This window comes from Haloarcula sp. JP-L23 (genome assembly GCF_011602445.1).
Classification (GTDB): Archaea; Halobacteriota; Halobacteria; order Halobacteriales; family Haloarculaceae; genus Haloarcula; species Haloarcula pellucida.
On the sequence record NZ_CP050015.1, the window covers coordinates 57,672 to 519,044 of the forward strand.

Here is a 461,373-nt window from a genome sequence, read left to right on the forward strand (position 1 = left end):
CCGCCCGATCGGAAACCAGAGGAGCTGTGGATCATCCAGATCAATTCCCAGGAGTTCGAGGGTGAACCCGAGACACTGGACGTCATCGCCGACCGACGCAACGAACTGTCGGGAAATATCTCTCTCAACCAGGAGCTCGGATTCATCGAACGGATCAACGGCTGGGTCGAGGACGGAACGCTTCCTGCCGACAAATTTCAGCAGACGAGTATCCACCGCATCCAGATGGGCAAGCGGTTCCACTGCTCGACGAAGGTCGACCGCGATCCCGCATTCCTCGACGAACTTCGAACGCTGGGCAATCAGCGAGCCCGCGAATTCCTCGAATCACGAGCAGACTCATGAGGTTGCGGATGCGTCCCTGCTCTCGGTGACGGATGAAGACGTGTTGTGTACGGTTCATCAGTGGACGCTGAACGTACCGCGAGGAAGGGGCGCATTCCGGCATCCGTGGCAGGTGGAGTAACGAGATGCATCTGGTAGTTCGGTGGTGAGACCGAACCGGTAACCCGAGCCAAGGCGAGACGGATTTTCTGAACGGTCTGCACGCCTTATGCATGTCGAACGCCTCTAATTTTCGATGGCACAAGAAGTACAACAGGAAACGCAGGGATTCGAACGGACCGGAGCTGTACGAGACGGTCCGTCGTGGCAACACGGCGTAGAAGCGGGATTGATCGGCGGACTCGTGATGGGCGTGCTGTTTTCGCTGCTGATGCCGCCCGTTATCGAGAACGCGATCCCGGCGCTCGTCGGCCTGTCCGGTGGGATTGCTGGCTGGGTCGTCCACATGTCGATCAGCGCTGTGTTCGGCGTCGTCTTTGTCGCGCCGTTGACGCAACCCCGACTGGCAGCCGTCGCGGAGTCGCTGGGCGGCGTCGTCGGTCTCGGTCTCGCGTACGGTGTGATCCTCTGGGTCGTCGCCGCCGGCGTTGTCATGCCCCTTTGGCTGTCGGCCGTCGGCTTTCCCAGCCCGCCGCCGCTTCCGAATCTCGCATTGATGGGTCTGGTCACGCACCTCGTGTTCGGGCTGGTCCTCGGCGCGAGCTACCATTACCTGCGCTGAGCCCTCGTGGCCCGCCACCTCGAAGTGGGGGCGAGCACGTCGTAATTCAGGAAGAATTCGAATTCAAGGTTGCCGAGAGAGCTATGGCATCACTACAAATCGACTGTGACGACATCGTTACGACGCTTGCCTGGATTCGCCAGCGTGGCCTCAGTTCCCATACCGTGTTTCGAGATTGGGTCGACCTCATGCTGTACACGCTACAGCGACGCGAAGACCCGTGCCTGGATATCGTCGACGACTACCGAGAGCCAGCCGACATGGACCACCCCGAGGGACAGCGTTCGGTGGGTCTGTTTACGAGGGCCTTCGGCCAGCTTCAAGAGCAGATGGCCGCGACCGACGCCGGACGCCGTCCGCACGTCGGTCCACGCGGTCAACGCTCACGCCGAGGTCGAGCGGCTGCTTGACGCCCTCGAACCGGAGTGGACCTGACGCGAACACCGTTCTCTGCCGTACCACGCTACGATGTTTCTCGGACTGTATGTGTAGAAACCGGACGCCGCTGCTGGAGTGGCCGTCCGTGGGATACTGCGTATCGGAGAGAAATGACGGTCCGCTTCAGTCGACCTGTACGCGACCGCTGTCGTCGACGTCGTGACCACGATACGCGAACCGAATCTCGAGGTTAGAAGTTGCCGAATCCTCGATCAACGTTTCGAGCGCATCCGGGTCGACGACTTCGGCTAGCGGCGGGTCGAGTGTGACAGGTTCGACGCACTCTGCCTCTGCAACTGCGTCGACGATCTGAGGGATCGGGTCGTCGAGTTTATTCATCGAAGGTTAGACGAGGAGCTGGATGTCGGCGTCGGCCATGTCCTGGAGAGCGGTCGCCGCGCCGACGCCGGTAGTGACACCGTCGTAGAAGTCGTCCTCGTCAGTTGTCTCGGCGAGTGTGTCCTCCAGTTCGACGACCTTGGCCTCCCGTTCGTGATGTTCGGCGCCGCAATCGTCTCCGGGATTGCGTTCGCCCTGCTGCCACGGATTCGGGACGCTGCACCCCTCACGGGCGACCCCTACGAGCGCCGCCTGAAGCCGTTCGACCGGAACGTCCTCGTCGGCGGCGCCGTCTTCGGCGTCGGCTGGGGGCTGTCGGGCATCTGCCCGGGCGCGGCCTACGCCAGCCTCGGCGTCGGCAACGTCTCGGAAGCCGTCGGTACTGGCCTCGTCGGCGGCATCAGCCTGCCCGTCGCCGGGGTCATCCTCGTGCTCGTGTTGGGCGCGGGGCTGATGGCGGTCGGCATCACGACCGGCTATCCGATCGCGACTGCGTTCACCGTGACCGGCGCGGTCATCGGCGTCGGGGTCGCACTCGGTGGAACGCCGGTCTGGTCGAAGTACCAGCAGATCGCCGCCGTCTGGGTGTTGACGCCGTTCGTCGGCGGCGGCATCGCGTTCACCATTGCGAGTAGCCTCCCGCGTTCCGGCGTCCCCGAACGGTACAGTATTCCTGTCCTTGCCGGCCTCGTCGGGGCCGTCCTCGTGAACGTTCAGTTCAGCTTTCTCGGTGAAGGGGGCGCGGGGAGAACTGTCCGCGGGCTCGGACAGGGGGTGCTGGCAGTCGACGGGCTTGCGTCGGCGGTCGGGCGGCGGTGGATGGCAGAAAATCCTCCGGACGGTAGGGGCGTGGGCAGGGTCGTTCCTTCTCGCGTTCGCGCTTGCGTATGCCGCTGGCGCGCTGCTGCTGTAGTCTCTGCTGACAGCGTTAGTCGGCGGCCTGTTCGGTTCGTTGACCGTTCTCGACGCCCAGTGGGTCGGTCGTCGAGGTTGCGGTGACAAGCCGCAGGAACTGGCCCGCGTTCGTGAGCAGTTTGTTCTCTGCCTTCCGGAGGTGTTCTTCGTACGTCGAGCGAGCGACGGCAGTTTGTTCGGCGAGGTCACGGAGGGATGTCTTCCGGGGTTGTTCGTAGTAGCCGCTTTCGAGAGCGAGCTGGAGTGCGGCTAGCTGCCGGTCAGTGATGTCTTCGAACAGCTGATTTGCCGGCGCCAGCATACTGTGCGGAATCTGTGTCTCCGAGATCGACGTCTTCGAGAGGAGTTCGATCTCTCTGTCGGAACGAAGCGATTCGAGCAATTCGCGCACGTCTTCGCCGTCGAACGCGACGACCGTGTAGTGCTCCCAGCCCTGGCGGTAGATCGTCGGTGATTGATACAAGCAGTTGTGGTCCTCGAAGCGGTCGATGACGGAGTTTTCGAGCGAGCAGAGACAGGACTGGGTGACGACGTGGTATCCACTGTCGTCCGCCGATTCGTACAGTACAGTACCGATCTCGTTGATCTCGTCGAGTAGTTCGTCGGTCGGCGTCGTCTCCGTCGTGATTTCGAGCACTTGGCAGTCGCTCAACGGCCACTCGCGGATCGTCAGGTCCGGGTATCGCTCCGATATCTTTCGGTAGGGGCATTCGTGTTTGACCCGAATTGACGCCTCGTACAGTCCCATACGAGTGGTTTCGAACTCGACGTAATTAGCAGTGCCGGTCATGTCCGGCAGCACCCATATGCAAATATACCTGCTATTCCGGACTACCGATGCAGGAGATATCGCCTGAGGAACTCGGTGAACAGTTACAGAATGATAATGACGGGCCACTCGTCCTCGATATTCGCCATCAAACAGACTTCGAAGAGTGGCACATTCCGGGCAGCCGTAACGTCGATGTCTATGACGAATTGACTGACGACCCGGAACAGGCCATAGAGCCGCTCTCTGACCTTCCCAGTGACGAACAAATCGTTACTGTCTGTGCGGCAGGCGTCGTCTCTCAGACTGCGACAGCAGTCCTCCGGGAGCTGGGCTACGACGCGGTGACGCTGACGGACGGAATGAACGGCTGGAGCCGCGTCCACCGGCACGCGAACGTCCCCGTAGACATCGATGGCATCCTCGTGCAAGTCGCCCGTCCGGGGAAAGGCTGTCTCTCGCACGTCCTCGTCTCGGAGGGCGAGGCCGCCGTCTTCGACCCGTCACACTACCTCGACGAGTACGACACTGTCCTCGACGAGTACGACACTGTCCTCGACGAGTACGACGCCGAGCTCGTCGGCGTCTTCGACACGCACGCCCACGCGGACCACGTTTCAGGCGCGGCGGACCTCGCCGACCGCCACGACGTTCCGTACTATCTTCACCAGAGGGATGCGCTCTCACTCGACGCGACACCGCTCGAGGACGGGACACTCGTGTCTGTCGGGAGCCTCGATATCGAGGTCATCCACACGCCCGGTCACAGCGAGGGAAGCGTGTCGTTCGATGTCGACGGTACGGCGCTCCTCACCGGAGATACGCTGTTCCACGACAGCGTCGGCCGGGTCGAACTCGGCGTCGAGGCTGGCATCGAGGACGCCGATGTCGAGGGGAACGCCGCCACGCTGTACGAGAGCCTCCAGCGGCTACTGGACCGGCCGGACGACGCAGTCGTGTTACCTGCACACGATCCTGGCTCGCCAGAACCCCCGGTGACCGCCACGCTTGCGGAGGTCAAAGATCGAAACAACGACCTCAGTCGCGACCGGGAGGCGTTCGTCGAGGAACTCGCGTCGGACATCCCGGACCACCCGCCAAATTTCGAACGCGTGAAGCGGACGAACGTCGGGCAGGAATCGGTCCCAGCAAACGAACTGGCTGAGCTGGAACTGGGTCCGAACAACTGTGCGGCCGAGTGATCCATGAGTACGACAACTGAACTCAGACAGGGGATCCGCGAGCACCTCGGGCAGTTCTCGCTGCACGTCCTGCTCGTCTTCGCGACTGGACTGACCATCGGCTCCGAACGGACCGTCGTCCCCGTGCTGGGGGAGGACGTCCTCGGCGTCGAGTCGTTCCTCGTGATCGGCTCGTTCGTCGTGTCGTTCGGCGTCGTGAAGTCGATTCTCAACCTCTACGCCGGCAAGTGGGGCGAGGAATACGGCCGCAAGCCGGTCCTCGTCGCCGGGTGGGCGACGGCGCTCCCGCTGCCGGTCATCCTCATCTTCGCCCCGAGCTGGGGCTGGATCACCGTCGGGAACATCCTGCTGGGTGTCAACCAGGCGTTGACCTGGAGTATGGCGATCAACGCGAAGATCGACCTCGCGGGCCCGGACCAGCGTGGCCTCGCGGTCGGCATCGATGAGGCGTTCGGCTACACCGGCGTCGCCGTCGGGGCCTGGATCACGGGTATCATCGCCGGCCAGTGGAGTCTGCGGCCCGAGCCCTTCTACTTCCTGGCCGTCGTCGTCGTGCTGGCGTTTCTCATCTCGATCTTCCTGATCAAGGAAACCGTTCAGTATGCACAGGCCGAGGGGGACGACGACCACCACGACGCGAATCTACCGTTCGGCGAGGTGCTAAAGCGCGCGACGTACGGCGACCGGACGCTGTTCGCCGCTGCGCAGGCTGGCCACATCGAGAACTTCGTCGACACACTGTTCTGGATCGCCGTCCCGCTGTACCTGACGAGCCAGGGTCTCGGGATCGCAGCGGTCGGGGTCGTCGTCGGTGTCCACAGCGCGATGTACTTCCTCCAGATTGCGACCGGTGGGCTCGCGGACCGAATCGGTCGCCGCCCGCCCGTCATCGCCGGGATGTTCCTCGCCGGCGCGGGCGTCCTCGGGATGGTGCTCGTCGATAGCTACATCCCGTGGGCCGTGCTGGCTGGCGTCTCCGGTCTGGGGATGGCGCTGCTGTACCCGAACCTGATGACAGTCCCGAGCGATGCGGCCCACCCGACGTGGCGCTCGGCGGGCATGGGCGTCTACCGGATGTGGCGCGACTCCGGCTACGCTGTCGGCGCGGTCCTGATCGGACTCTCGATGGAGTTCGTGAATGTGGCAGCCGCGTTCTACGTGACTGCCGGCCTGATGTTCGCGTCAGGTGCAGTGGTGTACGTTTGGATGGAGGAGACCCATCCCGAATTCGGTACTCACGAGCCACCTGCACCTGCGACAGTCGGACTGGGGAAGGGCGTCACGGAAGACTGAAAACTCCGTGACGGCCCCGTCTCGTGGGCTCCACAAGCAATCTGAGAACTGGCTTGAGCTGCCGACGCTCAGCGATATCGCGGCCCTGGTGGTGTCTCTCTCAGACTGCCCGGGGCGGCGGAACGAGGAAGACGTTCCCCGTCGCCTGTGCGACGATCTCCTCTGAAACGCTGCCCAACAGGAGTCGCCGGATACGGCTTCGTCCCTTCGACCCGACGAGGATCGTCGACGGCGTTACCTCTGCTTCGACGGCGAGGATTTCGTCGGCAGGATCGCCGTGCCGGACCTCGATCCGTGTTTCGATGCCCCAGTTTTCCAGCGTGTTCGCGTACTCGGCCAGTTGCTCCCGTGGGCTGGCATCGGCGTCGACGCCCTCGTCTTTCGGCGACCAGACGTGAACGAGCGTGGCTTCCTCGGTCGCGTGACGGAGGTACGAGAAGGCGTCGAACAGCTTCGGAGACATCTGCCGACACTGATACCATTACCGCTGACTGACGAGCTCTCCTGCTGTGTCCGTCGTAGCACACAAGTCTTTGTCCGGCCGAGATTTTTGCTTCCACCCGTTTTGACTACGGGCTCGTACAGAAATGTGGTTTCTATACACAAGCATTTTGACAGCCCAGCACGGACAGTTATGCGATAACAATGCCAGATTCGATGTCTGAACAACTCCGTCGAGACATGGCGTGCGAGGGACTACTCGAGTGCTTCCACGGTCTCAAAGAACTCGACAAGGAGTGCTTCCGGGCGCTCGTCGACGCCGAGGAGCCGTTGACTGTCGACGAAATCGCAGGCTGTCGATCGTGAGCGGTCGACTGCGTATCGGGCCGTCCGGCGGCTTCTCCAGACAGGCTTCATCGAGAAAGAGCAGGTCAACTACGATCAGGGCGGCTACTACCACGTCTACTCGCCAACCGACCCGTCGCAGATTGCCGACGACATGCAGCGGATGCTCAACGATTGGTACGCGAAGATGGGCCAACTCATTCAGGAGTTCGAAAACAAGTACGAGCAGTCCGAGATCTCAGCTCCCGCTGCTGAAAGCTGACTCTCCTCTTTCTTTTGTATCAGATCTCACCCGTTTCGACGGTGAGCCGACATTCCTGTAGCACAGAGGTACCTGCGGAGCCGCGTGCAAATTCTATTGGGTAGTATTGTACATATTACCCAAAATTCTTAATTGCCGCCGGTGCGTACGTACTCGTGATGGCAACCGATACTGCATCCGACGCTGCTACCGCGACCACGAACGAACCGCTCCACGTCGACGGCCAGTCCCAACTTGATGAGGTCGTCGCAGAACACGACGTCGTCCTCACGGACTTCTACGCCGACTGGTGTGGGCCCTGCCAGATGCTCGAACCCGTCGTCGAGCGCCTAGCTGCAGAGACTGATGCGACGGTCGCCAAAGTCGATGTCGACGCTAACCAGCAACTCGCCGGCGCATACGGCGTTCGGGGCGTCCCAACCCTGATTCTGTTTGCCGACGGCGAGCAGGTCGAAGAGATCGTCGGGGTGCAGGGTGAAGAGCAACTGCGCTCCCTGATCGGGAGGTACACCGAGTAGATGACTGAGGACATACAGGATCTCGTCATCGCCGGATCCGGAGTCGCCGGTCTCTCGGCGGCCGTGTACGCTGCCCGGGCCGATCTTGACCCCCTCGTTCTCGAGGGCGACCAACCGGGCGGGCAGCTCACACTGACGACCGACGTCGAGAATTACCTCGGGTTCCCCGACGGCGTCGGCGGCATGGAACTGATCCAACGCGGGAAGGAGCAGGCCAAGCAGTTCGGCGCGGAGTTCCGACACGGCCGTATCGAGGACGCAGCTGTGGACGACCACCCCCTCGAGCTGTCGCTGTCGACCGGGGACACGATCTACACACGGTCGCTGATCGTCGCGACCGGCGCGAGCGCCCGCTGGGTCGGCGCCGAGAACGAGGACGAATTGATGGGTCACGGGCTGTCGACGTGTGCGACCTGTGACGGCGCGTTCCACCGCGGTGACGACGTTCTCGTCGTTGGTGGCGGCGACAGCGCGATGGAGGAAGCGTTGTTCCTCGCGAAATTCGCCGACTCCGTGACGGTCGTTCACCGCCGCGAGGAGCTGCGTGCGTCCGAGATCATGGCCGACCGTGCTCGCGAAAACGACGACATCCAGTTCCGCTGGAACACGGAACTCGAAGCCATCCACGGCTCCAAAGAGGAGGGTGTTACCGGTGCCACGCTCGTCTCACATCCCGAAGGATATCCCAGAGAGAAGGCCGAGTCCGGGATCGACGTCGAACGGGAGACCGTCGAGATCGGCGGCGTGTTCTACGCCGTCGGCCACACGCCGAACACGCAGTTCCTCGACGGCACCGGTGTCGAACGAGACGAGAGTGGCTACATCTTCACGCAAACCGACGACGCTGGTCGGTCCACAGCCCAGACGGCAGTTGATGGGTTGTTCGCTGCTGGCGACGTCGCTGACCCCCGCTACCGACAGGCGATCACGTCCGCCGGCACCGGGAGTATGGCGGCACTCGATGCCGAGGAGTTCCTTGAGACGCTTCAGGACACAAGCGAATCGGCCGCTTCAGCGACAGCCACACAGGAACAACCTGCCCCATGACCTCCAAGTTCACTACCACCATCGTTCGTAGTACTGTTGGCTCCGTCCTATTGATCGCATTTACCGGGATTGCCACCGCACAGCACGGCGGTGGTCACTCCGGTGGAATGGGCGGGATGGGTGGCTTCGGCTGGTGGCCCCTCATCTGGTCGCTAATCTTACTGAGTGTGGTGCTCATCGTCGGCTATGCAGTCTACGCACACGGACGTACACCGGCTACTGGGCGATCTGGCACGGACACTGCACTGTCGACGCTACGCTCCCGGTACGCTCGTGGAGAGATCTCCGAGGAGGAGTTCGAAGAGCGTCGTCGCCGACTTGAGGAGTAACTGGTGGGCAGCTACCCGACCTGATCCGCTTCTCGTTTTGACTACTGTCCCTGATTCGAATGACGCGATGAGAGATTTCGAGGATGTCGATGAGTTCTTCTGGCGTTCGACGAATGCATCTTAAACGGTCACGAACGACCTCGAGATCGTCCGACCCCCACGCGGCGAGATAGAACGCTGACCCACTGGTGTCGAGCCCGCAGTACCGACCGACAACGTTGCAAGACCGCCTCTGCCTCGACTTCGCGGTCGACCGCTCAGTGTCATCGTCGACGTCGAAATGAAGCACGGCGTGCACGTACTCGTGGATCCGCGTCCATGCTAGGTCGGCACCGTTCTCACGATCACGAACTTCGACGAGCGGTTGGACGCCGAGTCAGTGGCTCGATGCCGAGAGCACAGTTCCAGGGTACTACTGGTAGTGCTGTTCGAGGTGGTTGACGATGTCGTCGCTACCGTACACCGTAGCAGCGTGGTCGATGTCTACGAGGTACGGGATTTGGTCGTTTCCGCCGGCCACCAGCTCGTCGTATGTGAGTTCGTTGGTCACGTCGCCACCTTGGTCTCCGGGGAGCCGCGGGTTGTGGATGACGTACGAGACGCCGAGCTCGGAGAGCTTCTCGCGGACCTTGCCGGAGTGCGGACAGCCTTCGGACTGATAGAGTTCGAGCATGGATTAGAGTTATGGATGCGAGCGCGCTAAAATTTGGCTCTCGACGTGGCTACTGCAGAGCGTAGCGATGCAAGAACGTCGACTTGCCTTTGCAGGCGGAATCGGGATGCCTCCGTGGGTATCGGAGTAAATGGGCGGGTCCAGTCTCTTTGATATTGACAGTAGTTGTGATCGCTGGACTCGCGCTCTTCGATATTCGAGTACCGTCTAACTAATTATAATCGGCGATTCCGAACATTCGCTGTCTGTAACGACAGTCCAATCACGATGAACGAACACGAAACGGATATCGGCGAGTGGCGGTCCTTCGGCGGCGCCCCTGTCAGAGACGGCAACGTAGACGCCGACGTGGTCTTCGCCCACGTCAGCGACCTCCACGGGCAGCTGACGCCGCGCTACCAGGTCTACTACGACAACCCAACGTCGAAGCCGAACCTCGACTTCGGAGACGACGACCACGTCGTCGAACGCGGTGGTGGGATTCCCCTGCTCGCGGCCAAACTCGACGAACTCCGCGAGCACCACGACGTCTGTACGCTCATGAGCGGCGACACGTTCCACGGCTCCGCTGTAACCACCTACACCCGTGGGCGAGCGATGCTCGACCCCATCAACGATCACCTCGCGCCCGATATCTACGTCCCCGGCAACTGGGATTACTCAAACGAGGCCGACGAGGATGGCAACTTTCTGGAACTGATGGACGCACTCGATGCACCCGTCCTCGCGAACAACCTCTACGACTGGGAGACCGAGGAGCGATTGTACGACCCCTACCGACTCATCGACGTAGGTGGGCTCTCCGTGGGCGTCGTCGGGATGACGAACATCTACGTCGATCGAATGGCGTCCGCGTTCTCCGAGGGGAAGTACCGCTTCGGCAAGCACCCGTCCCTCCTCGAGGAGTCCGCACAGGCCGTTCGCGAGGACGGCGCGGACGTCGTGGTTGCGGTCACCGAGATCGGTCTGCCGTGGATGGTCCAGGCCGCCAAGGACTGTCCGAGCGTGGACGTGATGTTCAGCGCACACACCCACGAGTACACCTACGACCCGATCGTCGTCGAGGAGACCGAGACGATCGTCGTTGAGTCCGGCATGGGCGAGGCGCTCGGCCGCGTGGACCTCCGCGTCCATGACGAGGAACTACAGTTCCGCCACCACCTCTACTGTCTGACCGAGGACGGCGAGCACACGCCAGCGCCGGACACCGACGCGGCGGAGACAGTCGAAGCCGAACGTGCGCCCTTCCTCAAGGACGACCCGGGATTCGAGCGAGGCGCGGGCACGCTCGACCGGCCGCTGGATACGGTCGTCGGCCGGACAGAGAACCCACTATACCGACAGTCCTTCCTCGAGAGCGCGTGGAACACGTTGTTTAACGACGCACTCCGGGCGCATTTCAACACCGACCTCGCCGTCTCGCACGGGTTTCGCTACGGGACTGCCATTCCCCCCGGCGACATCACGCTCGGAGCGCTCTACAAGTTCTTCCCGATGACGGCACCCATCGCCCGCGGTGTCGCCTACGGCCAGCAACTCACGACCCACATGGAGGCGTTCCTCCAGGACAACTTCACGCCGTACCCCTACGATCAGGAGGATGGCCGCGTCCGCAGCTACTCCTCCAACGTTGAGGTGACCGTCGACCCGACAGCCCAGCGCGGCCGTCGCCTCGTCGCGCTGCAGATCGACGGCGAGCCAGTCGACCCGGAGGAGACCTACTCGGTGGCATCATTCCGCCGGCCTGGTGACCCCGAGCGCGACCTCGGCAACTGTGGCTTCCCGTTTCAGGACGTCGAGGTCGAGGACGCGACGATACCAGTCGACGTCATCGTCGAATATCTTGAGGAACACTCGCCCGTCGACTACGAGGTGATGGGACTGGTCGAGACCGCGGACGACGGTGGTCGGGTCCAGAACACGCCCGCAGACGGGCCGTATCCGTTCATCCAGCCCGGTGTCGACTACACGGCCGGCGAGGCGTACTGCGAGACGGCCATGATTCCGCGCAGGAACACTTTCCCCGAAGAAGGGCGTAATCGAACGCGCTAGGCAGTGACGGCGTACACGAGAGAGGTGACGAGCGGATACCCAGACACGACACAGGTCAGAAATAATGGTCAAAACTATCACTGCGGAACAACTCGCGGAGAAGACCGACGCGAACGAACGATTCACACTCATCGACACACGCCCCGAAGACAGCTACGAAGCCTGGCACGTGCGCGACGCAGAGAATGTCCCCTACGACCCAGACGAAGGACTGAGTGAAGATAAACTAAACGGGGTGAACGCATTGGACGCCGGCCAGCCGGTTGTCGCCATCTGTGGCAAGGGCCTGACGTCGACGGCGTTCGCATTCGAACTCGAAGAGTACGGCTACGACGATGTCTCCGCCGTCATTGGCGGCATGGAGGAGTGGAGCAAACTCTACGAGACCGTTCCTATCGAGACAACCAGTGACGATCTCGTCCTTCGACAGATCCAGCGACGAGCGAAGGGCTGTCTCGGCTACGTCGTCGGCTCGAAGGAGGCGGAGGAGGCTGTCGTGGTCGATGCGACCCGTCAGACCGACCAGTTCAAAGTCGCCGCTCAAGACGCCGGGCTCTCCATAACTCGTGTACTCGATACGCACGTCCACGCCGACCACATTTCAGGCAGCCCAGCACTCGCCGACAAGATCGGCGTGCCCTACCACCTCGGCGACACAGCCAGCGAGCGTGGCGTCCAGTACGAATACAAACCACTATCGGATAGAGAGGTCATTGAGGTCGGCGATATCGAAATCGAGGCATTACACACGCCCGGGCACACCTCGGAGATGCTGAACTACCTTGTCGACGGCGAACTCCTGTTGACGGGCGATACGCTGTTCGTCGACTCTGTCGGACGGACCGAACTCCAGTTCGGCGAGGACGACGCCTCGCGTGGAGCGGAACTGCTGTACGACTCGCTCCACGAGACGATCCTCGAACTTCCAGACGACACGACGATCCTGCCGGGCCACCTCACCGTCACGAGCGACGGGCGCTACGAGAACGGCTCACCAGGCGAACCCCTCGAGGCTCGACTCGGGGACCTCCGTAACGAACTCGACTTCCTCGGGCTGGACCGCGAAGCGTTCGTCGAGCGCCTGATTGAGGACGTCCCGGAGAAACCCCCGAACTACGAGGCAGTCATCGCCATCAACACGGGCAAAGACACTGTCGACGACGAGAACGAGGCGACTGAACTCGAACTGGGACCGAATAACTGTGCCGCGTAACAGCACTCGCTCTCCCGTCGCAGTCTCCTCCAGCTGACGGGAGTGACCACCATCGGCGCACTCGCGGCCTGTGGCGGTCAGCTACCGGATTCCGGCGACGGTGAGGATCGTGAGGTGACGCCGCCTCGACAGTTACGGCCGAGCCAGGTACTTCTCTCGACCTCACTGCGGCGTCCGGGACCATTCGGTCAGCCCCCAAAATGTCGACGACCAACTGATAACCATAGGCGAGCACTGATAGACTTAACCAACGAATAGGTGGAATAGCGACCATTTGTTGTTAACAAACTTGGCGTGAGGGTTAGTCTTCGAGGCTCTGTTGAAACCCTCTGCGGTTGATAGGAACGCGTTGCTGAATACAGAGGACGGAGGATGAGTTTCCCAGAGGAGTCCGTTCGGTTCGGCATGGACGAGCGAAACAGGCGAAAGGTACGTTGCATGCCTATTTGGTTGTGTCCGCTTTCCGATCGCCACGAGCTCCGAGCCAGAGTGTCACCGTCCCAGTTATCACGACCATGCCTGCATTGAGGACGAGTAAGAGGAGGCCGCCACTGGCCTTAACAGGCGCTCGTGACAGCAATGTTATTCCCCCGGCAGCTGCGGCCGGGACGAGTGCGAGGGCAGCGACGACGCCGACGAGCGTGTCTTGCCGTTCTTTGTCGGTCGTTACCCCCGCCGCGATACCCGCCGCGGCAGCAGCAACGACGCTGTACCAGCCGGCCGTAATGCGCTCCTCAAGTAGTGGTTTCTCGATGAGGTTCTCCGCAGGTGGGAGAACTCCTGTCATGTTCAGTGTCACCGTCGTCACGATAGCCCCAGCAGTCGCAGCCAACAGACCGACGAACGCGACAAAAGTCCCAAATCCGGCTCGATTCAACCGGTTGGCAGCAATGCCAGCAGAAACGAGTTCCAACGGCGTCAATGCCGGGGCAATGACCATCGCGCCGATGAGGATCGGAATCGAGTTGGTTAGCAGAGCAACGCCAGCAAGCACACCGGACATCGACATCAAAACAAGATACGACGTATCAAGGGCGACCTGTTCGTACTTGTTCTCGCACTTTTCGGTAAGTGAGACTCTAGGAGACATCTCAAAGAAATACGGGCGTGCCGGGTGAAACAATTGCGACGATGCGAGAGTGTCTACTAATGGAACTCCGTCCGTAATATTCCACTCTTAGGCGCCCCATCTACCCTCTGTACCGGTCACGCTGCTTTTGACAGAGAAACGGTAGTCGAGAGCGCTTGTGCAAGATGGAGGGCGCGAATCTTGTAATCCAGATCGTGCTGAAATCATCAGTAACGATACCCGCTTCGGTTTCAGTCTCCCTTCAGTTCAGCCATACACTCGGCGCAAACTTTCATACCACCCTCCCCGGCAAAGTCTTCTTCGCCGTGATCGATTGAGTCGATTAGTTCTTTCGAGATAACATCTGGCGAGATGCTTTGGAGATCGTCCACATCACGGCCGCATCGAGCACATTTGGCCATGTAATGGAGTAACAGGGCCACGGGTTATTATTATTAGCTACGAATCATACCGTCAACGCTGTAGCCTATCGTTACTGATCTGTTGAAATCATCCTCTAAGTCGGCTACGCCTGTTCTGACAATAGCCTGAGACTTCGTTCAGCGTCTGCTACAGAGAAAGCGCGAATCTTGCATGGGAGTCCGTTGGCAAGCTAGGCAAGTCACCTTGACTGTTCGTCCCGGGACTGGGAGCGGTGCTCGGGAGGGTGTGTCCGCAGAGCGTGTCGGGGAGCGACCTGTCGATTACCACTTCACCCGGATTCTCTTCTCGTGGAATCGCTACGGGCCTTTATTGTCGTGCCCGCTCTACTATCGGTATGACACTCGACGTATCCATCCCGGAGCCACCCGATCTCTCGAACCGGGGGCGACCGAGCGGTTTCGACTGGGAAGAATCGGAAACCCTCGGATCCGAGGACTTCTACCGCGAGGATCTCGAGAACCTCCTCCAGGAAGGCGCGTGGCGTGAGGGGTTCGAGGAGTGGGCGGAGTACACGGATCTCGACGAGGAGGAGGTCCGAGTCGTCGACGACCTCGATCTGTTCCAGGCCTTCGACTTCTACCGTGATCCAACGGACGACCACCTCCGCTTCGACGCCCCGACGGTGCCTGAGGACTGGCGCGAGCGCGACGTGACCGAATCGCTCGATTCGAGTTCGGTCTCGGCCATCAACGGCGAATTACATGACCTCGGCCGGGCCGTCCACGAGACACTCCAGAACTACCTCCAGCGGACCCGCGACGCCTCCGACCGGAACGAGGAACCCTTTGGCGAGCGCGAGGAGTAGAGCGAGGTAACGGAGGAACGCGGGCGGTAGTAGGGTGGGCGTTGGTGAGGCGGAGGGTGGAGTGGCGGACGGTGGTGAGCCGAGCGGTGGATTGGCGGGCGTTGGTGGGGTCAAGAAGCTCCAGAAGGTGGTCCGGGATGAAACCCTAACCGTAGCTAAATCCACCGAATACCGCGCGCGAACTACATGGGTCGTGCTCCCGAGCCATTGGCGACTCAGGAGCCCTCTCGATCCAAGCGGTCTACACCCAGCAGTGGGAACCGAAGACCAGCAACAGCGCCAGGGCCGCCGGGATCGCGTCCGTCGGCGGCTGAATCGTTTTCCTGGTCATGGGGAGTGGCTTCGAGATCTGGGTCAGTCGGGAGGGGAAGTTCGACCCACATCTCCGATAGGCAGCCCTACTGTTCCGCCTGAATCCCCTACCATGATATATGGCAGATGATAAACAGGGCCGAGATGAGCAAGCGGATGCAAGAGGAGGCACGTACCCGCGCCGATGAAGAAGAGCCGATGCGCGTCGACTCTGGTGAGGGGCTTGGTGATCTTGATGAAGCGCTCAAATCGCACGACTATCCAGCCACGACAAATGAGTTGGTTGAGGCCTATGGCGATTATGAACTTGAAACTCAGGGCGGCAAGAAATCCCTGGAGGACGTGCTCGCTTCAACTGATGACGAAATATATGACTCAGCCGAGGACGTTCACAGACGGCTACTGGGACTCATAGGGCGATAGCACAACAGCCCAACACACTCATCTCACAAATTGGACCGCCCGTGCTGAGATAAACTCCGTCTGTGGTTACCTCTCTGCTGAATCCACTCTCTGTATCCCGCACGCTGTTGCTACCAGAACCCGAGTAGGTTCGGCGACCATGCTGCATACAGGGCGCGAATCGGTCGCTAGCCAGTTGTCATCTAACGAGGTGAATGAATAATAGAGACCGGAATTGAACATGCAAGCAAGTACGTACTTCCAACTATTCCTTGCCTCAATAGGGTGAATCTCCGCTATGGCTCAGTCCTCGCTGTTGCTGTCTGCGTCCCACTCCAACCGGACCTCATGAGTCATTCCCTCCTCGGTTTCTCGGGCCCATTCAGTGATGGAGATGGCGCCCCTCGGAAGGTTGCGTTCGACGACGGTTCCCTTGCTCGTTGGCCGCGTTCCCTCGAATCGGTCGGTGAGGTCCTCACGAAGGCGCCAGAGATACGTCGCTGCCTCGTCGCGGGTCATCTCGGTATCCATTACTGAAGACTCCTCCCGCTCGTCGACGGTTGCGTCGGCATGGGCATGGCCGACTGCGTTGACCGCAGCACCGAGCAACAATATGACCGCGCTGAAGTACAGCCAGGTGACCAACAGGAGGATGCTTGCGATGAGAGTCCCGCCGCCGCTGCCGCTCAGGGAGACGTACACCTGGAACAGCACTTGCAAGATCGTCCAACCGACGGCCCCGACGATCGTCCCTGAAAGCACTTCCCGTGGCGACACGTCGATGTTTGGAAACAGGTAGTACATCGGGAAAAACACGCCACAGAGACCGACGATCAGTAGCAGAGGGACCACGAGCCCAATGAAGGGGACTGACGAGAAGAATGCGACGACGGTAGTCGTGCCGACCATCGCGATGACGCCCAGCGTGAGGGTGAAAAGTACCACAAGGCTCTTCTTGATCTGGCCGAGGAACGATCCCCGGGCGGTTGTCTCATAGATCTCCGAGAACGCCGTATCGAGCCCACGGAATACCTTTATCGCCCCCCAGACAAGGGTGAGCACCCCGATGAGAGAGGCACTGATCGTCGAGTTGGGGCCGGCGTCGCGTTGCTCTTCGATCATCACCTCGAGCACGCCACCGACCGATGGAGAGACGCTTTCGGTCGCCACCTCGATTATCTGCTGCTGTAGTTCGGGCGCGCCCAACACGGAAACCCCGAGGAGGAAGAACATGACCAGTGGAACGAGTGAGACGAACGCGCTGTAGGCGATACTTCCGGCGAGAAACGTCACGTTCTCTTCACTGAAGACGCGCATAACGGGTTTCGCTCGCGAGACAGCAGACTGGATATCCATGGTTCACACATCGCATGTGAGCATTGTAACGACGGGGGTCATACAACTTGGCCAGCGCAATTTAAACATCCAAAAAGTGAAACGTCCCCGTTTCCCTGCTAAGTATAGCCTCTATATTCAGCAGTCCGTTCATCTCGGAATCACGGACATTTGCCCCTCTCGTGTGAAATGGCGAGGCTTCGCTCCAGATTGTGAACGATGCACTTGATGACGAGTTCGCGGAACTGCTTCCACCAGAGGCGTGACCGAACGAATGCACCGAATTTCTGTTTGATCGCTGCATTGACTGTCTCGTTCATATTCCGTCTATGATAAATATCGTTGTCCAGTCGTGCATTCCACGCCGTGTGGAGTGGGGTAAACTCCCGGTGCTTTATGAGCGGCCGAATATCGTGATTTCGGGCGAGCTGCCGGATCTTCTGGTCGTCGTATCCCTTGTCACCGGTCAACACCTCGATGGACGCTGCGTTCCGTTTCACCACCTGTGGTGCAATCTGCGTATCGTATTTTCGTGTCGTCGTCACGTGAACATCGAACACGGCGTTGGTTGCTGTATCGACTAATAGCGTTGTCTTCAACTGCTGGATGGAGCGATTCGTTCGCTTCGTGTAGTGAGTTGATGCATGCGCCCGATCAAACCCGGATGCATCGATACCGGTGACACCGTTTAGCGGCAAGTCCGCAAGTGAAACGTTCAGCAGAACCCGCCAGACGGCCATCTCCAAGCGGGCGAACGCCTTACAGAGTGTCGAGGGTGCGGGGATCGAATCGAGATTGAGGGCGTCTCGAATCCGAGGCATCTCGATGAGTTCGTCAACGGGGTCGCGGTACGTGGTCGTTTTCTTTACTTTCAGACAAAGCAAGACGACGTGTTGGCGAAGCGTGAACCGCTTCCGGGAATAGCGGGTTGAAAACCGTTCCACAGTACGGCGAGCCAACACCATAGCGCGTTCAACGAATCGAAGGAGTCGTGACTTCGGGAGAGCATCTATCTTCCCCCAACTACTTACCCGTCGTGTTTGTCAGCAAGGGTTTCAACAGGGCCGTTTGCCACTGTTCTCGGCCAGTTCCTGCTGCCTCTAGATTAGCACCAACCAGTAATCCCATGATCTGAAACTCTGTGAGCGGTAGCTATTTTCCAATTTTTCGTTCATATACTACATGTCATTCAAATTTATTCAGGAGCCCCCTTCCTAATACAGAGTGGATCTTCGGTTTTATTCTATTATAAATATGGTTTAGATTAAGTTTAGTATCCAGATAGTGGTTTATAGAAGCACCATATTCGGAAAGTGTATTCTTCCAGACACAAGCAGGCTCTAAACAGCGTCAGACGCGAGAGAATCAACGGTTCGCTATCGGAGATGCTCGTAGCCCCACTCGTCCAGCACCGCAGCCATATCCTCCGGATTGCGTCGTGCGACCTCGATGTACGCCTCGCGGATGTCTGTCACCGGGACGTTCCCCGGACTCATGCCGAGTTCGTCGGCGACGGCACGGCGAACCTCGTCTTCGAGCTCTTGAAACTCGTCGCGAGCGAAGATGGCGAGTTCGTGCGTACGGTCCTCTTTGACGGTCTGGCGGCGGACGGTGTAGGGAATCCCCGTGGTCGTACTCGACGTGCTGGTGTCGCTGTCCGTCGTCGCTGAGGCCCTGGTGTCGGCGTCCTCCGAGTCGCTATCAGCGTCGTCGGGGTCGCTGTCGGGTTCGTCATCGACGAACAGATCACTTCCCGGTCCTTCTTTCATCCCCGCGATCAGGTGGTCACCTCCTCGATGGCGCCGGGTTCCGGCGGATTCGGTGCCTCGATACCAGTCTGCTCTTCAAATACGCCCGTTCGGTCAAATATACAACCAATTATCCTCACTCTGGTTCCGTATCAAGTTTTTATATCGTCATATTTGCGAATTATATATCTATATATTCCACATTATGTAGATAATTATATGTTCTGTTCATAATTGAGGTGAATTAAATCTGTCAGACAGTTTCACTTGGCTCGACAGCGTCGATTCAGTTCCACATCGCCGAGAATCGCTGGTTTTTGGGCCGTGATTCATTGCCGCAGGTGTGGTCAGCAATGGTTTTATTATATCATCACACACAGCTCTATCCGTCATGCAAGTAGGCGTATTAACCGTCCCGTTAGCCAGTGAACCACTTACAGATTCCCTGTCCTATCTCGACGGCATCGGTGTCGACGCCGTGGAGTTGGGCTGTGGTGGCTATCCGGGCGACGACCATCTCTCGCGCGAGGCGTACCTCGGCGACGAGGACGCACAGGCCGACCTGCACCACCTGTTGGACGAGTACGGGATGGACGTGAGCGCGCTGGCGACGCACAACAACCCGCTCCACCCCGACGAGGAGCGGGCGGCCGAAGCGGACACGGAACTGCGGGAGGCCATCGAACTGGCCGACCAACTCGGCGTCGACACGGTCACCTGCTTCTCCGGACTCCCCGCTGGCGGACCAAACGACGAAGTGCCCAACTGGGTGACCGCGCCGTGGCCCAGCGAACACGCCGACGCCCACGAGTACCAGTGGGAGGTCGCCGTCGAGTACTGGTCTGACCTCGCCGAACACGCCGCCGCCCACGACGTCGACGTCGCCATCGAGATGCACCCCAACATGCTCGTCTACGAGCCACACGGAATGCTCGAACTCAGGGAGGCGACGAACGAGCACATCGGCGCGAACTTCGACCCCTCGCACCTCTACTGGCAGGGCATCGACGTCACCGCCGCCATCCGACTGCTCGGCGACCACGACGCCATCCATCACTTCCACGCCAAAGACACCAAAGTCTACGAGGACAAGGCCCGCGAGAAGGGCGTCCTCGATACGACCGGCTACACCGAAGAAGCGGACCGCTCGTGGCTGTTCCGCTCCATCGGCTACGGCCACGGCGAACAACACTGGAAAGACGTCGTCTCGACCCTGCGGATGGTCGGCTACGATGGCGCGCTCTCCATCGAACACGAGGACTCGCTCACCAGCGCCCGCGAAGGGCTAGAGAAAGCCGTCGACGTACTCGACCGTGCGGTCTTCGAAACGCAACCCGGCGACGCCTACTGGGCCGAATAACTACGACCAATGACAACTGAACCACTCGACATCGGCGTACTGGGGTATCGCTTCATGGGCAAGGCGCACGCGAACGCGTTCGCGCGCTTACCCATGTTCTTCGAGGACGCGCCCGAACTCAACCGCGACGTACTGGTCGGGCGCGACGAGGAAGCGCTCGAAGACGCCGCAGACAGCCTCGGGTTCGCGCGGACGGCGACCGATTGGCGCGAGGTGATAGACGACGTGGACGTGTTCTACAACCTCGGGCCGAATCACGTCCACGCCGAGCCGTCTATCGCGGCGTTGGAAGCCGGCACGCCGGTCTTCTGCGAGAAGCCGCTCGCGCCGACGCTCGACGGTGCGGAGTCGATGGCAGCGGCCGCCGCGGGCGCGGACGTACCGGCGGGTGTCGCGTTCAACTACCGGTTCATCCCGGCCATCCAGTACGCGAAGAACCTCATCGACGCAGGGGAGTTAGGCGAGATTCGGCACTTCCGCGGGCGGTACCTACAGGACTGGCTGACCGACCCGGAAGCGCCGTGGTCGTGGCGCAACGACGAAGAGATGGCCGGCAGCGGTGCGCTCGGTGATTTGGGCGCGCACACGGTGGACTTAGCGCGGTTCCTCGTCGGCGACATCGCCGAACTAAGTGGGCACCTCCGGACGTTCGTCGAGGAGCGACCGATGGTCGAGAGCGACGAGACGCGGCCGGTCACAGTCGACGACGCGTACTCGGCACAGGTGGCCTTCGAGAACGGCGTGATGGGGACGCTGGAAGCCTCGCGGTTCGCCAACGGCCACAAGAACGACCACACCATAGAGATTGAGGGGACGAAGGGAAGCCTCCGGTTCTCGCTCGAACGGCTGAACGAACTGGAACTGTTGCGCGAGGACGGGCGCGGCTTCGAGACCATCCTGATGACCGACGCGGAGGACCCATACGTCGAACACTGGTGGCCGCCGGGCCACGTCATCGGGTGGGAGCACACGTTCGTCCACGAGAACTACGAGTTCCTCTCGGCGGTCGCCGAAGACGTCGCCTACGAGCCCAGCTTCGCCGACGGACTGGCCGTCCAGCGAGTACTCGACGCCGTCGAGCGAAGCGACAGCGATGGCGAGTGGGTCGACGTGCCGTAGGCGAGAAAGGAACTGTTGGAAACGTTTTAATAGTTGGAGGGACGAAGAAAAAGTGGATACTCAGAACGAGTGTCCACGGTGACGATACCCCCGACTCGTCAGTCATGGGTTCGGTGCTGTCAGTCCACCGTCCGTCACCCCCCACCACTTCACCACCGTTTTCATCGAGTTACGGCACGAGCGACCGCTAGTTTCGAAGCCGACCACGGGGTGATATCGTATCGGCGGATCATAACGACGAACGCGTCGGAGAAGTGGTGATACGGTGCGGGTCAGCGGACAGATCTATCGAATCGACCGTCGTAGGCAGTCACTCCTTGACTGCTCCTTTGGTCAATCCGGAGATGATGTACCGCTGAGTCACCAGCAGGAACACCGCGACAGGTGCGATAGTAATGACGATACCGGCCGAAAGTTCGTTCCACGCGATGTTGTACTGGCCGACGAACTCGGTAGTGGCGACGGGCAGTGTCTTCGCCTCTGTCCGGGTCAGGACGAGTGCAAAAAAGTACTCGTTCCACGTCAGGATGAAGCTGATGATGGCGGCGGCGCCGATACCCGGTTTGATGAGCGGGAGGTAGATGTGATAGAACGTCTGGAGGTGGGTCGCGCCGTCGACCTCCGCGGCTTCACCGAGGCTGTCGGGGATGTCGTCGATGAACCCACGGGTGAACCAGACGATGAGCGGAAGCGTGAACACGGCGTACACCAGACCGAGCCAGAGACTGCTGTCCAGCGACCCGAGTGCGCGGAAGATGTTGAAGTACGGGATGGTCGCGACGATGGGCGGGAGCATAAAGATAGAGAGGAAGAAAAATCCCAGATGGTGGTCGAGGTTCAGTCCGAAATCATACCGAACGATGACGTACGTCGCGGGGATTCCCAGTAGCAAACCGACGACGACGGCGATGAGCGTCGCGACGAGACTGTTGACGACGTAGTCGAAGTACGCGCCCTGAATCAGGATGGACTCGTACGCGTCAAGCGTGACTGTCTCTGGAATCCATATCGGTGGGAGTCGGAACGAGGCGCGTGTCGTCATAACCGACCGGGTGAGTATCCAGTAGATGGGGAACACCGCCACGAACGTCGCGAGTGCGACGAATAGCGTTCCGATTCTATCGAGCAATGCGTCCGTATCGATTGGGGATGTCGTACTCATAGTTATCTCGCCTCGTTGACTCGTGAGAGTGCGGCGATGAACACGTTGCCCACGAGGATAATGAACACCAGGAACAGGAACGACATCGCGGCCGCGTTTGCGGTGTTGAGGAACGAGAATGCGTTCTCGTAGATGAGCATCGTGAGCGTCTTCGTCGACCCGCCGGGGCCACCGCCGGTCATCGCAAATATCTTGTCACCGCCCTTGAATGCCATGATGAGGCGGATGAGCGCTGTCACGAGCAACACGGGGTACAACTGCGGAAGGATGATGTATCGGAATCGCTGGAGGCGGGTCGCACCGTCTATCTTGGCCGCCTCAATGAGGCTCACCGGAATCGTCTGGAGGCCAGCGTACACCAGCACGAACACGAACGGTGTCCACTGCCAGATATCGGCGACGACGACGGTCACCATCGCCAGTTGCGGGTCACTGAGCCACACCTGTTCCGGTAGACCGATAGTGCCGAACAGATAGTTGACGATACCGAGGTTCGAACTGAAGAACCACCGGAACATCAGCCCGACGGCGAACGTACTCAGCACCATCGGCAACAGAAGAACGGTCTGGACCGACCGCTCGAACCGGTCGACGGAGTTGTAGGCCATCGCGAGCGCCGTCCCGAAGAGGAGTTCGAGGCCGACCGACGGCACCGCGAACAACAGCGTCGCGACGACGGCGTCGTGGAACGAGGGGCTGAGAATCACGTCGACGTAGTTCTCTAGCCCGACGAACGCGCCGCCGACGCCCTCCGAGAGACTCAATCTGAGGAGGAACACCATCGGGTAGACGATCCACGCGACGGCGTAGAGGAACGCCGGCAGGACCATCCCGTACTTGAATACGGTCCGACGGTCGACAGACTGCCACGTGACCCCGGTGAGCGACGGGAGTGTGCGTGTCGACATCGGCCTCAGTAGCCCTGTTCGTCCAGGAGTTGGCGGGTGTCGTCGGCGGCGTTCGACAGGGCTTTCTGTGGCTCCATACCCTGGGTAATCGACCGTGTCAGCCACTTCTGCATCGTGCTGGACCACTCGAAGTAGCCCTTGATTTTCGGTCGGCCGATGCCGTACTCCGTAAGGCCCTCGTACAGTGCTTGGAAGAACGCGGGCGAGGTCTGGAACACCTCGTTGCCCGACTGAGTGAGGTGGTCGTACGCGGACTGACGACTCGGCTGAGCCCCGTAGCGAGCGCGCTCTATCTGGACCTCCGTGCTGGAGAGCCACTCGATGAACCGCCACGCGGCGCGTTTCTTCTGTGAGTTCTTCGGGATGGCGAGCGACCACGTCCCGTAGTGTGGGCGTCGGAGCATGGTTCCGGAGACGTCGGACCCTGGGTACGGGGCGTACCCCACCTTACCCGCGACTTCTGACTGTTCGGGGTCGTTCGCGACGCGGGCGGTACTGGAGAACGCCTGTCCGGTGGCAAGACGTCCCTGAATGAAGTTCTGCGTGACGTCCGTCCAGTCCCAACTCGTGACGCCGTCGGGCGTGTAGTCCGCTTCGACGAGTTCCTTGTAGTACTTCAGCGTATCTACGGCGGTCTGGTTGTCGAAGACGGGGTTCCACGATTCGCTGATACCGAAGGGTGCCTCCTCAATGGTCTCACCCTCGAAGAAGCGACCGCCGCGGGCGTACAGCATGCTCTTCCACTCGACGAGGAGCGATTCGTGCTCTTTGGCCATCATCGCCATGCCGTAGAGGTTCTGGTCGGGGTCAGTCAGTTCTCGTGCGACCCGCTGGTAGTCTGCGAGGGTCTGTGGCGGCGAGAGTCCGGCCTCGTCGTACAGATCTTTCCGGTAGTACAGTGTGAGGACGTTGGGCTGATACGGGATGCCCATTATATTGCCCGCGTCGAGATTCAGGTAGTCGTCCGGGGTTCCCCAGACGACGGTGTCGTCCCAGACGCGCTGGAGGAAGTCAGACTGGGGCAAGTCACTCTGGGCGAGGCGGTCGTTCAGCGGCTGGATCCAGTCGTTACTGACGAACGCGGGCCAGTACGGGACGTCTACGTCGATGACGTCGTAGCTCCCGGAGGAGCCTTCGAGTGAGGTGAACTGTTTGGAGATGAGGTCACCGTAGGGCGCCGTCTCTAAGTTGACGGTTATGCCCGTCTCCTCCTCGAACTGCGGGAGTACTTGCCGGGTCGCCTCCGCCTGCGCGGCGGCGTACTCCAGCATGTTGATAGTCGTCCCCGCGAGGTCGTCGTCGCCGCCGTCGGTCACGGTTCCGCCCGTCTCCGTCCCTCCACCGTCGCCACCGCCGCCACCGTCCCCACCGTCTCCCCAACCGATACACCCCGAAAGGAGTGCGGCCGCGCCGACGGCGCCGCCTTTCAGGAACGTCCGGCGGTGGCTGACGGTAGTCCTCGTCGTACTCTCTACTGTGTGCTGGCTGTCACTGCGACGCATACCTAAATGGTATTAATAATAGTATATAATATTTTGGGTGGTGTTCGAGACCCCTTGGTAAATATTTAAATACTGTGAGTGGACATCTCATACGTGCGATGGTTCGACTAGGCATCAACACTTGGCTGTACGCTAGTTTCCCAGTGTGGACACCGAGTTACACGCTGGAAGACGCGATCAACCACGTCGACGACGCAGGGTTCGACTCAATCGAGTTCGGCGCCGCGTCGCCACACGCGTGGCCGCAGTACATGAACGACGAACGACAGGCATCGATTCAGGAACGACTGGACGCGAGCGACCTGACGGTGTCGAGCATCTGCCCGGCACTGGGCGGTGGGCCCGGCCCCAACCCAGCTAGCCCGCTCGAAGCAGAACGTGAAGCGGCCCGCGAGCACTACATGGGCTGTCTCGACGTCGCCGAGGCCTTCGATAGCGACACCGTCATCTGGGTCGGTGGGTGGCGGTTGCAGGGGCAACGCTTCGAAGACGCGTGGGCCAACCAGCGTGGCATCCTCGAGGACGTTCTCGACGCTGCCGAGAAAAGCGGCAAGACGATAGCTATCGAGGCCAACGCTGCCGACGTCAACCTCATCGAGACGACCCAACAGCAGTTGCGGCTGCTGGAGGAGATCGACTCCCCAAGCGCGGCGGCGATGATGGACACCGCACACGCCGCCCACCGCGGAGAGTCCCCGGCCGCATACGTCGAGGAACTGGGCGATGACCTCGCCCACCTGCACCTGGCCGACACCGACAGGCTCCCGCCGGGTGAAGGTGACCTCTCTTTCCGCGCGATGTTCGACAAGTTGGACGACATCGGCTACGACGGTCACTACACGGCAGAGATATTCGGCGGCCATCTCGACCCCGACGAGGCGGCACTGACCACTCGCCAGAACCTCTCCGCGATGCTGGAGTGACCCATGGCGTCTGTCACTGTCGACCGGATGACGAAGGTGTACGACGACGACGGTGCAGACATCGTCGCCGTCTCTGACCTCGACATCGAGATACGTGACGGCGAGTTCCTCGTCCTCGTCGGCCCGTCGGGCTGTGGGAAGTCGACGACCCTGCGGTGTATCGCTGGCCTCGAATCGGTGAGTGAGGGAACCATCGCTATCGGCGACAACGTGGTCACGGGCAAGAGTCCCCGTGAGCGTAACATCGCGATGGTGTTCCAGAACTACGCGCTGTACCCCCACATGACCGCTCGGGAAAACATGTCGTTCGGATTGAGGATGTCCGGCGAGTACACCGACCGCGAAATCGCGGACCGCGTCGAGTCCGCAGCCGAGGTGATGGGTATCGAACCGTTACTGGAGAAGCGGCCGGGGGAACTCTCCGGTGGCCAGCAACAACGGGTCGCGCTCGGACGGGCTATCGTCCGCGACCCGGCGGTGTTCCTGATGGACGAGCCGTTGTCGAATCTGGACGCGAAGCTCCGGACGCAGATGCGGACCGAACTCCAGAGCCTCCAGTCAGAACTGGGGACGACGACAATCTACGTGACCCACGACCAGACAGAGGCGATGACGATGGCGGACCGAATAGCCATCCTCAACGACGGCGAGCTGCAGCAGATAGGGTCGCCGCTGGAGTGTTACTATGCGCCGGCAAACCGATTCGTCGCGGGCTTCATCGGGTCGCCATCGATGAACTTCCTCGACGTGACCGTCGACGGCGAGACGCTCAGGCACGATTCCTTCACCCTCCCGGTCACGCCGTCGCTTACCGACACGGTCAGTGGGATGCAGTCAGTCACGCTCGGTATCAGGCCCGAAGACGTCACGCTGGAGAGAGGTCCGACCGAAGACGCCGACGCGATCGAGGCGACAGTCGACGTCGTGGAACCGATGGGTGACCTCTCGTACGTCTATCTGACCGTCGGCGGGACGGATATTACCGCGACAGTCGAGGGCGAGCGGGTGTTCACCGCCGGCGAGACTGTCACGATGCGGTTCCCGGACGACCGACTCCACCTCTTCGAGACGGAGACGGGCGAAGCGATGCGGACGCGGACCGTCCCCGAAGACAGGTCGGTTCAGGGCGACGGAATCGCAGGCTGACCCACGTCAGTTTTTGAGATGGTCCCGTAATCTGAAGCGATACAGATTCCCGACGCAGGCGCAGTTCGTCCTAACGGACCGCATGAGGAACGCGCATCGTAGCTACCTCTGAGACGGAATAGTCGGACTGTAGAATCTGATAGAGCAGGGGTTCGCGAGCAGCGAATGGCTGTCAAGGGACCACACAGGCACAGGAATGCGTGACATGACCGGACGCCTCCGTGATAGTACATCAGTCCAGTGAAACTATGCCCCGACAAACCATGCTAGTCGTTTCCTCGCTGAGAACACTGTCGTGTAGTTCGCTTCGAGCGGAAGGTAGTGTGTCGTGGGAGGGGCGAGTGTCGCTGCCATCTCAGAGGTGATGAATAACGTAAGTACATGTGTTAGTATGACTGTCGGACCCCACTCGAAGCCGGATAACGAACGTACCAATGTTACGGGGGAGAGGAGAGGTTGGTAAGTGGCGTTCGCTGGGTGTAAAAACGGTGGCAGAAGGTCCCGGAGAGGCGTTACTGGTCGAAGTAGACCGTAATCTCTTCTGGGGGGCCGGTCTGGAAGTACGTCGGATACAGGTCGAGGAGGTTCTCGCGGTGGATCGGGAGGACGCCCGAGGCGATGAATGGAGGGGTACTGTTCGCCAGCAGCGAATTGGCTATCATGTCCGCCTCGATTCGGCCCTGCTGATAGGGGAACTGGGCACCAGTCGCTTTGATCGGACCGTCCTTGGCGATGTTGGTCGCCGTGTCGGTACTGAGCCCCGTCGTGGTAATGGCGAGGTCGTCCATGCCGCTATCGAGTGCCGCGTCGGCTGCCTGGGTGCCGGGCGGGTCGCCCCAGCTGACGAAAAGGCCGTCGAGGTCCGGGTTCGTCGCGAGGAGGTCGCTCGCGATGTCGTAGACCTCGTCCGGGTCGGTGAACCCTTCCTCGGCGACGATGGTCACGTCTTCGGCCGGTTCGAGGATGTCACGGACGCCCTGTTCGCGGGCAGAAGTGACGTAGAAGGGGGCGTCGAAGGTGATGAGTCCGACGGTCCCCGATCCGACTCTGTCGCGGAGGAACCGGCCAGCGAAGATGCCAAGTCCCTGATTGTCCGAGGAGACGGTGCCCGCGTAGTCGTCGGGGTGTTTGAACCCCTGCGGGACGTTGTCGATGAAGACGATTTTCGTTCCGGCGGCGGCGACGTTGCGGTACGCCTTTGCGGTGGCGATCTGGTCGATGGGGATGGAGACGAGGGCGTCGACATCTTTCGCCGCGATCCGGTTGAGAATGTCGACCTGCTTTCTCGCGTCGAACTCCGACCCGTAGATGCCCTCAACGCTGATTCCGAGGTCCTCGAAGCGCGTGGTCAGGCCGTCCAGCTGGAGTCGAACGTAGTCTGTCTTGAGATAGTGGAACACGATGGCGACGGTGTAGTCCGACGCCCGAAGGCGCTCGATGTCCTGTTGGGAGAGGACCACGTCCTCTGCCGGTGACGGTTCGGCCCCCTTCGGACCTTTGCCGACTGGGTTACCGGACAGAATCGTTCTCATTGTCAACAACCAGTTCGCGGTCGGTAATAGTATTTGTGGACACCACGGAATCTGCGTGCCAGTCGTCAAAACTTCGCGGCGCGCACCGCCACATCGTGTGGAACGACCAGTACCAACTACGTGGCGGAACAATAATTATATATAGGTGGGCCAGAAAGAGGCTCGTGCAGAGTAAACATGACAAGCCAGCAGAATCGCCGAGCGTTTCTGAGAGGAATTGGTGCGGCCAGCCTCGGAATCGGACTTGCAGGGTGCAGTGGTGACGGTGGTAGTGAAGACGGTAGTGGCGGTGATACTCCATCTGGAGACGGGAGCACGGGAACTGGTTCCAGCGGTGACGGTAGTTCAGGTGACGTCCAGTTCGACCTCGACGCCATCGACCCACAAGGACTTGTTGGAAAGGGCCCCTATGGGGAAGAGCCGAACGCGCCGGAGTCTGTTGCACTCTCGGACTCCGAAGTATCGGAGGTACAAAGCAAGGAGTTCAACGTCGAGATCGTCTTCCACTTCAAAGGCGACACCTGGGTTCGTCTCCAGCGTGAAGCCATCAAGAAGCGTACGAGTGACTTAGGGATGAACATCACGGGCATCCACTACCCCGACTTCTCTGCCGAGAAGCAGAGCAACATCCTGGAGACGGTGGCCCAGAAAGACAATGTCGACGGCGTGTTTTCGATTCCGGTCGACACGGCGGCGACGACGGACGCCTATCAGGCGGTCCTCGACGCCGGCAAGGAAATCGTTTTCATGGACAACGTCGCCGAGGGATTCCAGCACCCGTCCGATTACGCGGGGCTCGTCGCGGCCGACAACCGCGGCATGGGAACCATCGGCGGGCGAATGATGACGGAACTCGTGGACTCGGGGAAGATTATCTTCCTCGAATTCGACGTGCCGTTCTACGTCGTCGACGAACGGGAGACGGGTGCCAAACAAGTTCTCCAGGAGAGCGGCGATTATGAGGTGAAGACATATGGATTCACCGACCCGGGGAAGGTGCTTCAGGTTGCACAGGACGCACTCACCTCGAACCCGGACGCTGCGGGGCTCGGGGCGCCGTGGGTGGACGCGCCGGGTGCACAGGCTATCCAGGCAATCCGCCAGCAGGGCACCGAAATTCCGGTCACGTCCTGTGACCTCGGGGAGAGGAGTGCCGTGTTGATGGCCGAGCAGTCCCCGCTCAAGGGCGTTGGGTCCCAACAACCGTATGCGCAGGGGCTTACCGAGGTCGATGTGATGGCCAAAGCTCTGCTTGGGAAGGAGACGCCGCCGTACATCGGCCTGCCCTCGCCACCGGTGGCCCGACAGAACCTCCTAGAGATGTACTCGGAGATACTGAAAGAGGAACCGCCGGAGACGGTCACGAAACACTTCCAATGAGAGGGTACTGATGGCGACGACATCTACCTCCGACATCGGGCAACTGGTCACAGAGAGACTCGGGCGATTGGGAGAAATCGCACTTCTAGTCGGTGCGATCGTACTTCTCGGTGGCATCTTCACGGCGACGAGCCCCGTGTTCTTTTCCATCGGGAACTTCGTGAACATCATCAGACAGACGGCTATCGTCATCGTTTTAGGGCTGGGAATGACCTACGTCATTATCAGCGCAGAGATAGACGTCTCCATCGGTGGCGTGATGGCGCTGAGTGCCGTCTCGGCAGGGTTAGTCATCAACGCTGTCGGTCCGTTCGCTGGCGCGGTCGTTGGTCTGTTGGTCGGCTTGGGCTTCGGACTGGCCAACGGCCTCGTGACGATTCGATTCGGTATCCCGTCGTTCATCGTGACTATCGGTACGCTGGGTATCGCCCGAGGGGCCGCGTTCATCGTCTCTCAACAACGGCCCATCATCGTGAGGAACGCCGCTTTCGAATCAGTGTTCGGCGGGACAGTCGGGCCAGTTCCGGTACTCATCCTGTGGGCGCTCGGACTGGCAATCGTCGCAGGTATCGCGCTCTGGCGAACCCGGTTCGGTCGACACGTCTACGCCACCGGTGACTCAGAGCAAGCGGCCCGGTATTCGGGTATCAACACGGACCGCGTGAAGATTATGACGCTCGCGCTAGCCGGGTTGGCCGCCGGCATCGCCGGATTGCTGTTCATCGGGCGACTCGGTGCGGCCCGCGCCGACATGGCCTCGGGCATCGAACTCGCGGTCATCGCGGCCGTCATCATCGGTGGCACCTCACTGTTCGGTGGCCGCGGGAGTGTCATCGGGACGATACTCGGTGCATTGCTCATCAGTGTCATCGATAACGGACTCACGTTGCTGGGCTTCGGTTCAAGTTGGCAACAGCTCATCCGTGGCGTCGTCATCATCGCCGCCGTCGCGCTCCGCGACAGGGACGAGGAGGGGAGCTTCCTATGAGCGCAGTCATCGAACTGGAACACATCTCGAAGCAGTTCGGGCAGGTACAGGCCCTCGAAGATGTCTCGTTCGGTATCGAAGAGAACGAGGTGCTGGCGCTGGTCGGTGACAACGGCGCTGGGAAGTCCACCCTCATCAAGATAATCAGCGGCGTCCTCCAGCAGACGAGCGGGAGTATATACATCCGCGGCGAGGAAGCAGAAATCGGCGACTACAACGACGCGGAGGCGCGGGGTATCGAGACGGTCTACCAAGACCTCGCTATCGCACCCAACCGGACAGTCGCACAGAACATCTTCCTTGGCAACGAGATACTGGAGAGTGGCCCGTTGGGAAAGCTACTCCGGTTCGTCGACGACGATCAGATGGAGCGAGAAGCCTCGGAGCTGCTCTCGCGGCTGGAACTGAACCTTGACCCGGGGAGTCCGGTCAAGAACTTCTCTGGTGGGGAACAACAGAGCGTCGCCATCGCGCGGGCGCTCCAGTCGGACCCGGACATCGTCATCCTCGACGAGCCGACCAGCGCGCTCTCGTTGGACGCAACCCAACGGGTGTTAGACCTCATCAAACGGCTCAACGAGCAGGACGTGACGATAATCTTCATCAGCCACAATCTAGAGGCGGTGTTCGACGTGGCCGACCGGGCCGCAATTCTCGCATCCGGCCGACTCGTCGGCGTTGAGGACCTGACCGACGTGACCGAGAACGAACTCGTCGGGATGATGATGGGCCGCGCCCGTCAGTCGGCCGACTAACAACGAATCGATACGTAACCAAACTATCAAAAAAGTAATAAGTATGTACACGAAATACGAAGGTGACTACCTATGAAAGGAGTCGTACTACCAGGCGATAAGGAAGCACACGTACAGGACTGGGACGACCAATCGCTCGGCCCGGACGAGGTCCGAGTCGATATCGGTGCGGCGGCGCTCTGTCGGAGCGACATGAGCCTCTACAACGGCGACCCGCTCGTCGGGAGTAAGCCCGCGGGTGCGGTCGTTCCTGGCCACGAACCTGCCGGTACAATATCGGAAGTGGGCGATAATGTCGACCACCTCTCCGAGGGCGACCGCGTCGCCATCAACTGCTTCGCGGGGTGTGAACACTGCGAATATTGCCTGCGAGGCGAACCGAACCTCTGTCCTGACGTCGAGATTTTGGGGTTCGACCGCCACGGCGGTGACGCCGAGGAACTCGTCACGCCGGCCTCGACCTGTCACCCGATGCCCGACGAGATGAGCATGGGTGTCGGCGCCATCGCGACGGACGCCCTCGGCAACCTCTGGAGCACGCTCAACGAGTGTAACGTCAACGGCACCGACACCGTGGGCATCATCGGCCTCGGGCCGATGGGCCTCGCTGGCGTCCTCAACGCGGACGCGATGGGGGCTGACGTCGTCGCATACGAACTCGTCGATCACCGTCGCGAAAAGGGTCTGGACCTCGGTGCCGAATACGCCGTCGACCCCGGCGAAGAAGACGCGCAAGAACGAACCGACGAAATTACGAACGGACGCGGACTCGACGTCGTCGTCGACTGTTCCGGCGCCCAACCGGGTATCGAGATGGGCTTCGGGCTGGTGAAGAAACACGGCACGTTCGCACAGATCGGCGAGACTGACGAAGTGACGCTCAATCCCAGCGACGACCTCATCCACAAGAAGGTCAACTACACGGGGTCGTGGTACTTCCGGAGCTACGAGTGGCCCGAAATTGCGGAGTTCATCGTCGAGAAAATCGGTAACGACCGCGCTGAGGAGATCATCTCCCACGAGTACGAACTCACGGAGGAGAACGTCCAGGAGGCGTTCAGGAAGTTCGATAACCACGAGACCCAGAAGGTCATCTTCACGCCGTAATCGACGCCACGTCGAACTAGTCGTCGGTATCGTGTCGCCGCGGACGTCTGTAGTGTGACGACCCGGTTTCGAATGCCCGACCCGCCACAGACCAAACATTTTTCATGTGTTGACATCCTGCATAACACTATGTCATATAGTGCCAACAGTGACCCAGATATGGTCCCAGACGACGTAGTGACGCTCGAACGCCACGGCGAGGACTTCACCACGATGTACGACACGTTCAACCCGTACGGCGACGCCGCCGAAGACTGGATCGAGACCATCGTCGACGACGTCTCCGAACTCGGCTTCAACTCGTTCGGACGGCACGTTCAGCGTGGTCAGGGACGAACAGTCCGAGGCCGGGTCGAAGGGGTACCACTTCGACACCGAAGAGGAAGTCGGCGAGGCGTATCGTCGGTACGTCCGGAAGAGCCTCGAACAGCCCTACATGCTTGGATGGCACCACTGTGGCGTCCTCGGACAATGGAACGACTCAGAGCGGGGGGACATCGAGACGAGCGAGACCGGATTCCTTGACCCCTATGAGAACGACTACACGGCCATCACGGACCGCATCAAGGAGGCAAACCAGATGGCCGATCGGTGGCACGCCGACGCGACCGACGGGGGTGCCTTGGATGACTGACGAGGCCACCGAGTCTGGTGTCGAGAGCAGTACCGCGCTCTCCAGTCTGCTCGCAGAACCGGTCGAACGGGAGATACTGACGGCACTGGTCGAGATGGCTGGGTCCGAACGCAATCCGTCGCAGATCTGCCAGCAGGCCGATATCGCCCTCGAAACCTTCTACGAACACGTCGACACACTGGAGGACACCGGTCTGGTGCGCTATACGTACGTCGTCGGTAACGGTCCAGTATACGAGGTTGAACGAACTGCCCTCGCCGATGGACTGCGTACGCTCGTGACGGACAACTCCTGACGGATACGGTCACGTCTCTCGTCCACCGATATCGTCCGAGTATGGACGAGCGACGGCGACCACAACGGACCCATCAGTAGAGGTCTTCGGGGATGTGCGACCCTTCTTCGAGTGGGTCGCGTGATTCGAGCGAGAACTTGACTTCGACGAAGTTCTTCGTCTGCCTGACCAGCGCCGGAACCTCTTCGGTGAAGTGGTCTTCTGTCAACAAAGAAAGGGGTCCGGAGACGGCGACAGCGCCGACGACGCTACCTTCCTCCGAGAGGATGGGAGCACCGACGCCGCGCATCCCCGGAACGTTCTCCTCGTCCTCGAACGCGATACCTTCCTTCCGAATGGTCTGGAGTTCGTCCTCCAACGTTGCTCGATCCGTAATCGTATTCTCGGTTTTGCCAGTGAGCGTGCCATCTAACAACCAGTCACGCTTCGCGTCGGACAGCTGGGAAAGGATGGCTTTCCCAGCGGCAGAGCTATGCAGCGTAATTTGCTTCCCGACGCTGAGGTTCGGCACCACGGAGTCTTCGCCGTCGGCAGTGTGGATACAGTACGCATACTCCGAGTCCATCGCGGTGAGGTAGGCGAAGTAGTTGCTCTTCTCGGCCAGTTTGTCTACTTCGTCGGCCCCGATAGCGTACAACTGGCTGTTCGTCTTGACGTACTCACCTAGCAGGAGGAATCGGAAACTCAACCGGTATTCTGTCTGCTGTTTCGTCACCATCCCCGTTTTGACCAGCGTCGAAAGCTGTTTGTAAACGCCGCTCTTGGACATCCCCAAATACTCGGATAGTTCTGTGACGCCGGCTCCGTCGAGATCTTTGAGTGCGTTGAGGACACCGACCGCCCGCTCAACAGCTTCGACCGTTTCAGCGGGCCGTGTGTCGTTGTCCATGATGTGTCGAAATTTGACTACCGGACTACTTAGACGTTCGGGACTCAGTGGTATATAATACTGCGTCACTGGCTACCTGCACACTGTTTCTGAGGCACCGAATATCGTGAGAGTTATTTTTTAGAGGGTTCTTGACGGGATACGATGCTAACCTACTCTCCCTCCGGATAATACAAAATTTCTCTCTATCTGTACAGACCTTATCAGATACTATATATCATATATCTGGAATATTAGCATTATAGTAGAATATTCGAATGTTTCAGCCCATATCTATCAATTATGATATCATATTTGCAGATCTGTATACTAAAGTAGCATAGATGACTTCAGAAGTTCGGCTTTCACTACGAATATATGAAGAATCTCACCCGATTCGACACGGGTATCGGCAAGTTAGAGACACGTCCACGCTACCTACCCGGTAGCATCTTGTAAAGCCGGGTCCTCGGTTTCGGGTAGTGAATCGATGTCTCCTCTCGGTCGTTCTTTTTATCTGTCGGTATCTTGTAACTGTGATCCCTCGAAGCGGCCCAGATCCGACTCAGTGGTCAGATGTCTGATCACCATCCCACGATTTACGCATCGTTGCAGGTAATCGATTGACTGGGTTGGGCCAGCACCGCCGGGAGCCGAGGGGAGGTGGCAGTTTGACTCCGAAGCAGACCGTATCACGCGTCGGTTGGAGAATACCTGCGTTCCCGGGCGACGTCGACAGCGAGGACTGTCTCCTCGTCTCGTCGAAAGCCCGGCCGTCGCGCAACCATCTCGGTCGCGACGACGTCCGGGTGCTGGTGTACACGGACTGGAGCGTCGTGAGGTCGAGGTCGGACGCTGGGTCGCGAGCGGCGACGTAGAAGCGTGGAGTGTAGTCATCGCGCTCGGTCGCAACGGCGCCGTCGGCGGTTGCCTCCCACTCCAGGATGCGGCCGTCGTCCAGGAAGTCGATAGTGTACGGCATCGTCAGGGGTTCGAGTCCGGTGGGGCGGCCTCCTGGTCATCGCTTGCTGCGACCGCGGCTTCGAGCTCCTCGAGGCGTTCTTCGTGGTCGTCGAGGCGGGCCTCCTGTTCGAGATCGATGCTGAGCAACGCCGGCAGCAGCGGATTCTGGTGGTTCAACAGCCCGCTCGCGTCAGCGTGTTCGCGGGCGTACTCGAACAGCCGGTCGAATCGCGACTGGTCGCGACGACGGAGTGCCCGGCGGAACTCCGCCCAGCGCTCTTCGATGGCTCGCAGCGCATCTCGGTACGTCGGGTTCGTGCGCCCCATCGCTATCGGCCTCCTGTCCCGGTTGCGGTCCACGCATCGAGCAGGGGGTCCGCAGTGGCCGACACCGTCTTACCGTCACCTGTGACGCCCGTCCCGACATCCTCCGGAGTCGGCGTCGACGGCGCCGGCGTCGTCGGTTCAAAACAGATCCTCGAACAACGAGAAACGGTCGTCGATCAAGGTGTCATCTCGATGTGTGCTGCCTACGGTGCGAAGGACTCCGGTGACGCTCGACAGGCGCTGGACTTGCTCCTCGAGGCGGGCGACCTCGCTCGTGAGCGGGACGACGCTGGTACCGATATGTGTACGGTTCTTCGGCGTAAGTGCTCGTCAACGCGTTCATACCTCCCTCCACTCTATACGACAGTATGCGTGAACTCGTCTTCGCCCTCAAATATGCTCCAGGCAACAACGCTATTGCCGACATCCTCGCAGACAACCCGGAGACAAAGATTCGCTCTCTCTCCTGCCACGTCAGTGCGAATAACCTCTGGCGCGTCGATCACGTAACGGGTGGTGAGCGAGCACTCGACGAACTCACCGAAACCGTTGCCAACGCCGAGTACTACACTGACTGTCTCGCTCGCCGCGACTGCGAGGCTGATTGGGAAACCCAAGTCCTCGACCGCACTGACGACGCGCTCGTCCTCTACTCGTACTGGTCACGAACGCCCTCTTGCACCTCCATCCCGCATCTCGCCCTCGAACACTTCGGTGAGGGCCTCATTTTCCAGACGACATGGGTCGGCCATCGCTACGAGTGGCGCATCATCGCCCCAGACGACACCTCCTATCACTCCTTCCGCAATGCTATCGAGGACGAGATCGGCGACACCACGGGCGTCACATTCGTTCGAGTCGGCGACACAGACGACGCCACCCCAGACGACGGCAGTCCCTCGCTAACGCCGGAGCAGGATGCTGCCATGCGGGCCGCCGTCCAGCACGGATACTACAAAACCCCCCGTGAGATCGAAACCTACGAACTCGCCGAGAAACTCGACATCCCCGGGTCGACGCTCTCCTACCGGCTCCGCCGTGCCGAAGCACAACTGGCCGACGCCTACGTAACTGACCACGCCCACTCTCCTCATCTCTCCTCTCCTGACACCTAACTGAGTTTGGTACACACCAACCGAAGGGGCTTGTCTTCTGGGCGCGTCCAGACATACAATGAGTACGAACGCTCCCGGTTCGGATGATGTCCAATCCCGAACCGTGAACCTCGATGTGCCGGGAATGGATTGTCCCTCCTGCGCTGAAAAGATCGTCAACAGCGTCTCGAAACTCGACGGTGTCGTCGCCGTCGAGCCGCAGGTGATGACCGGCATCGTCCACGTCAAGTTCCTTCCCGAGAAAGTCGAAGTGGATGCCGTCGTCGAACGAGTGCAGGCCGCCGGCTACGACGTTGAGTCGCGCGACGACTTCCAGACCGAACGATTCGACGTTCCCACGATGGACTGTGCGTCCTGTGCCGGCAAGATCGAGAACGCTCTCGACGGCGTCAAGGGAATTATCGAACGGGAAACTCTCCCGACGACCGGCACCGTTATCGTCACCTACGATCCGGCGCATACTTCTCGTGGCGACCTTGTCGCCGCTATCGAGAGTGCAGGCTATGAGGTCGACGAGACCGGGCCGGATCTAGCGGAGGGCGATCTTGTCGAGGAGAGCCGAGCGCGAGACGTGTGGCTGAGCCCCCGCGCACTCAAGACGTGGATCGGGGGCGGACTGTTGCTCGCTGGCCTCGTGCTGGAGTTTCTTCTGTCGGGACTCGACGTGACGCTGCTCGCACTCCTTGGACGGGAGTTCGGCACCGCTGAACTGCTCTACTTCGCCGGCGCGGTGATAAGCGGTGAGGAAATCCTCCGGAACGGCTACTACTCCGCCCGGACGCGTTCGCTGGACATCGACCTCCTGATGAGTCTCGGTATCCTGGGTGCAATCACCGCAAGCGTCGTGTTCGGTGAGGCGCTCTACCTGGAAGCCGGGATGCTCGCCGTCCTGTTCAGCGTCGCCGAGTTGATGGAGGAGTATGCGATGGATCGCGCCCGTTCCTCGCTCCGCGAGCTGGTGGATCTCTCGCCGACGACCGCGACGGTCCGCCGTGACGGCGAGGAGACGACCGTCCCTGTGGAGGAACTGCGCGTCGGTGACCACGTCATCGTGCGTCCCGGCGACCGGATTCCCGCCGACGGCACGGTCGTGGAAGGTGAGAGTGCTGTCAATCAAGCACCGATCACTGGTGAGAGCGTTCCCGTAGACAAGACGGACGGCGACGAGGTGTATGCCGGGACGATTAACGAGGAAGGCTATCTTGAAGTCGAGGTGACGGCTGAGGCAGAGGATAGCACGCTCGCCCGCATCATCGAACTCGTCGAGGACGCACAGCGGGACAAGACCGAACACGAACAATTCGTTGACCGCTTCGCCGGCCAGTACACCCCAGTGGTCGTCACGCTAGCGGTACTCACCGCCGCCGTGCCGCCACTCCTCATCGACGGAAACGTCTCGCTCGGCATCGCTGGACAATCACTCGTGTTTGTCGGCGACTGGGCGACGTGGTTCAAGCGCGGGCTGGCACTCCTTGTCCTCTCGTGCCCGTGTGCGCTGGTCATCAGCACGCCTGTCAGCGTCGTCTCCGGCATCACCAGCGCCGCGAAGAACGGCGTTCTCATCAAAGGCGGGACGCATCTCGAATCTGTCGGGACGGTGAAGGCCGTCGCATTCGACAAGACGGGAACGCTCACGTACGGCGAACTCACCGTCACTGACGTCGTGCCCACCGGTGGCGAGTCCCGGGAATCAGTGCTGTCTGTGGCGGCGAGTCTGGAGGCCCGCAGCGAACATCCAATCGCAGAAGCAATCGTAGAAGCTGCTGACAAGGAGGGGGCGGAAACCAGCGATGTCTCCACGTTCGAGAGCCTGACCGGGAAAGGTGTCCGGGCTGACCTCGACGGCGAGACGTACTTCGCCGGGAAGCCCGCTCTGTTTGAGGAGCTGGGTCTTTCCCTCGACACCGTGCGCGTCGCGTCCGATGGCGGCATCGCTGTCGAGGACGACAGCAGTAACGAGACCGCCGCCGCTGGCGGCGAAACCATCGAAGAGTTGCAGGCCGACGGGAAGACCGTCATCCTTGTCGGAACCGAGAAACAGATCGTGGGCATCGTCGCGGTGGCCGACGAAGTACGTCCGGAGGCAAAGCGGACGGTCGGCCGACTCCACGACCTCGGTGTCGAACGCGTCGTGATGCTGACCGGCGACAACGAGGTAACTGCGCGAGCAGTCGGTGAGGCAGCGGGCGTCGACGACGTGCGGGCCGAATTACTGCCCGAGGAGAAGGCCGAGACAGTGGCCGCACTTGACGAAGAGTTCGGCGGGGTAATGATGATCGGTGACGGGGTCAACGACGCCCCGGCACTTGTGGCGGCGACGGTCGGAGTAGCGATGGGCGCGGCAGGGACGGACACGGCAGTCGAGTCGGCAGATATCGCGCTGATGGGTGACGAACTGTCAAAGCTCCCGTACCTCTACGCGTTGTCCGGAAAGGCGAACGGCGTCATTCGGGAGAACATCTGGGCGAGCATCGGCGTAAAGGCGTTGTTGGCGGTCGGTGTTCCGTTCGGACTGGTGAACGTCGCAGTCGCCGTCGTCATTGGTGACATGGGGATGAGCCTCGGCGTGACGACGAACGCGCTCCGACTAGCGAGAATCAAACCTGACCGTTTCGAATAACGGTCTCGGTCGGAATCCGTCTCACCCTTGTGACCGATCTCGACGTGTTTTCAAATGGGGAGAAATCTTTCCTGAATACACCCCTGTATCTTGCATACCGATTCTGACAGATGCTATAGAGTTTGAGCCAAGCGTGCAAGATACAGGGAATTGATTAAGCAATTTGTCAGAGCAATAATCTGGGCTCAAAGCCATGTGTTCAGACACCAGCAACTCAGAGTGAAATAGTGGTGCTGTCTACTTGTGAATCAGTTCTCACCTGCGAAGTGAAGCGATTTGTCCCTCCCTTCGGTCAGTGCTTTTTGATTCGAGCGGGCATCATCGCTCCACAATCAGGACACTCGTAGGTGTGAGAATCAGCAAGGACGTGGATGAGCCAGTCGTCATTAATACGACTTTCGTAACTGCACTCAGGGCAATAGAGTATCGCCTTGTCGAGCGGTTCTCGTTCAGGAGTGGAAATGGAGGGCGTCATTTCTGTATCTTCTCTTCGGACGGGGATAACCATGTCGCACTTCAGCCCGAGTGCTGACTCGTCAGCGACGGTGAAAATGATGGTACCGGAGACGAATTGAGCAGTTTGCAGACTTAGTGAGCAGTGGATACACCACCGAGTCGGTGAAGGAAACGAAGTCGTCTTGCTGACGACATACTCTCTACTCATTAAATCGGCTGAACGTGGAGGAGACCTGCTGGAGGTCTCTCGATTGCGTTGATACAATCATGTTCTGCTCTGCAACGCTGGCTTACTCCGGCTGTCGCTGTATGTTCCGATTTACGCGGAACACGTTCTCTGGATCGTACTTCTCTTTGATCTCGGTGAGTCGGTCGTAGTTGTCGCCGTAGGTCGCTTCAATGCGCTCGTGCCCCTCGTCGGCGGTTTGGAAGTTGATGTAGTTGCCGCCAGTCGAGTAGGACCGGAGCTGTTCCCACACATCGCGGACCCACTCACGATACTGGTCTCCCTTGGGGTCGTCGGGCTCCCACATGGCCAACGGGAATAACGCGAACCGGGCGTCGCGATTATTGACGGCCCCATCATCTAAGTCGTGTTCATTGAGGGCCCCGGCGATGTGCATGATAACCATCTCGCCCGGGGCAGGGCTCTCTGTGAATCGGTCCCGCATCGTCGATAGTAGGTCGTCGCTCAGCTCAGGGACGAATTCGGACTTCATGTAGTAGTGCTTGCCCTTGGGGAGGATCGCGTCGAGAAGCGACTGCATCCCTGTGTAGGGCCGCTCCTGAAGGAGATCCACAATGGGATCCTCCAGCGCTTGAATCGGGGCGAGCGCCTCGTCGGCGCCGTCCAAGTCACCGCTATAACAGACGATCATGGCGCAGATGCGTTCACCGTGCCACTCTTCAGGGACGAACGGTGCTGGCGGCGCTCGCCGCATGTTCAGGAATACCGTAAGTTCGCGGGACGCGTCAGCAGTGAGCGCCTGGTAGGTCTCAAGAATCTCGTCAGCCCGCTCGAACGGCCAGGCGATGAGCCCGCCGAAGACGGTCGGGCCGACTTCGTGCAGTTGGAAGGTAAATGACGTGACAACGCCGAAGTTGTGGCCGGCGCCGCGGATCGCCCAGAAGAGGTCCTCGTTTTCCTCGCGGCTGGCGCGGCGGACCTGCCCGTCGGCGGTGACGATCTCGACTTCGCGTAAGTTGTCGACCGTCCAGCCGAACCGACGAGTCAGGTAGCCGAAGCCACCGCCGAGCGTCAGGCCGGCCAGGCCGGTCTCGGAGACGAAGCCTCCCGGTGTCGCCAGGCCGTGAACCTGGGTTTCCCGGTCGAGATCACCGAGGAGACAGCCGGCTTGAGCCGTCACAATCTGCTCGCCGGGATCGACGATGACTCCACGGAGGCGAGACATGTCGATAGTCAGGCCATCGTCAGATAGGGCTGTCCCAGCGATGTTGTGGCCGCCGCCCTTCACCGAAAACAGGAGGTCGTTATCGCGGGCGAAATTCACCGTAGCCACGACATCGGCTGTCCCCGTCGGCTGGACGACGAGCGCGGGCGTTTTCTCGACCATGCCGTTCCAGATGCGCGTCGCCTCCGCGAATCCCTCGTCCTCGGGAGAGAGGAGCGGACCGCGCAGGTGCTGCCGAAACTCTTCAAGGGTTTCTTCGATCAGCGTGGTCGTAGTCCCGTCTCGGGTGGCGATGGTGGCTCGAGTCATGGTGCTAAGGGCATACTTGAAGTCCCATCGGCGGAGGTGACTGTTTCTATTTCCCTACCTCCATCTGGTGGTGTTGCATCTGTCATTGGATGGTTCATCCCTATCCTCTATGCGATACAGTCACATAGCGTCATTGCCTGAAATACCCCGCTGTCCGCATAGGACCGCGACTAACCAAGAGTCGGTGAACGATTAGCGTCCTCTATGCAGCACGACCGTTGAAACATATCTCTGCGTGAGGGTTTCAACAAGGCCAACCAAACACAATATACAGCCCCACAACCGCTGAAATCTATGAGTGTGTTAGCGTGGTTTGGTATGTTCTTGGATAGATTATTCTCCTCCTGATACACTCACCTCTGACCCGCTGACGACAGTGTCAGCAGAATCGGTAGCAGCGTCAGCGTTCGTGAGCTGGTCAAGCTCCGTAGTCGCATCCTGACGGTTTCCTCGGACGGGTTTTCACCGTCGTCATCGGTGACACTGACGCTGACATTCTCGTCAGCGGCGGTGGCGACTGCTCGAGATAGGTCTCCCACGTTTCCCGGCCGACGGAGAGCGTGTAGCCGTCCTCGATGGACTGGCTGAACATCGTGTGTTCACAGTCCTGCTTGGCACACTCACACTCTTCGCCCGGGAAGTAGGACTTTCCAACGACGTGGTCCATGGCCCTGTCGACGGTTATACTCGCGTCACTCGACGGAAGGTCACCGTCGGAATCGAGTATCTGACGGGCGCGTTTGCCGCCCATCTTGTACTTCCCGTGAGAGAGTTCGACACCGGTTCCGTCTTGTCGGGGTCGAGCTTCTGAATGAACCGCCGAAAGAGGCGAACACCTCTTCTGACATTCGCTGACAGCGACGTGTCAGCGCCGTCCTGAAAGTCCGCCAGCTTCCGGTGGAGCTTCAGCATCTTCGACCGGGCCGCCTGACTCGGCACCGATTGGCCGTTCGAACCACGAGGCCCTGTGACAGCACCTCGATGACGGTTCCGTGTTCGTCGACGACGGCATCGACCTCGTGCTTGGACATCTCCGGGGCCGGATTCCCGAACACGGTTCTATTGAGACGTCTCCGTGCCTCGTTGTTGCCGTCGATGACTTTCCCGACAGGAATTCCGCCGATGGACAGGTTCTCGATATCCGTTCCGTCACCGCGGAACAGGACCGATTCCTGTGCTTCGACCACCGACTCAAGGTCGTCGACGCGGTCTCGAAGTGCGCTGTTTTCACCCTCTAGTTGCGAGATGCGCTTTTGCTGGTCACGGAACATCGACAGCAACTCCTCGGTGGTGATCTCTTCGCCAGCATCAGCGCCTTGTGATGTGGACGGCTCCACGCTCATCGCTCACCTCCAACGAGCGCGTAGGCGCAGTCTCTCCCGGAGACCTGACGGACCACGGTGAGCGTGCCGTTGTCGACTGTCGTTTCGCCTGTGCGGCCTTATCGGGTTGGTTGACGGGCGAGGGTGATACAACACAGGGAGTCATACAACGGTTCACATACCCTCGATAGCGGTGAGCAGCCAGTACAGAGCAAGTAGTGTTCAAACCGTCATTCAGATGATTATCCCGACTTCGCGTTTCCGATGGTGTGAGGCCATCATCTATCTATCACCAACGGCGTCAAGATATGCGTCGATGATGCAGCTCTTTCGGTGAGCCACGTGGAGATGGATACGGAGGTCGTTCTGGGTCTTGCATCGCAGTTCGCAGAGAGGGCAATCGAACCTGGTTAATTGCTTCATGTGATGTAGTAACATATGGTCGACAATATGCATATCGGCCCTCAGAGGGAGTAACACTCCGATTCGATACGGATGTATGCCTACTGAATACTCAGTACAGAGAATCTACAGATTGGCTCAAAGAGGCGTCAGTCGAATTCGTTCTCGCTATTTTCTTGGGGACGATATCGATAGCCACAGGTAGAACATCGATATACTGGCCGCCATCCTCCTCCCGTGGTATACCGCTTCTGAAACGAGTTCTGTGCCCCGCACTCGGGACAAATCGTGGGAGGGGTAGGGCTTTTGCTCACACAACGAGAGATATACTGAGTGTCAGTAAGCCTTCCTCCAAGAATGGTCAGTTCGCAATTTAACTGAGCGGCTGATTCGTGGCGTCATTAGCGGAAAGAACAGGCTGTTGCTCCGCGTCTAAAGTGCGCGTGTGGTTGGGACGGGGGTCTTTCAGAGCTAACCAACAAATGCACAGATTGCCTGTCACTGTTGGTTAGCCGTTTTCGACGTCGCCCGGTGTGAACAGCATGACGTCGTCGCGGTCCCGCCACTCGTCGCCTGCGATCCACTCGGTTTCCCGGTCGCAGAACTTCGTGTTTAGATCGAGCGCACGTCCCTGGAACGCACCCATCTTCGCGTAGATCTGGTCTTCGTCGTCTTTGTCGAAGAGAACCTGCACGATGAACAGGTCGTATTCGTCGCCCTGACACCACACGCCGAGTGCGCGGACTTTCCGTTTCGGTCCTTCAGCTGTCGAGATGGTGTTGGGGACTTGTCTTCGTCTTGCAGCGCACTCTCTGGTGTCGTCTCTGCGAGAAACTGGTTCACCTGTCCGTCAGCGCGCGACTGCTGGTGTCCCTCAAGCACATTTTCATAGACACGTTTCGGGTTCTGCAGAAAGAGAACGTATCTATCGGTCTCACCCCGAAGCTCGACGAATCCCAACAAGCGCCGGCTACAACGGTCCGGCCTATAGTTCGTCCGCTGTCTGGTTCTCAGACAGAATCGTTTCGGAGTCGGGCGTTTCGAAGCCCTCTCCGTCGTCGTCATCATCGACGTCAGGATCTGCCTCGAAGTGACTCATGTAGTACACTATACTACACCTGGCGTATTAGGCCTGTAGCTCACTGAATTGCTGGTGGTCTAGAACTCATTGGTCGGCTGACTGCGCAGGGAAGTGAATGCCACCTCCCCGCGGATGCTTGGAACGTGCCGGCTTTCACCCTCTTCAGGAATATATGTTACGGCTCTATTGAAACCCTCAATCGCTGATAGAAATCGGGTGCTGACGACACTGCTCAACGAAGTCGAGGAGACCGATTTCCATAAGCCAGAATCGACTTCCTCGGCTTCACCCTTCTACACCTATGAATTACGCTGATTAGATCGCTATTCAACACAGCACTCTCAATAACCGTGAAGATGTCTGGATTGTCCTCTCAATAACCGCCCACGTCTGCAAAGCACCGACCGCATTTACTAATCTCAGTGCTATCGATTGCCTGTTCAACGGTTATGATCCGTAACTGATCTCGACCTAGGTGCCGTGATACGCCACAATCCGTCTGGAAGTCCGATCCCCCGGTCTTAGGTTTATGGACTGTATTCGTAGTTTCGTTCAGAACAGCTTTCTTATAGGTTTCGCCAAGATTGTTGATCATAGCTACCATACCTCGGAGGGGCATAGATAGTCCCACTCCCTATGTGTCAAGGTCTGCTCTGATATCGTCTTTTGCTAGCCAGGATCATCCCCACTATTTCGAATTACCGTTCATGAAGTACTCTGATAACCTATCTACCGATTCATAACTCGATGGCTGGGGCCATTGACATTCGTTAACGATTGACGCAATATTTTTAAGTCGGTCTTGAGTACCTATCGAATTAAGCCATGGCGCAGAGTAAACCATCACCCACTACTGTATCTGAGGTGGAATTTGGCCTTCAGGACCCTCGTTATCCATTTGTCGGGGTCTCTCAGGAGGAATCATGCAGGTTTTATCTCGCTGATATGTTTCCTCGTCCAGATGGTCGGTATGCTGAGTACTTCCAGGTCAGGGGAGTTGAACCTGCTCGCGTCACGGCCTATGTGTCCACAACGGATACTGTAGACGTAACCGTCCTCACAGAATACGGTGACAGTGGCTGTTTGGAATTTCTTGTTTCAGGTGACTGTCCTGCCTTTCGACTCACTGAACTTGGAGCGCTGCCACGCGAGGTGCGCGGGATAGAAGGCGACGGTTGTATTAAAGCCGAAATTCCAACTGAGGAAAACCCATCGGAAGTCATTAACGTCTTTTTAGATGAGTACCCAGACGCTTGGTTACGCGCTAAACGGGAGAAGAACGGGATCGCTCCACGATTTTCTGACTCTGGCGTTCAAGAAGTGCTCCACAACCACCTTACAGATCGTCAACGCGAAATTCTCGAAAAAGCGCTTGAAGAGGGATATTATGACTGGCCACGTGAATGCACAGGAGAAGATATCGCTGCAGAGCTTAATATTACGTCAGCCACGTTCTCCGAGCATATTCGAGCCGCGGAACAAAAACTCTTCACGATGTTATTCAATGGTCCAGAGTCCAGCCAACTCTGATTCCGGTTATCAGTTGTTGCTAGTACGATAACTTTATTCAGTCGAACCCGTGGAATCAACCCGGCAGGTTCATTCAGGTATTGTCACTCTTCGTACTAGGCTTTTGCGGAGGCACTGTCTAGTTCTGAACCTCCTCAGCCGGCGCTCGTCCGCCGAGTGCTTGGTTCGGTCGTTCGTGGTTGTAGTGGTGTCTGAAGCGTCGTACCACTGTTTTGCGCTGGATTGACTGCCCTCCAGAAGGAGTGGAAGCGGTCGATTCGCATGGCCACAGTCTGGAACCATTTTTCGATGTGGTTCCGGGTTCGGTAGTCGAGCCGACCGCTCAATTCATGGCGAGCAAGGGCAGTCAGATAGCCGCCAGCATCGACGAGAAACTCTGTATCGGCGACATCGTGTTTCTCGGTGAGCCGATGCAGGAACGCTGCCGCGGGGTCAGTCCCGCGGCGGCTGAACACGTCAACTTTGAGCAGCAACTTTGATTCGGTGTCGACAGCGGCGTACAACCACTTCTTTTCTCCGCCAACCGTGATTTGTTTCTCGTCGACCGCGACCCGCGACGGCTCCGCCGTCGGCGGGTCGCTCTGGGCTTCAGACAACGTATGAACCCAATTCCAGACCGCACCGTGAGAGCGATCGACACCCATCAGGTCTAAGACCTGAACAGTCTCCTTGATTGACAGTCCTGCCGTATGGAGACGTACTCAAACCGCCGGACGGGTGTCGGGGTGCGCTCGTTCTCCCAAACGTCTTCATTGTCCTCGTTCAACGTCTCGCTGAGGAGGTCTGCGAGTTGCATGGACACTTCTCGCTACGACCTCCCCGCTTCTCAAACTCGCTCGACTAGACAGTGCCTCGTTGTCCAACATATCCACCTTCCAACCCATCATCTGGGAACAACATTTAAGTAGGCAACCCACAGTAACCCATCGAGCAGAAGCCGCAACACGCCACAAAACCACCGATACAGGCTTACCTCAGAGCGCCCACGGCGCGACACAGTCCCCAAGGAATTACAGCAGGGCTGACAACGCAGCCCGGAAGCAGCAACAGCCATGTCACGGACCACTGCCGACACCGGCCAACCCAGAAACACCATCAAATGGTATTGAATGGTGTCAGATGGTTTTCAACCCCACAGTATATATACCTCCAGCCCATCTGTTCAATCGCATGACCATTTACACCACACCGGTCAACGCAGCATTCGGCCTGCAGCGGTCGGTCATCGAGCAGAACCAGCAAGCGTTCAAGAACGGTCTTGACCTCCAGAAGCAATTCAACAACGCCGTCATCGACTCCGTCGGCACCGCCGAGAGAACCCAGCGGCAGGGCATCGAGTTCACCCGTACCGCGGTCGACGCCTACCTCGACGCCGTCGAGGAAGCAGTGCCCGGCGCAGCGGACTCCCTCGACGAGACCCGTGAAACGGTTACCGAACTGTTCGACCAGATCGAGGAGAGTCAGGTCGAAGTGTTCGAAGCCTACGAGGACCAGCTCTCCGAGGGTGCCGACATCTACGACGAGTTCACGACGGACTACCTGGAGGCCGTCAACGAACAGATCAGCCTCCTGATCGAGAGTCACGAGGGCCTTGAATCCCAGACTGTCGAGACACTGGAAGCAGCCCAGAACCAGCTCAAGGACACCCAGACGGAAGTTGAGGAGCGGCTTGAGAATGTTCAGGCGGAAGTTGAGAACGTCCAGCAGGATATCCAGGACTCTTTGGAAGCATAACGCGGACGCGACGGTAACGACGCAGTTTCTGGTTTTTCCCCGGTTGACAGGCTACCGCAGAGCCGCAGCAGGGCGACACAACATTCCAAATTAACCGCTATAGCCGCTGTCTTCCCCCGTTGAAATCCGCCTATAACTACCTGCTGCCATCCAGGATACTCAGTACCCATCAAATCGGTAATGGGTTGTGACCAGTCATGAACCAGAACCACCACTCCTTCCAGCGGCGAACCATCCTCAAAACCATCGGTGCCGGACTCATCGGCAGCACGGCATTCGCCGGGACCGCAACCGCTCACAGCGGCCCAGACAACCAGCGCCGACAGGACTCGTTCACGTGGGCGAACGACACCCTGTACGAGATGCTGGAGGCCGAACCCCACTCCAATCAGGACAACGAGGGGAACGAACCGGCCCACCGGCCACTCTGGCTTATCGACACCCTGGCAGGCGAATCCGTGGACGGTGCAGAACACAGTCCTCACCCGGCCCCGCTTCCAGTCCCCATCGACCATGTCGTCCCGCTGGGACCGCAGGGTGTCTTCACCGCTCAATGGCACGTCCACCTTGTGGTTGACCCGTTGTTCGACCCGTCGACCCAAAACCCGTTCAATCATCTCACGAACAAAGTTGGGGACACCTTCCTTACCAGCGCGGACGCGATCAACGCGGCGGAGACTGCGGGAGACATTTCCGTCATCCCCACGGCGATCGTGTTTACCTGTCCGGTCCGGCCGCACAAGGGTCCGGACGCCGACCGGTAGCCGCGGTCACCACTCTTCCTGTTTTGTGGAAAGCCACACAGCGTCCGGAGCGTGGGCTGACCCCTGTGTTGTCACGGTCAACGGTGGCCGGGCAAGAATAGAGAGCGGAGGTTCAACAGGGCTGGCGAAGCGAGACGGTTAGCTGCCGCCCTGCCCCTGACCACCGCCGCTGTCTCTTCCCTGTCCCTGATTACTGGTCTGGGCCAGCGTCTCCAGCCGGGCGATCATGTCGTCCACCAACTCCAGCATCTCCTGCTTCGTGTACTCATTGGCTGCCGCCTCGTAATCGTCCTTCAGCCATCGCTCGATAGACTGTCGGACATCGTTTTCCAGTAACTGTACGGCGATCTCCTCGCTCTGGTCAGCGTTCAGTTTCTGCCGCAGCGGCTCGGCGTCCAAGCTGTTACTTATCTATTTTTTATCCCATCGTATCTGAAGAATATGCCACCTCCAGTAATCCAATGATATACTCTGCCTGTTTCACGAGAAACTGAGCGCTTTCGTCCGGTATCTGAACCCCGGATAAGTCCTCAACCTGAGATTGATAATCAACCATCACAGCTTTCGCGTCTGCGATTTTTTCGTTGGCTTCCTCGATCTTTGTTTGCTCAATGAACTTGAGTGCCCGCTCACACAGACGAAGCACTTGCCTCAATTTCTTCAGAAGAGAATTCTTAATTCCGCCCAGCGCATCGAGATTCTCCGTCATTGAAACCAGCTTGGTTACCTCATCAACAGCCAATTCAACGCCAGTCGTCTTGCTAAGACAGTAATCCCGAATTCCTTCGTATCGGTTCCTGCGTTCTTTGAAGCCATCACTACAGTCACGTCAAAGGAACCGGATTCATCCCCAGTGATTTCTAGTTCGAACTCCTCGCTTGAATCTGGACTAACATCCCCACCGATCCCGATGATGGCGATACAGTCACACCTGATACAGGATTCACCGGTGGGTTTGATTCAGATGAGAGGCTGAATAAAGAACCCGTACTAGCAACTACTGTTATAGAGCAGCATGAGCTGGTAAGTTTGACTACCTTGACAGCTATCTCTCGAGCGGGGAAACGACAACTTGCCCGTCTGCGAAGACCGTGACCTTACAACCCTCGTATTGGAAATTCACGCTCCCCGATGATAATCGCGGTGACTCCACAGAATCCCAGCCGAAGAGATTAGCGAGGGCTTCTGGGTCAATAGTGTTGTACAGCGGGGGGATATCAGCGGGTTCCTTTCCGACCGCCTCCGAAACGGTAGTCGCGATTGTCGGGATTATGGATTCGCCATCTGTTTGGTTGCTTTTTGCTTTGACGGTTGTCTGCTTTCCATCTGACCCTGAGTCGGTTTCAAGTGGATGATTACCGTGGTGATTCATGGTGTTCCCGGCCTTGGCATAGGCTTTGTAAGGAACAGGTGCCCTTCGGCATAATTACTCCCCCTACATCACAAGGGAGTCCCCGGTCAACCAGTCCCCGAATACACGACGGGAGATCGCCAAACGTCCCCTCGACGTTCCCGGTATCGTCGCGATTCGGGAGGTGATGACCGAGACCGACAACGTCCACGCCGAGGTCGTCGGGACCGATAGCAATGACCTGAGCCGTATCGGCCGCGAACTCAACGACATCGGTCTGGAGGTCGTTGACGGGGACCTCATACGCAACGAGTACACTCGGCCCTTTCACCTGTTCGACCCTGACATGGTAGATGGTAGCAAATAACATTGGATTTCCGATTCGGAGATTTAAACCAACTGATTTTCCCTAAGCCGATAGTAATGCTAGCATTTTATCAGGAATGGGAATGTAGGTAGAGGCGACGGTCGATAGTGACTCGGTTGACTCGGTGTGAATTAGCGGATCGAAAGCCCCGACCGGCACCCAGACCCACCATGACATCCCGAATCCGAGATGCCTTCGACCATACCACCGGACCACCGAGGCTACTCGTCGTCGGCGACAGTCACATCGTGTCGGCAGCCGCTACGGAGCTGGCGGCCGACATTGACGTCCGCCTCCTTACCAACCATGACGGCGTCGTCGGACAGAGCGACATCATCCAAGTGACAGTTGGCGACGTGACGGATATCGAGACGCTGGAGGCGGCTGGGGCCGCTGGGGCCGATGCCGCACTGGTCGCACTCGGGACAGACCGACAGACGCTGTTAGTCGCGCACCTCATCCGGGCTCACTTCAATATCGACGCTATCACTGTTCTGGTCGCCAACCCGAACCTGCGTGATGTGTTCGACGGAATCGCGACCGCGGTCGTCCCGGGTGCGACGGTTCTCGCCGACGAACTTTATCGGCAGGTCACAACCACTCTCAGAGTGACCGAATCCGCCTGACGATGCCGAAAGATCTGGAACGAGATCTCGGACTGCTGTCGGTCACTGCCATCTCCATCGGCGCGATGGTCGGGAGCGGCATCTTCATCCTCCCTGCGCTGGCGGTCAAAGACGCCGGTGCTGGCATCATCGTCGCCTACGCGCTCGCGGGGTTGCTGGTTCTCCCGGCCGCACTCAGCAAGGCTGAGATGGCGACAGCGATGCCCGAGGCTGGCGGAACCTACGTCTATATCGAGCGGTCGATGGGGCCGTTACTCGGGACCATTGCCGGCCTTGGAACGTGGTTCTCGCTGTCGTTCAAGGGTGCGTTGGCGCTCGTCGGCGGCGTCCCGTACCTCGTGTTGCTGTTCGATCTCCCGATACGGCCAGTTGCCATCGTACTCGCTGCCATACTCGTGGTTGTGAATCTTCTCGGAACTGAACAGACCGGTCGCCTCCAGATAGCCATCGTCGGTGTGATGTTGGCCGCCATGGCGTGGTTCGTGGTCGGGAGCGGGCCGGCCGTGGACACAGCGAGCTACGATGGCCTCTGGGCTTACGGTGTCGAGGGTATCTTTGCGGCCACGGGACTAGTGTTCGTCTCCTTCGCCGGCGTAACGAAGATCGCCAGCGTCGCCGAGGAAGTCGAGGATCCGGACCGCGTCATCCCGCTCGGAATGCTCGGGTCGCTAGGGTTCACGACGCTGCTATACGTGCTCATCGTCGCCGTCGTCGTGGGCGTCGTGCCGCTCGCGGACCTCGACGGGACGGACGTCCCCATCGCGCTGGCCGCAGAGGCAACGCTGGGGGCCGCTGGCGTCGTTGCCGTCGTCCTGGCTGCGATCCTGGCGCTGGTGAGTACGGCCAATGCGGGCGTCCTCTCTGCCTCCAGATACCCATTCGCGATGAGCCGCGACGGGCTCGCCCCGGCACTACTGAGCGGCGTCAGCGATCGGTTCAAGACACCAGCGAACGCTATCACGCTTACCGGGGGCGTGATGTTAGTGCTCATCGCATTCGTCCCGATTCTCGAAATCGCGAAGCTCGCTAGCGCGTTCAAGATCCTCGTCTTCGCCATCATCAACGTCGCGCTCATCGGCTTCCGAGAGAGTGAGCAAGCCGACTACGACCCGTCTTTCGAGTCGCCGCTATACCCGTGGCTGCAGATCTTCGGCTTCGCTACCGGACTGGCCCTGTTAACCCAGATGGGGAGCGTCGCTATCACCGGGACCGTCGTCATCGTCACCGGGAGCATCCTCTGGTACGTCTTCTACGTCCGGCCTCGTGTGTCCCGCGAGGGTGCCATTCGCTCAGCTGCTCGCCGGACGGCCGGCCAACGCGCGCTCGACCGGACCGAGGACGCCCTGTCGGCTACCTCCGGAACAGACGTGCTCGTCGCGCTCCCGGAAGGGACCAGCGGCGACCGCGAGCAGAACCTGCTGGAGTTGGCCGGGTGGCTGTGTGACGATGACGGGCGGGTCACAGTGATACAGTTCGACGAGGTCCCGGACCAGACACCGCTATCGTACGCCTCGACGATCCAATCACAGTCTGACATTGAGTTCGAGCGCCGCACCGACAGTCTCGCGGCCGAGATGGGTGTTCCAGTCGTCTACGGCGAGCTCGTCAGCCACCATCCTGAGCGGGCTGTCGGCAACGCCGTCGACAACTTCGATGCCGACGTGTTGCTCGTCGACCAGACGTCGGCGTTCGACGACGGGCTGTTCCATGACAGCGTCGACCGTATCCGCTCGGCCGCTGACTGCGACATTATCGCGGTCGACGCCCGGGAAATGCTAGAGTGTTCCACGGTCACGCTGGTGACCACCCACGGACCCCATGATCCGCTGAAGGTCTCTCTCGGCAACGCACTCGCTGCGGCGACCGATTCGGACCTCCAGTTCGTCTACCCACTGGCGGAGGACCCCTCTACTGATGAATTAGCGATGGTCCGAGCCTATCACGACGAACTGCTAGAACTGTGTGACGGCCCGGCAACGTGTACGTTCACCAGTCGGGATGACGTCGCGTCAGTCCTGTCGGCTGGGCCGGACAGGTCGCTCGTCATCCACAGCTTCGGTGACGGGTTCATGGATCGACGTTCAACCCAGACCCAGGCTGCCGTGGCGGCTATCGAAGACGGAGACTACCCGTCAATAACGGTGCATACCTGGAACGACGATGGACCGCTCGGCCGCCTTCTCCGGCGGTTTGCGTTCTGAGACGGTGGGCCGTGGCAACCGATCTAGTCTGTTCCAACAGTGATGCGACCCAGGTCTATTTCTTGCAGTATATACGCAGATCGAAGACGCACGGAAGATTCACCAACAACGACCGATACTGTAAGAGACGATCGCTACCACCACGCAACCGATGTGTGAGACTAACTAAAGACATGACGCTAAGTACTTATGCTGTACTGACCGCTCACTACCCTTCGCTGATTGCCAGCGGAGCGTGCTGACTATGCGCTGTGTATGCAGCACGCCTCAGGTCGATCTCTCCGGATACTATCAGATCCGGCTTGCGAGATACAGAGGATGGATGCAGCAGATGACGGGGCTATATTTCACCCGCTTGGTGGTGAGTTGATTCGGTACAGCGAGCGGGCAGTTCGAGCGCATCGCGTTAGGTTGATACGGCGCCGAGGTGAACAACGTCGGCGTGTCGAGTGAGGACGCCACGTTGGATGCTACGACGGCCGTGACGAGCGAGCGCGCCCGCTGGGGACTGCTCGCGGGCGCGATTCTCATGTCCGCGGGGCTCGGTGCCTACGAACTCGTCCCGGCGAGCGTGACGCCGCTCATTCGGGCGTCGTTGGGGGTCAGTGCCTCGGAGGCCGGCCTCCTCGTCAGTGTCATGTTCGGGACGGCGGTCCTCGCGAGCATTCCGGTCGGGATCGTGCTCGACCGGACGAACTCACGGTACGCCATCGCGGTGGCGGTCGGTCTCCTCCTCGTTGCCGGAGTGTGGGGCTGGCAGGCCGCGACCGCCGGCGCCTATTGGTCGCTCGTCGCCTCACGCGTCCTCGGCGGCGTCGCCTACGTCGTCGTCTGGAACGCGGGCATCGACATCGTCGGGCGCTCGTTCGATCCTGCCAGACAGGGGACGGCCGTGGCGACGTTCACCGCGAGCGGGCCGGTCGGCTTCGCCATCGGGCAGGGCACCGGCCCCATCGTCGCTGAGCAGTTCGGATGGCCGGCGATCTTTCCCATCTTCACGGGCATCGCGTGCGTGGGAGTGATTATCTTCTGGCCGATGAGTCGCGGCAGCGGACACGCTACCGGGACCCCGGCGCCGACGCTGTCGGACCTCGGCCGTGTCGTCACGAACCGCCGCGTCTGGACGGTCGGCCTCCTCGGGTTCCTCGGCTACGCGCTGTATCTGTTCGTCAACAGTTGGGCCCCGTCGTATCTCACCGAAGACCTGCAGCTGTCGTTGGAGCTCAGTGGCGCGCTCGTCGCCCTGTTTCCGGCCGTTGGCGTGCTCTCGCGAGTGACCGGCGGCGTCCTCTCGGATACCCTCTTCGGCGGCCGCCGTCGCCCGGTCGTCCTGCTCTCCTTCCTCGTGGCGACGCCCATCATCGCGGGCTTTACCGCGATTCGAACCGTCCCTGTCGTCGTCGCGGCGCTGCTCGTCGCCGGATTCGCCATCCAGCTGTGTCTCGGCCTTGTCTTCGCGTACGTCCGTGAGCTGGTCGAGCCAGCCGTCGCCGCGACGGCCGTCGCCTTCCTCACGAGCGTCGGCCTAGCGGGGGCGTTTATTGCACCCATCGCCGCCGGGCGGCTCATCGACGCCTCGAACTACGAGACGGCCTTCCTCGTCGCTGGCACCCTCGGGGTGCTCGGAGCGCTCCTGGCGTGGTACGCGCCGGAGCCAAAGGAGGCATAGCCACGAAGTCATGCAGAGTGGCGACGAGGGTCGTCTGGACGACGGCCCACTCATCGTCGAGGAATCGATCGAGTCCTGCGAGCGACAGGCGGGCCCACGCTCGGGACGGGTGTCGTCGGCCGGTGTCTCGAAGCGGCGAGTGCGGACGATTCGACTTGCGCACGCCCCGTGGTCGAGCGCGCCGTGTTGCCCCTACTGTTATAGAGGACGACGGTCTGTACCGCTCGGTGTAACCAGTTTGCTGATGGCCGATTCGCGCGCTGTATTCAGCACGATACACTGAACATCACTTAGTTCTGACAGGGTGGCCAGCGGTCAGTTCGCACGTGTAGCGACCAGTATTCTCACGAGATAAGGTCTCTAAAGAAGAGGGTTCAACAGAGCCGTTTTAGTATAATTGTATCTGGGATATATAAGTTACAACGGAATACGACCTGCCAGTGGTCGTAGAGAGCGATCCACTGCCAAGCAGATCGAAAAAGACCGCTCAGCCACCCCTAACCAATCTCTCGTGCTGTTCTGTGAGTTCTTTGGCCATCACTTTCTCGAGTGCAGGCTGTAGTTGTGCCATATTCGGTCCGGGTTCGAGTGTATCGTCCTCCTGGTTGTAAACGACGACGCCGTCCTCGATGAGGCATGGGAGATAGTCGTGGTACAGCGTCATGTAGATTTCAAGTCGCTCGTTCGGAAGTTCGCCGGCTGCGACGCCGAAGTCCCACTCTGTGACGTAATCGGCGACCCGTGCCAGTGTTACCGGTGTGGTAAACACCCTGAGACTATACAGGGTATACCGGCGGTAGCGCGACGACATGATCTCGTGTTGTTTGTCGGCCGTGAGTGAGTTCGGCCCATCTGTATCCGACACTGGTGGCGTCATTACTGATGGTTTTGACACCACTCTTCGCTCGTGTCGCCACGGGCCGCTTCCAGCATCGCAGTCACTGTGTCGACTTCACGACAGAGTTCGGCAAGCAAGTCAGCCAGTTCCTCCTCTTCGTCACTCAATTCCGTCTGAGCCCGGTTCAGATGATATGCGGCTTCTACGACCCGAACACGTGGTGAGAGGGCATCACGGTCAGTCATCGAAACCACCATCCTGTGATCTAGCGACAGACACCGAGGAAGGCAGTGACTGGACGTAGAATTCGAGCTGTGGCACTGTGGTGTCGGCACCAGTCATGCCATCGCACCTCCGACGAATGGGTCTTCCGTCTCTGCTTCGAGGCGGTCGAGACCGTCTGTGACAGTGTGAACGCACTCTCCGTCAGCATGTGGGAACACAGTCGTAAGCGTGTCGTCTACGTAGACTGCTAGACACAGTATTGGGGGAACGATCTCTTCTCGGCTCTCGTCAGCCAGCATCGGAGTCATGTCGCGTGTCTGGAATCCGGGACAGAGTGAGTAGCCGCGTTCGTTCGCCCAGTCCCTGAACTCTGAGATTGTCTCACGATACACAGCTGTGTGTTCTGGATCCGTCGCTCTGGGCGTCGTCTCGATGGGCTCCCAGACGTGACTAGTCACAGAAGGGATTCGACCGGCTCGCTTGAGGCGCTGTAGCCGCTCGTAGGCCTCCTCCTGAGCGTCACGAACACAGGCCGGCGGGTTTCCCCGCAGCCAGAGTTCGACGTGAGTTCCTGTCTCGACACGCTCTGCCTGTCCTTTCGGCTCTGTGTCGGCCCGATCAGATTGTTGTTCAGCAGATCTCATCAGTGTCTCCCCGATAGAAGTAGCCTGTCACTGTCCGTCCTGTCAGCTTCTGCAGTCGCCAGCTGTCTGTACAGGTCGTCCTTGCCAGTAGGTGTTGCTGCATAGAGTTGTCCGCGTGTAACGGCCATCCCAGACCAGGCGACAGTCCAGCTAATCTCTTCAAATTAGACATGCACGTTTGATTCTGATGGTTGCAGGGAGAAAGGTTCCCTAGAACTACCTAGAGTGGTCACGAACCGTGATCGCGCAGTACTGTTCCATTACACACGCGTTTCGCCGTCTAAAGCCGGGATCGAGTCGACTATCCCTGCCGGCAGAAACACACATAGTGTTGATAACTACATGACAGGATTGGCAGAAGCCGCGAGAACACACCGGCCAACCAGATGTGACCCGTTCCCCAGAACGGGCTGAAGCAGTTAAAGACACTCCTGTTCGAAGAAGACCGTCAAGAGTTGGTGGAGTGCATGTCGAAGGTGGTAGTGAAGCGTCGATGATGCGATGTCCATTGTTTCTGCGAGGTCCTCGGCCGTGCTCTCGCGTGGCCAGGCGTAGTAGCCCCGGGTGTAGGCTGTACTGAGGGCTGCTTCCTGTTTTGTGGTTAACTGATTGCTGATTTGGTCTACGATCGTGGGTATCGTCGTCATCGGACGATCGACCGATCGCTTGCTGATGAGTTCGACAGTCGGCGTTACGTCTCCAGCGGCGTCTACGATAGCTCGAATATCACTCTCGGGTGGACAGTTCGAGCAGCGACGACCGACAGCTCTCGGTGCAGTCGCAGCCGGCCACCAAACCGAGACTGTTGCTGGCAGCACCGCGAGTTGCATGATGTGACGCTTCACCCCGAGGGTATCGCAGAGAAGAGTCGGTCCGCAGAGGACGACCTCGTGATGCAGTAGCTATCATGTCTTTCAAGATAGATTTTCGAGACTGTTGGGACGAATCACCTGCTCAGTAGGTATGCTTATTGAGCGGGTGAGACTGCCCAGTTATCGTAAAAATATCTTCGGTAAGTGCCTGTGAATAAAAATAGCTGAAATAGAATGTTGAGCGCGACGCCCATTTGAGCCAGTTGTACCTGATGTTCGATTTAGGCTACGAACCGCCGGATTCGACGAGTTATTGCTCTGGTCGGCGCAGAATCCAAACCCACACAGAGCTGTTACGCGTACATGTTATTGAGTGTAAGCCGTCTAATTATTTTGTAGCGATGAACCGCGATTTCTGTTAATTGCGGTTCGAAGGGTGCAATACATGTGCTGTGTCTTCAGCACGATCGCTGAAACCTATCCCCTTTGAAGGGTTTCAATGGGGCCATTAGGACGGTGATCGTTACTCGAGCGGGACCTCGACGAGCGACATTGCGGTGCTCGTGAGCGCCTCACGCAACACGTCTTCGAGTTCGTCCCACTCTTCGGGGCGATACCCGTCGATCCCGAAGCTCTCGGCGAGCGTCGTGAAATCGGGGTTCGTGAGTCCCGTTCCGAACGACTCGCCGCGGTGGGCGTGCTGCTTCTCGGATATCAGCCCGTAGTCGTCGTCGACGAAGAGGAGGATCGTATAGCCACATCCCACCCGTGTCGCGGTCTCGATCTCGGCACCGTTCATCAGAAATCCGCCGTCGCCGGTCGCCGCAACGACCTCCGCGTCGGTCGCGAGATCGGCGGCGATCCCACCCGGAACCGAGATGCCCATCGACGCCAGCCCGTTCGAAATTATACACGTGTTGGGTTCGTAGGTTGGGAAGTTCTGTGCGATCCGCATCTTGTGGCTCCCGACGTCGGAAATCAAAACGTCCTCGGCGTCCATGACCTTCCGTAAAACGGGCAACACTGTCCGTACGGTGAACGGATCGTCCTCCGACGGGTCGGCTGTGATATCATCGAGGATGTGATCCCTGAGATCGCCGTACCACGTCTCGTCGAACTGGGTCTCGCTTTCGTCCATCCGCCGTGTGAGCTTCGCGAGTGCCGTCGAGATATCACAGACGAGTTCGAGGGTCGGATTGTACGCCTCGTACACTTCTGCCGGCTCACTGTCGATGTGCACGATTACGGTGTCAGCGCCCTCGTTCCAGCCGGCCGGGTCGTGTTCGGCAATGTCGTAGCCGACGGTGAGGATGAGGTCGGCCATCTCGATCGCGTCCGAGGCCTCCTGATGATCGCCGGAATCGAGTGTCAACAACGACTGTGGCGACCGATCCGAGATCGCTCCTTTTCCCATATATGTCGACGCGACGGGGATGCCGGTCGTCTCGACGAACTCGCGGAGCCGTGTCGTGGCGTCCGTCCGCACCGCCCCGTTCCCCGCGATGATCAGCGGCCGGTCGGCTTCTTCGAGGAACGCCCCGACTCGCCCGAGCAGGTCCGAATCCGGCGATCCGAGTCGGACACGCTCCCGAGGGGCCATCGGGGTAGTGTCGGTCTCCGAGCCGGCGACGTCTTCGGGGAACTCGAGGTGAGTCGCGCCGGGTTTTTCGTGTTCGGCGACCTTGAACGCCTTCCGAACGGATTCGGTGATGATGTCGGGATCGTTGAGCTGCGTGTTCCACTTCGTGATCGGTTCGAACATGCCGACGATGTCGAGTGCCTGGTGGCTCTCTTTGTGCAGGCGCTCCAGTCCACCCTGGCCCGTGATGGCGACGAGAGGGGCTTTGTCCAGGTTCGCGTCGGCAACGCCGGTCATGAGGTTCGTCGCACCGGGACCGAGCGTTCCGAGACAGACGCCCGCGTCGCCCGTGAGCCGGCCGTGGACGTTCACCATGAACGCGGCTCCCTGCTCGTGTCGGACCGGGATGAACTCGATATCCGAATCCCGTAGCGAGAAGAGGAGATCTTCGGTCTCTTCGCCAGGAACACCGAACACGTGCTCGACGCCTTCGTCCTCGAGACAGCGCACGAGCAGATCAGACGTGTTCATTCGGTCGGCACCTCGTCTTCGTCACTTGCCTCTGGCTGCTGTCGCCAGACGGTCTTGCGGTTGACGAACTCCTTGATCCCGGCCTCGGAGAGTTCACGGCCGTAGCCGGATTCTTTCACGCCACCGAACGGGACCCGCGGATCGGACTTCACCAGTTCGTTGATGTACGTGCAGCCGGCGTCGATGCGGCCGGCTATTCGCTCGCCGCGCTCGAGGTCGGCCGTCCAGATACTGGCTCCGAGACCGAACTCCGTCTCGTTCGCTTTCTCGATGGCGGCCTCCTCGTCGGGCACTTGGTAGACGGCTGCCACGGGGCCGAACACCTCCTCGGCGTCGACTGGACACCCCCGTGGGACGTCCGCGAGCACCGTTGGCGGATAGTACGCCCCGTCGCGGTCGAGTGGCTCTCCGCCGGTGAGTACCGTCGCACCGGCCTCGACGCTCTCTGTCACCTGTTCGTGAATCCCTTCCATGAGATCCTGTCGTGCCTGCGGTCCGACGTCAGTGTCGTGGTCCATCGGATCGCCGACGGTGAACGACTCGACTTCCGCGACGAACCGCTCAATAAACGCCTCGTAGACGGCGTCGTGGACGACGAATCGCTTGGCAGCGATACAGGACTGACCGCCGTTCAGATTTCGTGCCCATGCGCCGGTCGTCGCGGCAGCATCGACGTCGGCGTCATCGAGGACGACGTACGGGTCGCTCCCGCCGAGTTCGAGAACGGTCTTCTTGAGGTTCTCGCCGGCCGTGCCAGCGACCGCTCGCCCCGCTGGACCGCTCCCGGTCAGCGTCGCCGCTTTGACGCGCGGATCCGAGAGAACTCCGTCGACGCGATTCGACGGGATCAGCATTGTCTGGAACGCGCCGTCGGGAAACCCGGCATCGCGGAACACGTCCTCGATAGCGAGTGCACACTCCGGCACGTTCGAGGCGTGTTTGAGCAGCCCAACGTTGCCCGCGGCCAAGTATGGGGCCGCGAACCGAAACACCTGCCAGAACGGGAAGTTCCAGGGCATGACCGCGAGTACGGGCCCCAGCGGTTCGTGGACCGTCTTCACGGTCGAACCCGGCGGACTCGGATGTTGTTCGTCCTGTAGGTAGCGTCCCGCGTGCTCGGCGTAGTGATCACAGACCCACGCACACTTTTCGACTTCGGCTTCGGCCTGGGCGATCGGCTTGCCCATCTCACGGGTCATCAGTTCCGCGTACTCAGTCGTTCGCTCACGAAGCAACGTCGCCACCTTCGCGAGTTTCGTTTCGCGTTCCGCGACGGATCGATCTCTGAACGTTTCGAACGTCGATGCGGCCCTCGAAAGCCGGTCTTCGACCTCCTCGTCGTCGTGTTCGTCGAACGTTTCGATCGTCTCTCCGGTCGCAGGATTGATTCGTTCCATCGGTGTGTTAGTTCCGCTTGTCGTTTTTCTTTGACCAGAGCGTCTCATCTTGCCACTCGAATTCGCGTGGCATCCCTCAGTTCGAGAGGTCTGGTTAATCCGGAACCTCCATTAGGAATCACCCACCTCCCTACGGAAAATCGAACCCATCATCCGCCGAGCCACCATCCATAGAGGCGCTCTTGCTCTCGGCTATCAGGACGCTTCTTCGACTGCCCGTATGTTTTCCCCTTGAGTATTTGACGCTCAACTTTGTTCGCAGCCAGTTTGAGGGCGTGGGAGGCACCATAGCCTTCTCCATCGGCTGTGAAATAGCCACGGTCAGTTACCAGCCGAATCCGTGCGAGCACCAGCGCCACACCCCGAGATTGTTCTTTGTGTTCCTGGAGTTCGATGCTGGCTTTGATCACATTCATATCACCGTACTTTGAGGTTATGCTTTCGATCAATGCGGAGACATCATCATAGCTCATTCCGTCCAGAAGGTCGAGCCCGAACACCTGCACGGTGTTCCGGTCATCCTGTTCCCAGGTGAGTGCCTCAAGAACGTCTGTTTTTGTAATTACGCCAATGGGTTCATCACTCTCATCTGCGAGAACAACCAACGAGGAGATGTCCCGGTCGAACATCGTTTCCACGACATCGTCAAGGGATGCGCTTCGTCGAACCGTGAACACGGAATCCGACATCAGGTTCCGCACCGGCAGATCGAGCATTCGATCGGACTCGCCCTCGCGCGCCCCAAGACCACCATGACGCGCACCGCCGCCTCGGCCCCCGAAATCCCCTGGTGAGCCACCCTGACTCCTGGTTCCGCCTCGCGTCGTGAACTCGACGACGTCGTACAGGCTCACCATCCCGATGGCTTCGCCGTCATCGATGACAGGGAGGTGTGCGATTCGATTTTCTCGGAGTGCGTTCAGAGCTTTGCCGATCGTCGTTTCGGGGGTCGCGCTGATCAGTTTCTCCGTGTATGCATCTGCGACCGTTACAGCACTGAGGAAGGATTGAACTGCCGCAAGGACACAGTCACCAGTCACGACACCGACAACACGATCATCATCCAACACAGGAAGCGTTTTGGCGCCGCTGCCGATCATGAGCCGTGCAACCTCTCGGACGTCTGCCGTCCGATTGACAGTCGGGACGTGCTGTACTCCTGACCCAACTTTCGCCGACGGCTGGTTGGACGATGAGGCTAACTGTCGGCGACTAACGACGCCACTATACTCGTCACCGTCTGTTACGACGACGGCGTCGAGTTCCTGGTTTTCGAACGCTCCAGCGACTTTCGAAAGCGGCGTGTCAATATCAAACTCGGTGAACTTCGATGATAGGATTTCTGAGATGTTCATGTGTGGTCACGTATGGAAGGCCACGGCAATCAGAGGGGCCAGATGGATACGGGATCGGCGTTATCGACGCCGGCCCCGTTCTTCGCGTTCTTGGTGTCGCTCGTTCGCCTGTGCGACGTCTTCAGGAGAGATGTTCTTCCGGCCGCGACGGCGAGTCCGACGGGCAGCAGCTTCTGCGACTTCGGCGGTTTCTTCGGCTGCGGCCTCACGCAGTGCTTCAGCAGCGTCGTCGTCAGGTTCGACATCCTCGTCAGCGGCTTCCGAAAGGACGTTTTCGCTTTCTTGGCATCAACTGCTTTTCGCGCCTGCCGTCGTGTCTCGCGTCGTGGTCGGTCTGGATCTCGTGCTATGTGTGAATTATTCGCGTGGATCGAGTACAAAGAGAATTGAGCGGATTCGTTATCAAGTGTAGACATTTTCACGGTATCATGTGTTTTGATTAACTCGGTGACCTGTGACCTAGCCCAAAACAGACCAGGGGTTGTCGCGGTCGGAACCGCCACCTGGACAGTAATGCGGCAACGCGACAGACGGAACCCCGACTGTGCGAAATCCCGAAACAAATGGGCAGTTGGAGTGTGTCTACAGGATGAACGTGACAATAGCAAGAACGACGAAGATGATGACGAGCCATTTTGCGATATCCATACTGACTCCAGCGACCCCCCGAGCGCCGAGACCGACCACGTCGACATTACTCCGGATCGCTACTACGAACTCGGAACATGCCTCGAAGAGATCGACTGTCTGCTCGAGGAGCTGGGACTGGAGCGGTTCCGGCCCATTCTCAGAGCGTACTGCGGGGACTGGCCAGCCACTGACGTGCTATCTTACTCGGCCCCTTCAGGGATACAAACCGGGCCACAACGGCCGGGTGATGCGAACGGACAGGTGTCACTCGAGACGGCTGTTAGCCGATGATTGACCATTGGCGACCAACGTGTGATCCACCGGGAACGTGAGTCTGCAGTTATAGTGTTCGAACTGCGATTCTTCCCTTGGCAACACACCCCCCTCGCGGCGGTTCTCCGCTTGTCCAGATAGGTCGCCGCTTTGCCACCACTCATGTTTGACTTTCGCCAAATAACATCGTCTAAAATCCAAAATGGACCAGAGATTGATTACTACGCTGTGATCATCACACACCGACGATGAGTTCAGAGATTATGATTGCCTCCGAGCAAGAAGGACTGGACGCGGACTCGATTGATGTCGGCGTCGTGGGCACCGGCGCCATCGCCCAGCGGCTCCACATCCCCGAGTACGAGAACCATGAGCAGGCCCGAGTCACCGCTATCTGTGACGTGGAGGGGGCGAAGGCGTTGGCGGTCGCCGACGAGTACGACGTGTCGAACCACTACACCGACTACGAGACGATGCTCAACGAGGGCGACCTCGACGCGATCAGCGTCTGTCTGCCGAACCATCTGCACCACGACGTGGTCGTCGCGGCGCTGGAGCGCGACATCGCAGTCCTCTGCGAGAAGCCGATAAGCACCTCCCTCGCGGAGGCCGACAATATGGTCGCAGCGGCCAATGAAAGCGACGCTATCCTAATGGTCGATCAGTCGGAGCGCTTCGGCCCGGTGTATGAGAAGACGAAGGACCTGCTCGACCAGGACATCATCGGCGATATCCACAATGTCCGCAGTCGCTTCAGCCACCCCGGGCCGGAGGGATGGTCGCCCCGGTCGGCATGGTTCACGGACGCCGAGGCTTCGGGCGGCGGCGCCCTCATCGACATCGGCATCCACAACGCCGACCTGATCAATCACTTGTTCGGCGACGTGGACGAACTGATGGGCTACAGCGACACCCTCTCGATGGACACTGAGGTTGAAGACACCTCCGTCGCCGTGATTCGCTTCGAGGACTCCATTCTCGGTACGTTCGAGACCGCATGGCGGACCGATCCGCCATCTATCACGATGCAGATCGTGGGCGAGGAGGGCGTCATCTACGTGGACAAGATCGAGGAGACGATCCGCGTGGAGTTCGCCGACAAAAGTGGCGTTCTGGAGGTACCTGTGCCCGAAGAATCGAAGTACGGCGGTCCGATAGCTCACTTCATCGATAGCGTGCTCGCGGGGACGGAGCCGACCGTGACCGGCGCCGACGGACGTCGCGCCCTGGAGGTCGTTATGGGCGTTTACCGGTCTTCGGAGCGCGGCGGGGCCGTCGAACTGCCGCTGCCGCGAGAGGGTGAAGAATGAGACTCGCCTGTAGCAGCTACTCGTACAACGAGGAGCTTGAGGACGGGATGGATCTGGCCGAGTTCTTCGAGATCTGTGCCGCCGATCTCGATGTCGCGGGTGTCGAACTCATCGACGAGCACCTTCCCGGTGACGACCCGGACTCGCTCGACCGGGTCGCGGACCTCGCAGTCGACCACGGGCTGGAGATCGCCTGCCTCTCTGTGTTCTACAACGACTTCGCGAAGGCGAGTCGTGAGGAACGCCGCGAGGATGTCCGATTGGTCCGTGACTGGCTTGACGGTGCCGACCGGCTGGGTGCCGACGTGGTCAGGGCTTTCACGGGCTTTCCCGGCCTTCACGACCGCGACCATGGCGACCCCGCAGTCTGGCGCGACGTGACCACCTGTCTTCAGGAGTGCGTCGACTACGCACGTACCGTCGAACCGACGCTAGCCGTCGAGAACCACAACCATGACGGGCTTATTCGGACGGCCGACGACATTTTCAGAGTTCGCAGCGGCGTGAACGGCGACTTGGGACTGGTGCTCGACTTGGCGAACTACGTCGACGGCGTCGACTCCGTCCGTCGGTCGCTCCATCTCGCAGACCACGTCCACGCCGCGTACGACGACGTCGCCGCAGACGGCTCGGAACCGTCCTACGAGCACTACGACGAGGCGCTCGCATCGCTGGCCGACCGTAGATACGACGGCTTCGTGACGGTGGAGTACGAGGGCGACGGGAATCCCTTCGAGGAGGTACCGCGTGCGGTCAATTACCTCGCGGACCGTGTCGATCGCTGACTGACCGGGACCGTCTCAAACCCTGAACGACGTCCTGTCGAGCGTTTCTCCGTGCCGGTGCGAGCCGGGATTCGCACCAACCCCGGACCGGCCTACTGACGCTCGTTCTGATCACGTTCGCATACCCGTTCTGAGTCGCACAGCGGAGAGAGCGTCGCGCACGCGTTTATTTTGCTCCAGTAGAACCTCTTTGTCTCTAATCAAAGACGAGGGGTGGGTTTATTTTACCTGAATCAGTTTCCAGCATGTGTATCCATGCCAAAGAATGGAAGTCAATCACGGCGCCGTTTTCTCAAGGAAACGGCTGGACTGAGTACAGCAGCGATGATCTCGCTCGCCGGTTGCGGCGGCGATGGCAGTGGAGACGGCGGTGATGGTAGCGGTGGCAGTGGCGCAACTGTCGAGTTTTGGTCCTCGCCGAACGGACAGGAACTCTCCTTCCACAAGTCGGCCGCCGAGGAGTTCGGCGCCGAGAGTGAAACCATCGTTGAGGTCAGTCCCGTTCCGGAAGGTGACAGCTCCGAACAGGTCGTCCTCTCCGCACTCGCGTCCGGATCGGAACCCGACGTGTTCGCGAACGTGTTCCCTGGGTTCGCCGCCCAACTCCAAGCCAACGACTCCGCGACCGACCTCTACGGTATCGACGGGGTCGAAGAGTTCCTCGCGGACCGCTGCGGTGAGGAGCTTCTCTCTCGGTACGAAGCGCCAGACGGTGGCCTCTACCAGGCACCCTGGAAGGCCAATCCTGTGCTCTTCCAGTACAACGACACGGTCTTCGAGGAGGCCGGTTACAGCGAGGAGGATTACCCGCGTACGCTGTCGGCACTTATCGAGGAGGGACCGAACATCATCGAATCCAGCAGTGCCGAGGTCCTCTGGGACCGCGCACCGCTGCCGACTTGGTACGAGCGCTGGTTCGACTTCCTGCCGATCTACTTCGCCGCCTCGAAGGGCGAGGCGAGCATGTTCTCCCAGGAGAACGGCCAGACGCAGCCGGCGTTCAACAACGATACCGCAGTCCAGGTGCTGGAGTTCTTCCAGCAGCTGTTCGCGAACGACCTGATCCCCCAGCAGTCGGGCGAAGAGCCGAAGTTCCCCAACGACCTGGCCGCGATCAACACGGGCGGTCCGTGGGTCATCCCATACTTCCAGGACGTCAACGAGGACATCTCGATGAGCCACCTCACACCACCGGTACCGGAAGGGGTCGAGGAGAACGGCCACACCTACGCGGACCCAAAGAACACCTCGGTCTTCCAGTCCTCGGACGTCGCCGCCGAGGCGTGGTCGTTCATCGAGTTCGAGATGAACGAGGATCGGGACATCGCCTTCATGGAAGACACGCTCCAGCTCCCGCTCAGGTCGGGGCTGGTCGAAGCCGGCGAGTCCTTCTTCGAAGAGAACCCGCAGGTTGAACCGTACGCGCAGGCGTTGGAGACCTCTCACCCGCCGGCATACACGCCCGACTATACCAAAGTGATGAATATCTTCGGCGAGGAGGCATTCGTGCCGGTGACCCGGGGCAACCGCGATCCCCAGGAAGGGCTCGACCGCGCCGAGGAACAGATACTCAGCAAACTCGAAGGATAGCGAGCGAGATCACACATGATAGACCCGATCGTCCGTCGCGTCCGCGCGGCCAGCACCGAGGCAAGTACAGACGTCGCTTCCCGGCTCGCGCACCTCCCGATCCTCGGAACGGCCGTCGAGCGGATGGGCAAGTACGACGACAACCTGAAGGGATTCATCCTCATTATCCCGTGGCTCGCGTGGGCAGGGGTGTTCCTCCTGTTCCCGTTTTTCTTCGCACTCTATCTCAGCTTCCACGAGTGGGCGATCATCTCGCCCGAGCAGCCGTTCGTCGGACTGGAGCATTACGTAGCGCTGTTCACCGGGGACATGTTCTACCAACTCCTCGGGAATACGCTGTACTTCTTCCTGGTGAACGTCCCGACCCAGATCGTGGCCGCGCTCGCCGTTGCGGTATTGCTCGACCGGATCATCCGCGGGCGAGCGCTGTTCATGGCCGGCTACTTCGTACCGTACGTGACCAGCGGCGTCGTCGTCGCCGTCGTGTTCAACTGGTTGTACTCGCCGGACGGCTTCCTTAATCAGTTACTCGCCGTCTTCGGAGCAGAGGTCAACTTCCTCGGGAGCGAACAACTGGCGATGCCCGCCATCGCGATGATGGTGTCTTGGAAGTTCGTCGGTTACTATGCCATCATCTTTTTGGCGAACTTGCAGTCCATCCCGGACAGCGTCTACGAGTCGGCGGCGCTCGACGGTGCCAACGAGTGGGAACAGTTCCGTCACATCACGTTCCCGCTTCTCAACCCGAGCATGCTGGTGGTGGTGATCCTCTCGACGATCACCGCGTTCCAGATATTCACCGAGCCGTTCATCATGACCCAGGGCGGTCCGGATGGAGCGACTACGACATTCGTCCTTACGATCTACCAGTCGGCGTTCTCGTACCTGGAGATGGGCTTCGCCAGCGCACTCGGCGTCGTCCTAGCGGCGATGATCTTCGTCATCAGCTACGTCGAACGCAACTACATCGAGACGGAGGTGTCGATGTGATGCCCGGAACGGCTCACGCTATGTCCGCCGTCTCCCCCTTCCACGAGGTGATCATCCATGGCCAGTGAGACGCCCGAGATTACGGACGACGAACTGCTCAGCGGCTCGAACGAAGAGTCGGAGTCACTCACGCCGAAGAAGCTCGCGGTGTACGCGGCGCTGACGATCGGCGTCGTTGCGCCGCTGTTCCCCTTCGCGCTGATGGTCTCGATGTCGTTCAAGCCCGCGGGGGAAATGTACTCCGCGTCGCTGCTCCCGTCGGAACCGACGATGGCACACTACGCGTTCCTGCTGGAGAACGTGCCGATACTCCGGCAGATGCTCAATAGCGTGATCGTCACCGTCGCCGTCGTCACGAGTGTCGTCGTCACCTCCTGTCTAGTGGCATACTCGCTGGCGAAGCTCGACTGGTTCGGCCGGGAGTTCACCTACAACTTCATCCTCGTGACGATGATGATCCCTGGCGTCCTGCTGTTGATCCCGCAGTTCATCATCATCGTCTGGCTCGGCTGGGTCAACACCTACCAGGCGATGATCGTGCCGTTCGCGATCAGTTCCTTCGGCATCTTCCTGCTCACGCAGTTCTTCAAACAGTTGCCGGACAGCCTCATCGACGCTGCGCGGATGGACGGCTGCTCGGAACTGGACATCGTGTTCCGGATTGTCCTGCCGAACTCCTTGCCCGCTATCGCCACCGTGGCGCTGTTCACGTTCATGAACCGGTGGAACGAGATGCTGTGGGACCTCATCGTCATCCGCAACGAGGACATGTACACCTTGCCGGTGAGCATCACGCTGTTCGCCAAGACCGGGCTGTACGGGGACAGCACGGGACCGCTCATGGCCGGTGCGACGCTCTTGGCCGTACCCACTATCCTCCTGTTCCTCCTGTTGCGCCGCTACTTCATCAGCGGCGTCACGATGTCGGGACTGAAGTCGTAGGAACGTTCCTTTCCCCCGTTCAACGAATGACTTCGACGTATGATGTCACGACCGGCCGCATTCACTACCTCGCCCTTGCGCGCGAGGTAGTCAGCGACAGCTACTACCACCTTCCCCGGGTGATGGCCGTGAGCTTCGTCTGGTCCTTGCTGGCTGCCACGGTGGTCCTGGCCGCACCGGCGACGGCCGTGGCCTTTGCCGCCGGTCGCAGCATTCTGGACCACGAACCGTTCGGTGTCCGGGCCGCGGTACGGGCCTTTCAGCACTACTTCTGGCGCGCCCAGGTGGCGTTCGTCCCGGCGTTCCTCCTCGTGAACGTCGCCGGCTGGCTCTGGCTTCGCGCGACGGCGACCGGTGACGCGCTCCCCGCTGTCCTGGCTTTTCTCGCCGTCGACGTGCTCGTCGTGTACGGGTTCCTCCTGCTGTACTACGGCCCGCTCTTAGTCGACGACGGCCTTCGTCGCGCCGTCCCGGTTGAGGACCTCCCCGACCGCCGTCCGACTGCGGCTGACCTACTTCGCGCGTCGGCTACCGTCGCCGTCTCGCGCGTCGGCGTCTCCGTCGCGCTCGGCCTGTTCATCGCCTCGATGGGCGCCCTCCTCGCGTTCACCACGGTCGGATTCGTGGTACTGGCTCCGGTGTTACTCTCGGCGACGCTGGTCCAAGCAACTCGCTATCTCACCGGAGAATCAACGGACTAAACAGACTCTTTCCCAAGCCCAGCGTACGGAGAATTCGCTCATATGCGCACCCCTACGACGCTCGCCACCCTGTTTGCCGTTCTCTCAGTGACCACACTCCTCCTCGGCGTGCTCGGCCTCCTCGAGGGCGCCCCGGGCGTCTGGCCCGAGGGGTGGCCCGTACTGGTGGTCGTCCACGCGCTGCTGGCCGTGATCCTGGGATACTACGTCATGAAAACGAGTTAATACGGACGGTTGAAATTCGTTACCGGTCTGACTCGACTGTCGGGCCCTTTCACTCATCTACTCGTTGTCCAACGACCATCGCTGACAATAGATACGACCGCCCTATGAGTCGCAGCACCCGCTGGCGTCGCGGAACAGGCCGCTGACCTACCGATCAGAGAGTTTGAGGACGACTTCATCGACCACGAGCGCGACCTCCTTCTCGACGCCCCCGCTGTCGCTGACGTTGAACCGCGACCCGACTACGCCGGCGTCTTCTAACTGCTGGATGTGGACGGACACTGTCCCCTTGGAGAGGGAGACCTCCTCCGTCAGTTCCTGAATCGTGCACGTGTCCTCGGCCAGTGTGCGAACAATCTGCCATCGCGTTTCAGACCCGAGCGCAACCGCGAGGTCGAACGCCTCCTCCGCCTTAACTTCCTGGCTCTCCGTCGGCCGCACTTCCGATTGTGCGTTCGGGATGCGACGAGTAAATCGAGGTTCGTCCATGATAGATCCGTGTTTATCATTCCCGTCGAACGATGATGATGAACCTTCCGATTATATTTGGCTACAGTCAAATAAACATGAGATAAACATAATATATTGGCTCGAGTCCTAACCGAGGCAATAGGTTTAACTCAGATGACTAGTACGTTTTCAATAATGGTTGCAACAAGCGATGGTGGGAACCAATGGTGGAATGAACGGTTCTTTCGGTCGGTGACACTGTATCCGTGGGCGACGATGGACATTGAGGACGTCGTCAACAACCTGGCCGACCGGGGCGTCAACGCCGTCTTCGTGGTCGTCAAAGAGAGCGATGGACGCGTATTTTACGACTCTGACGTAGCTCCGCCCCAGGTCCCAGATCGCGACCTGCTCGGCGAACTCGTCGATGCGGCGGCAGACCATGATATCACCGTCGTCCCATCGCTATTCGTCCTCTGTGACAAGTACCTCGTCGAGCGGTATCCGGAGGTCGTCCAGGTCGCCCGTGAGGGGACCGAGATCCGGTACCCGAACGTCTCCGCGGAGTGGATGCACTGGGCCTGCCCGAATCACGATATCGTTCGAGACCACCTCGGTGACGTCGTCGACGAACTGCTCGAGTATGACATCGACGGCCTCCAGTTCACCCACTTCGAGTACCAGCCGGTGATGAACGACGAATCGAGCTACCGCTCCTGTTTCTGCGAGGCCTGCCTCTCGCGTCACGACACGCATAACGTTGACGACGGCTCAGTGGAGTGGACAGCCGCGCGGTGTGAGACGATCACGGGGCTCCTCAAAGAACTGTCGGCGCCACTGCACGACCGGAACGACCTGATGGTGAACGTCGAGATGGAAACCTTTGCGGACTTGGATTCGGCCGTGGAGGACAGCCGTGACACACTGGGCGTCGACCAACTCTCCATCGCCGAATTCGCTGACGTACTCACACCGCGTACCGCGCACGTCGACATCGACATGCACCCGGTGTGGATCCGCGATATCGTCCGGTCGCTTCGGGAACGAACGGGATGTCCCGTCGTTCCGTCGATCCGCACTGCCGACTCCAAGCGGTCGCAGACCAGGGTCCCATCGGACGAACTAATGACCGCCATCCAGATGGCGCTGCACGGCGGCTCACAGGGCGTGTCGTTGTTCTCTACCGGAGCCAACGTCGGTCGAATCTCCAACGAGCAGTGGGAGACCGTCCGCGAGCAGTACCAGGAGCTCAAGCAGTTCGAACGCGTGTACTGGCGCTCGAACTGACCAGGACGATGGCGGCTGAACGTCGCTTTTTTATGTAGTACCCGGCCGTGGCTTTGCGTCCAACGACACGCCGAAGTAGTTTGACTCGAACCAAATATACACCCCAGGCTCCAAAACCCAGACCAACTATTATGCGAGTCGGTCACGGATCTCCGCCGCACATGGCCGATCTCAGCATCGAAAACCTCACGAAGGCGTTCCCATCGGCGGGCGAGGGTGGCCAGCTCGTCGCGGTTGACGACATCTCCCTCACTGTCGAGGATGGCGAGTTCCTCGTTATGCTCGGCCCGTCCGGATGTGGGAAGTCGACGACACTCCGCTGCATTGCCGGCCTCGAGACGCCTACGGCTGGTCAGGTCCGGCTCGGTGATGATAACATCAGCGACGACGAGCCCCAGGCTCGCGACATGGCGATGGTGTTCCAGGACTTCGCCCTGTACCCCCACATGACCGCTAGGGAGAACATGAGTTTCGGCTTGAAGATGAAGACCGACCGATCCTCCGACGAGATTGGCAAGCGGGTCCAAGAGACCGCGGATATGATGGGCATCGGCGACCTACTCGATAAGAAGCCCAAGCAGCTCTCTGGCGGGCAGAAACAACGCGTCGCGCTCGGTCGGGCCATCGTCCGCGACCCAGACTTGTTCCTGATGGACGAACCGCTCTCAAACCTGGACGCGAAGCTCCGGGCGCAGATGCGCACGGAGATCCAACAGCTCCACCGCAAACTGGGCGTAACGACGGTGTACGTCACTCACGACCAGACAGAGGCGATGACGATGTCGGACCGCATCGCTATTCTCAATGGCGGCGTTCTTCAGCAGGTCGCGCCGCCTGACGAAGTGTACCACCACCCGGTCAACCAGTTCGTCGCGGGGTTCATCGGCTCGCCGAGCATGAACTTTCTATCGGTTGAGGCCGCGGAGCGAGACGGCGCCGTCCACCTCGTCGCCGAGGGAGACTCAACCTTCGACTACCGGCTGGACGAGACGACGGTCGAGCGGTGCGACGTCTCCTCGGGCGATCAACTCGTCGTTGGCGTCCGGCCCGAGGACATCCGCGTCCCCCAGGACGAGGCCCACCGCCGGGAGGCGTCGGACCAGCCCCAGGAGGCTATTCTTGATGTCGTTGAGCCGATGGGGAGCGACAACTTCCTCTACCTGCAGGTGGGCGACTCCCCGTGGACGGCCAGGGTAAGTGATGGCGTTTCCCCCGAGGTGGACCGTCCGATCGAGTACACCTTCGACCTGGATACACTCCACCTCTTCGCCCCGAACGGGTCTGCACTGAAGACGACGGGCACCGACAACAGGGCCTACCAAGTCGCAGAGCAATCGACCGTTCCGACCACGGCATCGCTGACGGACAGGGGCGCCGACACCCTCGCCGACGGAGGCGAGAATGTCGAGTGAGCACGCTGCCGCGAACGACGACACCGATTCCGCGGAGCGCCGCCCCATCGGCGGGATCAAAGACACTGACTTGCTCCCGGAGTGGGCCATCGGCCCGTTTACCGTCGACGCGGAACCGGTTCTCGAACCGACTGACCGCGGGTGGGAAGCCGGTCGCATCTTCAATCTCTCCCTCATCGAGGTTGAAGACATCTTGTTCGCCTTCTACCGGGCGACACCCGACGACCGCATTGACCAAGACTCCCGTATCGGACTGGCGTGGAGCGACGACGGTCAGACGTTCCGCCGCCACGTCGACAATCCGGTAATCAAACCGACCGAACCCTACGAACAGCGGGGCTGCGAGGACCCGAAACTGTACAAACACGAGGGCACCCACTACATGTTCTACAATCCTGCCTGGGAGTCGGAAGGGATCTGGGGCGACCCCGGCAGTATCCGGTGTAACATCTGCCTGGCGACGTCGAAGGACCTGATTCACTGGGAGAAAGAGGGCCAGATCGTCCCGGCATCGCTGACTGGCGGCTGGGCGAAGGGCGCTGTCATCCCCCGCGACCCGCAGGGCCGTCCGGTGAAGATCGACGGCGAGTTCCTGATGTACGTCGGCGAACTCGCCGACGATCGCCAGCTGATCGGCCGCTCCGACGACCTACGCAACTGGGAGTTCGAGAAAAAGCGGTTCGTCGACCCGATGCCGGACCGGGGCGTGGAAGCCATCCACGAACCGGCCTCAATGATAACGAACATCCCGGGCCGTGAGGATGATATGGTCCTGACGACCAACTACGTTCCCTCGCCGGATCTCCGTGAGCGCCTCCACACGACCAACCCCGCCGGCGACGAGTACCCGCCCTCCGGCCAGGTGCGCTACTCGAAGGACGACCCGACCGAACCACTGGACTTCGCTCCGGAACCGGCTGGGAGCTGGGGCGGAATCATTGAGTATGACGGCGAGTGGCTCGTCCCCGAACAGGAAACAGCCAGGTTCGCACGGGCGCCGATAGAGTCCGAATAACGGCGAACCACCCCAATGTGCTCCGGATCTGTAACGAACAGCAGCACGACACATTGGGCTGTTACGACAACGAGTTCGTCGACGGCGACACGACCGCCGATGGGCAACGTCGTCGCTCGGTTTGCGTGCCTAGGGACAACGCCCAATTGCCACCGGCCGATAGCCGTTGGTGCGGGCACCGTCGAACCCCACACTCAGGTGCCCGCGGACCACCACACTCCTTCCGTACCATCCATGACAGCGTCGGGTGTTTCCACTCCGGCGCTTACGTCGAGAAGTCGCCCAGCTCGTGCCTAGATCATCGAATTCCAGTACTTTCCTCTACGTGCCACTAACGCTATCTCCGTGCGAGCCGTTCACACAAACGTGGTCGCACATGGCAGAGACTCCAGCACCTGCAGCAACCTCGAAGAGCACCCAGTGGCGAGAGGTATCGCTAGCCCTCTTGGTCGGGATCATTGTTCTCGGTAGTAGCGTCTTCCTCGTCACGGTAGTGCAGGCACCGATTGGACCACCGATCGAGACAGCGCCGTTGTTCGTCTGGAATACGGCCGCTGCATCGATCGCTCTCGTACTGTTGTGGCAGGACACCAAGTACGGGTACGCCGCGTCGGTACTCACAGGCCTGTTGGTCCTGATCTCGCTTAGCCTCATTGGCACGGGCGTCTATGGACGCATCCAACCCGGATCAAGTCCTCTAGGGCCCCTCTCGTACGCGGCACTCGCCATCGCGCTGATTGGCACGACGGTCGCTGCATGGCGAAACCAGATTCCAATCCAGCCACCGAAGGACGAAGAGCCGGCTCCGTGAGAGCCACGCACATCTACTGAGAGAGGATTCAGTGCAGCCGGCGAAACCAGCACGGTTGTCGCGCTGAACTCAGCCTCTCTATCTCGCGCCACGGTTCTAACAGTCGCCGGATAGGTTGATATGGGTCGTGCGACCGACGATGTAGCAGTCGTACTCGAAGGGGTCGTGGGTCGTGTCGGTCACGCTTTGACCTCCTGCCAGTCGCAGTTCTCACACGCACTGTACCCCTGCTCCTTCGCCTCCGACTGGGGGATTTTGAATAGTGTTGTCTGTCGGAACCCCCCACAGGCCGCGTGTTTCGCCCGCTGGCCGCCCTTCACGCGGTGGTACCGTTTCCCGTATGGCGTGACGACCACCGTTCTGTCTACTTGCATTACGAACTGCCCTCCGTGTGGTCGTTTGCGGCCGTAACTTCGACAGCCAGATTTTGCAGGCCATCGACGCTCATCAGTATCCCATCCGGCCCCGGCGTCTCGCGGAGTCGTTCTGTCGAGAGTAACAGCGAGTCACCGCGGTCGTATATCTCCACGCCCTCGGCTGAGATGGTGGTTGGCGTTTCGGCGTCGTCAACGTGTAGTGTGTCGGTCATATCTGTAACAACTCCGTGCAGTGTTGTATGTAGTTGCGGTTGTCCGCTCGGTACTCAAGCGCCCGCTGGCAGACGCCCGGCCACTCCTCGCGTGGGACGCCGGGCTGGCCGAGGTACGGGATACGGTCCTCGTCGATGGCCTCCGGCGGCATCCGCGCCATCGCGTAGATCGAGCAGAACTCTTCGCTCGTCTTTGCGACGTCGTCGCCGTCCTCGTGGCGAATCCGGATGGCGACGTGGCCGAGTTCGTGCCAGAGTGTGACGTTCGTCGTGTACTCGTCCGGCGGCAGGCAGATGAGGCGGTTGTAGCCGAACGCCTGTGCCTGTGCGTCGGCGTTCTCGTACAGCAACCCGACGTTGACGGTCTCGTGGGCCAGCGCCATCGAGACCCGCACGACGAGTTTCAGACGGACCCTCGTGGGGGTGAAGCATCTCCAGCGCGGAGACCTGCTGATGAAGCTCGGACTAGTCGAGAAGATTCACGACGGTTTTTCGAACTCGCTAGATGGCGCGAGGAACACGTCGGCGACGACTGATTACTTCTCGTTCTCGAACGCCTCGCTCGACACCTCGGCCAGTTCACTCGCTTCGATGTGGCTGTACATCTCGCTCGTCGTCGACGGGTCTTCGTGCCGGAGTGCCCGCTGGGCGGCTTCGAACCCGACGTTCCGGTAGAGGAACTCGCCGACGCCGCGCCGCGCACCGTGGGGCGTCAGGTAGTCCTTCGGCCCGTCGACGTCGATATCGCCGTCGTCGCACAGCCGTTTCAGGATACTCCGAACACCGTTGACGGAGATGGACGGCGGCCGAGCGTCGTGCTCGCGAAGCGCTGCGAGCAGATCGTCGCCGGGCTCGGCGTCGTCGGGGAGCTGACTGTGTAGCGACGGGGCATGGAGCGTCGGGAAGACGGGCCAGGAGTCGGCGGGCGGGTCCAGCACCGTCTCCCAGCGCTCGATGGCCGGGTGGGCTTGCTCGGGCAGTTGGAGGTGCTGGCGTTCCTGATTCTTCCCGAGGACGGTGATGCGGTTGTCGCCGAGTTCGACGTCGCCCCACGTGATGCCGGTTCTCCGCTCGTCGCGAGAGTCACGGACCAGTTCGCTCACACGGGCGCCCGTGTACGCGAGGACGTAGACGAGCGCCCGGTCCCGGACCTCGGTCCGGGCGTCGAGGCCGTCGGCGTCGATGGCGGCGTGGGCCTGTTCGTCGGCGTAGTTGCAGAGTGCCTGTCGCTCGCGAGGACTCCAGAACTGCTGGGTGTCGGTCTGTCCGAGTGAGCGTTCGGGAGCTTGTCTGTGACGCGTTCGACGATGGCGGGGTTCTCGGTCAGCCACTCCCACTTCTGGCAGTGCGTGAGGAACGCACGGACCAGCGAGTAGTACTGGTGGGCGGTCTCGCCGGTGATACCCGCCTCGCCCGTGGGGTCGGCGGCGCGGGCCTGGGCCCGCCGAGCGAGGTAGTCGGCGTAGCTCTGCATGTGCCGGGGTTCGACCTCGTCGACGTACTCCAGCCGGTCGGCGTGCTGGTCGGCCCACTGGCGGACGACGCGGCCGGCCATGTCGGCGTAGTTCCCCGAGCCCGCCAGTTTCGCCTTGTCGGCGACGAAGTGCTCGATGGCCTCGGAGAGGGGTTTTCGCCGGTCAGACGGTGGGTGCTGGTCCTGTGGCATCCGTTCGGCTTACCCGAGGGCGGTGGGGTGCAAAAATCTACTGCACATTACTGGACTAATGCATACTAGAGATATTCCAGACCTAATCGCCAGACGGCGGTGCAATTTGGCGTTTATAAATTATATACCGCTATATGAAATCGCAGTAGGCACCCACCCACAATCTCGGAGGATGATTTTGATGCGTTCCTTCTGTTCGTCCGTAATTACTGTGAAAGGGGAGCAGCCTTGCGGTTTTAATTTCCCATCACTTATAAAGTTTTTCTGAGTGATATTTTCTGTGATGGTCTACTAATCGCTAGACGAAATCCTATCCAGACGCATACAATGTGAAAATAAGGCACGCAACACGACCCATCCTCCGAAACTGTGACCCACCGCAGTTTCGGAAGATAGACTAAAACTAGGCCAATTACTGGTATAGTATGGCGAAGTTAGTCCCACTGAGTCAAGATTTCCGATAACTCTATCGAATATACTTCTCGAATATCATATAATAGTCGGAGCGAACGGCCCTCAGACAGTGTTTCCACTCTCAGGCAGCTAACCGAGTCCATTCTGATCGAGTTAGTCAGCTGGAATCAATGCCGAACACACGAGTTCGACACACTCACCGGCAGTCAACACAGGTGCATAATCCATCTCCCCCTCGACATCGGCTTTCAGCAGAAAGTCCGTGAGCCGCCAGATATTGTGGAGTAGCACTGCAAATGCGAAGTAGAACAGTCTGACGCGGTAGTCCTTCGAGGACGTCTTCGCGAAGAAGTCGTGCTTGATCGATTTGTACTCGTTTTCGATCTGCCAGCGCCGGTTGTAGCGCCGACAGAAGGTCGCAGCCTCGTTCGGCCCGACTCATCCGGGATGCGTTCGAGACCACAGATCGCTGCGAGTTCTTGATATTGTGCCAGTGGTCGGTAGCTCTGCGAATGCCGACACCGTAGGCCGTTTCGCGGTTCGACTGCATTCATGGGGGGTGTCATTGACGAACCGACGATCAGAGACGACGCGGTGCTGTGGGTCCGGGCGGTGTCCGTCCACCCCGACGTCTGGCACGTCGTGCGGAGATGCCCGAGGAATCAGACAGTCGGCGGCGGTGTGGTCGACCGAGACCAGACATACGGGCCAACCGGTCGTGCGTTGGGTAGCCAGTTCGTCGCTCGACGTCGAGTCTGCAACGCCTGCTCAGTAGACTTCCCGATTGAATGGCAGTACCAGCCAAAATGCGAGTTGAGCGGTGAGGTGCCGCTCAGGTAGAGGTACGGTCGCAGTTCCAACCGGGGTCGTGACCAGTGCGGTCGATGAGGTCGGAACGACACGCGGGGCAATAGTCGGGGGTAACAGATTCGCTTCGAGGGACGTACACCGCACCACTGCACTCCACGCATGCATCCGCAACGATCGTCGTACAGTCCGCACAGACGTTGAACTCGTCAACTGTGAGGTCGCGCAGGGGTTCGAGTTGTTTCTGTAAGATATACTCGTCGATGACCGTCTGACAGCTGTGGCACGATTTCATGGCGGTGCATCGTGTTCCATGTGACCACATGATAAATACTTGTCCCCGGATCCTGACGGATTCACTGTGGCTGCGACCAAGAGCGGCCCACCCGTCGTTGGTGCTGGCTGCTGTCCTATCGCGAAATCTCCCCCGACAGAACCGCACGCTGAGCGGATGCGCGTCCGGGCAGATAGAGATCACAGTTGCAGCATACCGTATCAAGAGTCGTGGTACCACGATTCACGGAAGTGGTATACCCTAGCCGGGAGCACGTGTAGTTGTAATGGCAAACGGCAAAGTTGACTTCTTCAACGACACGGGCGGATACGGATTCATTTCGACTGACGACGACAGCGTAGACGACGACGAAGACGTGTTCTTCCACATGGAAGACGTCGGCGGCCCGGACCTCGAAGAAGGTCAGGAAGTCGAATTCGACATCGAATCATCCGAAAAGGGCCCTCGCGCGACGAATCTCGTCCGTCAATAGCGACGACTTTTCAGTCACCGCTCGACGACAACGACTCGGTACTCGGTGACTTTAGGTATCGAGAGACTTCTCGGACGAGTACGACGACCGGATGGTCCAGTACACGAAATCGGTCCGGGAGAATCCCGCCGCATTCGAGGCGCTCGTCGACGACCAGAGGCCGAGCGGCCGTACCACGAACACAGTACCGTCAGGCCAATCGTTGTCGCCGGAGACCTCGAAGGACGAGTCCCCGAGTCGGCCGCCCACGGAGAATCCTGAACGGCGGCGTCAGTAGTTCGCTCGCCCCAGTTGCTCGCGGACGGCCATCGACTGGCAGCGGGGACAAGCAGCTCTCGTCTTTCGACGGCTGCGGCTCGTTGCGCGCCGGTGATGCGTTCGTCGCCCGCTCGCTGTCCGGGCTGCCTGAGATGCGACAGCAGCGTCAGGGAAAGGCTTTGAGAGGTTGGGCCCCGTATGTGAAACATGGACACAGACCGACTGAAAGCGCTCGTACCACACTACATTGTGATGTTTCTGCTCGTCTTTCTCGTCCTCGCGATCGTTCGCGCCGTCGTGGGTGAGATCGGGTTCTTGGTCGAATTAGTGATCATCGCCGTCGTCGTCTTTGCGTACCGACCCATCGTACTGCAACTCGGCATCGGGCCCAGCGAATGGGAGGAGTAACACCGCTATGGACATCATCGCTCCGAGGTTTGCACCCACAGTTGACTGAGCGCTGTCGTGTAGCTAGGCTGACTCGGTCCTGAAACGAACCGATAAAGCCCAGAATGGCAGAGCTGAGGACCCGAAAAGAGATTACAGCCACGCCCTCTGAAATCGTCGATTCGTGTAAATAGGCGACATAAACACCCGACAGTTCTAATGCCAAGTTCCTATCCTTTAACTATACGCGACGACACACCCTTATCAATGAATCGCCGTCGATTCACCGTCGTGACCGCAGGGTCTATATTTTTGTCTGGCTGTGGTCGATTGAGTATACTTGAGGACACTAACGAGGACACGCCCTCAGATAGGACAACGCCCTCGGCCGCCAACACAGAAACAGGAACAAACACAGCGACAAGGACGAATACAGCAACAAGGACGGACGACGAGGAACCGGCTTTCGGTCCTGGAACTGATACCGACAGTATCGTCTTACGTCTCTCAGACGTGCCTGACGGGTACGAATACAGTGGCGAAACGAACGTTCAGACCAGCAAGCTACGTGGTGATACGCGGGAACGGTACGCATCCCGCGACATCGTGCGCCAGCACTCTCGGAGCTTCCGGCGGGCCGACGATTCGACGAGTCCACGACTGATCTATTCTGAGGCGACCGTGTACCAACAGGCCAGCCACGCAGCGTCCCAATTACGCGATATCCACGATACGTTCGAATCAAACTCCGGCGAGATCGAGACGGTTGAACTCGCATCAGGCGTAACTGGGATGCAGGTCACACACACGAATGACCGGGGGACCAAGAACACGCTGATTTATTATCATACCTCAAACTTGGTGCTGCTTGTTATCACGTCCGGGCAAGATCAGTTCTACCCCGAGCGGACACAGAAACTGCTGGTGAAGATGATTTCTGATACCGGTTGACGTTTCCCCACCCTACCGCGGGTTTTCGCACTGCTGCTCTCGCTGTGGACCGGTGCGTAGTCCTCCCACTGTGAGGGTATCGTAGAACGATTAGCACACCAAAGAGCAGGGTGAGCGCTGACGTGGTATGACCCCAGCGACCCTGTAAGATGCTCCTTCGGTAGAGTCGTTTTTCACCGTCGTGGCGACGGAGACGCTCGCGTTGTTTGCGTATCCCCTCACGCCGCGTCTGTGCCGCATCGTCGCGATCACCAACTACGAACGCGGAGACAATCCGGGAAGTACCGTTATCACGGTGTGAGAACTCTTCTACGGCACGTCCCCAGTGTAGCTAACTTCTCGTAGTTCCGCAATCGTCTGTTCAAAATCGCGTACGGTCTCTCCCTTTTGGATTTCGGAGGAATCGATATAGTCCAGTATGTCCTCGTTAGCCTCCAGAACTGCTTGTACCAAGTCTTCGGTCTTGACCGCGAATCCGACTGCCGAGCGGATGGGGACTGTGGGTTCTACTGCCGCTCCTATCGGAACGGTCTGAAATCCGATTCGGACTCGCGATGTATTTAGCCACGACAGGACGATATACCCCATCCCGTCATATAATTCGATACGAGATTCGGTTGATTTCGTCGGATCTACGTCACCACGTGCGAATTCTAATGCCCTCGCTGAAAAGTTGCGCAAGATCGGAAGCGGATACTCTCCCTTATATTCAAAATCCTGGTTAAATTCGCTCTCAAGCGCGTCCTGTGACTCGAATCGGGTCAACTCGTGACCATCTATGGCTACTTTCACACCGCCGTAGATTTGTTGTACAGTTTGTGTGGCTGCAGAATTTGCGTTATCGAATGCGACGTCGATAGACAGCGTTTCGGCGAGGGGATAGGCGCGTTCGTTACTCATGAGGCGAACTTGGGATAGGCCGTCGTGACCTGATTGTTGGAACTACTGACGATGACCCGAATCCGGCTGAATCCGTATTTTTCCTCTACCGACTTAGGCACATCCCACACAATTGCTTGTGGGTCATCCGGGTCTGGCTTTCCTTTTCGGAGTGCTTTAGTCACGTAGGTCTTCATTTGCGACTCCGTCATATCTGCTTGCTGGTCAAATCTAGTCACGCCGGGGCCAGCATTAGAATTGTCTAAATGTTTTGATTGGATCTTCGCCACTCCGTATCCCTTGTTGGCAGTCTCGTCATATTCGCCCTTTGTAAGAGCGTACACGGTTCCAGTTTCCTCGTTTTTTGAAACCCGTCGCAGTTCCATGACGGGGTCATCCATCTTCTTTGTCAGCTCGATCACTTCGTCTGCTTCAACGTTGTTCGACTGACGAACGATATCAGTTAGGTGCGATGCCTCGTCGGCAGTGAATCCAGCTTTCTTGAATTTCGTCTTGGCGACCGCTTTACGAAGCGTATTGGCCGTATCGGGGTCTTTGACTTTGTCTAGAACTCGTGAAACCCGACTGCCGGCCTTCGAAATGAGTATTTCAGCCCACTCATCGACCTTGTTGGGGACGTTCTGTACTACCGAGATAGACACCTTAGCGACGTCGGAAATATCCTCTGCGGTATCGAGTGAGAAGCTCCCTCCAGCGACAGCAACACCACCTCCCGTTGGGGACGTCATGACGCCAATGACGGTTCCTGCCGATCCAATCGTGCTTGCAGCAGCACCACCACAATCAAGGCCGTTTGTAGCTAACCCGTCGTTTGGGGCGAGGAGGCAGTCGCGTATGTCGGCTGGCGCGTCCGCGACTGGAACCATGCTGAATCCGAGCCATCCGATGTGGTACTCTAGTGTTTGTGCCCCCGAGACACCCATCTGGACACCCACTTCACCGAGAATTGACCCTTTATTCGCGTTGCTGATGAGCTGCCAGTTATCGGATGAGTCGGCACTGTCGACCGTGATTTGGACGTCGTTTTCGCCCGGAGTGACGCTGAGTTCCTGTCGGTATACCGATTCACCGTCACGAGTCACATCAACCGTATAAGACTTCCCAACTGCGAACTGATGATCGTCAAAGCTGAATCTACCGTTCTCTCCAACGAACGCGGATTGGCCGTTGATTGAAACGACTCCATCGGAGAGCGGTTCGCCCTGCTCGTTCACTACCGTCCCAGAGATACTGCCGGTTCGCGTAATGTGGACTGTCGTCTCGGTGCGCTCACCAGCAGGCACGTCGATAGTCTTTGTCGTCTCGCTGCCAACAACTCCGGGGAGCGTAACCTCTGTGACGTGTTGTCCGGGTGTAAGCGCGGTAAATCGGGCCTGTCCCGCTGTGTTTGTTTTGACTGTCTCCGAATTTGACAGCAGAGACACCGACGCGTCTTCCACTGACGCCCCGGAGCTATCAACGACGGTGACAGTCAGCACCGTCTCAGTGAACGTGACGGGCTGCCGGTCGACATCGACGGCGTGGCCGCCCGTCGTCGCAAGTTCGAATCGTACGACTCTATCTGTATCTGTCCCGTATAACTGCGCGCTGAACTCGACAGTTGTTTCTGCTCCCGGCGACAGAGTCACCCTCTGTGTTTGGCTGCCGTCGATCTCGATACCACTGGGTTCTGCCATCTCCAGGGCAAATGTGGCTTCGCTGGACCCCGTGTTCCGGATCGTGACGGACGGTTCGAAACGCTCCCCGGGTTGGTACGCCTCCGGAACCCCTTCTACGGTGAGTATCGTGCCCTCGGGACGAGCGAGTCTGACTTCTCGTAACTGTTGTTGGTCCCCGGTCACCGATGTGTTGAACCGCTCGTCGACGTATCCGTCACGAGAAACAGTCACCGCATGTGTGCCATCTGAGAGACCGTCGAACCGTACGGTACCGTCAGCGTCGGTTTCCTTGCTCTGGTGTTCACCAACGGAGACTGTCGCGCCTGCGATCGGTTCGTCCTTCGGGCCGCTCACCTGAATCGTGATAGCAGCCTGTGTGCCGACACTGAACGCATCACTCGTTCGCTTGCGCTCGACTCGTGTACGCAGACTGTCGGGGTCGTGTTCTTGCCAGACGGACGTGACTGTCGTATATTCGCCGCTGGCGGCTGTCTCGGGAATAGACCAAGGCAGTGTGATTACAATTTGCTCGCCCGGACGCAAGGTTACGGACTGACCGACCTGCCCAGTGGTCGTATATTCGTCGCCGTTCGGACCGACGACACTGTGTCCAACAAAAAAGGTACGTTCGGAGTTGCCGGTGTTCTCGACGGTTGCGACTGCCTCGACTGTTTCGCCCGGTTTGAATTCACCAGTCCCAACGTCGACACCGGTGATGCGTGCACTGACGGTCGCTGTCTCTGTCACCTCGAACGCGTCAGTTCGCTCGGCTGTATCGAGACGCATCCGTGAGGGTCCCCGATCGGGTTCCACCCAGACCGTCGCGGAGCCGTCGTAGCTGCCGTTTTCGGCCTCTTCCGGGACGGTCACGGTGAGGTCGACTGTCTGACGTTCGCCGGGGCTCAGTGCCACCGACTGACCGCCACCCGCTGTGGTCTCACCACTCGAACTGCGGGCAGAGATGTTTACCCAGAATGTGTTGGTCCTGTCCCCGGTGTTCTCGATGGTAGCGGCCCCAGTGACGGTGTCACCGGGCTGGTAGGTCCCGCTGTCGACGGCGAACGACGTGATCGTCGCACTCGATGTTCGTTGTTCGATCTGGAAGGCGCCCAGCCGAGTGGTCCTGTCGTACGTTGTGTCCTTGTTCTCTGACTTGTATACGGCTGTCCCGCCGTCGTACGTCCCTGTTGTGGCCCCGTCGGGGACAGTCCAGGTCAACTCGACCGTCCGGCGCTCGTCGGGTGCCAACTCGAGATAGTCGCCCTCACCCGTTGTCCAGCCGTCCTCTGGTCCCTGTGCGGAGAAGTCGACCCAGAACGAGTGGGTCGTGTCGCCGGTGTTCTCGACCGTAATCGTTCCGGTGACGGTGTCTCCGGGCTGGTGGGTTCCGCCGTCGACGGCGAACGACGTGATCCTCGCCGCTGTCGTTGGCCGGTCGACCCGGAAAGCGTCGAGCCGGGACTGAACGTCGTACTTCGTGTCCTTGTTCGCTGACTTGTATACGGCTGTCCCGCCGTCGTACGTCCCTGTTGCTGCCCCGTCGGGGACAGTCCAGGTCAACTCGACCGTCCGGGACTCGCCGGGCGTGAGGTCGACGTATCCGCCTTCACCCGTTGTCCAGCCGCCCGCTGGTCCCTGTGCAGAGAAGTCGACCCAGAACGAGTGGGTCGTGTCGCCGGTGTTCTCGACGGTAATCGTTCCGGTGACGGTGTCTCCGGGCTGATAGGTACCATCGTCGACGGCGAACCCGGTGATCCGCGCCGCTGTCGTCGGCTGATCGACTCGGAAGGCGTCCGACCGAGAGGCCCCGTCGTACTTCGTGTCCTTGTTCTCTGACTCGTATATCGCCGTTCCGGCGTCGTACGTTCCCGATGGGGCGCCGTCGGGGACAGTCCAGTCCAACGCTATCGTTCTGCGTTCGCCCGGGGACAAGTCGACGTATGTTCCTTCGCCCGTGGACCAACCACTGTCTGGTCCCTGTGCGGAGAAGTCGACCCAGAACGAGTGGGTCGTGTCGCCGGTGTTCTCGACGGTAATCGTTCCGGTGACGGTGTCTCCGGGCTGATATGTTCCGCCGTCAACGGCGAACGACGTGATCCTCGCCGCTGTCGTCGGCTGGTCGACTCGGAAGGCGTCCGACCGAGAGGCCCCGTCGTATTTCGTCTCCTTCGCGTCAGACTTGTATACGGCTGTCCCGCCGTCGTACGTCCCTGTTGTGGCCCCGTCGGGGACAGTCCAGGTCAACGCGACCGTCCGGGACTCGCCGGGTGACAAATCAAGGTACCCTCTTTCGCCAGTGGACCAACCACTGTCGGGCCCCTGTGCGGAGAAGTCGACCCAGAACGAGTGGGTCGTATCGCCGGTGTTCTCGACCGTAATCGTTCCGGTGACGGTTTCTCCGGGCTGGTGGGTTCCGCCGTCGACGGCGAATTCGGTGATCCTCGCCGCTGTCGTCGGCTGATCGACTCGGAAGGCGTCCGACCGAGAGGCTCCGTCGTACTTCGTGTCCTTGTTCGCTGACTTGTACACGGCTGTCCCGCCGTCGTACGAACCTGTTGCTGCCCCGTCGGGGACAGTCCAGTCCAACGCTATCGTTCTGCGTTCGCCCGGGGACAAGTCGACGTATCCGCCTTCACCCGTCGACCAGCCGCCCGCTGGCCGCTGTGCGGAGAAGTCGACCCAGAACGAGTGGGTCGTGTCGCCAGTGTTCTCGACGGTAACGGTCCCAGTGACGGTGTCACCGGGCCGGTAGGTCCCGCTGTCGACGGCGAACTCGGTGATCCGCGCCGCTGTCGTCGGCTGGTCGACTCGGAAGGCGTCGAGTCGGGACTGACCGTCGTACTTCGTGTCCTTGTTCTCTGACTTGTATACGGCTGTCCCGCCGTCGTACGTCCCTGTTGCTGCCCCGTCGGGGACAGTCCAAGTCAACTCGACCGTCCGGGACTCACCGGGCGATAAATCAAGGTATCGGCCCGCACCGGTCGACCAGCCCCCCGCTGGCCGCTGCGCGGAGAAGTCGACCCAGAACGAGTGGGTCGTATCGCCAGTGTTCTCCACGGTAACGGTCCCAGTGACGGTGTCTCCGGGCTGATATGTTCCGCCGTCGACGGCGAACCCGGTGATCGTCGATTCGGTAGTTGGGTGCGTGACTTCGAACGCGTCCCGTTCCTCGTCACCGCCGAGCCGGTTGGTCTTGCTCTCCGATTCGTAGATCGCCGCCCCAGCGTTATAGACGCCTGGCTGTGCGCTTTCGGGGACTGTCCACGAGAGTTCGATCACACGGCGCTCGCCGGGCGCCAACTCGATGTGCCGGCCCGTACCGAGCGACCAGACCCCGTCGGGGTTCTCTGCCGAGAAATCGACCCAGAACGTGTGCCGCTCATCCCCGGTGTTCTCGACGACCATGGTTCCAGAGACCGTATCGCCCGGATAGACGGTCCCGCTGTCGGCGTGGAGGTCGCTCAGCGTCGCCGAAACCCCGACGCCGCTTGCGGCGGCCGGCTGTGCGACTGACGCAACCGGCGCGAGTGCTAGTACCAGTGCTACCGTGACGACTGCGTAGTTCCCCACTCCACCCATTTGCTGAACTGATACATCGTAGAAGATACCTGATAAATAACCTTTTGATACTCGGGATAAATCTGCTACACAGTAGATGATGACGCCGTACCAATCGCTACGCGTTTGAACCGCGCGGCGTTGCACGGCGGAGGCCGACCGGAGGCTAACCGAGCGTCGGTCAGTGTATTCGTCGGACGGTTGTGCTCCCCGTTTATCACCGAGTATACGGTCTGAAGCAGCCGCTCATCGGGTGTATATACTGTCTCTTGACGATTGGTTGCCTACAGCGATCAGCGAAATAAGTGTGTCCCGGCGATACCATATTAGCTGCTCTGGGGAGATACCTCTGCGTACTCGTCGATGTGGGAGGTGTATGTACGGGTCGCACGTCTCGTAACTTCTGTCTGTGTGTACTGTGGTACCATCCACAACAGACCCCCAACCGACTGACTGTAGACTATCGACAGAAACGCTGACAAAGCGGGCACCGGTTCACATCACGAGGTCCGTTCGTAGCCGTCCCCAGTGGAGGCGCCACTGGCGCAGTCGGCGCCGACGAACGGGGGCGTTGCGTCAGTTGATCGAAAGCGAGACGATTAGTACAGCGCATCATACTCCTCAATAATAGACGCTATTTCGGCACGAAGTTCGTCTGGATTTCGGCCATCAAGCCAGCCAGACTGGTTCAGAAATCGAATATCCACATCGTCTGTCGCAGCGAGATATTTGAGGGCTTGATGTACGTCTTGATCGAAGCCAATAATCACGGCCGGTTCGCAGAGAGTCAGTTCCTGGCGGAAGTACGGTCGCATGCGCCGAGCTTCGCTATGTGTGAGTCCCTGCGCTGGGACAAGGCCACGTTCTTTTGAGAGGTGTGTTAGATGTGCGTTGGTCAATCCGAGCTCCGACAGAGTCTCGTACAATAGGGTATCTCCACTATCGGGGAATGATCGTCCAGAGCGTTTTAATCCGACAAACCAAATCGGTCCGTCTCCTCGAAATCCCTCGACACCCCTGTAGTCTGGAAAAAAGAACAAGTCGTCCCCGATTTTCGGGTCCGCTTGCATGTCGTACTGTAATCTCTCCATTGGGGTGGGGACAGTGCCGATCATTGTGGATAGCGCGACGCATCACGGTCATCGACTGTCCATCCGTGGTCGCTACTCGGGCGGGTATTGCTGACGTAGAGGAGAGGCCAGCCTTCGACGCCGCTCCTCGCTGGAGTATACTGTGATTTCTGCTTTCGGAATTGCTCTGCGGGTGTCGGTGGGAAGTGGCCGGACCGGTGTACACAACCTATCATCGGCTATATAATATTCATACACCTATATCATAATATACCCTCTATTGGCCCTGTAGGGCGTAAAAACGGCGATTTCATCCCATTTCAAAGTATCAATAGAACGGTGGTTACCTGCCACTGTATAGTAGGATGTGGTTATCGAGGTCGTACTGTGACGCATCGGTTGGCGTACCAAGCCAGCGGAACCACCCGGGAGGGAAGATTTAGGTTATCAGATTAACATTATGGGGTATGGGGCGCCCCAGTCCGCTGATCCACAAGCGATCTTTGCGCAAGAAGGGCGGCGAGTGGACGGTAATCGGTATCGGTCTGTTGTCGCTGATCAGCATACTTCTGTTCGTGAGCAGTGATGCAGAGCCTCCCGCCTTACTGGTACTCGAACTACTCCTTGGAATTGCTTCGCCACTTATACTTATTCACACAGGATATCGCTTTGGAAGGGGAAACATCCCAACGTCTGCACGGTGGCGGATCGCGATCGGGGTCGTCGTTGGGATTCTCTTTGCAACAGGGTTCGGACTATGGCTCATTCAACACCAGCTCATGCAAGGTGGGCAAATAATCGATAGCTGGTATCTTACAGTCACACTTGGATCATTTGGAGCAGTTATTGGGCTGACAATAGCGGTCATTCAATTGGAGCCGAGACATAGACACTCGCTCTTTCCAGGTCTCGTTCGTCAGAACGAGCCACCCACGCCCCCCAATGTGCATATGCAGCCGTCTACAGTTTCGCTCACAGAGTTTCAGCGGCAACAGGTCGACACCGTTCTATACGAACATCAGCGGTTGCAGCTCGCGATTCTCGAATACGTGTATCTGCGTCAAGGACTGTCGCTCTCAGTAGATCAAGTGGTAGACGCCCTGTTAGTCGATTTCGAAACAACTGATGAACACCAACGCAGGACGCTGAAGACTGGCCTGATACGGACACACCTCCCGTATCTCGCCAATTGCGATCTCATCGAGTACGACCGAAGCAACAGCACAGTCAGTGCTGGTGAACTGAATACCTGACGTCGGGTGTCGCGGTCGTATGCAACGACCCACCCCGCCGCTGTCTAGTGATTCAGCAGCCCCCTTGCGGCCAACGACCCTAGCGGGCGAGTGCGACGGCGGCGCATCCCGAAGACGACGGTCTCAGGCGCTGTGAGTGAGTCGGTCGGTTATGCAGACATGCACAATCGGACGGGCGTGCCGTGGTCGCCGCCGAACGAAACGGCATCGTCGTCACCAACACCGGACTCGTTCGTGATCGAGCACGGCGATGAACTCGTCGTCGCCGGGACCGACGAGAACAGCAGCCGGTTCCAGGCAGGATTCGTCTGCTCCAACCTCACTCACCGCTGATTTTATCTGGCTATTGAAACAATCACCCGGCATGGCCGAACAGCCTGTCGACGTCGAGCCGGGCGGGCAGAACGTCGCTGGTGAGGCGCCTGCAGCGGAGCCAGAGGCCGTCACCGCCGATACGACCGTCCACGACGACGACGTCGAACTGGAACGAACCATCGGGCTGGTCGGTGGGCTGGCGATCGGAATCGGGACCATGATCGGAGCGGGTATCTTCGTCTTCCCGGGGTTGGCGGCGAACAATGCGGGGCTCGCTGCCACCGTCTCGTTCGCGATCGGCGGGGTCATCGCGTTGCTCGTGGCGCTGCCGACCTCTGAACTCGCCACGGCGATGCCCCGTAGCGGTGGCGGCTACTACTTCATCTCGCGAGGGATGGGGACGGCCTACGGTGCGATCGTGGGCCTCGGCCTGTGGCTGGGACTGATGTTCGCCTCCGCGTTTTACCTCGTCGGGCTCGGCCACTATGCGAGCGCCGTGTTCGCCGAACTCGGCGTCGGGCTCTCGTTTAGTCCCGTCACCGGGATCGGGTTACTGTTCGGAGTCGCCCTGACCGCGTTGAGTATTGGCGGCACAGAGAACACGGCCACTCTCCAGAACGTGGTCGTCGGAATCCTCCTCGTGGTGCTCACGGGATTTCTCTCGTATGGCGTCCTCGACGCCGTGGGCGTCTTCGGTCGTGGAAGCGTCCCGGAGGCGTTCTTCTCCAGAGGGTATTTCCCGGTGCTGACAACAGCTGCGCTGGTGTTTACATCGTATCTGGGGTTTGCACAGGTCGCGACCGTTGCGGGCGAGATCAAACAACCGGGACGGAATCTCCCGCTGGCGATGGTCGGGTCGGTTCTCGTCGTTACGGTCTTCTACGTCGTGACGATCTTCGTCGCGACCAGCGCGTTCGGTGCGAACCGGCTGGGGCAGTTCGGGGAGACGGCGATGGTCGAGGTGGCCCGTGACTTCCTCGGGCTGCCGGGTGCGGTCGCGATCCTTGGTGCCGGACTGCTGGCGACGTTCTCGAGTGCGAACGCATCGATTCTCAGCGCCTCGCGAGCAGTGTACGCGCTGAGCCGTGACGCCCTGCTTCCCAGAAAGGCGAGCGAGGTAAACCTCCGATACGGCACGCCACACGTCGCGTTGCTCGCCGCCGGTGGCCCGATCCTCGTTCTCGTCACGACCGGTCAGGTCGAACTGCTCGCGGAGGTCGCTTCGTTCCTCCACCTGATCATGTACGGGCTGATGTGTGTCGCCCTGATCGTGTTGCGACGACGGAACCCGGAGTGGTACTCGCCCAGCTACCGGGTACCGGGCTATCCGGTGGTCCCGGCCGTAGGTGCGCTCGCGAGCTTCGGACTGATCGCCTTCATGCAGCCTGCCTCGATCGGTATCGGCGTCGGGGTGATGCTCGTCTCGTACCTCTGGTACCGTTATTACGCTGGAGACGTCACACTCAAAGGGGACATCTGACAATGACGGACCGTCCATCGATACTCGTACCGATTCGCGTGCTCGAAGGGGAGTCGGTCCCTGAGGGTGTTCCCGACCTCCTCGCGAACGCCCACGTCGTCCTCCTGGGGTATCACGTCATTCCGGAACAGACTGCACCGGGGCAGGCACAGATGCAGTTCGAAGAGCGAGCCACCGACCATCTCGACGAATACGAGGAGATCTTCGAGGCGGCGGGAGCGACCGTCGAACGGCGTCTCGTATTCACGCACGACGGACAGAAGACGATCGACCGAACGATAACCGAGCACGACTGCATGGCTGTCCTCGTCCCGAACGCAACGGGAGTGGTCGAAGACGTGCTCGTCGCCGTCCGTGGGACCGTGGGAACCGACCGTCTCGTCCGTGTCGTTGCCGGTGTGTTCGGTGAGATGGACGCCTCGGTAACGCTGTATCACGTCGCCGAGAACGAAGAGACGGACGAGGACGCCGAGACACTCCTCGATGGACTGGTAGAACGACTGGGAGACCGCGGTATCGACACGTCGACGATCGAGACACGAGTCGAGCGGGATCAAGACCCCCTCGATGCGATCGTCGACGCATCTGCAGCGTTCGACGTCGTCGTCATGGGTGAAACGGACCCATCCCTGGCGACGTTCGTGTTCGGTATGCCAGCGACGCAGGTCGCCAACCGGTTCCTCGGTCCCGTTCTCGTCGTACAGCGCGAACCCGCCCCGAATCAGAGGGAAGAGTGAGAAAGTAAACCGGTGGAACGCGTAGGTCGAGAACGACCACCGACGGAGTGGACCCTTCGAGTGGGTGCCAGTCTCGTCGTTGAACGTGCGGTCGCGATTCGCAGACAGATGCCGTTGAAACTCTCTGTAGCTGCCGGTTCTGACGAGCGGTCAGAGCGGCAGCGAGGACAGGCACCACCGTCACGCCAGCGAACCTGCTGTAACAGGTCCTCTGGGACCGGTTTCGACCAAAACACATCCGGCGGGACCACTCGTGTCGGACACCGCGGGAGCGGTGCCCGTGTCCGCTGTACCTTCACAGCGACCGCTCGGCAGTAACAACGCTCTCCTACGCAAGAGCGGTCTTCCTGAAGCGGGGAATCGTCGACCATAGGTATCGGCGGTTTCCCGCTTCATTCTCCGGTTCTGATGGGGAAGCTGACGCCGTCTAGCGGTTCGCCGAATCCGCCCCAAACATAAGTGTCTGTTATTCCACAACACATGCATGGCAGCCGTTGATTACAAGGATGTCTTCGATAAGGCCGAGGTCGGTATCGCTCTCAACGACCCGGAACGGGGGGTGATCGGGAAAGTCAATGAACGGTACGCCGAACTCATGGGCTATAGCCCAGCCGAACTCGAGGAGATGGAGATCGAGAAGGTCAGTGCAGATGACCCCCAGTTCGATCAGGAGGCGGCGATGGAAAAGATTCGGCTGGCGCTCGACGGCGAGTCCCAGCAGTTCGATTGGTTGTTCAAGCGGGCGGACGGCAGCCAGTTCTGGGGCGAGGTCGTACTCGAACGAACCATGATTGGTGAGGAAGACCGCCTCCTGGCATTCGTCCGTGACATTACTGAGCGCAAGCAGTACGAGCAGACACTCGAACAACGAAACCAACGCCTGAATGAGTTTGCTGGTGTCGTCTCTCACGATTTACGGAACCCGTTGAACGTCGCCTCGGGGCGGCTCGAGTTGGCCCGCGAGGAGTGCGATAGCGCGCATCTCGACGCGGTGGCACAGGCCCACAAGCGAATGGATGACCTCATAGAGGACGTGCTCTCCCTCGCTCAGGCTGGTAAATCAATCGTCGAGCCCGAGCCTGTCGATTTGGCTAACCTCGTTCAGGAGTGTTGGCGGTCCACCGATACGGACGACGCATCGCTCAACATAGCAGACGGGACCACCGTTCAAGCGGACAAGACTCGCCTCCAACAGCTATTATGGAACCTTATTCGGAACGCGCTCGACCACGGCGGCAAAGAGGTGACGATCACGGTCGGCAGCCTCGACAACGGGTTCTACATCGAGGACGACGGCCCGGGCATTCCGGACGCTGAGCGGAAGCGAGTATTTCAGGCCGGCTACACGACCTCCTCTGACGGTACCGGGTTTGGACTCCGAATCGTCAAACAAATCGCCGACGCCCACGGGTGGGAACTCGGAATTACGACAGGCAATGACGGTGGTGCCCGGTTCGAAGTGACGGGCGTCCAGTGTAGCTGAGGTCTACAGTGTCTGTACTCACCGCAGCGCCCGCGGGCAACTGACGACGCCCGCTGTTTCTCGGCGTCGACGGTGAAAGTGGCGCTCACGACTGGGACGGGTACGAACAGGCGTTGGGTGTCGTCGAGGACGAAGCTGATGGGAAGGTCGAACTCGTCGACAGCCGTTGTGGGACGGTTGGACGGATACGTCTGCTGTCGCGTGTGCTATCTCGGCTGCACCGGGACAGACACGTACTTTTAAATCGTAGTGAAGGTAATCGAACACTTAGAACCAGTGCTCTACAGCGCGAGGGGTTTATCATGCCTACCACGCATCCCGGAATCGATCGAGCCGCGACGTGGGTACAGCCAGACCAGATCCAGCGGCTACGGACGGGCTGTTACGACGAACAATTTCAGCCACGGTTCCGACAACGGAACGAGGCGGTCATCACGCTGCTGTACGACAGTGGGCTCCGCGTCAGCGAACTCGTCGACCTCGACGTCGACCACCTCGACCTCGACAGCGGCAAACTGTATCTGCCGGATGTCGAGCAACCACAGACGAAACACACGAAATCGGTATCGAATACGGCCATAGAACTGGATCCCGCTCACTCACTCGGGACGATCCGTCTGCTCAAATCGTATCTCTACAACCGGGACGTCGAGACGACTGCCCTATTCCCATCCAGAGAGCGGGATCGGTTGACGCCGAAAACGGTTCGGGATATCGTCACCAAGACCGCCGAAGCCGCCTCCATCCACCCGTATACGCTCACTGGTCGAGGCGATACGGCTGACGTGTCTCCACAGACGCTCCGGCACGGGACCGCCTGGCGGTTGCTCAACGTCGAAGAGCGATCGATAGCAGCTGTCCAGAAGCGACTCCGCCACACTGCTCGTTCCACGACGAAAGCGCTCTACGGACAGTTCCAGCCCGGGACGGCTACGTCAGTTACTGCCGACAGTGAGAAAGTACCCGGTCGCCTCGACGAATCCACGCTGACCGAGGGCATTCTCGACGCCATCCCAGAGCTCCTGTACGTGTTCGATACGAACGGCCAGATGCTGTGGTGGAACGAGCGCCTCTCGACTGTGACCGGCTACTCGGATGCCGAGATCGCCACGATGCACGCACTAGAGTTCGTCCCTGACAGTGATACGGCACAGCTCGCAGAGACGATATCGACCGTCGTCGAACAGGAGACGGTCGAAACGGAGGAGTCACACCTTGTGACGAAGGACGGGACGCAGCTTCCGTACGAGTACAACGGTGCGCCACTCACTGACGATGGCGGTACCGTCTGGGGGCTCGTCGGGGCAGGGCGCGACATCAGTGCCCGAAAAGCAGCGACACAAGCAGCCGAGCGTGAGCGGGCTCGGTTCGACCTGTTCGTCGACGCGGTCACGGACTACGCGATGTTTCTCCTCGACACTGACGGTCGGATCAGAACCTGGAACGAGGGCGCTGAACGGATTAAAGGATACTCTGAGGCGGAGATACTTGGCGAACACTTTTCAGTCCTCTATCCGGACGAGGCTGTCGAGAACGGCGTTCCGGACGCCCTACTCGAAGAGGCAACCACCGAAGGACGCGTCGAAGACGAGGGCTATCGAGTCCGCAAGGATGGCGCTACCTTCTGGGCGCACGTGACCATCACGGCACTCCACGAGGACGGCGAACTGCAGGGGTTCGCGAAGGTGACGCGGGACATGACTGATCGGCGGGCACGTGAGCGCGAGATCGAACGCCAGCGCGACGAACTGGAGCGGGTGAATCGGATCAACACCGTCATTCGAGACATCGGGAAAGCGCTCGTACAGGCCAGCGATCGGGCTGCTATCGAACAGGCAGTCTGTGACCGGCTGGCGACCGTCGAGTCGTACGCCGCCGCGTGGATCGGTGAACCGCAGTCGACGGACAGACATCTTACGCCCCGTTCGTGGGCCGGACTCGACAAACAAGACCTCGATGAACTGCTCAGCGTGGTCGAGAACGGCGACTCGTCGGTGTGCCCGTCAGAGCGCGCGCTCCAGACACACGACATCTGTGTGGGTCGAGACCGAGCAGTGTGTCCGGCGACTGAAGCCGCCAGCGACATCCTCTCGACAGACGACGGTAGCGTTCCCATCGCGATTCCGATACTGTACCGAAAGACGGTCTACGGCGTTCTCGTCGTGTATGCCGACGGGTCGGTTCCTATCGGCGAGCGCCAACAGACAGTGCTCGCGGAACTCGGCGAGACGATCGGGCACGCGATAGCCGCAGCGAAGCGCAAGGAGGCACTCGTCGCCGATAGTATCGTCGAACTCGTGTTCGACTGTTGGGACCGAGAGCAGTTCTTCATCCAGGCTGCCACGACGCCGGAGTCGACAGTATCGCTCGAAGGGGTCGCGAGACGAGACGACGCCTCGTACCTCGAGTACTTTACTGTGACAGGAGCGTCACCAGCCACCGTTCTCGAAAGAGCGGCCCAGCTCGGAAGCCTCGACCACGCCCGAGTAATCAGTTGTCAGGATGACGACTGTCTCTATGAGGTGTGTGTGGACGAGGCATCAGTCATCACGGCAGTCGCGGAGTTCGGCGGGACTATCACGGAGATGACCGCCGAAAATGGACACGGAACCGTTCGTATCGAAATCCCGCAATCGGCCGACGTCGGGAATGTGATCGACGTGCTCGAGACGACGCTGGCAGAGGCCGAACTACGAGCGAAGCGGACTGTCGACCGACCGATCCAGACTGACTATCGGTTCCAATCGACCATCGGTGAGCGATTGACGGACAAACAACGCGACGCGCTTGAGGCGGCCTACTTCGCTGGATTCTTCGAACGACCACGCCTCAGTACCGGAGACGACATCGCGACTTCACTCGGGATTTCGCCCTCAACGTTCCATCAACACATCCGTGCGGGCTTGCAGAAACTTCTCGCAGTCACGGTTGAGACATCCACAGAAAAGGGCATATGACCGCCGATACCGGATGAGTGTGGCAACATTGCTACTATCCTCAAGCGAGAGGGACAGTGTATGCGAAAGCAAGAGCTCATCCACATCCACTGTCTGCTCGCAGTGATACGTCGATACCTCGCGGAAAGTGACGACATCCAGATACCGGCAAACGCGTTCGAGACGTACGATTCCCAGGATATTGGTCCTACAGCGATTGCTGAGCGGAAAGACGTACACGCTGTGGCAGTCGATCACCTGTTGGATGGATTCGACGTGATACTCACACCCCAGCGGAGCAGTGGAGATGGGTCGACAGTATCCGCAGAGTCCCCCGGCTCGTCGACTTCGAAACCCTAGTCCAGCCACTACCGGATTGGTAGGGTAGTAGCTCTATGGATCGCCACGCCAAAACTCGAAGTTGCCGGTATGGCAATGTACCTACCCACACCGGCTGCGTTCCACCCCCCACGCGCCATCCAGCCCTTCTCCACCCCTATTTTACCTCTTTGTGAGGCTTCGTCCTCGAGGAGCATCGCAGTCCGCTAAGCGGACAAGAAGCGCGGTAGGACGGGGATACAGCCGACGCTTCTTGCCAGTTGATGCGTGCCGAAGAGGTAGCCGGCAGTCGATGCCTGCATCATCGCGTATATGCAAACCGAAGGGCTCGGCTGTATGCGCTCTGCGACGGTTACAGACGGACCCTCGTGGGGATGAAGTGCTCATAGACCCATCACCAGAGAGCTGTGGCTTCCAGTGACTGCTCCGAACTGATCAACAATCCGCTACTCAAGAACGGCAGATGTGTGTAAACTGCCGAGTACAGCACCATACTGGAATGTTTATATCCCGAAAAGTGAGTTTTTCGCCGTAGACGTTCAATTTCTCGTCAATCTATCATCATAATTGGCATTACATCCCCCAGATTGGTCGATTCGACGACCGTATCGGCGGCGTCGACAGCCGTGTCGGGAACACGGTCGTCCGGATCGAACAGGACTGCGGTATCTGCCTCGACGAACGCCTCCGTATCGGTGTGTGAATCCCCGACGTACGTGATGTCGGTGTGGCTCCGTGTATCGCGTATCCGTCGCAGTATCGCACCCTTCTGGTCGGGGCCAACGCCGACTTCGATGCCCGAGAGCTTCCCGTCCTCGAACTGGAGCCAGTTTCCACGCACGAAGTCGGGGTCGTACTGTTGGAACTGTGTAGCGAGGTTCGCGATGCCGGCGCTGAGTATCCCGAATGCGACGTTCTCGCGGTGCAGTCGAGCGAGAAGTTCCGGTGCCCCCGCTTTGGGCTTGACTGCACGAGTCGCTCGGTCGATATCCGACTCGGTGATCCCGCTCGTACGCCACCTCTCCACGGTCGCTCGACACCACTCCTCGAACGAGAGCTGATCCGCCTCGAGTCGGTCCATCAGCGCGTCGCCCGCCGGTGTCGTACCGTAGAGCGTATGCAAGAGGTCGAAGCCCCCTCGTTGTCGGGTGAGTGTCCCGTCGAGGTCGAAGACAACCAGTCGCTCCATGCTACCGCTCTGCGACGACCTCTATCTCGACGTCGATATCGACGGGCAGTTTGACGACTTCGACGGCGCTCCGAGCGGGATACGGCGCCGACATGAGTTCGCCGTAGACCTCGTTGACTTCGTCGTAGTACCGCATGTCCTTCACGAACACGGTCGCTTTCACGACGTCGTCGAGCGAGACGCCGCCGGCCTGCAGGATGGCCTCGACGTTCTCGAGCGTCCGTCGAGTCTGCTCACCGGGTGTTCCCGGAATCACCTCGCCAGTGTCCGGGTCGACCGGGCCCTGTCCGGAGACGTAGATACGGTCTCCGGTCGCGATGCCTTGTGAGTACGGTCCGATGCTGTCTGGTGCGTCGTCGGTGGTTAGTTCTTCCATGGGTCGTGACTCAGTTGGTCGTCGGTGGTTCGTCTGCGTCGTACACTTCGTTGATGAACGGCGTCGGCAAGCTAGTCGTCAGTCCGCCGTCGAGGACGAGATTCTCGCCGGTGACGAAACTCGACAGTTCGGAGGCGAGGAACAGGGTCGTGTCGGCGACTTCTCTCGGCGTGCCGAATCGACCGAGCGGATACTGATCGAGCCAGCGCTCGCGAGCGCTCGTCTCACCGGTCCGTTCCTCCGTGTTCTCCATCTCGGCGCGCCTGTTTGCCGTCTCGATGGTGGCCGCAGAGACGACGTTCGAGCGGATACCGTGTTGGCCGTAGTGGGCGGCGATGTTCCGCGACAGCGCCAACAGCCCACTTTTGGCTTCCGAGTATCCGGAGAGGCCGATACCGAACAGGCCGTTGACCGAGCCCATGTGAATCATCGACCCGCCGCCAGCGGCGACCATCGCCGGCAGCACCTCCTTGCTCAGGAGGAACTGGCTCTTCAGGTTCAGATCCACCATCCACTCGAAGGTCTCCTCGTCACAGCGGTGTAACAGGTTCGCAGACTCGTCTGCCCCGCCGGCGTTGTTCACGAGTACGCGGACGGCGCCGAACTCTTCGACCGTCGTATCGACGAGGTCCCGTACGGCGTCTCGGTCTGTGACGTCGCATTCGACCGGGACGACGCGGCCGTCGTGTTCGGCGGTCAGTTCCGTCGCAACCGCGTCGACGTCCTCGTAGGTACGCGAACAGACGACGACGTCGCCGCCCGCCTCGGCGAACCGGGCTGCGATTTCGCGTCCGATTCCCCGAGACGCACCGGTCACGATGGCCGGGCGGTCGGCTAACGATAGCTCTACCATAGCGATGACACCCACGAAGGCTGCCCTATTGAAACTTGTTCTCGTCCGCTCATGAGATTCGGTACTCTTCGACCGCGTCCATGTCGACGTCGATGCCGAGTCCGGGGCCCTCCGGGGCCGGGAGGCGACCGTCGGTCACCTCGAAGGGGTTCTCGATGACGTCCGCCTCCCAGCCGTAGTACGTCGAATCCGGCGGCAGGGCAAAGCCCGGGATACCGGTGAACGCGTGGAGGATGGCCGCTGTCCGAATCCCCAGATCGAACGCACAGTGGTGCGTGAAGGGGACGCCGGCGTCTTCGAGGACGGCGGCTTGCTGGCGGAGGCCGCTGATACCGCCGGCCGGGGTCAGGTCGATGACGCCCACGTCCATCGCACCGGCTTCGACGAGCGACTGGATGTTGTGTGAGATGTAGGTATCCTCGTTCGGGGCGATTGGCTGTCTGAGCCGCTGTCGCAGGCGGGCTAACGACGTGTGCGAATCGACTCGAATCGGCTGTTCCATATACTGGAGGTAGACGTTCTCGTCTTCGAGCATCGCGCCGACGCGAACCGCCTGGTCGAGCGTCCAGCCCTGATTCGGGTCGAGGCGGAACTCCAGTTGCCCGTCGACTTCGTCGTGCATCGCGACGATGCGCTCGACGTCCTGTCGCCAGTCCCGCCCGGCCTTCGTCTTGAGGACGCTGAAACCCGCTTCGAGGGCTTCCCGAGCCTTGGCGCGTGACTCTTCGGGCGAGAGGATGCCGAGACAGAACGCAATCGGGACGTCGCTGGGTGCGGTACTGTCGCCGTCGACGCTCTGTCGGTGTTGCTGGGACCCCTGTGTCGGTGCCGTCCACCCGCCGAGGAGTTCGTAGACGGGGCGGTCGAGGGCTTTGCCGACGATGTCCCAGCAGGCCGTTTCGACGGCCGCGAAGAACATGTCGACGTTCGTGTACTCGACGAACACCTGTCGCCGGAGTCGTTCGATCTCGAAGGGCGACTGGCCCCGAATCATCGGGCCGACACCGTCTTCGATGATGGACTCGGTGGCCGCCGGTGAGAGGAAGACACGCATCTCTCCCCAGCCACTGATGCCTTCGTCCGTGTCTACGCGCACGAGGACTCGCTCCATCGATTCTAGCCGCCCGTGATTGGTCACGTACGGACCGATTCCGAGGTGGTCGTCTAGGTCGGCCAGCGGTACGTCTACAGTCACCGCTGACACGCCGGTTATCTCCATGCAAGCCCGTCGTTCGGGAACGATAATCAAAGTACCGTTTCGGGCTACGTGTTCACCGCGTCGATGGCGGTTCCGACCCACTGCAACGACTGCTCCGGTAAGAGTCCGTAGTTGTAGAACGAGAGACGTGGGACCCCTCTCGACTCGAGAGTCCGTACGATATCGACGACGGTTGCCTCGTCGTGAATCGTCGGGTGGCCCGGCAGGAGGCCGACGTGGAGCGGGACGTCGTCGACGAGACTCTCGACGGTGCGATAGGCTTCCAGCACCTCCTCGGTCGTCGATTCGTAGGCCGGGAGACAGTAGTAATCGACGTGCGTAGAGAGTGCCGCAAGGTCGGCACCGACCATCCACTCACGGCCGGGTTCGGGTGCGCCGACGTAATAGCCGAGCGGCGTCGGCCCGGCGGCGTCTGCCAACTCGGCGTACAGTGACGTCAGCGTCTGCTCGCGGACGTCGACGTACGCGGCAACGGCGCTGTGCTCCGTGAGCCACGCCTCCGGTGAGCGGTCGTATGCCACGTCGCCAGCGACGATAGCGTCGAGTGTTTCGGCGACAGTCGTGCGGGCCCGGCCGACGTCGACGCCGGCGGCCGTCGCGTTCTCGCGGCAGTGTGGACAGAAACACAGCCCGAGCAAGAACTCGCCGAGCGGCCCCAGCCGAGCGTGAATCTTCTGGTGGTGCCAGCCGAAGCCGGTCCCGTAGAAGTAATCGAAGGTCTCTAGCTCGATGCGGTCGAGTCCGTCCCGCGACGCGAGGTCCGAGACGAGTGCCGTGAGGTACCTCTGGACCTCGGGGTGGGAGGGGCACAGACCGAAGACGAGGTCGTCTCCGTGTGCCGATTCGAGCGTACATCCGGGGTTGTCCATTCCGAGGCGGGAGTTGTGACAGCCGACGGTCCAGGAGGTCACTGTCAGGTCGGTCAGGCCGTCGGCGACGTCGGCGACCCAGTCGCCGTCCATCCCCTCGTAGGGCACTGGTTCGAGCTGTCCGTAGTCCGGACCGGTCTCGAAGTACGAACTCGCACGGGCAAACAGCGTTCGCCGCTCGGGATTGTGCGGTGTGAACGCCTGCACCGTGTGGTAGTTCGTCGCGAGGTTCACCTCGTCGATGCCGATGCCCCGAAGCCGCGCTTCGACCTCGGCCGGGCCTTCGTCCAGGATATCCCATGGGTACGCCCACGTCGCGAATTCCATACCCAAGCGACCACCGGGGTGATAATAAAAGTAGAGGCGCTACTCTTTGACCGCACCCGCGGTCATCCCGGCGACGATGTACTCCTCGAGGAAGGCAAACAGGATCAACAGCGGGATGATGCCGATGACCGACACCGTGAGCATCATCCGCCAGTCGGTCTGTAGCGCGCCGACCATCGAGAAGACACCGCGTGGGATGTTGTACTTCGCGCTGTCGGTGAGGAAGGTGAGGACGAACAGCAGTCGGTTCCACGCGTAGAGGAACGTGTAAGTGACGCTGGCCACCAGTGCCGGCTTGGTCAGCGGCAACACGATCTTCGTGAGGATCTGCAACTGGCTGGCGCCGTCGATACGCGCCGACTCCTCGAGTGCGACGGGTATCGTCTTGAAGTAGCCGTACAGCATCCAGACGTTGAACGGCAGGGTGAACGCCGCCGCCGGGATGATGACGGCCAGATAGGTGTTGAACAGGCCGAACTGGGTGATGACGTCGAACAGGCCGACGATCAGCACGACCGGTGCGAACATCTGGACGACCAGCACGGAGAGGAGGAAGGTCCGCTTGCCGACGAAGTCGTTCCGGGCACAGGAGTACGCGGCCGGAATCGCCAGCAGGAGCGTGAGGACGACCGTCCCGAGCGAGATGACGAAACTGTTCCCGATCCACAGGAGCACGTCGGTCTGTGACCAGACATCGACGTACGCCTGAAAGCTGGGGTCGGAGGGGAACAGCGTCGCCGGCGCAGAGAATATCTCCGATTCGGGCTTGAACGTACTCGAGAACATGGTGTAGAACGGGAGCATCATGAGCCCGAGCAGCGCTAGCAGCACGCCGTAGAGGCGGACTTTGCGGAGGCCGCTCCGGTCGTGGCCCGCCATCGTCATAGCTCGTCACCTCCGCGCGTGTAGATGCGCAGGTAGATGATAGCGAAGACGAGCAGGAACAGGAACCCGATGACGCTGTAGGCGGCCCCGCGTCCGAGATTTCCGTTCTGGAGGCCGACTTGGTAGATGTGGATGACGAGCGTCGCCGTCGAACTGATGGGACCGCCACCGGTCATCGTCCAGATGACGTCGAAGCTGACGAACGTCCAGATGGTCGACAGCAGCGTGGCGATGAGTATGACGCTCTTCAGTTGCGGGAGCGTGATGTAGCGGAACTGGTGCCACTTCTCGGCGCCGTCGATGGCGGCTGCCTCGTACAGCTCCTGCGGAATCGACTGGAGCCCCGCGAGGAAGATGATCGCCATGAACGGCGTCCCGATCCAGATGTCGGCGACGACCACGCCGAGCCACGCTATCGATGGGTTCCCGAGGATACCGATGCCCTGCTCGATGACCCCGAGTTTCAGCAGGATGGCGTTGAGGTAGCCGAACTGCGGGTGCTCTATCCAGCGGAACACGACCGCCGAGATGGCGTAGGGGATGCCCCACGGGATGAGGAACGCGGTACGGAAGAACTTCCGACCGCGGATATCCCCCTTGAGGTGGATGGCGATGAGCAGGCCCAGAACCGTCTTGCCGGCGACGCCAGCCAGAACCCAGCGCCCCGTCTGCCAGAGCAATCGGTAGAAGATGTCGCTGTCGAATATCTCGACGTAGTGCTGGAGTCCGACGAACGTCTCGATAGTGGAGTCGGCCGGCGACCGGTACAGCGAGAGCCGAAACGTCTCGATAATCGGGTACCCGACGACCGCCAACAGGAACAGGGCTGCGGGTGCGATGAGGAGATACGCGCGGCTGTTTCGCTGGAGGTACGCCAACCCTCGTTCGAGACGTGAGTCCTCGGACGCCTCGGTATATTCCTCTGCCAGACTCATTCCTGTCTGTCACTCCATGGCATCTTCGAGATCACTCTGGGCATCATTGAGCGCTTTCTGCGGCGTCTTCCGTTCTGCCAGCGCTTCCTGAATCGCCTGGACCATCCGGTCGTTGAACTCGCTGAAGTTACTGAGCTTCGGCCGAGCGCGAGCGTACTGTCCCGCCTCGACGAACGGCCCCCAGTTCTTCGAGTCGGAGAAGTACGACCGCTCGCCGACGGCTTCGACGACCGGGAGGAAGCCTTTCTGCTTCGAGTACTGGAACCGGCGCTCCTCGTCGAAGTAGAAGCGAATCAGGTCGCGTGCGAGGTCCTTGTGCTCGCTCTGACTCAGGATGGCGAGCGTATCGATGGTAAAGAGGCTGTATCGCCCCTCGGGCCCGCGGGGTACCTGCACGATGCCGTAGTCGAAGTCGACCTCATCGTTCTCTTGTGCCGAGGTGATGTTGAGTCCGGTGTAGACGTGTCCGATGACCATTCCTAGGTCACCGTTCTCGAACAGTTGCCGAATGTCCTGCCGAGTCGACGAGAGCGGCGAGGACTGTGTGACGTCGTGTTCGAGGTGGAGGTCGGTGTACAACGAGAGGGCGTCGACAGCCCCGCTGGAGTTTACGACCGGCATTCCTTCGTCGTCGACGAGGTCTGCGCCGTGCGACCAGTGGTAGTGGTAGTACTGTGAGCCAGTCTCGATGGCGTCGGCCCCCGCAAGCCCGAGGGCAGGCACGCTGGCATCGCTGTCGCGGATTTGCTTTGCGGCGTCCACCATGTCCTGCCACGAATCGAGCGACGGGTTCTCGGGGTCGAGACCGGCCGTCTCGAAGACGTCCTTATTGTAGTAGAGACACTTATTCGAGGCGGCCCACGGCACGCCGTAATGCGAGCCGTTGTACATCGTCCCCTCGGCGACGCCGTCGTAGAACTGCTCGCCGAACTCGCCGTCCATCATGTCGTCGAGCGGTTCGAGCGCGTCCTTGCCCACGAGTTGAGGGATCCAACGCGCAGGCCACCGACTGACGTCGGGTGCTTGGCCGCCGTCGACGCGGTTGTTCACGGTCTGACGGGCGTTGTCCCACGTGACGCTGGTGAACTCGACGTCGACGCCGTGTTCTTCTTCGAAGGCCGCGTTGTTCTCCTCGAAGAACTGCTTGATGTTGTCGCCGACGCCCATCGTGAGAAACTGGACGCTCTGGGTACCGCCGTCGCCGCCGTCACTTCCGCTACCACTGTCGCCGTCGCCGCCATCGCTTCCGCTACCACCGTCGCCGCTACAACCGGCGATGGCGATGGCGCCGCCTGCGCCGAGTGCCTGAAGTAACTGTCGGCGGTCGATACTGTCGTCGCTAGACTCGGGGTTGTTATCGGGCTGCATCATTATTGTCACTCAGTCCCATGTACATAATTGTTTGTGTTTGTATCGCGTGGCTCGCTGTTCAGGCATTGTTCTCGTGAATCGCGACCATGAGAGCCGCGAGTTCCTCACCGATGATCGAGCGGATTCGGTCGCCCGTCTCGGCGCTCGCCCGCTTTGGCGCGCCGATGGCACCGGACGACGAGTACGCGTCGAACGAGCGATAGACGGTAACGGTGCCCCCGTCGAGCAAGTCCTGTCCGCCCCACTCGTAGTGTTCGTCCATCGGTTCGCCGTCTCGGGCGTCCGGGTCGCCCACGAGGTCCGGTCGCAGGGCAAGCATGAGGGACGTCTCGAACTCGCCGCCGTGGGCCATCCCGCCCGTCTCGGTCGTCCGGAGTTCCTCGATTCGGTCCGATGCCAATCGGAAATACGTCGTCCCGAGTACCTCCGCCTCGGTGTCGACGCCGACGGTGCTCACGACGGCGTCGATGAGCGGGCCGTTCCCGCCGTGGCCGTTGACGAACAGCACCGCATCGAACCCGTTCTGGATGCCGGTGTGTGCGATATCCTCCAGCGTCGCTCGCAGGTGAGCGAACTCGAGTGACAGGGTACCGCCGAACGATAAGTGATGTGGCGAAAAGCCACTCCAGACCGGCGGTGTCACGACGACGGGAACGTCGTCTAAGCGCTCGATAGCGGCGTCGACCATCGCTTCGACGAGAAGCGTGTCGGTGACGACCGGTAGGTGGTTGCCGTGCTGTTCGACGCTCCCGACGGGGATGACGAGGACGGAGCCACGTTGCTCGCCGACATCTCGGACCTCACTCGCAGTCATCCCGGCCCACTCACACTCTCTCCGACCGATAGTCTCGTACAACATGTTATGCCGACTCCGTCCGCCGTAGCTGAGTCATCTCTACGCGCTCGCCATCGGGCTCGAACAGATGCATATCGTCTGTGTGGAATCCCAGCGATATCTCGTCGCCCCGCTGCGGTCGGTATTCGCTATCGACCCGGGCCACGACCTCCTTAGAGCCGCCTGCCGTCTCCAGATAGAGGAAGTTGTCCGAACCCATCGGCTCGACGACGTCGACGACCGTATCGATGTACTCACCGGCGCCTTCGGCGACGAAGTCCTCCGGTCGCACGCCGAGGGTGTACTCCCCGGCAGGGATGTCGACGTCGAGCGTAAATCCGACATCGGGCGAATCGAATCGGGCACCGTCGTCGCTGGCCGTCACACTCACCTCGAAGAAGTTCATCGAGGGCGAGCCGATGAATCCCGCGACGAACTCGTTGTTTGGTTCGTCATAGCAGCGCTCGGGCGGGTCGACCTGCTGGAGTTCCCCCTCGTTGAGAATCACGATACGGTCGGCCATCGTCATCGCCTCCGTCTGGTCGTGGGTGACATACACCGTCGTGACGTCGAGTTCCTCCTGAATCCGCTGAATCTCCGTGCGCATCTGCGTCCGTAACTTCGCGTCGAGATTCGACAGGGGCTCGTCCATCAGGAACACCTCTGGATCACGGACGATAGCCCGTCCGAGCGCCACGCGCTGTTGCTGGCCGCCCGAGAGTTGTTTCGGCAAGTCCTCCATGAGATCCGAGATTTCCAAGAGCTCGGCGGCTTCTTCGACGCGCTGTTCGATCTGGTCGTCGTACTCGCCGGACAGACGCAGCCCGAAGGACATGTTCTCGCGCACGGTCATGTGCGGGTAGAGCGCGTAGCTCTGGAACACCATGGCGATGTTCCGGTCCTGCGGACGGACGTCGTTGACCACTTGTCCACCGATAGCGATCTCACCGTCCGTGACTGTTTCGAGCCCAGCAATCATCCGAAGCGTGGTTGATTTGCCACACCCCGATGGGCCGACGACGACGACGAATTCCCCGTCTTCGACGGACAGGGATAGGTCCTCGACTGCAAGGACGTCATCGTCGTATACCTTGCTGACGTTTGATAGTGTAACCTCACTCATACCGAGTGAGAGAATGGTCGCAATCATGGGTAATAAATGTTGGCAGTATCCGTCCCAGCAGGCAGCACAACCACGTCAAAAGCAGCGGTTTGGCCGTCACGCGGACGAAGGGAGCCAGAACCTCCCGACGTTGCGGTGCTAACCGTGTCGGGATACGTTGCTACTCGTGGGGTCTTCGAGACGGCCGGATACGGGTATGGTCGATAGAGCGGCTCTATCTGCAAGAAATCGAGTCTTGCAGGTTCGTTGATTGGGTTTTCAACCCTATTGAAACGCGCTGAGTGACGTCCGTCGAAACGTCGGTGCAATCGAGAATGCGGCATTAGAGGGGCTATATCGTCGGAATCCGAACCTTGGCCCGGGAGAGCGATTCTCCATGTGAGTTGTTGTCATTCTTCGTGGGCCGATATCCCAATGAAAATAACACGGGTACGTTCGTTAGTGTATGTGGGTTGGACGGATGATACCAGTTTTCAACTCTGTTGGAAATTTTTTATGCGGTGGGGGAAGCTATTTCACCCTGGACAAAATAGGAGTGAGATATGCCGACGCAAGACAAGAAAACAATCAGCGCCGTCGAGACGACGTTGGATATCTTATCCGCTCTGGGAAAACTCGAGCCAGTGAGCCTCTCTGAACTTGCTACGCAGTTAGATATCCCCACGAGTACGGTCTTTATCCATCTCAACACGCTCGTCGAGCGAGACTACGTCGTCAAGGAATCGGGGGAGTATCGGCGGTCGTTCAGGTTTCTGGAGGTCGGTGGTAGCGTTCGCCACCAGTTGGACGTCGGCCGACTACTCCGGAACAAGGTCGAGGAACTCAGCCGTAAAACCGGCGAAATTGCTGGGGCCGGGATCGAAGAGAACGGACAGAGGGTAATCCTCTATCGGAGTTCGGGTGAGAAGGCCGCTGGCGACGAAATTCCCATTGGCAACCACACCGAGATGCATTGGACGTCACTCGGCAAAGTGATCCTTGCGAACCTACCACTGGAGCGGCGGACGGAGATCATCGAAACACACGGGCTACCGAAAGGCACCGAGGAGACACTGACGTCACGAAGTGATCTCGAAACAGCGCTCGAACGAATTCGTGACCAAGGCTATGCGATAGACGACGAGGAGCACCTCAGAGGCGTCCGCGGCATCGCGGTGCCCATATTCGACGAAGACGAGGAAGTCATGGTGTCGCTGGGTATCACTGGCCCCAGAGACCGATTTACCTCTAGGTACATGGCGAATTTGCTAGAAATGCTTCGATATACGAAAAACGAGATCGAAGTTCGCAATCAGTACTACGAATACAGCACTATTGATGGATAGTTAGATTTTTCTTTCTTATATCCCTGATTATGGGTTCAGAATTAGGAGCCCTTTAACTATATTCTCTATATCGTGAGATAGTGGCCCATTCTCGCTGGTACTTCGCTGAGTTTGGTTTCGGCGTGTCTGGTATCACAACGAGTCTGGGCTGAGCAGTTCTCGGTCGAGCGGAGATACCGCGACCAACGAACCGGTAGCTTCGCAAACTGGCGTCTCCAAACAGTGCCAAATTCCCCGATAATAACTAGCGCTGATAGAGGACAAACGGGTCTAGGAAGCGTCTGAGCGGGCCAAAGTGCTGCTCTTCAGACACGGGTTGGTTGTTCAGTAGCCGGAGCAGGTGGCTCGTGGGTCCCGAAGTCGCGGTGGGTCTCTTCCATCCAGATGGAGACGACTGTACCGGACACGGACAGCAGAAGTGCAGTCCTGTAGAATGTGGCTTCGACGTTCACGAACGCCATCCTGCAACCGCATCGACGAGTCCCGCCAGACAGGTCAACCTGATCCGTCCGAGCAAAGTGCCGACTGAAAGACGGTTGCTGTCACTGTCAGACGCCAGCGACCAATCGGCCGTGCACTGAATCCGCATCGAAAACACCGTCTAGTGGAAGCACAGACCTCCTGTCTGCCGTACTATCCGCACCACTGACAACTAAGTCATCTCCTACCGTACGCCCTGTATTCGATGGCAGTCGCCACTTCGTCGGACACCGAAAGCTGGTATTCCCAGAGACGCAGCCAGATATACGACACACTTGCGACTGATTCAGACGGGCTTTCGACCGAGGAAGCCACAAGCCGCCTCTCTGAACACGGACCGAACCGCCTCCCGAAGGCGAAGCCGGTCACCGTCTGGCAAATATTTCTCCGTCAGTTCAAGAACCCCCTCATCTACATCCTCGCCATTGCTGCAATCGTCTCGTTCGCCATCGGTGAGGGGACAGACGCCGGGTTCATCGCTGCGGTACTGGTGGTCAATGCGCTGGTCGGCGGGAGTCAGGAGTGGCGTGCGGAACGCAGCAGCCAGGCACTACAGCAACTCATCCGAACCCGCGCGACGGTCATCCGAGACGGAGAGACGCGCGACGTCGACGGGGAGGAAGTCGTTCCGGGTGACGTCGTGCTTCTCGAATCGGGCTACCGCGTTCCTGCAGACGTTCGTCTGGTCTCGACACACGGTCTGGAGATCGACGAATCAGCACTCACTGGCGAATCAGCGCCCGTCCTGAAAGACGAAAACTGGGAAGGCGATGTTCGGACGCCGCTGGGAGACCGGCGTAACATGGCTCACGCGGGGACCGTGGTCAACCGCGGTCGGGGACGCGGGGTCGTCGTCGAGACCGGTGCCGGCACAGTCGTCGGCCGGCTGGCCGAGGACGTCACGTCCGTCGAGGGTGGGAAGCCACCCCTCGTGACGCGCATGGAGCGGTTCACCCGCGTCGTCGGACTCGTCGTACTCGTCGCCGCGGCGGTCACCGCACTCCTCGGGATTTTCATCCAGCAGTACGACGCCGTCGAGATGTTCCTGTTTGCCGTCGCACTGGCGGTGTCAGCAATTCCGGAAGGACTCCCCGTCGGAATCACCGTCGCACTGGGCGTTGCAAGCCGGCGAATGGCCAAGGTTGGCGTCATCGTCCGACGTCTGGTGGCCGTCGAGGGACTCGGGAGCTGTACGATGATCGCCTCGGACAAGACCGGGACGCTGACGGCCAACGAGCTAACCGTCAAACAGGTTCAGCTCCCCGATGGAAGCACGTTCGAGGTGACCGGCGAGGGGTACACGCCGGAAGGGAGTGTCCTCCAAGACGGACACCCCCCGGAGCCGGACAGCGCAGACGAGTTGTCTCGTCTCGGCCGAGCGTCTGTACTCTGCAACGAAGGACAGCTGTCCCGGCGGGGAGAAAAGTGGACGTGGCGCGGTGATCCGACCGATATCGCCCTCCTCGCGTTCGGTCAGAAACTCGGATGGACCCGCCAGACGGCGCTCGGTGCGCATCCACAGACCGACGAGATTCCCTTCGAACCAGAGCAGCGGTACGCGGCGACGTTCCACCGGACAGACGACGAGACGCAAGTGTTCGTGAAAGGGGCGCCCGAGCGTGTGCTGGAGATGTGTACGGCTGCAAGCGAGGGTGAGTTCTCACAGCAGGCACTCCAGCAGCAGGCAAACGAGATGGCTCACGACGGGTATCGTGTGCTCGCTGTCGCTGACGGATCGCTGGAGCCGGACGCCGGGGCCGGACACCCGCCATCCGTGCCGACAGAGCTGACGTTTTTGGGGTTTATCGGGTTGATGGATCCGCTTCGGTCCGGTGTCGCGGCGGCGATAGTGTCTGCACAACAGGCCGGTATCTCGGTCACGATGATTACCGGAGACCACCCGGAAACCGCGCTCGCAATCGCCCGCGATATCGGGCTCGCCGAGTCCCCAACGGAGGTTACGACCGGGGCTGAACTCGTCGATGCCTCGCGAGCACAACTCGAGAAGATTCTCGAAACGACTCGGGTGTTCGCGCGCGTCTCGCCGGAGCAAAAGCTCAAAATCGTCGAAGCCGCCCGGAACATGGGACAGTACGTGGCTGTGACGGGTGACGGCGTCAACGACGCACCAGCGCTTCGGCAGGCGAATATCGGGATCGCCATGGGGAAGATGGGAACCGACGTGGCGCGCGACGCAGCAGACTTAGTGATCAGTGACGACAACTTTGCAACGATCGTCGCAGGCATCGAACAGGGCCGGATCGCGTTCGACAACATCCGCAAGGTGATCTACTTACTCATCTCTACCGGCGCTGGCGAAGTGGTACTCGTCCTGATGAGTCTCGGCGCCGGGCTCCCGCTCCCGTTGGTACCCGTCCAGATCCTCTGGCTGAACCTCGTCACGAACGGGGTTCAGGACGTCGCTCTGGCCTTCGAACCCAAGGAAGGCGACGTGTTAAATCGCCCCCCACGGTCGCCGGATGAGCGGATTTTCAATCGCATCATGGTAGAGCGGGTGCTCGTCGCCGCACTCGTAATTGGCGTGATTGGGTTCGGAGCGTTCGTCTGGTTACTGGATCAGGGTCTCTCAGAGGCTGCCGCTCGCAACCACCTGCTACTGCTTATCGTCCTGTTCGAGATCGTCAATATCGGCAACGCTCGATCCGAGACGACGTCCCTGTTCCGGCTGTCACCGCTCCAGAGCCCGATCTTACTTACCGGGACGATAGGAGCGTTCTTGATTCACCTGGGGGCGATGTACTTCCCACCCGCGCAGGCAGTCCTCGGAACGGCACCCGTCGGTCCGGAACAGTGGCTCGTTCTCGGTGCGATCGCCCTGACAATCGCAGCCGCCATCGAACTCCACAAACTGAGCTGGAAGGCCCGGTATCCTCCCCGTACCGAGAGAGAGTCACCGTCGCAAACTCACGAGAAGGAGCCGTAAGGATCGGAGTCTGGCGGACAGGCAGTCGCGCTCCTCACCCGAACGGGGAGTTCGAGAACGGGCGACCGTCGAACCACTCGTTCGGCGACGCTCCCCGTGACGACCCGGTCGAGACCAGTCCGGCCGTGGATTCCGATGGTGACCGTGTCGACGTCGTGCTCTGAGACGTCTGCAAGACCCCCTCGTGTGGATTTCCCCTCGACAATTTCGGTCACGACGGACAGGGTCTGAAGGGCCTCGTCCGAAACCATCCACACAGTGGCCACGTCCGTTACGACTTCTGTGGGACCCTCCCGGTAACGACGGTCGTTTGAAACGGAGATGTGTAGCCCCGTTTTCGGTTAAGATCGTCCTAACAGAACCCTCCGACACCGCCGCATGGTTTCAGCCGTGCGATGGCGGCCCGTCCCACTGGTTGCGCTGGTACCCAGCCCTCATAGACTCCGTCAGCCGGTGTACTGCGCTCGTTGCGACCAGTGTACGCAATCTATTCAGGTGTCCGTGGCAGAACTCTATTCTGTGAATTCGACGCAACGAGTAGCGATTTCGGCTGTATCGCCGCGAATCCATAGCGAACGACGACAGAAACACGGCCGAGACTGCCGTATCTCTCGTCGGCGGCGGGACGGCGATAAACTGACGTGAAATCGAGAAAGTGCAGGATTAAATAACATAAGTACGGCTGTGAGTTCGCGGGCTCTCCGGCGCGTTTCGGGACACGGATCGGTCGGATTGTCGGGATTCGTCCGTATCGCAGGCGACAGTTTCGAGTGGTGATGGGAAGCGAGATAGAGAAAGCAGAGAGTTTAGATGAAAATAGAATGTCAGTATCGGTTGCAGGTCCACGTGACCGGGAAGCACGACTGAATCGGAGAGCGGAGACGTGCGATAGCAATCGGACGCGGTCCGACGATACCGTTTCACGACTAGGTTGTTGCTGACCGTGCGAGTTTGGTAGTATTCCGTGTCGTCGCAGGCGTCGGTCGCCGGTCAGTAGTCGTGTCTTTTCGCGAGGAATCTTCCAGTACTTCGGTACTGGATGGCGCACGTAGTCGCGGTTCGAGTCGTCGATCCACGTATCGACGTGGCCCGTTCTGCCCGCATCCCGTCTGGAATCGGTACCACGAACCCTCGCAGGTCCGTCGCCGGTCACGAGAGTCGGTGTTTCGACACCTCCGTCGTCGCTCGCCGAAGTGCCGAACGCCAGCGTTCGAAGGCCCATCGTTGCCGAGACGACTGCGTCGGGGCTGCCACAAGGGGGCAGGCCCGTCGTGAATTCGGCAGTCCCGAATCAGTCGTTGGAACAAACGGAGTCGTATCACGTCCCTCCGATGTGGAATCTGCCGGCATACGCACCGACTAAGCATCTCCGAAACGTCGCCCCCGGAAACCGACAGGGTTCCTACCGTCGGGGCGACACACGACCACACACGCTCCACACCGTGCAGAGAGCGTAAGCGGTCGATAGTTTCGACTGTTTTGTACAGTTCAGACAGTTCGGAACGGGCAGAAGATGCGCCTAGAGGCCGTCTTCGATGGGTCAGCTGTAGTGGTCCAGCACCGGGAAACGACTTCGGAGCAGGGTCTGGAGGTGGTCGGCCTCCTCGAAGGTCGTCAGCCGTGCGTCCGGCAGTCGGTCACAGAGTCGACGAGTGCCCGCTACTGGGACGTTCGTATCCCGTACACCGTGCCAGAATCTGACGGGGCCGTCGAGTGTCTCGACCACCTCGACCCACGGTTGATCGACGAGGTGAAACTCGTGGGCGGCCCCGCGTCGATGCTCGCTGAAGGCTTCGACGAAGTCGCGTTGGACGACCGCTGCGACGTCGTCGGGGACGGCGTCGGTGGCATCCTCGGCCGTGTACTGGTCGACCACGAACGACGGGTCGAGCCGCGCTGCCAGACGGGCCTGTACCCCGAAAAGCATCGAGAGCGCAGTCGGGAAGTGGGCTGCGAGTGCAGACAGGGTACGCTGGACCAAAGGCGTCTCCGTCCGGAGTGTCGGCGGTGCCGGACCAGCGATGACGTCTGTTTCGAGAATTCGGTCCTCGAGCGTCGACGCTGCGGCGAGCGCGTGTGGACCGCCGCCGGAGAAGCCGACGACGCCCGCCGCAGAGACGCCGGCGTCGTCGAGGACTGCGCCCACGAACGACCCAGTGTCGGACAGCGTACGCGTCGACCACGTCGAGGACCGGCCGAACCCGGGCCGGTCGGGAGCGAGAAGCCGTACCCCCGCCCGCTGTGCCTCGTCGTGAAAGAGCGAGCCGAGGAGTCGGGACCCCGGCGTACCGTGCAAGAAGACGACAGGGGTCCCGTCGCTCGCCCCGTACTCCGCGTACGCGAGCGTTCGGCCGCCGGTGATAGTCGTAGTCCGCGTGCGTGCGTCGTCCGTGCCCGGACGCCGAACCGGTGCCAAAGCGTGCTCTGTCATCGTCGCACGATACGGGTTCCGACAGTGAGTATTCATTGCCGGATAGGTCCGGTTTTATTTATGTTGCCGTGCGAGTCGGGTCGTATGAAGCGGACGAGGTTCAGAGTTCGCTATCCCCCGGACCTGACACACCCGATGCACGACCGACTGATGACTGACACCGACATCTCTCGCGCGGAGCTGTTGATGTGGGGTCCGACGGCGGAAGTCACGACACTTTGCTGGTACGACGGAACCGAAACGGAAGTACAAACGGTATTAGACGCTGTCGACGCTGTCACGACGACGCTCGTCGTCGATGGAGACGGGACCTACGCGTTCGTCGAGCAGCGAGAGTTCGAGTTCCCCGACCCGGTGATGACCGTCGTCGCCGACGCCGGCGTCGTCTTTTTGCCACCTGTCGTGTTCGAAGCGTCCGGTGCCGTCGAGTTCGAGGCCGTCGGAGATTCGGGTGCGTTGAGTGCCTTCTACGACGACCTCCGTGCGCTGGGAGACGTGACGATAGAATGGGTACGTGAGTTCCACCGGATGCGCTCGAACGCGCGACTCACGACGCGGCAGCGAACGGCACTGGAGACCGCTCTCAGCGTCGGCTACTACGAGGTCCCGCGGACGGGGACCGTTCAGGACGTCGCGGAGGAACTCGGCTGTGCACACAGCACCGCCGGCGAACTACTCCGGAGAGCGGAGGCGGCCGTCGTGGCGCCGTACGCACGGCGGTGAGCTACTACGGTATACCGCCGTGCGTACGGACAGAGTCACGTCGAGGCGCTACGAACGACCGGGTCGTATGACGGGCGATTCGAGCGGAACCGGGGAGTGAGGCGTCAGCGGGCGTCGTCGACGTGATGGAACGCCTCGTACCACGGGTCGAGGTCTGACTGTCGCTCGAACTGGTCGAGAGACAGGTCGACCTCGTCTTTCGTCGCACGGATCGCTCGCTGCATGGCGAAGTAATCGACCATACCGTACGTACCGACAGGGAGGCACCTCACTATGCAGTAGTTAACCGCAGGGGTACCGCTCCAGACCGGATTAACGAAATGTAAACTAGACCGACGAAACTCGGCGGAGACGACTAGCGTGAGTCGACGACGTAGCGGAGAACAGCCGTCGAATCCGTGGTGTTTCGGACTCGGAGCACTGCGAACTGACGTCCGGGAGGAATCGCAGGACGGTGCCGGCGGGGAGAGTCGAGAGCCTAATAGCGGCACTCGTACGGGCGCTCGTAGACGACGGCGAGAACGAGCCGTGGCAGTACGTCGAGTGGGTGACAGTCAGCCCAGCGTCCGAATCGGGAGTCCCGGCGGTAGCTCGCTGCCTAATTGACCGTCGATTCGTCCGTTTCGTTCAGCGTGACCTGAACGGAGTCACCGTCTTTCAGGACGTACGTGTTCGGGTCGACCTCCTCGCCGTCGACAGTGACGGTAAAGGACGTCTCGCTCCCGTTCCGCTGATAGACCGTCCCGTTGTAGGTCATCGAGTCACCGGAGACCTCCATGCCGGGGAACGTCGAGATGGCGTAGGCGGCCGTGAGGTTCAGCGAGTGACCGTGCCAGCGGGCGGCGTCCTCGTCGCCGTGGAAGTGGAAGGCCTCGGACGACATGACGTACCTCTCCTGCGTGAAGTCGACCGGTTCGCCGTCGACCGTCATGTTCAGTCGGCCGTGCGGGTGCGGGTGCGACTGTTCGACGAGTCGCCCGGGGACCTCCTGGTCGTGGTCGTCGACGCGGACGACGATTTCGTGAGCGGGGTTCATGTCCTCAAGTTCGTACTCGCTGGGGTCCTCGATCTCCGTGCCGGCGACCTGATACGTGATTGTCGTGTTCGTGTCGCTCTCGTTGTACGTCTCGCCGTCGATCGTCAGCGAGTCCGGCTCGGCCGTGACGTTTGCCGCTTCGAGAGCTTCGGCGAGCGTCAGCGATTCCTCGGCTTCCCAGGTGTGTTCGTCGGTCTCGTTGAACGAGAACTTCGCACCCGGTTCGGTGTCGAGGTGCTTTTCCTGTCCTTCGACGACGACGAGCATCCGTCCCGAGAGTTCGGACGCGCCGTCCTCACTCGTCGTGTTCGTCTCCGTCTGCGCGCCGGTCGTCGCTTCGCTCGTCGTGGCTTCTTCGGTCGTTGCATCCGTCTCCGTCGGCGCCTCACCGTCGGACCCACCGAGTGCGGAACACCCGGCCAGCAGCACCAGCAGCGCGGCGAGCACTGCCGTAATCTGTGAACGCGAAAGTTTGAGCGTCATGCGACCCCAGTTCGGTCCGTCGATGCCCTTATTACTCGGGCGGTAAATCCCACATAAACGTCAATGAGGATACCGTAGCAGTGTGGTAACATCGAGAGCCTCCGCCTCCGGTAAACACGTGTCCTCGGGACGACACTCGCCCGAAAACGACGTACCGGGGCGAGTAATAGAGTCTTACCGACGGCGATAGCCCGCGGTGACACAGGGGGCAGGTCACACGGTGAGACCACGCCAGCGAGGCCGTCTGTGGGACGTAGGGGAACCAAGCGGACAGGCAGCGCTGTCGTGTCAGCCGGCGCTAAGCATTAGCACTCAGTTAGTAATTGTCCGTGTGGCCAACCGGCGTGTATGGACGTCACCGAGGCCGGAGACCGAGCAACGGCCGTATTGAACGAGGTATCGAACGCCGTCGTCGTCGACGAGGAAGTGCTGCGGATGATTCTGACTGGCGTCGTCTCGCGGGGCCACGTCCTGTTGGAGGACGTTCCGGGGACCGGCAAGACGCTGACCGCACGGAGTTTCGCGACGACGCTGGGACTCAGTTTCAACCGCATCCAGTTCACCCCCGACCTGCTCCCGACGGACATCACCGGGACGTACGTGTTCAACGAGAAGACCCGGGAGTTCGAGTTCAGCAGCGGCCCAATCTTCGCGAACGTCATCCTCGCCGACGAGATTAACCGCGCCTCACCGAAGACACAGGCCGCCCTGCTGGAGGCGATGGAGGAGGGACAGGTCACCATGGAGGGCGAAACCCACGACCTGCCCGAACCGTTCTTCGTCATCGCCACCCAGAACCCGGTCGAGAGCGGCGAGGGGACCTTCCCCTTGCCGGAGGCACAGAAGGACCGCTTCCTCGTGAAGACGAGTCTGGGCTACCCGCCGAAATCCGGCGAGCGGGAGCTACTAGACCGGCGTGATGCCCGTGACGACCAGACGCCGAGCGCCGAACAAGTGCTGACGACGGCGGCCGTCAGAGAGTGGCAACAGGTCCCCGAGCGAATCACCGTCCACGACGACCTGAAAGACTACATCGTCGAGGTGGTGCGCGAGACGCGGATGGACCCTCGTGTGGAGGTCGGCATCTCTCCCCGGGGCTGTCAGCGGTTGTTCGAAGTCGCTCGGGGGTACGCCTCCCTGCAAGGTCGGACGTACGTCACGCCGGACGACGTCAAAGCCGTCGCCGACCCGGTACTGGCACACCGTATCGTGCTGACCCCCGACGCCACCATCGACCAGACGACCAGTAGCGACGTGGTCGACGACGTCCTCGACGAGGTACCCGTCCCGAGCGTCGGCTACGAGTAGCGACGGAACGCCACGTTACCAGCGGAGCGCGACGGTCAGCAACACCACGGCGACGAACACCATCGCGAAGGAGGCCAGCGACAATCCGTCGTTCGCGAACCCGCGGGCGAAGTGGACGACGGCGACGCTGGCGACGCCGACGAGCGCGGTCCCGACGGCGTGGGTCGCTTCGAGACGCCACGTCGTGGCCCGCCGGCCCAGATGTTCGCCGACGCCGATGGCGTGTTCCCCGGCGTCCCACGCAACGATGGTCCCGACGGCAGTACCGAGCAACAGCGTCACGTCCGCCGTCCGGAACAACCCCGCGAGGACGACACAGGCAAAGAGGCCGCCGGTCCCCAGTTTGACGAGGGAGCGGGACCCATCGCCACGGACTGGGACGAGTGCGGCGGCGAGGACGGCCAGACCGAGGAACCCGGGGAGCAAGCGGAGTAACTCGCTCGGCGGACCGCTCTGACTGCCGAAGCCACCGATAGCGACGGCACAGACGACGCCACCGACGAGCGCGACGGGGAGACCGACGATGCGATAGCCCGTGCGGTAGGCGACGGCACCGAGGGTGACGGCGCCCAAGCCGGCCAGTTCGACCGCCAGCCACGTGCCGACACCCGTCCCCTCGCCGGCCAGTGCGAGGAGGACGGCGACGGCGGCGGTCACAGCGAGGACGCTACTGACGGGCGCGGGTCGCGGGTTCGAGTGCGTCGCGTTCATCCGTGCACGACCCCCGTTCGGCGGCGGAGCGTCGCAGAGAGCGGTTCGGTCGTCTCCCAGTCGACCGCGGTGACGTCGGACTGGCGGAGGCGTCGTAGTCGGCTGTCTCGCTCGATGGCCGCCAACGCGCGGCCGCCGGCGTCGGTGTCGCTGACCGTCACGTCCGGCGAAATCACCGTCACGCGATGTCGTTCGGCCTCCAACCGCTGGACCGCCTCGACGACGTCGTCGCCGAGCAACGGCGAGACGACGAGCAGTTGGGTGTTGTCGGAGAGACGCGCCAGCAGCGTCTCCACCTGCGCCTCGACCTCGACCGTCGTCTCCGACGCGGGCGGTCGTGCCTCGAACGCCGAGTGCGTCGCCAGCAGTTCCTGTACCCGAAGCCGGTGACGGCGGCCGCTGCTGGGCGGGAGCCAGAGGTCGTCGCGCCCGAACACCGACAGGCCGAGGTGGTTCTGCCCGTCGAGGACCGTCTCGGCGAGTTGCTGTGCCGCGCCGACGGCCGCGACGACGGCGTGTGGTTCGCCCTCGCGGCCCCGGTACGCCCCCGGCGTCGCGTCGACGACGACGACGACGCTCGCGGTCTGTTCCTCGCGGAACTCTATCGTCGTCAGTTCGCCGGTCCGGGCGTAGCGGTTCCAGTCGACGCGGCCGACCGGGTCGCCCCGTCGGTACGACCGGGTCTGGTGGAACTCGGTGCCGCTCCCGCCGGAGTCGGCGGGGTTCTGCCCGGTCACGTCGAGGGTCTGTGACCGCAGGGGGGCTCCACCTACGTCAGTCGTACAGTCGACTTCGGTCTCCGTCTCGACCTCGACCTCGGCTTCGTGGCCGCCGCTCGGGTCGCGGGCGATGGCCGTCGCCGCCTCGAACCGGTGTCGACCTCGCTTTGCCTCCATCGTGTAGGAGAACGAAGCGCGCTCGCCCGGTCGAAGCGCTGTGCCGAAGCGGGGCGTCCCCTCGGTCACGGCCAGCGCGGGCGGCACACCGTCGACCACACGCAGGTCGAATATCGGACGGTCGCCGACGTTCCGGACGGTCGTCGTCACGTCGACGGCCGTCCCGGCCTGCGGGTTCTCCTCGCTCACGCGACGCTCGACGTCGAGGCGCGGCTCCGACACCGACGAGAGGCGCGGGTACACCGCGTAGACGACCCCGAGCGTCGACAGCAAGAGCAACAGCGGGCGCTTCGCGAGCAACCCGACGCCGGCGGCCCCAAGCGTGAGGACGAGGATGCCGCGCCAGCGGTGGGTTCGGCGGGCGTCGCTCATCTGGGGCGCCCCCGTGTTCCTTCGTGGCGCTCGACGATGGCGGCCATCGTCCGCCGGGCGCGATACCGTATCGGGGTCTCGCCGTGAGCGAGCGCCGTCAGGGCGGTCCCGACGACGTCGCTACCCTCGTCGTGAGCCAGAAACCGGGCCGCGACCGGGTCGTCGGTCCACGACCCCTCGGCGACGGCCGTCGCGGCCTTCGCTTCGGGCCATCCGCGTTCGGCGGCGACCGTCCGGACGGCCGCCTGTCGGAGGCGCTCCCTGACCGCCTCTCGAGGCTGCCGGCCGACGACCGGGAGCATCGTCCGCCACCCGTCGAGTTGCTCGTCGAAGCGCTCACCCGGTTCCGGCGCTGGCGTCGGCTGTTCGACCGCTGGCATCTGCCGCACGCGGACGCTGTCAGTACTCGTGAGGAACACCAACGCCCCCAGCGCGACGGCCACACCGCCGAAGGCCATCACGAGGAGGTAATCGTTCTCGACGCCGTCGCGAAGCGAGGAGACGACGCCGGCGGCGAGGTCCCCTGCCGTGACGAACGCGCCGACCATGACGAGGAACCCGACGCCACCGAGGACGATTCGCGCCCACGGGAGGCCCTCGAGGCCGTCGAGGCGGAGGTCCGTCGGCTCAGTCATCGCGCTGCCCCGTCGAGCGGCGGAGGTACGTCGACGCCTCGCGAACGTCGCTGGTCGTGACGGCCCGCTCGCCGTATCGGACGTCCTCGAACAGGTCGGTGAGTTTCCGGACCGGTTCGCTGTGCAACCCGGCCTGTGCGACTGCCTCCGCGCGTTCGCGGGGCGTGAGCGACGGGTCGTCGGCGACACCTGCACGGGAGACCATCTCCAGCCACGTGCGCTCTATCTCGTTCTCCGGAGAGCGCGCGGGCACCTTCGTCGTGGCCGCCCGAGCGTCGGTGTCTGTGCCCTCGCGGCCGAGATACGCACGGAGTTGGTCGAGAAGCAACTCACGCTTGTAAACCCCGAGTGCGATAGCGCCGAATACCGCCAACAGGGCCACCACGGCGAGGAGTCGTTCGAACAGTCGTCGGAGCAAGTCGAGCAGACTGTCGACCGGGCCGCCCGGCCCGAGGCCGGCCTGTCTCGTCAGCCCGCTCTGAGAGCCATCCGAATCGGCGGACTGTCCGGAACTCTCGCCCGCGCCGTCACTCGAATCCGACGTAGACTGACCAGACCGGTCGTCGGTAGGACGTGCGTCCCGACCTTGTTGGTTGCCGTCGGCCGAGGGCTTGCTCGTCGTACCCGAGTCACCCTGCGTGTCGCTCTGCCCACTGGACTGGAGTGCGTTTTTGACCTGGTCGGCCTGCTCCGACGGAAGCGGGAGCGATTCGGTGTCGACGTCGACGACGTCGTCGGGGTTCCCCGGCACCGCGGTGTCGAGAGACGCCGCCATACTCACCACGGCGAACAGACAACAGCCAGCGAACAGGAGGGTGATTACGTTCTGGGAGTTCATTGCTCCTCGATGAGCCAGTCGCCGTTCAGGCCCAGTCGGTCGTTCGTCGGATATGGTTTTGATATTGATAGTAATACAGTGGAATTAAGTTGGTTCCCGAATATGGCTGACGTAGAACGCATTGTTTGTGATTCGTAACTGCTCTAAACGGCGTTATTATACACCAGATAAGCGATTCTATCAGGCCGGTAATAAACCATTCTCCAGTCCTGCCAATACTCGATACTGATGTTTGGCATATCGAAACGGCGGTTACTCGCACTACTCGTCGCAGGGCTGTTCGTACTCGGGGCCGGGTGCGCCGGCCTCGGTGCGAGCGAAGGTGGGTCCAACGCGACGGCGACCGACGAAACGACTGCTGCGGCGACCGAAGCGGCGACGACGGAACAAACGTCGTCCACGGAACAATCGGCAGAGAGTGGTAGTCACGACGACGGTCACGATCACAGTCACGACGCCGAGGAGACCTCGACGTCGACACCGACGTCGGCCGCAGACGCCGACGGAACCGACGCGACGGCCACGGGGAAGATGACCGTCGTCGTCGCCGCGGACGAACTCGACTTGCCGTCCCGTGACGAGTCGGGCGATGGCTTCGATATGGCAAACGACCCCCACACGTGGGTCGCCGAGTCGAACGTGACGCTGACCGAGTCGCTGTCGCGGTTCGGCGTCGACGCACAGGCGAACTCGCTCGCAATCGACGGAGAGACGTACGATGAATCGACGAGCGGAACGGACATCTACTACCGCGTCAACGGCGAGGAAGTCGACCCGACGACCGTCACGCTCGAAGACGGCGATCAGGTGTGGGTCACCGTCGAGACAGCCGACATGAACGCCACCGTTCCGGGGAACTACATCGACAACGAACAACAGCACGTCCACGGCGACATGACCGTCACCGTCGACGACGAGGCCGTCGACTTCAGCCGGTCGAAGTACCAGTCGAACGACCGGTACTTCCACTTCGAGGGCGGTGAGGGCGAGTACTGGCACGCTCACTCCTCGAACATCACGCTCGACTACGCCCTCGACTCGCTCAACGGCGTCAACGTCACCGAAGACTCGATTACGTTCAACGGGACGACCTACGACAGCAGCGAGTCTGACACGACCATCACCATCGAGGTCGACGGCGAGCGAGTCCAGCCGAGCGAGTACTTCCTGAAAGACGGCGACGACGTCCAAATCACCATCGAGCGAACGGAGGACTGACGATGGCGGCTCGCCCGCCTACGCACGACGGAGCGGACCGGCAGACACCAACGGTGCCGAGTCGTCAGTCGGTGGGCGCGGTAATCGGTCACCAGACGGCGACGCCCCGCCCTACAGTCTAATGGCATCAGACGTCAGTCACGTGACGCTCGATTGGCCGGCGACGATCGTCGTCGGGGGCGAGAGCAAACGACTGGAAGACGCACTGTCGGCACTCAGCGACGGCCACGACGGGGCGTCGGTCGTCTCGTTCGACTCGGCGCGAGCAGCGTTACAGTACCTCGAAACGGGTACCGATGCGGACGTCTTCGTAAGCACCGAAATCGTCGACGGGAGTAGCGGCGTCGACTTGCTCCGACACGTCAGAGACGCGTCCCCCAACCTCCCGTTCGTCCTGGCCGGCACGGACGTGACCGTGACCGACGAGCGGAGGGCAATCGAAGCGGGTGCGACGGACGTCGTCCGTCTCGACCCGGACGAGTCGTCCGGCGACGCCGTTCTGCAGGCCCGCGTCAAGCGAGCACTGGAACAGTCGAGATCACGAGAACGGTCCAGTGTGACGAGCGAGGCCGACGCCGGCCGACTGCTTGGCGGTACTGGCGAGACGATTCGGCGACTGTTCGACGCGTCGTCACGACAGGATGTCGCCGATGCGGTCGTCGAGGCGGCGACGTCGATACTGGGCTACACCGACGCGGCGGTGTACCTTCTAGATAGCGACGGCCAACGCCTCCGACGCGTCGCGTCGGCACCGGCAGACGGCGACACGACAGGCCCGGTGCGCGCGGGACACGGGACCCGGCTCTGGGAGACGTTCGTCACCGGAGACGGCGACGTGACGTCACAGGCGAATAGCGGTGCCGGCAAAGCCACGGTGTCGCTCCCTGTCGGCGAGTTCGGAGTGTTACACGTCGCCGTCGAGGCCCCCGAACAGGGAACCGTCGGCGCCACCGAACGGTTGACGAATCTCGCGGCGGCGGCGACGGCGGCGCTCGAACGGGTAGATCGCTCGCAGTCGCTGCAGAGCCACGCGGCAGAACTCGACGAGCGTGCTGCGCGTCTCGAACGGCGTGGCGCCCTCGCCGACGTCCTGTCGGCCGTACAGCGAGCGACTGTCGACGCCGAGTCCCGAGAGGAACTCGAACAGCGAGTGGTCACCGGCCTGGCGGAGACAGACCGGTTCGCGTTCGCCCGCATCGAGACGGTCGGGAGCCAGCGCGACCGTCTCGAACCACAGACGTGGGCGGGCACGGAACGGGGCTATCTCGACGCGGTGGACCTCCGGTTGGACGAGAGCGTCGACGAACCCGCGGTCCGGGCCGCCCGCACCCAGTCGATGGTCGTGGTCGACGACATCACCACCGGTCTTCGAGAGGACACGTGGCGCGAGGAGGCACTGACACGCGGGTTCCAGTCGGTGTTGAGCGTGCCGCTCTACCGGAACGACCGCCTCTGGGGAACGCTAACTGTCCACGCGACAGACCCCGACGCGTTCGACGGCGGGGTCGCCGACACGTTCGACGACGTCGCCCGAGCGGTCACGGACGGTCTCAGCGTCATAGAACGCAAGCGGTCGCTGCTGTCGGATTCGGTGATCGACCTCGAGTTGGCGCTGACGGACGGCATGGACGTCTTCAGCCGCGTGGCCCGTGAAACCGGCGCGACGCTCTCCTTCGAGGGCGTCCTCGCCCGGGACGGCAACGCGGTGCTGTTCCTCGTCGTCACGGACGCGCCCCCGGAAACGGTCGAGCGCGCCTTCGAGTCGGCCCCGTTGGTCGACACCGTCGACCACGTCCCGCACGGCGATGGCGAGTTGTACGAGATAGAACTGGAGTCCGTCTCGCTCGTGAGCGAGATACTCAGTGCGGGCGGAACCTTACGGGACCTCACCGCCGACGGCGACACCACGCGGCTGCTGGTGACGCTGCCGGCCGAGACCGACGTCAGGCGGTTCGTAGAGTCCCTCGAACGGGTCGCACCGGACGTTCGCTTACACTCACGGACACAGCGAACGCGCGCTTCGAGGCGAGACCAGCCGTTCCGTGTCGCGTTCGAGCAGCGCGTGACTGACCGACAGCTAGAGGCACTTCGGACGGCGCTCTTGAGCGGCTACTTCGAGTGGCCCCGCGAGCATACCGCCGAAGAGGTGGCTAGCTTGCTGGACATCTCCCAGCCCACGTTCAACCGCCACCTTCGAGTCTCGCTGAAGAAGCTACTGGAGTTACTGTTCGACGCTGAAGACCAGTAACGGTCCCAAACCCGGGACACCAGATCAATATAGCACACCTTATCCACAGGATAAGTTCGTACCTCCAAATACGATACCGAATCGACAATGATCCACAGCGACCTGGGAGCCGACGTCGAATACGACGCTCGGAGTAACACGTACCGGTTCCAGCGAGGCGAGCACTGTGAGACGAACACGAGTACGGCGGTCGTCACCGCAGTCGCGGAAGCAGTCGACAGGGAACCGACGGAACTCGAACCGCTCGAAGAACGGATAGATTCGGACGCTCTGGATATGTTCTTCGACCCGGACGCCAGTGAAAACGGGCGTGACAGAGCGTGTCGTGTGACGTTCCCGTTCGCCGGCTGTGAAGTGACAGTCAACCAGGGTCGGTCAATCGTGGTCTCCGCGCCGGAATAAGCAGTCGAGAGCGACCGGGGGCGACGAGAGCGATCCAGAAGTGACTGGCAGGCTGATTACGACCATCGCCGGCACGCGCCCACTACACCCCGCCACGGCGGCTCCCACGGCTGGCACGTACACGGAAAGACTTAGGAGAACTGTCGAATACCCGCTTCGACAGCCAAAACGAGGAGGTGGAGCGCGAGGAGGGCGGGCAGTGTAAACGACGTCAGCGCCGGGGCCACCAGTAGCGTCGTCCCGGCGGCGAACACGGTGATGACGCTGGCCGCGAGCGTCAGGCGGAACGCGGGTGGTGAGGTGTCGGGTTGCTGGTCATCGGCCAGCCAGTGACGGCCGATGTCGTCGAAGGCTGGCCCGATGTGTATCGTCTTCGCCTCCGAGTCATATTCCACGAGGTCGACCTCGTCGAGTTTCGGTAGATGGTTCTGACACAGCGAGATGTACACGCTGTTGTAGATGTCGTCCGGTGACGTCGACGGGTCTGAGACGATCTCCGCGACCCGTTCGCTCAGGTCGCTGACGTCCCAGACCTCGTCAGACTGAGACAGCAGTTTGAGGCACACCCGCCGTCGCTCGTTACCGAGGAGGTCGTACACCGCATCCTCATCGAGCGCCGGAGCCTGTCGGTCCGGGTCAGATGACTCGTCTTCGTCCGAAGATAACCAGGACGGACGCGCAGATGGTTTCGATAGTATCATGGTGTATTTTACAACCGGTGTGCTGTTAAATATGGGTAGTGGTAGACATCGAGTGGTGGAACATCGACACCACTCACTCGTTCCAGTTGTCCACGTCAGGTTTCGTCCATCCGAGGTCCGACCACGAGGACTCGGTCGCCCAATGACTCACAGCGAGCAACGTAAACAGCGCACTCACCAGAATCCCCACACCGACCTGAGACGGTAGTGGCGCGGGCATGAGTCCGCTGGAGAGCGCGGACGCGAGGAATAGACTCCCTCCTGCAGCGTAGAGATAGCGCTTGTGCCAGCTTACGTCTACGTCCGTACTCGTCCGGTCGGTGTCGTCCGCCCGCTGGGCTGAGGTGTCGGTGGGTGTGTGTGTCGCCGCTTCCTCGTCGTGGAGCAGGGATGGCTCGTTGTCGAGGTAGGGATCGAATCGCGAGGCGAGACTCGTCGTCTCGACGTAGCCACGACTCTGGTTGTATTCGAGGACACCCGCCTTGTCCATCTTCGGGAGGTGGGACTGGTAGAGTGCGATATACACCCGCTGTCGCTGCTGGGAGCGGAGTGCGTCGATGGTCGTGTCGTGTTCCAGAGCGGCGATGTGTTCTGCGATGTCGCCCATGCGCGCTGGCTCGTCGCCGTCGTACTCCTGGAGATACTTGAGGACGAGGCGGCGACGGCGACACTGGAGGACGTGGAAGATATCGTCGCGCGTCAACTCCGGGTCCGAGTCGGAGTCTGACTCCGAATCCGCCTCGGTAGAGGTACTGTCTGACGTCTCGTTGCGGAGTGTAGCTTCGGGCATATTCGATTCTGCCTTGAACCCTTTTCCCCATATAAAGAGACGGTTGTTCCGGTCGTTTCCGCCGTCAATAACTGTTTCACTCGTTTCGCAACGAGTCTAAAGACGTGTTAAAACCGTTCGCGCCCGTCGGAAGCCATCGTTCCACAGTGCCGAAAACGCCGGCGAGTCGGTCCAGATCCGCATTTATTACGTGAAATATATTTAGAATGGAACGGCGCGTTCTCGATGCTGGTGGGGAAACCGGTGGCGGGAGAGAAACCGATATCGGCCATTTCGGCCCTTCAAATTCCGATTATCCTGTCGATAAGCCCACCTTACCGGGCGAGGCGTGGTGATAGACGACGGGGGCGGCGCGCTGGAACGGTCGAGAGTGACTGCCGACACCGGGTGAAAACGGCCGCGCGACACCACTGACACGACACCGTCGACAGGACAGGAGGGTCCAGCGGCTATCGACGCTCTGCCCGTTTCGCCAGCACTGGGCGCGCAGGCAGTCAGCAGACGTTTCCGGACCCAACCGGCCCAGGACGGTCGTCCCTGTCTCGTTCCAGTTGCATCTGGGCCGGCTTTGCCTCCTCGAGACAGATGAGATTCTCGCGTCCGATGCGGAGTTTCACGATGTCCCCGCTCTCGGCCATACTGGACAGCAACCGACTCACCTTCGCCTTCGACCAGTCGGTGACGGCGACGATGTCACTCTGTTTCATCCGCCCGGCCTCGGCGCGCAACATCGCGAGTACCAATTCGTCGTCGGCGATGAGGTCACCGTCGGCGCGGTCCGCGATGACGGCCTCGGCAGAGTCGGATATCGGTTCGGTGTCTCCCTCGTCGTCGGGTACCGTAACCGAGTCACTGGTGTCTTCGACCGCATCGAGCGTCGTCTCGTCGGTACGGAGGAGGCGCACCTGGAAGGCCCGAACGCTGTCGACCACGTCGATGACGAGACCGCTCCGGATAGCGGTGATCGACAGACCGATACCGACGACGAAGCCGAGGAACGTACTCGTCAGCCACGCGGGCGTGAGCTGACTCGTCGGGTCCGTCCCCAGAGTGGTCTCGAATCGGTCACCTAGGAGGTCGCCGTCCGTGTCCGTGCTAGTCGGGTCAGTGCCCGCCTGATGGACCTCTCTACCGTCGGGAATCCCGTCGCCGTCCGTGTCTGCGACCGTCGGGTTCGCCCCCGCGTCTAGTTCCGGTCCGTCGGCGAAGCCGTCGCCGTCCGTATCTGCGACGGTCGGGTTCGTCCCTTCGTCCAGTTCCCGCTTGTCCGTGAGACCGTCACCGTCCGTGTCTGCGACCGTCGGGTCCGTCCCGATAGAGACCTCTTTGCTGTCTCCGAGGCCGTCGTCGTCGCTGTCCGCCGCGAGTGGGTCAGTGCCCAGACGTTGCTCTTTGCCGTCAGAGAGCCCGTCTCCGTCGGTGTCGGCGACAGTCGGGTCCGTCCCGTGGGCGAGTTCGCGGCTGTCCGTGACACCGTCGGAATCAGTGTCGGCAAGCGTGGGATCAGTGCCCTCGGACAGTTCGACGCTGTCAGCGACGCCGTCGCCGTCCGTGTCCGATGCAGCCGGGTCGGTCCCGACTTCGAGTTCGCGCTTGTCAGTGAGACCGTCACCGTCTGTATCCGCAGCCATCGGGTCGGCGCCGACGCTGAGTTCGACTCTGTCGGAGAGACCGTCCCCGTCGGTGTCGGCTGCCGTCGGCGACGTTCCGTGTTCTTTGACTTCCACGCCGTCGGCCAGCCCGTCGCCGTCGGTGTCCGTGTTGGTGACGTTCGTTCCCTGGTTGACCTCGTTTTCGTTGTTCAGCCCGTCGTCGTCGAGATCGCCGGTTCGGGGGATCTGCTCTTGGGTGATAGAGCGGGCATCGAGTACGTCGCCAGTCTCGGCGTCTCGGAGCGTCAGGTTCAGCGTCGTCTCGGTGCTGTTCGAATTAGATGGATAGGAGAGCGTAGGCGAAGAGGTATTAGCGAGCGACGAACAGGTCGTGGTACCGTTCGTTTCGAGACAGAGTTCCGTGTCGGGTCCAGCGGACGACGTCTCCACACTGATGAGATAGGCGTTGACGGCCTGTCCCTGAGCGGTGTGTCCCCAGACATATGTCGTGTTTCCGACAGAGCCTGCCGAGTGTGTCTGGCTCACGTCCACGATGGTGGCCGGCGCAGTTTCCGCGCTGTCACTTGCGGCGCCCGCGCCGGCTGCGACGCCGGCAGAGAACGCCAGGACTGTTGTTAAAGCCAGGATAACCCTGATTACGCTCGATAACTGACGCTTGTCCATGTTGCGCGAGCAATGAACTCAGTAACTGATAGCCTTTTTGGCTCGTCAGACGTTAGTCGGACGTTTTAAATCGAACGGCGCTGCTAGCAGTATTTTTTCAAATAATCCGATTCGCCCAGTTAATTTCATCTTAATAAGGAGGTCCCGGACAAGAAGGGCAATTCCACTGGTCGGCAAACAGGGGTTCATGTGGCTTATCATACACGTCTGAGATAGCAGGTTGATAACCACCGTAACTGCCAAGCGGTGTATCGTTCCAGAAAGATTAATCAGGATTTACAGCGAGAACGTGATTCATAACGTGCCGTTCAGCTACGACCGTACGGTCCGACCGTCGTCTGAGAGTCTTCGGGTTGAACGAGGTCGGACGGGTCTATCGAGTTGTCCCCGATCGTGGAATCGAGCCAGGTGGTGATGTCGTTGACGCGGAGTTTGAGACGCCACGGAAGCTCCTGGACGTCCGGCGATTCCGAGAATATCTTCTCGTCGAGCCCACACTGGTCGTACAGTTTCGCTCGGTCGGGCCACGGCCCCTGATAGCCGGAGACGAACGGCATCGCTCGCCTGAGGAAGTTGTCTATCTGGTTGAACGTGTACGAATCGTACGGCCTGTCCGGCGGTCGGTGGTGGAGAATGTTGTCGTCGAGTTTCCGGAGAGCACGCAGGTAGGTCTGCGTGTTCCGGTGTTCGGGTGGTGTGGCGAGATGCCACTCGATGAGTTCCGCGTCGAGTGAGACGCAGGACTCGACGAACTGGTCGCTCAACTGGAACCGGAACGGCCGCGACGGCTGGTTGAGTATCCCGAACAGGGCCATCCCGTCGTAGAGCCTCTCGAACCGATGGTCCCAGCGGTCGAGTACCTCGTCGACCCGACGCCGGAGGAACTCCTTGCCGGACTCTTCGAATAGCGTGGTGTCCCGGGAGAGCATCTCCGAGGCGGGGAGGTACCCGAACTTCTCGGCGAAGTGGTTGGCGATGTCCGGGTCGGGGTCGATACGGTACGGCGGACACTTCCGGTCGAACACTTCCACGCCGGTTATCGGCTGGAAGTGCCCGCGCAGCATCGTATCGGCGAGGCCGCCGTGGTAGATGGTGTCCACGTCGAATTGGTCCATGTACCCCGCGTGGTGGATGTGGAGCGACTCCATGATACCGTGGCCGTACTTGACGGTACTCAGGTCCGTGTTCAGATAGCGCTCGTCGACGGAGAGCGTCTGGTGAGGAATCCCGTACTGGGTCGCGAGTTTCTCCGCCACGGTGAGTTCGGAGCTATCGGACTCGCCGACGGTGTACGCAGCGTCGAGGTCGGAGATGCCGGCGAGAATCGTGCGTGAATCGTACCCACCGCTCAGCAGGACGCCCTTCCGTCCGGGGAGGTCATTCCGGCGTTCGAGCGCTCGGCGCATCCGCTCGGCCAGTTCGGCAGCGTAGTCGAACTCGCGAGACTCGTAGACGAACCGCCCGAACTCGTGAGTGTCTGTCGCGGTCAACCAACTGTCGAAGGGAATCCGCCTGACCTGCTGTAACACCGTTCGGTCGTCGAACACGACACCGAAGTGAAGGAACTCTAAAAGCGGTTCGTAGTCGACTCGCGGGGTGGGAACGGCCGCGGCCACAGTCGCGGGGTCGGTGCCGAACACGCGTGTCCCGCCCGTATCCGCGTAGTAGCACTCCCGGCTCCGGACGCTGTCGGTCGCGACGATACCGGACTGGTCCTCGTGGTCGGCGACTACGATGAACGATCCGTTGAACCCGGTGAGTGCCTCGGTCCCGTGGGCCGCGTACTCCGAAAGTGCCCACTCCGCTGGGTCTGAGCCGTCGATAGAACGAGGATACGCCTCTCCCCAGATGACACAGGCACCGGCCTCGTCCTCGTAGACGGTAGTTCGACCGGGGATGTCGAGTTCCGAACTCCGAACGCCGAACGTGAGGTCGGGTCCCGAGACGACTCGATCGAACTCGTCCGGTGACCGGTACTGTTCGAACGTGTTCGTATCGCCGAACACGCCGAACAGTTCCTTGTTCATCGGACGTACGTCCCGGTCGACTTCCTTCATTTGAATTGACATTACTGGACAGTTACACTCTTGGCGAGGTTGCGTGGTTTGTCGATAGACCTATCGAGTTGCTTTGCCGTGTGATACGAGACGAGTTGGAGTTGGACGTTCGCGAGCAGGTTCTGACAGACGGGGTGCGTATCCGGGACCCGGAGATAGGCGTCGGACTCCGCCGCGCCCGGGCCGTTCTCCGGTCCGATGCCGATAATCTCGGCCCCGCGCGTCTGGGCTTCCTTCGCGTTCGTGATCGTCTTCTCCGCTTCGTCACCCGTGAACAGCCCGAAGACGGGCGTCTGAGAAGTGACGAGCGCGAGCGGGCCGTGCTTGAGTTGGCCCGAAGCGAAGCCCTCCGCGTGTTCGTAGGTGATCTCCTTGAACTTCAACGCGCCTTCGAGAGCCACCGGGCGACTCATCCCGCGGCCGATGAAGAAGTACGCGTCGTACTCTAAGAGCCGCGAGGCGAGGTCCTCCGCGCGACTGGTCTCGACGACCTGATCGATGTGCGTGGGGACCTGTTCGAGTGCGGCGAGCAGTTCCGGGAGGTCCTCCCGAGGCGTCGCGTCCGGGAGTTCGGCCGCGATCTTCTGCGAGAGGAGGATGAGGGTGACGACCTGTGACGTGAACGTCTTCGTCGCCGCGACGCCTATCTCGGGGCCGGCACGAATGAACACGCTCTCGTCTGCCTCGCGCGCGGCGGTCGACCCGACGACGTTCGTCACCGTCACCGTCGTGGCGCCGCGTTCAGTAGCCGTCCGTAGTGCCGAAAGGGTGTCCGCCGTCTCTCCGCTCTGGGTCACCGGGATGACGAGCGTCCCTTCGGTCGTGGGCCCGGCCATCTTCGCGTACTCGCTAGCACGGAACACGCGGGCGCGGACGCCGGCGTCAGTGAGCATTCGCGCCCCGAACAGCGCGGCGTGATACGACGTCCCACAGGCGACGAGGTGGACGTTTTCGACGCCGTCCAGAATTTCGGCGTCGAGTTCTTCGAGGGCGACCCGCCCGTTGTCGGGGTCAACCCGTCCGCGAATCGTCTTCGAGAGCGAACTGGACTGGTTGTGAATCTCCTTGAGCATGTAGTGGTCGAACGCGCCCTTCCCGACGTCCTCGGGGTTCCAGTCGACGCACTCGCCGCTCCGTTCGACGGAGAGGCCGTTCTCGTCGAAGATCTGTGCCTCGTTCGGTTCGAGAACGACCACGTCGCCGTCTTCGAGATAGACGACGTCGCGCGTGTGTTCGATGAACGCGGGGATGTCGCTTGCGAGGTAGTACTGGTCGTCGTCGAGGCCGAGGACTAGCGGCGACCCGGCACGGGCCGCGTACACTCGGCCCTCGTCTCTGACGAGGGCGGCGATGGCGTAACTGCCTTCCAGTTCCTCGACGGCGCGTCGGAAGGCCACAATGGTCTCGCTCTCTTCCTTTCGGAAGTGCTCGACGAGGTGCGGGATGACCTCAGTGTCGGTGTCGCTCGTGAACTCGTAGCCCTCGTCGGCGAGGAACTCGCGGAGTTCGGCGTGGTTCTCGATGATGCCGTTGTGCACGACGGCCACGTTGTCCGTATCGCTGGTGTGAGGATGGGCGTTCTCGTCGGTGGGCGGTCCGTGGGTACTCCAGCGCGTGTGTCCGATACCGACGTCACCGGACGACGCCGCGGTCTGAATCTCCTCGCGGACTTCCGAGACGTCGCCCGCGCGCTTGTGCACTGCGATACCGGAGCCGTTCTGGACGGCGATGCCGGCAGAGTCATAGCCACGGTACTCGAGACGTTCCAACCCGTCGATAAGCGTCCCCACCGCGTCGTCTGCCCCTGCGTGTGCGATGATACCACACATTAGGCGCTCACCTCGCGTCGGCCGTCGGAGGTGGAAGCAGAGGTGGAGGTTGCTGCAGTCGACGCGGGCGGTCCATTCATGGGGTCAATCGAAGTTGGCGACAGTGTTCGTACGTACATGTGTTCTCACCCTGGTCCCGATTCGACGGGAAGGACTCGTTGGTATCCACGGCTTTACGGGCCATTCCTATACAGGGTCTAAGCGGGACACCAGACGGGGACAAGCCGAGTGCAGCGTCCCGAGAGGTGACGCGCCGCACGTCGCCAGCGTTCCCAGACTGTTTACCCGCTAAATAATGAACCGACGACCGAACGTGTGTCCAGCAATGCCTGAGAGACCGTCTCGAAGAGAGTTCCTTGCAGCGCTCACCGCTGGGTCGGCTATCACCGTCTCTGGTTGTGCGAGTGTCATCGACACCGTCGACAGTTCCGGGGGCGAGAAACCGACCGAGAGCGAACGGACGAGCGTCCCAAATACGTCGGAATCGGCGGCTCGGTCGACCGAGACGCAGACGGCGACCGACACGCCACAAGCCACAGAGACCGAAGCCGAGTGGTCGATAGACGACGTCACGATATCGGAACCCTCGGTGTCGCTGTCCCCTGTTACGCTCCCCGAGGAGCAGACAGCGTACCCGACGATGGGCGACGACGAGGAGACGCTGACCGTCTACGGTAGCTGGAAGTGCCCCTACACGCGAGAGTTCGTGCTCACGCAACTGCCCGGCCTCGTCGACGAGTTCGTCCGCCCGGGTGACGTCTCGGTACGGTTCCGGGCGGTCGCCTACCGTGGCGGGGAACCGTTCCTCGGTGCCGACGCGCCGCGGTCGACGCGCGCCGGACTCGCAGTCTGGGAGACGGACCCCGAGTCGTTCTGGACGTACTTCACGTACGTCTTTGCCAACCAACCACAGGAGCGGTATCGGTGGGGGCAACCCGAATTGCTCACGCGCTTTGCAAGCGCTGCAGGCGTCTCCAGTCCGTCGAAGGTTCGACAGGCGGCGAAAGCGGAGAGCGCCTACAGCGAACGAGTCGAGCGGACGCTTACGAGCGCGAACGAAAACGAGATCTGGACGGTCCCCCGCGTCGTCTACGACGGCGACGTGACGGCGCCGACCCTCGACGCCGAGAGCACGCGCGAACAGTTCGAGACGGCCGCCGACGAGTGAGAGTGTCACGGGTTGTCGTACCAAGTGCGGGGTGTACGGACTGCAGACCACGTTTAATCGAGATTTAAGCGGTGTTCCGGGGCCCGGTGGCAAGCCATTGTTCTGATTCTCTCGCGTGCAAACGCGCGCTTCGGGCGGTGCGCGGGCGCGTCCCGATCGGCAGTGTGTGTGGCGAACCCAGTCGGGACCAACGGCCCGACCTTAGGCACTTGCGAAGGGGACCGGCCGGCAGAGTCGACAGTCAGTCTGTCCGGTCGCAGTCGGGTTATTTTCGACGAATTTCGTCGCTATCGTACTTAGCGGCCGCATAGGAATGACCCCACAACGTCGTTGTGTGAACGAGAACAGCCCGTATCGGTCGCTGAGGGCTGGTGAACCGGTGATATCTATGAATTCGCTCCCAAGCAACGACGCAATCGACGGTATGAGCCCGATACAGGTGCCCCAGGAGATCACACCCCGAGAGACGACGGTCTGTGTCGTCGGTCTCGGCTACGTGGGGCTCCCGCTTGCGGTCGGCTTCGATAAGTCAGGGTACGACGTTATCGGCTACGACATCTCCGAGGAGACGGTAGCGCGGCTCTCGGACGGCAACGACACCACGGGCGACCTCGGTGACGAAGCGATAGCGGAGGGAGAGGTGGCGTTCACGACCGAACCCGGAAGCATCGCCGAGGCCTCCTACGTCCTCGTCACCGTCCCGACCCCTATCGACGAGAATCAGGACCCGAAGATGGACTTCGTCGAGGGCGCGGCCGAGACCGTCGGTCGAGAGATGACGCCCGACACCACGGTGATTCTGGAGTCGACCGTCTATCCGGGTGCGACGCGAGAGGTCATGGTTCCCGCACTGGAGGCGTCCTCCGGACTCGACTGTGGCGAGGACTTCTACGTGGGCTACTCCCCCGAGCGGGCCGTCCCCGGCGACGAGGAACACGGCCTGCAAAACGTCATGAAGATCGTCAGCGGACAGAACGAGGCCGTGGGCCACACCGTCGAGGCGCTGTACGACCACGTCATCGACGCCGGCGTCCACCTCGCGCCCTCGATGGAAGTCGCCGAGGCGGCCAAAGTCGTCGAGAACGTCCAGCGGGACGTGAACATCGGGCTGGTCAACGACCTCGCGATGACCTTCGAGCAGATGGACATCGACACCGAGGCCGTCCTCGAGGCCGCCGGGACGAAGTGGAACTTCCACGACTACAGCCCCGGTCTGGTCAGCGGTCACTGCATCCCCGTCGACCCCTACTTCCTCATCCACCGCGCGAGTCAGGACGGTCGAGCACCGGAACTCGTCGAGGCGAGTCGCTCGGTCAACGAGTCCATGCCTAAACACGTCGCCGACCTGATGGTGAAGGCACTGACCGAGGCGGGCCGACCGCTCGCGGACTGCCGTATTCTGGCCGCCGGGCTGACGTACAAGGCCGACGTCGCCGACATCCGGAACGCGAAGATAGCCGCGGTCCTCGAAGAACTGCAGGAGTTCGGCATCGAAATCGTCGGGTACGACCCGCTACTGGACGACGAGACCATCTCGGACTACCTCGGCATCGAGACACAGGAGAAACTGAACTTCGACGGGTTCGACGGCCTGTTGCTGGGAGCGGCCCACGACGAACTCAAGAACCTCAATCCGAACATCGTCGCGGCGGAACTATCGGACCCACCGGCCATCGTCGACGTGAACCGGGCCTTCGACGAGGCGGACCTTCCCGACGAGGTCGCATACAGGAGGGTCTGAGATGTACCGTGGCCAGACGGTCGGCGTCGTGTTGCCGGCGTACAACGAGGCTGAACACATCGGGTCTGTCATCGAGTCACTGCCCGCGTTCGTCGACCGAGTGTACGCCATCGACGACTGCTCGACCGACGAGACGTGGGACGTGATTCGCGAGTACGCGACCGTGAGCGAGCAGTCGAACCAGCGAGTCGCGGCGGTCAGCGAGGCGGCGACCGAGGAAGTGATGGTGCCCGACGGCCACGGCGGCGAGTTCCCCGAAGTCGTCCCCGTCCAGCACACCGTCAATCAGGGTGCTGGAGGGACACTCAAGACCGGCTATCTCCTCGCGGCGCGCGACGAGATGGACGCGACAGTCACCATCGACGCCGACGGTCAGATGGACCCTGACCAGATGGACCGCCTTCTGGACCCCCTCGTCGAGGGTCGAGCGGGGTTCTCGAAGGGGAACCGTCTGGCCGACAGCGACGCCGCGGGCGGGATGCCGCCGTTCCGGTTGCTCGGCAACTGGCTGTTGACGCTGATGATGAAGCCGGCGAGTGGCTACTGGCGGCTTCGCGACCCGCAAAACGGCTACACCGCGATATCGAAGGAGGCGCTCGAATCGGTCGATATAGAGGCCATCCCGGACGACCACGACTACCCCAACGACCTCCTCGCTCGCCTGAACGCCGCCGGCGTCCGCGTCGCTGACGTGCCGATGGAAGCGATATACGGCGACGAGGAGAGCACCATCGAGTTCTCGGCGTTCGTCAAGCGCACCTCAACGACGATACTGCAGGCGTTCCTCTGGCGGCTCCGGAAAGAGAGCTCACAGCGTCGGCCCCACCTCGCGGCGCTCTACTCGGTCGGCACGTTGGGTGTGATCGCCGGCTTGCTCGCGGTGGTCAGTGGCGTCCTGTCCGAGTTGCTCCCCGACGCGCTCGCTGTCAGTTGGCCGAAGTCGCTGGTGACGCTCCTCGGCGGCGTGCTCGCGCTCGCGCTGGCGTTCGGCACGGAACGACAGAGCGACGCCGAGGTGGTTCGGGAATGAACGTCGTCGTGACCGTCCAGCACGCCGGCCACGTCCACTTCTTCAAGCACGCTATCGACGAACTGACGCGTCGGGGCCACGACGTCCGGGTGTTCGCCCGTGACAACGAGGCCTCCATCGACCTGCTGGAGTGCTGTAACATCGAGTACGAGGTCCTCGCGGGGTCCTCGGACTCGCTCCTGTCGCTGGCGACGGCACAGGCGACCTACGAGGCGCGTCTGCTGCGCCGCGCGCTGGAGTTCGAGCCTGACGTGATGACGGCCATCGGCGGCGTCGCCGTCTCACACGTCGCGTCGCTCGTCGGCGCCCGAAGCGTCGTCTTCTACGACACCGAACACGCCACCCTCATCCGACGGCTGGCGTTCCCCTTTGCCGATACGGTGTGTACGCCGGACTGCTTTCGCGACGATATCGGCTCGAAACAGGTCCGCTACCCAGCCTACCACGAACTCGCCTATCTCCACCCCGACCACTTCGACCCAGACGAGACGGTCCTCGAAGACGTCGGGCTGGAGACGGACGGCGACGTCGTCCTCGTCCGTCTGGGCGACTGGAGTTCCTCGCACGACGTCGGCGCGAGCGGTATCGAGGACCCCATCGCCCTCGTCGAGCAGTTGGAAGCGGACGGCGCCGAGGTGTTGCTCAGTACCGAGGGCGACCTGCCCGACAGACTCGCCTCCCGGGGCTTCGACCTCGAATCGGACCGCTTCCACGACCTGCTGGCCGCCATCGACCTCTACGTCGGCGAGGGCGGGACGACCGCCGCCGAGTGTGCGGCACTCGGGACGCCGGCCGTCTACGTCAGCGACCTCACGCTGGGCTACCTCGACGAACTCGAATCACGGTACGGCCTCGTCGTCAACTGTGCCGGCGACGGCGGGACCGAGAAGGCAGTCGAGGCCGCACGGTCCATACTCGCGGAACCAGCAATGGAGTTCCAGCACCGACGAATGCACCTCTTGACTGAGAAAGTAAATCCGACCGATGTCATACTCGAACAACTCACAGGCGACCCGAGTGCCCCGCCGAGGGGCACAGACACTGCCGAAGCACCGCCACGGAACGTTGGGTGATGAGATGCGAATACTGCACCTGACGACCGGGCGGCGGTCGTTCTTCGAACAGCAGGTCGAGGCGTTGCGCTCTCGCGGCATCGACTGTACGGTGCTGAACGTTCCGGGCCACTACGCGGCGGACGACCCCCGGAGTGTGACCGACTACCTGAAGTACTACCCGCAGGTCCTCGAACACGGACTGGACGAGTACGACGTCGTCCACGCGAACAACGGTCTCACGGCACCGTTCGCGCTCGCGCAACCGACCCGCCCCGTGGTCGTCACCTTCTGGGGAAGCGACCTCATGGGCGACCACGGATGGGTCTCGAAAGTCGGACAGTACAGCGCGAAGCGGGCCGACCGCGTGATACTTCCGAGCCACAGGATGTCCGACTACGTCGACTGCGACTACACGCACATGCCGTTCCCCGTCGACACGGACCGGTTCCAGCCGATGGACAAGGCCGAAGCGCGTGACCACGTCGGCTGGGACCAAGACGAGACGATCGTGTTGTTCCCGTACGACCCGAGTCGGCCCGAGAAGGACTACGACCGGGCGAAGAAGGTCGTCGAGGCGGCCGACGTCGACGCCGACCTGCGGACGCTGACCGGCAAGCCGTACGACGAGATGCCCTACTACCTGAACGCGAGCGATACGGTGCTGGTCACCTCGAAGCGCGAGAGCGGGCCGATGATCGTTCGAGAGGCGGCCGCGTGTAACGTCCCGGTCGTCTCGACGGACGTCGGGTTCGTCCGCGAGACGCTGGCGGATGTCGGCCAATCGGCCGTCTGTGGCTCCGACATCGAACTTGCCGGCTCGCTCGAAGTCATCCTCGCGAGCGAGCAGCGGCCAGACGCGCGCGAGCGACTGGACCAACTCGACCCGGACGGGTTCGGGCAGCGACTCGAACGGACGTACGCGTCGGTTATCGACCGTTCGGGGGGTGAGGCATGAACGCCCAGCAGACCGTCCGGCGGTGGCTGCCCTCGCGTCTCGACACCGGGGCCGCCGTCGCGGGGCTGCTCATGGCCATCGCCCTGTTCCCGCTCCGGTTTTTCGCGTCACAGATATACATCAAGACGATTCCGCTCGTCCTGGGGACGGCCTGTATCCTGTATCTCATCACGAGCGTCCGCGACGAGAGCACGGTCAGTGGCCTCCCGACGCTGTCCCGGAACGTCCTCAGACTGCTGCCGATACTCGTCGTCGTCTGTACGAGCGCGATGGTCGTCATCGCCGTCGAACACGGCGAGCGGTCGGTGCTGTTTTTCGACGTGGCCGGCGTCGCCGGGACCATGCTGCTGGCACAGATAGCGTTCTCGGGCAAGCAGTCGTTCAACCGGACACAGATACTGCTCCAGATAGTCCTGCTCGCGGCCGTCGTCCGCCTGAGTGCGTTGTACGTGACTCCGGGACTCATCGGCATCGACATCTGGACCCACATCACCCAACTGGCCGGGAGCATCAAGGCCGCCGGCACGCTCGAGGCGATCTCGAACAACAAGCACTACACCTCGCCGCTGTACCACCTGCTGGTCGTCACCACGTCGCTGCTGGCCGACGTCCCCCTGCGGTTGGCCCTGTATCTCTCGCTTGGCCTCGCGATGCCAGTCGCGATACTGGCCGTGTTCACCATCGCGAACCTGCTCGTCGAACCACGGTGGGCGGCGCTGGCGACGGCCCTGTTCGCGTTCGGTGACTACGTCATCGAGTGGGGGATCCACATCATCCCGACCAGCATGGGGTTGATACTGTTCCTCGGGGTGTTGTACTGGCTGGTCCGAGTGATGCGAACGGACTACGAGCTCCGGGAGTTCGGTCTGCTGGTGCTGTTTACAACCGTCGTCATCCTCACACATCAGGTGTCGTCGTTCATCATGCTGGTACTGCTGGGTGCCGGACTCGCCGCGTATCTGGTCCTCAAGTTACGCATCTTCACCCGGTCGCCGCTCGACCCGGACGTGTTCAGGGTCCGGAACCCGCTGAACATCGCCGGGCTGCTGGCGTTCGACGCCGGGTTCATCACGTTCCTCTGGTCGTTCACGCCGTACAACGGGAACTCCTTCCTCGTGACTGTACTCAGTTACCTACAGGAGACGCTGGCGTCCAGCGCGGGCGTGCTGAACCTCGCCGGCCCGTCCGGCGGGAGCGCCAGCGCGGCGGCGGCGAGTCAGGGACCGACGCTCATCGAGACCGTCGCGACGTACATTAACACCACCGGGTTCCTCCTGTTGCTGTTCGGGACGTTCGTCGGATGTCTGTACGTCGTCAACCGCCAGCGTGCACAGCAATCCGTGTTCACGCTCCTGGCGGCCTCGGCGATAATGCTCGTGTTCGTCCTCGGTCTCCCGATGTTCGGCATCCGAAACTTCATCCCACAGCGGTGGTTCGCGTTCCTCTATGCCCCACTGGTGTTGCTTACGGTCATCGGGCTCCGCCACCTCGCCATCGAACTCGACAGGCGAACGGTGGCGGTCGTGGTCCTCATCTTCGTCCTCGTGTTCCCAAGCGTGATGGTCATGTCGAGCAACGGGACTGTCGACAATCCGGTCTTCGAGAATCAGGAGGCCCAGTTGGCCTACAGCGAGGCCGAAATCGACGCCGCGTACACGTTCGGCGAGATGACCGGGTCCCCAGACGGCGACAACCTCCGTCCGGATCAGGTGGTGTTCACCGACCACCCGTACCAGACGCTGTTCAAACGGACTGGGTCGTATCCGGCCGATACGGCCCGGATAAACGACAGCGAACCGGTCACCCACGACATCACCGTCTACCGACAGGAACAGACTGAGGCGGCCACCTACTTCATCAACAGCAACGGAATCGGCGAGATTCGAAACATCCCCCAGCAGCGGATCTGCCGATCCAATCAGGCCGTCATCTACAGCAACTCGGCCGTGAAGATGTGCGTCACGTCCCCGGCAACTGACGCCTGACGGGGCACGTCTCGCGGACGGTTACTCCGCGGTACTGTCCAGAAACCGTTCTTCTGCCGCGCGGCCGGGGTCGAACGCCTTCCCGTCGCGGTCGCTCGCGAGTGCGTCTTCGACAGTCCGTTCCATGGCTACCTCGACAGGCGTCGAGTCCCAGCCGAGCGCGGCGAGTTTGCACGTCGACAGCACGTGTGGGTAGTTACGACCGAGGTGGTGATAGAGGACGAAATCGTCCGGTGTGAGGCCGACCGCTTCGAGTTCGCGCCGACTCGCGTGGACCACTTCGACCGACGTGTCGAGCGTCTCGGCGACGAGGTCGACCACGTCTTCCATCGTCAGGACGAGTCGGTCGGCGACGTTGTACGCCTCGCCGGGCGTGCCTTCCTCGGCGACGATCCGGAGGGCGCTCGCCACGTCTTCGACGTAGACGCGGTGCCAGATGGCGGTCCCGTCGCCCGGCACGACGACGCGGTCGTACTCGTCGACACGGTGTATCCAGTACTCGTGGTGGTTCTGGATGCCCGGTCTGTCGGGTGCCCACGAGACGGACCCGGACGCCGACCCCGCCAAGCCGTCGAGTGATTTCGGGCCGTACACCATCGTCGGTCGGACGCTCGTGGCGGCCACGCCGTCCTCGGCCGCCCGGGTTACGATGCGGTCACACTCCGCCTTTCGGGGGCCGTAACTAGCCATCGTGTCGTCGTCGGCGTGGTCTGACGAGAACGAGTGCAGCGGCGTGACCGATTCGCGCTTCGGGATGTCGTCTCGGGCGTAGACGCCGCCGCTCGACACGTACACGTAGGCGTCGACGTCGGCGAACGTCTCGACCGCAGCCCGAGCGTGGTCAGGGTGGAACAGTGCGCAGTCGAGGACGACGTCGGGGTCGGTCCGGTCGACTGCCGCCCGAAACGCCTCGGCGTCCGTCCGGTCGACCTCGACGTGCGTGACGGCGTCCCAGCTATCGGATAGGTCCCGGCGACGACGGCTAAACGCCGTCACGTCGTACCCGTGTTCGAGCAGGTCGGCCACAGCGTGGCGGCCGACGAAGCCGGTGCCGCCGACGACGAGCGCAGATGCCATGCGAAAAGTTGTATTTACATCAACATAACGGTAGCTCCGTTACCGTCGGCAGGCGTCTTCGAGCAGGCCGAGCATCGCCGCCCAGACCGCCTCCGAGTGCTCGCTCTCGAACAGTCGCTGCCCGTGTGCGGCCCCGTCGACGGTCAGCAGCCGTTTGGGGTCGGACGCATCGCTGTGGAGTTCGGTCGCGACGTCGACGAAGCGCTGCTCGTCGCCCTCGCTGACGACGAACAGTTTCTGGCCGGTCAGCGCGTCGGCCCGTCCAGCGCCGCCGGCCCCGGACAGCGTCACGACGCCGTCGACGCGGGTCGGTCTCTCGGCGGCGGCACCGACGACGGCCGCCCCGCCCGTACTCGCACCGACGAGAACGACGGTCGACACGTCGCGTTCGGACCGCAGGAACTCGACGGCGGCCCTGACGGCGGCGACTCGTTGCTCGCCCTCGTCGATGGGGAGCGCCAGCCACCCGTTCGCGGCCAGTCGTTCGGCTTGCGGTCGCCAACTTCCGCGGTCGAGGTTGATTTGCGGGACGAGGACGACCCCACAGTCTCCTGTCCCGTAGAGGGTCCCCTCGACTGTCGTTCCACCGGACGTATCGAACGAAACGTCACGCGGGCCAGTAGTCGTCGTCTCTTCGGCCCCCGTCGGCGACGTGGTGGTGCCGGTCGTCGTCCGCGTGTCGGTCGGGACGGCGTCGTTCGATGCGTCTGTCTGCGTACAGCCAGCGGTCACACCCGTCAGCGCGACGCCGGCCGCGGCGAGCAACTGACGGCGAGATGGCGACGTGTCCATGGCGTCCGTTCGGCCAGTGCGTGAATACATATCCTGTCGATAATGCGTGAGCCACTCCGACCCGCGAACTGTGCCGCGCTATACCGAGGCCGACAAAAGAGCGACGGTCAGTCGACCGAGGGTCGCTTCGGAAGCGGCAGAATCCCGAGGCCGGGACAGTCGTCGGCCCACCAGACCAGCAACGTCGTGCCGAGCAGCGCTACTTCGAGCGAAAGGAAGAGCAGTCCCCGTGGCGTCCCGAGGAAAAAGAGGAAGCGGACGAAGTAGTAGAGCGCGTTGTCGAGGAACCCGCCCTGCCCGGAACTCTGGATGGTCACGAGCGGCCACAGGTACGCCTCCAGTCGCAAGGGGTTCCCGACGGCCACCTGATACACGGCGTCGGCGGGGATGTGAGCGAGGTAGGCGACACTGAACCCGGTCCCGACGGCCCTGTGTCCGAGTTTGCCGAGAAGTACCACGAGTGCGAGCGAGAGTGCCGTCGCGGTAAAGACGGAGTGTGCGACGGAGACGCCGCTCGGGAATATCTCGAACGTCCACGCGAGCGGCTTGTCGACGAGGTCGGGAAACAGCGCGCCGAACCCGACCGCGAGCGCCGGCAGCGTCCCCGGCGACTCGCCGTATCGGAGGTGGACGTATCCCGAGTACAGCAGGTAGCCGACGGCGACGTGTTCCCATGGCCACATCGTGGTCAGGTCCGGGTCGGTGTTCGCAGTGTAGTCGTCGGCGTCGAAGCGTCACGCGTCGCGTCGTCGTATCGAGTGGGTAGTAGCGTCATTGAACGTCAGGCGACCGTAATCGGCAATCGGAGCGACTGGTAGGCCGAATCCATCGTCGGGTCGTCGGGGGCCTGTCCACGATACAGGTAGACGACCATCCGCAGGTCGGATCCCCGCATAGAGGGCGACACCTCGAAGTTCACGGTGCGCGTCTCCGCGTGGTCGACAGTCACGGACTGTGCGGCCACGCGGTTGCTCTCTAGGACTTGCGCGTCCGCACCGGTCCCGTTCGTTCGCTGGATGTGGACCACCGCCTCGTACTGCATCTGTTCGTGTTCCTGATTGGTGACGTTGACCGAGAGGGTGCGCGTCTCGCCGGCGGCGAACTGGGCGGGGTACATCGACTGCGTGTCGCCCGTCACGTTGTCGGTGTTCACGTAGAACTCCGTGAACCCGTCTTGCTGTGGCGGGTTGACCGCGGCGTATCCGACACTCGACACGAGAAGGAGCAGACTCACACCGAGCGCGACGTTGAACAGCCGACGTTTGCTGTCGGCTGTCCCGAAGGCGTTGCCCGCGTCGGAGTACGTGACGTTCGAGAGGAATTCGGATATCTGTGGGGTGTAGCGCCGCTCTGCCGGCAGCCTGTAGCGCCGTATCAGCCCGCCGACCGTCAGCGAGAGCGTGAGGCCGGTGGTCCCGAACAGCAGGGGATACAGCGTGATGCCCCACGGCGTGAAGTTAGCGACGACGGCGACCAGCGGCACGATGAACAGCGTCGTGATGACGGCGAAGACGGCCCGTTCGAGCGCGTCGATGCCGTCCTTGGTCGGGAGCGGGTTGCGCAGACCGCGTTGGTTCTCATCGAAGGTCCGCACGGCAGAGTTCCCGACGGCCGGGTAGAGAAACGAGACGAACGCGTACCCGGGTAAGACAGTTACGAGCGGAACGATGACGGCTGTCCGGAGTACCCCGGTCACGCCGAACGCGACCGTCAGCACTGCCAGTCCCGTCGCGAAGGCGACCAGCGAGAGGTCGACGTACCAGCGATCCAGCGGTGACATTGCCATCCTCTAGTTCCCGTGGGGGCCTTATTATTCGTCGAATAAGTCCAGCGACCCGAACAGCGAGACAGGCCACCGAGCGGCGCGCGGGCCGGCGTGCTACGCCGAACTGGCCGCGTCGCGAAGTCCGGACCCGGCACTCCAGAGGACGCCGGGGACGTGACGTGGTTCGAGCCGCGCGTTCCGGAGGTATCGCGCTGCGTCGAGGAAGGCACCCTCCTGTAAGTAGAGCTTCGTGAGGAGGAGGTCGTGGGCTTCCTGGACGTTGTAGCCGTCACGCTCTGCGGCCCGGACCAGTGAGGCGTGTTTCGCGATGAACTGCTCGTCGGCGCGTTCGACCGTCTCCGCGGGCGGAGAGCCCGTCTCGTGACGCGTCACGAGCGGTCGGTCGACGTAGCCGAGATACCCCTCTTGAATGACGCGAAGGAGGAAGTCGGGGTCCTGGAAGCGGTCGAGTTCCTCGTCGAACCCGTCGATAGCGCGTGCGACCGACGTCTCGACGAGGAGTGTCGACCCAGCGCCGGAGTGGAGGTAGTCCGCGAGAATCTCTCCCGAAAGCTCCTTTCCACCTTCTTTCGGGCGGTCGTCGTCGTCGGCTTCCGAGAGTATCGAGGCGGCCACAGACAGCAGTCGTCCCTTGGTTCCGTCGAGGTCGTACTCGAAGTCACAGTAGACCGCGACACACTCCTCGGGGGCGGACTGATAGCGGGCTAGTTGCCGTCCCAGTTTCTCCGGGTGCCACTCGTCGTCCGAGTCGAGGAACGCGACGAACTCCCCGTCGACGTGTTCGATGCCCGTGTTCCGTGCGACGTTCGCACCTCTGTTCGTCCCGTGGGTGACGACCCGGAGTCGCGGGTCGTCGTAGGTGTCGAGCAACGAGAGCGTCCCGTCGTCGGACCCGTCGTCGACGACGACCAACTCGAAGTCCTCGTAGGTCTGTTCGAGGACGCTATCGACGGCACGGGGCAGCACGTCAGAGCGATTGTACGTCGGGATGACGACGCTTACCGTTGGCATACCAGACCGAACGCCCCGAGGAGTGTTTATTACCCACCCGATAAACCGGAATCCGGCGTCTCAGTACGTCGTCCCAGTGACGAGGACGTTACGTCCACCGGCGTCCTGGATACCGTCGGGCAGTTCGTTGTTCTTGATGCGCACCGAGTCGGCGTCGGGGCCGATACGAATGGACTCGTCGCCGGTGTAGGAGTCGAGGTAGTTCTCCTCGATCCAGATGTCGTCACCGTAGGCCGACACCGGGCGGTCGGAGCAACGAATGCGACACTTGTAGACGGTGTAATCCTCGCCGAGGAGGGCAATCCCGCGGCGTTTCCCGCCGCCCCACTGGTCGACGGTCAACGCTCGGAACTCGCAGTTGTCGCGCTCGCATCGGATCGCGTGACGCATATTCTCGCCGGAAGCGCTGCCAGCGATACGACAGTCCTGTACCACTACACCGCCCCCGTTCCCCAGTAACCGGAACGCGTTCGCACTACAGTCTATGTCGACGTCGACGTCGACGATTGAGACCGGGCCGGACCCCGACTTGACGACAACACCGGCGGCAGGCACGTCGGCGATGTCGATGTCAGTGTTCCTGAGGGCTGCGCTCTCGACGTCGTCGAGTATCTGAACCGCGTCCCCGTTCGGCGCCGTGAGGTCGATAGAGACGTCACGGACCACCACTCGGTCTGCGTAATCGAACCGTATCGGGATCTGTGCGAGATAGTACGGTGATCGCTGGTCCGTGACGAACTCCGTACGCTCCACCGTGGCCCGACTCGCCCCGATGCGGACGTTCACCGGCCCGTTGTTCTGGAACAGTCCTCCGACGACCGAAACGGAACCGGAACCAGTGACGTACAGTCCGTTGTCGGGATAGTTACGGACGACACAGTGGTCCAGTCGGATCGAGCCGTCGTGGTTGTTGACGAGGATGCCCGTCGGACCACGCCAGAGGTCACCCGGCGTCTGGGTCTGCCAGTCGGCGCCGTCGGAGATTCGGAGTCCGTCGATGTGGCCGCTACCGTCCGAATCGGTGACGCGGAAGAGTGCCGGCCCCCACGTCCCGCTATCGTGGCGGCCGATAACGTCGATATTTTTGACGAAGAGTCCATCCGAAACGCTCACGTGGAACGCGCGGATGCCGGTGTCGTCCGCTCGCTGGTCCACGTCGAAGTTCTTGATGAGAACGTCCCGGGCCGGGTCGTAGTACGTCCCGAGTCGGAACAGGCGGTATTGCGGTCCGTCGAAGGTGTGGTAGTCCGCCGGGACCAACGTGGCGTCGTCGCCGACGAGGCCCACGTTGTCGGCCCCGGACTCTCGGACCTGCTCGTCCATGTAGTACTCGCCGGGTGGGAACTTCAGAAGCGTGTCGTCGCCGATCAGGTCGGCAAGCACCGGGCTAACCGACTCTGAACCGCTTCGGTCCGCACCAGCATCGGCGACGTCGATAACGGTACGATACTGGTCTTCGATACCTGTTGCTGTGCCGATGAGTCCAGTTGCAGCGACCCCCGCACACGCAGACCGGAGAAAGGTCCGCCTACTCGTTTGCGCTGTCGCTAAGTCGTTGGGTTGCACATGGGAGGTGTAGGAAGGGGCTGTTTTAATTATGCAGAACCCTATCTGGATCTAACGGTTCATTTTTTGTCATAAATGTCATCTATCGGGGGTCTCGGGGATTCGTTCGACCGAGTAATAGGGCACTGAGAGCCATTGATGTCGCCGCAGAGACTGGTTCGAACCCGATGGTTAGTACGCCTAGATTTAGGATGCCGTCGTCGGTGGACGTGCTATCCGACGATTGAGTCGTCCCGGCCGTCGTCGTGGTGCTCTCAGTAGCCGTTTCCGTCGCCGTCGCTGTCCCCGTCGCCGTCGCTGTCTCAGTCGCCGTTTCGGTTTCAGTCGTCGTCGTTGTCTCCGTCGCCGTTTCGGTTTCAGTCGTCGTCGCTGTCTCAGTCGCCGTTGGCGTTTCCGTCGTCGTCGCTGTCTCGGTGATCGTCGCTGTAGCCGTTCCCGTTTCGGTTTCAGTTGTCGTCGTTGTCTCCGTCGCCGTTTGCGTTTCCGTCGATCCACCTCCGAAGAACCCGTCGTCGCCGTCGTCGTTTTCGGAGTCAGTAGCCGTCTCCGTCGCTGTCCCATTTTCGGTTGCTGTAGCCGTCTCCGTCGCTGTCTCAGTCGAGTCGCCACCACCGATTGACCAACCGTCGTTGTCGTCGTTGTCGTCGGAATCCGTCTCGGTAGCCGTCTGCGTGGGCGTCTCGGTCGGCGTCGACGTTCCCAGGACACCACCGTCGTCGGTCTCTGTCTCAGTGGCGGTGGCCGTCGTTACCGACCCACCGCCATCCGTCTCGGTCGTCGTCGACGTGGCCGAAGTAGGCTGTTCCGAGGTGGACGTGTTCGAAGCCGACTGGGTGTCCGCTGGTATCGGTGTGGTCGCCTCCGTCGGCGTCTCCGTGGCGTTGCTGGCACCCGGCATCTCCGCGCCGCCGTCAGACACCATATCCATGACGGCGATGCCGGTACCCGACGCGAACAGCAGCAGTCCGATCAGGAGGAGCCAGAACTGCCCGCCGTTCGGAATCAGGTCCGGTATGCTGAGACGGCTGAGACGGGCATCGGCCCGTTCAACGGTGCTACCGATCGGGTCCGGGAAGGCCGACACGAGGTCCACGCACTCACGCAACTCCAGTGCGCCGGTGAGGAACGCGAACGCGAGGAAGACGGCGAGGCCGACCGGCGGGACCACGACCAGCGGAACGACGCCGCTCGGGAGGAACGCCGGGAGTGAGAGGGTCAGGTTGGCGGCGAGATAGCGCGGAAGCAGCAGAATCGGACCCGCAGCGAGTGCCACCGTCAGGCCGACCCGGAGTAAGCGTGCGTCGGCAAGCGGGTCGAAGTCCAACTGTCTCGCACTCCAGACGTGGAAGAGAAACATCGACGCGTACCCGACGCTCGTCGCTATCGCGGCCCCCGTCATCCCGTACCGGGGGATGAGCAGGAGGTTCAGCGTGAGGTTGATGACGGCCGATGCGCCCGTTGCGATGACCGAGTACCGCAGCGTTCCGTGCCCCTCCTCGATAGCTATCGTCGGGCGAACGGCGGCGAACCCGAGCGCGCCCGGCAGGAGGAACAGTAGCGGCGTCACCGCGGGCGCGGCCTTGGCGCCCCAGTACATCGGTACGACTGTCTCTGCGAGCGACGCGAGGCCGAGCGCCATCACGGTCGTCAACAACAGCGTGTACCGCGTCGTCCGTGACGCGAGACTCGCGATACGGTCTGTCCGGTCCTGTGACCACAATTCCGACGTCGAGTGAACGTATACTGTCTGTAGTGTCATGGGTACGAACCAGAGGAATTCAGCCAGCGTGAGCGCCGTCTTGTAGTTGCCCACCTGCGTGCTCCCGGCGAGCGACTGGAGCATGATGATGTCGACGTGATACAGCGACATCTGGAAGACGGTCAGGGCGACGGCCATCGTGTTGTACGTCAGCATCTGCTGTCGCGGCAGGGACGACGTCGTCGGCAGGAGAATCGAGCGAACCGATACGCGCCGCATCACGAGTGCAACGCCGATGACGGCGACCATCGCCGTGCCGAGAATCTGCCCGGCGAGCGCACCGATGACACCGAAGCCGTAGTAGACCAACGAGAGCGAGACGGCTGCGAAGGCAACGTGATAGAAAACTTTCAGCGGTTCCGAGTAGCGCTCTAGGCCAAACCCCATCAGCGTCCGGCGGGCGTACCCCCAGAACTGGGCGGCGACGACCATGAACACCATGAGTGTGAAGTAGGGCTCGAAAGAGGGGTCGAAGTACTGGGCGACGAGTCCCAACCGGACGGCGCCGAGATAGCCCAAAGCGCCGAGCACTGCGAGGAGCGTCGCCATCCGGAAGTAGAATCCGACGACGTTGTCTTCCCAGTCGCCGCTGTCTCTGTCCTCGGCGACGAACTTCCGGACGCCGTTCGTGATGCCCGAACTGACGAATATCATGAACAGCGCGTGGATGGACATCACCGTCGTATACGCCCCGAACTTCGCCGGTCCGAGGAACCGATACAGCAGCGGCATCGTCACGAGTGTGACTATCAGAGTTAGTATTTTCCCAGAGACGACTGAGAGGACACCACTCAAGATATTTCGTCGCATATGAGTTGTCGTGTGTTCGTATCAGTGTGCGCGCATCCCTCGGTAGCGCCCGCGACGGGACAGTGCATACGGAGGGTGACACGCGAGACATAGGTTCTGGATGCCTAGGTCCATCTGTTGCACCGTCGGGTGTTTATTATAGAGCTGGTAAGTGTCGGCACGCAGTCGAGCAGGCTCAAGCGTAGCCGAGGTCGCGAAGTCGTTCCTCGACGACGTCGGTGGCGACGTCCTCTGTCTCCGTCGCGGCGGCGTCGCCCTCGACGATGTCCTTGCGTGGCCCCTCGTCGTAGACGTGCCACGGAATCTTCGTCAGTTCCTCCGTGTGTATCCCAGACGGGTGGCCGTACTCTCGCATCGGTAGCGGGAACGCGCGTTCGCCGAACATCTCGCCGTGGTCAGCGCTCACGACGGTCTTGCCCCGAAGCGACTCTAGCAGTCGTTCGACGTGGGGGACCACGACGTCGAGGTTCTCCCGATAGGCCTCCCAGAGGATCTCGTCCTCGATGTCGACTTCGCCGTTCATCACGCGGTTGAAGAAGTCCAGCGAGTCGTTGTCGAAGTGTTCCTGCCCCGTCGGGCCGATGTAGGGGTAGTGGGGCTGGAGGAAATGGACGAGCAGTCGCTTGTTCGGGTACCGTCCGGCCGCGCGCTCGGTCGCGTCCGCGACCGTCTCCGGTCGAACGGTTCGGAACGTCTCGTCCCAGCCGTCTTCCTGCCATATCTCGACGACGTCGTGGAAGTCGACCGAGACGAACCCGCGGTCGCTCTTGCGGTAGTGTTGCGGGTTCGCCGTCACGTAGACGGTATCGGTCAGGTCCCGTCCGTCGAGATACTGGCTCAGGAACTCGATGGTCGAACTCGATCGCGAGTGGCGGTACTCGAGCGTCCCCGGCAGGTCGACGACGTCTGCAAACGTGTCGTACCGACACGCGTCGAGGAGGAGCAGGTTGTCCCAGTCCTCCTCGAAGAAGTCGACGCGGTCCTGTCGGTCCGCGTACTGCCGATGGAGGTCGAAGTACAGCTCGTTCAAGCGCCGGACGACGAGGTGAGGTTCACGGACGCCGCGGCGAATCTGTGCCGGCAGCGAGGAACGAGGGCGTTTCATGTATCCTCGGGTAGCGGTACCGGCCCCAATATTATGCGCCTGATAGTGTCTCAGACTCACAATCGCACCCAGCGGAGCCACAGACCGGGCGTAAGTGGGGGCCGGGCCGTCACAGAGACGACACTGACACTCGGGCCGAAAAACGCCAGCCACGGGGAAAACGCACACCGTTGCATCAGTCTGTCCGTGGTTATCAAGGTCGATAACGCAGAGGGCGGCGGGGTGATGGCTACCAGCACGGAGAAACACTCGATTCGAGACGGTGAAAGGCCTGAGAACGGTCGGATATCAATAAGGGACAGACGCGGAAATATCATATTTGATTTTTATCTGCTAGTTAATGAAGTCCAATAGACATTTACACTGGACCATGCCGTCAGGTGAAAAACACGATTCGAGTGATTCCGAGAGACGAGACGACGACAGTCTCGCAACGACCAGACGAATGTTGATGGGAGGGGTCGGCGGATTGACGTCGATGCTAGCAGGGTGTAAATCCGGTTCGGAGGTTGCTTCGATTCCGGCGTCGAACGTCGAGAGCACGACGTCGTCCGCCGTCGCTCGCGAATTCGACGGCGACGTGGATCTCAACGGGAACGACATTCTGGACGTGGGAACCATCCGAGGCGGCGTCGAAGTCGACGGGGCGTCCATCGATAGCTGGAACGTGGTGGACGTCAGCGAACTGGGTGCCGAACCCGGCTCTGACACCGACCTCGGAGCAGTCATCGACGACCACTTCGACCGGGACGAGGGCTCCAGCGCCGTCTACTACCTGCCCGAGGGCACGTACACGTGGAACACGCCCGTCACGTCCCGGTCGTTCGAGGGGTTCGGCATCGTCGGGAAGCCACAGGCCCGAGTCAAGTGTACGAACATCGAGATGCCGTACTTCATCAGTCTCGGCACCGACACGGTGAACAACGCCGACATCTTCATCGCGCGCAACATCACGTTCGACGTGCAGAAAGAGAACGTGGCCGCCTCCGCGATTATAGCCTCCGTCGACGAGCAGATCGTAATTGATAACTGCAAACTCGACGGCCAACTCGACCGTGTCGTCTCTCCGTTCTATTCCATCGTACCAACCCTCTTGACCGAGAGCGGTCAGGGGTACGTCTCCATCACGATGACGGACGGGAGTTTCTATGACCCCGCCCTGAAAGAGCAAGAGCATCCGATGGGGCTCGCCATCGAACGCGATCACAAGGGGTACCTCATCGTCGAGAACAGCGACATCGCGGGGTTCATCAACAACGGTATCTACTCCTCCGGGCACAACGGGAAAGTCGCCATTCGAAACACATCGGTAAAGAACTGCGGCGCCGGCATGCTTCGTCTGGGCGACGGCGACTACGCCTACAAGTGCGCTCTTACCAACGACGACGCCGAGGACCGCGGGTATTCCTACGCCGCCCTCTGGGTAACCAACGCTGAACACGCCGTCGCCGACAGCATCGAAATCACCGCCAAACAGCGTACACCCTCCGAGTTAGTCCGCGTGAACGCAGACGTCGGCCACTGTACGCTGTCGAGCATCGACATCGAGAGCCACGCAAACCAGTACATCTGTGAGTTCACCGGGACCGGTCAGGAAAGCGGACACATAGTCGCCTCGAACTGGACGATTATCGACACCGGAAGTGCCCAGTCGAACGCCCAACTCGGCCGTATCGGCCGGCCGAACGTGATGTTGGAGAACTGGGACGTCACCATCGACCCGGCCGGCGACGGGAAGCGTCACGGCCTCATCGTCGACGCCCCGTGGACCAACATCCAGAACTGTACGTTCAAACACACCGAGGGTGGGTTCAACCTCCTCTTAGACGAGGGCGCCGACAAACTCCGACTCAAGGACTGCGACTTCCAGCGCGGCCAACTCTTCCAGTACAGTCGAGCGACGACGGAGGACGCCATCGTCGCCGACAACCGGTTCATCGACGGCACCACATTAGCCGGTGACCAGGTGAACTGGACGACCAGAGGGCCGGGCTTCTAATCGGGGCTCGACGGAGTCACGTCCGGTCGACGGGGACAGCAGGTGTCCCAGATGGGAGGGATAGGAGTGCCTTCCTGCGGCCCGCTGGCCGCTTAATTTCGTATTTAGCGATATTCCGTGAATAACAAGAACCGCGTTCGTCGTCGTATGTCACGTGTCACCAATCAACAGTGATGGCGGTGGCGAACCCGAACAGCGACAGGATGGCGACGGCGGACGGACGCGGCGTGAGGTGCTGACGCTCGCGGGACTCGTCGGACTGCCGTGGTTGGCCGGTACCGGACGCGCGCAGGACCACTCGGCGTCGCTCGGGTCCTCCATCCTCGACGGCGACCTGAACCTGAACCGGAACAGCATCCTGAACGTGGGGACTATCGGGATGACCGCCGACCGACCGGCCCTCCAGACGCCGGGAACCGGGGACGCCTGCATCGAAATCTGGGACACGGCCGCGGACGGCTGGTCCGTGCGCGCGACGGAAGGGACGCCCGGCTCCCCGGGTGCCGTCGAGTTCAATGCCCCACTTAGGGGACCGACGGCCGACGGACGCACCGCCCCGTCCCTCGACGTGGAGGGCACGGTCGCCACCGGCGGCCTCTCGGTCGATAGCTGGCAGGTCGTGGACGTTCGGGAACACGGCATCGAACCCGGGTCGGACGCCGACCTCGGGGCGTTCATCCAGCGCCACGCGGCCCGTGAGGATGTCGCTGGCGTCGTCTACCACCTCCCCGACGGGACGTACACGTGGAACACGCCCGTCACGCTTCGTTCGTTCGACACCTTCGGTGTGGTGGGTGAGCCGCAGGCGCAGGTCCGCTGTACGAACCCCGAGATGCCGTACTTCCTCAGCCTCGGGACCGGAGAGCCGGGTCACGCGGGCGCGTTCGTTGCCCGCAACCTCACGTTCGACGTCCAGAAGCCGAACGTGGCCGCCGCGGCGATTATCGCGGCCGTCGACGACTCGCTCGAAATCGACAACTGCTCGCTCGTCGGCGAACTCGACCGCGTCGTCCCGCCGTATTACTCCATCGCGCCCGCGTTAGTGACCGAGAAGGGACGTGGGTACGTCTCCGTGACGATGCCCGACGGCAGTTTCTACGACCCCGCCCTGAAAGAGCAAGAGCATCCGATGGGACTCGCCATCGAGCGCACTCACCGGGGCTATCTCGTCGTGGAGAACACCGACGTCGAAGGGTTCGTCAACAACGGGATATACTCGGCCGGCCACAACGGGAAAGTCGCTATCCGGAACACGAGCGTCAAGAACTGCGGTGCGGGGATGCTCCGTCTCGGCGACGGCGACTACGCGTACAAGTGCCACCTCGTCAACGACGACGCCGAGGACCGCGGGTATTCCTACGCCGCCCTCTGGGTGACCGACGCGAATCACGCCGTCGCCGACAGCATCGAAATCGTCGCCGGACAGGCCACGCCATCGGAACTGGTCCGGGTGAACGGCGACGTCGACCACTGTGTCCTGACCAACGTCTCCGTCGAGAGCCACGCGAACCAGCACGTCTGTGCCTTCACCGGTGAGGACCCCGCCCTCGGACAGGTCGTCGCCTCGAACTGGACGGTCAGGGACACGGGAAGCGCGGCGTCGAACGCGCATCTGGGGCGGGTCGACCGCCCCAACGTCGTCTTACGCAACTGGGACGTGACCATGGACCCAGCGGGCGACGGCAAACGTCACGGCCTCGTCGTCGACGCCCCATGGGTCGACGTCGTGGGGTGTTCGTTCACGCACGCCGACGGCGGGTTCGACCTCCTACTCGACGACGGCGCCGACTACCTGCGCCTCAAGGATTGCGATTTCAAGCGCGGCCAGTTGTATCAGTACGACCGGGCGACGACGGAGGGCGTCATCGTCTCGGACAACCGCTTCCTCGACGGCGTCGCTCTCTCGGGGACGCAGCAGAACTGGACGGCACGGGGAGCGGAGTTCCAGTAGCGCGGGGTCGGAGAGTCCGGTCTCAGAACTCGTTGCCGACTGTCTCGAGGTTGTCGCACCCGTGGTCCTTGATACCCCCACGGAGCGTGTTGTGTTTCAGGTAGACGTTGGCGCTGTCGGGATAGAGACAGTACGCCTCCTCGTCGCCGTATGATTCCGCGAATATCTCCTCGACGTGGGTTCCGTCACCGAGGTCGATAATCGGGTACTCGGCGGCGCGGTACTCGCCCTTGTAAATCGTGACGTCGTCACCGGTGTTCACGATGGCGCGGCGCTCCGAACCGCCGGACTGGTCGACGGTGACGGCACCCAAGCGAACGTTGTCACGGTCACAGCGGATGGCCGCCTTCGCCGTCTCGTCGCCGACGTTCCCGACGAAGTCGACGTACTCGAGTAGCACCTGGCCGGTGTTGTCGCCGTCGTTGATTTCGATGCCGAACCCGCCGGGCGTGTCCATCTCGATGCGGGACCCCACCAGCGTCACCTCGCCGCAACCGGGAGAGGTGACCACGGCGTTGGTCACTTCGTCCCCGGCGATGTAGACGTCGGCGTTCTCTATCCACGCGGACGTACAGGTCCCCATGACCGAGATGCCGAAACTGTTCGGGAGCGGTTCGTAGTTCCGAACCGTGACGTTCTCGACGCGGATGTCGCCGCCATTTTCGAGGCGGATGGCCCGGTGAGACTCGTCTTGCGGACGGTTCTGGTCGACGACCACGGTGGCACCGTCGATACTGCTCCCGTCGCCGCCGATGCGGAGCGACGCGGCGTTGCTGTTCGAGAAGTGGCCGCCCTCGACGTTGATGACGCCGTCCCCACCCGAGGCGTACAGGCCGTTGTCGGGGAACGCGCCGACGACGCAGTCACGGAAGGTGAGCGACCCGCTGTTCGAGTTAGCGAGTAGTCCCGTCGGGCCGCGCCAGATGTTGCCCGCGTTCGGCGTCTCGTCCTCCCACGCACCGCCGTCCGGCACCTCGAAGCCCTCGACGAGGCCGCTCCCGTCGGGATCAGAGATAGCGAACCGACCCGGCCCCCACGTCCCGCTGTCGTGCTCGCCGCTGACGGTGATGTCCCGGACTTCGAGGCCATCCTCGACGACGGTCTCGATGACGCGGATGCCGGTGTCCGGCGCCGTCTGGTCGACGTCGAACCCGTCGAAGACGAGTCGGTTACCGGGGCTGTACCCCACGCCCAGTCGGAACAGTCGGTACTGCGGCCCCTCGAAGGTGTGGTAGTCCGCCGGGACGAGCGTCGCGTCGTTCCCGACGAGGCCGAACTTCTCGAAGCCGGTAAAGCGCACCTGCTCGTCCATGTAGTACTCGCCCGGCGGGAAGACGAGCAGCGTGTCGTCGTCGCGGTACTCTCGGATGACGTCGACGACCGATTCGTTTCCGGTGTCGTCGGCGCCCGCCTCGACGACGTCGATGACTGTCCCGAACTCCTCGAAGTACCCGTCGAGACGGTCCGCAGTCGTCGCCGCACTCGCGCGTCCAGTCATGGCCGAAAGAGTGCCTCCAATCGCAGTTGTCGCGATACCTTGAAGCACCTTTCGTCGGCCCAGCAACCGTCCGTCTGTCGTTTCGCAGTCCGACCGCGTCTGTTCGTCTGCGTCAGTTTCAGAGAGAGAGTCGTTTTGCACGATGAATCTGAATAGATGTCTGGACTATTCGGAGAATAGACTTTACCTGTCTGATTGCAGGTATTAAGTGCCTCCTAACACAGCATTAACATCCCAACCAGATTCTTTACCACCATATTAATAGACTCTTAATGCGGCTTTAAACCGCCGAGTCGGCCGATTTCGGGGTTTCGGGAGGGTCTCGTTGGGGGGCCAGAAACGCCGTTCGTCAGGCCGGGACACCGGACTCACGAATCGTCGGTCTCTAACTGGGCTTCGATTAACTGACTGGTGGCACGGCGGAGCCGTTGGGAAACCGCGGACGGGGAGATGCCGAGTCGGTCGGCCAGTTCCGACTGGGAGATGCCACGCGGCACGTCGAAGTAGCCGGCCTCCTGGGCCCGACAGAGCGCGTCCCACTGTTCGGGTGTTAGCCCGTTGAGGCGCCAGTCGGACCCGCCGTCGTCCCAGCACAGTCGGTGGAGTCTGAACGTGATGTCGTGGTCGGCACAGTAACTTCGGAACTGCAGGAACGTCTCACGGGACCGAAACTGTGCCCGGACGTCCCACTCGCCCACCGACCCGACGACGTCGATAGCACGAGCGCCGAGTCGGGTCAACGTCGATGCGATAGTCAGCGTCTCCTCTGTGAGAGTTACCCGGTAACAGCGGCCGTCCCTGTCGCTGCTGAGGAGCACGAAATCCGAGACGGACGCGGCCGTAGCAAGCGTCTGTTCGAACGTATCGAACTCGTCGCCGTGAACCGAGAACACGAACAACGTATCAGACCCGTCCGCGACCACTCGCTCCGGTCGGACTGTGACACCCGAAGCCTCGGCCGTCACGTCTGTCAGTGCAATATCGGGGTGTGAGAGGGTGAAATCGCCGCAGATAGTCTGTAGCGGCGCGTCGTGGTCGTCTGCGTCGTTTCTTCCCCTCGGCTGTCTCGGGTTCGACGACGGTCCGACGGCGGCCATCTCACCGAGTTTGCCACGCGTAGTCCCGTTCTCGGGGAAGTTCGCTGCCCGGTCCTCCATACGTGGGTGCAAGTTTATGCTCGGTAAGTGACTTTCCGCTACACACGTAGTCACCGTTTCAGTATCGTTTATTAACATAGCCACAAAGCCAGAGCGTCTGGCGAATACGATGTAATACTCTGCAAACGCGGCGTTCGCCGGCCGAATAGCGACGTCGGACAGCCCTCGCTACCACTGACACCGGGTAGCGTCGACGTCGCCGAAAGCGCCGCCTTGCACGCCGCTGTGTCAGTCGTTCCGTCGCTCAGCGATCCGGACGCGCGTCCGTTCGGGGAGCACCTCACCGACCCACGAGAGGTCGTGGTATCGGTCGGCGAGACGCACGCTGGCGACGGCGAGTAGTGCGCCAGCGACGACGTCCGTCGCCCAATGGATGCCGAGGTACATCGTCGAGACGACGACGAGCGCCGCGAGTCCCGTCGAGAGTGCGTACCATCCGGGATAGACGTCGCGCGTTCGGCGTGCCAGAAGCGCGACCGTCACCGACAGCGAGGTGTGAAGCGAAGGGAACGCGTTCGTGTTGGTGTTGACGGTACTCGTCAGAATCTGTGACTGTGGATACGCCGTATAGAGGAGTTCCTGTACGGTGTTCGGGAGGAGGTTCCGCGGGCCGAACGCGACAAACAGCGTGTAGAAGACGAGCCCGATACCGTAGTTGAGCGCGTAGGCGACCAGCGTCCGCTGAATCGGATCCGTGTCGGCGAGCAGCCAGTAGGCCACGACCGGGAACGTCGCGAGGAACACGTACCCGTACAGGTAGACGAACGAGAAAAAGACGGTCAACGGCGGCGTCGCGATCACCTGCACCAGTGCGACGAAGTCCCCCTCGATGGTGTAGATGAGGCCGGTGATGTTCCAGCCCAGCATCCACGATAGCTCCTGCCCGAGATTGCGAAAGACCCTGTTCAGTGCCAGGACGCCGACGAGAAGGGACAGGTGTGGGGCAATCTCGCGGAGCCGTTGCCACGACCGCTGCAGTACCGCGGTCGCCTGCTCACGGTCGACGAACAGCCAGCCAGCGATGGCGACCATCGCGAGGACGCCAACGAGCAGTTTGCCGAGGAACTCGAATAACACCACGGTCAGGTCACCACCAGTTCGCCCTCGCCGGTGTACCGATACCCGGCGTCTCGAAACGCCTCTCGGGCCCGGTCCGTATCGAGTCGACCGTTCTCACCGAAGAAGGGGGTCGCCGGGTCGCGCTGGTTCCACGCCAGACTCGGTGCGAGCGAGTCGGTGCGCGCGAGCGGACTCGCCGCCGGGTCCCCGTAGCCTTCGAACACCTCGTCGGCGAAGTAGCCCTTGTCCAGTAGACGGGCGACGAGACGGCGGAACGCCGGGTCGTCGAACGGTGGCCGGCGTGCGTTGTAGCCGACGTGATAGAAGGTTCGGGTGGGCGTCACCGAGAGATTCAGCGACGGATCCCGGCCGATAGTCGGGATGCTCGACGGCGCGATACCCAGACCCGTCCCCTCGGCGTCGCCGTTCTTGATCAGCGAGATAGCGGCTTCGGAGGACGGGGCGCGTCGGAAGGTCAGCCCATCGTAGGCGACACCACCGGCGAACGGGCGGAGGTGGGTGGCCGTGGCGTCGGCGAGGAAGTGGTCCTCGAACGGGGAGAGGACGAGTCTCTCCTGTGGCTGTAACCGGCGAAACTGTAACGGCCCACTCCCGACCGGGTCCCGGTTGGCCCAGACGACGGCCTCGGTGAGCGTCTCCTCGGTGTCGATGCCGCCGGCGAGCGCTTCGCTGGCCCTCGACTCCCAGACGTGTGCCGGGAGAATCGGCACTGTGAGCGCTTCTCGCGCGACGGCGCGACTGACCGAGTCGAACGCCAGTCGGACCGTCGTGCTGTCGAGTTCCTCGACGTCGGTGAGCAGCGACGCGCGACCACTGAACCGCGGTGCCGGGACGGGTTCCTCGAGCGCGCCCATCGAGGTGTCCGAGAGGAACCGATATGTAAACGCCACGTCGTTCGCGTCTAGGTCGGTGCCGTCGTGCCACGTGGCATCCTCGCGAATCGACACGTCGAGCGTGCCGTCGACCGGCAACTCGCCCGACCACGTCCACGAATCGGCCAGCCACGGGCGAACCCGGCCGTCGATTCGCTGGCCGAGCGAGTCATAGAGGAGACTCGTCACGACGCCGTCGCCGCGAGCGGTCGCCGACAGCGGGTTCAGGTTCTTCAGCGCTCGCTTGTCCGTGAGCGTCATGCGGATGGCGTCGGCGCCGTCGCTCGTCTCGGTCCGTTCGGGCGTCCGCGTCGCAGTCGTCTCGGTCCGTTCGGGCGTCCGCGTCGCAGTCGTCTCAGTCCGTTCGGGCGTCCCAGTCGTCTCGGTCCGTTCGGGCGTCCGCGTCGCAGTCGTCTCGGTCCGTTCGGGCGTCCGCGTCGCAGTCGTCTCAGTCCGTTCGGGCGTCCCAGTCGTCTCGGTAGCCGGGCGCACTGCTTGGTCCGGTTGGGTGTCGAGTTCCGCCGGGGAGAGGGTGAGATATCCCAGTTTGGAGTGGACGTCGTTGGCGTCGTACCCGAGGGCGACCGACGAGGAGAGCGCCCGGAGTTCGTCGACGAACGCGACGACAGAGAGCGGTTGGGCCCGCGAGAGTTTCTCCTGAATCGTGGCGAGCGTCTGCCGTCGCTGGTCGCCGCGCTGTCGACGCTGGAGTTCGAGGAGGCTGTCGACATCGCCGTCCTCGAAGCCGAAGGGGTTGTACCACCCGGCCGTCTCCGCGTACCGCGAGTGAAAGAGTGGCCGGAGGAAGTCCGGGTCGGTTCGTTCGGGGAACGGCGCCACGTAGACGTCGAACTGCTGGTTCACGAGGACGTCGCGCATGAGCGTCTCTCGACGCGTCGGAACGACGGTGGCGTCTACCCCGACGGCGGTTAAGTTCTCCGCGAGGAACCGAGCGATGCGAAGGGCGCGCGTGTCCGCGTCGGCCGGGAGCGATTTGATGGAGACCGAGAGCGGTTCGCCCGGTACTGACCGGTCGAGCAGCCCGTCGGGGACGTAACGGCCGCCGAGGAGACCGAGCACCCCGGTCCCGATGAGGCCGAGAGCACGCCGCCGGCCGATCCGGTCGAAGGGTGGTCGCTCTGCTGGCGGATCGTCGGACATTATGATTCGACGGCGACTGTCGGTCGTCGGGCGGTTCGTGACTCGGTAGTCGTGGGGATGTACGCAGCAGCCGAGATGGAGGAGAGGAGCGGCATCGGGTAGTTACGGACTGGACGTCTCCGGACTTTATTATCGTCTAAATAAGCCCACATAGCTCGCCTTAACCGGCGTCGGTCACCGACCGACGAGCGGCCAGACGAGCATCCCGACCCAGATAACCGCGCCGATCATCCAGTAGCGGTACCGTGTCGTCCGTTCGGCCGCCCAGCGGCTCCCTCCTGCGCCGATGAGCCCAAGTCCCAACAGGAGGACGAGGCGCTGGAGTAACGCGCCGTAGGAAACGACGGACAGGTCGAGATAGGCGTAATCTACCATTATCCCGACCCCGAACCCGACGACGGCGACGGTGAACCCGTCCGTCGTTCGGAGGTGTCGACCGAACGCCAGCGCGGCGGCCGGCAGTCCCGCGACGAGCAACACGTAGAACGGAGCGCCGACGACCTGCGGTTGTGCGGTGGGGAACGCGCGTTCGGCGGCTATCGCACCGACCCTGACGACAAGCGGGAGGAGCGACGTCGATGCGAACAGCGCGGCGTGATAGCGCGAGAATCGGCTCTCGCGAATCCACCGGAGCGACGCGCGAGCGTCGGCCGTCAGTCCGGAGAGCGTCCCGGCCGCGCCGAGACCGAGCAGTGGGAGGAAGAACACGAGCGGGGCCAGCGCGCTCGGCCGGTCGTGGTGGTACTGCGGCCCCAGCATCACCCGGCGTCGTGGTTCGATGACCGTAACCCACCCGTCGGCGTCGATTGCGCCGCCGTTGCCCCAGCGTTCGCGACGCATCTCCCTGACGACGCCGGTCCCGAGGAAGTCACGCTCGAGGTGGTGTTGGGCGCGGCTGAGGCTCCCGACGTCGTGTCGCAGGCGGAACCAGTCCCAGTGTTCGTGATGGGCCTGAATCGCCGTCCACTTCTCGGTACCGTCCCCCCCTTCGTACAGTCTGAGGTGGTACCGCGACCCGAAGTACGTCCCGTCGTGAATCTGGTACGTCGCGTCGGCCCACCGACCCGACGTGTTCGTCATGACGAACGTGTATCGCTCTGACCCCGTCGACTCGCTCCAGTAGACGCCAGTGCCGTTGATGGTCACGTTCCCCTGCCCGGTCGACCCGGCTTCCCAGGTCTGGGCCGTCTTGTTCCAGTACAACCGCTCCGCGCCGCTCGGCGTGGACGTGAGTAACTGATACACCGTGGTGGCGTCTGTCGTGACGACGGCGTTGATGGGCAGGGTCGCTTGGTTGAACGAGCGCCCACGACTCGTATACGGCCAGAGTCGGGCGTGGCCGTCCTCGCTTGGCCGGACGAACCCGACGTCCGAGACGGTCTTTTCCTCCGTCGGCCCCCGTTCAACGAGCGGGGTGACGGGGCCGAAGACCGACAGCACCAGCAGTGTCGCCAGCACCAGTAGGACAGAACGAGACCGCTCGCTACCCACCATCGTATCGCATCTAAGCACGATATCGTGTTATTATTTTGCCGCTAAGTCGACGGGCTGGCGGTCGTATGGGTTAACGTACCGTTTCCATCGCCCCGGTTCGAAACCGAAATCGGTCGATGCACCGGCAAGCGTTCGACGTGTTGGTCGGTAGGGCAGTCTAGAGCGGCGTCCCTGTCGTGGCGCGATTTATTACTGTCTATATAATAAATCGGCTGTCGACACTGGATACCCGTAGTGAACGGTCTGAAATCCGGTCTGCGGTTGCTCTTCGTCTGCCTGCTGGTCGCCGCCGGAGCCACGGTGGCGACGGGATACGCATCGTCCGAACAAGCGGCGACGGCAGAGCGATTCACCGAGGGCAACGGCGTCGCCGAGGAACGGGACGGCGTGACGGTGATAGCCACCGACTCGAACTCGTGGCTCGGACGGGGGAACGAGGGGGCACGGGCGAAAGCCGAGCTAATCGCCGTCGGCCCCGACGGGACGGTCCAGTACTACAACGACTCACACACCCGCTACTGGGACGTAGACCCCGTCCCCGGAACGGAGATGACCGTCGAATACGTCGCGGCCGACCACCTCACACCCGAGGAGTGCGGTGGCGAAGAAGTGTGTACTCGGAACGTCATCGAACGGGTCAACCTCTCGACGGGCGAGACGGAGCGCGTCTTCGGCCGCGTCACCGAAGGGAAACACTCGACTAGGTGGCACGACGCCGACCGCATCGACGAGGACCACATCGTCGTCGCGGACATCGCCAAGGACAGAGTGTTCGTCGTGAACACGACGACGGGACTCACCACGTGGTCGTGGAGCGCCCAGAACGCGTTCGCGACCGACGAGTCCGGCGGTCCCTACCCCGAAGACTGGACGCACATCAACGACGTCGAGGTGCTGTCTGACGGCCGCATCATGGTCAGCGTCAGGAACCACGACCAGGTGGTGTTCCTCGACCGCGAGACCGGGATGCTGGCGAACCAGACGCTCGGGAGCGACGGCGACCACGAGACGCTGTACGAGCAGCACAACCCCGACTACATCCCACGGTCCGAGGGCGGTCCGGCGGCCCTCGTGGCCGACTCGGAGAACAGTCGTCTGGTCGAGTATCAGCGGACCGACGGCGGGTGGGAACGCACCTGGACGTGGAAAGACGGGCGCCTCCAGTGGCCCCGTGACGCCGACAGACTGCCCAACGGGCACACCCTCGTCACGGACTCGAACGGGAACCGCGTCTTCGAAGTGGACGAGGACGGCGAGGTGGTCTGGTCGATGGACGTCGCGTTCCCCTACGAGGCCGAACGGCTGAACACCGGTGACGAGAGTTCGGGTGGGCCGAGCGCCCAGCAAGCGGGTCTCCAGAGCGCGACAGCGGACGGGGACGAGGGAGCGTCCGACTCCGCTGACACCGCTGGCGCGTTCGGGGCCATCTTCGGCGCCATCGAAGGCGTCCTCGGCAGAACGGTCGTCAACGCCGTGATGTACGTCCTCCCGGTCTGGGCCGGCGGACCGGAAGTAGCCGCCGTGGTTGTGGCTGTCGGGACCGTCGTCGTCTGGGCCGGCGTCGAACTGTACTGGTCCCCGTGGCGACCCAGCATCCACCGCCACATCACCATCGAGTGGAAGGACTGAGCCATGTCGAGTGACCACCCATCCGACGAGCGAGTCGCATCAGACGGCCGAATCGAGTCGGCCCCACTCACTGACGGAGTGAGTCGACGCCGCAGACGCGTCTTCAGCGGCGAGGACGTGCCGTTGCTCGGAGCCGTTCTCCTCGTCGGGGCGCTGATGTACGTCACCTATCTCGCCACCCACGACTACCCCGCCTACGGGGCGGGCCTCTATCTGGAGATAGCCGACCAGATACGCACACACGGCTACGTGCTCCCGGAGCAGATTCCGGGGTACACGAAAGGCGGCATCCCCTTCGCGTACCCGCCGCTGATGTTCTACGTCGCCGCGGTCCTGCGCGACCTGACCGGCATCGGACCCATCGCGTACGCCCGGTACGTCCCGGGAGTGTTGGTCCTGCTGTATCTGATTCCGTACTACTTCGTCGCACGCGAACTGCTCGCTTCGTCGCGGCGGGCGGCCATCGCGAGCGTGCTGTTTGCCGTGACGCCGGCGGCGCTTCAGTGGCACCTCTCGGCGGGCGGTATCGTCCGTGCGATGGGGCTGCTGTTGGTCCTCACCGGCACCTACGTCGGACTCCGACTGTTCCGCGGCGGGGACCGCCGATGGCTGGTCCCCGGCGTGGTCTGTTTCGGGCTGACGGTCCTGACCCATCCGACCTACACCGTGGTCTTCGGGCTGACGTACCTCCTGCTGTTTGTCAGTTTCGACCGGTCGATCACCGGGTTGGTAGCCGGTGCCGCCGTCGCCAGCGGCGGTCTACTGCTCGCCGCACCGTGGTGGCTCGAAGTGATACAGCATCACGGCGTCGGCATCTTCACCGCCGCGGCCGGCACTCACTCCGGACTCGGTGGCGGCGTGGGCCGCGTCCTCTCGGAGTTCGTCTACCTCATGGACTTCGATACGGAGGCGCTGTACTACGTCGCCGCATACGCCGGAACGGGCTACGCGCTGTATCGTCGCCAGTGGTTCCTGCCCGCGTGGCTGTTCAGCCTCGGCTACGTCGTCGGCAAGCCACGGTTCCAATTCCTCGCGGGGTCGATGCTGACGGCCGTCCTACTCGTAGAGGTCGTCGTCCCCAGAATCCGCCGGGCCGGACTGCCGCTCGACCGCCGGCGAACCGTCAGTCTGTTCGTCGCCGGGGTACTGGTGCTGGGCGCAGTGGGACTGGGGACGGCCTTCGTCGCGAGCGCCTCGAACTCTCACGACGGGAGTACGACGATGCCGGCGTTCATGGACGGGTCGGACGAGAAAGCGATGGCGTGGGCACAGCGAAACACCGCACCGTCGAGTTCGTTCGTCGTGCTCGGCGACGCCGCCGAGTGGTTCCCCCTGCTCACCGACCGTACCATCCTCGTCGGCCCGTGGGGCGTCGAGTGGACCACGCCGGAGCGTTACCAGTCACAGCTGGAGCTGTACGAGTCCATCTCCGAGTGCGAGGGCGCACCCTGCCTGACTGCGAAACTCCAAGCCTACGGTCACTCGCCGGACTACGTCTACGTACCGAAGGGCCACTACACCGTCCGCGGCATGGACCACACCCAGAGTGACCGGATGCGGGACTCGCTGCAGGCCGCCGACCGCTACGAGATAGCCTACGAGAACGAGGGCGTGGTTATCGTCCGCGTGTCCGATTCCTGACCGGCGAGTTCGGTCGTGTGCGTCTCCTCGCCCCAGTGACCCGGAGCGTGTCCGACACAGAGCTTTCGAGGGCTGGACGGACGGTGTAGGTGAGTGGCGACGTGCCCCTCCAATCAGGAGGTCCTCGACCGCCACGTCGCCACCGAAACCGCAGTTATCGTGACCATAAGGTCGCTGGCTACCGGTTAACCACACCGACAGCCGGCACCGAGTCGGTCTTATCCGCTGAATAATAAATATCGGATGGCGCTTAGGGTAGGCTGTCCCGGGCCGCAATTGCCCGTACCAGAACCCCCACCCCAACGGTGCAATTCGCGCCATCCCCGCTGCAGCCATCACTGGTCCGGGACCACCCTATCTTTCTGGCGGAGGCCGACGCCTGTGAGTCAGGAGTGAGGCGTATCGCCGGGCGTCAGTCACACCCCGACCGGTAGGCGTTCCCGCCGACGACCACGTAGTCGCCCCGCCCGTCGCTGGCCGGTGAGGCGTCCGACCGGCGACGCCGACGGAGTGTCGCGCGCAACACGTCGGCTTTCACCCACGCGAACCCGGCGAGGATGGCCGTGAAGCCGACGACGGTCAGCGGCGTGAGCACTTCGTCGAGCAAGAGCCAACCGAAGACGGCGGTCACCCCCGGCACTGCGTAGGAGACGAGACTTGTCTCGGCCGCTCCGACGGCGTCGACGAGTCGGAAGTACAACAGGAATCCGACCGCGCTGGCGAAGACGCCGAGGTACACGAGGGCAACGAGGTGTTCGACGCCGGCCGAGACCGCGCCCACCTGTTCTGACGGCAACGCGGCGCTGACCACGTGGAGGATGACAGCACCGACGGCGGTCATCCCGGCCTGCACCGACACCAGTGGGAGCGTCGTCGTGTACCGCTCGGTCAGCACCGCGCCCGCCGCGAAGACGACCGCGGCCCCGATGAGCAGGGCGATACCCAGCCCACGCGAATCCAGTGCTCCCGGCGACGGGTTCGCGATGACGACCACGCCGAGGAAGCCGCTGACGGTCCCGATAATCTCGTGGGGGCGGGCCCGATAGCTCGGTAGCAGCGTCGCCGCGAACGCCGGCGTCACCACCGGCGTGAGACTGAGCAGGATAGCGCCGTAGGCGCTCGGGACGTACTGCTGCCCGAGAAACAGCAGCGTGAAGTGCGCGCCGATGAGGAGCGCCCCGCCGACGAGTATCAGCGCGACGTCGTCACGGGTCTGGGGAAGAATCGTTCGGCCGCGGGAGACGGCATAGCCGACCAGCACCGCGGCGGCGATGTCGTGTCTCAGCGCCGCCAGCAGGACGGGCGGGAACCCCTCGAGACCCGTCTTGATGGCGACGAAAGAGAGGCCCCAGAGCAGCGCGAGGGTCGCAAACAGCAAACCGAGATGTCGAGTCGTTGGCGTCGTCACAGTAGAGGACGGGTATAGATGCTGGAGACGTATCAATCTTCTATCGCTACTGTGACGCATACGCACAGACACGGCGTGACAGGGCTTCAGGCGGGAATCCGAGTCACACGCAGTCGTCGCTCGGCGGCGTCGACGAAGGACCCGACCTCGTCCCGGAGCGCCGTGCCACAGTGCGGGCGAACGAAGCGTGACACCGGCGCGATCACCGCCTGAGAGGACACAAGACATTTGTATCAGACGCGATTGAGCGCGGGACGTGCCCTCCAGACGACGATTCCTCGCCGCACTCGGCGCCGGTGCGCTGGGCGTATTCGCGGGCTGTTCGGCGAGCGCCGACGAACCGCCGGCCCCCGGGACACCAGACCTCGATCCCGAGCGACAGATATACGGCTCCGACGGCAACTGGTCGAGTTTCGGCTGTAACGCCGGCAACACCCGGAGCGTCCACGGAATCCACGCGGGCGAAGCGCCCGTCGACGGCGTCGACGAGGAGTGGCGAGTCCCGGTCACCGACCTGCAACGAACCGCTCCCGTCGTCGCGGGCAGTCGGGTCTATCTGCCGACCCGCGGCGGCCTCCGTGTCTACGACGCCGAGGACGGAACGGAACTGTGGCGCGAGGACGGCATCGAAGATTCGCCAGTCGTTCGGGGCGAAACGGTGTTCGCAGCCGACAGCGCCGAGAACGCAGTCCGGGCCCTCGCTGCCGACAGCGGCGACGAACGGTGGTCGGCGGAGACCGACGTGCCCCGGTCGGACCGTCGATGTACCCCGGAACGCCGCTCATCGTCGGGCGGGCGAGCGAGTGTACGGTCTCGACCCGGAGACGGGCGAAGAGGTGTGGTCGCGGCGACTGTTCGGAACCGTCCTCCCCAACCCGCCGGTGTGGAACGGCTACGCCGCCGCCGTGGCGACCGAAGCGGGTGAAGTCGCACTGCTCACGCTCACCGACGGGACCGGTGTCCAGCGCTTCCGACTCCCGGCGCCACCGGTCGCTCCGCCGTCGGCGGACACGGACTCGGTGTACGTCACCTGTCGGGACGGCGTGACGTACGCGCTCCGTAGTGAGACCAGTTCCAGTGGCCAGCGTCGTTGGTCGGTCGAGACCGGGTGGAGTCCTGGCGGTATCGGTCTCGATTCGGGGCTCGTCTTTGCCGGTACGTCCGGCGAACTCCACGCCGTCGACAGCGAGTCGGGGTCGGTCCGCTGGACCCACCGACTCGGAGACTGGCGACACACGGCCCGGCTATCGGCCGGGGCACGCTGTTCGTCGGCGGTGACCGGCTGTGGGCACTCGACCCACGCCGAAATCGGGGCTGTTCGGCTCCGGCCCGGCGGTGCGCTACGAGCGCTCGTTCCACGGCCGCGTCGGCCCCGGACCGATACTCGACGGCGGACGCTGTACGTCGTCGCTGAGACGGGCCAGACTCGACGCACCTGCTCGCGTTGTCCTGACAAGCTAGCAGTCACATACCGACACGTGTCGTGTCGCCGCTCTCGGCTGCGGTACTGAACGGAGTCCCGTGCTGTCCCGACGGTCAGAGGCGTAGCCCCTACACGGCGATAGCGTCCCGCGCAGCTAACCAACAGTCGGCCGATATCCGCCAGTCGTTGGTTAGCAGCGCGGATCACGTTCGAAGCATCAGGTGTCGCTTCTCGAAGAAGACACAGAGATGTCGTCGTACTTTCTGCGGGAACTGAGTCGAATACCGTCCGAGCGTGGGGAACCGCTCGCCGTCGGTGGGACGGCGAGCGACCGTCGCCACCGCCGGCGACTGTCCCCTGCTCCCACTCGTCGTGTTAGTGTAGCAGTTTGCTGCCGAACTGCATCTCGTATGACTTCACCGTGTCGATGGCCTGTTCGCGGCGCAACTCGTCGAAGGACTTCCCGTAGCAGTCCTGTGCGATCTCCTCTCGAGTCATGTAGTCAGACGGACCAGCCCCGTCGGTGAACGGCTGCCGGTTGTAGATCGCCTGAACTGCCACGGCGCGGTCGGTGCTCAGTTCGTCGAAGTGCGAATCGAACTTCGCGTGGGCGATGTCGTCGGGACTGTACGCCGGGTCCGACGGTAAGTCGCCGAACTGTTCGTCGTAGGCGTTCTGGGTCTCGATGGCCTGTTCGCGGCTCAGTTCGTCGAAGGACTTCCCGTAGCAGTCCTGTGCGATCTCCTCTCGGGTCTTGATGTCCGACGGGTGGGTGCCGTCGGGGAACGGCTGGCGCTTCGCGATGGCCTCGACGGCGATAGCGCGTCGGTCGCTCAGTTCGTCGAGGTGCGTGTCGTACTTCGCGTGTGCTATCTCGTCCGGCGTGTACTCCGCCGGGTCGTTCGAATCGTCGGCGGACTCGATGGCGATCGTCGCCGTCGCCGAGTCGTCGTCGGTGAAGACGCCGTGTTCGTAGTCGCCGGTGTCGAGCCCGCTCGTGTCGACGTCCTCGAACGTCACGGTCTCGGCGTCGCCGCCATCCAAGGTCAACTCTTCCGAGTCCAGCGTCTCGTCGGACTGCAGGGTGCCGTCGCCATCGGTGTCGAGGCGGAACTCGACGTCCTGCGTGGCTGCTTCGTCACCGTCGTTCGTGACTTCGGCGGAGACGTCGACGGCGTCACCCTGCGTCGCACTGGCGGGCGCCTGCAGGTTCGACACCTCGAAGTTCGCCGGGTCTGGGTCCGGTTCCTCGACTGCGTCGACGGTAATCGATGCCCCGTCGGTATCGGTCACCGTGTAGGACTCGCCGGCTTCGGTCCCGAGTGCGTCGACGCTGAGTCCGACATCGCTGGAGCCAGCGCTGTCGCCGCGGACGGTGACCGTCGCGATGGTGACGCTCCCGCTATCGGACGTATCGGCTAGTGCGGCCTGTACGTCCACGGAGCCACCGTCGCCGTCGATGGCGACGTCGGTCGTCTCCGACGACGGGTCGCCCCGGACGCTCACGTCGGTTATCGAGGCGACGTCCGAGTCACCGAGGCTGACGCTGAAGTCGTACGCCCCCACGCCGCCGTCGGCGTTCTCGACGACCACGTCGTAGGTCGTCGTGTCGCCGGAATCGACAGTCGCACTACTCGGCGCTAGCTGGACCGCGGTTTCCAGATTCGGCGTGGACTCGTCGGACTCCTCGATAGTGATAGTCGCCGTCGCCGAGTCGTCGTCGGTGAAGACGCCGTGTTCGTAGTCGCCGGTGTCGAGTCCGCTCGTGTCGACGTCCTCGAACGTCACGGTCTCGGCGTCGCCACCGTCGAGCGTCAGTTCCTGCGAGGTCAGTGCCTCGTCGGACTGGAGCGTGCCGTCGCCATCGGTATCGAGGCGAAACTCGACGTCCTGCGTGGCATCTTCGTCACCGTCGTTGGTGACCTCGGCGGAGACGTCGATGGCGTCACCCTGCGTCGCACTGTCGGGGGCTTGCAGGTTCGATACCTCGAAGTTCGCCGGGTCAGGGTCGGGATCCGGGTCCGGATCAGGGTCCGGGTCAGGGTCGGGGAGTGCTCTGACGTTGAGCGACGCGTCCGCGCTCTCGCTCACGGTGTAGGACTCGCCGGCTTCGGTTCCGAGTGCCTCGACGCTGAGTCCGACGTCGCTGCTGCCGGCACTGTCGCCGCGGACGGTCACCGTCGCGATAGTCACCGTCCCGGTCTGGTTCGTGTCTGCGAGCGCGACCATCACGTCGACTTCGGACCCGTCGCCGGCGATAGCGACGTCGGTCGTCTGGTCGGAGGGGTTCCCCTCGACGGTCACGTCCGTTATCGAGGCGACGCTCGGGTCGGCGAGACTGACCGTGAAGTCGTACGCCCCGACGCCGCCGTTTGCGGGCGTCACGACCACGTCGTAGGTCGTCGTCTCGCCGACGTCGACGTTCCGACTACTCGGGGAGAGGCGGACGTTCGTTTCGGGTGCCGGGTCGGCGTCCTCGTCGGCGGACTCGATGGTGATCGTCGCCGTCGCCGAGTCGTCGTCGGTGAAGACGCCGTGTTCGTAGTCGCCGGTGTCGAGCCCGCTCGTGTCGACGTCCTCGAAGGTGACTGTATCGCTGTCGCCACCGTCGAGCGTCAGTTCCTGCGAGGTCAGCGTCTCGTCGGACTGCAGGGTTCCGTCGCCATCGGTGTCGAGGCGGAACTCGACGTCCTGCGTGGCTGCTTCCTCCCCGTCGTTCGTGACTTCGGCGGAGACGTCGACGGCGTCACCCTGCGTCGCACTGTCGGGGGCTTGCAGGTTCGACACCTCGAAGTTCGCCGGGTCTGGGTCCGGTTCCTCGACTGCGTCGACGGTGATCGAGGCGTCGGTCGCCTCGTTCACGGTGTAGGACTCGCCGGCTTCGGTCCCCAGTGCCGAGACGGTCAGGCCGACGTCGCTGCTGCCGGCCGCATCACCGCTGACGGTGACCGTCGCGATGGTGACGCTCCCGCTATCGGACGTATCGGCCAGCGCGGCCTTCACGTCGACGGCGGACCCGTCACCGGCGATGTCGACCTCGGTCGTCTGGTCAGAGGGGTCCCCCCCGACGGTCACGTCCGTTATCGAGGCGACGCTCGGGTCGGCGAGACTGACTGTGAAGTCGTACGCCCCGACGCCGCCGTCGGCGCTCTCGACGACCACGTCGTAGGTCGTCGTGTCGCCAGCCTCGACCGTCGCGCTACTGGGCTGGAGACTGACCGTGGTTCCGGGTCCCTCTTGCTGTTGTGGCGCCGCGATCTGCAGCGCGCCGCTCGGGCCGACGCCGACGGCGGCACCGCCGATACCGACCGTCACGACGAGTGCCGCTATCGCGACGACGAGCACGCTCTTCGTCTCCAGCACCGCGGGGATGCTCGCTCGCACACTAGTTCACCTCAGTGAACAGCTTTTGTACGTCGACCACGTCGACAGTGCCGTCGCCGTTGAAGTCGAAGTTCTCGGGGTTGTTCTGGACGGTGTCGCTCTCCAGATTGGCGAACAGGGCCTGCACGTCGACGATGTCGAACACTCCGTCGCCGTTGACGTCCTCGTAGAGGCCGTCGTCGTCCGGGTCGGACGGTGCGTTGGCGAAGTCGCCGACGGGTGGCAGACTCGCATCTTCCACGGTGAGCGTGGCCGTCGCGGAGTCGTTCTCGGTGTACACGCCGTGGGTGTACTCGCCGGAGTCGAGACCGCTCGTGTCGACGTCCTCGAACGTCACCGTCGTGGACGCACCGGGGTCGAGAGTCACGTCCTGACTCGCCAGCGTCGTCCCGTCGACGCGGAACTCGACGGTCTGCGTGGCGGTCTGTTCGCCCGTGTTCTCGACGGTCGCCGAGACGTCGATGACGTCACCTTGGGTGACCGTCACGTCGGTCGGGCTCAGGTTCGAGACCGCGAAGTTCGCGGGTTCGGGCGGCGCTTCGACGGTCACGGACGCCCCGTTCGTGTCAGTCACGTCGTAGCCGGTGCCGCTCTCGTCGAAGACCAGCACTGCGTCGTTGCCGTCGGACGGTGCGAGAGTCAGCCCGGCGGTCCCGGCGCTCTCGCCTTGGACGGTCACTTCGGCTATCGTGACGCTGCCGGTGTCCGCGGTGTCCCGGAACGCGTACTCGACGTCCACCGACGACCCGTCGTCGGCGACGTCTATGTCGGAGCTTCCGGACCCGAGGACCGTGGCACTCGTTATCGTCGCGACGCTCGTGTCGTCGACGGCGACGCTGAACTCGGCGGCTCCGACGCCGCCGTCCACGCCGTCCACGACGACGTCGTAGGTGACTGCCTGCCCGGTGGTGACCGTCTGGTCACTGGGCTGGAGACTCACCGTCGTCTCCGGTGCCGGTTCGGGTGGCTCCTCGATAGTTATCGTCGCCGTCGCGGTGTCGTCGGGCGTCGCCACGCCGTGGGTGACCGTCCCGGTCGAGAGGCCGCTGGTGTCGAGATTCGTGAACTCGACGGTGGTCGAGGCCCCGGCGTCCAACTGCACGTCCTGTGAGGCGACCGCGCTCTCGTCGGCAATGGAGTCGTCGCCGTCAGTGTCGACGCGGAACTCGACGGCCTTCGTGGCGGTCTCTCCGCCGGTGTTCTCGACGGTCGCGGAGACGTCGATAGTGTCGCCCTGCGTCGCGCTGGCGGGCGCCTGTAGGTTCGACACCTCGAAGTTCGCCGGGTCAGGTGCCGGTTGGTCACCGACGACGTTCAGCGTCGCGTCGTTCGTGCCGGTCACGTCGTAGCCGGTGCCGCCCTCGTCGAAGACCAGCACACCGTCGTTGCCCGACGCAGGTTCGAGACTGACGCCGGTCGAGCCGTCACTGACGCCCTGAACGGTCACTTCGGCTATCGTGACGCTGCCGGTATCTGCCGTGTCCCGGAACGCGTACTCGACGTCGACGGACGACCCGTCGTCGGCGATATCCGTGTTGGTCGCCCCGGAGCCGAGGACCGTGACGTCGGTAATCTCGGCGACGCTCGGGTCGTCGACCGCCACGCTGAACTCGGCGGCCCCGACGCCGCCGTCAGCGCTGTCCACGACGACCTCGAACGTGGTGGTCTGACCGACATCGACGCTCGTGTCCGCCGGAACGACGCTCACGGTCGTCCCGCCGGCGGCCGCTGCGAGCGGGGCCGCTGCGGAGACGACCACCAACAGCGCGACCGCTGTGACGACGAGGTGCCATCCGCGGCCGGTGTCCGATAGTCGGTCGACAGTCATCGGTTACGCCGTCACCTCGCTGAAGAGCGCTTGCGCGTCGCCGACGTTGATCACGCCGTCGCCGTTGAAGTCGTACGCTTCGACGTAGTTCTGGACGGCCGCCGAGTCGCGGTTGCTGAACAGCGCCTGTGCGTCCCCGACGTCGACCGAGCCGTCGCCGTTGACGTCCTCGTAGAGGCCGTCGTCGTCCGGGTCACCGGGGAGCAGGCCGTCGCCGTTGACGTCCGGCGGGGTGAACTCTATCTCCGCCGTCTCGTTGTCTGCGACCGTGAACACGCCGTACTGGCGCGGGCCGAGGTCGGCGTCCGACGGCACGGAGAAGGTGAACGTCACCTGGTCCGTCGCGCCGGCCGCAATCGTCTCCTGTTTGGTGACGACGGTCTCTAAGTCACCGTCGGCGTCGGCGTCGATGCGGAACTCGACAGGCTGGGTGCTCTCGACGCTCCCGTCGTTGGTGACGTTCGCCGTGACCGTCATAGTGCTCCCGACGGCCGCTTTATCCGGCGCACTGAGGTCGGAGACGAGGAACTGGACCGCCTGCACGTCGAGGGATGCACCGTTGGTGCCGGTCACGTCGTATCCCTGCCCGCTCTCGTCGAACACGAGCACCTCGCTGTTGGTGTCGGTCGGTTCGATAGAGAGGTTGGCGGTGCCCGCGTTCATGCCCTCGACGGAAACCGTCGCGACGACGACACTGCCCGTATCGGCGGTGTCCGCGAACGCGTACTCGAGGTCGACCCACGAGCCGTCGGCGGCGATTTCTATCTCTTCGGTCGCGCTATCGTCGGCGACGCTCGCGCCGGTGATTTCGGCGGTGGTCGTGTTGTCGACAGCGATGCGGAGTTCGGCGGCCCCGACGCCGCCCTGTGCGTCGTCCACGACGATGTCGTACGTCGTCCCGATGCCGACCGCAGTGGTCTGGTCGGTGGGTTGGAGGCTCACCGTCGTCTGCTTGGTCGGCGGTTCTTCGATGGTGATCGTCGCCGTCGCGGTGTCGTCGGGCGTCGCCACGCCGTGGGTGACCGTCCCGGTCGAGAAGCCGCTGGTGTCGATATTCGTGAACTCGACGGTGGTCGAGGCCCCGGCGTCCAACTGCACGTCCTGTGAGGCGACCGCGCTCTCGTCGGCAATGGAGTCGTCGCCGTCCGTGTCGACGCGGTACTCGACGGCCTTCGTGTCAGCCTGCCCGCCGGTGTTGTCGATGTCGGCCGAGACGTTGATAGTGTCGCCCTGCGTCGCGCTGGCTGGGGCCTGCAGGTTCGACACCTGGAAGTTCGCCGCATCGGGTGGCTGGACGGTGACGTTCACGAGGTCCGAGTCGGACGCGCCGTCGTCGTCGGTGACGGTGAGGTCGAACGTCAGCGTCGTCTCCGAGGTCACGTCCGGCGCAGTGAACGTCGGGGTGGCCGTGTCGGCACCGCTCAGCGTGACCCCGCTACTGGTCGTCTCCGTCCACGAGTAGTTCAGGGTCCCGTCGGGGTCGGTCGAGTTGGTTCCGTCGAGCGTGACCGTATCGCCAGACGTGACGGTCTGGTCCGCACCCGCGTCCGCGGTGGGCGGGACGTTAACCTCTTCGACGGTGAGCGTCGCACTCCCGACGTTGTTCAACGTGTACCCGGACCCGTTCTCGTCGAAGACGACGAGGTTGCCGGTCTGGCTGTTCTGGACGACGTTCACGTCAGTCGAACCGTCCGCGGCCCCCTGCAAGGTCACCTCGACCATAGTGACCGCACCGGTGTCGGGGCTGTCGGCGAAGGCGTACTTGACGTCTGCTGCCGCCCCGCCGCCGGTGATGTTGTTGTCGGTGACGCCGGGGGAGTGTAAGACTGTCACGTCCGTGATGGTCGCGACGCCCGGGTCGCTGAGTACGACACCGAGTTCCGCGGCACCGACGCCGTCGTCAGCGTTGGCGACCCCTATCTGGACAGTCGTGTTCTCGTCCGGGGTGATGGTGTTGTCGCTGTCTGTAATCGATACCGTCAGGTCTGTGGTCGTCGCTGCGCTAGCGAGGCCAGCCGTCGTCCCGAGGACGACGATCGCCGCTAGCAGGAGACTCAGACCCTGTGACCGCGATGGGTTCGTTAGTCCGCTTGATGTCATTGTGTCGATTTTCGTGTCGTTTCGTTCCGGAGCCGATGCGTGAGTTCGTGGTGCGAGTGAGACGCCGGTCCGGCGGAGACAGCGTGCCTCTGGAGTGACGCCGGGGCGAGGTGGAGCCGAGGCTGATCAGGCCTCCAGTCCGTTGGCGAACAGCGCCTGTGCGTCCCCGACGTTCACCGAACCGTCCTCGTTGAAGTCGAACGCCTCCACGTTGTCCTGCACGACCGGGTCGTCGGAGTTCGCGAACAGCGCCTGTGCGTCCCCGACGTTCACCGAGCCGTCACCGTTGACGTCCTCGTACTTGCCGTCGCCGTCCGGGTCCGTCGGCGCGTTCTCGAAGTCACCGATGGGACCGGGCCCGTCGGCGAGTTGGAGGATAACGTAGTCCGAGGTCGGACCAGTGTCGCCGTTGGGCTCCTCCACGTAGGCGACGAAGTAGTTCTGACCGCCCTCGGCGGTGGAGTTCGTCAGCATGACGTCCACCGTCGCCGTGCCGGTCGAGTCGGTCGTCGTCGAGTAGTACTGGACGTCGACCGCCTTGTTGGCCTCGTAGTCCTCGATTTCGTAGGGGTCGGGGACGTTCGAGAGGTTCAGTTCGCCCTCGATGCGGAGGAGCGTCACGTCCGCGTTCGCGGGCGCACCGGAGATGCTGACGGTCTGGTTCTCGTCGAACACCGTCGCCGCGGTGTGCCGGTCGGACAGCGTCGTCGCGGACAGCGAGACGTCGTCGACGTCGATGCTCGGCGGCGACTCGTCGGTGTCGTTCAGCACCGTGGCTTGTGACCCGCCGGCACTGCCGTCGCCGACGAGCGTCGCTTCGTGCATCCCGGTCGACTCCGCACCGACCGAGACGGTGCCACCGGACAGTTCGAGGCCGGAGACCGGACCCGCGGCCTGCGAGCCGAGGGTCGTGCTACTGATGCTGGTCGGGTCGTTGTCGATGGAGAACGCCATCGTCTCGCTCGGTTCGAAGCCCGAGAGCGTGACGACCAGACTGTCGTAGCCCGCGCTGTTGTTCTGGCCGTTGTGGAAGTTCGTGTACTCGACGCTCTCGACGGTGACGTCGCCGCTGTCGAGCACGAACCCTTTCGCAGCGCTGTCGCCAGCGGTGCCGTTGGGGTCGAACACCATGTCCGGCAGGACCGTCTCGTTCAGGTCTATCCGAACCGTCGTGATGCTCGTGTCACCGGTGTTGGTGACCTGATACGACCCGGAGCCGTAGGTGCTCGCCTCGATACCGCTGTTCGGCGTCACCGCCACGCTGGCGCTGGTGTTGCCCGTAGCCGCGGTGGCGTCGTACTCCAGAATGACCGTCTGGGAGACGGTTCCCGTCGCGACGGGACCGTCCTGCACGGCGGCTTGGTAGTAGTTCAGGTTCGTCGTGTCGAGCGTGACCGGGACCGTGGCCTGCCCGGTCGAGTCGAGCGTGACCGTCTGGTTGCTGACGACTTCGGCGTTGTCGGCCTCGTAGGCGTCCACGTCGTAGCCGTCCGACGGCGGTTCGCTCGCTTCGATGGTGAGCAGATTCACCGTCGCGCCCGCGGGTCCGCTCAGCGTGAGGTTCTGCTGCTGGTCGCTGACCGTCGCGGCCTCGTGAGCCGGGAAGTCGGTCGCGCCGAGCGTGACACCCTCGACGCCGAGTACGGGTGCGGTCGAGGACGTGGCGCTCACGTTGGCCTGCGACCCGCCGGCGGAGCCGTCGGTGTACAGGTCGTTCGAGACGGTCCCGCTACTCGACGAGACCGTGACCGCGGAGCCCGAGAGTTCGAGGCCCGAGACCGACCCGGCGCCGCCGGTCGTGGAGGCGCCCTTGATGGTCGTCGGGTCGATGTCCGTCGAGAACGTCACCGTCTCGCCGGCCTCGAAGTCGGTGAACTCCAGCGTCAGCACGTCGTAGCCTTCGGCGTCGTCGACGCCGTTGTGCGGTTGGCTGAACACCGTCGCGGAGTCGGTCGTGACCACGCCGACGCCGTCACCGGACTCGCTGTCGATGACGACGCCCTTCGCCGTCGAGTCACCAGCGGTGCCGTTGGGGTCGAACACCGCGTCGGGAATCGCGCTCTCGCTCAGGTCGATTTGGACCGACGAGATGTTGTCATCACCGGTGTTGGTGACGCTGAACGACCCACCGGAGTAGGTGCTCGCGTCGACGCCACCGTTCTCGGTGACCGTCACGTCGGCGCTGGTCCCGGTCGGTGCCGGTTCGACCTCTGTGACCTTGATAGCGGATATCTTCGCGTTGTCGTAGGTCGCCTCGAAGTCGATGTCGAGTTGGCCGTCGGTGACCTCGACCGTGTAGGTCTTCTCGGTCGCGTTGAGCGTGCCGACCTCGGCGAAGATGTCGAAGTTCGTGAACTTCTGGTCGTTCTCGATGCTCCCGTTGAACAGCCGGTCGTTCTCGTTCGTGCCGTCGCTGGGCCCCGAGGAGTCCGGCGAGTCGTTCGGCGAGACGCCCTGATAGATTTCGGCGAACTTCAGCGTGACCTGATAGGTCCCGTTCTGGACCGGCACGTCGTAGCCGAACGGGTCACCGTAGCGTTCGGTCGTGTACAGCAGGTCGTCGTCGGTGTTGTTTATCTCCGTCGTGGAGTCGATACTGTAGGTGCTGCCGGCGGTGAAGTTCTTGTCGGCGGCGTACACCGTGCCGTCGGTGGCCGTGTACTGGTTGCCGCCGGAGTTCACCGCGAACACGACCTCGCCGGTCGCGGTGTCGGTGTCCTGCACCGTGACGTTCACGAGGTCCGTGTCGTAGTCCTGCCCGTCGGAGACGTTCACTTCGAAGGTGAGCGTCTCGTCACTGCTGACCTCCGGCGCGGTGAACGTCGGTTCCTGTGCGTCGTTGGCGCTCAGGCTCACGTCGGGGCCTGCCGTCTGGGTCCAGGTGTACCCGAGTTGGTCACCGTCCGGGTCGGAGGACCCGGTGGCGTTGAGCGTGACCGACGTGCCTTCGTCGACCGTCTGGTCGTCGCCCGCGTCGGCAATCGGTGCCTGGTTCGCGGGGGGCGTCACGTACTCGGCGGAGATGTCGGTCCACGTCGCCGGGAACGTCGAACTCGCGCCGTTAGACGTCGAGATGACACCGACCGCGAGGCCGCTACCGTCCGAGGTGTCGAGCCAGCTCGCCGGAATCGCCGCCGTTCCGATGTCCGTCGTCTGGTTGTTGACCTCGTAGGATGCGTTCAGCGCGACTTCGTCTTCGCCGTTACCGGGAAGCGGGTCGAGCGTCGGGTCGACCGTCAGGTACAGCGTCGTGTCGTTGCCCGTGACGGCGCTGTCACTGACGACGTTCGGCGAGGTCTGATGGGTGAACGAATCGTCTTCCTCCTGAGCGAACTCGATGCCGCCGTTGCCGCCGTCGGCCGCGACGACGAGTTTCGAGTAGTTCGACTGGTCACCGGTCCCGACGAATATCCCGGCGGACTGGAAGTCCTCCGGGTTCTCCGGGAACGAGGCGACCGTCGTCTCGACGGTGAACGGTTCGTCCGGCGGGTTCACGCCGAACTGGAACGCGTACTGCTGGGTGTTCGTCGTCGAGAACGCGTCACCTTGGGGCACCTCTTCGACCGTCAGGACCTCGGCGGCCCCGCCGACGGTCATCTTCGAGGTGTTGTAGAGGTCCTGATAGTCGTCCTGACCGTTCGTCATCAGGCCCGTCCAGCCCTGCCCGGAGTCGTCGTTGAGCGCTGCGTTCTCGCCGAACAGGCTCAGTTCCGAGAGGTCGTGCTGGACCGGGAGGGTCGTCGTGGTCCCGTCGTCCGGGTCGACGGCGAACGGGTCGGACGTGTCGGGCTGGCCGTCGTTGTCGTCGTCCGGGTCGTTGACGTTCGACGTCTTGTCGTCGTCGAAGTCGGCCGGCGTCGACGCCGACGAGCAGGGGTCCGACCCCGCGTCTAGCTCGTCGGCGTTGTCGTAGCCGTCGCCGTCTTCGTCGAGCGTCGCGTCGTCGGCACCCGTACACTCGGTTCCGCCGTCAGTGCCGTTGTAGTCGACCGGTTCGAAGATGGTGACGTCGTTGCCACCGTGGTTGGCTGTCCAGAACGTCCCGGGGAACTTCTCGTCGTCACCGACCGTGTCGAGACCCAGCGGACCGCCGGTGTTGCCTATCGTCTCGACGTTGGTGACGGTCGTCCCGTCGGAACTCAGTTCGGCACGCTCGACGTCACCGCCGAGTTCGACCTGCAGGAGGTCGCCGTCCATCGCTCCGCCGAAGTTCGAGGCGGTGTACTCGTCGGTCGCACCGGTCGGACCGAACAGGACCTTGTTCCCGTTCGTGTCTTCGAGCGTGTTCGCGCTCCCCGCGGGCGCTCCCGGGTCGGGCGAGTTGCTCGTCGGCGGGATGTAGTCGGCCTCCACCGGGTTCACCATGCTCGACGGGACCGGGGAGTTCGACGCGTTGATGTCGAAGATGACGTTCCCGTTTGCGTCGTAGATGTCCGCCTGCGTGGGGTTCGCACGGATGGGCGCCGCGTGCCCGCCGTAGTCACCCTCGTCCACCTTGATGAGTTGGTCGCTCGTCGAGAAGCTCCCGTCCTCGTTGGGGTGGTTCGTCACGTTTTCGGCGTCAGCGACGATGTTGCCGTTCTCGTCGGCTGGCTGGCCGCCCCAGCCGCCGTTCGGCCCGTGGTCGCCTGCATAGACCTGACCGCTCTCGGTCACGACGAGGTCGTAGGGGTTCCGATAGCCGGGCGAGTAAATCTGGACCGGGCCGCCCTCGACGAGTTTCGCCTGATTGATGCCGTCGTTCCCGCCGAACGGCAGGTCGTCACCGTCCGTCGCGTCGTCGTTCTGAATCGTCGGGATGGCGTAGTAGAACGACAGGTCGGGGTACGACTGGGTGCTTCCCTGTGGGTCGTAGTTCTGGAGGTTCTTCGCCGTGTAGTTGGCCTCGATCTGTGCGAGGTCTATCTCGAGGATGGCGCCCGACAGCGCGTACTCCGGCGTGTGGCCGAAGTTGTCGCCCGGTGCGCCCTTGTTGGTGTGGCCGCCCTGCGCGATGTACAGGGTGTCTCCGTCGTTGGAGAGATCGACGCCGTTCGGCGAGTGGTTCTCCTCGGAGCGCGGTAGCCCGAGGACCATCACGTCGTGGTCGACGTTCGAGATGTTCTCGTTGGTGTACGACAGCGTGAGGCGTGAGAGCGCCCCGGAGTTCGTGTCCGTGTCGTCGTCGTCAGTGCCGACGTCTATCGATGGGTCACTCGACGTGACGTAGACGACTGGTTGGGAGGCCGTCCCCCCGACCGTGAGGCCGGTCACCTGCCGGTTGTTCTCACCGGTGTTGTAGTTCCCGAAGTCGTCGTGGTTCGGGATGTCGTTGATGGCGTCTATCTGCTCTACGTCGGTCGCTTGATAACTGTTCTCGCCGGTTCGATTGATCTCGACCGCGTAGAGCGTCCCGCCTTGCGTCGAGACGTACAGGCGGTTGTCGGGGCCGAACTCTAGCGCGGTCGGGTTGCCTGCGCTGAAACCCTGTAGCGTGCTCTTGGAGAAGTCAGGGTCAGCGGAGCTAACGCCCTCGCCGGTCAGGTTGACCGTGACGGGCGAGTTGGTCCCGCTGTGGCTGACCTCCATCGTCGCCTCGTGGATGGCGACCTGATCCGGCGAGTAGGTCACGTTGACCGTCGTCGACTCTTCGGGCGCGAGCGTGACGCTGCCCGAGAAATCGTGCGAGAACTGACTGGCGTTCGCCCCAGTCAGCGTGACGCTGTCGATGGTGATGTCCGGGTGCGAACTGTTGCTCGCGTTCCCGAGGTTCGTCAGCGTCACCGTGTCGGTTTCACTGTTCCCCGTCACGACGCTGCCGTAGTCGACGCTGTCGGGCGACGCGCCGAGTTCGTCCGGTTGCGGTTCAGTCGGGACGATTTCGACGGCCGAAATCTTCGCGTTGTCCACCTCGGTGATGAAGTCGACGTCGAGCGTTCCGTCGGATGGCGTCACCGTGTACGACTTCATCGTGCCAACGTCGTGGCCGACGTCGGCGTAGATGTCGTAGTTGTTCAGCACCTGCTCGCCCTCGATGGTCACGTCGAACTCACGGGCACCCGAGGAGGTTGCGAATATCTCGGCGAAGTACAACCGGACCTCGTAACTCTGTCCGGCAGTCACGTCGAAGTCCCATTGCTGGTCCCCGTAGCGTTCGGACTGGAACACTTCGGACGGCGTGCTGTCCGGAACAGTGCTATCGAGCGTTATCGTATCGCTCGTGCTGAACGTACTCGTACTCCCACTGACTGTCACCCCCGTCGTCGACCCGGGTGGTGTCCAGTCGGCGCCGCCGTCGATCGCGGCCACCGTCGACCCACCCGCGTTCACGCGGTACAGTGAGCTATCACTCGCAACCTGATACTGGACTGGGTTCGCTTCCGGTGCAGTCACGAACGCCCCGGCGGTGCCGCCGGCGACGATCGACAGTACTGTGAGTACTGATAGTGTGACTGCCAGCGTTTGCCGTTTGAGACTTCTGTCTGGCATCGAAGCTACCGTCGAAGGATAGGTATCTTAGAATAGGCCGCCTGAAAGCCAGTCAGAGACCGGTTTCATAGGATTAGAACGCTGATAATTTCGCATCACGAATCCGTGTATCCCACTCTCGTGTAACGAAACCGGTTGCTTACAGGCGGGTTACGCAGCACAACGTGACGTCTCGCTACCACTCTTTCCCAGTCACTAGTCACGTAGTTATCAATCTATCACCGTCCTGCGGTCGGCCACGGCTGGAGTCGTGACGTCGGTAGGACGTGCAACGGCGGGTGTGGTGTGGCCGGTCGGCGAATTAGCCCCGGACGACGCGTCGACGATTCCCCCGCTACACCCGAGTATGCCCGTAGCGGCACGACTATGTGTCATCTGAGCGAACGGAATCCCATGGAGTACGAGATACCCCACAAACCGTCGTACGCCCAGTTGAACCTCTCGCTCGAACCGGGGGAGTCGGTCCGAGCGGAAGGCGGTGCGATGGTCAGCCACACTGCCGGCATCGACGTCGAGACGAAGGCTGAAGGGGGACTCCTGAAGTCACTCTCCCGGTCGGTGCTGGGCGGCGAATCGTTTTTCATGAACACGTTCACCGCCTCACAGGACAGCACGCTTCGTCTCGCACCGGCACTACCGGGCGATATCCAGCACCACGAACTCGACGACGAGACGCTGTTCGTCCAGTCGACGTCGTTCGTCGCCTCGGACCCGGCGATCGACGTCGACACGGAGTTCGGGGGCGGCAAGACGTTCTTCGGCGGGGAAGGCCTGTTCCTGCTGACGCTATCGGGAACCGGGCCCGCGTTCATCGCCAGTTACGGCGCCATCGACGAACTCACCGTGACGAACGGCGACCCCGTCGTCGTCGACACCGGCCACATCGTGGCGTTCGAGGAATCGCTCGACTTCGACGTCCAGAAGGTCGGCGGCCTCAAGTCGACACTGTTCAGCGGGGAGGGCCTCGTCTGTGAGTTCCGCGGCGAGGGAACCGTCTGGACCCAGACGCGAAGCCCGGACGCCTTCCTCTCGTGGTTGATTCCGAAGTTGCCGACCTCCAGCAGCACTTAGTAGCGTCGCTATCCGCCGCGTTTGTACGGCCGGTCGTCGGACCGGTATCGAAATGAACGACAGTAATCGTCAAGAGTGGGGGCCTAGCTAACCAACAATCGCGCGAATAGGGGCGGTTCTGTTGGTTAGCTCCAGGAAAGTCGCTCTCGCTACACTCGGGTTCGAACCGCAAGTCGGCGTTCGACCATCCCAGTGCAATCCCGCGTTCGACGACGTCTCGAACACATCGATACAGGTGTCTCCCCCACCCCATAATCGGCCGCGCTGGATACACTTCGATAGAGGGGTGTGTATCGCTGATTGGCCGGGCAGGCACCCCCCTGCAGGCGCCGTTCTGCGAGTGCGGTTCGTCCCGGTTTGTAGACGATAGAAACGTCGAATTGGAGGAGTATAGGCCATTTATTGCGAGAATACATATCGATAGGGGTGTGTCGATGGGGTCGGCGGGTAGCGCAGCCACATCGGCGAACGCGTGGTTCGATTCGCCGGTGAACACTTCGATAGAGGTGTGTGCGGCGGGCCGAGGGCTACCCCTCGTTTCGTAACTGCGCTTTCACGACAGACGCCACCTCGTCCTGAGACACCATCTCGATTCTGGAGTCCTCGCGAAGCGTCTCCAGAATCGTCGCCGGCGATTCGCCGAACTGGAACTCGAGGAACATCCCCGAACTCGGGCCGTGGCTCCGACGTTCGAAGTCGACGAGCGAGTACGTCGTCAGCTCTTTCATCTTGTTGACGTACGTCTCCTGGTGGTACTGGTCGGCGTCTATCGAATCCGTCAGGAACTGGTAGACCTTGTAGCCGGTCGTACTGCGTGCCGCACCGCTGTTGGACTCCGCCGCGACGGCGGCCGTCGCGTAGAGACAGAGTTTCTTCTGGGTGCTGATTCCGCGGACGACTTCGAGAACCCGGTTCTTCTCTACCTTGTCCTGTGCCTCGCGGACGTGTGCTTCGTTGACGCGTTCGTCGCCCTCCCGTTCGGCCAGTTCGCCGGCGACGCGCATCAGGTCGATGGCCTTCCGGGCGTCGCCGTGGGTCTGTGCCGCGAACGCGGCCGCAAGCGGGATGACGTCGTCGTCGAGGACGTCGTCGTAAAAGGCGTCCTGCCGTCTGCGGAGAATCGCCTGCAACTGGTTCGCGTCGTAGTCCCCGAAGTGGACGTCCTCGGGCGTGAACGAACTGAGCGCCCGACTCCCGACCGACTCCATCATCTTCGTGTCGTTCGATATCGCGACGACGGAGATGAACGTCTCCAGTTCGCCGTCTGCGCCCGCGCGCGAGAGTTGATACAGAAGGCGTGAGAACGCGGGATCTTGCTTGTCCCGCCGACCGACGAGCATATCGAGTTCGTCGAGGACGAAGACCAGCGAATCGAAGTTCTCGTCGACGATACGGAACAGTTCGTCCCACTTCTCCTTGGTCGCCACGCCGTGTTTCGGGACCTGTACCTCCACGCCAGCCTCGTCCGCAGCGCGGGAGACGAGTTCGTACACGGCGACGCCAAGCGTGTCCAGATCCTGGCAGTTGACCTCTATCGTCCCGAATCGGATGTCCCGCGGTTCACAGATCTGGCTGATGTTCTTACAGACGGCCTTCGTGATGAGCGACTTGCCCGTTCCCGATGGGCCATACAGGAAGAGATTCGGGGGCCGGTTGTCGCCGAGTGCGACCCGGAGCATCTTCGTGACCTCCTGTAACTGCTCGTCCCGGCCGACGATACGGTCTTCCTCGACGACGTAGTTCGGGTCGAGCAACGTCCGCTCCCGAATCAACCCCTCCTGTTCGTCGAACTCGAGGAGCATCTCCTCGATAGACTGGGACTCGGACTGGGTTTCGAACTCCGTCTCGGACTCCGCTGTCTGCCCCTCGGTGTCGACGGGAGTCTGGTCGGCGTCGCTTGCAGACGGTGACACTCCCGAGGACTGGTCGTCCCGTGTCACGTCGTCGGCCGAGGACCCCGGCCGATCTCGGGAGTGTTCGGAGTCGTCTGTGTCCATACGTGACCCAAACACGGGCGTACCAAAAGTGTTGGCACCTCCATCGAAGTGTGTTCTACCTGCGGAACGGTTCTATCTCGGAGATTCACCGAGTTAGTCAGGCGTGGCTAAGAGAGAGGAGAACGGCTGACGAAGTGTTTCGGACGCCGAAGAGAGATGACAGCAGGGACAGACACACCCCTCTATCGAAGTGTTCGAGCGAGAGGTGGGGAGGGGGGAGCAAAGCGTTGCCGAGAGAACTCGAGAGCAGCGACGGACATAGAGAGACGGCCTACTCGCCGAGTTAGCAAGAGAAGGTGTCACACACCCACTGCCGACGGTTGCTGTCGATTCGGTGTTCCCTTCTTCTTCTAGTCTAGCTAGAACACTAGACACACACACACCCCTCTATCGATGTGTTCGAAGTGTTCGAACACCGCTCTCCGAACCGGGCTATCAACGCTACGGGCATCGGCCGTCACGCTCCGCATAGTCAGCCGTCTCACCGCTCGAAACAGGTGATATCGGGCAACGAAGCCCCTCTCGATAGGACTGTCTCTGTCTCGACCGCCGTGTTGTCTCTCGTACCGACGGATGGAACACATCGATAGAGGGGTGTCTGTCTCACGTCCTCGTTTGAGGCCCAATGTCTCCTCTCGATGGACGCCTCGAAGATACACACTCTGTCCGGATGGCGCGAAAACACATCGATAGAGGGGTGTGTACCCGTCTTCGGGACCTGCCGAATCCGACCGCTCTCTCGCGGGTTGCTGGCCACGGCAGTGCTGAAACGCGATCCGACGAGGAACCAGTTACTCGAATCGAAATCGTCCACTGGTTTCTCTCGTCTCGACCTCTTCGCACGAAGCGCTGCTGTGGGAACGGCTTCAGGGCCTCGTTGTTTTCGCGTTTCGGCCGCCCATCTACCCACTCGTGTCCACCCACCTATCCACTCACGTCCACCCACCTATCCACTCGACAACGGACAATCGCCACTAGTTGCACCGACGCTCCGTTATTTCTCCCTCAAAGCCCCGACGAAAACGGTATCCTACCCTCGATATTTTTGTTAGAGCCGTCTGCTCGAAAAACGGCTCCGACGACGCCTATTTGATCGACGACGAATGAAAACGAACGTCCATCTCGCCCCGTCGAAGAACGGATCTCCGATTGACGGAGCGAGTGATAGATATCCGTCCGTATTCAGATAGAGATGGCAAAGCGAGGACACGGCTACCGACATATTCGCCACCGGTGACAGCGACGTCGTCTCCCGTCTGCCCAGTCGCGGCCGGCAACGGTTGGAGACTCGGACTCTCGGCTCACCGTCACTGTTTCTTGAACCGTCCCGGGCGCGTACTAACGTCAGAGTATAAGACAGTGGTGTCCGTACACAGAACCAGCGGTGACCGGAGACACTCAGAATGACGTACACGCTCGAAATCAGTGACGAACTCAGGGAACGACTCGAAAGCCACCTAGAGGAAGACGAATCTCTGGAGGAGCTCATCGAGGAGCTGGTCTCGATGTACGAGACAGAGGGGACGTTTCTGCAAGAGGGGTATTCGGAGTAGCGCTCCGCTACGATTCGTAGGCCGCTGTCACGGGCGACCAGTCGTCGTAGACATGGCGGTGACAGCTACGGGGCCGACAGATACGTCTCCTGCGCTCGATGAGCCGCCAGCATCCGCTCAATCGTCGACAACGGACGACGTCCCGTTCACGGCGTACCAGCCGGATATTGCGAGAAGCGAACCGAACAACCCGGCGACGACGTCTGCGAGCTCGAACGCCCGTCCCGGAACGTAGTTCTGGAGCTGTCCGCTGACGAGACTGAGGAGCGTCGAGACACAGACCGCCAGCATAGCGGCCTCCCGATCGGACCACCGGCCAGCGGCGACTGCGTCGGCAACAACTACCGCGTACGCGCCGTGGCCGACGAGATGCAAGAACTTGTCCGGACCGATTCGCTCCCACTCTGGCCGACGCTCGATCGGGGAGGGAACGAACGCGGCGAGACAGAGCACGAGCGTCGAGACGACAACCAGTGTCCACCGAGAGTCAGCGTACCGAGAGCGCATACTGTATTTCTGTTCCGAACCGGTTTGAACTTACTGGGGGCGGGGCGGGTCTTTGTACCGCTGTTCGGCGTGGCGTCAGTCGTTTCTGTGTGGTGAGAATTGACGGTCTACTCATGGGCGTCCACAACCAAGACATCGGTATGTACGAGAACATCCTCGTCCCGACCGACGGAAGTGACGATGCAGAACGTGGCATCGAATCGACCACGTCCGTGCTTCGCGGACTGCCACACGAGGTGATTCTGGAGTACGCCGACGACCACGACATCGACCTCGTGGTGATGGGCAAGCGGGGCGCGGCAGGCGTCGAAGCGCCCCACATGGGGTCGGTCACTGACCGAGTCATCCGGGCGGCGGAGGTGCCGGTCGTTCCGATCTGATGAACAGGCAGCAGCACTCGCGGTCCGCGCCCGCCGAGTATCCTCTGTGACGCGTGGCGCTGATCTCTGCCAACCGCTTAATAAGCACTCTCCCCTAGTCTGCGGTATGACAACTCTAGACACGGTGGCCAAAACCGTTCTCAGACGCCGCTACCTTCGCCAAGACGAGAACGGGACAGTCGTCGAGACGCCAGACGAACTGTTCCACCGAGTCGCGCGTGACGTCGCGTCGGCCGAAGAAGCGTTCGGTGGCGACGTCGACGCCGTGGAGGAAGCGTTCTACGACGCGCTCAGCGGCCTCGACTTCCTGCCGAACTCGCCGACGTTGATGAACGCGGGAACTGACATAGAGCAGCTGGCCGCCTGCTTCGTGTTACCGATCGAGGACTCGCTCGACTCGATTTTCACCGCCCTCAAGCAGGCCGCACTCGTCCACCAGAGCGGCGGCGGGACCGGGTTCGATTTCTCGAACCTGCGTCCGCAGGGCGACGTCGTGATGAAGACGGGCGGTGTGGCCTCCGGCCCCGTGAGTTTCATGCAGATATTCGACAGTGCGACCGAACAGATAAAACAGGGTGGCCGGCGGCGCGGCGCTAACATGGCCGTTCTCGACGCGACACATCCTGACATCGAGCGGTTCGTGACCGCGAAGGCCGACGAGGGGACGCTACGGAACTTCAACCTCTCGGTGGGGACCGACGAACCGTTCTGGGAGGCCTACGACTCCGGTGAGCGATACGACCTCGTCAATCCTCGGACGGGGGCGGTCGTCGACCAGATGGACCCGACCGACGTCCTCGCCCGGATTGCCGAGATGGCCTGGGCCACCGGTGACCCCGGGATGCTGTTTCTCGACACTATCAACGAGCACAACCCGACCCCGGCTCTCGGCCGACTCGAAGCCACGAATCCCTGCGGTGAGGTTCCCTTGCTGCCATACGAAGCCTGTGTGCTCGGGTCGATCAACCTCGCGACCCACACCGCCGACGGCGAGGTCGACTGGGCAAAACTCCGCGAGACAGTCCATCTGGCCGTCCGGTTCCTCGACGATGCCATCGAGCGGTCCGCGTTCCCCGTCAGCGAGACCGAAGAGATAATGAACGCCAACCGCAAGATCGGACTCGGCATCATGGGGTTTCACGATATGCTCGTCGATCTCCGCATACCGTATGCCACCTCGGACGCCGTCGAATTCGGGCGCGACCTGATGTCGTTCGTCCACGACGAGTCGTGGGCCGCCTCCAGGGACCTCGCGGAAGAACGCGGCCCGTTCCCGAACTGGGCGGACTCGACACGAGAGCGACCGATGCGCAACGCGACGACGACGACTATCGCGCCGACGGGCACGATATCACTCATCGCCGGCTGTTCGGCCAGCATCGAACCGATATACAACGTCGCGTACACGAAGCACGTTCTCGGCGGTTTAGCGGTCGTCAACGACCGCTTCGTCGACATGGCGAAAGAGCGGGGGTTCTACTCGGAGGACTTACTGGAGGCGGTCCACGGTCGGACCTCCATTCAGGACGTCGAGGGGATTCCCGACGACGTGAAACCGCTCTTTCAGACGGCACACGACGTCTCCGGTGCCCACCATCTCCGCGTTCAGGCCGCGTTTCAGGACCACGTCGACAACGCGGTCAGCAAGACGGTGAATTTACCACGGTCTGCGTCTATCGGCGACGTCGAGGACCTGTTTCTCACCGCCCGAGACCTCGGGCTCAAGGGTGTCACCGTCTTCAGGAGCGGTGCCAAGAGCGAACAAGTGCTCGGTGACGACCCACGCAAGGAGCAGTGTGTGGGAGAGTGTGCGTACACCACTCCCCAACACTGATTCGCGGTAGCGTGGACCGACCGATGATACACGAGACGGCAGGACACGAGCGGAGGCGATACCATGCTCGGGACACTGTTCCCGACGAGTGAGAACTAGTCACATGACTTACGCCGTGGACGACCGACAGGTCTACTAGACGGCCATGTTCGATACTATCCTCGTTCCGACCGACGGAAGCGACGTCGCCACTGCCGCGGCGGACGCGGCGATCACCCTCGCAGACAGGTTCGATGCGACGCTCCACGTGATCCACGTCCTCGAACCCTTCGAACTCCCGCCTGACGTCGTAGACGAGGATGCGGGAGCGCTCGCTCACTCGGGTGAAGCGGCGATAGCAGATATCGTGGAGACGGCGACGGCAGCGGGCGCCGAGACCACGTCGACGGTAATCGATACGTCCGGACAGATTCACGAGAACATCATCGCCTACGCCGGCAAACACGACGTCGACTGCATCGTGATGGGGACGTACGGTCGGACGGGGCTGGACCGATTCGTCCTCGGAAGCGTCGCAGAACAGACGCTCCGCGAGTCACCGATACCGGTCCTGACCGTCCACGAGGAGACGAAGATAGGGGCGTTCGACTCGGTGCTGGTTCCGACCGACGGCAGCGACAGTTCACGGGTGGCTGCCGACGACGCAATCGAGTTCGCACTGTCGACGGGGGCGGCACTTCACATCGTCCACGTGGTCGACGTTGGGGTGGTTCCTGACGGTGTCAACGTCGGGCAGGTCATGGCGGCGCTGGAAGATGCCGGTGAACGGGCGATAGACGACGTCATCAGCACCGCCCAGAACGCGGGGGTTTCGACCATCGAAGCCTCCTTGATGAACGGACGGCCACATCGTGCGATTACTGACTACGCGGCCGACAACGAGGTCGCCTGTATCGTGATGGGGACACACGGCCGAACCGGAATCGACCGGTATCTCCTCGGGAGCGTCACCGAGCGCGTAGTCCGACTGAGTGAGGTTCCCGTCCTGACCGTGAAAGGTGCGGACAGCGAGTGAGGCACCGACTTCGGCCGGACGGAAGTGAGCGGGTCGGCGGTCCCGTCTTTGTACACCGTTCCGAGGACGGTGCCGGTCGTACCGGCGTCGCACCCGTCCACGTTGTCTGTGAGTGCCACCGCAGGTTGTCGATGAGCCGTCCCGGCACTCTCCGGCGGGCAAGATGACCGTGTCACCCGCGAGACGACGTCGCCGGTCAGTCTCAGTGTGCCGTCCACCCGCCGTCGATGGGGATGTTCGCGCCGGTGATGTAGGAGGCGTGGTCGCTAGCGAGGAACACCGCCATCGGGGCGATCTCCGCCGGTTGTGCAGGCCGGTTCATCGGCGTCTCCCCCTTGACGTAGTTGTAGAACCGTTCGGTTTCGAGCAGCGGTTTGGTCATCGGGGTCTCGACGAAGCCAGGACAGATACTGTTGACCCGGACCCCGTCGTCCGCGTAGTCGACGGCGACCTGCTGAGTGAAGTTGACGACACCGCCCTTAGCCGCCGAGTACGCCGCAGCGCCTTTCCCGCCGACGAGGCCGTATATCGAGGCGATGTTGACGATACTGCCCTCGGACTCCATCAGGTGAGGGAGGGCCGTCTTCGTCCCGTACATGACGCCATCGAGATCGATGCTGACGACCTGCTCCCACTCGTCGAGTTCCATCTCTGTCACTGTCGACTCGCTCCCGATGCCGGCGTTGTTCACCATCACGTCGAGTCCGCCGAACTCGTCGACGGTCGCCTCGACGAGTGACTCGACCTGCGCGTACTCCGAGACGTCCGTCTGTACGAACCGACAGCCGAGGTCGCCCGCGGCGGCCTCTCCCTCGGACGCCGTCCGGTTCGCGATGACGACGTCCGCGCCGGCGTCGACGTACGCGTCGGCGATAGCCCGCCCGATGCCCGATGACCCGCCCGTGACGATCGCGGTTTTTCCGTCGAGTTCCATGGGTTACTCCGAGTCGAGAATACTACGACCAGCGAGAAAAAGGATGGGCGTAATTCTCACGGGACGACAACGATTGGCCGTGACGACCGATTACGACGCTGTCGGCGTCGTGGTTCTCCGCGTATCCGTGATGTCTCGTGCGGAATCGCCGAACCGGCCGGTCGTACGGGCCGCTCCGGCGTGGTCGGTAGCGCGCTCTCTTGCCTCCGAGAGCACCCTGTCTGACCGCTCCGTCGCTCGCCCACGGTTCGTCACTGCCGAGCGCGTCTCGGCCCGGGAACTCGTCTCGACGGAGTCGCTGACGTGAGAGACCACACTCCGCGTCTGGACTCGGAGAATCGTAACGAACTCCGCACTCGAACCGGAACGTGGTCGACTGGAGGCGGTGAGGAAGTGACAACTGCGGCTAGTCGTTACCGACCTCGGCATTCGTCCATCTCTCGATCCGAGCAGGTGTAACTAGTCTACTCGAATCCGTCGGCGAATCTCGCGAGCAGCCGTACTTTATATCTGTGACGGCGGAAAAACCTCACAACAGTACGTCTGTTAGTACTCCCTACTCGACGCAGGTGGCTGGTAGGGCCTCTCTGAACGTACTGCCGCGGAGAACGGCAAACCGGTACGAGGTGCTTTCTGTGGTACACCAGTAGACTCCGTCCGATAGGCCCGACGGACGGACTTATCGCCCGCCCGTCTGTCACGGTTCTTCGTGCAGACGTCGGTGCGGAGAAACCAGAACCTACAGGTCGGTGTCGGGCCTCATTCGACGTATGTCACCGACCGTAGACGAACTCCGGAACGAGATTCGACAGGCAGTGGGACGATACGAACGCATCGAGTCGACGGCGTTCACCAAGGAGGCCCTCGCGGCGATTTGTGAGGCCGTCGGCCACGACGTCGACTCGAACCGACTCCCACCGAAACCGGAGATGCGGGCCGGAATACTGCGGTGTCTCGGTGAAACCGAAGATGACGACCCGGCGGTGGCCGAACGCCCCTTCCGCAAGGCCGAACTGACGGCTATCGCTGCGGCCCTCGACTCGGAATAATCCCTCCTGTGGGTGTTATATACACTCCTACAGCTAGCCGTCGGTAGAAGAGAACGGCAATCCGGATTTGGACAGAAATTCGGTTATACGCCCCAATATGTGCAAATTTGAACATTTTGTGTTCTATTTCGATAGCGAAATGTGGTATCTGCGGACATCTGTGTCTGCGTATTCGTACTATCCCTAAACTATCGACACACGTGGTGGACGGACGCAGCGTATGGTTACGTCTGGGTATCGTAGCGACAAGGCCGAATTCGAACTGTGAAGCGAGTGGCCTGCGCTATCGATGCGCCCCTTCGTCGATGTGGTCGTCCCCCCATTGGTTCAGCATCGGCCAGTAGCCGTCTGGCGTCTGCCCTCAATCCCGAACAGATTCGAGAATGAGGCGCTGTTCGACGCGCTTGGCTTCGCGCTGGGCGTCGTGGACGGCGTCGACGTTGACGCTGACGGAGGTGATGCCGGCGTCGACGAGTTCCTGAATCATGCGCGGCTTCGAGGCCGCCTGCCCGCAGATACTCGTCGATACGTCGTACTCTCGGCACGTCTCGATGACGTCGTGGAGCAACCCCATCACCGCCGGGTGGAGTTCGTCGTAGCGGTCCGCGACCGTACCGTTGTTGCGGTCGACGGCGAGCGTGTACTGGGTGAGGTCGTTCGTGCCGAACGAGACGAAATCCAGCCCCGTCTCACAGAGCTCCTCGATGCAGAGCGCGCTCGCAGGCGTCTCGACCATCACGCCCCAGTCGCGCTTCTCGGGGTCGATACCGACCTCTCGCAGCAACGCCGTCGCTCGGTGGACGTCTTCGGCGTCGGTCACCAGCGGGAGCATCAACTCCAGACTGTCGTACCCCATCTCGTAGAGTTTCTTGAACGCGCGCAACTGGAGTTTGAAGGTCTCTGGCTCTTCTAGCGACCGGCGGATGCCGCGATATCCCAGCATCGGGTTGTGTTCGCTCGGTTCGTCGTCGCCGCCCTCCAGTTGCCGGAACTCGTCGGAGGGGGCATCGAGCGTCCGAACGCGGACGGGCCGTGGATAGAACGCCTCGGCGACGGTCCGCATGGAGTCTGTCAGGGTGTTCACGAACGCCTCTTCGCCGTGGTCGTCGACGTACTGCTGGGGCGTCTTGTTCGTCGACAGCACCATGTGCTCCATCCGAAGCAGACCGACGCCGTCGGCGCCCGTCGCGGCCGCTCGCTCGGCTGCTTCGGGAATCGAGACGTTGACCTTGATGTCCGTCGCCGTCATCGGTTTGGTGCCGCCGGCCGACCCGTCGGGTCGGCCACTCGACGCCGACTGTGGCTCGCCGTCGGTCGCAGGCTCCCTGTGTCCGTCGGCGACCACGCCGCGGTCACCGTCGACCGATACCATCTGGTCGTCGGTCAGCGTCGAGGTGGCGTTCTCGGACCCGATGACCGCAGGGACGCCGAGCTCGCGGGAGACGATGGCCGCGTGACTCGTCATCCCGCCCTCGTCCGTGACGAGCGCTCCGGCTCGTTTCATCGCGGGGACCATGTCGGGCGTCGTCATCTCCGTGACGATGATGTCTCCCTGATTGACTTTATCGAGTTGGTCGAGCGTGCCGACGACGCGGGCCGTGCCCGTGACCGTGCCGGGACTCGCACCGAGTCCGTCGACGAGTACGTCGCTGGTACCGGATTCGCCACTGTCCGTATCGGCGTGGTCGTTACGAGACTCGTCGGCAGACCCCTCGATAGTCGTTATCGGCCGCGACTGGAGGAGGTAGATACTGCCGTCGCTGGTGGCCCACTCGACGTCCTGTGGCTGGTCGTAGTGGTCCTCGACCAGTTCCCCGAGGGAATGTAGCTCTGCCAGTTCCGTCTCGTCGAGGACGCGTTCGTCCTGCTTTTCGTCCGGAACCGACCGTTCGACCGTCTCACCGGTCTCGTCGTCGCGGACGTGCATGGTCTTTTTCGTCGCGACGGTCACTGTCTCGATGGACTCCGCCTCGCGATCGTAGGAGTAGTTGTCCGGCGAGACGGCACCGGAGACGACCGCTTCGCCGAGGCCCCACGCGGCTTCGACGGTGATTTCGGGCTCACCGGTCGAGGGATGCCGGGTGAACATGACGCCGGACTTCTCGGCGTCGACCATCCGCTGGACGACGACGGCGATGTCGACGGTTTCGTGGTCGAAGCCCTGTTGGTCGCGGTAGTAGATGGCCCGCTGGGTGAACAGCGACGCCCAGCATCGCTTGATTCGGTCCAGCAGGTCCGCCCGGTCGACGTTGAGGAACGTCTCCTGCTGGCCGGCAAAGGAGGCGTCGGGCAAGTCTTCGGCCGTCGCCGAGGAGCGGACCGCGACGAACGGGTCACCCTCGAAGTCGTCGTAGGCGGCCAGAATCGACGACTCGACGCGCTCGGGGATGTCCGTATCCACGATGAGTTCGCGCGCTCGCTGTTCGGCTGACGCGAGGGCGGCGGAGTCCTCGCTATCGACGTCGACGGCCTCGAACAGGTCGTCTGCGATGCCGGCCTCCTCGATGAAGGCCCGGTACGTCTCGGCGGTGACGACGAATGCGGGGGGCACCGGAAGCCCCGCGTCGCGTAACTCGCCGAGCGAGGCGCCTTTGCCACCGGCGCTATCGACGTCGCTGGTACTAATCGCACTCAACCAAGCTACTGGCATGTATCTACGATACCGACCTACCGATATATAAATTCCGTGCTGGGCAGCCGTCACACGACCGATGAGTGCGCCGACAGGACAAGGTTCGACCTACCGCTCCGGCCAAGCGTCACCGCCGTCAGTCACCGGCCTCCCGTCAGCGATCCCCCTATCGGGGATTGTTGCCGGAAACCTATCGAACGTCTCGACGGGTGTCCCCTTGCGGTCGTGAGCGACCGCGTCGTCACCGGTGTCGTCGTGGATGCCGGGCGTGTCACCGAGGCGCTCGAGTGTGTCGGCGCGTTCTTCGAAGCCGTCGATGCCGGCGAGGTGCCTTCGACGAATGCCGTCGCCGGGCGCCACTCTCAACTCAGACGGTCCGCTACCGGCAGCTGATACATACGCTCTGGAACCGGAAGCCTGCACTCGGTCGACCACCGTTCGAAGTGTTGGTAGTTCGCATAGGCCGAACGAATGCGGCCGCGAAGTCACGCATCGACGGGGACGCTGCCGTCGGACAGGAGGGGGAATCGGGACGAACGGTCGGAATACGACCCGGCACGATAGGCACGCCTGTGACGCCAGTCCCCTGTGACGCGGCGGTCTCGGCCACAGAAACGACACGCCGCCCGCACCGTTCCACGTCGGCAGCGACCGACCGGTCAGGGTGGCTGTGACCATGCCTTGCTATACGTTCACGTGTGGCGGTTGTGTTCGCTACTGACGAACGCTGTGGTCGACAGTGTTCCGACGGTTCGCTGATAGAGCGAACTCCATCCGCCCTACGGGACCGCATGTCGGACCGCAGACGGCGGATTCGATGGACTGTCTCAGGTCTCCCCACCGGCCGCAACGATAATAACGAGTGTACGTATGTTATCTTCCCATGCCGAATGCGTTCGCACTACGCGAACAGTGGGTTTGAACGGCACCAACCCACAGACGTAGTGATTCCGGTACCTGTGTAGTCGGATTATTACGATCGCACGGCTCCCGCTCGTATGGGTCGGGGACGCGACCACCTTGTAGACTCCGGAGCAGTCGCATCGACCGGTATCAGCGATGTCGCGGCCCCGCTAAGGCCCGAGTGATGACCGTACCCGTCACAGATTTAATCCTCGACCGAGAAAGCCAAGACGTGTTCGACCAACAGACACGGCTCGGCTTGGGAACGTACTCCCTCACGGGAGAGGCAGGACGAGACACCATCGCGGCGTCACTGGACGTTGGGTACCGGCACCTCGACACTGCCCGACTCTACGAGAACGAACGAGAGGTCGGGGAGGCTATCGCGGACAGCGACGTCGACAGGGACGACCTCTTCGTCGCCACGAAGGTCGCACACTTCGAGGAGCCAGAGAAGACCGAGTCCTACGTCCACCGCGCCGTCGAGGAGAGCTTCGACCGCCTCGGACTAGAGCGCATCGACCTGCTGTATCACCACTGGCCGCGCAGCCAGGGCGACATCGAGACGGTCCTCCCGGTTCTCGAAGAGTACGTCGAGGACGGCGTCGTCGACCATCTCGGCGTGAGCAACTACACGATAGCGGACATGGAACTCGCTCGGGACCTCGTAGACGTCCCCATCGACGCCCTGCAGGTGGAGATGCACCCACTGCTCCAACAGGACGAACTCCGTGACTTCCTCTCGGACACCGACACGCAGGTCGTCGCGTACTCGCCGTTGGCACAGGGAGAAGTGTTCGATGTGGACGCCATCTCGGCGGTCGCGGAGAAACACGGCGTCTCCGAGGCGGTCGTGACCCTCGCTTGGCTTCTCTCGAAAGACGACGTCGCTGCTATCCCGCGGACGAGTTCGGTCGACCACCTCCGGGACAACTTCGAGGCGCTCTCGGTCGACCTCGACGCCGAGGACATCGCGCGCATCGACGACATCGAGCGTACCCATCGCTGTGAAGACCCAGACTGGATGAGTTGGTAGCGCTGAGTTTGAGGGTACCCGAACCTATTTACCGTCTCACGCTCCCTGATGGTGTATGGGCGTTGGATACACGACTATCATGTACGACGCGACGGACATCGACCGGGCGCTCCGTGACATCGCTGCCTGTCAGTACGACGGCGCAGAGATTGGCATCGAAAAGATCAGGACGATGGGGTTCGACACAGTCGGACGGCTACTCGAGGAGAACGACCTCGACATCTACTGCGTGATGAGCGAGTGGCTCGAAACCGAGGCGGCTGTCGACCGAGTCGTCGACGACGTGCCGAGGGTCGCCGACCTCGGCGCCGAGTATCTCGGGCTCTTGCCACCACAGCGTGGGCGACAGGACGACGAGACAGTCCAACAGTGGTTCACCCAGATAACCGAGGCGGCGACCGACGCCGGCGTGACGCCGCTCGTCCACCACCACGGCGCGACCCACGTCGAGAACGCGGCGGAGGTCCGAAACTTGCTCGACGCCGTCGACGGCCTCGAACTCCTCTGGGACACCGCCCACTACTACCCCTATGGAGAGAACTTCCCCGACGGTGACGTGACCGACGGTATCGAGCGGTTCGCCGACGACATCGCGTACGTCCACCTCAAGGACGTGGCCCCGCCGACCGGTTTCGCCGACGTTCGTGACAGTCTCACCGAGGGGGACTTCCACCTCGACAACGTCATCAACTACTTCCGTTCGTTCACAGATCTGGGCGAGGGCATCATCGATTTCGCTGGGGTCTACGAGGCGCTGGAGACGGTCGGCTACGACGGTCACTACACCATCGAGATGGAGAACCAGACGGAAAAGCCGCTCGTCCACGCGATGGAGAACTACGACTACTGGCGACAACTTACCGCTGAGTGAGACGGCGAGTTCGGTCGTCTCCTCGGACCCCGACGGACCAGTCTCAGGCTAACTGCATCAGCGTCGCCCCGACGACGATGCTCGTTATGCCGGAGAGAACGCGGGGCGACTGCGGAACTTGTCGTGCGATAGCATACGAGAGCGCGACGACGACGAGCGGGTAGACGTTCGAGAGCGGGACGACGGTCACGACGGTCCCGATGCGAAGCGCGGAGAACCACGCGAGCCAGTTCCCCGCGACGAAGACGCCCGCGAGGGTGAACGCGACGAGCGCCACTCGGTCGCGGATACCGACCTGACGGCGCGACGCGCTGGAGGTGCCAAACAGCAACACGAACGCGACGAGCGCCGACGTCTGTCCGACAGCGGTCCCGACCAGCGTGTTACCGTAGCCGTTCAGTCCGATCTTCACGAGGACGAACGAACAGCCGAGCAGAAGCATCGCTCCGACGGGGAGAACGAGGTCACGAACGCCGACGCTCGCGAGTTCCTCCACGAGGAGGTCGTCGTGTGACTCGTCTGCGCCCTCTGCGACCTGTAACACGACGCCGCCGCCGACGATACACAGCAGGCCGATACCCGAGACCACAGTGAAGGGTTCACCAAACAGCGGCACGGCGAGTATCGCGGCGATGGCGGGGTTGGCACTGACGATGGCCGCGGAGACGCGCGCGCCAATGCGGTCGATGCTCTGGAAGTACAGCAGTCGGAACGCCGCCGGGTTCGCGAGCCCTGCGACGACGAATGGTGCGGCCGTCTCGATCGTCAGCGAACCGAGCGCGGCACCTCGGACGAACAACAGGCCCCAGAAGACGAGGACGCTGACGAGAATACTGATGAAGGCGGCCGCGAGCGCGGGCGATCGGTCGTCGTCGTACTCCCCGATCGATAGGCCGTACTCGACGCTGATGGCCTGCAGCCCCGAGAAAACCGATGCGAGTAGTGCGAGCGCTGCGCTGAGTTCGACGATCATCGTCGCCGCTGTTCGGTCGGGCCGTCGTGGCTGTCGGTCGGCGTCTCGATGCGTGATCTATCGTGGCGGTCTGTCTCTGTGCTCATGATTGTCGGAACTGGTGCCGGAACGTCTCTGGCTCACTGTATCAATGTTACTCCTGTGGACGGTCGGTCAACACACCAGCAGTGGCCGGACCGCGGCCACCAGAAAGTATAAACATCACCACAGAGAATTGCGGACAATGCGATTTGGAATCGTCGGCTGCGGCCTCGTCGCACAAGTCATGCACATCCCCTACCTCGCCGAGCTACAGGCGGCAGAGCTCCACGCCTTCGCCGACCCTGCGGAGGATAGAGCGGAGACGCTCGCAGAGCGGTACAACGTCCCGAACGTGTACGCGGGACACGAGGAACTCCTCGCCGACGTCGGTGACGAACTTGACGCCGTCATCGTCCTCACGCCGTCACACGCACATGCCGATGTCGCCGTCGATACGCTCGGTGCGGACATCCACACGCTGATCGAGAAGCCGATCGCGACGACGCTCGAAGACGCAAACAGGATGGTAGAAGCGGCAGAGGCGAGCGATGCGACGGCGATGGTCGCCTACATGAAACGCTACGACCCGTCCTACGAGCGAGCCCAGGAGGTCGTCGGCGAGTTAGACGAGATAGACCTCGTCACCGCCTACGACGTCGACCCCGACCACTTTCGAATCGTCGAGGAGGTGTACGATCTGGTCCCCGGTTCGCCACCCGAGTCAGTCATCGAGGAGAGCGGCGCCAAACGGCAGGCCGACATCGAGCAGGCCATCGGCACGGACGACGAGATGCTCGTCGACGCCTACGACTTCCAACTCGAACACGTCTGTCACGACGTGAACGCGCTCCGAGGGCTGTTCGGCGACGTCGAGCGTATCGACCACGTGAACGTGCTGGCCGACGGCCGCTACGCGACGGCACACATGACCTACGAGGACGGCACCGAGTGCATCTTAGAGACCGGGGACTCCGACCGGAAGTGGTTCGAGGAGTTCATCCGCGTCGACTCGCCGGACGGGATGGTCTCCATCGACTTCTCGAACCCGTTCATCAAGAACACGCCGACGGAACTCCGCATCAAACAGGGGCTCGAAGAACTGACAGACACGGTGGAGACGCCATCGTACGAGGAACCGTTCAAGCGAGAACTGGCGTACTTTATCGAGTGCACCGAGGACGAGTCCCCGGTCCGAACGACGTTCGCGGAGGCGCGAGAGGACCTGCGCGTCATCGTCGACCTGTTCCGGACCTATCGCGGGGAGACGCCGCGCACCGACGACTGACGCGGTCGTAGTCCGGTTCTCACTCCCGTCGACGCAGAGAAACCCACGTCTCCTGACTGTGGCTTCGCTCGATGGCGTCGACGACGCGCTGTGCGGCAAGCCCGGCATCGAAACTCGGCTCGTAGCGTCCCCCGTCTGCGATAGCCGACAGGAACTCGAAGTTCTCGTGGACGAAGGTGTGCTCCCAGCCGATGATGTGGCCGGTCGGCCACCACGCGTCCATGTACGGGTGGTCGTCCTCCGTGACGAGGATGCGGTCGATGCCGTCGGTCGTCTCGGTGGTCACTTCGAGTTCGTTCAGCCGCTCCATCGAGAACTTGAAGCCGCCCTTCGACCCGTACACCTCGACCGTGTTGTCGCCCTTTCGCCCCGTTGCCACCCGGGACCCCTCGAAGACGCCCATCGCACCGTTCTCGAAGGCGGCGAGGGCGGAGTACTCGTCGTCGGTCGTGACCGGCTCCCTCTCACCGTCGCCGGTCGGACGCTCGTCGATGAACGTTTCGAGGTGGCCAGAGACCCGTTCGAGGTCGCCGACGAGGAACCGAGCGAGGTCGATAGTGTGAGCGCCGACGTCGCCGACGGCACCGCTGCCGGCGCTCGCCTCGTCGTTTCGCCACGTCCACTCGTCGTCGGGGTCGGCCTGCCAGCCCTGCAGGTATTGGCCGTGGAACCGACGTATCCGGCCGAACTCGCCGGCGTCGAGCATCCGCTTCGCGAGTTGTATCGCCGGAAGATAGCGGTAATTGAACGCCACCCCCGCTATCGCGTCGCTCGATTCGGCCGCGGCCGCCATCTCCCGAGCGCCGTCGAGCGTCGGCGCGAGCGGTTTCTCACAGAAGACGTGGACGTCGTTCTCCAGTGCCCGAACCGTCGGGTCGACGTGGACGCTGTTTGGTCCGAGGTTGTAGAGCACGTCGACGTCGTCGAGGGCGTCCGCCCAATCCGTCTCGACTCGGTCGAACCCGAGTCTGTCGGCGGCCGACCGGACCGCGCTCTCGGTCCGGCCGACGAGTACCGAGCGGTTCACCTCGGGTGCGTCCGGGAAGAACATCGGCAGGCGGGCGAGCGCGTTCGCGTGGGCCTTCCCCATGAACCCGTAGCCGAGGAAGGCGACGTCGAGCGTCATCAGTGACCTCGCTTGCCGACCGGCGTATCGAACGATGCCGTCCAGTTACGGTCGTGTCGTTGCATACCCACTCACCTCGTGCGGTCGACGACCGCAGTGTCGGCTATCTGTGTGGACTCGTCGGCTGTCGCCGTGACGCGCGGCGCGTCCCGCGTCGCCGCGAGTGCTGGACTGCCCCGCTCGATAGTGCCGATGACGCCCCGTCCGTGGGGATACACTTCTGTCCTCGGTCCGCCCTCTCGCTCGGGTCGATACTTTCTCGAACTGGTAACTGCCACCATACGACAGCATTCGACCGAGGCGATGAAAAATCTATGTGCTGTCGCCGACCTCCGCACGAGCGCAGGCGAATGATTATTACTCGCTCGGACTGAACCCTCTCCCTGTTCCAATGCAAGCCGTAGCACTCTATCCTGAGGGGCCGGAACTGCGCATCGTCGAGAAACCGAAGCCCGAACCGACCGACGACGAGGTGTTAGTTCGGACACGCTACGTCGGCATCGACGGGTCGGACAGACGTATCGTCGCCGGCGACATTGGCGGTGACCCTCCGGACGGCGCCGACCACCTCGTAATCGGTCACGAGGCGGTGGGCGTCGTCGAAGACCCGAACGGTAGCGATTTTGAAACCGGCGACGTGGTGGTCCCGATGGTCCGCAGGCCGACAGACGAGATGTCGCGGTTCGCCGAGAACGCCGAACTCGACATGGCACCGCCCGGAACGTTCCACGAGTGCGGCATCACGGGCGCACACGGCTACATGGCGGAGTACTTCACCGCCGACCCCGAGTACCTCGTTCCGGTGCCCGACTCACTCGCCGACTACGGCATCTTCGTCGAACCGGCCAGCATCGCAGAGAAAGCGCTCGATCAGGTGTTCACGGCTCGTTCGGGGTTCGACTGGCGACCGGAGAGCGCGTTCGTCCTCGGCAACGGCAACCTCGGGTTGCTGGCGCTCGCTCGCTTCTCGACGGGCGACGAGTTCGACCGGACGTACTGTCTCGGTCGGCGTGACCGGCCCGACCCGACCATCGAGTTCGTCGAATCGGTCGGCGGGACGTACGTCGACTCGAGGGAGACCAAACTGAGTGAGTTTCCCGATGTCTACGAACCGGCGGACTTCGTCTTCGAGACGACCGGCTATCCACAGCACTCTATCGAGGCAGTGAGTGCGCTCGGTCCCAACGGCATCGTGACCCTACAGGGGATACCGGGCGATAGCACGTTCGAGGTAGAAGGTGGCGGGTTCCACTCGGACCTCGTCGTCAACAACAAGGGCGTCCTCGGCGTCGTGAACTCGCGCCGACCCCACTTCGAGGCTGCGGTCGAGTGGTTACAGGCGGTGCCTACGTCGCTCCTCGACGGCCTCGTAAGCGGCGTGTACGCCGTCGACGGAGTTGAGGACGCCCTGAGCGATACGGACGAGACGATAAAGACGGTCGTCTCCTTCGAGAAGTGACGGAATCTGTCGCGAGCGGACGGGACGAGCGGTAGTCGAGGCGCTTGAGTCTATGACTCCGACCCCGCCGACGAGGAAGCGCGCGTCGTCGCAACCATCTCTTCGGGGTCGCCGATTCGGTCGCCCGTATCGGGATCGAAGCCGTGGACGAGTTCGTCCTCCAGCGTGAGCCACACCGTATCGCCACGCGTCGTATCGATGGTACTCGGCGCAACGATGGTCAGGCTCACGTCGCCAGCCGCCACTTCGACTATCTGTTCGTCACCTTGTGGTTCGGTCACTTCGACTTCGGCCTCCACCGCGTTGGCCGTCTCGTCCGTGTGGATGGTGAAGTACTGCGGGCGGACGCCGAGCGTCATCTCGTCGGTCCCGCTGTATCGCTTCGCGACGGCGTCGTCGAGCGTTACCTCGAAGTCGTCCGGCGCGTTCTCGGCCTGAATCTGCCCCTCCGAATGGGTGACCTCGATGAAGTTCATGGAGGGCGACCCGATGAAGCCGGCGACGAACTGGTTCACCGGCTGGTGGTACACCTCGTCCGGGGTCCCTATCTGCTGGATGTGGCCCTTGTCCATCACGACGAGTTTGTCACCGAGCGACATCGCCTCCTCCTGATCGTGGGTGACGTACAGCGTCGTGATGTCCATCTCCCGCTGGAGCACCTTGATTCGACTTCGCATGCTGATTTTCAGCTTCGCGTCGAGGTTCGCCAGTGGCTCGTCCATCAGGAACACCGCCGGGCGGCGGATGATGGCCCGACCCAGCGCGACGCGCTGTTGTTGCCCACCGCTGAGGTTGGCGATGTCGCGGTCGAGCAGTTCCGGAATCTCCAGCGTCTCCGCGACTTGTTCGATGCGATTCTCGCGTTCTTCTTTGTCGACGTCGGCGACTTTCAGCGGGTAGCCGATGTTCTCTCGGACGGTCATGTGCGGGTACAGCGCGAAGTTCTGGAACACCATCGCGATGTTCCGGTTCTTCGGGTGCACGTTCGTCACGTCGTGACCGTCGAGCGTAATCGTCCCTGAGGTGGGTTCCGTGAGTCCGGCCAGACACCGAAGCGTGGTCGTCTTGCCGCACCCGCTCGGACCCAGCAGTATCGTGAACTCGCCGTCGTTGACCTCGAGGTCGATGTCCTCTATCGCTATCGTTTTTCCGTACGCCTTTTTGACTGAATCGTATTCGACAGTTACCATTGCTTACCACTCTCCGTTGCTGCAGTGACTCGATTCGATGCCGGCGCTCCGGCACGACCGTTCGACTGTGACCGTCGGTGCGCACTCATTTGCCGACCGCCCCCATGCTGAACCCTCTGACGAGTTGCTGCCGCGCCATGAACGCGAACAACAGGACGGGAACGAGCGCTATCGTCGCCGCGACGCTCATGTTGATCCACTGCACCGAGAACTTCGTCACGAACGAAGCGAGTCCCACAGGGACCGTGATGGCCTGCGAGCTCTGTGCGAGGATCACGGCGAACAGTAGCTCGTTCCACGTGATAATCGTCGTGAAGATGGCCGACGCGATGAGCCCGGGCTTCACGAGTGGCAGCACGATTTTGAAGAACGCACCGAGGTGGGTGTGCCCGTCGATCATCGCGGACTCGATGAGGCTCTCCGGCACCTCCTCGAAGAACCCCTTCATCATCCACACCGCGAACGGGATGTTGAACATCGTGTAGACGAGGATGAGTCCGCGGAGCGTGTTCACCAACCCGAATCCCCGGAAGATGACGAACAGGGGGATAATCGTGACGATAGGCGGCATGAACCGCGTCGACAGGATGTAGAACGGCAGGTGGAAGTCCAGATTGTAGGGGTAATCGAACGTCACGAACGCGTACGCGGCCATCGCGCCGACGGTCGTCGCGACGATCGTCGTGACGACGGTGACGATGACGCTGTTCGTGATGAACGTCACGAACTCCGGTCGCTCTGCGAACAGGCGCGCGAAGTTGGCGAACTGCGCGTCGACGGGTATCCACTGTGGCGGGAACGATAACAGCGTCTCACGCGTCTTCAACGTAGCCGTCACCAGCCAGTAGACTGGGAACAGCGTCCAGACGAGGAAGACGGCGAGCGCACCGTAGACGCCGGCCTTCGTGAGTCCCGTCTCTGTGAGGCGTTCGTGTAGCTTTTCGAGCCCCGACGGTTCCGTGTAGGGCATCGTTTCGACCGGGGTGTCTTGTTTCGTCGTCATGAGCCGAACTCCACGTTAGCGATATTGACGAAGCTCATGGCTAGTATCAACACCAACACGAGGAGCGATACGGCCATCGCGGACGCTTCGCCGAAGTTGTTGAACCGGAATGCGGTCCGGTACATCTCCATACTGATCACGTTCGTCGCGTCGGACGGGCCGCCGCGAGTGAGGATGAACACCTTCGCGAACACGCGGAGGGCGTCCACCAGCCGAATGATCAGAATCAACACGATCAGGGACTTGAGGTACGGCAGCGTGATGTCCATGAAGCGCTGTCGTCGAGACGCGCCGTCCATGATCGCCGCCTCACTGATGTCGTCCGGAACCGACTGCAGTCCCGCAAACAGCACCAGCACCACGAGGGGCGTCCACTGCCAGATGTCCGTGAGGATGACGGAGTACAGCGCGACGCTCGTCTCGCTGATCCACCCGACGTTCGCCCCGCCGGTCAGTGGCGCGGCGATGTAGTCCAACAGGCCGTTGGGCGCGTACATGAGCCGCCAGATCAGTCCGATGACCGTCGGAGAGAGAATCATCGGAATGAGGATCAACGTCTGCCAGAGGCCCCTGACTTTGATCTTCTTGTTCAGCACCAGCGCCATGGCGAACCCGAGGATGAACTCGAGCGTGACGGCGATGCCGACGAACTTCGCCGTCACGACCAGCGAGTTGAGGAACGCCCCGTCGCTGAGCAGTTGCACGTAGTTCTCGATACCGACGAAGACCGTCCCGGTCGGCAGATACGATTGCGTCGAGAACTGCAGCGCGCGAAGTAACGGGTAGAACGTCAGCGAGAACAGAATCAGCACCGCTGGAATCGTCATCAACCACTTCAGGTGGTCGTCGACCCACAGCAGCACCTCCTCACGGCTAGAGGTATCCGTGCTGAACTGTGCAACCTCCGAGGTCACTGTCTCGCTGTCCGTGTCAGTCGCCATCGGTATCCTCTCCGGACGGTGATGGGGCTATCGCTACGTGACGGGCACCGGGGCACGTCAGGGTCGGGCGTGAATCGCGTTCCATAGTTGTCTGTTTCACTCGTAGTAGTTCGCGTTTGCAAGGATGCCTTCGACCTGCTCTTTCGCCTTCTGGGTCATCTCGCTCGGGGAGAGGTCGCCGGCGAGCGCGGCGTTGAGCAGTTCGCCGTGCCCGATGCCGAACTCCGAGTACAGCGGCGTCCGCGGTCGGTACTGTGCGGTCTGGAGACTCTCGTACAGCGCGGGGAACCACGGCTGGGCGTCCATGTTCTCCTCGAAGGTGTCGTGGCGGAACGGCACGCCACCGAGTTCGACGTATTTGTTCTGTGCTTCCTTCGAGATGGCCGAGCGGATGACCTCGCCGGCCGCCTTCTTCTTCGAGTCGTCGATGTAGCTGTTGATACCCATGATCCAGTTCCCTTGGGTCGGCGCCCGTCGCTTCGCACCCTTGTGGCCTTTCGGGATGGGGGTGAACTTGATGTTGTCCGCCTCGTCGGACTCCTCCGAATCGAGGAGGAGCGACGCCGCAGACGGCCACGCCGGGGCCTGCGCTGCAGACCCGCTCGCCAACCCGTTGAGGACTGCGTCGCTGTCGAACGAGGTGACGCCGTCCGGGCTGATGGACTTGAGGTCCTCGGTGTAGAACCGGACCGCCTCCGTGCCGTTCTCGCCGGCCCAGTTGTACCGCCAGTTGTCGTCGAACATCGTCCCGCCGATAGCGTTCCCGAGGGCGAAGAAGTTCGCCATGACCGGGTTGCCACGTTTCCCACGGATGATGTACCCGTTCGTCCCGTCGACCTGCTGGGAGATTTTCTGCCCGGCCTCGTAGACGTCACCCCACGTCTCGGGCGCATCCGCGCCGACTTGGTCGTAGAACCCGCTGTTGTAGGCGAACAACTGCGTGTTACCGACGATGACCTGCCCGCGAATCTGCTCGTCCATCCCTTCTGCGGACGGGATGTTCGGCGCGCCCGGCGTGGGCCACGTCGCGATGTCGACGGTGGTGTCGATGAGTTGGTCCGTCGGCAGGTCTTCCGGGAGCCACTGCTGAATCGGATCGATGTGCCCGGCGAACTGCGGGAACCACGGGTCGTCCATGAACGCGATGTCGTACGCATCGCCCTGTGTCGAGAGGACGCTGTTCGTCTTCTCGAAGAGGTTCGCGTACGGGAACAGTTCGACGTTGACCGTGATTCCCGTATCCTCGGCCACGTACTCGTCGACGAGACGTTTGAACAGGCGTCCCGACCCCTCGACGGCCGCGACAGACAGTTCCTGTGCGGTCTGGTTCGATCCGGACCCGGTCGAACCGCCATCGCCGCCGTCGCCGCCGGAGCCACCGTCACCGCCTCCGCAACCGGCGAGACCGGACAGGGCCACGACACCTGCGGTCGCACCGATGAACTTTCGCCGGGACGTGGCCGGTCGCCCAGATGAGTCGTTCGTCTCACTGTCACTATCCGTTCTCGTCTTGCTAGCTCGAGTCACGTCTCCACTCTGAATTTCCTACCTAATAAATCATGCTGTTGAATTCAACTGTTCAGTTCAAAACTAATACCTGATGGCCCAATACCGGTAATCCGAGGGCGGCCCGTCAGCGCTCGAGGTCGACCGGTCCCGCACTTGCCGGTTCTGGGTGTCGACATCTGTCTTCGTCGTTCCGTCTGTCGGCGCGACGTTGGATACCGGCGCCGTTTCGGTCACGACACCAGCCGTGTCGAACCTGCTCGTTGACTACCCGGTGCTTCGGTGTTCGAGTCTCTTCGGGCCCGTCTCTGGGTTTCCCGCGACCGTTTTCGAGACTTCACTGCGGCGGCCGAGTCTAACGGCATAGAAAACTACTTTTCGATCGGTCCGAGAGGAGCACGCAGCGGTATGACTAAACCAAACCGTACCAGAACTGTCGGTGTCACCGCGGGGAGCGCGTTCGACCTGCGCGTGGAAGAAGCAGTGTTCGACGGCCTCGACGTGACGCTCCGTCCAGTGGACATCGAAACCACCGACGACCTGATGCGCGAACTCGCCGACGTGGATGCCGTAATCGACAGGCTTCTGGCAGCCTCCTATACGTCTGCTGTCATCGACTCACTCGACCACTGTGAGGTCATCGCCCGCTGTGGCATCGGCGTCGACGGTGTCGATACCGAACGCGCCGCAGCACGCGGGATGCACGTGGTCAACGTTCCAGTCTACTGTCAGGATGAGGTGTCAGAGCACACCATCATGCTCTTGCTCGCTCTCGAGCGGAACCTCTCGACGTACGATACCGCCATGCACGACGGCGTGTGGGCACAGGACGTGACGACGACACAGGTTCACCGGCTTCGTGGACAGACACTCGGACTCGTCGGGTTCGGGACGATAGCGCAACTCGTCGCCGAGAAGGCACAGGCCTTCGGGATGGACGTCGTCGCGTCAGACCCGTATATCGACGCCGAAGAGATGTCTCAATCGGGCGTCGAGAAGGCGACCTTCGAGGAAGTACTTGACGTCGCCGACGCGGTCTCGCTGCACGCACCACTCGTCTCCGAGACGCGCGGAACGATGGACGCTGCCGCGTTCGAGCGCATGCAGGACTCCGCGTACCTCATCAACGTCGCACGAGGGGGACTCGTTGTCGAAGACGACCTCGTCGACGCGTTGTACAACGACGAAATCGCCGGTGCGGGGCTCGACGTATTCGAAACGGAACCGTCCAGTCAGGGTGATGCGGCCCCACCGTTCGAGAGCCCGCTCCGCGATTTCGATACCGTCGTGCTCACTCCTCACGTCGCGTGGTTCTCTCAGGAAGCGAACGAGGAACGGCGACGGATGGCCGCGCGGGACGTCCGTCGCGTCCTCGAAGGGACGGCTCCAGAGAACCCGGTCAACGAGCCACAGTAGGTCCCGGCACCGCGGTTTTCGCTGACAGACGGTTACACGAGAGGCCCGCTCGAGAATCGGCGACGGCGTTACAGCGACGGGATGACTTCGTCGCCCATCACTTCGAAGAACTGCTCGGGTTCGGGGCTGGTGTTCCCGAGGGTGATTCGGTCGAACCCGAGTTCGGCGTACTCCTCCAGTTGTGCGGCGATGTCGCTCGGGTCGTCGGCGATGAGGAACTTGTGTTCGACTTCCTCGCGAGTGGCGTTCTCGCCTTCCGCCTCTATCTCTTTCGGGTTGGCAAGTCCGCGGCCGAAGACGTCCTGTGTCGCGGCCCACCACGGCTTCGTCGCCTCGTACGCCGTCTCGTAGTCCGGGTCGTACGACGCCGTGACCAGCAGCGTGGTCTCGACTGCATCGGGGTCCCGTCCCGCGTCTGCGGCGTGCCGACGGACTGCCGGATAGAGCTTGTCAGTGTACTCCTCGTCTTTCAAGACGGTGATGAACCCGTCGCAGTACTCGCCGGCGAGCGACGCCGTCGCCGGCCCGTTCGCCGCGACGTGTATCTCGGGTGGCGTCTCCGGCTTGGTGTATAGCCGCGCGTCGTCGAGTTGGTAGAACTCGCCGTCGTAGTCGACGAAGTCGTCGGATTCCCAGAGCAAGTGGCAGATTTCGAGTGACTCCTTGAGCCGCTGTCGTCGCTCGGGATACTCGGGCCACGGAAACCCGAGTGGCTTCTCGTTCATCGCCTCGCCGGTACTAACGCCGAGGACGACGGTTTCGTCGTGCATCACCTGCAGCGTCGCGAACGCCTGCGCGATGATTCCGGGGTGGTAGTGTCCGGTCGTCGCCGTCACGCAGGTCCCCATCGGGAGGTCGGTCCGTTCGCTGAGTGCTCCCAGCCAAGACCACGCAAAGCCGGACGACCCCTGACTGTGGAACCACGGGTGAAAATGGTCCGACGTCCAGATCATATCGAACCCGGCCGTTTCGGCTAACTCGGCGTAGCGGAGTAGTTCGTCGGGTTCGTACTGTTCTTGATGTGCGTCGTAATCGATGGCAACCATGGGTTGTGAATCAAACGGCGGTACCAGTCGTCACACCGCCCGTCTCTGTCGTCTCTCACTGGCGACTCGCCCAGCGCCGGGCCGTCGTGTTCGCCCGCCCCCCGAGAGAGCGGCGTCGAGTTCGCTCGGCTCGGAGACCCGGTCGGCGAACCGACGGCGGCGTCGTCGACCACGTCTATCAGCAGGATGCTCCCGCGACCCGGGATGCCGACGAGGTACCCGACGCTCCTTCTCGATGCACTGTGTGATGCTTTCACTGCCGCTCTCCCGTGGCATACGCTATCATTCATCGAGAATCGTTATCAGTGTTCTGGTCACACCGGGCCGTTCGGCGTCTGGAACGCTCGAATCGCTCGTTTCGACGGCGAAGACACTGCGGGAGGCGAACGGAGTCGTATACAGAAAAGGGAGCAGGTGTCTGGGCGGCGCGACGCTGCTACTCTTTCCGGTGGGCCTCGACGACGTCCCAGTCCAGTTCGATGCCCAGACCGGGGGCGTCCGGAATCTGAATCCGGCCGTTCTGGATGAAGTCCTCCTCGCGGGCGAGCAGGTCCTCCCACCATGGCACCTCGCGAGCGTGGTACTCCAGTGCGACGAAGTTCGGCACCGTCGCGCCGACGTGAGCGGTCGCCGCCGTCGCAACAGGACTCCCGATGTTGTGCGGGATGAGCGCCTGATAGTAGGATTCGGCCATGTCGGCTATCTTCTTCGTCTCGGCGATGCCGCCGGTCTTCGGGACGTCCGGCGCGAGGAAGTCGACGGCCTGGTCCTCGATGAGGTCCCGGAAGCCGTGGCGGCCGTAGCGGTTCTCCCCAGTCAGAATGGTCGCGTCGACGCGGCGCTTCAACTCCCGCATCGCGTCGGTGTTCTCCGGCGGGAGCGGGTCCTCTATCCACGCGAGGTCGTACGGTTCGAGCGCGCGACAGAGTCGCTCTGCGGTCTCGGGGCTGAAGTTCCAGTGGAGGTCGACGGCCACCTCGGCGTCGTGGCCGATCTCCTCGGTGACAGCCTCGACGACCCGTCGCTTGTGTTCGATTTCGGGCGGGTCGAAGTGTCGCGAGAGCGTATCGATTTCGCGGCCAGAGGGCACGTCGAGGTCGAACTTCACGACGTCGAAGCCGTCGTCGACGGCCGCGCGTGCCGCCTGTGCGTACGCCTCCGGTTCGTAGGTGGACTCCTCTTGGCCCTCCTCGGCGGACTCGACCATCGCCTCGCCGGCGTGACAGTCGGCGTAGACGGTGACCTCCTCGCGCATCTTCCCACCGAGCAACTGGTACACCGGTTGATCGAGGAGTTTGCCGGCGGCGTCCCAGAGGGCGAGTTCGACCCCGCTGATGGCGATGGTGCCGACGCCCTCCTGTGAACCGCGCCCGGAGAGACTCTCGCGCATCAGGTTGTAGAGCCGTTCGACGTCGGTCGGGTTCTCGCCGACCAGTACGGGGCGCAGATAGTCGGTGATGATCTCGTGGACGCCGGGCGAGGGGTAGGCCTCGCCGATGCCGGTGACGCCCTCACTGGTCTCGACGGTGACGATGGTCCACGGGAAGTTCCCGTCGACGACCACCGTCTCGAGGTCAGTTATCTCTGCTGTGGGGCCGTCGGCACGACGGGGCGTCTCGTCGAAGTCGGCCCACATGGTCGCTGCGAGTTTGGAAGCGAAATCTTCGTACATAGTTGTGGTTCGGGATTGCCGTGTCGGCGTCCGGTCGGCCGTCGACCGGGGTCGGGACCGGCGATTCGGCCGTCGCCGAGTAGCGGACGCGTGATAGCCTCGTACGCGGCGACGCCGAATCCCATCGTTTCCCGTATCATCGCTCGGCCTGTTATAAGTTCCGGTGGGTATGCCGTGTCCGACCGGTCGCCTATCGGTGCGGATTCGGAAGCGGGTGGGTGCCACGAACTGTGAGAAGCATACACATTTTTGTGCCTCCGAATAATGAGTCGATATAGGGAGCCAGTATCCGTCGGGGGAGACTCTCGTCTCGGCGATACTGGCCGGACGAAAACAGCTATGACCGATATCAAGGACTCGATCGACGCAGGCGGCCATCCGCTCGGCACGTGGCTCTCCATCGGCCACCCGAAAGTCGCGGAGGGACTGGCACAGCTAGACCTAGACTTCGTCTTGGTCGATATGGAACACACGACGATGTCGCTGGAGACCGTCGAGAACATGGCTCGCGGCGTCGACGCCGCGAGAAACGAGACGGAGGCCGTAGTCCGCGTCCCGTGGAACGACCCCGTCCGTCTGAAACGGGTGGTAGACATCGGCGTCGCCGGCGTCATGGTGCCGATGATAGACAACGCCGACGAAGCCCGGTCGCTCGTCGAGTCGATTCGGTATCCGCCCGAGGGTATCCGGGGCATCGCCGGGAGCCGCGCGACGGGCTACGGCCGGAACTTCGAGGAGTACGTGAGCAACGCTAACGGTTCCATCCTCACGATCGCACAGATAGAGACCCGGCAAGGGCTCGAAAACGCGGAGGAGATTGCCAACGTCGACGGCATCGACGCACTGTTCGTCGGCCCTGCCGACCTCTCGGGGTCGCTGGGACTGTTCGCCGAGTGGGACTCCGACGAGTTCGGTGAGGCAATCGGACAGGTCATCGAGGCGAGCCAGAACGCCGACGTCCCCGTCGGGACGCTCACCGTCGACATCGACGCTATCGATTCGCGACTGGAGCAAGGCTTTGACTTCCTCATCGCCGGCAAGGACATCTCGCTCCTGATGGATAGCGTCGACCGAGCGATAGCGGACTACGCCGCCGCGCTCGACGAACGAGTCCCCGCGTCGTCGGACTGAGCCGTTCAGTTTCTGCCGAAGCGCTCACGACCGAGACACCGCCTCGTGGAGTCGCTGCCAGCGACGAACCGACCGCTTCTCGGTCCGAACTATCCCGGAAAACCGCCGTCGCGCTCGAAATTTAAAGCTGGGGCCGCAGGAGTTCAGTCGTTGCTGTACCAGCGCTGGATCTCGATGGTCTTGTCGGTGTAGAAGTTCACCGCATCCTCGCCTTGGGCGTGCAGGTCGCCGAAGAACGACCCCTTCCGACCGCCGAAGTGGAAAAAGCCCATCGGCGCACAGACGCCGACGTTGATGCCGATGTTGCCCGCGTCGACCTCGTAGCGGTACTTGCGCGCCTCGGCACCGTTCTCCGTGTACAGCGAGGAGGCGTTGCCGTACTCGGTGCTGTTGACCATCTCGATGGCCTCGTCTAAGTCGTCGGCCTTCGTCAACGCCATCACCGGGCCGAAGATTTCGGTCTGGGTGATGTCCATGTCGGTCGTGACGTTCTCGAGCAGCGTCGGGCCGAGGAAGTTCCCGTCGGGGTAGTCCGGGTGCTCGAAGTCCCGTCCGTCGACGACGAGGTCCGCACCTTCCTCGACGGCGTCCTCGATCATGTCGATAACGCGCTCTGCGGACTCGCCCGTGATGAGCGGGCCGACGTCGGTGTCTTCGTCGAGGCCGTTGCCGACGGTGAGTTCGTCGACGTCGTCGAGAATCTCCTCGCGCAGGTCGTCGTAGACGTCGCCGACGCCGACGACGACGTCGTTGGCGAGACAGCGCTGGCCGGCGTTGCCGTAGACGGAGCCGATGATGTTGGGCACCGACGCTTCGAGTTCGGCGTCCGGCGTGACGACGGCGTAGTTCTTCGCGCCGCCCTGTGCCTGCACGCGCTTGCCGTGCTCGGCGGCCGTCTCGTAGATGTGCTGGGCGACCGGCGTGCTGCCGACGAAGGAGACGCCGGCGATGTCGTCGTGTTCCAGCAGGGCGTTGACGGTGTCGGCGCCGCCGTTGACGAGGTTGACGACGCCGTCGGGGAAGTCGACGGCCTCGATGGCCTCGAAAATAATCTGGGAGCTGAGCGGGACCTTCTCACTGGGCTTGAGGATGAACGTGTTGCCCGTCGCGACGGCATAGGGCAGGAACCACAGCGGAATCATCGCCGGGAAGTTGAACGGCGTGATAGCGGTAAAGACGCCCAGCGGTTGGCGGACGGCGTGTTCGTCCATTTTGCTCGCGACGCCCTCGACGTTGCCGCTGCCCTCCCGGAGCATGTTCGGGATGCCGGCGGCGACTTCGACGTTCTCGATGCCGCGGCGAATCTCCCCGCGTGCCTCGCCGAGCGTCTTGCCGTGTTCGCGCGTGAGCGCCTGTGCGATGTCTTCTTGGCGGTCTTCGAGTTCCTGCTTCAGGTCAAAGAGGTACTGGACGCGCTCGACCGGTGAGGTCGCGCGCCAATCCTCGAACGCCTCGGTGGCCGTCTGGACGGCCTCGTCGACGGTGTCCGGGTCCGAGAACGTGACGTCTGCCAGTGTCTCGCCCGTCGCCGGGTTGACGACTGGCTGTCCCGCGTCGCCCTCGATCGTGACCCACTCGCCACCGACGTAGTTCTCTACGGAGTCGGGTACGGCAGTCGCCGCTGGCGACTGCTCTTGCTTGCTGGTCATGCATTGGGAACGTCTACACCGAGCTACATAGATGTTACGCACGTAGGGGGTGTGAATCGGCCCATTTAACTGGAAAGAACCGTAGATGAGCCTATGGGACGCGTTAACTTCGAGTTCGAGGGAGAGACGGTCATCGTCACTGGCGGCAGTTCCGGTATCGGTCGAGCCATCGCGCTGGCGTTCGGCGACGCCGGTGCGACAGTGTTGAACGCCGACGTCGACTCGGACCCGAAAGACACAGACGCCGACCGCCCGACCCACGAGGCCATCGAGGCCGCCGGCGGGACCGCCGAGTACGTCGAGACGGACGTCTCCGATCCAGACGCGATCGCGGCCGTCGTCGAGGCGGCCCGCGAGTACGGCGGCGTCGACGTGATGGTGAACAACGCCGGGTGGTTCACCCGCGGCGACCTGTTCTCGGTCGACCCGGACACGTTCGAGACCATCCACGGAATCAACACGAACGGCGTGTTCTTCGGGACGCAGGCGGCCGCCGCCGACATGCGCGACCGCGGCGATGGCGGCGTCATCGTCAACACGGCCTCGATAAGTTCGACGCACGCACAGGCGGACCAGATTCCATACGACTCCACGAAAGGTGCCATTCGCATGATTACCCGGGGGGCTGCGCTCGAACTCGCAGACCACGACGTCCGGGTCAACGCCGTCGCGCCGGGCCACATCGCCACGGAGTTCGGCGCCGGTGCCGACCAGAAAGAAGCGTCCGTCGCGGCGGGCAACCTCACGAAGCCGATTCCGCTCGACCGCCCCGGCTATCCCGAGGACATCGCGCCGACGGTGCTCTTCTTAGCGAGTGAGCAGGCCGACTACGTCACCGGCGAGATGGTGTACGTAGACGGCGGGTGGCAGACGTTCTGAGTGGGGTCGAGACGGCGATTCCCGAGAGGTCTGACCCCTTACAGTTATATTGCGCTGGGTGTTCTGTGCCAACGATGCGAGCACTCGTACTCGACGCGGAGTGGAGTCCGCGTCCAGACTACGACCTGTCCGAGGACGAAGCGAATCGACACCGCGCGATGAACTCCTCGCAGGTCTGGAAAGACCCCGAGCTGAATGTCACAGAGCGGGAGCGACCCGAACCCGCCGACGACGAAGTACTGGTTCGCGTAAAGTACGCGGGCGTCTGTGGCAGCGACGTCTCGATGATGGAGACGGACGACGACGGGTACATGCACTACTCGGCGTACACGCGGTTCCCGACCGTCACCGGTCACGAGTTCTCCGGGGAGGTCGTCGAGACGGGCGCCGACGCCGACCTCTTCGAGGAGGGCGAACCGGTCACCGCCGAGGTGACGGACTACTGCGCCCGCTGTCAGATGTGCCGGCAGGGGTTCCACGGCCACTGTGAGAACTTCGAGCAAATCGGGTTCACGATGGACGGCGCGTTCGCAGAGTACGTCACCGTCCCGGAGAAAATCTGCTGGAGCGTCGCGTCGCTCGAACGGACCTACGACGACGAGGACGAACTCTACCGCGCGGCCGCGACCGTCGAGCCGAGCACTATCAGCTACTACGGTCTCTTCGGGCGGGCCGACGGCATCTGGCCCGGCGACTACCACGTCTACCACGGCGTCGGGCCCATCGGTCTCACCGGGATGAACGTCTCCCGGGCGGCCGGCGCCGGCAAAGTCATCGCCTTCGAACCGTCCGACCAGCGCCGTAAGATCGCCCACGACCTCGGGTTCGAACACGTCTACAACCCCATCGAGGTCGATCCGGTCGAGACCGTACAGGAGGTCACTCACGGCGAAGGCGCCGACGTACACGTCGAGACGAGCGGTGCCGTCTCACAGACGTACCCGGTCATCGAGGACACGCTAGCCGAGCGTGCGAACGTGGTTCACATCAGTAACGCCGGCTCTGACCCCGAAATAGCCCTCCGGAAGTATCAGGGCAACAGCGCCCAGTTGTACGGCTCCGAGGGCCACACCGGCCAACAGGTGTTCCCGAGAGTCATCCGTCTGATGGCCAGCGGACAACTGGACAACCTTCCGCTGATTACGTCGACGTTCGACCTCGAAAACGCTGACACGGCCGTCCGGCAGGCCGCAAAGCGCGTCGACGGAAAGGTCCTGGTCCAGATGAGCTAGACAGCTATACCGTTTCGTATAGCTGAGAAAACGGAGTCGGAACGCCGCAAAGTCGGTTTACTTTTCGAGGTCCGCGAGGTCCCACTCGCCAGTGACGATGGCCCCGGAGTCAGGGTTGTCCGGTTCGACGACGGCCTCGACGATGGCCGGGCCATCGTGGGCGATGGCCGCTTCGAGGACGCTATCGAGTTTCTCCGGCTTGACGACCCGTTCGGCGAATTCGACGCTGAATCCGTCGGCCATCGCCATGAAGTCGATGTCCGTCTCCTCGTTGAACTCCGTGTTGAGGACGCGGTCCCAGCCGTACTTCTCGACCTGCAGGTTCCGGATGGACTTCCAGCCGTGGTTGTTGACGATGAGGTAGGTGACGTCGATGTCGTGTTCGACGGCGCAGGCGACTTCTTGATTGCACATCATGAAGCTCCCGTCGCCCTCGACGTCGACCACCGGACTGTCCGGCTTGGCGAGTTTCGCGCCGATAGCGGCCGAAACGCCGAACCCCATCGTCGAGAACCCGCCACAGGAGATGTTTGTACGGGGCTCGTAGACCGGGAACTCGGGGTTGACCGTCTCCTGTGGTTGGCCCGCACTAGAGACGATGACGCCGTCGCGCGGCAGGACGTTCCGGAGGCTGGCGAGTGCCCGCGAGATGCTCATCGGGACGCTGTCGTCCTCCCAGCGCTCGGCGACCATCCCTTCCCACTCCTCCCAGAGGTCCTGCATCTCTTGGTAGTATTCGTTGTCCTCCCGGGAGACGGGGTCCATGCGCTCTTGGAGTTCCTCGGTAATCTGACGCGTGACGACCTTCGCGTCGCCCTGGATGCCGACCTCGACCGGGTAGTTCTTCCCGATTTCCTCAGGGTCGATGTCCACGTGGATGAGCTTGCTCGGCGGAATCTCGAAGCTGACTCCCTCCTCGAAGGAGGAGGTGTGCATGTCGGTGAATCGACAGCCGACGGACAGAATCACGTCGGCGTTCGAGGCGAGTTCGTTGCCTGCCGACGACCCGATCCACCCGGCGTAGCCGACGAACAGGTCGTGGTCCTCCGGGATGATGCCCTTCGCCTGGAACGTCGGAATGACCGGCGCTTGCAAGTGTTCGGCCAGTTCCTGCACCTCGTCCCACGCCTCGGCGAGCATCGTCCCGCCGCCGGGGACGATGACCGGGCGCTCGGCGTCTTCTAAGAGTTCAGCCGCGTCAGAGACCGTCCGCGGGTCTCCGCCCGGTCGACTGTGGGGCCGGGTCTGTGTGGGTTCCGGCAGTTCGACGTCGGCCGCCGCACCCTGTACGTCCATCGGCACGTCGACGTGGACCGGCCCGGGGCGGCCGGATAAGGCGACCTGGAACGCGCGCCGGAGAATCCGCGGGAGTCGTTCGACGTCGTCGACGACGAAACTCTGTTTCGTGACCGGTTCCATCACGCTCGGGAAGTCACCGGGCTTCTGCCGCTCTATTTCCTGCAGGATACCCTGCCCATACTCGTGGGTCTGTGGGGCACCCGTGAAAATGACCATCGGGATGGAGTCGACGTACGCCGTCGCGGCACCGGTGACGGTGTTGGTCGCGCCCGGGCCGATTGAGGTGAACACGGCCAGTGGCTCCCCGCTAGCGCGGGCGTAGCCGTCGGCGAGGTGTGTCGCCCCTTCCTCGTGTCGTGGTTGTATGACCTCTACGTCGGAGTCGTTGAACGCGTCGAGCAGGTTCGTACTCCCGTGACCGGGGATTCCGACCAGATATTCGACGCCCTCTTTCTCCAGATACTTAGCGATAATCTCGCCACCGTTTAGTCTGGGCATCTCGTTCTGAACGATGCAGGCCCCGTTTATTAAACGTTCCCCCGACCGCCGAGGCCACCCGAAGATCGGGGTTACAGCGACGGGATGACTTCGTCGCCCATCACTTCGAAGAACCGTTCTGGCTCGGGACTGGTGTTCCCCAACGCGATGCGGTCGAAGCCCATCTCCGCGTATTCTTCCAGTTGCGCGGCGATGTCGCTCGGGTCATCGGCGATGAGGAACTTCTCCTCGATTTGCTCCTCGGTGGCTTTCTCGCCCTCGGCTTCGATTTCCTTCGGGTTCGCCATCGCGCGGTCGAAGACGTTCTGTGTCGTCGCCCACCATGGCCGGGTCGACGCTCGCGCACGCTCGTAGTCCTCGTCGTAGGACGCGATGACGAGTAGCGTGGTCTCAATCTGGTCGGGGTCGCGGCCCTCTTCCTCGGCGTAGCGCCGGATGGCCGGGTACATCCGCTCGGTGTACTCGTGGCCGGTCTTGACAGTGATGAAGCCGTCACCGTACTCGCCCGTAAGGGATGCCGTACTCGGCCCGTTGGCCGCGATTTGTACTTCCGGCCGCTCTTTGGGCATCGTGTACAACTTCGCGTCGTCGACCTCGAAGTGCTCGCCCTCGTAACTGTAGAAGTCGTCGTTCTCCCACAACCCGTGGACGATTTCCAGCGTCTCTTCGAGACGCTCCCGTCGGACGTCGTACTCCGGCCAGTCGTGGCCCATCGGCTTCTCGTTCATGGCCTCGCCCGTCGAGAGACCCAGAACCACCCGTTCGTCGTGCATCTCCTGTAGGGTCGCGAAGGCCTGTGCCATCAGCGCCGGGTGATAGTGTTCGCCCGCCGGTGTCACACAGGTGCCGATTGGGACGTCGATGCGTTCCGTGGCGGCGCCGAGCCACGACCACGCAAACCCTGCCTCGGCGTCCGTATGGAACCACGGGTGAAAGTGGTCGGAAGTCCAGATGAAGTCGAATCCGTTGTCGGCGGCCGACACAGAGAAATCCAGCAGTTGCGAGGGGCTATACTGCTCCTGATGGGCCATATAGTCGATGCTAACCATCGTGAGTGCACACTGTGGTCGGCGCGTATTATTTGTTTTCCCCGCCGACCGAAATTCGGCGACCCGAGCGCCGGTGAGCGCCCCGCCGGCGTTCGTTCGTGTGCTGCGAACGGACGTCGAACGACTCCGATACGACGCAGTTATTTCCGCCGCTAGGCCTCGCGTATCGGCCTGTGAGCACGCGAACACCGAGCGATTACGGCCAATCCGCTCCCTTCCGTTCGTCACCTGCGAACGAAAAAACCGTTCGCAACGGACGAACATTTATTATGGTGTACTCGCAACGACGATTATGGGAACGACATCGACATCACGAACGGTGGACGCGGTTCAGATCTCGCTGAACATCATCGAGTTCCTGCAGGAACGAGACGGAGCCGGTATCACGGAGATCGCCGAGGCACTGGAGTACTCGAAAGGGACAGTACACAGCCACATGGCGACGCTCGCCGAGAACGAGTACGTCGTGAAACATGACGGCCTCTACCGTCTGAGCCTCCGATATCTCGAACTCGCCGAGACCGTCAAGGACAGACTCCAGATATACGACGTCGTCCGCGAGGAACTGGACGAACTTGCAGCCGACAGCGGCGAACTGGCCCAGTTTGCGACGGAGGAACACGGCCGCGCGGTGTACATCTACAAGACCGGCGGCGAGAAGGCCGTCCAGACGGCGTCGTCGGTCGGCGACCGGGAGTATCTACACTGCATCTCGCTGGGCAAAGCGATGATGGCGCACATGGACGACGACCGCGTCGAGGAGATAATCGAACAGCACGGCCTCGAGGAGTTCACGTCGTCGACGATAACGATGCGAGAGGAACTATTCGCGGAACTGGAGACCATCCGCGAACAGGGATACGCCTTCGATCGAGAGGAGAAAATCGAAGGACTCCGCTGTGTGGCCGCCCCCGTCGTCACCAAAGGGGAAGTCGTCGGCGCCCTCAGCGTCTCGGGACCGGCAAGCAGGTTCGAGGGCGAGGTCTACGAGGAGGAGCTACCGGAGATGGTGACGCGGTCCGCCAACGTCATCGAGATCAACTCGCAGTTCTCGTAGGCTGTCGGCAGTTTTCGGGTGTTCGGCTGTCTCTCACGGGGGAGTCATCGGGCCCTGTACTCGGCGGACAGATACACACCGCAGCAGTCACCGGGACCTACGGCAGTCTTAGACCGCCCCCGTTGCACGTCGGACGTTGCTATCCCGTACTCGCCGTCGTCGTACCGCCCATCGCTGCTCGGACTCCCCTTGTTCGTCGGTGGCACGTTCGCTGCCCGCCATGGTATCTCCGACGCCGAAACCCGCCGTTCGGCTCTCGCAAACCGACGGCACGGAACGCGAGTAGACGGAAGCGAGCACCGCCCTCGCTGTAACAAGTGTACTTGTGTTATTGGCATGTTCGAGATATCGCGCCGCCGCGACCGACTACGATTGTCGCCCCCAGCGGCCGACGGGTAGAGAACAATGATCGAATTCGCCGATATATCGATGTACATCCGGCCACACTCCTCTCTATCCCGAAATCCACACTCATATTAGCGTATATAGCGTATATCTGCTGCCTAAATCTGCAATTCATACTTCCAAGTTACCAAAACGCGGTGATATGTGCAGAGGAAAGAACTACTACCGACACTTCGCCACTCGAATCGAGCTACAGTCTGCCTCTGGGAACGAAACAGACGCATCGAGTGGTATCTGCGCCCCGGTGGGCAGGCTATCCGTTAGACGGCGATGTCGAGTCGCTCGCCGCCTCGAGGATAGTCTGTCGGTCCTCGAAGTACGCCGGGGCGTCGTGTTCGTGTTCGAAGTGGACGATACTGGTGAGCGCTTCCTCGCCGTCGTCGACGCTCGCGTCTAGGTCTTCGGCCAGTTCGAGGTAGGCCGAAGCGAACTCTTGAAACGCGGTGCGACGTGCCTGCTTCGCCTCGGCCACGGCCTGTCTCTCTTCGAGTTCCGATTCCAGCGCTTCGAGTTCCTCGGTGTCGTCCGTAGCCGACTCGCTGCTGGCCGAGTGCTCGTCGAGTCGTGTTCGAACGTCGGCGATGTCATCGTCTATCTCTGTCAGTATCTCGTCGGTCTCCTCGTCGAGCGTCTCGACGCGCCCCCACAGCAGTCTCGCCTGTGTCTGACAGTATTCGACTAGTTCCCCCACCGAGAGGGCTGTGTCGTCTTCGCTCATTGTCACGCGTTCGCGCCCCGGGTAGAAGGGCCTTGTCACACGTCTGTCCCGGGGACACTCGATAGCGCTCGGGGTGAAACCTTCTTGAGGTCGAGTCGAGTAGGGACGAATATGCGCGCAGGCGTCGTCATCGCCGGAGGCCGCTCGACGAGATTCGGTGACCGCGATAAGGCCGTCGCGGACCTCGCTGGAACGCCGATGATTCGGCGCGTCGTCGACCGAATCACGCCGGTCGTCGACGAACTCGTCGTGAACTGCCGGACCGATCAGGCCGACGACATCGAGACGGCTCTTGCGGGCTGTGGCGTCGCTCCGACGTACGCCTTCGACGACACGCCCGACGAAGGGCCGATGGCCGGTATCGGGCGTGGTCTCCGTGCCACCGAAAGCGACTACGGCCTCATCGTCGCTTGTGATATGCCGTTCGTCGACCCGTCGTTCGTGGACTATCTCTTCGACCGGGCGGCGGGGTACGACGCCGCAGTGCCGCGTCCGGACGAGTGGTTCCAGACGACACAGGCGGTCTATCGCGCCGACGAGATGGCGGCGGCGTGTGAGCGAGCGCTCGGTCAGGGTGAGCACAGAATCGTCGAGGCGCTTTTTGACATCGACTACGTCGTCGTCGACCGCGAGGAGATAACCCGTCACACGACCATGGCGACCTTCGAAAACCTGAACACGCGCGAGGAGTTCGAGGCGGCCACCGAGCGGTTCTAGCGGACGTCGGTGGCGATACGGCCGCGGGAGCCATCGACCATCGCCGTCCCTCGTCGACAAGGCGTCCGCAAAGCGGGTGGCTGACCCGTCCCAGAGAGTGAGGGGCGTCGCTTTCACACGTAGGTGGACCGGAACGTATACACGAAATACACCGTGTGTTTCGCCGTAAAGCGGTCCGAGTGCCGGAAGATACGCCGGGGCCGGCGACTACGAGAGCGTGGACGTGATGTCCGTAGAGGAGATCATCCCGACGAAGTCGTCTTCGACGACTGGGAGGTGGTTGATACCGAAGTTCTCCATCATCGCCGCCGTCTCTACGAGGCGGAGGTCCGGCGGGACCGTCTCGACGGACTCGGTCATGATATCGGCGACGTCTAGCTGAGACGTGTCTCGTTCCTCGGAAACGGCGGCGATAATGTCGGTACTCGTCACGATGGAGGGAGGCGCCGTCGTGACCAGCAATGCGCTGATGTCACGCTCTCGCATCTCTTTGGCCGCTTCGACGACCGTCGCGTCGGGTGCTATGGTCACAAGCGGCGTCGACATCACGTCTTCGACGATTGCCTGATCCTGTGATGGCATGGACCTACCAACGGGTACAGGGGTCTTCGTTCTTGTTCTTGGCCGGTTGACTGTCTGTGGCCGCGACAGGCCTGCAGTACGCGTTGTGGGGTCCTGCCCACGAATCAGGCGTAATTCGGGTCTGACTCCAGGTCCTCTACCTGAATCGTGAAGTCACCGTTGCACCACAGAACCACGATCGCGCCGTGAGTCGTGAACTCGACTTTGACTGTGTCGCCGTCGCTCCGATCTCTGAACAGTTTGTCCAGCGCGTCCGGTTCGATACTGTCGTACAGGACACATTCGTCCTCGGTGATGTCCCTGCCCTTGGCGTCGGAGAGCGCCGACACGATAGCGGTACTCAACTCCTCGTCATCGTCGGGCGTGTATATCAGGGTCGGACTAGCAGTCACGTACACGGTGTAGTCACACTGGCGGCAAAATAATGCGGCATTACTCTTCAGGTACTCACGTCATCTTTGCGGCTCTGTTCCGGCCGGATCGGTTTCAGATCGTGTGGACGCCGGTCGTCACAGCGACACGCGCAGTGGGGGAGACGACGCTCTCTCCCGTCGTCGGTATGGTGCGTCTCCGAAGAAGTGGATGCGTCGGAAGCACCCACAGTATGCCAGAGGGATCCGCTACTAGCGTTATGGAGTGGGCTACGACGCTCGACCGCTCACGGAACCCACCCGGACGCAGACGGAGCACCGACTTAAAGATAGGTCGGGAGATGCGTTGCGATTTAAGTCCGATGTGGGAACGGTACCGGCGGGGACGACACTCAGGGGCTGTCGACTACGTCGACGCCGGTCTGTCTCGGGGTCGGCCCCGGAGGAGCGTCGCCTCTCTCACTCGTCACTATATCTCCTCACGGCGAATACAGCCGTCGGCGAACCGACCCAGAACCGTTCTGCCGGCATCGAACGCCGACCGTGCGCTCACGACCACGACCTGTATAAAACGGTGTACATATCGCTGTCAATCTTGAACCGTCGTCCGACCAACCGACTCCGTATGATCTATCGGTCCGTCCGAACAGATGGGGGCGGCGGGGTCGAGCGTGAGAACGAACCAGTGGCCTGTCCGACGTGTCGCGGGACGCTCGAACACCGCTCCGGGCTCTTCGTCTGTCGCTCGTGTAACTGGCACTGTCGACGCCCCGCAGACTGAACGGCTGCACACCGCCGAACTAGTCGTTGCGCTTTCGCTCCTGCTCTGGGTGTTCGCTGACGAACACCTTGGTGTTGTCGGGGATGTCCTCGGTGACCCACGAGTTCGCGCCGATGCTGACGTGGTTCCCGACCGTGATGTCGCCCAGTACCTTGGTGCCGGCGCCGATGACGACGTGGTCGCCGATGTCGGGGTGGCGCTTGTACCCCTTCTTCAGCGCGTGTTCCTCGCCCTCTTCTTCTTCGAAGTGGAGCGCGCCGAGGGTCACGTCCTGATAGATGCGGACCCAGTCACCGACGGTGGCCGTCTCGCCGATGACGACGCCGGTGCCGTGGTCGATGAAGAAGTAGTCGCCGATTTCGGCCCCCGGGTGGATGTCGATGCCCGTCTCCGTCTTCGCGTACTCGGTCAACTCGCGGGCGTACTCTGTCGCACCTAATTCGTACAGTTCGTGTGCGACGCGCTGGACTTCGATAGCGAGAAAGCCAGGGTACGAGCGGATGATCTCCATGTACGTCTTCGCCGCCGGGTCGCCCTTGTAGGCGGCTTCGACGTCTTTCTTGAGCCGACGCCGAATCCCCGGGAGGCGGTCGATAGTCTTTGCGACCGTCTCCGAGATGTCGCCGCTGGAATAGGGCCGCATACCCGCATAGAAGAGCGCACCGAGTGCATCGAGGTTGTTCAGCACCGCTAGTTCGTCCTGTATCAATTCGTCGGAGTTCCAGCAGGTGGGGAAAAACAGCCGTTTGAGGATGTCGACCTCTTTCCGTCGATGTTCCCGTTTCGGGAACTCCATCGGCGTCTGTTCCGGGAACGGCTCCGAGTCCGCCTGATACGACTCGAACAGCCGTTCGTGAGCGTCACCCGTGTATCCGTATTCCATACCCGACGTTTCCACTGCATAGCCTTAGTTGTGGCAGTGTTAAGACGGCTTAATCACCCCACAATCGAGCACCGCCGTCGGAGCCTGTGACGGTCTGTGGGCTAGTTATTTATCGTCGGATTCCCACCGTACCTGTATGAGCGGAGAGTGCCACTACTGTCACGGGTTAGTCTCGGCGTCGGAACGGGACCACATCGTCCTCGACCAACACGGGAACCACGAGGTGTACTTACACGAGCAGTGCGCTGACGGGCACAACCTGATAGAGTCGGCCGCGGCGTCGGGCGAGGTCGAGATAGTCTGTCCCGAATGTGGCACAGTCGAGACACACTGACGTGACCGACCCGACGAACCTCGTCTTATCGGGTTCATAACACGACGTGGAAGCGGCCACGCGGGCCGCGAGCCATCCGTTCGGCTAGGGAAGTTCCACTGAGACGCCCGACTGGCGGCTCGCCGCCTTGACGGTGTTGTACAACAACATCGCGATGGTGAGCGGTCCGACGCCGCCGGGGACGGGCGTGATAGCGCCCGCCTTCTCCCGACAGCTCTCGAAGTCCACGTCACCGACCAGTTCGTACCCCTTCTCCGTGTCGGCATCGACGCGGTTGATCCCCACGTCGATGACCGTCGCGCCTTCCTGAATCATGTCGCCGTCTATCATCTCGGGGACGCCGGCCGCCGCGACGAGGATATCGGCGCTTCGCGTCTTCTCGGCGAGGTTCTGGGTCCGGGAGTGACAGACCGTCGTCGTCGCGTTGCCGCCCTCGCCGTACTGAACGAGGAGGTTCGCCATGGGCTTGCCCACGATGTCGGAGCGGCCGACGACGACGGCGTCTTTGCCCTCCGTCTCGATGCCCTCCGCGGCCAGTATCTTCTGGACGCCGTGAGGCGTACACGGCTTGAACCGCGCGTTCCCGGCGACCAACCGGCCGACGTTCTCGGGATGAAAGCCGTCGACGTCCTTCGTCGGGTCGATGCGCTCTAACACCTCGCGTTTGTCGACGTGGTCCGGCACCGGCATCTGGACGAGGATGCCGTGTACCGTCGGGTCCGCGTTCAGTTCGTCGATGCGGTCATACAACACCGCCGCTGGCTCGTCCGGGTCGATTTCGTGGTGGAAGCCGTCGATACCCGTCTCCTCGCAGGCCTGCTGTTTCATCGAGACGTACGTCTCACTGGCCCCGTCGTCGCTCATAAGCACCGTCGCGAGTCCCGGTTGGACGTCCGACGCCGCGAGCGTCTCTGTACACGCACTGACCTCGGCCCGAATCTGGTCCGCGATTTCGTTGCCGTCGATTATCGTAGTCATAGTGATGTCACTGTCGTGGGTGGCGGCGCTCGGTCTCCGTGCGCCGCTGGAACGGGACGGGACCGACACCAGTCGACCCCTGACTGTGTGGCCACCGCACTCGCTCACCACCTCAGTCTCCGACGACATAACCGCGGATGGGGAATAGTCCGCCCGTTGAAATACCGTCGTATGTTCGTCGCGGAACCGACCGTATTGAGTTCCCAATCCGGAACTGTTTCGGCCGAATCCACCGTTCACGCAAGGTTTTTGTCGGGTCCAGTGCTTGGTGTTACACAACCACATCGAGGGCTGCATATCGGCCCTCGCGGAGGCCCTAGTACCAGATGAGTGATATACGAACCGTCACGGAGCGAGCAACGTTCGTCGAAACTGCCGCGTCGGCACCGTACGGTGCCCGCGTGCCCGTCGAAGTACGCATCACCGTCTCGGACCCGTTCGAGGCCTACCGCCGCGCCCGGACGGGCGAGGACGGCGTCTATCTCGAAACCACCGGTGGGCAGTCCGGATGGGGGTACTTCGCCGTCGACCCGGTCGAACTGGTAGAAGTCGGGGCAGACGCGACGCCGGACGGCGACACAAGCCCCAGTATCGAGGCCATCGACGCCGTGCTGGACCGCGAGACACTCGTGCGCGGAGAGTGTGACGTGCCCTATCCCTGTGGGGCGTTCGGATGGCTCTCCTACGACGTGGCCCGCGAACTCGAAGACATCCCGGCGACGACGGTTACGGACGGCCTCCCCCGTCTCCAACTCGGCGTGTTCGACTGCGTCGCCGCGTGGGAGGAACCACACGACGGGGAGGTGACCCTCCGGGTGACCGCGTGTCCGGTGGTCGAGGACGACGCCGAGGCGGCCTACGACGCCGGACTGGAGCGGGCGACGACAGTCGCGGAGTCCGCACTCAACGGCGACCGCCACGTCCAGTCGCCCCCTACCGCGAGCCAGCAGGCCACCTTCGAGAGCGAGTGCGGTGAAGCGGCCTACGCCGACCGCGTCCGGACTATCAAACAGTACGTCCGCGACGGCGACACCTTCCAGACTAACGTCTCCCACCGACTGACCGCGCCAGCAGCGGTCCACCCCGTCGAGACGTTCGACGCCGTCCGGCGGGTGAACCCCGCACCATATTCGGGACTGCTCGAGTTCCCGGGCGTCGACCTCGTCAGTGCCAGCCCGGAACTGCTGCTGGACGTCGAGGGCGACCGCCTCCTCACCGAACCCATCGCCGGCACGCGACCGCGCGGTGACACGCCCGAGGAAGACGACGACCTGGAGCGTGACCTCACGACCGACGAGAAGGAACGGGCCGAACACGCGATGCTCGTCGACCTCGAACGCAACGACCTCGGAAAGGTCAGCGAGTACGGCAGCGTCGACGTCGCGGAGTACCGCCGCGTCGACCGCTACTCGGAGGTGATGCACCTCGTCTCGCTGGTCGAGGGTCGGCGGCGCGACGGCGTGAGCATCGCCGACGCCGTCGCCGCCGTCTTCCCGGGCGGCACCATCACCGGCGCCCCCAAACCACGGACGATGGAGATTATCGACGAGGTGGAGACGACCCGGCGCGGCCCGTACACGGGGAGCATCGGCGTCTTCGGCTTCGACGACCGGGCGACGCTGAACATCACCATCCGGACGCTGGTCCGCCACGAGGGCGAGTACCGCCTGCGCGTCGGCGGCGGCGTCGTCCACGACTCGGTGCCGGCGAAGGAGTATCAGGAGACGCTGGACAAGGCCCGTGCGCTCGTCAACGCCGTGGACGAAGCGCTCGGTGAACAGGGGTCGTTCGCCGTGGAGTCCACCGCCGACCCGATGGAGGGCGTCAGATGATTCTCATCGTCGACAACTACGACTCCTTCGCGTACAACCTCGTCCAGTACGTCGGCGAGTTCGACGACGTGGAGGTCCGGCGCAACGACGCCATCGACGTCGCCGACATCCGCGACCTCGACCCGGACGGTATCGTCGTCTCGCCGGGCCCGGGGACGCCGGCCGACGCGGGCGTCTCTATCGACGTGTTCGCGGAGACCGCCTACCCGGCGCTCGGCGTCTGTCTCGGCCATCAGGCGCTGTGTGCGGCCCACGGGTCGCCCGTCGGTCACGCGCCCGAGGTGGTCCACGGCAAGCCCTCGGAGGTCAGACACGACCACACTGGTCTCTACGAGGGTGTCGACGACCCCTTCGAGGTCGGTCGCTATCACTCGCTGGCCGTCGAGGACGACGACCTGCCGGACGAACTCGTCGAGACGGCCCACACCAACGACGAACAGGGCGTCGTGATGGGGGTCAAGCACGTCGACCGCCCGCACGTGGGCGTGCAGTTCCACCCCGAGAGCATCCTCACCGACGCCGGCAAGCGGATCGTCGAGAACTTCTGTACGAACGTCGCCGGCGTCTGAGTGGGGTCCGTCGGATCACTTCTCCTCTGGTGGGTCTACGTCGTGGTGCGTCTGAATCGACGGAAGTCGGTCGAGCCCCCGTCTGAGAACCGACGTGTGGCCTCGCTCGTGTCGGTACCACGTCAGCGTCAGGCCACCGACTGCGACCACCGAGATGACGGCGAACGGTCCGCCGGTGAGCACGGCGAGCGCCTGTAACGTCCCCGCACCGCCGACGAGCAGTACCGCCGTCGCCACCGCGCCCTGAAAGACGCCCCAGAAGACGACGCTGCCCGTCGAGGGGACCTGTCCCCGCCGGGTCGCGAGCAGCGAGACGACCAGCGTCGACGTGTCCGCAGAGGTCGTCATGAACACCACGATGAGCGCCAGGAACAGGAACGAGAGGAGGCGTCCGAGCGGTAGCGACGCGAACAGTGCGAACCCGGCGACGGCCTCCGAGGCACTACTGCCGGCAATCGCTCCGAGGATGTCCGCTCGCCCCGTCTGCTGGACGAACAGGGAGGTTCCACCCAACAGGAGGAACCAGACCGTCGTCGCGGCGGCGGTGGCGACGACGCTCGTGAACACGACGGTCCTGACGCGCCTGCCCCGAGAGAGCGCGGCGACGAACAGGCCGGCGAACGGCGCCCACGAGAACCACCACGACCAGTTCCAGACCGTCCAGTTGGCGACCCACTCACCGCCGATGTGGAGACTCAACGGGACGAAGTGGACGACGTAGCCACCCAGTGCCCGGGTACCCCGTTCGACGACGAACGCACGCGGGCCGACGGCGGCCAGTACGAGGGCGAACAGGCAAAAGAGCACGACGTTCAGCCCGGCGATGCGGCGGATGCCGCGGTGGATGCCGGTGACGGCCGAGAGGACGAAGACGGCCGTCAGGCCGCCGACGAACAGCAACGGCCCGGTCCCGCCCACGGTAACGTCCCACTGGAACGAGATACCCGCGAGGAACTGCTGGCTCACCAGCGCCACCGACGTCGCGATACCGCCGATGGTGGCGAACACGGCGAGGGTGTCGACGAGGCGACTCCACACCGAGTCGAGGCCAGAGACGCCGAGAAACGGGGCCAAAACGGTCGATACGCGCAGCGGTGCCCCGCGCTCGAACACGAAGTACGCGATGGGGACGCCGATGACTGCGTACGCGCTCCACGCCGAGACGCCCCAGTGAAACAGCGAGTAGACCAGTGCGTCGTTGCTAGCGGCTGTGGACCGTGGCGTAGCGCCGAAGTACGGCGGCGGGTCGCCGTAGTGAAACAGCGCCTCTGCTGGCCCCCAGAACACCAGTCCCGCCGCGATGCCGGCAGTGAAGACGAGCGTGAAGTACGTCGGGTATGTGTACGTCGGGTCCGTATCGTCCGGCCCGAGCGTGATATCGCCCCACGGGCCGAGCAACAGAAACAGGCAGTAACAGACGGCGAGGAAGACGGCGACGACGAACAGTGGGCCGCCGATCCGCAGAATCGTGCCCGTTGCGGCGTCGACCGCCGCCGACGTCCGGTCCGGTAACGCGACCTGCAGGCCGAAAAACAGCACGAACACGACGACGGGCAGTCCCAGCGTCAGCGGGTCCTGTCCGGCGAGGAACGTTCGGATAGCGTCCCGCAGTCCGGTCTGTCTGATCTTCAGGAGGTAGCGGTCGGCCGACTGCGCGTCGTCCGGTCGATGGGGCAACACCGCGAGGTATCCGAGCCCGGAACTGAAAAACAGGAGTGAGAGTGCGAGCCACGCCGCACCGCTCACCGCCTCGCCGACGAACGCCGGAAAGAAAAAGCCCGAGAGGACGATGGCCCCCGAGACGACACACAGCGGTGCGAGGACGCTCGCGACGACTCGTCCGATGCCGCCTCCCGCTGACGTGGCCATACACTGACAATCAGTCTCGGATAGGTTTATTAGTATCGTAGCCACCGATACACCGTCGGTCCGCGACGCGGTTCGACACCGTGACACGCTGTCGGGGATCGACTTGCTCACGGGACCGGTCGACGGGCCGACTCCCTCCCGCTGGTCCCGTTACCCACGCACGGGACGGACGGGGAACTCAGTTTCCGGCGTCCCCGCCGTCCGGGTCTGTGGACCGCTCGGGGCCGGCGTCGTCGGTCACGGACAGGGACGTCACCTCGCCCAGTACCGATCGACCGAGGAGGCGGCCGCCGATGGTTCGAGGGTTGAGGACCTCGTCCGCACCGACCGAGTCGAACTTGTCGACGTGTTTCTCCTCCGTTGCGGCCGCGACGACGCGGACGTCCGGCGCGACGTTCTTGGCTGCGATGACGGCGAGGACGTCTCTCGCGTCGTCGTTGCTCCCGACGACGACTCCGCGGGCAGTGTCGACGCGGGCGTCCGAGAGGACGCTCTCGTCCGTCGGGTCCTCTGTGAGGACGCTCACCCCGTCGGTCTGGAGGGCGGCGGCCGTCTCGGCGTCGTCTGTCACGACTACGACGTCCGTCTCGTCTCGCAATTCGTTCAGTAGCGATTCCGTCACGTCGCCGTACCCGAGCACCACGACGTGGTCCTCGAGGAGTGTGAGTTCTGCGGCAGTCATGATTCCGAACGCTGTCGCCATCCGCGACTCGATGACCGGGACGATGAGTGCCCCCACCGCCACGGTGAACGCACCCGTACCGAACAGGATAACCGAGAGCGAGAACCACCGTGCCTGCGCCGTCATCGGCGTGATGTCGCCGTACCCGACCGTCGCGATAGTGACGATGACGTAGTACACCGCGTCGCTCCACGTATCGAGTTCGAGGAACTGGCCACGGAGCGTATAGGAGCCGACGACGCCGTAGAGGCCGACGCCGACCATCGCCGCTAGCGACGCTATCTGCAGTGGCGAGAGGTCGACAGGCTGATCGAAGGCGGCCCTGTTCCAGATAAGCGAGGGAACGGCGACGACGACGAGGACCAACAGCGGCACGTCCGTCGTCTGGAGCGTCGCAAGCGGCAGGAGCGCGAGGCCCGGCAGCGCGAGGACCGCCGCGCGCCAGGCGAGTCGCTTTCGCCGCTGTAACCCGACGGTTACGAGGCCGAGTACGAAGGCAAAGAGGACGCCCGAGAACCGTGCGAACCCGACCGGCACGGTCACGACTGCGGTGAGCGGACCGTCGAGAGCGAAGGTCGGTTGGCTGAGGTTCGACAGGCCGGTCACGAACGCGAGCAGCGTGATGGCGCCGGTCAGGACGACCGTGGGTCTGGCACCGGAGAACTGCTCCCACTCGACGAACGGCACCCGATCCGTCGGATAGAACACCTCTTCCAGCGCGGGTTCCCGGCGCTCGTCTGGCACGTCAACCATTACCAAGATATTGACCGCCTCGACATAAAAATACCCGCGCAGTACCGCTGACGCTCCGGCACGAGATTCAATATCCCGGGGGGAGAACTGCCGACGATGCACCAGTGTGAGACGGGCGTGTGTGCGTGGACCGATTTCTTCGAGACCGACGTTTCGGGCCCGAACCGGGTGATGACGAATGAACCCGGCCGTTCTGTTCGGCCTCGGTACTATGATCGCGTGGGGGTTCTGGATAATCCTCGGTGACGTCGCCTCAAACAGCATCGACCCCGTGATGGCGGCATTCCTCTCCTACGCGACGGCCGCAGTGGTCTCCGGTGTCTACGTTGTCACCTCCGACGCCTCGCTAGCCGTCACTAATCGCGGATTGGTGTACTCCGGTGCGGCGGGTATCGCGGCCGCCATCGGCGTCGTGTCGACGTTCATCGGCGTCTCCGTCGGCTCTACGGCCGTCGTCTCGACCATCGGGGGCATGTACTTCATCACGGCGGCGGTCATCAGTACCGTCGCGCTGGGCGAACCGGTGTCGGCCCAGAAAGTCGCCGGCATCGGACTCGCGCTGACCGCTATCGTCGTCATCAATCAGTAGTCGCCCCCGACACAACAGGTAGCATCGCTGACGTGCTGTGGCGCCAGCGGGCCGCTCGACTGGGATTTAAGAGACGGGCCGAGCAACGGGCGACCATGAAGCGCACAATCAGTACCGACGATGCGCCGGCGGCAGTCGGCGCGTACAGTCAGGCGACGACCAACGGCGACATCCTCATCACGGCGGGGCAACTGCCCCTGACGACGGACGGCGAACTGCTGGACGACGAGTCCGTCGCCGACCAGACACGGCAGTGCATGGAGAACGTCGAGGCCATCCTCGAATCCGAGGGCCTCTCCATCAGCGACCTGCTCAAGACGACGGTGTTCCTCGATGACATCGACGATTTCGACGAGTTCAACGAGGCGTACAGCGAGTTCTTCGACGAGGACCCGCCGGCCCGGAGTGCCGTCGGTGCGGGCGCCGTCCCGAAGGGCGCCGCCGTCGAGATAGAGGCCATCGCGACGACGGAGTAACCACTCTCTACGAGCGGTCTCGCGCCGTCACCGCAGTTCCATGTTCTCGGCGCGTTCGGCGGCGAGGTCGGTTATCTCCGCGACGCTACTGTCCGAGCGGTCCGCGAGCACGCGCACTAGCATGCCGAGCTGGACTGCGGCAGCCTCGCGGAGTTCTTCGGCCGATTCGGTGTCGTTGCCGAAGTAGTACTCGTGTCGGCCGTCTTCGTGGACGATGCCTGCGTACACCGAGTGGAGGTCGTCCTCGGTGATGGCCGCCGCGGCGTCCGTCTTGACCGACTCGAATTGCGGGTTCGTCATCACTTCAGATACGGTGACAGAGGCCCCTAATCGCTTCGATTGGGCGGGCCGTGCGGTCCCGTCCGCCAACGTGTCGTCGAACGGACTCGTTGTGTCGGTGGTCGTCACCTGCGGGTCGTCGACGGACGACTGCCGGGCCGCGTGTGGGATTTTTATCCCTCCGGCACGACGTGCGAGCCAATGACACGAGGTACAGGTGCCGTCGGCCGCTCACCCCTCGTCCGCGTCGCGACAGACGTCCGGACGGACGCGGGCGAGGCGGTCGTAACTGCGGCACAGAACTCCGCCGACTCGGTCCCGGTCGTCCGGACGGGGCCGACCGGCACCACGGCGTACGACCCGCTCGTCATGCTGACGAGTGCAGGCCAGACAGCACTGTTCGGCGACCCGTCGCCGTCGCTCGTCCGGGACATCATCGCGACGCTCGAAGACGGGGACCTCCCGACCGACGAGGCGACGGCCGTCGTCGGCCACGACCCGGAGACGCCGACGCTCCCGATACCGGACTCGGGGCCGCTCTCGGTCGGCCGACGGACCGTCCTCGGCCCGTGTGGCTGGGCCGACCCGCTCGAACCTGACGACTGGTCGTTCGTCTCACCCGACCGGACCGCGGAGGCGGCGACAGCGTTCGGGATTCTCGGCCGGGGCCGCGGCGACGCGGCGACTGACGACCCGGTGACCGACGTGTGGGAAACCGCACGCGGGGTCGACGGCGACCCGGTGGTCGTCGTCAACGCCAACGACGCGAGCGACCTGCCGCGGGCCGACGAGACGCTCCTCACCGCCGCACCGTTTGCCGTCCTCGACGGGCTTGCGGCGGTGGCCGAGTACGTCGGCGCCGAGGACGCCGTCGTCTACCTGAACGAGGCAGACTCCCCGCTACACCGGCATCTGCAACGGGCCGTCGACGCCGCCGCCGAAACGCTTCCGGTCGTCCCCAACTGGTGGCCGGTCCCGACGAGTATCGGGCGGGCGAACCGACGGCGGCGCTCGAAGCGCTGGAGGGCGCAGACCGCATCGAACCGCGGCTTCAGCCGCCGACGCCGGCCGAACGCGGGCTCTACGGCCGACCGACGGTGATTCACACGCCCCGGACCGTCGCGCAGATTCGACAGGCTATCCAGGCCCCAGCGACGATGGACACCGACGCCGCCGACCCCGGGACCCGACTCGTCACCGTCACCGGCGACGTGGCGAACCCGGCGACCGTCGAATTGGGGTCCGGCGGGAGCCTCGCCACGGTACGGGAGGCAGTCGAGATGGACGGCGCGTTCAAGATGGCCTGCGTCGGCGGCGTTCTGGGCGGTATCACCCGTGACCTCGACGTTGCCCCGACCGCACAGTCCTTGCGCGCCGCCGGTCTCGGCACCGACGGCATCGTGGAACTGCTCGCCGACGACCGTTGTGCGCTGGCGACCGTCGGCGAGCGCGCGCGGTTCGCCGCCACGGAGAACAGCGGTCGGTGCGTCCCCGGGCGCGAGGGGACCAAACAACTCGCCGAACTCCTGCGCGAGGTGTACGACGGGTCGTTCGACACCGAGAAGATACGCGAACTGGGGCGGGTGATGCGCCGGTCCAGCAACTGTCAGGTCGGCGCGCACGCGCCCCGGCCCGTGACCACCGCCATCGAGGAGTTCGAACCGGAGATTCGCGCACACGCAGACGGCCACTGTCCGGCCGGCACCTGTACGGAGCAACTATGAGTACCGACGAGACACTCCCCGGCGTTCCCGACCTCACCGATCCACAATCGGAGACGCCGGTCACGGCCGAGTTCGAGACCGGCACCGCCAACGACCCCGACGTGGGGACGACTGGCGACGCACCGACTACCGTTACCGTCGACGGCGAACCCGTCACCGTCCCGCCCGGGTCGACGCTCGTCGACGCCATGGAAGCGGCGAGTGGCGTTTCGGTCGACCCCGGCGCCGACGGCCTCGAAGACGCCGACGTGCCCGCGCTCTGTTACTACGACCGCGAGGGCGACTGCAGCGACGAGGTCGGCCCGCGGAGCGAATGCCGCACCTGCATGGTCGAGACGGACGAGTACGGCCTCGTCCCCTCCTGTTCGTTCCCCGCCGAAGACGACCTCGACGTGCGGACCGACACGCCCGACGCCGAGGAGGCCCGAAGCGTCAACCTCGACCTGGTCCTCTCGAACCACAATCTACGGTGTACGACCTGCAACGGCAACGGCCGGTGTGAACTGCAGGACGCCGCCATCAGCGAGGGCGTCGACCACCCGCGCTACGGCGTCTTCGACGAGCGAGACCAGTACGAACCTATCGACGACACGTCGTCGTTCATCCAGATAGACCGCAACAAGTGCATCCTCTGTAACCGGTGTGTCGACGCCTGTAACGACGTGCAAGTCGAGGGCGTCCTCCGCATCGAGGGCCACGGCGGGGACACCCGCATCGGCTTCCAATCTGACGCCGAGACCATGGGCGATTCGGAGTGTGTCTCCTGCGGGCACTGCGCCACAGTCTGTCCAACGGGGTCGCTCACCGAGAAGGGTATCGGCGGGCCGCGACGCTCCCGCTCCCCGGATTCACCCAACGCAACTCCGTCGGGAAGGTCATCGAACACGAGGACGTCGAGACCATCGACGACACGACGGCACCGAACCGCACCTTCGGGCCGCCGAACCGCTCGACGGCGACAAGAAAGGGCTGGCGAAGTTCGTCTCGAAGGCCAAGCGCAACGCGGGTGACCTCGCGAAGCAGTTCGGGAACGAGGCGTTCCTCGCGGCGGAACACACCGCCGAGAGCATCGCGGCGAACACGCTCCCGGAGGGCCGCCTGTTCGACGTGGCCAGCATGGTGAGCAAGTACCGCCTCGGAAAGATAGACAAGCAGGAGACGACCTGCGGGTTCTGTGCCGTCGGCTGCCGGTTCGAGATGTGGGGCAAAGACGGGGACTCGCTGGGCGTCGTCCCCGTCGACGACCCCGATACGGCGCCGGCTAACAACTTCTCGACCTGTGTGAAAGGGAAGTTCGGCCACGAGTTCGCCAACAGCGAGAAGCGCGTGACCGAGCCGTTGGTCCGCAACGATGACGGCAAGCTCGAAGCCGTCGAGTGGGACGAGGCGTTGGATTACGTCGCTGACCGCCTCACCGAGATTCAGGACGAGCACGGTATCGACGCGCTCGGCTGTCTCGCCTCCTCGAAGGGGAGCAACGAAGAGGCCTACCTCGTCCAGAAGTTCGCCCGGCAAGTGCTGGGGACGAAGAACATCGACAACTGCGCGCGCCTCTGTCACTCCTCGACCGTGGCGGCACTCCAGCAAACGGTCGGGTACGGGGCGATGACCAACCGCATCAACGAGGACATCGGCGAGGCCGACGCCTACCTCATCAGCGGGTCCAATACGACTGAGTCTCACCCGGTGCTCGCGACCCGCATCAAACAGAACGTCCGCGACGGCGCGGACCTCGTCGTGTTCGACCCCCGAAAAGTCGGTATCGCCGAACACGCCGACCAGTACACCCGCACGAATCCGGGGTACGACGTGGCGTGGCTCAACGGCCTGATGCGCTACATCATCGAGAACGACCTGCACGATACGGCGTTCATCGAGCGCAACACGAAGAACTTCGAAGAACTAGAGGAGAAGGTGCAGGCGTTCACGCCGGAGAAAGTCGAGGAGTTGGCTGGGGTCTCTCCGGACGAACTCGCCTCGGCCGCCGAGACGCTGGCCGAAGCCGACACCGTCGTCTTCGGCTGGGCGATGGGGATGACCCAGCAGTCCCACGGCACCGAGAACCTACTGGCGATGGCCGACCTCGCGCTGTTGCTCGGCCAACTCGGCAAGCCCGGCGCGGGCCTCTCGCCGTTCCGGGGCCAGAACAACGTGCAGGGCGGCGGGGGCGACATGGGGACCCTCCCCGGGAGTCTCCCGGGGTATCAGGACCCCGCCGACGACGAGGTGGGCGAGAAGTTCGCCGAGGCGTGGGGCGAGCGCCCGCCCGAGGAACCCGGGCTGAAAGTGCCGGAGATGCTGGCCGAAGCCCACGAGGGCAACCTCCGTGGGATGTACGTGGTCGGGGAGAACCCGGCGTTGTCGGAACCGGACATCCAGCACGCCGCCGAGGCGCTGGAGGATCTAGAGTTCCTCGTGGTGCAGGACATCTTCGTGACGGAGACGGCCGACTACGCCGACGTGATTCTGCCGGCGGCGACCTCGCCGGAGAAACACGGCACGTTCACCAACACGGAGCGGCGCATCCAGCGGGTGCGTCCGACGGCGGAGCCACCGGGCGAGGCCCGACAGGACTGGGAGATTACGCAGGCGCTGGCGAACCGTCTGGGCTACGACTGGGACTACGACCATCCACGCGAGGTGATGGACGAAATCAACTCGCTGGCACCCATCTACGGCGGCGTCACGTACGAGCGCCTCGAAGCGGGCGAGGAACACGGGCTGCAGTGGCCGTGCTGGACGAGGACCACCCGGGGACGCCGTACCTCTACGACTACGAGGAGGGGAACTTCAACCACGACGATGGCCTCGCTCGATTCGTCCCCGCGGACGGCGGCCATCCCGGTGAAGTCCCGGACGAGGAGTTCCCGCTGACGCTCACGTCGGGACGCGTGCTGTACCACTGGCACACGGGCCAGATTACGCGGCGCGTCGAGGGGCTGATGAGCCACGTTGGGGAGAGTTTCGTAGAGATTCACCCCGACACCGCTGACCAGTTGGGCGTCGCCGACGGCGAGTACGTCCGGGTAGAGTCCCGCCGCGGGTCCATCGTCGTCAAAGCACAGGTCACCGACCGCGTGGGGCCGGGGACGCTGTTCATCCCGATGCACTTCGCCGCGGGCGCGGTGAACAAACTCACGGGCGAGACGTTCGACCCCACCGCAGGGATTCCAGAGTACAAGGTATCGAGCGTCCGCCTCGAACCGCTCGGTCCGGAGACGGACGAGGCCGTCCTCCGGACGCCCGACGCCGGAGCGGGAAGCGTGGCCGGCGACGACTGAGGCCGTCGCCGGGTTTTCACGAAACTCCAGTTCTAGGCTGTGTGGTAATTATACTATTATGATACTATTTTCACAACACTATCGATGTTACAAACGCGAGTCACGGGCAGACTTCACCCCGGCCGACAGTAGTTTTATACGCTGGATTCCGTTTGTCAGACGTAATGGATTCGCAGGAACAGCAGGCCGAGTTCCAGTACGACACTGGCGGCGAGACGACCGGTCCGATGGCCGGGTTCGACGAACAAAAGGCCCGTGAGGGCGCACGACTACTTCTGGAAGCGGTCGGGCGGAATCCCGACGAGGCAGGTATCTACGATACGTGGAACCGCCGCGTCCCGGAGATGCTGGAGACGCTCACCGAGGGCGCGAGGCACGAGGAGAAGCCAGTCATGCGAACGTTCGAGGCGGAGACGGACAGCCTCGTCGTCAAGACCGGTATCCCGCTCCACAGCATGTGCGAACACCACATGCTCCCGTTCGACGGCGTCGCCCACGTCGCGTACCGACCGGACGAGGAGATGGTCGGACTCTCCAAACTTATTCGCTACGTTCGGTGGCAATCGCGGCAGCTGACCACGCAGGAGGCGCTGACCAACGACATCGCGATGGGCCTCGCCGAGGAACTGGGCGCCCGCGGCGTGGCCGTCGAAGTGACGGCGACGCACATGTGCGAAGTGATGCGCGGCGTCGAGACGTCGACGGAGACGACGACGAGGGAACAGGCAGGGACGTTCAGCGAACCCGACCGCGACCAGTTCCGTGAAGCCATTCGACGTCACGGCACCACGTCGGACGGCCACTGACCCGGCCGGCGAGGCGGTTCCCAACTATTAGTCCAGTTTACACGATAAGTTAGGGATTCGTTCGGGTCGACCACACGCCCACAGGCCGATGTAGGCGTCGCCCTGAACAGTCGATTTCTCCCAGATATCGATTTCGACGCCGTCTATCGCCGGATTACGGGACTACGACACGAGAGTACTGTCGACGATACGTTCACCGGTTCTCGGGGCCGAATCGCCTCTCGTCTTATAAAAGCCCGCAGAACGGTGGTGCCCGATTCACTCCCCCGACAGTCCTCGTTCGAAACGGAACGCATGATGCGGAGAGCTACCACACCGCGAGCCGTAGTTGCGAATCGACCGTTCAGCGAATGGCGTGACCGACCGAGGGTGAGTCGTCGATGAGTTCGAACGACCTTCCATCGGAGGCGGAGACGGTGATAATCGGCGGCGGCATCGTCGGCAACAGCCTCGCGTATCACCTCACGCGCATGGGGCGAGACGACATCGTCGTCGTCGACAAGGGGCCACTCCCCGACCCGGGTGGGTCGACCGGCCACGCCTCGAACTTCCTGATGCCGGTCGAACACTCCAAGGAGATGACCCATCTCACCCAGCGGAGCATCGAGCAGTACAGAGATATGGACACGTTCACGAACAGCGGGGGCATCGAAGTCGCACGCACGGCCGAGCGCGTCGAGGAACTGAATCGGCGCGTCCAGTCGGCGAAAGCGTGGGGTGAACCGGCCGAACTACTGACACCGTCGGAGATCGAGGAGATGGTCCCCTACGTGAACACCGACCTCGTCGAGGCGGGCTTTTACAGCCCCGGCGCCGGGACCTGCGACCCACTGCGGGCGGGCGAAGTGATGCGGGCCCGTGCCGACGAATACTCTGACGGTGGCCTCACCGTCTCGCCGAACACCGAGGTGTTGGACCTCCACGTGGAGAACGGCGCGATACAGGCCGTCGAGACCGACCGAGGCACCGTCTCCGCCGACGAAGTCGTCATCGCAGCGGGGCTCTGGAGCCCGAAAATCGCCGAGATGGCCGGCGTCGACATCCCGCTGACGCCGGCGGTCCATCAGATGGTCAGCGTCGGTCCCATCTCCTTCTTCGAGGACTACGACGGCGAGATATCGTTCCCGGTCGTCCGCGATATGGACACCCAGATGTACGAGCGACAGCACGGCAACGACCTCGAGGTCGGGTCCTACCAACACCGACCGATACTCTGGGACGTCGAAGACGTGCCGTCTATCGAGGAAGCGCCGCTGTCCCCGACGCAACCGCCACTGACCGACGACGCCTTCGAGCAGTCGATGCAGGACGCCCTGGAAATCGTGCCCGACCTCTTAGACGACCCGGAGGCCGGCATCCGACACGAGATAGACGGCCTGCTCTCGCAGACGCCCGACGGTGGGCCACTTCTCGGTCCGCTACAGGACGTCGACGGCCTGTGGTCGTGTGCGGCGGTCTGGATAAAGGAGGCACCGGCCATCGGCGAGGCGGTCGCACAGTGGATGACGCGAGGGTGGTCGGATATCGACCTGCACGGCGCGGACGTCAACCGATTCTACGAGTACGGCACGTCCCGCTCGTTCGTCAAAGACCGGGCCAGCGAGGGGTTCCAGAAAATCTACGACATCGTTCACCCGGCCGAACAGTACCAGTCCGCACGCGAGATTCGGACCAGTCCGTTCTACGAGCGACAGCAGGACCTCGACGCGCGGTTCTTCGAAGCCGCCGGCTGGGAACGGCCGCAGTGGTACGAGTCCAACCGCGACCTGTTGGAGCGGTACGAAGACGAGTTGGAAGACCTCCGACGACCTAACGAGTGGGACGCTCGGTGGTGGTCGCCCATCATCCTCGCCGAACACCTCCACACGCGGGACCACGTGTCCATGATCGGGGACATGGGGTTCAGCATATTCGACTTCCGAGGCTCCGACGTCGTCGACTACCTCGAACGGATGGCCGTCGGTCGCGTCGACGTCGACGTCGGCACGACCGTCTACACGCCGATACTCGCCGAGAACGGCGGGTTTGTCTCGGACCTGACCATCGCCAGACTCGGTCCGGAACACTACAGGGTCGTGACCGGCGGGGCCGCGGGTGGCTCCGACCGGGCGTGGTTCGAGGGCCACATCCCCGACGACGCCGACGTCACGCTGATAGACCGTTCGGAGTCGCTTTGTACGCTCGGCGTCTGGGGTCCGAACGCTCGGGACCTCGTCGACAGCGTCGCCGAGGAAGACATGTCTCACGAGGCCTTCGAGCCCTACACCGCACAGTCGGTCACAATCGGCGAAGTCGACGCGTGGGCGATGCGACTCTCCTACATCGGCGAACAGGGCTGGGAGATTTACGCCCCGATGGGACAGGGGCGGCGGCTCTGGGACGTGCTCTGGGAGGCCGGTCAGGACCACGACGTCCGCCCGGCGGGCATGGGCGTCTACGGGACGACCGGCCGCATGGAGAAAGGCTACCGACTGTTCGGTCACGAACTGGAACTGGAGTACGACCCCGCCGAAGCGGGACTCACCTTCCACGGCGTCAAGGACGCGGACTTCATCGGCAAGGAGGCCTACGCGGAGGCGCTCGACCGGGAGAACACGGCCACGCTGTGTACGCTCTCCGTCGACGACCACGCTCCCGACGGCGGCGAGCGCCGGTTCATGCTGGGTAACGAACCGGTTCTCGACGACGACGGAAACGTGCTCGTCGACGACGAGGGACGTCGGTCGTACGTGACGAGCGCCGGTACCGGGCCGACCGTCGGGAAACACCTCCTCATGGCGTACCTCCCGCAGTCGTACGCCGAGGAGGGACGCAGCCTGCAGGTAGAGTACATGGGGCAACAGTACCCGGTGACCGTCGAAGTGGCCGGGAGTAGACCGCTGTTCGACCCGGAGAACGAGCGAATCAGGAGCTGAGACCACATGCAATCAACCGACCAACGAGGGGATACGATATGGACACGCTAGCATGCATCAAACGAGTACCGGACACGGGTGCGAAGATAACGCTGACCGACGACGACCAGCACATCGACGCCAGCAACCTCGGGTTCACGATATCGCCGCACGAGGAGTGCGCCATCGAGGCGGCGATTCAACAGGCAGACGCACACGAGGGCACCGCGACAGTACTCTCGCTCGGCCCGCCGGACGCTGAGGAACAGCTCCGGACGGGACTGGCGATGACCGCGGACGACGCCGTCCTCCTCGAGACGGAAGGGGAGGAGTGGCGACCCCGCGAGACGGCGGCCGCGATAGCCGAGGCCGTGCGAGACGACGCGGACCTCGGGTTCGACCTCCTGCTGTTCGGCGACGAGTCAGCCGACGCGGGGAACCATCAGGTCGGCGTGCGCGTGGCCGAGGCACTCGATGTCCCCTTCGTCGGGGGCGTCTCGCACCTCGACGTCGAGGACGGAACGGTTGTCGCGAAGCGCGACGTCACCGGCGGCATGGAGGTGTACGAACTGGACCTTCCGGCGGCCGTGGGCGTGAAGGAAGGTGTAAACGAACCCCGCTACGCCTCGATGCGCGCGAAGATGCAGGCACGCAAGCAGTCGATTCAGCGCCGCGACCCGCCGTCCAGCGAGTTCGCCGGCGGTATCGAGAAACTCCGACTAGAGGCCCCGGATACCGGGGAGGGAGACGCGGAGGTCCTCGGCGAGGGAGTCGACGCAGTCCCGGCCGTGGCCGGCCTCCTCGAGAACGAACTGGAGGTGACGTAACATGATACTCGCGTTCGTCGAACACACCGGTGGCACGCCGACAGAACCGTCGCTCGAATCTCTCACGCTGGCCCGTGAGCTAGCGGCCGACACGGCGTCTCGACTCGACGCCGTCGTCTTCGGTGCCGAGGGCGCGGCTACTGCCGACCATCTCGGCACTTACGGTGTCGAGACGGTCCACCATGCCGACGACGAGCGATTGGACACGTACGCGCCCGAAGCGTGGGCCGAGAGCGTCGGCCAACTCGTCGACACCGAGGGTCCCGAGGCCGTCGTGGCTCCGGCGACCGACCGTGGACAGGAGGTGTTGGCCCACGTCGGCGCGAAGCGTGACCTCCCGGTGGCTACCAACTGTCTGGACGTCGACGCCGGAGAGACGTACGAACTGGCTCGGCAGCGGTGGGGCGGGAGTCTCGTGGAACACGCCGTACTGGATGGCGAGACGAAACTGCTGACGGCCGCCGAACACGAGTTCTCGCCGGCCGAAGCTGACACCGCCACCGACCCGACCGTACAGACGTTCACCCCTGAACTCGAGGGGTCGGAGTTCCGGGTCAGCGTCGACAGGTTCGAGGAATCCGATACGAGCGGCGTCGCGTTGGGTGAGGCACGTGTCGTCGTCGGCGGCGGACGAGGCGTCGGTGGGCCGGACGACTACGACAAACTGGAGACGTTGGCAGACCTCCTCAACGGCACGGTCGGCGCGTCGCGGGCCGCCGTCAACGAGGGGTGGCGACCACACGACGACCAGATCGGCCAGACCGGTGCGAAAATCAGTCCGGACCTCTACATCGCCTGTGGCATCAGCGGTGCAGTCCAGCACATGGTCGGCTGTAAGGGCGCGGACAACGTTCTGGCCATCAACACGGACCCGGAAGCGGCGATTATGCAGAAGGGCGACTACGCCGTCGTCGGCGACCTCCACGAGATCGTGCCCGAGTTGAACGAGGCGCTACGCGGGGGACGCTGACGGCAGTTCCCGTCCGAACCTGTTCAGCAAAACAGTTAGGACCGGGCGGCCTGAAACCCGTCTGTGAATCGCTACTGGACCTCGAAGCGTCGATTCTCGGGCAGCACCCGTCGGGCACTCTCCGTGGTAACGTGCCGACGGACCACCGGAGGGCGTCCATGACCCTTGCCGACCGGACGATCGAGGAGTTCCTCGAAAGCGTCGCCTCGGACGCAGTGACGCCGAGCGGTGGCGCCGCTGCCGGCGTCGGCGGTGCGATGGGCGCGGCGCTCTGTGAGATGGTCTGTATCCACACTCTCGGGACGGACGAGCACGCCGACGTCGCCGACGAGATGACCGACCTGCGGGAAACTCTCGCCGCGAGTCGGCGTCGGTTACTCGAACTCGCTGACGACGACCTGACGGCTGTCGACCGGGTCCAAGCGGCGTTCGAGTCCGGGGACTCGGACCGGATACAGGCGGCAGCGAAGCGGTCGACGACAGTTCCCTTGGAGACGGCCGAGACCTGTCTCGACGTCGTCGACGCCGCCGTCACGGTGACGGCGAAGGGGACGCCGGTCGCAGTCCCCGATGCCGTTGCGGGCGCACTGTTCGCTCAGGCCGCTCTCGAAGCCTCCGTGTCTACCGTCCACGCGAACCTCGGGACGATAGAGGACCCGGAGTTCGTCGCGGAGATGGAACGTCGGTCGGCGGAGACAGAAGCGGCCGCTCAAGAGGCGATATCACAGGTACGGGCCAACAGAAACTGGTGAGGCGGTCGGCTACCCGTCCGCGGGTTGCGCGACGGCCGCAGTCTCCGCCGTCGTCCGCTGTTCGACCGCTTCGACGAGCAGTTCGGCCACGTCGACGACCGCTATCTCGTCCTCGTAGCCGCCGGTCTTGCGCCCGTCCTCGTACATGGTCAGGCACATCGGACACGCGACGACGAACTTCTCGACCTCGCCGCCAGCGTCGGTGTCTCGAAGCGCTTCCCGGAGTCGCTCCTCGCTGGGTTTCGGGTCGTCGTCGAAATCCAACCAGAGGCCGCCGCCACCACCGCCACAACAGAACGAGTCGTCGCGATTGCGCGGCATCTCGACGAGTTCGCACCCGGTCGCTTCGATGAGGTCGCGCGGAGCCTCGTACTCGTCGTTGTACCGACCGAGGTGACAGGGATCGTGATACGTCACCGTGTAGTCGAGTTCGTCGCCGGAGAGGTCGAGTGCGCCCGACTCGACCAGTTCCTCGACGACCTGTGTCCAGTGGTACACCGGTGCGCCGTCCCACGACCCGTCGACGTCGACCGCCATCATCGGGTCGTCGGCGAACTTCTCGAAGTCGACCGCCGGATACTCGTTCTGGAAGGTGTTGTACGAGTGGGGGTCCGTGCAGACGATTTTGTCGAACTCGCAGTCCTCGAACGTCTCGACGTGGTGCCCTGCCTGTTGGAGGAAGAGGAACTCCTCTCCGATACGCCGGATGTCGTTCCCGTCGTACTGTTCGTCCTCGTAGAGGATGCCGTACTCGACGTCGGTGCGCTCGAAGAGCGTCGCCAGTGACTTTGCCACCTTCTTGTTCCGCTCGTCGTAACTCGGGTAGTCACCGACGTACCAGAGGTATTCGACCTCCGTCTCGCGGGCGTCTTCGACGTCGAACGGCAGGTCCTCCGTCCATGCACCACGCTCGCGCTGTGGGTTGCCGAGCGTGTTCCCCTCGCGCATCACGTTCTGGAACGTGTCCTGTAGGTTCGGGTCGACGTCGCCCTGGTCGACGAGTTGGCGGTTCATCCGCGTGAACGATTTCAGGTGCTCGACGTCGACGGGACACGCGTCCATACAGGCCATACAGGCCATACACGACTCCATCGTCCTGCTGTCGACGACGCTCCCCGCTCCGTCAGCGACGATAGGGACGTCCTCTGCACCCGCGTCACGTGCCTCGCGATACTGTTTCAGGTCCAGCACGACGTTACGCGGGTCGAGGTCGCGGCCGGAGGCGTTCGCCGGACAGACCGACGAGCAACGACCACACTTCGTACAGGCGTCTTGGTCGAGGAGCTCTTTCCACGAGAAGTCCGTGATTGACTCCGCGTTCGTCGCCTCGATGTCTCCCGGGATGCCGGGTAACCGTCTGCCAGCGTCGTCGTCACGTGCGACGACGTTGGCGAAAGAGGCGAGCATGTGGAACGGCTTTCCCTTCGGAATCGCCGCGACGAATGCCAGCGCGAGCAGCGAATGCGCCCACCAGACGACTGGATAGACCGCTGCCGCCGCGTCGGAGGTCAGTCCCGCCTGTTCGAAGGCCACGGCGACCCCCCAGCCGACGAAACTGACCGTCTCGAACGGTGGGAACGACTGCCCGAGGATACGAATGCCCTCGGTGAGGTAACCACCGACGCCGAGCAAGAACAGTGCCCAGACGAACGCTTCGTCTTCGAGCCCTGTATGCCGGTCCCAGAGTCGCTCGGTACGAACGCCGTACCGCCGATAGAGGGCGACGCCCAGACCGACGACGAACAGGAGACCCATCGCGTCGACGACCAGCGAGTACGAGAGGTAGAACTGCCCCGTAAAGAAGGAATCGCCGGTCAGTGGGCGATAGAGGTCCATGTCGATGCCGAGAATCGTCGTCGCGATGAGGAGCGTCAGGAATCCCCACATTATCATCGCGTGCATCAATCCAGCGACGACGTCACCGTCGAACAGCGTCCGGTTCGAGAGGACCGTCCTCGCGGCGGCGACGACACGTCGCGGCAGTTCGTCGAGCCGCGGGAACGAATCCGGTCGTCCCTCGGTGTACTGACTGACACGTTGGTAGCTCCCGACGAGGAAGACCCCGATGGCGACGACAGCGAGATAGTAGAACAGCACTTTTCCTATCGGCCCGATACGCCAGAACGTTGGTCGGGTCACTTCCGCACCCGACTGTAGTAGTAATCCAGCTAACGCTGTCATAGTCTGCTCTCTCCGTTCGAGACGCGGTGCTCTCCCCGCGACCGACACGGATCGGTTTCGCTCAGACGTGGAAGAACTCGCCCCCATAATTCTCTGGCTATTTAAATGGACGACTGAGGCGAGGGCCGGGCTACGGTTCTCGGCCGGTGGAGCGACTGTGCTCTCGGCTATCGATTCGGCGTGCACATTCCCGGGCGACCTCACTCTACACGGACCCGGGAGAGAAGTTCGTCGACCCCCCAGAAAGCGGGTGTCAAGGGACGGAAAAAGAGCTGAGTCGGTCGGACCGCGGTCCTCAGAACAGGCCGGAGATGTTGCCGTCCTCGTCGATGTCCATGTCCGCGGCGGCGGGACGCTGTGGCAGGCCCGGCATCGTCAGCGCGTCGGCGGTCAGCGCGACGATGAAGCCGGCACCGGCCGACGGGTACACTTCGCTAATCTCCAGTTCCCAGCCCTCCGGCGCGCCCTTCTTGCTGGCGTCGTCGCTGAAGGAGTGGAAGGTCTTCGACATACAGACCGGCACGTCGTCGAAGCCGAGGTCCTGCATACGGTCGATGTCGTCCAGTGCGCCCCCGGTGAACTTCACGCCGTCGGCGCCGTAAATTTCGGTTGCGACGGTCTCTATCTTCTCCTTGATGGGGGCCTCGACGTCGTAGAGGTACTCGAACTCGTCCTCGTCGCTCTCCTCGACGGCGTCGATGACGTGGTTGCCGAGGTCTTCGCCACCCTCGCTGCCCTTCTCGAACACTTCGGACTCGGCGACTCTGACGCCGAGGTCGTCCTCACAGTGGTCGATGACGGCTTGGACCTCTTCCTTGGTGTCGTCCGGGAAGCGGTTGAGGGCGACGACGACCGGGACGCCGAACTTCTGGAGGTTCGAGACGTGCTTGTCGAGGTTCTCGAAGCCCTTCTCGACGGCGTCGACACCGGATTCCTCGATTTCGTCGAAGTCGACCGGCCACTGGTCCAGCCCGTGGTACTGGAGCGCGCGGACCGAGGAGACCAGCACGACGGCGTTCGGCGTCATGTCGCCCAGACGGCAGACGATGTTCATGAACTTCTCGGCGCCGAGGTCCGACCCGAAGCCGGCCTCGGTGACGAGGTAGTCGCCCATACCGAAGGCCGCCTTGTCGGCGATGAGCGAGTTGGTCCCGTGGGCGATGTTCGCGAACGGACCGCCGTGGACGAACGCGGGCGTGCCCTCGATTGTCTGGACGACGTTGGGCTTGATGGCGTCGCGCAGGAGCATGGTGACCGGCCCCGTCGCCTCGATGTCGTCGACCGTGATGGTCTCGCCGTCCTCGCCGTAAGCGACGATGATGCGCGAGATGCGCTCCTTGAGGTCTTCGAGGTCCGATGCCAGACAGAGGACGGCCATCAGTTCGGAGGCCGCCGTCAGTTTGAACCCGTCCTCGCGCGGGGTGCCTCCGCTCTCGCCGCCCAGTCCGACGACCGTCTGGCGGAGCGCGCGGTCGTTCATGTCCAGCGCGCGCTTCCACGCGACGTCGTTGACGTTGATGTCGAGGTCGTTGCCCTGCGAGAGGCGGGCGTCGAGCATCGCCGCGATGAGGTTGTGTGCCGCCGTCAGCGCGTGCAGGTCGCCCGTGAAGTGGAGGTTGATGTCCTCCATCGGGAGGACCTGCGACCGGCCGCCGCCGGCCGCGCCGCCCTTGACACCGAACACCGGGCCGAGCGAGGGTTCGCGGATGGCTATCATCGTGTCCTCGCCCAGATGGTTGAGCGTCTGGCCCAGACCGACTGTGGTGACGGTCTTACCCTCGCCCTTCGGCGTCGGCGTCATCCCCGTCACCAGTACGAGGTTCTCCTCTTTGTTCTCCGCGTTCTCACGGAGGCGGTCGATGGCGTGGTGTTTGACCTTCGCGGTGTACTCCCCGAAGTATTGGAGGTCGTCGAGGCCGAGGCCCCACGGCTCTACGAGCTCCCAAATCGGTTCCATGTCCGTCGACTGTGCGATATCGTAGTCCGTCGGGATCGGATCCTGTGGTTCGTCGTCTAAAGACATCTCACCCGGACATTCCCCGCACCGCCGTAATAATGTTAGTGTAGCTGACAAGTGGGGGATAGGATGTGTTCGCGTCCATCGCGTTCACACGTCGTGTCTGTCAGCCGACGCGACGAGATTCGAGCCCCACCGTCAGTCCGCACTACCTGTCGCGCAGATACTCGACGACCGTCTCGGGGTCAGCGTCGAGGCCGCCGCCCTGCGCGAGCGTCGGTTGGCCGCCGCCGCCACCGCCGAACTCACCCGTCACGTCGTCGATAACGTCGTTCGCGTCCGTCTCACCGTCCGTCCCGACGACCACGAACGTCGCCCCGTCTCGCCCGACGAGGACGACGACGTCCGCTGTATCGTCGTCCAGCGCTCCCACGCGGTCGGCGACGGTGTTCGGACCGACGCCGTCGACGGTGCCGACCAGCCACTCCTGTCCGTCTCTGGCCGTCGTATCGGCCGCCAGTGAGGAGATGCGTGCGTCGAGAAGTCGCTCGTAGAGGTTGTCTACGTCGGCCTGTAGCGATTTCTTTTCTTCCAGTAGGCCTCGTGCCCGCTGTGCGAGGTCCTCGACGCTCGTATCGAGTGTATCGGCGGCACGGGACGCGCTCCGTCGTCGGTCTATCTGGCGCTGTATCGCCGACGGCCCGACGGCGTACTCGACGCGGACGAGGTCTGCGCCCGGGTTCGAGACGTCGACGACCTCGATGGGCCCGATTTCGTTCGTGTTCCGAACGTGCGTGCCACCACAGGCCGAGACGTCCCAGCCGTCGATTTCGACGATGCGGACGCTGTCCGCCGGATCGGCGTCGCCGAGGTTGAACACGATGTCGTCGTCCGCGCGTGCCTCCTCGACGTCCATCTCGTACCACTCCACCGACCGACTGTCCCAGACGGCCTCGTTGGCCATGCGCTGGAACGTGAGAGCGTTCACTTCGTCGGCGTCCGCGTCGGCGTCGAAGTCGAGACGGACGGTGTCCTCACCGATGTCGAACCCGCCGTAGCCGTGACTGTCGAACAGGTTCCGGCCGACGCCGTAGACCACGTGACTCGCGGTGTGGGCTCGCATGCTGTACGTCCGGAACTGTTCATCTATCTGGCCGCTGACCACCTCGCCGACTTCGATTTCGGGTGTCTCGGCGAGCGTATGGACCGTTTCCTCCTCGCGTTTCTGGACGTCGACGACGTCGACGCCGGCGAGTGTACCCTTGTCGGCCGGTTGGCCGCCGCCCTCGGCGTAGAAGTACGTCTGGTTCAGCGTCACGTCACGGCCGTCGACGGAACGGACTGTCGCGTCGAACGACGTCACGTAGGGCTGGTCGCTGGCGAGGTTGGCCGTCGCTTCCACGGTCATGCCAGTTGCATCGGTTGCCGTGCCAATAAACCACGTGTTCGAGGCCGCTCCGTCGGACGGCGATAGCTTAATCAGGCCGAAGCCGACCATATGTGCTATGGAGTACCACGAGTCTGCCGACTACCTGCAGTCACTACAGCGTCGTCGGCCCAAACTCGGGACGGAGACGACGGCACGGATGCTCTCACACCTCGGGACTCCAGAGGCATCCGTCGACTGCGTCCAGATAGCAGGGTCGAACGGCAAGGGGAGTACCGCCCGCATGCTGGAGAGCGTCCTCCGGACTGCCGGCCTGGACGTGGGCCTGTTCACGTCGCCGGCACTGAACGACTTTCGCGAGCAAGTGACGGTCAACGGCCGCAAGGTCCCCAAAGCGCGGGTCACGGAGTTCGTCGAGCGAATCGACCCCTGTATCGAGCGGTTGCGAGCGGACGACGACATGCCCACGCACTTCGAAGTCCTCACCGCCCTCGCGCTGTACCACTTCGGCGCCGAGGACGTGGACGTCGCCGTCCTCGAAGTCGGCATCGGCGGTCGGTACGACGCGACCAGCGCCGTCGACCCGGTCGCGAGCGCCGTCACGAGCGTCAGCTTGGAACACACCGACCTGCTCGGTGACACCGTCGAGGAGATCGCTCACGACAAGGCGCAGGTCGCGCCCGCGGACGCTCCGTTAGTAACCGGGGCCGACGGTGCGGCGCACGACGCCATCCGGACGGAGTCGGACGTGATACAGGTCGGCGGAGACGAGGCCGACGTTTCTGCCGTCGAGGACGGGATGTCCTCCGCCGTCGAGAATCACGTCTCGATAACCGGGCCGGATTGGGCCGTAGAGACGAACCTCAAACTGTTAGGTCAGCATCAGGCGACGAACGCGGGCGTCGCAGCGACGCTCGCTCGACAGGTCGCGTCGGTAAACGAACAGACGATAGCACACGGGTTGCGAAAGGCGACGTGGCCCGGCCGGTTCGAAGTCCGCTCGACGGAGCCGCTGGTCGTCCTCGATGGGTCACACAATCCCGGCGCAGTAGCGACGCTCTCCGACTTGCTCTCGCGATACGACTACGAGGACCTGCACCTCGTCTTCGCGGCGATGGATGGGAAGGACATCGACGATATGGTCGCCGAACTACCACGGGTCGACACTGCGTACGCGACACGGCCGGATGTCGACCGCGCGGCGACTGTCGAGAGGCTCGCCGACGCCCTCGCCGGGCACGCCGAGACCGTCCAGCGTATCGAGTCCGTCCCCGAGGCGACGGAGCGAGCGCTAGCCGCCGCCGACGAGTCCGACTGTGTCCTCGTCGCCGGGTCACTGTACGCCGTCGCGGAGGCACGGGACCGCTGGACGCGGAGCGTGGTCCCCAAAGACGTCGGGTCGTCGAGTTCGGTGACGCTGACGGCCAGAGCCGACGGAGGGACGACCGCCGACGGCGTCGACAGTCGCGTGCTCTCGACGACACTCAGGCCCGAACAGGCGGCGGTAGTCGGCGAGCGTCTGGAAGCGATCGGCGGCACGTGTGTGCGCACCGACCGCGCCGCTCCAGAGAAACTGGTCTCGACGACGCTCTCGGGGGCGCCCGCGCAACTCCGCGCTCTCGCGAGTCGTCTCGAAGACGAGGGTCACGGCCTCGGACACCTCGCCGAACAACTGGGGTCGGTGCTGGAGGGCCCGCGGTCGGCCCAGGTGGTCGATACCGAAGACACGGCCGTGATGGGGATTCTGAACGTCACGCCCGACAGTTTCCACGACGGCGGCGAGTACAATCGTCTCGACGCGGCGGTCGAGCGCGCCGAGGAGATGATCGCGGCCGGCGCGGACGTCGTAGACGTAGGTGGGGAGAGTACTCGTCCCGGTGCCGACCCGGTCCCCGTGAGCGAAGAAATCGACCGCGTTGTCCCGGTCATCGAGGCGCTCTCGTCGCTCGACGTATCCGTCTCTGTCGACACCCGGAAAGCCGCCGTCGCCGACGCCGCACTGGCCGCCGGTGCCGACATCGTCAACGACGTGTCGGGCCTCTCGGACCCCGAGATGCGGTTCGTCGTCGCCGATCACGACGCCTCGCTGATACTCATGCACAGCATCTCGGCACCCGTCGACCCGGACCGGACGGCGACCTACGACGACGTGGTCGCCGACGTCATCTCGGACCTCCGCGAGCAGGTGTTGCTCGCCGAACAGGCGGGCATCGACCGGGAGCAGATTATCGTCGATCCGGGCTGTGGGTTCGGCAAGGACGCCGCCGAGTCGTTCGAACTGGTCGACCGCCTCGGAGAACTTCGAGCGCTCGGCTGTCCCGTGATGGTCGGCCACTCCCGGAAGTCGATGTTCGAACGGGTCGGCTGTTCGAGCGGAGACCGCTTGCCGCCGACCATCGCCGTGACGACCATGGCAGCCGAACGGAACGCCGACGTGATTCGCGTCCACGACGTCGAGGAGAACGCGGCAGCGGTACGAACTGTTTCGGCAGCGAACGACGTGTGACCGACCCACCGCTGGCGACGGAGCGACACGGCTACCGCAGCGGACGATGCCGACCGACAGTTTTTCACACCCCATCGAGAAACTGTGTAGCATGCTAACAGCAGACGTGACAGTCGTCGCGGCGGCGCTTCTGGGGCCGTTCCCGACACTCTCCCTGCAGGCGTTCGACCCGACGACGGTCACCGACGCATCCCCGACGTTTCGGGCTGCGGCGTCGTTCTTCCTGACGGTGCTGTTCGGCGGCGCCGTCATCTATCGGGACGGCGGCCGCATCGAGGCGGCCGTCGAATCGTCGCGTCGACGGCCGCTCGTCGCCGCCCTGTACGGCTTGATGGCCTTCGGTGTCGTCACGTTCTTCGTGGCGTACGCGCTCAGCCAACTCGCGAATCTCGGAGTCGGCGCGACGGCAGTGGGCGTCATCGGTGTCGTCGTCCTCGGTATCGCCTTACTCACGCTGGGCGGTCTCGGCTTCGCCGTCGTCGGCGTCTGGGTGACCGAGGTATTCGGCGGGCGAGACCCGTGGATCGGTCTGGTCGGCGTCGGCGCCGTCAGCGCCATCGCGTGGTTAGTTCTGCCAGTCGTGGTGAGTCTCGTGGTGTGGCTTGCCATCGCTGCCGTCGGCATCGGCGGGCCCGCACGAGAGTGGGTCCACGGCAGTGCCCAGCCCGCGCAATCCGCATAGCGTCGGTCTGCCAACGCACAAACGTGTGCGGTCCATAGCGGTCAGCATGGAACCGCTTCAGCTACCGTTCGATTCGGGATTCGTCGAGATAGCGGCTCAACTCGTCGGGGCTGTCGGCGCTCTCGTCCTGCTCCTGTTGCTGGTCGCCTTCGGCGGGTTCGCCTACAAGAGCCTCGCGGGTGACGGCATCCGCTGGCCCGACGAGACGGAGGAGGCGGAAGAGGAGGACGGCGTCAGGCGAGGCTCCGACGAGGACGACTGGAAGTATTACTGACGGCGGTCGACGTCGAACGGGGCCGTGCAGTCAGTCGTCTTCTGACCCCATCCCAGACCTGCTGGTGGCGTTGGTCGTCCGCGTGGGTGTCGACTGTCGATCCGTCGTGAGTAGCGGTCGCACCGACTGGAACTCCCACGCCATCCCGACGATGGCGACGACGGAAATGAACGCGAACGGGAAGCCAGTGATGATGGCCGACGAGCGGAGTGCGCTGATGCCCCCGCCGACGATGAGCAGGGACGCGAGGCCGCCCATCAGACCGCCCCAGATGACCCGATTGACCGTCGAGGGGTGTTGCTTGCCGCCGGTCGTGAGCATGCCCAGCGCGAGCGTCGAGGAGTCCGCGGAGGTGACGAAGAACGTCACGACGAGCAGCATGAACACCGCTGCCAGCACCTCGCCGAACGGGAGACTGGCGAACAGCGGGAACCCGGAGACCGAGACGCCGTACTGGTCGACCATCTCCAGCATCGGCGCGATGTCGTTGCGCTCGAAGTAGACGGCGCTCCCGCCCATCGTGAGGAACCACGGAATGGTGGAAGCCGTCGCACCGATGAGCGCAGTCCCGACGACCTGTCGAATCGTGCGTCCCTTCGAGATTCTGGCGACGAAGAGGCCGCCGAACGGTGCCCACGAGAACACCCACGCCCAGTAGAAGACGGTCCAGTTTCCGACCCACTCGCCGGACCCGGCGGCGTTGGTGTAGAGGCTCATCGTCAGGAACTCGCCGAAGTAGCCGCCGACCGCCTGCAGGCCCGTGTTCATGATGTAGTTGGTCGGCCCCAGCAGGAACGTCGCGACGGCCAGAAGCACGAAGACGGCCATGTTGAACAGCGACACTCTCGCGATGCCCTTCTTTACGCCGAGGGTGACGGAGACGGTGAACGCCACCGTCAGTCCCGTTATCATCAGGACTGTTCCGCCGTCGCCCAGCGAAACACCGAGATTGTACGCGAGGCCGGTGAGGAACTGCTTGCCGACGAACCCGAGCGTCGTCGCGATGCCACCGATAGTCGCGAACACGGCGAGGATGTCGATGGTTTTCGCCCAGAACCCGTCGAGACCGTCGACGCCGACGAACGGTGCGATGAGCGTCGAGACGCGCATCGGCGCGTCCTCGCGGAAGGCGTAGTACGCGATGGGGATGGCGACGATGAGGTACGGGACCCAGTAGGAGATGCCCCAGTGGAACAGCGTATACTGTATCGCGCCGACTGCCGCGGCCGACGTCTTCGGTTCTGCCCCGATCAGCGGCGGCACCGTCTCGTAGTGGCTCAGCGCCTCCGCGGGACCCCAGAAGACGATACCGGCCGCGATGCCGGCCGAGAACATCATCGAGAAGAACGACAGCAGACTGAACTCGGGGTCGTCGTCGGGTTTCCCGAGTTTGATCGACCCCCAGTGGCCGAACATCAGCCACAGGCTGAAGACGACCATCAGGAACATCGTCCCGACGTAGACCCACATGAACTCCGTCCAGAGGTACTCGTTTATCTGTCCCATCCGTTTCGCCGACGCTTCCGGATTCAGAAAGAACACCAGAATCGCCAGCAACGAAACCGAGAACCCGACCCCGAATACAGAGAGGTCGAGTTCGTCGACGAACTGCTGTACGGTCGTGCGTATCGTGCGCATGCACCCCACAATCTTCGGGGTCCGGTAGTCAATCCTGCGACGATATATGACACCCGTTCAAGTATAGGTGGTATACCACACTTTTGTTGTTTTATTCCCGAGTTAATCTGGGTGCGTACAGAAACCTCGGTGTCGTCGGTACGGTGCTCCCGCTGTTTCGGAGTACGGCCGGACATGTGGTACTCACCGTCGTCGCGAAGTCGAGAAAACCGTCAGGAAGAGTCAGTCGCTACCTTCGGGGTCGGCACCGCCTTTGACGTCGGTCACGACGTCGCCGCCGGCTTTCGTGATGTCGACGTCTTCTTCGGCGGTCATGTCCTGGATGCGCTCCTGGAACTGCTCGGACTCCAGAATCTCGTACTCGTTGTCCAGTCCCAGATAGACCGTATAACACATCAGACACAGGATGACCGCGAACGGCAACCCAGTCGTGATTGCGGCCGTCTGCAGGGCGCTGAGGCCGCCACCGATGAGCAGGCTCGCGGCGACAGCACCTTCGGTGATCGCCCAGAAGACCCGCTGGACCTTCGGCACGTCGTGTTTGCCGCCCGAGGTCAGGTGGTCGACGACCAGCGACCCCGAGTCAGAGGACGTGACGAAGAACGTCACCACGAGCAGGGTCGCGAGCAGGCCCGTGACGGCCCCAAGCGGGAACTTGCTCAACATGGCGAACATCGCGACCGTCTGTCCCTGATTCGCGACGGCCGAAGCGATACCGCCGCCCCCAGCGAGTTCCACCCAGAGGGCCGACCCGCCGAACGTGGCCAACCAGAGGAACGAGAACATGGCCGGGAGGAACAGCACGCCCAATACGAACTCTCGAACGGTCCGTCCCTTCGAGATGCGCGCGATGAACATCCCGACGAACGGCGACCACGCTATCCACCAACCCCAGTAGAAGACGGTCCAGCTCCCCATCCAGCTCTTGACGGTGTAGCCGCCCAGTGCTGCCGAGCCACCGATGGTGCCGGTGAAAAACGACATCGACAGGAAGTTACCGAGGTACGCACCGAGTCCGTCGGCGAACGTCCCGAAGATGTACACCGTCGGGCCGACGACGAGCAGGAACGCCAGCATAGTGAACATCAGGTAGAGGTTGAAGGTGCTCAGCCGTTTGACGCCGCCTTCCAGCCCCGCGGCGACGGAGGCCGTCGCGATGCCGGTGATAACCGCGATGAGGATGACCTGTGGCACCGTCCCGGTCGGCACGCTCACGAGGCCGAGGATGTCACCCCCGACGTAGGACAGGCCGGTGTTTATCTGTGCGACCCCGAGCCCCAGCGACGTCGACAGGCCGAACAGCGTCGCGAAGACGGTCACGAGGTCGATGACGTGGCCGGGCCAGCCGTAGATTCGCTCACCCAGCAGGGGCCAGAAAATCGACCGGAACGTCAGCGGGAGTCCCCGGTTGAACGAGAAGAAGGCCAGTCCGAGGCCGACCAGTCCGTAGATGGCCCACGGGTGAAAGCCCCAGTGGAAGAACGTCTGTGCCATCGCGGCGCTTGCGGCCCCGGCCGTGCCGCCCTCTGCACCGAACGTGGGCGGGACGACCATGAACTCCGATGCGCCGGAACCGAAGTGCCACATCGGTTCGGCCACGCTGAAGAACATGAGTCCGATACCCATGCCCGCGCTGAACAGCATCGCCATCCACGAGAAATCGCTGAACTCCTTTTCGGCCTCTACGCCGCCGATTCTGATGTTCCCGTACTTACTGACGGCGAAGTACAGTATCGTGACGATAAACAGGTTCACCGCCAGGATGTAGAACCACCCGAACGTTCCGTTGATGAAGTTGAAGACGTCCGTGTACACCGTCGACGCCTGATCGCCGAGGGCGATGGTCGCCGCGACGAAGGCGACGATTATGACCAGCGATATCGGGAAGACGATCGGATGAACGTCAAAGCCCAACCGCCGGATGTTGGTGTCGCCGGGCTCTCGGTCGGACTCCGGATGGAACAGCTCCACCTGCAGCCCGTCAGACATCTGGCCAGTCGTATCGTCACTTTCTGACATGCGTTACCCCCGTCGTGTGTATCCGCGTTGTCCGTGATTTCATTCTCGATGTTCCCGTCGTTTCGGGTTGTTTTCCGCCCGATTCCCCGTGTCGTTCTGGCACGTGGCTGAAGTTTTCCCGGACGAATCTGGGTCGTTCACCGGGCCAGTGTACGCGGTACGACGAGTCGCACCGCCAGTTTGGCCGTCGGTGTCCGAGCCACCGTGGTGTGTTACACTACCTCAACCCGAAAGTGCGATTGGAATATATTAAAACTTCGCCTGTATACTGCGAGTAAGGACCTACTAACCTCCGTGTCCGGGGACGTTATCCGGGCACACACCGGTCAGTACCGTGGTTTTCGTTCGATCGTCGCTGCGCGTACCGGTACTGTCTTCGCACGACCAGCGTCGGAATCCGGTGACCAGTGCGAATTAAGACGGCGAGTCAACAATAACCAATAATGATGGAATTCCTGAAGGTCGTGTTTGCTCGGCTCGGAAAGGCCATCGAGGCGGTCGTCGAACCGCTCAGGGCCGATCCGGAGTCGGACAGCTTCCGGCTTTCGAGTCCGGAGACACACACGACTACTATCGACGGTGACGTGGGATGGGGCCGTCGCCCTCCGGCGGTGGTGCGGTGTCCCCGCTGTGGGGCAGACATCGACCAACGCGACGCACGGGACGACATCGACTGTTCCCGGTGTGTCGCCGAATTTTCCCACGAAGACTTTCCCGAACTGGAGTTACAGTATCTGGTCTGTCCGGTCTGTGGCAACCGGATGGAACACGGTCAGCGTCACCCACACGCCCTCGACGTGCCCGAGTGGGCGACGTGTCACGGCTGCCGCTATCACTGGGAGTTCAGACACTCGTACTGAGGCCGGCCGCTCGGTGTCGGGTGCCTTTATTTATCAGCCGACCGTCCTGCCCGCATGGAGAACCTGTTAGCGACCGTCGCGGCGGGTCTCGCCGTCCTGCTGATAGGGACGGCGTTGCTCGCGATGTCGAACGGCGACTTGCAGGTGGCGGGATTTAGCTTCCTGTGTGCGAGTCTGGTCATCTACCTCCGCGAGACGCGACTCGTCGACACCTGAGTGCCGGAGCATCGAGCGGCGTCGCCGTGGTCACGACAGTTCGTCCATCTCCATCCGCTGTGTGATGACCGGAACCGTCGCGGTCCGGACCACCTTGTCCGTCGTCCCCCCGAGGATGGTTCCTATCTTCCCGCGGTACGCCGACCCCATCACGATGACGTCGAGGCCTTTCTCCTCGGCGTAGTCGACGATTTCCTCACTGGGTGTGCCTGTCCGAAGCGCTTGCTCGCACTCGACGCCGTACTCCGCTGCCACCTCCGCTATCTCGTCTAGGGTCTTCTGCCCGTATTTTTCGTACTCTTCCCGGACGCTCTCCTCGTCGTCCCGTATCGACATCGCCCGAGGAACGCCGGGAAGGTCCATGACGTAGAGCGCGTGGACGGTCGACCCGAGTTCGGCAGCGAGTTCGATACCGTGTGTCGCACCCTTCTTCGATTCTGCGCTTCCGTCGTACGGAATCAATATGTGCTCGTACATACGCTACAATACAGTCGTACTTCCACGACTGCGCAGAAATAATTTCCCCCGTGAAATATCACTATTCGGTCAACACGTGGGTCGGGAAACCGGCTCTAAGGCCCCCTCTGGCCCCGACTAACTACGGGAGGACGAGGTTCCTGTCACTCAGACAGTCCTGGCAATGTCCTCGACGGGGTAGCCGGTCTCGCGGATGGCTTCGACGATGGCGTCGGCGTGTTCCTGTCCGCTCGTCTCGACGTTGAACACCAGATAGGCCTCGCCGACGTCTAAGTCCTCGACGGAGCGCTCGTGGCGCACGTCGTGGATGTTCGCGCCTTGGTCCGCGATGGTCCCAGAGATGTCCTCCATGACGCCCGGTCGGTCGTCGATTCGGACCCGCAGGCGCATGAGTTGCCGACGCTCGGTGAGCGCGTGGATGAGCACCGTCCGGAGTTGCGTCATGTCGAGGTTCCCGCCACAGAGCAGGGGCATCACCGTCTCGTCTGTGACGTCCAGATCGTCGCTCAGGATGGCGGCGACGGAGGCGGCGGCCGCCCCTTCGACCACCTGCTTCGCGCGTTCCATCAACAGGAGGATGGCCTGCGCGATTTCGGTGTCGGTGACGGTCACCACGTCGTCGACGTTCTGCTCGATGATGCGCAGCGTCGTCTCGGAGATGCCGCCGGTCGCGATACCGTCGGCGATGGTGTCGACTTCGTCGAGCGTCACGGGCATCCCCTTGTCGAGGCTCTCGTGGACGGTCTCCGCTCCGGTCGCCTGCACGCCGACGACGCGCGTCTCCGGCGAGAGGTGTTTGATGGCCGTCGAGACGCCGCTGATGAGGCCGCCGCCGCCGATAGGCACGACTACGGTGTCCACGTCGGGACAGTCGTGATACATCTCGGCGCCGAGGGTGCCCTGTCCGGCGATGATGTCCGTATCGTCGTATGCGTGGACGAACGCGGCGTCCGTCTCCTCGACGGCGGCCTGAGCGTGGGCCATCGTCTCCTGGAAGTCCTTGCCGACGAGTTCGACCGTCGCGCCGTACCCTCGGGTCGCGTCGACTTTCGCCTGCGGGGCGTTGACCGGCATGAAGATGGTCGAGTCCGCCCCGCACTTGGTCGCCGCGAGGGCGACGCCCTGTGCGTGGTTGCCCGCGCTGGCGGCGACGAACTCGTCGACGCCCTGTTCGACGTCCTGTGAAATCTTGTTGTACGCGCCTCTGGTCTTGAACGACCCCGTCCACTGGAGGTGTTCCATCTTCAGGTACACCTCGCCGCCGACGAACTCGTCGAGCGACGAACTGCGTTCGACCGGCGTCTTCTTGACGACGGTGTCGTCGTCGAGGCGTTCACGCGCCCGTTCGATGTCGGCGTAGGTGACGGGCAGTTCCGCGGATTCTGACGTTGTCATGAGTGGATTGTCGGTGCCGGGACTTACCCCCGGTCGGTCGTCGAGCGATGCCGGCGACGGCTCATCGGAGTATCTTCTCCCGGCCGGGGTCGAACAGCGGTTCGTCCCGGACGGTTGCGTCGTACGTCTCTCCCTCGCACTGTATCTGGACCGACGTGCCTGCTTCGGCGTGCTCGCTCGGTACGTACGTGTAGGCGATGGACTCGCCGATGCTGTAGCCGTAGTCGCCGGCCTGTACGTAGCCGATGGCCTCGCCGTCCTTCAGGACGGGACGCCCCGAGAGCATGATGTCCGACGAGTCGTCGAGGGTGAGCGGCGTGATGCGGTTGTCGATGCCGTCGGCCTTCGCCGATTCGAGGGCCTCCTTCCCGACGAAGTCGGTGTCCATGTCGACGGCGAAGGGCAGACCGGCCTCGAACGGGTTCGAGTCGGTGTCGATGTCCGTGCCCCAGAGCCTGAAGCCTTTCTCCAGTCGCATCGAACTGAGAGCGCCACCGCCCATGGGGCGGACGTCGAGGTCCTGTCCGGCCTCCCACAGCGTCTCCCAGAGGCGCTGGCCGTACTCCGTCGGCGTCCACAGCTCCCAGCCGAGTTCACCCACGTAGGAGACGCGCAGGGCGATGACCGGCACCTCGCCGACGTACATCTGCTTCGCGCGGAAGTACGGGAAGCCGTCGTCGGTCACGTCGGCGTCCGTACACCGCTGGAGCAGGAGGCGCGATTTGGGGCCCCAGAGGCCGATAGTGGACTTCGCACCTTCCTCGATGTGGACCGACACCGTCTCCGGTGCGTGCTCTTCGAGCCACCCGCCGTGGATGCCCGGCGAGTTGCCGCCGCCGGTGGTGACCATGTACTCCTCGTCGTCGAGACGCACGACGGTGATGTCCGCGAGGATGCCGCCGCCCTCGTTGAGCAGCAGCGAGTAGCGGACCTGTCCGACGTCGATGTCCATGTCGTTGCTGCACACTCGCTGGAGGAACGCCTCGCTCCCCTCGCCCTCGACCATGATGGAACTGAACGAGGTCATGTCGAACATCGACACGTTCTCTCGGGTGTGGAGGTGTTCGGCGGCCTCGATGGGCGAGCGGTTTATCGACTGCCAGCCGTCCTGTTCGGGAATCTGGTCCTCGTAGCGGTCCACGAGGTCCGCGTTGGACTCGTAGTACTGCGGCGACTCCCAGCCACCGCTCTGGTAGAACTCCGCGCCCAGTTCCTTCTCCTGATGGTAGAACGGACTGGTTCGCAGGCGGCGGTGGTCGTCGGGTTGCCAGCGCGGTTCGACGATGCTGTACACCTGTTCGTAGCGCTTCGCGCCCCGGTCGACGAAGTAGTCCTTCTCGCCCGCGTGGGGTTCGAACCGCCGGACGTGGATGCCGCCGGTGTCGACCGGTCCGGACGGGAGACGCGGCGTGCCGTTCTCCATCCACTCCGCGAGGATGCGGCCGTAACCGCCGGAGTGGGTCCACCAGATGGCGAGCGCCGTCCAGAGGTTGTCGACCTGGGCCGTCTCGCCGACGGCGGGCATCCCGTCGGGCGTGAACACGAAGATGCCGTTCTCTGTGACTTCGTAGTCCACGTCTTGCGTCGCCGGGAGCAGTTCGTCGAAGGCCTGCTTCGCAGATTTGTCGCGATTGCGGTGGGTCGGCTCCGTCCAGTGTTCCTCGGTGAACCCGCGAACGGAGGCCTGTCGCTCCTCGGAGTTCTTACCCATCGCCTCTGGGTCGACCGAGAGCGACTCGTGGTTGTACGACCCCATCCCCAGCGAATCGCCGTGGGTTCGGAAGTACAGTGAGTGGTCTTGATCGCGACCGACCGGTTGGTGTGGCCCTTCGCTCATGTACTCCGCGATGGAGCGCTCGCCCGGCACGTCCAGTCCGGTGGTGTTGTCGCCGACGGAGGAACCGGCGTCTGCCAGTTCCTCCATCGGTTCGGTGACGACGTACTGGTGTTCGACCGGCGCGATAGGCAGGTCCAGACCGGCCAACTGCCCGGTCTGGTAGCCCCAGTTGTTCGTCGCGATGACACAGCGTCCACACTCGATGCGCCCCTTGTCGGTCTCGACGGCCTGAATCTCGCCGCCGGAGACGTCGAGGTCTTTGACCTCGGTGTTACCGTAGAAGTCCGCCGAGGACTCGCCGATGTACCACTGGAGGGCCGCGATGCCGTCGACGCGGCCGTCCGTCGGGGAGTAGTAGCCGCCGAGAATCTCGTCTTCGTCGACCATCGGCAGGTGCTCGGTGACCTCCTCCGGCGAGAGGAGTTGCGGTTCTGGCAACCCGTAGGAGGTCGCCCATTCCTTCCGACGACGGAGGAAGTCCATCCGGTCCTCGCTCCGGGCGAGTTCGATACCGCCCACTTCGTCGTAGACGCCGGCGTCGGAGAGCAACCGACTCGTGTAGTAGGCTGCTTTCGTCTGAATCTTCGACGGCGACGTCTGGAACATGATGCCGGGCGCGTGGACGGACGACCCGCCCGTGACCGGCAGGGGGCCTTGGTCGATGACCGTTACGTCTTCGGCGCCGAGTTCCGTCAGATGGTACGCGACACTACACCCGACGGCACCGGCACCGATGATGACGGTGTCCGCCTGTGATGGGGGAGCCTCTGTGCTCATGTATCTCGTATCGAGGTCCTTCTGTCACTCTCTTAAATACACCGGCGGGTTCGGCTGGCGGTATCTGAGGATGTCCACGGAGAGTGCCTGTGTGTGCCGAAAATGGGCTATTCGATTTCGACGGGGCCACGGCGGACACACGACGAAGACGGCGTGTGTCTCTCGAACCACAGCGTGACAGGAACGCGATACGATTGGATGGGCGAGTGGCGAACGTCAGGAGACGAGCGGTTCCTCGCGAACCGTCGCGTCGTAGCGCTCGCCCTCGTAGAGAATCTCAACCTCGGTACCGGGTTCGGCGTACTCCGGCGGGAGGTACGTGTAGGCGACGCAGGCACCTTCGGTGTACCCGTACTCTGCGCTGTGGAGGTACCCGAGCACCTCGTCCCCGTCCAGCACCGGCCGGTCGTCGAGGACTACCGCCTCGGGGTCGTCCAGCGTCAGGCAGGCGACCTCGTGGTCGATGTTGTCGCCGTCGGCGGCCGCGGCGACGGCCTCCTTGCCGATGAAGTCGGTTTCGAGGTCGACGGCCCAGCCGAGGCCCGCCTCGTAGGGGTTGTGTTCGGTGTGGAGGTCTTCGCCCCACAGGCGGAACCCTTTCTCGATGCGCAGGGCGTCCAGCGCGCCGTTCCCGTACGGTCGGATGTCGTACTCCTCGCCGGCCTCCAGAATGTGCTCCCAGAGGCGCTCCCCGTACTCGGAGGGCGTGTACAGTTCCCAGCCGAGTTCGCCGGCGTAGGACACCCGGAGCGCGGTCACGGGGACGTTCTTGACGAAGAACTGCTGGCTCGTAAAGAACGGGAAGGCGTCGTCCGAGAGGTCGACGTCGGTGACCTTCGACAGCACCTTCCGGGCGTCCGGCCCGGTGCAGACCATCGCGGCGAGATTCGAGGTGACGTCGTTGACGAGGACGCCTTCGGGCGACTGCTCGCGGACCCACGCGACGTGGTTGTTCCCGACTTCGCGGCCCGTCGTCAGCAAGAGGTAGCGGTCCTCGTCCGTGCGCGTGACGGTGATGTCGGCGCGGACGCCGCCGCCCTCGTTGCACATGAGCGTGTACTTCACGTCGCCCACGTCGATGTCCATGTCGTTCGTACAGAGGTACTGGACGAACTCGCCGGCCTCCTCACCGACTACCTCCATCTTGTTGAACGCGGTCATGTCGTGCAGGCCGACCTTGTTCCGGACGTGCAGCGCCTCCGCGCCTTCGATTGGCGAGTAGTACTTGCCTTCCCAGCCCTCTCGCTCGGGAATCTGGTCACCGTACTCAGCCAATAGGTCGGCGTTGTCGTCGAACCACTGTGGAGCCTCCCACCCGGCCTCGGCCCACATCTCCGCGTCCCATTCTTTGTGGGAGTGGTACATCGGCGTCCGGCGGATGTCCCGCTGTTTGTCCGTCCACACCCACTTCGGGTGCATGATGTTGTAGACGATACGGTACTCCTCGCCACCGATGTCGCGGGCGAAGTCCCAGCTACCCTCGTGCTCGTCGAAGCGGTTGACGTCGCAGTGCGCGAGGTCGATCGGGCCTTCCGGGAGGCGTGGGACGCCGGTCTCCATCCACTCGGCGAGTGCCTTCGCGGCCCCGCCTGCGTGGGTGACCCAGATGGCCGCCGCCGTCCAGAGGCCGTCGTACTCCTGTACCGGGCCCATGACCGGGAGGCCGTTGGGCGACTCGGCGAACATCCCGTTGTACTTGTGTTCGAGTTTCTTGTCCTTCGTGGCCGGGAGGAGTTCGTCGCTGGCCTGTCGCGGCGCCTTGTCCGGGCGGTCCGGGTGGGTCGCGGTGTTCATGTGGTAGTCGGTGAACTCGTGGACCGAGCCCTGTTCCCCGTCGGGGTCGTTCCCGCCCAGTTCCTGCGGGTCCGGGACGATTGGCTCGTGGTTGTACGAGCCGATACCGTAGGCGTCCCCGTGGTTCCGGTAATACATCGCGTTGTCCTGGTCCCGGAGGATGGGGCGGTCTGGGCCGACGAGCAGACGTTTGGCCTTCTCGCCGGAGACGTTCTCGTAGTTCTCGAACAGCGGGTGGTCGGTGATGTCGACGGCGCTCTCTGCGAGTTCGTCCAGCGACTCCGTCACCGTGTACTGGTGCTCGACGGGTGTCACCGGCAGGTGGACGTCGAGTTTCTCGCCTAGCTGGCGGGCCCAGATGTTCGTCGCGATGACGACTTCGTCGCAGTCGATGGTGCCGTGTTCGGTGACGACGCCCTCGATGTCGTCGCCGTCTGTCACCACGTCCTCCGTGCGGGTGTGTGGGACGAACCGCGCCCCGTTGTCCATCGCCTCCCGAGCGAGCGCGTCACAGGCGACGACGCCCGACACCTGCCCGTCCGTCGGCGAGTAGTACCCGCCCAGAATCTCGTCTTCGTCGACGAGCGGCAGGTGGTCCGTGACTTCCTCGGGCGAGAGGAGCTGCGGGTCGTCGATGCCCCACGCCTTCGCGTGTTCGACGCGGCGTTGGAGGAAGTCCATGCGCTCCTCGCTCCGGGCGACTTCGATGCCGCCCACCTCGTTGTAGGCCTGCTGGCCGTCCGCGCCTTCGAGTTCGGAGTACAGGCGACGGCTGTAGTCCGCGAACTGGCTGAGGACCTTCGGTTCGGCGGTCTGGAACATGATGCCCGGCGCGTGCGTCGAGGACCCGCCCGTCGTCGGCATAGGCCCTTGGTCGACGACGACGACGTCGTCGCGGCCGAGTTCGGTGAGCTGATACGCCAGATTGCAGCCGACGATACCGGCACCCACGATGACGGTGCCAGCTTCGGTCGGCAGGCTGTCTGTCGTCTCCATAAATCTGACTCGAAGGTGATTCTGGCGGCCAAATATAGTTATCCCCTGTCCCCCCGGTGGTTTTCAACCAGTCACTTCGCTGTCTGGTAGAGATTCGGAGCGTCACAGTGATAGTACTGTGAAACCACGGGCGGTGTCGATTTAGCCCTCCCGACCGAGGAGTCCCGGATATTCGAGTATACGGACCCTAGACGGCATGAGACAGCCGAATGGTCGGCCTTCTTCGTGGGCTCGCTCCGCGGGTGGTGACAACCCTTTTACCTCTCTCGGGTGCGCTCTCAGTTGCATGGTTGACTCCATCTCGCTGGAGACAGCGACAGAACTGATAGCGGCGGCCGAGGCGAAGGCAGAGGAAATAGAGAACCCGATGGTCATCACGGTGGCCAACAGCGAAGGGAACCTCGTCGCCCAGCATCGGATGGACGGCGCGTGGCTCGCGTCGGTAAGCATCTCGCGGAACAAGGCGTACACGTCCGCTGCACTGGAGACGCCGACACACGAACTCGCTGAACCGTCGGAACCCGGCAACTCCCTGTACGGACTCCAGACCACCGACGAGGGACGTATCGTCATCTTCGGCGGCGGCTACCCGCTCGAACGCGACGGCGACATCGTCGGCACCATCGGCGTCTCTGGCGGGGCCGTCTCACAGGACCGAGAAGTCGCGGAAGCGGGCGTCGAACGCTGGAACGAACTCACGGAGTAACGAACCGCTAGTCGTCCCGCGGACCCGGCTGACGCGCTGCAACGGCGTCGAGCAGGTCCACGAGGGCGTCCGCGGCCGCGGTCAGCAGTGTCTCACCCAGTTCGGCGCTCCCCTCGCGCGGGTCGCCGACCACGCCGTTTTCGGTGAACTCGTCCGAGTCGAACGCGAGGTTGACGCGACCCTGCCAGTCGCCCCAGCGTTCGCTCCCGTTCTCCGCCGCCGAGTCGAGGCGGTCCTCGTGGACCGTCTCGGGGTTCGCGTGCTGGAGGAGGGCCGTCTCCAGCGGACCGCCGTGACCCATGTCGGAACTGTGCTCGCCCACTTCGTCGAACCACGTGAACGGGACGGCGTACGCCTCGTCGTGTCTCGAAATCCGGCCGGCGACCTCCCGGAGGGCCGCGATGTTGCCGCCGTGACCGTTGACGAGGACGACACGGTCCCAGCCGTGGTGGGCTAGACTCCCCACGACGTCTCTGACGTAGTCCCGGAACGTGGACTCGGAGGTCCAGAGCGTCCCGCTGAAGGCCCGGTGTTCCTCGGCGACGCCGACCGGAACCGCGGGCGCGACGACCACTTCGCCGTCGTACTCGTCGGCGGCGCGTTCGGCCACCGCCTCCGCGTTGAGCGTGTCCGTCCCCAGCGGCGCGTGCGGGCCGTGTTGCTCCGTGCTCCCGACCGGGAGCAGTGCCAGATTCGTCTCTGTCTGCTCGGCGTCGGTCCACGTCTCGGATTCGATGTGCATACGCGCACCCTCTGTGCGAACTCGAATAAAGCCCCTACTCCCGGTGCTTTTTACGCTCGCGCCGCAGTGGCGACGTATGGAGTACGAGTCTGTGACGCATACGACGAGTGACCGTCGTCTCGGTCGTCTCCCGTCGGGCAGCGACGTGTCGGTGACTGTCCACCGGTACGTTGGTGGCCCCGGCCCGACCGTCTACGTGCAAGGGGCTCAGCACGGCATCGAACTCAACGGCCCGGCGGCGTTGCGCCGTCTCCACGGGCGATTGATCGACGCCGAAATCGCTGGGACCGTCGCCGTCGTTCCGGTGGTGAACCCGCTGGCGTTCGACCACCGCTCGTACATGACTCCCGCGGAGTACGACGTGATGAATCCGAACCTGAACCGCGTCTGGCCCGGTGACGAGGGCGGCAGCCTGCAAGAGCGACTGGCCGCCCGGTTGTGGGACCTCGTGACCGACGCTGACGCCGCCGTCGACTTACACACCGGGACCGCGGATATGCTCGAACACGTCCGGTATCAAGATGGCGAGAGCGAGGCCCGGACGCTGGCGAGGGCGTTCGGGACGGAGTACCTCGTCGTCGACAGCGACGAGGCACCGGCAGACGACGAGTTCAGGGGGACGTTCCGGACGGCCGCCGCACGCGCGGACGTCCCGGCGATAACCGTCGAACTCTCGAACAGCAGGACGGTCACGCACTCGGCTATCGACACCGGCGTCGTCGGCGTCGAAAACGTCCTCCGCGAACTGGGCGTCCTCCCGGACGACCCGGCCCGACCGCCCGACCAGACGCGCCTCCGGAACGACGGTGCCACCACCGTGGCGGCGGAGTCGGGCCTGTTCGAACTGCGCCCGGACCTCGGCGTCGGCGACCACGTCGAGGCGGGAGAGACGCTCGGCACCGTCTACTCTCCCTCGACGTTCGAACGACTCCAGACGGCCACCGCCGACGACGGCGGCGTCGCCTACTCGCTGGCCCGTGAGGCCGTGGTCGTCGCTGGCGAGCGAATCGCCGGCATCGCGACGCCGGTGTGACTGGCGTCGCAGTCGACATCCGATCAGCTGTATCTGTCGGACACCGTCTCGGTACCGCCGCCGTATTCCGGTGATTTAAATGGGTTGGTTATTACTGACACACTGTTATGCTCCGTGATGTGTCATAGATACTCAATAACATGGGACTACAAACCGCCTTCGACGTCCTCTCCCAGATCGTCGAACAGTACGAGTCGCGTGGTCGGACCGTCCGACACGTCGAAGCGACGGCGAACGACGGTGGGTCGCTGCAGGTCTCCATGGCGGTCCCGGTGTCGCTCTGTGCCGCGTCTGGCGACGGCGTCCACTCCGAACTCACCCCGGAGACGGCGACCCTGACCGACAGCGGTGGGCTACGGGTGGAGTTCTCGACCTCCTCCCTCGCCTCGCTCCCACCGACGACTGCGGCGTCCATCTCGGTCAACGAGGAGGCCGTCCGCGTCGAAGACGGCGGCATCGTCCTCGGCGTCGAACTCACCGTCGACCCGTCTGAAGACGGGACGGAGCGTGCCGAAGTCCACGAGGACGACGCCGCCACCGACTCTCGGACGACGGCACAGTCGGCCACGGAACCGACAGACGTAGACGGGGAGTCGGCCGAATCGTCCGCACCGCCAGCGGACAGCGAGGACGCGTCACTGGCAGACGAACTCGCGGCGGTCCGTGACGACGACGTCCCGCCCTACGAGGACACGGCGTACCTCCAGCGTCTCTATGACGTCTGCGAGAACTTCACCGAGATGAGCGAGCGAATCGAGATGGACGTCTCCTCCGAGACGGTCCGACGCTACATGATCGAAGCAGGTGTCCACGACCCGACGTCCTACGACACCTCGACCAACCAAGATACAGAGCGGGCTGGGGAGGGACGCGCGGACGCGGCGACGAGCACCGAGCCAACTCCGGCGGCACCCGCGGCGCCCGACGATCCGATGGAGACGATCCCGGACGAGCAACTCGTCACCGACGGCCTCGGCCTTCCGGAGAGCGTCCATCTGGCGGACGTCGCCGACGCCGTCGTCGACTCGGTGACCGTCTACGAGGTCCAGCGACACCTCGACCTCGAACGCCAGCAGACACAGGAACTGCTCGAAGAACTCAATCTGCTGGACCTCGTCATGCGACAGTTGTCCGACAACCCGGAACAGACGGCGTCCTACGAGCAAGTCGCCACGCGAATCCGAGAGTGTGCCCCCGGCCCAGCGTGACTCCCCGCTGGCAATTTAAATGGGTTCTGTGACCCACCCACAAACAAAAGTGTCCTCCATACATCCAACCAATAAGTAATGTCTTTGCGAAGTCGTACCATGACGCCGCAGGACGGGGTCGAGAACCTCCTCACGAACGCACGGTTCGAACTGATGCCGTTCGACAGCTTCGAGGAGGAGATAACGCACCTGCCCGACGGCGCGACCATCGCTATCACTACCTCGCCGCAGTTGGGTATCGAGGCGACGCTCGAACGGACCGAGGAGGCCGTCGAACAGGGGTTCGAGGTCGTTCCCCACATCGCGGCCCGCTACGTCCGTGACCGAGAACATCTAGCGGACATCGCCCGGCGACTCACAGAGGCCGGCATCACCGACATCTTCGTTCCGGGCGGCGACCGGGAGGAACCGGAAGGGGAGTTCGAGTCGGCGTACGACCTCCTCTCGACGCTCGACGGGATGGAGTACTCCTTCGAGGAGGTCGGTATCACCGGCTATCCCGAGGGCCACGACTTCATCGACGACGAGACGTTGGCGGAGTCCATGGAACAGAAAGCGCCCTACGCGACGTACATCGTCACGCAACTCTGTTACGACCCGGAGACGGTGCTCGAGTGGATCGAGGAGATTCGCGAACGTGGCATCACCCTCCCGGTCGAAATCGGCATCCCCGGCGTGATGAAGTACAAGCGATTGCTCCAGATCTCCCAGAAGGTCGGCGTCGGCGACTCCATCAAGTTCCTCCGGAAGACCACCGGCGTCGTCGGCTTCATTCGGCAGCTCATCGGGTCTCGCGGGACCTACAAGCCCGACGACCTCATCGACGGCCTCGCCCCCTACGTCGACGACGAGGAGTACAACATCAGCGGCGTCCACATATACACGTTCAACCAGACGCCCGATACGATGTCGTGGCGGTACGAGCGCCTCGAAAAGTAGGCCCAGCGACACGCCGTATTCTCACCCACCCGTACCCCCTCAAACCATAGTCCGTTCGACACGTCGACGGGCCCGACACGTCCACTCAATCACCAGACACGTTCTGTCAGGAGCCAGTTTATTGCCGCTCTAGCTCCTGCCTCGACCATGACGTACGAAACCGTCAGAGCGACGGACCCGGCTGTGGCCGACGCGCTCGAAGCAGAGCGAGAGCGACAGAACGACACGCTGGCGATGATAGCGAGCGAAAACCACGTCTCCGAGGCCGTCATGGAGGCCCAGAGCTCGGAACTCACGAACAACTACGCCGAGGGCTACCCCGGCGAGCGCTACTACGGCGGCTGTGAGTACGCCGACGACGTCGAACAGTTGGCCATCGACCGCGCGAAGGAACTGTGGGGTGCCGACCACGTCAACGTCCAGCCACACTCTGGCTCGCAGGCGAACATGGGCGTGTACCTCGCTGCTCTGGACCCCGGTGACAAGATTCTCTCGCTGGACCTCACCCACGGCGGCCACCTCTCGCACGGCCACCCGGCGAACTTCGCCGGACAGGTCTACGAGGTCGAGCAGTACGAGGTCGACGCGGAGACAGGCTACGTCGACTACGAGGGCCTCCGCGAGACGGCCGAGTCCTTCGACCCGGACATCGTCGTCTCGGGCTACTCCGCGTACCCGCGCGAAGTCGACTTCGAACGGATTCAGGCGACGGCCGACGCCGTCGACGCCTACCACCTCGCCGACATCGCCCACATCACCGGGCTGGTCGCCGCGGACGTCCACGAGTCGCCGGTCGGCGTCGCGGACTTCGTCACCGGTAGCACGCACAAGACCATCCGCGCGGGCCGCGGCGGCGTCATCATGTGCGGCGACGAACACGCGGACGACATCGACAGCGCCGTCTTCCCCGGTTCGCAGGGCGGTCCGGCGATGCACAACGTCGCCGGCAAGGCCGTCGGCTTCGGCGAAGCGCTCGACCCGGCCTTCGAGCGATACGCCGAACAGACCGTCACCAACGCGAAAGCGCTCGGCGAGCGGTTACAGGACCACGGCCTCGACCTCGTCTCCGGCGGCACCGACAACCACCTCGTGCTGGTCGACCTCCGCCCGTCGCATCCCGACACCACGGGCAAGGAAGTCGAGGAGAGCCTCGAAGAGGCTGGCATCGTCCTCAACGCCAACACCGTCCCCGGCGAGACGCGCTCCGCGTTCAACCCCTCGGGCATTCGCGCCGGCACCCCCGGCCTCACGACTCGCGGGTTCGGTGAAGAAGCGTGCCGCGAAGTCGCGGACCTCATCTACGAAATCGTCGACGCGCCTCACGACGAGGACGTCGTCGCCGAAGTCAGTCAGCGAGTCGACGACCTGACCGACGAGTACACCCTCTACGACTGAGCGGCTGACTGGGGACTCACCGCTCTGGTCGCCCCGCTCCTCGATTTGTTGGCGAGTCTATATCTATCGTCGCACGCGAATGTAGCGTGGGATGTACAGCACCCTCATTCCGGTCGACGAGGACGAGAACCGAGCGCTCCATCAGGCGAGATACGTGGCGTCCCTCGCCGACGCGACGACGGACGTCGAGGCGACAGTCTTGCACGTCGTCTCTCCCGGCGAAGTAACGCGAGCAGATACTGTCGCGTTCGAAGCGGTGGACGCCGCCGTCTCAGCCGCTGAGCACCTGACGGCGGCCGACGTCACCGTGACCCGTCGCGTAGAGGACGGCAGCGTCCCGGCGGCCATCGTCGACACTGCAGACGAACTCGACAGTCAGGAAATCGTCATGGGCGGACGGAAGCGTTCCGGCGTGGCGAACGTCCTGCTCGGCAGCACCGTCCACGACGTGTTCGTTTCGACTGAGCGCCCGGTCACGATTACCGGCACCGGGATGGTGTTTGGGGAGGGCGACAGACACGTCCTGGTTCCGGTCGACAAGCGCCGCGAACGCGCCTTGAATCAGGCGGAGTACGTCGCTCAGTTACCCGGGGTCCCAGAGAGCGTCACCGCGACAGTTCTGTACGTGTATCCGCATCAGGATTACGCCGGTGCGCCGCCCCACGACTTCGGAGAAATCGGAGCGGCCGTCGCCGCTGCGGAGTTCCTCGAAGAGAGGGACGTCGCGGTCGAACGGGTCACGGTCGGCGGCGAAGTCGCCAGAAAGATTCTCGCCACCGCTGACGACGTCGACGCGAGCAGCATCGTGATGGGTGGCCGCAGGCGAACCGGCGTGCAGAAGGTCATCATGGGCAGCACCGCACAAGATATCCTGCTGTCGTCGGACCGCCCGGTCACGATTACGGGGTAGCACCTCGGCAGTGAAACTGACGGCGAGACGGTGGTCAGCACAAAAAAAGCGGCGTGATGGTATGAGGTATGAACGACAGGGTGGCGCCGATCAGTCGTCGCTGGACTCTGCTTCGGCTTCCTTGCGCGCGTTGAGTTTCGCCTGTTCGCGAGCGCTCGGGTTGACGGACTCCTTGAACGGCACCTTCGCGACGGTAGCGAACACTGGTTCACCTTCCTCTTCAGCGTACTCGTCGGGCAGGTGGACTTGGAACTCGAGGTCGAGTTCTTCGTCGTAGATTTCGTCGTTGAGCGGCGTGTCGGTGACTTCCTGCAGTTTGTCGGCCGGCACGAAGCCCATGGCGATGTTCGTCTCGAGGTCCGGGTTCCACCACGGCGAAGTGATGTAACCGCACTCTTCGCCCGTCTCCGGGTCGGAGATCAGCCAGAAGTCCGGGGCGTAGTCCCGAATCGGTTCGCCGGCCATCTTCAGGCCGATGAGCTTGTGCTCGAACGGGTACTCGCCGTTCTCGATGAGTTCCTTCTGGCGCTCGAGTTCTTCTTTGCCGATGTAGTCCGCGTCCTTGTCGTCGGGCACGTGATAGCCGAGATTGACCTGGAACGGCGACGTCTCGTGGTCTAGGTCCTGCCCCCACGACATGATACCGGCCGCGATGCGGCGGTGGTGACCCGGCGCGATCTGACGGCCGCCGTGGTCTTTGACGGTCTCCATGACTGGGTCCCAGACCTTCTCGGCGTTCTCGTGGGCGTTCCTGACGTAGATTTCGAAGCCGGCCTCGCCGGAGAACCCGGTCTGGCTGATGAGGACTTCACAGCCGTTGATTTCGGCGTCCATCAGGCCGTAGTACGGTACGTCTTTGACCTTGTCACCGACGACATCGACCATGACGTCCTCGGACTTGGGGCCCTGAATCTGCATCGGGGCCACGTCGATCTCGTCGATTTCGACGTCGAAGTCGTTGTCGACGTTGACTCCCTGCAGCCACTGCATGAGGGTCGAGTCGGAGATAGAGAACCAGAACTCGTCTTCCTCGGGGCGCAGGAGCACGGGGTCGTTCAGGACGCCGCCGTCCTCGTTACAGAGGATGACGTACTTCCCGTCCATCGCGTCCATCTCTGTCACGTCACGGGTGACGACGTAATTGGTCAGCGCTTCGGCGTCGGGACCCTTGACGCGAATCTGACGCTCGACGGCGACGTCCCAGAGCGTCACGCTGTTGGTAAGCGCCTCGTACTCCTTCATCGCACCGCCGTCTTCGGGTTCGACGAGGCCGCGCGGGTGGTAGATGCGGTTGTAGACGGTACACCGCCACGCGCCCTCCTCGTTGAAGGACTTGTGGAAGAACGGTGACTTGCGCACACGCGTGGAGACCAACATCTCGATGTTGGGGTCGCCCGTCTGCCGCAGGTTCCGTGGTACCGTCCGATCCGACTGGTCGACACTAGGGTGATTGGGATGGCTTTCGTTCCCGGACATGCTTGTGGACAAAGACCAGTGACTCTCATAAAAGATGACGCTGATTACCCCTGCCGTTTATGTACCGGTAGCAATCCTGGCGGAGAGATACCGGGCGTCTGCCCACGATTACCGGTCGGAGGACGATGCGTCTCGGCGCTCGTACCAGACGATATCGAACGCATCGTACCGGTCACGGTCCGTCTCACGCCACTGGTCCCACTCGACTGTCGGAAAGGTCGTGTCACCGTCGACGGCCGTCTGCAGTTCGGTCAGAATCAGTTCGTCGGCACACGGGAGAAACTGCTCGTAGACGGTGCCACCGCCGACGACGTACGCCGTCTCGACGTCCGTCGTCTCGGCCGCGCGAAGCGCTTTTGCCGTCGACTCGACGGTGACGACGTCGTCCGGCAGACGCTCTGGACGGTGCGTGAGGACGATGTTCCGACGCTCTGGAAGCGCCGTCCCCAACTGCCGATAGATGTCGTCGAAGGTCCGTCTCCCCATGATGACCGGATGGCCGACAGTCGTCCGTTTGAAGTGGTTCAGGTCTGCCGGATAGTCCCACGGAACGCTCCCGTCGGACCCGATGACCCCGTTGGCTGCGACGGCAGCGACGAGTGCAATTCGCATCTCGTTCGTCGAAGACGACGTCTGGACACAAAACCTGTCTCATCGACCGGTCCCGACGGCACGCCTCGGTTTCGGACGACCCGGTGTCCTCGACCGTCACTACCGATGCTTGTGGCCATCATATCAGAAATATATTTATATAAAATACGCTATTATTGTGGCGGGAGGTCGCCGTGGACTACGGGTGCCGCTCGAACGAGCTCGCTTCCCACGGTCGGTCTGTCGGTCGCGTCTCGTGTCGAGATGGCAACGGAGTTCGACTGCTTCGCCGCCGATCTCATGACTGGAATACGCCGAACTGGGGGCTAAAGACCGCCATAAATGTCCAGCCTCGACAGTCCGAGTCGTCGTTGTGAGCTTCGCGGTACGGCCTGTGTGACGAACAACGGTGACCAGCGATTACCGGTGTAGTCGGTGAGACGACGTGCAATCCGAAACGCGAATATAAACATACTCATACTTATATTATTCTTAAATAGAAAAATGTATTATATTACTGGGCCGCCCAACCGAACCCGCCACAACGAGCTGTTCGAATGACACGCTGGGGAACAGCGTCGTCGCCGCCGTGGCCGCTGGTGACTGTCAACACGACATGTGTGTCAATCGATACCCCCTGTCCCGCGCGACTTATTGGATTGTAGCCGCAACGGCCCACATGAGTGCGATTCGGACCAAACCGGGTCCGGCCGCGGCCTACGCGTTTCGACTCGGCATCGTCGCCGGTGCCGTCGTGGGACTCACTGCGGTCGCGTTACTGTATCGTCTCGGCACCATCACGCCGGTCATCGCGGGGTACGCACTACTCGTCCTGTTCCCTGTCTATCTCGTCTTCGTGGCCAGCGCCCTCAGCATCTGGCTCGGATACGACAAGGACGCGACGTCACTCAGGCCCGTGTACCGGCCGAAGGAGTCGGAGTAACGTCCCCGCAGGAATCGGTCGGTGGCGTTACTCCTCGGTCTCGTCGTCGACGAGCGTCGCCCCGACGAGGTTGCGCATCCCGCGACGGAGACGCCCGCTCATGGCCGTCGACGAGAGGCCGATCTCCTCGGCCACCTCGTTCAACGAGACGTCGCGGGGTTCGCCGAAGTACCCCTCCTTGTAGGCTATCGTCAACGCCGCTCGCTGCTCTGCGGTCAGGCCGTACGAGGGTTCGCCGCCCGTCTCGCTGTTGCCGTATATCTCGATGATGTCGAGTGAGATGTCGTTCTCGTTCGCGTACTCCCAGATCGTGTTCAACGCCGCTCGGTCGGGGAGGAGGAGGCGAACGAGCCACCCGTGGCGTTTCGTCTCGGTGTGGACCAGAAACCCGCTGACGTCGGTCACGACGGTGCTGATGAGTTTCGTCTCCGGGGTGTGTTCGATGTAGTAGATGCCCGTCCGGTCGGTCCAGTCGACGAGTTCGTAGTTGTCGACCGTCGGGTCCTCCTCCAGCGCCGCCTCTAATTCGCCCCTGTCGTCGTACTCGATGAGAAACGGGAACACGGTCGAGCCCGGGTCGGTGTTCCCCTGGGTGATGACCCGGATGTCGACGTCTTCGAGAGTTCGCAGCGTTGGGACAAGCGCGAGTCGTTCGTGCTCGATGTATACTTTGGCTGTAATCGACATATAACGTACAGGACTCGTTGTGGTACCGTCACAGATCGGACTCGGATGCGGTCGCAGTGTGGCGGTGTACTCTGTCGTACCCTGTTCCTCGGACCTACACAACCGTCGTACAATAATGTTTAGATGTCTCCGGCGGTGTCGCCGCCCGAACGACGCTTTCGCTGTCGCACACGATTGGTGTGCCTATCGGACCGCCGCTACCGGTGGACTAACTGCTGTCGGGGCCGACGTGGTCGGGGACAGAAAATCTGGGGTCCGACAGCAACTCCGTCGGTAGATAGCGTCGACGTCGCGGTGTCGGCGCGGCTACAGCTGAACAAGGCGAGTGCCTCGGGGTCAAGCCCCGAAGCGGTTCACTCGTTGTAAGTCTCCGGAATGAGAACCACACCGTGGAGATCGAAGAGGTCGGTCACGACGTCCTCGATTCGGTCGAGGTGCGGTGGCAGCGCGACGGCCGGCAGGTAGAACTTCGCTGTCGTTGGCCGCTTTTCTTTCTGTGTCTCTATTTCGTTCATCTCGTTCTCAGATACCAGTTCCCCACCTGTAGGTGTTGGTGGGTAAAATTACGGATGTTTAAACCGGGAATTTACGATGTTTAATCGGGTAGGTTGCCGCACTAGCCCGAGACGGCGTCAGCCACGGTCAGGTCTCTCTCAAGAATATCTGTCCAGTGCTCTGGACGACGACGGTGTATCCGTAGTACGAAAACGTAACACACCCCGGTGTCGAAGTGTTCGCTGACTTCGTCTCGAATAGACTGTCCAGCGCGTCCGGGTTGATGCGTTCGTCCATCGGCGGCAGCGATTCGAACGACACGCCGGCGTACTCCGCAACAGCGCCGCGTATCGTCTCGCTCACCTCGGTGTTGCCCTCCCACTGGTGACTGAGATGGTGGGTCGTGCCGTCGAAGTCGTCCGTCCGTGCTACTCCCATGCTACTGCATGGCGTACCTCTATATGATGGGTGTTAATGCGGAATATACAACGTATTTTTATACCGGTCGAGACAATCCACGCGCATAACGTACATACGTCAGCGTACACAATTGCGGGTACCCAACTCGGTAAGCGAGTCACGAAGCAGTCACTGGTGTCCGTCGATAGCACGTCCACGGCCGATACGTTGCGTACCCCGTCGGAGCCGTCCGCAGGGGGAAGAGCGCTCGAACGGCGGGCAAGTGACGGCGACGAATCACGACCGTCCGTCGACGACGGCGCGTTGGTCCCTGACAACGTGACTGACGGCTGACGTGACGACCTACCGACACAACCACTGGGGGAAGTACACGATGGATATGAAGAACGACGACGCACTCGAAGCACGCGAGACAGACAGTCAGCTCACGCTCACGGTGGAGAACATCGGCGGCATCGCTGCCGCAGATGTGACCCTTACCGACGGCGTCACGCTCCTCTCCGGGCGTAACGCATCGAACAAATCGTCGCTCTTGCGTTCGCTCGCCGGTGTCCTCGGTGGCCCGTTGCCACCGCTGAAGAGCGACGCCGACGAAGGGCGCGTCAGCATGACTTGTGACGGTGCGACGTACCACGTCGAACTCGGCCGCGACGGGAACGACGCCGTCGTGCGGAGTGCCGACCGGTACACAACCGCCGACGACCTCTGTGAGTTGTTCGTCGCGCTGACCGAGACGAACCCGATACGACGGGCGGTGCTGGCAGACGACGACCTCTATGAGTACCTGATGCGGCCCGTGGATACCGACGAAATCGAGGCCGAAATCCGCCGCCTGAGCGACGAGAAACAGTCGCTCGACGACCGCCTCGCGGAACTCGACTCCATGGCGAACCGACTGCCGGGCCTTCGGACGCGACAGAACACGCTTCGGGAGCAATTGGACGACGTCGAAGCGGAACTCAAGGAGAAGCGAGACGCTATCGAGACCCTCGAAGCCGAGGCGGACGACGACAGCGAGACGGAGGCGTTACGAGAGAAACGTAGCGAGCGGAACGAACTCCGCCAGCGTCTCAGCAGTCAGGAGGCCGCTATCGAGGAACTGCAATCGGAACTGGCGTCGGTAACCGACCGGCTAGACGATACCGACGGTGACGAACCCGAGGCGGACCTCGCGGATATCGAGGCGGAACTCGAAGACCTCCACCAGCAGAAACAGCGGCTCACGTCGACGATCAACGCACTGAGCCCCATCGTGGAGATGAACTCGCAGATTCTCGATGAGTCCGCGGACATCCCGAACGCGATGACGTCCGACGACATCGTCGCCGAACTGGACCCCGCCTCGAAGTCCATCACGTGCTGGACGTGCGGCAGCACCGTCGAACGCGCGGAGATCGCCGAACAGGTCGAGGCCGTCAGCGGCATCGTTCGGGAGAAACGGACCGAGCGCGAGGCCGTCACGGACCGTATCCAGACCCTCTCCGAACGGAAGCGCGACCTCGAACAGCGACAGGAGAGCCGCGAGGAGTTACGCGCCCGTCGCGAGGACCTCGCCGACGAGATCGAGCGCAGAGAGGAGATGCTCGAAACCCTCGACGCGGACCGTCGGGCACTCGAGACCGAAATCGAGGAACTGCAACGTGCGATCGACGACACGTCCGAGGACGACGACCGGTTAGCCACCTACTACGACGCGGTGAGCGACCTGGAGTACGAACGCGGCCAACTCGCAAACGACTTAGAGAGCGTCGAGTCGGAGATTGCCGACGTCGAGGCCGCCCTCGCCGAACGTGACGACATCGAAGCAAAGCGGGAGGCGGTCGCGTCCGAACTCCGCACCCAGCGTGACCGCATCGACGAACTCGAACAGGACCTCGTGGGTACGTTCAACGAGACGATGCAACAGGTCCTCGAGACGCTGGGGTACGACTCGATAGAGCGCATCTGGCTCGAACGGCGCTCGTCGGGCGACCGCGTCACCGCAGAGACGGCGTTCGAGATTCACGTCGTCCGAGCCACGGAGGACGGCACGGCGTACGACGACACCGTCGACAGTCTCAGCAAGAGCGAACGGGAGGTCATCGGCCTCATCGTCGCTCTGGCCGGCTATCTGGTCCACGACGTCGCCGAGGAGGTCCCGTTCATCGTCGTCGACGCCGTCGAGATGTTCGACGCAGAGCGTATCCACGGCCTGATGCAGTACTTCGGCGAGTCCGCCGATTACGTCGTCACGTCCGTGTTGCCGGAAGAACGGGCGCAACTCGACGGGCGCTACGACACTATCTCGACCCAGTCGTTCGTCGCGGACTCCTAGGGCTCTGTCGCTTCCTCGTCGGCGCGACAGGAACATCCGCCCCGTTCCAGCAGTCCGGTGAACGTGTACTCGTCACCGCACTCCGAACAGGCGACCCGCAGGCTCAGCGTGACGGAGGGGGACGGAATGGTCAGCGACCCCTGTTCGGTGAGTCGAGCGATAGTCTGGGTGGTCACGGATTCGGTCCGAGAGACGAGTTTGAGGACGGTGTTCCGAGCGCTGTCGACGGAGAGCGTGCTGTCGCGGGCCGTCGTCACGTCGAGACAGTCGTTGAGGTGGGTTCGGACGGTCTGATAGCTCACGAAGTCGCTGGTGAGCGTCTCCGGGTCCAGTCCGTTGCGCTGGAGTCGGGACTTCGCGTCGATTCGCTTGCCTGGACCGACGTCGTCGTCGGTGAGGAGTCGGTAGAGGTTGGCCGCCTCGCCGTCGAGCGTCTCCATCCCCGCCGCCCGCATCGCGGACCGAAGTATCGCCTCGTTACAGTAGCGTTCGAGGTCACGGAGGCTGTCGCCGTCGGCCCAGCGCTCCCGCAATTCGTCGTCCAGTTCGGTGAGTCTCCGCTTCTCGGCGACCCGGTCGACCTTGCACGTCGTGCCCGACTCCGCTGACATCGTGTGGTAACTTCGCCGTCGCCGTTGATTAAGGATGTGTTCTGCCCGTATTCGGCGCTCGACTTGTCGGGCGTTCAGTTCCCGACGTCGGCGTCCGCGTCGATGTCCTCGGTCGCGGCTTCGATTTCGCCGACGGCAGACTCGTCTTCCATCGTCGAGACGTCGCCGAGGTCTTCGTCCAACATGATGTCCCGGATGGTCCGGCGCATTATCTTCCCGGACCGCGTCTTCGGCAGTTGGTCGACGAACTCCAGTTCGCCGACGATAGCGATGGGGCCGACGTCCTCTCGGACGGCCTCGCGTAGTTCCCCTGCCAGCGCTTCGTCGCCGTCGAAGCCGTCTCGGAGGACGACGAACGCGGCGGCGACTTCGGTCTTCTCCGGGTCGGGTTTGCCGACGACTGCGGCCTCCACGACGGCCTCGTGGGCGACGAGCGCGTCCTCGATGTCGGTCGGGCCGATGCGGTGGCCGGCGATCGTGATGACCTCGTCTGCCCGGCCGCTGAACCAGATGTAGCCGTCCTCGTCCATCGAGACGGCGTCGCCGACCCAGTACAGGTCCTCTATCTGTTGCCAGTATTCGAGTTCGTACCGGTCGTGACCCTCCCAGAGCGTCGGCGTCATGCCGGGGAACGGCTTCTCGACGACGAGCGCGCCCTCTTCACCGGTTTCGAGGGGCTCGCCGTCGAAGTCGACGACCTTCACTTCGACGCCCGGGAGTGCGATGCCCGCAGAACCGGGTTTTATCGGCAGCGTGTTGATACCGTACGGGTTGCCGACGATGGGGCCGCCCGTCTCGGTCTGCCACATGTGGTCGATGACCGGCACCTCGTCGTCCAGCACCTCCTGCTGAAGCCACTCCCAAGCGGGCGGGTTGAGCGGTTCGCCGGCCGAGAACACCGCTTCCAGCGAGGAGAGGTCAGCGCGTTCGTGGAACGCGTCGTCGTAGCCGGCCAGCGCGCGAATCGCCGTCGGCGCGGTGAATATCTTGTCCACGCTGTGCCGTTCGACGAGGTCCCACCAGACGCCGGCGTCTGGATACACCGGCGTCCCCTCGTAGACGACTGTCGTCGACCCGGTCAAGAGGGGCGCATAGACGATGTAGGAGTGGCCGACGATCCAGCCGATGTCCGAGGTGGCGAACCACGTGTCCGTCTCGTCGAGGTCGAACACCCACTGTCCCATCCCGTAGACGTGGGTCTGATAGCCGCCGTGCTGATGGACGGTTCCCTTCGGTTTACCCGTCGTCCCCGACGTCGGGAGGATGAACGCGGGGTCCGTCGCGTCCATCTCGACGTGTGAAGTGTCTTCGCCCGCGCCCGCTGCCAGTGCGTCGTCCCAGTCGGTCGCGGACTCGCGCAGGTCGGCCGACTCCTCACCGCGGGAGAGTACGATGGTGTCGTCGACGATGTCGTTGACCGACTCGTGGTCGTCGAAACAGCGGTCGACTATCGACTTTAGGTCGACCGTGCCGCCGTCGCGAAAGCCCACGTCGGCCGTCAGAAGGAGCTTCGGTTCGGCCAGTTCGATGCGGTCCGCGAGCGCACCGGCCCCGAACCCACCGAAGACGACAGAGTGAATCGCACCGATGCGCGTACAAGCGAGCATGGAGACGACGGCCTCCGGACACATCGGCATGTAGATGGTGACGCGGTCGCCCTTCTCGACGCCGTACGCCCGGAGCATTCCCGCGACCCGTTTCACTTCGTGGTGCAGTTCTGCGTAGGTGTACACCGCGTTGTCGTCGCGTTCGCCGGTCTCGAACACCATCGCCGCGCGGTTGCCGCCGCCGTTCTCGACGTGGTAGTCGACGGCGTTGTAACTGATGTTCGTCCGTCCGCCGGGGAACCACGCGAAGTCGCCGACGCCCGCCTCCTCGTACACGGCGTCCCACTGCTCGAACCAGTTCAGGTTGTCGGCGACGCGTGCCCAGAGCGTCTCGGGACTCTCTTTGCCTTCCCGAATGAGCGCGCGTAACTGCGGTGTGACGAGGTCGTAGTCCGTATCGGTTGTCGTCATAGTGTCTGTATCGTCCTTCAGTCCATCATCATTTATCAATATGGTTTCAGGGCGACGTTTCCGGAGGCTCGTGCTCGACTGTTCGGGGTCGGCGGTACGACAGACAGGCGGCACGACGAGCGGGAGCCGTCGAGAGTGAACGCGTTCGCCAGCGGTCGTTGCGGGCGGGACGTCGAGATCTGGCGGCGAACGTACCTCAGAACTCGGGGTCGTCGACGACGGCGTCGCCACACCGCGGGCACAGCAGACGGCGGCGTTCGACCCTATCGTCGGCGACCCAGTCGCCGTCGGTGGGGTTCTGATGGTCACACGTCGGGCAGAACAGCATCGTCTTCGCGTGGTGCTGGTCGGGAGGCTGCGGGGAGGGTCTGAGGAGGGTCATCTTCCGGGAGAGTACCCGTGGCCGATGGCCGCACACAGGACGTTCAGGACGACGAGGCCGACGACGAACAGCGGCGCGGTGGCGACGACGCCGGTCAGGAGCGACCCGACGATGACCAGCGGGAGGGGAATCGTCGCCCAGAAGGCGGCGGCCCGCACGGCCGTGAGACACGACGTGGCGATACTGGACGCCAGCGTCCGGACGGTCCCGGTGGCTGGCAGTCGTGGGAGGGAGGAGTCGACGGTGGACATGAGTGCTTCGGGCATCTCTTCTGTGGACCCACACCCCAATATAACGGACAGACGGTTAGCGTCGATTCAGAACGGTTCAGTCGCGAACGCCGATTTTAGCCGATTTTACGGACCGTGCTGGCGCAGATAAAACGGTCTGAAAACGCTTTAGACTCTTCATAATCGGTTTGAAGGTATTTTCCGCACCGGTGACTCGGATTGAATCGAGGGTGTGGCCGGCACGAATCAAACGGCACCGACGCGACGTGTCGACGGCCGGGGAACGTTGGGACGGCGAATCTCGTCTGTGAGGCACACCCACCGACGATGGTCGATGCGATTCACCCACGTGGCGATAGGTTGAATCGGTCGGCGTCCCTCGCAGGCTATCCTCGAACTTCGAGGAGTATCGCGGGGAGCACGACACCGATGAGCAAACCGACGCCGATGGCGATCTCGACGCTGTTGGTCAGTTCCTGACTCGCGTAGAACCCGACCAGCGCGAGTACGATACCTGCGCCGATGATCGAGTTGTCACTCGGGTCCATCGCTGACGTGTTCTATTCCTCCATGGTGGTGTATAATTATAGCGGAGAGAATAAAACTATATGTTCGTTGAAAGGTGGCGTGCGGCGACGACCGCTGTTTGGAGACGGAATTTCGGTCCCGGTGGACCGAACGGATGGCGACGATGGTGGACGAAGACGACCTGTTCACCGAGTTCGTCGGCGGCTTCGACCTCGACGAGCGAACCCTCGCTGTCCCTCGGTTCCGTACGTATCGCTTTAGCGTCTATATGTGCGTACTCGCTGTCGTCGATACTTATATAGGGCTATTAGAAGCGCTCTAACCGGACCCGTTCGGAGTCGGTGCTGTATGTCGGATAGACCCGAGACGTCGTCGGGGCGAACAGCGAACGGAGACACACAGCGAATCGGTCGCCGGGCGTTTGTCGCCGGGACGGGTGCCGTCGGCGCGACGGCACTCGGCGTCCCGGGGGTCGCTGCCTCCGCGGTCGACGAGACCGACGACGATGAGACTGGTGTGGGCACCTATGGCGTGAGCAGCGTCGACTCGGACCCCGAACTCATCGCTCATCGGGCTTCGCGGGGTTTACCCGGAGAACACGGTCGGGCCGTGGAGGCTGCGTCTCGCGGTGGCAAGGCGCTACAGTCGGCTTCACGCGGGGCCGATAGTATCGAGATAGACGTCCTCCCGACTGCCGAGGGCGACGTGGTGGTGTTCCACGACTCCCGGCTGGCCGAACGTGACGGCGGCGAACGCGGACTGACCGACACGTCCGGCGTCGTCTGGGAGACGGACACGGAGACGGTGACGAACGCCGAGGTGCTTCGGAGCGGTGAGACGGTCCCGCTGTTGACCGACGTGCTGGACGCGATTCCGTACGGCGTCGGCGTGAACGTCGAGTTGAAAAACCCCGGGTCGTTCGACCTCGAGTTCGCCGTGAACCTCTCGGCTGAGAAACTCGCCGCACAGAAGTCGACGTGGCGGTCGTTCGTCCACCGCGTGCTCGACGTCGTAGACGAGTACTCACACGAGTTCCTGTTCTCCTCGTTCTACGAGGCGGCGCTGGCCGTGACGCGAGCGAACTCGTCCTATCCCGTCGCACCGCTTCTCTGGGACTCTATCGAGGACGGCCTCGACATCGCCCGGACCTACGACGCCGAGGCTATCCACCCGCCGTACAACATGGTGCAGGGGACGCCGTTCTACGCGGACGACTACTACACGGAGGGCTCGGAGTGGGCAGACATCGACCTCGTCTCGGTCGCAGACGAGGAGGGCCGCGCCGTGAACGTCTACACGGTCGGTACGTGGTATCAGTACGACCGCCTCGCGGCCGCCGGCGTCGACGGCGTCATCGCCGACTACCCTAACCTGGGACGTTTTGGCGCGAGAGACGACTGAGCCGAGTCAGGGCGGTTCCGACCGTCAGGTCGCCCTCGTTCGGCGCCGGACCCGCCAGCGAAATAGGGGGTCGTGGGAGGTGGACCGGCACCCGGTTCCGTTACTCGCTTTCGTGGCCCCGTTTTTGCTCACCGCACGCCTGCCGAGGCGGCGTCGCCGCGTTACAGTCCCCGGAACACGCGTATCGTGTCCCGCGCCGTCGGTTCCCGGATGAGTTGGGCGAACCCCAACTCGGAGAAGACAGCTTTCCAGTTCCGATGGAACAGCGGGAACTCGTCGTCGACGTAGCTCACTTCGCCGTCTTCCCGGCCTCGCTCGGGGCTGTTACCCTCGTTTTCGGCAGTCACCAGCAGGTCACCGCAGACGCGGGCTATCTCCTCGAACACCCACACGTCGTCCGGGTGGATGTGTTGGAGCGTCTCGACGGTGTAGACGACGTCGAACGCGTCGTCCGAGAACGCTTCGACGACGGCCTCGATCGCGCCGGTGTGGAACGTCCCGGTCTCGGCGAGTCGCGGGTAGGTCTCTGCCATCACGTCGAAGGCGTCGGGGTTGATGTCGACGCCAGTGAGGTCCTCGTAGCCGTGGTTCCGGAGGTGTGCGAGGTGGCGGCCGGAGCCACACCCGATCTCGAGAATCGCTGCGTCGTCCGATACGTAGTGGCCCAGCACGTCGACGAGCGTCTCGCTCACCTCGTTCGGACCGATGTCGGCGTAGTACGTCGGCGAGTACTTGCCCGAGCGCTCGGCCCAGTCCCGGCGAACGTCGTCCGGTTCCATAGGGGGACCCACGCAGTCGAGTGGTAAATGGGCCTCGGACTCGGGCCGGCCGCGGTCGTCCGGTCTCGCTTCCGAGACGTATCAGTCGACGCCTCGCTGTGCGTAAGACCCGTTTGATGAGCGCGGTTGCTGGAAGAATAGCGCTAGCTGATGCCGTCGTTAGTAACACCTATTCGTCACCGATAGCAAGCAGGTCGTAGTTGGATGTCGATGGCTGGGATTCGAACGATTGACACCCGGACAGACGATTCGCTGTGGCGTCGAATGGCCGCGAGCAGACAGCCGTCGGTGTGGCACCGTCGTCGCGTGGAACGCAGGACGCAGGACCGGTGGGCGCCAGCAGGCGCTCACTCGACCGGCCGCGGAAAGCACACTGCCGGCGCCGTCGTGTCTCCCCTCCCGATTCGACCCGCAGCCGAGACGCGCTATGCATGACGGGCGACAGTTCTTCCGAGTGGGCCCAACTGGACGCGTTCGAGCGAGACACCCTCGTTAGTATCGTCCGTCTCGATCAGTCGGGCGAGAGCCGCTACGAACTCAGTATCAGGCGGACCCTCGAAACGTGGTACGGTGAAGCGGTGGGGTACGACCGTCTCGACGCGGCACTCCGCACACTCGTCGACGCCGGTCTCGTCGAGTCGAACCGACTGGACCAGCTGACCACCGAGTACGAACCCACCGCTGCCGCTCGGACCGCGATCGAACAGTACAGTCGGTTCCTGGCCGGACTCGTCGACGAGACGGCGTGAAAGACGCCTCTCGGCGGGTCGTGTGGTCGTCCGGTCGCAGCGTCGTCACACTTCGGGGAGTGTCGCGGGACGGCGGCGACCCGACTTCGGCTTCGGGGTAGCCCCGGACGGTGGACCCACCCAAATGGTTAATAAATACACAGTTCCTCTGTGCTAGGTAATGTCAATCGATGATGGGGTTTCCCACACGCTCTCTCGTCCGACCCGGCGTGGTCTACTCCGGGCACTGGGTATCGGCGTCACATCGTCGGTAGCAGGCTGTAACGGGCTGTTCGGTGACGGTGGCGGTACCACTACCACCCAGACGCAGACCGGCGTCGACACCGACGAGGCGGGACTACGGGAACCGGCCGGCGAGTTCGTCGGCGTCGCCGGGTCCGACGCCAACTCGCTGAACTGGCTGTTCACCAACGACACCACGTCCGGGGCGTTCGTCGGCCTCACGCTCGACGGTGCGTGGGCCGTCGACGACGACCAGAACGTGTTCCCGCTCTGGGCCGAACCGTCGACGGACGACGGCCAGACCTACCGAATCACGCTCCGTGACAACCTCCGATGGGGCGGCGGGTACGGCAGGATGACCGCCGAGGACTGGGTGTACATGATACGGAACGTCTTTCAGGGGGAGGACAACTGGGCGGGCTACACGAACGCTGGCGACTGGTTCCGGCAGGGCGAGCCGATTCCGGTCGAGCGGATCGACGACCTGACCTTCGAAATCCGGCTTCCCGACGTCGACCCGTCGTTCCCGCTCAAGCCAGTCATGTGGGGCCAGAGCTGTCTTCCGAAGGGGATTCTGGAGAAGTACGTTCCCGACAAGGACACACAGGGTCTCCAGCAGGACGAGGAAATCAACCAACTCCAGTACACCGGTAACCTCGGGCCGTACACGTTCGAGGAGTGGGAGCGAGAGTCGCAGTACGTCACCACGCGCAACGACGAGTACTACGTCCGCGAACTAGACGACGTCGGCGAGGAGTGGCGCAACGCACCGTACTTCGACTCGTACACGATACGGGTCATCTCCGAGGAGTCCTCTCGGTTGAACGCGCTACGGGAGGGGGAAGTGACGAGCGCCGGCATCCCTCCGCAGAACGCTCGGGAGTTTCAGGAACTCGAAACGGTCGACGTGTACGTCCAGCCACAACCGTTCGTGCAAGCGCTCAAGTACAACATGCGGGCCAACGGATGGCGACTGTTCAGGAAGGTTCCGGTCCGGCAGGCGTTCGTCTGTGCCGTCAACAAGCAGACGCTCGCAGGGAACCTCTATCGCGGGTTCGCCGAACCGGCCTTCACGATGCAGCCACGGTTCTCTAAGTGGTACGTCGAGGCGGGAATCGAACAGTACCGCTTCGGTGTCGACGACCTCTACGGTCCGGACCCGGCCAGACGTCGGATGCGGCGTGCCATCGAGGGCACCGACTACCGGTACGACGGTGACACGCTCCTCGGCCCGGACGGGTCGGCGGTGACGCTCTCGCTGTACGCCAGTACCGCGAGCAGGACAAACCAGACGCTGGCGGAACTCGTCGCACAGGAGGTCGAATCGAACCTCGGTATCGGCGTCCGCATCGAGACGGTGCCGGGCAACACGTTCCAGCAGAAGTACGCGGCGAACAGTCCGCCGAGGGGGACGGAGGTCCCGTGGAGCGCCGGCCTGTTCAACGGTGGGCCACGCGACGTCTCAGTCAGTCAGGAACCGTGGGACATGTCCGTCGTCCTCGGGTTCAACACCTACCCGCGAACGCCCAGTTCGAGTGCCACGTTCTTCAGGACACGGGGGAACGTCAATTATTACGGCTACGTCCCCGAGTCGAACATCCCGGAACTGTACGCCAAGGCGTCCCGAACCGTCGACGAGGAGCGGCGACGAGAGCTATTCGCCGAGGTGTTCGAGAAACTCGCCCGTGAACAGCCCTTTGGCTTCCTGCTGATGCCGTCGAACATCGTCGGCGCACAGGACGAACTCGTCGGGCCGACGGAGACGTTCGCGAGCGGCTGGAACTCCCAGACGTACTACTTCGAGTCATGAGGTGGTACGTCGCCCGGCGGCTGCTCTGGGCCATCGTCGCGACGTTCGTCATCCTCTCGATAACGTGGGCGCTGCTGTACGTCACAGAGCAACAGGCGCTCACCAGCATCCAGTTCCAAGCCGCCGTCTCGGGCGGCGACGCGGAGGCCGCCAGAGCGGCCTACGAGCAACAGCGCGGCCTCGACCGGCCGCTGTGGCGGCAGTACGCGGACTACATGACCAACATGGCGACGTTCAACTGGGGATACAGCACCTCTCGGGGCCAACTGGTGACTGCCGCCATCGCCGATGCCCTGCCGTATACGATGATGTACTCCGTGCCGTGGACGATTCTGACGGTCGCCTTCGGGCTGTCTATCGGCCTGTACTCGGCGACGCACCAGTACTCCCGGTTCGACTACGCCGCGACCTTCCTCGCCTTCTTCGGGTACGCGATTCCGAACTTCTGGTTCGGCATCGTTCTGCTAGTGCTCTTTGGCGTCCACCTCGACCTCGTCCCCATCGTCTTCGACCCGGACGCACCCGTGTTCAGTCTGGCCAACGCCAGACAGCTCGTCTTGCCCGTGTTCGTCCTCACGACGGGGTCTATCGCGAGCCTGACGCGGTACACCCGGGCGGAGGCGCTGGAGTACGTCGAGGCCACCTTCACGAAGACGGCGAAGGCGAAAGGCGTCTCGGAGCGACGGATACTGCTGTTGCACGTGCTTCGGCCCGCCGCCGTGCCGCTCTCGACGATTCTGGTGGCGGACCTGCTCGGACTGTTCATCGCGAGTTCGTACCTCGTCGAGGTGGTGTTCGGCATCCCGGGGCTCGGACAGTTGAGTTTCAAGGCCATCCAGAATCAGGATACGCCGCTGGTGCTGGCGACGACGCTCGTCGGCGTGTTCATCGCCGTCGTCGGCAACCTGTTACAGGACATCGCTTACACGGTGCTCGACCCCCGCATCGACTACGGTGACCGCTGATGAGTCTGGACTCCCCACGCCGTCGCTTCGAGGACATCGACTGGGAGGCCAAACGCGGCATCGTGCTGCGCCGACAGACAGCAGGGTTCCTGACCACGCTCGCGGCGCTGGCACTCGTCTTCGCGTTCGACTACGTTCGAGAAGCCCCGCTGTTCTCGCCGAATCCCGTACTCCGTGACGGCTGGGACCTGACCCAACTGGACTGGCTGTTCGTGGTCTCGCTTGCCCTGTTCGTCTTCTACGTTCTCGTCCCGCTGGCGACCCACCGACGGATGACCGCCCACTACTGGCGGGAGTTCCGGAAGAACCGGGCCGCCGTGGTCAGCCTCGGATTTTTGCTTATCGTCTTCACGCTGGGGCTCGTCGGGCCGCTGCTCGTCAGCAAGCCACAGGTCGAACTCACACAGAGCTACCAGCCGCCGGTCGGTCTCGCCGTCGACAGTTCCGTACCGCTCAGTTGCGGCGGTGACGTCGTCGACGGGCGATGTCACGGAAGCTGGCAGTTCCCGCTCGGGACGACCGGCGACGGCAAAGACATCCTCTCGCTGGTCGTCCTCGGGATGCGCGTCTCGATTCGTATCGGCCTGATAACGTCGTTTCTCATCATCAGCATCGGCGCGACGGTCGGCACCGTCGCCGCCTACGTCGGCGGCCTCGTCGACGAGGTGCTGATGCGCTACGTCGACATCCAGCAGGTGTTCCCATCCTTCCTGCTGTACCTCTTGCTCATCTACCTCTTCGGCGGGAGTCTGCTGATGTTCATTCTCGTGTTCGGGCTGCTCAGTTGGGGCGGGACCGCCAGACTCGTCCGGAGTGCGGCCCTCCAGCGGTCGGAAGACGAGTACGTCGAAGTCGCACGCTGTGCCGGCGCGAGCACTGCACACGTCATCAGACGCCACATCCTGCCGAACGTCTCGGGGACGGTCATCACGAACCTGACGCTGTTGATCCCCGGGCTGATTCTGTTCGAGGCGGGGCTTGCGTTCCTCTCGCTGGGCGACCCGACGATACCCTCGTGGGGCCAGACGATTGCCGCCGGCCGCTCGGACCTCCGGACGGCGTGGTGGATTTCGACGGTCCCGGGGGTCTTCCTGTTCCTGACGATTCTGGCGTTCAACTTCGTGGGCGACGCGCTACGGAACGCGCTCGACCCCCGTTCGGAGGGGGAGCGATGAGTCAGCACCAGCGGGGGGCGACCGAGACACAGCAAGAGATGTCGCTGCTGTCCGTCCGTGACCTCACCGTCGAGTTCGAGACTGACCGGGGGCCACTCCGGGCCGTCGACGGCGTCGACTTCGACGTAGACCGGGGCGAGACTGTCTGTCTCGTCGGCGAGAGCGGGAGCGGCAAGACCGTCACCGCAGAGACGATAACGAAGTTGATCCGGATGCCGCCGGGGCGTATCGTCCGCGGCGTGGCCGAACTCGACGGCCGGGACCTGCTGTCGCTCTCTGAACGAGACCTACGCGCCATCCGCGGCGACCGCATCGCCCACGTGTTTCAGGACCCACAGCACGCGCTCAACCACTGCTACACCGTCGGCTGGCAGATTCGCGAGGCGATACAGGTCCACGAGGACGTAAGCGACGCCGCGGCCAGAGAGCGCGCGCTCACGCTCCTGAATCAGGTCGGCATCCCCGACGCGACGACGCGGTACGACGACTACCCCCACGAGTTCTCCGGCGGGATGAAACAGCGCATCGTCGTCGCGATGGCGCTCGCGGCCACTCCGGACCTGCTCATCGCCGACGAACCGACGACGGCACTCGACGTGACGATTCAGGCGCAGTTGCTCGACCTCCTCGAATCGATCCAGACGGAGTACGACATGGCGATTCTGCTCATCACCCACGACCTCGGCGTCGTCGCCGAACTCGCCGACCGGGTCGTCGTGCTGTACGCCGGGAAGGTGATGGAACGCGGGAGCGTCTACGAAGTGTTCGACACACCGGCCCATCCGTACACGCAAGTGCTGTTTGACTGTCTGCCCGGCCGCGGCCGGCCGCTCCGGAGTATCGGGGGCACGCTACCGGACCTCCACGACCCTCCGCCGGGATGCCGGTTCGCCAGCAGGTGCGAGTACGCTCGCAAAGAGTGTCACACGGGCGACCAGCCGCCGCTGTACGACGTCGCGGACGCCCAGACCGCGTCCTGCGTGTACTACGGGCCCGGCGGTGACCCGGACGTACTCCGAAACGGCCAGTCGGAGGGTGACCCGGATGGCTGAGCCGCCGCTGTTCGAGGTGGAGAACCTGACGAAGCACTTCCCCATCACCGAGGGCGTTCTCAGGCGACAGGTCGGGACCGTGCGGGCCGTCGACGGCATCGACCTCTCGGTCCGACGGGGCGAGACGGTCGGCCTCGTCGGGGAGTCAGGGTGCGGGAAATCGACCGCGGCCCGGACGATGCTCCGACTGGAAGAACCCACCGCCGGGTCGATACGCTTCGAGGGCGAGGAAGTCACCGACCTCTCTGGACGGGCGCTGAAGGCGTTCCGCCGGAAGGCCCAGATGATCTTTCAGGACCCGAGCGCCAGTTTCGACCCCCGGATGACCATCGGGGAGTCGGTGGCCGAACCGCTCGTCATCCACGGCGTGACCGACCGCGAACTCCGGCGAGAGGTGACCACGGACCTGCTAGAGCGGGTCGGCCTGTCGGCTGACGACGTCGACCGGTACCCCCACGAGTTCTCCGGCGGCCAGAAACAGCGCGTCGCGCTGGCTCGTGCGCTCGTCCTCAACCCGAACCTGCTCATCGCCGACGAGCCGACGAGCGCGCTCGACGTGTCCGTCCAGTCGGCGATTCTCGGGTTGCTTGAGGACATCCAGCGAGAGTTCGGCCTCGGCCTCCTCGTCATCACCCACGACATGGGCATCGTCCGCGAGATCTGTGACCGGACAGCCGTGATGTACCTCGGCGAAATCGTCGAGGACGCCCCGACGGCTCGGTTGTTCGACTCGCCACAGCATCCCTACACGGAGGTGCTCATCGTCTCGATACCGACGCTCGACCCGCGGAAACGTGGCAACCGGGTCGAGCTACGCGGGGACGTGCCCTCTGCCGGTGACCCACCGAGCGGCTGTCGGTTCCACACGCGGTGTCCGAAGGTCATCCCGCCGCCGGGATACGACATCGACCAGCGGGCGTGGCGCGCCGTCCTCGATTTCCGTCGTCGCCTCGCCACGGACGGCGTCGACCCCGAGTCGGTCCGGGAGTTCGTCGCCGCCGAAGCCGACACCCCGGTCGGGGCGGTCACCGACGAGCAAGTCCGGGCCGCAATCCGTGCGGAGTTCGACATCCCCGACACGCTCGGGGACCCGGCGGCCGAGGAAACCCTCGACGCGGCGCTGACGAACGTCCTCGGCGGCGACGTGGACCGCGCACACAGACGGCTCGAAGACGCCTTCCCGACCGTCTGTGCCCGCGAGGTCCCAGCCGAGGTGTGGGTGACCGACGAGCATCGCGCGGCCTGTCACCTCGTCGAATCCGACGGGGCGCGCCACTCCTGAGTCGACTTCCCGCGGGTCGCCGCCCGGACCAGCCGAAAACGCGCGTCGGCGTCTTCAGGTTCGGTCCGACACCCGAAGGTTCACCGGCCCCTCCGGTTGGGTCGTCATCTGCGGTGCCACCTCGATACCGCTGTCGGCGTCGAGGTGGTACCGCCGACCGATTTCGGCGAGCACCGCCTTCGCTTCGAGGCGAGCGAAGTGCCGCCCGATACAGGTGCGTGGGCCAGCCCCGAACGGCACGAACGCGTGTCCTCGGTCTCTGGGCGAGGTCTCCGCCCACCGTCCCGGGTCGAACGTGAGCGGGTCGTCGTAGAATCGCGGATCGCGGTGGAGACACCAGACGCTGAGCAACACCGTCGCGCCCTCGGGAATCGTGTAGTCGCCGACGCCGACGGACTCGGTCGTGACGCGCGGAATCGCGTGTACCGGGGGGTACAATCGGAGCGTCTCGTCGACGATCCGTTCGAGGTAGTCGAGTTCTTGCAACTGATCGAACGACGGCCGTCCGTCGAGGACGGCGTCGATTTCGGCGTGGAACCGGTCCGCGACCGTGGGGTGTGTGGCTATCTGGTGTAACGCGTAGGTCATCGCGAGCGCCGTCGTCTCGTGTCCGGCAAACAGCATCCCGACCACTTGATCGAGCACCTCCGACTGGTCGTACGCCGAGTCGGGGTCGTCGCGCAACTCGGCGAGCGTGGCGAGCAGGCTATCCTCCTGGGGCCGTTCACCGGACGCTGCCAGCAAGGTCCGCGCTCGCTCGCGCAACTCCGCGCTACCGCGCTTGAACTTGTGACGGGCGGGTGTCGGCACCCACTCGGGGAGGGCCCACGACGTCGGCTTGAACCACAGATTGAGCGCCTGTGCGGCGGTCGACAGTTCGTCGATTTCCTCGTCGGAGAGCGACTGGCCGAGCACCACCTCGAACAGGTTGTGCAGGGCGATAGCTTTCATCTCTTCGTCGACGGGGACGGACTCACCTGACGCCCAGTCAGCGACCCGAGACGCGGCGACCTCGGTCATCGTCTCGGCGTGGTCTGCGAGACGCCTCGGACTGAAAAACGGCTCCATCGAGTGGCGCTGTCGCTGCCACTGGTCGCCTTCGACCGCGAGCAGGGCGTCTCCGAACGCCACTTCGAAGTCGTCGGGTTTGGCGAAGGTATTCGGATTCGACAACGCCGTTCCCACGTAGTCCGGATGTGCGAGCACGTACACGTCTTTGCCCAGTAACTGCATCCTGAACGCGTCGCCAGTCGAGTCCACCGACTGTCTGACGAAGCCGAACGGGTCGCTCACGAAGGCCGCCGTATGTCCGACTACCGGCTTGCCGGGTGGTGTCGGGGGACGGGAGTTCGTCCGGGGCATCTACTTCGGCCGTGGACCGCGGCAGGCAAAGGTGTTGGTTCTCGCAGTTCGCCGGTGCAGTGTTCCGACGTCGACGGCAAACCGAAACCGCCACAAGCGACACGTACGGTCGCTGTTCTAGATGCTCACAGATATCGCCAAGACGTACTCGGCGGTTTTCGCGCCCGAACTCTTCGTTCTTCTCTGTAGCGTCCTCGTCATCGGCTTCGAGTGGCACCGCGATTCAGCGCGCTCGTCCGCCGGACTGACTGCTCGGCTCGCCGTCCTCGGTCTGGGGTGGGGCATCGCGTTCGCCATCTATCAGGGCGTGCCACTGGCGGTCGAGACGGTCCCCGAGTGGGGGGTAGACGCCACTGGCAGCGCGGGGTTGGGGATCGGGATTCTCGTGATCTGGTTCGTCTGGCGGAGACGGAACTGGGGGGCTATCGTGCCGGAGTACGCGCTCCTCCTTGTCGCCGCGACCGTCCCACATCTCCTCATCACCCCGTTCTGGGACATATCGAGTCACGTGCTGTACGCACTGGTGCCAGCGGGCTATCTGCTGTTCGTGGATAGACGGTTCGTACCACTGCTCGCCGTCGCAGTGGGGATGGTCTTCGCTCGCCCACTCGCCGGAGCGCATACGTGGCTGCAGTCCGTCGGCGGGGTCGCGCTCTCTGTCGCCCTCTTGCTCGCGGTGTCCCGTCTCGAATCCTCGGCGAACGGCGGTGGTGTACGATGAGACGTGACTTCGCGCCTGCTCACACTTCGCCCACGATGCCCTGAGATATCCCGCGCAGGCGTCGAAGCCCCGGGAGGACCGTCGTAGCGCCCCCTCGCGACGGTACGGGAGACATTTCGGATGCGTCGATAAACGCGGATAGTTGCGTTCCTCAACCGTAGACAGAGGCTCACGCTGAAGCAGTCCCAAGAAATAGGTGCTATCGGTTGGTATCGGCGCCTATGACTCGTTACGAGAATCTCCTCGAAGTCGAACTGGACGAGTGGGAGGACGGCTACGGGGTCTTGCAGGTCGTCAAACCCGACGACGCCGACGAGGCGGAACTCCGGTTCTGTTACTACAACGAGGACGGCCGGTTCACGAACCGGCCGCTGAGTCTCGCACCGGACGCGGACGTCCTCGAACGAACCACTGAGATGGTCGAGAACCTCGGTTACGTCGCCCGGACGTTCGACCCCGACGAGATACGGGAACTGGTCGACACGCTCGGCGAAGAGCGAGTCGTCGAACTCGCGCAACTGGTCGACACGCTCGGGGAGGCGCGGCTGGCCGAGATTCTGGACACGTGACTACGCGTAAACTACGGACGGGAGTTCTCCCCACTACTTCGATGCGAGCGTCGACGACGTCGAAGGCGCTGCCCACGCCTGAGATGAGTTCTCAGGCAGTGTCACCGGTAGACGGTGACGACTGGTCTATCCCTGCGTCGTCGCGCCGTCCTCGAACGACGAGGGACACCGGGGAGTCCGTATTAGGGCCACCGGCCGGCCTGCTCGCCGGCGTCGATGACGCGCTGGAGCGCGACGACGTAGGCGGCAGTCCGGAGCGACGGTAGCTCTCGGTCCTCGTAGGCATCGACGAGGTTCCAGAACTGCTCGACGATGGTCGAGTCCAGTTCCTCGTTGACGCGGTCTTCGGACCAGTAAAAGCGCTGGCGGTTCTGTACCCACTCGAAGTAGGAGACGACGACACCGCCGGCGTTCGCGAGGATGTCCGGAACGACGAGGACGTCGTCGTCACTGAGAATCTCGTCGGCCGCGGGCGTGATCGGGCCGTTCGCAGCCTCGGAGACGACGTCGGCAGAGATTTCGTGTGCCAGTGACTCGTCGATGGCGTTTTCCAGCGCAGCCGGGATCAACAGGTCCACGTCGAGCGTCAGCAGTTCGTCGTTGGTGAGTTCGTCCTCGGCGTCGGGATACCCGACGACGCTCCCGGTTTCGCGTTTGAACTCTTTGACCGCGACGGGGTCGAACGACTCCTCGGTGTAGATGGCACCGCTGGAGTCCGAGACGGCGACGACGTCGGCGCCCATCTCGTAGACGAGTTTTGCCGCGATCCACCCGGCGTTACCGTAGCCCTGCACCGCGACCGTCGCGCCTTCGATGTCCTTCCCGAGATAATCGAACGCCTCACGCGCTGCGACGACCGTCGAACGGCCTGTCGCCTCGACACGCCCCTCGCTCCCACCGCTCGAGAGGTCTTTACCGGTGATGACGCCGGGCTCAGTCGTATTTTCGATGGTCTCGTACGTGTCTTTGATCCAGTTCATCTCACGCTGGCCCGTGTTCACGTCGGGGGCGGGCACGTCACGGTCGGCGCCGATAAGCGGGGTCAGTTCCTTCGCGAAGGCGCGCGTGATTCGTTCGAGTTCGCTCTCGGAGTACTCGGCCGGATCGATGACGATACCGCCTTTCCCACCGCCGAGCGGAATATCGCTCGTCGACGTTTTATAGACCATCCACCCCGAGAGGGCCTTGACCTCGTCGCGGCTGACCTGCGGGTGGTAGCGGATGCCGCCCTTGTACGGCCCACGGTCACCGTTGAACTGCGAGCGGTACGCGCGGAACACCTCGACCGAACCGTCGTCCATCTCGACCGAAAGGTTCGTCTCCAGTATCCGCTCGGGATTTTTCAGCCGCTCGATCTGCCCGTCGGAGACGTCAAGGTACTCTGCTGCCTCGTCGATCTGTGTCCGTAAACTCTGGTACGGATTTACATCGGACATGTATCGACCAGCGAAATCGAGATACCAAAAGCTATCCATTCTATCCGGGAGATTACACTATTTGATGATAGCGTAGCCACTGGGTATAGGGCTTACACGGCTCGATTTCTTAGGTTATATTGCTACAGTATTATTTCCTTGTCAAATTCTTTAATTATCATGCGGCCCTGTTCTTCGGAGACACGAACAGCGGTCTCCGTATCGAGTACCACAGCATCTCCGACCCGCTCTCTCTCGCTCGCTGGAACGTCGACGCGGTCGACGTTCGGCAGTAGGCAGTCGCGATGATCTGCGAGTTCGAGGAGCGCGTCTCCACTGGGGAAGTGCCAGATTCGCGTGACGGACCGGAAGACCGGCAACGACGTCGGTTCCGCTACGTGTCTGACGGCTCTCGTCTCTTCTAGGCGACTTTGGACGTCTGTCATAGCTGAATCGAATCCTGAGAGTGTCGCTGTACCTCCCCGGACGTCTGGGTCAGACCAGCGGGCCCGTATTTCGAGGCAGCCGTGTTCACGGCCATCGGTGAGCGCTCCGTACCGACTGCCGAATCGGATATCAGCGGGCCTGCGTGACTATCGGTCGTTCCGGTGGCGGCGATTCCCGAACCGAGCGACATCGTTACTCCATCGGAGTTTGTCGGTTTCGCATCTCGCCGCCACAGTTAGGACAGGGGTCTGGGTTGTCCTCCGCAACGACGACGGACCCACACTCGAAGCACTCGTACGGCGTTTCCTCGTCGGGGGTCTGCGAGACATCTCTCATTGTGCGTTCACGAGTGCCAGCCGTCGGTCCGTGGCACTCACGTGGTACAAAGGCGGGTACGAGCGAATACCCAGCAGTTTAGCATCAAGGTACGCTGAGAACCAGGTGTTAACTATTGAACCCTGCCGCCCGATGCTGCAACCGAGACGCTCTGCTCCTCGAAGAGCGTCGTGAACAGTTTCCGTTGGACCGTCCGGACGTGCTGGTAGAACGCTGGCGGAGAGATATCGAGCATCGTCGCGACGTCTTCACCGGTGCTCTCGCGCGGCGACTCGAAAAAGCCGCTGTAATAGGCCGTCTGAACGACTTCGAGTTGCCGTTCGGTGAGGTCAGAGAGGAACCGCGTGTAGACGTCGTGTTCGGCGGCTTGGTCGAACGTTTGCTTGCTGTGGAGTTCGACGTCGGAGAACGCTTCGTCGACCAACTGCGAGATGTTCCGGACGTCGATACTGTCCGGGACGTCGATGGTCAGTGTGGTCGACGTCGCATCGGCAGTCGCCTCCCGGAAGACGGCGCCGTGGTCGGCCAACTCCAGTGCGAGAAACGGCCGCCCGAGTCCCAGCCGCAGGACACCGCCGTCGCTTTCTTCGCTTATCTGTCGGACGTCGTCGATGCCGGCTAGCTCGGATGCGGCGGCCGCCACGGTCTCGACGGCAGCGTCCTCGACGGTGACGAACACGTAACTCCCGTCTGTCGTCTGCTGTACGCCCCCCTGATACGAGAGGGTGCAGTCGGCCACCCGAGCGAGACGGGAGAGGATGAACGTCTCGTCGTCGATTTCGAACGCGACACGCGTCAGCGACGTCGTGAGGAGGGCGTTCTTCCGCTCGATAGCACTGAGCGCGGAGGCGATCGTCTCCCCGAGTTCGGCCAGTACGGCGCGGGCGGTCTCGTCGAACGCGTCCCGGGTATCGGCGTAGACGGTCAAGACGCCGTGCGTGAGATCGTTGTACACGAGGGGGATACTCAGCACGGACATGAAATCGCGGGTGAGCGCGTCCGCCCGCCACTCGTCTTCCCGGAGATTGGTCGCGACGTTGGGAACCATGGTCACGTCGCCGGTCGCCGCTGTCTTCCCGGCTGGCTCGGTGCCCGACGCATCGACGGTGAACACCTGACTATCCAGGTATCCCTGTTCGTCCCCCGCCCACGCCCGTGGTTCGAGGGTGTCGGTCGTCGAATCGACGCCGCCGATCCAGGCGAAACTGAACCGCTCGTCACTGGTCAGCAGTTCGCTGACGGTGTGGTCGATCTCGTCACGCGTCTCCGCCTGAACGATCGCCCTATCGATGGCTCTGATCGTCTCGTTGATACGGTTCAGTGCCGTGAGCTGTTCGTTTTGCTGCTGTAACTGTCTGTCCTGTGCGCGGAGCTGTGACTCCCTTCTGACCCGATCGAGCGCTGCCTCGGCGGTCGCCGCGAGCAGGTCTGCCAGTTCTCGGGTGACGTCGTCGAACGCGGCGACGTCCGGAGACCCTGCGACGAAGATACCGTGGTCGCCCAGCGGGACGTAGCCCGCACTTCTGAGGTCTGTGGCCCGGTTGTCGAGTCGGTCTGCCTCGTGGACGTCGTCGAAAAACAGCGCCGTCCCTTCGATAAACGCGTACCCCGGAAGTGAGTCACCGTCGGCGTGAATCCTCGGCAGTGGGCCGTGGAGGTCGCGCATGGTCTGTGAGTGTGTGGCGGGCCGGAGTTCGTTGGTGTCGGCGTCGAACAGATATATCGCAGTCGCCTCGAGATCGAGGGCGCTCGGCGAGTCTTCGACGATATGTTGGGCAATCTCGTCGTGCGTTCCGGCGTACAGGAACCCACGCGCCAGTTCCTGAAGCGTCGCGAGCGCCTCCTCGCGTTGCTTGCGTTTCGTGATGTCTCGACAGCTATAGAGGAACTTACCGCCCTGAATGTCGACCGCTCGGACGTTGACGAGCAGCGTGTGCTCACGGCCGGCCTTGTCTGTCGCCGTACACTCGATGTTCTTCAGGCTCCCGGTCGCTGCGAGTTCGTCGCGGTCGAAGAGGTCCTCGCCGAGGAGGTCGTCGATCGTTCCCCCGTTGCGAATCTCCGCTGCCGTGTATCCGAAGATGAAGTGGACGTTGGGACAGACGTACGTGTACTCGCCGTCCTCGTCCGTGATGAGGACGGTGTCGGTCATGTTGTTGAGTGTCACTCGGTGGAGTTCCTCGGACTGCCGGAGGTCGCGTTCGAGCGAGACCCGTTCCGTTATCTCGACGCCCCTGATCACGATCGACGTGAGGTCGCCGCGTTCGTTTTCGACGGGGCGAACGGACAGATCGATGACGCGCTGGGATTCGCTGTCCGGTGGTTCGGAGAGTATCGAGTTGCCGGCGGTCCCGTCCCGCGTCTCCTCGACGAGTTGTCGGACGTCGTCCTGCATCGCCGCCGTATGTGACCACCACGGCAGCGTCCAGAAGGGCTCACCCAGAACCGCTTCGGCGTCTACGTCGATCATCTCACGCGCCCTCTCGTTCGCACGGACGAGCGTCCCGTCGGGGTCTAGCACCCACGTCGCCGTCTGCGTGTCGTTGAACACTGCGTCGAACTGCTGTGCTCGGTCGCGCTGGACGTCCGCCTGCGACGTGGTACGGAGCGCCTCTTCGGTACGGTTCAGTACCGTATCGACCGTCCGGCCGATCGGCTCCGTTACCACGATATAGTCGGTGACGCCGGACGCGATCGCTTCGCTGGCGATAGTCTCGTTCCCGTTGGCCGTCCCGAGGAGAACGGGTACCGCCGACCCTTCGCTTCGAACCGCTTCTACGAGTTCGACACCGGTCGTCTCATCGAGCGCGTACGCCGTGACGACACAGTCGACGAGGCCGTCCCGGACGGCGTCGAGCGCGTTCGCTGCCGTCTCGGCCGTGTGTACTGTCGCTAGTTGTCCACTCTGATTCAACTGACCAATAGCTGACGCGTTGTAGGAGTGAAGCGGATGAATCAGATTACTGATTCACCCGCTGTCCGGATACACTCGTGATGAACGTCCCCTTGCTCAAGGAAGTTCTCACAGATCCGGACGAGTTCATTTCGAACGCCCAGTTGAAATCTCTTGCTCTGGAGGTGCTTGAGCTGGTACCGATGCCAGGAATCGAGGGCTCGCCCCTCGATTCCGGCGATATCATGGAAGTTATTCTGCGAGCAGCTGTTGGGACAACATCGGTCAACGGCGTCACGACCAACACAGAGGAGACACCCAACAGAGAACCCGTCATGAATTGGCTTCATACGCTCGCCAAAGAGCCAATGCTAGACGCTATCAACGATATTCTCGCTTTGCTGGCGGTGTCGGTTCTCGACCGGTCGCGGTCGAGAACCGTCTGCATCGACTTCATGGACAACCCGTTCCATGGGACACCGGAGAGCGACGACGAGATCCGCCGGATGGCTGCTCGGGACGGGACAACGCAGTGTCATCGGTACTGTACGGCGTTCGTGATCGCGCAGGGAAAGCCACTGACACTGGCGGTTGAACCGGTCGATGGTGAGGACAGCAAGGCCGACGCGGTCGAGCGCGTGCTCGCCCGCGTCGCGGTGTATCCGTTCGACGTTGACCAGCTTCTTATGGATCGCGCAGCCTACGTCGGCGAGGTGATCGGCGTGCTTCGGGCGGTTGCGCCGCCAGTCTTCCCGGTCAAGACAGGGAAGGCGTCGCTGCGGGAGAAACTCGCAGCGACGGCGTCGTACATGACTGAAGAGACGATCTGTGAAGACAAAGAGCACGAGCAGACGTTTCCGCTGGCGGTGAGCGTCACCTACCAGAACGGTGATCGTGGGAAGTCTGGTGTGAAAACAACGGGGTACGCGGCGTACGGTCTGGAAGACCGCACGCCGCAGCAAGTCGCAACAATCTACGACAAGCGCTCACAGATCGAGAAGAGTTACGAGAAGTTCCGTGAGGCACGAGCCTTGACAACAACGTCATCGACGACAATTCGGCTCTTCTACGTGGGTGTTGGCTTCCTGATAGAGCAGTTGTGGCTGGTGGTGCAGTGGGCAGTGCTCGCCCGGCCACGGCGTGGCGGGCGAGCACTCCCTGTAGAGTTCACGTTCAGTGATGCGTTTCTCCATGGGATCGAACGGGTGTTGGACGACGAGCTGGGCTGGAAGAACAAGCATCGGACGAACGGGAAAGGACTGCCACCAGGATACGAGCACGGACTCGGCTGAGCCGCCTCGCTTCGGTCGAAGCGAGGCTGGCGAGGAGCAACAGCTGTCTTCTGAGAGCGGTTTGAGCGACGGTCACAGCGGAAAGTAGCCAGATCTTTGACTCTTCTCCCAGTCTCCGTAGTGCCAAAAATGTACTCCGCCTCGTTTCGGCGTTCTCACCGTGTCAGACCAGCTTCTTGTTGCCGCCGCTATTGAGAGAGTGGACAACTAGCGACTGTCCCAGCGGTGTCCGAGTCGATCCGCTCGGCGAGTCGTTCGAGCCAGCCAGCCGTCCCAGCGAGGAGGATGCCCGCGGAGTCAAGCGGTGAGTCAGAATCCGCCATCAGTCTCCCTCAGACGTAACGTCGCTTCGATACGGTGTGTCGGGCCCGACTCGGGACCGGTCGCGACGACTCGCTGTCGAACGGCAAACGGTGTCCATCGATAGTTCACTATCTAACCCCTGTTTGGTAAAGACGTTTGGTACTCAACCAGCGCGGTACCCAACGAACTCCACCGGTCTCTCACTTCCGCTCGCCCCTCGGAGGCTGACCGAGGAAGTCGACTCCGTATGCCCGTCCGCCCGACTCGCCGACGGCTGTCAACTGCACAACAGCATGATGGTGGATGCGCCCGATAGCTAACCTATGGACGAGTATCTGGAGCACGGCCGGTCAGACTCTTCGGAAGCGGACGTTCCTCACCGGTCGGAATCGACGGTTCCGTGCTGTCGAATCTGCCAGCTAGACGCGGATACCGAGACGCGCGGGCCAGGACCACCATCGCCCGAGCAGCACAGGCCGTCACCCGCCCACACGGAACACGTCCACGGCGAGTCTGCCCACGACGCACCAGACACCGACGGTCACGGCGGCCACGGCACACACACCGACCACAGCGGCCACGAACGGTTGTTCAAGCGCCGGTTCTGGGTGTCGCTCGTGCTCTCGATTCCGGTCGTCTTCTTCAGCGAGTTCGTTCAGGACGTGTTCGGCTACACCGCACCTGCGTTCCCGGGTAGCGTCTGGATTACGCCTGTCCTGTCGGTCGTCGTCTTCGCCTACGGCGGCGTTCCGTTCCTCTCGATGGCTCGCGCGGAACTCGCGAATCGCGAACCGGGGATGATGATGCTCATCTCGCTCGCCATCACCGTCGCCTTTGGCTACTCCATCGCCAGTCTGTTCCTCGAGGGCACGACGCCCTTCTTCTGGGAACTCGTCACGCTGATAGACATCATGCTGCTTGGCCACTGGATGGAGATGCGCTCCGTTCGACAGGCGTCCGGCGCACTCGACGAACTGGCGACGCTCATGCCCGACACCGCCGAGCGCGTCACCGAGGGTGGGGACACGGAGACGGTTCCGGTCTCCGACCTCTCGGAAGGCGACGTCGTGCTCGTCCGACCGGGCGCCAGCGTCCCGGCCGACGGGACAGTCGTCGACGGCGAGTCGTCCGTCGACGAGTCGATGATCACCGGTGAGTCCCGGCCCGTCGGCAAGGAACCCGGTAACCCGGTCGTCGCCGGGACGGTCAACCAGGACGGCAGTCTGCGGGTTCGCGTCACCAAGACGGGCGAGGAGACCGCACTCGCGGGTATCATGCGACTCGTCGAGGAGGCTCAACGATCCAAATCCCGGACCCAGCTACTCGCCGACCGCGCGGCCGGCTGGCTGTTCTACGTCGCCCTCTCCGTCGCTGGCATCACCGCCGTCGCGTGGATCGTCGCGACCGGGTTCGATGTCGTCGTCCTCGAACGGGTCGTGACGGTACTCGTCGTCGCTTGTCCGCACGCGCTCGGACTCGCCGTCCCGCTGGTGGTCGCTATCAACACCTCGACGGCCGCAGAGAACGGGATACTCGTCCGCGACCGCATCGCAATGGAGGAGGCCCGAAACCTCGATACGGTGATGTTCGATAAGACGGGGACGCTGACGAAAGGCGAACAGGGCGTCGTCGGCGTCAGCGTCGCCTCGGAGACGCCACGAGGAGACGCCGACAGCGAGGCACAAAGCGTCCCGGGCCGGTCGCAGGGGGCAGGTCCGCGCGAAGAAACCGCTGACGTAAGCGCGTGGGACGAGGAGCGCGCGTTCGCGGTCGCCGCCGGCGTCGAGGGCGACTCCGAACACATGATCGCCCGTGCCATCCGGACCGCGGCACAGGAGCGCGGCGTCCAGCGAGCGCCGGCCTCGAACTTCGAGAACCTCCGAGGTCTCGGCGTCAGAGCGACCGTCGACGGCGACCCTGTCCATCTCGGCGGCCCCAACCTCGTCGAGAAACTCGATATCGAGCGGTCGCCCGCCATCACGGCGTTCGCCGACGAGGCGGGGGCGAACGCACAGACCGTCGTCTATCTCGTCCGTGACGAGACCGAGATCGTGGCTGCGTTCGCGCTCGCGGACGTCGTCCGCGAGGAGAGCTATCGGGCCGTCGAGGCACTGCACGCGATGGGCATCGAGGTAGCGATGCTGACCGGCGACTCAGAGGACGTGGCACGGGCCGTCGCCGAGGAACTCGGTATCGACCAGTACTTCGCCGAAGTGCTGCCAGACGAGAAGGACACGAAAGTCAAACGGCTCCAGTCCGAGGGGAAACTGGTCGCGATGGTCGGCGACGGCGTCAACGACGCCCCCGCGCTGACGCGAGCGGACGTCGGCATCGCCATCGGCTCCGGGACGGACGTCGCCATCGAAGCGGGCGACATCGTCCTCGTCGACAACGACCCGGTCGACGTGGTACGCCTCGTCCGCCTCTCGAAAGCAAGCTACCGCAAGATGCAGGAGAACCTCGTGTGGGCGACCGGCTACAACGTGTTTGCACTGCCCCTCGCGGCCGGGGTTCTCGCGCCGGTCGGCGTCCTCCTCTCGCCGGCCATCGGGGCCGTCTTCATGTCGCTGTCGACGATTATCGTCGCCATCAACGCCCGACGGCTCGGTGGCCTCGACCTGACCGCGTGACCCGCGGTCGGCCCAGCGACGCCCGCTCAGTCGTCGGCCTCGGCCTGTTCGGCCCGCGGCACCGTCACGTCGGTCAACCCGGCCTCTATCTGTTCGCGCTGGGCCTCGAACTTTCCGGGAGGACGAGTCGCTCGCCGAGTTCCTCCAGCGGTTCGTCGTCAGTGTAGCCGGGGTCGCTGGTCGCGAGTTCGAACAGCACGCCGCCGAACTCCCGGAAGTACACCGAGCGGAACCAGTGGCGGTCTATCTGCTGTGTGGGTCGCAGCCCCGCCGACTGGACCGCATCGCGCATTGCCTGCTGGTCCTCGTCGGTCGGCGTCTGGAACGCGACGTGGTGGACCGTGCCGTGGCCCTGTCGGCCGGCCTCGCTGGTTGGGAGGACGTCGACGTACGTCCCGACCGGGCCGGTAGCGGCAAAGCGGGTTCGCTCGTCACCCGGCCTATCGCCCTGTGCCTGTTCGGTTCCCACTTCCGCAAAGCCCATGGTCCGGAGCAAGTCCGCCGTCGGGGCCGGATCGGCCAGCCACAGCGTCACCGAGTGGAACCCGCGGATAGCGGAATCCTCGGGGACGAACTCCGTCCACGGGACCGTCGGGTCGTCCTCGGGAATCTCGACTTCGACGAGTTCGACCGGGAGGCCGTCGGGGTCGCGGAACGGGAGGACCGTCTCTCCGAACCGCTCGACGCGGTCGTCGTAGTCGACGCCGTACTCGTCGAAGCGGTCCTCCCAGTAGTCGAGACTGCCCTCGGGGACGCGGAACGCGGTCCGGGAGACCTGTCCCGACCCGACCGTCCCCCGCGTGAGGTCTTCCCACGGGAAGAACGTCATGCTGGTCCCCGGCGTCCCCTCGGCGTCGGCGAAAAAGAAGTGGTAGGTCCCGGGGTCGTCCTGATTGATGGACCGTTTCACGAGTCTGAGACCGAGCGTCTCGACCCAGAAGTCCATGGTCCGCTGTGGGTCGCCGGCGATACACGTCACGTGGTGGATGCCCGGTGTGGGAGTTGGGTCCGTCATTAGCCGGAATACGCGCCGAAGCCACTTCAATACGTGCTGACGTGAGTGTTACCGGGTCTCAGCAGGGCTCACCCGTGACGACGTGGCACGTACCGCCCCGGTCTCTGCCCGACCCTCCTCGGCGGCGGTCGCCGCCGAACCACACACACCTCGAACTGTCACGTCGAAGCGTGCCTTCGGGCAAGAACTATCGGTGCTACTGCCGGCAGTTTCAGGCCGCTTATCACCGCCCGGCGAGGAGATCCATCTCGGTCGCTGGTCGAGTACTTTGTTGCCCACCGCGCTCTATCGGCGACCGACCCCCCAACTCATCTCTTCGGTGCCGTTTTTGTTCACGTCGTCGTCTCGGTGCTCGTCGTAGCGTTCGAGTGGGTACCCGAGCGGCGGCCGTCGACGTGGTCGCTCTGGGCCGGGCCGGCGCTCCGTCCGACGTCGCCGGCGCGGTGTCAAGCCGGTGTCTCGACAGGTGACTGCGCTTCTTCCGCGAACGTTTCGAGGAACTGCTCGGCGTCGAGGGCGGCCATACTGCCGGTCCCGGCGGCCGTGATCGCCTGCCGATACGCGGGGTCTGCTACGTCACCGGCGGCAAAGACGCCGTTTACGGCCGTGTTCGTCGTCGGCCGTCCCGTCTCGTCGGTCCGGGTCTGGATGTAGCCCTCCCCGTCGCGTTCGACATCAGTCCCGTCGAGGAACTCGGTGCTGGGCGTATGACCCACGGCGTAGAACACGCCGCCGACGTCGACTGTCTCCCGTTCGACGTCGGTACCGGACTCGGCCTTCTCTTTGGGGAACCCGAGGTAGTTCTCGACGTCGGTCGTCAGTGTGAGTTGGCCGCCCGGCTCGTCGCCCTCGAGAACGAGGGGATCGAGATCGGCACGAGTGGCGTAGACCGCTGCCGAGAGGCCAGCGACCCCCGAGCCGGCGATGACGAGGTCGTGTACGTCCTCAGCTATTTATTCCGTGTAGGACTCGATGAGCGCTCGGAACTCCCCTTCGGCTTTGAGGCCGACGACCTCCTCGACTCGTTCACCGTCGGCGAACAGGACGAGCGTCGGGACGCCCCGGACGCCGTAGGCGGCCGCGAGTTGCTGGTTGGCGTCGACGTCGACTTTGGCGACGGTCGCGTCGGTCTCTGCGGCCAGCGTCTCGACGATGGGTTCGAGCATCTGGCAGGGGCCACACCAGTCGGCGTAGAAGTCCGTGAGAACGACGTCGTGCTCGGCGACGACGTCGTCGAGTTGGGCCTCTCCGTCGACGTGGAGTGGTTCGTTCGTGGTGGTAGTGCCGGTGTCGGCTGCAGTATCAGTTGCCATCACTAGTTCGGAAGCGCCAGTGCCAATTAAGCGTTTTGGGGAATATATACAATACTACACAATTATAACTGTCGGACCAACGTGTCGGCAGTGTCCCTTCGTTCCCGCGAGAAAACCAGCTCGCCGTCGGAAAACCGGACCGCTACACGGTGAGAGACGAAGTTAGCTTTCGACAGTGGGAGTCGAGGGCTCAGACTGCTCGTACTTGTTTTCGAACTCCTGGATGAGCTGGCCCATCTTCGCGTACCAGTCGTTGAGCATCCGCTGCATGTCGTCAGCGATGTTCGAGGGGTCGGTCGGCCTGTAGACGTGGTAATACCCGCCCTGCTCGTAGTTCACCTGCTCCTTCTGGATGAAGCCGGCCTGCAGTAGCCGTTGTACGGCACGATACGCGGTCGACCGCTCGCGGTCGACCTTTTCAGCGATCTCGTCGATCGTCAGCGGCTCTTCGGTCTGGACGAGTTCCTGAAATATCTCCTTATCGAGCTGCTTGAGCCCGTGGAAACACTCGAGGAGCCCCTCACACACCATGTCCCGCTGGAGTTGTTCGGACATCGAATCTGGCATCGGTATCACGTACTCGTACGTGCTGTGTTGTTAAAAGATTTGTGTATGGATTGCACAATTGCGTGCCACATCTACTGGAGAGTGCGGGGGCGACGAGTCAGCGGTGTTTCCTCTGGCGGGCAGACAACAACAGATGACCGCGGCCGTGAGCGACGGGATATCGACGCCGGGTAGACCCAGTCAGTCCGCGGTGACTGCTTGCTGCTTGCGCGTCGTGCGTAGTGAGACGACCGACGTGTAGAGGATCGCAACGGCGACGACGACCGCCGCACCGATGACGAGTACCAACCCGACCATCTCGAGAGTCGGACTCCCGATGTAGGAGCCGACCTCACCGATGCCGACCGCGGTAGCACCGACGAGTAGCATACCGCCGAAGTAGACTTTGATACCGTCGGCGTCGACGACGGCGGTCGCGGCGGAGCCGATACGGGCACCGAGTGCGCTCCCGAACAGCAGCGGAACGACGATACCGAGGTCGACGCCGCCGCCCTGTCCGTAGAGATAGCTCCCGAGACCGCCGGAGAAGACGATCTCGAAGAGGTCGGTACCGACGGCGACGGGAACCGGGACGCCGATGGCGTAGATCATCGCGGGCATCCGGATGAAGCCGCCACCGACGCCGAGGAAGCCCGACAGGAGGCCGGTCGCGAAGGCGACGGCCGTAATAACCCACGCGGAAACGCGGACGTCACCACGGAGCGTTACCATCGGCGGAATCCACACCGTCTGCTGGATCGTCTTGGCGATTTCGGGAATCTCGTATTCGCTGAGGTCCTTATCGGCGGCCTCGTGGTCGATGTCACCGCTGCCGTCGCCTCTTCGGGCGTCACGGGTGACCATCGCACCGACGCCGCCGAGCAGGACGACGTACGCGACGCTGATGAGAGCGCCGGCCAGTCCAAGCGATTCGAGGTAGTAGACGCTGGCGCGTCCGACCTCGATACCGATAGTCGTCCCCGTAATCATGATCGCGCCGAGCTTGTAGTCGACCTGGCCGAGGTCGTGGTGTTTCAGGGTCGCGATGACGGCCGTCCCGAAGACGAACGCCATCCCGCTACCGACCGCGACGGGCGCCGGGTAATCCAGCATCAGCAGGGCAGGGGTAACGAGGAACGACCCGCCCATGCCGAAGAACCCGAACAACACCCCGACGACGAGGCCGAACCCGACGAACAGCGCCAGCATCTCGGGGCTGGTCCCCAAGATGCCGAGCCCGTCGAGGACGCTATCGAGCATTCTCTTCACCTCCGATTATGAATGCCATGAGGCGTGGCCCGAAGAGCCGCTCGAGACCGCCATAGCCCACGTACAGCAGGACCGCTTCCAGCAGGATCGTGCCGATGAGCAAGGCCGTCTCCGGATCCCACGTGGGAATCTCTAGTCCTGCCATCTGTTCACCCTCCGATACCCGAACACAGTAATTCGTTGTTGGCACATTTCTATTCAATACCACCTATCGGACCCACTCCTATAATGGTTTTGGGGATACTGCACAATACTATATTCCACTATCCTTCCCAGCACTACTGATAACGTATCAGAACGATATGGTCCGCAGATAGTGAGCCCCGGTGGTGTACCTGACGCCCCACCCAGCGCTGGGAGCGGCGACCGTTACTCGGGACCGACTCTCCTCCTCCCAGTCGGCGAACAAAACCGTATTGTAGAGCTGTGTCGACGGCGTGCTTCTCACGAGAGAGCCGCACCTCCTCGACGGCGAAGACAGGTCCCCGTCCTCGAAGAACGCCACACTGGGGTCGTGCTGACCGTACAGCCCGATTGCCGGTTTGAACGCCAGCGTGTACGTAGTCATAGCTGTCTCAGTTGTTGTCGGGTGCGTTATCCGTGTGGACGTACACCCAAATGACGTCGCAGTCTTGCAGTTCGTAGGTGGTTGGATCGACTGGGGTGGTCCGCTGACGGACGAGTATCTCCGTCGCGTCAGCGGCGTCGTGATAGGTGCCGCCGAGGTCGCCGCCGGTTCCGTAGTCGAAGACGTGGTCGCCCGCACTGTCCTGTCTGTACTCCACGTTCGGCAGCGCTCCGAGCGCTTCGGCTACCGTCACCGGTCCAGACTGCTGGGCGAGTTGAACCACTCCCAGTCCACATACGGGCCGAGATCAGTTCACGTTCGAGTCAGCAAGCTGTTGGAACGAGACACGCTGTGCCTCAAAATCCTCTAAAAACGCCTTGGACCCACCGACAGTGAACCGTTCGTCGTCGGTTTCGACGACGAACGACTCCTGTGTGGGGAACTCGTTCGAGAAGGGACGCACGATGCTTTGCTTTACGTCGACGATGGTTCCAGTCGTCGTCTCGAACGGCCCTTCGCTTTGTGTCGGCCGAAGCTCCATTTCGGCGGTGACGACGTTCCCGTCCTGCAGATGCAATGTCGCATCGAACACCGCGTGACGAAAACTAGTGTACGTTTTCGGAATCGGCCCTTTTGGCCCCACGTGAATTTGCTCACCCATCGGCCAGTAGTTCGCGATGAAGCTATCAAAGAGCGAGGAGACGATGTGCCCTTCCGCATGGTATATCGCGTACTCGTCCGAGTTCGAATTTAAGATGGCGTCGGCTGACGAGACGATTCCGTCCGCCCGGTCAGTTGTGAGGGTGACCGGCGCGGGTGCACTCCACGTTTGTACGATGTTCGCAACCGACCCGTCTATGGGTGTCTCGCCGTCATACTCCGTTACCAGTAGCATACAGAACACGCCCCGATCCTGTGCCGTTTTGAGTGCGTCTTCAACTCTATGGAGTACTGAGGCCGGTAGCGCCAGCACGATCTCCGATTCCGCGGAGTCGATCAGCTTGTTAAGATGTGTGACTATCGTCCGACGGGACTTGATGATGCTGAACTTCTGTTGTTCGTAACTCTCTGAATCGAACAACTCCTCTAGTTGCGTCTCGACTGTGTGTAACTGAGAAACGAGATTCTCGATACCGTCGGATGGCGGAATGGCTCGCAACTGCGTCGGCTGGACGTGGTCGTCGATGTCGATGAGGTCGCGGTCTTCTAAGCTACCCACGATGTCATAGGCGTAACTCTTAGAGATGTCTGTCTCTTCAGAGACCACCCGAATCGTCGTGGCTCCGTTTCGGAGAATCGTCACGTATGCGAGTGCCTCCTTCTCTGAGAGACCGAACTTTTTCAGACTATCGACGACCTCGTCCTCCATAGCTAATTTTGAGCCAAGGCGCTGTATAAACGTTAGTATGAGTGGTCGCGTCGTCCGTCGCCACCAGACAGCGGCGTGTTGGTGCACTGATCGGGCGGATGCGTCTCTCGCGTAGTTCGGGTGGCGTACGTCGCAAGTCGAATGGCATGGGACCACCCGAGTGGCGTTGCACTATCTGGCACACCGGAGTCGAAGAACTGTTCTGGTAAGTACCCCGACTGAAGGCACAGCGAGCCTGTCAGATCGATTTCCTCGAACAATCGATCGGACCACGACATCGGGTCGAACTGCTCTGTTGTCGGGAACAGCTGAATCGCTTTTTCGGCCGCGTATGCACCCCAGCCAGTCGAGACGGTCCACACTTTTTCACTCTGCTGGCCCCGTCGACGCCAGGTATCGTCCTCGAACCGCGTCAGCCCACGTACACTGTCGGTTTCTTTCCAGAGCCGAGTAAACGCCGTTTCGAGGTGCGATTCGAGTCGCTGGAGCCTCTCGTCGCCGATATCGCCCACGTCCGCGTAGGCGAGATGGGCATCGACCAGTGAGAACGTGGTACTGTCGACTCGCGTGTCCAGTTCATCGTCGACCAACCGAAGCCCGTAGATCTCCCTTTCAGGACACCACATGGTATCGAGTGCATCGTAGAGTTGGTTTGCCTGCGTTGCCGCGCGTTCTCGGGTGGTCGAGTCACACGGTGCAGTCGCAATTGCGCTGTATGCATGCAAGAACTTCGCAGCCGTGTGCGTAAACCGGCCGTTCATATTCTCCCACGCGTTCTCACACACCGTCGGTAACCCGTCTGCTTCCATCGAGATGTCCAGTCCGTTCAACCCGGACTGTAACGCGGCCTCGATATCGCTCCTGAACTCGTCCTGCAGTGACGTACCGTGTGTCGCGAAGTACTCCGCGAGGAAGACGAGGACACTCGCGGTCTGGTCGGCTTGATACTGCGTTTCTGTTCCCTCAATGTGTCCGTTTGCCCAGCCCGGTGCCAGTCGTCCGTTCATCGGCCACACGCGATGGGGCCATCGGCCGTCCTCTAACTGCGTTTGGAGATAGAACTGGGCACTCTTCCGGTGGGTCTCCTGCAAGTCGAGGTCGAGTCGCTCGTCGGCTTCTAAGAGGAACATCGCGATTTCACCGTCGTCCCTGAACCACGTGTACCCATATCCACCCGAGTACTGGTAGTACGGGTCGAAATCGGGGCCCGCTATTCGTCCCCCGGTCGGTGCGGACAGCAATTCGAGTACGTGGAGGTCGGTCCCGACGAGTTTGCCCGGAACCGCCGGGGAGTGACCCGCTCGTCGTGCGGCGGTGAGTACCGCCGATGGCTCGTCGTAGCGCTGTGTCTGATCAGCGATAGAGGCGAGACTGTCTGCACGCGACTGGGCCTCGATATCTGATAGCATGTTGACGACTGTGGTCGTCCCATTCACCACTGCAGCACTGAAGCCCACACCACCGGTGAGGCGGCTGCCCTCGTAGTTTTCAGCCGTACCGAACCTCGGGAACGACTGTGGTTCTTCGGCGAGGATTTCGTCGAACGCCTCCAGCGATTCGGGGTCTCGTTCCACTAGCTCGGTCGACGTGCCGAGATAGTCGTGTTCTCGATTGTGATACACCTCCAAGGCGTCCTCGTGAACCAACTGTCCGACTCGACCTTCCTGTCCTTCCGGAGCGAATTCGATGAACCCCACGATTTCTGCGTTGTCCGGCGATTCTGCCTGTAGTTCGAAGGCGGTCACGTGTGAGTTCCCCGCAGTAAAATCGCGTTGCACTACATCGAACGTCTCGAACTGGTGGACCGTTTCGACGAGCGATGTGCCTTCGTGATACGTCTGGGTCGACGCATCGAGACTATCGAACCACCGGACTGTTCCGTCGACGTTGATACCAAACCGCGAGGATACGATCCCGTGAAATCCGGCGAGTGGATACGAATGATCCCGAATCGAGCCGTTCGGGCCGACGTATACGAGGCGCTGGTCTGAGCCGGTAAACCGGCCCGACTGTGTTCGCCGTTCGCCCGGAAACACGTCCGTTTCTCCGCCGTTTCGCTTGTAGTCGTCGAGTAACCGTCGGAGCGCCATAGCCGAAGAGTGTTCGCGGTGCAGATAAAGTTCTTGTGATATCTCAAACCAACTCCCTAAGGTATAAGTGGGTGTATTTTAATGAACAAAACGAGCGATGACAGAGACCGAAGACACGACTCAGAACGGAAGTAGCGTCTCACGACGGCGATTCGTCCTCGGTGCGGGGGCATCGGGCCTCGCAGCCGGCCTCTCCGGTTGCGCAAGCGTATTCGATGGGGGGTCGACTTCCGGAGCACAGACCGGCCGTTCCGACAGTGGTGGAACGACTGTGACTTGGGGGTTCGACGCGACCGTTGCGCAGGACCACGCTGCACAGGTCCGTGAGGCGCTTCATAACGAAGGCGGGCTCTCAGACGACATCCGGGTCGAGTTCCAACCCGGTCAACCGGACAGCGGGAAGCGACGGGCGGCCTACAACCGCCTGCTGAGCTCTCAAGAAACGAGTCCCGACATGTTCATGATGGACAACGGCTGGGTGAACATCTTCATCCAGCGGGGACAACTCGCCAACCTCTCTGAAGTGCTCTCAGACGAGACGCTCTCGACAATCGAGAACGAGTACTTTAGCGGGTTCACCGAGACGGCCATCGACCCAGCTAGCGGTAACCTGTTCGGCGTTCCGCTGTACCCCGACTACCCGACGATGCTGTACCGAAAGGACCTCGTCGAGCGAGCGGGCTACAACCCGACCGAGGACAACTGGGCCACCGAACCGATGACGTGGGAAGAGTGGTCGAACATCGCCGTCGACGTACAGGACAACGCCGGGCTCGATTACGGCTTTACCACCCAGTGGGACATCTACGTCGGCACTGCCTGCTGTACGTTCAACGAGGTCATGTCCTCGTGGGGTGGTGCGTACTTCGGCGGCCGAGAGAATCTCTTCGGCCCGGTCGGCGAGCGGCCCGTCACCGTCGATTCCGAACCCGTCATCGACTCGCTGAACATGATGCGGAAGTTCGTCCACGACGAGGACTCCGGCGGGCAGTTTAGCAGCTACGGCGGCGGTTTCACGCCGACCAACATCCTCAGCTGGATTGAGGACAGCTCTCTCGCCCCGTTCATCGACGGTAACGCCGTCTTCCACCGCAACTGGCCCTACGCCATCAACCAAGCAGCCGGGGAGTTCGGTGATAATCTCGGAACGATGCCGATTCCGTACGCCGTCTCAGAGAGCGAGGCCCAGTTCCCCGGCACCGGGGGGACGACATCTGCACTCGGTGGCTGGCATACCACTGCCAACCCGTACAGCGAGAAACTCGACGCGGTGGCACAGGTCATCCAAGCTGCGACGCGCGAGGAGTTCCAGCTGTTCTTACTGGAGATGGAAGGCTGGCTCCCGCCCCGCGCAGACCTGTTTGGCTCTAGCACGGCCGAGAACGTCGAGCCGATCGGGAACTACATGGACACGCTCCGTGTGGCCGGAGAGAACACGATGGCGCGTCCGGTCACGGCCGTCTGGAACGACCAGTCGAGCAAGATCGCCCAGCAAACCAACCGGGCAGTCGATCGGGCAGCCACCTCCGCCGAGGCAATGAGCTCCCTCCAGTCCACTCTGGAGCAGACTGAACAGTCCAACTGACTCAAAAACTGATCGCACTTCCCGACACGGGACTGTACTAGCACGGCACGTTCGTCTCTTGGAGTGACTGTCTGAGTACAGATACGGCAGCCACGCAGGTGCTGGCATCTCGCCGGTCAGGTCGATATCGACGTCGAACGTGCTATCGTGGCCGAACGTGGCCTGCCGTTCGACGTCGGGGTCGGAGGGAACGTCGCCGACGACTGTCGGGTCGACTGCGTCGTCTGTCCGTCCCTGCTCCTGCCATGGTCGCTTACACGCCAGTATTTTCCCTGTGAGCAAACCCGGCCGAGACACAGTAAACGACACCGATGCGGAAGATCATCAGCGAGGAGTCGTATACGGATTAACAGATGTCTTCGGGGTCGAACTGTCGTTCGCCGCTCGGATCGGTTCGTGACCCCGAATCTACCCCCCACAGCGCCCGGACAGTTGCTCTGATGAGCGGCTCCGTTCGGCCGTGGACATCGTCCGCTGTCACGAATGCGTCCTCAATCCCTGCCAATTCGAGGATATCCTCGACCACGCTACTCGCAGCAACACCGAGACCCTCCTGTGCTGGCCGAATTTCCACCGATAGACTGCCCGCTCGTCCCTCGGTTGCACGTGGGACTGTGTGTGGCTCTCCACACACGCATTGCATCGGCGCACAATCTCGCGAAACACGGGACACGTTAGTCTTCGCGCTATCGATTGCGGCTTTCACAGCCTCGCCAACGTGTTTCTCTCGCCCCTGACCGGTACCGAGATAGCCATCAAAGTTCCCGACAGCGACGATAACCCTGAAGTGCGCTTCATCGCCGGAATCGCCGTGCCGCCACACAATATTCGTGTCTAAAACACGAGCGTCGACATCAGTCAGTTGCGGATTACTGATGTCTATGTCTCCCATTGGAAGTACGCTCCCCGGAAGGGAATCTAGTGACGACTCCGTCTCCGGGACGGTTTCTTCGCTCTCAGACGCTTCGGTGGCGTTCGCTGTGACCGACTCTGAGACCCTTTCTCCGCCACTGAGGAGTTCCTGTGCGCGTTCAACGCTTATAACTTTGTTCCGCTCTACCCAGAGGACTTCGTCGTCATCCAGTTCCGACTGGTCGATCAAATCTTTGTTCGGCCGCCCTCCGTCAGTCAGGATATCACTTGCTCCGTGTCTCATTATTTCGACTATCTCACGTTTGTCGTCGACGATGTAGCAGGCACTGTGTTGGTACAGCGTCTCAGTGAGAACAAAGTGGCAGTGTTGGCCGCGGTGAAGCTGTACCGTTTCAGGGAGGGGCTGACTCCCCGTTGCCTTGCCCTCGTAATCGGGGAAGAATTTTTTCGGGATAGTCACCACCCGGTTCTGGCCAACCGTGTTTTGCCCGACTCGGTCCAACAGCGATAGGTGATCGGTGTCAGTAGTCCGCTGACCGCCATCAGCCAGTAGCTGTTGTGAAATCGCGATTCGACTAGTTGGCGACTCGATAAAGAAATTAATCGGGACACCTCGAGTCGCAATGTCGAGTTCGAACACCTGCGATGGGATTGCGATTCTGTTTTCGCAGTCCTGGATAGACTGAGAGCCCAACCAGAGTGTCTTTCCACCGGCCATTTTCCTCACTGTTGCGTGTGCCGGAAGTTAAATGACCGTCTCAACCTACACGCTGCTGTAGGTTCTACAGCAGTCTGTCGCCACCAAGTCCGTTTAACGGTTCTTCGGTACGTCTTTCCAACTATGACGGACGTAGACCAGTGGCGGACCGCCAGTGTACTCGCAGATGTCCTCACAATACTCTACGTACTGGTGTGGTTTCTGTATCTCAGTTGGAAGCTATTCGCTTGATTCTATCCTTGTGAAATACTCCGCCACTATGCTAATCTCGCGTTCGATTACGGCCGTATCACTGACAACCCTCACCGGCCTGTACTGCTCTGTGAAGACGAACGGAATCGGTCGATGCGCACGGTGAGTCTGAAACCACTTTCCGACGGCGTTTCTATCGTGGCAGTCACGTAGCCGCCAGCATCGACGAGAAACACTGTCTCGGAAGCCACCGAGTTCGACGTCTAGGTTCGCCGCTGAAACGGATATCCGTTTCAAGAGACTCCGTCGTCGATACCACAGTATCGTCACTACCGCTACTGGGACACATAAATGACAGAACGTGGAACTCCTGTGGGGGAAGTGGAACCGGACTCAAACGACGAGAGACAGAGTGTTGCTCTGGCAGAGAGTGAGGACTCGGTTTATCGGTGTACGGATTGTCATACCGTCGTCCTCACGATGCAGGACTGTGACGGTGGCACGACCTGCCACGGGGGGACGATGGAACGAGTGACGGAATCGACGCTGGGGATTCGGCCACCGGATATTCGGCAGGTCTTGCTCGACAGAGGTATGATAATCGTGTCTAAACCACGCTTGTGGGACGGTCCGAACGTCCGATTCCAGTGCGGTGAGCGAGAGTCGATCGTACAACGGCGTCGAATCGTACGCAGGCCACTCGATACACGATTGTCGTGCAATCTGGCGAAAGGCTGCCTGGCGCGACTCGGGCGTCATAGCCACGTCGGTACTGATAGCGAACCGGCCATGACCAGCTGATCAATCCTCGACGACGGTTGGTTTTACCAGCGAGGGGCATGTTCCAGAACAATTCACAGGGAGTGGGTAGGGCTGAGCAGATATGGGAACCACGCCAGCCATGTATGAGCACTCTACGGTGGAGTATTTCATCAGCGTCTTGGAAACAGAACCGTCGATTTTGTTCAAGCAGGTTGAGTTGGATTGTTTGACCGAGTTACCGCCTTTCGGAGAAGATCCGCGCGGGCGAGACAAAGTCCATGAAGCCCTGAACTCCTTCGAGGGCTGCTGTACTGCTACTACCGCGGCATCCATGGGCCACGCCCGATTACGCGGAAGCTTCAGGATGAATCTGTCTGGCGAGTGTGTGGTTTCGAACGACCACCCTCGCTTGGAACGGTTCATCGCTTTTTCGCCAATCTCAACCAAGTCGTTCATCAGGTCTTCTGCCGGCTCGGCGAGCAGGCCATCTCCCGCGGCCTGATTGCTGCCTCCCCCGTGTATTGCATTGATTCGACCGATATCCGAGCTGATCCACGCGATCCTGACGCCCAGCTGAACTACGATGCCACTCGTGGAGAGTTTTACTACGGCTACGGTTGCACACTGGTAGCAGTGGAGGATAACCTGCCGATCGCGTCGGCATTCACACAGACCAAGCAGATCGATGAGGCGACGGCGATGCGCGTCACCAAACGCGCTCGCCGTCAAGAAGCCTACGGTGATTATCGGTGATTCCGGCTTGGATATCTTGGCGTGGCACGGCCTCCTGCTGGGTCAGGAAGTGCTCCCACTGGCGCGATATAATCCACGGAATACGTCGGACCCACTCCCGATCAAATACCGAGTTGAGGCGTATCTCAGAGATGAATACGAATGTCTACGACCATCTCAATCTTGGTTAGACGAAATATACCGTCTGCGATCACGGATCGAGAATACGATCAACGTCTGCAAGCAGTACGGCCTCGGGACGTTGCGCGTCCGGGGGTGTGAACGGGCCAGAACCCACGTCTACCTGACCTTGTGCGTACGATTGCTGGTTGCGCTCGCAAACGCCGACAGAAAGAGCGATCCGGCCAAGACATTCCTCGGATTCTGAACTACGGAACTAATTCTGTTCCCCCCCATACAGATATCTCCCTTGTGCGCGTAGTCATTTGCTTGAGGCGACTCGCTCATGGAGACGACAGATCAGACAATCAACGAAACGGCTGTAGAGGAGTTCCGGCAGCGATTCCGTGGGATGCTACTTCGCCCGGGTGATGAGGGCTACGACGACGCTCGCTCGGTGTGGAACACAATGATCGACCGAAAGCCGGCGCTCATCGCCCAACCCACGGGCGCAGCGGATGTCATGAGTGCCGTCAACTATGCCCGCGAAAATGACTTGCTCGTGTCCGTGAAAGGGGGTGGACACAATATCGCGGGCAATGCGGTTTGCGACGGGGCCTGATGATCGACCTCTCGGAGATGAATAACGTTCGCGTCGATCCAGAGGCAGGGACTGCCCGGGTGGGACCCGGAGCGACGTTGGGCGATATGGACCACGAGACCCAGGCGTTCGGCCTCGCAACCCCGGGGGCGTCGTCTCGACGACCGGTGTGGCTGGTCTCACGCTCGGCGGCGGCTTCGGCTGGCTCAGCCGGAAGTACGGACTTGCCATCGACAACCTCCTGTCGGTGGATATCGTCACCGCAGATGGCGAACTGGTTCGCGCGAGCGAGGACGAACACGAGGACCTCTTCTGGGGGATTCGCGGGGGGAGCGGCAACTTCGGGATCGTCACGTCCTTCGAGTTTGAGCTCCACGACGCCGGTCCGGGGGTGCTGTTCGGGCCGACCGTTTACAGGTACGAGGACGCCCCGGACGTGCTCCGACACTACCGGGAGTTTGCCCGCGACGCACCGCGAGAATGCTGTGTCTGGGTGGACAGCCTGATAGCGCCACCGCTCCCATTTCTCCCAGACCAGTACCATGGCACGAAGGTCCTCTCCGTAGTGTCGTTCTACACGGGAGAGATCGAGGAAGGCAAGGAGGTACTCGCACCGCTTCGCGAATACGGCGATCCCATTGGCGATGCAGTCGGTCCGACTCAGTATACGGCGGCTCAAAGTATTTTCGACGACCTGTATGCGGCGGGAGCGCGTAATTACTGGACGTCTCAGAATTTCGAAGAGCTAACCGACAACGTGATCGACACCATCATCGAGTACGCTGAACGACTTCCGACGCCCCAGTCGGACATTCTCATCCATCAGGTCGGCGGGGCGATCAACGACATCGCGTCGGATGCGACCGCGTATCCGCATCGAGACGCGGAGTTCATCGTGAGTCCCGGTGCTCGCTGGGAAGATCCAGCGAACGACGACGACTGTATCGCCTGGGCGCATGAGTGCCGCGATGCACTCGCAGAGCACGCGACCGGTGGAGTGTACGTGAACTTCGTTAGTGAGGGCGAGGAGCGTGAACGGGCGGCCTACGGCGACAACTACGACCGGTTGGTCGATCTCAAAAATGAGTACGATCCCGGGAATCTGTTCCGGATGAATCAGAACGTCAAGCCGACAGGCTGAGGAAACAAATCAAAACACGGTCCCGTTCGCTTACGTTTCTCGTCTGAACGAGTGAAGCAATGAGGGCCACGAGAGAATGGATCGAAGACTCACCGAGCCTTGCTTCTTCAAAGCTGGTATGATAATCGTTCTGGTACACCCTCTTTACCAGCGAGAGTATTGGTGTAGACGAGTGTCGGTCCCCAGATTACGTTTCTCGCCAGTACTTCCAGAGGTAGGATATGTCCGTAGGATACAACAGTTTTGCAATCTCACGCGTGTTGCCATCGTTAATGTCCGACAGAGCATCGCGGTTGAGCTCGTTTAGATCTCGCATGAGCCGGTCGTATCGTTCATTCGATGCAAGGTATAGCAACTTCGTCATCAGCAGGCGACGGTCTCGTCTGGGGGCGACTTGCTCGTGCCAGAGGTCGTCGTAGGTCGCCATCTCCTCAGCGGAGGTGTCGACCATCCTCGTAAGGCAGCGATCGGCTGTCATCGCGGCTGCGCGAGCTGATTTCATACACTTATAGATCCCCTCGCCCCACACAGGATCGACTGACGGGACGGTATCACCAATCGCCATGAACGAGTCGGTACTCAGCGAACCCGGGGCCTGAACGTGTGCAGAACCCCGTACCTGATTATCTGCAACTCGTCTGGCGTCCTCGAAACGCGGGTCAGTATCAAGCCAGTGTTCGAGGTAGCCGTCAACAGTACGATCTTGCGTGGCGTGTTCTCGATAGCGCTCGTTCTGGATGTAACAGATACCGACTTTCGCTGTGTCATCACCGGTGTGGAAAATCCAAGAGTATCCACCGGGGGCGTACTCGTGGTCCAGCCGCAACATCATCGCGTCAGTGAGGTCCGCAAAATCGGGATGAGTGAGATCGACGCCCTCAAACACGTACTCAACGCCAATTGCGTGGTTCTTTCGCTCAAGCGTTACTATCCCTACGTCTTTGGCCAGTGGCGCGGCCGGCCCCGTGGCATCAATAACAATCTCGCCGTAGACCTCCTGATCGCGATTATACCGGACACCGACAACAGCGCCATCTTCGACGATTGGTTCTCGGACGCGGGCATCAAACCGATACGCAGCACCTTTTTGCCGCCCGTCCTCGACGAGGAACTTCTTGAACGCCCCGAAGTCTAAGACGAAGCCTGGCTGGTCCTGGATGAAGTTCTCATTTGGTGATTCAAGAACTACCGACTCAGTCGCGTGCATGACCACGTCGCCCGGGATGCCGAAGGCAGTCATCAGAGACGCGAACGTGCCGCCGGTGGACTTGTTGCTATGTGCTGGGAACGCAGCTTCCGCTTCGGTTTCCAGAACGACGACCTCGTAGCCACGCCCAGCGAGATCTCGCGCACACTGCGCCCCCGCTGGACCTGCCCCAGCGACAATCACGTCATACTGATCGGACATGGGTAGTCCACACATAACCGAAAGGGGGAGAAAAGATATTGAAACACACCACCACTTACGGTTTGTTTTTCTCTCAGGGTATCACCTCGCGATATGTCTTAGTGGGCAGACATCTGTGACACGACGGTAATGCAGTACACGCCACTGATGATAAGGAAGAGTCCAAGTATCCCAGCCAGATCGATGGGTTCGTCGAAAACAACGACACCGATTGCTGCCACCCCGACGATTCCCAATGCGGCCCACGTCCCATAGACGACACCGATCGGTAGTTCTTCTACCGTCAGCGACACGAGATAGAAGGCCAGTCCGTATCCGATAACGACGCCAAGACTGGGAACGACCTCCGAAAACCCGTCTGAGAGTTTAAGAGCGGTCGTTCCGAGCAGTTCAGCAAATATTGCACCAGCTAGCAGTACGTATGGATTCACATCGATAGGTCCGAAACCCACCGATATGCGCCTATTGAAACAAAACAGCACTTACAATTCGTTTGGCTGTGCAACGACAATCCATGACGGAATTGAGCGAGCTTGGTCTCTCAAGTTACGAGGAGAAGGTCTATCGGACCCTCCTTGTGACAGGTGCTGTAACTGCGGCTGAACTCTCCGATATTAGCGGGGTTCCAAAAGGCCGTATTTACGACGTGCTCAACGGCCTTGAAGCTCGCAAACTGATTCGGCTGCAGTCAAATGACCCGAATCAGTACGTCGCCGTACAGCCAGAAACTGTGGTTGACAGGCTTCTCGCTGAACGAGCATACGAACTGAAACAGAAGTGGGATCGTTACCGTGAGAGAGCGGCAACAATCCGTTCAAACCTTCTGCCGACACCACCTACGGAGAGTAGTTTCTGGCTGGGGTCACTCGGGAGTGACGAGATGCGTACAGCGCTACAGCAACACGTGCGAACCGCGGAAAACGTTGTCCATGCGACCGTCGGAACGCCCTACGAGAATACGACGTGGGAGACACTCCAAACTGAAGTGGAGGCCTTTTTCGAGGGCGCTAGCGCAGATCTCACTGTGGACCTTCTGATTAGTGAAAAAGTAGTTACCGTACTTCCTGACCGATTCCCGCGTCTAATCGAGGACCAATCAGCAGACGTGACTGTCAGAACGATTCCTGATGTCGTCCCTTCATTCGATGTGATCGATCACGTCGAAACGACAATCGATATCCCACATCCGATATCCGATGCGGATCGAATCGGCGTCCTCGGCATCAAAGATTCACAAGTCGTCAAAGAGTTTGAGCAGTGCTTCCAACGACTGTGGGTCGATGCTGATCCCCTTCTCGAGTAAGGGAGGACCGCTCCAGAAGCGACGCCGTCAGTTCCGGCAGCGATGTCCCACCGGCGACGATTGTTACCCCGATTATGAACGGTGAGATGCCAAATGCGAGACCAATTTGCTCGGCAGCAGACGTGAACGCGTCGGAGGCAACCAACAACACTCCGAGACTCCCGACAAACCATACGACGGGAATGAGAGGCTCAACCATCTTGTTGTTCAATTACGGTGAGACGCCTCTAAGTAGTAAGGTTGCACCGACCGGTTAAATCTCAAGTCCCGAACGGGTGAAGAGGGTGGCTTCAGTCACGTACCAGACTATGGTGTTGAGGATTAGACACATTGCTATTCAGAACCGAAAAGTGAGAGAACACGCTCGAAACGCTCGGTGACCTCTGTTACGATGGAGTCGAGCGCACCGTTGTCTGCGATGCCGACCAATTGTTGCGGATCGACGGCACTCACGACGATATCGCCGTCATCGGTTTCGTAGACGATGACGTTACACGGGAGGAGTGCCCCGAGTTCGATTTCTTCGCTCAGTCCCTCGTATGCCAGCGGGGGATTGCACGCGCCGAGAATGCGTACTGGCGGAATTCTTCGCCGAGTTTCTCCTCGAGCGTCGCCTGTATGTCGATGTCACAGCGGACGCCGAATCCTTCGTCTTCGAGCGCAGCAATCGTCGTGTCGACGTCGTCGAGATCGCCGGTTACTGCTGTTTGTATTGTATAGTCGACGAGATACATACCCCGTCACGGGGCTAACGGTTGGGTGCCACAACGGCGGGCGTTGGGAGTGTGATGTATCGGCTGGAACAGCAACTGTTCCAGTCATCCGGTACGTTCGAGCTGTTTTCGCCGTCGATCGAATTCGTCGTCCGAAAGCTCACCGCGGGCGTAGCGCTCACGGAGAACCGACAGCGACTGCTCTTCGTTCCCACCGGATCCTCGGTTGAGGAGCGCATAGCCGATGTAGAGGGGGACGGCGATGAGGAGCCCCATCCAGAGGAGTCCCCAGAGGCCCATCGTTCCGCCGAAGAGGCCCCAGCCGCCGCCCATCATATCGCCGCCGTAGCTCCCACCGACGTGGGCAGCAGCCGTTCCAGTCGCCGCGACCAGCAGCGGGACGGCGAGGATCGCGAGTCGACGAGCAGTGCGTCCGATGTGAGTGGTGAGTTGCGTCATTATCCTGCGTTGGTGAATCGTGGTGTTCGGTTGACGAGATCGAAACGGTCAGGGCCGTCAGCAGTGGCCCTGTCCGTACATCCCGCCGTTGTAGTCGTCGTTAGCCCCGTTGTGGTATTCCTCGCCAGCCATGTCCTGGGCCATCTCGTCGACGGTCACACCCATGTGCGACTCCATCCACTCGACAGCACCCGGACCCATGTGTTCGGTCATCTGCGCCTCCATCCAAGTGGCCCATTCATCTGCGGTGGCATTGTCCGTGGGCGCGTCGTCAGCGGTCGTGTCGTTGCCGTGTGCGCTGACCACGGGCGCGGCGAACGCGAGTCCGACGATCGCGAGCGCCACGAGCAGCCAGCGGCCGAGTGTGAAGTTGGTCATTGTCTTTCTCCTCGGTTACTCGTAGGACTGCTCGGGAGTTATCAACGTGGGTGTGAATACACACAGGAGAACGTTCGAGAACGTATATAGAGCGCTCTAAACGTTTTTCAGGGATAGAATCGTTCATCCGGCTCGAATTCGCTGGGGTGGCCCCTCAATCCTTCCTCTCCCGGACAGGACCAAGACCACACGAACGATAGTATGAACGATCCGAAACCGGGTTTTCAACCTGGTCACTCGACGTATTTCACGACACGCGCCATCCCCGAATCGAGATGATACAGGTTGTGACAGTGGAACAACCACCGGCCGGGGTTGTCGGCGTGGAAGTCGATCGTCACCTGCCCTCTATGCCCGGGCACGATGACCGTGTCTTTGATCGCGTTGCCGACTTGGAAGAAGTGGCCGTGAAGGTGCATCGGGTGAACGACCGGGCTCTGATTGGTCATCCGAATTCGGACGTGTTCGTCGGGCCGGACCTGGAGCGGATCGGCGTCCGGGTAGGCCTGCCCGTCTATCGTCCACGTGTAGGACTGGCCTCTGCCGCGTGAGAGCGTCAGATCGAACGTTCGATCCGGATCTCCACTCATCCCGTCGAGTGAGGAGATCGCCCGCAAGTCTCCGTACTGCAGTCGGTTACTGGCCGACGACGGACGCTGTGGGCTCCCCCCGCCCGCTGACTCGTACTCGACAACAGCCCTGGCTGGTGGTTCGTTTCCATCGAGGGCATCCGCTTGAACGGCCCACGTGCCCGGGTTCGTCGCCTCAATCACGACGTCGTAGCGCTCACCGGCCCCGAAGACGAACGAGTCCACGTCGACGGGTTCGACAGGTCGACCATCGGCGTGGGTCACTGTCATCTCGTGGCCTGCGATTCGTACACCGAAGACTGTCGCACTCCCGGCGTTCACGAACCGGAGGCGCACCCGCTCTCCTTCTGCCACTCCGAACGTCGAGGGGTCCTCTGGAAGCCGACCGTTTATCAGGAGACCCTCGTACGGTGGACGAACGTCACCCATCATCCCACCTCCCCCACCCCTGCCGCCGCCGGAGGGGAGTTCCGGCTCTCCAGGGAGGTAATCGTCGACGACGACGACGTACTCGCGATCGTACTCGACGTGTGGCTCACGCTCTTCGACGATCAGTGGCCCGAGCAATCCCCGGTCGAGTTGGAGTCCGACGTGGCTGTGATAGAAGTACGTCCCGGCGGGTTCGGCACGAAACGTGTACGTGAAGGTATCACCGGGCGCGATCGGGTCTTGCGTCACGTTTGGCACGCCGTCCATCGGATTCGCGACGGGAACCCCGTGCCAGTGAATCGTCGTCCCTTCTTGAAGGTCGTTGGTCAACTCGACCCTGAGTACGTCACCTTCCTGAACGCGTAATTCCGGTCCCGGAAATTGCCCCTCGTACATCCAGTTCGTCGTCGAAGTCTCGGGGGCTGGCCGAATCGTCCCGGACCCCGCGGTGAGGCTGACGGAGCTATCTGGCTCGGACGTGACTGTCGAGCGTGGCGTTACCTCACGACCACCCTCATCGCCGGTGCCCGGTAGCTGACCGGCACAGCCCGCGAGCGCTCCGAGAGTAGATGCGCCCGTCAACTGGAGAAGCCTGCGGCGGGAGAATCCTGTGGAAGTCATTTCCCGTGTTTTCGTGCTCAGCGAGTATAGGCCTCGCGCTGAAGGAGGGTCGTACGCCCATCGCTCGGTTCGATTTCAGCACCCCGGTGAATGGTTCTGCATCGGCGGAAATGGCCCGCTAGTTCATCTACTTCTCTCTTGTAGGTCGTCACTCGGATAGATGCGATACGTCCGCCCTTGGCGCTCGCGGTACAACAGGCCGCGTTTCTCGAGGGCACTAACCGTCTGGCTCACCTTGCTCTTCGAGAAGTCCGAGCGATCCCGTAATTCGATCTGCGTGATGCCGGGCGAGGAAAGGACCGGTTCGAGGATGCGGCGTTCATCATCTGGCAAGAGGTCCAACACGCGGGCCTGCGGCTGAGACTCTGGATTGATGGCCCCATCTGGTTGTGTGGCCTCCTCCGGTGATTCGGCGATCTCGGGGTCGGTCGGCTTAGCCATCTCATTCTGTGAGCGGACGTTTACGTCTGTGCTAGTGAGGTCGTCTCGGATCGCGAGATACCCTCCACCGATGACAGCCAAGATGAGGAAGGTACCGAGGACGTACCAGAGCGGGTTCGTTCCGTGAACCGTCCCCATCGACGTACCCATCATCGACCCCATTTGCTCGAAGGCTTGCTGTTGCTGGTACGCTTGCCAGCTGAGTACACCACCAACAATGAGGACAGCAACGAGCAAGCCACCGACTACTGTATCGGCTCTCCGTCGATTCATCCACCCCACCTCGATCTGCCAGTATCTCCGTTCATGCCTGAGAGTTGGCGAGACATCCGTGTACCAGTTGTGATTGGTCGAGACAAGACTCGGGCTGCCTGGCCGCGATCCTTGGTATCACGCCGTGGCGTTCAGTGATGCTCATGGCTCTGGGAACCTCCAGCTCCTGAGACTTGGGGTGCTGATGTGCAAATTCGGAGGGGTGTTTCTCGAACGATCGCTTGCACCGCTCCGAGCAGAAGTAGTACGTCTCGCCGTCGTGGGTGAGACTCGGCCCGCTGTCGTCGGTTCGCATCCCACAGACTGGGTCACGGTACTGGCCGGGTGCACCGAGTCCACGTTGGTAGACGTAGAGGAGGAAGCCAGAGAGGGCGAACGCGATGCTGTTGAGATAGAACGTGTAGTTGAGCTCGAAGTACGTCTGTTCGGCGGCCGTCTCCCGCCGGCCAGATCCGGGACGATGCCGAGGACGTTGAACAGTTCCTCCATGAGGAAGCCCGTGAACGCCATCGTCACGAAGAAGACGCCGAGAATGTACAGCATCACTTTCCAGCCGTAGTACTTGCGGTAGACGTTCAGGACGGGAATCGTGATGAGGTCGGCGTAGACGAACGCGATGACACCCGCGAAGCTGATGCCGCCACCCCAAAGCGCGACGGCGAACGGGACGTTGCCCATGCTGCCGACGAAGCTGATTACGGCGATGGCGACGCCCATGATGGCGTTCTCGGCACTGACGAGGAGTCCATCACCCTGGAGGAAGAGCGTGTTCCACACCCACTGCGGGACGAACACGATAACGAATCCCGAGATGAGAAAGCCCGCAACGACGTCCTTCCAGATCATCGACCACTCCTTCCGGTACTGGTTCCCGATCTTGTACCAGCCACCCCACGAGAGGAGTTCGTCGCGCCAACCGCCGCTACTTGCGGCTTCCTGCTGGTACGTCTCCATGCAACCTTCCGAACAGAACTTCAGCGTCTCGCCCCCGTCAGTCACCAGCGAGTACTCGTCTTTGCCTTCCATCCCGCAGGTCGGGTCCGCTGTGATCCCTTGGTCGTGGTCGCGTTGATTCAGTTCCGCCCGTACTTGCTCGAAGAGGTTTTCTGGGAGGGTCAGATGAACGAGGACCGCCATCACGGCGATGAGGATGACGCCGCCAAGGAGTTCTGCAACCAGAAACTCCCAGCCGAGGAGGATGAGGATCATCAGCCCGAGTTCGACGATGAGGTTCGTCGAGGCGAACATGAACGCGAAGAAGTTCACCGTGTGTGCTCCCTTCTTGAACAACCCCTTCCCGATGGCGACCGCACCGAAGCTACAACCACTACTTGCCGCGCCGAATACGGTTGCTTTCGTGAGGCCACTCAGATTCCCCTCTCCGAGTACGTTGGCCATCCGCTCTTTCGAGACGTAGACCTGAACGAGACTCGTGATGACGAGGCCCATGATGATTGCCCAGGCTGCCGTCCAGAGAAACCCGACACCTATTCGTAAGGATTCGAGAATTCCGTCGACGAGGACGGCTTGCATACCTAGACCATCACGGGCATCTGTTTTGGTGTTTGTTCTTACGAAACTGGGGCAGTGGGCGGAGTAGAGCTTGTATTCGAAGGTAATGCGTCACCGACAGAGCCGGCATCGTCATCGACGCGTCCCCCGAGGAGAACTGGGAGTCCGTAACCGACCCGTCCACTGGACGGCGTATTATCGGCTCCTTCTCGGACTCGCCACCGGTAGCGTCGGAGGTGCTGGAGCAGTTCTCGGTCTCACACTCCGACGAGGGATTTCAATCGCTGGCGACGCTCGCCGGTGACCATCGACTCCGCGACGGCGGACTGCCCATCGACGACGCGCTGTCGCACAGCACAAACCAGTTCGCCGTCCTGCCCGTCTCGTGGCTGTACACCCGCGACCTGCACAGTGCGATCGGATGTGCTATTCTGCCAGCTAATCGTCTAAAAGGGACGAAACAACGGTGTGGTGTGCTTTCCGGAGTCGGTAGTGCAGCGCTGGCGAAGAGATGTCGAACGTTTCGGCGAGTTCTTCTACTGTCGTATCGCGTGGCCAGCGGTAGTATCCTCGTGAGTAGGCCGCCTTGAGTGCAGCCCCCTGTTTCGGTGTCAGTAGATCGTTCACCTGCTCCCGCAGGGCGGTTACTGTCCTCGTCGGCCGGTCGACGTGCCGTTTACTGACGACCTCGGTCGTGGGGACAATCTCACGGAGATCAGTAAGCAGGGAGCCGACATCCACTTCCGGTGGCAGTTCGACGTTGAGTGAGATGTCACCGTCGTCTGCGCGCGCTCTCGTCATGGACGCGCCATAGTCAGTGAGGACGTCGAGCGGCAGCCGAGGTGTCTCCTCGAGACGGGTCTCGATGAGTCCCGGCTCGTCGTTCTCTGTGGCACGCACCACGCGACTGTCTCTCACCAGACATCCCTCCTCCAGATGGTCGCATACCCGTGCTGAATCAGCTCCCAGAACCGTGAGATAATAGATGTAGCCGCCACCGCTGGTCGGAACACGCTGTTCGAGTTCGAGTTCGCATCCCAGCTCGGCCGTTACTTCAGCGAAAGCGATTGCGGGATCGGCAATCCGAAACTCGAGAGCAACAGCGGTCTCGGCTGTAAGCGAGCGCTGGCTGTGCACTCGCTGAATGGCGAGTGCGATACTCCGCCCGAGATCGACGAGTACCGCACGCTCAGCTTCGCTCACCGTGTGCTCTTGTGGCGTGTAGACGACTAGCACGCCGTACGTCGTTTCGTCAGTGGCGATGGGGACCGCCGCAAGCGAATGATGCCGGTTCTCGAGCGCTATCTCTCGTCGGTAGTCCGGGAATCGATCTGCAGTGGCGATATCGTCGATGACCTGTATCTCACCTGTCTGGACTGCGACGAGTGCAGGGCCCGGTTCGCCGCCCGGAATCCCGCCGAGATAGTCGTCGCCGACGCCGGCACTCGTCTGTGGGACGACGGTCGAGCCGTTCGAGTCCGACTGGCACCGCGTGCCGATCCAGACCGTCTGATACAGGTCGGAGTCGGTCAGACGGTCACAGACGGCAGTCTCGATGCAGTCTCGCGTGGTCGTGTTCTGGAGTGCCTGTGTGAGGTTCCGAACGAGCGTATTGAGCCGTTTTAGCTGGGTGAGGTCGTCCCGCTGCTGTGCGAGCGTCTGCTCGCGCTTTTTCCGATCGGTGATGTCAGTGGCTGTGCCAAACCACTCGACAATCTCACCGCCGTCGTCCAGAATCGGCACTGCCCGCGAGTGTGTCCAGCCTCGAGTTCCATCCACTTGCATCACCTGGTGTTCCAGTTCGAACCTGCTCGTGGTCTCGATAGCCTCTTCGATGGCCGCCGTTACTCGCGGCCGTTCGTCCGGTGGAATGTACTCCTCCAGCCACGTCTTCCGGGGGTCGTCCGTATCAACGATGAACTCCTGTCCATCCAGGTACATCATTTCGGACCAATCTGCACTCATTCGATAGACGACATCCGAGGTCGCCGTTACGAACGCATCCAGTCGCTCTTGGCTCTCGCGTAACGCCTCCCGGGCTTCCTTGCGCTCGGTGATCTCCTGTGAGATGACGCTGACTCCCCCTTTATCGGGATACGCCTGCAGCTCGATCCAGTAGTCGTCTCTCTCGTAATAGAACTCACACGACTTCGGCTCCTGTGATTCCATAGCCTCCCGGAGCGTTTCCTCGTAGACGGTCCCTTCGAGTTCGGGATACACGTCCCAAAAATGCTTGCCGAGGATATCCGCCGCTGGCATATCGACACGGTCCGCAACGGTGTCGTTCCAGTAGGTGACGTTCCAATCGGCGTCGAAGGCGTAGTAGGCGTCAGTAATCCGCTCGGTCAGCCGCCGGTACTTTTGCTCGCGCTCTTTGCGTTCAGTGATGTCACTGGCGATGCCGACGATGGCTCGGAGCGTCCCGTTGTCGTCGTAGATGCCGGACGATCGGTCGTGGATCCACCGTATCTCTCCGTCTGGTTGGACGACTCGGTATGTCTCCTCGTATGCATCAGGGTCGGTCTGCTGGGCTACGAGCGCTTCTTGTACTCGCTTACGGTCGTCGGGATGGATGGCGTCGACGAACGACGTGGCGTCGGTACGCAGTGTTTCGGGCGGGCGGCCCCAGACGTCTTCGTACGAGTCGCTGATAAACTCGATCCCGTCTTTCTCTGGGCTGCTTATCCAGACGACGTCAGAGATGTTTGTCTTGATCTGCTGGAGCTGCTCCTCACGCTTCCTGCGTTCGAGTTCGTACCCCACCCAATCGCTGAGACACTCTACGAACGTCACCGCCCAGTCAGGGAACGCCTCGGCACGCGGGTCCATGCTATAGAAGCAGAAGGTGCCGTACACCTCCCCGTCGACAGTGACTGGTGCGCCGATGTAACTAGCGATTCCCCACGCGGGATCCACCAGCTCAGGGGCTTGCGCTCCGACGTCCTCGAGGATGAGTGTCTGGTTTCGCTTGACGACGCGCTCGCAATTCGGGAACTCCGAGAGCGGGGCTGTTGTCCCCCGAAGGTCGTCGGCTGCTGGTGTCGCGACCGATTCGAATACGTACTTCTCGTCTTGTACACGTGAGAGGGTTGCATAGTCGATTCCGATGGCGGTACGCCCGAGTTCTAAGAGCTCGGCAATCTGTTCGTCGAACGAGCGGTCGGGCGCTGTGCTGATTTCACACGCCTCGCGTAAGACCCGCTGACCGTCCTTCCGGGCGGTGGTCTCACAGTGAGTGATGGTGATGTGCTTTGCTCCGTCGTGCATGACGGTGGTCGCCTGCGTGATGAACCATCGTGGTCCGTCAGGAGATTCACAGGCGTACTCGATTTCAAACTGTTTGCGGTTCCCCTGTAACAGTTCCCGCACTCCGTCAGCCACGCGGTTCGCGGACGACGATTCGGCTGTATCGAGTCCTTTCAGATAATCTGTTCCGACGTCAACAGGATGCAACCAACTATCGGTCGTTTCGGCGCTGTCTTGCCACGCAGAGTTAGTCGCGAGAATCGTCCCGTCGGCGTCGAGGATAGCGGCGCTATTCGGGACCATCTCGATAGCAGAACTCAAGAATTGTCGCGGAGGACCTCCATTCGGGAGGTTCGAAACCATATCAGCGTCACTTGCTACGACAACTTAACCCACTCGATGTAGATTACTGACAGGAAAGCCACTTACTGCGTGGTCGCCGGGAAAGACTGTCGTCTGGAATCGCTGGCAGTCGTACTGCTTCGATCCAGACCGTCCTCAGAGAACAGTGTCTCTCTAGTGCTGGGCCCAGTGAGCGTCTTCGGCGTCGTGCTACTGCTCTATCGCGCGTCGACGCCGACACCGTCGCCGACGGCGACGCCAGAGGCGACGGCCACAGTGACTGACGTCACACCCACACCGACTACTGCCACGCAAACGGCAGCACAAACGACAGCCACTACTACGACCGGTGACAGTGGGCCGGGCTTTACCGCCGTAGTCGCGCTGCTTGCCGTACTCGGGGCGGCAGTACTGGCAGTCCGGCGACCTGGTAGCTGACCCACCAGTACCGGGTCGGAACACCTCGGCGACGACCCCGGCCTCGACGGCGACGTCGAGGTCGACCCGAACGGGACACTCGGCGGCAACGAGGCCCGAAACAGGGGCTATCGGGCTATGCCCTGTCTGCAGTACGAGTACGGATAGTGAGATCGTCCGTGAAGGGAAAGTGCGGTACGGTCGGCTAGGCGGTCCGCAGTCCGCGGTACGACAACGTGACCCCGAGGATGAATACGATCGTCGCGAGGTAGATCGGGCCCAGATGGGTCAGCCAATCGTGAGCGAACGCATCCCCCGTCCAGTGCATCGGTAACGCAAGCGCCAAGCCGACAACGGCGGCGACGATCGCAGTCGCCCACGCCCACGTGAGCCGCTGGCGCACGCCGTACCACGAAAGGCCCGTGATGGCGATGCCGGTCGAGATGATGAACGCAGCGGTGGCGACGTGGAGGTGACTGATGTAGTACGCCACCGCCGGATCGAGATCGGCGCTCGTCATCCCAGCCAGCGTACTGACGCCGAGTTCGAAGCCACTCCCCACGAAATTCAACACGAGAAACACGACTCCGTACCCGACGAACGCGATACCGGCGAGTGCCATCAACACCGCTCCGTTCCGGACGTGTGACTCGAACTGGACCTGTTCTCCCTGTTCGTCCGCGATCGGTTGATCCGTCGCCATCGTGATCACTTGGTTGCTCCGAGTGTGACACTCTTGACGCCGTACTTCTCGCACGCGTTCGCCGCCCGCTCCGAGATGAATTCGTACTGCGTGTTCTCTCGAACGTCCGTCACCGAGAAGCCGGCTGCTTCGATGGCCGCCGTGTACCGGTCAATCTGCTCGGCACCGCCGATACAGGCCGCCCAGAGGTCCTCGTCGTTCTTGATGCTCTCTGGCATCACCTCCTCGCTGATGATGTCGGAGATGGCGAGCCGGCCGCCGGGAGCGAGCACCCGCTGGGCTTCCGCGAACACCCGTTCCTTGTCCGGTGAGAGGTTGATGACCCCGTTCGAGATGACGACATCGAAGGTTCCGTCGTCGAATGGAATGTCCTCGATGTACCCCTGCTCGAAGGAGACGGTCTCCATTCCCGCCTCGTCGCGCAACGCGCGGGCCTTCTCGAGTTGTTGCGCCGTCATATCTATCCCGGTCACGCTGCCGGCGTCGCCTGCGTGAAGTGCGGCGACGAAGACGTCCGTGCCCGATCCACTGCCGAGGTCTAGCACGTCGTCTCCGTCCTCGATGGCAGCGAGGTCGAAATGATACCCGACACCGGCGAACGATTCCATCGCCTCCACGGGAATCTGATCGAGCTGTTCCGGCGGATAGCCGAGGCGCTCCGCTAGCGGCCGCCCCATCTCGAAGTGATACTCCTCGCCGGGGTCCTCAGCGACGTCTTGGTAGACCGATTTCACCGCTTGTTCGAGTTTGTCGACGTCGAGTGAGTTTGCCATTTGTCTGTCCTCTCAGTCGTCGGCTTCCACCTCGGCAGGTGTATTCACGTTGAGGTTGACGTCCTGTTCGAGCGAGACGAGCGTGTAGACTGGCGCCCGTCGGGCCCACTCGTCGACCTCGTCCTTATCGAGGTCCGGACTCTCGATCTCGACCTCGGCGGTCAGGTTCTCGAACACCGTATCGGCGTTCCCGAGATCGTCCACACTGAAGAGGACACTCGGGTCAAAGTCGGTGCGAACGCGCGTCTCGAGGTGGTCGATATCGACGCCGTTTGCGACGGCGTTGATGGTGATGCCGACGTTGATGCACGAGACGAGCGCGGAGAGCGCGACCTCGATCGGTTCCATTCGATCCGTTGCCCCGACCCAGCCGCCGGCCGCCAACACTTCCTTCCACCCCCCGTACGGGATGGTGTACTCGCGGGTGTCGCGCCGGATCGTCTCGCCACCGAGGACGTACGAGTCTATCGTCGCCAGACTGTGGGCGCACGTTCCCTCGTAGGTCGATCGGGCGCTCAGTCCGAGTTGGACCTCCTCGGGATTCTCGGCGGCGTGTTCCGCGAACGCGGCGAGTTCCTCGGTATCGACGCCGTGGTTGACCTGCCGCTCGGATACCATGGGTTAGACCTCCTGAAGGTGTTCATCCCGGAGTTCGTCGTCCGAGTAGTCCTGTCCGTGACCCTCTCGCATGTGTTTCTTAGCCAGTTCGATCGCTTCGGTTTCGTCCTCCGACTGAACGATGAATCGGCAACCGCCCGCTTCCGATTCACAGTCGAGCTTGTATGCGTCAGCCATTGTCGTTTCCGTTGCCTTGCGGCAAGATGTAGTATGAACCCGAAGGGTTAGATACCTAACTGGTAGTAGTCGAGCAGCCGGTACCGCCCTCCGTAATGCCTGCGGGGTTGGCAGTCGTTGACAATCGCGCAGGTGATGCAAACCTGTCGTCATCGCAAACGAGTTCGTTGGACGGCGACACACTGTCCACCAACGTTCGCTCTTGCTTCCGTTACGAACGCTTTTTATCGCCCTCGGAAGGGCCCAATAGTCTCACGGAGAGTCGAGTGTGAATGCCACGGTCGTTCCCGAGGATCGATATCGCTCCCATCGTCTACTCCGGCCAGTGAACTCTCCGAGAGCCGGGATATGAGACTCCGCTGAAACTCTCAGCAGTTGATAGACCCCGCGTGCTGAATACAGCGCATGACTACAGCAAGCACTCCTACGAATTGTAGTCGACATCACCGACGAGTGTCGGTCCCTCGTGACCGCTGTCAGGGGAGCAGTGACGGAACGGTTATCTCCGGGATAGTAGTACGTTAACAGGAACCATGGAGTTTGCCTGGCAATCCTTCGATGAACCTGACCCGGAATCCGAACTCAAAGGAGTCGTCGGGTATCTGCATCCCTCGGGGTACCGGACCGTGCCGAAAGTCCTCTGGCACACCCGGGAGATAGAAGCGCAACTCGCCGAGTCGGCTGGGCTGGTCGGCTATGCCCTGCGCGCCAAACTGACCCAGAAGAAGTTCTGGGCGGTCGCTGCCTGGGAAAGCGACGAATCGCTCCAACGATTCGTGGAGAGCGATCCACACGCGGCGATCAGAGCGGCGCTCAAACGAGAAATGGCGGAGAGTTGGTTCAAAAGGTTCGATGTGAGCGGCGAGGAGGTCCCGCTGGACATTGATGCGGCTCTAGAGCGAGTCTAACGGTAACTATGCGAGTTGATTTCGGAGTGACAGAGAAGGCCCTGTATTCAGCACCACCGCAGCGAACCATCAGCGATGGAGGGTTTCAACAGAGTCGGATATGAAGAACGTCAAACGGTCCGATCGTGGTCGAGGTGTTCGAGTACCGCCTCAAAGGTCGTTCTCGATAGGGAGGATCGGAGTCTTTCGTCGGTGGGAAGTGAACGTCGACTCCGCCCAATCACGTGCGTCCGCGTCGTCAGTATCGACCAGAACCCGAACCGTAACAGCCTCGCGGTCGTACCCGGTTATTGCGATTCGGTCGTCGAAGATACTGACCCCAAACGGCGGTAAATCATCGTGTAGGCGGACGTCGAGATTGCCGCTCTCTAGTGCCTCCGAGAACAGACTCGGGCAGTCCGAGCGAATGTAATTGGCCACTCTCGGCGGGTTAATGAGCTCCGTTTCCATGCCGTCGACGATTCGTTCACAGAGTTCCTGCTTACATGAATCAAGCATGGCAACGTCGAGTCCGGTAAATCGCAACCGCTCTGTGTCCTCGATTAGCGAACAGAAACGAGCGATTGGACGGGATGGATTCTCGGGTTCAGCCACCGTTACGGTTGCATCCGAACACATCTCGATGGTGAAACCGCTGTCTTCGTCCGGTAGTAATCGCCAAACGTCGCGTAGCTTCCGTTCGGTTTTCACTCGGTCGATCAACTCCGCCATCGCTGAGGCAATGAAAGCGCCCAGCTGCGTCACTTCGTACTGATACCCGTTCCTTTGAACCCAATCGCGTTCCTCGAACTCGCTAAGCGTACGTCTGATCGTGGACTCCGAAACGCCGGTCATCTCCCAGAGTTCGGAGCGACTCCGGGGACGAACCGTGAGCGCGATAAGCGTTGGCGCGCGGTGTTCGGATCGGGTGAGGTATGCTATATCGTCGATTGGCGTCTCACTGCTATATTGTCCCATGGTACTAGTACACATGAATAATTAATAACGACTGTGCCCCGTTGAAACGTCGATCGAACGGCCATCGGACCTCGTACGGCCCGTCCAGAGGGCTGCGTCGGTCTTGCTGCTCTCGGACGTCTGTTGTTCGCTGATACCGTCCGATGGAGCCATCCGCCCGACTTGCGCACTCGATTCGCCGCTCTACTGAATACCGGAGCGCTGTCCCATGATTTACATATATTGTGTATCACAAACCTTGAATAATTATTATGTAACTGGAAAGTAACTTGGAACTTGGTGATGGGTCACCATGGCAGAGAAAACAAAGCAGTACGGGAGACACGAAATTGTACTGAACGAGGAGGGTCCCGAGTTGGCGATAGACGGGACGGAGATTGCGGTCTCGGACAGTGACGGCACGTACTGGACGCCGGAGCGGCCGTACGAGCAGTACCTCTCGCTGGAGGAGATAGCGAAGACACTGATCGACGACGATCCGGAGGTGTGGTAGATGGACTGTCGTAAGCGTGTTCGCGATCTCACGGAGGACGAGCGGCGCGATTTCGTCACCGCGGTCCGGAAACTGAAAGACAGCGGCGAGTACGACAGGTTCGTCAAGACGCACTTCGAGACGGCCTACGAGCAACAGTCGGGGTCCTGGCGTTCCAAGGGTCAGGGGCCACGGAACGACGCCCACGGGGGACCGGCGTTTCTCCCGTGGCACAGGAAGTACATCCGCGAGTTCGAGAAGAAACTCCAAGAGCAGGTCCCGGGTGTCACGCTGCCGTACTGGGACTGGACAGAGGACGCGGAGAAGTCGGGTTCGTTCGGTCAGCCCGAGGAGATACCGGTACTGAGCGGCGACCCGAACGACCCGACGGACGGACTGCTCGGTGGGATAACGGAGCTGTCGATCGACGACGATCAGGACGCGTCGAATCACTCGGTCGGACCGGTCGAGGACGGGTTGGACCCGTCAGATTCGTACGACTGGTGGATCAAATACCGTCACGAGAGAACGCCGCTCGGTGAGGTCTCCCTCGTGGAGTACGACTCGTCGGACGAGGAGCGGCTCCGGCGGAGTCTCGACCCGGTCGACGATCTGCCCGACGCCGAGACGGTCGAGGCGGCACTGCAGATCGAGAACTTCTACGAGGAAGGATTCGACTGGGGAACCCAGTCGTTCCGGAACGTCCTCGAGGGCTGGCAGCCGCCGCCCGCCGAGAACTTCGACTCGCCGTCGGACCAGCCATCCAGCAGCGCGTACCTGCACAACCAGGGCCACGTCTGGATCGGCGGCGACATGGGTCCGATGACCTCGCCGAACGACCCGATATTCTTCCTGCACCACTGTTTCATCGACAAACTCTGGGCGGACTGGCAGGCGCGTCACCCCGACGCCGAGCAGTTCCCGCCGACCAACAGCAACGCGCCCGACGGCCACAAGCTCGGGACCCAGATGCCGCCGTGGAACATCGACCCTGGGACGACTATCGACTACCGTTCGATGGGATACGTCTACGACGAGTCGCCGCCGCGGGTCGAACTGACGCGACCGGCCGGGTCGCCCACCACGCTCGCTTTCAACGACGTCCCTGAAGGTCGCGAAACCTCGCGAGCGGCGGTCTTCGAGGTCGTCGGCTGCGAGACGTCCGTCACCCTCGAAGTCGAGGACGTGACCGCCCCCTTCTCGGTCAAACCGGGTATGAAGACCCGGACACACTCGACCGACGCGGAGACGGCCCAGACGGAGGCGAACGTCTGGCTCACCTACACCGGACAGTCACCGGGGACGAACGCCTCGGGGTCGGCGACGATCTACTGCCCCGAGACCGACGAGCGCTGGACGGTCCAGCTGACGGCCAACACCATCTCCGAACCGACCGCGGGAGTCGCGGTAGTGCTGGACGAGTCCGGGAGCATGGCCTCGGCGTCGGGCGACGGCAACCGCACCCGGGTACAGGTGCTCCGGGACGCCGCCGAGGTGTTCCTCGACCTGCTGCCAGCGGGCAACAGCCTCGGCATCGCGACGTTTCACTCCGACGCGTCGCCGGCGCTGTCGATGCGGCAGCTCGGCGGACAAGGCTCGTCGGCCCGCTCGGACGCGCGGACGACGATCAGGGCTCTCTCACCGACAGAGCCCGACCCCGCGACCGACGCCGGATACACCTCAATAGGTGACGGCGTCACCACTGGCCGGTCGCTCCTCTCGGCGGCTTCGGACGTCGACGAGCGGGCCATGGTGGTGTTCACGGACGGTCACGAGAACCGGCCCGAGTACATCGCCGACCTCGAACCCAGCGGGACGGACGACCAGACGTTCGCGGTCGGTCTCGGCACGCCCTCGCAGGTGCGTCCGAACGCGCTCCAGCGGCTCACGAACGCCGGCGGCCCCGACGAAGGGTACGTGCTCGTCAGCGGGCAGCTCTCTGACGACGACCGGTTCCTGCTCGATAAGTACTTCCTGCAGGTGCTCGCCGGCATCACCAACCGCGAGGTGGTCGTCGACCCGCAGGGTCGTCTCCGACCCGAGTCCGAGACGAGCGTCGGCGTCCTCAGTATGCCGTTCGACGTATCGAGCGCCGACCTCGGCGTCGACGTGGTGGTGCTCTCGCCGGGCGAACACGTCTTCGACGTGGCGGTCGAGACGCCCGACGGCGTCGTTCTCGAACCCGGCGACATGACGGGGTCAGGCGGCCAGTTCGTCGACGGCGAGCGGGTCGACGCCTTCAGGCTCCAGTTGCCCTACGACACCGGCGAAGGACAGGCCCGTGCTGGCGAGTGGACAGTCCACCTGCGGATCAACGAGAAGGGGTTCGACCGGTATCTCGGTCAACTCGAGGAGACGAACATCGACGAGTACGAACGGACCATCGCCAGCGGAGTCCCGTACAATCTGTCGGTCAACGCCCGGAGCAACCTGTCGCTCGACGCCTCGGTCCAGCAGTCGAGTTTCGAGCCGGGCAGTTCGCTAGCACTGACCGCCGCACTGGACGAATCGGGACTGCCGCTGTCGGATGCGACGGTCACCGCCGACCACGTCCGTCCCGACGGCACTCGCCAGACGGTCCGGCTGGCACGCACAGAACCCGGGACCTTCGCAGCGAACGTCGACGACGCCGCCGAAGGGCGCCACGCCTTCCGAGTGCAGGTCGAGGGAACCACGCTGAGCGGCGACCCCTTCACCCGCGAATCGCTCGCGACGGGATCGGTCTGGACCGGTGGCGACGACCCGCTCCCGAGCAGGAAGGGAACGGGCGGCGGCGACACGCTGTCGGAACTGCTGCCCTGTCTGATCCGCAACGATGCCCTCGAAGAGTACTTCCATGAGAACGGAATCGATCCGGAAATCGTCCGCGAGTGTCTCGAACGGACCGGGGGGAACTGAGACGCACTCGACTCCGCACCCCACCGTCGGCTGACGGCGGCATACGTTTTGGCCGTTCTCGACGGGGCCCCGCGAGTGCTCCGACCGACGACGGATATGAGTATACGGCCCTGTTGAACCCTCAAGCGGTGATCGGTTTCAACAGTCTCGCTGAATACATAGCGCGTATGCAGATTCAGCCGAAGTTCAGTTAGAAGGGGTAGTTATCGTTCGGTACAGAGCAATGATGTACCACTGCGGATTACAACTACCAATCCGTATTGAGAGTCGTGACTGTGGGTGTCACTCGATTAGTCAATAGTCGACTTTGTGTGAAATTGTTGGGAAGTTAATGAGTCTACCACTGTATCGCTATGTGCCATGCCACTATTCATGGACGTCCACAGAGATGTGGACGCCAGTGTCGAAGACGTTGTAGAGGCTCACAAGAAAGACGTCGAGGCCCAGGAGAAACACGGAGTGAAATACCTGAACTACTGGGTCGACGAGGACGAAGGTGCCGTCTTCTGTCTGTTCGAAGGCCCAAGCAAAGAAGCGGGTGAGAAAGTTCACGAAGAAGCACACGGTCTCACCGCAGACGAGATCTTCGAGGTTGAGCAGGGCGAGGGGAGCTGAAACCAATGAAAGTAGCGAAAGAAGATATCCCAGCCAGAATCGACACCCCAGCCGCTATCGCTCGCCACCAACCGGACTTCGGTGATGCAACCGACTATGGTACCATCGCCACAGAATATTTTACGCTCACAGAAGGGACCGATATCTCCACACTCCTTGAAGGACTGGAAAACGACCTTTGCCAGTGTCCTCACTGGGGATATGTCGTAAGCGGCGAACTGACCGTCACTTATACCGACGGCAGTGAAGAAGTAGACAGAGGCGGCGATATGTTCTATTGGCCACCGGGGCATACGCTCCGAGCCGGCGAAGATACCGACTTCGTTTTATTTAGTCCACAACACGAACACGGGGAGGTCATCGCTCACATTCGGAACAAAATGGAAGAGAGTGCGTAAGGACAGTCCACTCCACCGTTCATCTGGGCGGTACCACTCCAGTCAGGAAGGCGGGCCACCCGTCAGCCGAATCTCCCCAACTCTGTAAGATTACCCTGTGGAACAGTTACCCACCTGTGGCTAAGTGATATGTGCGCACGCCCGTTCTAACGGCTGATTCAGGGTTCATTTTAACGGAATAACACAGTTCAACCTAGCGTATATGTATCAGCAATCCTATAAGGTAAGGGCATGACCCCACCCAATCTCAATCGGCGCGAGTTGATGAAAGTGGCTGGCATAGCAGGCCTCGCATCTCTCGCTGGATGTGAAGCTCCGGGTGCTCAGCAGCCGGACCAAGGTCCCCCGCCCTCTCTCGACGTGGACCGTATCGCTGCCGATCCGACGGACGTTCCACCTCCGGTCGATTGGAACCAGCCGCGCGAGCACGAGATCTCGATGGAGACCCGGAGTTCACGGCCGAGCTCGCGTCCGGTACTGCGTTCGACTACATGACCTTCGACGGGCAGGTTCCCGGCCAATGGTCCGGGTTCGTCGGGGCGATAGGGTACGGTTCCAGCTTTCGAATCCCGCCGACAGTAACCACCCTCACAATATCGACTTCCACGCCGTGTACGGTCCGGGCGGCGGGCCGAAGACACCACTGTCGCGCCAGGCGAGACGGCCGAGTTTGCGTTCACGGCGATGTATCCCGGCGTCCACATCTACCACTGTGCGGTCCCGAACTTCGATCTCCACATCAGCTCCGGGATGTTCGGGGCGATACTCGTCGAGCCCGAAGGTGGGCTCCCGTCGGTCGACCGCGAGCTCTACTTCGGACAGCACGAGATCTATACCCAGGAGGCACACGAGCAGAGTGGCTACGCCGCGTTCGACTTCGAGGCGATGAAGCGCGAGGAGCCGACCTACGTCGTCTTCAACGGCAAGCCGTACGCATTCACCGACGACAACTACGGACCGATTCAGGTCGACACCGACGAACGGATCAGGATCTACTTCGCCAATGGCGGGCCAAACCTGGTGAGCTCTTGGCACGCCATCGGCAACGTCTGGTCCCGGCTCTACCGCGACGGCGATCTGCTCTCGGCGCCAGGGCAATTCGTGGAGACGACCGCCGTCCCACCGGGTTCCGTGGCCGCCGCGGAGATCGATACGCCGGTCCCCGGTCCGATCCGACTCGTTGACCACGCGGCGTCGCGTGCGACGAAACGCGGGGCTCTCGGGGTGATTCAGGCGGAGGGCGAGGAACGGCCGGACATCTACGATGGCGGCGAGAACGACGACGTTGATTACGGGGGCGGCACCGACGATTTCGCCGGGTGGTTCGACGACGTGGGCAATTACACCGGCGTCATCGACGAGACAGGGGAGAATCGTCCGAAGGTGTTTGTCGGCGCACAGGGGAACCGTGGGTTCTTCGCGTTCGAACCGGCGGCCATAGAGGTGTCACGAGGAACGACAGTCGTCTGGGAGTGGACCGGGGAAGGGGGTGCTCACGATGTCTCCGCGAACGACGGTACCTTCGAAAGCGAACTCACTCAAGAGGCTGGCTACACGTTCGAATACACGTTCAGAAACGAGGGGATATACAAATACGTCTGCACACCGCACGAAGCACTCGGAATGAAAGGCGCTATCATCGTTTCGTGAATGAACGATACTGCGTCCAGCTATAGATAATGCGTTGCTGAACGCATCCTCTGTATCTAGCAACACCTTCTTCTCTAACTCACGGACAAGTTACTCCGGGCGAGTGTGAACCGACTCAATCCTCCGGGGTCGGGGTAGCGACGGCCGTTCCCTCAGTGGCCGCATCGCGGATGGATTCGAGCAGTCGCATCGTCCACCCGGCCTCGGTCAGCGGAATCGGCATCGGGTCGTCGTTCAGGATGGCGCTGGCCTCCTCGTCGAACTGGTAGTAGTGTTCGTTCAGCTCCTTTTGGATCGGCCACTCGCCGAAAGCTGCCCGCTCGGCGACGGCACGGGCGTTCTGGACGGTTCCCCACACGCGGTCGCCCGCGCGGTCGAGGTTGTTCAGCGCCCGCCCTACCGACGAGCCGCTGTAGTTCCGGTCTAGCGAGACGAGCGTCTGTGAGACGATGTCGGCGACGAGCGTCCCCTCCTCGCCGTGGACGTAGACCACCTTGTTCGGGATGCCCCCGCCCATGAGGGTCGCGCTGCACTGCACGTCGTCCTGACTGACGTATTGCAACTGGACGGTATCGTAGCCGAAATCGCGGTCGTACTCGCGGTGGCAACTGGTCTGGACCTGTATCGCTGACTCGTCGCGAGGGTAGCCACCGGCACGCAGGAGGATGTAAAGCGGGTGCGGGAGTCCCTCCTCGAACTCGCCGCCCAGCAGTTCGAAGGCCCACTCGCCGCGCATGACCGCGTCCGGCGGGGTGTCTCCGGTGTGGATGTGGTCGACGGCCCGGACCTGACCGACGTCGCCGCGTTCGACCCGCCGGGTCAGTTCCCGCATTACGGGCGTCAGGTTGTGGTTGTGGACCGCGCTCACGCGCACGTCGTACTCGCGGGCCGCACTCGCCAGGCGCTCGTACTCGTCGACGGTCTCCGTGATCGGCTTCTCGATTAACACGGGAATCCCGCGCTCGACGGCCCCGAGCGCGAGTTCGAGGTGGGTCTGGACCGGCGTACACAGGTGGACCCACTCGACGTCGGCCTCGTCCAGCATCCGCTCGTAGTCGGTGTAGACGGCCGCGTCGTTGTCGGCCGCCATCGCACGGGCCCGCTGTTCCTCGATGTCACAGACCGCGACCAGCGCTGTCTGCGGACAGGCGACGATTCCATCGAGGTGCGTTTCGGACACGACACCGCCGCCGACCACTGCTGTCCGGAGCGTCATCGTCTCCGGTGTTCGTCGGTGTCCCCATTGTTATAGAGCGCCAACTCCGCCCTGACAGGCGCCGACGACACCGCTCTCTGGCGGCCAGCAACCGGGTCGAGCAGTTTACGCCGCTTCGGCGTCAGTCCGTGGCACGCGGGGTGGCTGCCTCCGCGTCGGCGATATCGGCGATGCCGACGGTGTCGGCGTACTCCTGAAGCCAACACTCGACGGTCGTCACCACCGAGAGCGCGTGCAGGTGACTGGCCTGCCCCTGCTTGTGTTCTCGCTGAAGTCTCCGGAGTGTGGTCTCGTCGAACAAGTCTCGGTCGCAGGCGTCGTCTATCCAGCCGTCGATGATCTGTCGGACCTCATCGTTCTCCCGGTACCAGACCCCGAAGTGTCCCTCGGGACGACCATCGCCCAGTAGTTTCCAGCCGACGCGCTTAGCGACGAACGTGGCGTCGTGTTGCCACATCGGGCGGGTCAGTGGCAGGCGCGTCCGCTCGTAGGGAATGCCGGCCTGTCCGGGGTCCATCTCGTTGATGACGTCCTGTTTCAACGGTGCCATCGAACGCGGGATGCGTCCGTTCGTACCCGGCACGTACCCGATTCGGAACTGTCTGTGCGGCATCTTCGCCAGGTGGTCTAACAGCGACCGGTCGATCCAGGGGAGTCGCATCCCGACCTGACTCCGGTAGAGTTCGCTCGACCGGAAGTGCGTGTTCGAACAGAAGTTGCGGTACCACACGTCCATCACGGTCTCGGTTTGCGAGTCCCCTTCACTCTCGGTGAGTTCGGTTTCGATAGTGTCGTGCGGGTCGGCGTCGCCGGCCACGAGGTTCCTGATGGTGTCTCGCTCGACACTTCCACCGAGACGCCTGATGCCCTCGAAGGCCGAGTCGACGCCAGTCAAGTGGTAGAGCCAGGGTTGCTCGCCGAACAGTTCTCCCTGCGGGGCCGCCTCCATCACGATGTCGGTCCTGTCGTGGAGTCGGTCCATGATGTAGTCGGGGTGGAGATACACCGTCCATGGCTTGAGCCCACTGGTGACCCTGATACCGCGTTTGACCTGCTTTGCGAAGTCGCCGGGTTCGAAGACGACCCGCTCGGTGTCCGCGTCCAGATGATCCGCAACTTGTCGGGCGATTTTGACGTTGCTCCCGTCCCGTGGGTTGCTGTCATACGTCAACGTGTCGAACTCGATGTCCTGCTCGGCTAGTGCCGCCGCCAGCGTCCGGCTGTCCAGGCCGCCCGAGAGCCACAGGCTCACGTCACCCACCAGCGTGTCGGCCACGTTGCCGACCGCCTCGCGGTACCGCTCGATGGTCTCCTCGACGTACCCCTCGACGGGTTTCGTCCCGTAGTCCGGTCGCCAGTACCGCTCGGTCGTGACCGTCCCGTCGTCCGTCAGCAGGGTCGCCGGGCGGAGCGCCGACACTTCTTCTAGCAGCGTCTTCTCGCCGAGAACGCCGCCAAAGGAGAGCATGTCACCGACCGCACGCGGGTCCACAGAGAGGGTATCGAGGTGGTCGGCGACGGCCCCGACTTGCGAGGCCACCACCAGTCCGTCATCCGTCTCGGCGTAGAAACAGGGCCGCGAGCACAGCAGGTCGCTGGCGACCAGCACGCGCCCGTCGACGTCGACACAGGCCAACAGGAACGGCCCGTTCAATTCGGGCAGAACCTCGCGTGGTCGCTCTAAGAGCGCGCTGAGCAGGGCCTGATCGGTCCCGTACCCGAGGGCCGCTCGGTTCGAGACGACACCGTGGACGACGCCCGCTCGACCGTCCGCTCGCAAGACTGTGTGACCTTCGGGGTCTTTCGCCCCGTGGTGGACCAGTCCCAGTTCGGTGTCCCCTGCGGTGACAGTTTCGACCTCGTACCACGGTTCCTGATGGAGCGATTCGACGAGCGATTCGGCGGTTGCAGTGGGCACGCCGGCGACGACGATGCCAACCATAGCCGTGGTGTGACGAAGTGCCACGATTGTTATTCGGCGTATTCGAAGTCGTCCCACAGTGAAAGAAACGGACGTAGGAGCCGTCTAACTCGGCGAGTTTGCGAAGCGACGGTGGATTGCTCCAACAGCGCGGGCCCCGGTCGGTCTTACGAAACGAACCAGTCGGTCGAGCGCGCTGGGACGGAACGAGACGACTCCTTCTATCAGACCGTCTCGAAAGAACTCGTCGCCGATACCGTCGAGACAGACTGCGGCGTACTCGGTGCGAGAACCCGACCGGCGGTTTCCATGCTGACTGCCGCACTGGGGGAAGTTTCACAGTATGTCAAATAACCGACTCTAGGCGCCGGCGGCGGCTGTATTCTCGGACAGAGGGCCGGTGTGGGAACGCCATCGACTCGTCTGAATGCGGTGACCGGGGCAGATAGTGGGTTTGCCGTGGATGTAGCAGTAGCGAGGGAACGCACCCAGTCCCGTCTCGGGACGACGCAATTGACGCTCGGAACGTCCAACACTAACAGAGGTACGGTTGAAATGCCACCAGATTGTCAAAGATGGCCGACACACGACGACGTCGACGGCCTCCGAACCCGAACGACGATCCGTTCAGTCCAGCCGAGGTCGAGACGATGTAGACGAGACGGTCACCATTGCCTCGGAGGACGTCCCGTATCGAAACTGTTGTGATACGTGTCCCGGAGCGGTCAGTCCCAGTCGATGCGTTGCGATGCGGTTTGTCCGTGCTCCCACCACACCACGCTGCGTGCTGCTGACTGGGACGATGTGGTACTGCCTGTCGCAGTCATTCGTCTGGACGGTCACGAACGAACGTCACTGGACACGGTGCGTTCAACATCACTTCCTGTGCGGTACTCCCGAAGATAGCCTTCCCCGCCGGAGAGCGCTGCCGCCCACCGATGACCACTCGGTCGGCATCGACGTCCTTGGCGATCGAGACGACCCCTTCACCGCTGGTTCCGGTCGTGGCACGTGGTTCACACTCGATTGCACGCTGTTCGAATTGGTCCGTTATTTCCTGTGTGATCGCCATCCGTGCAGCCAACTCGTCGGGTTTGATCTCCGCTGTGGGCGTGTCCAACATCTGTTCGACGACTTCCTTGTAGGAATGTGCATCGAACACGTGGGCGATGATGACTCGCGTGTTCTCCGGGGACGCGATCTCACACACTGTCTCGATAAGCGCAGTAACACGAGTGTCATCGCGGTTACCGACGGCGAGCACCACGGTATCGAGTGGCCGAACACTCGGGCTTCTGGTGTCTACACTCATTTGTTAGACGCAACGATCTGTAGCTGTAAATATCCTCCCTTCTATTTACTACTATCATAGTAATTATTTAAAATAGATGTTGGCGCGGGTCGCCGTATCGTTCGTTCAGAACGGGCCGGACGACATATATTTCTATTAGAAAGTGTTAAAATGAACTGCGGAGAAGGCGGTTACAGTGACTGGCTCCGAATCGGAATCGAAGGAAACCATCGCAACGCAGGTCGAACGTGTACGCAACGCACAGGCAACAATCGACACCGTGGGACAGTCCCGCGTTGACGAACTGACCCGAGCAGTCGGGTGGGCACTGTACCGTGAGGGCGCCGCCCGCGACGTGGCAGCGAAGGCGGTTGCGCGGACCGGCGTCGGCAACGTCGACGACAAGGTATTCAAGACGAAGCGACAGATAGTCGGCGCCTTGGAGGATATGCGCGGTGCGCCCTCGGTCGGGACCATCCGCCAGCGCGAAGGGCTCGTCGACATCGCAAAGCCCGTCGGCGTCATCGGGGCGTTCCTCCCGGCGACGAACCCGGTTGCCACCATCCCCCATCTGGCGATGCTCGCGGTGAAGGGGCGCAACGCCGTCGTCTTCTCGCCAGCGCCCGGGACCAGAGACGCCTGCCAGCACGCGGTCTCGCTCATCCGTGCGGAACTCGCACGCGCCGACGCGCCGCGCGACCTGGTACAGGTCGTCTCCGACCGCGCGACGCGGGACAACGTCGTGGCACTCGCCGCGGCAGTCGACTTCGCACAGGCGACGGCCTCACAGAGCGTCGTTGATATCGTCCAGCAGTCCGGGACCCCCAACCACGCCGTGGCCGTAGGCAACGTCGTCACCGTCGTCGACCAGTCTGTCGAAGTCGCCACGACGGCCACCGAGATAGCGACCAGCGCTACTCTGGACCACGGAGCGACCTGTGTCAATGCCAACACGGCCGTCTTACACCGGGCGGTCGCGGAGGACGTACTGACGGCCCTCGAGGAGACCGGTGCCCACCGCTGTTCGAAGGCCGAGCGCGATGCGGTCACAGCGTGTCTGTTCGACGAGAACGGTTCTGTCAACCGCGACTTAGTCGGGTCCGACGCGGCGGCCATCGCCGACGCCGCCGGGTTCTCGGTATCCGCTGGGACCGACCTACTGGTCGTCGACGGTGATGACCTCTCGGTTCCCCACTCACTGTTCGGGGAGACGCTTTCGCCAGTTCTGACCACGACGGTCGTCCCCGACTTCGAGACGGGACTGGACGTCACGGATGCGATTTTAGCCTACGAGGGACGGGGTCACTCCTGTGGCGTCTACACGACCCGGGACGACCACATACGGGCCGCCGCCGAACGACTCCCGGTCGGCCGTCTCATCGTCAACCAGCCGAGCATCGCACTGGCCGGCGGCAAGCACAACCGCCTGCCGTTCACCCTCTCGCTGGGCGGGGGGAGCTGGGCCGGTAACCAGTCCGATGGCAACCTGACCTACCGTACCTTCCTCGACGTGACGACCATCGCGAGGTCGACCACCGAGCGGGACTGTGAGCCAGAGTCAGTGTTCGAGGAGTACGCTGTCGGCGAGACAGACACGCCGTTCGACGGCTAGCCGACGAGGCCGTCGTCGACTCTGAGGACCTCGCCGTGGACGTACGACGACCGCTCGCTCGCGAGAAACAGGATCGCCTCGGCGACGTCCTCTGGGGAGGCCGGTTCGCCCGTGGCGGTCTCTGTGGCCACGACCTCCGCTGTGGCGTCCGAGAGCTCCTCCTCGTACATATCCGTCCGTGTGTACCCCGGCGCGACGGCGTTCACCCGGATACACTTCCCCCCGAGTTCGCTCGCGATAGAACGCGTGAACCCGACGATTGCGGCCTTGCTCGCAGCGTAGTTGGATTGGCCGGCCCAGCCCTGCTGTGCGGCGACGGAGGCGACGTTGACGATACGCCCTCCGTCGCCCCTGAGCATCCGGCGGGCCACCGCTCGCGTGCAGTTGAACGTCCCAGTCACGTTCGTCCGCATTACCTGCTCCCACTGCTCTGGGTCCATCCGGACGAGCAGACCGTTGGACATGATCCCGGCGTTGTTGACGAGTACCGTCGGCTGGCCGTACTCGTCGGCAACGTCGGCGATGGCGTCTGTGACCGCCTCGTGATCGCCGACATCGAACTGACGGGTGCCGACGTCGTCGTGGTCGGCGCGCTCGGCCAGCGCGGCCCGCGTCTCGGCCGCCGCCGTCTCGTCGCTGTGGTACGTCGCGACGACCGTCGCCTGTCGGTCGGCGAACGCCTCGGCCGTCGCCCTGCCGATACCACGTGTCCCGCCGGTGACGATGACCACCTCGTCGGCCATCGACGTCACGCCGTGAACACCTCCGCCGCGTCCGCGGGCGACTCCAGCGGTATCGTTTCGAGGTCCGGACAGAGTGTGTCGACGAACCGCGAGAGAGTGCCGGCGGGGGGTACCTCGACGAACCGTTCGACTCCCCGGTCCCTGAGCGTCTCGACGACGGCACGCCAGTCGACGGTCTCGACGACTTGCGTGCCGAGTTCGTCGACGGCACGCTCGCCCCCGCCGTACACCTCGCCGGAGACGTCCGAGACGACAGGAACGGCGGTTGTCTGGAACGTCATCGCAGCTAGATCCTCGTCGAAGGCCGTCGCGGCGGGCTCCATCGCCGCCGAGTGGAACGCGGCCCCCACGTCGAGTTCGGCGAACCGAGCCCGTGCGTTGTCGGCGATGCGGTCCCGTACCTGCTCGACCGACGCGGCGGGACCGGATACGACCGTCTGGCTGTCCGTGTTCCGGGCGGCGAGACTCACGCCCTCTATGCGGTCACAGGCGCGCTCGACCACGGCGGGGTCCCGGCAGATGACCGCCAGCATCACGCCGTCGCCGCCGCGTTCGGCGGCCCGCTGCATATGCTGCCCGCGTTTGCGGACGAGTTCGACTCCCTCCGCCGGGTCGAGACAGCCGGCGCTCGTGAGCGCACCGACGTGTCCGAGGCTGTGGCCAGCGACGTAGTCGGGGACGACCCCGTAGCGACTGGCCAGCCCCGCGAACGTGGCGACACTCACAGTGTACACGCACGGCTGTGTGTACTCCGTCGTCGAGAGCGTCGCCGCGTCGCCGTCGAAACACAGGTCGGTGACGTCGACGTCGACGGCGTCCGACAGGGTCTCGAACCACTCGCGTGTGGTCGGCCACGCGTCGTAGAATGCCCGGCCCATCCCGGGTTGCTGGCTTCCCTGACCCGGAAACAGGACGGCGGTCGTGGGGCCTTCTTCGTGCTTTGCGCCCGTGATGTCGTGTGATTGGATTTCCTCAAGCATCTCTCTGGAGTCCCAGCACGGTTACGTGCGCGCTGGCGATGCCGGACGCGCGGTCGTGACTCAGGCTGACGCTGACGCTTGCCCGTTCTGGGGCCACCGAGTTGGCCCGTAGCGAGTCCGCGAGCGCCGTCGCCGCACTCTCGCCGAGCCGTAATTCTGGCCCGTCGCCGGTCCGTTCGACTGCCACTTCGTCGAAGGGGGGCATCTCTGCGGGTGCCGAGAGAGCCTTGCGGAACGACTCTTTGGCCGCCCAGCGGGCGGCGTAGTGTTCGGACGGGACTCGGGTCCCCTCGCAGTAGGCGCGCTCGGCGTCGGTAAAGAGACGACGCGTAAGCGACTCGCCGAACTCCGCACGGAGTGACTCGAACCGGTCGATAGCGACGACGTCCAGTCCGCTGCTGACGAACGGCGTCACAGGGTTGGCGTCGGTCATCTGGCCTCGGTGAAGACGACGGCCCCGTTCGTCCCTCCGAACCCAGCCGCGACGTTGAGCGCGACGTCGACGTCGGCCGTCTGCGGTTCTGTGACGACGGGGACGTCACAGTCCGGATCGGGCGTCTCGTGATTCGCCGTCGGGGGGAGCCGCCCGTCGCGGAGTGTCTGTACCGTGAACACGCTCTCGATGGCACCGCTAGCACCTAAGGTGTGTCCGGTGAGGCTTTTGGTCCCCGTCACCGGCGGACACTCGTCGAAGACCCTGTTCAGTGCCGTCGCCTCGTGCTGGTCTCCCCGAGGGGTGCTGGTCGCGTGGGCATTGACGTGGTCGACCGCGTCGGGCTCTACGTCGGCGTCGGTCAGCGCCCGCTCGATACAGCGGACGAGACCGTCGGCGTCGTCCGGCGGTCGCGTGGGGTGGACGCCGTCGGCGCTCCGGCCGGCCCCCTCGACGGCGGCGATGGGCGTCACGCCACGGCTCTCGGCGTGCGCACGCGATTCGAGGACGAGGACGGCTGCCCCCTCGGCTATCACGAACCCGTCGCGGTCGACATCGAATGGGCGACTCGCGCGTTCGGGCTGGTCGTTTCGCGTGCTGAGCGCACGCATCGCGTCGAACCCGCGGACGCCGTGGGGGCTGAGTATCGACTCACTCCCCCCGGCGAGCATCACGTCGGCCGTGCCACGCCGGACCTCCCGCATGGCATCTCCCATCGCATGGACGCCGGCCGCACACGCCGTCGACGCGGCCCGGTTTGGTCCCTCCGCGCCGAAGACGATACTCACCTGACTCGACGCGAGATTCGAGAGGTACCTGACGACGAACCGGGGTGAGACGCGGTCTTCGATGGTGTCCTCGACCTCTGGGAGTCCGCCGATACTAGACGCGACGCTCGTTCCGACCTGCGCTGACACCCAGTCGGGGTCCGCAGGGTCGAAACCTGCATCCGCGATGGCCTCGTCGGCAGCCGTGACCGCGAGTTCCGCGTACCGGCCGACTCGGTCCGACTCGACCGGTGTCTCGTCAGGTAGCGTCGCCTCGCAGGCGATGTGAGACCGACAGTTCGCGTCGGCGGGGTCGAATCGCGTTATCGGACCGGCACCGCTCTCTGCGGCCATAAGGGCGTCCCAACTTTCGTCGGCCGTCGTCCCGAGTGGCGTGACGGCACCCAAGCCCGTTACGACGACATCCCCCGCCATCGCTTAGTTCCCCTCGAGTTCCGACGCGACGAACGACTTGAGGTCACCCACCGTCTGCATCTCCTCGATGTCGTCGACGGTGAGGTACACCCCGAGTTCGCCGTCGATGGCCTCGGCGATCTCGACGATGTCGAGCGACTCCGCGTCCAGTTTCTCTCCGGTAATCACGGTCTCGTCGTCGAAGCCAGATTCCTCGACGTGCAGACGGTTCGAGATTATCGATTCGACTTGGTCTGCTGCGGTCGACTGCATATATTCCGTGACACTGTATACTAATTAAAGGTTTTTGGTATGCAATAAACTGATGTTCGGGCACCCACCGAGCCTATGGGTGGGTTCCAGGAGACGTCCCCCTCATGTATACTGATTCCTATAGCAGTAGATAGTCGCACGTTTTCTTTATTCAGAAAACGCTGTGTAACTCACGTTTCGTACAGTTCATGAATCTGCCGGAGCGAACAGAAAAACACCGCAAAGAACCGATCGGCGTTATTCTACGACCATGTGGGTTTCGAGCGGGACTTCGTTCGTGATCGCGTCCACCAGTGGCGAGGTCGCCTCGACGCGCTCGCGGAGTTCGGCGAGTTCCTTCTCGGTCGCGTCGGCGTTCACGTAGACCGTGCAGGTGATCGACTCGTAGCCGGGACGGACGTCCTCGGAGATGCCGAGGAACCCTCTGAGATCGACGTCACCTTCCATCTCGAATCGAAGATCGTCGAGTTCGATGCCCATATGCGCGGCGTTCGCCGCGTAACCGACGCTCAGGCACGATCCGAGCGCGCCGAGCAGAAGTTCGACAGCATTCGGCCCGGTGCGCTCGCCAAGGATCTGCTCGGGTTCATCGCCCTGAAGCGTGAACTCCCGAGTGTGAATCGTCTCCCCCGATTGGTCGAACTCGTCGATCGTCGTCACGGACTTGAGCGCGTTCTCCCACTCTGTTTCGGCCCGGAACGTGAACATCCCAACATCGGGATCGTCACTGATCGCTTCGACCGCATCCTCAAGTCCCGAGACGTTGACACCATTGACTATCCGTTCTTCGGTGGTTGCCATTTCGAATCGCCAATGGTCCAAACGGCAGATACGAGCATTAAGATATATTGACGTATGATGTTCATTTGCATTCCTTCCCGTGAGAGATACGCAGCCGTACTTATCGAGGGAATGCCTCAATTTCACCAACCATTCTGAATAAAGAACTTTCAGTATCAGACGATAGTAGAATAAATTTTATAGGATAGTCATTTGAAAGGGGTCTCGCCACTATGCGTACTATCCAAGCGCAGGCACACGGAGCACCGGAGGTCCTGGAACTCGTCGAGAGGGAAACGCCGACTCCAGACCGAGGGCAAGTATGTATCGACGTCGCCGCTGCCGGCCTGAACTTCGCCGACATCGAGAAGCGGCGCGGACGATACCCGGACGGCCCGCGGCCACCCTACACCCCGGGTATCGAGGTCAGCGGGCGCGTCGTTGCGACGGGCCCCGAGACGTCCGCCGAGACGGGCGATACGGTCGCGGCCTTCGTCGACGGTGGCGGCTACGCGGAGCGCGTGCTGGCTCGCGAAGAGACCGTTTTCGAGGTCCCGGATGCCGTCTCCACGCCGGCCGCCGCGGGGATGCCGGTCCAGTTTCTCACCGCCCACAACGCGCTCGTCGAGTGGGGCGGTCTGGAGGCCGGCGAGAACGTCCTCGTCAACGCCGCCGCGGGAGGTGTCGGCACGGCGGCGGTCCAGATAGCCTCCGCCCGGTCAGACGTGACAGTGATCGGGACGGCGAGTACGGCGGAGAAACGTGACCTGGCCGCCTCACTGGGCGCCGACGACACCATCGATTACACCGAGGCCAGCGTCGCCGATCAACTAGCGGGACTCACGGACGGGGAAGGGATCGATCTCGTCCTCGACGGGGTCGGCGGTGAAGCGTTCTACGAGGCGCTCGATGCCCTCGCACCCTGCGGCCGCATCGTCTCTTACGGCATGGCAAGCGGGACTGTGCCGTCGGTCTCGCTCCCTCGATTGCTCTTCGAGAACCAATCGGTACTGGGATACCACCTCGGACACGCACTCGAGACCCAACCCGAACGGGTCAAAGAGGCCGTCCCCAAACTGCACTCGTTGTTCGAGTCCGGCGATGCGTCGGTCCACGTCGGCGACCGGTACCCCCTCTCGGAAGCCGGGACTGCCCACAGCGCCCTCCAGAACCGCGAGAGTACTGGGAAGCTGCTTCTCATCCCCTGAATACCCGGAGTACGTACCGATGCCAGGACCCGTATTCTGTCACAGCGAGCGGTTGACGTACAGGCTCGTCGACGAGGGCGACTACGAGTTCGTCCGATCGAACTGGAACAACCCGCACGTGTGGCGACGGATGCCCATCAACGAGGCGCTCTCGAGGGACGGAATCACCGAATGGGTCGAGGCCGACGAGACGATGCACCTGCTCGTGTGTTCGGACGACGACCCGGAGACGCCTCTGGGCCTCGTCTACCTCTTCGACATCGCGCCCCGGAGCGGCCACGCGGAACTCGGCTACTGGCTCGTACCGGAGGCCCAGGGACAGGGCTACGCCACCGAAGCCGTCGACCGCTGCCTGCAGTTCGCGTTCGGTGACCAGCGACTGCACAAGGTCATCGCCAGAATCTTCGCGGCGAACGGCCCTTCCCGGCGAGTCGTCGAGCGGTTCGACTTCCGAGAGGAGGGGCGTCTCCGCGAGTACCACTACACAGACGGCGAGTACCGGGACCTGCTCATCTACGGCCTCCTCTCGTCCGAGTGGGACAGCGCGTGACTGACACAAATCTTAACTTATCTCACTATAATTTTTCTCTATGGAACTCAAAATAAAATCGGGTGTCACTGACGACGTCGTCCGAGGCGTCACGGAATGCTACGGAACGTACGCATCATGGGCAGACCGGGACCGAGAGCAGGTCGAGACCGCGATCGAACACAGCGACGAACACCTCTACGCACTGGACCCCGGGAGCGACGAGGTCGTCGCCTCGGCGCGTGTACTCACCGATTACTGCTACTACGGCGTCATCTACGATGTCATCGTCCACGAGGAGTACCGCGGGACGGGTGTCGGGCGGGCCGTCGTCGAAGCGGTCACAGACCACCCACCGCTCGAAGACGTCACACAGATAACGCTGATAGCCCGTGACGGGTTGGTTCCGTTCTACGAGAAATGCGGTTTCGAACGCCACCCGATGACGATCGAGGTCGACGGGGAGACGGAGGCGTTCAATCGGATGGTCCTCGACGACGGCCCGGACGACGACACCGAGAGTCAGTCCCGGAGTCCCAGCGACGTACCGACTACGAACTGACCGACGACAAGTCATAGCGGTCGAGAACCCGGTCGGGAAGCTCGACCCCCAGGCCCGGATCTGACGGCGGGGCCACGTATCCGTCGGCGTCGACGTCGACGTCACTCACCAGCAGTTCGTCGATGAGTGGATACGGAGTCACGTCCCATTCGATCCACTCGCAGGCCGGCGAACAGCCCAGCAGGTGCAACGACGCAGCCAGGTTGACGCCCGTCGAGAAGGAGTGTGGCGAAACACCGACACCGAACGTCTCCGCGAGGGCGACGATCTTGCGGGCTTCGGTCAACCCCCCACATCGAGTGACGTTGGGTAGTAACTGGTCAACCGGCGTGGGCTGGAGCAACTGCCTGAAGCCCCACTTCGTGTACTCGTTTTCCCCGCCGGCTATCGGGACCCGTAGTTCAGCGGCGAGCGCACTGTAGGCATCGTGGGCGTGGGGGCGGACGGGTTCCTCGTACCAGTGTACGTCGTACGATTCGAGCATATCACCGACCTGTACGGCCTCGGCCTCGTCGTAGCCGCAGTTGGCGTCGACCATCAGCGCACACTCCTCGACACGGTCGGTGATTGCCCGCACCCGGCGTTTGTCCGCTTCGCGACTCCGACCGATGTGGATCTTGACACCCTGGAACCCTCGGTCGGCGTACTCGGCCACCCGGTCGGCCATTGTCTCGGGGTCGTCCCAGTAGAGGTCGTTGGCGTAGGCTCGCACGCTCGGGTCGTCCCGTGTCGCCCCGCCGAGGAGTTCGTACACCGGCGCGTCGTGATACTTTCCCGCGAGGTCCCACAGTGCCAAGTCGACGCCGCTGATGGCGGCGATCACGTGGCCCTTCTGGTCGAAGTAGCCGCCGTCGGTGACCATTCGCTGCCAGAGATGCTCGATATCCAGCGGATCTTCGCCGAGCAACACCGGGCGAAGTATCTCTTCGACGACCGTTTCGACCACGGCCGGATTCGGACCGTACCCCTCGCCGATGCCTGTCAGTCCCACGTCCGTCTTGACGAGGACGAACGCGCTCGCACGGACTTCCATGGTCGCCCGCGCGTTCTGAATCGGCCGCTCCATCTCGGCACCGAGTTTTACCGTCCGCACGTCGGTTATCTCCATACGATACGCGAAGAAGAAATAATATTAATACTATTCGAAACGAAAATAGGGTGGCTACGCACCCCCTATAGATTCGTCTACGGACGTACCCGGCCGGGATTAGTATTCAATACACAGCTTTTATTTTTTATAGTACCCATCGGAATTATTATTAGGACATCGTTCTCCATACGAGGTGTACAACATGGCGACAGCGAACCAACGAGAGTACATCCCGATGCCGGAACCGCTGCAGACCGACCGGGCCTGGCTCGACCCATCAGACTGGTACCGAGAGCAACGCGCCGAGAACCCCGTACGGTTCGACCCCGAACGGCAGGTCTGGGACGTCTTCACGTACGACGAGACGAAGGAAATCCTCGAAGACCACGAGACGTTCACCTCGGACCTCACGCAGGCGGCAGCCTTCGATTTCCCGGCCCCGGAGGAGGGGTCGCCCATCCGTAACAGCGTCCTCCGAATGGACCCGCCGAAACACACGGCGCTACGGGGCGTCGCCGACGACGAGTTCCTCCCCGGCGTGATTCAGAAACTCACACCACAGATAGAGGCCCACACGGACGAACTCCTCGACGCCGTCGCCGACGACGGCGAGATGGACGTCATCGAGGACCTCGCGTATCCGCTTCCGGTGACGGTCATCGCGCAACTCCTCGGCATCCCGCCGTCCGACAGCGATCAGTTCAAGGAGTGGTCGGACTTGCTGCTTGCCGACGCCGGGTCCGCCGACGACCCGGAGGCCGTGCTAAAAGCCCAGCGGGACGCGCTCACGGATATGCGGGCGTTCTTCCTCGACCTCATCGAGGAGCGGCGAGCGGACCCCTCGAAGGATCTGGTGTCGGTCATCGCTACCGCCCAACCCGACGGCGAGTACCTCGCTGATGAGGACGCCGTGGGGTACTGCATGATCCTGCTCATCGCGGGCAACATCACGACGACGAACCTCATCGGGAACTCGCTGCGCACCTTCAAGGAGAAGGGTCTCATCGAGCAACTCCGGAACGACGACGAGCTACTCGATGCGGCTATCGAGGAGGTCCTCAGGTACCGGTCGCCCTCACAGGCGCTGACCCGCGTGGCCACTAGCAAAGCCGAGGTGAACGGCCACACCATCGAACCGGGAGAGTTCGTCATCACCTGGCTCGGATCTGCCAACCGGGACGAGGCGCAGTTCGAGGACCCGGAGACGTTCAACCTCGACCGCTCACCGAACAACCACCTCGCGTTCGGTCACGGCATCCACTTCTGCCAGGGGGCATCGCTCGCTCGCCTCGAGGCGAAGGTCTCCCTGAAAAAGCTGCTGGGACGCTTCGAGTCCATCCAACTGACGCACGACCAGCTCGAACCCGTCGACAGCGCCTTCCTCTATGGCACCACGTCTCTCCCCATCGCGTTCGAACAGCGGACGTGACCTTCGCCGCCTGACGCTCCGACCGACCACTTCGACACTGCCTCGTTTACCGACACCGCCACACAGAGTGTCCGAGAGCAGGAGACTGTCCCCGTTCGGTCGTACACTCACCACACGCTATGGATCTCGAATACAGACAACTCGATCCGCACGAAGAATCGACGTTCAAAGAACTCATCGAGTACTCTATGCCCCCCGTACTGGAGTATCTCGACGGACCCGAACACTACTCTACACGGGTCGACATGATGGAGAAGTGGGGGCTGTTCGACGACGAGATGCGGGCCGCCATCGGCCACGAGCGATTCGACCTCAAGGTCCGTGAGCAGTGGCTAGACACCGTCGGGTCGCTCGTAGCCGTCGACCCGACCGAACGCGAACGGGGGCTGACAGAGACGATGCTCCGGGAGACCTACCGCGAGTTTCGCGACCGAGGAATCGTCCTCGCGGCCGGGTGGCCCTTCGACAGGGAGTTCTATCGGCAGTACCACTCTGCCACGCTCGCCCGCTTTGCCCGCGTCGACGGCCCCATCTCCTCGCTGCCGGCCCGGCCGATAGAGCGCGAGCTGGAACTGGTCTCGGAGACGGACTACGAGCAACTCGATACGGTGTACCGTACGTTCATTGCCGACTACGATTTCACCCCTGATCGGACTGCCGAGTGGTGGACTGCGGGGCTGTTCGAGAGCGAGGAGACCCACGCCGTAGTCCTCGGTGCGACCGACCCGGTGGGGTATCTGGTCTACCGTATCGTAGACCACACGTTCGTCGTCGACGACGTTGCCTTCGCCTCCGAATGTGCCTGGATCGACCTGCTGAACTACATCCGCCGCCACGCGTCCCAGGCGACGTCCTTCCACGTCACGCTCCCGACAGACGTCGAACTGCTGGCACTGCTCTCGGACCCTGCCGCCGTCGACTACGAGGTAGTCCTTGGGCCGGTCGGTCGCGTGCTGGAGTTCCCAACGGCCGTGGAGCGACTCGACTACGGGACGACCGACGCGACGCTCACCGTCGCCGTCGAGGACGACGTGGCCACGTGGAACGACGGGACCTTCGAGGTGACCGTGCGCGATGGAGACGCGACGGTCACCGAGAGCACCAAGCGGCCCGACGTCCGACTGGACATCGGTACCTTCACGCAGCTGTTCGTGGGCTATGGCGGCGTCGAGCGGGCCATGCTGACCGGGACCTTCCAGGCCCACACTGACGGCGTGGTCGAGACGCTGGCGACGCTATACCCCCAGCGGTCGCTGTTCTGTCCCGACCGGTTCTGACGCAGGCTGTATATCGGACGTTCGCGATCAGTCGGCGCTGGCCGAGGACCGCGCGACGTCGACGATGCCCTCGTCCAGTTCGGCCTCGACCTCTCGGGCGGCCTCGACCATGTTCGCCATCTTCTGGTAGGCGGCCGCACGCGGGAGCAGTTTCACCCCGCAGTCCGGGCTTATCGTCAGTTGCTCTGGCGGGACGACCTCTAGCCCGCGCTTGATATTCGCCTTGATCTCTTCGACGGACTCGACCTCGGTCCGGTGGGCGTCGACGACGCCGAAGCCGATGTTCTTGGTGAACGCCGGGTCTTTGAACACGTCCAGTTGCTCGTAGTTCCCGTTGACCAGTTCGAGGTCGAACTCGTCGACGGGGAACTCCAGCATCTCTGGGTAGATACGCGAGTAATCACCGTAACAGACGTGTAGACCGACGTAGACGTCATCCGGGAGGTCGCTTACGATCCGCTCCAGACACTCCTCGACGATGGCGTAGTCGTCGGGCGTCGTCGCCAGCGCGGCCTCGTCGATCTGGATGTAGCGAGCGCCCGCGTCGACGAGCTTTTGGATCTCGTCGTTGACCAGTTCTGCCACTTCGAAGGCCAGTGTCGCGTCGTCCTCGTAGACCTCGTTGAAGCACCACTTCGCGAGCGTGTACGGACCGGTGATGGGGACTTTCACCGGTCGATCCGCCACCGAACTGGTGAACTCGTACTCCTCGACGAGCCACGTATCGTCGTATTCGACCTCCGTCCGGACGCTGGGTTTGTTGAAGTAGTTGTGACCCCAGACCTTGACGAGGCCGTTGAACTCGTAGCCGTCGATGCGTTCGGCGAAGTACTCGACCATCTCGTTGCGTCGCATCTCGCCGTCGGTAACGACGTCGATACCGGCCCGCTCGTGTTCGTCCGTGATGAGTCGTGCGGCGTCGTTTTTCGCTTCCTGCCACTCGGAATCGCCGAAATCCGTGTCGGGATTCTCGTACATCTCGCGGGCACGGTCGTGCCACTTTGGTTTCGGATAGGCCCCGACGATAGTCGTCATCAGGAAGTGGTCGTTCGGGTGGTCCGCCGGCCGGAACTGGTCTCTCAGAGACGTCATGCGGACACCTCCACGGAGTCGACGGCCCGTGCCAACGTCTCCAGTTTGGCCTCACAGCGGTTCGTCGGGAGATAGAACAGTTCGGTGTTGGGGGCCGCGTACACCTGTTCCAGCGTCGCGCCGGCCCGGTCTACGAACTCGTCGATGTCGAGTCGCACGTCTGTGGCGTCCTCTAGGATCGTGTTCTGCCCGTTCACGACGCCGAGTACGACCGATTCGGGGGTGCCGTACTCGTCCGCGAGTGACATCGATCCGATACGCGAGGTGACGAGGTCATAGCCCACGCCTTCGATGGCGGCGTCGAGCAGGTGTCCGTACACGTTTTCGGGAATAGTCCCCCAGTAGGTGTTGACGAGCACCGACGCGTCGACGGCGTCGGCGACGGTGTCGATGGCCTCGCGGACGCGGGCGGGTTCCTCGGTGTCGTGTACGGCCAGCGACGGTTCGAGGAGGAACAGCGTGTCGAGATCGGGACACTCCGTGGCTTCTCCCGCGAGGTACGTCGCCAGCGCCTCGAGGAACCGGTCCCCGCCGTAGAACTCGTCGGTCGCCAGTTCCGTGAGCGAATACGGACCCGGCAGGACGCCGCTGAGAGTACCGTCGGTCGTGTCAGCGGCCCGTTCGAGGTCCCGAGCCACGTCGCCGGTCGGTTCGAGCGCACCCGTCACCACGGGCTCTCGATAAAAGTTGTTGTTGTCGTAGTAGCGGACGATACCTCTGGTATCGACGTTATCGTTGACCGAGAGGACGTGTGAGAGCATATCGTCCCACCTGAGTTGCCCCTCGGTCACGAGGTCCAGCCCGGCTTCGGTCTGGGTCGCCAGCACGTCGGCCCTGGCACGGTCGTAGGCGTCCTCTACGTCGTCGTTCGCCTTCCCCGTGAGCAGGTCCTGTTTCTGATGGCCCTTCAGTTCGCTGAGCTCTTCTTTGGCCCAGTCCGGGAGTGGTAGCAATCCCGTAGCCGCGGATTCGTATTCTACCATGTGACCTATATTTTAATCATTCGTAGTTATAATACTTACTGTTCGTATTAACGATTTTGCGAGACTGATCGGAGTCCGTCTCCTCGTGAAACCGGGTTCCGCCGACCGGCGGCGATATATTGCATATAGTATAGTAATAAATTTATGTCTTTGATGTTATGTCTGAACCGAATGTCGAAGGCAGGAAACCGAGCAGAACGTGCCGAGGCGCTCATCGAACAGACAGGAGAGGCGTTAGACGACGGGAAACATCCCATGCGTATCTTCAACGACGACGGAATCTACGAGCGTGAACTCCAGCGCATCTTCGCAAAAACGTGGAATTTCATCGGCCACGAGTCGGAACTTGAGGAGCCGGGCGACTACGCGCGACGATACATCGGTGAAGACCCCTACATCTTCGTCCGCGACGAGGAGGGCGAACTCCACGCCTTCTACGATAGCTGCTGTCACCGCGGTGCACAGTTCGTCCGGGCCGAGCAGGGCAACACGTCCCACTTCCAATGCCCATATCACGGTTGGACCTACCGGAACGACGGCGAGTTGACGGTCGTCCCCTACGAAGACGAACGGTACGACGGACTCGATAAGGAGGCAGCCAGCCTCGTCGAGGCCGAGGTCGAGACGTACAAGGGATTCGTCTTCGCGCGCGTCGTCGAGGACGGTCCGAGCCTCGACGAGTACCTAGAAGAGTTCAAGTGGTACCTCGACATCGCACTCGACCCCACCGAGGAGGGGCTGACCGTCGTCGGCGAACCGCGACGCGTGCGAGCGGAGGTCGACTGGAAGGTCCCCGGCGAGAACTTCGCCGGTGACTCCTACCACCTCGCGCACACGCACGGGTCCAGTTTCGAATTGGAGTACTCCTCCTCGATTTGGGAGCGGTTCGACGCCGCCGGCCCACTCTCCCAGTCGTACTCGGTGATGACCGATACGCACGCCGGGGAGTACTACCTCTTCGACGAGGAGCCGATCTACATGGACTACCCGAGAAGATCGAAGACCACATGAACTCGGACCTCTCGGAGCGCCAGCGGGAGATGTTCAGCAAGTCGATGTTCATCACGGGGACTATCTTCCCGAACACCTCCATCTGGCACGGGTTCAACCCCATCGGCGGGCCGTGGGCCAGCATTCGTCTCTGGCGGCCCGTCGGCCCCGGCGAATCCGAAATCGTTAGCTGGCTGCTCGTCCCGAAGGAACTCGAAGACGACGAGGAGTTCCTCGAACGGGCGAAGGCCGGCTACCAGAGCCTCTCGCCGGGTGGCGTGCTCGAAGCAGACGACACGGAGGTCTGGAGCGGCATCTCCGAGAGCTCCAACAGCGCCACCGCCATCGAACGGGACGTCCGTGCCGACATCAGCGGCGGCCTCGAGGAAAGCGACGCCGTGCCGATCACCGACGGCTCCCACGGCCCCGGGGAGGTCATCCGGGCCGGCCCGTACCTCGATGAGGTGTACGCCCGGACCCTGTTCAACTCCTGGCACGAGTTCATGAGCGAGCAACGGTGACTCCCATGCAATCAGGCACACAGCCCCAGTTGGACGAGACCGGCGACGAGTGGACCCCCGAACGGATGCAGCGGTTCTTCGAGGTCCGAGAATTCCTGCTTCGCGAGGCGAACTTACTTGATCAGTTCGAACTCGAACGGTGGGCCGACCACCTCACGGAAGACGTCGAGATCCGCGTTCCGGTCCGCGTGGCCCGCGATGCGGGGTCGGACCGACCGGAGTACAGCGATTCGAACCACCACCTCGTGGTCGGCCACCGGGACCTCCTCGAGCGTGTGGCCCGTCTGGAGAAGGAGTACGCCTGGGCGGAAAACCCCCGCTCGCGCGTCCGCCACACCATCGGCAACGTCCAGTTGGGCGAGGTCGCGGCGGACACCGTCGAGGTGTTCAACAACCAGGTCGTCTACCGCGAGCGCGGGACCGACGGCGAGTCCGACACGATTTCGGCCCGCCGCCGGAGCCGCCTTCGGGAGACTGACGAGGGGTTCGCACTCGCTGATCGGGACGTGTTCATCGACCACACGATCGTCCCGAGCCGTAACCTCACGCTCCCCCTGCTATGACCAGCGACCGAACAGCCCCCATCGAACAGCAGCGTCGTACCGACGACCGCGGTCTGGTGACCGACGGCGGCCCCCACACCGACGCCCCGACAGTCACCGTCTCGCGGCTGGTGACACGCCGCGGTAAGCGCGCGTCGGTGTCGGTCCCGGCCTTCGACCAGTCAGTGTCGCTCGACGCCATTGCGCTCGAGAGCCTCACCGACCAAGACGAAGCCACAGACCCCATCGAGGCGCTCCGCCCCCAGATAGAGGGTCCCGGGACCGACGCGGAGCCGACGCTGTCGATGGCCGAAGACACCATCCGCATCGTCAACGAGTACTCGGAGGCCGTCCTCACTTCGGCGGCTGACGGGCTCCGAATAACGTCACCGCCCACCGGTCACAGCGTGGTCCTGCCCCTCGGCACGTCTTCGACCTCGCCTTCCTCGAAGACACGTACGCGTTCACAGCTCTCCTTGAGGACCCCGTGACACTCGAGGAGAACATCGGTGCCATGCAGTCGGCCTTCGAATAACCCCGGCCGACGCGCCCCGTCCACGGGGTGTTCTCCATCCAGCCCAGCCCCTCACACGTCGCTTAGGGGCCGCTACAGCGGGACATCGACCTGTCCGACCTCCTCTGCGGGTCCGCTGAGAACCGCATTGTCGGCCCGCACCGCAACCTGTAGTTCGCCGCCCGGCGGGTGGACGGAGACCGTTCCGTCGGCGACGCCCGTCCGATCGGTGTGGTACCCGATGGCCAGCGCGCCGGTCCCACAGGCGTCGGTCTCGTCCTCGACGCCGACCTCGTAGGTTCGCTGGTCGACGCCGCCGGCCGCCGGCGCCCACAGCGTCACGTTGATCCGCTGGGGCGGTTCGACGGTCCGCCGGACCTGCTCGGTCAGCGCTTCGAGGTCCTCTTTGGCGACGTCCCCGACCTGAACGAGGAGGTGATAGACACCGGAGTCGACGAGCGAGACGTCGCCAAGTACCGTCTCGACCGACAGCGTCTCGCGGAGACCGGCCTCGTCGACGCCGTCGACGTAGCTCGGTGAGTCAAGTTCCACCGTCACGCCGCCGTCTGCGTCGATGGTCGCCGCGCAGGTCCGCGCCTCCGTCTCGACGGTCACGTCAGTGTGCCCCCGTACGTTGTGTGCCCACTTCGCCACGCATCTGACGCCGTTGCCACACATCGGCGACGTGGAGCCGTCCGGTTCGAAAAGCTCCATCTCGAGTGTCCGCTCCGAAAGCGATTCGACGCGGAGCAGACCGTCGGCCCCAGTCTCGCCGCCGCGGACCGTCAGCCCGGAGTCGGAGTCACACCACTCCCGTGCCAACGCCGACGGCGAGTCGGTCGTCTCTGCTGCGGACAGGACGAAGAAGTCGTTTCCGAGCGCGTCGTATTTTTTCACAGCATCCATATATTAAAGTAATACGTCAGAACTTAAAATCTGGCGGTGCAGCGAGATTCGTCCGTCTCACGGCGGGGTGGGGCCCGCTATCGGGCCTCGACGGGCCGGCACAGACCCCTACAGTGGGCCGACGGGATTACGCAGTGACTTCCGGCAGAAGGTCTTGACCAGCGTCTTCCCGGCGTCGGTGAGGATGCTCTCTGGGTGGTACTGGATGCCGATGTGGGGTTTCCGCGTGTGCCTGACGCTCATTACGACGTCGCCGTGGTCGCCCTCCTCGGCGCTCCCGGTGACCTCGATGCACTCCGGGAGCGTCTCCGGGTCGACGGCCAGCGAGTGGTACCGGCCGACTCGCAACGGGTTCGACACCGCTTCGTAGATCCCTCGGCCGTCGTGGCGTATCGTCGAGGACTTCCCGTGGACGACCTCCGGTGCGTGACCCACAGTCGCCCCTTCGGCGGCACACAGTGCCTGATGGCCCAGACAGATTCCCAGCGTCGGAATCTCGGTCTGTTCGAACACCGGGATGGAGACCCCCGCATCCTGCGGTGTGCCCGGCCCCGGTGAGACGACGATGCCATCGGGGTCTAACTCCACTATCTCGTCGACGGTTATCTGGTCGTTCCGCCGGACGTCGATGTCGGCGGTGTACTCGCCGACGTACTGGACCAGATTGTACGCGAAGGAGTCGTAGTTGTCGATGACGAGAATCATCAGTCAGTCACCTCGACGGTGAAGTCGCTCTCACAGTCCAGTGCCTCGCCAACGGCCGTGACCAGTGCTCGGCCCTTGTCGAGTGTCTCGTAGAACTCCGCTTCGGGGTCCGAGTCGTCGACGATGCCGGCCCCGACCCGCAGATAGTACTTTTCGGCTCGCCGGACCAGCGTCCGTATCGTCATGTTGAACGTGGCTCGCTCGTCGAACCCGAGGACGCCGATGCTCCCGGTGTACGGGCCACGGCGTGTCGTCTCCACCTCGTCGATTATCTCCATCGTCCGGGGCTTCGGCGCGCCGGTGATGGTGCCCCCGGGAAACACCGCCGCTATCGAGTCGGGAATAGACTTATCGTCCCGACGGGTCCCCTCGACGACCGAGACGGTGTGCATCACCTCGGAGTAGCGGTCGATGCGCCGGTAGTCGGTCACCTCGACAGACCCGTACTCGGAGACCTTCCCGAGGTCGTTCCGTTCGAGGTCGACTAGCATCGCGTGTTCGGCGTGTTCTTTCTCGCTTTCGAGCAACTCCGATTCGAGCGCCTCGTCGTGTGTCTGGTCGTCCCCTCGGGGACGGGTCCCCGCGATGGGCTCTGTCACGAGGCGGTCACCGTCACAGTGTAACAACAGTTCCGGGCTCGCGGAGATGATGTCGATTCCGGGGAACTCAAGCAGTCCGGAGTATGGGGCAGGATTGACGTCCCTGAGCGCGTCGAACACCGCGACCGGGTGGACGCCGGCGTCGGAAGTGAGCCGCTGTGAGATGTTCGCCTGGAACGTATCACCGTCGCGGATGTACTCCTTGACGGTCTCTATCCGGTCGACGTACTCCGCTTTCCCGGTCTCGTTGGTGAACGTGATGTCGCTGTCGACCGGCGGCTCCGGCACCGTTTTAGTTCCCTCCTGTATCGCTTCGACGTGTGTGCGGAGTCGCTTGCGGCCGGCCTCGTAGACCGCTTCGAAGTCCGCTTCGGGGGCGACGGTCGGACAACAGGTGACGACGAGTTCCGTCCGTCCCTCGTCGGTGGGCTCCTGCCAAGAAGCGATGCAGTCGAACACGCCGAACTGTAACCGGGTAACTCCCGCTGGTCGTCGGTCGTGTTCGGTAGGTCCTCCAGTTCTCTGGCGATGTCGTAGGACAGCCACCCGAACGCGCCACACGGATACGGAACCGTACAGTTCCCCGGACGAGGCGCTCGTCGTCTACGATATCCTCTAGTTGGTCGAAGCTGTCGCCCTCGCCCTCGGAGCCATCGACGATGTACGCCGGTTCGACACCGAAGTACCCGTGGCCCGCCTGTCCACCCGTCGTCTCCAGATATACCCCGTTCGTATCGCCTCTGATGCGCTTGTAGGCGGTGAACGGGTCAGCGACCACCGTGGTTGCTTCGATGGGAATCCGGGCCGGTTCCGAGAGCGTCGATGCGACCGACGTGAACTCACTCTGTGTCGTGGTCACGGTCGACTCAGGTTGCATTGGTCGGCACACCCCAGGACAGTTTCATTTAGTGGTTTTATACAGTATCAGCTTTAACTTAAGTTTTATCCTATAAAAATTAAAATAATGTGCCGCTGTCCCGCTGGCGCTCCCTCGGGTACCTTCTCGTCGCATCTCGGTATCCACTGGCACTGTTCTGGGCTGTCCCTCTCCGGGTCGACCCTAGAGACGGTCCGGGGCGTCGCCAGTTGTATCCCGGGCGGTCCGGTCTCTCCACTCGGCGGTCATTCCCATATGGACGAACAGCCTGAACGCTGCCGAGACGACGTTCTCGTCGACATCGCGGTCGACGGCGTACTCCCGGGCGCGCTCGACGACCCTGTCAGATTGCGCTTCGTCGACGAAGTCGTGGTCGTCGGACTGGAGTTTCAGCTCCCCGGCCCGTTTTGCCAGTTTCGTTCGCATCTCGAGTAACTCGGTTATCTGCCGGTCGATGTCTGCGATACTCGCTCGAACCTGTTCGAGGTCCGTTTCGGTTGGGTCGTCGGTTTGGGGCGGTACATCGACGCCCTTCGTGTGGTTTCGCTCCATCGTCTTACCCCCCGTAGAGACACTGCCACGGTTGCTCGCGCTCGAATGCCGCACTGGCGGTCAACACTGTCTCGTCGCCGAACCGAGGGCCGACCACTTGTAGACCGACCGGGATGCCGTCGTCGTCGGTACCCGCCGGTACGGATGCCGCTGGGTGGCCGGTGTAGTTGAACGGCCACACCGGGACGTGGTTCGTCCACCACTCGACGTGCTGCTCGAAGTCCTGCGTGAGGTCGATGTCGTTGTTCCCTACTGTCGGCGTGATCAGGAGGTCGTACTCCCTGAACAGTGATTGGACCCGCTGGAACAAATCCGTCCGGATCGACGCGGTCGCCGCGAGGTCGGCCGTCGAGACCGTCTCGGCGGTGTCGAGGACCGTCCGCAGACTCCGGGAGAGACCCGCAGGATGGGCCCGCAGGTCGAGGTCCTCCCTGACGTCGATGGTCGTCACCGTCGAAGCCATGAATGTAGAAAACGTCGTCTCGAAGGCCTCGGTGAGGTCCGCATGGGAGAACGGGAACTCCACCTCGACAGTCTCGACGGAGGCGCCCGCTTCCCTGAAGGCGTCTAGAGAGTCCGCGACCGTCTCCCGGATCGCCTCGTCGACGTCGAACAGGCCGAGGTCGGGACTGTATGCGATGTCGAGGTCGGCGGCCGGGGCTTCGACTGCCCCTCGGAAATCCACGTCGACGGGTCGACTCGCGGGGTCGGCCGGGAGATGGCCGGCCATCGCCGACAGCATCTCGGCCGCGTCCTCGACCGACCGCGCTATCGGTCCGACGACGGCATGGTGGATGCGGTTGCCGAGGACGTCCTGAAACTCGTCCCACGGAACCACCCGATAGGAGGGTTTCAGGCCATAGACGCCACACAGCGCCGCTGGGATACGGATCGAACCACCGGAGTCGCTACCGGTCGCCAGCGGCACCATTCCTGCGGCGACGGCGGCCGCGGAGCCACCGGAGGACCCGCCGGCGTTCCGGCCGGGGTCGTGTGGGTTTGCCGTCGGTCCGACGACCTCGTTGTCGGTCATCGCCTTGTGACCCAGTTCCGGTGTGTTCGTGGTGCCGAGGACGACGGTCCCGGCCTCCTCGAGACGGTCGACGCTCACCGAGTTGGACTCGGGGACCACGTCCGCCTCGGCGAACACGCTCGACCCAGAGGTGTGTGGCACGCCGGCGACCTGTCCGGTCAGGTCCTTGATACCGACTGGGACTCCTGTCAGGGGGCCACCCCTTGTATCGCCCCGGTCGATCCGGTCGGCCCGTTCCCGGGCGAGTTCGGGCGCCGTCGATAGGAACGCGTTGACGTCTCCTTCGACACGCTCGATCCGAGCGATGTGTGCGTCGACTACCTCGCGGGCGCGCAACTCGCCGTCAGCGATCCGTTCGCGCAACTCCACCGCTGACAGGAAGCATATTTCTTCCACAGTAGAACACTATTAATATTATGGTGTCAAAGTTTTTCTGATATAACGCTCCTCGTGCCGACGGCGGTCCGTCTGGACACGTGGGCCTCCGCGGGCCGAAACGTCGCGAACGGTGGGGGTATCGCGTTCAGTCGTCCAGTATCAGCGTTCGTACTCGGGCTCTAACACGCCGTAGAACACGGCGTCGACGTACTCGCCGTCGACGTAGAAGTGTTCGCGGACCCGGCCTTCCTCCTCGAACCCGACTTTCCGGAGCAGGCGTTTCGAGGCCTCGTTGTAGTCGAACACGCGGGCATACACCTTGTGGAGGTTCAGTTCGTCGAAGCCGTACTCGACGGACAGTCGCGCTGCCTCCGTCGCGAAGCCCTGTCCGGACTCCTCGGGAACGACCCAGCCACCGAGTTCCGCGCGTCTATGGGCGTCGCCGGCCAGTTCTAACCACTCCATCCCGACAGGTTCTCCCTCGTGGCAGATGAGAAAGTACAGGCAGTCGTCTTTCTTTCCCTCGACCAGACTCTGGACGGTCACCGGTTCGTGTTTGTTCGTCCCGTGGCGAACGTCCGGGTGGTTCCAGTGCTTGGCCAGAAACTCGTGGTCCGCTGGCTCGACCGGTCGGAGCGTGACGTCGTCACCGTAAACGTGGGGTGCGCCTGGCATATAGACCCCAATAGTGGGCGCCCCCATATATTTTTATGGTTCCAGTACTAAAATGAATATATTTTGTCGAGGAAGATGTGATGGTGGCCGGCCGAGCCGCATGTCGAGCGACGCCCGACGTTTCGTACAACTCTGAAAGTACTAAATAAATGGCGCTTCAGGGACCACCATGCGACACTCCCGCAACGATCGGCGGAAACGATTGACCGAGCAGGCCGGCCGGGTTCTCGCGGACGTCGGGACACCTGTGTTGGTCTTCTTCGAGGCGGATATGCGCGAGAGCTACGACCGACTGCGGACGGCACTCGACGACCAGTACCCGGAGTCGAGCGTCTACGTCGCGGTGAAGGCGAACTTCCTACCGGACGTGTTGGGCCTGTTCTCGGAGTGGGGGGCGCGGGCCGAGGCGTTCGCCAACTGTGAAATCGAGGCCGCGATGCGGGCCGGTTTCGACCCGGGCGACGTCCTCGTGACCGGGATGAACTGGGACGCCGACAGGATCGACCGCGCGCTCGCGAGCGGTGTCGATACGTTTCTCGTCGACAATCGTTCGGACCTCGCGACGCTACGGTCGGTCACAGTCGAGGCCGACCGCCGCTGTGACGTACTGCTTCGGGTCAACCCGGAACTGGATGTCCCGACCCACCCGGACATCGCGACCGGGACGCCCGGGAGCAAGTTCGGGATGGAGCTATCGGGCGGCGACGTGATGGCGGCCGCACGCACGGTCGCCGGCGACGACCACCTCCGTCTGCACGGCCTGCAGACCCATCTTGGCAGCCAGATCGACGGTCCGACGCCCTACCAGACGGCGACGCGGGCACTCGTGGAACTGGCCGCAGACGTCGAACGCGAGACGGGCGTCGCTGTCGACACCATCGACGTAGGTGGTGGGTTTCCGGTGACGTACGACGAACAGGTTCCGCCGATCGAGGAGTACGTGTCGGTCATCGCCGAGACGGTTCGCAGTGCCTGTACGGACTTCGGCATCGACCCGCCGGAACTGTGTCTCGAACCGGGGCGGTACCTCTTTGCTCCGAGCGGGGCGCTCCTCTGTTCGGTTGGCCTCCTCAAGGAGACTTCCTCGGCGACCTACGCCGTCCTCGATACGGGCAAGAACACCGTGCTGGCCCAGCAGTCGGTTCCGATTTACGCCCCCTTCACTGACGGGCCGTCCCGGGAGTACAGCGTCGTCGGCCCCCTCTGTTACTCCGGCGACGTGTTCGCAGACGGGGTGCTACTCCCGGAGTTGGACCCCGGCGATGTCGTCGCGCTGGACAGGGTCGGCGCCTACGCCATCGGTCGGGAGACGCACTTCAACGGCATGCCGATGGTCCCGGTCGTGGTCGTAGACGCCGACGGTGGGTACGAGGTCGTCCGCGAGCGCGAGACGTGTGTCGACGTGTTGCCAAGCGACGGGACCGGCGACTGAGTCAGGGCGTGACGGTCAGCAACAGTTCGTCCCGGTCTTCGAGCAACGAGAGCAGCGTCGTCATGAACTCGGTCGCGTCCGTCCCGTCGACGACGCGGTGATCGAACGACAGCGACGTCGTCATGCGCTTGCGGACGCCGATGTCACTGTCGTTTATCGCCACCGGTCTGTTCGTTATCGGGCCCAACGCGAGGATGGCGACCTGTGGGTAATTGATTATCGGGGTGCCATAGCGACCATACTCGTCGTAGCCGCCGAGGTTCGAGACGGTGAACGTCCCGCCCCGAAGGGCCGACGGTGCGAGTGTCCCCTCGCGTGCGGCCTCGGCGTGACGCCGGACCGTTCTGGCGACCTCGACGATGGACTTCTCGTCGACGTCGTCGACGACCGGCACCACCAGTCCGTCGTCGGTGTCGGTCGCGAACCCGATGTTGTAGAACTCCTTTTTGACGAGTTCGTCGGCCCGGTCGTCGACGGCGGCGTTCATCACCGGGTGGGCTTCGAGGGCCGGGACAACGGCCTTCATCAGCAGGGCCGTGTGGCCCACGTCGGTGTCGTACCGCTCGTCGAGTCGGTTCTTGACCGCGAGGAACGCGCCGGCGTCGGACTCGTACCCCGAGGAGACGTGTGGGACGATGGTCTTCGACTCGACCATCCGCTCGGAAATGCGCTTTCGAACACCGGCCAACGGTTCCCGCGTGGTCGGTCCCGCCGGGTCTTCGACCGAATGTGGCGTCACCTCCGTGGTCGGGTGCCGTATCGCCTTCCGCGTCGACGAATCTCGCCCCGTGTCGGTTCGCACTCGGTCGACGTCGTTTCTGGTCACTCTGCCGTGTTCGGTGTCGATGGCAGTGATGTCGACGTCGTGGCGGCGTGCGTAGCGCCGCGTACTCGGCATCGCGACGACCCGTTCGGTCTCAGAGTACGTCTGGCCGCCGCCGTTCGCGCCCGTTACCGGTGTGTCCGCAGGCGGGTCGGTCGTCGCCTCGGACCCGTCTGTCCCACCCGTCGGGACCTCGTCCGTCTCGAAGACCGCGATGACGTCGCCGACTTCGACACGGCCCCCCGCGTCCACACGGAGGTCCGTCACCGTTCCGTCACAGGGGGCGGGTATCTCGACGACGGCCTTCTCTGTCTCGACGTCACACAGCGGTTCGTCCTCCGTGACCGTGCCGTCCGGGTCGACGTACCACTCGAGTACCGTCGCTTCGTGCAGTCCTTCACCGATGTCGGGGAGACGGAATTCGTAGGTTGCCATTGGTCAGTAGGTGTGTTCGACGACGCTGTCCACCGCGTGTGCGATTCGTCGTGCGTCCGGGAGGTAGTCCGCTTCCACGTCGTGGCCGGGAAAGTGGACGTCGTATCCGGTGGCACGTCTGACCGGCGCCAGGAGGTGCTCGATGAGGTGCTCGTTGACGAGCGCCGAAAGTTCTGCGCCCAGACCCATCGTTCGCCGGGCCTCGTGGGCGATGACACAGCGGCCGGTCTTCTTGACCGACGCGAGGATCGTCTCGACGTCTAGCGGTGACAGCGACCGCAGGTCGAGTACCTCCACATCGGCGCTGACGCGGGTCGCCGCCCGCACTGCCTCCGGTACCATCCCACCCCACGTCAGGACTGTCACGTCGCGGCCGGTCTCGACGACGCGTGCACTCCCGAGATTGACTGTGTAAGGCGTCTCGGGAACGGCCTCGGTCTGGCTCCGGTAGAGCCGCTTGGGTTCGAGGAACACGACCGGATCGGGATGTCTGATGCTCGCGGCCATGAGCCCCTTCGCGTCGACCGGTGAACTCGGGCAGACGACACGGACGCCAGGGGTGTGGACCAGAAACGACTCCGTGGACTCGGAGTGGTACTCGGCGGCCTCGACGCCGCCGCCGTAGGGAACCCGGACTGTGACGGGGACGTCGATGGCCCCGCCCGACCGTTTGTGCAGTTTCGCCAGCGTGTACATGAACTGGCCGAAAGCGGGGTAAAAAAAGCCCAGAAACTGTATCTCCGGCACCACGCGGTAGCCCCGCATCGCCATCCCGACAGCCGTCCCGACGATTCCGTTCTCTGACAGCGGCGTCTCGATGACGCGCTCGGGCCCGAACTCCTCGTACAGCGACTCCGTCGCCCGGAAGACCCCACCCATCGGCCCGATATCGTACCCCAGTAACACGACACTGTCGTCACGGCGCATCTCCTGTCTCAGCGCGTCGTTGATGCCGTCGATGAGCGTCGTCTCGCTCGTCTCGCCGTCGGGGAGGCGCTCCCGGGTCGCAGACAGCGAGACGTCGTCGACGGCCGTGGCCACGTCCGTCGCGGCGTCGAACGGATTTACACCCCGTTGTTCGGCTTGGAGGGCGGCCCGCTGTCGCCGTTCCGTCCACGAGTCCCCGTGGAGGTGGTTGTCGAACATCCGCTCTGGGTCCGTCGTTGGGACCGAGCGCGCCCGGTCGAGGGCCGCCTCGACGCGCTCAGTCGCCGTCCGCTCGATGTCGGTCACGGCCGCCGGCGTGAGGACACCGGTGTCCAGCAGGTGGGCTTCGAGGCGAGTCTTCGGGTCGCGCTCGGCCCAGAAATCGGCCTCGCGGTCGTCCCGGTAGATACTCGCCTCGTCGGCGGTGTTGTGGTTGCTCCGCCGGTAGGTGACACACTCGATGAAAGTGGCACCGCCCCCATCGGCGGCCCGTTCAACGGCCTCTCGCGTCACCTCGTACACCGCGAGCGGGTCGTTCCCGTCGACGCGTTCGTTCGGGACGCCGTGTGCGACGGCCTTCTGTGCGTACGTCTCTGCGGCCGACTGGGTGTGCGACGGGACGGAGGTCGCCCACTGATTGTTCTGGCAGACGACGACCGCTGGCGCGTCGAACACGCCGGCGAAGTTGAGCGCCTCGTGGAAGTCGCCCTCGCTGGTCGACCCGTCGCCGATGTAGGCAAGCGAGACGTGGTCCCGGTCGGCAAGCGAGTCCGCCATCGCCGACCCGACGGCGTTGGTCACGTTGACCGCCAGCGGCGCATACATCGGCACGAAGTTGACGCCGTCGGCACCGTCCCCCGGGAGGTGGTCAGCGACAGTTTCGGGGGCCCGGCCCATCAGCCTCGCAAACTGGGCGTCGAGTGGTGCGTCCCAGTATAGCGCCGCTGCCGTCTGCCGGTAGGTCATAAACACCCAGTCGTCGGGACGGAGCGCGGCCGCCGACCCGAGCGCCACCGCCTCCTCGCCCAGCGACCGCGAGGTGATGCTGATGTCGCCGCGTCGCTGGAGGCTGATACACTTCTCCTCGAAGGCCCGTGTCAACACGATACAGCGGTAGAACGATTCGAGTTCGTCCGGACCCAAGGCCGGCATCTCGTCGACGATATCGCCCTCGGGGTCCAGTATCCGATAGAAATCCATGTCCGGCCGCGATTCGGTCCATTTGACCATTCCTGCCGTATTATTTTACTTCAGATAGATATATTTTAATATAACTAGATAACGTATATTTTACCCCATCTCGCGATCCGTTTCCGGGCCGGACTCACCCCTCTAGAAGCTGTCTCGCGATGGCGGACCGTATCGACTCGCTCGTCCCTTCGATAATCGTCGTCGCACGCAGGTCCCGGTAGTACTTCTCGAGCGACGGGCCCGTCGACCCGGTGTCGGGGCCACACAGTTCGAGCCCCCTGTCGACGACGTCGATCGCCGTCTCAGAAGCGTACAGTTTCGCCATATTCGCGAGTCGCTCCGACCGTGCCTCGCCGGGTCGTTCGGACAGTGCGTGCCCGGCACGGTAGGTCAGCGACCGCGCGGCAGCGACTGACGACCTCAGGTCGAGGGAGCACGCGTCGCTACTCGGCTGTGACCGTTGGGACGGCGGACAGTCCTCGGCCGCGATCTGTTCTCCGACCCTCTCGACGACGGCGCTTGCGGCGCCGAGCGCCTCGGCGGCGACTGTCGCCCGCCCCGCGGCTAAGAACGTGAGTAGCTGGGAGAACCCGTCGTCGACCTCGCCGACGAGGTTCGTCGCGGGGACCCGGACAGCGTCGAACTCGACGGCGGCGAAGTCGGCCGCACGTAGGCCGAGCGTCCCTGCCAGCGTCTCGGTCTCGATACCGGGTCGGTCACTCGGGACCAAGAACGTACTGATACCGGCGTGTCCGGCGCCGGTGTTGGTCTTTGCGAGCACCACGAGTACGTCGGCGACGCTCCCGTTCGTGACCCACGTCTTCGTTCCGTCGAGGACCCACTCGTCACCGTCGCGACGCGCCGTCGTCTCTATGCTGGCCACGTCGGTGCCGTGGTCCGGTTCCGTGATGGTGATTGCGGAGACGGCTTCCCCAGCGGCAATACGGGGCAACCATCGGGACTTCTGCTGTCGTGTCCCGTAGTGGTCGATGAGCCGAGTGCCGGCGTCGGCGCTGATCAGTGCCGTCCCGATTCCGGGGTCGGCCCGCCACAGTTCCTCCGCGATGAGCAGAGCGTCACGGACGTCCCTGCCCGGGCCGTCGAACGCCGTCGGAACCGTCGGTGCCACGAACCCCTGTTCAGCCGCCTTCCGGCGAATCACCGCCGGGTAGCTCTCGTCGCGGTCGTGTTTCGCTGCCGCCGGCCGAACGTGTCGCTCGGCGAAGGACCTGACCGAGTCACGGAGGGCCTGCCGCTCGTCAGACAACGTACAGTGTGACACACCAATTGTATCCGACTCCTTCGAACCTTAATCATAGTGGTAAGGGATGGAACGAACCCGGGTCGGCCCGACAGAACCCGACGAGGGACTCACAGCAAATGCTCTCCGGGTTGTCCCGTCCCGAATCGATCAGCATGGGTGAGTTGGTTCAGACGCATCCGACGGTCTCTCCAGACAGTCACTGGGCCACCGACTGGGGTAGTTATCCGGATGTGACCTGCTCAATCGTAGATTGCCTGAACTATATCCCGACAGCCCGTCACTGATGAGACGAACCGATGGAAGCAGTACGTATTGACCACGTTCACCTGCGAATCCCGGAGGACGAACTCGAACACGCGATCGAATTCTATCAGGGACTCCTCGGGTTCCAGATCGGGGGGTTCGACGAGTACGAACGGGGCGAAACGCCGATTTTCCACGTCCGTCTCGCGCCAGAGACGATCATCCACATCAGACCGACAGACGACTTCGTACACCCTGAGCGTCAGAACTTCGACCACCTCGCGATCATACTCGAGGCGGATATCGAAGACGTCAAACAGGAACTGGAGGATGCCGGTGTGATCATCGAGCGAGAAGGGACACCAGACGGAGCGACAGGCGAAGCCCCCGCTATCTACGTTCGGGACCCGTTCGGGTATCTCATCGAACTCAAAGAGCCCGTGGAGACAGCATAGTCGACTACAACGAGCAGAAACGCCCGACATTACACTACACGACCATATATGGGACGCCTCATCGATGGCGATTGGAAGACTGACGCCGAACTGACCGAGAACGACCGGAAGCAACGACAGGATACCTTCCGAGAGCGGATCCACCCTGGGTCCCGATTTCCCCCGGATCCGGGGCGCTATCACCTGTACATCGCCCGGGCCTGTCCATGGGCACACGGCGCCGTCTTGGTCCGGGCACTGCTCGGGCTCGAGGACGCGCTCTCGATGGACGTCGTCGACCCGTACCGTGGAGCGAATGGCTGGCAGTTCAGCCCCGAGAAATCCGGGTGTACGCCGGACTCACTCCACGGGTCGGACTTCCTCCACGAAGTGTACACGGAAGCCGACCCGGAGTTTACTGGGCGCGTCACCACGCCCGTCCTCTGGGATCGCGTCGAAGGGACCATCGTCAACAACGAATCCATCGAGATCATGAAGATGCTTGCGACGGCCTTCGGTGACCACAGCGATGATGCTGACCTGTACCCGGAGGGGAAGCGCGACCGAATCGACGCCGTCGTCGAGGAACTGTACGAACCGATCAATCAAGGTGTGTACACCGCTGGATTCGCCGACTCACAAGCGGTGTACGAGGAGGCCGTCCGGAACCTGTTCGACGCCCTCGACTACTGGGAGGAGGTCCTCGCTGACCAACGGTTTCTGGTTGGCGACGCGCTGACCCTGGCGGACCTCCGTTTGTTCCCCGCGTTGGTCCGGTTCGACCCCGTCTATCACATCCATTTCAAATGTACGCTCCAGCGACTCGTCGAGTATCCGAATCTCTGGGGGTACACGCGAGACATCTATCAACACGATGGCGTTCCGGCGACCGTCAACCTCGACCACATCAAGGAGCATTACTACCAGAGTCACACAGCTATCAACCCGACTGGCTTCGTCCCGTGGGCCGGATATCGACTTTACGGCCCCTCACGATCGAGGGTGACGACACGCGGCGGGTTCGACGCCGGCACGCACGGCAGACAGGACGGTGCGAGGGGCGTCGTAGGCAAACTATTACATGACGACTTCGAACGACTGGTATGGTCCCAGAGCCCGACGAAGAAATCGACGAGAACCGCAACGCGGTTCGAGAACTCACACCGACGGCGTGTGCGGGCGTCCGATCGCTCGACCAGTTCGGAACGAAGTGGCGGCTTCGAATCCTCTACAATCTGTTCGAGGGTGACCACAGGTTCAACGAACTGAAACGAGCGTCGGGGGCGAGTTCGTATACGCTCTCACGAGTCCTCGAATCGCTCGAAGAAGACGGTATCGTCGACCGTCGTGTCGAATCGGGCCCACCCGTCGAGACACACTACAGCCTGACCCAGAAGGGCGAAGCGCTCGAGCCGGTGTTCGACGCAATCGATCAGTGGAGTACAGAGTGGATAGCGGAGACAGACGAGGGGTCCTCAGAGACGCCCGGGCTGTAAGTACTCGTCAGTGCGTGGGCGGTGATCAGTGGTGCCTCGGGGTGTGTTCTCGGTACTGACTGGGCGCGCTCTCCGCGTTCGCCTCATACCCTGCTGGTACTGACGGCCGAAAGTCGTGTCTCAGTGGCCATCGACGTAGACCATCGCGTTCAGCTGCGGTGCCTCCACGTGAAACCGACTGCCACCCCGACAGCGTCGAGACGGTCCAAACAGACCGCTGTGACAGCTACCGTTCGTGGTACACACTGGCTATGCGGCCTCCACCGATGCACCGAGGACCGACGACAGCCGGCGCCGGCCCGGACTACTGGCCGAGGACTGGCGCTTTCAGGTCGGCGACTTCCGCGAGAATCTGTTCGACTGACGCCTCGTCGACCCCGTTCGCTCGCAGCGCCGCCTCTAAGTGTTGGGCCACCGCCTGAAAGTCGCGCTCGTCGAGGTCGAGATGTGCGTGTGCCTCCCGCATATCTGCACCGGTGTACTCGACCGGACCGCCCGTGACCGAACTGATAAACTGAATCTGGTGTGCGCGCAGATCCGCCATGTTCTGGTCCTCGAAGTAGCCGACGAGTCGTTCGTCGTCGAGCACCGCATCGTAGAAGTCCGAGACGACTGCCTCGACTGCTTCGCGACCACCAATCTCGTCGTAGATGCTTCGTTCCATTGTCGCGGTGGGGAATTTTGCGAGCAGCAATAAAAACCCAGTTCCGAACACGTTCGTTCGCCTTGTGTCAGCACGTGTCGCTATCGCTCCATCGGTGTGTGAGTGAATACGGGACCGATACCGTCCTGCGTACGAGCAACGCCGTGAGCGAACGGAAACAGCTCTGCGTCGGTTTCGGTCCGTTCGCAGGGTCCTCCGTAAGTGCCTACCGCTACCCTATACGGTGCGTAACTAATGGTCGGTCTCCCGACATCTCGACCGAGCCATGAACGCGACCGTCGACGGGGGCGACGAGGCGCTCACCGAGAAACAGCGGCGCATCCTCGACTACCTGAAAGCGAACGCCGACACGCAAACGTACTTTAAGTCCAGACTCATCGGCCGGGAACTCGGGTTGTCCGCGAAGGAGGTCGGGACGAACATGACCGTCCTCGAGACGGGTGACCACGGTGTCACGGTCGAGAAGTGGGGGTACTCGACGTCGACGACGTGGCGGATCGAAGCGTGACGACGATGCTCGATGCCGTTCGTCGTGTCAGCCTGCGTGGTGGCGAATCCGCTGTCGAGTTCGCCGACAGAATCCCGGCAGTACCCGTCGGATCGTGCTGTGGCCGTCGGTCACGTCCACGACCAACACGCCACCGTGAGCAGTGGGTTAGTACTTTGCCTCCAGCCAGTCAACACGAGAAAGTGAATGATGCCCTCCGAAGGTAGTCAGTCGCGACTCACTCGTCGGACCGTACTGCACACTGTGGCTGGCCTCAGCGTCGGTCTCGCGTCCACGGAGGCTGTCTCGGGTCGCTCGGCGACCGTGGCGACGCCGACTGTCCTGACACGCAACGTGTATCTCGGACTCGACCTGACTCGACTCTTTCGAGCGGAGTCTCTCGGGGACGTAAAGCGCATCGCAGGGCAGTTTCTCGACGAAATCGACCCGTCGGTGTACGAGGCTCGGGCCGAGGCTATCGCGGGAGAGATAGCCGCGACGGACGCGGACGTCGTCGCCCTGCAGGAGGCGGCAACGTTCCGGAGTCAACGACCGAGCGACTACGGGTCCGAGAGCGAGGCGTCGGCCACAGCGGTCCTCGTCGACATGCTGGCTGAGATAACGTCGGCGCTCGCTGCCCGCGGTCTGGACTACACCGTAGCCGCCGAAACCGTCACGACCGACCTCGAACTTCCCGCGACCACCGACGACGGGACCGTCGACGTCCGCATCACCGACAGAGACGTGTTGCTCGTCCGCAGCGACGTAGACGTCGGGTCGGTCGTGACCGACACGTTCGATGCCGCGCTCGAACTCCAGATTCCGGACAGTAGCAAGACGGCCGTCCTCCGGCGCGGGTTCTGTTCTGCGACAGTACAGATGGGCGAGGGGACGTTTACTGCCGTCTCGACGCATCTCGAATCGGTGACAGAGCTGTTCCGCCTCTCGCAGGCGAAAGAGCTACTCGACCGCGTGCCCACGGCCCATCCAGTCGTCCTCTGTGGCGACTTCAACAGCGGTCCGGGCGGGCAGACGTACGACCGCCTGACCGCGTCCTTCGACGACGCCTACGCGGTCCGTCGTCCCGACTCGGAGGGCTACACCTGCTGTCAGGCGTCGGACGTGCGGAACGACGAGTCCCAGTTGACCCGTCGAATCGACGCCGTCCTCTACCGCGGCGGGCTCCGACCGACGACGGTCCAGCGAGTCGGCCACGAACCCCGTTCCCGAGTCGAAGCCAGAGCCCACGGAGAGACCATCACTGTGTGGCCCTCGGACCACGCCGGCGTGGCCGCGACGTTCGAACTCCCGACGACGACGCCGACGGCCACACCCGAACCGACGACGGACCCGCCCGCGTCGCCGACCGAGAGCGACCCGACGGCCACCGAAACCCCGTCGCCGACAGCCACCACGTCACCGACGGCCACAGTGGGTGGGTCTGGCCCGGGGATGGGCCTCACTGCGGCCGTCGCAGGGATGGTACTGGGCGTCCTCGCTCGGGCGCTCCGCGATTGAACCGTCCCCGACCGCTGTCGGTATCACGGGATACCGCCGCTGCCGAGTGTTGGGTTCGAGTTCCGAGCGGACCGGTCGGTCGACCGCCGGCACGTCCGCTGCCGGCCGTCGAACGCCGAATGCGGCCGACTCGTGTAGTATAGCTGGACAGATATACTACCTAGCTATACCACCCCGAACTCCGATTCGAGACCGGTGTCGACGGCGTACTCGTCGTGTGGCGGATACCGCGTGACGTCTCTGCCTGTGGAACGTCGATTGCTACTGACAGATTCGCGCCGTCGACAGACAGATTTGCCAGCGCGTGGCTGCTGACGGACGGTTACGTTTCGAACTCGAAGATACGACGCAGTTCGCTCTCGATATTGGCCGTAAATGCCGCGAGGACGGTCTCGAACGTCTCTTCGCTGCCCGGAAGCGACGCCGCACGCGCGTCGACGTCGTCCGGGAGCGCGATACTGAACTCCCCGTCCCCCTGGTACACTGGTTCGCTCTCGCTGAGGACCTGTCGGTCTATCGCCCGGAGCACCTCGGAGTCGTACTGGCCGTGGAGGTTCTGATAGGCGTTCGAGTACGCCGTCTCCAGTTCCTCGAAGTAGTGCCGGTACTTCTCCTCGAACTTGTCCGGGTCGAACTCGGTCATTGTCGAGTGCTGGCCGCACAGGCAGTAAAGCGTTCTGTGACCGGCCGCTACCCGCGTCGAACATCACAGCCCAGTCCGTCGAGCGTCTGGAGGGCCGTATCGAGGTCCGACTCTTTGATCAGAACGTGGTCCGTGGAGAACGCCGAGAGGACGAACACCGACACGTCGGCGTCGGCCAGCGCCGACGCGACCACCGCCAGAAACCCGACGAGTTCGAACGGGAGTTCGACGTCGAAAGTCAGTCGCTTCCAGCCACGTTCCACGTCGGTGGCCGCCGCCACGGTGGGACTGGCCTCGTCGACGACGACCGTGGTCTCTGTCTCGTCCTGCACGGTCGCGAACGCGTTCGGGTCCGGTCGGTCGGTGCGGCAGACGGCGTACGCGCCATCGGCGACGCTGACTGTGGCGCCCTCCAGAAAGTCGTGCGGGTCCATGCTGGTGTCTATCGATGCCGTCCCACTAGTAGCTCGTCACACCGGAATGAAATCCGGGTCGACTGCGCTCAGTCGGTTGGTGTTCTCGAAGAACTGATAGAACGACTCGTAGCAGTCCGTACACTTGCCGTCGGCGTCGTACCGGAGCGTATGCCAGTCGGCGACGATGGCGCAGTACCGCTGTGCGCGCGTGAGCGCGACGTTCAGCCGGCGTGGACCGTCGACGGGCCGACCGAGAAAGCCGATATCGCCGTCGCCGTTGCTCCGGACCAGCGAGAGGACGATAGCGGTCCGCTCGCCGCCCTGAAACGAGTCGATAGTGTCGACCGTGACGCGGTCGGCACAGTCGAGGTTGTCGGCGAGCGTGTCACGGATACACGCGAATTGTGCCGTGTAGGGCGTGATGACGCCGATCTCCTCGGGCGGGACGTCCGCCAGCAACCCGTCGACGATGTGGGTGACCAGACGCGCCTCCGTCGGATTGGCCTTCGAGTGCTCGACCGTCTCGACCGATCCGCCGACGTTGTACCCCTCGATAGCGGGCCTGTCGGGGAGCGGATCGACCGCGCGGCCGTTCCGTAGCGTCCCGTCGTAGAACGTCCTGTTCGAGAAGTACGCGATGTCCCGATGCATCCGGTACTGGGTCTGGAGTTGGAGGCCGACACCCTCGTAGACGCCGCCGTCGGCGTAGACGTGCTCGAACAGCGAGTGGCCGTAACTCGATTCGGGCGGGGCCTCGCTCGCGCTGTAGGGCGGGAGCTGTCGGTGGTCGCCGGCCAGCACCGCGCGCTCGGCGCGCACGAGGGGGATACACGAGGCCGGACAGGTCGACTGGGTCGCTTCGTCGAGGACCAGGAGGTCGAACTCCCGAGCCAGCGTCGCGGCGCTGTTGTTCGTCGCCGCGACCACGTCGGCCCGGCCGGACACGTCGCTATACGCGCGAGCGACGACGTCGCTCGCCGAGTTACTGGCGTTCACGCGGTCGAGCGTGAACTCCCCCTCGCCGTGCTGTCCGTACGCGTGCAGCGACCGACGGTCCGGGCTATCAGCCGTCGAAGCGCCAGCCACGAGGTTGTCGACGGCCTGATTGGAGTCCGCACAGACGAGGACGCTCTCGCCGGCGGCCGCCGCTCGCCGGACGACTTCGACGAGCGTCCGGGTCTTCCCGGTGCCCGGCGGCCCGTGGATACAAAACAAGTCGTCGGCCAGCAGCGCGTGTTCGACCGCGAGTTGCTGCTCTTGGTTCAGCGCCGCGTCGCGCTGCTCGCTCTGTGCAGCGGCGCCGTTCGAGAACGTGATCGGGCGCGTCCCCGCGAGTACCTCGCCGAGGCGGTGGTCGCGTACCGCCTCGATTGCGGCCCGCTCTCTGTCGAAGGGCAGGGGATTCAACAGCGCCGTGAGTCCGACCGTCGTGTCCCTGCCAGCGAGCACGGTATCGAGCGTCGTCGCCCCGGAGACGGCACTCCAGTCGACTCTGAGCCAGACGTTCAGCCCGCGAATGCGTTCGACCGTCGCCTCGACGGGGAACTGGTCGGGACTGCGCCCCTCGACGGCGTGGACCAGCACCTCGTTGCCCTCGTGAATCCCGAACTCGGACTCGACGAAGAACGCCCAGTCGCCGTCGCGCCGGGATTCGAGATGTGCCGGCAAGTCGACGCGGAACCGGTACTCCCCGCCGTCCTCGGACCCGACTGCGTGGAGCCGTGGGATCGCGTCACCGCCGCCCTCGTACAGTGCCAGCGGTGACTGCCCGAGTGCACGCTCGCGATTCGCTTCGTGCGTCGCCGCTCGCTCGCTCTCGACGAACGACCGGAGACCGTTTACGAGCGAATCGAGGTCGAGCGGGTTCCGGGCCGGTTCGCTGTCGTCGATTGGCGAGTCGTACGTGGGCGGATACGTCTCCGGGACGTAGTCGGAGTGCCAGAATCGGATGCGGTTCGCGAGTCGGGTCTCGCCGAAGGAGTCGGCGTCGAGGAAGTCCCTGTCGCCGTCGCGCTCGAAGACGAAAATCGGTCCGTGGAGGGAGTGGTCGGTGAACGCGACGAACGTGTCGGTGTGGTCCGCCGAGTCCGCTCCGTGGAGCGGGATACACGTCCAGTCTTCCGCCGGATGTGAGAGGTCGTCGTGGTGGCCGGCGAACTCGGCGATCGGTCTGGCTGGAACGGCCGGACCGCCGTCGGCGAGCTCAGCGTCCGTGGCCGCGTGGAGGGTCGCATCTTCGAGCGCGAAGCGCCCGATGATGTGATCGAACAGGAGCGACATCTGTCAGCGCGTTTGTCCCTCTCGAATAAAACACTACGTGCCGTAGGTCCGAATCGCGTCTGACATGTTACACGTGTCTCCAGACGCCTCGGACGGGTGGCTGTGCCGGCCGTGTGGCGGCGGTCAGTCGTCGCCGGTCGCTCCAGTCACGTCAGCAATCTCCCGCACCGTCTGTAGAAGGTCGGCAACGGTTTCGAGGAAGTCGTCTAGCTGCTGGAGCAGTCGTTCGACGTCGTCCACTTCGCTCTCGCCGCTCGGCGTCTCGGTGTGCGACCCAGCGTGCAGCATGAGGCCGCTTCCGGCGAGGGTGCTCGCGACGAGCAACAGACCGGCCACGGCCACGGTGGCTGTGATACGACGGAAGTTCATAGGGGGTGTATCGGGCCGTAGCGGGATTATTAACCGACGTGTAATCCGCGCACAACAGCGACCGTGGCACAGGCGATGACGGCGTGGACAGTCACACGAAAAGCCGATATTCTGCGGATGACGGTCACAGAGAGAGTCGTTGTACCAGCGCGGATCCGTTCGTCGGCGGGATAGCACCGACGCACATCTCGTTCACGTTTCGTGAACATTTATGCTCTAGCTACGCCTGCTATTCCGTTATGTCCCGTCCGACTATCTCGGATCCAGCGGAGATGGACGGCAGAGTCGCCCGGACGACGGTCACCAGTTTCCGCATCGTCGACGCGCTTCGGGACCGCGACGCCGTCGGCGTCACCGAACTCGCAGACGAGTTGTCGCTCGGTAAAGGAACGGTCCACAAGCACCTGAACACGCTCCACGAGATGGAGTACGTGGTCAAGGAAAAGGGGAAGTATCGCCTCAGTCTGGGGTTTCTCGGGCTCGGTGCCAGCGTCCGCACGCGGATGCCCATCTACCGAGTCATCCAGCAACCACTGGAGAACCTGGCGGAGTCGACGGGCGAGGCCGCGAGCGTGTTGATTCCGGAACACACGTCGGGCATCTACCTCGCTCGCGTGACCACGGGCAACGAGCCGCCGGCGGAGCTGTACGAGGGCAAACGGGTGCCACTGACCGCCACGGCCGCCGGAAAGGCGATTCTCGCGTACCTCCCGGCGGACGAGCGCGACCGGATTCTCGACGAGTCGGGACTGCCGAAACTCACTGACAACACCATCACCGACCGCGAGACGATGCTCGAAGAACTCCAGACGATACACGACGACAGGACCGCACACGACAGGGGCGAACTGGAGGCAGACCGCCACTGCGTTGCGTCGCCGATTACTGACGCGGACAACACCGCCATCGCGGCCGTCTCCGTCTCGGGCCCGGCCGAACGGATGCGCGAGAAGTCCATCCGGCAAGACTTCCCGAGCATCCTCGGGAGTACGGCGACGTCTATCAAGAACCGTGTCGCAAACGAGCAGTCGAAACGGCAGGCGAGTGCGGACCCGAATAGATAAACCGTGGATGATACAGGTACACGCATGACCACCGACACGCCACCCAACGTCCTCGTCGTGATGTCGGACCAGCAGCGGTGGGACACGCTGGGTGCGTACGGGTGCCCCCACGACCTGACGCCGACCCTCGACAGCCTCGCCCGTGACGGCACCATCGTCGAGCGCGCGATTACCCCGCAACCGGTCTGTGCGCCGTACAGAGCGGCCTTCCACACCGGGAAGTTCGCGACGGAGACGGACGTCTGGCGCGAGGGGTTGGCTATCGACCCCGACGAGACGACGCTCGCCAACTGGTTCGCGGACGCCGGCTACGACGTCGGGTTCGTCGGCAACTGGCACGTCGGTGGTACCTTCGACGTACCCGTCCCCGACGAGATGCGCGGCGGCTACGAGGACTTCTGGCGGGCAGCAGACGTCCCGGAGTTCACCTCACGACCGACCGAAGGCTACCTGTACGACGAGGACGGAGCGGAGGCCCCGTTCGATACCTACCGCACCGACGCCTTCGTCGACTTCGCGCTGGACGCGCTGGACGCGCTCTCAGAGCCGTTCTTCCTCGTCGTCTCGCTGGTCGAACCCCACCACCAGAACGATATGTGGACCTTCGTCGCGCCCGAGGGGTACGCCGAGCGCTACGACAAGAACCCCCACGTACCGGCCGACCTCCAGAACTGCCCGGGGGACTGGTACAGCGAACTGCCCGACTACTACGGGATGGTAAGACGGGTGGACGAGGCGATGGGGCGCCTCCTCCAGCGACTTCGTGACCTCGGCATCCGCGACGACACCGTCTTCGCGTACACGTCCGACCACGGGAACCACTTCCGTACGCGCCCGGGCGAGTACAAGCGGTCGCCACACGACTCGGCCGTCCGCGTACCGCTGCTGTTCAGCGGCCCCGGCTTCGAGGGCGGTGGCCGCATCGAACGGGTGGTCAGCACTATCGACCTCCCGCCGACGCTGCTCGATGCCGCCGGGATAGACGTTCCAGACGAGTTCCACGGGGATAGCCTCCTCCCGGTGATTCGCGGCGCTGAATCCGACGAGGACGGGGAGGCGTTCGTCCAGATAAGCGAATCACAGGTGGGCCGTGCCCTGCGGACGGACCGATGGAAGTACGCCGTCGCCGCGTCGAAAGAGACCGGCTGGCGCGGCGGCAACGGTGAACCCGCCAGCGATTGCTACGTCGAGCGGTACCTCTATGACCTCCGCCGGGACCCGATAGAGCGCATCAATCTCGCCGGCCGACCGAACTACCGCGACGTGGCTGACCGACTGCAGCGACGACTGCTCGACCACATCGAGGCCGTCGAAGGGGACAGGCCGACGATCAAACAACTCGAACGAGGATACAAGGAGTACTGACCGCGGCCACGGGCAACTCGGCTCGTCTCCCGTGGTACGCACGTCGCCGTCTGTTGGCAGTTGGGTCGCATCTCTGACTAACCGTAGCCAACTCGACGATGATGTTATAGACCCGCCTCGAAATGTATCGGTGGGTGCCAAAGGCGGCGCAGTGCAGGGTGGCACCTACTGGAGGCACAAGATATGCGTCCACTCCCGCGAGCGATGGTCGTTACCCTCGTGGTCGTCAGTGTCCTTGCCGTCACCCCAGTCGCTGCAACCGCCCAGAGCGGTCCGACGCCAGCGTCGAGTGACGGGCCGGGGCAGGCGACCACCCTACCGACTGAGAACGTCGACCACGCCGGTTCAGTGTCGGATACCCGAACTGCGTACACGGACGTCGTGACCCCGAAAGCGGTCGTGACAAGCGCTTACGACGCCACTCGGGTCGAGAACTCCCGGTTCGGTAACGTCGACCCGCTGGGTCACGACACCCGAGAGCGACTGTACGACGTCATCACCGACGACCCCGGTGTGTACCTCACCGAACTCGCTCGTCGGACCGCGACGCCGGTCTCGACTGTCAGGTACCACGTCCGCGTGCTGGTCGACGCCCGACTGGTCGAACGGACGACCGAGCGTGGCCGAACCCACCTCTCGCCGGCCGAGTTCGACGGCGCGCTGTCACCCGTACAGCTAGAGGACGGGACTCGACGTGCCATCCTCGTCGCGCTGGACCGACAGGGAACGGCGACCGGTCGAGAGCTCGCCGACCACCTCGGACTAACGGAGGCGACGCTGTCGTATCACCTCCGGCGGCTTTCGGACGATGGGTTCGTCGTCCGCGAGGAGGACGGCCGGACGGTCGTCAATACGTTGGCGACAGGAGCCACAGACCTGCGCGCGACGGCGGAACGCTGACGGCTAGAGGGTGCCGTCAGAACGTCTTTTTTATCGGCGTAACTCCACCGACGTGCGATGAAACCGACCCGACTACCACCGTACGCGACGACCGAGCAGGCTCGCGGCCCGAACGACTCCCACCGACCGTGTGACGATCACCCGGCGACAGACAGAGGGAGACGGACATGACCGAAAGCCACTCGACCACCGGGTCAGCAGACACCGGCACCGACGGCGCGGGTCAGCGCCCGGAACCCGACATCGATACCCACACCGACGACCTGACCAGAGACGACGTCTTCCACATCCTCCAGTCCCAGCGCCGTCGGCGAGTGCTCGCGTACATCCGCGAGTACGGCGACGACGGGTACGCACGGATGAGCGACGTCGCAGAACACATCGCCGCGCTGGAACACGACACGACCGTCGACGGCCTTCGCTCCCAGCAGCGCCAGCGGGTGTATATCGCGCTCTATCAGTCACACCTCCCGAAGATGGACGAGGTCGGTGTCGTCGAGTACGACCAGGACCGTGGCCACGTACAGACGACCGACCATGCCGACCGCTTCGACGAGTATCTCGGCTGCGAGTCGGTGCGGCTGGGCGACGACGGATCGGGCCCCGATGTGGCCGACGACGCCGGACAGTCGGACAGGACGAGCGGGACGGCCCGTTCGCAGGCCGAGACAGCCACCGACTGGCATCTGCGATATCTCTTCGCCTCCGGCGGGTGTTTCCTGACGATTGCAGCGGTGTCGAGCGGACCGCTGTCAGACTCCCTGTTGTCGGGGGCGAACGTCGGCGTCGTCGTCGCGATGGTGTTTACGCTGCTCGCGGTCAGCCACTGGGTGACCGAGTCGTCGTAGACGGCCGGGGTCACGATTCGGAGTCCGTGGCTTCCTCGGGCGTACAGACGAGAGGGTCCCGACCGTTGGAGACGCAGACGACGAGCCCCTCGTTTTCGGGCGTATCCGATAGGTGATTCACCGTCAATTTCGGCCACGGGAGGCAGGCGCTGCTAGTCTGTAGCCGATACCCACCAGCGGCGTTCGCACGCCGTCGCTCTCAGAACCGGACCGGGTCCGACCCGCGTCTCACACTGCCGTCGACGGCGTCCCCGAGACGAACGAGTCGGCAACGGCCGGCAGGTCGAACCGCCACGAAGACACGATAGAACAGCGCTAAAATAAATAAAATATATCGTCTGCACCAAAAATATTAAACACCGCACCATTATTTGTTGGCACGTATGGAAGAAAACCATACAAGTCGGCGAGACGTTCTGCGGGGTATCGGTGGCGTCGGACTCACGGGAGCGGCACTCACTGCCGTCGGGTCGGCGGCAGCACAGGGGAAGGCACCAGTCAAGAAGGCGACTGCTCGCAAGACCGCCCGTGCTGCGGCGGACCACTACGGCGACACCGAGGAGTTCGGCGAGTGGCGTGCAAGCGGGGTCAAAGCCCCGACGCTGTTCTACACGGACGTTCAGGACGGCGGGTCGACGACGCACGTTCCCCGGTCGTGGGTGTTCCCCATCGAGAACCGTGGCGAGGACGTGGGGTACATCAACGTCAGTGCCCGACAGACGGAGCAACCGATCCTGACGTTCGGTGCGAACCGGGCCCCACAGCGGCGACTCGCGGACGCGAAACGCAAGACGCCCGCGAGCCCGAAATCCATCACCGGTCGGTTCCTCTACCGCGGCGGCGTCGAGTACCTGGTCGAGTCGACGGACGTGGGTGCCGTAGACCTCCGAAGCGGGAAGCCAAAGCAATCGAAGCCAGTCGCCGACCTCGAGACACTACTGCCCACGGGGAAGCGAAACGACAGTGGCGCAAAGGAACAGACCAGTCAAGAAGACTGGTCCGGCGATACCGACGACGAGGTGTACGGCGTGCCGAACTGGACGGAACACGACGCCGGGAACGCGAACTCGACGAGCATCGGCAGCGGTGACGACAGTTGGGACTCCTGGGACGGTTGCGTTCCGATAGCAGCCTCGATGGTTCTCGGCTTCCACGAGAACCTAGACGACAGCGACGACGACGCTCGCGAATCGCTCATCGACCGACTGCACATCGAGATGGACACGGGTGACGGGAGCCTCTGTTCGTACTGCACGTACTGGAGTAACATCCCGAGCGGGATAGAGAACTACTCCAGCGGGTCACACTCCTACAGCGCGGAGAACATCCACTCCGGGTTCAAGGGGAACGTCAAGACGCAGATTTCGAACAACAACCCCTTCATGCTCAACATGGAGAACGGTCCCTACACCGACAAGGGCGAGGGCCACTCCGTCTGTGGTATCGGCTACCGGGAAGAATCCTGTGGCTGGTTCTGCAGTGATATGTACTACAAGGTCCACAACGGCTACGACGGCAGCCCGGACCTCGTCACCCACGGCGCTTGGGGCGACGTCTGCATCACGAAGGTCACGACCTAGCCAGAGCGGCCCTAGCGGACGTTCAGTAGAGGCCGTCGCAGCGGTCAGGCGAACTCGTCGGCGAAGACGATGTTCTCGGCGGCGTTGTACAGGACGTGGAGGCCGCCGTCGCTATCGGCGGTCCACGTCGCCGTTTCGGACGGCCCGCCGTCTACGGAGACCGAGACGTCGTAGTCGGCGTCGAACACGACCTCGTTGTTGAATCGCTTCGTTTCGGCGGATGCGAGGTCGACCGTCGTCTCTATCCGTGCCTCGTCACCGTCGGCGTCCGCCGCCGCGACGCGAACCGAGATGGTGGCGGCACCGTCCCGGAGGTTGTGGAGGTAGATGTCTGCCGCTCCGCGACTCGAAGCGTTCGGCTCGTTGGTTCCGGTGGTTCCGTTGGCGTCGAGGGCGGCGCATCCCGACGCGACTGTGAGCGTCGCCGCGGCGAGGGACCCGAGCAGGGACCGACGGTTCAGTGGCATAATCCGTTCGAACAATCGATCCAGTCGGTGAAAAGATTGTCCCCCGAACGCCCCTGTTCTGTCGACGTCGAGCCGGCACGTCTCGCCCTCAGCCCCGGCCGAGAGAACCCAGTGGCAACTACTCGGATACCTGTCCGCAGATTTATGTGTCGTTCCCTGATGGTAGTTCGTATGGACGAGAAACGTCTCGTTGTCGCCCTGTTTGGCCTCCTCGTCACCGTCGTCGTCGGCCTCCTCGCGTACCAGTTCATCGCACCGCTTACGGTCTCTGTCTTCCTCTACTACTCGACGCGCCGCTTTCATAAGTCACTCCGCCGACTCAGACTGCCGGCGAGAGTCCGCGCCGTCGTCGTCATGGCGTCACTCGCCCTCCCCTTGCTCCTGCTCGTGAGTTATGCCGTGGTCCTCCTCGTCCTCGAAGCCCGGCAGTTCGTCGAGCAGTACGAACTCGTCAGCGTGGCCGCGACGCACGTCGACTGGCTCGGACAGTTCGAGTCGATACCCGACCTCACTGTACAGGGTCTCTACGAGGCCTATCAGTCCGGTCAGTTGTCGCCGCTGGTCGAGTTCCTCGGCGACCACGCGACGCTGTTGACATCGGTCGTCTCGAACTTCTTTCTCAACCTCTTTGTCACCGTCATCGTCACCTACTACCTCCTGCTCGACGGCCGACGCATCCGGGAGTGGCTCTTGCGGTTCGACGACGGTGCGATCATCCGCGAGTACCTCGAAGCCGTCGACGAGGAACTCGAAGCGGTCCTGTTCGGGAACCTCCTGAACGTCCTCGCGATTTCGCTCATCGCTATCGCCGCCTTCTCGGGGTACAATGCGCTGGTCCCGGCGGTCGCCGAAGTCCCCTACCCGGCGCTGGCCGGTGCCCTGACCGGTATCGCGAGCCTCATTCCCGTCGTCGGGATGAAAATCGTCTATCTGCCGCTTACGGCCATCACCGCCCTTCCGGTGGTCCTCGGAAGCGACTCCTCGCTGCTGGTGTACGTGCTGACCTTTCTCGGTGTCGCGGTGATCGTCGTCGACACCATCCCCGACCTGCTGTTGCGGCCGTTGCTGAGCGGCGAGAACACCCACGTCGGCCTCTTGATGCTGGCGTACACGCTTGGCCCCGTCGTCCTCGGGTTCTACGGGCTCTTTTTCGCGCCGATACTGCTCGTCGTCGGACTGACCTTCGCCAACACGGCGCTCCCCCGACTCCTCGGTGCGGACGACCCCGACGGACTCCACCCCGACCAGTTGCGACTCGACGACTTCCGGTGACCGGCGGCCCGGCATAACTCGGGGGAGCCGTCACGTAGCGCCGGGACCCGTCGTATCGGCTACTGGATCAGAGCGAGACGTCTTCGCTGCGAGCGTCCGTGACGCCGGACTCGACACCCGCTCTGTCGTCGTAGTACTTCCGGCCGATGAACCCGTCTTCGAGGTTCCCGACGAGCGACGTATAGAGTTCGTCCGGCGAGTGGTAGGTGTCTTCGTCGGTGCGATTCAGGATGTCTCTGACAGTGGCCACGTCGCCCGCGGGCGTCGACAACTCCACGTCACCTAACTGACCGACTACGGTCGTCCGGTCGGTGGGGAAATCAAACGCTTGTTCGAACAGTTGGAGAGTTTCGGAGTAACGCATCGGTACTGACCAATCGAATCCTTAATCAAAAAAGATTATGGATTTGGTCGCCCAAGGCACGCCCGAACGGAACGCTACCGGTGAGCAGTGCCGGCAGACCCGGTCGTCAGAACTCGTCGATGACGGGGATGCCGACGGTTTCGAAGTCCGTCATCGACGCGAGTTTCTCGCCGGTCTGGTCGAGCGACACCGTCTCGGAGACCATCGCCGCCGGGTCGATTTTCCCGTGTGCCAGCATCCGGAAGATCTCGTCGTAGCGGGGGCGCGGCATCCCGATGGTCCCGACGAACTGGAGTTCGTTGGCGACCATCAGGTCGGTGGGAAGCGAGACTTCGCCGCCCTCCTCGCTCGACGTGAGCCCGATCTGGAGGTGCTGGCCGCGTTTCCGAAGGCACCGGACCGAGTTCCGACACGTCTCGGCGATGCCGAGTGCGTCGACGGAGATATGGGCGCCGCCGTCCGTAATCGCCGCCACTTCCTCGGGCACGTCTTCGACCGCGTTCGCGTTCACCGTTTCGACGGCGCCCAGTCCGGCGGCGATGTCCAGTTTCTCGTCGAACAGATCGACGGCGACGACGTTTGCGCCCACCGCATCGGCGATGTGGACAGCAGACAGACCGACCCCGCCACACCCGTGGACGGCGACCCAGTCGCCGGCGGTGACGTCCGCTCGGTGGACGAGCGCGTGAAAGGCGGTCATGAACCGACAACCAAGACCGGCCATGTCAATGGGGGCGACACCGTCCGGGAGGCTGACGGCGTTGAAGTCGGCCCAGGGGACGTGGAACTGTTCACCGAACGCGCCCGGCGACTCGGGGGCCAGACCCAGCGGAAGGCGGTTGTCACAGAGGTTCGAGTGGCCGTTACGACACGAGGGGCACGTCCCGTCGCCGAGGTTGAACGGGACGGTGACGTGGTCGCCCTCGCGTACTTGTTCGACGTCTTCGCCGACGTCGACGACCACACCCGCGGGTTCGTGTCCCAGCACGTGGCCGTCTTCTAACCCCCTCGACTCCCAGAGCGGGTCGCCCTGCCACGCGTGCCAGTCGCTCCGGCAGATGCCACACACCTCTGTCTCGACGACGACTCCCTCGGGGTCCGGTTCGGGTGCGTCTATATCCCTGACCGCCAGCGGTCGTCCGTGCCCAGTAAACACTGCTGCGCGCATAGTACCACACCAATCGTTGACATTCGGCATAATCGTGTGGGTGGGCTGGCACGCTGACCGAGTGCCCCGACGTTCGGGACGGCGTCGCTATCGTCCTCGACGTCCGTTCTGTATCAGTACTTGACGGGGAACGTACCGGCGTCGTGTCGACCGTATCGAGAGCGCGACGGAGACGGTCTCCGCCACGTCTCTCCCGCCGACTCGGCTGTGACTGGACTGAGCGGTGTTAGACGACGGCCGCGACCCAATCGGCCGTGACGAACTTGTGCCGACAGCCCTCACAGAGTTCCATCTCCATGACCTCGCCAGTCGCGAGGTGGACGTGGTACCGCTGTGTCGGCAGGTCTTCATCACAGTTAGCACACCTCACGGACATGTTCGATGCTACGCGCCCGGTCGTGATAGATATTCGCACGCTAATACGTTCCGACGGTCGCTGTCGGAGCGGATGTGAACGCCGCTCACGCAACGACTATATGTAATCGAGATTGATTGTATGCTGATGAAACACGTACGCTACGACTGTATCCGCTGCAGCAGTAAGCTGAGCTATCAGACCACGAAACACACCGGCTGTCCGGACTGCGGATTCCTGCCTCCGCACAGCGCCGACTGAGCGTCGGTCCCACCCGGTCCGAGCGGCGTTCGTCGCCGTGTGGCCACGAACTGTCAGCGTAAGCCGCACTTTTCGACCTGCGACCGGTGTTCGGGAGACGAACGGTACCGACGAGTGAGCGGACATATTGGAGACGGCAGTGAGTCGGTACACGCCCACGACGACGAGGGCGATGCCGACGACGGGTCCGCGGTCGCTCGCAGGGGTCAGTTACACCGTTCGCCGAGGCCGGGGGTCCCGTCCTCGACGACGAACGTCGCGTCCGTCCGAATCGGTGCGCCCCTGTCGGTCACGTAGTCGACGACCCGGAATTCGGTGATCCAGCGGTCCGGCGTCAGCGTACAGCGAGTGTAGCCGCGCCGACCGTTGTTGTACGCGACGTTCTCGTTCTCTTCGACGACGTATCGACCGAACGCGCCCGCCTCGTCGCTGTCGAAGTCGGTGTACTCGGCCCCGTCGCCGCCCGAGGAGATGGACGTCCCGACGAACTCGGTCCCGATGGTTTCGCCGTCCCGCCGTGCGCTCGTAATCTCGTTCGCCCAGTTCGAGTGGAAATCGCCCGTCACGACCACGGGGTTCCTGACGTGGTCCTCGAAGGCGTGCTTGACCGTCCGCTGGTCCGCGACGTAGCCGTCCCACTGGTCCATCCGGTAGCCGTCTTCCGCACCTTCGAGGAAGTCCATCTCCGCGAAAGGGACCTGATTCGCGAGGACGTCCCACGTCGCCGTCGACGCTTCGAGGGTCTCGACCAACCACGCCTCCTGTCGGTCGCCGAGGATGGTGCGGTCCTCGCTGAACCGGGCCTGACACTCGTCGACGTTGAACGCGTCGCCACAGGCCTGATCACTTCGATAGAGGCGTGTGTCGAGGACGTCGAACTCGACGAGATCGCCGAAGGCGTAGTTTCGATAGAGCTTCTGGTCTGGACCGTCCGGTTTCTGGGCCATCCGGAACGGCATGTGCTCGTAGTAGGCTTTGAACGCCGCGGCACGGCGTTCGAGGAGGTCTCTGACGGTCTGTTCGTCGGGGTCCTGTGGCGTGTCGCCCGCCCAGTTGTTGTCGACTTCGTGGTCGTCGCGGGTGACGAGCCACGGTGCGGAGGCGTGTGCGGCCCGCAGGTCGGGGTCGGACTTGTACAGACCGTACTGCAGTCGGTAGCGATCGAGTGTCGTCGGCTCGGCCCGGTACGCCTGCGGGACAGACGTGTTCCGGACGCCGCCGTCCGGGCCGATGCCGTACTCGTAGATGTAGTCACCGAGGTGGACGACGAGGTCGAGTTCGTCCTCGACCATGTGCGAATACGGCGTGTAGAACCCGTCGTACCACGCCTGACAGGACGCGAACGCGAACCTGAACTCGTCGGGCATGGCCCCGGGAGCAGGGGCGGTCTTCGTCCGCCCGACGGTGCTACGGTGGCCACCGGCGCTGAACTGGTAGTAGTACTCGGTGTCCGGGTCGAGATCGCGAACGTCGACGTGGACGGCGTGGGCGTTCTCGGGCCGGGCAAAGACTGTCCCCGTCTGCACGACCGGGCGCATATCTGCTGCTTCTGCGACGGTCCACGTGACGGGGACCTTCTTCTCCGGCATCCCGCCACCACGTTCGAGAGGCGACGGCGCGAGGCGAGTCCAGAGAATCACGGACTCCGGTAGCGGGTCACCGGAGGCGATGCCGAGAGAGAACGGGTCGCTCGTGAATCGACCGTCGTCGTCGACGGCCGTGGCGGTCCCCGAACCACCGACGACTGCGAGGGCTGTTGCACCACCGGTCCGCTGGAGGAAGCGGCGGCGACTGTGTGCGTCCGGGTCGGGCGTGGGTGGATTGTGGGTGTCCATCCACGTGGGCGTCGATAGTCGCCAGAGGTAGTCGTTTCTAATATTTCATTATAGGAATAACTCTCGGTTGACTGGTCTATGTAGGCCTTCAGCATCGAGTACACCGGATTATTCAGGGAAGATGTGGCATCCCCGATAGTATAAGATAGTCGAAACGTCGGCCACCGCTCCTCGGTGGCAGCGGTGAGGGCCGTGTTCGACTAGGCGGGGGATACTGCACCGCTCGTCACGTTCTGGTCTGCATCCAGCACGGACCGGACGGGACGTCTCCGCCCAGCGGTGTGTAGTGACGAGACAGTCACGGAGCAGTGCGATTCAGACAGCCAGAACGCCCCACACGAAGCCGACCGCTCGAACGGGCTGGATGTGAGAGACCGTGCTCGGCGACCCTCGACGACAGCCCACGCAAAGCGAACAGCGAGTCGCGGCAGCGAAGAGCACCGGGGCGTTCTGACCCGCTGACACCGCTAACCGAAACACTACGCTCCGCCCTTGCAGTGGATTTTTGCCGATGGGGAAGTGTCAATCAGAGTGTGTCACCTACGCCGGTCGAAGACGTGCTGACGGCTATCGCGACGGCGAGAGGCGTCGAACCGACCGAACTCGAACTGACGCTCGAAAACTACGTCGCCTGTGATGCGATTACGACGCTGACGAAACATTCCGAAGGGGCTTGGCGACTCTCGTTCGAGGTACCCGACCACGAGGTGACGCTCACGAGCGACGGCGACATCGTCGTCGACGGAACCGTCGAACGTCGCTGGACCGACGACTCGGCGCGGTTTTGAGAACGACGTGCCGCCGCCGGAGGCCGTCTTGGACACGAGCGTGCCAGTCGTGGTCAGTGCCGCCGCTGTGGCGTGCTGTTGCTGACTGCTCTACCGGGTAGGCGTCGCCTGAACAGATAACGGATGATTTAGCGGTGGTATCAGAGCCCGTACTATTGTAGCCGGCTACCGGCCCATGCGCATGGTCGCGTCGCCGCCGCAGGTCGGCCGACGACGCCCGCGAAGACGGCAGGTGACCCGCTCGTGAGCGCGGTTCGGGCCGTCGGAGTGCTCGTAGTCTGTCTCGCGATGGTCGCGCCAGTGATGTCTGGAACCTCGGCCCCCGTCTCGGACACCGTAGGTGAGACGGCCGGTGGCGCGGCGACGACGAACGTGCCGGTACAGGGCACGTCCGCTGTGCGTCACGCAGCTATCGACCCGTCGCTTCGGACCGCGACTGGCGTCGTCGACGTTCGGGTCCGCGTCGCAGACGATGGCGCCGCGCCGACGGGGACTGGCGACGCCGCCATCGCGAGACTGAAACGCACGAGAGAGCGCACACAGCGACCGGTCGTCGCGTACGCCCGCGCCCACGAGGGGCTGACAGTCGAGAACCGGTTCTGGGTCGTCAACAGTGTCCTCCTTCGGGCCGACCTCGCACGCGTCGACCTCCCGCGTCTCGCCGCGGTGACGGGCGTCGTTGGAATCTACCGTCGGCGACCAGACCCGGACCGTGGGGCGTCAGCCGATGCCACCACAGCACCGGGGTCGTCGACCGCCGACCGTCCAGCACCGCAGTCGGTGACGACGGCGGCCCGCGAGAGAGCGGACTCGCAGGCGTCACCGACCGACGCCACGGCAGGCACCGCCTGGCAAGTCACAGCGACGAACGCCACGCGCGTCTGGTCGGCGTACGACACGCGGGGAAACGGGACCCGCGTCGCAGTCCTCGACAGCGGCGTCGACCCCGCTCACCCCACGCTGGACCTGTACACGACTGACGCGAGCGACCCGACGTATCCCGGGGGCTGGGCCGAGTTCGACGCGGATGGACGGCGCGTCGACGACTCCAGACCACATCTCGAAGCGGCACACGGACAGGCGACCAGCGGACTCGTCGCGGCCGGGAACGTAAGCGGGTACGAGCGGATGGGCGTCGCCCCGGAAACGGAGTTACTCCACGGCCTCGTCGACGAGCGCGAATCGGTCGTCGCGGGCATCCAGTGGGCGCTAGAGAACGACGCCGACGTCGTCAGTATCAGCAGCGTCGTCGACAGTTCGACGGCTCGCTACGCACCGCTCGTTCGGGCTATCTGGCGTGCGGAACGGCTGGGGACGGTCGTCGTCGCGGCTGCGGGCAACGACGGGCCCGGCTACGTCCGTTCGCCGGCCACCGTCTACGAGACGGTCGGCGTCGGAGCCACCGACGCCGACGGCAACGTGCTGGCGTTCTCGTCGTCCAACCGACGCGCGCTCTTCGAAGGGCCGTACAACCGTGACCGGACGCGGACGGTCCGGTACCCCCGAAGTTGGCCACTCGCGTACTCGAAGCCGGACGTCGTCGCTCCGGGCCAGGACCTCGTGGTGCCACGGGGAACCCGTTCCGTCGGGTCGTTCGGCGGAACGAGCGGTGCCGCACCGCTGGCGGCAGGAACGCTCGCACTGATGGAAAGCGCCGCAGGCCGGGAGGTCCACCCGGGCGTCCTCAAGACGGCGCTTCGCTGCTCGGCGACGCCGCCGGCGGACGCGGCGTCCACGGCCCCGGTTCGCTACGGCGGCGGAATCGTCGACGCCCGCGCCGCGACCGAGCGAGTCGTGGACGGACAGGGAATCCGCGGGCAGATAGTCACGGCCGACGGCACCCGCATCGCCCCCGCGTCCGTCTCGGTCAGCGACTGCTCGTACTACTCCTCTCACGGGGGCTCGTACGCGCTCTCGACCGGTGCGGGGCGACAGACGGTGACCGTCGACGCGCCGGGCTACCGACCGAAGACCGTCGCCGTCGACGTGCCGCCGGGACGCTACGTGAACCGGACGATACGGCTCGACCGGGCGGGCCTCGTGGAGCGCTGGAACGACACGTACCCGACGGACTTCACCGCCGACGACGTCGGAACGACCCGGCTGGTGGTGTCGAAACTGGAGTCGGTTCGCGTCGACGCGGGCGCGAACAACACGGTTCCGTCCGAGAACGTCACCGTCGAGATAGCGTACGACGGCGACCCGGTCGGGGAGTTGTACGTCCACTCGGGGCTCCGGTTCGGGGAGCGGTACGAACTGCGGGCCCCGCAGACGAACTACGTCCTACTCCAGACGCGAATCGACGGCGCGTACGAAGGCCGTCTCGAACTCGACGTCACGCTTCGAGGCGGTGGGTCAGTGGCGACGCGCCGTATCACCGCCCAGTTCTCTGAACCACCGACAGCGACGGCTACCGAAGCACCGACGGAGTCGTCCACTCCGTCACCGTCGGCGACGCCCACCGACACGCCCGCTGCGACGGCGACGCAGACGCCGACACCCACGCAGACCGCGACGCCCACCGATACGCCTACTGCGACGCAGACGCCCACCGATACGCCTACTGCGACGCAGACCGCGACGCCCACCGACACGCCCGCTGCGACGGCGATGCAGACACCCACCGACACACAGACCGCGACGCCAACCGCGACGCCCACCGACACGCCCGCTGCGACGGCGATGCAGACACCCACCGACACACAGACCGCGACGCCAACGCCGGTCCCCGCTCCAGCGCCCGAACCCCGGCAGGCGCCAGCCCCGGAACCGTCGCCTGAACAGACGGCCGCCTCGACGTCGGTCCCCACGCAGGCGCCGACGACGAGACCGACACGGACCGCTACCGCGACCACGACAGACCGGGCGTCGTCGCAGCCCACGTCGTCGACAGTCAGCGCGACAGCGACGCGGCCGCCGACGCGTTCGGAACCGACGACGCCGACGGCGTCGACCCGAACGGTCGACCGGTCGACTACCATCCCGCCCCTGACCGACGGCAGTGGACCGGGCCTTACGATACCGCTCACCCTGTTCGCGCTGCTCGCTGCCGTACTGCTCGCAGCGCGCCGGCAGTCTCACTGAGACGGCACGGGGACGGCGCCTGTGTCGTCCACTGCTGACCGTGGGTCCCCGTCTGGTCCTCTGAAACAGCGGAGACAGCGGGTAGAACGCGATCCGCTCCTGACTGGCGGTAAACTCGTCGAAAGCCACATCCCCAGAACCCTCGACACCCGAGACGGCTGTGGTCTCACTCGTCGGTGAGACCAACCTGCTCGAACAGCGCTCGACTGTCGTAGTATACCCGGTGTTCCTGTACCGTTCCGTCGGCTATCTCGACCGTATCCATGCCTTCGAGTTCGACGCTGTTCCCGGTCGGTGGTATCTCGGCGAACTCGCCCTCGTGGGTGCCGGTCATCGTCCACTTCGCCATGACCGTCTGGTCACTCACAGCCGTGTCCTCTATCTCCACGTGGAAGTCCGGAAACCCCTCGCGTAGCTCTCGGAGGTACGTCTCGAAGGCGTCTCGACCACGGACGGTATCCGGATAACCCGGGTCGTGGAGCACGAACGAGTCGGCGACGAGCGTCGGTATCTCCGCGTAGTTGCCCTCGTTCCACAGTCGCTCGTAATCTCGTATTAGGTTCTCGACCTCTGCTGTTACTTCTGGCATTGTCTTTCCCCCGTGAACGTTCACCCATCCGCGTCCCACGTCCCTCGACAGTACAGAACGTTCGTCCGGGACGTCGGCAGCCACCATGTTAGGTATTTACAGGGTATCCGAGTCTGGGGCGGAGTAGGGTTCGATAGACGCGAAAAACGGGGACCGAGCGTCGACGGCTCAAGGCAGGTTCGCGACGAGGTCGCGGTAGTCGTCTTCCGGCCAGGCTTTCATCGTCTCCGAACTGACCGCGCCGGACTGCCCGATGCGGAGGAGCGCCTTGGCCGCGGCGTCGTCGTCCGGGAACTCCGCGACGGTGACGAGGTCGTGTGCTCCCATCGTGAGGTAGAACGCCTGCAGTTCGCCCCCCACGGAGTCGATGAGTTCGATGGCGCTGTCGAGGCGGTCCGGGCTATCGTCGATGTTCTCGATGCCGTGCTGGGTGTAGTCCCAGAGTGTGATGTAGGTTGGCATAGGGTCCTCGCGTCCTTCCGACGCCGCCGACGACACCGACTACACCACGCAGAACGCCGTTAGACATTCGCCTCCAGCCACGTTAACAGTCGGTACATAGTGCGTCGCTCGGACGCTAAGAGCGGCGTACCCCAGTATCACCTGCGACCGATCACAGTCGCGGCTCCGTTCGCGCCCGGCGAGGACACGAGCGGTCGTGTCCGAGTGGGGACGAACCCGCTCAGAGTTCGACCACGACAGCCTCGTACGGGCGGTACTCGCGTCGAACGCCGCGGGCCGACGCGTCGTCGTAGTTCGAAATCAGCACGCTGGACTCCGAGACGTCGATATCCTCGGGTTCGAACGCCGCCGGGTCTGCCGACCAATTGAGCACCACGAGGACCGCCTCGTCGTCGAGCGTCCGGGTGTAGGCGTACAGTTGCTCGTCGTCGGGACACAACAGGTCGTAGTCGCCGTACACGAGTACGTCGGCGTCGTGTCTGCGGTCGATGAGGCGGCGGTAGTAGTGCCAAATAGAGTCCTCGTCGGCGATTGCGTCCGCGACGTTGACCTCGGTGTAATCGTCGTTGACGGCGAACCACGGGACTCCGTCGGTGAAGCCGGCGTTCTCGGTGTCGTCCCACTGCATCGGCGTCCGCGCGTGGTCGCGACTCACGTAGTTTACGAACTGTCGGACCTCCGCGTAGGAGTCGACGGTGCCGGCAGCGAGGAGGTCCTCGATAGCGCCGACCGTCTGTGGGTCGTCGAGGTCGGCCAGACTGTCGAACTCGGCGTTCGTCATCCCGATTTCCTCGCCCTGATAGACGAACGGGGTGCCACGCGAGGTCAGTAGGAACGTCGCGAGGAGTTTCGCGCTCTCGGTACGGTACTCGCCGTCGTCGCCGAACCGCGAGACGATTCGAGGCTGGTCGTGGTTGCCCAGATACTGCGCGTTCCAGCCGTCACCGAGGTCCCGTTGCCAGCGGGACATGATCTCCTTGAACTCTGGGAGGCTCCACTCGCCCCAGCCCTCCGGGTCCCACCGACCGCCGGGGCCGGCGTCGACGTCCATGTGTTCGAAGTGGACGATCATGTCTAGCCCGTCGCCGCTCTCGCCGAGGTACTCTCGGGCCAGTTCGACGCTCGTATCGTTCATCTCGGCAACGGTCATCACGTCGTAGTTCGAGAACGTTCGCTCGTAGAGTTCGCGTATATACTCGTGTACGCGTGGGCCGTGGCTGAACTGCTCGACGCCGGTCGGCGACCGCCCAGACGCGCCGTTCGGGAGGCCGTCTGGCTTCGAGATGTAGTTGCTGGCGTCGATGCGGAAGCCGTCGATGCCCTTCTCTAGCCACCACTCGACGAGCGACGCGATTTCGTCCCGAACGTCGGCGTTGCGCCAGTTCAGGTCCGGTTGCTTCTCGTCGAAGAGGTGGAGGTACCACTGCTCTCGAACCTCGTCGTAGGTCCACGCCGACCCGCCCATGAACGACCCCCAGTTGTTCGGCGGCTCGCCCGGCGAGCCGTCACGCCAGTAGTAGTAGTCCTCGTAGCCGTCTTCGCGCCGTCGGGACCGCTGGAACCACTCGTGTTCGTCGGAGGTGTGGTTGACCACGAGGTCCATGAGCAGGTGCATCTCTCGCTCGTGGAGGGCGTCGAGCAGTGTCTCCCAGTCGGCCATCGTTCCGAACTCGTCCATGATGGCTCGGTAGTCGCTGATGTCGTAGCCGTTGTCGGCGTTCGGCGACTCGTACACCGGACACAACCAGACGACGTCGACACCGAGGTCGTCGAGGTAATCGACTTTTGCAGTGACTCCGGGCAGGTCACCGACACCGTCGCCGTCGCTGTCGTAGAAGCTCCGCGGATACACCTGATAGACGACCGCCTCCTTCCACCACTGCCGGTCGCGGTCGGTCGTGGCCGTCACGCTTCGCCGAGTCATACCCGAAGGGACGGCGACTGCCACCGTAGTGTTTTCTCACATCGACCCTCGGAACGCATACCGTGACCGACTCCGCGGTCGATCAGCCTTTCCGGTAGAGAGTATCGTCGGCTTGTGGTCGCCTCGGGGTCTCTACTCGCTGACAGCACCCACGGCTAAAATTTGTCCGCTACGCGGTCACGAAACGACCGCCCGGTAGTTCGGAGTAATACAGGGTTTCTCGACCACGTGAGACGCCGTGCCAACGGCACACTCGGACCGGTAGCTCGGTGCCGTCGGCGCTAATTAAAGTTTCCCTCGTGAGTAACTGCTGGTCGGCGGACCGATTGTCGGTCGAAACCAGGGGTCGGTTCGGTCGGGAACCGAGGCTCTCTCGCGCCGCTGTCGAATCCGGTAATTCCGTCTTACCGGGTCGCTCACGGTTCGACGGCGCGGCTTACGGGTTGTCTGGTCAAATAAAGGACGTAATACAAAGTGCGCTGTCGCGATTGGTCATCCCAGTCGATGGCACGCACATCTCGACGTCGGCAAAGACCGTGTGCGCTGCAGAGAGCGTTCGGCGGTCCGTTCTCGGGACGATGAGGCGCGTCCTCGTCTTGGCGCTCGTCGTTTCGCTGGTGTCGGCGCCAGCGGCACTGGCGACCGCCTCGACTACCGGCGCATCGGTGTCGGCCGGAATGGACGGCGGTGACGACGGGTACGACGACGGAGACGACGGCGGGGACGACGACCACGACCACGACGGCGGGGACGACGACCACGACGGCGGCAACGGCCGCGACACCGACGAGACGGCCGAGACAGCGAGGTTCCGTCTGGTCGACGTCGACAGGGACCTGCAGGTCGGCGAGAACGGAACCGTGTCGGTGAAACTGGAAAACGAGGGTCCCGGTGACCTCACGGACGCGACGGTCGTCTTGCAGTCGTCGAACCCGGAGATTCGGGTCGGTACCGGCCCCAACGGAAGCCGGTTCGTCGGCGACTGGGAGGACGGCGAGAAGAAGCGAGTCGAGTTCGGCGTCACCGCGACAGAGGCCGCCCGGTCCCAGAAGTATCCGCTCACGGTGACCGTCCGGTACACCGACCCGAGCGGGAACGCCACACGGTCGGCCCCGCTGTCCTTCGGCATCAGGCCCGACAGGGCACAGCGGTTCTCGATAGACGACGTGGACGGGTCACTGCGGGCCGGCGACGACGGCGACATCGAGGTCACCGTCGAGAACGACGGTCCTCGCGACGTCGAGAACGCCGTACTCGTCGTCCGCGAGACGGCCGAGGGCGTCACGCCGTTGAAGTCTGAAGTCGCGCTCGGCGAGTTCGACGAGGACGAGTCAGAGACCGTCGAGCTACCGTTCCGGGTCGCGAGGACGGCCAAGCCGACCAAGCGGCAGTTCGAGTTCGCGGTACTGTACACGACGGCGGACGGCAACCGTCGGGATAGCGGGCCGCTGTTCGCCCGAGTCAAGATACGGGAACGGCAGGACGTCGTCGCCGTCGAGGACGTCGACTCGAACGCACAGGTCGGAGCGAGGGGGACGGTCGAGGTGACGCTAGAAAACGAGGGCGACGACGAGTTGACCGACGCCAGAGTGACGTTCTCGTCGCTGGACCCCGGGTTCCGCTTCGGGACCGCGCGCAACACGTCGCGGTTCGTCGCCGAGTGGGACGGCGGCGAGGAGCGGACCTTCGACCTGACGGCGCGGTTCGCGAACGACACGGTGACCGACGAGTACCCCGTGTCGGTCACGACGAGATACACCGACGAAGACGGCGACGAGCGAGTCGCCGACGACGTGCAGTTCGGCGTCGAACCCGACGACGAACAGTCGTTCGAGGTCGACGACGTCGAGGGTGACCTCAGGGTCGGAGACGACGGAACGCTCGAGGGGACCGTCGAGAACGACGGGCCGAGAGACATCGAGGACGCAGTGTTGGTCGTCCGGTCGCCCGAGGACGGCGTGACCCCGCTGAAGACGCAGGTCCCGCTGGGCGACTTCGAGGACGGCGAATCGGCCGACTTCGAGTTCCCGTTCCGCATCGCGGACACCGTCGAACCGACCGAGCGGCAGTTCGAGTTCGCCGTGCGCTATACGAACGCGGAGGGCGAGCGACGGACGAGCGACCCGCTGTTCGCGACGGCCTCGATTCGCGAGGAAGTCGACGTCATCGAAGTCGTCGACGTCGACTCGAACGCACAGGTCGGTGACAGAGGGACGGTGGCGGTGACGCTGGTCAACGACGGCGAGGAGGACCTGACGGACGCCCGGGTGACGTTCACCGCTACGGACCGCGCGTTCAGATTCGGGAACGCGTCGAACACGTCGCGGTTCGTCGCCGAGTGGGACGGCGGCGAGGAGCGGACCTTCGACCTGACGGCGCGGTTCGGCGCGGACGCCGCGACGGACGAGTATCCAGTGCTGGTCACGACGAGATACACCGACGAAGACGGCGATACGGAGGTCGCCGACGACGTACAGTTCGGGGTCACACCGGAGGCCGAACAGCGGTTCGACGTCGACGCGCGAGCGGCGAACCTCCGCGTCGGGCGCGACGGGAGCATCAAGGGCGTCGTGGAAAACGACGGCCCGCAGGACGCTAACTCGGCTGTTCTCCGGGTCATCACGCCGAACGAGGACATCGTCGCGCTCGAATCGGAGTACGTCCTCGGGAACTTCGACAGCGGCGACCGGGCGTTCTTCCAGTTCCCGGTTCGGGTCCTCGACAGCGCGCGGCCGGGCCGCAAGCAGTTCGAGTTCGTGGTCGAGTACCGCAATCAGGACGGCGACGTCGTCGAGAGTAAGCGCCTCCCGGCACGGTACGACGTCGTCGCCGAGGAGGGGCAGTTCCAGATTCTCGACGTCGACACCGACGTGCAGGTCGGCGAGGACGGGACGGTCGCGCTCAGGATGCGCAACGTCGGCACAGAGGACATCACGAACGCTGTGGTTCAGTTAGAGTCGGTCAGCGGGGACCTGACAGTGGGCGCAGCGGGCGGGCAGAACGGGAGTCGCGCCGTCGGCCGGTGGGACGCCGGCGAGCGACGGACAGTCCGGTTTCAGGTCTCCGCACCCACCGACGCGGCCCCGCAGGATTACCCGTTCGACGTGCGCGTCGCCTACGAGGACGAAGACGGCGACCGACAGCGGTCGGACCCCATCGCTCTGGCGCTCACACCGGCGCCCGAACAGGCGTTCGCTGTCCGAGACGTCACCGGCGACCTCGAGGTCGGTGCCGAGCGAGACCTCACGGGACGGGTCGTCAACGACGGCCCCCGCGACGTCGAGGACGTGGTCGTCGAAATCACGTCGACGACGGAGTCGCTGGTGCCACAGGAGACCGAGTACGCCATCGGCAACCTGTCGGCCGACGAGACAGCCGAGTTCCGCCTCCCGGTCCGTATCCCGTCGGACGCCGAGGCCATCCCGAGACAGGTCCAGTTCGTCGTTCGCTACACCAACGCCGACGGGGACCGCCGCGAGAGCAAGCGCCTCTCGTCGCGCCTCTCGGTCGATAGAGAGCGGGATACGTTCCGAGTCGTCGCGTTGCGGGAGTCCGTACAGGCCGGTGACGACGGCAACGTCACGCTGACGCTCGAAAACGCGGGTACCACGCGGGTGCGGCAGGTGCTCGTCTCGTTGCGCTCACAGAGCGGCGAACTGGACGTCGGGGACGCGGCGAACGCGTCGCGGTTCGTCGACGAGTTGCGACCCGGCGAGCGACGGACCATCTCCTTCCGCGTCGCCGCGCCCGAGGACGCGGGCAGCCAGCGATTTCCGCTTCGCCTCCGCGTCGACTACGAGGACAGAACCGGGGACAGTCAACCCGCGGAGACGAGGCTCCTCGGGGTGACGACCACGCCGGAGCAGTCGTTCACGGTCGTGAACGTGTCCGGGCCCCTCAGAGTGGGCGCTGAGGGAACCGTCCGGGCCAGCATACGCAACCGCGGACCGCTGGCCGTCAGCGACGCGTTCGTTACGCTCTCGGTCGGGAGCGAGAACCTGAAGCTACAGGAAAACGAGTCCGCTATCGGCCGGTTCCGGGCGGGCGAGACAGCCACCATCTCGTTCCCCGTCGAGGTGCTGGACGAGACCGAACCCGGCGACCGACGCGTCTCCTTCGTCGTGGAGTATACGAACGCCGAAGACGAGACGCGACAGAGCGATTCGCTCCCCGGATTCGTCGCCGTCGACGGTCGACGACCGGTGTTCGTGGTTCGCGCGGCGAACACGTCGGTCGACGTCGGGGAGAGCGACGTCATCACGCTCGTGGTCACGAACAACGTCGACGTTCCGCTCACCGACGTGGACGCCAAAGTGTTCGTCAACGACCCGCTGAGCACCGACGACGATCAGGCGTTCGTCGGGCGAATCGACCCGAACGAGACCGTCAGACTCGCGTTCGCGATGAGTGCGGCCGGGGGCGCGACCCCGAAAGACTACCCGCTGTCCATCGACTTCCAGTATCAGGAACCGGACGAAGAGACGAAACTCTCGGACACGTACCGCGTCCCCGTCACGGTGCAGGAACCGGCCGGTGACGGGATTCCGTGGCTCCTGTTGCTCGCCCTCCTCGCGCTCTTGCTCGTGATTGCCGCCGCGGTGGTCCGCTACCGTCGCCGCAGACGTGTGGCGGGGCCCGACGACGAAGCGGTGAACGATTCGGCCGACGACGAGTCCGACACGCCCGCGGGGTGACCCGTGGCGCTACAGGACCGCATCCTCGGCCGGGTCAACGACTTGATCGTCAGGCGACCCACCGGCGTCGTCGTGGCCTTCCTCCTCGTCACGGCGCTGTTTGCCCCCGGACTAGCGACCATCTCGACCGAGGCTGGGACCGAGCAGTTCACGCAGGAAAGCCCCGCCCAGACCGCGCTCGACCGGGTGAACGAGGATTTCGGGCCGACGTTCGACTCCGAGGGAGGCAGTACGCAGTTGATTCACCGGGGGCGAAACGTCCTCTCGAAACCCGAACTGCTGCGGATGCTCCGGGTCCTCGAACGCCTCGACTCCCGCGAGGAACTGCGGGTCGAATCGACGAGCAGTGCCGCGAGTACGGTCGCCCGCACGCTCGACCCGTCGGCGACGACGCTCGACGCCCAGATTCGGGCGATAGAGTCCGCCTCGCCGGGTGAAATCGACCGCGCGGTCCGGGCCGCCGCCGACCAGCCGGGGTTTCGAACGCAACTGAGCGAAGACTTCAACCCCGAATCGGCCTCAGCGTCGGCGACCATCGCCGTCGTCCAGCATCGCATCCCCGGCGGCGTCGACGAGACGGCCGGGATGGGGGCCGACAGCCCGCTCACCTCGATTCAGCTCAGGGCACAGCGCGTCGTCGCGGCCATGGGCGGCGACATCGTCGTGTTCGGGTCGGGACTCGTCGCCCGGGAGTTCTCGGCCATCATCTTCGACTCGCTGTTCATCGTCGTGCCCGCGGCGGTGACGCTCATCTTCGTCTTCCTCGTGTACGCGTACCGGAATCCGGTCGACCTCGTGTTGGGACTGCTCTCGCTGGTCATGACCGTCGTCTGGACGATGGGCTTTCTCGGACTGGTCGGCATCCCGTTCACGCAACTGCTCATCGCAGTGCCGCCGCTGTTGCTCGCGGTCGGTATCGACTTCGGCCTCCACGCGATCAATCGGTACCGCGAGGAGCGAGCGACGGGGGCCGACATCCGACAGTCGATGGCGCTGGCAAACAGACAGTTGCTCGTCGCGTTTTTCATCGTCACCGGGACGACGGTCATCGGCTTCAGCGCCAACACGGTCAGTGACCTCGGCCCGATTCGGGAGTTCGGCATCGTCGCCGCCTTCGGTATCGTCTTTACGTTCCTCATCTTCGGCATCTTCCTCCCGGCGGCGAAGGTCACCGTCGACGAACTGTTCGACTCACTGGGGATCCCGATGCCGTTCCAGCGGCCGCTCGGCAGCGAGGGGACGCCCCTCGGTCGCGTCCTGCCGGTCGGCGTCGCCATCGCCCGACGGGCACCGACCGCGTTCGTCGTCCTCGTCCTCCTCGGATCCGTGGGGGCGGGGTACTACGGCACCGGCGTCGACACGGCGTTCTCACAGGACGACTTCCTCCCGCCCGAGGACAACCCCGACTACCTCGAAGAGTTGCCCGAACCCTTCCGACCGGGCGAGTACACTGTCACGGAGCGGACGAACTTCCTCGAAGCGAACTTCGAGGCCGCACAGGGCGACACCGTCGTCGTCTACGTACAGGGGCCGATGCGACAGGACGACGCGCTAGAGTCCATCCAGCGAGCGAGCCAGCACCCACCCGAGTCGTTCGTCGCGTCGGACCGCGAGGCGGACTCGCAGAGTATCATCGGGGTCGTCCGGTCCCACACGAACGACTCGTCCTCGTTCGCTCGCCTCGTCGACCGGAGCGACGTGGACGACGACGGCATCCCCGACGACAACCTCGAAGCGATATACGACGCCCTCCTCTCGTCGTCGGCCCGCGACCGCGCGCTCCAGTTCATCACCGAGGACCTTCGCAGTACCCGAGTCGTCTACACGACGAAAGGAGACGCCGAACAGGGGGCGATCACCCGCGACGCGCGTACCGTCGCGGACCGCTACCGATTCGAGGCCACCGCTACCGGCGCAGCCGTCGTCTTTCAGGACGTGGCGGACGCGATACTCGCCTCGGCGGTCCAGAGCCTACTCATCGCGTTGGTCCTGACCGCGCTCTTTCTCCTCTTTATCTATCATGTTCTCGTCGACCGGGTCTCGCTCGGGCTTGTCAACCTCGTCCCTATCCTCGTGACCATTGCCCTGCTCGCCGGGTCGATGCGGTACTTCGACCTCCCGTTCAACGCACTCACCGCGACGATACTCTCTATCTCGCTCGGCCTCGGCATCGACTACTCCGCGCACTTCGTCCACCGGTTCGCCGACGAATACGAACTCCGTCTCGACCGTGCAGACGGTGAAACCGGGACCGAGACGCCGATGGCTGCCGTCTTCCCGGCGCTGACGGCCACCGTCACCGGCACTGGCGGTGCGCTCACCGGAAGCATGATAACGACCGTGAGCGGTATCGGCGTCCTCGTGCTGGCAATCACGCCGATACTCGGCCAGTTCGGCGTTCTCACGGCCTTGTCGATTCTCTACTCGTACCTCACCGCGATGGTCGTTACGCCGAGCGTCATCGTCGTCTGGGCGCGGTTCGTCGGGTGACGGCACCGGAGGCACTGTCCTCGCAAACGACCTCGCCGATCGACTCGACGCAGTCAACGAACGACTGGACGGACTCGCTCTCGGTGAGAGCGCCCTCAGCGACGAGAGGGTCGCTGGCCGGGACTGGGTCCGCCCTCGGCGACGTCGCCCAGACCGCTGGGGAGGACGACGCACGAAACGGTATCGAGACCATGTTGGAAAGCGTCAGTGCGGCCGAACGGGAGACGCCCGAGCGGGTCGGTCCCGTCGGACTGCTCAAAGCGTCACGTGATCCGGACGTCCAGCGCGGCCTCGGCTATCTGCTTGCGATAGCGCGGTCGATCGGCCGGGCTCAGACCGAATGACAACCGGTCTCACCGGTTTCGCGGTCGGTGCTACCGACTTCGGTTACTACTCCGGAGAGAAATCTCCGATAGCCTCGTTCAGACCCTCGAAGAAGCGATAGACGTCGTCGTCGGCGTCGACTACTTCCGTTTCTTCCGTAGCTCCTCTGCCCGGAGTTCCCCCTTCGCGTGCCACGTGCGGGGGCGACACGCCACGACGAGTGCGGTGCCATAGAACACCGCGACGACACCGATGATAGCGCTGCCCGGGATCATCCCGATAGCCGCAGATGTGATCCACGACTCGGTCGAGAAGGCCGTAATCCGAATCAGCCAGGCGACCAGCAGGACGGCGAACAGCGGGAGGTACACACGCCGCAGTCGGTGCGCTATGGCCTCTTCCGCCGTTATCTTCAGGGTTGGTGTCCGGTAGTCTTCGCCCAGAGACCCACGCCAGTCTTCGTCTTCGACGCCGCTCGCGGGATCGAGACCATACGCCCAGACGTTTTCCTGAATCGTTCGAACCCGCGTCCGCCAGATATCGTACCCACGGTAGCGGCGTGACTCGATGACGAGGAAGACCGTGAGCGTCGCGATACCCACGAGGATGATGTAGTGGGGGTTGTCGGGACTGGAGAACGCCCACGTGATGAGCGCCGCGATGACGATGACCGCCCAGTTGGTGGTGCGGTCGAGGCGTTCACGCCAGAGTTTCATCCGATGGATTTCGCCACGATAGAGGTGGGCCATCGCAGAACTCGGCCCCATATCCTCGTCGAGCATCCCGGAACCGACGTGTGGTGACGCCGCCGCTTGCTCACCGTCTGTCTCGTCAGTCGAAGATGCAGTCATCCTTTGTTCCCTGTAGCGCTATTCGTCATCGGCCGCCGGAAGGGCATCTAGAACCCGCTCGAAGCGTGCACGAACCTCGTCCGCAACCGCGTCGAGGTCCGCCCCCTCGACGGCACCGAGGAGTACGTGCGGGTCGACGGCGCTGACGCCGACCGTTCCGTCGTCCTCCTCGTAGACGATGACGTTACACGGCAAGAGCGCGCCGAGACGCAGTTCCGTCTCGAGTCCCTCGTGCGCCAGCGAGGGGTTGCAGGCACCGAGAATGCGATAGCGCCGGAACTGGTCGTCCAGATCGAGTTTCTCCGCGAACGTCGCTCGCACGTCGATATCGCACAAGACGCCGAATCCTTCGTCTTCGAGGGCCGCAGTCGTCTGGTCGACGACATCGTCGAACTCGCCGGCCACGGCCTTGTCTATGGTATAGGACATACTGTACAATTCTCTTGGAAGGTCTTATGGGTTGTGTTCAGTTCGTGGGCGCTCTCGTCGTCACCGGGTCAGACGAGGAGTTGAATATCGGCTTCAGCCATGTCCTGTATCGCGGTCGCCGCACCGACGCCGGTAGTGACGCCGTCGTAGAAGTCGTCCTCGTCGTAGTCCATCAGTTCGATGGTCATCTGACAGGCCTGGAACTCGACTCCCATGTCGAGGGACGTATCGATGAGTTCCTCGATGGTCGCCGTGTCGTTGTCGTCGATTCGCTTCTCCATCATCTTCGTCGTCATCTGATCCATCCCGGGAAGAGCGGCCAGTGCATTCGGGATGGGCATGTTGGGGTTGCCGACCGAACTCAGTTTGAGGTTCTTCGACCGCTCTTCGTGGAGAATGTCCAGTCCCCAGAACGTGTGGAAGACGGTCACCTCGTAGCCGAAGGCTGCGGCCGTACTCGCGAGGATGAGTGGGGGGTACGCCATATCCAGCGTCCCCTTCGTCGCGATGATCGACATCTTCTGTGTGTCGTCCTCGCTCTCGGTCCGGGCCTCGGCTAGCTGTTCCTCTAGTTGCTCGACGCGCGCAGCCAACTCCGCGCGTGACGGCGCGTCGTCGACGGCTGCGTCCTGTGTGTCGGTACTCATCGGTGTCGAATCACTCCGTCACGCGGACGTAGTGCTTGTAGACGCCGTCACCCTCGACTTGATCGAGCAGTTCGACGCCGCTGGTACCAGCAGCCCAACCGTCGATGTCACTCATGCTACCGGAGTCCGTCGCGAGCACTTTCAGGACCGCACCCGCATCGAGGTCGTCAACGGCGGACTTGGTCTTGACTACTGGCATCGGGCACGATGCACCTTTCACGTCGAGCGTCTCCGTGATATCGAATTCTGCACTCATAGTTTTGATCGCTCCGTCTATCTGTATTGGAGCTATCACACAATACCGGTCGAGTGGTTAAAAGAATGTTGGTTCTTGTCTATACTACAAACATTCGATTCCTCGTTATCTCCCATAAAGTGTGTTTTAGGCCTTGATTGATGCCCTATCCCCCTGCTCAGTGTTATTCGGGCATAGAATATTGTGCAACTTGTGGTTTTCTATGCAAACCCTTTTGTACGTCAGTCCGGTAGGTGGGAGTGTACGATATGAACGCTGAAGACTTCCCGACACCAGCTGTCGAAGTCGAAACGATCGCTCCCGAACGGTTGAAAGACCGCATCGACGCGGGCGAGGAGATCGTGCTCCTCGACGCGCGCATGCAGTCCGACTACGAGGAGTGGCGCATCGACGGCGAGACCGTCACCTCGATCAACGTCCCGTACTTCGAGTTCCTCGAAGACGACATCGACGAGGACATCCTCGATCGCATCCCCGACGACCGCGAAGTGACCGTCCTGTGTGCGAAAGGCGGTGCCAGCGAGTACGTCGCGGGCACGCTCGCGGAGCGCGGCTACGACGTCAACCACCTCGAAGACGGCATGAACGGCTGGGCGAGCATCTACGAGACCGTCGAAGTAACTGACTACGACGGCGCCGGCACGCTCCTCCAGTATCAGCGACCGTCCTCGGGCTGTCTCGGCTACCTCGTCTACGACGACGGGGAAGCCGCGGTCATCGACCCGCTGCGTGCCTTCACCGACCGCTACCTCGAGGACGCCGAGGACCTCGGCGTCGACCTGATATACGCGCTAGACACCCACATCCACGCCGACCACATCTCGGGCGTGCGCGACCTCGACGACGAGGGCGTCGAGGGTGTCATCCCCGAGGCCGCGGTCGACCGCGGCGTCACCTACGCCGACGAACTGGCATCCGCGGAAGACGGCGACACGTTCCAGGTCGGCGACGCCACCATCGAGGCCGTCTACACGCCCGGCCACACGACCGGGATGACCTCGTACCTCGTCGACGACAGCCTGCTGGCGACCGGCGACGGGCTGTTCATCGAGAGCGTCGCCCGCCCCGACCTCGAAGAGGGCGATGACGGTGCGCCCGACGCGGCACGGATGCTCTATGAGTCACTACAGGAACGCGTTCTTCCGCTCCCCGACGGGACGCTGATCGGAGGTGCCCACTTCAGCGACGCTGCCGAGCCCGCTGACGACGGCACCTACACGGCCCCCATCGGCCGGCTCGTCGCGGAGATGGACGCGCTCACGATGGACGAACAGGAGTTCGTCGACCTGATCCTCTCGGACATGCCGCCGCGGCCGGCCAACTACGAGGACATCATCGCGACGAACCTCGGGCAGAACGCTGTCGACGACGACGAGGCGTTCACCCTCGAGCTCGGGCCGAACAACTGCGCTGCGAGCCAGGAATCCCTCGCGGGTGACTGACATCGCCGATGGTGACTGAGCTACTCGTCCTGCAGCTGGCCGCCGAGCTGTTCCCCAACGGGATCAGTCGCTACGCTATCGGCGGCCTGCTGGTCGGGCTCGGTGCAGTCGTGATCTACGTCGGAACGGGCATCCCGGCGGGCGCGAGCACGTTCCTCGAGTCGACGCTGTCGTACGTTTCAGACCAGTCGCGGTTCCAGCAGTACGTCAGCTCACGTGACTGGCGCGTCGTGTTCACGCTCGGCATCGTCCTCGGTGCGGCAGCGTTCGCGGCGACGGTCCAATCCGGCGTCGTCGCGACGTCGCTCTACGAGCCCGGAACGACCGGCCAACTGTATGAGGTCGCCGGCGTGACCCTGTGGCTGACCGACGTCCAGCCGTGGCGGCTGTTCTTCGGTGGCATTCTCGTCGGGATCGGGACCCGAATCGGGAAGGGCTGTACGTCCGGCCACGGAGTCTGTGGCGTCGGTTCGGCGTCGAAGACGTCCATCGTCGGCGTGGCGACGTTCCTGCTTGTCGCCATCGGAACCGCCCAGCTCGTCGCAGCGCTGGGGGTGAGCCCGTAGATGGCCGACCGCCATCCCCTGTTCAAGCCGCTGATCTTGGTCGGCGGCCTGATCTTCGGGTTCGGGCTCGGCTTCAGCCACATGGCGCGTCCGGAGGTCGTGCTGAACTTCCTCCAGTTCGAGGACTTCGGCCTGCTGTTCGTCATGTTCGGCGCGGCCATCGTCTCCGGCATCGCCTTCGCGGTGATGCCCGGGATTCGAGACACCGCACCGCTGACCGGCGACCGGTACGAACGGCGGCTGAAGCCGTTCGACCGGAACGTGGTCGTCGGTGGCGCCATCTTCGGCGTCGGTTGGGGGCTCTCGGGCATCTGTCCTGGGGCGGCCTACGCCAGCCTCGGCGTCGGCAACGTCACCATCCTCTGGGCGCTCGCCGGCATGTTCGTCGGCGCGTACCTCCAGGGCTACTGGCGGAGTCGGAGCCAGACACGCGACACGGCCCCGACAGGCGCAGACTAACTCACGTGTTCACATGGACCCCGCCCTCGTCGTCCTCTCTGTCGGTGCAGCGCTGGCTAGCCTGTTCATCGCGTGGGTCACCGGCGCCGACCGAGGGCCCGGCGCGTTCGGGAACGACCGTGGCGGCGTCGGTCGTCGCCAGCAGCGAGCACCTCCGGCGACGGTAGTACGTCGGCGTGCCGTGGGCCGGGCTCGCACATACAGGCGGCAACTACATCTACGCTGGACTGCGTCTCGGATACCGCCGGTACAGAGCGGTTCGCTTTGTCCCGGAGTGCTGTCAGAGGCACGCGATGCCAACCCCCGTCGTCCACGTCGGCGGGGTATCGCATCGTGAAACAGTCCGGTAGTACTGACGCTATAGCAACGGTTATCTACACGTTCAGTGTAGCTCCGCGTAGGACTCCACTCAGTCACCACACTCACTGTGGACCCGTGCCTCTGACAGCACCGACTGGCTGGACTCCACTTGCTACGCACCGAGCGACGGCGCCGGATGGCCGGGCGGCCCGTCATCGCTGCTCACCGCCGTCGACTTCGTGCCGGTCGACGAGGACGTCGAGGTTCTGGGAGCGCCGACTGTGGTCGATCGGATCGGCGTAGCGCTGCCAAGGTCGACCGAGAATGGTTACAAACCCATCAAGCGATTCATGGCTGCGACGACGTCGAAGGATTTCGGGCCCCGGTTCCTCTACTTCGCGTTCGCCTGCCTCTTGAGTCGATTTGGCGGGCGGTTGATCTACCCGTTCAAATCACGCCGACTGACGAGTACGCCCGACCGTGACGGCGGATAATACGCTGCCGCTGCTGAAGAAGGCGGGAATCGGGTAGAAAGCCACCCAGTCCGATCGAATACCGCTTTTCGGAGTGGCAACACTAGTAGCAGCCCCGAGAAGTGCCGAAATGGTCGATACTACGATAAGAAAGAGTGCCTGAGAGCCGAGTTGATGCAGTTCCTGCTCACTGATTCGGCCGAACCCACGCAGTCGCTAAACCCACTGTAGTCTCAACTTCCCACGCCGCCACGATAGGTATAGCGTTCAGCGGTTTACAGGGGGTAGAGACGTCCTTCTAGTAGCTGCCTAACGGTGATCTGTCCAGCGAGCGGCTCATTTGTTCTTCATGCCGTATCCCCACCGGCGCAGCACGGCTGCGGGCGTCGACCCTTCGGCTCCGGCGACGAGCATCGCTTCGACGACGTCTGTCTTGTAGACGTCTTCGTCGAATTCGACCTCCATCTGGTCGACAGTGTTGTCGATGAGTTCCTCGGTGGTGTCCTGCAGGAACATCGGCTGTTGGGTTCGTAACTCCTTGACGCTGTCACGGCGATACTTGTAGGGCAGTTCGGAGACTGTGTCCACCGACCCGGCCCCACGCCTATCTGTAGTGGTCGTCTCGGCCCGTTCAGTGGTGCGCGACGGTCGGCGCTCGTCGTCTCTTTCGGTCTCAACTGCCGACGACTCGGCCTGTTTCTCTGCTGGCCCGTCGTCTTCGACGGGGTCGTCGGCGAACGGGTCGTCACCGGTGCCCGACTTCATGCTGTCGCCTCCACGGTTCCGTGTAGCTGCCGACTCAGAGACCGAAGCCGCTCTAGCGTTGCGAGTTCGTAGTCCCGTTCACGGTCTCGGTGCTCCTCGATGTACTTGAACGCCGAGCACTGCTGGCGCCAGCACCCCTCGAACAGCGACCCGCGCTCGTTCAAGACCACCGGGACGTCGTACCCCTTGTTCTGAATCTCTTCGAGCATATCCTGCTGGTCGTTCGTCCCCGAGAAGTTGTTCGGGACGATGGCCAGTACGCCGACGTTGATACCGAGGTTTTCTTCGAGCCCGGGAACCAGGTCTTCGAGACCGTCGACGCTCTTGAAACCCTTCCCGCTGGGCTCGAACGGGACGACCAGCGAGCGCGTGGCGTGAATCGCGTTGTAGAGTTTGACGTCGGCCGTCGCCGGTGGGTCGATGATGAGCGTATCGTAGCGGTCTTGGACGTCGTTTTCCCGGAGAACGCGCAGTAACTGGACGTTTCGGTTCCAGTTCTCACCGAAATCGTTTGCTTCCTCCTCCCGTCGCTGGAGGTGTTTACCCAGCATCGAGAGGCTGTTGTGGGCGGGAATCACGTCGACGCCCTCGCTCGGCCTGATGAGGTCGTCGAACTCCCCACGCGGACGTTCGACGAGGTGACGGACCAGCGAATCAGCCGAGCTATCGTCTCGCTCGTCATCGACGTCAAGCAGGTACGATATCGAGGCTTCCTGTGGGTCGAGGTCGATGACTAAAACGTCGCGCCCGTCACGAGCAGCGGCGACGGCGAGGCTCGCCGCAAGTGTCGATTTTCCGACGCCGCCAGCTTCGGAATACGTCGTAAAGGCCAGCATACCAGTATCGTTGTACCAGGGGACTATAAAACTCAGTCAGACGGTATAGCGAGATAGTATATCTAAGCAGCATAGCTAAACTGTATATCTGAACAATATCGCCGAACCATATATCTGGACAATATAGTCGGACGGGATAGCTAAATGGTCGGGCCATTCAGCCCAGCCAGAATGAACGCATATACTATCTCGCTGAACGGCTCGGCTGTATCGTATCGCTGGCAGGCATATCCAAACAGAACAGCCAGACCGTATGTTTGAGACGTCCAGTTAGACATCCGACTTCGAAGAGCTAACTGGACGGAAAGAGACTGACGCCGACCGGTGCTGACAGCTAGGCGCCGACGACGATGGCACGAGGGTCGACCGACCGCATCGAGCAATGGCTCGAAACGAGGGCGCTGAACGAAGGGTGCCTAAATCACTAAGTCAGTGCAACGAATCGGTTTCTAGGGATGGAGGATAGAGATCGGGCAACCAAAGCGCGAACCCACCTACACGAAATGGCCACCGGAGAGCACGAGAACGAGGAGGTGCGAGACAGCTATCGACAGGCGCTCACAGCGGTCGAGACGCTGATAGATCAATTATCGGAGGCCACAACAGGACGCGACCGGAGCGAATCGCCCGCCGAACCACCGGATAACTGGGAAGACGACAAAGACTGGGAAGAAGCGCTCGGTTCGGCGTACGAGAAGGCGGGAATCGATCGTTCGACGGGGACGATCACGACGAAAACGATCGACGACCGCGACTACTACTACCTGCAGTGGCGAGAGGGAGATGCAGTGAAGAGCCAGTACGTCGGACCGGTCACTCCCGCCTGAGCGGCACAAATAACCACGACACCCCACAAACGAGCATCTTCCATGGCGGAAAGAACAGCTATCGATCAGCAACGCAACGACGGCCGCCTCCCACGGTGTCATCCGTCGGGACGATTGTCGTGGCTTTCGAACCCGTCGCCGGTCACGTCTGCGAGTTCGCTGGCCTCGATATGTGAGTCCATCTGCGAAGAGATACCCGGGCCTTCGTGTCTGAACGCCGGCTGTGGGGCCTCGAAGCCAACGATCCGATAGCGAAACTCACCCACGCCTCGGCAGGCACCGTGTGGAGTCAGATACTCCTTGTCTCCCTCGACATGGATATTGCCGGCCTCACAGATCCGTTTGAGGACGCTCCGGACGCCAGTGACCGATATCGACGGTGGTAGTCCCCGCCTCACGCACGACATCGAGGACAGCCACATCGACCGCCACGCGTCCAGAATCTGTGCGTGGAGCGAGGAGGCGTGGAGCGTCGGAAACACGGGCCACGAGTCGACCGGAGGGTCGAGAATTCGCTCCCACTGTTCGATGGACGGGTGTGCCTAGTCGGGAAGCGGCATGTGTTCGCGTTGCTGGTCTTCCGAGGACCTGAGTCCGGTGTCGGCGAGGTCGACGTCGGCCCACCGTCGCACGATGTGACCGGCCATATCGACGTAATTCCCCGAACCGTCGAGTTTCTCGTGTCCGCGACGAAGTGTTCGATGGCCGTTGAAAGGGTCTATCGCCCGTCAGTTGAAGGAGCCTTCTGTCGATACTATTCGTGGTCACCGTACGGCGTGGGACCCTAAAACCAGTGTACATTGCGGAATAGTGCATAGTAGGACTATTGCGGCGCTACTCGCTAGACTGCGGTACAGTTTGGTAGTTATAAATCATATCGTGCTATACGGAGGTGTGCGATTTTGGACCCGACAACCTCGGAGGTTGGTACACAGCGAACGAGAACTGGCGTGAAATGAGAGTGTCTCAGGGCGAATCGACAGTCACTGAGTCCACAGATCGGTGGCGTTCGACAGCACTCGGTGTTTGAGGTCGAGTAGGCCCCTTCAATCGGTATTCTGGATAAAGCTATCGCCCACGATCAGGCAGACCGACGCTCGTGAGTTCGCACTGCTCGCTGCGTTCCAGAACCCCGAGAAGGTCGCCGAGTTGATGGAAGACGGTGGCTTTGGCGCGTTGGGTTGAACCACTGTAGTCGTACGGGACGATTCGAGCGATGCTTGCAGGCAGTTCGTACGTGTCGACGGTATCGACGGACAACACGATAGCGTCAAACGAGGGATTGAACGCTTCGTAAAGCTCGAACTGACTGGTTTCGTCCACGACAGTCGAGTCGAGCCAGCACTGTTTCGCTAGCATGAAATACAACAATTATTGATAAACTATTAAATATAAATAAATAACTTTAGAATATTACAAGCCTGGGGGAGAAACACCCTATCGACCCACCTGTTATGTCTTTTCGCGTCGGACATATCGACCCACCCGTTATGTCTTTTCGCGTCGGACAATCGCTTTGGGGGCGCGCGCGTGAGACTACCACCAACTCGATTGGAACGTCGTGACAGACAACGGCTGTGATAACTACTCACGCGTCCTCGTGCGCCTCCGTGAGGTCGAAGAGTCAGCGAAGATCATCGCCCAGTGCGTCGACCTCCTCAGGGATTGGCCCGAAGACGGCCGCGAAATCTACCGCGCAGTTGAGGGTGCGAAGGGGGTACTCGGTATCTATATCCGTACCAACGGCACCGACAAGCCCGCGCGGTTCAAGATCTGAAGCCCCTGCTTCTCGAACCCCACGCGCTTCCCGAAATGGTCGAAGACGCTCACGTCCCCGACCTGATTGCGACTCTCGGGAGTCTCGACGTGATCCTCGGCGAAGTCGACCGGTAAGTTCCGTGGGAACTGACGTTTTCCGGCCTCCTACGGCGCTGGCGTAGGGGTGAGCCACGGGTGCAGAGTGGAACTGAAAGTGGTTCAGTGGTCGCTGACTGGCTGGCATATTGTTTAGTGCATTGACATCAATGGTCTAGTATGCGGGGGAATCGCCATCCCTGGAAACGGCTGCTACGCTGGCTGGTTGCGGTGCTCGCCCTGTACGGGAGCGTCGCGCTCCCCTCGCTGTACGGCGATTTCCTCTGGTTTGCCGCCCTGGACTACGAGTCAGTGTTTCTCACGATCCTCGCGTACTGGCTCGGGCTGTTCGTCCTGACTGCGGGGATCAGCGCCCTCGTTCTGTACGGCAGCTATCGCATCGCTACGCAGAACCTCCAGCGCAGTGGCGCTCGCCCGCCGCCGTGGCGCTATCGAGCGGCCATCATCGTCCTTGCTGTGCTCATCGGTCTCGTCTACGCCTCCGCGTGGGATACCGTCCTCCGGTTCATCCATGCGACGTCCTTCGACATCGCCGACCCGATCTCCGGACTGGATGTTGCCTTCTACGTCTACACCCTGCCGTTCTTGAACCTCATCGTGGGGTATCTCGTCGTCGTCACCGCGGCGGGACTCGGCCTGTCGATGGCGCTCTACGGCCGCGAGTTCGTCGCCACCACTGGCCAGGGCGACGAGGAATCTGCTGGTGGGACCGTCACCTACGATCCCTGGGCCTACGTGTCGTATCTCAGAGCGTACGCCTATACACACATCGTGAGCTACATCGGCGTCCTGCTGGTTCTGCTGGGGGTCCTGTTCTTCCTCGACCGGTACGAGCTCCTGTTCTCTCCCCGCGGTGTCGTCTTCGGGATGGGTGCCACCGACCGGGCCGTGTTCTTGCCCCTGCTAGGATTGCTCACGGTAACCTCCCTGCTCGGCGGCCTGGTAGTCCTCGCCAGCAGATGGATGCCAGACGCCCGTGCAGTGTACGTGCCCATCGCCCTACTGATCGGGTTCTTACTCCTTGGGCACACCGCCGGCGCCGTCTATCAGGAGTTCGTCGTCGAGCCGGACGAACTCAACAAAGAAGAGCAGTATCTCGAACACGAGATTAAGTTCACCAACAGAGCCTACGCGCTCGATCGCATCGAAGAGCGGCAGTTCCCCGTCTCCGACACGCTCACCAGAGGGCATATCGACGACAATCCGGGGACCATCGACAACGTCCGGTTGTGGGATCCTCGGCCACTCCTAACGACGTACAACGAACTCCAGATCTTCCGGACCTACTACCAGTTCACCGACGTCGACATCGATCGGTACGAAGTGGACGGTCAGAAGACGCAGGTGATGGTCTCTGCCCGCGAACTCGAATTCCAGGCGCTCCCACCCGAATCCCAGACGTGGGTCAACCGACACCTCGTGTACACGCACGGGTTCGGGGTCGCCATGTCCCCGGTCAGCAGTGTCACTGCAGACGGCTTACCCACGTTCTACATCAAGGACATCCCGCCGCAGTCGTCGGCTGGCATCAACGTCACCCAGCCACGCATCTACTACGGGGAGACGACGACCGACTACGCCATTGTCAACACGAACACTCGCGAACTCGACTACCCGAGTGGTGGACAGAACGTCTACACGTCCTACAAGGGCGACGGCGGCATCCTGCTTGACTCGGCGCTCCGGGAACTGGTCTACTCGATCAAGTTCCTGGACCCGCGGATCGTCCTCTCGGATTCCGTGACCTCGGAGTCACGATTGCAGTTTCACAGGGACATCCAGACTCGGGCCCCCACCATCGCCCCCTTCCTCGAGTACGACCGTGACCCGTACGTGGTGGCGTCGAACGGGAAGCTCTACTGGATCTACGACGCCTACACGACGACCGATACTTACCCGTACTCCGACCGGGTCCGGTTCAAAGGTGACCGGGTGAATTACGTCCGCAACTCCGTCAAAGTCGTCGTCGACGCACACACCGGCGAGACCACCTACTACGTCGCAGAACCGGACGATCCACTCATTCGGACCTACCGGAAGGCCTTCCCGGGACTGTTCAAGGATTTCGAGGAGATGCCCGCTGGCCTCCGCCAACACGTGCGGTATCCCGAGGATGCGTTCCGGGTGCAGGCACAGCAGTACCTCACGTACCATATGAAGGACCCACGGGTGTTCTACAACAAAGAGGACGCCTGGCGCATCCCGAACGAGGTGGCCCGGGGCGCGGAGCTTCCGATGGACCCCTACTACATCATCATGACGTTCCCCGGGGCAGACGATCCCGAGTTCGTCATGATCCAACCGTACATCCCGGAGGGACGACAGAACATGATCGGCTGGCTTGCCGCCCGGTCGGACCCGCCGAACTACGGGACGCTCAAGGCGTTCCGCTTCTCGAAACAACGGCTGATTTTCGGGCCGATGCAGATCGAGTCCCGAATCGACCAAGACGCCGATATCTCCCAACAGATCACCCTCTGGTCACAGGCCGGGTCCTCGGTCATCCGCGGGAATCTGCTGGCCATCCCGATCGGTGACACCATCATCTACGTCGAACCGCTCTTTCTCGAATCCCGGGAGCAGGGGGCACTGCCGGAGCTCAAGCGGGTCATCCTGGTCCACGGCGACCGGGTGACGATGCAGCCGTCGCTCGAGCGAGCCATCGCGGTGCAGGCCGGGGTGGCCAGCCCCGCGGCGCCGAGCCCCGGTGCCGGCCTGTCGCCGGCAGAACTCGACCGGGCCCGAACGCTGTACGACGAGGCACAGGCGGCCTTGCAGCGCGGCGACTTCGAGACGTATGCCCAGAAGATCAGTGCCCTCGGCGAATTGCTCGAGGCGTCCGACGCCCAGCAAGAGGGGAACACGACGGGGCGATAGCGGCGCAGCGGGCACGCCTCGAATCAGCCAGGCGGCCCTGTGTGGTGGTTGCTCGTCTCAGTCAGACCGACACCGTCTAGGTGGTCCGGGTCGTCCAGCGCTCGTTCGAGGTCCCATTCGGTCGCCGGCAGCCAGTGACACGCCCCGAGCAGGTGGGCGTCGCCCGTCGCAGCCAGGGCGACGTCGAAGACCGATGAGGGGGCCGGACCAAGCGACTGGACGTGCTCGACGAGTACTACGCTGCACACGAGGTGTATTCGGACTTGGAGCGAACACACACATTGATTCCCACGACCCTTGGTCACGACGGTTCAGTACGCGTAATCACTACGACTTGGTCGATCCGTTCTGTCTGGTGGTGACCACATGGCAGGCCGACGGCTCCTTCCAGACAACTCCCGAGCATCCGCCGACCGATCCCGAGCGTTACGTTGCTCCTCTGTCTCTACCGATTCGTCTCCTCATCGGTTGCCGAAGGGGTCGTCGCTTACCCAGAGCAGCGCGATCGGAGCGTCGACTGCACGCAGGTCATCGAGGGTGAACGCTGCCTCGGGGCGCGCTCCTCGCAGTCTCAGCGCCTGCCGGCGACGTGTAGTCGAACTCGTCAGATTGCGTAAGAGTGCTCGGAACATGTTGAAACTCGTTAAACTAAACCCGACCCTTACGTACGCATAAAAACTATACCAGCCGAAACATACTACCAGCACGTTATGTTCGAAGAGTTTGAGCAGGAATATATCGAGACCGACAGCGCCGATATCGCTCTTCGACGAGGAGGTAACGGCCCACCATTGGTATTGCTCCACGGATACCCCGAAACGGGGGCAATGTGGCATGAGGTCGCACCACAACTAACCGACCAATTTTCGGTCGTTATACCTGATCTCCGTGGGTACGGCCGCAGTAACGGGCCAGTGTCCCCCTCGACAGCAGATTACTCGAACCGGGCGATGGCTGAGGACGTAGTCACTGTCATGAACGAACTTGGTTACGACCGGTTCCAAATGGCTGGTCATGATCGCGGCGGTCGGGTCGCCTATCGTCTCGCACTTGATCATCCTAATCATGTCGAGCGTCTCGTTACCTTAGACATGATTCCGACGCTAGAATCAGTTGAGCGGATGACGTGTGAAGCAGCATTGGTGAGATATCACTGGTTTTTTATGGCCCAGCCCCACCCGTTCCCAGAAACACTCATCGGAACCGATCCCGAGTACTATATTGAGTACATGCTTGGGAGGTCCGGACTCGATATCTTTGCCGATGAGGCACTTAACGAGTATCGCGAATGCTTTGACGACGATGACGTTATTCGTGCCACTTGCGAGGATTACCGTGCTGGGTTTAGCATCGATCCCGGACACGACCGGGCAGACAGAGAAGCGGGGAATCAAATCGAGTGTCCGATGTTAGCGCTCTGGGGTGAGACTGGTTCACGGAAAGGACGACCGACGGATATACTCGGAATTTGGGAGTCATGGGCAAAGGATGTTCGAGGTCACCCTCTCGATTGTGGCCATTACTTGCCTGAAGAGGTACCGGACGATGTGGCACGTGAACTCAGGTCGTTTTTCCAAGGGGGATAAATGGATTTTCACTGGCTAATGGCGTGGTTTTCGGGGTTAATATTGACGATGTAATGGTCAACGAGAAATCCTACTGGACCACTCCAGATTGAAAAAGTTCAGATATTGTTGGTTCTGAGTATCCAGCGTCTGTGAGTATGGAACACGTATCCTCACCAAGTTCGGGAACTGACTCACACGTTTGACGTGATGACTCTGAGAATTCAATAGGGAAGCCGACTCTCTTCTATCTTACTCTCTTTTGTTTCTAACTCTCCCTTTTATTCTGTATATATTCCTCTACCTTGGATATATTTTGTCCGAGTTCAGATGAACCACGAATTTTAGATTCTATTTGGGCTAGCTCGGCGTTGATACTGTCTTTCTGGGCTTCTAACTCCCTAATTTCTCTTTAATTTCGTCTGTGTCGACGTCGGCGTATTCACCGTCTCCGTGGACGACGTATTCGTGGTCGAACGCGTCGTTCTTCTCGAGTGTCCCATGGGACCGAAAGCCGCCAGTATAGACGGTGAGCGACTCCTGCTGGCGGTCGGTCAGCAGGAGTCGAATCGTCGGCGGCTTTCGCTGGGAGCACGTAGCGGCGCTACTCCCGCGATCGACGAGAATGAACACGGGGATTGTCCTTACTGTGCGTTCCGCGTCCACGCGTGGAGAGGCCACCGAGCGCGAAGTAGTGGTTACGACGGTTCAGACACCACTATAACCACGAACGACCGAACCAAGCGCTAGATGGCCAAACTCCCACTGAGGTGATTCAGAACTAGACAGTGTCTCGCTATCTGTTATCCAAATCAAACACGACCAATGAGACGCCCTCTTTTTTCAGGACTCCGAATATCCACGGTCCTGATGCTGGATGACTGGGTCTGCGTTCTCGAACTCTCTGAGATACTCGAGAAGTCGATCTCTCAGGTTGGTCCTCACGTCTCGGTAGTTCGGTCGACCGGCAAGGTTGACGTGCTCGGCGGGGTCCTCCCAGAGATCGTAGAGGTAGCGTTCAACGTACGTGTCGCTCGCTGGATCACCATTCCCGCCGCGCCAACCGGCTGTTTTCGGAGCTGCGACGGCGTACTTCCATCTATTGGTCCGAATCGCTCTACCGATCTGAGACTCGCTAATTTGAATGAATACGTCACCGTTTTCGTCGGGTTCGTCACCCCTTACGACGGGCAGTATACTGTTACCGTGTAGTTCTTTATCTATCTGCAATCCCGCAGCATCCAGCAACGTGGGTGGGAGATCGATAATACTTCTTGGATTCTCTATGTTATTACTGTTTTCAAACCCGGGACCGGACAGTATCGCTGGTACCCTGACAGCAGACTCATGGGCTGTGCGCTTATACTCGCCTGGCCGTGTCCGGAAGTGGCAACCGTGGTCGGAGGTATAGGCGAAGACTGTGTTCTCACGAATGCCGCGGTTGTCAAGTGCCGTTAGCAGATCGTCGACAGCCTCGTCCAATCGCTTGACCATCCCGTAGTAGTCAGGAAGTTCATCGTACCAGTCGCCAGGATATGGCTTAAGATCACTTGGCACGGAAGGGTTCGATCCGTATCGCTCAGCGTAGTCCTCTGGCGCGACAAACGTCCACATATCGTTCTGATGGTGTGGCTCGAGATAAGAGACGACAAGAAAGAATGGCTCCGACAATGTGTCCAGTGCCTCGATACCGAACTCTGTGAAGGCGTCTGTCCGGTACGTGTCAAACGTGATTTCATTCCCCGCTTCATCGTAGAGGTAGCCCTCGGTCGGATGGGAAGTGAACTCTGGAACGTCAGCCGCCCGCCAAAAGTCGGTGTATCCACCACGCTGCGACTCTGGAACCGGATCTTCGAATGTCCCAGAGAGGTACCAGCCGCCCACGAAGCCGACGTCGTATCCTGCGTCAGCAAACCGCTCAGGGAGTGTCCGTATTTTTTCATCAAGGGTCAGTCCACCACGCCAGACACCGGTCTCGGTCGCAAACATCCCTGTCTGGAAGGTGGCTTGGAACGGTACACAGGCTGGTTGTGGTGTTATCGCCTGCTCAAGTACCGTCCCACGCTGTCCGAGGTCGTCAAGGGTTGGCGTAAGGTCCATTGGAGAATTGTAGAGTCCCAGAGTGTCCCATCGTTGCTGGTCGGTCAGCACGGCCAGCACGTTGGGCTGTGACACTCGATCACTCATCTGTGACCTCCTTTCCTGGCGCATCCGAGGACACGTTGCGTCAGAACCAGGTCAGCGTTCATTGTATCACCTTGCCCCTAATCGAACTGGCTGTACTGCCAACGATACTCGGATAGTCGTACTCCGACGACTCTGCACGCATTCGGTCGGCGGGCCCCGAGATCGTCACTGCCCCGATAGCGTTCCTGTCAGCATCGGTGATCGGTCCCGCGATACAGTGTCGTTCCGGATTGAACTCGCCCATGTCGTGAGCCAGTCTGTCATCCCGGACTGACTGTAGTTCATTACGGAGGGCATCTTTGTCGGTAATCGTGTTCTCGGTGTAGTCCGTCATTTCGTAATTGTCCAAGATTGCTTCCCGTTTTTCTTCTGGCAAATAAGCGAGAATTGCTTTCCCACCGGCAGTAGCAGGTAGTGGCACGTGCTCCCCCTCGAACAGTTCTGTTTTCGGTTCGACTTCGTCTCTAATTCGAACGAGATACACACCTCGGTTCCCTTCTTTAATCATGATGCTGGCAACTTTTCCCGTCGCTTCCGCTAACTTCTTCAGCGGCTTATGCGCAACCTTGTATAGCCTCATACGGGCGCGTACACCCCCGCCCAGTTCCATGAACCGGACACTCAATCTGTACCGCCGGTTTTCTTTGACGACGTAGCCGAGTCGTTCGAGTGTTGTGAGGTGCTTGTGGATCGTCCCACTCTGCAGCGATAGTTCGTCGGCCAATTCACTGACACCGACGGACTCACGCCCTGCCATCGCGTCGATAACACGGAAACTTGTCACTGTCGTCCGAGCGACGGGGTCCTCAAATTTGTCCGGGTTCGGGATTGATTGTCTTGACACATCGTAGCGATCAGTTGCCAGCACAATAAACGTATTCATATATTGTGAAGAATCCCCTCTTTCGGCAGAAGTCAGCATCCTTCGGAACCAGTAATCGACGTTAGAACAGCCTACGTAGAGCATATCGACGGCTTGTGACTCTATTCATATATCGTGAAAACACGGTCTCTCCGCCAGAAGTCAGCGTCCTTCGGAACCAGTAATCGACGTTAGAACAGCTTACGCCTACGTAGAGCAGATTGATGGGTTCGTAATCCCGAGAACCGACACTACACCGACTGACTCTCGCCGATTGACTCGGTTCCGGGCCGATCGCTGTCGGTGGGCAGCTGCCCAAATCAGAATAATGGATGTACCTGTGTTACTCCAATAGCGGTGTCGTCGTCTACAGGGCAATCGTTGCCCTGTAGACCCGCTCAGTCCGAGTCTGCCATACAATCTATTCATGATATATGAATGCAGACGCTGTCAACACAATTCCTTGTGATGTCGTATCGTATCAAGCTATTCATTATCGTCCTGACTCAGATAACCGTTCGAATACGTTCGTGTGGGCCAAGACTGGCACAGCCGTTATTCATGATACGTGAATGCTTACTCGGGAATGATCTACGACCAAGGACAAAATGGTCTGTGAGCGCTCAACGAACGAGACTGTTCAAAACGGATTCGCTGTCGGTGGCGCGTCGGTTATTCGAGTCGCGGGAGGTACGCTTCGTTGGCGGCGAGCAGTTCTTCGGTCATCTCGTGAATCTCCGGCAGGGTCAACTGGGCTGCCGTGAGCGGGTCCTGTTTGACCGCGCGGTGGATCTTCTCGCGGTCGTTCTCCAGTGCGCCTTCGACGGCGAGTTGCTGGACGGCGACGTGTTGCTGGGGGAAGGTGCGGACGGAGTTGGGGAGTTCGCCGACCGAACACGGGTGGAGGCCGGTGCCGTCGACGAGGACGGGGACCTCGACGCAGGCGTCGGTCGGGAGCGACTCGATGGCGTTGGTCTCGTTGCTGACGTTGAGGTTGAACCGGCGGGTCGTATCCGTCTCGATGGAGTGGATGAGCCGAGATGCGTACTCCTCGGAGCGTTCGACGCCCACTTCGTCCAGATCGACGCCCAGTTCGGGGTCGTCGCGTTCCTCAGAGCGTTCCTGCCACCCTCCAGGTACGTCGCAGTGGGCATCCGCTCGGCGTAGTCCGTGCCGGTCAGCTCCTCGATGGTGTCCTCGTCTGTCCGGAAGTACGGGACGTACTCGGACATGTGGTGGGAGGATTCGGTCGGGAAGTAGCCGAAGTGTTTCATCATCTCGAAGCGCACGGTGTCGCGCTCGTACGTCTCGGGGTCGTCGTAGGCCTCGCGGAGGTCGGGATAGACGCTCTCGCCGTCGTGTGTGGCTTCGAGGAACCACGCGACGTGGTTGATGCCGGCGACCCAGTACTCCAGTTCGTCCTCGGGGACGTCGACGTAGTCGGCGATGGCCTCGGCGGTGTGGGGGACGCTGTGACACAGCCCGACGGTCTCGATGTCCGTCGCCTCGAACATCGTCTGGCAGAGGATGGACATGGGGTTCGTGTAGTTCATCAGCAGGGCGTCGGGACACAACTCCTCCATGTCGTTGGCGAGGTCGAGCATGGTCGGGATGGTCCGCAGGCCGCGGAAGATGCCGCCCGGCCCGATGGTGTCGCCGATGGCTTGCTCGACGCCGTACTCCTCGGGAATGCGTATCTCGTTCTCGAAGGGTTCGGTGCCGCCGACGTTGATCATGTTGAGGACGTAGTCGGCGCCGTCGAGCGCTTCGACGCGGTCGGTGGTCGATTCGACCGTCGCGTCGAGGCCTTCGTTCTCGACCATCGCCTCGGCGACGCGGGTCGTCTGGTCGAGTCGATGCTCGTCGATGTCCATCAACGCGATGGTACTGTCGTTCAGGTCGTCGAACGAGAGGATGTCCCCCACGAGTTTCGTGGCGAACACCATACTACCCGCTCCGACGAAGGCAATCTTCGGCATGCATACTACCCTGTTGGTGAGGGGGTAATAAATGTATCCCTGCTGACCCTCCGTTCAGTAGAGAACCTGCGCGATTCAAAAATCTCTGTCGACGGCAGCACGGTTCGAATCTGCGGCTGATGGCTTCTCTATGTCAGCGCTCTGCTTCCGGCCTGTATACCTCCGTAATAGAGCTGTGATGGAGCTGATACTGACTGGACACCGGTCGGCTGTGTTTGGGAACTGGCCGACTGTAGGTGTATAATTCTATGCCAACGTAAAATATAAATGCCTACAATTAGTCTGTCGAGCCGGACAGACAATGTCTAAAAACCGTAGCATTAGCCGTCGGCGTCTAGTAAGTACGATCGGTGCGAGTGTCGCAGCAGGACTTGCGGGGTGCAGCGATTCCAGCGATCAATCAGAAGCAACCGACACGTCTGGTAAAGAGGGGAGCTCAAATAGTACTACGCAAGGTGAAAGACTCAACGTAGCGAGCTGGGGAGGTGACGTCGAGTCTGATATCGTTACGAGTATTCTCGAGGATTACGACTCTTCCAATCAGAATGTAAATGTGAAGTACCAGAACATTCCCTTCGGTGAATACTCGACCAAGCTGAAGACACAGTTTTCTGGGGGAACCGAACCCGAGGTCTTCTACTTAGCGTCGGGATCGGCGCTGCAGTATATGCAAAACAGTGCGCTACTTGCGTTGGACTCCTATGTCGAGAATTCGGATGGATACGCGTACGACGACATTCTGGACAATCTCCTCTCGGCGTTTCAGTATCAGGGGAAGACCTACGGGATTCCGAAGGATTTCACACCGGTTGGTCTCTTTATGAATGAATCTCACCTTGAGGAAGCAGGGGCGAATACCTCACCGGAGACCTGGAGTGGCTTTCGCTCCGCACTTGAGGCGGTTAAAACGAGTACGGACGTCGAGTACCCATTCGCGTTCGGAAGCAGGCCCCGAAACACCCTCGTTCAACTCATTTGGCAGAACGGTGGACGTATCCTCTCCGAGGATAACTCGGAATGTGTCGTCGGGTCTACGGCCGCTATCGAAGCACTACAGTACCTCCTTGACCTCCGTAGCGACGGGCTCGCGGCAATATATGGGAACGAAATCAGTCCGACTTGGGCTGCGCCCTCGCTCGGCAAAGAGAGGGTGACGGCCGCTATGACTGGTGCGTGGTCGATTTCGACACTGAAGGAAGAATATGGGTCTGTCTCTGACTCTCTCAAAGTTGCGAATCCGATGCCTATCCCGAACGGTGGTCAGCAATCGACGATAGTTTTCACAACGTCTTGGTCAGCTTCCGCACAGCAGGAAACCAAGCAGGCCTCGGCGGCCTTGATTAAGTCTCTCACCAGCAAGGAGGGCATGTGGAAGTGGACGAAAACCGGGACTGCACTGCCTGCACGGAAGTCACTGCTCGAAAAAGACTTTTACGACGACCGGCCGCTACTCAACGGCCTGGGTAACCTGGCAGACGACGGACGGCCATTCCTCTTCGGGATTCACCACTCTGAGGTCGTCAATACGGTCATGTCCGAAGTCGAAGGTGCGGTTACCGGCGCTAAGTCACCCGACGCAGCGTTGAAAGACGCTGAGCGCCAACTCAACAGTGACGTGTTCTAAAAACGATGGCAGACACCACACTTACCGACGTTAAGAAGCGCTTCGAGAGTGATGGGGACGACGTGGTCGCCGTTGACGAACTGAGCCTCGATATCAAGGACGGCGAGTTTCTCGTACTCGTCGGTCCGTCTGGGTGTGGGAAGTCGACGACACTGCGACTCATCGCTGGTCTCGAAACCATTTCCGACGGCGAAATCAAAATCGGTGACCACGTCGTCAACGATGTCAAGCCTAAAGACCGTGACATCGCGATGGTGTTTCAGAACTACGCGCTGTATCCTCAGCGAACCGCCCGCGGGAACATGTCGTTTGGGTTGAAGATGTCGACCGACCTGCCGGATGAAAAAATAACCGAGCGGGTCGAGGACGCGGCAGAGATGCTCTCGATCACGGACCTGCTCGACCGTCGTCCCAAGGCACTCTCCGGTGGTCAACAGCAGCGGGTAGCGCTAGGCCGAGCCATCGTCCGTGACCCGGAACTCTTCCTCATGGACGAGCCACTCTCGAACTTGGATGCAAAACTTCGGACACAGATGCGTACAGAACTTCAAGAACTCCACCAACAGCTCGGCGCCGCGACGGTATACGTGACCCATGACCAGACCGAGGCAATGACGATGGGCGACCGTATCGCCGTCCTCAATGATGGTCAACTCCAGCAGATCGGCACGCCGATGGAGTGTTACTACGAACCCGCGAACCAGTTCGTCGCTGGGTTCATTGGATCTCCCTCGATGAACTTTATCGAAGGGGTGTTCGTTGATGGGCTTATCCACTTGGACCTGTTCCGGTATCCCTCACTGACGAACAGCAGGCGGCGATCGAATCTGAAGACTCGAACTCGGTGACAGTAGGGATTCGACCGGAAGACATCGAACTCACCGACGAAGACGGGCCCCGAACGATGAAGATGGACGTCAATGTCGTCGAGCCGATGGGGAGCATGAATCTTCTGCACCTCGAACGGACTGGTGTCGAAATAACCGCTGCCGTCACCGGCGAACACATCGTCGACGAGAGCGACTGTGTTCGCGTCCGGTTCCCCGCTGATCGCGTCCATGCGTTCGACCGACAGACTGGCGCCGCCGTATTCAACCGTGAGCGGAGTGCTGATCGGCCATCGGGGATTCTCAGTAGAGAGGAGGTGCCTAGCCATGGCCGTTGATGACAAAACCGACTCTGTCACTGTCCGAAAGAGAGTCACTCGGTTCAAGCAGTCCCTGCCCAGTTTCGGACATGCCGATCAGAACAACCTCGCCGGGTTGCTTCTCATTCTCCCGAACTTTGTGGTTTTCTCCCTGTTCCTCTTAGGACCGGTACTGTTCGCGCTCTTTCTCTCCACACAAAATTGGAACGTGTTCACAAGTTCGGGAGAGTGGGCGTGGACGACGCTCTTCGGCGTTCGTCTTCCCATCCAGAACTACGTCGAAGTCTTGACTCCGTGGCCTTGGGAGAACAATTGGGCGTCACTGCGGAGTCCGTCGTATAACCTCTGGTGGTTCGCGCTTCGGAACACCATCGCGTATGTCGTCGTCGTCGTCCCTACACAGATTATTGGTGCCTTCCTCTTGGCACTTGCACTCGATATGCGCATCCGTGGAAAGAAACCACTCCGGGCAGCTTACTTCATGCCTGTGATGCTGACGTCCGCCGCAAGCGGCGTCATTTGGCGGTGGCTGCTCGCGAACAAAGGCGTGGTCAACGAGTTCTTGCGCCCGTTCGGGCTCGCGAATGCGTGGGCGAACGATCCGGGGACGGCACTCGGAAGTCTCATGCTCATCGGCCTCTGGGGCGGTATCGGATTCAATATGATCTTCTATCTAGCTGGGCTCCAGAGCATCCCCGAGGAGCTCTACGAAGCCGCGCGCATCGACGGTGCAACTGGTTGGCAACGAATCAAAGAGGTCACGTGGCCCAACCTACGGAACACACACTTCTTCGTCATCGTGCTCTCCATCATCGGCACCTTCCAGGTGTTTGGTATCGCGCTCGTCTTCGCGAAAGGTGGCCCGTATCACGCGACGACGACTACTGTCGTTCTCATCTACAAGACAGCCTTCGAGAACAGTAGTTACGGGAAGGGAGCGGCGATGGCGTTTATGTTGTTCGCTATCGTGTTCGTGTTCAGTTATTATCAGTACCAGCTCAACCAACAGAATGAGGTGTCATACTGATGCCACGCTCGAACTACGACTATCCCGGATACGAACGGTCGGGCACCACCTACTGGACGAAGACTACGCTCCTCTACGCTGGAGTTATTGGCGGAGCACTTCTCTGGTCACTCCCGTTCTGGTGGATGCTAGCGACATCTGTAACGGCGAATCCATCGGCGGCATCGATTAAACTGCTGCCATCGAACCCCACACTTGATCACTACGAGACGCTGTTCAGTACCCAACCAATCGGCAAGTGGTTCTTCAACACTATCGTCTTCGCGGGCTCTGTCACTGCGTTCAATCTCATCTTCGACAGCCTCGCCGGCTATGCACTTGCAAAGGTGGATTTCATCGGCCGGGAGAAATTTTTCCTCCTTTTCATGTCGACGATGATGATACCCGCGATGGTGACTCTTATCCCAGTGTACGTATTCCTCGCCAAACTCGGTTGGGTGAATACCTACCAAGGACTCGTTGCACCGATGATAGCCAATCCAATTGGCATCTTCCTTTTGCGACAGCATTTCAAAGGGATGCCATCGGCACTTGGTGACGCTGCGAAGATTGATGGATGTAACGAACTGCAGACATTCTACAAAGTATACCTGCCACTGGCAAAGCCAGCACTCGCAACGTTGGGTATCTACACGTTCATCATGACGTGGAACAACTTCCAGTGGCCACTCATCATTGCCAGCGACGACTCCATGTATACCCTTCCAGTTGCGCTATTCAGCGTTCGAAATCAGTTCTTTACCGAATGGGGACTCGTGATGGCCGCGGCGGCAATCATCGTGATGCCGGTGATACTCGTCTTCCTTTCGGCCCAGCGGTACTTCATTCGAGGAATGACCCTCTCGGGTGTCAAGGGCTGACTGGTCCGGTCGTCTCTTTTTATTATCGGCGTACGTATCCGAATCGAATTCTCTCGGCCCCGTCGCCGAATAGTTCTTCGAAAGCAACGGTTTCGGTCACAGCAAGTATTCCGGGACCCAAGAGGACGAAAGCCGGTGGAAAAATCTGCGAGAGTGAAATTACAAACCCGCCCCAGACAAAGTAGAGTACGGTGAATGCAGGCTCTTCAGCGAGACTGTAAGCAGCTCTCTCCATCGTGTACCGGAATCCCGATCTGTCCTCTGGGACAGATCTCATCCGAATACTGGCAGCCCTGAACATCCAAATAAGGGCAATGACGATTAGATACAGGCTGAGTAGTGCCCAAAGGAGCGCAAGAATGTTCCCGCTTGTAGCTCCGACTACAAGGTAGAGATATCCACCACCTACAATTACAATAAACAGAATGCTGTACGGCAGGCCAGCGAGTATGTTGTTACGCCACTCAGAGACAAACGTCTCGAAGCGCTCTCGCTCGCTTACAGGTCTCCCTTTCGACTCGGAGGTGATAATCTCGATCCACATCTCACTGAGTGCTAGAATCGATGCACCGAGAGTAACTACTGGAATCGAACCGAGGATGAACAGTGGACTCGACCAACCAACCGTGAGTGCGTCTTTGTAACTCACCCGTATAATGGCACGACATACATCCCCAAGACTCGTATCATGTTGGGCCATCGTCTGTATATCGTTCTCTCCAGTCGATACATCATAGTGTTTGCCATCGTTTGCTCAGAGTGCCGTAGACGATTGACACACCAAGATGGGGTGGGTGCCGAGGTCGAACGCCTATAGAAACCCATGAAATGATTCATGCTGAGTTTAGATTACTATGTTCTTTATCACCCAAATGCAGCACCCAACTGGGCCCGCATATACTCCCGTCAGAGCTTCCGAGCGCGCGAATCCGAGAGATAGTTCTGTAGGACGACGTCAGCGCTGGCACTGCCCTGTTCGGTCGCTATCTCGTCGAGACTGTCGAGAACGACGTCGAGTGAGGCGGAATAGGCGTCGTACCGGAATCGCCGCCCTATCTTCGGTGCTGGCGACACGCCGTCGATTTCGTCGAGCAAATCCGCACGGTCGGAGAGCCCTGTAAACCTGTCCCAGACCGTCCAACGAGAGACTAGCCCACCCGAACCATGTGGAGACGGAAAGAGGTAGCCGTCCCAGTCGTCGTGAGCAGCAAACGCGGCGAGACGGCCTTCGAACACGTCCTGTCCGTAGAGCAGCGAACCTCGACGACCCCGAAGTTGCTGATCTCTTCGCGTTCCTGCTCGAAACCAACGAAGCGCGCCAATCTATCGCCCGTGGCGACGACCTTCGCGAGAGTATCATGCGTCCCGTCGATATCGACGACATTAAAAATAGAATCCGCGAATTAGAAGGTCAAGAGGACAAGACCAGTGACGAACTAGCCACTATTGAAGATGGAAAATCTGATACACGCAAATTTGAACAGCGTTGAAAGCGGATACGGGACCAGATACATGACAAAATGGGCAGGTTGCGGACAAAGAAGATGAAATAGACGAAAGCGGTCAAGATACCGAGTCAAGCCGGCAGGAACAGGAAGAGCTGGAAGAGAAACTCGATGAGCTTCGCTCGACCGTGCCGGAGACCTCCGAGATGAACGCGAGGACTTGGTCGAGCAACTGACTGACGAACGGACGAGGATCGACCGGATCGAAGCCGACGTCGTCGATGTGTTCAACGAGCATATGGACACGATACTCGGGATTCTCACCGAGTGCCAAACTCGTTTTCGAGGCACTCAAATATGAAGGCGAACTCACGCAGAAAGAAATTGCAAAAGAAACGCTTCTGGTTGGCAGGACAGTTCGATCTGCTTTGAGACAACTCGAACAAATGGATGCGATCACTTCACGGCCTAATTTCAAAGATGCCCGTCAGCGTGTTTACACTATCAAAAACAAACCATAATTTCGGTAAGGGTATCGGACTCAAATATCGAGAACTGGAAATCCGATACTATCTATCGTCGATGAAACGAGTGTTTGCAAAACCTACGAACGAAGTTCTCCAATCTCTACACTACAACCAACCAAAGATGGACCGACACCACCAAAAATGTTAAATATTAGTTTTCCGAATCACAACCATGCGAACATGTGTCCTCTCCGATGTTGGAGAGCTTAGCGTAATTGAGCGAGAACAGCCGAACCCCGAACCTGACGAAGTATTAGTCCGTATTGATCGAGTTGGCATCTGTGGATCGGACCTCCACTACTACCAGCACGGCGAGAACAGCGGTAACCGCGTCGACTTCCCTCATGTACTGGGACACGAATCGGCAGGCACAGTCGTGGACGTAGGGAGCGATGTCACGTCTGTATCCGCGTCTGACCGCGTCGCTATCGAACCTGGTATCCCCTGTGGGGAGTGTTCGTACTGTACAACGGAGCAAGGATACCATCTATGTGAAGAGATGGAGTACATGTCGTCACCGCCGGTAGACGGCGCGCTTACAGAGTACGTCGCGTGGCCTGCAGAACTGGTCTATCCGCTCCCCGATGCAGTCTCACTCCGAGAAGGGGCACTCGTTGAACCACTGAGTGTAGCTATGCACGCCTGTGAACGCGGCGACGTGGCAGAGGGCGATACAGTGCTTGTCACAGGTGGTGGCCCCATCGGTCAACTCGTTTCAGAGGTCGCCTTGGCTCGGGGTGCGGAAGTTGTCCTGACAGATGTAGTCGCGGGGAAACTTGATCTGGCCGAGCAACAGGGTGTAGACCATACGGTCGACGTCACATCCGCTGATCCAGTTAGTGTGATTCACGAGCAGGTCGATAGCGATGGGGTCGATACCGTCATCGAGAGCTCGGGTGCCGATAGTGCAATCGAACTGACGACCGACGCCGTCAAACGGGGTGGGACTATCGTCTTCGTTGGTATCCCGATTGATGCCGACCTGCCGACCGACGTTGTCGGGCTCATCGGAGACGAGTACGATCTCAAGGGGTCGTTCCGATTCAGCGACACGTACACCGACGCTATAGCGGGGATTCAGGCAGGACGGTTCGACGTCGACAGCATCGTGAGCTTCGAGCAGGCGTTCGAAGAGACACAGGCAGCGTTCGACCGTGCGCTTGAACCGGAGAGCGTGAAAGGGGTCGTTCGCGTCAGCGACCACTCAGAGTGAACTGTCGTCGTACCCACCGTCGATGGTGAGTGTCTCACCGGTGGTGAACGACGCCGCATCACTGGCAAGATAAACGGCAGCGCCGGCGATTTCATCGGGCTGTGCCACACGCTCGAGTGGCGTCCGTTCGTCAATTTGCTTCCGGAGTTCGGTCCCTTCCGCGAAGGCATCCCCCGCAAGTGGGGTCTCGACAAAACCGGGTTCTATCGCGTTGACGCGGATTTCGGGACCGAGGTCGGCGGCTGCGGCACGGGTGAGACCATTCACACCGCTTTTCGCCGCACAGTAGGCTGGTCGCTGTTCTCGGGCCTGTCCGGCTGACATTGAGGAGATATTGACGATACTGCCCGAGTCCATCTCACGACCGAACACCTGACACGCACGAAAGACACCGGTGAGGTTGGTGTCGATATCTCGCGCCCAATCTTCAGCCTCCATCTCGGTAATTGATGCCTTTGCGACAGAGCCAGCGGAATTTACGAGTACGTCGATTTCGCCCAGTTCATTCGACGCCACATCGTAAAGGCGCTCGATAGATTCCATCTCTCGGACGTCACAGGTGACCGTTGCCGTCTCTGCCCCACGGTCGCGTAGTTCTTCGGCCGCTGTCTCGACGGCGTCCTCGTGCCGACTCGTTGCGACGACGTTCGCCCCATCGTCTGCGAAGGCTAGCGCGATTGCCCGACCGATACCACTCGTGCCGCCGATGACGACGGCGTTCTTATCTGCGACGCTGACTGTCTGCGCTGCTGGGTCAGTCATACGAGTTGTATATCCAGCTACCGTGGCCTTACTCTTACGATTGTTTCGGGAGGATGGACGATCAGCATACGATCGGGTGTGTCGATCTCTTCGTACAGACGTCGAAGAGCGCTTGTAGATGGATTGTCGGATTTTGTGTTATTGAAGGTTCAAAATACGATTACAGGATTTAATCGCTACGACACGATTCCAGAGAATACTACGCGACAGCGGTTAGAAGATATTATGTGTGTGAACAGTCAATCCACCAACCGAGAAATGTCGACTCATCAATCAGGAATGGAGACAGCCAAACAGGATGTCGACTCGGTTTCTGGAGCTATTGTCCGGCACATTGCAGAGTCGGCAGACCGAGATATGACCGAACTCCCACCGTTGTACGAAACAATTGACCCGGACGCATTGGATACGCTCTTAGATTCTCTCGACGAGGATAACACCGCTTTCTCGCTCGAGTTTACGTATGCTGGGCAGCATATTTCCATCAATACTGGTGGGACTGTTAGTTGCGACCAAGAATAAACTAGGACGGCCCTGATTACTGAACTTTCTTATCCACCTCGAAAAGAGAAGATTCGGCTCTGAAGACGAGTGGCTCAGGCGAGCCCCATCGTTCGAGGGAGCCACATAACGACATCTGGGAAGATAATCGCGAGGATGAGAGCGACTAAGAGCGGAACGTAGAACGGCAACATATTCCGCGTGATTCGTTCGAGCGAGACACCCGTAACCGCGTTGAGGACGAACAGGATGACGCCGAACGGCGGCGTCAGCAGGCCGATCATCAACGTGATGATCATCACGACGCCGAAGTGAATCGGACTGATGGCCGTCTGCTCGATGACCGGCAGGAAGACTGGCGTGAGAATCGTGATAGCCGCGATGGTCTCCAACATCAGGCCAACGACGAATAGCACACCCGCTATCAGGAGCAGAATGACCATTGGGTCGGTCGAGACTGTCGTGACGGCGTTGGCGAGGACTTCCGGCAATTGAGCACGCCGGATGAGGAATCCGTACAATGCGGCGGCAGCGACGATGAACGTGAGCGATGCCGTCCGCGTCATCCCGTCCTCAAAGCTGTCGATCAGTTCTTCCAGGCTGAGGGCATCGTAGAAGACGGTCCCAATCAGAATCGTGTAGAACAGTGCGATTGCACCCGCCTCCGTCGCAGTGAACAGCCCACCCAAAATACCGCCGATAATGAGAATGGGGGTCCCAAGTGCCGGAAGTGCCCGATATCCGGTCTTGGCAATTTTACCAGGAGACCACCAGTCACCGCGTTCGTATCCCCGTCGGTGGGCGTAGACCGTACACAGAACCATCAGCCCCAGTCCCATAATCAGGCCGGGGATGAGGCCTGCGATGAACAGCGTCCCGATGGATACCTGTGCGATGACGCCGTATATAATGAGCGGAACGCTAGGCGGGATGATGGGGCCGATAATTGACGACGACCCAGTGACAGCGACACTGAACCCCTCTTCGTACCCCTCGTCACGCATTGCCTGATACTCGATGGCACCGAGACCGGCCGCATCCGCCGCCGCCGTTCCAGTCATCCCAGAGAAAATGATACTTGCGACGATGTTCACGTGCGCAAGGCCTCCGCGAATCGGCCCGACGATCGCTTTCGCGAAGTCGAAGATGACGTCTGTGAGACCGAGTGCGTTCATTAGCAGGCCCGTCTGGAGGAACAGCGGAATCGCCAGCAGGACGAACGAGTTACTTCCGCTGACCATCGTCTGGGCGACGAGTAACGGCTCGAACGGAATCGATGTGGTCAACATCAGGATGAGACTCGTCAATCCGAGTGCGTAGACGACCGGGACCTCTAATAGATAGAGCCCCAGCAGTATCCCAACGAACAGGCTCAGGAGGGTGATATCGGCCATCAGCGCCGCACCTCCTGTAGCTGTGGCTGCCACACGTGGTCGAAAAACGCGTTAGTCCTCATCGATGTTCCCTCCACGGAGATCTGTGACGATAGCGTCCGGTGTAGCAACCACTTCCCACAGATCACGGAGGCTGTAAACGATGATGACTGCCCCACCGACGACGGCGGGAACGTAGAGCCAGGCCTGCGTGAATGGTGGATGGGTTGGCAATGCCCCGATGACGGAGCCCCTGTTCTGCAGATAGAGCGGATACGCCCCCGAGATGAGGACGCCAACGAACACAATAACGAGTACAGAACGGAACCCTGCGAGGAGCCGTATCCAACCGCCTGACAGCCGTGACGATAGGAGATCGAGAGAGATGTGTTCGCGTTTACCGCTTGCGACTGCAGCGCCGATGAACGTGACATAGACGAGGAGCATTTGTGAGAGATTGACTGTCCACGGTAGGCTACTGCCGATAAACGACCCGAGTACCCATCGGGTCAGTATCTGTAGCCCGACGACCAGTATCATCAGCGTGTACAGAGACAGTGCGGCGACCCTGACTACCCTATCGACGTAGTGGGTCGGTGTCGGTTTGGTGCTGTTCTCAACCATAGTTCAGTGTATTTGGCCGCCCTCTCAAATGTTTCGCACTTCTTCTAGCGACGGCTCCCATGTCGATTCGAACTGTGCTTTAAGTGGTTCTTCCGCCGCCGACAGCCAGGCTTCACGGTCCGGCTCGACGATTTCCATCCCTTCGTTCTTGAGTTCCTCAATAGCTTGCGACTCCGATTCTTCGATACTACTACTGAGCTCCTTGATATCCTGCGTCAGCGTATCGGTCAGCACCGACTGGTCCTCGTCGGACAGACTGGAGAACGTGTCGGTGTTGAACGTGAACCAGCCAGTCGACGCCAGATGCTGGGTCAGCGTATAGTGGCTTTGCACCTCGTACAGCGACGCCGAGAGAACGGTCTCTGCTGGGTTCTCCTGTGCCTTGACGACGCCCTGCTGGAGCGCGCTGTACAGTTCGTCGAAGGCGACCGTTGTTGGGCTGGCACCAATGCCTTCCCAAATATTCACCCACGGTGAGAGGTCCGGAACGCGGAGGTTGATTCCCTTGATGTCTGCAGGGGTCTCAAATGCGCTCTTACCTGACGTGTGTCGGTAACCCCGGTAGACAGGTTGATTGACGAGCCGCTGGTTCCCTTCCTCCCGGAGGCGTTGTTTCCCGTCTTCGAGGAACTCTGTTTGGAATGCCCGTTTCTGCTGCTCCCAGTTCTCGAAGACGAACGGCGACTCAACCCAGAAGTTTTTGGGGTCGTAGTCGATAACCCATCGGGTTCCGATGATAGTACCGTCAATGGACCCGATGCGCGTCTGTTCCATGACCTCAGATTCCCCGCCGAAGGCGGGTTCGATGGTTATCGAAACGCGGTTATCGGTTTCTTCTGCGATGGTCTCTGCCCAGGAGTTGGCCATCTCGTTGATAACGTGACCGCTGGGAAAGACGCTCCCGATGAGCATCTGAGTCTCGCCACCTGACCCGCCATCGCTGGAGCCCGTGGTACCGTTATTCCCAGAACCGCCATCGCCACTGCCCGTTCCGCCGTCGCCGGAACAACCTGCGAGCGATGCGAGAGTGCCTGCGCCGCCAAGGACACCGATCTGTTCGATGAAACTTCTTCGGCTCTGCTGTGACATACATTCACCAAAGCACTACACTACTACTTATATCTTTCCCAATAATACATTTCAATTATAGTCTGAGCATGTCGCCTGGGGACCACAGACGTCTGTCGCAACCGATCTCTTCGACGCGGCCAACGTGCTGCCAGCTGATCAGTATCGTAAAGCAGGTCTGAAAAATATGCCTCGCGGGATTTGTCGTGACTACGCTGTCTGTTCGAGTAACCCGCGGATGTATCCGATAGCGAACAAGCGTCCCATGTCTGTGTAGCCAGCGTGGACACCCTCGCGGTCTTCTTCACCAAGCATCTTTGGAACGTGGTCAGGTCTGATCGGGCCGTCGAATCCGACGTCGCGGTAAGCTTTGATAGCAGCGCGCATATCTGTCGGTCCATCGTCGTGCCACGTCTCGACGAACGATTCGGGCGTACCAGCGACGTCACGGAAGTGGACAAAGTGGATGCGGTCGCCGAGACGCCGAATCGCGGCAGGAACATCGGTCTCCATCGCGGCGAAGTTCCCTTGACAGAAGGTAACACCATGATTCGGACTGTCATAGAGGTCGAGAATACGTTCGTACTTCTCGAGGGAAGTCGCGAGGCGAGGAACGCCTCGAACCGGCGAAACCGGCGGGTCATCGGGATGAAGTGCCATCTTCACACCCGCTTCTTCAGCCACTGGAACGACCTCGTCGAGGAAATACTGGAGATTCTCCCAGAGCTCGTCTTCCGTAATTCCCGTTGCGGGGTGATTGTCTGCTCGCTCGCTCAATCCGTGATCGTAGCCGGTTAGTAGCGACCCACCTCGGTCCGGTATCGAATCGGACGTCCGAAGAACACCAACAGGATTCTCCGTCCACACCCAACAGTACGTCTCGATACCTACCTTCCCCATATTCCTGAGTAATTGCTTAACTGTCGCTATCTCTTCGTCACGGCCTTCCTCGCCGAGGACCGTCTTCGTCATCGGTGGCCTATCTTCGACTACCTGAAGTGGGATGTCGTGATCTTCGAACCGATTGCGCGTTCGCAAGAGCGTGTCGTACTCCCACCACTCGTCGACTCCCCAAAAGCGGACGACACCACGATCCACGCCCATTTGTTTCGCAAGTGTCCACCGCCTATCTGGGGATGGCGGCAGCATCAGTGCTGTATTCATACGACCGGAGTGAGTGATTCCTCATATATATAGGTTTCCCACCCCCGTACAATGTCGAGTGAGTATGGGCAGTACTCAGGTATCACCGCGGCATGTTCAGACACGGTATCATGATGGGTCCACTATCGGTGGAATTAGCTAATCCTCGCTGTGACTATTCTGTCGTTGACCATCTGTTTCTTGCTCACTCCAGATTCGATAACAGAAGCGATTACTCGTACGTGGTTTTGACTTCGATGACGTTCGTCCGATCTCTGAGGGCTGGCAGTAGTTCGCTCTCGATACGACCGTCGTCGAATCGTTCTTTCGGCCCTGAAAGCGAGACTGCTCCGACGATGCGGTCTTCTACATTGAGTGGAATGGCTATCGACCGGATCCCAGTTCGTCGTTCTTCGTCCTCTAGCGCAAAACCCTGTTCCCGGATAATCTCAAGTTCCTCGAAGAGCGTCTCAGAGGTGTCGATAGTGCTCTCGGTCGCTGCCGGAAGCCCGTATCGGTCGACAATCGCACGCACGTACTCCTCAGGTAGTTCGGATAGAATCGCCTTTCCCAATGCAGTCCAGTGCATATTCGTGTACTCTCCGATGAGTGCGTTATCATAGACTGCCTCGCTTCCCTCTGATTGGTAGACAATAACCCGCTGTCCGTTCTCCTCGACACCGAGATTTGCGACTTCACCCGTGGTTTCTGCCAGTTCATCGATCTCGGGTTTGGCGGTCGAGTAGACGTTCAAGTCGTTTCTCACCACAGCGCCGTCTCTGAGAAACCGGAGCCCGAGCCGGTAGCCGTCGTCGCCCTGAACAACGTAGCCAACGGATTCCAGTGTCTTGAGGTGTACATGTGCCGTGCTGGTCGGGATATCGAGCGCCTCTGCAACGTCGTTTATCCGTACTGTTCCAGAGTCTCTCAAAACACCGATGACTTCGAATGCTCGCTGAACAGCGCTGACCCGCTTTCCGCCGTCGTCTGACCCGTCTATATTCATACTTCGTATAACGATGAAGGCACGTATAAATTCTACTATGGGTGGAAGAACCCATTTTTCCAAGAAGATCTCGGTAGAATGTATAGTTTGAAAGTACCTGATGATAGTCTCTGACACACATACCAACAGCGTCCTTCCACTTATAGTGTACCTCTCGCCATATTCGGATAACAAGAGTACTAGTGTTACGAAGATGGTCTTTGAAAATCATCATACACCCTGTCAAAGTGACGAGACTAAAGAGCAGATCGATAAATCAGAAAACAAATGGACGGTATCCGAGGCTAATAATTCAATATTGAGTACCCAAAATCTCGAACCGTTCAGACATAAAACCACATTTCCAAATTTTAGGCTCATATTTAGAGTAGAAAAAGGGATAGAGACAGATAGAAAGAATATGGAGAAATATAATTTGTGAGTTGGAGAATAACGGTGATTTTGAGTGATAGTAGAGCGAATCTCGACGTATTCCGTACAATTCGCTCAGTACTCGCCGCCATACGTCGTCAAGCCGAACAGACCTTTCGGGTGCAGGTAGTCCCACAGTGTTGGTCTGGTAGACTGCGGCAGTTCCAAACCGCCGTTACCCTACTCTTGACCGTATACGGGGTCTCGTGTTGTTTTTGCCACAGGGACTCCGGCAGGTGTCAGCGGACTCGGAGGTACCTTCAGGTCGCGTTCAGCAGCCGTACTTCTGGAGGTATGCTTCCGATTAGATCGCCGTCAGAATCTGTGAGTGTCAACGGTTCCTCATCTAGCCGTCACACTGTGATACACGAAAACCCAGTTATTACGGATGCAATCCTACTATATGGGTTGGTATGAGATGCAGTCCCATTAAAAAGATATAATAGGAACCACATCCAATTCATAGGTGGGCGGGCTACGAGCGAACGAGACCTGAAGTGTCGGACGGGCGCGGTGGTTGGGACACGTCCGCCAGTCAACACAGACATGAGACACAACAATACGGACCCCGACACGGAGAAGGAGTACGCGGAACTAGAGTTGGACAACAACACACTCTACGTATATGATCCGAAGAACCCAAGCGCGTGGATACAGTCGTCGGAGTACTATGAGTTCCCCTAAGCTACGGTATGTTGGCGGGAGTCCTCGGGAATGGAGTAGCCTATACGTCCCAGCCCATGCTCAGCAACGTTCCGGGACGCCGGAAGTGGCCTCGATGGCAGATTCGGGTTGAATGCCTATGTCTGAGGGAGAGCCCAGTACAACAGGCGTAAAATCCGATACAACCCTTTGCAGAATCATCGAGACGCTGAACGAACTGGCGACGGCGAACCGGTCAATGCTGGCCGACCGCCTTCCGGTCTCGAAGAGTACTGTCCACCGACTCCTTACGTCACTCAAACGACTCGGATACGTCAATCAGGACGGAAATCAGTACGCCCTCTGTCTGCGGTTTCTCGGCCCGAATCTAAGCCGGCTACGTTGTACCGCTGAACTACCTGGGAAGATGGACGTGACTAGAAGCTGTATACACCTACCAATGACACCTGAAAATTGTTTCTCGGGATTCAGACCCGGAAAAAGTCTGTCCGGAAAGGACTCGTCTAAGTACGTACCAGCTGTCGCCGCAATACGTGCTAGTGCTGTTCTACAGTCAATAACACTATAAGCTAGTCGGAAGGTATTCAATAGTGTGGCTCATATCTGTCGGCAGAGCAACTATGGATAAAAAGGACGTTCAAATTCTGGCAGCGATAGCGAAACTAGGCACCGGCAGTCCGGAGAAACTCTCGGAAGAGATCGACATTCCGAAGTCGACAGTCCACTACCGTTTGGACAACCTTCGCGAAGAGGGGATCATTACGAACGACCTGTTCGATGTCGACCTTGAGAAGATCGGGCTGAACATCACGGTCATTACCAACGTGATGGCCGAGTACAGCGAAGGCTACCACGATAAAGTCGGTGAAAAACTGGGTGAAGTCGAAGGTGTCAACCAGGTGTATTTCACTATGGGTGACACTGATTTCGTCGTCATCTCACATCTCGCCAATCGGGGGATGGTGGAACGGCTCGTTCAGGACTTTGAGGCGATTGACGAAGTCGCCCGGACGAGTTCGAAGTTCGTTATAATGACGATAAAGGACGAGAACCGTCCGTTGAACGATTTCGAGACGGAGACGCTGCTCGATAACCTCAGTATGCAACAGAAAGCGGTCGAACAGTAGCGGACAGGACAGTCACTGTAGGGAAGCCACATGACGCCGTGTCCGAGCGATATCGGCCCCGACTCCCTGCACTGACTCCTACGCCCTCTAAACGTAAGGTCGTCTTCGTGTCGGAGATGAACCGGCAATATATAGCTGATTGGAACTGTGTTTAAGAACGCCAATCTAAGTTGTACTATGGATGAAACCGACATCCGCATCCTATCTGCGGTCTCGGATATCGGGACCGGAAGCCCCGAGTCGATTCACGACGAAACCGGTATCCCGAAGTCGACGGTGCATTACCGCCTCAACAAGCTCAAAGAGCAGAACGTCATTGAAGATGAACTGTACTCTGTCGACCTCTCGGCAGTTGGTCTGAAGATCACACTGATAACAGAAGTGAGCGCGCAGTATCAGGAGGGGTTTCACACCGCCGTCGGCGAGAAGTTGAGCGCCCTAGAGGGTGTGAACAAAGTGTATTTCATGATGGGTGACATCGATTTCATCGTGATTTCGAAGTTGGCGGACAGGGATATGGTGGAGGACTTGGTGACACGGCTTGAGACAATCGACGAGGTCCACCGGACAAGCTCGCAGTTTGTGATTACGACGGTAAAGGACACGACGAACCCCTTGACAGCGTACCCGGAGGACTCGTTGACGGCTCTCTGTTCCGATTCCTGATGAGAAAACGAGCATCGCTCGACTGGGACGGCGAATCGTCGGCGTCCGGCTCAGTGGTCGCAGTAGTCGGCGAAGTTCTCGAGGACCAGTGTCGCGTTTGAGTCGGCAAACGAGCGGTCTCCCGGGCCCAGTCGCTGGGGCGGTCGCTGACCCGCGGCGTGAATTCGGGGTGGAACTGCACCGTCCAGAGTGGTGCGTCTCGATGTGTACTACAGAAAAACTCGTTGTAGGTCGTCCTCGCCGTCGCTTCCATGCCGTCCCTAGCTCGGTCACGAGGTCGGCGTGAAGGACCGGTACGACCGAGTCGACGTCGGCTAACGCCTCGTCGGGACGCTTCCGTTCCATCTCGACGAACGTCGAGCGGCGCCTGTCTTCCTCGACCGTGCCACCTAAAGCGTAGTTCACCTGTTGGTGACCGAAGCAGATCCCCAGCAGCGGGATCCGTTCGTCGATGCACCGCTCGATGAGGTCGTACTGCGGTTCGAGCCACGGTTCGTGTTCGCTCTCGTAGACACTCGCCGTGCTCCCGCTCAGGACGACCCCGTCGTACTCGTCCGGTTCCGGCGGCGCTGTGTCACCCGCGCCGACGACATACTGGCTATCCGGCAGGAGACGTTCGATCTCCGGACCGAGATACCGGTAGTCGGGCTGTACTTCGTTGTCGAGAACCAGTATCATCGTCTCTCAGATACTGTACCAAACCCAATAAAACTATCTAATATTGACTCTCGTCCATTTCAAGGCACCACTTATCGTATAGGATGGAGTGAATTCCCACATTATAAGAGCAAGATTCAAGTACCATTATTGACCATACTGAATACGTTGATTACCCAGACGTGTGTCCCGTGAGGGTCGATGTACGTCCGCCGTTCACGGACCATCCTAACAGATCATGACCGAGCCAAACGCCACAGCCATGCAACAGCGGATAGAAGAAGAAAGCATCGAGCACGTCCTCGTCGAGTTCGCGGACGTCAACGGGATATCCCGCTCCAAAACGGTCGCTGCGGACTACTTCTTGGACTCGTGGGAGGACGGGTTCCCGATCAATCTGCTCCTCCTGTTTCAGACGCCGCGGAACAGTTTACCGACGGGGTCGGGATACGGCGAAGAGATAGAGTACGGCGACGGCACGTTACACCCGGACCCGTCTACGTTCCGTGTCCTTCCATGGCGGCAAAATACCGCACGGGTCATCTGCGATATCGAATACGAGTCAGAGCCGGTGGTGGCCTCACCACGGAACGTACTCAAGCGGGTTCTGAATAACTGCGACCTCGTTCTCGACTTCTACGTCGGCAGCGAACTGGAGTTCTACCTGCTCGATTCGATGGAAGGAGAGTACGAACCGGCGACCACGGATCAACACGAGTGTGTCTCGTGGGCGACCGAGGAGGTCTCGCCCTTCTATGATCGGCTGAGCGAGTGGGCAGACGCCTACGGTGTCGATCTGACCTCACTTCAGCACGAACACGGTGCCGGACAGTTGGAGATACTCTTCGACTACGGGACGCCGCTCGCACAGGCCGACACGACGTTCGACTTCAAACGAGTGGTAAAGCAGGCAGCCAGCGCGTGCGATCAGTGGGCGACATTCATGGCCAAACCGTTCGGTGACCGTGCCGGAAGCGGGTACCACCTGCACGTCAGCGCCTTCGACGGCGACGAGAACGCGTTTACGACGCGGGGAGAGGGGCTGTCGGACGAGGGCAAGTATTTCCTCGGGGGGCTGCTCGCACACGCTGACTCACTGGCCGCGTTCCAGACACCGACGCTCAACGCGTTCAAACGATACGACCCGGAGGGCTTCGCCCCGTACACGGCGTCGTGGGGGTTCGACAACCGAATGGTCTCACTGCGGATTCCGCAGGGAACGACGCGGATCGAAAACCGAATCGGCAGCGCGGACGCGAACCCCTACCTCGTCATCGCGAGTACACTCGCGGCCGGTATCGACGGAATCCGGAAGCAGATCGTGCCGGACGACCCCGTCACGGGGAACCCGGCTGGTGAGCGTCCGCTGCTACCACAGACCCCCGAAGCAGCCCTACAGGCACTCGAAGAGAACGAAGTGTTCGGCGAGATGCTTGGTGACCGGTTGGTCCAGGCGTACGTCGCCTCCAAGCGGCGGGAACTACAGGACTTCAACGAGAGCGTTACCGAGTGGGAACGCGAACAGTACCTCGAAACCCTGTAGCGCCGTATCGGTTCTCTCACGCTCTTCAGTTTCCGAACCGTGCCGTCCACCACTGACACGAACACCGCACTGAGTACGTGACGGGTCGGAGCGCGAGTCGTCAGGCGAGACAGCGACCGTACGGTCCCGCGAGACTGGTGCCGAGACCGCCGTCCGCACGAACTCGTCCTGATTTAGCAGATGTGGAGCGGGCACCGAGCGCGCGAACTACGAACAGCCGTGACAGTCCGCTGTAACGGACAGCAGGTCGTCGACGCCTCCGGACGAACCCATCAGGCGTGTGCTCGCACGCGGTTCCTGTCGCTTGCCAACTGACTGCACACAAGCGCAGTCGAAGTGGTCGACGACCGCGAGACTGTCTCCTTCGGAGTCGTCCGCACCGACGTGACGGTCACCCCTGCACCGTCCTGTCAACGGGCAGCTCGAAGGAAACGGACCGCGAGAAAGAGAGTGTCTCAGTGGGTTCTTTCGGCTAATCGAGCAGTATCTCGCTGACGACTATCAGCGAGATGCTGAAAAGGAGAACGATAGTGCTGATCGCGTTGATAACCGGGCTCGTCCCGTGCTGGATCTTCGACCAGATGAATATCGGGAGGGTGTTTTCGACGCCACTGGTGAAGAAGGCGATGAGGAAGTCGTCGAACGAGAGCGTAAAGGCGAACAGCGCGCCGCTAACGATGCCGGGCATCAACAGCGGGAGCGTGACGCGGCGGTACGTCTCCCATTTGCTCGCCCCGAGGTCACGGGCGGCTTCCTCCAGTTCGGGGTCGAACCCCTGTAGTCGCGAACTCACCGTGATAAGAACGAACGGAGTGACGAAGACGAGCTGGCCCATCATCACGGTTTTGAGCGACGTGCTCAGCCCGGCGTATTTGAACCACATCAGTAACCCGACGCCGAGAATCAGCCCCGGCACGGTCATCGGTGCGATGACGAGCGCGCGGTACGCGTTGCTCAGCTTGAAGTCGTGCCGGACGAGTGCGATAGCACCGAGCGTACCCAGCACCGTCGCGACGACGGTGACGACACCGCCGACGTAGAGGCTGTTGAACGCCGAGTTGATGAGGCGACTGTTGGTCAGCAGTTGCTGATACCATTTGAACGTGACCCCGCTCCACGGGAGCGTCGAAAACGTCCCCTTCTCGAAGGAGAAGGCGATCAGAACGATGATCGGCGCATACAGGAACAGGAACACGGCGGCCGCCCAGACCTTGATCCAGTGTCGTTCGACAAGCTCCCAGCCGAGCGAGATAGGCGACACCGTGTCGGGTTTGGTGTCGGTTTTGAGACTCATTAGAAGAGGTCCTCCACGTTGATGTATCCGAGCATCGACCACAGCACCCCACTGACGATGAGCATCAGCACGCTCCCCAGTGCCGCACCCATCGGCCAGTCGCCGCCGATACCGAACTCATACGCGATCCGCGTCCCGACGAACAGCTCTCCGCCACCCAACATGGCGGGGACGATGTAGGCACCCATGCTGAAGATGAAGACGAACATGACGCCGCCGACGAGACCGGGTATCGAGAGCGGGAGGATAATCCTACGGAAGACCGCGACCCGGGACGCGCCCAGGTCGTACGCTGCCTCGATCAGCGACGGATCGATCCGCTCTAAGCTGGAGTAAAGCGGGAGAATCATGAACGGCAACCACAGGTACGTCAGCCCCAGCCAGATGGAGAACTGCGTGTTGATCAGCCAATCGATGGGGCTGTTGATGACGCCGATAGACATGAGGCCGCTGTTGATCACGCCCTGCGAACCGAGGATGATCTTCCATCCGTAGATCCGGACGATGTAGTTCGTCCAGAACGGGATCATAACCAACATCGCCAGCTGGTTCTTGTACTGACCGCCGAACCGCGCGATGTAGTACGCGAGCGGATACGCCACGATAGCGGCCGTAACCGTCGTGAGGGCCGCTATCGTCGTGGTGTTGATGAAGGCGGACCGATTGACGTACTCACTGACGACCCGAGCGTAGTTGTTGAGCGAATAGTCCGGTATCAGGACTAGATCTTCCATACGCATCGTCGCGATCATGAACATGATCGCAAGCGGGGCGACGAACAACAGCACCTCCAGGAGGACGACCGGTCCAGCGGTCGTCAGCAAGCTCTTCGGTGGCGACAGTCGATTGTACGCTGTCCCAATCAAACCGCTATCTCTCACCTCTTTCTGAGACATACGTGTCCATACCGAACCATCTCCAATATACGTTATGGTTCTTGGACGTAACGGCACACGCCTCGTATCGCCAGTACGGTGCGGAGCGATATGACCGGATATAGTCCAGCACAATTCGCTCTATCTTAGACTGTGTCTGATTATAATGGTTAACTATAAGTATTTGTCCGAGTGTGACTATGGTGTAGACGCATGAGTATGAGTAGCAACCCATCGAGTACTGAAGCCAACGGATCAAGCGATCGAACACGCAGGCAGTTTCTCACCGCCGCGGGAACGGTCGGTGCCGTAGCGATAGCTGGCTGCGGCGGACAGCGCGACGTCGGCGGTGGTGGCAGCGGCGAAGCAGGGACGACCGGGGACTCCAGTAACAGCGGCGACCGGACGTTAAACATCCTGACGTGGGAGGGATACGGGGCAGAGTCGATCCTCGGCGACTTCGAGGAGAAACACGACGCGACAGTCAACATCAAACTTGTCTCGAACGACCCGGAGGGATTCAATATCCTCAAAAGCGGCGGAGTCGACAAGTTCGATCTTATTACACTCAACAACACGTGGGCGCAGCGCCACGCACGCGCGGACACCATAGAACCGCTCAAACAGTCGGATTACCCCGAAGCGAAGTCGTTCATGGAACACTTCCAGTGGCCGGTGTCCGCATTCGTGCAGGACGGGGAGATGTACGCACTGCCGACCCGCTGGGGCTGGGATTCGATGACCGTAAACGCCGAGAAGGTCCCTGAAGAACACCGCTCGTCGTACGAGGTTCTCTGGACCGGTGGTCCCGATGGGCAGTACAAAAACAAGATCGGTATCATGGACTGGCCGACGTGGAACATCCCCAAGGTAGCGATGACGCTCGGCTATCCGCCGTTCGAACAGACGGATGAACAGCTGGCGGACATCAAAGAGAAGCTCATCTCGATGTTCTCCAATATGAAAGCCGTGTACAGCGGGACCAGTGCGCTCCGTCAGGCACTGCTTCAGGAAGATATCGTGATGGCTCCGGTCGGTAACTTCGCGATGAGCGACCTCCGGGCGGCCGGCCACGACTGGGTCAACGTCGTCATTCCCGAAGAAGGAGGTATGCAATGGACTGAGGGGCTGTGTCTCGTCAAGAACCCCTCGAATCGTGAGCTAGCGGTCAAGTACCAGCGAGAGATAATCAAGAAGAAGGGTCAGTACACGATCTCGTGGGAGCCGTCCTCGAAGAGCCCGCCGGTCAACACGGAGTCGTTCGACCAGTTCGACGACGAGCAACAGCAGGCACTGATGTTCGACGAGAGGGGCTTTGAGGCCGCTCCGGAGATCATCGAGAGCACGACTCAGTACGAGTTCTCACCGATCACGAGTAAGTGGACAGACCTGTGGACGGAAGCCAAATCTAGAGCGGGGATTTAACCATGTCTGCCGAATCAGTACGAGCAACCATGGACGAAGACGACCCGGATCAGACCGAAGACACTGGCTCCGTTCGTCTGGACAACCTCCGGAAGAAGTTCGGGGAGTTGGTCGCTGTCAACGGAGTCGACCTCGAGATCCGCCCCGGTGAGTTCCTGACGCTCCTCGGACCGTCCGGATGCGGGAAGTCGACCACACTGCGGATGATCAGCGGTCTCGAAACGCCGACCGACGGCGACGTCTTCATCAGCGGCGACCGCGTCACGTCCCAGGCCGCGAACAAACGGAACACGAGTATGGTGTTCCAGGAGTGGGCGCTGTTCCCGCATATGACCGTCGGGGAGAACATCGCGTTCGGCCTCGAAATGGACGGGGTCCCGAAAGAAGAGCGACAGAAGCGCATCGAACAGGCACTCGAAATCGTCGAACTCCCGGGTTACGAAGACCGACAGGCGACGGAACTATCCGGCGGCCAGAAACAACGGGTCGCCATGGCGAGAGCGCTCGTCCGGGAGCCCGACGTGTTGCTCCTCGACGAACCCCTCGCGAGCCTCGACAGGAAGCTCCGCCAGCACATGCAGGTGGAGCTGAAACAGATTCAGGAGGAGCTCGGTACCACGTTCATCTACGTCACTCACGATCAGGAGGAAGCGCTGACGATGAGTGACCGCATCGCCGTCATCAACGACGGGGAGATAGAGCAGATAGGGACCGCCAACGAACTGTACGAACATCCGGACACGAAGTTCGTCGCGACGTTCCTCGGCGAGACCAATCTGTTCGAGGGCACCCACCGCTCGACCGGGAACTATGACGTCGTCGACACCGGAGAGCTACAGATCAGTGTCACGGACCAGCCCGACCAGTCCGGGCGCGAGTCCGCCGTCGCGATACGACCCGAACGGATCTCAGTCGCCGAGCCGGACACCGACCTCGGCGTCGAGAACACATGGACGGGAACGGTCACCGAGACTATCTATAAGGGTTCGTTCAACAAGTACCACGTAGAAATCGGTTCGGTAGAGCTACACATCGAACAGCAGGTCGACGGCTCCGATGGGTTCCGTGAAGGGGACCAGGTCGTCGTCGGGTTCAGCGCCGATGCCGGTGAGCTAGTCTCGAAGTAGAGTCGCAGGGAAACTTACAGGAGACGTTTGATGTCAAAACACAAGCCTCAGGAACTAACAAACGAGAGTATCGAATCTCAGTATCACGACTATCTGATGCCGATCTGGAAGAGTCTGAACGTCCCGCTGGAGCGAGCCGATGGGTGTACCGTGCAGGATTTCGAGGGCAACGAGTATCTCGACGTCTACTCGGGCATCTCCGTCACGAACGTCGGCCATCGGAACGAACAGGTCGTCGACGCCGCGAAACAGCAACTGGACGAGTTCGTCCACGGTTGTTCGTACGTTCACCCGAACAAGCCTGTCGCGGATCTCGCTGAGCGGATCGCGGAGATCACGCCCGGCGAGTTACAGAAGACCTTCTTCTGTAACTCGGGGACCGAAGCCGTCGAGGGAGCGATCAAGCTCGCACGCAAGTACACGGGGAGCAAGGAGGTCGTCGCCCTCGAAATGGCGTTCCACGGCCGCACGCTCGGAAGCTTGGCACTGACCGGCAACAAGGCCTACAAAGACGGGATGGCCCCCACTATGAACGACGTTACACACGCCAAGGCTCCCTACGGCTACCGCTGCCAGAGCTGTGAGGGCGGTTCGTGTACTGGAGAGTGTGCCGACAGAATCGAACAGGTCATCGGCACGCATACGTCGGACGACCTCGCCGCCATAGTCATCGAACCGGTGATGGGTGAAGGTGGTATCATCGTCCCCTCGGAAGCGTGGCTCACACGGGTCCGTGATATCGCACACGAACACGATGCCCTGCTCATAGTCGACGAGGTCCAGACCGGCTACGGGCGGACCGGTGAGATGTGGGCGGTAGATCATTTCGACGTCGTTCCGGACATTCTCACACAGGCGAAGGGTATCGCGAACGGACTGCCGCTCGGAGCGTTCACCGCGTCTGCCGAGGTCGCCGACGCCTTCGGCGCCGGCGACCACCTCTCGACGTTTGGGGGGAACCCGGTCGCGTGTGCGGCCAGTCTCGCCACAATCGATGCGCTCCGGGACGGCCTCGTCAGCCACGCGCGCACGCAGGGAGAATGGCTCGCCGCACGCCTCACCGAACTCGAAGAGAAGTACGACGTCGTCGGCGAGACTCGCGGACTCGGTCTGATGCAAGGCGTCGAACTCGTCGACCCTGATACGACCGGCCCGGTTGGTGTCGCGCCAGCACCGGACACACAGCTAGCGAAGGACATCGGGTCCCATCTCCGGGAGTCGGAGGAAATAATCATGGGCGTCGGTGGCTTCCACAAAAACGTGATGCGGTTCCAACCCCCACTCTCCATCACGCGCGACCAACTAGAACGCACCGTGACGTCACTCGAACAGGCGATTCAAGCGAGCACGCAGTGATGACGGACGACACAGACGAGACGGCAGCGGAGGCGTTCCGTCAGGCCACGACGGGTGCGAACACGGAACTGCCGTACGCCGGTATCAAGACGTTCATCAAATCGGATAGGGCGGAGATAGACGCCGTCAGCGACGCCGACGCGGCTGTAATCGGTGCGCCGTACGACGGGACTGTGAGCAACCGACCCGGCGCTCGCTACGGTCCACACGCAATCCGTGTCGCGAGTTCGTGGTTGGCCTATCTGTCGGGCTACAAAGGTGGGCTGACGAACATGTATACCGGCGAGCAGGTCGATTACTCGGCGCTGTCGCTGGCCGATTGCGGTGACGTGCCCGTGTTTCCGACGAACGCCTCGAAGACCGCTGATAGCATCGAGGCCCACGTCGCAACCATCGCGGCACAGACGTTCCCCGTCTTTCTCGGCGGCGACCACCACTGCACGTATCCGGCGTTTCGAGGGGTCGCCACTGGTACTGACGTCGATTCGGTCGGTCTCGTCCAGATCGACGCACACACCGATACGACGGCGAAGAGCGATCTGTTCGGCGAGGAGTATCACGGATCCGTCACACACCACATCGCGAACTCGGAGTTCTCCGATTACGAACACGTGAGTCAGGTCGGCATTCGAGGATACGAAGCACCTGACTTCTTCGACTTCGCCGACGACGTCGGTCTCAACCTGTTCACCATGGCGGATGTACACGAGCGTGGCATCCGTCGGGTTATCGACGATGCGATTGACGCGGCAGCGGCGGAGACGGACGCGGTGTACGTGACGTTCGATATCGACTCCGTCGACCCGACAGTCGCGCCCGGCACCGGAACTCCCGAGCCCGGTGGGCTGTCGGCCCATCAGGCACTGACCGCCATGCAACGCCTCGGCGGCACCGACGCCGTACAGGCCATCGACATGATGGAAGTCGCGCCGAAGTACGACCCCACCGGGAACACACAGCACCTCGCCTCCTATCTCCTCGCGGCGTTCCTAGAACGTCGTCTGTAAGGTTCCATCAACCGTCTGTCTGCCGGTCGAGCCACCGTCTGGCCGGTTTTCCGTGTTCGCACAGACGGTAGTTCGAGACGCCGCAACTCTTCCGCTTAGGCCTGCCCGCAGCGGGCAGTGCGTCAGTTCGGTACCGTTCCGGAGCGGCCCGATAATTCTCGTCCACACGACCGTCCCGACTACCCGCCCACGATATTGGACTCTAAACAAACAAAAATACTTATATTGGATGAAGTTCATAACTTTGCCCATAGGTTGATGTAGATGTCCAAAGCAACGAAACCGTCTGAAGTGACCTTCTCAACGCTCTCGGACCTGCCACCAAGCGCGAAGTTGGTAATCAAGGTACTGGAGAACCAAAACACGCTCACCCAGCAGGAGCTTGCGAAAAAGACGTACCTGCCGAAGCGGACGGTTCGGCACGCCGTGAGGGAACTGACCCAGTTGGGTTTCGTCGAATACACTGTGCATTTCTCTGACGCCCGAAAGCGACTGTACTCGCTCAGCGACGCGTACATCCAGAACATAGAGCAGTGTGACCAGGAATATGAGGGGTGACACAACCGATTTAGAGGACCTCCGCCGCGGTACTGATCTCGTCAAGCGCGGGTTCGCGAAGATGCAGAAGGGCGGCGTCATCATGGACGTCGTCACGCCCGAGCAGGCCCGCATCGCCGAGGACGTCGGTGCCGTCGCGGTGATGAACCTCGAAGCGGTGCCGGCCGACATCCGCAAGCGTGGCGGCGTCGCCCGGATGGCCGACCCCGCCTCGCTACAGGCGGTCATCGACGAAGTCTCCATCCCCGTGATGGGCAAAGCCCGTATCGGACACACGAAAGAGGCCGAAATACTCGAAGCCGCGGGCGCGGACATGCTGGACGAGAGCGAGGTGCTGACACCGGCCGACGACCGGTACCACATCGACAAGCGCGAGTTCACCGCGCCGTTCGTCTGTGGCGCTCGCAACCTGCAAGAAGCGCTCCGACGCATCGACGAGGGCGCAGCGATGATCCGGACAAAGGGCGAGGCCGGCACCGGCGACGTCAACCAGGCCGTCCACCACCAGCGCAACATCAAAAGCGCGATTCGGAAGCTCAGCGGGGCGACTCACGAGGAACGGGAGAAGTGGGCTCGCGAGCACGAGGCCCCCGCGGACCTCGTCCACGAGACGGCCGATATGGGTCGCCTGCCGGTCGTCAACTTCGCCGCCGGCGGCATCGCGACACCCGCCGACGCCGCGCTGATGATGCACCACGGCTGTGACGGCATCTTCGTCGGCTCGGGCATCTTCGGTGCCGAGGACCCGAGGCGATGGGCACCGCCATCGTCGAGGCCGTCAACAACTGGGACGACCCGAGAAACTCACCGAAATCAGCAAGAACGTCGGCAAGGGCATGAAAGGCGACGCCAACGCCGACCTGCCCGAAGAGGAGCAACTGCAGGGCCGCGGCGTCTAATAACGACACACGAGAGATCCAAACAATGCAGACGATCAATCCAGCGACAGGCGAGACACTCAACACGTACGAACAGCACAGTCAGGAGGAAGTGACAGAACTACTCGACAACGCCACCGAGACGTTCCGCAGTTGGCGCGAGCGTCCGATTCGAGAGCGGGAACAGCTGGCCGAAGCGCTCGGCGACGTCCTCCGGGCGAACACGCGGGAGTACGCGGAGCTGATGGTCCGCGAGATGGGGAAGCCGATCTCGCAGGCCGTCGCCGAAGTGGAGAAATGTGGCGACCTCTGTGACTACTACGCCGAGCGGAGCGCCGAGCACCTGCAAGACGAGCGCATCGGGTCGGTTCCGGGTACGAAGACGTACGTCTCGTACGAACCGCTCGGGCCAGTGCTGGCGGTCATGCCGTGGAACTACCCGTTCTGGCAGGTGTTCCGGTTCGCCGTTCCGACGCTCACCGCTGGCAACGTCGGTCTCCTGAAGCATGCGCCGAACGTGCTTGGCTGTGCGAAGGCCATCGAGGACATCTTTCGGAAGGCAGGCTATCCGGAGGGCTGTTTCACGTCGCTACAGGTGGACGAAGAGACCGTCAGCGACGTCATCGCAGACGACCGCGTACGGGCCGTGACACTCACCGGAAGTACGAGAGCGGGTCGGGCAGTCGCAGCGGCCAGCGGAGAAAACCTGAAGAAGTCCGTGCTCGAACTCGGGGGAAGTGACCCGTTCATCGTTCTGGACGACGCCCCTATCGACGACGTCGTCGACTCGGCCGTAACCGCGCGGAACCAGAACTCCGGACAGACGTGTATCGCGGCCAAGCGGTTCTTCGTCCACGTCGACGTCTACGAGGAGTTCGTCGACGCGTTCACCGACGAGGCCGAACGGCTCGTCGTCGGCGACCCGTTCGAACCGGATACCGACGTCGGTCCGCTCGCCCGCGACGACTTGCTCGATACGCTGCACGAACAGGTGACAGCGTCGGTCGAAGCCGGCGCGACAGTCGAAACCGGCGGCGAACCGCTCGACCGCGAGGGTCACTTCTACCCGCCGACGGTGCTGACCGACGTACCGCCGGAGTGTCCGGCCTCGGCGGAGGAACTGTTCGGGCCGGTGGCGGCGATGTTCCCGGTCGCGGACGACGACGAGGCGGTCGCGAAGGCAAACGACACCCAGTACGGTCTCGGCGGGAGCGTCTGGACCGCGGACGCCGCTCGCGGCGAGGCGCTCGCGCGGCGGATCGACGCCGGCAACGTCTTCGTCAATCAGGTCGTCAAATCGGACCCCCGACTACCGTTCGGCGGTATCAAGGACTCCGGTTACGGGTCCGAACTGTCCAGACACGGTATCCGCGAGTTCACCAACGCGAAGACGATCTGGGTGGAGTAACACCGATTGCGATACACTATCACCACTATGTCAGACAGGATATTCGACGGAACGATAGCCGAAAACCACCGGCAGGCGATAGAAGAGGCGACTGCTAACGTACAGTTCGATGCGTGGATCGACGGGGCCCACGAATCGGCCACGGAGCGCTTCGAGACACTGGACCCGGTAATCGGTCAGCCGATAACGACGGTTCCTCGGTGCGGTGAGGAGGCGGTCGACAGCGCGGTCGAGGCTGCTACCCGAGCCTTCGACGGGGCGTGGGGTTCGATGACCCAAGCACAACGGTCGACGGCGATCCTGGACTGGGTCGACGTCCTTCGGGACCACAGTGACGAGTTAGCGGTGCTTGAGAGCCTCGACACGGGAAAACCGCTCTCGAACGCCGAGTTCGAAGTGGGCAAGGCACTCGACTACATCGAGTACTACGCGCATATCATCCGCGGGGAACAGGGCAACCAGATTCCCATCGCCGACGACGCACATGCCTACACGACCCAAGAGGCGTACGGCGTCGCGGGGCTCATCGTTCCGTGGAACTATCCGATGATACTGACCGCGTGGAAGGTCGGACCGGCGCTCGCCGCGGGGAACACTGTCGTGCTGAAGCCCGCGGAGAATACACCGCTCTCCGCGACGCGAATCGCACAGCTAACCGAGGGTATCCTGCCTGCGGGCACCCTGAACGTCGTCCACGGGTTCGGTGACGAGGTCGGTGCGCCGCTCACGCACCACGCGGGTGTCGATAAGCTGTCGTTTACCGGCGAGGACAGGACCGGCGAGAAGGTGATGAAAGCCGCCGCAGACCAGATCACACCCGTCACGCTCGAACTGGGCGGGAAGTCCCCGTTCGTCGTCTTCCCGGACGCGGATCTCGAACGGGCCGCGTCGATCGCCGCCGAAGGGATATTTTACAACACCGGTCAGTCATGCGACGCGTTCTCCCGGACGCTCGTCCACGAGGACGTACACGACGAGTTCGTCGAGTTGTTCGAGGGCGAGGCCGCGAGTATGGTGATCGGAGACCCGCTTTCGGACTCGACCGACGTCGGACCGCTCGCGTCCGAACAGCAGTTCGAAAAGGTGCGAGAGTACATCGAAGTCGGGACGCAGGAAGGCGCGACGCTGGTCCACGGCGGGAAGCCCGTCGCGCCGGACGGCGCCGACGACGGCTGGTTCATCCAACCCACGATATTCGACGACGTGGACAACGACATGCGCATCGCACAGGAGGAGATATTCGGACCGGTCGCGTCGGTTATCACCTTCAGTGACTACGACGAGGCGATAGCGATCGCCAACGACGTCGAGTTCGGACTCGCCTCCGGCGTTGCGACCACCGACCTCTCGCTCGCACACCGCGCCGCCGACGACATCGATGCGGGGACCGTCTGGGTGAACCAGTACGGCCGTCTGGTCCCGGGGACGCCGTTCGGCGGGTTCAAACGCTCCGGCATCGGCCGCGAGTGCGGAAAGGAGACGCTGCGGAAGTACCAACAGTCGAAAACTATCAACATCGCCCTCGACGACCCTGCGTCGGACCGAGGCGAGTGAGATAGGGGTTCGTTTTCCGCTCGGTCATCGACCGGCGATTTCGGTGGCTGTCAGAGTGCAGGGTAGTCGCCACTCCACGGCTCACGCCGCTCTATCGCGGCACTCGCCGTTAGTATCGTCTCCTCGCCGAACCGCTGAGCGATCAGCTGCGCGCCGATGGGGTGCCCGTCCTCCGAAAGTTCGGTGGGGACGGAGGCCGCCGGGTGTCCCGTCAGATTCAGCGGCCACGTGAGGAGCCACTCCATGTGAAACTTGGACTGATAAAGTTCCGACGCGCCCCGGGCTAGACGCTGTGGGATCGGGACGGCTCTCAACGGCGCCGCCACACGCAGCGTAGAGAACGACAGAGCACAGGAGGCGCAGTGGAACTAAGCGCCCGACACGAAGCTGCGCGACAGCGCCGAGACAAGCACTGTGTGGCCACACCTCCCGCTGGGCCGACGGACGGGCCACCGTACTCACGACGAAGGCTAAGTCGTTAGCTGTGCGTGGGTGGGGAGTCCCCGTCTGGGGAGTTCAACGGTCCGATTCGAGCAGGTCGAACTGGTAGCCGCTACCATTCCCTTTGGCAGACTGATACGTCTCGCGCGCGGCCGCGATATCTTGAATTGCGAGACCGGTGCTGTCGAAGACGGTAATCGAGTCGTCGGCGATCCGGCCGTCCTTCTCGCCGACGACGATCTCCCCGATGTCGCCGAATATGTCCTCGTCGGTGAGTCGCCCGGCGGCGTACGGGACGTTGATCTCACCCGAGTGCGTCGTCTGGGCGTGGTCGTCGATGACCAGTTTCGCTTCGAGGAGTATCTCGTCGGCCAGTTCCTGTTTGCCCTCGGCGTCGGCGCCCATCGCGTTGACGTGGGTGTGGTCTCCGAGGTCGTCCCGGCTGACAATCGGCTCCCGGACCGGAGTGACCGTCGAAAGCACGTCACACGACGCAGCCTCGGGGATGTCGCCCCGGCGAACCGTGAAGTCGTCGCCGAAGTGGTCGATGAACTCTTCGACCCGCTCGTCGTCCAGATCGCTCACGACTATCTCGTCGATGGGTCTGATCTCGGAGATGGCCTCGACTTGCGAGTACGACTGGACGCCCGCACCAATGATACCGAGCGTCGTGGCGTCCTCGACGGCGAGGTAATCGGTCGCAACGGCGGCAGCAGCGCCGGTACGCTTCATGGTGAGTTCGGTCCCGTCCATGATAGCCAGCGGGAGCGCGGTTTCGGGATCGGAGTACACGACGGTCCCCATGACCGTCGGGAGCGCGTGCTTGTCCGGGTTGTCCGGGTGCACGTTCACCCACTTGATACCCGCCGCGTCCCAGTCACCGACGTCCATGTAGGCGGGCATAGCACGGAAATCGCCGTTGTACTTCGCCAGTTCCACGTACGACTTCGCCGGCATCTGGGCGGTACCCTGTTCGTAGGCTTCGAATGCGTCCTCGACAGCTGGTATCACATTCGCCATATCGGCACACTCTCTCACGTCTTCGCTGCTCAGTAGTAGTATGCTCATACTTCGACAGACGTTAGATGGGATGTTAACTGAATTGGTAGCGCCAATATTGTCCACAATCTCATATTGAGAGTATATTCGGATTGTGTTCAATATGCGCGCCCCACATGGAACGGTTCCATCCCGGCAACGAAAGTAATATATAGTTCGAAAATAATGCTGTGAATGAGATGGAGTACAATAGCAAAACCAAAATTTCGGTTTCAGGTTCAGCTCACATCCCGCACTGGCACAACCCGGATAGTGACCGCTCCGTCATCAATGAGGGAGAGGGACCGTACGTCTTCGACGAGAACGGAAAGACGTACCTCGACTTCGTCTCGTCGCTCTACTGTGTTAATGCGGGACACGACAATACGCGGATAATCGATGCCGTTACCGAACAATTACAGCGGATTCCATACGTTTCGTCGGGGAAAGACAACGATACGCGCACGGCGTTGTCCAACAAACTCGCAGACGTCGCTCCCGGCGACCTCTCAGACGTCGTCTTCTCCGTATCGGGCAGCGAAGCGAACGAGCTTGCGGTCCAGATCGCCCGTGAGAAACAGGACGCTTCGAAAGTCCTCACACGTTGGTGTTCGTACCACGGCAGTACTTATGGGGCCGGGGCGCTCACGGGGGACCCGGACACGCGTAACGCCGTCGAAACTCACGCTGCAACCACGGGATCGGTTCGGTTTCTCCCTCCAAAAGGTGACAACGCTCCATTCGATGCTGATTCGCCAGCAGATCTCGCAAAAAAAGCAGCAGACCACGTCGAGTTCGTCATCCGTAACGAAGGTCCGGACTCGGTAGCGGCCCTCCTTATCGAACCCGTTGCAGGCTCTAGTGGAGCCTACACGGCGCCTCCGGGGTACTTCGAACGTCTTCGTGAGATCTGTGACGATTACGACGTGTTGCTCATCGCTGATGAGGTTATCACTGGGTTCGGACGCTGTGGGAAAATGTTCGGGATGCAGACCGAGGACGTTACGCCCGACATGATCACGTTTGCCAAGGGGGTTACCAGTTCCTACGCCCCGCTGGGCGGCGTTATCATGCGCCCTGAAGTCGGTGAGACCGCTCGGAGCGGCACGAGCATTGGGCAGACGTTCGCCGGACACCCGGCCGCATGTGCGGCCGGGTTGGCAGCGATCGAGGAGTACCAGGACGGCCTCATCGAAAACGTACAGGAATTAGCTCCGGTGCTAGAGGCCCAGTTGGAAGAGCTCGCCTCGCATCGCGAGGAAATTTCGAAGGTCCGCGGTCGAGGATTCCACTGGAGTATCGTCGTCGAAAACCCAGAAACCGGCGAGCCGTACAAGAACAGCTGGGTCGACGGCGAAGATATCGAGAACCCGGTTGACGACGTAGCCGAGGCCGCCAAAGACCGCGGCTTGCTTGTCGGGATGGGTCGCCCGGACTATCAGCTCATCGTCTGTCCGCCGCTATGTATCGACGAAGCGCAGATCCACGACGCTGTCGAAACGCTCGATAGTGCTTTTAGCGCAGTATTTGATTGATGTCTTGCCCGAGCGTCTCTGGCGATAAACTCGGAGTACGACCATCAAAACAAATGGTCGAGGACTCGATATCGATGGACCGTTGCCATGTTCTGGACGGACTACTGCTAATCTCGGACCTCGTGAGGTGCCGGTCAAAACAACTGCGCCAGTTAGCTGAGACACAGAAAGCGTACAGCACAGACTCTCGCAGCGAATACTGGTCAACTGTAATCGGCACACACGGATAATTATGGATAGAATACAAATAGTCTATGGAACTGGAACGGGAGAAACAGCCTTAGCGTCCTACGACGCCGCCTTAGCAGACGCCAATATTCACAACTATAACTTGTCGTATCTATCCTCGATGATTCCGGAGGAGACGGCGATAGACGTAATCGGAACAGCACCTGACCTCGGACCGCCGGGTAACCGTCTGACTGTCGTCGAAGCCAGCACACATACCGACACAGGAGAGACAGTTGCCGCCGGTCTCGGCTGGATACAGTCCGAGGAATCCGGA

393 protein-coding genes and 34 pseudogenes (2 of these 427 running past the window's edge) are annotated in these 461,373 nt (G+C 62.1%); 200 read left to right on the forward strand and 227 right to left on the reverse strand.

What is annotated here, in order from left to right:
* The 3 genes and pseudogenes from G9465_RS19055 to G9465_RS19065 all read left to right on the forward strand — a co-directional run.
* Positions 1-345: the end of a patatin-like phospholipase family protein gene (locus tag G9465_RS19055; protein ID WP_166973222.1), read on the forward strand. 672 nt of this gene lie to the left of the window's left edge; only the last 345 of its 1,017 coding nucleotides appear in the window; its start codon lies beyond the left edge, outside the window; its stop codon occupies positions 343-345.
* A gap of 235 nt (positions 346-580) precedes the next feature.
* Positions 581-1,066 (forward strand): histidine kinase, encoded by a 486-nt coding sequence (locus G9465_RS19060; RefSeq protein ID WP_166973224.1) that lies wholly within the window; start codon positions 581-583, stop codon positions 1,064-1,066.
* Positions 1,067-1,149: 83 nt separating this feature from the next.
* Positions 1,150-1,413, forward strand: a pseudogene (locus G9465_RS19065) (SAM-dependent DNA methyltransferase); the annotation flags it as partial.
* A gap of 214 nt (positions 1,414-1,627) precedes the next feature.
* On the opposite strand, the gene G9465_RS19070 reads toward G9465_RS19065, so the two are convergent.
* The gene (locus G9465_RS19070; protein WP_166973226.1) at positions 1,628-1,843 is read right to left on the reverse strand and encodes a HalOD1 output domain-containing protein; all 216 of its coding nucleotides are present in this window, start codon (positions 1,841-1,843) and stop codon (positions 1,628-1,630) included.
* A 123-nt stretch (positions 1,844-1,966) separates the two neighbouring features.
* Between G9465_RS19070 and G9465_RS26440 the strand changes: the two are divergent.
* A pseudogene (locus G9465_RS26440) lies at positions 1,967-2,212 on the forward strand (DUF6691 family protein); the annotation flags it as partial.
* Positions 2,195-2,650, forward strand: a pseudogene (locus G9465_RS19075) (inorganic phosphate transporter); the annotation flags it as partial. The pseudogenes G9465_RS26440 and G9465_RS19075, both read left to right, overlap by 18 nt.
* A 121-nt stretch (positions 2,651-2,771) precedes the next feature.
* Here the strand turns inward: G9465_RS19075 and G9465_RS19080 are convergent.
* Positions 2,772-3,506 carry a helix-turn-helix domain-containing protein gene (locus G9465_RS19080; protein ID WP_166973228.1) on the reverse strand — a complete coding sequence of 245 codons (735 nt, stop codon included), beginning with the start codon at positions 3,504-3,506 and terminating at the stop codon, positions 2,772-2,774.
* Positions 3,507-3,595: 89 nt separating this feature from the next.
* Here G9465_RS19080 and G9465_RS19085 point away from each other — a divergent pair, with 89 nt between their 5' ends.
* Together G9465_RS19085 and G9465_RS19090 are read left to right on the forward strand one after the other, a co-directional pair.
* Positions 3,596-4,729 carry a rhodanese-like domain-containing protein gene (locus tag G9465_RS19085; RefSeq protein ID WP_166973230.1) on the forward strand — a complete coding sequence of 378 codons (1,134 nt, stop codon included), beginning with the start codon at positions 3,596-3,598 and terminating at the stop codon, positions 4,727-4,729.
* A 3-nt stretch (positions 4,730-4,732) separates the two neighbouring features.
* Entirely contained in the window at positions 4,733-6,022 is a 1,290-nt protein-coding gene (locus G9465_RS19090) for an MFS transporter (RefSeq protein ID WP_166973232.1), read from the forward strand.
* A gap of 100 nt (positions 6,023-6,122) precedes the next feature.
* On the opposite strand, the pseudogene G9465_RS19095 reads toward G9465_RS19090, so the two are convergent.
* Positions 6,123-6,476, reverse strand: a pseudogene (locus G9465_RS19095) (universal stress protein); the annotation flags it as partial.
* Between the two features lie 191 nt (positions 6,477-6,667).
* Between G9465_RS19095 and G9465_RS19100 the strand changes: the two are divergent.
* From G9465_RS19100 to G9465_RS25740, 4 genes and pseudogenes are all read left to right on the forward strand, one after another.
* Positions 6,668-7,070 (forward strand): annotated as a pseudogene (locus G9465_RS19100) (helix-turn-helix domain-containing protein).
* A 158-nt stretch (positions 7,071-7,228) separates the two neighbouring features.
* A complete protein-coding gene (trxA, locus tag G9465_RS19105; protein WP_166973234.1) occupies positions 7,229-7,588 on the forward strand; it encodes a thioredoxin in 360 nt (119 codons plus the stop codon).
* A complete protein-coding gene (locus G9465_RS19110; RefSeq protein ID WP_166973236.1) occupies positions 7,589-8,635 on the forward strand; it encodes an NAD(P)/FAD-dependent oxidoreductase in 1,047 nt (348 codons plus the stop codon). It abuts the gene before it with no gap.
* Positions 8,636-8,751: 116 nt separating this feature from the next.
* On the forward strand, positions 8,752-8,964 hold the full coding sequence (locus G9465_RS25740; protein ID WP_227015812.1) for an SHOCT domain-containing protein: 213 nt from the start codon (positions 8,752-8,754) through the stop codon (positions 8,962-8,964).
* Positions 8,965-9,040: 76 nt separating this feature from the next.
* On the opposite strand, the pseudogene G9465_RS25745 reads toward G9465_RS25740, so the two are convergent.
* Together G9465_RS25745 and G9465_RS19125 are read right to left on the reverse strand one after the other, a co-directional pair.
* Positions 9,041-9,334, reverse strand: a pseudogene (locus tag G9465_RS25745) (DUF955 domain-containing protein); the annotation flags it as partial.
* Between the two features lie 42 nt (positions 9,335-9,376).
* Complete coding sequence (locus G9465_RS19125; RefSeq protein WP_166973240.1) at positions 9,377-9,637, reverse strand: glutathione S-transferase N-terminal domain-containing protein; 261 nt, start codon at positions 9,635-9,637, stop codon at positions 9,377-9,379.
* A gap of 267 nt (positions 9,638-9,904) precedes the next feature.
* Here G9465_RS19125 and G9465_RS19130 point away from each other — a divergent pair, with 267 nt between their 5' ends.
* Both G9465_RS19130 and G9465_RS19135 read left to right on the forward strand, forming a co-directional pair.
* Positions 9,905-11,689 carry a bifunctional metallophosphatase/5'-nucleotidase gene (locus G9465_RS19130; protein WP_166973242.1) on the forward strand — a complete coding sequence of 595 codons (1,785 nt, stop codon included), beginning with the start codon at positions 9,905-9,907 and terminating at the stop codon, positions 11,687-11,689.
* 64 nt (positions 11,690-11,753) lie between these two features.
* Complete coding sequence (locus G9465_RS19135) at positions 11,754-12,902, forward strand: MBL fold metallo-hydrolase (RefSeq protein WP_166973244.1); 1,149 nt, start codon at positions 11,754-11,756, stop codon at positions 12,900-12,902.
* A gap of 442 nt (positions 12,903-13,344) precedes the next feature.
* Here G9465_RS19135 and G9465_RS19140 read toward each other — a convergent pair whose 3' ends face one another.
* Entirely contained in the window at positions 13,345-13,992 is a 648-nt protein-coding gene (locus G9465_RS19140) for a DUF389 domain-containing protein (protein WP_166973246.1), read from the reverse strand.
* 757 nt (positions 13,993-14,749) lie between these two features.
* On the opposite strand from G9465_RS19140, the gene G9465_RS19145 reads away from it, so the two are divergent.
* Both G9465_RS19145 and G9465_RS19150 read left to right on the forward strand, forming a co-directional pair.
* Entirely contained in the window at positions 14,750-15,220 is a 471-nt protein-coding gene (locus G9465_RS19145) for a hypothetical protein (protein WP_193571757.1), read from the forward strand.
* 456 nt (positions 15,221-15,676) lie between these two features.
* A complete protein-coding gene (locus tag G9465_RS19150; protein WP_394353990.1) occupies positions 15,677-15,955 on the forward strand; it encodes a hypothetical protein in 279 nt (92 codons plus the stop codon).
* Positions 15,956-16,237: 282 nt separating this feature from the next.
* Here G9465_RS19150 and G9465_RS19155 read toward each other — a convergent pair whose 3' ends face one another.
* From G9465_RS19155 to G9465_RS19165, 3 genes are all read right to left on the reverse strand, one after another.
* On the reverse strand, positions 16,238-17,290 hold the full coding sequence (locus G9465_RS19155) for a YihY/virulence factor BrkB family protein (RefSeq protein WP_166973248.1): 1,053 nt from the start codon (positions 17,288-17,290) through the stop codon (positions 16,238-16,240).
* Positions 17,291-17,430: 140 nt separating this feature from the next.
* Positions 17,431-18,282 (reverse strand): IS5 family transposase, encoded by an 852-nt coding sequence (locus G9465_RS19160; RefSeq protein WP_166974247.1) that lies wholly within the window; start codon positions 18,280-18,282, stop codon positions 17,431-17,433.
* 363 nt (positions 18,283-18,645) lie between these two features.
* Positions 18,646-19,038: a hypothetical protein gene (locus G9465_RS19165; RefSeq protein WP_227015803.1), complete on the reverse strand. Its 393-nt coding sequence runs from the start codon at positions 19,036-19,038 to the stop codon at positions 18,646-18,648.
* 370 nt (positions 19,039-19,408) lie between these two features.
* Here G9465_RS19165 and G9465_RS19170 point away from each other — a divergent pair, with 370 nt between their 5' ends.
* Both G9465_RS19170 and G9465_RS19175 read left to right on the forward strand, forming a co-directional pair.
* Positions 19,409-20,377 (forward strand): sugar phosphate isomerase/epimerase, encoded by a 969-nt coding sequence (locus G9465_RS19170; RefSeq protein WP_166973250.1) that lies wholly within the window; start codon positions 19,409-19,411, stop codon positions 20,375-20,377.
* A gap of 9 nt (positions 20,378-20,386) precedes the next feature.
* Positions 20,387-21,496: a Gfo/Idh/MocA family protein gene (locus G9465_RS19175; RefSeq protein WP_166973252.1), complete on the forward strand. Its 1,110-nt coding sequence runs from the start codon at positions 20,387-20,389 to the stop codon at positions 21,494-21,496.
* 310 nt (positions 21,497-21,806) lie between these two features.
* Here the strand turns inward: G9465_RS19175 and G9465_RS19180 are convergent, their stop codons facing one another.
* The 3 genes from G9465_RS19180 to G9465_RS19190 are packed head-to-tail and all read right to left on the reverse strand — an operon-like array spanning position 21,807 to position 25,068.
* The gene (locus G9465_RS19180; protein ID WP_166973254.1) at positions 21,807-22,658 is read right to left on the reverse strand and encodes a carbohydrate ABC transporter permease; all 852 of its coding nucleotides are present in this window, start codon (positions 22,656-22,658) and stop codon (positions 21,807-21,809) included.
* A gap of 2 nt (positions 22,659-22,660) precedes the next feature.
* Positions 22,661-23,566, reverse strand: coding sequence for a carbohydrate ABC transporter permease (locus G9465_RS19185; RefSeq protein WP_166973256.1), 906 nt, complete (start codon positions 23,564-23,566; stop codon positions 22,661-22,663).
* A gap of 5 nt (positions 23,567-23,571) precedes the next feature.
* Entirely contained in the window at positions 23,572-25,068 is a 1,497-nt protein-coding gene (locus G9465_RS19190; RefSeq protein ID WP_166973258.1) for an ABC transporter substrate-binding protein, read from the reverse strand.
* Positions 25,069-25,166: 98 nt separating this feature from the next.
* On the opposite strand from G9465_RS19190, the gene G9465_RS19195 reads away from it, so the two are divergent.
* Positions 25,167-25,991 carry a sugar phosphate isomerase/epimerase gene (locus G9465_RS19195; RefSeq protein ID WP_166973260.1) on the forward strand — a complete coding sequence of 275 codons (825 nt, stop codon included), beginning with the start codon at positions 25,167-25,169 and terminating at the stop codon, positions 25,989-25,991.
* 3 nt (positions 25,992-25,994) lie between these two features.
* Positions 25,995-27,137 (forward strand): ABC transporter ATP-binding protein, encoded by a 1,143-nt coding sequence (locus tag G9465_RS19200; RefSeq protein WP_166973262.1) that lies wholly within the window; start codon positions 25,995-25,997, stop codon positions 27,135-27,137.
* Positions 27,138-27,649: 512 nt separating this feature from the next.
* On the opposite strand, the gene G9465_RS19205 is transcribed toward G9465_RS19200, so the two are convergent.
* Complete coding sequence (locus tag G9465_RS19205; protein WP_166973264.1) at positions 27,650-28,669, reverse strand: substrate-binding domain-containing protein; 1,020 nt, start codon at positions 28,667-28,669, stop codon at positions 27,650-27,652.
* 177 nt (positions 28,670-28,846) lie between these two features.
* Here G9465_RS19205 and G9465_RS19210 point away from each other — a divergent pair, with 177 nt between their 5' ends.
* From G9465_RS19210 to G9465_RS19235, 6 genes are all read left to right on the forward strand, one after another.
* Positions 28,847-30,049, forward strand: a complete 1,203-nt coding sequence (locus G9465_RS19210; protein WP_166973266.1) for a substrate-binding domain-containing protein — start codon at positions 28,847-28,849, stop codon at positions 30,047-30,049.
* 10 nt (positions 30,050-30,059) lie between these two features.
* Positions 30,060-31,037, forward strand: coding sequence for an ABC transporter permease (locus tag G9465_RS19215; RefSeq protein WP_166973269.1), 978 nt, complete (start codon positions 30,060-30,062; stop codon positions 31,035-31,037).
* Entirely contained in the window at positions 31,034-31,792 is a 759-nt protein-coding gene (locus G9465_RS19220; RefSeq protein WP_166973271.1) for an ATP-binding cassette domain-containing protein, read from the forward strand. The genes G9465_RS19215 and G9465_RS19220 overlap by 4 nt, the downstream gene beginning before the upstream one ends.
* Before the next feature lie 72 nt (positions 31,793-31,864).
* Positions 31,865-32,899, forward strand: a complete 1,035-nt coding sequence (locus G9465_RS19225; RefSeq protein ID WP_166973273.1) for a zinc-binding dehydrogenase — start codon at positions 31,865-31,867, stop codon at positions 32,897-32,899.
* Between the two features lie 322 nt (positions 32,900-33,221).
* Positions 33,222-33,533 carry a hypothetical protein gene (locus tag G9465_RS19230; protein ID WP_166973275.1) on the forward strand — a complete coding sequence of 104 codons (312 nt, stop codon included), beginning with the start codon at positions 33,222-33,224 and terminating at the stop codon, positions 33,531-33,533.
* Entirely contained in the window at positions 33,526-33,828 is a 303-nt protein-coding gene (locus G9465_RS19235; protein WP_166973278.1) for a helix-turn-helix domain-containing protein, read from the forward strand. Before G9465_RS19230 ends, G9465_RS19235 begins: the two co-directional genes overlap by 8 nt.
* Positions 33,829-33,901: 73 nt before the next feature.
* On the opposite strand, the gene G9465_RS19240 is transcribed toward G9465_RS19235, so the two are convergent.
* The 3 genes and pseudogenes from G9465_RS19240 to G9465_RS19250 form a co-directional block, all read right to left on the reverse strand.
* Positions 33,902-34,717 carry an IclR family transcriptional regulator gene (locus G9465_RS19240; protein ID WP_166973280.1) on the reverse strand — a complete coding sequence of 272 codons (816 nt, stop codon included), beginning with the start codon at positions 34,715-34,717 and terminating at the stop codon, positions 33,902-33,904.
* 683 nt (positions 34,718-35,400) lie between these two features.
* Positions 35,401-35,678, reverse strand: a pseudogene (locus G9465_RS19245) (DNA polymerase I); the annotation flags it as partial.
* A gap of 2 nt (positions 35,679-35,680) precedes the next feature.
* Entirely contained in the window at positions 35,681-35,986 is a 306-nt protein-coding gene (locus tag G9465_RS19250) for a hypothetical protein (RefSeq protein WP_166973282.1), read from the reverse strand.
* Positions 35,987-36,133: 147 nt separating this feature from the next.
* Between G9465_RS19250 and G9465_RS26320 the strand changes: the two are divergent.
* The 3 genes and pseudogenes from G9465_RS26320 to G9465_RS19265 form a co-directional block, all read left to right on the forward strand.
* Positions 36,134-36,274, forward strand: a pseudogene (locus G9465_RS26320) (cell division control protein Cdc6); the annotation flags it as partial.
* A gap of 80 nt (positions 36,275-36,354) precedes the next feature.
* On the forward strand, positions 36,355-37,101 hold the full coding sequence (locus tag G9465_RS19260) for a helix-turn-helix domain-containing protein (protein WP_166973284.1): 747 nt from the start codon (positions 36,355-36,357) through the stop codon (positions 37,099-37,101).
* Positions 37,102-37,159: 58 nt separating this feature from the next.
* Positions 37,160-39,721 carry a heavy metal translocating P-type ATPase gene (locus G9465_RS19265; RefSeq protein ID WP_166973286.1) on the forward strand — a complete coding sequence of 854 codons (2,562 nt, stop codon included), beginning with the start codon at positions 37,160-37,162 and terminating at the stop codon, positions 39,719-39,721.
* A 746-nt stretch (positions 39,722-40,467) separates the two neighbouring features.
* Here the strand turns inward: G9465_RS19265 and G9465_RS19270 are convergent.
* From G9465_RS19270 to G9465_RS19285, 4 genes are all read right to left on the reverse strand, one after another.
* The gene (locus G9465_RS19270; protein ID WP_166973288.1) at positions 40,468-41,898 is read right to left on the reverse strand and encodes an FAD-binding oxidoreductase; all 1,431 of its coding nucleotides are present in this window, start codon (positions 41,896-41,898) and stop codon (positions 40,468-40,470) included.
* Positions 41,899-42,316: 418 nt separating this feature from the next.
* The gene (locus G9465_RS19275; protein WP_166973290.1) at positions 42,317-42,649 is read right to left on the reverse strand and encodes a hypothetical protein; all 333 of its coding nucleotides are present in this window, start codon (positions 42,647-42,649) and stop codon (positions 42,317-42,319) included.
* A 154-nt stretch (positions 42,650-42,803) separates the two neighbouring features.
* The gene (locus G9465_RS19280; RefSeq protein WP_166973292.1) at positions 42,804-43,241 is read right to left on the reverse strand and encodes a hypothetical protein; all 438 of its coding nucleotides are present in this window, start codon (positions 43,239-43,241) and stop codon (positions 42,804-42,806) included.
* Between the two features lie 889 nt (positions 43,242-44,130).
* On the reverse strand, positions 44,131-44,352 hold the full coding sequence (locus G9465_RS19285) for a hypothetical protein (protein WP_166973294.1): 222 nt from the start codon (positions 44,350-44,352) through the stop codon (positions 44,131-44,133).
* Between the two features lie 1,176 nt (positions 44,353-45,528).
* On the opposite strand from G9465_RS19285, the gene G9465_RS19295 reads away from it, so the two are divergent.
* The gene (locus G9465_RS19295; RefSeq protein ID WP_166973296.1) at positions 45,529-46,233 is read left to right on the forward strand and encodes a bacterio-opsin activator domain-containing protein; all 705 of its coding nucleotides are present in this window, start codon (positions 45,529-45,531) and stop codon (positions 46,231-46,233) included.
* 118 nt (positions 46,234-46,351) lie between these two features.
* On the opposite strand, the pseudogene G9465_RS19300 reads toward G9465_RS19295, so the two are convergent.
* A pseudogene (locus G9465_RS19300) lies at positions 46,352-47,029 on the reverse strand (IS6 family transposase).
* A gap of 374 nt (positions 47,030-47,403) precedes the next feature.
* On the opposite strand from G9465_RS19300, the gene G9465_RS19305 reads away from it, so the two are divergent.
* Together G9465_RS19305 and G9465_RS19310 are read left to right on the forward strand one after the other, a co-directional pair.
* Positions 47,404-47,967, forward strand: coding sequence for a hypothetical protein (locus G9465_RS19305; RefSeq protein ID WP_166973298.1), 564 nt, complete (start codon positions 47,404-47,406; stop codon positions 47,965-47,967).
* Between the two features lie 197 nt (positions 47,968-48,164).
* Positions 48,165-48,731: a hypothetical protein gene (locus G9465_RS19310; protein WP_166973300.1), complete on the forward strand. Its 567-nt coding sequence runs from the start codon at positions 48,165-48,167 to the stop codon at positions 48,729-48,731.
* A gap of 138 nt (positions 48,732-48,869) precedes the next feature.
* Here G9465_RS19310 and G9465_RS19315 read toward each other — a convergent pair whose 3' ends face one another.
* The 3 genes from G9465_RS19315 to G9465_RS26445 form a co-directional block, all read right to left on the reverse strand.
* The gene (locus G9465_RS19315) at positions 48,870-49,130 is read right to left on the reverse strand and encodes a hypothetical protein (RefSeq protein WP_166973302.1); all 261 of its coding nucleotides are present in this window, start codon (positions 49,128-49,130) and stop codon (positions 48,870-48,872) included.
* Between the two features lie 19 nt (positions 49,131-49,149).
* Positions 49,150-49,440 carry a hypothetical protein gene (locus G9465_RS19320; protein WP_166973304.1) on the reverse strand — a complete coding sequence of 97 codons (291 nt, stop codon included), beginning with the start codon at positions 49,438-49,440 and terminating at the stop codon, positions 49,150-49,152.
* 336 nt (positions 49,441-49,776) lie between these two features.
* Positions 49,777-50,103, reverse strand: coding sequence for a HalOD1 output domain-containing protein (locus tag G9465_RS26445; RefSeq protein ID WP_166973306.1), 327 nt, complete (start codon positions 50,101-50,103; stop codon positions 49,777-49,779).
* Positions 50,104-50,209: 106 nt separating this feature from the next.
* Between G9465_RS26445 and G9465_RS19330 the strand changes: the two are divergent.
* From G9465_RS19330 to G9465_RS19345, 4 genes and pseudogenes are all read left to right on the forward strand, one after another.
* Positions 50,210-50,449: pseudogene (locus tag G9465_RS19330) on the forward strand (ArsR family transcriptional regulator); the annotation flags it as partial.
* A gap of 170 nt (positions 50,450-50,619) precedes the next feature.
* Positions 50,620-51,075: an NAD-binding protein gene (locus G9465_RS19335; RefSeq protein WP_166973308.1), complete on the forward strand. Its 456-nt coding sequence runs from the start codon at positions 50,620-50,622 to the stop codon at positions 51,073-51,075.
* A 2-nt stretch (positions 51,076-51,077) separates the two neighbouring features.
* Positions 51,078-53,276 carry an APC family permease gene (locus G9465_RS19340; RefSeq protein WP_166973310.1) on the forward strand — a complete coding sequence of 733 codons (2,199 nt, stop codon included), beginning with the start codon at positions 51,078-51,080 and terminating at the stop codon, positions 53,274-53,276.
* Positions 53,277-53,718: 442 nt separating this feature from the next.
* A complete protein-coding gene (locus G9465_RS19345) occupies positions 53,719-54,945 on the forward strand; it encodes an MFS transporter (protein ID WP_227015805.1) in 1,227 nt (408 codons plus the stop codon).
* Between the two features lie 487 nt (positions 54,946-55,432).
* Here G9465_RS19345 and G9465_RS19350 read toward each other — a convergent pair whose 3' ends face one another.
* The 10 genes and pseudogenes from G9465_RS19350 to G9465_RS19385 form a co-directional block, all read right to left on the reverse strand.
* Entirely contained in the window at positions 55,433-55,822 is a 390-nt protein-coding gene (locus G9465_RS19350; RefSeq protein WP_166973312.1) for a hypothetical protein, read from the reverse strand.
* The gene (locus G9465_RS26140) at positions 55,822-55,950 is read right to left on the reverse strand and encodes a hypothetical protein (RefSeq protein WP_255491992.1); all 129 of its coding nucleotides are present in this window, start codon (positions 55,948-55,950) and stop codon (positions 55,822-55,824) included. The genes G9465_RS19350 and G9465_RS26140 overlap by 1 nt, the downstream gene beginning before the upstream one ends.
* 171 nt (positions 55,951-56,121) lie before the next feature.
* Entirely contained in the window at positions 56,122-56,652 is a 531-nt protein-coding gene (locus tag G9465_RS26325; RefSeq protein WP_349674914.1) for an HTH domain-containing protein, read from the reverse strand.
* 419 nt (positions 56,653-57,071) lie between these two features.
* Positions 57,072-57,299, reverse strand: a complete 228-nt coding sequence (locus G9465_RS26145) for a helix-turn-helix domain-containing protein (RefSeq protein WP_255491993.1) — start codon at positions 57,297-57,299, stop codon at positions 57,072-57,074.
* Positions 57,300-57,482 (reverse strand): annotated as a pseudogene (locus G9465_RS26450) (hypothetical protein); the annotation flags it as partial.
* Between the two features lie 505 nt (positions 57,483-57,987).
* Complete coding sequence (locus G9465_RS19365; protein WP_166973318.1) at positions 57,988-59,574, reverse strand: acetolactate synthase large subunit; 1,587 nt, start codon at positions 59,572-59,574, stop codon at positions 57,988-57,990.
* Positions 59,571-60,971: an NAD-dependent succinate-semialdehyde dehydrogenase gene (locus G9465_RS19370; protein ID WP_166973320.1), complete on the reverse strand. Its 1,401-nt coding sequence runs from the start codon at positions 60,969-60,971 to the stop codon at positions 59,571-59,573. Before G9465_RS19370 ends, G9465_RS19365 begins: the two co-directional genes overlap by 4 nt.
* 149 nt (positions 60,972-61,120) lie before the next feature.
* The gene (locus G9465_RS19375; RefSeq protein WP_166973322.1) at positions 61,121-62,326 is read right to left on the reverse strand and encodes a CBS domain-containing protein; all 1,206 of its coding nucleotides are present in this window, start codon (positions 62,324-62,326) and stop codon (positions 61,121-61,123) included.
* 60 nt (positions 62,327-62,386) lie between these two features.
* Positions 62,387-62,539 carry a histone-like protein gene (locus tag G9465_RS26455; RefSeq protein ID WP_166974258.1) on the reverse strand — a complete coding sequence of 51 codons (153 nt, stop codon included), beginning with the start codon at positions 62,537-62,539 and terminating at the stop codon, positions 62,387-62,389.
* Between the two features lie 369 nt (positions 62,540-62,908).
* Positions 62,909-63,031 (reverse strand): DUF1328 family protein, encoded by a 123-nt coding sequence (locus G9465_RS19385; protein WP_166974261.1) that lies wholly within the window; start codon positions 63,029-63,031, stop codon positions 62,909-62,911.
* A 446-nt stretch (positions 63,032-63,477) separates the two neighbouring features.
* Here G9465_RS19385 and G9465_RS19390 point away from each other — a divergent pair, with 446 nt between their 5' ends.
* The 7 genes from G9465_RS19390 (at position 63,478) to G9465_RS19420 (ending at position 69,772) form a co-directional block, all read left to right on the forward strand.
* Positions 63,478-64,539, forward strand: a complete 1,062-nt coding sequence (locus tag G9465_RS19390) for a Gfo/Idh/MocA family protein (RefSeq protein WP_166973324.1) — start codon at positions 63,478-63,480, stop codon at positions 64,537-64,539.
* Complete coding sequence (locus G9465_RS19395; RefSeq protein ID WP_166973326.1) at positions 64,536-65,324, forward strand: sugar phosphate isomerase/epimerase; 789 nt, start codon at positions 64,536-64,538, stop codon at positions 65,322-65,324. The genes G9465_RS19390 and G9465_RS19395 overlap by 4 nt, the downstream gene beginning before the upstream one ends.
* Before the next feature lie 324 nt (positions 65,325-65,648).
* Positions 65,649-66,914 carry an extracellular solute-binding protein gene (locus G9465_RS19400; RefSeq protein WP_166973328.1) on the forward strand — a complete coding sequence of 422 codons (1,266 nt, stop codon included), beginning with the start codon at positions 65,649-65,651 and terminating at the stop codon, positions 66,912-66,914.
* Positions 66,915-66,929: 15 nt separating this feature from the next.
* The gene (locus G9465_RS19405; protein WP_166973330.1) at positions 66,930-67,904 is read left to right on the forward strand and encodes a carbohydrate ABC transporter permease; all 975 of its coding nucleotides are present in this window, start codon (positions 66,930-66,932) and stop codon (positions 67,902-67,904) included.
* A gap of 57 nt (positions 67,905-67,961) precedes the next feature.
* Positions 67,962-68,846 (forward strand): carbohydrate ABC transporter permease, encoded by an 885-nt coding sequence (locus G9465_RS19410; protein WP_166973333.1) that lies wholly within the window; start codon positions 67,962-67,964, stop codon positions 68,844-68,846.
* Positions 68,847-68,872: 26 nt separating this feature from the next.
* Positions 68,873-69,547: a hypothetical protein gene (locus G9465_RS19415; protein WP_166973354.1), complete on the forward strand. Its 675-nt coding sequence runs from the start codon at positions 68,873-68,875 to the stop codon at positions 69,545-69,547.
* Between the two features lie 42 nt (positions 69,548-69,589).
* Positions 69,590-69,772, forward strand: coding sequence for a hypothetical protein (locus tag G9465_RS19420; RefSeq protein WP_166973356.1), 183 nt, complete (start codon positions 69,590-69,592; stop codon positions 69,770-69,772).
* A gap of 147 nt (positions 69,773-69,919) precedes the next feature.
* Here G9465_RS19420 and G9465_RS19425 read toward each other — a convergent pair whose 3' ends face one another.
* On the reverse strand, positions 69,920-70,261 hold the full coding sequence (locus G9465_RS19425) for a transcriptional regulator (RefSeq protein WP_166973358.1): 342 nt from the start codon (positions 70,259-70,261) through the stop codon (positions 69,920-69,922).
* Positions 70,262-70,417: 156 nt separating this feature from the next.
* Between G9465_RS19425 and G9465_RS19430 the strand changes: the two genes are divergently transcribed.
* From G9465_RS19430 to G9465_RS19445, 4 genes are all read left to right on the forward strand, one after another.
* Entirely contained in the window at positions 70,418-71,509 is a 1,092-nt protein-coding gene (locus G9465_RS19430; RefSeq protein ID WP_166973360.1) for a family 10 glycosylhydrolase, read from the forward strand.
* A 161-nt stretch (positions 71,510-71,670) separates the two neighbouring features.
* Positions 71,671-72,921 carry an ABC transporter ATP-binding protein gene (locus G9465_RS19435; protein ID WP_166973362.1) on the forward strand — a complete coding sequence of 417 codons (1,251 nt, stop codon included), beginning with the start codon at positions 71,671-71,673 and terminating at the stop codon, positions 72,919-72,921.
* Positions 72,911-73,936: a hypothetical protein gene (locus G9465_RS19440; protein WP_166973364.1), complete on the forward strand. Its 1,026-nt coding sequence runs from the start codon at positions 72,911-72,913 to the stop codon at positions 73,934-73,936. Before G9465_RS19435 ends, G9465_RS19440 begins: the two co-directional genes overlap by 11 nt.
* Before the next feature lie 376 nt (positions 73,937-74,312).
* On the forward strand, positions 74,313-74,747 hold the full coding sequence (locus G9465_RS19445) for a hypothetical protein (RefSeq protein ID WP_166973366.1): 435 nt from the start codon (positions 74,313-74,315) through the stop codon (positions 74,745-74,747).
* A gap of 179 nt (positions 74,748-74,926) precedes the next feature.
* Here the strand turns inward: G9465_RS19445 and G9465_RS19450 are convergent, their stop codons facing one another.
* The 7 genes and pseudogenes from G9465_RS19450 to G9465_RS25765 form a co-directional block, all read right to left on the reverse strand.
* Complete coding sequence (locus G9465_RS19450) at positions 74,927-75,121, reverse strand: hypothetical protein (protein ID WP_166973368.1); 195 nt, start codon at positions 75,119-75,121, stop codon at positions 74,927-74,929.
* Complete coding sequence (locus G9465_RS19455) at positions 75,121-75,336, reverse strand: hypothetical protein (protein WP_166973370.1); 216 nt, start codon at positions 75,334-75,336, stop codon at positions 75,121-75,123. Before G9465_RS19455 ends, G9465_RS19450 begins: the two co-directional genes overlap by 1 nt.
* Positions 75,333-75,719 carry a hypothetical protein gene (locus tag G9465_RS19460; RefSeq protein WP_166973372.1) on the reverse strand — a complete coding sequence of 129 codons (387 nt, stop codon included), beginning with the start codon at positions 75,717-75,719 and terminating at the stop codon, positions 75,333-75,335. The genes G9465_RS19455 and G9465_RS19460 overlap by 4 nt, the downstream gene beginning before the upstream one ends.
* Positions 75,720-75,872: 153 nt before the next feature.
* Positions 75,873-76,439 carry a tyrosine-type recombinase/integrase gene (locus G9465_RS25750; RefSeq protein ID WP_255491995.1) on the reverse strand — a complete coding sequence of 189 codons (567 nt, stop codon included), beginning with the start codon at positions 76,437-76,439 and terminating at the stop codon, positions 75,873-75,875.
* A complete protein-coding gene (locus tag G9465_RS25755) occupies positions 76,436-77,002 on the reverse strand; it encodes a hypothetical protein (RefSeq protein ID WP_227015806.1) in 567 nt (188 codons plus the stop codon). The genes G9465_RS25750 and G9465_RS25755 overlap by 4 nt, the downstream gene beginning before the upstream one ends.
* Before the next feature lie 567 nt (positions 77,003-77,569).
* Positions 77,570-77,854: pseudogene (locus G9465_RS25760) on the reverse strand (transposase); the annotation flags it as partial.
* A 394-nt stretch (positions 77,855-78,248) separates the two neighbouring features.
* Positions 78,249-78,518: a hypothetical protein gene (locus G9465_RS25765; RefSeq protein ID WP_166973374.1), complete on the reverse strand. Its 270-nt coding sequence runs from the start codon at positions 78,516-78,518 to the stop codon at positions 78,249-78,251.
* A gap of 265 nt (positions 78,519-78,783) precedes the next feature.
* Between G9465_RS25765 and G9465_RS19480 the strand changes: the two genes are divergently transcribed.
* From G9465_RS19480 to G9465_RS19490, 3 genes are all read left to right on the forward strand, one after another.
* Positions 78,784-78,990, forward strand: a complete 207-nt coding sequence (locus G9465_RS19480) for a cold-shock protein (RefSeq protein ID WP_166973376.1) — start codon at positions 78,784-78,786, stop codon at positions 78,988-78,990.
* Between the two features lie 465 nt (positions 78,991-79,455).
* Entirely contained in the window at positions 79,456-79,656 is a 201-nt protein-coding gene (locus tag G9465_RS19485; RefSeq protein WP_166973378.1) for a hypothetical protein, read from the forward strand.
* A 492-nt stretch (positions 79,657-80,148) separates the two neighbouring features.
* A complete protein-coding gene (locus tag G9465_RS19490; protein WP_166973380.1) occupies positions 80,149-80,586 on the forward strand; it encodes a hypothetical protein in 438 nt (145 codons plus the stop codon).
* A 309-nt stretch (positions 80,587-80,895) separates the two neighbouring features.
* Here the strand turns inward: G9465_RS19490 and G9465_RS19495 are convergent, their stop codons facing one another.
* The 3 genes from G9465_RS19495 to G9465_RS19505 form a co-directional block, all read right to left on the reverse strand.
* Positions 80,896-81,486: a hypothetical protein gene (locus G9465_RS19495; RefSeq protein WP_166973382.1), complete on the reverse strand. Its 591-nt coding sequence runs from the start codon at positions 81,484-81,486 to the stop codon at positions 80,896-80,898.
* Entirely contained in the window at positions 81,483-86,723 is a 5,241-nt protein-coding gene (locus G9465_RS19500; RefSeq protein WP_166973385.1) for an NEW3 domain-containing protein, read from the reverse strand. Before G9465_RS19500 ends, G9465_RS19495 begins: the two co-directional genes overlap by 4 nt.
* A gap of 578 nt (positions 86,724-87,301) precedes the next feature.
* Positions 87,302-87,772, reverse strand: coding sequence for a hypothetical protein (locus G9465_RS19505; protein ID WP_166973387.1), 471 nt, complete (start codon positions 87,770-87,772; stop codon positions 87,302-87,304).
* 467 nt (positions 87,773-88,239) lie between these two features.
* Between G9465_RS19505 and G9465_RS19510 the strand changes: the two genes are divergently transcribed.
* The 4 genes from G9465_RS19510 to G9465_RS19525 all read left to right on the forward strand — a co-directional run bounded on the left by G9465_RS19510 (position 88,240) and on the right by G9465_RS19525 (position 91,557).
* Entirely contained in the window at positions 88,240-89,025 is a 786-nt protein-coding gene (locus tag G9465_RS19510) for a hypothetical protein (RefSeq protein ID WP_166973389.1), read from the forward strand.
* 159 nt (positions 89,026-89,184) lie between these two features.
* On the forward strand, positions 89,185-89,358 hold the full coding sequence (locus G9465_RS19515) for a hypothetical protein (RefSeq protein WP_166973391.1): 174 nt from the start codon (positions 89,185-89,187) through the stop codon (positions 89,356-89,358).
* Positions 89,359-89,389: 31 nt separating this feature from the next.
* Positions 89,390-90,820, forward strand: coding sequence for an APC family permease (locus G9465_RS19520; RefSeq protein ID WP_166973393.1), 1,431 nt, complete (start codon positions 89,390-89,392; stop codon positions 90,818-90,820).
* A 2-nt stretch (positions 90,821-90,822) separates the two neighbouring features.
* Complete coding sequence (locus tag G9465_RS19525; protein ID WP_166973395.1) at positions 90,823-91,557, forward strand: universal stress protein; 735 nt, start codon at positions 90,823-90,825, stop codon at positions 91,555-91,557.
* On the opposite strand, the pseudogene G9465_RS19530 reads toward G9465_RS19525, so the two are convergent.
* Positions 91,552-91,808 (reverse strand): annotated as a pseudogene (locus G9465_RS19530) (IS1595 family transposase); the annotation flags it as partial. The gene G9465_RS19525 and the pseudogene G9465_RS19530 overlap by 6 nt on opposite strands.
* Positions 91,809-92,041: 233 nt before the next feature.
* Here G9465_RS19530 and G9465_RS19535 point away from each other — a divergent pair.
* The 3 genes from G9465_RS19535 (at position 92,042) to G9465_RS19545 (ending at position 96,336) form a co-directional block, all read left to right on the forward strand.
* Positions 92,042-93,040 carry a HAMP domain-containing sensor histidine kinase gene (locus G9465_RS19535; RefSeq protein ID WP_166973397.1) on the forward strand — a complete coding sequence of 333 codons (999 nt, stop codon included), beginning with the start codon at positions 92,042-92,044 and terminating at the stop codon, positions 93,038-93,040.
* Positions 93,041-93,342: 302 nt separating this feature from the next.
* Positions 93,343-95,997, forward strand: a complete 2,655-nt coding sequence (locus tag G9465_RS19540; RefSeq protein WP_166973399.1) for a bacterio-opsin activator domain-containing protein — start codon at positions 93,343-93,345, stop codon at positions 95,995-95,997.
* Between the two features lie 60 nt (positions 95,998-96,057).
* A complete protein-coding gene (locus G9465_RS19545) occupies positions 96,058-96,336 on the forward strand; it encodes a UPF0058 family protein (protein WP_166973401.1) in 279 nt (92 codons plus the stop codon).
* A gap of 529 nt (positions 96,337-96,865) precedes the next feature.
* On the opposite strand, the gene G9465_RS19550 is transcribed toward G9465_RS19545, so the two are convergent.
* The 10 genes from G9465_RS19550 to G9465_RS19595 all read right to left on the reverse strand — a co-directional run bounded on the left by G9465_RS19550 (position 96,866) and on the right by G9465_RS19595 (position 106,297).
* Positions 96,866-97,504, reverse strand: a complete 639-nt coding sequence (locus tag G9465_RS19550; RefSeq protein ID WP_166973403.1) for an HAD family phosphatase — start codon at positions 97,502-97,504, stop codon at positions 96,866-96,868.
* A gap of 1 nt (position 97,505) precedes the next feature.
* The gene (locus G9465_RS19555; protein WP_166973405.1) at positions 97,506-97,880 is read right to left on the reverse strand and encodes a Rid family detoxifying hydrolase; all 375 of its coding nucleotides are present in this window, start codon (positions 97,878-97,880) and stop codon (positions 97,506-97,508) included.
* 10 nt (positions 97,881-97,890) lie between these two features.
* Positions 97,891-98,733, reverse strand: coding sequence for an SDR family NAD(P)-dependent oxidoreductase (locus G9465_RS19560; protein WP_166973407.1), 843 nt, complete (start codon positions 98,731-98,733; stop codon positions 97,891-97,893).
* Between the two features lie 49 nt (positions 98,734-98,782).
* The gene (locus tag G9465_RS19565) at positions 98,783-99,952 is read right to left on the reverse strand and encodes a mandelate racemase/muconate lactonizing enzyme family protein (RefSeq protein ID WP_166973409.1); all 1,170 of its coding nucleotides are present in this window, start codon (positions 99,950-99,952) and stop codon (positions 98,783-98,785) included.
* 44 nt (positions 99,953-99,996) lie between these two features.
* On the reverse strand, positions 99,997-101,148 hold the full coding sequence (locus G9465_RS19570; protein ID WP_166973411.1) for a hypothetical protein: 1,152 nt from the start codon (positions 101,146-101,148) through the stop codon (positions 99,997-99,999).
* A gap of 39 nt (positions 101,149-101,187) precedes the next feature.
* On the reverse strand, positions 101,188-102,033 hold the full coding sequence (locus tag G9465_RS19575) for a carbohydrate ABC transporter permease (protein ID WP_166973413.1): 846 nt from the start codon (positions 102,031-102,033) through the stop codon (positions 101,188-101,190).
* A complete protein-coding gene (locus tag G9465_RS19580) occupies positions 102,030-102,968 on the reverse strand; it encodes a carbohydrate ABC transporter permease (RefSeq protein ID WP_166973415.1) in 939 nt (312 codons plus the stop codon). Before G9465_RS19580 ends, G9465_RS19575 begins: the two co-directional genes overlap by 4 nt.
* Positions 102,969-102,977: 9 nt before the next feature.
* Positions 102,978-104,336 carry a sugar ABC transporter substrate-binding protein gene (locus G9465_RS19585; RefSeq protein WP_166973417.1) on the reverse strand — a complete coding sequence of 453 codons (1,359 nt, stop codon included), beginning with the start codon at positions 104,334-104,336 and terminating at the stop codon, positions 102,978-102,980.
* A 61-nt stretch (positions 104,337-104,397) separates the two neighbouring features.
* Positions 104,398-105,198 (reverse strand): creatininase family protein, encoded by an 801-nt coding sequence (locus G9465_RS19590; protein WP_166973419.1) that lies wholly within the window; start codon positions 105,196-105,198, stop codon positions 104,398-104,400.
* Position 105,199: 1 nt separating this feature from the next.
* Entirely contained in the window at positions 105,200-106,297 is a 1,098-nt protein-coding gene (locus G9465_RS19595) for an ABC transporter ATP-binding protein (RefSeq protein ID WP_166973421.1), read from the reverse strand.
* 542 nt (positions 106,298-106,839) lie between these two features.
* Here G9465_RS19595 and G9465_RS19600 point away from each other — a divergent pair.
* Positions 106,840-107,622, forward strand: coding sequence for an IclR family transcriptional regulator (locus G9465_RS19600; RefSeq protein WP_166973423.1), 783 nt, complete (start codon positions 106,840-106,842; stop codon positions 107,620-107,622).
* A gap of 305 nt (positions 107,623-107,927) precedes the next feature.
* Here G9465_RS19600 and G9465_RS26330 read toward each other — a convergent pair.
* Positions 107,928-108,092: pseudogene (locus G9465_RS26330) on the reverse strand (MFS transporter); the annotation flags it as partial.
* 215 nt (positions 108,093-108,307) lie between these two features.
* On the opposite strand from G9465_RS26330, the gene G9465_RS19610 reads away from it, so the two are divergent.
* Positions 108,308-111,046 carry an HAD-IC family P-type ATPase gene (locus tag G9465_RS19610; protein WP_166973425.1) on the forward strand — a complete coding sequence of 913 codons (2,739 nt, stop codon included), beginning with the start codon at positions 108,308-108,310 and terminating at the stop codon, positions 111,044-111,046.
* Here the strand turns inward: G9465_RS19610 and G9465_RS19615 are convergent.
* Positions 111,028-111,297, reverse strand: coding sequence for a universal stress protein (locus G9465_RS19615; RefSeq protein ID WP_166973427.1), 270 nt, complete (start codon positions 111,295-111,297; stop codon positions 111,028-111,030). The two genes, G9465_RS19610 and G9465_RS19615, sit on opposite strands and share 19 nt — an antisense overlap.
* 1,289 nt (positions 111,298-112,586) lie before the next feature.
* Positions 112,587-113,477, reverse strand: coding sequence for an alpha/beta fold hydrolase (locus G9465_RS19620; protein ID WP_166973429.1), 891 nt, complete (start codon positions 113,475-113,477; stop codon positions 112,587-112,589).
* An 84-nt stretch (positions 113,478-113,561) separates the two neighbouring features.
* On the opposite strand from G9465_RS19620, the gene G9465_RS19625 reads away from it, so the two are divergent.
* The gene (locus tag G9465_RS19625; protein ID WP_166973431.1) at positions 113,562-114,200 is read left to right on the forward strand and encodes a helix-turn-helix domain-containing protein; all 639 of its coding nucleotides are present in this window, start codon (positions 113,562-113,564) and stop codon (positions 114,198-114,200) included.
* Positions 114,201-114,304: 104 nt separating this feature from the next.
* Here G9465_RS19625 and G9465_RS19630 read toward each other — a convergent pair whose 3' ends face one another.
* Together G9465_RS19630 and G9465_RS19635 are read right to left on the reverse strand one after the other, a co-directional pair.
* Positions 114,305-114,442 (reverse strand): hypothetical protein, encoded by a 138-nt coding sequence (locus G9465_RS19630; protein WP_166973433.1) that lies wholly within the window; start codon positions 114,440-114,442, stop codon positions 114,305-114,307.
* Positions 114,443-114,798: 356 nt separating this feature from the next.
* Entirely contained in the window at positions 114,799-115,719 is a 921-nt protein-coding gene (locus G9465_RS19635; protein ID WP_166973435.1) for a hypothetical protein, read from the reverse strand.
* 348 nt (positions 115,720-116,067) lie between these two features.
* Between G9465_RS19635 and G9465_RS19640 the strand changes: the two genes are divergently transcribed.
* Positions 116,068-117,027, forward strand: coding sequence for a MoxR family ATPase (locus G9465_RS19640; protein WP_166973436.1), 960 nt, complete (start codon positions 116,068-116,070; stop codon positions 117,025-117,027).
* Between the two features lie 15 nt (positions 117,028-117,042).
* Here G9465_RS19640 and G9465_RS19645 read toward each other — a convergent pair whose 3' ends face one another.
* The 4 genes from G9465_RS19645 to G9465_RS19660 are packed head-to-tail and all read right to left on the reverse strand — an operon-like array spanning position 117,043 to position 120,479.
* Positions 117,043-117,738 (reverse strand): hypothetical protein, encoded by a 696-nt coding sequence (locus G9465_RS19645; RefSeq protein WP_166973438.1) that lies wholly within the window; start codon positions 117,736-117,738, stop codon positions 117,043-117,045.
* Positions 117,735-119,006 (reverse strand): DUF58 domain-containing protein, encoded by a 1,272-nt coding sequence (locus G9465_RS19650; RefSeq protein ID WP_166973440.1) that lies wholly within the window; start codon positions 119,004-119,006, stop codon positions 117,735-117,737. Before G9465_RS19650 ends, G9465_RS19645 begins: the two co-directional genes overlap by 4 nt.
* A complete protein-coding gene (locus tag G9465_RS19655; protein WP_166973442.1) occupies positions 119,003-119,641 on the reverse strand; it encodes a hypothetical protein in 639 nt (212 codons plus the stop codon). The genes G9465_RS19650 and G9465_RS19655 overlap by 4 nt, the downstream gene beginning before the upstream one ends.
* Positions 119,634-120,479, reverse strand: a complete 846-nt coding sequence (locus G9465_RS19660; RefSeq protein WP_166973443.1) for a DUF4129 domain-containing protein — start codon at positions 120,477-120,479, stop codon at positions 119,634-119,636. Before G9465_RS19660 ends, G9465_RS19655 begins: the two co-directional genes overlap by 8 nt.
* A 228-nt stretch (positions 120,480-120,707) precedes the next feature.
* On the opposite strand from G9465_RS19660, the gene G9465_RS19665 reads away from it, so the two are divergent.
* The 3 genes from G9465_RS19665 to G9465_RS19675 all read left to right on the forward strand — a co-directional run bounded on the left by G9465_RS19665 (position 120,708) and on the right by G9465_RS19675 (position 124,347).
* On the forward strand, positions 120,708-121,697 hold the full coding sequence (locus tag G9465_RS19665) for a hypothetical protein (RefSeq protein WP_166973445.1): 990 nt from the start codon (positions 120,708-120,710) through the stop codon (positions 121,695-121,697).
* A gap of 121 nt (positions 121,698-121,818) precedes the next feature.
* Positions 121,819-123,945, forward strand: a complete 2,127-nt coding sequence (locus G9465_RS19670) for a bacterio-opsin activator domain-containing protein (protein WP_166973447.1) — start codon at positions 121,819-121,821, stop codon at positions 123,943-123,945.
* An 87-nt stretch (positions 123,946-124,032) separates the two neighbouring features.
* Positions 124,033-124,347: a HalOD1 output domain-containing protein gene (locus G9465_RS19675; protein WP_166973449.1), complete on the forward strand. Its 315-nt coding sequence runs from the start codon at positions 124,033-124,035 to the stop codon at positions 124,345-124,347.
* Between the two features lie 131 nt (positions 124,348-124,478).
* Here G9465_RS19675 and G9465_RS19680 read toward each other — a convergent pair whose 3' ends face one another.
* The 5 genes from G9465_RS19680 to glmS form a co-directional block, all read right to left on the reverse strand.
* Complete coding sequence (locus G9465_RS19680; protein WP_166973451.1) at positions 124,479-125,048, reverse strand: hypothetical protein; 570 nt, start codon at positions 125,046-125,048, stop codon at positions 124,479-124,481.
* A 73-nt stretch (positions 125,049-125,121) separates the two neighbouring features.
* Positions 125,122-125,838, reverse strand: coding sequence for a hypothetical protein (locus G9465_RS19685; RefSeq protein WP_166973453.1), 717 nt, complete (start codon positions 125,836-125,838; stop codon positions 125,122-125,124).
* 494 nt (positions 125,839-126,332) lie between these two features.
* Complete coding sequence (locus G9465_RS19690) at positions 126,333-127,880, reverse strand: helix-turn-helix domain-containing protein (RefSeq protein ID WP_227015807.1); 1,548 nt, start codon at positions 127,878-127,880, stop codon at positions 126,333-126,335.
* Positions 127,881-128,422: 542 nt separating this feature from the next.
* Positions 128,423-130,183, reverse strand: coding sequence for an asparagine synthase-related protein (locus tag G9465_RS19695; RefSeq protein WP_166973459.1), 1,761 nt, complete (start codon positions 130,181-130,183; stop codon positions 128,423-128,425).
* On the reverse strand, positions 130,183-132,000 hold the full coding sequence (glmS, locus tag G9465_RS19700) for a glutamine--fructose-6-phosphate transaminase (isomerizing) (RefSeq protein WP_166973462.1): 1,818 nt from the start codon (positions 131,998-132,000) through the stop codon (positions 130,183-130,185). The genes G9465_RS19695 and glmS overlap by 1 nt, the downstream gene beginning before the upstream one ends.
* A gap of 325 nt (positions 132,001-132,325) precedes the next feature.
* On the opposite strand from glmS, the gene G9465_RS19705 reads away from it, so the two are divergent.
* From G9465_RS19705 to G9465_RS19730, 6 genes are all read left to right on the forward strand, one after another.
* Positions 132,326-133,168, forward strand: coding sequence for a thioredoxin domain-containing protein (locus G9465_RS19705; RefSeq protein ID WP_166973465.1), 843 nt, complete (start codon positions 132,326-132,328; stop codon positions 133,166-133,168).
* Positions 133,169-133,556: 388 nt separating this feature from the next.
* A complete protein-coding gene (locus G9465_RS19710) occupies positions 133,557-134,909 on the forward strand; it encodes a nucleotide sugar dehydrogenase (protein ID WP_166973484.1) in 1,353 nt (450 codons plus the stop codon).
* 1 nt (position 134,910) lies between these two features.
* A complete protein-coding gene (locus tag G9465_RS19715) occupies positions 134,911-135,939 on the forward strand; it encodes a glycosyltransferase family 2 protein (protein ID WP_166973487.1) in 1,029 nt (342 codons plus the stop codon).
* Positions 135,936-137,012: a DUF354 domain-containing protein gene (locus G9465_RS19720; protein ID WP_166973490.1), complete on the forward strand. Its 1,077-nt coding sequence runs from the start codon at positions 135,936-135,938 to the stop codon at positions 137,010-137,012. The genes G9465_RS19715 and G9465_RS19720 overlap by 4 nt, the downstream gene beginning before the upstream one ends.
* A 4-nt stretch (positions 137,013-137,016) precedes the next feature.
* Positions 137,017-137,949 carry a glycosyltransferase gene (locus G9465_RS19725; protein ID WP_166973493.1) on the forward strand — a complete coding sequence of 311 codons (933 nt, stop codon included), beginning with the start codon at positions 137,017-137,019 and terminating at the stop codon, positions 137,947-137,949.
* The gene (locus tag G9465_RS19730; RefSeq protein WP_166973496.1) at positions 137,946-139,934 is read left to right on the forward strand and encodes a DUF2206 domain-containing protein; all 1,989 of its coding nucleotides are present in this window, start codon (positions 137,946-137,948) and stop codon (positions 139,932-139,934) included. The genes G9465_RS19725 and G9465_RS19730 overlap by 4 nt, the downstream gene beginning before the upstream one ends.
* Before the next feature lie 21 nt (positions 139,935-139,955).
* On the opposite strand, the gene G9465_RS19735 is transcribed toward G9465_RS19730, so the two are convergent.
* The 8 genes from G9465_RS19735 to G9465_RS19770 form a co-directional block, all read right to left on the reverse strand.
* A complete protein-coding gene (locus G9465_RS19735; RefSeq protein WP_166973499.1) occupies positions 139,956-141,011 on the reverse strand; it encodes an NAD-dependent epimerase/dehydratase family protein in 1,056 nt (351 codons plus the stop codon).
* Positions 141,012-141,050: 39 nt separating this feature from the next.
* Entirely contained in the window at positions 141,051-141,803 is a 753-nt protein-coding gene (locus tag G9465_RS19740; RefSeq protein WP_166973502.1) for an alpha/beta hydrolase, read from the reverse strand.
* A 107-nt stretch (positions 141,804-141,910) separates the two neighbouring features.
* Positions 141,911-142,486 carry a metal-dependent hydrolase gene (locus G9465_RS19745; protein WP_166973505.1) on the reverse strand — a complete coding sequence of 192 codons (576 nt, stop codon included), beginning with the start codon at positions 142,484-142,486 and terminating at the stop codon, positions 141,911-141,913.
* 98 nt (positions 142,487-142,584) lie between these two features.
* The gene (locus G9465_RS19750) at positions 142,585-143,583 is read right to left on the reverse strand and encodes a DUF1616 domain-containing protein (RefSeq protein ID WP_166973508.1); all 999 of its coding nucleotides are present in this window, start codon (positions 143,581-143,583) and stop codon (positions 142,585-142,587) included.
* Between the two features lie 99 nt (positions 143,584-143,682).
* Complete coding sequence (locus G9465_RS19755; protein WP_166973512.1) at positions 143,683-144,600, reverse strand: glycosyltransferase; 918 nt, start codon at positions 144,598-144,600, stop codon at positions 143,683-143,685.
* Positions 144,601-144,660: 60 nt separating this feature from the next.
* Entirely contained in the window at positions 144,661-146,166 is a 1,506-nt protein-coding gene (locus G9465_RS19760; protein ID WP_166973515.1) for a hypothetical protein, read from the reverse strand.
* An 82-nt stretch (positions 146,167-146,248) separates the two neighbouring features.
* On the reverse strand, positions 146,249-148,735 hold the full coding sequence (locus tag G9465_RS19765; RefSeq protein ID WP_166973518.1) for an oligosaccharide flippase family protein: 2,487 nt from the start codon (positions 148,733-148,735) through the stop codon (positions 146,249-146,251).
* 175 nt (positions 148,736-148,910) lie between these two features.
* On the reverse strand, positions 148,911-149,840 hold the full coding sequence (locus tag G9465_RS19770) for a hypothetical protein (RefSeq protein WP_166973520.1): 930 nt from the start codon (positions 149,838-149,840) through the stop codon (positions 148,911-148,913).
* 478 nt (positions 149,841-150,318) lie between these two features.
* Between G9465_RS19770 and G9465_RS19775 the strand changes: the two genes are divergently transcribed.
* Both G9465_RS19775 and G9465_RS19780 read left to right on the forward strand, forming a co-directional pair.
* Entirely contained in the window at positions 150,319-151,839 is a 1,521-nt protein-coding gene (locus tag G9465_RS19775; protein ID WP_166973522.1) for a glycosyl hydrolase family 28-related protein, read from the forward strand.
* A 154-nt stretch (positions 151,840-151,993) separates the two neighbouring features.
* The gene (locus tag G9465_RS19780) at positions 151,994-153,790 is read left to right on the forward strand and encodes a hypothetical protein (RefSeq protein WP_166973525.1); all 1,797 of its coding nucleotides are present in this window, start codon (positions 151,994-151,996) and stop codon (positions 153,788-153,790) included.
* A gap of 22 nt (positions 153,791-153,812) precedes the next feature.
* Here the strand turns inward: G9465_RS19780 and G9465_RS19785 are convergent, their stop codons facing one another.
* From G9465_RS19785 to G9465_RS19805, 5 genes are all read right to left on the reverse strand, one after another.
* Entirely contained in the window at positions 153,813-155,288 is a 1,476-nt protein-coding gene (locus tag G9465_RS19785; RefSeq protein ID WP_166973527.1) for a right-handed parallel beta-helix repeat-containing protein, read from the reverse strand.
* A 368-nt stretch (positions 155,289-155,656) separates the two neighbouring features.
* The gene (locus G9465_RS19790) at positions 155,657-156,445 is read right to left on the reverse strand and encodes a helix-turn-helix domain-containing protein (protein WP_166973529.1); all 789 of its coding nucleotides are present in this window, start codon (positions 156,443-156,445) and stop codon (positions 155,657-155,659) included.
* A 228-nt stretch (positions 156,446-156,673) separates the two neighbouring features.
* Positions 156,674-157,525 carry a phosphatase PAP2 family protein gene (locus tag G9465_RS19795; RefSeq protein WP_227015808.1) on the reverse strand — a complete coding sequence of 284 codons (852 nt, stop codon included), beginning with the start codon at positions 157,523-157,525 and terminating at the stop codon, positions 156,674-156,676.
* Positions 157,526-157,527: 2 nt separating this feature from the next.
* Entirely contained in the window at positions 157,528-159,558 is a 2,031-nt protein-coding gene (locus tag G9465_RS19800) for an ABC transporter substrate-binding protein (RefSeq protein WP_166973531.1), read from the reverse strand.
* Positions 159,559-159,732: 174 nt separating this feature from the next.
* The gene (locus G9465_RS19805) at positions 159,733-161,052 is read right to left on the reverse strand and encodes a hypothetical protein (RefSeq protein ID WP_166973533.1); all 1,320 of its coding nucleotides are present in this window, start codon (positions 161,050-161,052) and stop codon (positions 159,733-159,735) included.
* A gap of 234 nt (positions 161,053-161,286) precedes the next feature.
* Here G9465_RS19805 and G9465_RS19810 point away from each other — a divergent pair, with 234 nt between their 5' ends.
* The gene (locus G9465_RS19810) at positions 161,287-162,681 is read left to right on the forward strand and encodes an aryl-sulfate sulfotransferase (RefSeq protein WP_227015809.1); all 1,395 of its coding nucleotides are present in this window, start codon (positions 161,287-161,289) and stop codon (positions 162,679-162,681) included.
* 3 nt (positions 162,682-162,684) lie between these two features.
* Positions 162,685-164,322 (forward strand): glycosyltransferase family 39 protein, encoded by a 1,638-nt coding sequence (locus G9465_RS19815; RefSeq protein ID WP_166973535.1) that lies wholly within the window; start codon positions 162,685-162,687, stop codon positions 164,320-164,322.
* A 412-nt stretch (positions 164,323-164,734) separates the two neighbouring features.
* Here G9465_RS19815 and G9465_RS19820 read toward each other — a convergent pair whose 3' ends face one another.
* Positions 164,735-165,730 carry a DMT family transporter gene (locus G9465_RS19820; RefSeq protein ID WP_227015810.1) on the reverse strand — a complete coding sequence of 332 codons (996 nt, stop codon included), beginning with the start codon at positions 165,728-165,730 and terminating at the stop codon, positions 164,735-164,737.
* Positions 165,731-165,986: 256 nt separating this feature from the next.
* Here G9465_RS19820 and G9465_RS25770 point away from each other — a divergent pair, with 256 nt between their 5' ends.
* Together G9465_RS25770 and G9465_RS25775 are read left to right on the forward strand one after the other, a co-directional pair.
* A complete protein-coding gene (locus G9465_RS25770; protein ID WP_349674915.1) occupies positions 165,987-166,655 on the forward strand; it encodes a PQQ-binding-like beta-propeller repeat protein in 669 nt (222 codons plus the stop codon).
* On the forward strand, positions 166,567-167,241 hold the full coding sequence (locus G9465_RS25775; RefSeq protein WP_349674916.1) for a PQQ-binding-like beta-propeller repeat protein: 675 nt from the start codon (positions 166,567-166,569) through the stop codon (positions 167,239-167,241). The genes G9465_RS25770 and G9465_RS25775 overlap by 89 nt, the downstream gene beginning before the upstream one ends.
* Positions 167,242-167,528: 287 nt before the next feature.
* On the opposite strand, the gene G9465_RS19830 is transcribed toward G9465_RS25775, so the two are convergent.
* From G9465_RS19830 to G9465_RS19845, 4 genes are all read right to left on the reverse strand, one after another.
* The gene (locus tag G9465_RS19830) at positions 167,529-170,537 is read right to left on the reverse strand and encodes a CARDB domain-containing protein (protein ID WP_166973539.1); all 3,009 of its coding nucleotides are present in this window, start codon (positions 170,535-170,537) and stop codon (positions 167,529-167,531) included.
* A gap of 1 nt (position 170,538) precedes the next feature.
* On the reverse strand, positions 170,539-172,365 hold the full coding sequence (locus tag G9465_RS19835; RefSeq protein WP_166973541.1) for a CARDB domain-containing protein: 1,827 nt from the start codon (positions 172,363-172,365) through the stop codon (positions 170,539-170,541).
* A gap of 3 nt (positions 172,366-172,368) precedes the next feature.
* Positions 172,369-174,465: a CARDB domain-containing protein gene (locus tag G9465_RS19840; RefSeq protein WP_166973543.1), complete on the reverse strand. Its 2,097-nt coding sequence runs from the start codon at positions 174,463-174,465 to the stop codon at positions 172,369-172,371.
* Positions 174,466-174,591: 126 nt separating this feature from the next.
* Positions 174,592-180,933, reverse strand: coding sequence for a malectin domain-containing carbohydrate-binding protein (locus tag G9465_RS19845; RefSeq protein ID WP_166973546.1), 6,342 nt, complete (start codon positions 180,931-180,933; stop codon positions 174,592-174,594).
* A gap of 393 nt (positions 180,934-181,326) precedes the next feature.
* Between G9465_RS19845 and G9465_RS19850 the strand changes: the two genes are divergently transcribed.
* On the forward strand, positions 181,327-182,004 hold the full coding sequence (locus G9465_RS19850) for a TIGR00266 family protein (RefSeq protein ID WP_166973548.1): 678 nt from the start codon (positions 181,327-181,329) through the stop codon (positions 182,002-182,004).
* Between the two features lie 527 nt (positions 182,005-182,531).
* On the opposite strand, the gene G9465_RS19855 is transcribed toward G9465_RS19850, so the two are convergent.
* Complete coding sequence (locus G9465_RS19855) at positions 182,532-183,806, reverse strand: orc1/cdc6 family replication initiation protein (RefSeq protein ID WP_229783130.1); 1,275 nt, start codon at positions 183,804-183,806, stop codon at positions 182,532-182,534.
* Between the two features lie 1,598 nt (positions 183,807-185,404).
* Between G9465_RS19855 and G9465_RS19860 the strand changes: the two genes are divergently transcribed.
* The gene (locus tag G9465_RS19860) at positions 185,405-185,554 is read left to right on the forward strand and encodes a hypothetical protein (protein WP_166973553.1); all 150 of its coding nucleotides are present in this window, start codon (positions 185,405-185,407) and stop codon (positions 185,552-185,554) included.
* Positions 185,555-185,671: 117 nt separating this feature from the next.
* Here the strand turns inward: G9465_RS19860 and G9465_RS19865 are convergent, their stop codons facing one another.
* A complete protein-coding gene (locus tag G9465_RS19865) occupies positions 185,672-186,061 on the reverse strand; it encodes a VanZ family protein (RefSeq protein ID WP_166973555.1) in 390 nt (129 codons plus the stop codon).
* Positions 186,062-186,201: 140 nt separating this feature from the next.
* Between G9465_RS19865 and G9465_RS19870 the strand changes: the two genes are divergently transcribed.
* The 3 genes from G9465_RS19870 (at position 186,202) to G9465_RS19880 (ending at position 189,290) form a co-directional block, all read left to right on the forward strand.
* Entirely contained in the window at positions 186,202-186,441 is a 240-nt protein-coding gene (locus G9465_RS19870) for a universal stress protein (RefSeq protein ID WP_166973558.1), read from the forward strand.
* 106 nt (positions 186,442-186,547) lie between these two features.
* Positions 186,548-188,275: an adenosylcobalamin-dependent ribonucleoside-diphosphate reductase gene (locus G9465_RS19875; protein ID WP_166973560.1), complete on the forward strand. Its 1,728-nt coding sequence runs from the start codon at positions 186,548-186,550 to the stop codon at positions 188,273-188,275.
* A gap of 145 nt (positions 188,276-188,420) precedes the next feature.
* Positions 188,421-189,290: a universal stress protein gene (locus tag G9465_RS19880; RefSeq protein ID WP_166973563.1), complete on the forward strand. Its 870-nt coding sequence runs from the start codon at positions 188,421-188,423 to the stop codon at positions 189,288-189,290.
* 202 nt (positions 189,291-189,492) lie between these two features.
* Here G9465_RS19880 and G9465_RS19885 read toward each other — a convergent pair whose 3' ends face one another.
* On the reverse strand, positions 189,493-190,224 hold the full coding sequence (locus tag G9465_RS19885) for an SDR family NAD(P)-dependent oxidoreductase (RefSeq protein ID WP_166973566.1): 732 nt from the start codon (positions 190,222-190,224) through the stop codon (positions 189,493-189,495).
* Between the two features lie 79 nt (positions 190,225-190,303).
* Between G9465_RS19885 and G9465_RS19890 the strand changes: the two genes are divergently transcribed.
* Both G9465_RS19890 and G9465_RS19895 read left to right on the forward strand, forming a co-directional pair.
* On the forward strand, positions 190,304-190,531 hold the full coding sequence (locus G9465_RS19890; protein WP_166973569.1) for a hypothetical protein: 228 nt from the start codon (positions 190,304-190,306) through the stop codon (positions 190,529-190,531).
* A 463-nt stretch (positions 190,532-190,994) separates the two neighbouring features.
* Complete coding sequence (locus tag G9465_RS19895; RefSeq protein WP_166973572.1) at positions 190,995-191,273, forward strand: hypothetical protein; 279 nt, start codon at positions 190,995-190,997, stop codon at positions 191,271-191,273.
* 361 nt (positions 191,274-191,634) lie between these two features.
* On the opposite strand, the gene ppsA is transcribed toward G9465_RS19895, so the two are convergent.
* The gene (ppsA, locus tag G9465_RS19900; RefSeq protein WP_166973575.1) at positions 191,635-193,923 is read right to left on the reverse strand and encodes a phosphoenolpyruvate synthase; all 2,289 of its coding nucleotides are present in this window, start codon (positions 193,921-193,923) and stop codon (positions 191,635-191,637) included.
* A 90-nt stretch (positions 193,924-194,013) separates the two neighbouring features.
* On the reverse strand, positions 194,014-194,265 hold the full coding sequence (locus G9465_RS19905) for a hypothetical protein (RefSeq protein WP_166973578.1): 252 nt from the start codon (positions 194,263-194,265) through the stop codon (positions 194,014-194,016).
* Positions 194,266-194,992: 727 nt separating this feature from the next.
* On the opposite strand from G9465_RS19905, the gene G9465_RS19910 reads away from it, so the two are divergent.
* On the forward strand, positions 194,993-195,844 hold the full coding sequence (locus G9465_RS19910; RefSeq protein ID WP_166973581.1) for an aldo/keto reductase: 852 nt from the start codon (positions 194,993-194,995) through the stop codon (positions 195,842-195,844).
* 55 nt (positions 195,845-195,899) lie between these two features.
* On the forward strand, positions 195,900-196,715 hold the full coding sequence (locus tag G9465_RS19915) for a sugar phosphate isomerase/epimerase (protein ID WP_166973584.1): 816 nt from the start codon (positions 195,900-195,902) through the stop codon (positions 196,713-196,715).
* Positions 196,716-196,758: 43 nt separating this feature from the next.
* On the opposite strand, the gene G9465_RS19920 is transcribed toward G9465_RS19915, so the two are convergent.
* Entirely contained in the window at positions 196,759-197,688 is a 930-nt protein-coding gene (locus G9465_RS19920; RefSeq protein ID WP_166973587.1) for a DMT family transporter, read from the reverse strand.
* 223 nt (positions 197,689-197,911) lie between these two features.
* Here G9465_RS19920 and G9465_RS19925 point away from each other — a divergent pair, with 223 nt between their 5' ends.
* A complete protein-coding gene (locus tag G9465_RS19925) occupies positions 197,912-198,994 on the forward strand; it encodes a Gfo/Idh/MocA family protein (RefSeq protein WP_166973590.1) in 1,083 nt (360 codons plus the stop codon).
* A gap of 19 nt (positions 198,995-199,013) precedes the next feature.
* Here G9465_RS19925 and G9465_RS19930 read toward each other — a convergent pair whose 3' ends face one another.
* A complete protein-coding gene (locus tag G9465_RS19930; protein ID WP_166973593.1) occupies positions 199,014-200,120 on the reverse strand; it encodes a Gfo/Idh/MocA family protein in 1,107 nt (368 codons plus the stop codon).
* Between the two features lie 71 nt (positions 200,121-200,191).
* Positions 200,192-200,401, reverse strand: a complete 210-nt coding sequence (locus G9465_RS19935) for a hypothetical protein (RefSeq protein WP_166973596.1) — start codon at positions 200,399-200,401, stop codon at positions 200,192-200,194.
* A gap of 110 nt (positions 200,402-200,511) precedes the next feature.
* On the opposite strand from G9465_RS19935, the gene G9465_RS19940 reads away from it, so the two are divergent.
* Entirely contained in the window at positions 200,512-201,579 is a 1,068-nt protein-coding gene (locus tag G9465_RS19940) for a glucose 1-dehydrogenase (protein WP_166973599.1), read from the forward strand.
* A 50-nt stretch (positions 201,580-201,629) separates the two neighbouring features.
* On the opposite strand, the gene G9465_RS19945 is transcribed toward G9465_RS19940, so the two are convergent.
* From G9465_RS19945 to G9465_RS19960, 4 genes are all read right to left on the reverse strand, one after another.
* On the reverse strand, positions 201,630-202,769 hold the full coding sequence (locus G9465_RS19945) for an ABC transporter ATP-binding protein (RefSeq protein ID WP_166973602.1): 1,140 nt from the start codon (positions 202,767-202,769) through the stop codon (positions 201,630-201,632).
* An 85-nt stretch (positions 202,770-202,854) separates the two neighbouring features.
* Positions 202,855-203,772, reverse strand: a complete 918-nt coding sequence (locus G9465_RS19950; RefSeq protein ID WP_166973605.1) for a carbohydrate ABC transporter permease — start codon at positions 203,770-203,772, stop codon at positions 202,855-202,857.
* Positions 203,769-204,713 (reverse strand): carbohydrate ABC transporter permease, encoded by a 945-nt coding sequence (locus G9465_RS19955; protein WP_166973608.1) that lies wholly within the window; start codon positions 204,711-204,713, stop codon positions 203,769-203,771. The genes G9465_RS19950 and G9465_RS19955 overlap by 4 nt, the downstream gene beginning before the upstream one ends.
* 96 nt (positions 204,714-204,809) lie before the next feature.
* Positions 204,810-206,132 carry an extracellular solute-binding protein gene (locus G9465_RS19960; RefSeq protein WP_227015811.1) on the reverse strand — a complete coding sequence of 441 codons (1,323 nt, stop codon included), beginning with the start codon at positions 206,130-206,132 and terminating at the stop codon, positions 204,810-204,812.
* A gap of 495 nt (positions 206,133-206,627) precedes the next feature.
* On the opposite strand from G9465_RS19960, the gene G9465_RS19965 reads away from it, so the two are divergent.
* The gene (locus tag G9465_RS19965) at positions 206,628-207,635 is read left to right on the forward strand and encodes a C-terminal binding protein (RefSeq protein ID WP_166973611.1); all 1,008 of its coding nucleotides are present in this window, start codon (positions 206,628-206,630) and stop codon (positions 207,633-207,635) included.
* 68 nt (positions 207,636-207,703) lie between these two features.
* Here G9465_RS19965 and G9465_RS19970 read toward each other — a convergent pair whose 3' ends face one another.
* The 3 genes from G9465_RS19970 to G9465_RS19980 form a co-directional block, all read right to left on the reverse strand.
* A complete protein-coding gene (locus G9465_RS19970) occupies positions 207,704-208,681 on the reverse strand; it encodes a TIGR03557 family F420-dependent LLM class oxidoreductase (RefSeq protein ID WP_166973614.1) in 978 nt (325 codons plus the stop codon).
* On the reverse strand, positions 208,609-208,938 hold the full coding sequence (locus tag G9465_RS19975; RefSeq protein WP_166973617.1) for a hypothetical protein: 330 nt from the start codon (positions 208,936-208,938) through the stop codon (positions 208,609-208,611). Before G9465_RS19975 ends, G9465_RS19970 begins: the two co-directional genes overlap by 73 nt.
* Before the next feature lie 179 nt (positions 208,939-209,117).
* Positions 209,118-210,353, reverse strand: a complete 1,236-nt coding sequence (locus G9465_RS19980) for a mandelate racemase/muconate lactonizing enzyme family protein (RefSeq protein WP_166973620.1) — start codon at positions 210,351-210,353, stop codon at positions 209,118-209,120.
* A gap of 339 nt (positions 210,354-210,692) precedes the next feature.
* On the opposite strand from G9465_RS19980, the gene G9465_RS19985 reads away from it, so the two are divergent.
* Positions 210,693-211,484 carry an HpcH/HpaI aldolase/citrate lyase family protein gene (locus G9465_RS19985; protein ID WP_166973623.1) on the forward strand — a complete coding sequence of 264 codons (792 nt, stop codon included), beginning with the start codon at positions 210,693-210,695 and terminating at the stop codon, positions 211,482-211,484.
* A gap of 143 nt (positions 211,485-211,627) precedes the next feature.
* Here the strand turns inward: G9465_RS19985 and G9465_RS19990 are convergent, their stop codons facing one another.
* Positions 211,628-213,133, reverse strand: coding sequence for a CoA-acylating methylmalonate-semialdehyde dehydrogenase (locus tag G9465_RS19990; protein ID WP_166973626.1), 1,506 nt, complete (start codon positions 213,131-213,133; stop codon positions 211,628-211,630).
* 93 nt (positions 213,134-213,226) lie between these two features.
* Between G9465_RS19990 and G9465_RS19995 the strand changes: the two genes are divergently transcribed.
* Complete coding sequence (locus G9465_RS19995; protein WP_166973629.1) at positions 213,227-214,012, forward strand: SDR family NAD(P)-dependent oxidoreductase; 786 nt, start codon at positions 213,227-213,229, stop codon at positions 214,010-214,012.
* A gap of 74 nt (positions 214,013-214,086) precedes the next feature.
* Entirely contained in the window at positions 214,087-215,244 is a 1,158-nt protein-coding gene (gene iolM / locus G9465_RS20000; RefSeq protein WP_166973632.1) for a scyllo-inosose 3-dehydrogenase, read from the forward strand.
* Positions 215,245-215,301: 57 nt separating this feature from the next.
* Here iolM and G9465_RS20005 read toward each other — a convergent pair whose 3' ends face one another.
* Positions 215,302-217,041 (reverse strand): thiamine pyrophosphate-binding protein, encoded by a 1,740-nt coding sequence (locus tag G9465_RS20005; RefSeq protein ID WP_166973634.1) that lies wholly within the window; start codon positions 217,039-217,041, stop codon positions 215,302-215,304.
* A 71-nt stretch (positions 217,042-217,112) separates the two neighbouring features.
* Entirely contained in the window at positions 217,113-218,090 is a 978-nt protein-coding gene (locus G9465_RS20010) for a TIGR03557 family F420-dependent LLM class oxidoreductase (protein ID WP_166973636.1), read from the reverse strand.
* A gap of 319 nt (positions 218,091-218,409) precedes the next feature.
* Here G9465_RS20010 and G9465_RS20015 point away from each other — a divergent pair, with 319 nt between their 5' ends.
* Positions 218,410-219,147 (forward strand): IclR family transcriptional regulator, encoded by a 738-nt coding sequence (locus tag G9465_RS20015; protein WP_394353985.1) that lies wholly within the window; start codon positions 218,410-218,412, stop codon positions 219,145-219,147.
* A gap of 658 nt (positions 219,148-219,805) precedes the next feature.
* Here the strand turns inward: G9465_RS20015 and G9465_RS20020 are convergent.
* Entirely contained in the window at positions 219,806-220,270 is a 465-nt protein-coding gene (locus G9465_RS20020) for a hypothetical protein (protein WP_166973642.1), read from the reverse strand.
* Positions 220,271-220,381: 111 nt separating this feature from the next.
* Between G9465_RS20020 and G9465_RS20025 the strand changes: the two genes are divergently transcribed.
* Positions 220,382-220,987 carry a molybdenum cofactor guanylyltransferase gene (locus G9465_RS20025; RefSeq protein WP_166973645.1) on the forward strand — a complete coding sequence of 202 codons (606 nt, stop codon included), beginning with the start codon at positions 220,382-220,384 and terminating at the stop codon, positions 220,985-220,987.
* 207 nt (positions 220,988-221,194) lie between these two features.
* Here the strand turns inward: G9465_RS20025 and G9465_RS20030 are convergent, their stop codons facing one another.
* From G9465_RS20030 to epsC, 3 genes are all read right to left on the reverse strand, one after another.
* Positions 221,195-221,569 (reverse strand): CBS domain-containing protein, encoded by a 375-nt coding sequence (locus G9465_RS20030; RefSeq protein WP_227015783.1) that lies wholly within the window; start codon positions 221,567-221,569, stop codon positions 221,195-221,197.
* A 104-nt stretch (positions 221,570-221,673) separates the two neighbouring features.
* Positions 221,674-221,961 (reverse strand): HalOD1 output domain-containing protein, encoded by a 288-nt coding sequence (locus G9465_RS20035; RefSeq protein WP_166973648.1) that lies wholly within the window; start codon positions 221,959-221,961, stop codon positions 221,674-221,676.
* Between the two features lie 779 nt (positions 221,962-222,740).
* Complete coding sequence (gene epsC / locus G9465_RS20040) at positions 222,741-223,604, reverse strand: serine O-acetyltransferase EpsC (protein ID WP_166973651.1); 864 nt, start codon at positions 223,602-223,604, stop codon at positions 222,741-222,743.
* A 136-nt stretch (positions 223,605-223,740) separates the two neighbouring features.
* Here epsC and G9465_RS20045 point away from each other — a divergent pair, with 136 nt between their 5' ends.
* Entirely contained in the window at positions 223,741-223,938 is a 198-nt protein-coding gene (locus G9465_RS20045) for a hypothetical protein (protein WP_166973654.1), read from the forward strand.
* A gap of 84 nt (positions 223,939-224,022) precedes the next feature.
* Here the strand turns inward: G9465_RS20045 and G9465_RS20050 are convergent, their stop codons facing one another.
* On the reverse strand, positions 224,023-224,916 hold the full coding sequence (locus G9465_RS20050; protein WP_166973658.1) for a bifunctional methylenetetrahydrofolate dehydrogenase/methenyltetrahydrofolate cyclohydrolase: 894 nt from the start codon (positions 224,914-224,916) through the stop codon (positions 224,023-224,025).
* Positions 224,917-225,242: 326 nt separating this feature from the next.
* On the opposite strand from G9465_RS20050, the gene G9465_RS20055 reads away from it, so the two are divergent.
* Both G9465_RS20055 and G9465_RS20060 read left to right on the forward strand, forming a co-directional pair.
* Positions 225,243-226,748 (forward strand): anthranilate synthase component I family protein, encoded by a 1,506-nt coding sequence (locus G9465_RS20055; protein ID WP_166973661.1) that lies wholly within the window; start codon positions 225,243-225,245, stop codon positions 226,746-226,748.
* Positions 226,745-227,317, forward strand: a complete 573-nt coding sequence (locus G9465_RS20060; RefSeq protein WP_166973664.1) for an aminodeoxychorismate/anthranilate synthase component II — start codon at positions 226,745-226,747, stop codon at positions 227,315-227,317. The genes G9465_RS20055 and G9465_RS20060 overlap by 4 nt, the downstream gene beginning before the upstream one ends.
* A gap of 15 nt (positions 227,318-227,332) precedes the next feature.
* Here G9465_RS20060 and G9465_RS20065 read toward each other — a convergent pair whose 3' ends face one another.
* Both G9465_RS20065 and G9465_RS20070 read right to left on the reverse strand, forming a co-directional pair.
* On the reverse strand, positions 227,333-229,186 hold the full coding sequence (locus G9465_RS20065) for a BCCT family transporter (RefSeq protein WP_166973667.1): 1,854 nt from the start codon (positions 229,184-229,186) through the stop codon (positions 227,333-227,335).
* A gap of 178 nt (positions 229,187-229,364) precedes the next feature.
* Positions 229,365-230,621 (reverse strand): NAD-binding protein, encoded by a 1,257-nt coding sequence (locus G9465_RS20070; RefSeq protein ID WP_166973670.1) that lies wholly within the window; start codon positions 230,619-230,621, stop codon positions 229,365-229,367.
* 178 nt (positions 230,622-230,799) lie between these two features.
* On the opposite strand from G9465_RS20070, the gene G9465_RS20075 reads away from it, so the two are divergent.
* Both G9465_RS20075 and G9465_RS20080 read left to right on the forward strand, forming a co-directional pair.
* Complete coding sequence (locus G9465_RS20075; RefSeq protein WP_166973673.1) at positions 230,800-231,210, forward strand: EamA family transporter; 411 nt, start codon at positions 230,800-230,802, stop codon at positions 231,208-231,210.
* 95 nt (positions 231,211-231,305) lie between these two features.
* A complete protein-coding gene (locus tag G9465_RS20080; protein WP_166973676.1) occupies positions 231,306-231,686 on the forward strand; it encodes a Rid family detoxifying hydrolase in 381 nt (126 codons plus the stop codon).
* A 27-nt stretch (positions 231,687-231,713) separates the two neighbouring features.
* Here G9465_RS20080 and G9465_RS20085 read toward each other — a convergent pair whose 3' ends face one another.
* Positions 231,714-231,986 (reverse strand): hypothetical protein, encoded by a 273-nt coding sequence (locus tag G9465_RS20085; RefSeq protein WP_166973679.1) that lies wholly within the window; start codon positions 231,984-231,986, stop codon positions 231,714-231,716.
* A gap of 180 nt (positions 231,987-232,166) precedes the next feature.
* Here G9465_RS20085 and G9465_RS20090 point away from each other — a divergent pair.
* The 7 genes and pseudogenes from G9465_RS20090 to G9465_RS20120 all read left to right on the forward strand — a co-directional run bounded on the left by G9465_RS20090 (position 232,167) and on the right by G9465_RS20120 (position 243,219).
* Positions 232,167-233,689, forward strand: a pseudogene (locus G9465_RS20090) (NADH-ubiquinone oxidoreductase-F iron-sulfur binding region domain-containing protein).
* Positions 233,686-236,970 (forward strand): annotated as a pseudogene (gene fdhF, locus G9465_RS20095) (formate dehydrogenase subunit alpha). The pseudogenes G9465_RS20090 and fdhF overlap by 4 nt, the downstream one beginning before the upstream one ends.
* A gap of 164 nt (positions 236,971-237,134) precedes the next feature.
* Positions 237,135-237,776: a GTP cyclohydrolase I FolE gene (gene folE / locus G9465_RS20100; protein WP_166973682.1), complete on the forward strand. Its 642-nt coding sequence runs from the start codon at positions 237,135-237,137 to the stop codon at positions 237,774-237,776.
* Positions 237,777-238,156: 380 nt separating this feature from the next.
* Entirely contained in the window at positions 238,157-240,691 is a 2,535-nt protein-coding gene (locus G9465_RS20105) for an FAD-dependent oxidoreductase (RefSeq protein WP_166973685.1), read from the forward strand.
* Positions 240,692-240,729: 38 nt separating this feature from the next.
* On the forward strand, positions 240,730-241,497 hold the full coding sequence (locus tag G9465_RS20110; RefSeq protein ID WP_166973688.1) for an electron transfer flavoprotein subunit beta/FixA family protein: 768 nt from the start codon (positions 240,730-240,732) through the stop codon (positions 241,495-241,497).
* Between the two features lies 1 nt (position 241,498).
* Positions 241,499-242,467 (forward strand): electron transfer flavoprotein subunit alpha/FixB family protein, encoded by a 969-nt coding sequence (locus G9465_RS20115; RefSeq protein ID WP_166973692.1) that lies wholly within the window; start codon positions 241,499-241,501, stop codon positions 242,465-242,467.
* Positions 242,468-242,625: 158 nt separating this feature from the next.
* On the forward strand, positions 242,626-243,219 hold the full coding sequence (locus G9465_RS20120) for a cyclodeaminase/cyclohydrolase family protein (RefSeq protein WP_166973695.1): 594 nt from the start codon (positions 242,626-242,628) through the stop codon (positions 243,217-243,219).
* A 9-nt stretch (positions 243,220-243,228) separates the two neighbouring features.
* Here G9465_RS20120 and G9465_RS20125 read toward each other — a convergent pair whose 3' ends face one another.
* The 3 genes from G9465_RS20125 to G9465_RS20135 all read right to left on the reverse strand — a co-directional run bounded on the left by G9465_RS20125 (position 243,229) and on the right by G9465_RS20135 (position 248,765).
* Positions 243,229-245,400, reverse strand: a complete 2,172-nt coding sequence (locus tag G9465_RS20125) for a (Fe-S)-binding protein (protein WP_166973697.1) — start codon at positions 245,398-245,400, stop codon at positions 243,229-243,231.
* A 295-nt stretch (positions 245,401-245,695) separates the two neighbouring features.
* A complete protein-coding gene (locus tag G9465_RS20130; protein ID WP_166973700.1) occupies positions 245,696-247,423 on the reverse strand; it encodes a formate--tetrahydrofolate ligase in 1,728 nt (575 codons plus the stop codon).
* A gap of 142 nt (positions 247,424-247,565) precedes the next feature.
* A complete protein-coding gene (locus tag G9465_RS20135; RefSeq protein WP_166973703.1) occupies positions 247,566-248,765 on the reverse strand; it encodes a DHHA1 domain-containing protein in 1,200 nt (399 codons plus the stop codon).
* 97 nt (positions 248,766-248,862) lie between these two features.
* On the opposite strand from G9465_RS20135, the gene folP reads away from it, so the two are divergent.
* From folP to G9465_RS20150, 3 genes are all read left to right on the forward strand, one after another.
* The gene (folP, locus tag G9465_RS20140) at positions 248,863-251,250 is read left to right on the forward strand and encodes a dihydropteroate synthase (protein ID WP_166973706.1); all 2,388 of its coding nucleotides are present in this window, start codon (positions 248,863-248,865) and stop codon (positions 251,248-251,250) included.
* A gap of 91 nt (positions 251,251-251,341) precedes the next feature.
* Entirely contained in the window at positions 251,342-251,932 is a 591-nt protein-coding gene (locus G9465_RS20145; protein WP_166973709.1) for a hypothetical protein, read from the forward strand.
* 46 nt (positions 251,933-251,978) lie between these two features.
* On the forward strand, positions 251,979-252,206 hold the full coding sequence (locus tag G9465_RS20150) for a hypothetical protein (RefSeq protein ID WP_166973711.1): 228 nt from the start codon (positions 251,979-251,981) through the stop codon (positions 252,204-252,206).
* A gap of 30 nt (positions 252,207-252,236) precedes the next feature.
* Here G9465_RS20150 and G9465_RS20155 read toward each other — a convergent pair whose 3' ends face one another.
* Entirely contained in the window at positions 252,237-253,844 is a 1,608-nt protein-coding gene (locus tag G9465_RS20155; protein WP_166973714.1) for a BCCT family transporter, read from the reverse strand.
* Between the two features lie 222 nt (positions 253,845-254,066).
* Positions 254,067-255,863, reverse strand: a complete 1,797-nt coding sequence (locus tag G9465_RS20160; RefSeq protein ID WP_166973717.1) for a BCCT family transporter — start codon at positions 255,861-255,863, stop codon at positions 254,067-254,069.
* Positions 255,864-256,306: 443 nt separating this feature from the next.
* Between G9465_RS20160 and G9465_RS20165 the strand changes: the two genes are divergently transcribed.
* Entirely contained in the window at positions 256,307-256,723 is a 417-nt protein-coding gene (locus G9465_RS20165; protein ID WP_166973720.1) for a hypothetical protein, read from the forward strand.
* A gap of 54 nt (positions 256,724-256,777) precedes the next feature.
* Positions 256,778-256,939, forward strand: coding sequence for a hypothetical protein (locus tag G9465_RS20170; RefSeq protein ID WP_166973723.1), 162 nt, complete (start codon positions 256,778-256,780; stop codon positions 256,937-256,939).
* Positions 256,940-256,969: 30 nt separating this feature from the next.
* On the opposite strand, the gene G9465_RS20175 is transcribed toward G9465_RS20170, so the two are convergent.
* The 4 genes from G9465_RS20175 to G9465_RS20190 form a co-directional block, all read right to left on the reverse strand.
* Positions 256,970-257,416 carry a universal stress protein gene (locus G9465_RS20175; protein WP_166973726.1) on the reverse strand — a complete coding sequence of 149 codons (447 nt, stop codon included), beginning with the start codon at positions 257,414-257,416 and terminating at the stop codon, positions 256,970-256,972.
* A 147-nt stretch (positions 257,417-257,563) separates the two neighbouring features.
* Positions 257,564-258,811 (reverse strand): threonine ammonia-lyase, encoded by a 1,248-nt coding sequence (gene ilvA, locus G9465_RS20180; protein WP_166973729.1) that lies wholly within the window; start codon positions 258,809-258,811, stop codon positions 257,564-257,566.
* Positions 258,812-258,872: 61 nt separating this feature from the next.
* The gene (locus tag G9465_RS20185) at positions 258,873-261,425 is read right to left on the reverse strand and encodes an FAD-dependent oxidoreductase (protein WP_166973732.1); all 2,553 of its coding nucleotides are present in this window, start codon (positions 261,423-261,425) and stop codon (positions 258,873-258,875) included.
* Between the two features lie 216 nt (positions 261,426-261,641).
* Positions 261,642-264,215 carry an FAD-dependent oxidoreductase gene (locus G9465_RS20190; protein ID WP_166973735.1) on the reverse strand — a complete coding sequence of 858 codons (2,574 nt, stop codon included), beginning with the start codon at positions 264,213-264,215 and terminating at the stop codon, positions 261,642-261,644.
* A 286-nt stretch (positions 264,216-264,501) separates the two neighbouring features.
* Here G9465_RS20190 and G9465_RS20195 point away from each other — a divergent pair, with 286 nt between their 5' ends.
* Complete coding sequence (locus G9465_RS20195) at positions 264,502-264,921, forward strand: heme-binding protein (protein ID WP_166973738.1); 420 nt, start codon at positions 264,502-264,504, stop codon at positions 264,919-264,921.
* A gap of 7 nt (positions 264,922-264,928) precedes the next feature.
* Here G9465_RS20195 and G9465_RS20200 read toward each other — a convergent pair whose 3' ends face one another.
* Positions 264,929-265,663 (reverse strand): creatininase family protein, encoded by a 735-nt coding sequence (locus G9465_RS20200; protein ID WP_166973740.1) that lies wholly within the window; start codon positions 265,661-265,663, stop codon positions 264,929-264,931.
* Between the two features lie 76 nt (positions 265,664-265,739).
* On the opposite strand from G9465_RS20200, the gene G9465_RS20205 reads away from it, so the two are divergent.
* The 5 genes from G9465_RS20205 (at position 265,740) to G9465_RS20225 (ending at position 271,148) form a co-directional block, all read left to right on the forward strand.
* Complete coding sequence (locus G9465_RS20205) at positions 265,740-266,696, forward strand: succinylglutamate desuccinylase/aspartoacylase family protein (RefSeq protein WP_166973743.1); 957 nt, start codon at positions 265,740-265,742, stop codon at positions 266,694-266,696.
* A gap of 140 nt (positions 266,697-266,836) precedes the next feature.
* Complete coding sequence (locus tag G9465_RS20210; RefSeq protein ID WP_166973746.1) at positions 266,837-267,904, forward strand: hypothetical protein; 1,068 nt, start codon at positions 266,837-266,839, stop codon at positions 267,902-267,904.
* Between the two features lie 78 nt (positions 267,905-267,982).
* Positions 267,983-268,843 (forward strand): methylenetetrahydrofolate reductase, encoded by an 861-nt coding sequence (locus G9465_RS20215; protein ID WP_166973749.1) that lies wholly within the window; start codon positions 267,983-267,985, stop codon positions 268,841-268,843.
* A 147-nt stretch (positions 268,844-268,990) separates the two neighbouring features.
* Entirely contained in the window at positions 268,991-270,238 is a 1,248-nt protein-coding gene (gene glyA / locus G9465_RS20220; RefSeq protein ID WP_166973752.1) for a serine hydroxymethyltransferase, read from the forward strand.
* Between the two features lie 91 nt (positions 270,239-270,329).
* Complete coding sequence (locus tag G9465_RS20225) at positions 270,330-271,148, forward strand: universal stress protein (protein ID WP_166973755.1); 819 nt, start codon at positions 270,330-270,332, stop codon at positions 271,146-271,148.
* A 90-nt stretch (positions 271,149-271,238) separates the two neighbouring features.
* Here G9465_RS20225 and G9465_RS20230 read toward each other — a convergent pair whose 3' ends face one another.
* Both G9465_RS20230 and G9465_RS20235 read right to left on the reverse strand, forming a co-directional pair.
* Positions 271,239-272,624, reverse strand: coding sequence for an aminomethyl transferase family protein (locus G9465_RS20230; protein WP_166973758.1), 1,386 nt, complete (start codon positions 272,622-272,624; stop codon positions 271,239-271,241).
* A gap of 108 nt (positions 272,625-272,732) precedes the next feature.
* The gene (locus tag G9465_RS20235; RefSeq protein WP_166973761.1) at positions 272,733-273,236 is read right to left on the reverse strand and encodes a dihydrofolate reductase; all 504 of its coding nucleotides are present in this window, start codon (positions 273,234-273,236) and stop codon (positions 272,733-272,735) included.
* A gap of 658 nt (positions 273,237-273,894) precedes the next feature.
* Between G9465_RS20235 and G9465_RS20240 the strand changes: the two genes are divergently transcribed.
* Positions 273,895-274,158, forward strand: a complete 264-nt coding sequence (locus tag G9465_RS20240; RefSeq protein ID WP_166973764.1) for a hypothetical protein — start codon at positions 273,895-273,897, stop codon at positions 274,156-274,158.
* Between the two features lie 27 nt (positions 274,159-274,185).
* On the opposite strand, the gene G9465_RS20245 is transcribed toward G9465_RS20240, so the two are convergent.
* The 3 genes from G9465_RS20245 to G9465_RS20255 form a co-directional block, all read right to left on the reverse strand.
* Positions 274,186-274,845, reverse strand: coding sequence for a helix-turn-helix domain-containing protein (locus tag G9465_RS20245; protein WP_166973767.1), 660 nt, complete (start codon positions 274,843-274,845; stop codon positions 274,186-274,188).
* A 353-nt stretch (positions 274,846-275,198) separates the two neighbouring features.
* On the reverse strand, positions 275,199-275,360 hold the full coding sequence (locus G9465_RS20250) for a hypothetical protein (RefSeq protein WP_166973770.1): 162 nt from the start codon (positions 275,358-275,360) through the stop codon (positions 275,199-275,201).
* Between the two features lie 127 nt (positions 275,361-275,487).
* Positions 275,488-275,778, reverse strand: a complete 291-nt coding sequence (locus tag G9465_RS20255; RefSeq protein ID WP_166973773.1) for a HalOD1 output domain-containing protein — start codon at positions 275,776-275,778, stop codon at positions 275,488-275,490.
* A 316-nt stretch (positions 275,779-276,094) separates the two neighbouring features.
* Between G9465_RS20255 and G9465_RS20260 the strand changes: the two genes are divergently transcribed.
* Positions 276,095-278,074: an archaea-specific SMC-related protein gene (locus tag G9465_RS20260; RefSeq protein WP_227015784.1), complete on the forward strand. Its 1,980-nt coding sequence runs from the start codon at positions 276,095-276,097 to the stop codon at positions 278,072-278,074.
* On the opposite strand, the gene rdfA is transcribed toward G9465_RS20260, so the two are convergent.
* The 5 genes from rdfA to G9465_RS20285 all read right to left on the reverse strand — a co-directional run bounded on the left by rdfA (position 278,071) and on the right by G9465_RS20285 (position 281,863).
* Positions 278,071-278,685: a rod-determining factor RdfA gene (rdfA, locus tag G9465_RS20265; RefSeq protein WP_166973776.1), complete on the reverse strand. Its 615-nt coding sequence runs from the start codon at positions 278,683-278,685 to the stop codon at positions 278,071-278,073. The genes G9465_RS20260 and rdfA overlap by 4 nt on opposite strands.
* Positions 278,686-278,759: 74 nt before the next feature.
* Positions 278,760-280,703 carry an acetate--CoA ligase gene (locus G9465_RS20270; protein ID WP_166973779.1) on the reverse strand — a complete coding sequence of 648 codons (1,944 nt, stop codon included), beginning with the start codon at positions 280,701-280,703 and terminating at the stop codon, positions 278,760-278,762.
* 196 nt (positions 280,704-280,899) lie between these two features.
* Positions 280,900-281,085, reverse strand: a complete 186-nt coding sequence (locus G9465_RS20275; protein WP_166973782.1) for a hypothetical protein — start codon at positions 281,083-281,085, stop codon at positions 280,900-280,902.
* On the reverse strand, positions 281,082-281,351 hold the full coding sequence (locus tag G9465_RS20280; RefSeq protein ID WP_166973785.1) for a hypothetical protein: 270 nt from the start codon (positions 281,349-281,351) through the stop codon (positions 281,082-281,084). The genes G9465_RS20275 and G9465_RS20280 overlap by 4 nt, the downstream gene beginning before the upstream one ends.
* A gap of 350 nt (positions 281,352-281,701) precedes the next feature.
* Complete coding sequence (locus tag G9465_RS20285) at positions 281,702-281,863, reverse strand: hypothetical protein (protein ID WP_166973788.1); 162 nt, start codon at positions 281,861-281,863, stop codon at positions 281,702-281,704.
* A gap of 98 nt (positions 281,864-281,961) precedes the next feature.
* Here G9465_RS20285 and G9465_RS20290 point away from each other — a divergent pair, with 98 nt between their 5' ends.
* Complete coding sequence (locus G9465_RS20290; RefSeq protein ID WP_166973791.1) at positions 281,962-282,165, forward strand: hypothetical protein; 204 nt, start codon at positions 281,962-281,964, stop codon at positions 282,163-282,165.
* Between the two features lie 26 nt (positions 282,166-282,191).
* Positions 282,192-283,244: pseudogene (locus tag G9465_RS20295) on the forward strand (glycerophosphodiester phosphodiesterase).
* Between the two features lie 161 nt (positions 283,245-283,405).
* Here the strand turns inward: G9465_RS20295 and G9465_RS20300 are convergent.
* Positions 283,406-284,023, reverse strand: coding sequence for a class I SAM-dependent methyltransferase (locus G9465_RS20300; RefSeq protein ID WP_166973797.1), 618 nt, complete (start codon positions 284,021-284,023; stop codon positions 283,406-283,408).
* A gap of 431 nt (positions 284,024-284,454) precedes the next feature.
* On the opposite strand from G9465_RS20300, the gene G9465_RS20305 reads away from it, so the two are divergent.
* From G9465_RS20305 to G9465_RS20330, 6 genes are all read left to right on the forward strand, one after another.
* Positions 284,455-284,772, forward strand: a complete 318-nt coding sequence (locus tag G9465_RS20305) for a PadR family transcriptional regulator (RefSeq protein ID WP_166973800.1) — start codon at positions 284,455-284,457, stop codon at positions 284,770-284,772.
* Positions 284,773-284,932: 160 nt separating this feature from the next.
* Positions 284,933-286,804, forward strand: a complete 1,872-nt coding sequence (locus G9465_RS20310) for an ABC transporter substrate-binding protein (RefSeq protein WP_166973803.1) — start codon at positions 284,933-284,935, stop codon at positions 286,802-286,804.
* Positions 286,801-287,769, forward strand: coding sequence for an ABC transporter permease (locus G9465_RS20315; protein WP_166973806.1), 969 nt, complete (start codon positions 286,801-286,803; stop codon positions 287,767-287,769). Before G9465_RS20310 ends, G9465_RS20315 begins: the two co-directional genes overlap by 4 nt.
* Positions 287,769-288,944, forward strand: a complete 1,176-nt coding sequence (locus G9465_RS20320; protein ID WP_166973809.1) for an ABC transporter permease — start codon at positions 287,769-287,771, stop codon at positions 288,942-288,944. Before G9465_RS20315 ends, G9465_RS20320 begins: the two co-directional genes overlap by 1 nt.
* Positions 288,941-289,996, forward strand: coding sequence for an ABC transporter ATP-binding protein (locus G9465_RS20325; RefSeq protein ID WP_227015785.1), 1,056 nt, complete (start codon positions 288,941-288,943; stop codon positions 289,994-289,996). Before G9465_RS20320 ends, G9465_RS20325 begins: the two co-directional genes overlap by 4 nt.
* The gene (locus tag G9465_RS20330) at positions 289,989-291,278 is read left to right on the forward strand and encodes an ABC transporter ATP-binding protein (protein WP_166973812.1); all 1,290 of its coding nucleotides are present in this window, start codon (positions 289,989-289,991) and stop codon (positions 291,276-291,278) included. Before G9465_RS20325 ends, G9465_RS20330 begins: the two co-directional genes overlap by 8 nt.
* 54 nt (positions 291,279-291,332) lie before the next feature.
* Here G9465_RS20330 and G9465_RS20335 read toward each other — a convergent pair whose 3' ends face one another.
* The gene (locus tag G9465_RS20335) at positions 291,333-292,640 is read right to left on the reverse strand and encodes a cytochrome P450 (protein ID WP_166973815.1); all 1,308 of its coding nucleotides are present in this window, start codon (positions 292,638-292,640) and stop codon (positions 291,333-291,335) included.
* A gap of 121 nt (positions 292,641-292,761) precedes the next feature.
* Between G9465_RS20335 and G9465_RS20340 the strand changes: the two genes are divergently transcribed.
* The gene (locus G9465_RS20340) at positions 292,762-293,361 is read left to right on the forward strand and encodes a hypothetical protein (protein WP_166973818.1); all 600 of its coding nucleotides are present in this window, start codon (positions 292,762-292,764) and stop codon (positions 293,359-293,361) included.
* A gap of 221 nt (positions 293,362-293,582) precedes the next feature.
* A complete protein-coding gene (locus G9465_RS20345; RefSeq protein ID WP_166973821.1) occupies positions 293,583-293,930 on the forward strand; it encodes a hypothetical protein in 348 nt (115 codons plus the stop codon).
* 182 nt (positions 293,931-294,112) lie between these two features.
* On the opposite strand, the gene G9465_RS20350 is transcribed toward G9465_RS20345, so the two are convergent.
* The 4 genes from G9465_RS20350 to G9465_RS20365 form a co-directional block, all read right to left on the reverse strand.
* Positions 294,113-295,366 carry a Glu/Leu/Phe/Val dehydrogenase gene (locus G9465_RS20350; protein ID WP_166973824.1) on the reverse strand — a complete coding sequence of 418 codons (1,254 nt, stop codon included), beginning with the start codon at positions 295,364-295,366 and terminating at the stop codon, positions 294,113-294,115.
* 122 nt (positions 295,367-295,488) lie between these two features.
* On the reverse strand, positions 295,489-295,791 hold the full coding sequence (locus G9465_RS20355; RefSeq protein ID WP_166973827.1) for a hypothetical protein: 303 nt from the start codon (positions 295,789-295,791) through the stop codon (positions 295,489-295,491).
* 193 nt (positions 295,792-295,984) lie between these two features.
* Positions 295,985-296,128: a rubrerythrin-like domain-containing protein gene (locus tag G9465_RS20360; protein WP_166973830.1), complete on the reverse strand. Its 144-nt coding sequence runs from the start codon at positions 296,126-296,128 to the stop codon at positions 295,985-295,987.
* A 112-nt stretch (positions 296,129-296,240) separates the two neighbouring features.
* Positions 296,241-299,042: a bacterio-opsin activator domain-containing protein gene (locus tag G9465_RS20365; protein WP_227015786.1), complete on the reverse strand. Its 2,802-nt coding sequence runs from the start codon at positions 299,040-299,042 to the stop codon at positions 296,241-296,243.
* 80 nt (positions 299,043-299,122) lie between these two features.
* Between G9465_RS20365 and G9465_RS20370 the strand changes: the two genes are divergently transcribed.
* A complete protein-coding gene (locus G9465_RS20370) occupies positions 299,123-300,313 on the forward strand; it encodes an ISH3 family transposase (protein WP_166973833.1) in 1,191 nt (396 codons plus the stop codon).
* 188 nt (positions 300,314-300,501) lie between these two features.
* On the opposite strand, the gene G9465_RS26155 is transcribed toward G9465_RS20370, so the two are convergent.
* Positions 300,502-300,636: a hypothetical protein gene (locus G9465_RS26155; RefSeq protein WP_255491988.1), complete on the reverse strand. Its 135-nt coding sequence runs from the start codon at positions 300,634-300,636 to the stop codon at positions 300,502-300,504.
* 303 nt (positions 300,637-300,939) lie between these two features.
* Between G9465_RS26155 and G9465_RS20375 the strand changes: the two genes are divergently transcribed.
* Positions 300,940-303,246 carry a heavy metal translocating P-type ATPase gene (locus tag G9465_RS20375; protein ID WP_394353986.1) on the forward strand — a complete coding sequence of 769 codons (2,307 nt, stop codon included), beginning with the start codon at positions 300,940-300,942 and terminating at the stop codon, positions 303,244-303,246.
* A gap of 26 nt (positions 303,247-303,272) precedes the next feature.
* Here G9465_RS20375 and G9465_RS20380 read toward each other — a convergent pair.
* The 10 genes and pseudogenes from G9465_RS20380 to G9465_RS20425 form a co-directional block, all read right to left on the reverse strand.
* Positions 303,273-304,261 (reverse strand): annotated as a pseudogene (locus tag G9465_RS20380) (ring-cleaving dioxygenase).
* A 446-nt stretch (positions 304,262-304,707) separates the two neighbouring features.
* Positions 304,708-305,214, reverse strand: coding sequence for an NAD(P)/FAD-dependent oxidoreductase (locus G9465_RS20385; protein WP_166974287.1), 507 nt, complete (start codon positions 305,212-305,214; stop codon positions 304,708-304,710).
* Positions 305,215-305,574: a thioredoxin gene (gene trxA / locus G9465_RS20390; RefSeq protein WP_166973836.1), complete on the reverse strand. Its 360-nt coding sequence runs from the start codon at positions 305,572-305,574 to the stop codon at positions 305,215-305,217.
* Positions 305,575-305,736: 162 nt separating this feature from the next.
* Positions 305,737-306,141: a helix-turn-helix domain-containing protein gene (locus tag G9465_RS20395; RefSeq protein ID WP_166973839.1), complete on the reverse strand. Its 405-nt coding sequence runs from the start codon at positions 306,139-306,141 to the stop codon at positions 305,737-305,739.
* 180 nt (positions 306,142-306,321) lie between these two features.
* Positions 306,322-307,380, reverse strand: coding sequence for a sulfite exporter TauE/SafE family protein (locus tag G9465_RS20400; protein ID WP_166973842.1), 1,059 nt, complete (start codon positions 307,378-307,380; stop codon positions 306,322-306,324).
* Positions 307,370-307,534, reverse strand: a complete 165-nt coding sequence (locus tag G9465_RS20405; RefSeq protein ID WP_166973845.1) for a hypothetical protein — start codon at positions 307,532-307,534, stop codon at positions 307,370-307,372. Before G9465_RS20405 ends, G9465_RS20400 begins: the two co-directional genes overlap by 11 nt.
* Positions 307,535-307,681: 147 nt before the next feature.
* On the reverse strand, positions 307,682-307,957 hold the full coding sequence (locus tag G9465_RS20410) for a hypothetical protein (RefSeq protein ID WP_166973127.1): 276 nt from the start codon (positions 307,955-307,957) through the stop codon (positions 307,682-307,684).
* Between the two features lie 7 nt (positions 307,958-307,964).
* Complete coding sequence (locus G9465_RS20415) at positions 307,965-308,240, reverse strand: hypothetical protein (RefSeq protein ID WP_166973848.1); 276 nt, start codon at positions 308,238-308,240, stop codon at positions 307,965-307,967.
* Between the two features lie 24 nt (positions 308,241-308,264).
* Positions 308,265-309,326 carry a TrmB family transcriptional regulator sugar-binding domain-containing protein gene (locus G9465_RS20420; protein ID WP_166973851.1) on the reverse strand — a complete coding sequence of 354 codons (1,062 nt, stop codon included), beginning with the start codon at positions 309,324-309,326 and terminating at the stop codon, positions 308,265-308,267.
* 32 nt (positions 309,327-309,358) lie between these two features.
* On the reverse strand, positions 309,359-311,416 hold the full coding sequence (locus tag G9465_RS20425) for a glycoside hydrolase family 15 protein (RefSeq protein ID WP_227015787.1): 2,058 nt from the start codon (positions 311,414-311,416) through the stop codon (positions 309,359-309,361).
* A gap of 97 nt (positions 311,417-311,513) precedes the next feature.
* On the opposite strand from G9465_RS20425, the gene G9465_RS20430 reads away from it, so the two are divergent.
* Positions 311,514-313,001, forward strand: coding sequence for an extracellular solute-binding protein (locus G9465_RS20430; RefSeq protein ID WP_166973854.1), 1,488 nt, complete (start codon positions 311,514-311,516; stop codon positions 312,999-313,001).
* Positions 313,002-313,347: 346 nt separating this feature from the next.
* Here G9465_RS20430 and G9465_RS20435 read toward each other — a convergent pair whose 3' ends face one another.
* On the reverse strand, positions 313,348-314,514 hold the full coding sequence (locus G9465_RS20435; RefSeq protein WP_166973857.1) for a hypothetical protein: 1,167 nt from the start codon (positions 314,512-314,514) through the stop codon (positions 313,348-313,350).
* 1,413 nt (positions 314,515-315,927) lie between these two features.
* Here G9465_RS20435 and G9465_RS25780 point away from each other — a divergent pair.
* The 3 genes and pseudogenes from G9465_RS25780 to G9465_RS26460 all read left to right on the forward strand — a co-directional run bounded on the left by G9465_RS25780 (position 315,928) and on the right by G9465_RS26460 (position 318,140).
* Positions 315,928-316,299: a hypothetical protein gene (locus tag G9465_RS25780; protein ID WP_227015788.1), complete on the forward strand. Its 372-nt coding sequence runs from the start codon at positions 315,928-315,930 to the stop codon at positions 316,297-316,299.
* Entirely contained in the window at positions 316,232-316,666 is a 435-nt protein-coding gene (locus tag G9465_RS25785) for a transposase (protein ID WP_227015789.1), read from the forward strand. The genes G9465_RS25780 and G9465_RS25785 overlap by 68 nt, the downstream gene beginning before the upstream one ends.
* Positions 316,667-316,744: 78 nt before the next feature.
* Positions 316,745-318,140, forward strand: a pseudogene (locus tag G9465_RS26460) (FAD-binding oxidoreductase).
* Positions 318,141-318,327: 187 nt separating this feature from the next.
* Here the strand turns inward: G9465_RS26460 and G9465_RS20450 are convergent.
* Both G9465_RS20450 and G9465_RS20455 read right to left on the reverse strand, forming a co-directional pair.
* Positions 318,328-319,548 carry a digeranylgeranylglycerophospholipid reductase gene (locus tag G9465_RS20450; RefSeq protein ID WP_166973860.1) on the reverse strand — a complete coding sequence of 407 codons (1,221 nt, stop codon included), beginning with the start codon at positions 319,546-319,548 and terminating at the stop codon, positions 318,328-318,330.
* 98 nt (positions 319,549-319,646) lie between these two features.
* Complete coding sequence (locus tag G9465_RS20455) at positions 319,647-319,979, reverse strand: multidrug efflux SMR transporter (protein WP_166973863.1); 333 nt, start codon at positions 319,977-319,979, stop codon at positions 319,647-319,649.
* 83 nt (positions 319,980-320,062) lie between these two features.
* Between G9465_RS20455 and G9465_RS20460 the strand changes: the two genes are divergently transcribed.
* A complete protein-coding gene (locus G9465_RS20460; RefSeq protein WP_166973866.1) occupies positions 320,063-320,851 on the forward strand; it encodes a TrmB family transcriptional regulator in 789 nt (262 codons plus the stop codon).
* Here the strand turns inward: G9465_RS20460 and G9465_RS20465 are convergent.
* The 8 genes and pseudogenes from G9465_RS20465 to G9465_RS20500 form a co-directional block, all read right to left on the reverse strand.
* Positions 320,790-321,050 carry a hypothetical protein gene (locus G9465_RS20465; protein WP_166973869.1) on the reverse strand — a complete coding sequence of 87 codons (261 nt, stop codon included), beginning with the start codon at positions 321,048-321,050 and terminating at the stop codon, positions 320,790-320,792. The two genes, G9465_RS20460 and G9465_RS20465, sit on opposite strands and share 62 nt — an antisense overlap.
* Before the next feature lie 134 nt (positions 321,051-321,184).
* Positions 321,185-321,585 (reverse strand): annotated as a pseudogene (locus G9465_RS20470) (DUF302 domain-containing protein).
* 84 nt (positions 321,586-321,669) lie between these two features.
* Positions 321,670-322,023, reverse strand: a complete 354-nt coding sequence (locus G9465_RS20475) for an SHOCT domain-containing protein (protein ID WP_166973872.1) — start codon at positions 322,021-322,023, stop codon at positions 321,670-321,672.
* 57 nt (positions 322,024-322,080) lie between these two features.
* Entirely contained in the window at positions 322,081-322,401 is a 321-nt protein-coding gene (locus G9465_RS20480; RefSeq protein ID WP_166973875.1) for a hypothetical protein, read from the reverse strand.
* 233 nt (positions 322,402-322,634) lie between these two features.
* Positions 322,635-324,041 carry a multicopper oxidase family protein gene (locus G9465_RS20485; RefSeq protein ID WP_166973878.1) on the reverse strand — a complete coding sequence of 469 codons (1,407 nt, stop codon included), beginning with the start codon at positions 324,039-324,041 and terminating at the stop codon, positions 322,635-322,637.
* 123 nt (positions 324,042-324,164) lie between these two features.
* Positions 324,165-324,755, reverse strand: a complete 591-nt coding sequence (locus G9465_RS20490) for a MarR family transcriptional regulator (RefSeq protein WP_166973881.1) — start codon at positions 324,753-324,755, stop codon at positions 324,165-324,167.
* A gap of 131 nt (positions 324,756-324,886) precedes the next feature.
* Positions 324,887-326,288, reverse strand: a pseudogene (locus G9465_RS20495) (permease).
* Between the two features lie 417 nt (positions 326,289-326,705).
* Positions 326,706-329,816: a PAS domain-containing protein gene (locus G9465_RS20500; protein WP_166973884.1), complete on the reverse strand. Its 3,111-nt coding sequence runs from the start codon at positions 329,814-329,816 to the stop codon at positions 326,706-326,708.
* Between the two features lie 315 nt (positions 329,817-330,131).
* Here G9465_RS20500 and G9465_RS25790 point away from each other — a divergent pair, with 315 nt between their 5' ends.
* Positions 330,132-330,293 (forward strand): PGF-CTERM sorting domain-containing protein, encoded by a 162-nt coding sequence (locus tag G9465_RS25790; RefSeq protein WP_227015816.1) that lies wholly within the window; start codon positions 330,132-330,134, stop codon positions 330,291-330,293.
* A gap of 184 nt (positions 330,294-330,477) precedes the next feature.
* Here the strand turns inward: G9465_RS25790 and G9465_RS20510 are convergent, their stop codons facing one another.
* From G9465_RS20510 to G9465_RS20525, 4 genes are read right to left on the reverse strand one after another with little or no spacing between them, the layout of a single operon-like run.
* Positions 330,478-330,975, reverse strand: coding sequence for a hypothetical protein (locus tag G9465_RS20510; RefSeq protein ID WP_166973887.1), 498 nt, complete (start codon positions 330,973-330,975; stop codon positions 330,478-330,480).
* Positions 330,976-330,980: 5 nt separating this feature from the next.
* Positions 330,981-331,748 (reverse strand): methyltransferase domain-containing protein, encoded by a 768-nt coding sequence (locus tag G9465_RS20515; RefSeq protein ID WP_166973890.1) that lies wholly within the window; start codon positions 331,746-331,748, stop codon positions 330,981-330,983.
* Between the two features lie 12 nt (positions 331,749-331,760).
* A complete protein-coding gene (locus G9465_RS20520; RefSeq protein ID WP_166973893.1) occupies positions 331,761-332,366 on the reverse strand; it encodes an OsmC family protein in 606 nt (201 codons plus the stop codon).
* A 3-nt stretch (positions 332,367-332,369) separates the two neighbouring features.
* Positions 332,370-332,543, reverse strand: a complete 174-nt coding sequence (locus G9465_RS20525; protein WP_166973896.1) for a DUF1059 domain-containing protein — start codon at positions 332,541-332,543, stop codon at positions 332,370-332,372.
* A 533-nt stretch (positions 332,544-333,076) separates the two neighbouring features.
* Here G9465_RS20525 and G9465_RS20530 point away from each other — a divergent pair.
* Positions 333,077-333,451, forward strand: coding sequence for a hypothetical protein (locus tag G9465_RS20530; protein WP_166973899.1), 375 nt, complete (start codon positions 333,077-333,079; stop codon positions 333,449-333,451).
* A 150-nt stretch (positions 333,452-333,601) separates the two neighbouring features.
* On the opposite strand, the gene G9465_RS20535 is transcribed toward G9465_RS20530, so the two are convergent.
* On the reverse strand, positions 333,602-334,408 hold the full coding sequence (locus G9465_RS20535; RefSeq protein WP_193571754.1) for a winged helix-turn-helix domain-containing protein: 807 nt from the start codon (positions 334,406-334,408) through the stop codon (positions 333,602-333,604).
* A 292-nt stretch (positions 334,409-334,700) separates the two neighbouring features.
* Here G9465_RS20535 and G9465_RS20540 point away from each other — a divergent pair, with 292 nt between their 5' ends.
* The 6 genes and pseudogenes from G9465_RS20540 to G9465_RS25795 all read left to right on the forward strand — a co-directional run.
* Entirely contained in the window at positions 334,701-334,901 is a 201-nt protein-coding gene (locus tag G9465_RS20540) for a hypothetical protein (RefSeq protein WP_166973906.1), read from the forward strand.
* On the forward strand, positions 334,902-337,778 hold the full coding sequence (locus G9465_RS20545) for a tyrosinase family protein (RefSeq protein ID WP_166973909.1): 2,877 nt from the start codon (positions 334,902-334,904) through the stop codon (positions 337,776-337,778).
* Positions 337,779-338,150: 372 nt separating this feature from the next.
* Positions 338,151-338,393, forward strand: a complete 243-nt coding sequence (locus G9465_RS20550) for a DUF4242 domain-containing protein (RefSeq protein ID WP_394353987.1) — start codon at positions 338,151-338,153, stop codon at positions 338,391-338,393.
* Positions 338,394-338,398: 5 nt separating this feature from the next.
* Positions 338,399-338,791 (forward strand): cupin domain-containing protein, encoded by a 393-nt coding sequence (locus tag G9465_RS20555; protein ID WP_166973915.1) that lies wholly within the window; start codon positions 338,399-338,401, stop codon positions 338,789-338,791.
* A 231-nt stretch (positions 338,792-339,022) separates the two neighbouring features.
* Positions 339,023-340,057: pseudogene (gene nirK / locus G9465_RS20560) on the forward strand (copper-containing nitrite reductase); the annotation flags it as partial.
* 60 nt (positions 340,058-340,117) lie between these two features.
* Positions 340,118-340,441: pseudogene (locus G9465_RS25795) on the forward strand (halocyanin domain-containing protein); the annotation flags it as partial.
* A gap of 115 nt (positions 340,442-340,556) precedes the next feature.
* Here G9465_RS25795 and G9465_RS20565 read toward each other — a convergent pair.
* The 3 genes from G9465_RS20565 to G9465_RS20575 all read right to left on the reverse strand — a co-directional run bounded on the left by G9465_RS20565 (position 340,557) and on the right by G9465_RS20575 (position 344,890).
* Entirely contained in the window at positions 340,557-341,657 is a 1,101-nt protein-coding gene (locus G9465_RS20565) for a Gfo/Idh/MocA family protein (protein ID WP_166973918.1), read from the reverse strand.
* Positions 341,658-341,778: 121 nt separating this feature from the next.
* Positions 341,779-343,599 carry an asparagine synthase-related protein gene (locus G9465_RS20570; protein ID WP_166973921.1) on the reverse strand — a complete coding sequence of 607 codons (1,821 nt, stop codon included), beginning with the start codon at positions 343,597-343,599 and terminating at the stop codon, positions 341,779-341,781.
* Between the two features lie 802 nt (positions 343,600-344,401).
* Positions 344,402-344,890: a universal stress protein gene (locus tag G9465_RS20575; RefSeq protein ID WP_166973924.1), complete on the reverse strand. Its 489-nt coding sequence runs from the start codon at positions 344,888-344,890 to the stop codon at positions 344,402-344,404.
* Between the two features lie 175 nt (positions 344,891-345,065).
* Here G9465_RS20575 and G9465_RS20580 point away from each other — a divergent pair, with 175 nt between their 5' ends.
* The gene (locus G9465_RS20580; RefSeq protein WP_166973927.1) at positions 345,066-346,481 is read left to right on the forward strand and encodes an aldehyde dehydrogenase family protein; all 1,416 of its coding nucleotides are present in this window, start codon (positions 345,066-345,068) and stop codon (positions 346,479-346,481) included.
* Here the strand turns inward: G9465_RS20580 and G9465_RS20585 are convergent.
* The 6 genes from G9465_RS20585 to G9465_RS20610 form a co-directional block, all read right to left on the reverse strand.
* Positions 346,478-347,224 carry an SDR family NAD(P)-dependent oxidoreductase gene (locus G9465_RS20585; protein ID WP_166974294.1) on the reverse strand — a complete coding sequence of 249 codons (747 nt, stop codon included), beginning with the start codon at positions 347,222-347,224 and terminating at the stop codon, positions 346,478-346,480. The two genes, G9465_RS20580 and G9465_RS20585, sit on opposite strands and share 4 nt — an antisense overlap.
* Positions 347,225-347,229: 5 nt before the next feature.
* Positions 347,230-348,204 carry an ACP S-malonyltransferase gene (locus G9465_RS20590; RefSeq protein WP_166973930.1) on the reverse strand — a complete coding sequence of 325 codons (975 nt, stop codon included), beginning with the start codon at positions 348,202-348,204 and terminating at the stop codon, positions 347,230-347,232.
* On the reverse strand, positions 348,197-348,637 hold the full coding sequence (locus G9465_RS20595) for a holo-ACP synthase (RefSeq protein ID WP_166973933.1): 441 nt from the start codon (positions 348,635-348,637) through the stop codon (positions 348,197-348,199). The genes G9465_RS20590 and G9465_RS20595 overlap by 8 nt, the downstream gene beginning before the upstream one ends.
* Positions 348,634-349,839, reverse strand: coding sequence for a beta-ketoacyl synthase (locus G9465_RS20600; RefSeq protein WP_166973936.1), 1,206 nt, complete (start codon positions 349,837-349,839; stop codon positions 348,634-348,636). Before G9465_RS20600 ends, G9465_RS20595 begins: the two co-directional genes overlap by 4 nt.
* 3 nt (positions 349,840-349,842) lie before the next feature.
* A complete protein-coding gene (locus tag G9465_RS20605; protein ID WP_166973939.1) occupies positions 349,843-350,091 on the reverse strand; it encodes an acyl carrier protein in 249 nt (82 codons plus the stop codon).
* Positions 350,092-350,328: 237 nt separating this feature from the next.
* A complete protein-coding gene (locus tag G9465_RS20610; RefSeq protein ID WP_166973942.1) occupies positions 350,329-350,892 on the reverse strand; it encodes an OsmC family protein in 564 nt (187 codons plus the stop codon).
* Positions 350,893-351,104: 212 nt separating this feature from the next.
* Here G9465_RS20610 and G9465_RS20615 point away from each other — a divergent pair, with 212 nt between their 5' ends.
* The 3 genes from G9465_RS20615 to G9465_RS20625 are packed head-to-tail and all read left to right on the forward strand — an operon-like array spanning position 351,105 to position 353,170.
* Positions 351,105-352,079 (forward strand): NADPH:quinone oxidoreductase family protein, encoded by a 975-nt coding sequence (locus tag G9465_RS20615; protein ID WP_166973944.1) that lies wholly within the window; start codon positions 351,105-351,107, stop codon positions 352,077-352,079.
* Between the two features lie 19 nt (positions 352,080-352,098).
* Positions 352,099-352,629 carry a GNAT family N-acetyltransferase gene (locus tag G9465_RS20620; protein WP_166973947.1) on the forward strand — a complete coding sequence of 177 codons (531 nt, stop codon included), beginning with the start codon at positions 352,099-352,101 and terminating at the stop codon, positions 352,627-352,629.
* 40 nt (positions 352,630-352,669) lie between these two features.
* Positions 352,670-353,170 carry a GNAT family N-acetyltransferase gene (locus G9465_RS20625; protein WP_166973950.1) on the forward strand — a complete coding sequence of 167 codons (501 nt, stop codon included), beginning with the start codon at positions 352,670-352,672 and terminating at the stop codon, positions 353,168-353,170.
* Here the strand turns inward: G9465_RS20625 and G9465_RS20630 are convergent.
* Entirely contained in the window at positions 353,160-354,278 is a 1,119-nt protein-coding gene (locus G9465_RS20630) for a mandelate racemase/muconate lactonizing enzyme family protein (RefSeq protein WP_166973952.1), read from the reverse strand. The two genes, G9465_RS20625 and G9465_RS20630, sit on opposite strands and share 11 nt — an antisense overlap.
* Before the next feature lie 184 nt (positions 354,279-354,462).
* On the opposite strand from G9465_RS20630, the gene G9465_RS20635 reads away from it, so the two are divergent.
* Together G9465_RS20635 and eis are read left to right on the forward strand one after the other, a co-directional pair.
* Complete coding sequence (locus tag G9465_RS20635; protein ID WP_166973955.1) at positions 354,463-355,689, forward strand: cytochrome P450; 1,227 nt, start codon at positions 354,463-354,465, stop codon at positions 355,687-355,689.
* Positions 355,690-355,808: 119 nt separating this feature from the next.
* Complete coding sequence (gene eis / locus G9465_RS20640; protein ID WP_166973958.1) at positions 355,809-356,966, forward strand: enhanced intracellular survival protein Eis; 1,158 nt, start codon at positions 355,809-355,811, stop codon at positions 356,964-356,966.
* A gap of 27 nt (positions 356,967-356,993) precedes the next feature.
* Here the strand turns inward: eis and G9465_RS20645 are convergent, their stop codons facing one another.
* Entirely contained in the window at positions 356,994-358,058 is a 1,065-nt protein-coding gene (locus G9465_RS20645; RefSeq protein WP_166973961.1) for a methionine synthase, read from the reverse strand.
* A complete protein-coding gene (locus G9465_RS20650; RefSeq protein ID WP_166973963.1) occupies positions 358,055-359,041 on the reverse strand; it encodes a 5-methyltetrahydropteroyltriglutamate--homocysteine methyltransferase in 987 nt (328 codons plus the stop codon). Before G9465_RS20650 ends, G9465_RS20645 begins: the two co-directional genes overlap by 4 nt.
* 171 nt (positions 359,042-359,212) lie before the next feature.
* Between G9465_RS20650 and G9465_RS20655 the strand changes: the two genes are divergently transcribed.
* Genes G9465_RS20655 through G9465_RS20670 form a run of 4 tightly spaced genes read left to right on the forward strand, consistent with a single transcriptional unit; the run spans position 359,213 to position 361,585 of the window.
* Positions 359,213-360,052, forward strand: coding sequence for an aromatic ring-hydroxylating dioxygenase subunit alpha (locus tag G9465_RS20655; RefSeq protein WP_166973966.1), 840 nt, complete (start codon positions 359,213-359,215; stop codon positions 360,050-360,052).
* A complete protein-coding gene (locus G9465_RS20660) occupies positions 360,049-360,552 on the forward strand; it encodes an SRPBCC family protein (protein ID WP_166973969.1) in 504 nt (167 codons plus the stop codon). Before G9465_RS20655 ends, G9465_RS20660 begins: the two co-directional genes overlap by 4 nt.
* Before the next feature lie 5 nt (positions 360,553-360,557).
* A complete protein-coding gene (locus G9465_RS20665; protein ID WP_166973972.1) occupies positions 360,558-361,115 on the forward strand; it encodes an aromatic-ring-hydroxylating dioxygenase subunit beta in 558 nt (185 codons plus the stop codon).
* On the forward strand, positions 361,112-361,585 hold the full coding sequence (locus G9465_RS20670) for a hypothetical protein (protein WP_166973975.1): 474 nt from the start codon (positions 361,112-361,114) through the stop codon (positions 361,583-361,585). The genes G9465_RS20665 and G9465_RS20670 overlap by 4 nt, the downstream gene beginning before the upstream one ends.
* Before the next feature lie 116 nt (positions 361,586-361,701).
* Here G9465_RS20670 and dapF read toward each other — a convergent pair whose 3' ends face one another.
* The 6 genes and pseudogenes from dapF to G9465_RS20700 all read right to left on the reverse strand — a co-directional run bounded on the left by dapF (position 361,702) and on the right by G9465_RS20700 (position 367,333).
* Complete coding sequence (dapF, locus tag G9465_RS20675) at positions 361,702-362,514, reverse strand: diaminopimelate epimerase (RefSeq protein ID WP_166973978.1); 813 nt, start codon at positions 362,512-362,514, stop codon at positions 361,702-361,704.
* Between the two features lie 108 nt (positions 362,515-362,622).
* On the reverse strand, positions 362,623-363,219 hold the full coding sequence (locus tag G9465_RS20680) for an aminodeoxychorismate/anthranilate synthase component II (RefSeq protein ID WP_166973981.1): 597 nt from the start codon (positions 363,217-363,219) through the stop codon (positions 362,623-362,625).
* Positions 363,219-364,695 (reverse strand): annotated as a pseudogene (locus G9465_RS20685) (anthranilate synthase component I family protein). The gene G9465_RS20680 and the pseudogene G9465_RS20685 overlap by 1 nt, the downstream one beginning before the upstream one ends.
* Positions 364,696-364,878: 183 nt before the next feature.
* Positions 364,879-365,247: a chorismate mutase gene (locus G9465_RS20690; protein WP_166973984.1), complete on the reverse strand. Its 369-nt coding sequence runs from the start codon at positions 365,245-365,247 to the stop codon at positions 364,879-364,881.
* Between the two features lie 4 nt (positions 365,248-365,251).
* The gene (locus tag G9465_RS20695) at positions 365,252-366,676 is read right to left on the reverse strand and encodes an amidase (protein ID WP_227015790.1); all 1,425 of its coding nucleotides are present in this window, start codon (positions 366,674-366,676) and stop codon (positions 365,252-365,254) included.
* Positions 366,677-366,817: 141 nt separating this feature from the next.
* Positions 366,818-367,333, reverse strand: a complete 516-nt coding sequence (locus G9465_RS20700) for a GNAT family N-acetyltransferase (RefSeq protein WP_166973987.1) — start codon at positions 367,331-367,333, stop codon at positions 366,818-366,820.
* 169 nt (positions 367,334-367,502) lie between these two features.
* Here G9465_RS20700 and G9465_RS20705 point away from each other — a divergent pair, with 169 nt between their 5' ends.
* Complete coding sequence (locus G9465_RS20705) at positions 367,503-368,765, forward strand: diaminopimelate decarboxylase (RefSeq protein ID WP_166973990.1); 1,263 nt, start codon at positions 367,503-367,505, stop codon at positions 368,763-368,765.
* A 1-nt stretch (position 368,766) separates the two neighbouring features.
* On the opposite strand, the gene G9465_RS20710 is transcribed toward G9465_RS20705, so the two are convergent.
* The 3 genes from G9465_RS20710 to G9465_RS20720 form a co-directional block, all read right to left on the reverse strand.
* On the reverse strand, positions 368,767-370,023 hold the full coding sequence (locus G9465_RS20710) for a dihydrolipoamide acetyltransferase family protein (protein WP_166973993.1): 1,257 nt from the start codon (positions 370,021-370,023) through the stop codon (positions 368,767-368,769).
* A 3-nt stretch (positions 370,024-370,026) separates the two neighbouring features.
* Positions 370,027-372,180 (reverse strand): thiamine pyrophosphate-dependent enzyme, encoded by a 2,154-nt coding sequence (locus G9465_RS25800; protein ID WP_227015791.1) that lies wholly within the window; start codon positions 372,178-372,180, stop codon positions 370,027-370,029.
* 94 nt (positions 372,181-372,274) lie between these two features.
* The gene (locus G9465_RS20720) at positions 372,275-373,423 is read right to left on the reverse strand and encodes an acyl-CoA dehydrogenase family protein (RefSeq protein ID WP_227015792.1); all 1,149 of its coding nucleotides are present in this window, start codon (positions 373,421-373,423) and stop codon (positions 372,275-372,277) included.
* 278 nt (positions 373,424-373,701) lie between these two features.
* On the opposite strand from G9465_RS20720, the gene G9465_RS20725 reads away from it, so the two are divergent.
* The 3 genes and pseudogenes from G9465_RS20725 to G9465_RS20735 all read left to right on the forward strand — a co-directional run bounded on the left by G9465_RS20725 (position 373,702) and on the right by G9465_RS20735 (position 375,578).
* On the forward strand, positions 373,702-374,103 hold the full coding sequence (locus G9465_RS20725; RefSeq protein ID WP_166973995.1) for a VOC family protein: 402 nt from the start codon (positions 373,702-373,704) through the stop codon (positions 374,101-374,103).
* A gap of 48 nt (positions 374,104-374,151) precedes the next feature.
* Positions 374,152-375,088, forward strand: a pseudogene (locus tag G9465_RS20730) (glutathione S-transferase family protein).
* Positions 375,089-375,185: 97 nt separating this feature from the next.
* Complete coding sequence (locus tag G9465_RS20735) at positions 375,186-375,578, forward strand: helix-turn-helix domain-containing protein (RefSeq protein WP_166973997.1); 393 nt, start codon at positions 375,186-375,188, stop codon at positions 375,576-375,578.
* A 304-nt stretch (positions 375,579-375,882) separates the two neighbouring features.
* Here G9465_RS20735 and G9465_RS20740 read toward each other — a convergent pair whose 3' ends face one another.
* Positions 375,883-376,242 (reverse strand): group 1 truncated hemoglobin, encoded by a 360-nt coding sequence (locus tag G9465_RS20740; protein ID WP_166973999.1) that lies wholly within the window; start codon positions 376,240-376,242, stop codon positions 375,883-375,885.
* A gap of 265 nt (positions 376,243-376,507) precedes the next feature.
* Between G9465_RS20740 and G9465_RS20745 the strand changes: the two genes are divergently transcribed.
* Both G9465_RS20745 and G9465_RS20750 read left to right on the forward strand, forming a co-directional pair.
* A complete protein-coding gene (locus tag G9465_RS20745; protein WP_166974002.1) occupies positions 376,508-376,750 on the forward strand; it encodes a hypothetical protein in 243 nt (80 codons plus the stop codon).
* A 243-nt stretch (positions 376,751-376,993) separates the two neighbouring features.
* The gene (locus G9465_RS20750) at positions 376,994-378,247 is read left to right on the forward strand and encodes an endonuclease/exonuclease/phosphatase family protein (protein WP_166974005.1); all 1,254 of its coding nucleotides are present in this window, start codon (positions 376,994-376,996) and stop codon (positions 378,245-378,247) included.
* 322 nt (positions 378,248-378,569) lie between these two features.
* Here the strand turns inward: G9465_RS20750 and G9465_RS20755 are convergent, their stop codons facing one another.
* The 4 genes from G9465_RS20755 to G9465_RS20770 form a co-directional block, all read right to left on the reverse strand.
* Positions 378,570-378,890: a DUF5783 family protein gene (locus tag G9465_RS20755; protein WP_166974007.1), complete on the reverse strand. Its 321-nt coding sequence runs from the start codon at positions 378,888-378,890 to the stop codon at positions 378,570-378,572.
* Positions 378,891-378,937: 47 nt separating this feature from the next.
* Positions 378,938-379,324 (reverse strand): ACT domain-containing protein, encoded by a 387-nt coding sequence (locus G9465_RS20760; RefSeq protein ID WP_166974010.1) that lies wholly within the window; start codon positions 379,322-379,324, stop codon positions 378,938-378,940.
* 36 nt (positions 379,325-379,360) lie between these two features.
* Entirely contained in the window at positions 379,361-381,586 is a 2,226-nt protein-coding gene (locus G9465_RS20765; protein WP_166974012.1) for an AAA domain-containing protein, read from the reverse strand.
* A gap of 123 nt (positions 381,587-381,709) precedes the next feature.
* On the reverse strand, positions 381,710-381,955 hold the full coding sequence (locus G9465_RS20770) for a hypothetical protein (protein WP_166974015.1): 246 nt from the start codon (positions 381,953-381,955) through the stop codon (positions 381,710-381,712).
* A 239-nt stretch (positions 381,956-382,194) separates the two neighbouring features.
* Here G9465_RS20770 and G9465_RS20775 point away from each other — a divergent pair, with 239 nt between their 5' ends.
* From G9465_RS20775 to G9465_RS20795, 5 genes are all read left to right on the forward strand, one after another.
* Positions 382,195-383,019, forward strand: a complete 825-nt coding sequence (locus tag G9465_RS20775) for an IclR family transcriptional regulator (protein WP_227015793.1) — start codon at positions 382,195-382,197, stop codon at positions 383,017-383,019.
* A 24-nt stretch (positions 383,020-383,043) separates the two neighbouring features.
* Entirely contained in the window at positions 383,044-384,384 is a 1,341-nt protein-coding gene (locus tag G9465_RS20780) for a sulfatase-like hydrolase/transferase (RefSeq protein WP_166974017.1), read from the forward strand.
* A gap of 183 nt (positions 384,385-384,567) precedes the next feature.
* A complete protein-coding gene (locus G9465_RS20785; protein WP_166974020.1) occupies positions 384,568-385,284 on the forward strand; it encodes a helix-turn-helix domain-containing protein in 717 nt (238 codons plus the stop codon).
* Positions 385,285-385,451: 167 nt separating this feature from the next.
* On the forward strand, positions 385,452-386,132 hold the full coding sequence (locus G9465_RS20790) for a hypothetical protein (RefSeq protein WP_166974022.1): 681 nt from the start codon (positions 385,452-385,454) through the stop codon (positions 386,130-386,132).
* A gap of 383 nt (positions 386,133-386,515) precedes the next feature.
* Complete coding sequence (locus G9465_RS20795; RefSeq protein ID WP_166974024.1) at positions 386,516-387,712, forward strand: C39 family peptidase; 1,197 nt, start codon at positions 386,516-386,518, stop codon at positions 387,710-387,712.
* A 44-nt stretch (positions 387,713-387,756) separates the two neighbouring features.
* On the opposite strand, the gene G9465_RS20800 is transcribed toward G9465_RS20795, so the two are convergent.
* Positions 387,757-388,179, reverse strand: coding sequence for a hypothetical protein (locus G9465_RS20800; RefSeq protein WP_166974027.1), 423 nt, complete (start codon positions 388,177-388,179; stop codon positions 387,757-387,759).
* 171 nt (positions 388,180-388,350) lie between these two features.
* Here G9465_RS20800 and G9465_RS20805 point away from each other — a divergent pair, with 171 nt between their 5' ends.
* Complete coding sequence (locus G9465_RS20805) at positions 388,351-389,451, forward strand: AI-2E family transporter (protein WP_166974029.1); 1,101 nt, start codon at positions 388,351-388,353, stop codon at positions 389,449-389,451.
* Between the two features lie 67 nt (positions 389,452-389,518).
* Here G9465_RS20805 and G9465_RS20810 read toward each other — a convergent pair whose 3' ends face one another.
* The 4 genes from G9465_RS20810 to G9465_RS20825 form a co-directional block, all read right to left on the reverse strand.
* Entirely contained in the window at positions 389,519-389,815 is a 297-nt protein-coding gene (locus G9465_RS20810) for a hypothetical protein (protein ID WP_166974032.1), read from the reverse strand.
* 106 nt (positions 389,816-389,921) lie between these two features.
* Positions 389,922-390,983, reverse strand: coding sequence for a zinc-dependent alcohol dehydrogenase family protein (locus G9465_RS20815; RefSeq protein WP_166974034.1), 1,062 nt, complete (start codon positions 390,981-390,983; stop codon positions 389,922-389,924).
* Between the two features lie 226 nt (positions 390,984-391,209).
* On the reverse strand, positions 391,210-391,359 hold the full coding sequence (locus G9465_RS20820) for a hypothetical protein (protein ID WP_166974036.1): 150 nt from the start codon (positions 391,357-391,359) through the stop codon (positions 391,210-391,212).
* A gap of 446 nt (positions 391,360-391,805) precedes the next feature.
* A complete protein-coding gene (locus G9465_RS20825; protein WP_166974039.1) occupies positions 391,806-393,434 on the reverse strand; it encodes an alkaline phosphatase in 1,629 nt (542 codons plus the stop codon).
* Positions 393,435-393,967: 533 nt separating this feature from the next.
* Here G9465_RS20825 and G9465_RS20830 point away from each other — a divergent pair.
* Together G9465_RS20830 and G9465_RS26335 are read left to right on the forward strand one after the other, a co-directional pair.
* Positions 393,968-394,222, forward strand: a complete 255-nt coding sequence (locus G9465_RS20830) for a HalOD1 output domain-containing protein (RefSeq protein WP_166974041.1) — start codon at positions 393,968-393,970, stop codon at positions 394,220-394,222.
* A 303-nt stretch (positions 394,223-394,525) separates the two neighbouring features.
* Positions 394,526-397,306, forward strand: coding sequence for a S8 family serine peptidase (locus tag G9465_RS26335; protein WP_166974044.1), 2,781 nt, complete (start codon positions 394,526-394,528; stop codon positions 397,304-397,306).
* A 166-nt stretch (positions 397,307-397,472) separates the two neighbouring features.
* Here G9465_RS26335 and G9465_RS20840 read toward each other — a convergent pair whose 3' ends face one another.
* From G9465_RS20840 to G9465_RS20850, 3 genes are all read right to left on the reverse strand, one after another.
* Positions 397,473-397,895, reverse strand: coding sequence for an ester cyclase (locus tag G9465_RS20840; RefSeq protein WP_166974047.1), 423 nt, complete (start codon positions 397,893-397,895; stop codon positions 397,473-397,475).
* 168 nt (positions 397,896-398,063) lie between these two features.
* Positions 398,064-398,357, reverse strand: coding sequence for a GYD domain-containing protein (locus tag G9465_RS20845; protein ID WP_166974050.1), 294 nt, complete (start codon positions 398,355-398,357; stop codon positions 398,064-398,066).
* A 220-nt stretch (positions 398,358-398,577) separates the two neighbouring features.
* On the reverse strand, positions 398,578-400,281 hold the full coding sequence (locus tag G9465_RS20850) for an alpha-glucosidase (protein WP_166974053.1): 1,704 nt from the start codon (positions 400,279-400,281) through the stop codon (positions 398,578-398,580).
* Positions 400,282-400,817: 536 nt separating this feature from the next.
* Here G9465_RS20850 and G9465_RS20855 point away from each other — a divergent pair.
* From G9465_RS20855 to G9465_RS20865, 3 genes are all read left to right on the forward strand, one after another.
* Positions 400,818-404,975, forward strand: a complete 4,158-nt coding sequence (locus tag G9465_RS20855; RefSeq protein WP_166974056.1) for a COG1361 S-layer family protein — start codon at positions 400,818-400,820, stop codon at positions 404,973-404,975.
* A 3-nt stretch (positions 404,976-404,978) separates the two neighbouring features.
* Positions 404,979-407,465, forward strand: a complete 2,487-nt coding sequence (locus G9465_RS20860) for an RND family transporter (RefSeq protein ID WP_166974059.1) — start codon at positions 404,979-404,981, stop codon at positions 407,463-407,465.
* 83 nt (positions 407,466-407,548) lie between these two features.
* On the forward strand, positions 407,549-407,809 hold the full coding sequence (locus G9465_RS20865) for a DUF1641 domain-containing protein (RefSeq protein WP_394353988.1): 261 nt from the start codon (positions 407,549-407,551) through the stop codon (positions 407,807-407,809).
* A gap of 120 nt (positions 407,810-407,929) precedes the next feature.
* Here G9465_RS20865 and G9465_RS20870 read toward each other — a convergent pair whose 3' ends face one another.
* The 4 genes from G9465_RS20870 to G9465_RS20885 all read right to left on the reverse strand — a co-directional run bounded on the left by G9465_RS20870 (position 407,930) and on the right by G9465_RS20885 (position 409,972).
* A complete protein-coding gene (locus G9465_RS20870) occupies positions 407,930-408,640 on the reverse strand; it encodes a DUF2270 domain-containing protein (RefSeq protein WP_166974062.1) in 711 nt (236 codons plus the stop codon).
* Between the two features lie 18 nt (positions 408,641-408,658).
* On the reverse strand, positions 408,659-409,069 hold the full coding sequence (locus G9465_RS20875) for a DUF302 domain-containing protein (RefSeq protein WP_166974065.1): 411 nt from the start codon (positions 409,067-409,069) through the stop codon (positions 408,659-408,661).
* Between the two features lie 68 nt (positions 409,070-409,137).
* Positions 409,138-409,716, reverse strand: a complete 579-nt coding sequence (locus G9465_RS20880; RefSeq protein WP_166974068.1) for a DsrE/DsrF/DrsH-like family protein — start codon at positions 409,714-409,716, stop codon at positions 409,138-409,140.
* A gap of 10 nt (positions 409,717-409,726) precedes the next feature.
* Positions 409,727-409,972 (reverse strand): sulfurtransferase TusA family protein, encoded by a 246-nt coding sequence (locus G9465_RS20885; protein WP_166974071.1) that lies wholly within the window; start codon positions 409,970-409,972, stop codon positions 409,727-409,729.
* 248 nt (positions 409,973-410,220) lie between these two features.
* On the opposite strand from G9465_RS20885, the gene G9465_RS20890 reads away from it, so the two are divergent.
* The 3 genes from G9465_RS20890 to G9465_RS20900 are packed head-to-tail and all read left to right on the forward strand — an operon-like array spanning position 410,221 to position 412,439.
* Entirely contained in the window at positions 410,221-411,414 is a 1,194-nt protein-coding gene (locus tag G9465_RS20890; RefSeq protein WP_166974074.1) for an MBL fold metallo-hydrolase, read from the forward strand.
* Between the two features lie 8 nt (positions 411,415-411,422).
* Complete coding sequence (locus tag G9465_RS20895) at positions 411,423-411,980, forward strand: YeeE/YedE family protein (protein WP_166974077.1); 558 nt, start codon at positions 411,423-411,425, stop codon at positions 411,978-411,980.
* Complete coding sequence (locus G9465_RS20900) at positions 411,981-412,439, forward strand: YeeE/YedE family protein (RefSeq protein WP_166974080.1); 459 nt, start codon at positions 411,981-411,983, stop codon at positions 412,437-412,439.
* 1 nt (position 412,440) lies between these two features.
* Here the strand turns inward: G9465_RS20900 and G9465_RS20905 are convergent, their stop codons facing one another.
* Positions 412,441-412,650, reverse strand: coding sequence for a hypothetical protein (locus G9465_RS20905; RefSeq protein ID WP_166973129.1), 210 nt, complete (start codon positions 412,648-412,650; stop codon positions 412,441-412,443).
* 409 nt (positions 412,651-413,059) lie between these two features.
* Between G9465_RS20905 and G9465_RS20910 the strand changes: the two are divergent.
* Positions 413,060-413,270, forward strand: a pseudogene (locus tag G9465_RS20910) (transposase); the annotation flags it as partial.
* Between the two features lie 278 nt (positions 413,271-413,548).
* On the opposite strand, the gene G9465_RS20915 reads toward G9465_RS20910, so the two are convergent.
* Both G9465_RS20915 and G9465_RS20920 read right to left on the reverse strand, forming a co-directional pair.
* Positions 413,549-413,977 carry a hypothetical protein gene (locus G9465_RS20915; RefSeq protein ID WP_166974083.1) on the reverse strand — a complete coding sequence of 143 codons (429 nt, stop codon included), beginning with the start codon at positions 413,975-413,977 and terminating at the stop codon, positions 413,549-413,551.
* Positions 413,974-414,813 (reverse strand): ParA family protein, encoded by an 840-nt coding sequence (locus G9465_RS20920; protein WP_166974086.1) that lies wholly within the window; start codon positions 414,811-414,813, stop codon positions 413,974-413,976. The genes G9465_RS20915 and G9465_RS20920 overlap by 4 nt, the downstream gene beginning before the upstream one ends.
* A 455-nt stretch (positions 414,814-415,268) precedes the next feature.
* On the opposite strand from G9465_RS20920, the gene G9465_RS20925 reads away from it, so the two are divergent.
* Entirely contained in the window at positions 415,269-415,640 is a 372-nt protein-coding gene (locus tag G9465_RS20925) for a hypothetical protein (protein WP_166973131.1), read from the forward strand.
* A 98-nt stretch (positions 415,641-415,738) separates the two neighbouring features.
* Here the strand turns inward: G9465_RS20925 and G9465_RS20930 are convergent, their stop codons facing one another.
* Positions 415,739-416,122, reverse strand: coding sequence for a hypothetical protein (locus tag G9465_RS20930; protein ID WP_166974089.1), 384 nt, complete (start codon positions 416,120-416,122; stop codon positions 415,739-415,741).
* A 598-nt stretch (positions 416,123-416,720) separates the two neighbouring features.
* On the opposite strand from G9465_RS20930, the pseudogene G9465_RS25815 reads away from it, so the two are divergent.
* The 3 genes and pseudogenes from G9465_RS25815 to G9465_RS20945 form a co-directional block, all read left to right on the forward strand.
* Positions 416,721-416,825: pseudogene (locus G9465_RS25815) on the forward strand (acyl-CoA dehydrogenase); the annotation flags it as partial.
* A 352-nt stretch (positions 416,826-417,177) separates the two neighbouring features.
* Positions 417,178-417,533: pseudogene (locus tag G9465_RS20940) on the forward strand (NADH-quinone oxidoreductase subunit C); the annotation flags it as partial.
* Positions 417,534-417,674: 141 nt separating this feature from the next.
* Positions 417,675-420,392 carry a UPF0182 family protein gene (locus G9465_RS20945; RefSeq protein ID WP_166974095.1) on the forward strand — a complete coding sequence of 906 codons (2,718 nt, stop codon included), beginning with the start codon at positions 417,675-417,677 and terminating at the stop codon, positions 420,390-420,392.
* A gap of 23 nt (positions 420,393-420,415) precedes the next feature.
* On the opposite strand, the gene G9465_RS20950 is transcribed toward G9465_RS20945, so the two are convergent.
* A complete protein-coding gene (locus G9465_RS20950; RefSeq protein ID WP_166974098.1) occupies positions 420,416-420,640 on the reverse strand; it encodes a hypothetical protein in 225 nt (74 codons plus the stop codon).
* Between the two features lie 462 nt (positions 420,641-421,102).
* On the opposite strand from G9465_RS20950, the gene G9465_RS20955 reads away from it, so the two are divergent.
* Positions 421,103-421,978 (forward strand): alpha/beta fold hydrolase, encoded by an 876-nt coding sequence (locus G9465_RS20955; protein ID WP_166974101.1) that lies wholly within the window; start codon positions 421,103-421,105, stop codon positions 421,976-421,978.
* 405 nt (positions 421,979-422,383) lie between these two features.
* On the opposite strand, the pseudogene G9465_RS20960 reads toward G9465_RS20955, so the two are convergent.
* A pseudogene (locus G9465_RS20960) lies at positions 422,384-422,636 on the reverse strand (IS1595 family transposase); the annotation flags it as partial.
* Between the two features lie 16 nt (positions 422,637-422,652).
* Here G9465_RS20960 and G9465_RS20965 point away from each other — a divergent pair.
* Positions 422,653-422,742 (forward strand): annotated as a pseudogene (locus tag G9465_RS20965) (IS6 family transposase); the annotation flags it as partial.
* Positions 422,743-422,800: 58 nt separating this feature from the next.
* Here the strand turns inward: G9465_RS20965 and G9465_RS20970 are convergent.
* The 3 genes and pseudogenes from G9465_RS20970 to melA form a co-directional block, all read right to left on the reverse strand.
* Positions 422,801-424,144, reverse strand: coding sequence for a sulfatase-like hydrolase/transferase (locus G9465_RS20970; RefSeq protein ID WP_166974104.1), 1,344 nt, complete (start codon positions 424,142-424,144; stop codon positions 422,801-422,803).
* 58 nt (positions 424,145-424,202) lie between these two features.
* The gene (locus G9465_RS20975) at positions 424,203-425,111 is read right to left on the reverse strand and encodes an IclR family transcriptional regulator (protein ID WP_166974108.1); all 909 of its coding nucleotides are present in this window, start codon (positions 425,109-425,111) and stop codon (positions 424,203-424,205) included.
* Between the two features lie 567 nt (positions 425,112-425,678).
* Positions 425,679-426,985: pseudogene (melA, locus tag G9465_RS20980) on the reverse strand (alpha-galactosidase).
* Between the two features lie 301 nt (positions 426,986-427,286).
* Here melA and G9465_RS20985 point away from each other — a divergent pair.
* From G9465_RS20985 to G9465_RS21000, 4 genes and pseudogenes are all read left to right on the forward strand, one after another.
* On the forward strand, positions 427,287-428,609 hold the full coding sequence (locus G9465_RS20985; protein WP_227015794.1) for a sugar ABC transporter substrate-binding protein: 1,323 nt from the start codon (positions 427,287-427,289) through the stop codon (positions 428,607-428,609).
* A 5-nt stretch (positions 428,610-428,614) separates the two neighbouring features.
* Positions 428,615-429,774 (forward strand): annotated as a pseudogene (locus G9465_RS20990) (ABC transporter ATP-binding protein).
* The gene (locus G9465_RS20995; protein WP_166974114.1) at positions 429,764-430,783 is read left to right on the forward strand and encodes a carbohydrate ABC transporter permease; all 1,020 of its coding nucleotides are present in this window, start codon (positions 429,764-429,766) and stop codon (positions 430,781-430,783) included. Before G9465_RS20990 ends, G9465_RS20995 begins: the two are co-directional and overlap by 11 nt.
* A complete protein-coding gene (locus tag G9465_RS21000; protein ID WP_166974117.1) occupies positions 430,783-431,643 on the forward strand; it encodes a carbohydrate ABC transporter permease in 861 nt (286 codons plus the stop codon). Before G9465_RS20995 ends, G9465_RS21000 begins: the two co-directional genes overlap by 1 nt.
* Positions 431,644-431,665: 22 nt before the next feature.
* On the opposite strand, the gene G9465_RS21005 is transcribed toward G9465_RS21000, so the two are convergent.
* Positions 431,666-432,292: a hypothetical protein gene (locus G9465_RS21005; RefSeq protein WP_166974120.1), complete on the reverse strand. Its 627-nt coding sequence runs from the start codon at positions 432,290-432,292 to the stop codon at positions 431,666-431,668.
* 257 nt (positions 432,293-432,549) lie between these two features.
* Positions 432,550-432,738, reverse strand: a complete 189-nt coding sequence (locus tag G9465_RS26340; RefSeq protein ID WP_349674913.1) for a hypothetical protein — start codon at positions 432,736-432,738, stop codon at positions 432,550-432,552.
* A 71-nt stretch (positions 432,739-432,809) separates the two neighbouring features.
* Here G9465_RS26340 and G9465_RS21015 point away from each other — a divergent pair, with 71 nt between their 5' ends.
* Positions 432,810-433,133, forward strand: coding sequence for a hypothetical protein (locus G9465_RS21015; RefSeq protein ID WP_166973132.1), 324 nt, complete (start codon positions 432,810-432,812; stop codon positions 433,131-433,133).
* A 654-nt stretch (positions 433,134-433,787) separates the two neighbouring features.
* The gene (locus G9465_RS21025; protein WP_166974127.1) at positions 433,788-434,828 is read left to right on the forward strand and encodes an NAD(P)-dependent alcohol dehydrogenase; all 1,041 of its coding nucleotides are present in this window, start codon (positions 433,788-433,790) and stop codon (positions 434,826-434,828) included.
* Here the strand turns inward: G9465_RS21025 and G9465_RS21030 are convergent.
* Positions 434,820-435,590: an SDR family NAD(P)-dependent oxidoreductase gene (locus G9465_RS21030; RefSeq protein ID WP_166974130.1), complete on the reverse strand. Its 771-nt coding sequence runs from the start codon at positions 435,588-435,590 to the stop codon at positions 434,820-434,822. The genes G9465_RS21025 and G9465_RS21030 overlap by 9 nt on opposite strands.
* 357 nt (positions 435,591-435,947) lie before the next feature.
* Between G9465_RS21030 and G9465_RS21035 the strand changes: the two genes are divergently transcribed.
* The gene (locus G9465_RS21035) at positions 435,948-436,112 is read left to right on the forward strand and encodes a HalOD1 output domain-containing protein (protein WP_394353989.1); all 165 of its coding nucleotides are present in this window, start codon (positions 435,948-435,950) and stop codon (positions 436,110-436,112) included.
* A 74-nt stretch (positions 436,113-436,186) separates the two neighbouring features.
* Here the strand turns inward: G9465_RS21035 and G9465_RS21040 are convergent, their stop codons facing one another.
* From G9465_RS21040 to G9465_RS21060, 5 genes are all read right to left on the reverse strand, one after another.
* Positions 436,187-437,485, reverse strand: coding sequence for a TRAP transporter large permease (locus G9465_RS21040; protein WP_166974136.1), 1,299 nt, complete (start codon positions 437,483-437,485; stop codon positions 436,187-436,189).
* Between the two features lie 51 nt (positions 437,486-437,536).
* Positions 437,537-438,088, reverse strand: a complete 552-nt coding sequence (locus G9465_RS21045; RefSeq protein WP_166974139.1) for a TRAP transporter small permease — start codon at positions 438,086-438,088, stop codon at positions 437,537-437,539.
* A 24-nt stretch (positions 438,089-438,112) separates the two neighbouring features.
* Positions 438,113-439,177 (reverse strand): TRAP transporter substrate-binding protein, encoded by a 1,065-nt coding sequence (locus tag G9465_RS21050; protein ID WP_227015795.1) that lies wholly within the window; start codon positions 439,175-439,177, stop codon positions 438,113-438,115.
* A 189-nt stretch (positions 439,178-439,366) separates the two neighbouring features.
* On the reverse strand, positions 439,367-440,320 hold the full coding sequence (locus G9465_RS21055) for a mannonate dehydratase (protein ID WP_193571755.1): 954 nt from the start codon (positions 440,318-440,320) through the stop codon (positions 439,367-439,369).
* Between the two features lie 211 nt (positions 440,321-440,531).
* Complete coding sequence (locus tag G9465_RS21060; protein WP_166974142.1) at positions 440,532-441,305, reverse strand: IclR family transcriptional regulator; 774 nt, start codon at positions 441,303-441,305, stop codon at positions 440,532-440,534.
* A gap of 1,213 nt (positions 441,306-442,518) precedes the next feature.
* Here G9465_RS21060 and G9465_RS26465 point away from each other — a divergent pair.
* From G9465_RS26465 to G9465_RS21075, 3 genes are all read left to right on the forward strand, one after another.
* The gene (locus G9465_RS26465; protein WP_166974145.1) at positions 442,519-442,947 is read left to right on the forward strand and encodes a helix-turn-helix domain-containing protein; all 429 of its coding nucleotides are present in this window, start codon (positions 442,519-442,521) and stop codon (positions 442,945-442,947) included.
* 52 nt (positions 442,948-442,999) lie between these two features.
* On the forward strand, positions 443,000-443,506 hold the full coding sequence (locus G9465_RS21070; protein WP_166974148.1) for an Lrp/AsnC family transcriptional regulator: 507 nt from the start codon (positions 443,000-443,002) through the stop codon (positions 443,504-443,506).
* Between the two features lie 177 nt (positions 443,507-443,683).
* On the forward strand, positions 443,684-444,172 hold the full coding sequence (locus G9465_RS21075; protein ID WP_166974151.1) for an Lrp/AsnC family transcriptional regulator: 489 nt from the start codon (positions 443,684-443,686) through the stop codon (positions 444,170-444,172).
* 411 nt (positions 444,173-444,583) lie between these two features.
* Here G9465_RS21075 and G9465_RS25820 read toward each other — a convergent pair.
* Positions 444,584-444,850: pseudogene (locus G9465_RS25820) on the reverse strand (glutamine amidotransferase); the annotation flags it as partial.
* 217 nt (positions 444,851-445,067) lie between these two features.
* Here G9465_RS25820 and G9465_RS21085 point away from each other — a divergent pair.
* A complete protein-coding gene (locus G9465_RS21085) occupies positions 445,068-446,372 on the forward strand; it encodes a glutamine synthetase family protein (protein ID WP_166974154.1) in 1,305 nt (434 codons plus the stop codon).
* Positions 446,373-446,844: 472 nt separating this feature from the next.
* Here the strand turns inward: G9465_RS21085 and G9465_RS21090 are convergent, their stop codons facing one another.
* The gene (locus tag G9465_RS21090; protein WP_166974157.1) at positions 446,845-447,666 is read right to left on the reverse strand and encodes an ABC transporter permease; all 822 of its coding nucleotides are present in this window, start codon (positions 447,664-447,666) and stop codon (positions 446,845-446,847) included.
* The gene (locus G9465_RS21095; protein ID WP_166974160.1) at positions 447,666-448,562 is read right to left on the reverse strand and encodes an ABC transporter permease; all 897 of its coding nucleotides are present in this window, start codon (positions 448,560-448,562) and stop codon (positions 447,666-447,668) included. The genes G9465_RS21090 and G9465_RS21095 overlap by 1 nt, the downstream gene beginning before the upstream one ends.
* Positions 448,563-448,754: 192 nt before the next feature.
* Between G9465_RS21095 and G9465_RS21100 the strand changes: the two genes are divergently transcribed.
* The 8 genes and pseudogenes from G9465_RS21100 to G9465_RS21135 all read left to right on the forward strand — a co-directional run bounded on the left by G9465_RS21100 (position 448,755) and on the right by G9465_RS21135 (position 457,854).
* Positions 448,755-449,966, forward strand: a complete 1,212-nt coding sequence (locus tag G9465_RS21100; RefSeq protein WP_166974163.1) for a PotD/PotF family extracellular solute-binding protein — start codon at positions 448,755-448,757, stop codon at positions 449,964-449,966.
* Between the two features lie 29 nt (positions 449,967-449,995).
* Positions 449,996-451,093, forward strand: a complete 1,098-nt coding sequence (locus G9465_RS21105; RefSeq protein WP_166974166.1) for an ABC transporter ATP-binding protein — start codon at positions 449,996-449,998, stop codon at positions 451,091-451,093.
* Positions 451,094-451,123: 30 nt separating this feature from the next.
* A complete protein-coding gene (locus G9465_RS21110; RefSeq protein WP_166974169.1) occupies positions 451,124-452,449 on the forward strand; it encodes an aspartate aminotransferase family protein in 1,326 nt (441 codons plus the stop codon).
* Positions 452,449-453,456: an agmatinase family protein gene (locus G9465_RS21115; RefSeq protein WP_166974172.1), complete on the forward strand. Its 1,008-nt coding sequence runs from the start codon at positions 452,449-452,451 to the stop codon at positions 453,454-453,456. Before G9465_RS21110 ends, G9465_RS21115 begins: the two co-directional genes overlap by 1 nt.
* Positions 453,457-453,720: 264 nt before the next feature.
* Positions 453,721-454,014: a helix-turn-helix domain-containing protein gene (locus G9465_RS21120; protein WP_166974175.1), complete on the forward strand. Its 294-nt coding sequence runs from the start codon at positions 453,721-453,723 to the stop codon at positions 454,012-454,014.
* A pseudogene (pdxS, locus tag G9465_RS21125) lies at positions 454,004-454,913 on the forward strand (pyridoxal 5'-phosphate synthase lyase subunit PdxS). The gene G9465_RS21120 and the pseudogene pdxS overlap by 11 nt, the downstream one beginning before the upstream one ends.
* A gap of 25 nt (positions 454,914-454,938) precedes the next feature.
* A complete protein-coding gene (locus tag G9465_RS21130; protein ID WP_166974178.1) occupies positions 454,939-456,300 on the forward strand; it encodes an NAD-dependent succinate-semialdehyde dehydrogenase in 1,362 nt (453 codons plus the stop codon).
* A gap of 27 nt (positions 456,301-456,327) precedes the next feature.
* Entirely contained in the window at positions 456,328-457,854 is a 1,527-nt protein-coding gene (locus tag G9465_RS21135) for an aldehyde dehydrogenase (protein WP_166974181.1), read from the forward strand.
* 50 nt (positions 457,855-457,904) lie between these two features.
* Here G9465_RS21135 and G9465_RS21140 read toward each other — a convergent pair whose 3' ends face one another.
* Both G9465_RS21140 and G9465_RS21145 read right to left on the reverse strand, forming a co-directional pair.
* Entirely contained in the window at positions 457,905-458,099 is a 195-nt protein-coding gene (locus G9465_RS21140) for an amidase family protein (protein WP_166974184.1), read from the reverse strand.
* A 271-nt stretch (positions 458,100-458,370) separates the two neighbouring features.
* Positions 458,371-459,363 (reverse strand): ornithine cyclodeaminase family protein, encoded by a 993-nt coding sequence (locus G9465_RS21145; protein ID WP_166974187.1) that lies wholly within the window; start codon positions 459,361-459,363, stop codon positions 458,371-458,373.
* Between the two features lie 170 nt (positions 459,364-459,533).
* Between G9465_RS21145 and G9465_RS21150 the strand changes: the two genes are divergently transcribed.
* Positions 459,534-460,868, forward strand: a complete 1,335-nt coding sequence (locus tag G9465_RS21150; protein ID WP_166974190.1) for an aspartate aminotransferase family protein — start codon at positions 459,534-459,536, stop codon at positions 460,866-460,868.
* Between the two features lie 232 nt (positions 460,869-461,100).
* A protein-coding gene (locus tag G9465_RS21155) for a pyruvoyl-dependent arginine decarboxylase (RefSeq protein WP_166974193.1) crosses the window boundary here: on the forward strand, positions 461,101-461,373 show its 5' portion. The gene runs 210 nt beyond the window's last position; the window shows 273 of its 483 coding nt (coding positions 1-273); it begins with the start codon at positions 461,101-461,103; the stop codon falls past the right edge of the window.

Bases quoted from the DNA above. Each gene is read 5' to 3' on its own strand.
- G9465_RS19755 (WP_166973512.1), bottom strand. From the start codon at position 144,600: ATGCCAACGGTAAGCGTCGTCATCCCGACGTACAATCGCTCTGACGTG.
- G9465_RS21150 (WP_166974190.1), top strand. From the start codon at position 459,534: ATGGAGTACAATAGCAAAACCAAAATTTCGGTTTCAGGTTCAGCTCAC.
- G9465_RS20705 (WP_166973990.1), top strand. From the start codon at position 367,503: ATGCGACACTCCCGCAACGATCGGCGGAAACGATTGACCGAGCAGGCC.
- G9465_RS20135 (WP_166973703.1), bottom strand. From the start codon at position 248,765: ATGACCGTGGAAGCGACGGCCAACCTCGCCAGCGACCAGCCCTACGTG.
- G9465_RS19800 (WP_166973531.1), bottom strand. From the start codon at position 159,558: ATGTCCGACGATCCGCCAGCAGAGCGACCACCCTTCGACCGGATCGGC.
- G9465_RS19710 (WP_166973484.1), top strand. From the start codon at position 133,557: ATGAATTCGCTCCCAAGCAACGACGCAATCGACGGTATGAGCCCGATA.
- G9465_RS19650 (WP_166973440.1), bottom strand. From the start codon at position 119,006: ATGAGCGACGCCCGCCGAACCCACCGCTGGCGCGGCATCCTCGTCCTC.
- G9465_RS19480 (WP_166973376.1), top strand. From the start codon at position 78,784: ATGGCAAACGGCAAAGTTGACTTCTTCAACGACACGGGCGGATACGGA.
- G9465_RS20345 (WP_166973821.1), top strand. From the start codon at position 293,583: ATGACTCGTTACGAGAATCTCCTCGAAGTCGAACTGGACGAGTGGGAG.
- G9465_RS20460 (WP_166973866.1), top strand. From the start codon at position 320,063: ATGACGGAATTGAGCGAGCTTGGTCTCTCAAGTTACGAGGAGAAGGTC.
- G9465_RS20845 (WP_166974050.1), bottom strand. From the start codon at position 398,357: ATGCCAACCTACATCACACTCTGGGACTACACCCAGCACGGCATCGAG.
- G9465_RS21095 (WP_166974160.1), bottom strand. From the start codon at position 448,562: ATGTCTCAGAAAGAGGTGAGAGATAGCGGTTTGATTGGGACAGCGTAC.
- G9465_RS19625 (WP_166973431.1), top strand. From the start codon at position 113,562: ATGAAGCGGACGAGGTTCAGAGTTCGCTATCCCCCGGACCTGACACAC.
- G9465_RS20370 (WP_166973833.1), top strand. From the start codon at position 299,123: ATGAACGTCCCCTTGCTCAAGGAAGTTCTCACAGATCCGGACGAGTTC.
- G9465_RS21090 (WP_166974157.1), bottom strand. From the start codon at position 447,666: ATGAGTCTCAAAACCGACACCAAACCCGACACGGTGTCGCCTATCTCG.
- G9465_RS20540 (WP_166973906.1), top strand. From the start codon at position 334,701: ATGGCAGAGAAAACAAAGCAGTACGGGAGACACGAAATTGTACTGAAC.
- G9465_RS20255 (WP_166973773.1), bottom strand. From the start codon at position 275,778: ATGGGAGTAGCACGGACGGACGACTTCGACGGCACGACCCACCATCTC.
- G9465_RS19225 (WP_166973273.1), top strand. From the start codon at position 31,865: ATGAAAGGAGTCGTACTACCAGGCGATAAGGAAGCACACGTACAGGAC.
- G9465_RS21120 (WP_166974175.1), top strand. From the start codon at position 453,721: ATGTCCAAAGCAACGAAACCGTCTGAAGTGACCTTCTCAACGCTCTCG.
- G9465_RS19735 (WP_166973499.1), bottom strand. From the start codon at position 141,011: ATGGCATCTGCGCTCGTCGTCGGCGGCACCGGCTTCGTCGGCCGCCAC.
- G9465_RS19570 (WP_166973411.1), bottom strand. From the start codon at position 101,148: ATGGAATTCGCGACGTGGGCGTACCCATGGGATATCCTGGACGAAGGC.
- G9465_RS21045 (WP_166974139.1), bottom strand. From the start codon at position 438,088: ATGGTTGAGAACAGCACCAAACCGACACCGACCCACTACGTCGATAGG.
- G9465_RS20155 (WP_166973714.1), bottom strand. From the start codon at position 253,844: ATGCGCACGATACGCACGACCGTACAGCAGTTCGTCGACGAACTCGAC.
- glmS (WP_166973462.1), bottom strand. From the start codon at position 132,000: ATGTGTGGTATCATCGCACACGCAGGGGCAGACGACGCGGTGGGGACG.
- G9465_RS20525 (WP_166973896.1), bottom strand. From the start codon at position 332,543: ATGGCTGACGCATACAAGCTCGACTGTGAATCGGAAGCGGGCGGTTGC.
- G9465_RS20985 (WP_227015794.1), top strand. From the start codon at position 427,287: ATGTCTAAAAACCGTAGCATTAGCCGTCGGCGTCTAGTAAGTACGATC.
- G9465_RS19565 (WP_166973409.1), bottom strand. From the start codon at position 99,952: ATGGAGATAACCGGCGTGTCAGCGGTGACTGTAGACGTACCGCTGGCC.
- G9465_RS20275 (WP_166973782.1), bottom strand. From the start codon at position 281,085: ATGACCCTCCTCAGACCCTCCCCGCAGCCTCCCGACCAGCACCACGCG.
- G9465_RS19250 (WP_166973282.1), bottom strand. From the start codon at position 35,986: ATGGGGCGCACGAACCCGACGTACCGAGATGCGCTGCGAGCCATCGAA.
- G9465_RS19155 (WP_166973248.1), bottom strand. From the start codon at position 17,290: ATGGATATCCAGTCTGCTGTCTCGCGAGCGAAACCCGTTATGCGCGTC.
- G9465_RS19140 (WP_166973246.1), bottom strand. From the start codon at position 13,992: ATGTCTCCTAGAGTCTCACTTACCGAAAAGTGCGAGAACAAGTACGAA.
- G9465_RS19130 (WP_166973242.1), top strand. From the start codon at position 9,905: ATGAACGAACACGAAACGGATATCGGCGAGTGGCGGTCCTTCGGCGGC.
- G9465_RS19420 (WP_166973356.1), top strand. From the start codon at position 69,590: ATGCGCACCCCTACGACGCTCGCCACCCTGTTTGCCGTTCTCTCAGTG.
- G9465_RS25740 (WP_227015812.1), top strand. From the start codon at position 8,752: ATGGGTGGCTTCGGCTGGTGGCCCCTCATCTGGTCGCTAATCTTACTG.
- G9465_RS20575 (WP_166973924.1), bottom strand. From the start codon at position 344,890: ATGAGTGTAGACACCAGAAGCCCGAGTGTTCGGCCACTCGATACCGTG.
- G9465_RS20305 (WP_166973800.1), top strand. From the start codon at position 284,455: ATGACGGGCGACAGTTCTTCCGAGTGGGCCCAACTGGACGCGTTCGAG.
- G9465_RS19435 (WP_166973362.1), top strand. From the start codon at position 71,671: ATGGCCGATCTCAGCATCGAAAACCTCACGAAGGCGTTCCCATCGGCG.
- G9465_RS21070 (WP_166974148.1), top strand. From the start codon at position 443,000: ATGGATAAAAAGGACGTTCAAATTCTGGCAGCGATAGCGAAACTAGGC.
- G9465_RS19280 (WP_166973292.1), bottom strand. From the start codon at position 43,241: ATGAGCGTGGAGCCGTCCACATCACAAGGCGCTGATGCTGGCGAAGAG.
- G9465_RS19910 (WP_166973581.1), top strand. From the start codon at position 194,993: ATGACCGTACCCGTCACAGATTTAATCCTCGACCGAGAAAGCCAAGAC.
- G9465_RS20210 (WP_166973746.1), top strand. From the start codon at position 266,837: ATGGGACTACAAACCGCCTTCGACGTCCTCTCCCAGATCGTCGAACAG.
- G9465_RS19765 (WP_166973518.1), bottom strand. From the start codon at position 148,735: ATGCGACGAAATATCTTGAGTGGTGTCCTCTCAGTCGTCTCTGGGAAA.
- G9465_RS19745 (WP_166973505.1), bottom strand. From the start codon at position 142,486: ATGTGGCCATGGGAACACGTCGCCGTCGGCTACCTGCTGTACTCGGGA.
- G9465_RS19725 (WP_166973493.1), top strand. From the start codon at position 137,017: ATGCGAATACTGCACCTGACGACCGGGCGGCGGTCGTTCTTCGAACAG.
- G9465_RS20060 (WP_166973664.1), top strand. From the start codon at position 226,745: ATGATTCTCATCGTCGACAACTACGACTCCTTCGCGTACAACCTCGTC.
- G9465_RS20995 (WP_166974114.1), top strand. From the start codon at position 429,764: ATGGCCGTTGATGACAAAACCGACTCTGTCACTGTCCGAAAGAGAGTC.
- G9465_RS20215 (WP_166973749.1), top strand. From the start codon at position 267,983: ATGTCTTTGCGAAGTCGTACCATGACGCCGCAGGACGGGGTCGAGAAC.
- G9465_RS20655 (WP_166973966.1), top strand. From the start codon at position 359,213: ATGTCGAAGGCAGGAAACCGAGCAGAACGTGCCGAGGCGCTCATCGAA.
- G9465_RS19855 (WP_229783130.1), bottom strand. From the start codon at position 183,806: ATGCTCCTCGAGTTCGACGAACAGGAGGGGTTGATTCGGGAGCGGACG.
- G9465_RS20075 (WP_166973673.1), top strand. From the start codon at position 230,800: ATGAACCCGGCCGTTCTGTTCGGCCTCGGTACTATGATCGCGTGGGGG.
- G9465_RS20420 (WP_166973851.1), bottom strand. From the start codon at position 309,326: ATGGAGGACGAGGTCGTCGATAGTCTGAAAAAGTTCGGTCTCTCAGAG.
- G9465_RS20125 (WP_166973697.1), bottom strand. From the start codon at position 245,400: ATGACAGCGTTAGCTGGATTACTACTACAGTCGGGTGCGGAAGTGACC.
- G9465_RS20510 (WP_166973887.1), bottom strand. From the start codon at position 330,975: ATGGCGACGGATCAACCGATCGCGGACGAACAGGGAGAACAGGTCCAG.
- G9465_RS20770 (WP_166974015.1), bottom strand. From the start codon at position 381,955: ATGAACTTCCGTCGTATCACAGCCACCGTGGCCGTGGCCGGTCTGTTG.
- G9465_RS19460 (WP_166973372.1), bottom strand. From the start codon at position 75,719: ATGGCGCTGGCCCACGAGACCGTCAACGTCGGGTTGCTGTACGAGAAC.
- G9465_RS20105 (WP_166973685.1), top strand. From the start codon at position 238,157: ATGAGTTCGAACGACCTTCCATCGGAGGCGGAGACGGTGATAATCGGC.
- G9465_RS19235 (WP_166973278.1), top strand. From the start codon at position 33,526: ATGACTGACGAGGCCACCGAGTCTGGTGTCGAGAGCAGTACCGCGCTC.
- G9465_RS20340 (WP_166973818.1), top strand. From the start codon at position 292,762: ATGCTCACAGATATCGCCAAGACGTACTCGGCGGTTTTCGCGCCCGAA.
- G9465_RS20780 (WP_166974017.1), top strand. From the start codon at position 383,044: ATGACCACCGACACGCCACCCAACGTCCTCGTCGTGATGTCGGACCAG.
- G9465_RS19610 (WP_166973425.1), top strand. From the start codon at position 108,308: ATGGCAGTCGCCACTTCGTCGGACACCGAAAGCTGGTATTCCCAGAGA.
- G9465_RS20055 (WP_166973661.1), top strand. From the start codon at position 225,243: ATGAGTGATATACGAACCGTCACGGAGCGAGCAACGTTCGTCGAAACT.
- G9465_RS20900 (WP_166974080.1), top strand. From the start codon at position 411,981: ATGGCCGACCGCCATCCCCTGTTCAAGCCGCTGATCTTGGTCGGCGGC.
- G9465_RS19580 (WP_166973415.1), bottom strand. From the start codon at position 102,968: ATGAGTCTGGCAGAGGAATATACCGAGGCGTCCGAGGACTCACGTCTC.
- G9465_RS20650 (WP_166973963.1), bottom strand. From the start codon at position 359,041: ATGGTAGAATACGAATCCGCGGCTACGGGATTGCTACCACTCCCGGAC.
- G9465_RS19510 (WP_166973389.1), top strand. From the start codon at position 88,240: ATGGGGCGCCCCAGTCCGCTGATCCACAAGCGATCTTTGCGCAAGAAG.
- G9465_RS20520 (WP_166973893.1), bottom strand. From the start codon at position 332,366: ATGGTATCCGAGCGGCAGGTCAACCACGGCGTCGATACCGAGGAACTC.
- G9465_RS20535 (WP_193571754.1), bottom strand. From the start codon at position 334,408: ATGGGACAATATAGCAGTGAGACGCCAATCGACGATATAGCATACCTC.
- G9465_RS20925 (WP_166973131.1), top strand. From the start codon at position 415,269: ATGGAGGATAGAGATCGGGCAACCAAAGCGCGAACCCACCTACACGAA.
- G9465_RS20185 (WP_166973732.1), bottom strand. From the start codon at position 261,425: ATGAGCACAGAGGCTCCCCCATCACAGGCGGACACCGTCATCATCGGT.
- G9465_RS20745 (WP_166974002.1), top strand. From the start codon at position 376,508: ATGAACGCGACCGTCGACGGGGGCGACGAGGCGCTCACCGAGAAACAG.
- G9465_RS20325 (WP_227015785.1), top strand. From the start codon at position 288,941: ATGAGTCAGCACCAGCGGGGGGCGACCGAGACACAGCAAGAGATGTCG.
- G9465_RS19595 (WP_166973421.1), bottom strand. From the start codon at position 106,297: ATGAGTGAGGTTACACTATCAAACGTCAGCAAGGTATACGACGATGAC.
- G9465_RS20920 (WP_166974086.1), bottom strand. From the start codon at position 414,813: ATGCTGGCCTTTACGACGTATTCCGAAGCTGGCGGCGTCGGAAAATCG.
- G9465_RS19305 (WP_166973298.1), top strand. From the start codon at position 47,404: ATGACCATTTACACCACACCGGTCAACGCAGCATTCGGCCTGCAGCGG.
- G9465_RS19665 (WP_166973445.1), top strand. From the start codon at position 120,708: ATGTTTGGCATATCGAAACGGCGGTTACTCGCACTACTCGTCGCAGGG.
- G9465_RS19455 (WP_166973370.1), bottom strand. From the start codon at position 75,336: ATGACCGACACACTACACGTTGACGACGCCGAAACGCCAACCACCATC.
- G9465_RS20755 (WP_166974007.1), bottom strand. From the start codon at position 378,890: ATGACCGAGTTCGACCCGGACAAGTTCGAGGAGAAGTACCGGCACTAC.
- G9465_RS20615 (WP_166973944.1), top strand. From the start codon at position 351,105: ATGCGTACTATCCAAGCGCAGGCACACGGAGCACCGGAGGTCCTGGAA.
- G9465_RS19195 (WP_166973260.1), top strand. From the start codon at position 25,167: ATGGTTCGACTAGGCATCAACACTTGGCTGTACGCTAGTTTCCCAGTG.
- G9465_RS19180 (WP_166973254.1), bottom strand. From the start codon at position 22,658: ATGAGTACGACATCCCCAATCGATACGGACGCATTGCTCGATAGAATC.
- G9465_RS19310 (WP_166973300.1), top strand. From the start codon at position 48,165: ATGAACCAGAACCACCACTCCTTCCAGCGGCGAACCATCCTCAAAACC.
- dapF (WP_166973978.1), bottom strand. From the start codon at position 362,514: ATGGATGCTGTGAAAAAATACGACGCGCTCGGAAACGACTTCTTCGTC.
- G9465_RS19515 (WP_166973391.1), top strand. From the start codon at position 89,185: ATGCACAATCGGACGGGCGTGCCGTGGTCGCCGCCGAACGAAACGGCA.
- G9465_RS20530 (WP_166973899.1), top strand. From the start codon at position 333,077: ATGGAGTTTGCCTGGCAATCCTTCGATGAACCTGACCCGGAATCCGAA.
- G9465_RS20330 (WP_166973812.1), top strand. From the start codon at position 289,989: ATGGCTGAGCCGCCGCTGTTCGAGGTGGAGAACCTGACGAAGCACTTC.
- G9465_RS20195 (WP_166973738.1), top strand. From the start codon at position 264,502: ATGGTTGACTCCATCTCGCTGGAGACAGCGACAGAACTGATAGCGGCG.
- G9465_RS19930 (WP_166973593.1), bottom strand. From the start codon at position 200,120: ATGACGCTCGACGTCGCCTTCCTCGGCTACGGGTTCATGGGGAAGGCC.
- G9465_RS20200 (WP_166973740.1), bottom strand. From the start codon at position 265,663: ATGCACATCGAATCCGAGACGTGGACCGACGCCGAGCAGACAGAGACG.
- G9465_RS20315 (WP_166973806.1), top strand. From the start codon at position 286,801: ATGAGGTGGTACGTCGCCCGGCGGCTGCTCTGGGCCATCGTCGCGACG.
- G9465_RS19080 (WP_166973228.1), bottom strand. From the start codon at position 3,506: ATGGGACTGTACGAGGCGTCAATTCGGGTCAAACACGAATGCCCCTAC.
- G9465_RS21055 (WP_193571755.1), bottom strand. From the start codon at position 440,320: ATGAATACAGCACTGATGCTGCCGCCATCCCCAGATAGGCGGTGGACA.
- G9465_RS19185 (WP_166973256.1), bottom strand. From the start codon at position 23,566: ATGTCGACACGCACACTCCCGTCGCTCACCGGGGTCACGTGGCAGTCT.
- G9465_RS19590 (WP_166973419.1), bottom strand. From the start codon at position 105,198: ATGTTGTACGAGACTATCGGTCGGAGAGAGTGTGAGTGGGCCGGGATG.
- G9465_RS20005 (WP_166973634.1), bottom strand. From the start codon at position 217,041: ATGCCCAGACTAAACGGTGGCGAGATTATCGCTAAGTATCTGGAGAAA.
- G9465_RS19715 (WP_166973487.1), top strand. From the start codon at position 134,911: ATGTACCGTGGCCAGACGGTCGGCGTCGTGTTGCCGGCGTACAACGAG.
- G9465_RS20800 (WP_166974027.1), bottom strand. From the start codon at position 388,179: ATGCCACTGAACCGTCGGTCCCTGCTCGGGTCCCTCGCCGCGGCGACG.
- G9465_RS19370 (WP_166973320.1), bottom strand. From the start codon at position 60,971: ATGGAACGAATCAATCCTGCGACCGGAGAGACGATCGAAACGTTCGAC.
- G9465_RS20970 (WP_166974104.1), bottom strand. From the start codon at position 424,144: ATGAGTGATCGAGTGTCACAGCCCAACGTGCTGGCCGTGCTGACCGAC.
- G9465_RS19260 (WP_166973284.1), top strand. From the start codon at position 36,355: ATGCGTGAACTCGTCTTCGCCCTCAAATATGCTCCAGGCAACAACGCT.
- G9465_RS20150 (WP_166973711.1), top strand. From the start codon at position 251,979: ATGGAACCGCTTCAGCTACCGTTCGATTCGGGATTCGTCGAGATAGCG.
- G9465_RS21040 (WP_166974136.1), bottom strand. From the start codon at position 437,485: ATGGCCGATATCACCCTCCTGAGCCTGTTCGTTGGGATACTGCTGGGG.
- G9465_RS20795 (WP_166974024.1), top strand. From the start codon at position 386,516: ATGGAAGAAAACCATACAAGTCGGCGAGACGTTCTGCGGGGTATCGGT.
- G9465_RS20310 (WP_166973803.1), top strand. From the start codon at position 284,933: ATGTCAATCGATGATGGGGTTTCCCACACGCTCTCTCGTCCGACCCGG.
- G9465_RS26335 (WP_166974044.1), top strand. From the start codon at position 394,526: ATGTCTGGAACCTCGGCCCCCGTCTCGGACACCGTAGGTGAGACGGCC.
- G9465_RS19295 (WP_166973296.1), top strand. From the start codon at position 45,529: ATGGCGCAGAGTAAACCATCACCCACTACTGTATCTGAGGTGGAATTT.
- G9465_RS20355 (WP_166973827.1), bottom strand. From the start codon at position 295,791: ATGACAGACGTCCAAAGTCGCCTAGAAGAGACGAGAGCCGTCAGACAC.
- G9465_RS19555 (WP_166973405.1), bottom strand. From the start codon at position 97,880: ATGGAAGAACTAACCACCGACGACGCACCAGACAGCATCGGACCGTAC.
- G9465_RS19805 (WP_166973533.1), bottom strand. From the start codon at position 161,052: ATGGTGGGTAGCGAGCGGTCTCGTTCTGTCCTACTGGTGCTGGCGACA.
- G9465_RS20475 (WP_166973872.1), bottom strand. From the start codon at position 322,023: ATGACGCAACTCACCACTCACATCGGACGCACTGCTCGTCGACTCGCG.
- G9465_RS25785 (WP_227015789.1), top strand. From the start codon at position 316,232: ATGAGGCGACGGCGATGCGCGTCACCAAACGCGCTCGCCGTCAAGAAG.
- G9465_RS20280 (WP_166973785.1), bottom strand. From the start codon at position 281,351: ATGCCCGAAGCACTCATGTCCACCGTCGACTCCTCCCTCCCACGACTG.
- G9465_RS19845 (WP_166973546.1), bottom strand. From the start codon at position 180,933: ATGCCAGACAGAAGTCTCAAACGGCAAACGCTGGCAGTCACACTATCA.
- iolM (WP_166973632.1), top strand. From the start codon at position 214,087: ATGCGAGCACTCGTACTCGACGCGGAGTGGAGTCCGCGTCCAGACTAC.
- G9465_RS19335 (WP_166973308.1), top strand. From the start codon at position 50,620: ATGACATCCCGAATCCGAGATGCCTTCGACCATACCACCGGACCACCG.
- G9465_RS19440 (WP_166973364.1), top strand. From the start codon at position 72,911: ATGTCGAGTGAGCACGCTGCCGCGAACGACGACACCGATTCCGCGGAG.
- G9465_RS26145 (WP_255491993.1), bottom strand. From the start codon at position 57,299: ATGACGACGATACCCACGATCGTAGACCAAATCAGCAATCAGTTAACC.
- G9465_RS19445 (WP_166973366.1), top strand. From the start codon at position 74,313: ATGGCAGAGACTCCAGCACCTGCAGCAACCTCGAAGAGCACCCAGTGG.
- G9465_RS20620 (WP_166973947.1), top strand. From the start codon at position 352,099: ATGCCAGGACCCGTATTCTGTCACAGCGAGCGGTTGACGTACAGGCTC.
- G9465_RS20815 (WP_166974034.1), bottom strand. From the start codon at position 390,983: ATGCGCGCAGCAGTGTTTACTGGGCACGGACGACCGCTGGCGGTCAGG.
- G9465_RS20480 (WP_166973875.1), bottom strand. From the start codon at position 322,401: ATGACCAACTTCACACTCGGCCGCTGGCTGCTCGTGGCGCTCGCGATC.
- G9465_RS19550 (WP_166973403.1), bottom strand. From the start codon at position 97,504: ATGGAGCGACTGGTTGTCTTCGACCTCGACGGGACACTCACCCGACAA.
- G9465_RS20740 (WP_166973999.1), bottom strand. From the start codon at position 376,242: ATGGAACGAAGCATCTACGACGAGATTGGTGGTCGCGAAGCAGTCGAG.
- G9465_RS19860 (WP_166973553.1), top strand. From the start codon at position 185,405: ATGACGTACACGCTCGAAATCAGTGACGAACTCAGGGAACGACTCGAA.
- G9465_RS20050 (WP_166973658.1), bottom strand. From the start codon at position 224,916: ATGACTACGATAATCGACGGCAACGAAATCGCGGACCAGATTCGGGCC.
- G9465_RS21000 (WP_166974117.1), top strand. From the start codon at position 430,783: ATGCCACGCTCGAACTACGACTATCCCGGATACGAACGGTCGGGCACC.
- epsC (WP_166973651.1), bottom strand. From the start codon at position 223,604: ATGGAATACGGATACACGGGTGACGCTCACGAACGGCTGTTCGAGTCG.
- G9465_RS20975 (WP_166974108.1), bottom strand. From the start codon at position 425,111: ATGCTCTACGTAGGCTGTTCTAACGTCGATTACTGGTTCCGAAGGATG.
- G9465_RS20225 (WP_166973755.1), top strand. From the start codon at position 270,330: ATGTACAGCACCCTCATTCCGGTCGACGAGGACGAGAACCGAGCGCTC.
- G9465_RS20760 (WP_166974010.1), bottom strand. From the start codon at position 379,324: ATGGACCCGCACGACTTTCTGGAGGGCGCCACAGTCAGCGTCGCCGAT.
- G9465_RS19870 (WP_166973558.1), top strand. From the start codon at position 186,202: ATGTACGAGAACATCCTCGTCCCGACCGACGGAAGTGACGATGCAGAA.
- G9465_RS26445 (WP_166973306.1), bottom strand. From the start codon at position 50,103: ATGAATCACCACGGTAATCATCCACTTGAAACCGACTCAGGGTCAGAT.
- G9465_RS19405 (WP_166973330.1), top strand. From the start codon at position 66,930: ATGATAGACCCGATCGTCCGTCGCGTCCGCGCGGCCAGCACCGAGGCA.
- G9465_RS19410 (WP_166973333.1), top strand. From the start codon at position 67,962: ATGGCCAGTGAGACGCCCGAGATTACGGACGACGAACTGCTCAGCGGC.
- G9465_RS19170 (WP_166973250.1), top strand. From the start codon at position 19,409: ATGCAAGTAGGCGTATTAACCGTCCCGTTAGCCAGTGAACCACTTACA.
- trxA (WP_166973836.1), bottom strand. From the start codon at position 305,574: ATGGCAACTGATACTGCAGCCGACACCGGCACTACCACCACGAACGAA.
- G9465_RS19535 (WP_166973397.1), top strand. From the start codon at position 92,042: ATGGCAGCCGTTGATTACAAGGATGTCTTCGATAAGGCCGAGGTCGGT.
- G9465_RS19340 (WP_166973310.1), top strand. From the start codon at position 51,078: ATGCCGAAAGATCTGGAACGAGATCTCGGACTGCTGTCGGTCACTGCC.
- G9465_RS20025 (WP_166973645.1), top strand. From the start codon at position 220,382: ATGCGCGCAGGCGTCGTCATCGCCGGAGGCCGCTCGACGAGATTCGGT.
- G9465_RS19840 (WP_166973543.1), bottom strand. From the start codon at position 174,465: ATGACATCAAGCGGACTAACGAACCCATCGCGGTCACAGGGTCTGAGT.
- G9465_RS19785 (WP_166973527.1), bottom strand. From the start codon at position 155,288: ATGACTGGACGCGCGAGTGCGGCGACGACTGCGGACCGTCTCGACGGG.
- G9465_RS20245 (WP_166973767.1), bottom strand. From the start codon at position 274,845: ATGTCGATTACAGCCAAAGTATACATCGAGCACGAACGACTCGCGCTT.
- G9465_RS19090 (WP_166973232.1), top strand. From the start codon at position 4,733: ATGAGTACGACAACTGAACTCAGACAGGGGATCCGCGAGCACCTCGGG.
- G9465_RS20870 (WP_166974062.1), bottom strand. From the start codon at position 408,640: ATGACTGCATCTTCGACTGACGAGACAGACGGTGAGCAAGCGGCGGCG.
- G9465_RS20465 (WP_166973869.1), bottom strand. From the start codon at position 321,050: ATGGTTGAGCCTCTCATTCCCGTCGTATGGTTTGTCGGGAGTCTCGGA.
- G9465_RS19150 (WP_394353990.1), top strand. From the start codon at position 15,677: ATGAGCAAGCGGATGCAAGAGGAGGCACGTACCCGCGCCGATGAAGAA.
- G9465_RS20765 (WP_166974012.1), bottom strand. From the start codon at position 381,586: ATGTCGCTCCTGTTCGATCACATCATCGGGCGCTTCGCGCTCGAAGAT.
- trxA (WP_166973234.1), top strand. From the start codon at position 7,229: ATGGCAACCGATACTGCATCCGACGCTGCTACCGCGACCACGAACGAA.
- G9465_RS19320 (WP_166973304.1), bottom strand. From the start codon at position 49,440: ATGACGGAGAATCTCGATGCGCTGGGCGGAATTAAGAATTCTCTTCTG.
- G9465_RS19740 (WP_166973502.1), bottom strand. From the start codon at position 141,803: ATGGACACGTCGCCATCTCGCCGTCAGTTGCTCGCCGCGGCCGGCGTC.
- G9465_RS20360 (WP_166973830.1), bottom strand. From the start codon at position 296,128: ATGAGAGATGTCTCGCAGACCCCCGACGAGGAAACGCCGTACGAGTGC.
- G9465_RS19450 (WP_166973368.1), bottom strand. From the start codon at position 75,121: ATGCAAGTAGACAGAACGGTGGTCGTCACGCCATACGGGAAACGGTAC.
- G9465_RS20205 (WP_166973743.1), top strand. From the start codon at position 265,740: ATGGAGTACGAGTCTGTGACGCATACGACGAGTGACCGTCGTCTCGGT.
- G9465_RS19965 (WP_166973611.1), top strand. From the start codon at position 206,628: ATGACTAAACCAAACCGTACCAGAACTGTCGGTGTCACCGCGGGGAGC.
- G9465_RS20115 (WP_166973692.1), top strand. From the start codon at position 241,499: ATGATACTCGCGTTCGTCGAACACACCGGTGGCACGCCGACAGAACCG.
- G9465_RS19695 (WP_166973459.1), bottom strand. From the start codon at position 130,183: ATGTCAATTCAAATGAAGGAAGTCGACCGGGACGTACGTCCGATGAAC.
- G9465_RS19865 (WP_166973555.1), bottom strand. From the start codon at position 186,061: ATGCGCTCTCGGTACGCTGACTCTCGGTGGACACTGGTTGTCGTCTCG.
- ppsA (WP_166973575.1), bottom strand. From the start codon at position 193,923: ATGCCAGTAGCTTGGTTGAGTGCGATTAGTACCAGCGACGTCGATAGC.
- G9465_RS20120 (WP_166973695.1), top strand. From the start codon at position 242,626: ATGACCCTTGCCGACCGGACGATCGAGGAGTTCCTCGAAAGCGTCGCC.
- G9465_RS19835 (WP_166973541.1), bottom strand. From the start codon at position 172,365: ATGACTGTCGACCGACTATCGGACACCGGCCGCGGATGGCACCTCGTC.
- G9465_RS19085 (WP_166973230.1), top strand. From the start codon at position 3,596: ATGCAGGAGATATCGCCTGAGGAACTCGGTGAACAGTTACAGAATGAT.
- G9465_RS20790 (WP_166974022.1), top strand. From the start codon at position 385,452: ATGACCGAAAGCCACTCGACCACCGGGTCAGCAGACACCGGCACCGAC.
- G9465_RS20735 (WP_166973997.1), top strand. From the start codon at position 375,186: ATGGTCCCAGAGCCCGACGAAGAAATCGACGAGAACCGCAACGCGGTT.
- G9465_RS20515 (WP_166973890.1), bottom strand. From the start codon at position 331,748: ATGGCAAACTCACTCGACGTCGACAAACTCGAACAAGCGGTGAAATCG.
- G9465_RS19705 (WP_166973465.1), top strand. From the start codon at position 132,326: ATGCCTGAGAGACCGTCTCGAAGAGAGTTCCTTGCAGCGCTCACCGCT.
- G9465_RS20430 (WP_166973854.1), top strand. From the start codon at position 311,514: ATGACAGAGACCGAAGACACGACTCAGAACGGAAGTAGCGTCTCACGA.
- G9465_RS20885 (WP_166974071.1), bottom strand. From the start codon at position 409,972: ATGAGTGCAGAATTCGATATCACGGAGACGCTCGACGTGAAAGGTGCA.
- G9465_RS19885 (WP_166973566.1), bottom strand. From the start codon at position 190,224: ATGGAACTCGACGGAAAAACCGCGATCGTCACGGGCGGGTCATCGGGC.
- G9465_RS19980 (WP_166973620.1), bottom strand. From the start codon at position 210,353: ATGTACGAAGATTTCGCTTCCAAACTCGCAGCGACCATGTGGGCCGAC.
- G9465_RS19215 (WP_166973269.1), top strand. From the start codon at position 30,060: ATGGCGACGACATCTACCTCCGACATCGGGCAACTGGTCACAGAGAGA.
- G9465_RS21035 (WP_394353989.1), top strand. From the start codon at position 435,948: ATGACCGAACTCCCACCGTTGTACGAAACAATTGACCCGGACGCATTG.
- G9465_RS20680 (WP_166973981.1), bottom strand. From the start codon at position 363,219: ATGATTCTCGTCATCGACAACTACGACTCCTTCGCGTACAATCTGGTC.
- G9465_RS20635 (WP_166973955.1), top strand. From the start codon at position 354,463: ATGGCGACAGCGAACCAACGAGAGTACATCCCGATGCCGGAACCGCTG.
- G9465_RS19990 (WP_166973626.1), bottom strand. From the start codon at position 213,133: ATGACCAGCAAGCAAGAGCAGTCGCCAGCGGCGACTGCCGTACCCGAC.
- G9465_RS20170 (WP_166973723.1), top strand. From the start codon at position 256,778: ATGGAGAACCTGTTAGCGACCGTCGCGGCGGGTCTCGCCGTCCTGCTG.
- G9465_RS20605 (WP_166973939.1), bottom strand. From the start codon at position 350,091: ATGCAGTCGACCGCAGCAGACCAAGTCGAATCGATAATCTCGAACCGT.
- G9465_RS19750 (WP_166973508.1), bottom strand. From the start codon at position 143,583: ATGTCACCGCTGGATCGCTGGTACGTCGACCTCTCGCTGGTCGCCTTC.
- G9465_RS19495 (WP_166973382.1), bottom strand. From the start codon at position 81,486: ATGAGTAACGAACGCGCCTATCCCCTCGCCGAAACGCTGTCTATCGAC.
- G9465_RS21115 (WP_166974172.1), top strand. From the start codon at position 452,449: ATGACGGACGACACAGACGAGACGGCAGCGGAGGCGTTCCGTCAGGCC.
- G9465_RS20775 (WP_227015793.1), top strand. From the start codon at position 382,195: ATGTCCCGTCCGACTATCTCGGATCCAGCGGAGATGGACGGCAGAGTC.
- G9465_RS19125 (WP_166973240.1), bottom strand. From the start codon at position 9,637: ATGCTCGAACTCTATCAGTCCGAAGGCTGTCCGCACTCCGGCAAGGTC.
- G9465_RS21050 (WP_227015795.1), bottom strand. From the start codon at position 439,177: ATGTCACAGCAGAGCCGAAGAAGTTTCATCGAACAGATCGGTGTCCTT.
- G9465_RS21085 (WP_166974154.1), top strand. From the start codon at position 445,068: ATGACCGAGCCAAACGCCACAGCCATGCAACAGCGGATAGAAGAAGAA.
- G9465_RS20875 (WP_166974065.1), bottom strand. From the start codon at position 409,069: ATGTCCTATACCATAGACAAGGCCGTGGCCGGCGAGTTCGACGATGTC.
- G9465_RS19415 (WP_166973354.1), top strand. From the start codon at position 68,873: ATGACTTCGACGTATGATGTCACGACCGGCCGCATTCACTACCTCGCC.
- G9465_RS19995 (WP_166973629.1), top strand. From the start codon at position 213,227: ATGGGACGCGTTAACTTCGAGTTCGAGGGAGAGACGGTCATCGTCACT.
- G9465_RS20240 (WP_166973764.1), top strand. From the start codon at position 273,895: ATGAGTGCGATTCGGACCAAACCGGGTCCGGCCGCGGCCTACGCGTTT.
- G9465_RS20850 (WP_166974053.1), bottom strand. From the start codon at position 400,281: ATGACTCGGCGAAGCGTGACGGCCACGACCGACCGCGACCGGCAGTGG.
- G9465_RS19545 (WP_166973401.1), top strand. From the start codon at position 96,058: ATGCGAAAGCAAGAGCTCATCCACATCCACTGTCTGCTCGCAGTGATA.
- G9465_RS20490 (WP_166973881.1), bottom strand. From the start codon at position 324,755: ATGAATCGACGGAGAGCCGATACAGTAGTCGGTGGCTTGCTCGTTGCT.
- G9465_RS20545 (WP_166973909.1), top strand. From the start codon at position 334,902: ATGGACTGTCGTAAGCGTGTTCGCGATCTCACGGAGGACGAGCGGCGC.
- G9465_RS20890 (WP_166974074.1), top strand. From the start codon at position 410,221: ATGAACGCTGAAGACTTCCCGACACCAGCTGTCGAAGTCGAAACGATC.
- G9465_RS19165 (WP_227015803.1), bottom strand. From the start codon at position 19,038: ATGAAAGAAGGACCGGGAAGTGATCTGTTCGTCGATGACGAACCCGAC.
- G9465_RS21105 (WP_166974166.1), top strand. From the start codon at position 449,996: ATGGACGAAGACGACCCGGATCAGACCGAAGACACTGGCTCCGTTCGT.
- G9465_RS20410 (WP_166973127.1), bottom strand. From the start codon at position 307,957: ATGACTACGTACACGCTGGCGTTCAAACCGGCAATCGGGCTGTACGGT.
- G9465_RS19375 (WP_166973322.1), bottom strand. From the start codon at position 62,326: ATGAACATCTCAGAAATCCTATCATCGAAGTTCACCGAGTTTGATATT.
- G9465_RS19720 (WP_166973490.1), top strand. From the start codon at position 135,936: ATGAACGTCGTCGTGACCGTCCAGCACGCCGGCCACGTCCACTTCTTC.
- G9465_RS21140 (WP_166974184.1), bottom strand. From the start codon at position 458,099: ATGGAGTGGCTCCTCACGTGGCCGCTGAATCTGACGGGACACCCGGCG.
- G9465_RS19850 (WP_166973548.1), top strand. From the start codon at position 181,327: ATGGAGTACGAGATACCCCACAAACCGTCGTACGCCCAGTTGAACCTC.
- G9465_RS20555 (WP_166973915.1), top strand. From the start codon at position 338,399: ATGAAAGTAGCGAAAGAAGATATCCCAGCCAGAATCGACACCCCAGCC.
- G9465_RS21110 (WP_166974169.1), top strand. From the start codon at position 451,124: ATGTCAAAACACAAGCCTCAGGAACTAACAAACGAGAGTATCGAATCT.
- G9465_RS20955 (WP_166974101.1), top strand. From the start codon at position 421,103: ATGTTCGAAGAGTTTGAGCAGGAATATATCGAGACCGACAGCGCCGAT.
- G9465_RS20230 (WP_166973758.1), bottom strand. From the start codon at position 272,624: ATGTCCGGGAACGAAAGCCATCCCAATCACCCTAGTGTCGACCAGTCG.
- G9465_RS19560 (WP_166973407.1), bottom strand. From the start codon at position 98,733: ATGGTAGAGCTATCGTTAGCCGACCGCCCGGCCATCGTGACCGGTGCG.
- G9465_RS21030 (WP_166974130.1), bottom strand. From the start codon at position 435,590: ATGACTGACCCAGCAGCGCAGACAGTCAGCGTCGCAGATAAGAACGCC.
- G9465_RS19630 (WP_166973433.1), bottom strand. From the start codon at position 114,442: ATGGTCGATTACTTCGCCATGCAGCGAGCGATCCGTGCGACGAAAGAC.
- G9465_RS19240 (WP_166973280.1), bottom strand. From the start codon at position 34,717: ATGGACAACGACACACGGCCCGCTGAAACGGTCGAAGCTGTTGAGCGG.
- G9465_RS19950 (WP_166973605.1), bottom strand. From the start codon at position 203,772: ATGACGACGAAACAAGACACCCCGGTCGAAACGATGCCCTACACGGAA.
- G9465_RS19925 (WP_166973590.1), top strand. From the start codon at position 197,912: ATGCGATTTGGAATCGTCGGCTGCGGCCTCGTCGCACAAGTCATGCAC.
- G9465_RS20840 (WP_166974047.1), bottom strand. From the start codon at position 397,895: ATGCCAGAAGTAACAGCAGAGGTCGAGAACCTAATACGAGATTACGAG.
- G9465_RS20145 (WP_166973709.1), top strand. From the start codon at position 251,342: ATGCTAACAGCAGACGTGACAGTCGTCGCGGCGGCGCTTCTGGGGCCG.
- G9465_RS20190 (WP_166973735.1), bottom strand. From the start codon at position 264,215: ATGGAGACGACAGACAGCCTGCCGACCGAAGCTGGCACCGTCATCGTG.
- G9465_RS20030 (WP_227015783.1), bottom strand. From the start codon at position 221,569: ATGCCATCACAGGATCAGGCAATCGTCGAAGACGTGATGTCGACGCCG.
- G9465_RS20080 (WP_166973676.1), top strand. From the start codon at position 231,306: ATGAAGCGCACAATCAGTACCGACGATGCGCCGGCGGCAGTCGGCGCG.
- G9465_RS20500 (WP_166973884.1), bottom strand. From the start codon at position 329,816: ATGGTCCCGAATAGCGCCGCTATCCTCGACGCCGACGGGACGATTCTC.
- G9465_RS19205 (WP_166973264.1), bottom strand. From the start codon at position 28,669: ATGAGAACGATTCTGTCCGGTAACCCAGTCGGCAAAGGTCCGAAGGGG.
- G9465_RS19505 (WP_166973387.1), bottom strand. From the start codon at position 87,772: ATGCAAGCGGACCCGAAAATCGGGGACGACTTGTTCTTTTTTCCAGAC.
- G9465_RS20645 (WP_166973961.1), bottom strand. From the start codon at position 358,058: ATGACGTCTCTGAGAGACCAGTTCCGGCCGGCGGACCACCCGAACGAC.
- G9465_RS20805 (WP_166974029.1), top strand. From the start codon at position 388,351: ATGGACGAGAAACGTCTCGTTGTCGCCCTGTTTGGCCTCCTCGTCACC.
- G9465_RS20625 (WP_166973950.1), top strand. From the start codon at position 352,670: ATGGAACTCAAAATAAAATCGGGTGTCACTGACGACGTCGTCCGAGGC.
- G9465_RS20610 (WP_166973942.1), bottom strand. From the start codon at position 350,892: ATGGCAACCACCGAAGAACGGATAGTCAATGGTGTCAACGTCTCGGGA.
- G9465_RS19770 (WP_166973520.1), bottom strand. From the start codon at position 149,840: ATGAAACGCCCTCGTTCCTCGCTGCCGGCACAGATTCGCCGCGGCGTC.
- G9465_RS19400 (WP_166973328.1), top strand. From the start codon at position 65,649: ATGATCTCGCTCGCCGGTTGCGGCGGCGATGGCAGTGGAGACGGCGGT.
- G9465_RS19585 (WP_166973417.1), bottom strand. From the start codon at position 104,336: ATGCAGCCCGATAACAACCCCGAGTCTAGCGACGACAGTATCGACCGC.
- G9465_RS19680 (WP_166973451.1), bottom strand. From the start codon at position 125,048: ATGATACTATCGAAACCATCTGCGCGTCCGTCCTGGTTATCTTCGGAC.
- G9465_RS20425 (WP_227015787.1), bottom strand. From the start codon at position 311,416: ATGGCGCTCCGACGGTTACTCGACGACTACAAGCGAAACGGCGGAGAA.
- G9465_RS19915 (WP_166973584.1), top strand. From the start codon at position 195,900: ATGGGCGTTGGATACACGACTATCATGTACGACGCGACGGACATCGAC.
- G9465_RS19110 (WP_166973236.1), top strand. From the start codon at position 7,589: ATGACTGAGGACATACAGGATCTCGTCATCGCCGGATCCGGAGTCGCC.
- G9465_RS21075 (WP_166974151.1), top strand. From the start codon at position 443,684: ATGGATGAAACCGACATCCGCATCCTATCTGCGGTCTCGGATATCGGG.
- G9465_RS20010 (WP_166973636.1), bottom strand. From the start codon at position 218,090: ATGGTTAGCATCGACTATATGGCCCATCAGGAGCAGTATAGCCCCTCG.
- G9465_RS19670 (WP_166973447.1), top strand. From the start codon at position 121,819: ATGGCATCAGACGTCAGTCACGTGACGCTCGATTGGCCGGCGACGATC.
- G9465_RS20320 (WP_166973809.1), top strand. From the start codon at position 287,769: ATGAGTCTGGACTCCCCACGCCGTCGCTTCGAGGACATCGACTGGGAG.
- G9465_RS20550 (WP_394353987.1), top strand. From the start codon at position 338,151: ATGGACGTCCACAGAGATGTGGACGCCAGTGTCGAAGACGTTGTAGAG.
- G9465_RS19815 (WP_166973535.1), top strand. From the start codon at position 162,685: ATGTCGAGTGACCACCCATCCGACGAGCGAGTCGCATCAGACGGCCGA.
- G9465_RS20485 (WP_166973878.1), bottom strand. From the start codon at position 324,041: ATGACTTCCACAGGATTCTCCCGCCGCAGGCTTCTCCAGTTGACGGGC.
- G9465_RS20595 (WP_166973933.1), bottom strand. From the start codon at position 348,637: ATGACCGACGCCAACCCTGTGACGCCGTTCGTCAGCAGCGGACTGGAC.
- G9465_RS20880 (WP_166974068.1), bottom strand. From the start codon at position 409,716: ATGAGTACCGACACACAGGACGCAGCCGTCGACGACGCGCCGTCACGC.
- G9465_RS20660 (WP_166973969.1), top strand. From the start codon at position 360,049: ATGAACTCGGACCTCTCGGAGCGCCAGCGGGAGATGTTCAGCAAGTCG.
- G9465_RS20820 (WP_166974036.1), bottom strand. From the start codon at position 391,359: ATGTCCGTGAGGTGTGCTAACTGTGATGAAGACCTGCCGACACAGCGG.
- G9465_RS20350 (WP_166973824.1), bottom strand. From the start codon at position 295,366: ATGTCCGATGTAAATCCGTACCAGAGTTTACGGACACAGATCGACGAG.
- G9465_RS20285 (WP_166973788.1), bottom strand. From the start codon at position 281,863: ATGGACCCGAGTGACAACTCGATCATCGGCGCAGGTATCGTACTCGCG.
- G9465_RS20130 (WP_166973700.1), bottom strand. From the start codon at position 247,423: ATGTCTTTAGACGACGAACCACAGGATCCGATCCCGACGGACTACGAT.
- G9465_RS20250 (WP_166973770.1), bottom strand. From the start codon at position 275,360: ATGAACGAAATAGAGACACAGAAAGAAAAGCGGCCAACGACAGCGAAG.
- G9465_RS19210 (WP_166973266.1), top strand. From the start codon at position 28,847: ATGACAAGCCAGCAGAATCGCCGAGCGTTTCTGAGAGGAATTGGTGCG.
- G9465_RS20395 (WP_166973839.1), bottom strand. From the start codon at position 306,141: ATGCCAGATTCGATGTCCGAACAACTCCAGCGGGACATGGTGTGTGAG.
- G9465_RS19875 (WP_166973560.1), top strand. From the start codon at position 186,548: ATGACAACTCTAGACACGGTGGCCAAAACCGTTCTCAGACGCCGCTAC.
- G9465_RS19265 (WP_166973286.1), top strand. From the start codon at position 37,160: ATGAGTACGAACGCTCCCGGTTCGGATGATGTCCAATCCCGAACCGTG.
- G9465_RS19485 (WP_166973378.1), top strand. From the start codon at position 79,456: ATGGACACAGACCGACTGAAAGCGCTCGTACCACACTACATTGTGATG.
- eis (WP_166973958.1), top strand. From the start codon at position 355,809: ATGGATCTCGAATACAGACAACTCGATCCGCACGAAGAATCGACGTTC.
- G9465_RS19200 (WP_166973262.1), top strand. From the start codon at position 25,995: ATGGCGTCTGTCACTGTCGACCGGATGACGAAGGTGTACGACGACGAC.
- G9465_RS19920 (WP_166973587.1), bottom strand. From the start codon at position 197,688: ATGATCGTCGAACTCAGCGCAGCGCTCGCACTACTCGCATCGGTTTTC.
- G9465_RS21100 (WP_166974163.1), top strand. From the start codon at position 448,755: ATGAGTATGAGTAGCAACCCATCGAGTACTGAAGCCAACGGATCAAGC.
- G9465_RS20110 (WP_166973688.1), top strand. From the start codon at position 240,730: ATGGACACGCTAGCATGCATCAAACGAGTACCGGACACGGGTGCGAAG.
- G9465_RS20405 (WP_166973845.1), bottom strand. From the start codon at position 307,534: ATGGCAGGACTAGAGATTCCCACGTGGGATCCGGAGACGGCCTTGCTC.
- G9465_RS19880 (WP_166973563.1), top strand. From the start codon at position 188,421: ATGTTCGATACTATCCTCGTTCCGACCGACGGAAGCGACGTCGCCACT.
- G9465_RS20165 (WP_166973720.1), top strand. From the start codon at position 256,307: ATGATGGAATTCCTGAAGGTCGTGTTTGCTCGGCTCGGAAAGGCCATC.
- G9465_RS19895 (WP_166973572.1), top strand. From the start codon at position 190,995: ATGTCACCGACCGTAGACGAACTCCGGAACGAGATTCGACAGGCAGTG.
- G9465_RS20690 (WP_166973984.1), bottom strand. From the start codon at position 365,247: ATGGAGCGAAACCACACGAAGGGCGTCGATGTACCGCCCCAAACCGAC.
- G9465_RS19775 (WP_166973522.1), top strand. From the start codon at position 150,319: ATGCTAGCAGGGTGTAAATCCGGTTCGGAGGTTGCTTCGATTCCGGCG.
- G9465_RS20630 (WP_166973952.1), bottom strand. From the start codon at position 354,278: ATGGAGATAACCGACGTGCGGACGGTAAAACTCGGTGCCGAGATGGAG.
- G9465_RS20825 (WP_166974039.1), bottom strand. From the start codon at position 393,434: ATGGACACCCACAATCCACCCACGCCCGACCCGGACGCACACAGTCGC.
- G9465_RS21145 (WP_166974187.1), bottom strand. From the start codon at position 459,363: ATGAGCATACTACTACTGAGCAGCGAAGACGTGAGAGAGTGTGCCGAT.
- G9465_RS19945 (WP_166973602.1), bottom strand. From the start codon at position 202,769: ATGGTAACTGTCGAATACGATTCAGTCAAAAAGGCGTACGGAAAAACG.
- glyA (WP_166973752.1), top strand. From the start codon at position 268,991: ATGACGTACGAAACCGTCAGAGCGACGGACCCGGCTGTGGCCGACGCG.
- G9465_RS25765 (WP_166973374.1), bottom strand. From the start codon at position 78,518: ATGAAATCGTGCCACAGCTGTCAGACGGTCATCGACGAGTATATCTTA.
- G9465_RS19350 (WP_166973312.1), bottom strand. From the start codon at position 55,822: ATGACGCCACCAGTGTCGGATACAGATGGGCCGAACTCACTCACGGCC.
- G9465_RS19730 (WP_166973496.1), top strand. From the start codon at position 137,946: ATGAACGCCCAGCAGACCGTCCGGCGGTGGCTGCCCTCGCGTCTCGAC.
- G9465_RS26325 (WP_349674914.1), bottom strand. From the start codon at position 56,652: ATGAGATCTGCTGAACAACAATCTGATCGGGCCGACACAGAGCCGAAA.
- G9465_RS19955 (WP_166973608.1), bottom strand. From the start codon at position 204,713: ATGGCGACTGACACGGACAGCGAGACAGTGACCTCGGAGGTTGCACAG.
- G9465_RS20915 (WP_166974083.1), bottom strand. From the start codon at position 413,977: ATGAAGTCGGGCACCGGTGACGACCCGTTCGCCGACGACCCCGTCGAA.
- G9465_RS20160 (WP_166973717.1), bottom strand. From the start codon at position 255,863: ATGTCAGAAAGTGACGATACGACTGGCCAGATGTCTGACGGGCTGCAG.
- G9465_RS19655 (WP_166973442.1), bottom strand. From the start codon at position 119,641: ATGACTGAGCCGACGGACCTCCGCCTCGACGGCCTCGAGGGCCTCCCG.
- G9465_RS20810 (WP_166974032.1), bottom strand. From the start codon at position 389,815: ATGCGTTACTCCGAAACTCTCCAACTGTTCGAACAAGCGTTTGATTTC.
- G9465_RS20710 (WP_166973993.1), bottom strand. From the start codon at position 370,023: ATGGCAACCTACGAATTCCGTCTCCCCGACATCGGTGAAGGACTGCAC.
- G9465_RS20570 (WP_166973921.1), bottom strand. From the start codon at position 343,599: ATGGTTGGCATCGTCGTCGCCGGCGTGCCCACTGCAACCGCCGAATCG.
- G9465_RS20375 (WP_394353986.1), top strand. From the start codon at position 300,940: ATGGACGAGTATCTGGAGCACGGCCGGTCAGACTCTTCGGAAGCGGAC.
- G9465_RS20400 (WP_166973842.1), bottom strand. From the start codon at position 307,380: ATGCTCGATAGCGTCCTCGACGGGCTCGGCATCTTGGGGACCAGCCCC.
- G9465_RS19275 (WP_166973290.1), bottom strand. From the start codon at position 42,649: ATGGGCGGCAAACGCGCCCGTCAGATACTCGATTCCGACGGTGACCTT.
- G9465_RS25800 (WP_227015791.1), bottom strand. From the start codon at position 372,180: ATGGTCAAATGGACCGAATCGCGGCCGGACATGGATTTCTATCGGATA.
- G9465_RS19970 (WP_166973614.1), bottom strand. From the start codon at position 208,681: ATGGTTGCCATCGATTACGACGCACATCAAGAACAGTACGAACCCGAC.
- G9465_RS20585 (WP_166974294.1), bottom strand. From the start codon at position 347,224: ATGGCCGACGAGGTGGTCATCGTCACCGGCGGGACACGTGGTATCGGC.
- rdfA (WP_166973776.1), bottom strand. From the start codon at position 278,685: ATGTCAGCGGAGTCGGGCACGACGTGCAAGGTCGACCGGGTCGCCGAG.
- G9465_RS19430 (WP_166973360.1), top strand. From the start codon at position 70,418: ATGGTTGCAACAAGCGATGGTGGGAACCAATGGTGGAATGAACGGTTC.
- G9465_RS26465 (WP_166974145.1), top strand. From the start codon at position 442,519: ATGTCTGAGGGAGAGCCCAGTACAACAGGCGTAAAATCCGATACAACC.
- G9465_RS20070 (WP_166973670.1), bottom strand. From the start codon at position 230,621: ATGGTTGACGTGCCAGACGAGCGCCGGGAACCCGCGCTGGAAGAGGTG.
- G9465_RS20590 (WP_166973930.1), bottom strand. From the start codon at position 348,204: ATGCTTGAGGAAATCCAATCACACGACATCACGGGCGCAAAGCACGAA.
- G9465_RS19940 (WP_166973599.1), top strand. From the start codon at position 200,512: ATGCAAGCCGTAGCACTCTATCCTGAGGGGCCGGAACTGCGCATCGTC.
- G9465_RS19135 (WP_166973244.1), top strand. From the start codon at position 11,754: ATGGTCAAAACTATCACTGCGGAACAACTCGCGGAGAAGACCGACGCG.
- G9465_RS19985 (WP_166973623.1), top strand. From the start codon at position 210,693: ATGACCGATATCAAGGACTCGATCGACGCAGGCGGCCATCCGCTCGGC.
- G9465_RS20945 (WP_166974095.1), top strand. From the start codon at position 417,675: ATGCGGGGGAATCGCCATCCCTGGAAACGGCTGCTACGCTGGCTGGTT.
- G9465_RS19645 (WP_166973438.1), bottom strand. From the start codon at position 117,738: ATGAACGCGACGCACTCGAACCCGCGACCCGCGCCCGTCAGTAGCGTC.
- G9465_RS19620 (WP_166973429.1), bottom strand. From the start codon at position 113,477: ATGACAGAGCACGCTTTGGCACCGGTTCGGCGTCCGGGCACGGACGAC.
- G9465_RS19220 (WP_166973271.1), top strand. From the start codon at position 31,034: ATGAGCGCAGTCATCGAACTGGAACACATCTCGAAGCAGTTCGGGCAG.
- G9465_RS19395 (WP_166973326.1), top strand. From the start codon at position 64,536: ATGAGACTCGCCTGTAGCAGCTACTCGTACAACGAGGAGCTTGAGGAC.
- G9465_RS20065 (WP_166973667.1), bottom strand. From the start codon at position 229,186: ATGGCCACGTCAGCGGGAGGCGGCATCGGACGAGTCGTCGCGAGCGTC.
- G9465_RS19270 (WP_166973288.1), bottom strand. From the start codon at position 41,898: ATGACTCGAGCCACCATCGCCACCCGAGACGGGACTACGACCACGCTG.
- G9465_RS19070 (WP_166973226.1), bottom strand. From the start codon at position 1,843: ATGAATAAACTCGACGACCCGATCCCTCAGATCGTCGACGCAGTTGCA.
- G9465_RS20020 (WP_166973642.1), bottom strand. From the start codon at position 220,270: ATGAGCGAAGACGACACAGCCCTCTCGGTGGGGGAACTAGTCGAATAC.
- G9465_RS19660 (WP_166973443.1), bottom strand. From the start codon at position 120,479: ATGAACTCCCAGAACGTAATCACCCTCCTGTTCGCTGGCTGTTGTCTG.
- G9465_RS20270 (WP_166973779.1), bottom strand. From the start codon at position 280,703: ATGACGACAACCGATACGGACTACGACCTCGTCACACCGCAGTTACGC.
- G9465_RS20665 (WP_166973972.1), top strand. From the start codon at position 360,558: ATGCAATCAGGCACACAGCCCCAGTTGGACGAGACCGGCGACGAGTGG.
- G9465_RS20175 (WP_166973726.1), bottom strand. From the start codon at position 257,416: ATGTACGAGCACATATTGATTCCGTACGACGGAAGCGCAGAATCGAAG.
- G9465_RS19935 (WP_166973596.1), bottom strand. From the start codon at position 200,401: ATGGTGGCAGTTACCAGTTCGAGAAAGTATCGACCCGAGCGAGAGGGC.
- G9465_RS19540 (WP_166973399.1), top strand. From the start codon at position 93,343: ATGCCTACCACGCATCCCGGAATCGATCGAGCCGCGACGTGGGTACAG.
- G9465_RS19525 (WP_166973395.1), top strand. From the start codon at position 90,823: ATGACGGACCGTCCATCGATACTCGTACCGATTCGCGTGCTCGAAGGG.
- G9465_RS20450 (WP_166973860.1), bottom strand. From the start codon at position 319,548: ATGTCCGATCAGTATGACGTGATTGTCGCTGGGGCAGGTCCAGCGGGG.
- G9465_RS19500 (WP_166973385.1), bottom strand. From the start codon at position 86,723: ATGGGTGGAGTGGGGAACTACGCAGTCGTCACGGTAGCACTGGTACTA.
- G9465_RS19685 (WP_166973453.1), bottom strand. From the start codon at position 125,838: ATGCCCGAAGCTACACTCCGCAACGAGACGTCAGACAGTACCTCTACC.
- G9465_RS21060 (WP_166974142.1), bottom strand. From the start codon at position 441,305: ATGAATATAGACGGGTCAGACGACGGCGGAAAGCGGGTCAGCGCTGTT.
- G9465_RS20600 (WP_166973936.1), bottom strand. From the start codon at position 349,839: ATGGCGGGGGATGTCGTCGTAACGGGCTTGGGTGCCGTCACGCCACTC.
- G9465_RS19640 (WP_166973436.1), top strand. From the start codon at position 116,068: ATGGACGTCACCGAGGCCGGAGACCGAGCAACGGCCGTATTGAACGAG.
- G9465_RS19425 (WP_166973358.1), bottom strand. From the start codon at position 70,261: ATGGACGAACCTCGATTTACTCGTCGCATCCCGAACGCACAATCGGAA.
- G9465_RS19365 (WP_166973318.1), bottom strand. From the start codon at position 59,574: ATGAACACGTCTGATCTGCTCGTGCGCTGTCTCGAGGACGAAGGCGTC.
- G9465_RS20045 (WP_166973654.1), top strand. From the start codon at position 223,741: ATGAGCGGAGAGTGCCACTACTGTCACGGGTTAGTCTCGGCGTCGGAA.
- folP (WP_166973706.1), top strand. From the start codon at position 248,863: ATGGAGTACCACGAGTCTGCCGACTACCTGCAGTCACTACAGCGTCGT.
- G9465_RS25755 (WP_227015806.1), bottom strand. From the start codon at position 77,002: ATGCCACAGGACCAGCACCCACCGTCTGACCGGCGAAAACCCCTCTCC.
- G9465_RS20300 (WP_166973797.1), bottom strand. From the start codon at position 284,023: ATGGAACCGGACGACGTTCGCCGGGACTGGGCCGAGCGCTCGGGCAAG.
- G9465_RS19600 (WP_166973423.1), top strand. From the start codon at position 106,840: ATGCCGACGCAAGACAAGAAAACAATCAGCGCCGTCGAGACGACGTTG.
- G9465_RS19175 (WP_166973252.1), top strand. From the start codon at position 20,387: ATGACAACTGAACCACTCGACATCGGCGTACTGGGGTATCGCTTCATG.
- G9465_RS19520 (WP_166973393.1), top strand. From the start codon at position 89,390: ATGGCCGAACAGCCTGTCGACGTCGAGCCGGGCGGGCAGAACGTCGCT.
- G9465_RS19790 (WP_166973529.1), bottom strand. From the start codon at position 156,445: ATGGAGGACCGGGCAGCGAACTTCCCCGAGAACGGGACTACGCGTGGC.
- G9465_RS21025 (WP_166974127.1), top strand. From the start codon at position 433,788: ATGCGAACATGTGTCCTCTCCGATGTTGGAGAGCTTAGCGTAATTGAG.
- G9465_RS20235 (WP_166973761.1), bottom strand. From the start codon at position 273,236: ATGCGAATTGCACTCGTCGCTGCCGTCGCAGCCAACGGGGTCATCGGG.
- G9465_RS19060 (WP_166973224.1), top strand. From the start codon at position 581: ATGGCACAAGAAGTACAACAGGAAACGCAGGGATTCGAACGGACCGGA.
- G9465_RS20670 (WP_166973975.1), top strand. From the start codon at position 361,112: ATGACCAGCGACCGAACAGCCCCCATCGAACAGCAGCGTCGTACCGAC.
- G9465_RS19145 (WP_193571757.1), top strand. From the start codon at position 14,750: ATGACACTCGACGTATCCATCCCGGAGCCACCCGATCTCTCGAACCGG.
- G9465_RS20725 (WP_166973995.1), top strand. From the start codon at position 373,702: ATGGAAGCAGTACGTATTGACCACGTTCACCTGCGAATCCCGGAGGAC.
- G9465_RS19675 (WP_166973449.1), top strand. From the start codon at position 124,033: ATGATCCACAGCGACCTGGGAGCCGACGTCGAATACGACGCTCGGAGT.
- G9465_RS20700 (WP_166973987.1), bottom strand. From the start codon at position 367,333: ATGCCAGGCGCACCCCACGTTTACGGTGACGACGTCACGCTCCGACCG.
- G9465_RS21130 (WP_166974178.1), top strand. From the start codon at position 454,939: ATGCAGACGATCAATCCAGCGACAGGCGAGACACTCAACACGTACGAA.
- ilvA (WP_166973729.1), bottom strand. From the start codon at position 258,811: ATGACAACGTCAGAATCCGCGGAACTGCCCGTCACCTACGCCGACATC.
- G9465_RS19390 (WP_166973324.1), top strand. From the start codon at position 63,478: ATGAGTTCAGAGATTATGATTGCCTCCGAGCAAGAAGGACTGGACGCG.
- G9465_RS20895 (WP_166974077.1), top strand. From the start codon at position 411,423: ATGGTGACTGAGCTACTCGTCCTGCAGCTGGCCGCCGAGCTGTTCCCC.
- G9465_RS19635 (WP_166973435.1), bottom strand. From the start codon at position 115,719: ATGACGCTCAAACTTTCGCGTTCACAGATTACGGCAGTGCTCGCCGCG.
- G9465_RS19190 (WP_166973258.1), bottom strand. From the start codon at position 25,068: ATGCGTCGCAGTGACAGCCAGCACACAGTAGAGAGTACGACGAGGACT.
- G9465_RS20785 (WP_166974020.1), top strand. From the start codon at position 384,568: ATGCGTCCACTCCCGCGAGCGATGGTCGTTACCCTCGTGGTCGTCAGT.
- G9465_RS20085 (WP_166973679.1), bottom strand. From the start codon at position 231,986: ATGACGAACCCGCAATTCGAGTCGGTCAAGACGGACGCCGCGGCGGCC.
- G9465_RS19615 (WP_166973427.1), bottom strand. From the start codon at position 111,297: ATGGTTTCGGACGAGGCCCTTCAGACCCTGTCCGTCGTGACCGAAATT.
- G9465_RS20565 (WP_166973918.1), bottom strand. From the start codon at position 341,657: ATGACGCTCCGGACAGCAGTGGTCGGCGGCGGTGTCGTGTCCGAAACG.
- G9465_RS20335 (WP_166973815.1), bottom strand. From the start codon at position 292,640: ATGCCCCGGACGAACTCCCGTCCCCCGACACCACCCGGCAAGCCGGTA.
- G9465_RS19575 (WP_166973413.1), bottom strand. From the start codon at position 102,033: ATGACGATGGCGGGCCACGACCGGAGCGGCCTCCGCAAAGTCCGCCTC.
- folE (WP_166973682.1), top strand. From the start codon at position 237,135: ATGGATTCGCAGGAACAGCAGGCCGAGTTCCAGTACGACACTGGCGGC.
- G9465_RS26155 (WP_255491988.1), bottom strand. From the start codon at position 300,636: ATGGCGGATTCTGACTCACCGCTTGACTCCGCGGGCATCCTCCTCGCT.
- G9465_RS21135 (WP_166974181.1), top strand. From the start codon at position 456,328: ATGTCAGACAGGATATTCGACGGAACGATAGCCGAAAACCACCGGCAG.